General features: G+C 66.0%; 376 protein-coding genes, 9 tRNA genes, 3 pseudogenes and 1 riboswitch (1 of these 389 cut by a window edge). Of the genes and pseudogenes, 205 read left to right on the forward strand and 183 right to left on the reverse strand.

Annotation, left to right across the window (positions count from 1 at the left end; genetic code table 11):
* Nucleotides 1–91, reverse strand: the 5' end (the start) of a protein-coding gene (locus tag NX068_RS03070) for a flagellin N-terminal helical domain-containing protein (protein WP_263459831.1). The gene continues 1,391 nt to the left of window position 1, outside the view; the window shows 91 of its 1,482 coding nt (coding positions 1–91); it begins with the start codon at nt 89–91; its stop codon lies beyond the left edge, outside the window.
* 303 nt (nt 92–394) lie between these two features.
* On the opposite strand from NX068_RS03070, the gene NX068_RS03075 reads away from it, so the two are divergent.
* Entirely contained in the window at nt 395–2,689 is a 2,295-nt protein-coding gene (locus tag NX068_RS03075; RefSeq protein ID WP_263459832.1) for a tetratricopeptide repeat protein, read from the forward strand.
* 24 nt (nt 2,690–2,713) lie between these two features.
* On the opposite strand, the gene NX068_RS03080 is transcribed toward NX068_RS03075, so the two are convergent.
* The 14 genes and pseudogenes from NX068_RS03080 to aceE form a co-directional block, all read right to left on the reverse strand.
* The gene (locus tag NX068_RS03080) at nt 2,714–6,448 is read right to left on the reverse strand and encodes a glycoside hydrolase family 99-like domain-containing protein (RefSeq protein ID WP_263459833.1); all 3,735 of its coding nucleotides are present in this window, start codon (nt 6,446–6,448) and stop codon (nt 2,714–2,716) included.
* A gap of 105 nt (nt 6,449–6,553) precedes the next feature.
* Nucleotides 6,554–9,277 carry a glycosyltransferase gene (locus NX068_RS03085; RefSeq protein ID WP_263459834.1) on the reverse strand — a complete coding sequence of 908 codons (2,724 nt, stop codon included), beginning with the start codon at nt 9,275–9,277 and terminating at the stop codon, nt 6,554–6,556.
* Nucleotides 9,264–9,980 (reverse strand): WbqC family protein, encoded by a 717-nt coding sequence (locus NX068_RS03090; RefSeq protein ID WP_263459835.1) that lies wholly within the window; start codon nt 9,978–9,980, stop codon nt 9,264–9,266. Before NX068_RS03090 ends, NX068_RS03085 begins: the two co-directional genes overlap by 14 nt.
* Nucleotides 9,981–9,991: 11 nt before the next feature.
* Nucleotides 9,992–11,209, reverse strand: a complete 1,218-nt coding sequence (locus NX068_RS03095) for a DegT/DnrJ/EryC1/StrS family aminotransferase (protein ID WP_263459836.1) — start codon at nt 11,207–11,209, stop codon at nt 9,992–9,994.
* Entirely contained in the window at nt 11,206–12,408 is a 1,203-nt protein-coding gene (locus NX068_RS03100; protein ID WP_263459837.1) for a DegT/DnrJ/EryC1/StrS family aminotransferase, read from the reverse strand. Before NX068_RS03100 ends, NX068_RS03095 begins: the two co-directional genes overlap by 4 nt.
* Nucleotides 12,405–13,229, reverse strand: coding sequence for a sulfotransferase family protein (locus NX068_RS03105; RefSeq protein WP_263459838.1), 825 nt, complete (start codon nt 13,227–13,229; stop codon nt 12,405–12,407). The genes NX068_RS03100 and NX068_RS03105 overlap by 4 nt, the downstream gene beginning before the upstream one ends.
* Entirely contained in the window at nt 13,226–13,942 is a 717-nt protein-coding gene (locus NX068_RS03110) for a class I SAM-dependent methyltransferase (protein WP_263459839.1), read from the reverse strand. Before NX068_RS03110 ends, NX068_RS03105 begins: the two co-directional genes overlap by 4 nt.
* Nucleotides 13,939–14,931, reverse strand: a complete 993-nt coding sequence (locus NX068_RS03115) for a hypothetical protein (RefSeq protein ID WP_263459840.1) — start codon at nt 14,929–14,931, stop codon at nt 13,939–13,941. Before NX068_RS03115 ends, NX068_RS03110 begins: the two co-directional genes overlap by 4 nt.
* 117 nt (nt 14,932–15,048) lie before the next feature.
* Nucleotides 15,049–15,705 (reverse strand): adenylyl-sulfate kinase, encoded by a 657-nt coding sequence (cysC, locus tag NX068_RS03120; protein ID WP_263459841.1) that lies wholly within the window; start codon nt 15,703–15,705, stop codon nt 15,049–15,051.
* Between the two features lie 87 nt (nt 15,706–15,792).
* A complete protein-coding gene (locus tag NX068_RS03125) occupies nt 15,793–17,274 on the reverse strand; it encodes a flagellin N-terminal helical domain-containing protein (RefSeq protein WP_263459842.1) in 1,482 nt (493 codons plus the stop codon).
* Between the two features lie 299 nt (nt 17,275–17,573).
* Nucleotides 17,574–18,112, reverse strand: a pseudogene (locus NX068_RS03130) (Uma2 family endonuclease).
* Nucleotides 18,113–18,258: 146 nt separating this feature from the next.
* Nucleotides 18,259–20,349 carry a dihydrolipoyl dehydrogenase gene (lpdA, locus tag NX068_RS03135; protein WP_263459844.1) on the reverse strand — a complete coding sequence of 697 codons (2,091 nt, stop codon included), beginning with the start codon at nt 20,347–20,349 and terminating at the stop codon, nt 18,259–18,261.
* 10 nt (nt 20,350–20,359) lie between these two features.
* Entirely contained in the window at nt 20,360–22,000 is a 1,641-nt protein-coding gene (aceF, locus tag NX068_RS03140) for a dihydrolipoyllysine-residue acetyltransferase (protein WP_263459845.1), read from the reverse strand.
* A 20-nt stretch (nt 22,001–22,020) separates the two neighbouring features.
* Nucleotides 22,021–24,702 carry a pyruvate dehydrogenase (acetyl-transferring), homodimeric type gene (gene aceE, locus NX068_RS03145; protein WP_263459846.1) on the reverse strand — a complete coding sequence of 894 codons (2,682 nt, stop codon included), beginning with the start codon at nt 24,700–24,702 and terminating at the stop codon, nt 22,021–22,023.
* Nucleotides 24,703–25,176: 474 nt separating this feature from the next.
* Here aceE and NX068_RS03150 point away from each other — a divergent pair, with 474 nt between their 5' ends.
* The 7 genes from NX068_RS03150 (at nt 25,177) to NX068_RS03180 (ending at nt 31,943) form a co-directional block, all read left to right on the forward strand.
* Entirely contained in the window at nt 25,177–27,306 is a 2,130-nt protein-coding gene (locus tag NX068_RS03150) for a PAS domain-containing sensor histidine kinase (RefSeq protein WP_263459847.1), read from the forward strand.
* Nucleotides 27,281–27,919, forward strand: coding sequence for a response regulator transcription factor (locus NX068_RS03155; RefSeq protein WP_263459848.1), 639 nt, complete (start codon nt 27,281–27,283; stop codon nt 27,917–27,919). The genes NX068_RS03150 and NX068_RS03155 overlap by 26 nt, the downstream gene beginning before the upstream one ends.
* A gap of 154 nt (nt 27,920–28,073) precedes the next feature.
* Entirely contained in the window at nt 28,074–28,961 is an 888-nt protein-coding gene (gene folD, locus NX068_RS03160) for a bifunctional methylenetetrahydrofolate dehydrogenase/methenyltetrahydrofolate cyclohydrolase FolD (RefSeq protein WP_263459849.1), read from the forward strand.
* 16 nt (nt 28,962–28,977) lie between these two features.
* Entirely contained in the window at nt 28,978–29,487 is a 510-nt protein-coding gene (gene purE / locus NX068_RS03165; RefSeq protein ID WP_263459850.1) for a 5-(carboxyamino)imidazole ribonucleotide mutase, read from the forward strand.
* Between the two features lie 48 nt (nt 29,488–29,535).
* Nucleotides 29,536–30,714 (forward strand): 5-(carboxyamino)imidazole ribonucleotide synthase, encoded by a 1,179-nt coding sequence (locus NX068_RS03170; RefSeq protein ID WP_263459851.1) that lies wholly within the window; start codon nt 29,536–29,538, stop codon nt 30,712–30,714.
* Nucleotides 30,715–30,721: 7 nt separating this feature from the next.
* A complete protein-coding gene (locus tag NX068_RS03175) occupies nt 30,722–31,786 on the forward strand; it encodes an L-threonylcarbamoyladenylate synthase (RefSeq protein WP_263459852.1) in 1,065 nt (354 codons plus the stop codon).
* Between the two features lie 81 nt (nt 31,787–31,867).
* A tRNA-Ala gene (locus NX068_RS03180) sits at nt 31,868–31,943 on the forward strand.
* A 151-nt stretch (nt 31,944–32,094) separates the two neighbouring features.
* Here NX068_RS03180 and NX068_RS03185 read toward each other — a convergent pair.
* The 7 genes from NX068_RS03185 to NX068_RS03215 form a co-directional block, all read right to left on the reverse strand.
* On the reverse strand, nt 32,095–32,667 hold the full coding sequence (locus NX068_RS03185) for a TMEM165/GDT1 family protein (protein ID WP_263459853.1): 573 nt from the start codon (nt 32,665–32,667) through the stop codon (nt 32,095–32,097).
* A gap of 10 nt (nt 32,668–32,677) precedes the next feature.
* Nucleotides 32,678–32,848: riboswitch (yybP-ykoY riboswitch) on the reverse strand.
* A gap of 118 nt (nt 32,849–32,966) precedes the next feature.
* Entirely contained in the window at nt 32,967–33,839 is an 873-nt protein-coding gene (yghU, locus tag NX068_RS03190; protein ID WP_263459854.1) for a glutathione-dependent disulfide-bond oxidoreductase, read from the reverse strand.
* 115 nt (nt 33,840–33,954) lie between these two features.
* Nucleotides 33,955–34,503 (reverse strand): rhodanese-like domain-containing protein, encoded by a 549-nt coding sequence (locus tag NX068_RS03195; protein WP_263459855.1) that lies wholly within the window; start codon nt 34,501–34,503, stop codon nt 33,955–33,957.
* A gap of 35 nt (nt 34,504–34,538) precedes the next feature.
* Complete coding sequence (locus NX068_RS03200; protein WP_263459856.1) at nt 34,539–34,877, reverse strand: hypothetical protein; 339 nt, start codon at nt 34,875–34,877, stop codon at nt 34,539–34,541.
* A 13-nt stretch (nt 34,878–34,890) separates the two neighbouring features.
* The gene (locus NX068_RS03205) at nt 34,891–36,240 is read right to left on the reverse strand and encodes an NAD(P)/FAD-dependent oxidoreductase (RefSeq protein WP_263459857.1); all 1,350 of its coding nucleotides are present in this window, start codon (nt 36,238–36,240) and stop codon (nt 34,891–34,893) included.
* A gap of 137 nt (nt 36,241–36,377) precedes the next feature.
* Nucleotides 36,378–38,147, reverse strand: a complete 1,770-nt coding sequence (locus tag NX068_RS03210) for a SulP family inorganic anion transporter (protein WP_263459858.1) — start codon at nt 38,145–38,147, stop codon at nt 36,378–36,380.
* A gap of 2 nt (nt 38,148–38,149) precedes the next feature.
* Nucleotides 38,150–39,010 carry an MBL fold metallo-hydrolase gene (locus NX068_RS03215; RefSeq protein ID WP_263459859.1) on the reverse strand — a complete coding sequence of 287 codons (861 nt, stop codon included), beginning with the start codon at nt 39,008–39,010 and terminating at the stop codon, nt 38,150–38,152.
* A 245-nt stretch (nt 39,011–39,255) separates the two neighbouring features.
* Here NX068_RS03215 and gstA point away from each other — a divergent pair, with 245 nt between their 5' ends.
* Nucleotides 39,256–39,861 carry a glutathione transferase GstA gene (gene gstA, locus NX068_RS03220; RefSeq protein WP_263459860.1) on the forward strand — a complete coding sequence of 202 codons (606 nt, stop codon included), beginning with the start codon at nt 39,256–39,258 and terminating at the stop codon, nt 39,859–39,861.
* Nucleotides 39,862–39,965: 104 nt separating this feature from the next.
* Here the strand turns inward: gstA and NX068_RS03225 are convergent, their stop codons facing one another.
* A complete protein-coding gene (locus NX068_RS03225; protein ID WP_263459861.1) occupies nt 39,966–41,750 on the reverse strand; it encodes a GGDEF domain-containing protein in 1,785 nt (594 codons plus the stop codon).
* A 329-nt stretch (nt 41,751–42,079) separates the two neighbouring features.
* Here NX068_RS03225 and NX068_RS03230 point away from each other — a divergent pair, with 329 nt between their 5' ends.
* Entirely contained in the window at nt 42,080–42,544 is a 465-nt protein-coding gene (locus NX068_RS03230) for a ProQ/FINO family protein (RefSeq protein ID WP_263459862.1), read from the forward strand.
* 30 nt (nt 42,545–42,574) lie between these two features.
* Here the strand turns inward: NX068_RS03230 and NX068_RS03235 are convergent, their stop codons facing one another.
* Nucleotides 42,575–42,736, reverse strand: coding sequence for a hypothetical protein (locus tag NX068_RS03235; RefSeq protein ID WP_263459863.1), 162 nt, complete (start codon nt 42,734–42,736; stop codon nt 42,575–42,577).
* A gap of 111 nt (nt 42,737–42,847) precedes the next feature.
* Between NX068_RS03235 and NX068_RS03240 the strand changes: the two genes are divergently transcribed.
* A tRNA-Thr gene (locus NX068_RS03240) sits at nt 42,848–42,923 on the forward strand.
* Nucleotides 42,924–43,055: 132 nt separating this feature from the next.
* Nucleotides 43,056–43,132 (forward strand) — tRNA-Met (locus NX068_RS03245).
* 84 nt (nt 43,133–43,216) lie between these two features.
* Here NX068_RS03245 and NX068_RS03250 read toward each other — a convergent pair.
* A complete protein-coding gene (locus NX068_RS03250; protein WP_263459864.1) occupies nt 43,217–43,714 on the reverse strand; it encodes a hypothetical protein in 498 nt (165 codons plus the stop codon).
* Between the two features lie 37 nt (nt 43,715–43,751).
* Nucleotides 43,752–44,279: a superoxide dismutase family protein gene (locus NX068_RS03255; protein WP_263459865.1), complete on the reverse strand. Its 528-nt coding sequence runs from the start codon at nt 44,277–44,279 to the stop codon at nt 43,752–43,754.
* Nucleotides 44,280–44,424: 145 nt separating this feature from the next.
* Between NX068_RS03255 and NX068_RS03260 the strand changes: the two genes are divergently transcribed.
* From NX068_RS03260 to NX068_RS03285, 6 genes are all read left to right on the forward strand, one after another.
* Nucleotides 44,425–45,843, forward strand: coding sequence for an NYN domain-containing protein (locus NX068_RS03260; protein WP_263459866.1), 1,419 nt, complete (start codon nt 44,425–44,427; stop codon nt 45,841–45,843).
* Between the two features lie 31 nt (nt 45,844–45,874).
* Nucleotides 45,875–46,642: a glycerophosphodiester phosphodiesterase gene (gene ugpQ / locus NX068_RS03265; RefSeq protein WP_263459867.1), complete on the forward strand. Its 768-nt coding sequence runs from the start codon at nt 45,875–45,877 to the stop codon at nt 46,640–46,642.
* A gap of 62 nt (nt 46,643–46,704) precedes the next feature.
* Entirely contained in the window at nt 46,705–47,916 is a 1,212-nt protein-coding gene (locus NX068_RS03270; RefSeq protein WP_263459868.1) for a ChaN family lipoprotein, read from the forward strand.
* A 5-nt stretch (nt 47,917–47,921) separates the two neighbouring features.
* Nucleotides 47,922–49,979, forward strand: a complete 2,058-nt coding sequence (locus tag NX068_RS03275; RefSeq protein WP_263459869.1) for a M1 family metallopeptidase — start codon at nt 47,922–47,924, stop codon at nt 49,977–49,979.
* Between the two features lie 101 nt (nt 49,980–50,080).
* A complete protein-coding gene (locus tag NX068_RS03280; protein WP_442806684.1) occupies nt 50,081–51,256 on the forward strand; it encodes a lytic murein transglycosylase in 1,176 nt (391 codons plus the stop codon).
* Nucleotides 51,257–51,414: 158 nt separating this feature from the next.
* Nucleotides 51,415–52,425 (forward strand): DUF475 domain-containing protein, encoded by a 1,011-nt coding sequence (locus NX068_RS03285; protein WP_263459871.1) that lies wholly within the window; start codon nt 51,415–51,417, stop codon nt 52,423–52,425.
* A 28-nt stretch (nt 52,426–52,453) separates the two neighbouring features.
* Here the strand turns inward: NX068_RS03285 and ubiG are convergent, their stop codons facing one another.
* The 3 genes from ubiG to NX068_RS03300 form a co-directional block, all read right to left on the reverse strand.
* Nucleotides 52,454–53,155, reverse strand: a complete 702-nt coding sequence (gene ubiG, locus NX068_RS03290; protein WP_263459872.1) for a bifunctional 2-polyprenyl-6-hydroxyphenol methylase/3-demethylubiquinol 3-O-methyltransferase UbiG — start codon at nt 53,153–53,155, stop codon at nt 52,454–52,456.
* A gap of 138 nt (nt 53,156–53,293) precedes the next feature.
* Nucleotides 53,294–54,001 (reverse strand): OmpA family protein, encoded by a 708-nt coding sequence (locus NX068_RS03295; protein ID WP_263459873.1) that lies wholly within the window; start codon nt 53,999–54,001, stop codon nt 53,294–53,296.
* Nucleotides 54,002–54,114: 113 nt separating this feature from the next.
* Nucleotides 54,115–55,434 (reverse strand): TRZ/ATZ family hydrolase, encoded by a 1,320-nt coding sequence (locus tag NX068_RS03300; protein ID WP_263459874.1) that lies wholly within the window; start codon nt 55,432–55,434, stop codon nt 54,115–54,117.
* Nucleotides 55,435–55,622: 188 nt separating this feature from the next.
* Between NX068_RS03300 and NX068_RS03305 the strand changes: the two genes are divergently transcribed.
* Nucleotides 55,623–56,987, forward strand: coding sequence for a protein kinase domain-containing protein (locus tag NX068_RS03305; protein WP_263459875.1), 1,365 nt, complete (start codon nt 55,623–55,625; stop codon nt 56,985–56,987).
* On the opposite strand, the gene hemH is transcribed toward NX068_RS03305, so the two are convergent.
* A complete protein-coding gene (hemH, locus tag NX068_RS03310; RefSeq protein WP_263459876.1) occupies nt 56,988–58,037 on the reverse strand; it encodes a ferrochelatase in 1,050 nt (349 codons plus the stop codon).
* A gap of 64 nt (nt 58,038–58,101) precedes the next feature.
* On the reverse strand, nt 58,102–59,130 hold the full coding sequence (gene hrcA / locus NX068_RS03315) for a heat-inducible transcriptional repressor HrcA (protein WP_263459877.1): 1,029 nt from the start codon (nt 59,128–59,130) through the stop codon (nt 58,102–58,104).
* Between the two features lie 132 nt (nt 59,131–59,262).
* Here hrcA and NX068_RS03320 point away from each other — a divergent pair, with 132 nt between their 5' ends.
* Nucleotides 59,263–60,147, forward strand: a complete 885-nt coding sequence (locus tag NX068_RS03320) for an NAD kinase (protein WP_263459878.1) — start codon at nt 59,263–59,265, stop codon at nt 60,145–60,147.
* 66 nt (nt 60,148–60,213) lie between these two features.
* Nucleotides 60,214–61,878, forward strand: coding sequence for a DNA repair protein RecN (gene recN, locus NX068_RS03325; protein WP_263459879.1), 1,665 nt, complete (start codon nt 60,214–60,216; stop codon nt 61,876–61,878).
* Nucleotides 61,879–62,033: 155 nt separating this feature from the next.
* On the opposite strand, the gene fur is transcribed toward recN, so the two are convergent.
* Nucleotides 62,034–62,477 (reverse strand): ferric iron uptake transcriptional regulator, encoded by a 444-nt coding sequence (gene fur, locus NX068_RS03330; RefSeq protein ID WP_263459880.1) that lies wholly within the window; start codon nt 62,475–62,477, stop codon nt 62,034–62,036.
* A 184-nt stretch (nt 62,478–62,661) separates the two neighbouring features.
* Here fur and NX068_RS03335 point away from each other — a divergent pair, with 184 nt between their 5' ends.
* From NX068_RS03335 to greA, 5 genes are all read left to right on the forward strand, one after another.
* Nucleotides 62,662–63,066: an outer membrane protein assembly factor BamE gene (locus tag NX068_RS03335; protein WP_263459881.1), complete on the forward strand. Its 405-nt coding sequence runs from the start codon at nt 62,662–62,664 to the stop codon at nt 63,064–63,066.
* A 63-nt stretch (nt 63,067–63,129) separates the two neighbouring features.
* Entirely contained in the window at nt 63,130–63,936 is an 807-nt protein-coding gene (dapB, locus tag NX068_RS03340) for a 4-hydroxy-tetrahydrodipicolinate reductase (protein WP_263459882.1), read from the forward strand.
* A 226-nt stretch (nt 63,937–64,162) separates the two neighbouring features.
* The gene (carA, locus tag NX068_RS03345) at nt 64,163–65,305 is read left to right on the forward strand and encodes a glutamine-hydrolyzing carbamoyl-phosphate synthase small subunit (protein ID WP_263459883.1); all 1,143 of its coding nucleotides are present in this window, start codon (nt 64,163–64,165) and stop codon (nt 65,303–65,305) included.
* Between the two features lie 96 nt (nt 65,306–65,401).
* Nucleotides 65,402–68,632 (forward strand): carbamoyl-phosphate synthase large subunit, encoded by a 3,231-nt coding sequence (gene carB, locus NX068_RS03350; protein ID WP_263459884.1) that lies wholly within the window; start codon nt 65,402–65,404, stop codon nt 68,630–68,632.
* A complete protein-coding gene (gene greA / locus NX068_RS03355) occupies nt 68,629–69,105 on the forward strand; it encodes a transcription elongation factor GreA (protein WP_263459885.1) in 477 nt (158 codons plus the stop codon). Before carB ends, greA begins: the two co-directional genes overlap by 4 nt.
* A gap of 69 nt (nt 69,106–69,174) precedes the next feature.
* On the opposite strand, the gene yhbY is transcribed toward greA, so the two are convergent.
* The gene (yhbY, locus tag NX068_RS03360; protein ID WP_263459886.1) at nt 69,175–69,630 is read right to left on the reverse strand and encodes a ribosome assembly RNA-binding protein YhbY; all 456 of its coding nucleotides are present in this window, start codon (nt 69,628–69,630) and stop codon (nt 69,175–69,177) included.
* A gap of 90 nt (nt 69,631–69,720) precedes the next feature.
* Here yhbY and NX068_RS03365 point away from each other — a divergent pair, with 90 nt between their 5' ends.
* The 8 genes from NX068_RS03365 (at nt 69,721) to pstB (ending at nt 78,594) form a co-directional block, all read left to right on the forward strand.
* Complete coding sequence (locus NX068_RS03365; protein ID WP_263459887.1) at nt 69,721–70,341, forward strand: RlmE family RNA methyltransferase; 621 nt, start codon at nt 69,721–69,723, stop codon at nt 70,339–70,341.
* 114 nt (nt 70,342–70,455) lie between these two features.
* A complete protein-coding gene (ftsH, locus tag NX068_RS03370) occupies nt 70,456–72,348 on the forward strand; it encodes an ATP-dependent zinc metalloprotease FtsH (protein WP_263459888.1) in 1,893 nt (630 codons plus the stop codon).
* A gap of 67 nt (nt 72,349–72,415) precedes the next feature.
* On the forward strand, nt 72,416–73,246 hold the full coding sequence (folP, locus tag NX068_RS03375; RefSeq protein ID WP_263459889.1) for a dihydropteroate synthase: 831 nt from the start codon (nt 72,416–72,418) through the stop codon (nt 73,244–73,246).
* 56 nt (nt 73,247–73,302) lie between these two features.
* Entirely contained in the window at nt 73,303–74,655 is a 1,353-nt protein-coding gene (glmM, locus tag NX068_RS03380; RefSeq protein WP_263459890.1) for a phosphoglucosamine mutase, read from the forward strand.
* Nucleotides 74,656–74,796: 141 nt separating this feature from the next.
* Nucleotides 74,797–75,840, forward strand: a complete 1,044-nt coding sequence (gene pstS / locus NX068_RS03385) for a phosphate ABC transporter substrate-binding protein PstS (protein ID WP_263459891.1) — start codon at nt 74,797–74,799, stop codon at nt 75,838–75,840.
* Between the two features lie 114 nt (nt 75,841–75,954).
* Nucleotides 75,955–76,917: a phosphate ABC transporter permease PstC gene (pstC, locus tag NX068_RS03390; RefSeq protein ID WP_263459892.1), complete on the forward strand. Its 963-nt coding sequence runs from the start codon at nt 75,955–75,957 to the stop codon at nt 76,915–76,917.
* 13 nt (nt 76,918–76,930) lie between these two features.
* On the forward strand, nt 76,931–77,773 hold the full coding sequence (pstA, locus tag NX068_RS03395; RefSeq protein WP_263459893.1) for a phosphate ABC transporter permease PstA: 843 nt from the start codon (nt 76,931–76,933) through the stop codon (nt 77,771–77,773).
* Between the two features lie 56 nt (nt 77,774–77,829).
* The gene (pstB, locus tag NX068_RS03400) at nt 77,830–78,594 is read left to right on the forward strand and encodes a phosphate ABC transporter ATP-binding protein PstB (protein ID WP_263459894.1); all 765 of its coding nucleotides are present in this window, start codon (nt 77,830–77,832) and stop codon (nt 78,592–78,594) included.
* A gap of 211 nt (nt 78,595–78,805) precedes the next feature.
* Here the strand turns inward: pstB and NX068_RS03405 are convergent, their stop codons facing one another.
* Nucleotides 78,806–79,051: a DUF2789 domain-containing protein gene (locus NX068_RS03405; protein ID WP_263459895.1), complete on the reverse strand. Its 246-nt coding sequence runs from the start codon at nt 79,049–79,051 to the stop codon at nt 78,806–78,808.
* A gap of 276 nt (nt 79,052–79,327) precedes the next feature.
* On the opposite strand from NX068_RS03405, the gene tpiA reads away from it, so the two are divergent.
* The 18 genes from tpiA (at nt 79,328) to NX068_RS03495 (ending at nt 95,889) form a co-directional block, all read left to right on the forward strand.
* Nucleotides 79,328–80,059, forward strand: coding sequence for a triose-phosphate isomerase (gene tpiA, locus NX068_RS03410; protein ID WP_263460182.1), 732 nt, complete (start codon nt 79,328–79,330; stop codon nt 80,057–80,059).
* Nucleotides 80,060–80,089: 30 nt separating this feature from the next.
* Complete coding sequence (secG, locus tag NX068_RS03415) at nt 80,090–80,449, forward strand: preprotein translocase subunit SecG (RefSeq protein ID WP_263459896.1); 360 nt, start codon at nt 80,090–80,092, stop codon at nt 80,447–80,449.
* A 65-nt stretch (nt 80,450–80,514) separates the two neighbouring features.
* Nucleotides 80,515–80,599: transfer RNA gene (locus NX068_RS03420), tRNA-Leu, on the forward strand.
* Between the two features lie 101 nt (nt 80,600–80,700).
* Nucleotides 80,701–81,075, forward strand: a complete 375-nt coding sequence (gene ndhC / locus NX068_RS03425) for an NADH-quinone oxidoreductase subunit A (RefSeq protein ID WP_263459897.1) — start codon at nt 80,701–80,703, stop codon at nt 81,073–81,075.
* Between the two features lie 3 nt (nt 81,076–81,078).
* Nucleotides 81,079–81,555, forward strand: coding sequence for a NuoB/complex I 20 kDa subunit family protein (locus NX068_RS03430; protein ID WP_068634794.1), 477 nt, complete (start codon nt 81,079–81,081; stop codon nt 81,553–81,555).
* Nucleotides 81,556–81,569: 14 nt separating this feature from the next.
* A complete protein-coding gene (locus NX068_RS03435; protein WP_263459898.1) occupies nt 81,570–82,175 on the forward strand; it encodes an NADH-quinone oxidoreductase subunit C in 606 nt (201 codons plus the stop codon).
* On the forward strand, nt 82,168–83,421 hold the full coding sequence (locus NX068_RS03440) for an NADH-quinone oxidoreductase subunit D (protein ID WP_263459899.1): 1,254 nt from the start codon (nt 82,168–82,170) through the stop codon (nt 83,419–83,421). Before NX068_RS03435 ends, NX068_RS03440 begins: the two co-directional genes overlap by 8 nt.
* A gap of 77 nt (nt 83,422–83,498) precedes the next feature.
* A complete protein-coding gene (gene nuoE, locus NX068_RS03445; RefSeq protein ID WP_004333791.1) occupies nt 83,499–83,978 on the forward strand; it encodes an NADH-quinone oxidoreductase subunit NuoE in 480 nt (159 codons plus the stop codon).
* A gap of 11 nt (nt 83,979–83,989) precedes the next feature.
* Complete coding sequence (nuoF, locus tag NX068_RS03450; RefSeq protein WP_263460183.1) at nt 83,990–85,294, forward strand: NADH-quinone oxidoreductase subunit NuoF; 1,305 nt, start codon at nt 83,990–83,992, stop codon at nt 85,292–85,294.
* Nucleotides 85,288–87,627, forward strand: coding sequence for an NADH-quinone oxidoreductase subunit NuoG (gene nuoG, locus NX068_RS03455; RefSeq protein WP_263459900.1), 2,340 nt, complete (start codon nt 85,288–85,290; stop codon nt 87,625–87,627). The genes nuoF and nuoG overlap by 7 nt, the downstream gene beginning before the upstream one ends.
* The gene (gene nuoH / locus NX068_RS03460; RefSeq protein WP_263459901.1) at nt 87,627–88,676 is read left to right on the forward strand and encodes an NADH-quinone oxidoreductase subunit NuoH; all 1,050 of its coding nucleotides are present in this window, start codon (nt 87,627–87,629) and stop codon (nt 88,674–88,676) included. The genes nuoG and nuoH overlap by 1 nt, the downstream gene beginning before the upstream one ends.
* A 7-nt stretch (nt 88,677–88,683) precedes the next feature.
* On the forward strand, nt 88,684–89,169 hold the full coding sequence (nuoI, locus tag NX068_RS03465; RefSeq protein WP_263459902.1) for an NADH-quinone oxidoreductase subunit NuoI: 486 nt from the start codon (nt 88,684–88,686) through the stop codon (nt 89,167–89,169).
* Nucleotides 89,170–89,202: 33 nt separating this feature from the next.
* Nucleotides 89,203–89,808 (forward strand): NADH-quinone oxidoreductase subunit J, encoded by a 606-nt coding sequence (locus tag NX068_RS03470; protein ID WP_263459903.1) that lies wholly within the window; start codon nt 89,203–89,205, stop codon nt 89,806–89,808.
* Between the two features lie 62 nt (nt 89,809–89,870).
* Nucleotides 89,871–90,176, forward strand: a complete 306-nt coding sequence (gene nuoK / locus NX068_RS03475) for an NADH-quinone oxidoreductase subunit NuoK (protein ID WP_263459904.1) — start codon at nt 89,871–89,873, stop codon at nt 90,174–90,176.
* A gap of 12 nt (nt 90,177–90,188) precedes the next feature.
* Nucleotides 90,189–92,240, forward strand: coding sequence for an NADH-quinone oxidoreductase subunit L (nuoL, locus tag NX068_RS03480; protein WP_263459905.1), 2,052 nt, complete (start codon nt 90,189–90,191; stop codon nt 92,238–92,240).
* A 77-nt stretch (nt 92,241–92,317) separates the two neighbouring features.
* Nucleotides 92,318–93,799 carry an NADH-quinone oxidoreductase subunit M gene (locus NX068_RS03485; RefSeq protein ID WP_263459906.1) on the forward strand — a complete coding sequence of 494 codons (1,482 nt, stop codon included), beginning with the start codon at nt 92,318–92,320 and terminating at the stop codon, nt 93,797–93,799.
* A gap of 52 nt (nt 93,800–93,851) precedes the next feature.
* Nucleotides 93,852–95,321: an NADH-quinone oxidoreductase subunit NuoN gene (gene nuoN / locus NX068_RS03490; protein WP_263459907.1), complete on the forward strand. Its 1,470-nt coding sequence runs from the start codon at nt 93,852–93,854 to the stop codon at nt 95,319–95,321.
* Nucleotides 95,322–95,325: 4 nt separating this feature from the next.
* Nucleotides 95,326–95,889 carry an NUDIX domain-containing protein gene (locus tag NX068_RS03495; protein WP_263459908.1) on the forward strand — a complete coding sequence of 188 codons (564 nt, stop codon included), beginning with the start codon at nt 95,326–95,328 and terminating at the stop codon, nt 95,887–95,889.
* Between the two features lie 54 nt (nt 95,890–95,943).
* On the opposite strand, the gene NX068_RS03500 is transcribed toward NX068_RS03495, so the two are convergent.
* A complete protein-coding gene (locus NX068_RS03500) occupies nt 95,944–97,125 on the reverse strand; it encodes a GNAT family N-acetyltransferase (protein ID WP_263459909.1) in 1,182 nt (393 codons plus the stop codon).
* A 366-nt stretch (nt 97,126–97,491) separates the two neighbouring features.
* Between NX068_RS03500 and NX068_RS03505 the strand changes: the two genes are divergently transcribed.
* Nucleotides 97,492–97,830, forward strand: coding sequence for a P-II family nitrogen regulator (locus NX068_RS03505; protein WP_068634781.1), 339 nt, complete (start codon nt 97,492–97,494; stop codon nt 97,828–97,830).
* 54 nt (nt 97,831–97,884) lie between these two features.
* On the opposite strand, the gene NX068_RS03510 is transcribed toward NX068_RS03505, so the two are convergent.
* Nucleotides 97,885–98,982, reverse strand: coding sequence for a Smr/MutS family protein (locus NX068_RS03510; RefSeq protein WP_263459910.1), 1,098 nt, complete (start codon nt 98,980–98,982; stop codon nt 97,885–97,887).
* 8 nt (nt 98,983–98,990) lie between these two features.
* Complete coding sequence (gene trxB, locus NX068_RS03515) at nt 98,991–99,944, reverse strand: thioredoxin-disulfide reductase (protein ID WP_263459911.1); 954 nt, start codon at nt 99,942–99,944, stop codon at nt 98,991–98,993.
* 189 nt (nt 99,945–100,133) lie between these two features.
* Between trxB and NX068_RS03520 the strand changes: the two genes are divergently transcribed.
* From NX068_RS03520 to NX068_RS03535, 4 genes are all read left to right on the forward strand, one after another.
* Nucleotides 100,134–100,805, forward strand: a complete 672-nt coding sequence (locus tag NX068_RS03520) for a Crp/Fnr family transcriptional regulator (RefSeq protein ID WP_068634778.1) — start codon at nt 100,134–100,136, stop codon at nt 100,803–100,805.
* A 157-nt stretch (nt 100,806–100,962) separates the two neighbouring features.
* Nucleotides 100,963–103,251, forward strand: a complete 2,289-nt coding sequence (locus NX068_RS03525) for a DNA translocase FtsK (protein ID WP_263459912.1) — start codon at nt 100,963–100,965, stop codon at nt 103,249–103,251.
* Nucleotides 103,251–103,967: an outer membrane lipoprotein periplasmic chaperone LolA gene (lolA, locus tag NX068_RS03530; protein ID WP_442806685.1), complete on the forward strand. Its 717-nt coding sequence runs from the start codon at nt 103,251–103,253 to the stop codon at nt 103,965–103,967. Before NX068_RS03525 ends, lolA begins: the two co-directional genes overlap by 1 nt.
* A gap of 2 nt (nt 103,968–103,969) precedes the next feature.
* Nucleotides 103,970–105,361, forward strand: coding sequence for a replication-associated recombination protein A (locus tag NX068_RS03535; protein ID WP_327084798.1), 1,392 nt, complete (start codon nt 103,970–103,972; stop codon nt 105,359–105,361).
* Here the strand turns inward: NX068_RS03535 and NX068_RS03540 are convergent.
* A complete protein-coding gene (locus NX068_RS03540; protein ID WP_263459913.1) occupies nt 105,333–105,596 on the reverse strand; it encodes a hypothetical protein in 264 nt (87 codons plus the stop codon). The genes NX068_RS03535 and NX068_RS03540 overlap by 29 nt on opposite strands.
* Before the next feature lie 300 nt (nt 105,597–105,896).
* On the opposite strand from NX068_RS03540, the gene serS reads away from it, so the two are divergent.
* Nucleotides 105,897–107,189, forward strand: a complete 1,293-nt coding sequence (gene serS, locus NX068_RS03545) for a serine--tRNA ligase (protein ID WP_263459914.1) — start codon at nt 105,897–105,899, stop codon at nt 107,187–107,189.
* A gap of 8 nt (nt 107,190–107,197) precedes the next feature.
* Here serS and mltF read toward each other — a convergent pair whose 3' ends face one another.
* The 9 genes from mltF to NX068_RS03590 all read right to left on the reverse strand — a co-directional run bounded on the left by mltF (nt 107,198) and on the right by NX068_RS03590 (nt 114,427).
* Complete coding sequence (gene mltF / locus NX068_RS03550; protein ID WP_263459915.1) at nt 107,198–108,595, reverse strand: membrane-bound lytic murein transglycosylase MltF; 1,398 nt, start codon at nt 108,593–108,595, stop codon at nt 107,198–107,200.
* The gene (locus tag NX068_RS03555; protein WP_263459916.1) at nt 108,592–109,596 is read right to left on the reverse strand and encodes a DnaJ C-terminal domain-containing protein; all 1,005 of its coding nucleotides are present in this window, start codon (nt 109,594–109,596) and stop codon (nt 108,592–108,594) included. Before NX068_RS03555 ends, mltF begins: the two co-directional genes overlap by 4 nt.
* Before the next feature lie 88 nt (nt 109,597–109,684).
* Nucleotides 109,685–109,761: transfer RNA gene (locus NX068_RS03560), tRNA-Arg, on the reverse strand.
* A gap of 62 nt (nt 109,762–109,823) precedes the next feature.
* Nucleotides 109,824–109,913 (reverse strand) — tRNA-Ser (locus tag NX068_RS03565).
* 59 nt (nt 109,914–109,972) lie between these two features.
* A complete protein-coding gene (locus tag NX068_RS03570) occupies nt 109,973–110,329 on the reverse strand; it encodes a carboxymuconolactone decarboxylase family protein (protein ID WP_263459917.1) in 357 nt (118 codons plus the stop codon).
* Nucleotides 110,330–110,467: 138 nt separating this feature from the next.
* Nucleotides 110,468–111,274 (reverse strand): GTP cyclohydrolase FolE2, encoded by an 807-nt coding sequence (gene folE2, locus NX068_RS03575; protein ID WP_263459918.1) that lies wholly within the window; start codon nt 111,272–111,274, stop codon nt 110,468–110,470.
* Between the two features lie 100 nt (nt 111,275–111,374).
* Nucleotides 111,375–113,234, reverse strand: coding sequence for a 1-deoxy-D-xylulose-5-phosphate synthase (dxs, locus tag NX068_RS03580; RefSeq protein WP_263459919.1), 1,860 nt, complete (start codon nt 113,232–113,234; stop codon nt 111,375–111,377).
* Nucleotides 113,235–113,294: 60 nt separating this feature from the next.
* Entirely contained in the window at nt 113,295–114,194 is a 900-nt protein-coding gene (locus tag NX068_RS03585) for a polyprenyl synthetase family protein (protein ID WP_263459920.1), read from the reverse strand.
* Nucleotides 114,191–114,427: an exodeoxyribonuclease VII small subunit gene (locus NX068_RS03590; RefSeq protein ID WP_263459921.1), complete on the reverse strand. Its 237-nt coding sequence runs from the start codon at nt 114,425–114,427 to the stop codon at nt 114,191–114,193. Before NX068_RS03590 ends, NX068_RS03585 begins: the two co-directional genes overlap by 4 nt.
* A gap of 126 nt (nt 114,428–114,553) precedes the next feature.
* On the opposite strand from NX068_RS03590, the gene NX068_RS03595 reads away from it, so the two are divergent.
* Complete coding sequence (locus NX068_RS03595; protein WP_263459922.1) at nt 114,554–115,654, forward strand: aromatic ring-hydroxylating oxygenase subunit alpha; 1,101 nt, start codon at nt 114,554–114,556, stop codon at nt 115,652–115,654.
* A gap of 27 nt (nt 115,655–115,681) precedes the next feature.
* On the opposite strand, the gene NX068_RS03600 is transcribed toward NX068_RS03595, so the two are convergent.
* From NX068_RS03600 to NX068_RS03610, 3 genes are all read right to left on the reverse strand, one after another.
* Complete coding sequence (locus tag NX068_RS03600) at nt 115,682–116,107, reverse strand: type II toxin-antitoxin system death-on-curing family toxin (protein ID WP_263459923.1); 426 nt, start codon at nt 116,105–116,107, stop codon at nt 115,682–115,684.
* A gap of 13 nt (nt 116,108–116,120) precedes the next feature.
* Entirely contained in the window at nt 116,121–116,342 is a 222-nt protein-coding gene (locus NX068_RS03605) for an AbrB/MazE/SpoVT family DNA-binding domain-containing protein (protein WP_263459924.1), read from the reverse strand.
* A gap of 162 nt (nt 116,343–116,504) precedes the next feature.
* Entirely contained in the window at nt 116,505–117,392 is an 888-nt protein-coding gene (locus NX068_RS03610) for a pirin family protein (protein WP_263459925.1), read from the reverse strand.
* A gap of 482 nt (nt 117,393–117,874) precedes the next feature.
* Between NX068_RS03610 and NX068_RS03615 the strand changes: the two genes are divergently transcribed.
* Nucleotides 117,875–122,284 (forward strand): NACHT domain-containing protein, encoded by a 4,410-nt coding sequence (locus NX068_RS03615; protein WP_263459926.1) that lies wholly within the window; start codon nt 117,875–117,877, stop codon nt 122,282–122,284.
* A gap of 367 nt (nt 122,285–122,651) precedes the next feature.
* Nucleotides 122,652–122,795 (forward strand): hypothetical protein, encoded by a 144-nt coding sequence (locus tag NX068_RS03620; protein ID WP_263459927.1) that lies wholly within the window; start codon nt 122,652–122,654, stop codon nt 122,793–122,795.
* 67 nt (nt 122,796–122,862) lie between these two features.
* On the opposite strand, the gene NX068_RS03625 is transcribed toward NX068_RS03620, so the two are convergent.
* From NX068_RS03625 to NX068_RS03650, 6 genes are all read right to left on the reverse strand, one after another.
* Nucleotides 122,863–123,714: a hypothetical protein gene (locus NX068_RS03625; protein WP_263459928.1), complete on the reverse strand. Its 852-nt coding sequence runs from the start codon at nt 123,712–123,714 to the stop codon at nt 122,863–122,865.
* Nucleotides 123,711–124,319: a hypothetical protein gene (locus NX068_RS03630; protein ID WP_263459929.1), complete on the reverse strand. Its 609-nt coding sequence runs from the start codon at nt 124,317–124,319 to the stop codon at nt 123,711–123,713. Before NX068_RS03630 ends, NX068_RS03625 begins: the two co-directional genes overlap by 4 nt.
* Nucleotides 124,320–124,549: 230 nt before the next feature.
* A complete protein-coding gene (locus NX068_RS03635) occupies nt 124,550–125,332 on the reverse strand; it encodes a hypothetical protein (protein ID WP_263459930.1) in 783 nt (260 codons plus the stop codon).
* Between the two features lie 115 nt (nt 125,333–125,447).
* Nucleotides 125,448–125,867 carry a hypothetical protein gene (locus tag NX068_RS03640; RefSeq protein WP_263459931.1) on the reverse strand — a complete coding sequence of 140 codons (420 nt, stop codon included), beginning with the start codon at nt 125,865–125,867 and terminating at the stop codon, nt 125,448–125,450.
* A 17-nt stretch (nt 125,868–125,884) separates the two neighbouring features.
* Nucleotides 125,885–126,064 carry a pilin gene (locus tag NX068_RS21165; RefSeq protein ID WP_327084799.1) on the reverse strand — a complete coding sequence of 60 codons (180 nt, stop codon included), beginning with the start codon at nt 126,062–126,064 and terminating at the stop codon, nt 125,885–125,887.
* Nucleotides 126,065–126,336: 272 nt separating this feature from the next.
* Entirely contained in the window at nt 126,337–126,627 is a 291-nt protein-coding gene (locus NX068_RS03650) for a hypothetical protein (protein WP_263459932.1), read from the reverse strand.
* Nucleotides 126,628–126,873: 246 nt separating this feature from the next.
* Here NX068_RS03650 and NX068_RS03655 point away from each other — a divergent pair, with 246 nt between their 5' ends.
* Entirely contained in the window at nt 126,874–127,164 is a 291-nt protein-coding gene (locus NX068_RS03655) for an SEL1-like repeat protein (RefSeq protein WP_263459933.1), read from the forward strand.
* 6 nt (nt 127,165–127,170) lie between these two features.
* Here the strand turns inward: NX068_RS03655 and ispH are convergent, their stop codons facing one another.
* From ispH to tsaE, 7 genes are all read right to left on the reverse strand, one after another.
* Nucleotides 127,171–128,127, reverse strand: a complete 957-nt coding sequence (gene ispH, locus NX068_RS03660) for a 4-hydroxy-3-methylbut-2-enyl diphosphate reductase (RefSeq protein WP_263459934.1) — start codon at nt 128,125–128,127, stop codon at nt 127,171–127,173.
* Nucleotides 128,128–128,154: 27 nt separating this feature from the next.
* Nucleotides 128,155–128,583, reverse strand: a complete 429-nt coding sequence (locus NX068_RS03665; protein ID WP_263459935.1) for an FKBP-type peptidyl-prolyl cis-trans isomerase — start codon at nt 128,581–128,583, stop codon at nt 128,155–128,157.
* Nucleotides 128,580–129,059 (reverse strand): signal peptidase II, encoded by a 480-nt coding sequence (gene lspA / locus NX068_RS03670; protein WP_263459936.1) that lies wholly within the window; start codon nt 129,057–129,059, stop codon nt 128,580–128,582. The genes NX068_RS03665 and lspA overlap by 4 nt, the downstream gene beginning before the upstream one ends.
* Before the next feature lie 61 nt (nt 129,060–129,120).
* Nucleotides 129,121–131,937: an isoleucine--tRNA ligase gene (gene ileS / locus NX068_RS03675; RefSeq protein WP_263459937.1), complete on the reverse strand. Its 2,817-nt coding sequence runs from the start codon at nt 131,935–131,937 to the stop codon at nt 129,121–129,123.
* A gap of 56 nt (nt 131,938–131,993) precedes the next feature.
* Nucleotides 131,994–132,938 (reverse strand): bifunctional riboflavin kinase/FAD synthetase, encoded by a 945-nt coding sequence (locus NX068_RS03680; protein WP_263459938.1) that lies wholly within the window; start codon nt 132,936–132,938, stop codon nt 131,994–131,996.
* A 75-nt stretch (nt 132,939–133,013) separates the two neighbouring features.
* On the reverse strand, nt 133,014–134,396 hold the full coding sequence (locus NX068_RS03685) for an N-acetylmuramoyl-L-alanine amidase (protein WP_263459939.1): 1,383 nt from the start codon (nt 134,394–134,396) through the stop codon (nt 133,014–133,016).
* Complete coding sequence (gene tsaE, locus NX068_RS03690) at nt 134,336–134,866, reverse strand: tRNA (adenosine(37)-N6)-threonylcarbamoyltransferase complex ATPase subunit type 1 TsaE (RefSeq protein ID WP_263459940.1); 531 nt, start codon at nt 134,864–134,866, stop codon at nt 134,336–134,338. The genes NX068_RS03685 and tsaE overlap by 61 nt, the downstream gene beginning before the upstream one ends.
* 93 nt (nt 134,867–134,959) lie before the next feature.
* Between tsaE and queG the strand changes: the two genes are divergently transcribed.
* Nucleotides 134,960–136,000 carry a tRNA epoxyqueuosine(34) reductase QueG gene (gene queG / locus NX068_RS03695; RefSeq protein WP_263460186.1) on the forward strand — a complete coding sequence of 347 codons (1,041 nt, stop codon included), beginning with the start codon at nt 134,960–134,962 and terminating at the stop codon, nt 135,998–136,000.
* A gap of 162 nt (nt 136,001–136,162) precedes the next feature.
* Here queG and NX068_RS03700 read toward each other — a convergent pair whose 3' ends face one another.
* From NX068_RS03700 to NX068_RS03715, 4 genes are all read right to left on the reverse strand, one after another.
* Nucleotides 136,163–138,589, reverse strand: a complete 2,427-nt coding sequence (locus NX068_RS03700) for a TonB-dependent siderophore receptor (RefSeq protein WP_263459941.1) — start codon at nt 138,587–138,589, stop codon at nt 136,163–136,165.
* A 119-nt stretch (nt 138,590–138,708) separates the two neighbouring features.
* Nucleotides 138,709–139,029, reverse strand: a complete 321-nt coding sequence (locus NX068_RS03705; protein WP_327084802.1) for a DUF6364 family protein — start codon at nt 139,027–139,029, stop codon at nt 138,709–138,711.
* Nucleotides 139,030–139,041: 12 nt separating this feature from the next.
* Complete coding sequence (locus NX068_RS03710) at nt 139,042–139,980, reverse strand: FecR domain-containing protein (RefSeq protein WP_263459942.1); 939 nt, start codon at nt 139,978–139,980, stop codon at nt 139,042–139,044.
* Between the two features lie 2 nt (nt 139,981–139,982).
* Entirely contained in the window at nt 139,983–140,510 is a 528-nt protein-coding gene (locus NX068_RS03715; protein WP_442806678.1) for a sigma-70 family RNA polymerase sigma factor, read from the reverse strand.
* Nucleotides 140,511–140,770: 260 nt separating this feature from the next.
* On the opposite strand from NX068_RS03715, the gene NX068_RS03720 reads away from it, so the two are divergent.
* Nucleotides 140,771–140,971 carry a SlyX family protein gene (locus tag NX068_RS03720; RefSeq protein WP_263459944.1) on the forward strand — a complete coding sequence of 67 codons (201 nt, stop codon included), beginning with the start codon at nt 140,771–140,773 and terminating at the stop codon, nt 140,969–140,971.
* A gap of 19 nt (nt 140,972–140,990) precedes the next feature.
* On the opposite strand, the gene NX068_RS03725 is transcribed toward NX068_RS03720, so the two are convergent.
* The 3 genes from NX068_RS03725 to NX068_RS03735 form a co-directional block, all read right to left on the reverse strand.
* A complete protein-coding gene (locus NX068_RS03725; protein ID WP_263459945.1) occupies nt 140,991–141,653 on the reverse strand; it encodes an FABP family protein in 663 nt (220 codons plus the stop codon).
* 63 nt (nt 141,654–141,716) lie between these two features.
* Nucleotides 141,717–142,007 carry a hypothetical protein gene (locus NX068_RS03730; protein WP_263459946.1) on the reverse strand — a complete coding sequence of 97 codons (291 nt, stop codon included), beginning with the start codon at nt 142,005–142,007 and terminating at the stop codon, nt 141,717–141,719.
* Nucleotides 142,008–142,023: 16 nt separating this feature from the next.
* Nucleotides 142,024–142,551 carry a cytochrome c oxidase subunit 3 family protein gene (locus tag NX068_RS03735; RefSeq protein WP_263460188.1) on the reverse strand — a complete coding sequence of 176 codons (528 nt, stop codon included), beginning with the start codon at nt 142,549–142,551 and terminating at the stop codon, nt 142,024–142,026.
* A 235-nt stretch (nt 142,552–142,786) separates the two neighbouring features.
* Here NX068_RS03735 and NX068_RS03740 point away from each other — a divergent pair, with 235 nt between their 5' ends.
* Entirely contained in the window at nt 142,787–143,260 is a 474-nt protein-coding gene (locus NX068_RS03740; RefSeq protein WP_442806679.1) for a CreA family protein, read from the forward strand.
* Between the two features lie 95 nt (nt 143,261–143,355).
* The gene (locus NX068_RS03745) at nt 143,356–145,188 is read left to right on the forward strand and encodes a sulfatase-like hydrolase/transferase (RefSeq protein ID WP_263459947.1); all 1,833 of its coding nucleotides are present in this window, start codon (nt 143,356–143,358) and stop codon (nt 145,186–145,188) included.
* 102 nt (nt 145,189–145,290) lie between these two features.
* Here NX068_RS03745 and NX068_RS03750 read toward each other — a convergent pair whose 3' ends face one another.
* From NX068_RS03750 to NX068_RS03760, 3 genes are all read right to left on the reverse strand, one after another.
* On the reverse strand, nt 145,291–145,671 hold the full coding sequence (locus NX068_RS03750) for a thioredoxin family protein (RefSeq protein ID WP_263459948.1): 381 nt from the start codon (nt 145,669–145,671) through the stop codon (nt 145,291–145,293).
* A 102-nt stretch (nt 145,672–145,773) separates the two neighbouring features.
* A complete protein-coding gene (locus NX068_RS03755; RefSeq protein ID WP_263459949.1) occupies nt 145,774–147,771 on the reverse strand; it encodes a peptidase U32 family protein in 1,998 nt (665 codons plus the stop codon).
* A gap of 104 nt (nt 147,772–147,875) precedes the next feature.
* Complete coding sequence (locus NX068_RS03760; RefSeq protein ID WP_263459950.1) at nt 147,876–148,229, reverse strand: VanZ family protein; 354 nt, start codon at nt 148,227–148,229, stop codon at nt 147,876–147,878.
* A 58-nt stretch (nt 148,230–148,287) separates the two neighbouring features.
* Here NX068_RS03760 and NX068_RS03765 point away from each other — a divergent pair, with 58 nt between their 5' ends.
* Both NX068_RS03765 and NX068_RS03770 read left to right on the forward strand, forming a co-directional pair.
* Nucleotides 148,288–149,442 carry a PQQ-dependent sugar dehydrogenase gene (locus NX068_RS03765; protein WP_442806680.1) on the forward strand — a complete coding sequence of 385 codons (1,155 nt, stop codon included), beginning with the start codon at nt 148,288–148,290 and terminating at the stop codon, nt 149,440–149,442.
* 71 nt (nt 149,443–149,513) lie between these two features.
* Entirely contained in the window at nt 149,514–149,882 is a 369-nt protein-coding gene (locus NX068_RS03770; protein ID WP_263459951.1) for a diacylglycerol kinase, read from the forward strand.
* Nucleotides 149,883–149,946: 64 nt separating this feature from the next.
* Here NX068_RS03770 and mepK read toward each other — a convergent pair whose 3' ends face one another.
* Nucleotides 149,947–150,510 carry a peptidoglycan L,D-endopeptidase MepK gene (gene mepK, locus NX068_RS03775; RefSeq protein ID WP_263459952.1) on the reverse strand — a complete coding sequence of 188 codons (564 nt, stop codon included), beginning with the start codon at nt 150,508–150,510 and terminating at the stop codon, nt 149,947–149,949.
* 39 nt (nt 150,511–150,549) lie between these two features.
* Between mepK and NX068_RS03780 the strand changes: the two genes are divergently transcribed.
* From NX068_RS03780 to NX068_RS03790, 3 genes are all read left to right on the forward strand, one after another.
* Nucleotides 150,550–152,283 carry a L,D-transpeptidase family protein gene (locus NX068_RS03780; protein ID WP_263459953.1) on the forward strand — a complete coding sequence of 578 codons (1,734 nt, stop codon included), beginning with the start codon at nt 150,550–150,552 and terminating at the stop codon, nt 152,281–152,283.
* 96 nt (nt 152,284–152,379) lie between these two features.
* Nucleotides 152,380–153,612, forward strand: coding sequence for a glycosyltransferase family 4 protein (locus NX068_RS03785; RefSeq protein ID WP_263459954.1), 1,233 nt, complete (start codon nt 152,380–152,382; stop codon nt 153,610–153,612).
* Nucleotides 153,612–154,463: a UDP-2,3-diacylglucosamine diphosphatase gene (locus tag NX068_RS03790; protein WP_263459955.1), complete on the forward strand. Its 852-nt coding sequence runs from the start codon at nt 153,612–153,614 to the stop codon at nt 154,461–154,463. The genes NX068_RS03785 and NX068_RS03790 overlap by 1 nt, the downstream gene beginning before the upstream one ends.
* Here NX068_RS03790 and NX068_RS03795 read toward each other — a convergent pair.
* From NX068_RS03795 to NX068_RS03830, 8 genes are all read right to left on the reverse strand, one after another.
* The gene (locus tag NX068_RS03795; RefSeq protein ID WP_263459956.1) at nt 154,442–154,675 is read right to left on the reverse strand and encodes a hypothetical protein; all 234 of its coding nucleotides are present in this window, start codon (nt 154,673–154,675) and stop codon (nt 154,442–154,444) included. The two genes, NX068_RS03790 and NX068_RS03795, sit on opposite strands and share 22 nt — an antisense overlap.
* Nucleotides 154,672–155,925 (reverse strand): MFS transporter, encoded by a 1,254-nt coding sequence (locus NX068_RS03800; protein ID WP_327084800.1) that lies wholly within the window; start codon nt 155,923–155,925, stop codon nt 154,672–154,674. Before NX068_RS03800 ends, NX068_RS03795 begins: the two co-directional genes overlap by 4 nt.
* A gap of 89 nt (nt 155,926–156,014) precedes the next feature.
* Complete coding sequence (locus NX068_RS03805; RefSeq protein ID WP_263459958.1) at nt 156,015–156,401, reverse strand: H-NS histone family protein; 387 nt, start codon at nt 156,399–156,401, stop codon at nt 156,015–156,017.
* Nucleotides 156,402–156,455: 54 nt separating this feature from the next.
* Nucleotides 156,456–156,546: transfer RNA gene (locus NX068_RS03810), tRNA-Ser, on the reverse strand.
* 109 nt (nt 156,547–156,655) lie between these two features.
* Complete coding sequence (locus NX068_RS03815) at nt 156,656–157,018, reverse strand: Hpt domain-containing protein (RefSeq protein WP_263459959.1); 363 nt, start codon at nt 157,016–157,018, stop codon at nt 156,656–156,658.
* Entirely contained in the window at nt 157,019–157,396 is a 378-nt protein-coding gene (locus tag NX068_RS03820; RefSeq protein ID WP_263459960.1) for a response regulator, read from the reverse strand.
* A complete protein-coding gene (locus tag NX068_RS03825; protein ID WP_263459961.1) occupies nt 157,393–159,960 on the reverse strand; it encodes a sensor histidine kinase in 2,568 nt (855 codons plus the stop codon). Before NX068_RS03825 ends, NX068_RS03820 begins: the two co-directional genes overlap by 4 nt.
* A 25-nt stretch (nt 159,961–159,985) precedes the next feature.
* On the reverse strand, nt 159,986–160,597 hold the full coding sequence (locus NX068_RS03830) for a response regulator (RefSeq protein ID WP_263459962.1): 612 nt from the start codon (nt 160,595–160,597) through the stop codon (nt 159,986–159,988).
* Nucleotides 160,598–160,792: 195 nt separating this feature from the next.
* Here NX068_RS03830 and NX068_RS03835 point away from each other — a divergent pair, with 195 nt between their 5' ends.
* Nucleotides 160,793–161,173, forward strand: a complete 381-nt coding sequence (locus NX068_RS03835) for a DUF2237 family protein (RefSeq protein ID WP_263459963.1) — start codon at nt 160,793–160,795, stop codon at nt 161,171–161,173.
* Between the two features lie 2 nt (nt 161,174–161,175).
* Nucleotides 161,176–161,484 (forward strand): DnaJ family domain-containing protein, encoded by a 309-nt coding sequence (locus NX068_RS03840; protein WP_263459964.1) that lies wholly within the window; start codon nt 161,176–161,178, stop codon nt 161,482–161,484.
* Between the two features lie 37 nt (nt 161,485–161,521).
* Here the strand turns inward: NX068_RS03840 and ettA are convergent, their stop codons facing one another.
* From ettA to NX068_RS03855, 3 genes are all read right to left on the reverse strand, one after another.
* Nucleotides 161,522–163,186, reverse strand: a complete 1,665-nt coding sequence (gene ettA, locus NX068_RS03845) for an energy-dependent translational throttle protein EttA (RefSeq protein ID WP_263459965.1) — start codon at nt 163,184–163,186, stop codon at nt 161,522–161,524.
* Between the two features lie 265 nt (nt 163,187–163,451).
* The gene (locus NX068_RS03850) at nt 163,452–163,949 is read right to left on the reverse strand and encodes a glutathione peroxidase (RefSeq protein ID WP_263459966.1); all 498 of its coding nucleotides are present in this window, start codon (nt 163,947–163,949) and stop codon (nt 163,452–163,454) included.
* A gap of 62 nt (nt 163,950–164,011) precedes the next feature.
* Nucleotides 164,012–164,788 (reverse strand): ferredoxin--NADP reductase, encoded by a 777-nt coding sequence (locus tag NX068_RS03855; protein WP_263459967.1) that lies wholly within the window; start codon nt 164,786–164,788, stop codon nt 164,012–164,014.
* 102 nt (nt 164,789–164,890) lie between these two features.
* On the opposite strand from NX068_RS03855, the gene NX068_RS03860 reads away from it, so the two are divergent.
* Genes NX068_RS03860 through NX068_RS03870 form a run of 3 tightly spaced genes read left to right on the forward strand, consistent with a single transcriptional unit; the run spans nt 164,891 to nt 169,549 of the window.
* The gene (locus NX068_RS03860; RefSeq protein ID WP_263459968.1) at nt 164,891–165,817 is read left to right on the forward strand and encodes a LysR family transcriptional regulator; all 927 of its coding nucleotides are present in this window, start codon (nt 164,891–164,893) and stop codon (nt 165,815–165,817) included.
* A 46-nt stretch (nt 165,818–165,863) separates the two neighbouring features.
* Entirely contained in the window at nt 165,864–167,036 is a 1,173-nt protein-coding gene (locus NX068_RS03865; RefSeq protein WP_263459969.1) for a M20 aminoacylase family protein, read from the forward strand.
* A 17-nt stretch (nt 167,037–167,053) separates the two neighbouring features.
* Nucleotides 167,054–169,549, forward strand: a complete 2,496-nt coding sequence (locus NX068_RS03870; RefSeq protein ID WP_263459970.1) for an ABC transporter permease — start codon at nt 167,054–167,056, stop codon at nt 169,547–169,549.
* 15 nt (nt 169,550–169,564) lie between these two features.
* Here the strand turns inward: NX068_RS03870 and NX068_RS03875 are convergent, their stop codons facing one another.
* Nucleotides 169,565–170,341, reverse strand: coding sequence for a ferredoxin--NADP reductase (locus tag NX068_RS03875; RefSeq protein ID WP_263459971.1), 777 nt, complete (start codon nt 170,339–170,341; stop codon nt 169,565–169,567).
* Between the two features lie 110 nt (nt 170,342–170,451).
* On the opposite strand from NX068_RS03875, the gene NX068_RS03880 reads away from it, so the two are divergent.
* The 3 genes from NX068_RS03880 (at nt 170,452) to purT (ending at nt 173,299) form a co-directional block, all read left to right on the forward strand.
* A complete protein-coding gene (locus NX068_RS03880; protein ID WP_442806687.1) occupies nt 170,452–171,642 on the forward strand; it encodes a DNA recombination protein RmuC in 1,191 nt (396 codons plus the stop codon).
* Nucleotides 171,643–171,717: 75 nt separating this feature from the next.
* Nucleotides 171,718–172,005, forward strand: coding sequence for a hypothetical protein (locus NX068_RS03885; RefSeq protein WP_263459973.1), 288 nt, complete (start codon nt 171,718–171,720; stop codon nt 172,003–172,005).
* 94 nt (nt 172,006–172,099) lie between these two features.
* A complete protein-coding gene (gene purT, locus NX068_RS03890) occupies nt 172,100–173,299 on the forward strand; it encodes a formate-dependent phosphoribosylglycinamide formyltransferase (RefSeq protein WP_263459974.1) in 1,200 nt (399 codons plus the stop codon).
* A gap of 18 nt (nt 173,300–173,317) precedes the next feature.
* On the opposite strand, the gene NX068_RS03895 is transcribed toward purT, so the two are convergent.
* The 3 genes from NX068_RS03895 to moaA all read right to left on the reverse strand — a co-directional run bounded on the left by NX068_RS03895 (nt 173,318) and on the right by moaA (nt 177,689).
* Nucleotides 173,318–175,243 carry a bifunctional diguanylate cyclase/phosphodiesterase gene (locus tag NX068_RS03895; RefSeq protein WP_263459975.1) on the reverse strand — a complete coding sequence of 642 codons (1,926 nt, stop codon included), beginning with the start codon at nt 175,241–175,243 and terminating at the stop codon, nt 173,318–173,320.
* A gap of 28 nt (nt 175,244–175,271) precedes the next feature.
* A complete protein-coding gene (gene ribA, locus NX068_RS03900) occupies nt 175,272–176,429 on the reverse strand; it encodes a GTP cyclohydrolase II RibA (RefSeq protein WP_263459976.1) in 1,158 nt (385 codons plus the stop codon).
* Between the two features lie 183 nt (nt 176,430–176,612).
* Entirely contained in the window at nt 176,613–177,689 is a 1,077-nt protein-coding gene (moaA, locus tag NX068_RS03905; protein ID WP_263459977.1) for a GTP 3',8-cyclase MoaA, read from the reverse strand.
* Between the two features lie 161 nt (nt 177,690–177,850).
* Between moaA and NX068_RS03910 the strand changes: the two genes are divergently transcribed.
* Entirely contained in the window at nt 177,851–180,292 is a 2,442-nt protein-coding gene (locus NX068_RS03910; RefSeq protein WP_263459978.1) for a Lon protease family protein, read from the forward strand.
* A gap of 13 nt (nt 180,293–180,305) precedes the next feature.
* Here NX068_RS03910 and NX068_RS03915 read toward each other — a convergent pair whose 3' ends face one another.
* The 3 genes from NX068_RS03915 to NX068_RS03925 all read right to left on the reverse strand — a co-directional run bounded on the left by NX068_RS03915 (nt 180,306) and on the right by NX068_RS03925 (nt 183,140).
* Entirely contained in the window at nt 180,306–181,001 is a 696-nt protein-coding gene (locus NX068_RS03915; protein WP_263459979.1) for a 2'-5' RNA ligase family protein, read from the reverse strand.
* 161 nt (nt 181,002–181,162) lie between these two features.
* A complete protein-coding gene (fghA, locus tag NX068_RS03920) occupies nt 181,163–182,011 on the reverse strand; it encodes an S-formylglutathione hydrolase (RefSeq protein WP_263459980.1) in 849 nt (282 codons plus the stop codon).
* 19 nt (nt 182,012–182,030) lie between these two features.
* Nucleotides 182,031–183,140: an S-(hydroxymethyl)glutathione dehydrogenase/class III alcohol dehydrogenase gene (locus tag NX068_RS03925; protein WP_263460191.1), complete on the reverse strand. Its 1,110-nt coding sequence runs from the start codon at nt 183,138–183,140 to the stop codon at nt 182,031–182,033.
* A gap of 172 nt (nt 183,141–183,312) precedes the next feature.
* Here NX068_RS03925 and NX068_RS03930 point away from each other — a divergent pair, with 172 nt between their 5' ends.
* Complete coding sequence (locus NX068_RS03930; RefSeq protein ID WP_263459981.1) at nt 183,313–184,227, forward strand: LysR family transcriptional regulator; 915 nt, start codon at nt 183,313–183,315, stop codon at nt 184,225–184,227.
* Nucleotides 184,228–184,231: 4 nt separating this feature from the next.
* Here the strand turns inward: NX068_RS03930 and NX068_RS03935 are convergent, their stop codons facing one another.
* From NX068_RS03935 to NX068_RS03980, 10 genes are all read right to left on the reverse strand, one after another.
* Nucleotides 184,232–185,191: a TerC family protein gene (locus tag NX068_RS03935; RefSeq protein ID WP_263459982.1), complete on the reverse strand. Its 960-nt coding sequence runs from the start codon at nt 185,189–185,191 to the stop codon at nt 184,232–184,234.
* Between the two features lie 272 nt (nt 185,192–185,463).
* Nucleotides 185,464–186,312, reverse strand: coding sequence for a hypothetical protein (locus NX068_RS03940; RefSeq protein ID WP_263459983.1), 849 nt, complete (start codon nt 186,310–186,312; stop codon nt 185,464–185,466).
* A 123-nt stretch (nt 186,313–186,435) separates the two neighbouring features.
* Nucleotides 186,436–186,876 (reverse strand): NUDIX hydrolase, encoded by a 441-nt coding sequence (locus tag NX068_RS03945; RefSeq protein WP_263459984.1) that lies wholly within the window; start codon nt 186,874–186,876, stop codon nt 186,436–186,438.
* A gap of 1 nt (nt 186,877) precedes the next feature.
* Nucleotides 186,878–187,318, reverse strand: coding sequence for an NUDIX hydrolase (locus NX068_RS03950; protein ID WP_263459985.1), 441 nt, complete (start codon nt 187,316–187,318; stop codon nt 186,878–186,880).
* A 49-nt stretch (nt 187,319–187,367) separates the two neighbouring features.
* A complete protein-coding gene (locus tag NX068_RS03955; protein WP_263459986.1) occupies nt 187,368–187,739 on the reverse strand; it encodes a GFA family protein in 372 nt (123 codons plus the stop codon).
* A 55-nt stretch (nt 187,740–187,794) separates the two neighbouring features.
* Entirely contained in the window at nt 187,795–188,397 is a 603-nt protein-coding gene (locus NX068_RS03960; protein ID WP_263459987.1) for a hypothetical protein, read from the reverse strand.
* A 27-nt stretch (nt 188,398–188,424) separates the two neighbouring features.
* Nucleotides 188,425–189,177: a 2-phosphosulfolactate phosphatase gene (locus NX068_RS03965; protein WP_263459988.1), complete on the reverse strand. Its 753-nt coding sequence runs from the start codon at nt 189,175–189,177 to the stop codon at nt 188,425–188,427.
* A 39-nt stretch (nt 189,178–189,216) separates the two neighbouring features.
* Nucleotides 189,217–189,876 (reverse strand): class I SAM-dependent methyltransferase, encoded by a 660-nt coding sequence (locus tag NX068_RS03970; protein WP_263459989.1) that lies wholly within the window; start codon nt 189,874–189,876, stop codon nt 189,217–189,219.
* Between the two features lie 119 nt (nt 189,877–189,995).
* Nucleotides 189,996–190,071: transfer RNA gene (locus tag NX068_RS03975), tRNA-Asn, on the reverse strand.
* Nucleotides 190,072–190,161: 90 nt separating this feature from the next.
* Nucleotides 190,162–191,370 carry an amino acid aminotransferase gene (locus NX068_RS03980; RefSeq protein ID WP_263459990.1) on the reverse strand — a complete coding sequence of 403 codons (1,209 nt, stop codon included), beginning with the start codon at nt 191,368–191,370 and terminating at the stop codon, nt 190,162–190,164.
* A gap of 144 nt (nt 191,371–191,514) precedes the next feature.
* Here NX068_RS03980 and uvrB point away from each other — a divergent pair, with 144 nt between their 5' ends.
* Both uvrB and NX068_RS03990 read left to right on the forward strand, forming a co-directional pair.
* Entirely contained in the window at nt 191,515–193,611 is a 2,097-nt protein-coding gene (gene uvrB / locus NX068_RS03985; protein WP_263459991.1) for an excinuclease ABC subunit UvrB, read from the forward strand.
* A gap of 18 nt (nt 193,612–193,629) precedes the next feature.
* Nucleotides 193,630–194,100, forward strand: a complete 471-nt coding sequence (locus NX068_RS03990) for a low molecular weight protein-tyrosine-phosphatase (protein WP_263459992.1) — start codon at nt 193,630–193,632, stop codon at nt 194,098–194,100.
* A gap of 90 nt (nt 194,101–194,190) precedes the next feature.
* On the opposite strand, the gene NX068_RS03995 is transcribed toward NX068_RS03990, so the two are convergent.
* Entirely contained in the window at nt 194,191–197,325 is a 3,135-nt protein-coding gene (locus NX068_RS03995) for an Rne/Rng family ribonuclease (RefSeq protein ID WP_263459993.1), read from the reverse strand.
* Between the two features lie 445 nt (nt 197,326–197,770).
* Between NX068_RS03995 and NX068_RS04000 the strand changes: the two genes are divergently transcribed.
* On the forward strand, nt 197,771–198,730 hold the full coding sequence (locus NX068_RS04000; RefSeq protein WP_263459994.1) for an RluA family pseudouridine synthase: 960 nt from the start codon (nt 197,771–197,773) through the stop codon (nt 198,728–198,730).
* 4 nt (nt 198,731–198,734) lie between these two features.
* Entirely contained in the window at nt 198,735–199,391 is a 657-nt protein-coding gene (locus NX068_RS04005; protein WP_263459995.1) for an HAD-IA family hydrolase, read from the forward strand.
* A 135-nt stretch (nt 199,392–199,526) separates the two neighbouring features.
* Here NX068_RS04005 and NX068_RS04010 read toward each other — a convergent pair whose 3' ends face one another.
* Both NX068_RS04010 and NX068_RS04015 read right to left on the reverse strand, forming a co-directional pair.
* Complete coding sequence (locus tag NX068_RS04010; RefSeq protein ID WP_263459996.1) at nt 199,527–200,270, reverse strand: SAM-dependent methyltransferase; 744 nt, start codon at nt 200,268–200,270, stop codon at nt 199,527–199,529.
* The gene (locus NX068_RS04015; protein WP_263459997.1) at nt 200,267–200,842 is read right to left on the reverse strand and encodes a Maf family protein; all 576 of its coding nucleotides are present in this window, start codon (nt 200,840–200,842) and stop codon (nt 200,267–200,269) included. The genes NX068_RS04010 and NX068_RS04015 overlap by 4 nt, the downstream gene beginning before the upstream one ends.
* Before the next feature lie 215 nt (nt 200,843–201,057).
* Here NX068_RS04015 and NX068_RS04020 point away from each other — a divergent pair, with 215 nt between their 5' ends.
* The 9 genes from NX068_RS04020 (at nt 201,058) to NX068_RS04060 (ending at nt 207,787) form a co-directional block, all read left to right on the forward strand.
* Nucleotides 201,058–201,603 (forward strand): YceD family protein, encoded by a 546-nt coding sequence (locus tag NX068_RS04020; RefSeq protein WP_263459998.1) that lies wholly within the window; start codon nt 201,058–201,060, stop codon nt 201,601–201,603.
* Nucleotides 201,604–201,632: 29 nt separating this feature from the next.
* Entirely contained in the window at nt 201,633–201,812 is a 180-nt protein-coding gene (gene rpmF, locus NX068_RS04025; protein ID WP_068634644.1) for a 50S ribosomal protein L32, read from the forward strand.
* Between the two features lie 102 nt (nt 201,813–201,914).
* The gene (gene plsX / locus NX068_RS04030) at nt 201,915–202,931 is read left to right on the forward strand and encodes a phosphate acyltransferase PlsX (RefSeq protein ID WP_263459999.1); all 1,017 of its coding nucleotides are present in this window, start codon (nt 201,915–201,917) and stop codon (nt 202,929–202,931) included.
* A complete protein-coding gene (locus NX068_RS04035; RefSeq protein ID WP_263460000.1) occupies nt 202,928–203,893 on the forward strand; it encodes a beta-ketoacyl-ACP synthase III in 966 nt (321 codons plus the stop codon). Before plsX ends, NX068_RS04035 begins: the two co-directional genes overlap by 4 nt.
* A 36-nt stretch (nt 203,894–203,929) precedes the next feature.
* Entirely contained in the window at nt 203,930–204,859 is a 930-nt protein-coding gene (fabD, locus tag NX068_RS04040; RefSeq protein WP_263460001.1) for an ACP S-malonyltransferase, read from the forward strand.
* Between the two features lie 2 nt (nt 204,860–204,861).
* Nucleotides 204,862–205,611, forward strand: a complete 750-nt coding sequence (gene fabG / locus NX068_RS04045) for a 3-oxoacyl-ACP reductase FabG (RefSeq protein ID WP_263460002.1) — start codon at nt 204,862–204,864, stop codon at nt 205,609–205,611.
* Nucleotides 205,612–205,701: 90 nt separating this feature from the next.
* On the forward strand, nt 205,702–205,941 hold the full coding sequence (gene acpP / locus NX068_RS04050) for an acyl carrier protein (RefSeq protein ID WP_002930040.1): 240 nt from the start codon (nt 205,702–205,704) through the stop codon (nt 205,939–205,941).
* Nucleotides 205,942–206,033: 92 nt separating this feature from the next.
* Nucleotides 206,034–207,269 carry a beta-ketoacyl-ACP synthase II gene (gene fabF, locus NX068_RS04055; RefSeq protein WP_263460003.1) on the forward strand — a complete coding sequence of 412 codons (1,236 nt, stop codon included), beginning with the start codon at nt 206,034–206,036 and terminating at the stop codon, nt 207,267–207,269.
* A 23-nt stretch (nt 207,270–207,292) separates the two neighbouring features.
* Nucleotides 207,293–207,787: a protein YgfX gene (locus NX068_RS04060; protein ID WP_327084801.1), complete on the forward strand. Its 495-nt coding sequence runs from the start codon at nt 207,293–207,295 to the stop codon at nt 207,785–207,787.
* Here the strand turns inward: NX068_RS04060 and nadB are convergent, their stop codons facing one another.
* Entirely contained in the window at nt 207,788–209,380 is a 1,593-nt protein-coding gene (gene nadB, locus NX068_RS04065) for an L-aspartate oxidase (RefSeq protein ID WP_263460005.1), read from the reverse strand. It lies immediately after the preceding gene.
* 226 nt (nt 209,381–209,606) lie between these two features.
* Here nadB and rpoE point away from each other — a divergent pair, with 226 nt between their 5' ends.
* The 17 genes from rpoE (at nt 209,607) to uvrC (ending at nt 224,054) form a co-directional block, all read left to right on the forward strand.
* Nucleotides 209,607–210,206, forward strand: coding sequence for an RNA polymerase sigma factor RpoE (gene rpoE, locus NX068_RS04070; RefSeq protein WP_263460006.1), 600 nt, complete (start codon nt 209,607–209,609; stop codon nt 210,204–210,206).
* Between the two features lie 9 nt (nt 210,207–210,215).
* Nucleotides 210,216–210,776, forward strand: a complete 561-nt coding sequence (locus NX068_RS04075) for a sigma-E factor negative regulatory protein (protein WP_263460007.1) — start codon at nt 210,216–210,218, stop codon at nt 210,774–210,776.
* Nucleotides 210,773–211,741: a MucB/RseB C-terminal domain-containing protein gene (locus NX068_RS04080; RefSeq protein WP_263460008.1), complete on the forward strand. Its 969-nt coding sequence runs from the start codon at nt 210,773–210,775 to the stop codon at nt 211,739–211,741. The genes NX068_RS04075 and NX068_RS04080 overlap by 4 nt, the downstream gene beginning before the upstream one ends.
* Nucleotides 211,741–212,238: a SoxR reducing system RseC family protein gene (locus tag NX068_RS04085; RefSeq protein ID WP_263460192.1), complete on the forward strand. Its 498-nt coding sequence runs from the start codon at nt 211,741–211,743 to the stop codon at nt 212,236–212,238. Before NX068_RS04080 ends, NX068_RS04085 begins: the two co-directional genes overlap by 1 nt.
* A complete protein-coding gene (locus NX068_RS04090) occupies nt 212,235–213,668 on the forward strand; it encodes a Do family serine endopeptidase (RefSeq protein WP_263460009.1) in 1,434 nt (477 codons plus the stop codon). Before NX068_RS04085 ends, NX068_RS04090 begins: the two co-directional genes overlap by 4 nt.
* Nucleotides 213,669–213,685: 17 nt before the next feature.
* Nucleotides 213,686–213,955, forward strand: coding sequence for a glutaredoxin family protein (locus NX068_RS04095; RefSeq protein ID WP_263460010.1), 270 nt, complete (start codon nt 213,686–213,688; stop codon nt 213,953–213,955).
* A 52-nt stretch (nt 213,956–214,007) separates the two neighbouring features.
* Nucleotides 214,008–215,804 carry a translation elongation factor 4 gene (gene lepA / locus NX068_RS04100; protein WP_263460011.1) on the forward strand — a complete coding sequence of 599 codons (1,797 nt, stop codon included), beginning with the start codon at nt 214,008–214,010 and terminating at the stop codon, nt 215,802–215,804.
* A gap of 10 nt (nt 215,805–215,814) precedes the next feature.
* A complete protein-coding gene (lepB, locus tag NX068_RS04105; RefSeq protein WP_263460012.1) occupies nt 215,815–216,603 on the forward strand; it encodes a signal peptidase I in 789 nt (262 codons plus the stop codon).
* Nucleotides 216,604–216,614: 11 nt separating this feature from the next.
* Nucleotides 216,615–216,977: a DUF4845 domain-containing protein gene (locus tag NX068_RS04110; RefSeq protein ID WP_263460013.1), complete on the forward strand. Its 363-nt coding sequence runs from the start codon at nt 216,615–216,617 to the stop codon at nt 216,975–216,977.
* Nucleotides 216,978–216,981: 4 nt separating this feature from the next.
* Entirely contained in the window at nt 216,982–217,653 is a 672-nt protein-coding gene (rnc, locus tag NX068_RS04115) for a ribonuclease III (RefSeq protein WP_263460014.1), read from the forward strand.
* Complete coding sequence (gene era / locus NX068_RS04120; protein ID WP_263460015.1) at nt 217,650–218,585, forward strand: GTPase Era; 936 nt, start codon at nt 217,650–217,652, stop codon at nt 218,583–218,585. Before rnc ends, era begins: the two co-directional genes overlap by 4 nt.
* 16 nt (nt 218,586–218,601) lie before the next feature.
* On the forward strand, nt 218,602–219,375 hold the full coding sequence (recO, locus tag NX068_RS04125; protein ID WP_263460016.1) for a DNA repair protein RecO: 774 nt from the start codon (nt 218,602–218,604) through the stop codon (nt 219,373–219,375).
* A complete protein-coding gene (locus NX068_RS04130; RefSeq protein ID WP_263460017.1) occupies nt 219,375–220,124 on the forward strand; it encodes a pyridoxine 5'-phosphate synthase in 750 nt (249 codons plus the stop codon). The genes recO and NX068_RS04130 overlap by 1 nt, the downstream gene beginning before the upstream one ends.
* Nucleotides 220,125–220,138: 14 nt before the next feature.
* Nucleotides 220,139–220,534 carry a holo-ACP synthase gene (gene acpS, locus NX068_RS04135; RefSeq protein WP_263460018.1) on the forward strand — a complete coding sequence of 132 codons (396 nt, stop codon included), beginning with the start codon at nt 220,139–220,141 and terminating at the stop codon, nt 220,532–220,534.
* Between the two features lie 137 nt (nt 220,535–220,671).
* Entirely contained in the window at nt 220,672–221,820 is a 1,149-nt protein-coding gene (gene nagZ, locus NX068_RS04140; RefSeq protein WP_263460019.1) for a beta-N-acetylhexosaminidase, read from the forward strand.
* A 32-nt stretch (nt 221,821–221,852) separates the two neighbouring features.
* Nucleotides 221,853–222,212, forward strand: a complete 360-nt coding sequence (locus NX068_RS04145) for a bleomycin resistance protein (RefSeq protein ID WP_263460020.1) — start codon at nt 221,853–221,855, stop codon at nt 222,210–222,212.
* A gap of 21 nt (nt 222,213–222,233) precedes the next feature.
* The gene (gene uvrC, locus NX068_RS04150; protein ID WP_263460021.1) at nt 222,234–224,054 is read left to right on the forward strand and encodes an excinuclease ABC subunit UvrC; all 1,821 of its coding nucleotides are present in this window, start codon (nt 222,234–222,236) and stop codon (nt 224,052–224,054) included.
* A gap of 11 nt (nt 224,055–224,065) precedes the next feature.
* Here the strand turns inward: uvrC and NX068_RS04155 are convergent, their stop codons facing one another.
* A complete protein-coding gene (locus NX068_RS04155) occupies nt 224,066–224,503 on the reverse strand; it encodes a GatB/YqeY domain-containing protein (RefSeq protein WP_263460022.1) in 438 nt (145 codons plus the stop codon).
* Nucleotides 224,504–224,632: 129 nt separating this feature from the next.
* Here NX068_RS04155 and NX068_RS04160 point away from each other — a divergent pair, with 129 nt between their 5' ends.
* Nucleotides 224,633–225,550, forward strand: a complete 918-nt coding sequence (locus NX068_RS04160; protein WP_263460023.1) for a YihY/virulence factor BrkB family protein — start codon at nt 224,633–224,635, stop codon at nt 225,548–225,550.
* A gap of 25 nt (nt 225,551–225,575) precedes the next feature.
* Here NX068_RS04160 and NX068_RS04165 read toward each other — a convergent pair whose 3' ends face one another.
* Both NX068_RS04165 and cobA (NX068_RS04170) read right to left on the reverse strand, forming a co-directional pair.
* Nucleotides 225,576–227,018 (reverse strand): putative nucleotidyltransferase substrate binding domain-containing protein, encoded by a 1,443-nt coding sequence (locus tag NX068_RS04165; RefSeq protein ID WP_263460024.1) that lies wholly within the window; start codon nt 227,016–227,018, stop codon nt 225,576–225,578.
* 59 nt (nt 227,019–227,077) lie between these two features.
* On the reverse strand, nt 227,078–227,989 hold the full coding sequence (cobA, locus tag NX068_RS04170) for a uroporphyrinogen-III C-methyltransferase (protein WP_263460025.1): 912 nt from the start codon (nt 227,987–227,989) through the stop codon (nt 227,078–227,080).
* 225 nt (nt 227,990–228,214) lie between these two features.
* Here cobA (NX068_RS04170) and NX068_RS04175 point away from each other — a divergent pair, with 225 nt between their 5' ends.
* The 4 genes from NX068_RS04175 (at nt 228,215) to NX068_RS04190 (ending at nt 231,950) form a co-directional block, all read left to right on the forward strand.
* Nucleotides 228,215–229,897 carry a cytochrome D1 domain-containing protein gene (locus NX068_RS04175; RefSeq protein ID WP_263460026.1) on the forward strand — a complete coding sequence of 561 codons (1,683 nt, stop codon included), beginning with the start codon at nt 228,215–228,217 and terminating at the stop codon, nt 229,895–229,897.
* Between the two features lie 107 nt (nt 229,898–230,004).
* Entirely contained in the window at nt 230,005–230,568 is a 564-nt protein-coding gene (locus NX068_RS04180) for a NapC/NirT family cytochrome c (protein ID WP_263460193.1), read from the forward strand.
* A 67-nt stretch (nt 230,569–230,635) separates the two neighbouring features.
* Nucleotides 230,636–231,511: an ethylbenzene dehydrogenase-related protein gene (locus NX068_RS04185; RefSeq protein WP_263460027.1), complete on the forward strand. Its 876-nt coding sequence runs from the start codon at nt 230,636–230,638 to the stop codon at nt 231,509–231,511.
* A 106-nt stretch (nt 231,512–231,617) separates the two neighbouring features.
* Entirely contained in the window at nt 231,618–231,950 is a 333-nt protein-coding gene (locus tag NX068_RS04190; RefSeq protein ID WP_263460028.1) for a cupredoxin domain-containing protein, read from the forward strand.
* Here NX068_RS04190 and pdxR read toward each other — a convergent pair.
* The gene (gene pdxR, locus NX068_RS04195; RefSeq protein WP_263460029.1) at nt 231,890–233,443 is read right to left on the reverse strand and encodes a MocR-like pyridoxine biosynthesis transcription factor PdxR; all 1,554 of its coding nucleotides are present in this window, start codon (nt 233,441–233,443) and stop codon (nt 231,890–231,892) included. The genes NX068_RS04190 and pdxR overlap by 61 nt on opposite strands.
* A gap of 191 nt (nt 233,444–233,634) precedes the next feature.
* Here pdxR and NX068_RS04200 point away from each other — a divergent pair, with 191 nt between their 5' ends.
* The 3 genes from NX068_RS04200 (at nt 233,635) to cobA (NX068_RS04210) (ending at nt 236,495) form a co-directional block, all read left to right on the forward strand.
* Nucleotides 233,635–235,194: a cytochrome D1 domain-containing protein gene (locus NX068_RS04200; protein ID WP_263460030.1), complete on the forward strand. Its 1,560-nt coding sequence runs from the start codon at nt 233,635–233,637 to the stop codon at nt 235,192–235,194.
* Between the two features lie 14 nt (nt 235,195–235,208).
* Nucleotides 235,209–235,535 (forward strand): c-type cytochrome, encoded by a 327-nt coding sequence (locus tag NX068_RS04205; protein ID WP_263460031.1) that lies wholly within the window; start codon nt 235,209–235,211, stop codon nt 235,533–235,535.
* A gap of 63 nt (nt 235,536–235,598) precedes the next feature.
* A complete protein-coding gene (cobA, locus tag NX068_RS04210; RefSeq protein ID WP_263460032.1) occupies nt 235,599–236,495 on the forward strand; it encodes a uroporphyrinogen-III C-methyltransferase in 897 nt (298 codons plus the stop codon).
* On the opposite strand, the gene NX068_RS04215 is transcribed toward cobA (NX068_RS04210), so the two are convergent.
* From NX068_RS04215 to NX068_RS04225, 3 genes are all read right to left on the reverse strand, one after another.
* On the reverse strand, nt 236,474–238,738 hold the full coding sequence (locus NX068_RS04215) for an arginine/lysine/ornithine decarboxylase (RefSeq protein ID WP_263460033.1): 2,265 nt from the start codon (nt 238,736–238,738) through the stop codon (nt 236,474–236,476). The genes cobA (NX068_RS04210) and NX068_RS04215 overlap by 22 nt on opposite strands.
* Before the next feature lie 161 nt (nt 238,739–238,899).
* Entirely contained in the window at nt 238,900–240,075 is a 1,176-nt protein-coding gene (locus tag NX068_RS04220) for an aspartate aminotransferase family protein (protein ID WP_263460034.1), read from the reverse strand.
* A 14-nt stretch (nt 240,076–240,089) separates the two neighbouring features.
* Nucleotides 240,090–240,320, reverse strand: coding sequence for a cytoplasmic protein (locus NX068_RS04225; protein ID WP_263460035.1), 231 nt, complete (start codon nt 240,318–240,320; stop codon nt 240,090–240,092).
* Nucleotides 240,321–240,456: 136 nt separating this feature from the next.
* On the opposite strand from NX068_RS04225, the gene ptsJ reads away from it, so the two are divergent.
* From ptsJ to NX068_RS04240, 3 genes are read left to right on the forward strand one after another with little or no spacing between them, the layout of a single operon-like run.
* Entirely contained in the window at nt 240,457–241,767 is a 1,311-nt protein-coding gene (gene ptsJ / locus NX068_RS04230) for a MocR-like B6 salvage transcription factor PtsJ (protein WP_263460036.1), read from the forward strand.
* Nucleotides 241,760–241,921, forward strand: coding sequence for a hypothetical protein (locus NX068_RS04235; protein WP_263460037.1), 162 nt, complete (start codon nt 241,760–241,762; stop codon nt 241,919–241,921). Before ptsJ ends, NX068_RS04235 begins: the two co-directional genes overlap by 8 nt.
* 55 nt (nt 241,922–241,976) lie before the next feature.
* A complete protein-coding gene (locus NX068_RS04240; protein ID WP_263460038.1) occupies nt 241,977–242,705 on the forward strand; it encodes a type 1 glutamine amidotransferase in 729 nt (242 codons plus the stop codon).
* Nucleotides 242,706–242,982: 277 nt separating this feature from the next.
* Here the strand turns inward: NX068_RS04240 and NX068_RS04245 are convergent, their stop codons facing one another.
* A complete protein-coding gene (locus NX068_RS04245; protein WP_263460039.1) occupies nt 242,983–244,203 on the reverse strand; it encodes an aminotransferase-like domain-containing protein in 1,221 nt (406 codons plus the stop codon).
* Between the two features lie 328 nt (nt 244,204–244,531).
* Here NX068_RS04245 and NX068_RS04250 point away from each other — a divergent pair, with 328 nt between their 5' ends.
* The 6 genes and pseudogenes from NX068_RS04250 (at nt 244,532) to NX068_RS04275 (ending at nt 253,852) form a co-directional block, all read left to right on the forward strand.
* Nucleotides 244,532–245,614, forward strand: coding sequence for a type II asparaginase (locus tag NX068_RS04250; protein WP_263460040.1), 1,083 nt, complete (start codon nt 244,532–244,534; stop codon nt 245,612–245,614).
* Nucleotides 245,615–246,535: 921 nt separating this feature from the next.
* Complete coding sequence (gene aspA, locus NX068_RS04255; protein WP_263460041.1) at nt 246,536–247,957, forward strand: aspartate ammonia-lyase; 1,422 nt, start codon at nt 246,536–246,538, stop codon at nt 247,955–247,957.
* A gap of 38 nt (nt 247,958–247,995) precedes the next feature.
* Nucleotides 247,996–249,297 carry a dicarboxylate/amino acid:cation symporter gene (locus NX068_RS04260; protein ID WP_263460042.1) on the forward strand — a complete coding sequence of 434 codons (1,302 nt, stop codon included), beginning with the start codon at nt 247,996–247,998 and terminating at the stop codon, nt 249,295–249,297.
* A gap of 113 nt (nt 249,298–249,410) precedes the next feature.
* Nucleotides 249,411–251,273: a sensor histidine kinase gene (locus tag NX068_RS04265; protein ID WP_263460043.1), complete on the forward strand. Its 1,863-nt coding sequence runs from the start codon at nt 249,411–249,413 to the stop codon at nt 251,271–251,273.
* Nucleotides 251,266–252,594, forward strand: coding sequence for a sigma-54-dependent transcriptional regulator (locus NX068_RS04270; RefSeq protein ID WP_263460044.1), 1,329 nt, complete (start codon nt 251,266–251,268; stop codon nt 252,592–252,594). Before NX068_RS04265 ends, NX068_RS04270 begins: the two co-directional genes overlap by 8 nt.
* A 154-nt stretch (nt 252,595–252,748) precedes the next feature.
* Nucleotides 252,749–253,852: pseudogene (locus NX068_RS04275) on the forward strand (IS3 family transposase).
* 32 nt (nt 253,853–253,884) lie between these two features.
* Here NX068_RS04275 and NX068_RS04280 read toward each other — a convergent pair.
* The 5 genes and pseudogenes from NX068_RS04280 to NX068_RS04300 form a co-directional block, all read right to left on the reverse strand.
* Nucleotides 253,885–254,139, reverse strand: a pseudogene (locus NX068_RS04280) (transposase); the annotation flags it as partial.
* A 28-nt stretch (nt 254,140–254,167) separates the two neighbouring features.
* Nucleotides 254,168–254,989, reverse strand: coding sequence for an IS3 family transposase (locus NX068_RS04285; RefSeq protein ID WP_263460045.1), 822 nt, complete (start codon nt 254,987–254,989; stop codon nt 254,168–254,170).
* Nucleotides 254,990–255,002: 13 nt separating this feature from the next.
* Nucleotides 255,003–255,299, reverse strand: coding sequence for a DUF1153 domain-containing protein (locus NX068_RS04290; protein WP_263460046.1), 297 nt, complete (start codon nt 255,297–255,299; stop codon nt 255,003–255,005).
* 346 nt (nt 255,300–255,645) lie between these two features.
* A complete protein-coding gene (locus tag NX068_RS04295) occupies nt 255,646–255,975 on the reverse strand; it encodes a CcdB family protein (protein ID WP_263460047.1) in 330 nt (109 codons plus the stop codon).
* Nucleotides 255,972–256,226: a type II toxin-antitoxin system CcdA family antitoxin gene (locus NX068_RS04300; protein WP_263460048.1), complete on the reverse strand. Its 255-nt coding sequence runs from the start codon at nt 256,224–256,226 to the stop codon at nt 255,972–255,974. Before NX068_RS04300 ends, NX068_RS04295 begins: the two co-directional genes overlap by 4 nt.
* Nucleotides 256,227–256,489: 263 nt before the next feature.
* Between NX068_RS04300 and NX068_RS04305 the strand changes: the two genes are divergently transcribed.
* Genes NX068_RS04305 through NX068_RS04330 form a run of 6 tightly spaced genes read left to right on the forward strand, consistent with a single transcriptional unit; the run spans nt 256,490 to nt 261,327 of the window.
* The gene (locus NX068_RS04305; protein ID WP_263460049.1) at nt 256,490–258,235 is read left to right on the forward strand and encodes a GspE/PulE family protein; all 1,746 of its coding nucleotides are present in this window, start codon (nt 256,490–256,492) and stop codon (nt 258,233–258,235) included.
* Entirely contained in the window at nt 258,232–259,452 is a 1,221-nt protein-coding gene (locus tag NX068_RS04310) for a type II secretion system F family protein (protein ID WP_263460050.1), read from the forward strand. Before NX068_RS04305 ends, NX068_RS04310 begins: the two co-directional genes overlap by 4 nt.
* Nucleotides 259,449–259,904 carry a type II secretion system major pseudopilin GspG gene (gspG, locus tag NX068_RS04315; RefSeq protein ID WP_263460051.1) on the forward strand — a complete coding sequence of 152 codons (456 nt, stop codon included), beginning with the start codon at nt 259,449–259,451 and terminating at the stop codon, nt 259,902–259,904. The genes NX068_RS04310 and gspG overlap by 4 nt, the downstream gene beginning before the upstream one ends.
* 7 nt (nt 259,905–259,911) lie before the next feature.
* Nucleotides 259,912–260,304: a prepilin-type N-terminal cleavage/methylation domain-containing protein gene (locus NX068_RS04320; RefSeq protein WP_263460052.1), complete on the forward strand. Its 393-nt coding sequence runs from the start codon at nt 259,912–259,914 to the stop codon at nt 260,302–260,304.
* A 4-nt stretch (nt 260,305–260,308) separates the two neighbouring features.
* A complete protein-coding gene (locus tag NX068_RS04325) occupies nt 260,309–260,689 on the forward strand; it encodes a type II secretion system protein (RefSeq protein ID WP_263460053.1) in 381 nt (126 codons plus the stop codon).
* Complete coding sequence (locus tag NX068_RS04330) at nt 260,686–261,327, forward strand: PulJ/GspJ family protein (RefSeq protein ID WP_263460054.1); 642 nt, start codon at nt 260,686–260,688, stop codon at nt 261,325–261,327. The genes NX068_RS04325 and NX068_RS04330 overlap by 4 nt, the downstream gene beginning before the upstream one ends.
* Nucleotides 261,328–261,365: 38 nt before the next feature.
* Here NX068_RS04330 and NX068_RS04335 read toward each other — a convergent pair whose 3' ends face one another.
* The 13 genes from NX068_RS04335 to NX068_RS04395 all read right to left on the reverse strand — a co-directional run bounded on the left by NX068_RS04335 (nt 261,366) and on the right by NX068_RS04395 (nt 273,531).
* Nucleotides 261,366–262,805, reverse strand: a complete 1,440-nt coding sequence (locus NX068_RS04335) for an ethanolamine ammonia-lyase reactivating factor EutA (protein WP_263460055.1) — start codon at nt 262,803–262,805, stop codon at nt 261,366–261,368.
* 102 nt (nt 262,806–262,907) lie between these two features.
* Complete coding sequence (eutH, locus tag NX068_RS04340) at nt 262,908–264,149, reverse strand: ethanolamine utilization protein EutH (RefSeq protein ID WP_263460056.1); 1,242 nt, start codon at nt 264,147–264,149, stop codon at nt 262,908–262,910.
* A gap of 83 nt (nt 264,150–264,232) precedes the next feature.
* The gene (locus NX068_RS04345) at nt 264,233–265,480 is read right to left on the reverse strand and encodes an iron-containing alcohol dehydrogenase family protein (RefSeq protein WP_263460057.1); all 1,248 of its coding nucleotides are present in this window, start codon (nt 265,478–265,480) and stop codon (nt 264,233–264,235) included.
* The gene (eutJ, locus tag NX068_RS04350; RefSeq protein WP_263460058.1) at nt 265,477–266,331 is read right to left on the reverse strand and encodes an ethanolamine utilization protein EutJ; all 855 of its coding nucleotides are present in this window, start codon (nt 266,329–266,331) and stop codon (nt 265,477–265,479) included. Before eutJ ends, NX068_RS04345 begins: the two co-directional genes overlap by 4 nt.
* 8 nt (nt 266,332–266,339) lie before the next feature.
* Nucleotides 266,340–267,758, reverse strand: coding sequence for an aldehyde dehydrogenase family protein (locus NX068_RS04355; protein ID WP_263460059.1), 1,419 nt, complete (start codon nt 267,756–267,758; stop codon nt 266,340–266,342).
* 71 nt (nt 267,759–267,829) lie between these two features.
* Complete coding sequence (locus NX068_RS04360; protein ID WP_263460060.1) at nt 267,830–268,114, reverse strand: EutN/CcmL family microcompartment protein; 285 nt, start codon at nt 268,112–268,114, stop codon at nt 267,830–267,832.
* Nucleotides 268,115–268,291: 177 nt separating this feature from the next.
* On the reverse strand, nt 268,292–268,579 hold the full coding sequence (gene eutM, locus NX068_RS04365; RefSeq protein WP_004333389.1) for an ethanolamine utilization microcompartment protein EutM: 288 nt from the start codon (nt 268,577–268,579) through the stop codon (nt 268,292–268,294).
* Between the two features lie 35 nt (nt 268,580–268,614).
* Nucleotides 268,615–269,661: a phosphotransacetylase gene (locus tag NX068_RS04370; RefSeq protein WP_263460061.1), complete on the reverse strand. Its 1,047-nt coding sequence runs from the start codon at nt 269,659–269,661 to the stop codon at nt 268,615–268,617.
* Nucleotides 269,652–270,485: an ethanolamine utilization cob(I)yrinic acid a,c-diamide adenosyltransferase EutT gene (gene eutT / locus NX068_RS04375; protein WP_263460062.1), complete on the reverse strand. Its 834-nt coding sequence runs from the start codon at nt 270,483–270,485 to the stop codon at nt 269,652–269,654. The genes NX068_RS04370 and eutT overlap by 10 nt, the downstream gene beginning before the upstream one ends.
* Before the next feature lie 24 nt (nt 270,486–270,509).
* Nucleotides 270,510–271,298 (reverse strand): ethanolamine utilization acetate kinase EutQ, encoded by a 789-nt coding sequence (gene eutQ / locus NX068_RS04380; protein WP_263460063.1) that lies wholly within the window; start codon nt 271,296–271,298, stop codon nt 270,510–270,512.
* Nucleotides 271,282–271,788 carry a EutP/PduV family microcompartment system protein gene (locus NX068_RS04385; RefSeq protein WP_263460064.1) on the reverse strand — a complete coding sequence of 169 codons (507 nt, stop codon included), beginning with the start codon at nt 271,786–271,788 and terminating at the stop codon, nt 271,282–271,284. Before NX068_RS04385 ends, eutQ begins: the two co-directional genes overlap by 17 nt.
* A 5-nt stretch (nt 271,789–271,793) precedes the next feature.
* Complete coding sequence (eutS, locus tag NX068_RS04390) at nt 271,794–272,138, reverse strand: ethanolamine utilization microcompartment protein EutS (RefSeq protein ID WP_263460065.1); 345 nt, start codon at nt 272,136–272,138, stop codon at nt 271,794–271,796.
* 307 nt (nt 272,139–272,445) lie between these two features.
* Nucleotides 272,446–273,531 carry a helix-turn-helix domain-containing protein gene (locus NX068_RS04395; RefSeq protein ID WP_263460066.1) on the reverse strand — a complete coding sequence of 362 codons (1,086 nt, stop codon included), beginning with the start codon at nt 273,529–273,531 and terminating at the stop codon, nt 272,446–272,448.
* Nucleotides 273,532–273,867: 336 nt separating this feature from the next.
* Between NX068_RS04395 and NX068_RS04400 the strand changes: the two genes are divergently transcribed.
* The 11 genes from NX068_RS04400 (at nt 273,868) to rpoS (ending at nt 284,180) form a co-directional block, all read left to right on the forward strand.
* A complete protein-coding gene (locus NX068_RS04400) occupies nt 273,868–275,229 on the forward strand; it encodes an ethanolamine ammonia-lyase subunit EutB (protein WP_263460067.1) in 1,362 nt (453 codons plus the stop codon).
* A gap of 19 nt (nt 275,230–275,248) precedes the next feature.
* Entirely contained in the window at nt 275,249–276,130 is an 882-nt protein-coding gene (gene eutC / locus NX068_RS04405) for an ethanolamine ammonia-lyase subunit EutC (RefSeq protein WP_263460068.1), read from the forward strand.
* 29 nt (nt 276,131–276,159) lie between these two features.
* Complete coding sequence (gene eutL / locus NX068_RS04410) at nt 276,160–276,816, forward strand: ethanolamine utilization microcompartment protein EutL (protein WP_263460069.1); 657 nt, start codon at nt 276,160–276,162, stop codon at nt 276,814–276,816.
* A gap of 50 nt (nt 276,817–276,866) precedes the next feature.
* Nucleotides 276,867–277,502, forward strand: a complete 636-nt coding sequence (locus NX068_RS21095) for a BMC domain-containing protein (RefSeq protein WP_268740027.1) — start codon at nt 276,867–276,869, stop codon at nt 277,500–277,502.
* 43 nt (nt 277,503–277,545) lie between these two features.
* Nucleotides 277,546–278,874, forward strand: coding sequence for a 4Fe-4S dicluster domain-containing protein (locus NX068_RS04425; protein WP_263460070.1), 1,329 nt, complete (start codon nt 277,546–277,548; stop codon nt 278,872–278,874).
* 1 nt (nt 278,875) lies between these two features.
* Complete coding sequence (locus NX068_RS04430; RefSeq protein WP_263460071.1) at nt 278,876–279,424, forward strand: BMC domain-containing protein; 549 nt, start codon at nt 278,876–278,878, stop codon at nt 279,422–279,424.
* 68 nt (nt 279,425–279,492) lie between these two features.
* Nucleotides 279,493–280,782 carry a haloacid dehalogenase-like hydrolase gene (locus NX068_RS04435; RefSeq protein WP_263460072.1) on the forward strand — a complete coding sequence of 430 codons (1,290 nt, stop codon included), beginning with the start codon at nt 279,493–279,495 and terminating at the stop codon, nt 280,780–280,782.
* A gap of 167 nt (nt 280,783–280,949) precedes the next feature.
* Nucleotides 280,950–281,693 (forward strand): 5'/3'-nucleotidase SurE, encoded by a 744-nt coding sequence (gene surE / locus NX068_RS04440; protein ID WP_263460073.1) that lies wholly within the window; start codon nt 280,950–280,952, stop codon nt 281,691–281,693.
* A gap of 47 nt (nt 281,694–281,740) precedes the next feature.
* Nucleotides 281,741–282,343 carry a protein-L-isoaspartate(D-aspartate) O-methyltransferase gene (locus tag NX068_RS04445; RefSeq protein WP_268740046.1) on the forward strand — a complete coding sequence of 201 codons (603 nt, stop codon included), beginning with the start codon at nt 281,741–281,743 and terminating at the stop codon, nt 282,341–282,343.
* Complete coding sequence (locus NX068_RS04450) at nt 282,340–283,233, forward strand: peptidoglycan DD-metalloendopeptidase family protein (protein WP_263460075.1); 894 nt, start codon at nt 282,340–282,342, stop codon at nt 283,231–283,233. Before NX068_RS04445 ends, NX068_RS04450 begins: the two co-directional genes overlap by 4 nt.
* A 14-nt stretch (nt 283,234–283,247) precedes the next feature.
* Entirely contained in the window at nt 283,248–284,180 is a 933-nt protein-coding gene (gene rpoS, locus NX068_RS04455) for an RNA polymerase sigma factor RpoS (RefSeq protein ID WP_263460076.1), read from the forward strand.
* Nucleotides 284,181–284,205: 25 nt separating this feature from the next.
* Here the strand turns inward: rpoS and NX068_RS04460 are convergent, their stop codons facing one another.
* The 5 genes from NX068_RS04460 to NX068_RS04480 all read right to left on the reverse strand — a co-directional run bounded on the left by NX068_RS04460 (nt 284,206) and on the right by NX068_RS04480 (nt 290,025).
* Entirely contained in the window at nt 284,206–284,877 is a 672-nt protein-coding gene (locus tag NX068_RS04460) for a DUF2189 domain-containing protein (protein ID WP_263460077.1), read from the reverse strand.
* A 156-nt stretch (nt 284,878–285,033) separates the two neighbouring features.
* Nucleotides 285,034–286,128, reverse strand: a complete 1,095-nt coding sequence (mltB, locus tag NX068_RS04465) for a lytic murein transglycosylase B (protein WP_263460078.1) — start codon at nt 286,126–286,128, stop codon at nt 285,034–285,036.
* Nucleotides 286,125–288,116, reverse strand: a complete 1,992-nt coding sequence (locus tag NX068_RS04470; RefSeq protein ID WP_263460079.1) for a transglutaminase TgpA family protein — start codon at nt 288,114–288,116, stop codon at nt 286,125–286,127. Before NX068_RS04470 ends, mltB begins: the two co-directional genes overlap by 4 nt.
* Nucleotides 288,113–289,102 carry a DUF58 domain-containing protein gene (locus tag NX068_RS04475; RefSeq protein ID WP_263460080.1) on the reverse strand — a complete coding sequence of 330 codons (990 nt, stop codon included), beginning with the start codon at nt 289,100–289,102 and terminating at the stop codon, nt 288,113–288,115. The genes NX068_RS04470 and NX068_RS04475 overlap by 4 nt, the downstream gene beginning before the upstream one ends.
* Before the next feature lie 5 nt (nt 289,103–289,107).
* Nucleotides 289,108–290,025 (reverse strand): AAA family ATPase, encoded by a 918-nt coding sequence (locus tag NX068_RS04480; protein ID WP_263460081.1) that lies wholly within the window; start codon nt 290,023–290,025, stop codon nt 289,108–289,110.
* A gap of 179 nt (nt 290,026–290,204) precedes the next feature.
* On the opposite strand from NX068_RS04480, the gene NX068_RS04485 reads away from it, so the two are divergent.
* The 3 genes from NX068_RS04485 to bamC all read left to right on the forward strand — a co-directional run bounded on the left by NX068_RS04485 (nt 290,205) and on the right by bamC (nt 293,293).
* Nucleotides 290,205–291,131, forward strand: a complete 927-nt coding sequence (locus NX068_RS04485; protein ID WP_263460082.1) for a histone deacetylase family protein — start codon at nt 290,205–290,207, stop codon at nt 291,129–291,131.
* A gap of 116 nt (nt 291,132–291,247) precedes the next feature.
* Nucleotides 291,248–292,126, forward strand: coding sequence for a 4-hydroxy-tetrahydrodipicolinate synthase (gene dapA / locus NX068_RS04490; protein WP_263460083.1), 879 nt, complete (start codon nt 291,248–291,250; stop codon nt 292,124–292,126).
* A 27-nt stretch (nt 292,127–292,153) separates the two neighbouring features.
* Nucleotides 292,154–293,293, forward strand: coding sequence for an NlpB/DapX family lipoprotein (gene bamC / locus NX068_RS04495; RefSeq protein ID WP_263460084.1), 1,140 nt, complete (start codon nt 292,154–292,156; stop codon nt 293,291–293,293).
* A 57-nt stretch (nt 293,294–293,350) separates the two neighbouring features.
* Here bamC and NX068_RS21245 read toward each other — a convergent pair whose 3' ends face one another.
* The gene (locus NX068_RS21245) at nt 293,351–293,800 is read right to left on the reverse strand and encodes a hypothetical protein (protein WP_442806681.1); all 450 of its coding nucleotides are present in this window, start codon (nt 293,798–293,800) and stop codon (nt 293,351–293,353) included.
* A 391-nt stretch (nt 293,801–294,191) separates the two neighbouring features.
* Between NX068_RS21245 and NX068_RS04510 the strand changes: the two genes are divergently transcribed.
* From NX068_RS04510 to NX068_RS04520, 3 genes are read left to right on the forward strand one after another with little or no spacing between them, the layout of a single operon-like run.
* Nucleotides 294,192–295,172: a hypothetical protein gene (locus NX068_RS04510; RefSeq protein ID WP_263460085.1), complete on the forward strand. Its 981-nt coding sequence runs from the start codon at nt 294,192–294,194 to the stop codon at nt 295,170–295,172.
* Between the two features lie 31 nt (nt 295,173–295,203).
* A complete protein-coding gene (locus NX068_RS04515) occupies nt 295,204–296,685 on the forward strand; it encodes a coniferyl aldehyde dehydrogenase (protein WP_263460086.1) in 1,482 nt (493 codons plus the stop codon).
* A complete protein-coding gene (locus tag NX068_RS04520) occupies nt 296,682–297,773 on the forward strand; it encodes a saccharopine dehydrogenase family protein (protein WP_263460087.1) in 1,092 nt (363 codons plus the stop codon). Before NX068_RS04515 ends, NX068_RS04520 begins: the two co-directional genes overlap by 4 nt.
* Nucleotides 297,774–297,914: 141 nt before the next feature.
* Here the strand turns inward: NX068_RS04520 and NX068_RS04525 are convergent, their stop codons facing one another.
* A complete protein-coding gene (locus NX068_RS04525; RefSeq protein ID WP_263460088.1) occupies nt 297,915–298,847 on the reverse strand; it encodes an SDR family oxidoreductase in 933 nt (310 codons plus the stop codon).
* A gap of 104 nt (nt 298,848–298,951) precedes the next feature.
* Here NX068_RS04525 and NX068_RS04530 point away from each other — a divergent pair, with 104 nt between their 5' ends.
* Nucleotides 298,952–299,401: a MerR family transcriptional regulator gene (locus NX068_RS04530; RefSeq protein WP_263460089.1), complete on the forward strand. Its 450-nt coding sequence runs from the start codon at nt 298,952–298,954 to the stop codon at nt 299,399–299,401.
* 106 nt (nt 299,402–299,507) lie between these two features.
* Nucleotides 299,508–299,756, forward strand: coding sequence for a type 1 glutamine amidotransferase family protein (locus tag NX068_RS21250; RefSeq protein WP_442806682.1), 249 nt, complete (start codon nt 299,508–299,510; stop codon nt 299,754–299,756).
* 164 nt (nt 299,757–299,920) lie between these two features.
* Here NX068_RS21250 and NX068_RS04540 read toward each other — a convergent pair whose 3' ends face one another.
* From NX068_RS04540 to NX068_RS04550, 3 genes are all read right to left on the reverse strand, one after another.
* A complete protein-coding gene (locus NX068_RS04540) occupies nt 299,921–300,295 on the reverse strand; it encodes a hypothetical protein (RefSeq protein WP_263460090.1) in 375 nt (124 codons plus the stop codon).
* A gap of 260 nt (nt 300,296–300,555) precedes the next feature.
* Entirely contained in the window at nt 300,556–301,173 is a 618-nt protein-coding gene (locus NX068_RS04545) for a class I SAM-dependent DNA methyltransferase (protein ID WP_263460091.1), read from the reverse strand.
* Between the two features lie 22 nt (nt 301,174–301,195).
* Nucleotides 301,196–302,368: a cupin domain-containing protein gene (locus NX068_RS04550; RefSeq protein ID WP_263460092.1), complete on the reverse strand. Its 1,173-nt coding sequence runs from the start codon at nt 302,366–302,368 to the stop codon at nt 301,196–301,198.
* A gap of 137 nt (nt 302,369–302,505) precedes the next feature.
* On the opposite strand from NX068_RS04550, the gene rlmD reads away from it, so the two are divergent.
* From rlmD to NX068_RS04605, 11 genes are all read left to right on the forward strand, one after another.
* Nucleotides 302,506–303,807, forward strand: coding sequence for a 23S rRNA (uracil(1939)-C(5))-methyltransferase RlmD (gene rlmD / locus NX068_RS04555; protein ID WP_263460093.1), 1,302 nt, complete (start codon nt 302,506–302,508; stop codon nt 303,805–303,807).
* Between the two features lie 69 nt (nt 303,808–303,876).
* A complete protein-coding gene (bioA, locus tag NX068_RS04560; protein WP_263460094.1) occupies nt 303,877–305,346 on the forward strand; it encodes an adenosylmethionine--8-amino-7-oxononanoate transaminase in 1,470 nt (489 codons plus the stop codon).
* Nucleotides 305,312–306,538: an 8-amino-7-oxononanoate synthase gene (bioF, locus tag NX068_RS04565; protein ID WP_263460095.1), complete on the forward strand. Its 1,227-nt coding sequence runs from the start codon at nt 305,312–305,314 to the stop codon at nt 306,536–306,538. The genes bioA and bioF overlap by 35 nt, the downstream gene beginning before the upstream one ends.
* A complete protein-coding gene (locus NX068_RS04570) occupies nt 306,531–307,262 on the forward strand; it encodes an alpha/beta fold hydrolase (protein WP_263460096.1) in 732 nt (243 codons plus the stop codon). Before bioF ends, NX068_RS04570 begins: the two co-directional genes overlap by 8 nt.
* Nucleotides 307,255–308,049 carry a malonyl-ACP O-methyltransferase BioC gene (bioC, locus tag NX068_RS04575; protein ID WP_263460097.1) on the forward strand — a complete coding sequence of 265 codons (795 nt, stop codon included), beginning with the start codon at nt 307,255–307,257 and terminating at the stop codon, nt 308,047–308,049. The genes NX068_RS04570 and bioC overlap by 8 nt, the downstream gene beginning before the upstream one ends.
* Nucleotides 308,050–308,133: 84 nt before the next feature.
* The gene (bioD, locus tag NX068_RS04580) at nt 308,134–308,859 is read left to right on the forward strand and encodes a dethiobiotin synthase (RefSeq protein ID WP_263460098.1); all 726 of its coding nucleotides are present in this window, start codon (nt 308,134–308,136) and stop codon (nt 308,857–308,859) included.
* Nucleotides 308,856–309,872, forward strand: a complete 1,017-nt coding sequence (gene bioB, locus NX068_RS04585; RefSeq protein WP_263460099.1) for a biotin synthase BioB — start codon at nt 308,856–308,858, stop codon at nt 309,870–309,872. Before bioD ends, bioB begins: the two co-directional genes overlap by 4 nt.
* A 103-nt stretch (nt 309,873–309,975) precedes the next feature.
* Nucleotides 309,976–311,364, forward strand: coding sequence for a cytochrome P450 (locus NX068_RS04590; RefSeq protein WP_263460100.1), 1,389 nt, complete (start codon nt 309,976–309,978; stop codon nt 311,362–311,364).
* Between the two features lie 43 nt (nt 311,365–311,407).
* Nucleotides 311,408–311,497, forward strand: a tRNA-Ser gene (locus NX068_RS04595).
* A gap of 177 nt (nt 311,498–311,674) precedes the next feature.
* Nucleotides 311,675–311,932: a helix-turn-helix domain-containing protein gene (locus tag NX068_RS04600; protein ID WP_263460101.1), complete on the forward strand. Its 258-nt coding sequence runs from the start codon at nt 311,675–311,677 to the stop codon at nt 311,930–311,932.
* A 41-nt stretch (nt 311,933–311,973) separates the two neighbouring features.
* Nucleotides 311,974–313,266 (forward strand): type II toxin-antitoxin system HipA family toxin, encoded by a 1,293-nt coding sequence (locus NX068_RS04605; RefSeq protein ID WP_263460102.1) that lies wholly within the window; start codon nt 311,974–311,976, stop codon nt 313,264–313,266.
* A 29-nt stretch (nt 313,267–313,295) separates the two neighbouring features.
* Here the strand turns inward: NX068_RS04605 and NX068_RS04610 are convergent, their stop codons facing one another.
* Nucleotides 313,296–314,267 (reverse strand): LysR substrate-binding domain-containing protein, encoded by a 972-nt coding sequence (locus NX068_RS04610; protein WP_263460103.1) that lies wholly within the window; start codon nt 314,265–314,267, stop codon nt 313,296–313,298.
* Nucleotides 314,268–314,490: 223 nt separating this feature from the next.
* On the opposite strand from NX068_RS04610, the gene NX068_RS04615 reads away from it, so the two are divergent.
* The 7 genes from NX068_RS04615 to NX068_RS04645 all read left to right on the forward strand — a co-directional run bounded on the left by NX068_RS04615 (nt 314,491) and on the right by NX068_RS04645 (nt 325,093).
* A complete protein-coding gene (locus NX068_RS04615; RefSeq protein WP_263460104.1) occupies nt 314,491–315,696 on the forward strand; it encodes an NAD(P)/FAD-dependent oxidoreductase in 1,206 nt (401 codons plus the stop codon).
* A 188-nt stretch (nt 315,697–315,884) separates the two neighbouring features.
* Nucleotides 315,885–317,237 carry an MFS transporter gene (locus NX068_RS04620; protein WP_263460105.1) on the forward strand — a complete coding sequence of 451 codons (1,353 nt, stop codon included), beginning with the start codon at nt 315,885–315,887 and terminating at the stop codon, nt 317,235–317,237.
* A 106-nt stretch (nt 317,238–317,343) separates the two neighbouring features.
* On the forward strand, nt 317,344–318,252 hold the full coding sequence (locus NX068_RS04625) for a dihydrodipicolinate synthase family protein (RefSeq protein WP_263460106.1): 909 nt from the start codon (nt 317,344–317,346) through the stop codon (nt 318,250–318,252).
* Nucleotides 318,252–319,751: an aldehyde dehydrogenase gene (locus tag NX068_RS04630; RefSeq protein WP_263460107.1), complete on the forward strand. Its 1,500-nt coding sequence runs from the start codon at nt 318,252–318,254 to the stop codon at nt 319,749–319,751. The genes NX068_RS04625 and NX068_RS04630 overlap by 1 nt, the downstream gene beginning before the upstream one ends.
* A 178-nt stretch (nt 319,752–319,929) precedes the next feature.
* Nucleotides 319,930–320,853 carry an aromatic amino acid DMT transporter YddG gene (yddG, locus tag NX068_RS04635; RefSeq protein WP_263460108.1) on the forward strand — a complete coding sequence of 308 codons (924 nt, stop codon included), beginning with the start codon at nt 319,930–319,932 and terminating at the stop codon, nt 320,851–320,853.
* A 182-nt stretch (nt 320,854–321,035) separates the two neighbouring features.
* Nucleotides 321,036–322,268 carry a putative porin gene (locus NX068_RS04640; RefSeq protein WP_263460109.1) on the forward strand — a complete coding sequence of 411 codons (1,233 nt, stop codon included), beginning with the start codon at nt 321,036–321,038 and terminating at the stop codon, nt 322,266–322,268.
* A gap of 314 nt (nt 322,269–322,582) precedes the next feature.
* Nucleotides 322,583–325,093 (forward strand): penicillin acylase family protein, encoded by a 2,511-nt coding sequence (locus tag NX068_RS04645; RefSeq protein ID WP_263460110.1) that lies wholly within the window; start codon nt 322,583–322,585, stop codon nt 325,091–325,093.
* Between the two features lie 63 nt (nt 325,094–325,156).
* Here the strand turns inward: NX068_RS04645 and NX068_RS04650 are convergent, their stop codons facing one another.
* Nucleotides 325,157–326,284: a VIT1/CCC1 transporter family protein gene (locus tag NX068_RS04650; protein WP_263460111.1), complete on the reverse strand. Its 1,128-nt coding sequence runs from the start codon at nt 326,282–326,284 to the stop codon at nt 325,157–325,159.
* Nucleotides 326,285–326,542: 258 nt separating this feature from the next.
* Between NX068_RS04650 and NX068_RS04655 the strand changes: the two genes are divergently transcribed.
* Entirely contained in the window at nt 326,543–327,421 is an 879-nt protein-coding gene (locus NX068_RS04655) for a DMT family transporter (RefSeq protein ID WP_263460112.1), read from the forward strand.
* Nucleotides 327,422–327,462: 41 nt separating this feature from the next.
* On the opposite strand, the gene NX068_RS04660 is transcribed toward NX068_RS04655, so the two are convergent.
* Nucleotides 327,463–327,939 carry an Lrp/AsnC family transcriptional regulator gene (locus NX068_RS04660; RefSeq protein WP_263460113.1) on the reverse strand — a complete coding sequence of 159 codons (477 nt, stop codon included), beginning with the start codon at nt 327,937–327,939 and terminating at the stop codon, nt 327,463–327,465.
* A 149-nt stretch (nt 327,940–328,088) separates the two neighbouring features.
* Between NX068_RS04660 and NX068_RS04665 the strand changes: the two genes are divergently transcribed.
* From NX068_RS04665 to NX068_RS04675, 3 genes are all read left to right on the forward strand, one after another.
* Complete coding sequence (locus NX068_RS04665; RefSeq protein ID WP_263460114.1) at nt 328,089–329,309, forward strand: diaminopropionate ammonia-lyase; 1,221 nt, start codon at nt 328,089–328,091, stop codon at nt 329,307–329,309.
* A gap of 165 nt (nt 329,310–329,474) precedes the next feature.
* Nucleotides 329,475–329,870 (forward strand): MbcA/ParS/Xre antitoxin family protein, encoded by a 396-nt coding sequence (locus tag NX068_RS04670; protein WP_263460115.1) that lies wholly within the window; start codon nt 329,475–329,477, stop codon nt 329,868–329,870.
* Entirely contained in the window at nt 329,863–330,576 is a 714-nt protein-coding gene (locus NX068_RS04675; protein ID WP_263460116.1) for an RES family NAD+ phosphorylase, read from the forward strand. Before NX068_RS04670 ends, NX068_RS04675 begins: the two co-directional genes overlap by 8 nt.
* Nucleotides 330,577–330,851: 275 nt before the next feature.
* Here NX068_RS04675 and NX068_RS04680 read toward each other — a convergent pair whose 3' ends face one another.
* From NX068_RS04680 to NX068_RS04705, 6 genes are all read right to left on the reverse strand, one after another.
* A complete protein-coding gene (locus NX068_RS04680; protein WP_263460117.1) occupies nt 330,852–332,039 on the reverse strand; it encodes an MFS transporter in 1,188 nt (395 codons plus the stop codon).
* Complete coding sequence (locus NX068_RS04685) at nt 332,040–332,468, reverse strand: hypothetical protein (protein ID WP_263460118.1); 429 nt, start codon at nt 332,466–332,468, stop codon at nt 332,040–332,042.
* A 16-nt stretch (nt 332,469–332,484) separates the two neighbouring features.
* On the reverse strand, nt 332,485–333,699 hold the full coding sequence (locus NX068_RS04690) for an MFS transporter (protein ID WP_263460119.1): 1,215 nt from the start codon (nt 333,697–333,699) through the stop codon (nt 332,485–332,487).
* Nucleotides 333,689–336,136 carry a TonB-dependent siderophore receptor gene (locus tag NX068_RS04695; protein WP_263460120.1) on the reverse strand — a complete coding sequence of 816 codons (2,448 nt, stop codon included), beginning with the start codon at nt 336,134–336,136 and terminating at the stop codon, nt 333,689–333,691. The genes NX068_RS04690 and NX068_RS04695 overlap by 11 nt, the downstream gene beginning before the upstream one ends.
* 96 nt (nt 336,137–336,232) lie before the next feature.
* A complete protein-coding gene (locus NX068_RS04700) occupies nt 336,233–337,216 on the reverse strand; it encodes a FecR domain-containing protein (protein ID WP_263460121.1) in 984 nt (327 codons plus the stop codon).
* Nucleotides 337,213–337,767, reverse strand: coding sequence for a sigma-70 family RNA polymerase sigma factor (locus NX068_RS04705; RefSeq protein ID WP_263460122.1), 555 nt, complete (start codon nt 337,765–337,767; stop codon nt 337,213–337,215). Before NX068_RS04705 ends, NX068_RS04700 begins: the two co-directional genes overlap by 4 nt.
* Nucleotides 337,768–338,054: 287 nt before the next feature.
* Between NX068_RS04705 and NX068_RS04710 the strand changes: the two genes are divergently transcribed.
* From NX068_RS04710 to motD, 9 genes are all read left to right on the forward strand, one after another.
* On the forward strand, nt 338,055–338,789 hold the full coding sequence (locus NX068_RS04710; RefSeq protein ID WP_263460195.1) for an rRNA large subunit pseudouridine synthase E: 735 nt from the start codon (nt 338,055–338,057) through the stop codon (nt 338,787–338,789).
* Between the two features lie 41 nt (nt 338,790–338,830).
* Nucleotides 338,831–339,244, forward strand: coding sequence for a DUF192 domain-containing protein (locus NX068_RS04715; protein ID WP_263460123.1), 414 nt, complete (start codon nt 338,831–338,833; stop codon nt 339,242–339,244).
* A gap of 154 nt (nt 339,245–339,398) precedes the next feature.
* Nucleotides 339,399–340,541, forward strand: a complete 1,143-nt coding sequence (gene flhB / locus NX068_RS04720) for a flagellar biosynthesis protein FlhB (RefSeq protein WP_263460124.1) — start codon at nt 339,399–339,401, stop codon at nt 340,539–340,541.
* Between the two features lie 23 nt (nt 340,542–340,564).
* Entirely contained in the window at nt 340,565–342,670 is a 2,106-nt protein-coding gene (gene flhA, locus NX068_RS04725) for a flagellar biosynthesis protein FlhA (RefSeq protein ID WP_263460125.1), read from the forward strand.
* A 215-nt stretch (nt 342,671–342,885) separates the two neighbouring features.
* Nucleotides 342,886–344,310: a flagellar biosynthesis GTPase FlhF gene (flhF, locus tag NX068_RS04730; RefSeq protein ID WP_263460126.1), complete on the forward strand. Its 1,425-nt coding sequence runs from the start codon at nt 342,886–342,888 to the stop codon at nt 344,308–344,310.
* A 1-nt stretch (nt 344,311) separates the two neighbouring features.
* Nucleotides 344,312–345,103, forward strand: a complete 792-nt coding sequence (locus NX068_RS04735) for a MinD/ParA family ATP-binding protein (RefSeq protein ID WP_263460127.1) — start codon at nt 344,312–344,314, stop codon at nt 345,101–345,103.
* A gap of 125 nt (nt 345,104–345,228) precedes the next feature.
* Nucleotides 345,229–345,990, forward strand: a complete 762-nt coding sequence (locus NX068_RS04740) for an RNA polymerase sigma factor FliA (protein WP_263460128.1) — start codon at nt 345,229–345,231, stop codon at nt 345,988–345,990.
* Nucleotides 345,991–346,011: 21 nt separating this feature from the next.
* Nucleotides 346,012–346,752: a flagellar motor protein gene (locus NX068_RS04745; RefSeq protein ID WP_263460129.1), complete on the forward strand. Its 741-nt coding sequence runs from the start codon at nt 346,012–346,014 to the stop codon at nt 346,750–346,752.
* Nucleotides 346,753–346,761: 9 nt separating this feature from the next.
* Complete coding sequence (motD, locus tag NX068_RS04750; RefSeq protein WP_263460130.1) at nt 346,762–347,649, forward strand: flagellar motor protein MotD; 888 nt, start codon at nt 346,762–346,764, stop codon at nt 347,647–347,649.
* A gap of 6 nt (nt 347,650–347,655) precedes the next feature.
* Here motD and parC read toward each other — a convergent pair whose 3' ends face one another.
* Nucleotides 347,656–350,085, reverse strand: coding sequence for a DNA topoisomerase IV subunit A (gene parC, locus NX068_RS04755; RefSeq protein ID WP_263460131.1), 2,430 nt, complete (start codon nt 350,083–350,085; stop codon nt 347,656–347,658).
* A 249-nt stretch (nt 350,086–350,334) separates the two neighbouring features.
* Here parC and NX068_RS04760 point away from each other — a divergent pair, with 249 nt between their 5' ends.
* Entirely contained in the window at nt 350,335–350,607 is a 273-nt protein-coding gene (locus NX068_RS04760) for a metal/formaldehyde-sensitive transcriptional repressor (RefSeq protein ID WP_263460132.1), read from the forward strand.
* Nucleotides 350,604–351,593: a CDF family Co(II)/Ni(II) efflux transporter DmeF gene (gene dmeF / locus NX068_RS04765; protein WP_263460133.1), complete on the forward strand. Its 990-nt coding sequence runs from the start codon at nt 350,604–350,606 to the stop codon at nt 351,591–351,593. The genes NX068_RS04760 and dmeF overlap by 4 nt, the downstream gene beginning before the upstream one ends.
* 44 nt (nt 351,594–351,637) lie before the next feature.
* Here dmeF and vapC read toward each other — a convergent pair whose 3' ends face one another.
* The 6 genes from vapC to flgA form a co-directional block, all read right to left on the reverse strand.
* Nucleotides 351,638–352,081 carry a type II toxin-antitoxin system tRNA(fMet)-specific endonuclease VapC gene (vapC, locus tag NX068_RS04770; protein ID WP_263460134.1) on the reverse strand — a complete coding sequence of 148 codons (444 nt, stop codon included), beginning with the start codon at nt 352,079–352,081 and terminating at the stop codon, nt 351,638–351,640.
* Entirely contained in the window at nt 352,078–352,308 is a 231-nt protein-coding gene (locus NX068_RS04775) for an antitoxin (protein WP_263460135.1), read from the reverse strand. The genes vapC and NX068_RS04775 overlap by 4 nt, the downstream gene beginning before the upstream one ends.
* A gap of 89 nt (nt 352,309–352,397) precedes the next feature.
* Complete coding sequence (locus tag NX068_RS04780; protein ID WP_263460136.1) at nt 352,398–354,386, reverse strand: DNA topoisomerase IV subunit B; 1,989 nt, start codon at nt 354,384–354,386, stop codon at nt 352,398–352,400.
* A gap of 134 nt (nt 354,387–354,520) precedes the next feature.
* Nucleotides 354,521–355,006, reverse strand: coding sequence for a flagella synthesis protein FlgN (locus tag NX068_RS04785; protein WP_263460137.1), 486 nt, complete (start codon nt 355,004–355,006; stop codon nt 354,521–354,523).
* Nucleotides 355,007–355,067: 61 nt separating this feature from the next.
* Nucleotides 355,068–355,364: a flagellar biosynthesis anti-sigma factor FlgM gene (gene flgM, locus NX068_RS04790; RefSeq protein ID WP_263460138.1), complete on the reverse strand. Its 297-nt coding sequence runs from the start codon at nt 355,362–355,364 to the stop codon at nt 355,068–355,070.
* A 97-nt stretch (nt 355,365–355,461) separates the two neighbouring features.
* Entirely contained in the window at nt 355,462–356,205 is a 744-nt protein-coding gene (flgA, locus tag NX068_RS04795; protein WP_263460139.1) for a flagellar basal body P-ring formation chaperone FlgA, read from the reverse strand.
* A 251-nt stretch (nt 356,206–356,456) separates the two neighbouring features.
* On the opposite strand from flgA, the gene flgB reads away from it, so the two are divergent.
* From flgB to NX068_RS04855, 12 genes are all read left to right on the forward strand, one after another.
* A complete protein-coding gene (gene flgB / locus NX068_RS04800) occupies nt 356,457–356,873 on the forward strand; it encodes a flagellar basal body rod protein FlgB (protein WP_263460140.1) in 417 nt (138 codons plus the stop codon).
* An 11-nt stretch (nt 356,874–356,884) separates the two neighbouring features.
* Entirely contained in the window at nt 356,885–357,289 is a 405-nt protein-coding gene (gene flgC / locus NX068_RS04805) for a flagellar basal body rod protein FlgC (protein ID WP_263460141.1), read from the forward strand.
* Nucleotides 357,290–357,327: 38 nt separating this feature from the next.
* Nucleotides 357,328–357,996, forward strand: coding sequence for a flagellar hook assembly protein FlgD (locus NX068_RS04810; RefSeq protein WP_263460142.1), 669 nt, complete (start codon nt 357,328–357,330; stop codon nt 357,994–357,996).
* 15 nt (nt 357,997–358,011) lie between these two features.
* Nucleotides 358,012–359,331, forward strand: a complete 1,320-nt coding sequence (flgE, locus tag NX068_RS04815; RefSeq protein WP_263460143.1) for a flagellar hook protein FlgE — start codon at nt 358,012–358,014, stop codon at nt 359,329–359,331.
* A gap of 47 nt (nt 359,332–359,378) precedes the next feature.
* Entirely contained in the window at nt 359,379–360,113 is a 735-nt protein-coding gene (gene flgF / locus NX068_RS04820; RefSeq protein WP_263460144.1) for a flagellar basal-body rod protein FlgF, read from the forward strand.
* 181 nt (nt 360,114–360,294) lie between these two features.
* A complete protein-coding gene (flgG, locus tag NX068_RS04825; protein WP_263460145.1) occupies nt 360,295–361,077 on the forward strand; it encodes a flagellar basal-body rod protein FlgG in 783 nt (260 codons plus the stop codon).
* A gap of 10 nt (nt 361,078–361,087) precedes the next feature.
* Nucleotides 361,088–361,765, forward strand: a complete 678-nt coding sequence (locus NX068_RS04830; protein WP_263460146.1) for a flagellar basal body L-ring protein FlgH — start codon at nt 361,088–361,090, stop codon at nt 361,763–361,765.
* Between the two features lie 12 nt (nt 361,766–361,777).
* Nucleotides 361,778–362,905 (forward strand): flagellar basal body P-ring protein FlgI, encoded by a 1,128-nt coding sequence (locus NX068_RS04835; protein WP_263460147.1) that lies wholly within the window; start codon nt 361,778–361,780, stop codon nt 362,903–362,905.
* A gap of 9 nt (nt 362,906–362,914) precedes the next feature.
* On the forward strand, nt 362,915–363,961 hold the full coding sequence (flgJ, locus tag NX068_RS04840; RefSeq protein ID WP_263460148.1) for a flagellar assembly peptidoglycan hydrolase FlgJ: 1,047 nt from the start codon (nt 362,915–362,917) through the stop codon (nt 363,959–363,961).
* A 96-nt stretch (nt 363,962–364,057) separates the two neighbouring features.
* Nucleotides 364,058–366,097, forward strand: coding sequence for a flagellar hook-associated protein FlgK (gene flgK / locus NX068_RS04845; RefSeq protein ID WP_263460149.1), 2,040 nt, complete (start codon nt 364,058–364,060; stop codon nt 366,095–366,097).
* A gap of 23 nt (nt 366,098–366,120) precedes the next feature.
* Entirely contained in the window at nt 366,121–367,323 is a 1,203-nt protein-coding gene (gene flgL / locus NX068_RS04850) for a flagellar hook-associated protein FlgL (RefSeq protein WP_263460150.1), read from the forward strand.
* A gap of 8 nt (nt 367,324–367,331) precedes the next feature.
* Nucleotides 367,332–367,865, forward strand: coding sequence for a hypothetical protein (locus NX068_RS04855; RefSeq protein WP_263460151.1), 534 nt, complete (start codon nt 367,332–367,334; stop codon nt 367,863–367,865).
* Nucleotides 367,866–367,879: 14 nt separating this feature from the next.
* Here NX068_RS04855 and fliR read toward each other — a convergent pair whose 3' ends face one another.
* From fliR to fliF, 13 genes are all read right to left on the reverse strand, one after another.
* Nucleotides 367,880–368,689, reverse strand: coding sequence for a flagellar biosynthetic protein FliR (fliR, locus tag NX068_RS04860; RefSeq protein ID WP_263460152.1), 810 nt, complete (start codon nt 368,687–368,689; stop codon nt 367,880–367,882).
* Nucleotides 368,690–368,711: 22 nt separating this feature from the next.
* Nucleotides 368,712–368,981: a flagellar biosynthesis protein FliQ gene (fliQ, locus tag NX068_RS04865; protein ID WP_263460153.1), complete on the reverse strand. Its 270-nt coding sequence runs from the start codon at nt 368,979–368,981 to the stop codon at nt 368,712–368,714.
* A gap of 25 nt (nt 368,982–369,006) precedes the next feature.
* Entirely contained in the window at nt 369,007–369,804 is a 798-nt protein-coding gene (gene fliP, locus NX068_RS04870; protein WP_263460154.1) for a flagellar type III secretion system pore protein FliP, read from the reverse strand.
* On the reverse strand, nt 369,794–370,279 hold the full coding sequence (gene fliO / locus NX068_RS04875) for a flagellar biosynthetic protein FliO (protein ID WP_263460155.1): 486 nt from the start codon (nt 370,277–370,279) through the stop codon (nt 369,794–369,796). The genes fliP and fliO overlap by 11 nt, the downstream gene beginning before the upstream one ends.
* Before the next feature lie 13 nt (nt 370,280–370,292).
* Nucleotides 370,293–370,766, reverse strand: coding sequence for a flagellar motor switch protein FliN (gene fliN, locus NX068_RS04880; RefSeq protein WP_068636390.1), 474 nt, complete (start codon nt 370,764–370,766; stop codon nt 370,293–370,295).
* On the reverse strand, nt 370,759–371,769 hold the full coding sequence (fliM, locus tag NX068_RS04885) for a flagellar motor switch protein FliM (RefSeq protein ID WP_263460156.1): 1,011 nt from the start codon (nt 371,767–371,769) through the stop codon (nt 370,759–370,761). The genes fliN and fliM overlap by 8 nt, the downstream gene beginning before the upstream one ends.
* 14 nt (nt 371,770–371,783) lie before the next feature.
* A complete protein-coding gene (locus tag NX068_RS04890; protein ID WP_263460157.1) occupies nt 371,784–372,356 on the reverse strand; it encodes a flagellar basal body-associated FliL family protein in 573 nt (190 codons plus the stop codon).
* A gap of 93 nt (nt 372,357–372,449) precedes the next feature.
* Nucleotides 372,450–373,709: a flagellar hook-length control protein FliK gene (locus NX068_RS04895; RefSeq protein WP_263460158.1), complete on the reverse strand. Its 1,260-nt coding sequence runs from the start codon at nt 373,707–373,709 to the stop codon at nt 372,450–372,452.
* Nucleotides 373,710–373,785: 76 nt separating this feature from the next.
* Nucleotides 373,786–374,250 (reverse strand): flagellar export protein FliJ, encoded by a 465-nt coding sequence (gene fliJ, locus NX068_RS04900; protein WP_263460159.1) that lies wholly within the window; start codon nt 374,248–374,250, stop codon nt 373,786–373,788.
* A 119-nt stretch (nt 374,251–374,369) separates the two neighbouring features.
* Complete coding sequence (gene fliI, locus NX068_RS04905; protein ID WP_263460160.1) at nt 374,370–375,767, reverse strand: flagellar protein export ATPase FliI; 1,398 nt, start codon at nt 375,765–375,767, stop codon at nt 374,370–374,372.
* Nucleotides 375,764–376,552, reverse strand: coding sequence for a flagellar assembly protein FliH (locus NX068_RS04910; protein ID WP_263460161.1), 789 nt, complete (start codon nt 376,550–376,552; stop codon nt 375,764–375,766). The genes fliI and NX068_RS04910 overlap by 4 nt, the downstream gene beginning before the upstream one ends.
* Nucleotides 376,553–376,576: 24 nt before the next feature.
* Nucleotides 376,577–377,578: a flagellar motor switch protein FliG gene (gene fliG / locus NX068_RS04915; protein WP_263460162.1), complete on the reverse strand. Its 1,002-nt coding sequence runs from the start codon at nt 377,576–377,578 to the stop codon at nt 376,577–376,579.
* Nucleotides 377,575–379,308, reverse strand: a complete 1,734-nt coding sequence (gene fliF, locus NX068_RS04920) for a flagellar basal-body MS-ring/collar protein FliF (RefSeq protein WP_263460163.1) — start codon at nt 379,306–379,308, stop codon at nt 377,575–377,577. Before fliF ends, fliG begins: the two co-directional genes overlap by 4 nt.
* A gap of 121 nt (nt 379,309–379,429) precedes the next feature.
* Between fliF and NX068_RS04925 the strand changes: the two genes are divergently transcribed.
* The 5 genes from NX068_RS04925 (at nt 379,430) to NX068_RS04945 (ending at nt 384,537) form a co-directional block, all read left to right on the forward strand.
* Nucleotides 379,430–380,686, forward strand: a complete 1,257-nt coding sequence (locus NX068_RS04925) for a sensor histidine kinase (protein ID WP_442806689.1) — start codon at nt 379,430–379,432, stop codon at nt 380,684–380,686.
* Nucleotides 380,683–382,125, forward strand: a complete 1,443-nt coding sequence (locus tag NX068_RS04930) for a sigma-54-dependent transcriptional regulator (RefSeq protein ID WP_263460164.1) — start codon at nt 380,683–380,685, stop codon at nt 382,123–382,125. Before NX068_RS04925 ends, NX068_RS04930 begins: the two co-directional genes overlap by 4 nt.
* 142 nt (nt 382,126–382,267) lie before the next feature.
* Nucleotides 382,268–382,591, forward strand: coding sequence for a flagellar hook-basal body complex protein FliE (gene fliE / locus NX068_RS04935; protein WP_263460165.1), 324 nt, complete (start codon nt 382,268–382,270; stop codon nt 382,589–382,591).
* Nucleotides 382,592–382,790: 199 nt separating this feature from the next.
* Complete coding sequence (locus tag NX068_RS04940; RefSeq protein WP_263460166.1) at nt 382,791–383,324, forward strand: P-loop NTPase family protein; 534 nt, start codon at nt 382,791–382,793, stop codon at nt 383,322–383,324.
* 106 nt (nt 383,325–383,430) lie between these two features.
* Nucleotides 383,431–384,537: a DNA alkylation repair protein gene (locus NX068_RS04945; protein ID WP_263460167.1), complete on the forward strand. Its 1,107-nt coding sequence runs from the start codon at nt 383,431–383,433 to the stop codon at nt 384,535–384,537.
* A gap of 74 nt (nt 384,538–384,611) precedes the next feature.
* Here NX068_RS04945 and NX068_RS04950 read toward each other — a convergent pair whose 3' ends face one another.
* The 7 genes from NX068_RS04950 to NX068_RS04980 all read right to left on the reverse strand — a co-directional run bounded on the left by NX068_RS04950 (nt 384,612) and on the right by NX068_RS04980 (nt 393,461).
* Nucleotides 384,612–384,917 (reverse strand): DUF2149 domain-containing protein, encoded by a 306-nt coding sequence (locus NX068_RS04950; RefSeq protein WP_263460168.1) that lies wholly within the window; start codon nt 384,915–384,917, stop codon nt 384,612–384,614.
* Complete coding sequence (locus NX068_RS04955) at nt 384,917–385,420, reverse strand: MotA/TolQ/ExbB proton channel family protein (RefSeq protein ID WP_263460169.1); 504 nt, start codon at nt 385,418–385,420, stop codon at nt 384,917–384,919. The genes NX068_RS04950 and NX068_RS04955 overlap by 1 nt, the downstream gene beginning before the upstream one ends.
* 6 nt (nt 385,421–385,426) lie before the next feature.
* Complete coding sequence (cobN, locus tag NX068_RS04960) at nt 385,427–389,380, reverse strand: cobaltochelatase subunit CobN (RefSeq protein ID WP_263460170.1); 3,954 nt, start codon at nt 389,378–389,380, stop codon at nt 385,427–385,429.
* Nucleotides 389,380–391,356: a TonB-dependent receptor domain-containing protein gene (locus NX068_RS04965; RefSeq protein ID WP_263460171.1), complete on the reverse strand. Its 1,977-nt coding sequence runs from the start codon at nt 391,354–391,356 to the stop codon at nt 389,380–389,382. Before NX068_RS04965 ends, cobN begins: the two co-directional genes overlap by 1 nt.
* A gap of 58 nt (nt 391,357–391,414) precedes the next feature.
* The gene (gene ykgO, locus NX068_RS04970; protein WP_263460172.1) at nt 391,415–391,564 is read right to left on the reverse strand and encodes a type B 50S ribosomal protein L36; all 150 of its coding nucleotides are present in this window, start codon (nt 391,562–391,564) and stop codon (nt 391,415–391,417) included.
* A 113-nt stretch (nt 391,565–391,677) separates the two neighbouring features.
* Nucleotides 391,678–392,892 (reverse strand): zinc metallochaperone GTPase ZigA, encoded by a 1,215-nt coding sequence (zigA, locus tag NX068_RS04975; protein WP_263460173.1) that lies wholly within the window; start codon nt 392,890–392,892, stop codon nt 391,678–391,680.
* A 173-nt stretch (nt 392,893–393,065) separates the two neighbouring features.
* Nucleotides 393,066–393,461 carry a Fur family transcriptional regulator gene (locus NX068_RS04980; RefSeq protein ID WP_263460174.1) on the reverse strand — a complete coding sequence of 132 codons (396 nt, stop codon included), beginning with the start codon at nt 393,459–393,461 and terminating at the stop codon, nt 393,066–393,068.
* A 239-nt stretch (nt 393,462–393,700) separates the two neighbouring features.
* Here NX068_RS04980 and NX068_RS04985 point away from each other — a divergent pair, with 239 nt between their 5' ends.
* Nucleotides 393,701–395,884 carry a malate synthase G gene (locus tag NX068_RS04985; protein WP_263460175.1) on the forward strand — a complete coding sequence of 728 codons (2,184 nt, stop codon included), beginning with the start codon at nt 393,701–393,703 and terminating at the stop codon, nt 395,882–395,884.
* Between the two features lie 80 nt (nt 395,885–395,964).
* Nucleotides 395,965–397,158 (forward strand): multidrug effflux MFS transporter, encoded by a 1,194-nt coding sequence (locus NX068_RS04990; RefSeq protein WP_263460176.1) that lies wholly within the window; start codon nt 395,965–395,967, stop codon nt 397,156–397,158.
* 13 nt (nt 397,159–397,171) lie between these two features.
* On the opposite strand, the gene NX068_RS04995 is transcribed toward NX068_RS04990, so the two are convergent.
* The 5 genes from NX068_RS04995 to NX068_RS05015 form a co-directional block, all read right to left on the reverse strand.
* Nucleotides 397,172–397,984: a TOBE domain-containing protein gene (locus tag NX068_RS04995; RefSeq protein WP_263460177.1), complete on the reverse strand. Its 813-nt coding sequence runs from the start codon at nt 397,982–397,984 to the stop codon at nt 397,172–397,174.
* Between the two features lie 62 nt (nt 397,985–398,046).
* A complete protein-coding gene (locus NX068_RS05000; protein WP_263460178.1) occupies nt 398,047–398,844 on the reverse strand; it encodes an ABC transporter ATP-binding protein in 798 nt (265 codons plus the stop codon).
* Nucleotides 398,841–399,833 carry a FecCD family ABC transporter permease gene (locus NX068_RS05005; protein WP_263460179.1) on the reverse strand — a complete coding sequence of 331 codons (993 nt, stop codon included), beginning with the start codon at nt 399,831–399,833 and terminating at the stop codon, nt 398,841–398,843. The genes NX068_RS05000 and NX068_RS05005 overlap by 4 nt, the downstream gene beginning before the upstream one ends.
* Entirely contained in the window at nt 399,830–400,864 is a 1,035-nt protein-coding gene (locus tag NX068_RS05010) for an ABC transporter substrate-binding protein (protein WP_263460180.1), read from the reverse strand. The genes NX068_RS05005 and NX068_RS05010 overlap by 4 nt, the downstream gene beginning before the upstream one ends.
* A gap of 19 nt (nt 400,865–400,883) precedes the next feature.
* Nucleotides 400,884–401,438, reverse strand: coding sequence for a DUF2478 domain-containing protein (locus NX068_RS05015; protein ID WP_263460181.1), 555 nt, complete (start codon nt 401,436–401,438; stop codon nt 400,884–400,886).
* Nucleotides 401,439–401,491 lie beyond the last annotated feature (53 nt).

Below are 401,491 nucleotides of genomic sequence, written 5' to 3' on the forward strand. Positions count from 1 at the left end.
GTTGCAGCGAGGTGGCCAGCGAGCCGCCGGAACCGTTCAGATGACGTTGGGCATTCAGCGACTGAACGTTGGTGTTAATGACTTGCGACATGATTGTTCTCCGTCAGAGAAGTATCAAAAAAGTCCGGCGGTGTTTGGGTGAAAGCCGGTCGGTTCCAGGAGCCAGTCCGATAAACCGTTTTCCTGTGCTCTTGGCTCCATTAACGGCGGCAAGGTGCCGGACTTTAGGGGTTTTCTTGCCTGGAGGCGGCAATCATTGCCGCTGCTCGCTTGCCGTCGGGACTGGCCATGCCGGGGCGCATGTGGAGCACGGTAAGATGCGGCACCTTTCAAGTGTGGGCACTGCCTTGCCATGACCGGACACAGTTCTCTTTCGGCATCGGACCAAAGTATCTTGAGCGAAGCCGCCGCGCATTTCGCCGCCGGCCGCCATGTGCAGGCGGCGGAGCTGGCGCGCGGGCTGTGCCTGCGACATGCGGGCTTCGGCCCCGCGCACAAACTGCTCGGCAGCGCCCTGCACCTGCTGGGCGAACATGGCGAGGCCGCGCGGGTGCTGCGCCGCGCGGTGGAACTGCTGCCCGAGGACGGACAGGCCTGGAGCAACCTCGGCAACGCGCTGGCCGCGTCGGGCGAGCAGCTGGATTCGATTGCCGCGCACCGCCGGGCAGTGGCGCTGTTGCCGGATGCGGCCACGCCGCGCTACAACCTGGCGTGCACGCTGCTTGAGCAGGGCGAGCGTATTGAGGCGCTGGAGCAGTTCTGGCTGGCCTACGAGCGCGCGCCGCAGGATGCCGAACTGGCCGGGCTGTGCCGCGAACTGTTGATTGAACTGGGCGATGCCGGGCTGAAGCAGGCGTTCTGCCGCCTGAACCTGAAGCATCTGCCGCGGGACGCGGGAGCGCTGGCGATGCTGGGCGCGCTACTGGTCGACGATCCGACTGGCGACAAGGCCGAAGCCGAGCACCTGCTGCGCGCCGCGCTTGCACAGGCGCCGGAGGATGCGCCGAACTGGTCTAACCTGTGCGTGCTACTGCGGGAGCAGGCGCGGCTGGCGGAGGCCATCGAGGCAGGCTGGCGAGCGGCGGCGCTGGCGCCGGAATGGGCGCTGGCATTCAGCAACCTGGGCGCTGCGCTGCGTGATGCCGGTGCCTGGGCGGAGGCGAAGCAGTGCTTCATGCAGGCGCTGGCCAAAGATGATGAATGCGTGGACGCCTGGTACAACCTGGGCTGCGTGTGCGTCGATCTTGGCGAGCACGAGGACGCGCGGGCAGCGTTCGTCGAGGCGGTGTCACGTGCGCCCCGCCCCGCCTGGCTGCTGCAGGGCGCGCATGCCTGCCGGCAACTGGCGGACTGGGACGGCGCGGAGCTGATGGAAGCCGAACTGACGCACCAGATGGCGGATGGCGGCCTGTCCCTCGCCAGCGGCCACTGCCCGTCGCCGTTTGCCTGGCTGGCCATGCCGGGCGCCACGGGCGAGGCGCAGTTGCGCGTGGCGCGCAATTTTGCCGCGCAGTTCGCGGGGAGCGCTCCCTTGCCGGAGTGGGCTGCGCGGGACGGCGAAAGGTCCGCGCTGCGAATCGGCCTGCTATCCGCGGATTTCCGCGACCACGCTACTGCGCACTTGATGACCGGCATGCTGGAGGCGCTGGACCCGGCGCGCTTTCACCTGGTCGCCTACGATTACGGCCCGCCCACACACGAAGGCGATGCCTATCGGCAGCGGCTGCGGGCAGTGATCCCCGAGTGGGTGCCGGCGGCATCAATGTCCGATCTGGAGGCCGCGCAACGCATGCGCGCCGACGGCGTGGACATCGCCATCGACCTCAAGGGCTGGACGCAGGGCTATCGCGCCGGCATCCTCGCCTACCGCCCGGCGCCGGTGCAGATGCAGTGGCTGGGCTTCCCCGGTAGCATGGGGGCGCCGTGGCTGGACTACATCATCGCCGATGTGGTGGTGGTTCCGTCCGGCGCCGAAGCCGGTTACAGCGAACAGGTGTTGCGCCTGCCGGGCTGCTACCAGCCCAACGACCGGCGGCGCGAGATCGGTGAAATGCCCGCGCGCGCGGCGCTGGGCCTGCCGGGCGACGCGGTGGTGCTGGCGGCCTTCCACCAGTATTACAAGATCACCCGCGACACCTTCGAGCTGTGGCTGCGCGTATTGCTGCAATGTCCGCAGGCGGTGCTGTGGCTGCTCGATGGGCCGGCCAGCGCGAAGGCCGTCTTCATCCGCGAGGCGGCCGCGGTGGGTATCGATCCGGCCCGGTTGGTGTGGGCGCCGCGTGCCCCCGCAGCCGCGCACCTGGGGCGTTTGGGGCAGGCCGATCTGGCACTCGATGCCTTTCCGGTGAATGCGCACACCACTGCCAGCGATGCTTTGTGGGCGGGCGTGCCGCAGGTGGCTCTGTGCGGCGATAGCTTCGTGTCGCGGGTATCGGCCAGCATCGTCAGCGCGGCGGGGCTGCCGCAACTGGTGGCGCGGGATGCAGTCGGATACGAGGCGCTAGTGCTGGATCTGGTCAGGGATGGCGAGCTCCGCGCCGCGCTGCGCGCGCAGTTGCGCGGGACACGTGAGCAGGTGCCGCTGTTCGACGCACAGGCTTTCGCCCGCCATTTCGGCATGGGGCTGGAACTGGCCTGGGCACGCCACCGGCAGGGGCTGCCGGCGGCGCATATCGATGTGACGGGCTGAGCAAGCGCCAGGCCTGCCGGCGGGTCAGCGCGTCCAGGCGGCGAGCCATTCGGCGCGCCGGGCATCGATCATCCAGCCGGTGCGCACCGCGTCGCGCAAGGCCGTGCCGAGGGCTTCGCGCTCGTCGCGGTCGGCGATCAGGCGGCGCAGCGCATTCAGCCACTGCTGGGGCGTGTTCGCCACCCGGATGACGGGCAGGCTGCCCTGGTAGGGCAGGATGTTGCTGCATACCACCGGGTAGCCGAGTGCGCCGTATTCCAGCAGCTTCAGGTTGCTCTTGGCCTCGTTGAAGGCATTGGCGGCGAGTGGGGCGACGGCGATGTCCAGACGCAGCGCGGCCAGCGCGGCGGGGTAGGCTGCGATGGCAACCGGCGGATGGACTTCCCGCACCAGCGATTTCAGCGCCGGCGGGCAGAAGCCGAGGAATATCCAGTCCACCTGCGCGGCGGTGGCGCGGATGACTTCTTCGAGCAGCATCAGGTCGCCACGGTGGCTGGCGCTGCCGGCCCAGCCGATGCGCAGGCGCGGGCCTTCGTTCGGCTGTGCCCGCAGCGGCCCCCAGACGTCGTCGTCGAGCAGATTGGGGGTGATCACCGTTTCCGCCGCATGGCGGCCATAGGCGGCGGCAAGCGCTTCGGTCGAAACCACCAGACGGTCGCACAGGCCGATGGCGCGGCTCATGCGTGCTTCGATGTCCGCTGGGAAACCCTTGCCGAGATCGTTGTCGGGCGAGATACGGGTGAGCAGATCGTCCACTTCGTAGATCAGCAGGCTTTGCGCATGGCGGCGGTAGGTTTGCAGCCAGTCCAGCCCGGTGTCGGTGAAGATGCGCTGGGTGAGCACGGTGTCGGGGGCCAGCGCGGCCAGATCCCAGGGGCCGAGGAAGCGGGTGCTGGCATTGCCGTGGATCTGGCCGGCACGGGCAAGGGCGCGCATCGGCCCGAGGATGCGCATCTCGCCGCATCCCTTGAGATCGGCCGGATGGGCGTAGATGCGGGGTATCGGGCGCCAGGGCAGCGGGTCGTGGGCCAGCGCGAGGTTGAACTGCAGTCGCGGCCGGACTCCCTCGTGATTGAGCTGGCGGTTGGCGTAAGGGTCGATGGGCAGCTCGCGCAGCCAGTCTTCGAGCAACGGAACGTCGGCGGCGGTGGGTGGGGCGAAAGGCCGGGGTGCGACGGCAGCGGGCGCGGCCAGCGTGGCATGTGGCGTCCATAGTTGACGCAGCCCGCGCTGGTGCAGACGCAGGCACAGATCGGTGGCGGCATGGGCCTGCGGGTAGCGCTCGGTGCGCAGGCCGCCGGCATCGAGGAAATGCGCGCGCGCCAGCATCATGCCGCGGCCGGAGACTGCGATGCAGTTCTGCTCCAGATGCAGTTCACCGCCGTTGCCGGTGTAGTTGGCCGACACGCCGAGATACGGGCTGCCGGCGACGCCGCTCTGGCCGAGCCGCACGATGCCTTCGCACAATCCGCCGTTGGGGGCGACGATGCGCGCACCGACCGCGCCGATGCCCGGCCGCCGCGCATGGCTGGCGAGTGCCTGCAGCCAGCCGTCGTCGAGCGGCACCAGGCCGCAGTCGAGCAGCAGCAGCAGCGGGGCGTCGGTGGCGGCGGCGAGCTGGTTGAACACTGCCGACGAGCCGCCGCCGGCGACGTCGATGATGCGGATGTTGGGCGAATCGAGCGCGGCGAGCTGGCCGAGGCAGTCGCGCAGTTCGGCGGACGCATCGGGAGCGCGGGGCAGCAGGATGGACAGCGGGAAGCCGTCGGTGCGTGCCAGCAGACCTTCGACGCTGCGCAGCACGTCCGCCGGCGAGGCCGGCGGGCCGAGCAGCACGGCGACGGCGGGCAGGGGGCCGGCATGTTCGTAATGCACCTGGCAGGCGTCGTCGACCAGGGCATGTTTGAGCGACGCGGTGTGGCCGAGGCGGGCCAGATGCAGGCCGAGCAGTTCGGCGCGGAACGCAAGCGGAATGCTGTCCTGGCCCTCAGGCCGGCTGAGGGCGATGCGCGGCAGGTGGTGGGCTACGGCGGGCGCTTCGAGCGCGCGCAGCACGGCGGCCAGCGCCAGCGCGTCGCAGGGTGAGGCGCCGATGTCCTGCAGCGCGCCGAGCAGGATTTCTCCGGAGGCGATCACCGCGCCGCCGACGTGCAGCGTGGAGCGCAGCCAGTCCGGGTTCAGGCCGGGCGCCAGCCAGGTGCGCAGCGGCTTGCCGTCCGCCGCGCGCGTGTCGCCGTCGGTGAGGATCAGCGGGCAGTCCGGATGGTCGAGCAGATGCTGGGCGGCGAACAGCAGTGCGTCTTCGGCGAGGATGTCGCCGCCGATGAGCACGGCGTGGCGATCCGCCGTGCTGGCCAAGATCAGTTCGGCCACCGCCTGGCTGGCCTGTTCCGGTGCGATGGTGTGCCAGCCGAGGCGGGATGAGGCGATCTGCGGCGAAGGCCGGACCGACAACACGTCGAGTTGCCAGTGCTCGTAGAGCTGGCTGGAGATCGCGTTCAGCGAGCGTGACAAGGCTTCGTCGGCGCAGCGGGTGGCATCGAGCACGAGATGGATGCGCGGCGGCGCAGTACCGGCGAGGCGTTCGTCGTGCAGCGGCGCGATGGCCTTGCCGATGCGCTGTGCGGCGAGGTGCTTGAGGTAGTGCTGACGGATGGCGAAGCCGTGGTGTACCAGCGGATCGGTTAGCGGCGGCGGCTTGACGGTATCCGGTGCTGCAGCCTTGTCGAGCGCGCGGCGGGTGGCTTCGAGCCAGGCGCGACCGAACTTCTGGTCGGGCTCGAGGTGGTTGCCTTCCGCCCATTCGTTCCAGGCGTTGATGAACACGAGTTGCTGGCTCTGCGGACGATCCGCGACGAGGCGAAGGCTTTCCGCGAGCCAGTGTTCGTAGGCCTCGGGTGTGCTGTCGGCAATGATGAAGGCGTTCTTCTTGCGTCGTGCCGAGTTGTCCCAGGATGGCGTGACGCCGGGAAAGCGCAGGTGAGGAACTTCGGGGCGGGCGAGCTGGGCTTCGACCATGTTGCTGTAGTCGATGACGAAATGCTCGTCCGGCAGTACGGCGCTCGGATGCTCGTCGTCGATCGCCTTCCAGTCGGGTTGGAAATCCACCGAGGCGTCGAAGCCGAGCGCGTGCGGATCGTCGCGCTCGTTGAAGAAGTTTTCCACCCGGCAGATGAACAGTTCGCCGATGCCGGCCTTGCGCGCCTCGTTGCGCCAGATGGCCAGCGAACGTCCGGGGTCGGGCAGGTGGCGGGCGCGGTAGATCAGCATCAGCGGCTTGCCGTCGACGCGGATGTAGCGCGGATCGCGGAAGAAGGGGATCAGATACTGGATATGGGCGCGGTCGTCATCGTCGTTGTAGTGCTGGGCGATCAGCACTTCCTGTTCGGCGCCGTCCCAGCGTCGCGTCCAGTTCTCGTTGGCCCAGCACAGGCAGAAGGGAAAGTCAGGCTCGCCGGAGGCGAGGATTTCCTCGACCGGGCGTTCCAGCAGAAGCTTGCCGTTGAACCAGTAGTGGTAGTAGCAGAAACCGTGGATGCCGTATTCGCGGGCCAGCTCCGCCTGCGCGGCGCGCGCCTCGGGCAGGCGCAGGTCGTAGAAACCCAGGTCGGCCGGCAACTGCGGCTGGTGGTGGCCGGGAAAGCGCGGCGTGGCACGGGTGACGTTAGTCCATTCGGTGAAGCCTTTGCCCCACCAAGCGTCGTTTTCCGGGATGGGGTGGAACTGGGGGAGGTGGAAGGCGATGAGCTTCGGAGACATGGGGAATGTGGGTGAAATCCGGTTGCTGGGGTGTCGTTCAGGGGGTACTGCACAGGCGTTTCAGCAAGTGCCCGGGCCGTTCATGGGAACGGGTGCGGGTGGTCTTCAGCGAATGCATGAAAAGACGATCGGCTGCATGAAATAGCCGCCGAAGCGGCCGGTTGACAGCAGGCCCTGAAGCGGGTCGAAACAGACACCAATCCGGACGTTGGAGAAGCCGGCGGCACGGCAGAGATCGAGCAGGTCCCAGCCGAAGTTGTAGTAGGCCAAGTGCGTGCCATGGTATTCCTCCGGCACGAAATGTCGAATTTCACCAGAAGGCAGCAGTTCAGCGCGTTTTCTCGACTGTTTCATCGTCTGGGAGAATGGGGCGCTGAAGATCAGTTCGCCACCATTGCGCAATGTCCGGAAGCACTCCGATAGCGCGGTTTCGACATCCGGGACGTGCTCTAGCAGGTCTGCGTGGGCGATGAGATTCAGGCTTTGATCGGGGAAGGATAAATCAAGGATGTTCTCGTGACGCACCTGACGTCCCCCGATATCCATGGCTGTGCCGCCGGCAATCATGGGCGACTGGAATTCCGTGCCGATCAGATTCGGCAGACGGCGGGACAGAAGGCCGAACAAGGGAGTGGTGGCCTCCATCAGCAGGATGTCTGCCATATTACTATGGCGATTCGTAAAGTCTTGGATTGCAAGGCCAAGCACGCGGCCACGGTTATGGGTGCCACAGCGGGCGCAGATCATGCCCTCCCGCAAATGAGTATGCCCTTCAAGCTGGAGCCCTGAGGAAACAGCAAAAACCGTCGATTGCTCGCACAGGCCGCAATAGCCGGGGAACTCCCGTTGGGTGTCGATGTAGCGCTCGATCTCCGTCTGTATCGTCTCAACCTGTTGATCCCAGACGCGGTACGAGTTTTCGTCAGGAAACCACTTGAAGCCCGTTAGACTGTTTGCACTCAGATATCCAAGGGCCGTCAGAAAGGAGCTGGTTGCCTGCGATGTAATGGGCTGTGTAGTGGTTACTTCATTGCGGGGCTGTGCCTGACTGCGTTGGGCCGCGGAAGGGGTTGCGGTTGTGGCGTTGACCGGTGGGGATTCCAGCGCTGCAAGGGCGTTTTTACGTAGCCGCTGCAGTGCGGCCTGTTGTCTGGTGAGCGTGGCCTGTAGCGTTGTAGTTTCCTGGCGCAGATCGGCGAGCAAGCGTGCCCAGGCAATCGCTGAGAGCTTCGGTGCAGCCCCCAGGATGCGGCGTACCAGGGCGAGCGCATCGGAGTCGTTGGGTTGCTGCCGCAAATAGGGGCTGAGGTTCGCGAGGGCGGCTTCGAACTCGCCGCGTTCGGTCTGTAGTATTGCAGCGCCCAGCGCGGCTCGGCGGGCACCGGGCGCGTGGCAGGCTGCGGTCAGCATCAGGTCGAGCGCGGCTTCATGATCGTTGCGGGTCAACGCGAATTCGGCTAGGTCGGCATATACCTCCCAGACCGGGGTGTCCTCGCTCGCCAGGGTAATGAGTGCCTGGGCGCCTTCCTCGGTGCGCCCGGAGGCCATCAGTGTCGCGGCCTGCTCGTAGCGCTGCCGTGCGGCGGGAGGGACAGATTCGTCCGCGGCGGTGGTTTCAGGGGTGAGGGCGGCGTCGATGAGCCTGATGACTCTTTCGGCCAGTGCCTCGACCGCTGCCTTGCCATCGTTATCCCCCGATGCGCGGGTGGCAAGGCGGCGATTGAGCGGCAGGTCGGGGTCGATGCGCCAATCGGCGCTTCCGGGGTTGCGGTGCGCTACCGGCGGATGCGGGATCTGCATGAAACCGAGTTTCTGCGAACCGCGTTCCAGCTTGGCCCACGATGTGGCGATCAGGTCGCGGATCTCGGCGCGGGATTGGTTCTGGCCCGGATGGATGCGGAAGCGGCTTAGGGGGCGGGCGATGTAGACCGCTTCGCCCTGCGACAGCAGGTTGTGCCAGGCGGCGATGTCGCCGACCACACGGATGTCGTCGTGACCGTCGAAGGCGGCGTAGTGCGGTTGAATCCAGGCGAGATCGGCGCGGCGGAACATGACCGTGGTGGGTTCGCCGATGAAGTTGGTCTGAAGTGCGATCACCGCGCCGGCCAGTGCGTCGCCCTGGAACACGCAGTCGTGGTCGGCGAGCGGCTCGGTGTGGTGGTCGTCGGGCAGGGGCTGGCCGTCGCCGTCGATGCGCTGTCGGCGCGAGAACACCAAGCTTGCGTCGGGATTGAGGCGAAAGGCTTCGACCATGCGTTCGACGCAATCGGGCTCGAGCAGATCGTCGTCGCAGAGGAATTTGGCGAAGTCGCCGTGGGCGCGCTCCAGGCATTGGATGAAGTTGGCGCGGCCACCGATGTTGACCGCGTTGCTGACCCAGTCGATGGCACGGTCGGAGGACGCGTACGCAGCGGCGATGTCGCCCAGCACGTCGCCGCCGCTGTCGTCGCAGACCAGGATCTGGAGCCGCGGATAGGTCTGCGCCAGTGCGCTGTTCAGGCAGGCGACGAAGTGTTCGGGCTTGAAGGCCGGAATGGCGATCGTCACCAGCGGCATCTCATCGGCGGCCAGGCGGTGGTCGGGAGCGCGCAGCTTCAGTCCGCCATTGCCGATGACAGCCTCGGCGAAGCCGGCATAGCGGGCGTGTTCGGCAAGCCTGTGGCTGGTATCGGCGCCGTCCGGCAGCGCGATATGCAACTCGTCACCCACGTGTAGTGCGCGGCGGAAACCGCGGAGTATGCGGAGCTGCTCGGCGACGCTCTTGCCGGCGAGCACCTTGTCGTAGTCAATGTTCTGCGCCACGGTGTTGGCAGTGTCAGAGTTGGTCATGGAGAGTGGCTCCGGATCGTTGCTTGTGCAGGTAGGTGCCGACGTCGTCGGGGCTGCACCACATCAGCACGTCGAGGATGGACAAGTGTGCCTCGAAGACATAGGGCGAGCAGTCGTAGCGCAAGATGTTCAGCTCGGTGAAATCGAGTTCGATGTCGGCGGTCGCCCATTCCTCGGGGCGGAACAGGGCGCGACCGCCGGGTGGATTGAGATAGGCGTCGGCGCCGAGCTGGGCGGCGATGCACAGCGCCCACTGCCCGGCATGCTCGATGCCGTCGAGCGCCAAGCCGAGCTGTGAGCAGCGTTCGGGCACGAAGGCGATGGACAGCCGTTCGGCGACGGCGCTGAGGCTGGCCAGGCTGAAGCCGACCAGGGTGTCGTCGCCGGCTCGGGCGAAGGCGTCGCGCACCAGATCGGTCACGAAACGGAAATGGGGCGCGTGCCGGTGGTAGTGCTGCAATTGCGCCAGCAGCCGGCGTTCGGCTTCGGCGGGATCGGCGAGGCGGATTGCCGACAGCGCGGTGCCGTGCGGAGCCTTGGCCACCGGGATGGAGAAGTATTGCCAGCCGGCGCTGGGGTGCAGGATGCGGTTGCGGTTCATCCAGCTGCGCCGGTTGTATTGCACGACATCGAATGCCACCCAGCGGTCGACCCGTGCCATCAGCTCGAAATAGCCGATGTAGGGGAAGGGGTAGGGTTGCATGATGCCGAGCTTCATCCGGTGCGAGCTTCGGTGTGGCTGGCCTGGCGCAGGCGGGGAGCGATGCTGCCGCCTTCGGCGAGGGCGAGCTCGATCAGGTCGCAGATGCGGTGGGCCGCTTCGGCGTCGACGCGGGGGCCGAGTGGAATCTGCATCACATTGCGGCACAGCGCCTCGGTAACGGGCAGGGCGGGCGGGTCGGGTTGTTCGGCATAGGGCGACAGCCGGTGTACGCCAGGGGAGAAGTAGCGCCGCGCGAGCACGTTTTCGGCGTGCAGCAGTGTGATCAGCTCGTCGCGCGTAAGCGCTGCCGCAGGGCTGATTTCCAGCACCGCGTACTGGTAGTTGTGCGCTTCGCCATCGGGGAAGTCGTACAGGCGGATGTCCGGCCAGGTGGCGGCACGTTGACGGTAAATGTCGAAAATGCGCCGGTTGCGGCCGCGGTGGAGGTCGAAATGCCGCAAGGACAGCAAGGCCATTGCGGCTTGCGCCTCGCTCATCTTGCCATTGATGCGCAGGCCGACGTCGGCGAAGGTTTCTGCCTGATGGAAGTTGCGGATGGTGCGCGCGCGGGAGGCGACTTCGTCGTCGTCGGTGGTGAGGCAGCCGCCTTCCGCGCCGCTGATGATCTTGGTGGCGTGGAAGGAGAAGGCCTCGATGCGACCGAGGCCACCGATCGGGCTGCCTGCATGGCCGCAGCCGAAGGCGTGGGCCGCATCGTAGAAAAGCTGCAGGCCGTGGTCGTCGCACAGCGCCTGCAGGCCGACCGGGTCGCAGGGGTGACCCCACAGGTGGACGCCGAGCACGGCGCAACTGTGCGGGCTGATTCGCGCCGCCACCGTCGTGGCCGAAAGCGTGTGGGTGGTGGGATCGACGTCGGCAAAGACCGGCTTCAGCCCGGCCCAGCTCAGCGCCTGCACGGTGCCGGGAAAGGTGAAGGCAGGGACGATGACTTCGCCGGCGAGGCGCAGCGCGCGTGCGGCGATCGCGAGTGCCACCGTGCCGTTGGTGATGCAGATGGCGTGGCGCACGCCAAGCGTGCGGGCGACGGCGGTTTCCAGTTCGGCCACCAGCGGGCCGTGGTTGGTGTAGTAGCCGCGCTGGAAAATGTCGGCGAACATCGCCTCGAATTCGTCCCAGGGTGGCAGGTTGATCTGGCCGACCGGGAGCTCTTCGGCGAAGCTCGGTGCGCCGCCGAAGCAGGCGAACTGGGCGAGATGGGTTTTCTTCATTTCAGTCCCTTGCCCGCGGCGAGCGCGGCGCGGATCGCCTCTCCGTGGGTGGCGACGAAGCGAACCAGTTCTGCCAGCCGCTCGATGTCGTCGGCGCCCACCGATTCGCCGGTCGGCATCTGGACGATGCAGGTCGAAAGTGCCTCGGCAACCGGTAGCGGCGGGTGATGGGGGTCGTCTTGCAGGTGCAGCGGCGGCGAATAATAGGGCCGCGCCAAGGCGCCTTCCGCGCGCAGGATGGCGACCAGGGTATCGCGCGATACCGGCCAGTCCGGCGCCAGTCGCAGTAGCGGAAATTCGGCGTTGCTGGCGTCCTGTCGTGGATAGGCGATCCAGGACAGGCCGGCGATGCCGGCGAAGGCATCGCGGTAGCGTTGGAGCCGTTGATGGTTGCGGGCGATGACTTGCGGGAGGTCATCGAGCGCGGCGAGTGCGCTGGCGGCGTGCACTTCGTTGAGCTTGGCATTGAGGCCGAGGGTGTCGATCGAGGATTCACCGGTGTAGCCAAAGTTGCGCTTGCGCCGCAGTAGCGCGGCGAGTTCGTCGTCGTCGGTGGTGATGTAGCCACCCTCGAAGCCATTGAGGAGTTTGGTGGCATGCAGGCTGAAGACTTCGGCCAGGCCGAAGCCGCCGATCGGCCTGCCTCGGTGGCTGGCGCCCAGTCCATGAACGGCGTCGAACAGCAGCGCCAGCTCGCGTTCGGCACAAAGGGCGGACAGCGCTTCGATTGGGCAGGGGCTGTTGGCCTGATGCACGCCGAGCACCATCAGGGTGTCGTCGCGCAGTGCGGCGGCAACGCTGGCGGCGGTCAGGGTATGGGTGCCGGGGTCGATGTCGCAGAAGCGCGGCGTCTGTCCCGCCCAGCGCACGATGTGCGGCAAACCGGTATAGGTGAAGGTCGGGATGACGACGCTGCCCTTGCGCCCGGCGGCGATGCTTTCGATCAGTGCGATCAGCGCCAACCCGGCGTTGGCGTAGGCGATGCAGTGGCCGACTGCGTGCAGGCTTGCGAGGCGGGCTTCGAGTTCTTGCGCCAGTGGTCCGTTGTTGGAGAGGCGGCGGCGCTCGAACGCGCCTTTCATCAGTGTGAAGAAGCGTTGCGGGTCAGGTTTGGCGAGCTGGCCGATGGGGCGGACGCGCTCGAACAGGGGCGCGCCGCCGAACAGGGCAAGATCGGCGAGCTGGCGTTTGTCGGTCATGGGCGGGGAGCGTGAGAAACCAGGAAGCCGGCGAGTGGTGTGCCTTCGAGTTCGGCAGCGATGGTCTGGGCGATGGCCGGGGCCAGTGTTTCCGTCCAGCGCGAGGCGACGCTCGGGTGCTTGAACACTGCGCGGGGATGCTCGGTGTGCCGGCTCTGCGATTCGCGCAGGAAAGCCTCGGTCTGCGGATGCAGGTCCAGCTCGAGTGCGTCGAAGCTGCGGCTGACGCAGGCGAGTGGTGCTTGTACCCATTGTTCGTACTGCACCAGATGGAAACGGCCAGGGTGGCGACGGGCAAGGTCGAGGTAGAGTGTAGCGACTGTTTTCCAGTCGTCGAAGCCCCAGTATTCGCCGATGGCCGTCTTGCGGCAGCGTCCACTGCGCCATTCGGTCGCCGGATCGGCGTCGGCCGGAAATTCCAGCGGGTTGCTGAGCCAGGAGTGGATGGCGGCACGCGGGTCGCGCACGATGCCGACGACCTGGGCGTGGGGAACGAGTTCGAGCAGGCGCGGCAGTAGGTGGTGATAGCGGGTCGATTTGATCGCCAGCACCGGGGGGGCGGCCTCGCGTTCGGCGAAGCAGGGCACCAGGGTGTCGCGGCGAAGATATTCCTGATCGAGATACTCGCTGCGGGTGTCGTAGGTGGCTTGCAGCAGGGTCGTCCATTCGGCAGCGTTGCTGTGCTCGTCCAGGGCGTCCTTGAAATCGTAGGAGAACAGCGGGCAGAGCTTGTAGCGCACCGAGGGGTGCGAGGCAAAGATCTGGCCGATCCAGTTGGTGCCTGAGCGGGGCATGCCCGCGATCCAGATGATCTTGTTCATCGGCTGTTCTCTTCCCGCGGGGTCAGGATTGCGTCGAAGCGGTAGTGGGCGGCATGAAAGTCGGCGGGCATGGATTGCGTGCGGCAGCGCCAGCCGCTGCGGCGGGCGAGTTCGGTGAAGCCTTGCGCGCTGTGCCAGACACCGGTTGGGGTGAGCGGCGAGTCGAGTTCTTCGGCGTCCGGCAGCTTCGCGCCGAAAAAGGCGGCTGCTCGGTCGCGGTCGGGAATGTTGCCGATCACGACGCGGCGTAGCGTCGGGCAGAGTCGGCGTAAGGCGGCGAGCAGTTCGGCGGCGCGTCCGGCGGAGAAATATTGCAGCGAGCCGTAGCAGACCGCCTTGGTGAAATCGCTGCGGCATTGGGGTGATTCGAGATAGCTGACTGCTTCGGCAAGCACGAAGCGGTCGGGCTCGCCTTCGCCGAAGCGGCTGCGGGCGATGTCGATCAGGCAGGGAGAGGCGTCGACGCCAATACCGTTGGCGCAGGCGGCGAACCAGTGGTGCGTTAGCGCGCCATTGCCGCAGCAGAGGTCGAGCAGGACGTCGGAGGCGTTGAGTTCCAGCATCGCCTGGACGTTTTCCAGGATCATGTCGATCTGCGCAGCGGGCAGCGGTTTGCCATGCACCGTGCGCTTGACTTGGCCCCATAGATCGTCCGGGGCGCAACTGCGGGCATGGGCGTCGTAGCTGTCATTTTCCGGTACGAACTGCGTCATGGCCTGCCTTCGCTGTTGTCGGGCTGGTTCGACTGCAGCCAGGCCAGGATGGCCGTTTGCTTCTCCGCGGCCAGTGGCGGCAGCTCGGCGCTTGCCGCTGTCCTGGCTGCCGTGGCGGGTGGGAACATGGCATCGCGGTCGAAATGACTGCGCGCCACGATGCGGTTGCCTTCGGCATAGCGGGAGCGGATGGCCTGCCGTGTGGCGGGCGTATGCAGCGGTGCGTCTTCGAGCCCCAGTTCCTCGGCGTGTGCCGACAGATGGATGAGCCGCTTGTGATGGCGGCGCTTGGCCATGGTGGGCAGCGGCAAGCGGTTGATGATGCGCTGGAACTCCAGCAGGTCGCGCACCAGGCGCCGGTTGGGGCGGTCAGGGGCGTAGTGCAGATCCGGATCGGCGAGTTCGAGCAGGGCGACGAAGTCTCGCCGGATGTCGAAATCGTCGTCGTCGTCCGGGTAGATGCGCGGCACGATCCGATCCTCGCCGAAGACCGCTGCCCAGCCGGAGAGGCGGGCATGGTAGTCCCACAGGCTGTCGTAGTCGGCAATGCTTTGGCCGAAATCGGCACTGTAGCCGAGTGCCTTCACCAACTGGTTGTACCAGGACTCGATCGCGTCTTCCTGGCGCCGGATATAGACCACGACCGCAATCTGTTCGGGCCTATGACCGAGGGTGTCCAGCATCCTACGTACGGCTTCGGGATCGCTCAGCCAGTAGAAGTTTTCGCTGCTCAGCAGCAGCTTGCGAAGCGCGGGCTGGGTCTGGCATTCGGTTTGTATGGCGGCGAGCAGTTCGCCGAGGGATGCCGGCTGAGAGCTTGCCCATTCAGGATACCCGCCGGCGGTGAGGAAGGCGAGGTCGTGGTGGGCATGGCCGCGTTCGATCGAGCCGGGGTAAAGCAGCCCGGCAGCGGCAAGGTGGGCACAGTTGTCACCGAGAAAACACTGGAGTCCCGTGGAGCCGGTCTTGGGCGCACCGATGTGAAGCACGCAGCTTGCGGTTCTGATCGTGCTCCGGTGGTCGTGGACGGGTTTCGGCATCGAGATCTGGCGGTGTTCATCGTGGCGGGAAGCGCCGGCGGCGAGATGGCGCGCATGCCGACTAGATTACCGGATTAGCAGTTTGCGTGCGTGCAGCAGGGAGAGCAAGGCCTGGGTGCAACTGGTGATATCCCGCCGCGAGGTGTCCAGCGTCAGTTCCGGTTGCTGTGGTGGCTCATAGGGGGACGATATGCCGGTGAATTCCTGGATCTGTCCGGCCAGGGCCAGTTTGTACAGCCCTTTGGGATCGCGCTCGATGCAGGTTTCGATTTCGCACCGGCAATAGATTTCGATGAATTCGCCTTCCGCCACGCTGGCGCGAACGCGATCCCGGTCAGCTCGGTGGGGGGAGATGAAGGCGGTGATCACAATCAGGCCGGCATCCATCATCAGCCTGGCCACTTCGCCGATGCGGCGGATGTTCTCTTGCCGGTCCTGGCGGGAAAAGCCCAGGTCGCCGCACAGGCCTTGGCGCACGTTGTCGCCGTCGAGGACATAGCTGCGGTGGCCGCTGGCATGGAGCGCCTGCTCCAGCGCGCAGGCGAGGGTGGATTTGCCTGCGCCGGAAAGGCCGGTCAGCCAGATGATGGCTGAGGCGTGGCCGTTCTGGCGGGCACGAGCCTGGCGATCGACGAGGGGCGAATGGAAGGTGGTGTGGACCGATTTCATCTTGCGGGCGACGGCGGCTGGAAACCTGAAACCTTGAGGGGCCGCGGGCCGCACGCACGTGGCACACGGTGATGCGGCACCGTTGAAGGTGCCATATCACTGCTCAGGCGGGAGCAAGGTGTTTTCTTCTGCTTTCTGATTTTAGCCCTGCAGCAACTGCAACACCTGCTGTGGCAGCGCGTTGGCCTGGGCCAGCATGGCGGTGCCGGCTTGCTGGAGAATCTGTGCGCGGGTCAGGTTGGCGGTTTCGGCAGCGAAGTCGGTGTCGCGGATGCGGGAACGCGCGGCGGACAGGTTCTCGGCCGAAATCTGCAGATTCGAAATCGTCGTCTCGAAGCGGGCCTGCAGGGCGCCGAATTTCGCGCGCTGGCCGTTGATGGCGGACAAGGCTGCGTCTGCGATGGCCAGCGTGCGCTGGGACGACTCGACCGAACTGACATCGAGGTCGCTGACTTTCTGCAGCTGGGCAGCGGCGTTGGTGTTGTTGAAAAAATCCGTTGTGTTGGCAGCGGTCACGCTGAAGGATTTGTCGGAGTCGAGCACGAGCTCGCCCGTGCCGATCACGGTGCTGCCTGCCGCCGTGGCTGCGCCGCCGATGGTGGCTGCATTGGAACCCGAGGCTGCGTTGGCAATGGTGATGTTCTCGCCGAACGCGTTCAGCAAGGTGATACCGTCGCCTGTGTCGCTGACCCGTGCGGTGACGCCGGTTTTGGCCGAGACGTCGTTGAAGGCGTTGATCGCGGCGGCCAGGCCGTCGTTGTCTTCTGCGCCGATGGTGAAGGAGACGGTGATCGGCGTGCCGTTGTCCGACGAAATATCGAATTTGTAGCTGGTATTGGGGGCACTGAAATCGATGTCGAACTCGGTCTTTGCGGAGGCCGTGACGCCAGTCGTGCCGCTTTCGGTATTGATCAGTTGCACCGCGGTCTTGGCCGATGCGCCGGCGGGAATGGTTACGGGCGCAGAGCCTGACGCGCCGTTGATGGTGAGCGTGCCGCCGGCGACCCGGTTGGTGGTCGCCGCTGCGGAAGGAATCGAGAACGGCGTGCTGCCCGGTGTGAGATCGCCCTTCGCCCCGCTGTTGGCTGCCGCCTGCGTTCCGATGCGATAGCCGCCATATTGGTTGGTGCTGAAATTGGCGGTGGTGGCCGAGATCATCTGGCCGGCATTGGCGCCTACCTGGAAGGTGGCGGTGGTGAAGGAGCCGTCGAGCAGCTTGCGGCCGTTGAACTCGGTGGTCTTGGCGATGCGGTCGAGCTCGGCGGTCAGTTGGTTGACTTCGGCGTTGAGCGCCTGGCGGTCGGATGGGGAGTTGGTCGCGTTGGACGATTGCACGGCCAGTTGGCGGATGCGCTGCAACACGTCACTGGCGGATTCCAGTGCGCCTTCGGCGGTCTGTGCCAGGGAAATCCCATCGTTCGCATTGCGCCGGGCCTGGTTCTGGCCGTTGATCTGGGCGCTCATGCGCTCGGAGATGGCCAGACCGGCGGCGTCGTCCTTGGCGCTGTTGATGCGCAGGCCGGAAGACAGCCGCTGCAGGGAGGTGGAGAGAGAGCCCTGCGAGATGTTCAGGTTGCGCTGTGAGTTGAGTGAAGGGATGTTGGTGTTGATGACCTGTGCCATTTTGAATCTCCCGGATGTCCGATTCGAAGTGGGCTCGGGTCATGTCCTGAGGGCACTGTTGCCGGCGCCCGAGCTCTCTGGACGTCCTACAGCGAGATACGTGCCAGGTGCGTTATCACGCGGATATTCCCTTTTTGCTCATTGGATTGCCGGTGGATGCCTGTTGCCTGCCGGCAAACTTTGCCTGTTTTGCCGGTGTCGGCAGGGGTTTTTTGCCACCTTGCATGCGGAACCCGGCGACGGGTTCCGCATGGCATTCAATGTGCTGGCTCAGATCGAGCTAGTGTTGGACCGCATCTTCAGTCCGCGTTGCGAAACACCTTCTGCCATGGGATCGAGATGCCGAGGTTCTGCAGCAACAGCGGCTGTTCGGGTTCGACGTCCTGTAGCTCCCAGCGGTTCGCATGGGTGAGGCGGTAGTGGCGCAGGTTGGGGTCGATGAGGACGCATTCCTTCAGCGAGGCAATGCGGCGGTAGGCGGCGAACTTCTCGCCGCGGTCGTAGGCGGCGGTAGTGGGGAAAGCAACTCGACGATCAGCGAGGGCGCGCGCATGAACTGTTCGGCGCGGTGGTCCGCCGGGTCGCAGGTGACGAGCACGCCAGGGTAGAAGCAGGCCTCGTCTTCGGCAGCCTGTATTTTCATGTCGGCCATGTAGGCGCAGCAGGGACTGCCTTCAAGAGCGTCGTCGAGTGCTGCGGCAAGGTTGAGCGAAATCGTGACGTGCCGTCTGCTTGCGCCGCCCTCGCCGCGCACGAACTCGTGCTTGTCGGGCTGCTCGGCTTTCCATTGCAGATAGTCTTCGGCGGTAAAGGGCGTGCCGGGCTGGGGCAGAGCCATGATGCTGTGCTGTTCGGATGAATGACTTACGGGCAGGATGGGCAATCGCTCTGTCGAATCAAGGTGTGGCCGGCTGAGGCGCGGCCAGCCAAAAAGAAACCCGCCTTGCGGGCGGGTTTCCGGTGACGAAGCGTGCAGCCCGATGCTTATTTCTTGCGCATCGGCGGCAGGTCGGTGCAACTGCCGTGGGCGACTTCGGCGGCCATGCCCACCGTTTCCCCGAGGGTGGGGTGCGGGTGGATGGTCTTGCCGATGTCGACCGCGTCGGCGCCCATTTCGATGGCCAGGCAGACTTCGCCGATCATGTCGCCGGCCGAGGGGCCGACGATGGTGCCGCCGATGACACGATGCGTTTCGGCGTCGAAGATCAGCTTGGTGAAGCCGTAGTCGGCGCCGTTGGCGATCGCGCGGCCGCTGGCGGCCCACGGGAACTTGGCGGTTTCGACCTTCTTGCCTTCGGCCTTGGCCTGGGCTTCGGTGTAGCCGACCCAGGCCACTTCCGGATGGGTGTAGGCCACGCCCGGGATCACCGTGGCGTCGAAGGCGGCCTTGTGGCCGGCGGCGACTTCGGCGGCGACGTGGGCTTCATGCACTGCCTTGTGGGCGAGCATGGGCTGGCCGACGATGTCGCCGATGGCAAAGATGTGCGGCACGTTGGTGCGCATCTGCGCATCCACCGGGATGAAGCCGCGTTCGCCGACGATGACGCCCGCCTTGTCCGCACTGATCTTGTTGCCGTTGGGCGAACGGCCGGCCGACTGCAGCACCATGTCGTACTTGACCGGCTCGGCCGGGGCGCCGTCGCCTTCGAACTTGACATAGATGCCGTCGTCCCTGGCTTCGACCGCAACCGTCTTGGTCTTGAGCATGATCTTGTCGAAGCGGTGGGCGTTCTGCTTCTCCCACACCTTGACCGCATCGCGGTCCGGGCCCTGCATCAGGCCGTCCAGCATTTCGACGACGTCGAGACGCGTGCCCAGCGTGGAATACACCGTGGCCATTTCCAGGCCGATGATGCCGCCGCCGATGACCAGCATCTTGCCCGGCACCTGGCGCAGTTCCAGCGCGCCGGTCGAATCGACGATGCGCGGGTCCTTCGGGATGAAGGGCAGGTGCACCGCGGCGGAGCCGGCGGCGATGATGCAGTTCTTGAACTTGACGACCTTCTTGGCGCCGGTGGTGTCCCAGCCGCTGCCGGTGGTTTCCTCGACTTCGATGTGATGCGGGTCGAGGAAATTGCCGTAGCCGCGGATGACGTCGACCTTGCGTGCCTTGGCCATGCCGGCGAGGCCGCCGGTGAGCCTGCCGATGACGCCGTCCTTGTGCTTGCGCAGCGCGTCGACGTCCACCGAGGGCTTGGCGAAGCTGACACCGGCGGTGCTGACGTGCTCGGCTTCCTCGATGACCGCGGCGACGTGCAGCAGCGCCTTGGACGGGATGCAGCCGACGTTCAGGCACACGCCGCCCAGCGTGGCGTAGCGCTCGATGATCGCGGTCTTGAGGCCGAGGTCGGCGGCGCGGAAGGCCGCCGAGTAGCCGCCGGGACCGGCGCCGAGCACGACCATGTCGTATTCGGCGTCGGCGCTGCCGCCGTGGCTGGCTGCCGCCGGAGCGGCAACCGGTGCCGCTGCGGCCGCAGCCGGGGCCGGCGCGGCAGCGGCGCTGGCGCCCGCTGCCTCGACCTTGATCAGCACGGTGCCCTGGCTGACCTTGTCACCGAGGCTGACCAGGACTTCCTTGACGACGCCGGCGGCGGAGGACGGCACGTCCATCGTCGCCTTGTCGGACTCGAGCGTGGCGATGGCGTCGTCGACCTTGATGGTGTCGCCGGCCTTGACGAACAGCTCGATGACCGGCACGTCGGAGAAGTCGCCGATGTCGGGCACGGCGACTTCGACCACGCCGCCACCGCCGGCCGGTGCTGCGGCTGCAGGTGCCGCGGCAGGCGCGGCCGCCGGAGCGGGCGCTGCCGCCGCCGGTGCACCGGCCGCTGCTGCGGCGCCGGCTTCGATCTTGATCAGCAGGGCGCCTTCCGACACCTTGTCGCCGAGGTTGATCAGCACTTCCTTGACCACGCCGGCAGCCGAGGACGGGACGTCCATGGTCGCCTTGTCGGATTCGAGCGTGCAGATCGCGTCATCCACGTTGATGGTGTCGCCGACCTTGACGAACAGCTCGATCACCGGCACGTCGGAGAAGTCGCCGATGTCCGGAACTTTTACTTCCACTAGACTCATGGCGGTCTCCTTACAGCATCACGCGGCGGAAGTCCGCCAGCAGTTGCGCGAGGTACACATTGAAGCGGGTCGCCAGGGCGCCGTCGATGACGCGGTGGTCGGCGGTCAGCGACATCGGCAGGGTCAGGCGCGGCGCGAACTGCTTGCCGTCCCACACCGGCTTCAGCACCGACTTGTTGACGCCGAGGATGGCGACTTCGGGCGCATTGACGATCGGCGCGAAGTAGGTGCCGCCGATGCCGCCGAGCGACGAGATCGTGAAGCATGCGCCGGACATGTCGGCCGGCTTGAGCTTGCCGTCGCGGGCGAGCTTGGCCAGGTTGCCGGATTCGGCGGCGATCTCGAACACGCTCTTCTTGTCAGCGTCCTTGATCACCGGAACGACCAGGCCGTTGGGCGTGTCGGCGGCGAAGGCGATGTTGAAGTACTTCTTGTAGACCAGGTTGTCGCCGTCGAGCGAGGTGTTGAATTCGGGGAATTCCTGCAGCGCGCGCACCGAGGCCTTGATGATGAAGGCGAGCATGGTGAGCTTCTTGCCGGACTTCTCGTGCTCCTTGTTCATCGCCACCCGGAAGGCTTCCAGGTCGGTGATGTCGGCGTCCTCGTGGTAGGTCACCGCCGGGATCATCACCCAGTTGCGGGCGAGGTTCTGGCCGGAGATCTTCTTGATGCGGGACAGCGGCTTGACCTCGACTTCGCCGAACTTGGCGAAATCGACCTTCGGCCACGGCAGCAGGTCCAGCCCGCCGCCCAGCGAGGCGCCGGCCGCGGCGGCCGGGGTCTTGCCCGGTACCGTGCCGCTACTCATCGCACCCTTGACGAAGGCGGTGACGTCTTCCTTGACGATGCGGCCCTTGGGACCGGTGGCCTTGACCTGGGCGAGATCGACGCCGAGCTCGCGGGCGTAGGCGCGCACCGAGGGGCTGGCGTGAACCTTGCCGCCGAGCGTGACCGCGGACGCTGCGGCCGGCGAAGCAGCCGGCGCCGGGGCGCTGGCCGCCGGGGCGGGCGCGGCTGCGGCCGGAGCCGGTGCAGCGGCAGGAGCGGGCGCAGCTGCAGCAGCCGGGGCGGCCGCGGCTGCTGCGCCGCCGGCGGTCTCGACCTTGATCAGCAGGCTGCCCTGGCTGACCTTGTCGCCGAGGCTGACGAGCACTTCCTTGACGACGCCGGCGGCGGAGGACGGGACGTCCATCGTTGCCTTGTCGGATTCGAGCGTGGCGATGGCGTCGTCGACCTTGATGGTGTCGCCGGCCTTGACGAACAGCTCGATGACCGGCACGTCGGAGAAGTCGCCGATGTCGGGCACGACGACGTCGACCACACCGCCGCCGGCGGCTGGGGCTGCTGCAGGAGCGGCAGCGGGTGCCGGCGCCGAGGCGGCAGCCGGAGCGGGGGCCGCAGCAGCGGCGCCGGCGGCCTCGATCTTGATCAGCACGCTGCCTTCGGACACCTTGTCGCCGAGGCCGATCAGCACTTCCTTGACCACGCCGGCGGCCGACGAGGGCACGTCCATTGTTGCCTTGTCGGATTCGAGTGTGGCGATGGCGTCATCGACGGCGATGGTGTCGCCGACTTTGACGAACAGCTCGATGACCGGCACGTCGGAGAAGTCGCCGATGTCCGGAACCTTCACTTCAATGAGTTGGCTCATGTTCTTGTCTCCTTGCTCGCTCAAACCGACATCGGGTTCGGCTTGTTCGGGTCGAGGTTGTACTTGGCCACCGCGGCGGCGATCTTGTCGCGGCCGATCACGCCGTCATCGGCCAGCGCCTTCAGTGCAGCCAGCGTCACCCAGTGGCGATCCACCTCGAAGAAGTGGCGCAGCTTCTCGCGGGTGTCGGAGCGGCCGAAGCCGTCGGTGCCCAGCGTGACGTAGCGGCGGTCGAGTTGCACGCGGATCTGCTCGGGGAGCATGCGGATGTAGTCGGTGGCGGCGATGGCCGGGCCTTCGAAGCCGGCGAGCTTCTGCTGCACGTGGGTCTTCTTCGGCTCTTCCTGCGGGTGCAGCAGGTTCCAGCGCTCGACGTCCTGGCCGTTGCGGGCCAGTTCGTTGAAGCTGGGCGCGCCCCAGATGTCGGCCTCGACACCCCAGTCGTTCTTGAGCAGTTCGGCGGCGGCGATGACTTCACGGAAGATCGTGCCCGAACCCATCAACTGCACGCGAGGACCCTTGGCGTCGCCGCCCTTGCGGAACAGGTACAGGCCCTTGAGGATGTCGGCTTCGGCGCCGGCAGGCATCTCGGGATGTTCGTAGTTCTCGTTCATCACCGTGATGTAGTAGTAGACGTCCTCCTGTTCGGCGAACATCCGGCGCAGGCCGTCCTGCACGACGACGGCGACTTCGTACTGGAAGGTCGGGTCGTAGCTGATGCAGTTCGGGATCATGTTGGCCATCAGCAGGCTGTGGCCGTCCTCGTGCTGCAGGCCTTCGCCGTTCAGCGTGGTGCGGCCGGCGGTGCCGCCGATGAGGAAGCCGCGGGTGCGCTGGTCGGCTGCCGCCCAGCACAGGTCCATGGTGCGCTGCAGGCCGAACATCGAATAGAAGATGTAGAACGGGATCATCTGCACGCCATGCACGCTGTAGGCGGTGCCTGCGGCGATCCAGTCGGCCATCGCGCCGGCTTCGTTGATGCCTTCCTGCAGCACCTGGCCGGTCTGGCTTTCCTTGTAGAACATGAGCTGGTCATGGTCTTCCGGCACGTACTTCTGGCCTTCCTGGTTCCAGATGCCGTACTGGCGGAACATGCCTTCCATGCCGAAGGTGCGCGACTCGTCCGGCACGATCGGCACGATGTGCTTGCCGATCTGCTTGTCCTTCAGCAGGGTGTTCATCATGCGCACGATCGCCATCGTGGTCGACAGCTCGCGGCCTTCGCCCGAGGCCTTCAGCAGCGCGGCGAAGGTATCCAGCGCGGGCACGGCCAGCGGTTCGGCCTTGGTGCGGCGCTGCGGCAGGAAGCCGCCGAGGTCCATGCGGCGCTGCAGCAGGTACTTCTGCTCGGGCGAGCCTTCCTCGAACTTCAGGTAGGGCAGCTCTTCCAGCTTGTCGTCGGGCACCGGCAGGCCGAAGCGGTCGCGGAAGCGGCGGATGGCTTCGACGTCCATCTTCTTCTGCTGATGCGAGATGTTCATCGCCTCGCCGGCCTGGCCCATGCCGAAACCCTTGATGGTCTTGGCCAGGATCAGCGTCGGCTGGCCCTTGTGCTCGGCCGCGGCCTTGTAGGCGGTGAAGATCTTGAAGATGTCGTGGCCGCCGCGGTTCAGGCGCCAGATCTGGTTGTCGGTCCAGTCGGCGACCAGTTCCTTCAGTTCGGGGGTGTTGAAGAAGTGCTCGCGGACGTAGGCGCCGTCCTTGGCCTTGAAGGTCTGGTACTCGCCATCGACGCATTCCATCATGCGCTTCTGCAGGATGCCCTTCTTGTCGCGGGCGAACAGGGCGTCCCAATGGGTGCCCCAGAGAACCTTGATGACGTTCCAGCCGGCGCCGCGGAATTCGGCTTCGAGTTCCTGGACGATCTTGCCGTTGCCGCGAACCGGGCCGTCGAGGCGCTGCAGGTTGCAGTTGATGACGAAGACCAGGTTGTCGAGCCGCTCGCGGCCGGCCATGCCGATCGCGCCCAGGGACTCGACTTCATCGGTCTCGCCGTCGCCGAGGAAGGCCCAGACCTTGCGCTGTTCGGCGCGGGCCGGGTCGATCATGCCGCGGCTGGCCATGTACTTCATGAAGCGCGCCGAGTAGATGGCGCACAGCGGGCCGAGGCCCATCGACACGGTGGGGAACTGCCAGAACTCCGGCATCAGCCACGGATGGGGGTAGGACGAGATGCCCTTGCCGCCGGTTTCCTGGCGGAAGCTGTCCATCTGCTCTTCGGTCAGGCGGCCCAGCATGTAGGCGCGGGCGTAGACACCGGGCACCGAGTGCCCCTGGAAGAAGATCAGGTCGCCGTCGTGCTGGGCCGACGGGGCGTGCCAGAAGTGCGAGAAACCGACGTCATAGAGGGCTGCAGCGGACGCGAACGAGGCGATGTGGCCGCCGACGTTGGTGTCCTTGTTCGCGCGCACCACCATCGCCATGGCGTTCCAGCGGATGTAGGAATGGAGCTTGATTTCCATGTCCGCATCGCCGGGGTAGGGGGGCTGCTGTTCGACCGGAATGGTGTTGATGTACTCGGTGGTGGCCGAGTAAGGGATGTTCACCCCTTCCTGGCGTGCGGTCGCGATCAGGGTTTCGATCAGGTAATGGGCACGCTGCGGGCCTTCATGTTCGACGACGGCGGCGAGTGCATCCATCCATTCCTTCGTTTCCTGCGCATCGGTGTCGTTTTGCGCGGGAACGTTGCTGATTCCGGTCATGGTTTGTCTCCTCATGACGTTCGGTTGGCGAACCCTGCCTGTTGGGCAGGTCTGTTGGTGGTACGGACGCAGCCGCCTCGACAACCAGCGGCTGACTTTTCGAACTATAAAACCACTTTTCGCAATGTGCAACGATGTTGACGTGGAGAAGCCCGGATGCGTGCATGGAACGCATGCCGGGAGGCACGGCAAGGAGGGTGTTGGAGCGGACTTGGTTCGTGCTTTGCAGTCGTGACTGAAGCACGGTGCTGGCGCACGCAGGCGACGAGGAGGGGCGGGGTGGCAAGGCGTTTGCGCCGGGTGCTGGAGAACGGCATACCCGGACTGTATTGGCAGGCATAAAAGCGGGAAAGTTGGCGGAAACCCGGATGCGGCGATAAGGGTTAAACCGGATGACGATTGCCGGAGGGCTCACCGACAATCGGGCGGCAGCTATTGCACTGCATCATTTCAGCCCCTTCCTCCGAAGCTTCCATGTTCCGTTCCGACTCTGCTCGCGGTGATCCGTCGCACCGGTATTGGGCTGTGCCCTGTGTGGTGATGCTGTTCTTTGCGCTGGGCATGCTGGCACTGGTGTGGCTGCTGTTGCAGCCCGGGTTCGAGATCGAACGCGAGGTGGCCTTGCGTGAACTGCAATGGGCGCTGCCCGCGGCGCTGATCCTGAGCCTGTCGGTGCTGGTGTTGTGGAGCCTGTGGTCGCTGCGCATCCACGTGCAGCGCCGCGAGCAGGTCGAGAAGGAGCGCGACAGGCTGTTCGATCTCTCGCTCGACATGCTGTGCGTGGCGGGCCTGGATGGCCGCTTCCGCCGCTGCAACCCGGCCTTCGAGCGCATCCTCGGCCATGCGCCCGACAGCCTGCCGGGCCGGCCGATGGTCGATTTCGTCCATGACGGGGACATCGTCGCCACGCTCGACGCATTGCACTGCCTGGCGGCCGGTGAACCGGTGAAGTTCGAGAACCGCTGCCGCTGTGCGGACGGCAGCTACAAATGGCTGGCGTGGAGCATCAACCCGGTGCCCGAGGGGGGGCTCGTCTATGCCGTGGCCCGCGACATCACCGGGAACAAGGCGGCGGAGCAGGCTTTGCGCGCCGAGTCCGCCTTCCGCAAGGCGATGGAGGATTCGGTGCTGACCGGACTGCGCGCCATCGATCTGAGCGGCCGCATCATCTATGTCAATTCGGCGTTCTGCCGCATGGTGGGCTGGAGCGAGGACGAACTGGTCGGTGCGACCGCGCCTTTTCCGTACTGGCCGAAGGACTCGTTGGATGTCTGTGCACGCAACCTGCAGATGACGCTTGACGGACATGCGCCGGCCAGCGGTTTCGAACTGCGCATCCAGCGCCGCAACGGTGAACTCTTCGACGCGCGCTTCTACCTGTCGCCGCTGATCGATGCCAGCGGGCAGCAGACGGGCTGGATGGCGTCGATCACCGACATCACCGAGCCCAAGCGCGTGCGCGCCGCACTGGAGGCGACCCACGAGCGCTTCGAGGCGGTGCTGGACGGGCTCGATGCGGCGGTGTTCGTGGCCGATGCCCGTAGCGACGAGATCCTGTTCGCCAACCGTGCCTTCAAGCGCATCAACGGCTTCGACACGGTGGGCCGCACGGTGCGCGGCGTTGCGGTGCCCCAGCCCGAGCGTGGCGATTACCGCGTCGATCCGCGCGGCCTGACGGCGGCCGATCTGCCGCGCGAACTGTTCGACGGCGAATTGCAGCACCCCGTGTCGGGGCGCTGGTACCACGTGCGCGAGCAGGCGATGCGCTGGGTGGATGGCCGGGTGGTGCGCATGGGCATCGCCACCGACAGCACCGAGCGCAAGCAGACCGCCGAGGTGGCGCGCCAGCAGGAAGAGCGGCTGCAGCGCACCTCGCGCCTGATCACGATGGGCGAGATGGCCTCGATGCTGGCGCATGAGCTGAACCAGCCGCTGTCGGCGATCGCCAACTACTGCGCCGGCTGCGTGACCCGCATGCAGGGCGGCAAGTGGAAGCCCGAGGACGTGCTGGCGGTGATGCAGAAAGCCAGCTTCCAGGCCGAGCGCGCCGGCAAGATCATCCGCCGCGTGCGCGAATTCGTGAAGAAGAGCGAGCCGCGCCGCAGCGCGGTCAAGCTGGTCGACATCCTCGACGACGCGCTCGGTTTCGCCGACATCGATGCACGCCGCACCGGCATCAGGCTGGTGGCCGACATCGAGCCCGGGCTGCCGCCGGTGTTCGCCGACCGCATCATGATCGAGCAGGTGGTGCTGAACCTGATCCGCAACGGCCTCGATGCGATGGCCGACACGCTGCCGGAACAGCGGCTGCTGGTGGTGCGCGCGCGCCGCTGCGGCGAGGATATGGCCGGGGCCGCCGGGGCGATCGAGGTGGCGGTGATCGACCGCGGCCACGGCATCAGCGAGGAGGGGCGCCAGCGGCTGTTCACGCCGTTCTACACCACCAAGGCAGAGGGCATGGGCATGGGCTTGAACATCTGCCGCTCGATCATTGAGTTCCACGATGGTCGTTTGATTGTCGACGACAACCCGGAAGGGGGTACCATATTCTCGTTTACCCTGCCGGCGGAGTCCGTAAGTGAGCGAGTTGCACCCAGCGCTTGAACAAATCATCCATGTCGTCGATGACGACGAAGCCCTGCGGGATTCCATGACCTGGATGCTCGAAGGCAATAACTACAAGGTGCTGACCTACGAATCCGCCGAAGCCTTTCTCGAAGGCTGCCGCCCCGACATGGCAGGCTGTATCGTGCTGGACGTGCGCATGCCGGGCATGAGCGGACTGGAGATGTTCGAGGAGCTGGGGCGCCGGCGTTGCACCCTGCCGGTCGTCTTCATCACCGGCCATGGCGACGTGCCGATGGCGGTGTCGGCGCTGAAGAAGGGCGCGGTCGATTTCATCGAGAAGCCGTTCAGCGAGCGCGACATGCTGCGCCTGATCGAACAATGCCTGACGCTCGAACGCGAAGGCCGCAGCAAGCGGCTGCAGGAGGCGGACACCGCGCGCCGGCTCGACCATCTCACCCAGCGCGAGCGGGAGGTGCTGGACCTCATCATCATCGGCAAGCTCAACAAGCAGATCGCCGACGTGCTGGGCATCAGCATCAAGACCGTGGAGGTGCACCGCGCCCGCGTGATGGAGAAGATGGGCGCCAGTTCGCTGGCCGAACTGGTGCAGCACGTCGTCACGGTGGAGCCGGGCGCGCTGCTGCGCTGAAAGCCGAGCCGCCGAACCGGGCGATGGGGACGTGGCTGAAGTGGACAATTTCGCTTGGAATAACCATCTGATCCAGCTGCTGGGCCGGGCGATGAATGGGTACGCGGCGCGGGCGCCTTGCTGTAAAATCCTGCCCTTTTTCGAGGCTTTACCGATGACCGCTCGCATCATCGACGGCAACGCGCTTTCGGCGCGTGTCCGCGGCGAAATCGCAGAACGTGCCGCAGCGTTGACGGCACGCGGTGTGCAACCCTGCCTGGCGGTCATCCTGGTCGGCGGCGATCCCGCTTCCGCCGTCTATGTGCGCAACAAGGTCGCCGGCTGCGAGAAGGCCGGCATCCGCTCGCTGCGCTTCGACTACCCGCAGGACGCCACCCAGCAGGAAGTCATGGCCAGGCTCGCCGAGCTGAACGCCGACCCCTCCGTGCATGGCATCCTGGTGCAACTGCCGCTGCCCGCCCATCTGGACGAGACGGCGGTGCTCGAGGCGATCGATATCCGCAAGGACGTCGACGGCTTCCACGCCGAGAACGTCGGCCTGTTGTCGCAGAACCGCGAAGGCTTCGTCCCCTGCACGCCGAACGGCGTCATGAAGATGCTGGAGACGGCCGAAGTGCCGGTGCAGGGCGCCGAGGCGGTGGTCATCGGCCGCTCCAACATCGTCGGCAAGCCGATGGCGATGCTGCTGACCAACGCCGGCGCCACCGTCACCGTGTGCCACTCGAAGACGCGCGACCTGGCTTTCCATACCCGCCGCGCCGACATCGTCGTTGCCGCGATCGGCAAGCCGCGCTTCGTCACCGGCGACATGATCAAGCCGGGCGCCACCGTCATCGACGTCGGCATCAACCGCCTCGACAGCGGCCCGGATGCCGGCAAGCTGTGCGGCGACGTCGATTTCGCCTCGGCGGTCGAAGTCGCCGGTGCGATCACGCCGGTGCCGGGCGGCGTCGGGCCGATGACGATCACGATGTTGCTGGAGAACACCGTGGTGTCCGCCGAGCGCGTTCTGCACAAAAATGAGCGCGACGCCGGCAAGTGACCCTGGAGAATCGACGATGAACACGACTGCGACCGCCCAGCCCCTGGTGGGCATCATCATGGGCTCGAACTCCGATTGGCCGACCATGCAGGCGGCGGCCAAGGTGCTGGCTGAATTCGGCGTGCCCTACGAGGCGCGGGTGGTCTCGGCCCACCGCACGCCCGACCTGATGTTCGAATACGCCGAAGCCGCGCGCGGCCGCGGGCTGAAGGCAATCATCGCCGGCGCCGGCGGCGCGGCCCACCTGCCCGGCATGGTCGCGGCCAAGACCACGCTGCCGGTGCTCGGCGTGCCGGTGCAGTCGAAGGCGCTGTCGGGCCAGGATTCGCTGCTGTCCATCGTGCAGATGCCCAAGGGCATCCCGGTGGCGACCTTCGCCATCGGCGAGGCCGGCGCGGCCAACGCCGGCCTGTTCGCGGTGGCGCTGCTCGCCAATGAGAGTGCCGAACTCGCGGCGCAGCTCGATGCCTTCCGCACGCGCCAGACCCGGGCCGTGCTCGACATGGAACTGCCGCCGCCGGCCTGAAGCGCCGCGTGGCCGTATCCGCCGATTTTCGCCCACTGAAGGCCCCTCATGTCGTCCAGCAAGACTTCCTCCACTATCCTTCCGCCCGCCACGCTGGGCATGCTCGGCGGCGGCCAGCTCGGCCGCTTCTTCGTCGCCGCGGCGCATGAAATGGGCTACAAGGTGTGGGTGCTCGACCCCGATCCGCACAGCCCCGCCGGCCTGATCGCCGACCGCCATCTGGTTGCCGCTTACGAGGACTATGCCGCACTCGACGAACTGGGCGGCGGCTGTGCGGCGGTCACGACCGAGTTCGAGAACGTGCCGGCCGGCACGCTGGACTACCTCAGCAAGTTCATCCCGGTGCACCCAGCGGCGAGCGCGGTGGCGGTGTGCCAGAACCGCATCGCCGAAAAATCCTTCCTCGCGGACAACGGCCTGCCGCACGGCCCCTTCGCGGTGATCCGCAGCGAGGACGACGTCCGTCATGCCGATGCCGGACTGTTTCCAGCGGTGCTCAAGGTGGCGCGCTTCGGCTACGACGGCAAGGGCCAGGCACGGGTCGCCAGCCACGACGAGGCGGTCGCCGCCTTCCAGCATTTCAAGGGCGAACCCTGTGTGCTGGAGAAGATGCTGACGCTGGACTGCGAAGTCTCGGTGGTACTGGCGCGCGACGAGACCGGCACGATGCGCTGCTTCGCGGCCGGAGAGAACCGCCACCGCAACGGCATCCTCGACGTCACCATCGCGCCGGCGCAGACTTCGGCCGGGCTGAGGGACGAGGCCCGCCGGATCGCCGAACGCATCGCCGAAAAGCTCGGCTACGTCGGCACGCTGGGGGTGGAGTTCTTCGTTTGCGGCGGCGAGCTCGTCGTCAATGAGATGGCGCCGCGTCCGCACAACAGCGGCCACCACACCATCGACGCCTGTGATGCCAGCCAGTACGAGCAGCAGGTCAGGGCGCTGTGCGGCCTGCCGCTCGCCACGCCGCGCCAGCACTCGGTCGCGGTCATGGTCAATCTGCTGGGCGAACTCTGGTACGCCGACGGCAAGGGCCATGGCGCCTACCACGAACCCGACTGGGCCGTACTGCACGCCGTGCCCGGCCTGCGCCTGCACCTGTACGGCAAGCACCACGCCCGCCCCGGGCGCAAGATGGGCCACTTCGTCGTCACCGGCGAGGATGCGGACGAAGTGCTGCAGCGCGCGCTGCAGGCCCGCGCCGCGATCGGCATCCGCGACGAGTGAACGGCGAATGAGCAAAAACACCGCAGCGAAGCCGCGCGGCCGCATCGAACCGCCTACGCTGGTGGCGATCCGCGAGGCCGCCGATCTGCTGCGCACCGGCGACATCGTCGGCATGCCGACCGAGACCGTCTACGGGCTGGCTGCCGATGCGCTGAACCCGGAGGCGGTGAAGAAGATCTTCGCTGCCAAGGGCCGACCTGCCGACCATCCGCTGATCGTGCATCTGCCTTCGGCCGACCATCTGCCGCGCTGGGCCGCCAGCATCCCCAAGGATGCCATCGCGCTCGCCCGCGCCTTCTGGCCCGGCCCGCTGACGCTGATCCTGAAGCGCTCCCCGGATGTACCCGACGAAGTCACCGGCGGGCAGGACACCGTCGGCCTGCGCGTGCCCTCGCATTCGATCGCGCTGGCGATGCTGCAGGTCTTCGGCTCGGGCATCGCCGCGCCCAGCGCCAACCGCTTCGGCCGCATCAGCCCGACCACGGCCGCGCATGTCCAGGAAGACTTGGGCGAACGCGTCGCGATGGTGGTCGATGGCGGCCCCTGCGCCTTCGGCATCGAATCCACCATCCTCGATTTCTCGCGCGACGTGCCCGAGATCCTGCGCCTTGGCGCGATCACGCCCGACGCCATCGCCCGCGTCATCGGCCGCCGTCCGCGCGTGCGCGGCGAGGCCGAGGAAGCACAGTGTGCGGATGCAGGGCAGGCGAATGCTGCCACGCCCGCACCGCGTGTTTCCGGTGCCCTGGCCGCCCACTACGCACCGCGTACCCCGCTGCGCTTGGTAGCGCCCGCCTTGCTGGTCGACGAAGCGGCCACACTGGCAGGCGAGGGTAGCCGCGTTGCGGTGCTGGCGTACGGCCAGGCCGACCCGCAGGACTCGCGCCTGATCTGGCAAGCGATGCCCGCCGACCCCGCCGCCTACGCCCACGATCTCTATGCCAGCCTGCGTACTGCCGACACGCTGGACGCCGACTTCATCCTCGTCGAAGCTTTGCCCGACGACCCCGCATGGCATGCGATCGCCGACAGGCTGGGGCGCGCAGCGGTGGGTTCCGGCGAGGAACGTTGAAGGAGTCACACCGGTGGCAGCAGAGGGCTGTGGCAGGGCTTCCATTTCACGCCCCGGCTCTCTATAATGCGCCTTCTTTCAGGGCCGATAGCTCAGCTGGGAGAGCGCTGCGTTCGCAATGCAGAGGTCGGGAGTTCGATCCTCCTTCGGTCCACCAGGAATTCAAGATGAAAAGCGCATTACACATACCGTGTAATGCGCTTTTTGCTTTTGAAGCGGATTATCGCAGGCACAGTGTGGCAGACGGCCTGTGCAAGACAGGTTCGGTGAGGTGATCAGCTTCTGGTTCATCCTCACCGCTCAGGTTCTCAGAACAGGCTGCCGACATTGAACAGCGTCAGCACGCCCAGGATACAGAAGATGGCGGCAGCGATGCCGTGCACCAGCTGCATCGAAACCTTCTTGGCGATCTTGTCGCCGAGGAAGACCGCCGGCACGTTCGCCAGCATCATGCCCAGCGTGGTGCCCAGGATCACCTGGACGACTTCGGCGTAGCGCGCGGCGAGCGCTACGGTGGCGATCTGGGTCTTGTCGCCCATCTCGGCGAGGAAGAAGGCCACCACGGTGGTGCCGAACACGCCCAGCCCGCGAGTGTTTTGTGCGGCATCGTCCTCGATCTTGTCCGGGATCATCATCCACACCGCCATGGCGATGAAGGAGATGCCGATGACCCAGCGCAGTACGTCCGGCCCGAGCGCCTGGGCGACCCAGCCGCCGACCGCGCCTGCCGCTGCGTGGTTGACCAGGGTGGCGACGAAGATGCCGGTGATGATGGTCCAGGGGCGACGGAAGGTGGCGGCCAGGATGATGGCCAGCAACTGGGTCTTGTCGCCCATTTCACCCAGCGCGACGATGCCGGTGGATACCAGGAACGCTTCCATGAAAACGGGAACTCCAGGGCCGGAAAGACAAATGACCACACCGCCTCCCGGCCCTATCCGTAGGCAGTGCGGTCAAAGGTCTTGCCAGGCCTGAAAGCTGCACGCGCCATGGCCTGTCGGCCAAGCATGTTGACGCGCACCCCTGCATTGCGCAGGGCGGCTACTCCCCGATGACGAGCGGGCGCGATTCTAGCATCGGTGTGCTGGTGTCGGAACCCGGTGTGGTTTTTGTGCCGAAGGGCGGGTCGGAAGGGTGGCAGTTTGTTGCCGCGCCCCTCCGGGTGCCTTGCCGGAAAAAGTCAGGACTCGGCTTGCAGCTTGTCCTGCGTGCGGGTGTCGAAGTCGGACGTGTCGTGGCGTTCGTGGAGCTGCTGATCCAGTGGACCGCTGGCACGGTTGACCATGCGGCCGCGCTTGACCGCGGGGCGGGCGGCGATTTCATTGGCCCAGCGCACGAGATGGGTGTAGTCCTGCACCTGCAGGAACTCGGCGGCATCGTACAGTTGGCCCAGCACCATGCCGCCATACCACGGCCAGATGGCGATGTCGGCGATGGTGTATTCGTCGCCGGCGATGTAGCGGCTTTCGGCCAGCCTGCGGTTCAGCACGTCCATCTGGCGCTTGGCTTCCATGGCGAAGCGGTCGATGGCGTATTCGATCTTGGTCGGTGCGTAGGCGTAGAAATGGCCGAAGCCGCCGCCCAGGTAGGGGGCGCTGCCCATCTGCCAGAACAGCCAGGACAGGCATTCCGCGCGCCGCGCGGGCTCGGTGGGCACGAGGGCGCCGAACTTTTCCGCCAGATAGAGCAGGATGGCGCCGGATTCGAACACCCTGACCGGCTCCGGGCCGCTGCAGTCGAGCAGGGCGGGGATCTTGGAGTTTGGATTGACGCCGACGAAGCCGCTGCCGAACTGGTCACCGTCGTTGATGCGGATCAGCCAGGCGTCGTACTCGACGCCGCTGTGGCCGAGGGCCAGCAGTTCTTCCAGCATCACGCCGACTTTGACGCCGTTCGGCGTGGCCAGCGAATACAGCTGCAGCGGGTGCTTGCCGCGCGGCAGCTCGCGGTCGTGGGTGGGGCCGGCGATCGGCCGGTTGATGTTGGCGAAGCGGCCGCCGTTGGCCTTGTCCCAGGTCCAGACCTTGGGCGGGGTGTAAGTAGTGTCTGTCATGCTCGGGCCTTCAGCGTGGGTTCGACGAAGCCAGCATGATAGAGGAGCACGTTGCGGAATTCGAGGCGGCCGCCAAAGGCCGCCTGTATCCAGTTGCGACGCGCGGCTGTGGCGGTCAGCGCTGATCGATGCGGTAGACCTTGTCGGCATTCATCTTCGGCGACCACGGCAGTCCGCTGTTCTGCCAGCCGTTCATCAGCCGGAAGCCGGCCTGTGGGCCGTCCTTGATCGCCGCGCCCTGAAAGCCGTTGACCACGTAGCGGGCGTTGGGGAAGCCGTTGGCGCGCAGGAAGCTGGCGCTGGGTTCGCCGCGCTCGCTGCCCGAGCGGCACATGGTGATGATTTCGGCGTCGGTGCCCATGCCGCGCTTGTCCAGTTCGGCCTTGATCTGCGCGGCGAAATCCGGGTTCTGGTACAGGCGGAAGACGCCGCGTTCGGCATTCCACTGGCTGCGGTCGACCAGGATGAAGGGAATGTTGACATGCACGGCGTCGGTGAAGCCGACGAACATGATCTCGACCGGATCGCGGACATCGACGAACAGCACGTCCGGTTCGGCGTTCCGGATCCTGGCGTAGGTTTCCTCGGCCGAAATGGCGATGTCGGCTGCCTGCGCGGACAGGCTGGCGAGGCCGAGGGCGGCTGCGATCAGAAGGCGTTTCATGGCGGCAGTGGTTCCTGTGAGTGGGTTGGCGGGCTTCAGGCAGTCCGATACATGCTGGCCGCGATCGGCCAGGCCAGTGCGGCGGCAACTGCGCCGAAGGCGGCGGCGTAGAAGAACAGGTTCATCCAGTCGACCCAGTAGCCCATGTTGGCGAAGGACGATTTGGTCATGCCCGGGGTGATGAAGAAGCTGATCGCGGTGACGATGACGCCGACCGCGATGGCGGGGACGAGGCCTTGCCGCCAGCCCACGCCGGGCCGGGTGGCGGCGAACAGCATCAGCATCGCCCACAGCAGCACGGTAGCGATGACCTCCGGCAGGTATTGCAGGCCGAGTTCGAACAGGATGTTGAGGGTCAGCCAGATTTCGTACATGCCGTTTTCCTCCTCAGACGCGGCCCTTGAGCACCGCCATGTAGGCGGGCTTGAGCAGGCGGTACTTCATGATCCAGGCGAAATAGCTGTCCTGCAGCGGATCGATCATCGGCAGCGAGGGCGTCAGCTTGTTGTCGTAGTCGAACTCGACCAGCAGCGCCGAGCCTTCGCGGATCAGCAGCGGGCAGGAGGTGTAGCCGTCGAAGTGCTGCGAGGGTTCGCGGCCGGCGATGACGTCGATCAGGTTCTGCGCGACGAGCGGCGCGCTCTTCTTGATCGTGGCGGCGGTCTTGCCCTTGCCGGTGCCGTTGATGTCGCCCAGGCCGAAGACATTGGCGAAGCGGCGGTGGCGCAGGGTCCCGGGATCGACTTCGAGCCAGCCGCCTGCGGCGAAGCCGCCTTGCTGCCAGGGCAGGGGACTGTTCATGACCGCGTCCGGTGCGCGCATCGGCGGCACGACGTGGATGAAGTCGTAGCCGATGTCGCTGCGTTCGCCCTCGGGGCTGGCGACGGTGGCGCGGCGGGCGCCGATGTCGATCGCGACCAGCTTGCTGTTGAAGGTGACGGGGATGTCCAGTGCGGCCCAGCGGCGCAGTACTTCGTCGTTGATGCGGGGCACGCTGAAGATGTTGTCCAGCGCGGAATGGAAGGCGATGTTCGATGCGTCGCGGGTGCCGGCCTGCTTGAGCCGGTCGGCGACCATGAAAGTCATCTTCAGCGGCGCACCGGCGCATTTCAGTGGGGTGGCGGGCAGGGTCATCAGCGCCGAGCCGCCTTTCCGGCGGAAGCTGTCCATCGCATGCCAGGTCGCTTCGGCGGCGGCGGGGCCGGGATAGACGCTGCCGAGGCCGTTGCTGCCGATGGCGGCGACGTCCATGCCTTCGATCTGCGCGTAGTCGAGATGCAGGCCGGTGGCCACGACCAGAAAGTCGTATTCGATGCGCCGCCCGCTGTCGGTGACGACGGTATTGGCGACCGGGTCGAACTCCGCGACCATCTCGCGCACCCACTCGACGCCGGCCGGTATCAGGTCGACGTTGCGGTCGCTGACCTTGTCGACCGGCCAGATGCCGGTGGCCACCAGGGTGTAGCCCGGCTGGTAGTTGTGGATTTCCTTGCGGTCGATGACGGTGATCTTCGCGCCGTCCAGTCCGCGCGACAGGCGCGCGGCGATGGCCAGGCCGCCCAGGCCGCTGCCGGCGATGACGATGTGCGCCGAAGTCTTCAGGGCGGCGTGCGCAGGCGCGCCGGCGAGCGTCAGGCCGGCGCCGGCAATGGCCGGCAGCGCCGCTGCACCGAGCAGGAAACGGCGGCGGCCGTTGGCTGGCGCTGCGAATGGACATGCTTCGGATTTGTCGGACATTCCTTCTCCCCCGGCTGGCATGGTTCGGCGCAAACAGCGCTGTTCATGCCTGTGTCCGATCAATCATATTAGTGTTTGCTCACATATCCGCGATCCGGTCATGGTTGTGTGACTTGTGTCACAAAGTATTGCCAGGCTCAAGATTCGTTCTTGTCGGCGTCTTGCTGGGCGATTTCAGCGGTGAGGGTGTTGAAGGCTGCGTCCTGGGTCATGAAGATCTGCCCTGACAGCCAATCGGAGGCTTCGGTCCGGTCCAGGGCGTCGCGCAACGGGCCCTTCAACTCGGAGAGGTGAAGCTGGATGCCCTTGGCGCGCAGTTCGCGGTCGAGCTGCATCAGCACTTCGAGCCCGGTGAGGTCGATGCCGTTGACGCCGCTCATCATCAGCACGACGTGCCGAAGCTGTGGGCGCTGGCGCAGCGCGGACGTGAGCGTTTCCGAAATCCAGCGTGAATTGGTGAAGAGCAGGCTCTCATCGACCCGGACCGACAACACCTGCGGCAGCGTCTCGACCTCGAAGCGATTCACGTTGCGGAATATCGTGGTGCCGGCGAGCCGTCCCACTTCCGTCCAGTGTGGGCGGGCGGTGCGTTGCAGCAGCAGACCGATCGAGGAGATCACGCCGATCAGCAAGGCCTCTTCGATGCCGACGAACAGTGTCAGCGCCGTCACCATTGCCATCAGCGTGAATTCGGTGCGGGAATAGCGCCATGCCAGCAGGAAGGGAGCGAGATCGATCATCGATAGCACGGCAATGATGATGGTGGCTGCCAGCACCGCACGCGGCAGGTACTGCAGCATGTCGCCGATCAGGACGATGGCGAGCGCAAGCAGGATGGCGGTCCACACGCCTGCCATGTGCGTGCGGGCGTTGGCGTCGAAGTTGACGATGCTGCGCGAGAAACCGCCGGTGACAGGCATGCCGCCCGAGGCAGCGGCAGCGGCGTTGGCGGCGGCGAGGCCGAAGAGTTCGCGGCGTGGCGAGATCTTTTCACCGCGGCGTGCGGCGAGCGCTTCTGCCACGGCCAGGCTTTCGACGTAGGCGACCAGCGCCAGCACCGTCGCGGGGGCGAGCAGATCGAGCCAGACCGCCAGCGGGGCCTCCCATATCCACGGGAAGACGAGGCCGTCGCCGAGGCTGATCCGGCCCGACAGGGCGACGCCCTGATTCAGCCCGGGAAAGCCGACGATCCAGGCGATGGCTGCGGCCACGATCAGGATGGGCGCGGCGCGGGCCAGCAACTGTGCGGTGCGTGGCTCGAGGCCCAGGCGCTGCAGCATGCGGCTGCCGTAGCGGCGCAGGCCCCACAGCGCCAGCAGCGCCGGCAGGCCGATGGCGGCGGTGGCGAAATGGGGCAGTACCCGGTCGCTGGCCGCGAGGGCGCTGCCCAGTTCGATGGCCGTGCTGCCATTGACCGGTATGCCCAGCAAGGTGGGAAACTGGCCCAGGGCGATCAGCAGCGAAGCGCCGGTGACGAAGCCGTGCAGCACCGGGGCGCCGAGCAGGGCGGCCAGGGTTTCCAGCCGGAGCAGGGCGGCGATCAGGCAGATCGCGGCGATCTCCAGCGACAGCACCAGCGCTGCGAGATGGGGCGTGATGCCGTGGTCGATGGCCACGCCGCCGATGGACTGGGCGGTCATCATCGCGATCACCGCCACCGGCCCCACGGCGAGGGTCGTGCTGGAGCCGAAAGCGGCATACGCCAGGGCCGGCAGCAGGCTGGCCATCACGCCTACCACGGGGGGCAGGCCGGCGAGAATGGCATAGGCCAGGCTCTGCGGAACCAGCAGGATGGTGACGATGACGGCGGCGAGCAGGTCGTCCGTCAGCGCCGCGCGGCGGTACTCGGCCCAGCGGCGGGCGAAGGATGGGCTTCGCGCGGAGGTGGGGACGGGGGTCGGTGGCATGCTCACAGCAGGTCGAGCGGAATCTTGAGGTAGCGCACGCCGTTGTCCTCGGCGGGCGGAAGATTGCCGGCGCGCACGTTGACCTGGATGGACGGCAGGATCAGCTTCGGCATGGCGAGGGTCCGGTCGCGGGCGCTGCGCATGGCGACGAATTCCGCTTCGGTAACGCCGTCATGGACGTGGATGTTGCTGTCGCGCTGTTCGGCGACCGTCGTTTCCCAGGCAGGTGCGCGGCCTTCGGGCGGGTAGTCGTGGCACAGGTGCAGGCATGTCTCGGGCGGCAGCGCCAGCACCTTGCGGATCGAGCGGAACAGCGTGGCCGCATCGCCGCCCGGGAAGTCGCAGCGTGCGGTGCCGTAGTCGGGCATGAACAAGGTGTCGCCGACGAAGGCGTCCTCGCCGACGATGTAGGTCAGACAGGCGGGGGTGTGTCCGGGCGTATGCATCACCGCGGCGTCGAGGCTGCCGATATGGAAATGCTCGCCATCCTCGAACAGGTAGTCGAATTCAGTGCCGTCGGTGTTCATGTCCTTGGCGTTGAAGACGGCCTTGAACACACCCTGCACCTGGCGAATGTGGCCGCCGATGCCGATGCGGCCGCCTAGTTGCTGCTTCAGGTAGGGGGCGGCCGACAGATGATCGGCGTGGGCATGGGTCTCCAGCAGCCAGTCGACCGTCAGCCCGGCCTGGCGCACGTGGGCGACCACCGCGTCGGCGGAAGCATGCGAGGTACGGCCGGACTTGGGATCGTAGTCCAGCACGCTGTCGATGATTGCGGCCCGGTGCGTGGCCGGGTCGGAAACGACGTGGGTCACGGTGAAGGTGGCCGGGTCGAAAAAGGACTGGATTCTGGCGCGTTGCATGTCGAGGATCCTCGGATGTCGGTGCTGCTTTACCGTGCCGCAGTGGCACCGGCGAGGGATGCGGAGAGCAGAATATCAAGCGGATGAGAGCGCATGAGGGAAGCGGGCCGGGGAGGATTCGAAAGCATAAATATAAGCAAAAACTTATGCTAAGGTCCAATCGGAGTTGCCGATGGCGGCCACGAGTGGGCAGTGTCGCAAGCCTGCGGCATACTGCGCTTTTCCCACCCCACGGAGTGCTTGCCATGAAGCTTTACTACAAGCCGGGCGCCTGCTCGCTGTCGCCGCACATCGTTCTCGAAGAACTCGGTCTGCCGTATGAGACGGAAGCCGTCGATCTCCAGACCAAGGTGACGGCGGGCGGTGCCGACTTCACCCGGATCAATCCCAAGGGCTATGTGCCTGCACTGGTACTGGACGGCGGTGAAATGCTGACCGAGGGGCCGGCGATCGTGCAGTACCTGGCCGACCTTGCGCCCGAGAAGAAGCTGGCGCCCGCCAACGGCAGCCTGGCGCGCTATCAGTTGCAGTCGTGGCTGACCTTCATCGGCACCGAGTTACACAAGTCCTGCAGTCCGTTCTTCAATCCGGCCTCCGGGGATGCCTGGCGGGCTGCGGCGCAAGCGAACCTCGAGCGCCGGCTGGGGTACGTCGACAAGGAACTGGCGGGCAAGGCGTATTTGATGGGCGAGGACTTCAGCGTCGCCGACGCCTATCTGTTCACGGTGCTGGGCTGGATGGGCTTCATCCAGTTCGATCTGTCCCGTTTCGCCAATCTGACGGCGTTCCAGGCACGTGTCGCAGCGCGGCCGGCCGTGCAGGCGGCGCTGAAGGCGGAAGGGCTGGCCTGACCTGCGCCGCTTTCGTGAGTGGCGGCGCACCGGGGAAATATCGTGGTGCGCTGCCGCCATCCGTATTCACGTAAAGCCGGCCGGGCGAAGGAGGCCGTTCTGGATCAGCTCGGTTCGGCGACGATGACGCGGTTGCGCCCGGCCTGCTTGGCCTGATACATGGCCTTGTCGGCCCGGCTCAAGGCGGGCTGCATGGACTCGCCGGCATTCACCGGTGTCACGCCTGCGCTGAAAGTGATGACGATCTTCTGATGGTCGGTCATGAAAAACTCGCGGGTCAGCTCGCGCTGCAGCCGGGTCAGCGTGTTGTAGGCGTCGGCCTTGCCTGTTTCCGGCAGCAGGATCACGAACTCTTCACCGCCGTAACGCGCCAGCACATCCTGCGGGCGCAAGTGGTGCCGCACGACGCGGGTGAGGTGGATGAGGGCTTCGTCTCCCACTTCGTGGCCATGGGCGTCATTGAGTTTCTTGAAGTTGTCGATGTCGAGCAGTGCAAGGGCGAGCGTCGTGCCGCGTCGCTGGGCGCGGGCGGCCTCGGCCTCGAACATCTCGCCCAGCCCGCGGCGGTTCAGGACACCTGTCAATTGGTCGTGCCGCATCAAGCGGCTGACTTCGTCGAGTTCATGCTGCAGCGTGGCGATGCGTTCTTCGGCCGCACGCGCCTGCTGGCGGCTTGCAATCAGTTCATCGCGCGAGCGTCGGGCTTCGTCCTGGATGCTGAGGGTTTCGCGCATCACTTCGTCCAGCACCTGCCCGATTGCATTGATGTCCCTGGCCTGGGCGATGCGTTGGGCGCAGGTGCCGATACGATCGTGGTAGGTGCTGGTGCTCTCTGAAAAGCTCGCGAGCTGGTCGACGAAGCCGGCGAGCATCGTGCGCAGATGGTTCTGGGCTTCGACGAGGTTGTGCTTCAATTGGCTCTGCTTGTAGATCAGATCCTTGAGGCGGCGCTCGGCGTCATCGATGCTGCGGGGGTTGAGCGGGGCATCGATGAGTTCGCGCAACATTTCGATCTGGCCCGTCAGCCAGGTGTCGTCCAGCACCAGATCGTCGATGTTGCGAAGCAGCAAGCGCAGCAATTGGAGGAGTCCGCCGCGGATTTCCGCATCATCGGCCGTGGTCATTTCGAGGCGATGGGCGAGGCGGCGGATGCGGGCGCCTATCTGCTCGAGCTGTGCGGCTTCGAGTGTGACGGCGACATCATCGGCAAGCCGCTGAGCCTCATCCGCCAGTTCCGGATGCGCGCCCAGGAAGGATGGGACGACATCGCGGAGGGTCGATGAGAGGAGCTGGCGGAAGCTCTCGATCAGATCGCGGCCGTGTCCGGCCGATAATACGACTGCAGTCGACTTGGTGCTTGTGGCGACAGCAGCGATGTCTTCCGCTGGCTCCGGGTCTGCCGCTGCGAGGTCGAGCGGAGTCTGGCTCCAGCCACGCAGCAGGCCCTGCAGGCGGTTGTAGAGTGTCGTGGACTCCGATGCGGCCAGGACACGATCGAGGGATTCGCGTTTACGTGCGATGGTCCAGCCTTGCTGGCGATCCTCCCAGGAACGGAGCAGGTCGGCGATGAGCTCATTCCATGCAGGCGCTTCGACGTTTTTCAGTCCGTCCAGATAGTGCCACAGCGCCTCTTCCGCCATCTTCGGATCAGCCGCATTCAGGGCCTCGTCGAACTTGCGGACTGCTTTCTGCTGCTCCGGGGTATCCCTGGACAGGCGGTACGACAGCCTGTGCAGGAAGTCTTTGGGTGCCGTGACGTCGTTGGCGTGGCTACCGGCAATCTCATGGTAGAGCTTGCTGTAGTTGTCCGGAGTCGGAGTCATACGGCGCAGTGCAAGCTGACGAAGAGTTTCGCGGGCGACTTCGGAAGGACTGCGCTGGGCGCTCATGGAGGATGCCGATGGCCGGTTCGATGCACGGGATTATATCGGTAGCCTGAGGCGGCGAAGTGCATGATCCAGCGGAGTAAAGCGGCTCGTTTCCACTGACTGCGTCGATTGTGCTGCAGGACAAGCTTCATTGCGGTGAGCCGGCCATGAGTGACACGATACCCATTTCGGGCAATTGCGACGAGGACTGGGTAGCGAGGGCTCGGTTTGTCCAGTTCGCATGATGGGCGCCCTGCCGTGTTTCAAGGCGGCTGGACGGGTAGAATGCAAAGCTTGACCATCCTTGGGCCCCATCGATAGCGCCCAGCCTGCAAGAGTTCTCGTCCTTCATGAGCACCGAAAAAGACAGCACTGTGGCCAATGTGCCTGCCACTGCCCCCGCAACAGAGAGCAACGCCGCGCCACGGCAGCGAATCGAGCCGCGCGCCCTGCTGCAACGCCTGCAAGAGGCGTTTCCAGCTTTCCGCGATTGCAAACCTTTGGCGCTCAGGATCGATGCCAGCATCGTCGAGCGCATGCCCGACATCGACCGCAAGAGCCTGCGTGCCGCATTGCGGATGTATACCGCCTCGACCCGCTATCTGAAGGCCGTCGAGCGTTCGCAACAGCGTTTCGATCTCGATGGGCAGCCCGCCGGAGAGGTGACCGAAGAGCAGCGCACGCATGCATCGACGACGCTCAAGGAACGCTTTGCCGCAGTGGCCCGGCAGCAAAAGGAAAAGCGCGAGGCCGAGGCTGCGGAGAAACGGCGCACCGAGAAGCTGCAGCAACTGGTAAGCAAGTTTGGCCGCTGAAAGCCCGGCTGCCGAATTTGCGCCTCATGGTCAGCAGTGTGGCCGGAACAGATTCTGCGAACGGATCAACCAGGTCGCAGCGCCGGCAAGCACGGCAAGCGCAATGCCTGCGGCGACGTTTCCGGTTCCCAGCATCAAGCCGGCCAACAGGCCGACAGCGAGCAGCAGGCGAGTGAGCATCGTTTCGGACATGATCGTCTCCTGTATGGTTATCCAGTAAGTTAACTGTATATCCATACAGATTTCGAGGCAAGCATGTCGTGCAGCCGCGTGCCTGTGCTTGCGCTATAATCCGCCCCCAGTGCCGGCATAGCTCAGTTGGTAGAGCAGCTGATTTGTAATCAGAAGGTCGTGGGTTCGATTCCTATTGCCGGCACCAAGAACACCCACTGGACACGTCATGCGCGCGCGGCTCGTTCGGAAAACGCAGATGAATTGAGCCAAGACGAGCTCCTGCGACAAGAAAAACTTGCATTCTTCGCATCGACCGTTTATAGTGCTGTTTCTCCGACGCGGGGTGGAGCAGTCTGGCAGCTCGTCGGGCTCATAACCCGAAGGTCGCAGGTTCAAATCCTGCCCCCGCAACCAAATCTAGAGACAGGCCGACAGCGAAAGCTGATCGGCCTGTCTTGCTTTTGCAGCGAGGAAGCGTGTTCGGTGGCCCTGGTGTGATCAGCCCGTGCCGCGAGTGATGTACAGCGCGAAGTCGCAGTTTCCGCCGCCGCGGAACCATCGAGCCTGCATGCGCTGGCCGCCTGGAAAGCTCAGGGTGTGCTCGATCGTGGTTGCCTTCTGGCTCTGACTGCCTGTGGCATGGTGCCCAAGCTCGTTGCTGAACTTGCTGGCGAATGCCTCTGCCTGGCGAAAGCAGGCGTCGCCATCGGCGGTGCGCAGCCCGGGGCCCGAGCCGGGCTGAACGACGATTTCCTCGATCCGGCCTTTGGCATCGGCCATGGCCATGACTGTGGCGTCCAGCGGACGGATGCGCATGGCGAACTCGTCGCGGCCATCGCAACCGGGGGCGACGGGGAGCGCGCCCGGATCGAACCGCCTCGCCTGCACGGCGGACTTTTCCAGATTTGCACCGAGCGTGAGCGGACCCACGCCGTCGGCTCTCGGCTGCAGGTCCTGCGCGGGTGAGCTGCAGGCAGCCGGCAGTGCGGCCAGCAAGATCGTTGCGAGGGCACTGCCGGGAGAGGGCACGGAATCAGTCTGCCTTGATGAGGCCGCAGAACAGTCGGGCACCGGCGCCGCCGATGGGTTGGGCGGCGTGGTCGTCACGGTTCTCGTGGATGACCAATGCAGCGCCGTCGTCGTCGAGAATCTTCGCCCGCCCGCCCTGGCCGCCGAGGCTGGCGAGCGAGGTGTAGAGCTCCACTTCGACGGTGCCGTCGGCATGCACGAAGATGTTGGGCAGGTCGCCGGCGTCGGGACCTTCCGGATTCATCAGGCCGTGCTTCTTGCCGTCGGGGTTCAGGTGGGCTTTGGAGGCGACGAAGCCCTGATCGGGGTCGTCGCAGGTGCCGACGCTGTGGATGTGGATGCCTTTCGGCCCGGGAGGCAGGCCTTGGGCGGTGAGGTGGATCAGCACGCCGTGCGGCCCTTCGATCAGCGTTGCGGTGCCCACGGTCTGCCCCTGACGATTGATGATGCTGGCGGAGGCCTGCTCGGCCGCGGTGGCGGCAGTGGCGGCGCTGGCGATGGCGCATGCGACGATGAGGCGGGAGAAGGACATGACGAATCTCTCACGGTTGTTGAGTGAAGCGTCATGATAGACACGATTCGGGACGTGGCAAAGGCATGCACCCTCGGCTTGCAATGGCTGGCGCAGCCTGGCGCTTGGCCGTAACATCGCGCCGAATATCCACGGAGAAACGATCATGGCGTCCACCGCCGACAGTATCAGCATGGCGCTTTTTTGCGATTTCGAGAACGTGGCGCTTGGCGTGCGGGACGCAAACTACGAGAAGTTCGACATCAAGCGCGTGCTCGAACGCCTGCTGCTGAAAGGCAGCATCGTGGTGAAGAAGGCCTATTGCGACTGGGATCGCTACAAGAGCTTCAAGTCGGCGATGCACGAGGCCAATTTCGAGTTGATCGAGATCCCTCATGTGCGCCAGTCGGGCAAGAATTCGGCCGACATCCGCCTCGTCGTCGATGCACTGGACCTGTGCTACACCAAGTCGCATGTCGATACTTTCGTCATCATCAGCGGCGATTCGGACTTTTCTCCGCTGGTGTCCAAGTTGCGCGAGAACGCCAAGCAGGTGATCGGCGTTGGCGTCAAACAGTCCACCTCCGATCTGCTCATCGCCAATTGCGACGAATTCATCTTTTACGACGATCTGGTGCGTGACGGCCAGCGCTCGGCACGGCGCGACACGCGCGATGCGCAGCCGTCGGCGAAGCGCTCGCCCGAAGAGGAAAAACGGCGCAGGGAGGAACTGGAAAACCGTCGCGGCCAGGCGATCGAGATCGCGGTGGAGACTTTCGATGCGCTGATGGCCGAGCGTGGCGACAGCGGCAAGATCTGGGCGTCGATGCTGAAGGAGGCCATCAAGCGGCGCAAGCCGGATTTCAACGAAAGCTATTTCGGCTTCCGCGCTTTCGGCAACCTGCTCGAAGAAGCCCAGGCGCGCGGCCTGCTGGTCGTCGGGCGCGACGAAAAATCGGGCGCCTATGTCCAGCGGTCGAGCCCTGTGGCACAGGCTGGCGCAGCAGAGGAGGTCGTTTCGTCCAGCGATGGCCCGGCCCTCGTGACGGATGCGGATATCGAGCTTGAATCCGCTGCCGTGGCTGAAGTGTCGGGAGCTGATGTCGCAGGCAAGGACAAGCCGGAGAAAAACGGTCGTAGCGCAACTGCCCGCAAGACGGGGCGGAGCCGGACTTCGACTGGGCGACGGACCAAGGCCGTCGCGGACACGGTGCAGGCCGATGCCGTGCCGGTAGCAAGTGAATTGCCGGTGGCCGAACCTGTGTCAGCCGTGCCTGCCGAACTCGTTCAGGGCGACGGTGCCCACGCAGAGGATGAGCCGGCAGCGAGGCGCCCGGCGAAGCAGGGCAATGCCCGCGGCCGCTCGGGTTCGCGTGGACGCAAGGCTGAAGGGCGTTCGGCCGAGGAGGAGGTGAAGGTCGGTACCGAGGCCGTCCAGCCGCAGGCCGTGTTGCCGGAACCGGCAGATACGCCCGCCGCCGCACAGGGGCACAGCGAAGCCGACGCTGCGCCGCCGGCCAGGAAGCCCGCTGCCCGTCGCAGGACCCGCAAGCCCGCGGCGAGCGAAACGGGCGACGAAGGCTGAGAGACGACATTCCCCGCATTCGGTGCCGACCGTGCCCCCGACCGCCGCCATCGACCCCGCCCATTGGCCTTATCCACGCTGGATCGCGCATCGCGGCGCAGGCCGGCTGGCGCCGGAAAACACTTTGGCGGCCTTTCGCCTGGGGCATGCTCACGGCTATCGGATGTTCGAGTGCGACGTCCGCCTGAGTGCCGACGGCATTCCGTTTCTGCTCCATGACGATACGCTCGACCGCACGACGGCTGGACATGGGCCGGCGGCAGCACTCGATTGGGATGAGCTGTCGCGGCTCGATGCCGGCGGCTGGCATTCGGTGCAGTTCCGCGGCGAGCGGCTGCTTGGCCTGCAGTCCCTGATCCGCTTCTGCCGGATCGAGGATTGCGCCTTGAACGTCGAACTGAAGCCGGCACCGGGCATCGAGTACGAAACAGGGCGTGTCGTCGCCCGCATGCTTGAGCGCGAGTGGCGTGGCAGACTGCCGCCCTTGCTCAGCTCGTTCCGGCTCGAGGCACTGCAAGGTGCTCGTGCCGGCGCGCCTTCCCTGCCACGCGCGCTGCTGGTCGGCAGCCCTTTCCCCGACTGTCTGCGGCTCGCGCAGGAGCAAGGCTGCGTCGCGCTGGTGGCGGGGCATGAGCACGTTACGCCGCCGTTCGTGGAGCAGGTTCGTGCGGCAGGCCTGGCTCTGCTGAGCTACACCGTCAACGACGAGGCCGAGGTTCAACGCCTGCTGCAACTCGGCCTGCAGGGTCTGATCACCGACTGCGTCGACCGCTTCGGTCCCGGCATTCACGCCGCTTGACCGGAACTCGCTGCAGGAAGCAGGCTCTACGCACTCATTGCCTCTTTGCAAAGGCTTGCCTCATGCGCCATTCATGCATTGCTCCTTCCGTTCTGCTGGCGCTGGCGTGCCTGCTGCCATCGGCCACGACCCTGGCTGCCGATGACAGGACGATCTGCCTCGAAGCGGGGCGCTGGACCGTGGTCGACAGCGATGGACCGCAAACGGGGGCCGAGCCCTCGGCCGTGCTCGACGCGATGGCCGGGCGCGATGTCGTGTTGCTCGGCGAGCAGCACGACGATGCGGATCATCACCGCTGGCAGCTGCAGACCCTCGCAGCCCTGCATGCGCGCCGTCCGGACCTGCAGATCGGCTTCGAGATGTTTCCGCGCCGCGTGCAGCCGGTGCTCGACCGTTGGGTGGCGGGGGAGCTGTCCGAATCGCAGTTTCTTGAGCAGGCCGAATGGACCGAAGTCTGGAGCATGCCGGCCGAGCTCTATCTGCCGCTGTTCCATTTTGCCCGCCTCAACAAGGTGCCGATGCTTGCCCTGAACATCGACCAGAGCCTGATCCGGAAGGTTGCCAGAACAGGCTGGAGCGGGGTGCCGGATGCCGAGCGTGGCGGCGTCGGCAGTGCGGCGGCGCCTTCTGCTGCCTATGTCGACATTCTGTTCGACGTGCATCTCCAGCATGCGCGAATGCGTGCCGGCGACGACAAGAAGGCATCGCGCGAAGATGAGGCCTTCCGCAATTTCATCGACTCCCAGCTTGTCTGGGATCGCGCGATGGCCGAGGCGCTGGCTGCGGCGCGCGGTGCGGCAACGCGCATCGACGGGCCGCCGCCGCTGATGGTCGGCATCATGGGCAGCGGGCATGTGCGCTTCGGCCATGGCGTGGCGCATCAATTGAAGGATCTCGGCGTGGCGGAGGTCGGTCTGCTGTTGCCGATGTCGGCGGCCACGCCGTGCACGGAGCTCGTTGCCGGCCTGGCCGACGCGGTATTTGCGATTCAGGAGACCGCGCGTTCGCCCATGCCGCCGCCTCGGCTGGGCGTCAGCCTGGAGGAGCACCAGAAAGGCGTGCGGATCGCCCAGGTGAGCGAAGGCAGCCTGGCGGCGCGCACCGGCCTGCGCGCCGGCGACGTGATCGTCGAGGCCGCCGGCGCGCCGCTGAAGCGCCCGGCAGCGCTGGCCAGCCTGGTCCGGGCCCAGCCTCCCGGAACCTGGCTGCCGATCAAGCTGATACGCGCCGACGAGACGCTCGAGCTCATCGTGCGTTTCCCGTCCGGGAGCTGATCCCGATGTTTCGTGCAGCGCGCCTGTGGGGCTGGCGTGTGCCGATCCTGGTCGCGCTTGCCGCCGTCGTCCTTGCCCGCCCGGTATCCGCTGCCGAATGGCCGATCGAGCTGGACGTCCAGCTCGACCCGGCGAGCCGCGAGCTGCTGGTCGACGCAACGCTGCGGCCGCAGCAGCGTGATTTCCGCTTTGCCCTGCATGCCGGCCTGGACATCGAGTCGGCTGCGGTGGATGGACGGGCGCTGCGCGTCGAAGCGCTTGGCAGGCGGGGTGAGGTACGCGACTGGCGCATACGCCTGCCTGAGCGGGGCGTGCTGCGTCTGCGCTATGGCGGCGTCCTGCCGGCGCTCGATGCCGGGCTCGACCATCGCGACGTGCTGCAAGGCATGCCGCCGATGGCTTCGGCGGCGGGCAGCTATCTGCCGGCAGGGGGCGCCTGGTATCCGCGCCCGGCCGAGGTGTTCGGCTATCGCATCGATGTGCGTGTTCCGGCCGGCCAGCGGGTGATCGTGCCCGGGCGGCTGCTGGCAGAGCATGTGCCGGACGGCGAAGAAGGGCATTACCGGGCACGCTTCGAATTCTCCCGGGTGACGGACGGCATCGACCTGATGACAGGACCGTGGATCGTGCGCGAACGCATCGTGGTGCGCGACGATGGGGAAGGCTTGCGGCTGCGCACATACTTTCCCGCAGCGCTGGACGCCGAAGCCGGCCTGGCCGAGGCCTACCTGGCCGACAGTGCGCGCTATATCGAGCGCTACGGCAGGAGCATCGGCGTTTACCCCTTCACCGAGTTCTCGATCGTCGCTTCTCCGCTGCCGACCGGCTTCGGCATGCCGACGCTGACCTACCTGGGGGAGCAGGTGCTGCGCCTGCCTTTCATCCGCGCCACCTCGCTCGGCCATGAGGTATTGCACAACTGGTGGGGCAACGGTGTGCTGGTCGATTACCGCAGCGGCAACTGGTCGGAAGGCCTGACCACCTTCATGGCCGACTACGCCTACAAGGAAGAACAATCGGCAGCAGCGGCACGTGAGATGCGCCTGGGCTGGCTGCGTGATTTCGCCGCCCTGCCTGCCGATGCCCACCAGCCGCTGGCCGAGTTTCGTTCGCGTACCCACGGTGCCGCGGCGGCGGTGGGCTACGGCAAGGCGGCGATGGTGTTCGTGATGCTGCGCGACCTGATCGGCGAAGAGGCGTTCGCACACGGCATCCGCAGCTTCTGGGAGCGGAATCGTTTCCGCATCGCCGGCTGGGCGGAGCTGAAGGTGGCTTTCGAACAGGCCTCGGGGCGCGATCTGGACGCTTTCTTCCAGCAGTGGCTGCGGCTTGCGGGTGGCGCGCGAGTGAACATCGAACAGGCTCGCTTCATTGCCGGAGCGGAGGGAAAAGGCGGGCTGTTGAAAGTCGAGCTGCAGCAGAGCGGACCCGCACATGTGCTCCACCTCCCCCTGCAACTGGAGAACGGCCAAGCGGCGCAGACGCGCTGGGTGAGCTTGTCGCGGTCGCGGCAGACGTTCGAGCTGGCGGTGGACCAGGTGCCGCAGACGGTGCGAGTGGATCCGGAATTGAGGGTGTGGCGCCGACCGGACGACGAACAGCTGCCACCGATTCTGCGTCAGTGGATGCTGGCGGATTCACCCCGGCTGATCATCGCCGACGAAGGCGATACGGCGTTGGTGGAGGCAGGCAAGGGGCTGGCCAGGCGTTTCTTCGAACGTCCTGTGCGCACCGTCGGCCCGGAGGCTCTGCGTGGAGGCGGTGATGCCGTGTTGCTGGTCGGCACGCACGCGGCCGTCGATCGCCTGCTGGCTGACGCAGGCCTGCCGCCACGGCCGGCCTTGGCCGAGCGGCAACACAGTGCTGCGGTATGGACCGTACAGGCCTCTCCCGGCCCTGCACTTGCCGTCGCGTCGGCACGTGATGCCGACGCGCTGACGGCGCTGCAACGGCCGCTGCCGCACTACGGCGGGCAGAGTTGGCTGATCGCCGAGGGCGCCCGGGTGCTGGAACGCGGGGTGTGGGATGCGCCGGGCAGGGCAGTACCGGTCGACAGGCAATGAATGCCCTGCGGCGGAGGCAGCGTAGAATCATGGGCATGAATACCCGATACGCGTCCCATCGACCCCTTCGTTTCTCCCGGGCATGCAGGCAGATGCTCGCGATGCTTGCCGTGGCGGGCTTGTCTTTGCCCGTAGCCGCGTCAGATGCGGATTTTTCTAGTTGCATGAAGACGTTGCGCGGCGAAGCGGCGTCCGCAGGCGTGTCGCCGGAGACCTTCGACCGCCATACTGCTGCGCTGGTGCCCGACATGGCCGTGGTCGGTTTTCTCGACGCCCAGCCGGAATTCGTGACCCCGATCTGGGATTACATGGCCGGTCTGGTCGATGCCGAGCGCGTCGCCGACGGGCGAGAAATGCTGGCCCAATGGGCTGACGTGCTTGCCCGCGTCGAGGCGCAATATGCCGTCGATCCTGCTACCGTGGTTGCGGTCTGGGGTGTGGAAAGCAATTTCGGCCGCAATTTCGGCAGCCGCCCCTTGCTGACCTCGCTGTCCACGCTGTCCTGCTTCGGCCGGCGCCAAGCCTTCTTCCGCGGTGAATTCTTCACCACGCTCAAGATCATCCAGGAAGGCCATGTTGCGCCCGAGCGCCTGACCGGCTCGTGGGCCGGCGCCTTCGGCCATACGCAGTTCATGCCCTCGACCTTCATGCGGCTGGCAGTCGATTTCGATGGCGATGGCCGCCGTGACCTGGTCGACAGCGTGCCCGACGCGCTGGCGTCCACGGCCAACTTCCTCAAGCGGGCAGGCTGGCGTGCCGGTCTGCCGTGGGGTTTCGAAGTCGTGTTGCCGGATCGTTTCGACACCTCGGCTGCAGGGCGGCGCAACAAGCAGCCGATGGCGGACTGGGCCGCACGCGGTATCAGGCTGGCCGATGGCGGCGCTTTGCCGGCCGGTTCCACGCCCGCGGGGCTGTTGCTGCCTGCCGGCAGCGGCGGGCCGGCATTCCTCGTCACGCGGAATTTCGATGCGCTCTACTCGTACAACGCGGCCGAAAGCTACGCGCTGGCGATTGCCCACCTGGCGGACCGCCTGCGCGGCGGAGACGCCTTCCGCACGCCCTGGCCGACCGACGATGCCGGGCTGTCGCGCGCCGAGCGGCGGGAAGTGCAGCAACTGCTGATCGCGCGCGGCCACGACATCGGCGAGCCGGACGGCATGATCGGCGCCCGCACGCGCGAGGCCCTGAAGCAGGTGCAGGCCGAACTCGGCTTGAAGGCGGACGGGCGGGCCGGGCAGAGAATCCTGCAGGCGCTGCGCGAGGCAGCGGCGAACTGATCCGGTCCGCGTACAGGCTCTGGTGCAGGCCACGACCTGAGACAGATATCACCGATTTTCGCTAGAATTCGCCCCCTCGGGCGGGCTTCGTTGGCCGTCCTCACCGGCGCCCTTACAGGTCGTCCTTACAGGCCGTCTTCATTCTCTCCAGGCGTGACATGCAAGATCTCGGGTATTTCAAATGGTCCTTCATCGTGACCATTCTCGGCATCGTCGGCGGCTATCTGCTGGCGGGATGGTCCGGTGCCTTCATCGTCATCGTGCTGGCGATCCTCGAGACTTCGCTGTCCTTCGACAATGCCGTGGTCAATGCCACGGTGCTCAAGCACATGGACGAGAAGTGGCGCCGCCGCTTCCTGCTGTGGGGCATCCTGATCGCGGTGTTCGGCATGCGCATCGTGTTTCCGCTGGCCATCGTCGGCATCGTGGCGCACATGGGGCCGGTGGAGGTGATCCGGCTGGCGCTGTTCGACGAGGCCGAATACGCGCGCATCCTGCTGTCCGCGCATCACGAGATCGCGGCTTTCGGCGGCGCCTTCCTGTCGATGGTGTTCCTGAAGTTCTTCGTCGACAGCAACAAGGACCTGCACTGGCTGAGTGTGGTGGAGGCGCCGCTGACCAAGCTGGGCCGGCTGGAGGCGGCGCAGATCCTGCTGACCCTGCTGGCGATCCTCGGCAGCGCGGCCTGGCTGGACAACGATACCAAGCGCGTGGAGTTCGTCGTCGCCGGCATCTGGGGCTTGATCACCTACATCGTCGCCGATGGCCTGGGCGCGATCCTCGGTGGCGGGGAGGGTGAGGGCGGCAAGGTCGCCGCGAAGACCGGCTTTGCCGGCTTCATGTACCTGGAGCTGCTGGATGCTTCGTTCAGTTTCGACGGCGTGATCGGTGCTTTTGCGCTGACCACCAGCCTGCCGATCATCGCGATAGGTCTCGGCGTGGGTGCGATGTTCGTGCGCTCATTCACGCTGATGCTGGTCTATCGCGAAACCTTGAATGCCTACCGCTTCCTGGAGCATGGGGCGTTCTGGGCGATCGGTGCGCTGGCTGCGGTGATGTTCATCGGCGTCCATGTCCACATCCCGGAAGTGATCACCGGCCTGGTCGGCGCAGTACTGATCGGCGCGGCTTTCCTCAGCTCCCTGCGCGGCCGGCGAGCCGCCGCCTGAGCGCGGCGGCCCGTGGCCCGGCACGGCTTCAGCCGCGCCGGGTATGCATCAGGTAATTTACGTCGGTGTCGCGACCCAGCGAGTACACCCTGGTCAGCGGGTTGTAGCTCATGCCGGTCAATTCCTCCATGTCCAGGCCGGCATTGCGGCAGTAGCGGCTGAGTTCCGAGGGTTTGATGAACTTCTCGTACTCGTGTGTACCGCGCGGCAGCATGTTCAGTACGTATTCGGCACCGACGATCGCCAGGGCGTAGGCCTTCGGGTTGCGGTTGATCGTGGAGAAGAAGACGTGGCCGCCGGGCTTGACCAGGCGGGCGCAGGCGGCGATGGTGCTGGCGGGGTCCGGCACGTGCTCGAGCATTTCCATGCAGGTCACGACGTCGAAATGGCCAGGGCTCTCTTCGGCGAATGCTTCGGCGCTGATCAGGCGGTAGTCGACGCTGTGGCCGCTTTCGAACAGATGCAGGCGTGCGACGCTGAGTGCCTTTTCCGACAGATCGATACCGGTGACCCTGGCGCCGAGTGAGGCCATGCCTTCGGCCAGGATGCCGCCGCCGCAGCCGACGTCGAGCACCGTCTTGCCCGCCAGGCCGGCCTTGCCGTCGATCCAGCCCAGGCGCAGCGGATTGATTTCATGCAGGGGTTTGAATTCCGAGGCCGGATCCCACCAGCGGTGGGCGAGTTCGCTGAATTTCTGTACTTCGTTCGGGTCGGCGTTGATTGCGCTCATCATTTCTCGTCACAGCTTGCAGAGTTGATCGGTATCGTCGGCAAGGCCGCACATTCCAGTGGCAGATTACAGGAAACAGGCGCCACAAAACAAAAAGCCCTGCCGAAGCAGGGCTTTTCGCGCAGCGGAAATCCGCGATTACTTGGAGCCGATGACTTCGACGTCCACACGGCGATCCGGCTGCAGGCACTCGATCAGAGCCTTGCGGTTGCGGATGTTGTCGCACTTGTTGCCGGTGACGGGCTGCGATTCGCCCTTGCCTTCGGTGTAGATGCGGTTGGCTTCGACGCCCTTCGACACCAGGTAGGTCTTGACGGCGGCGGCGCGGCGCTCGGACAGAGCCTGGTTGTAGGCGTCCGAACCCAGACGGTCGGTGTGGCCGACGGCCAGGATGACTTCCAGCTTCAGTTGCTGGGCCTGGGCAGCCAGGTCGTCGAGGGTGGCACGGCCTTCCGGCTTCAGCGTGGCCTTGTCGAAGTCGAACAGGGTGTCGGCAGCCAGCTTGACCTTCTCGGCGGTGGGCTTCGGAGCGGGAGCCGGGGCGGGCGCTGCGGCGACCGGAGCGACACACTTGTCCTTGGCGACGATGTCGCTGTCGCATTCGCAGCCAGCCGGGAACTCGCCGGCCATGGCGGTCGAGGCAGCAGCCGGCGACCAGTAGCCGGTGCGCCAGCACAGACCATTGGCACTGCGGGCGACGACGTTGCGCGCATCGATGACGTAGGGAATCTCGCCCTTGCCATCGACCACGACGTCCTTGACCTGCGCGAAGGCGCCGGGAGCGGACAGGCCGATCGACGCGATGGCGGCCAGCATGAGCATCTGTTTCTTGGTTTGTTTGATCATGGTTTCCTCTTTGAAGGGCGAGTCGCCAGAATTACCACTGCAACGAAAGGTGAAAACGGTTGCAAAGCCGAATTCGTGTCTGATTCCTGTCGAGTTTGAACACTCTATCCAGTTCAATTAGCGAGCCTAGTGTGCCATAGCGATGTGATCCTGAGCAATTCTTTGTCGTTAATTTGCAACAGCGGAACACCTTTAGCCACGCGGGATTCGCCGTTTACCCACACATGCGTGACGTGCTCGCGGCCGGCCACATAAACCAGATGGGAGACGGGGTCGAAGCAGGGCTGGGAGAACGGGCCGCCGAGGTCCACCGCGCACAGGTCGGCGAATTTTCCCGGCGAGATCGAACCGATGCCGCCATCGAGCCCGAGCGCCCGGGCACCACCCAGCGTGGCCATGTGCAACGCGGTGTGGGCAGGCAGCGCGGATGCGTCGAGCGTACTCGCCTTGGCGAGCAGGGCGGCGTGACGCATTTCCTGAAACAGGTCGATACGGTTGTTGCTGGCCGCACCATCGCTGCCGAGGCCGACGCGGATGCCGGCCGACAGCAGGCGGGTGGTCGGCGCAATGCCGCTGCCGAGTTTCATGTTGGAGGTCGGGCAGTGGGCGACGCTGCAGCCGTGATGGGCCAGCAGCTCGATGTCGGTGTCGTCCAGATGCACGGCATGAACCGCGATCAGGTTCTCGCCCAGCACGCCCAGCCGCGCCAGGCGGGCGAGAGGGCGTGTGCCGTGTTCGGCGATGGCGTCGCGGATTTCGGTGGCGGTTTCATGGACGTGGGTATGAATGGGCAGATCCAGTTCGTCGGCCAGCGCCCGCACGCGCTGGAAAGTGGCGTCGGACACCGTATAGGGCGCGTGGGGCGCGAGCGAGAACGAGATGCCCGAATGCCCGCGCCACGCGTCGCGGACGGCGAGGCCTTTGCGCAGGTAGTCGTCGGCATCGCTTGCCCAGGGAGTCGGAAATTCGAGCACGGTGAGGCCGACCACCGCGCGCATGCCGGCGGCGGCAAACGCTTCTGCCGCGGCATCGGGATAGAAGTACATGTCGTTGCAGGTCGTGATGCCGCCGCCGAGCATTTCCGCTGCGGCCAGCAGTGTGCCGTCGCGGACGAAGGCGGCGCTGACATGGCGGCTTTCGGCCGGCCAGATCGCTTCCCGCAGCCAGCGCATCAGCGGCAGGTCGTCGGCAATGCCCCGCATCAGGTTCATCGCGGCGTGGGCGTGGAGGTTGACCAGGCCGGGGATCAGCACATGCTGCGGCAGTTCGACCGTCGTGCCGGCTTCGTAGCGCAGGCGTGCTTCGTCGAGCGGAAGCACGGCGAGGATCAGGCCCGCATCGACCGCGACGGCGTGGTTTTCCAGCGTGATGCCGGCCGGCTCGACCGGAACGACCCAGCGGGGAGTGATCAGGAGATCGATCCGTCGTTTCACGTGTCACGCTCCAATATGAATGGGCTGAAAGTCAGCGGATGGGCTCAATCCTCGCTTGGACACAGCCACGATTCAAGCGCAATCGAGCCTGATCGCAGCCCATTTGCGCAGCCTTCTTCCGTTCGTGCCACAATCCGTGCCGTCTGTCACGGTTTGCGGCGCGCCGTCCAGGTTCGCCATCGCCCAACATGAGTCGTACCCCTGAGACAATCGGCAAATATCGCATCCTGCGCGAGATCGGACGCGGCGCGACGGCAGTCGTTTACCTCGTCGAGAGCCCCGACCATCCGCAGCCCGTGGCATTGAAGCACGTGCGTTTCGACGACAAGGCGAAGGACGAGGCGAAATGGAACCGCCGCCTGCTGAAGCTGCTCAAGGCCGAGCGGGCGGTGTCGTCGCGCCTGAACCATCCGAACATCATCCGCATCTTCGATGCCTCGGTCGAGCCCGCCGAAGCCTACGTGGTGATGGAGTACTTCCCCGGCGAATCCCTCGAACGCTACTGCAGCTTCGAGAAGCTGCTGCCGATCCATCGCACGATCGGCATCGTCTTCAAATGCTGCATGGCGCTGGACCACGCATTTCGCCAGGGCATCGTGCATCGCGATATCAAGCCGGCGAACATCCTGGTCGATGACCAGGACAACGTGAAGATCACCGACTTCGGCCTGGCGATGAACATCAGCAAGCGGGTCGATACCGATTCGACCTTCATCATGGGGGTGGGCTCGCCGGCCTACATGAGCCCTGAACAGATCAAGGGTTACCCGCTGAACCAGAAGACCGACCTGTATTCGCTGGGCGTGCTGCTGTTCCACATGCTGACTGGCCGGCTGCCTTTCCGCGCGAGTAATCCGGCACAGCTCGTCTACAAGATCATCAACGCCGATCCGCCGCAGGTGTCGCAGCTCAACCCCGACGTGCCCGAGCAGATGGATGCGGTGATCCGCAAGGCGCTGGAAAAGGACCTCTATTCGCGCTATCGCAACGGCGCGGAGTTCGCCAAGGATCTCGCCGCGGTGCGCTACCAGATCCTCGACGAGAATTACGTGCCGCCGGACATCAGCCGTTTCATGCAGCTCCGCAAGCTGGCGTTCTTCACCGAGTTCGAGGACGTCGAGCTGTGGGAGGTGATGCGGATCTCGTCCTGGCGCAAGGTCGGGCAGCACGTCTCGCTGGTGCAGGAGGGCGACAACGACCAGCGCTTCGGCATCGTCCTCGACGGTACGGTGGAGCTGTCGGTCGAAGGACGGCGGGTGATGGAGCTGGGGGCGGGCGAGGTGTTCGGCGCCCAGGCCTGGCTGGACCAGCTCGAACATCGGCACATGCTGTCGGCGGTGTCGCTGACGCCCGTGAGCTATCTCGAAATCAACCCTTCGGCGCTGGCGCTGGCCAGCGAGGAGGTGCTGGAGTGCTTCCGCCGCGAGCTGGGCACGGTGATGGTCCGCCGCCTCGCCCAGATTGCGAAGCTGCTGTCCGCGGGCGGACCGCCCGCGGTGCGCGGCGATTTCACCGCCACCGGCGGGCTCGATCTGCAGTTGCTCGAACCCTGATCAGCTTTCCTGCCGCGCAGGGCCGGCGAGCCAGTTGCCCAGGTGATCGACGGCGAGCCCGGCCAGGGCCTCGATCCAGTCCGGCCGCTCGTTGAGGCAGGGAATGTAGTGGAAGCGCTGGCCGCCGCGGCCGAGAAAGGCGTCGCGGCACTCCATGGCGATTTCCTCCAGTGTCTCCAGGCAGTCGGCGATGAAGCCGGGGCACATGACGTCGACGCGGCCGACCCCCTGGGCGGCGAGCGCTTCGAGCGTGGGCTGGGTGTAGGGCTGCAGCCATTCGGCTTTGCCGAAGCGCGACTGGAAGGTGACCATCGCCCGTTCGGGCGGCAGGCTGAGCGCCTCGGCGAGCAGCCGGCCGGTGGTCTGGCACTCGTGGTAATAAGGGTCGCCAAGCTCGATCGTGCGCTTGGGCACGCCGTGGAAGCTCATCAGCAGCCGATCCGGCTCGCCGTGCGCGGCCCAGTGTTCGCGCACGTTGGCAGCGAGTGCCTCGATGTAGCCCGGGAAGTCGTGGAAGTCGCGCACGAAGCGGATTTCCGGCTGGTTGCGGATCTTCGCCAGGGCGCGGCCGACGGCGTCGACCACCGTTGCCGTGGTGCTGGCCGAATATTGCGGGTAGAGCGGCAGGACGAGGATGCGCATGCAGCCCCGCGCCTGCATCGCGCGCAGGCGCTCGGCGATCGAGGGTTTGCCGTAGCGCATGGCGAAATCGACATCGACCTCGGAGCGGCCGGCCGCGGCCAGGTGGTCGCGCAGCCGGCTGGCCTGGCGTTCGGTGTGGACCATCAGCGGCGAACCGTCTGCGCTCCAGATGCTGGCGTATTTCTTTGCCGATGCGGCCGGGCGGATGTTCAGGATGATGCCGTTGAGAATGGGCCACCAGACGGCGCGGGGGATCTCGACCACGCGCGGATCGGACAGGAATTCCTTCAGATAGGGGCGCAGTGCGCCGGCGGTGGGCGCATCGGGGGTGCCGAGATTGACGAGCAGGATGCCGGTACGGGCGGGGGTGTCGTGCGAAGCGGGCGGTTCGGGCCAGTAGCGGGCCATGCTTGTCCTTGCTTGTGGGGCCGGACCGGGCGAAACCGAGGCTCGTCCTGTCCGGAGCGGTGTTTCAGGTGTTCGACGACAGCGCGTTGGACAGCAGCCGGGCGGTGATGTCGACGATCGGAATCACGCGATCGTAGGCCATCCGGGTCGGGCCGATGACGCCCACCGAGCCGACGATCTGGCCGTCTACCTCGTAGGGTGCCGTGATCACGCTGCAGGCGTCGAGCGGCGCGAGGCCGGATTCGCCGCCGATGAAGATCTGCACCCCGTCGGCCTTGTTCGACAGTTCGAGCAGTTGCACGAGGCTGGTGCGCTGTTCGAAGAGCTTGAACAGTTCGCGCAGGCGCGACATGTTCGACGACAGGTCCTCGACGTCGAGCAGATTGGTTTCGCCGGAGATGACGTAGCGGGTGGCCGTTTCTTCCGCGGCGGCGCTGCCGGCATCCACGGTCGCGGTCATCAGTTCGGTCATGTCGCTGCGCAACTGGCGCAGTTCGTCCATGATGCGGCGGCGGATCTCGTCGAAGGACAGGCCGGCGAAATGCTCGTTCAGGTAGTTCGCGGCGCTGCTCAGCTCGCTGGCGCTGTAGGCGCGGCGGGTCATCAGGATCCGGTTCTGTACGTCGCCGGCGGTGGTGACGATGATCAGCAGGATGCGGTTTTCGGACAGGCTGATGAATTCGAACTGCCGGATGCGGACGGCGTCCTTGCGCGGGGCGACGACGATGCCGGCGAACTGGGTGAGGTTCGACAGCAGGTGCGAGGCCGAATTGAGCAGCCGCTGCGGCTGGTCGGGCTGGAGCTGGTCCTTGAGTTGATGCACCCGTGTGGTGTCGAGCGGCTGGACCGTCAGCAGCGAATCGACGAAGAAACGGTAGCCGCGCGCCGTCGGAATCCGGCCGGCGGAAGTGTGCGGACTGGCGATCAGGCCGAACTCCTCCAGGTCGCTCATGACGTTGCGTACCGTCGCCGGCGACAGCTCCAGCCCGGAGAAGCGCGACAGCGCACGCGAGCCGACAGGCTGACCGTCCGCGATATAGCGTTCGATCAGGGTTTTCAGCAGGATCTGGGAGCGAGCGTCTAAGGAGTTCATGGCAGGCGAAGAATATAGCTCGGATCATCCATCGATGGATATTCCGGATATCTCCCGGTCCCTGCCAGCGGGCTTCGGCGCCGTCGTTCAGTGCTCGCCAAGGTGCTGGCGGGATATGGTTTAATCCGCGTCATGAGCGCCAAATTCCACAACATCGCCCTCGTGGGCAAGTACCAGAGCCCGGACGTGGCCGAATCGGTCATGGCGATCGCCCGTTTCCTGCGCGAACGCGGACGCATGGTGTGGATCGAGCAGGGCACGGCGAGTTCCATCGGCGGCGCGGGCGATTTTCCGGTTGCCGGCTATGAGCGCATCGGCGGCGAAGTCGATCTGGCCGTGGTGGTCGGCGGCGACGGCACCATGCTCCACACCGCCCGCCGCCTGGCCGAGTACGGTGTGCCGCTGGCCGGAGTCAATCTCGGCCGCCTGGGTTTCCTGACCGACATCGCGCTGAACGACGCCAATGCGCGCCTCGCCGAGATCGTCGAAGGGCGCTTCCGCGAAGAGCTCCGCTTCATGCTCGACGCCGAAGTGCTGCGGGGCGGCGAGCGCATCTTCCAGACGCTGGCGCTCAACGACGTCGTCGTCAACAAGGGCGAGCTCGGGCGGATGATCGAATTCGAACTGTCGATCGATGGGGAGTACGTCTATTCCCAGCGCTCCGACGGCATGATCGTGTCGACGCCGACGGGCTCCACCGCCTACGCCTTGTCGTCCAATGGCCCCATCCTGCATCCGAGCGTCGACGGCATCGCCCTGGTGCCGCTGTGTCCGCACGCGCTGACGGCACGGCCGATCACCCTGCCGGACAGTTGCCGCATCGACATCGTGCTGCTGCCGCCCCAGGACGCGCGGGTGCATTTCGACGGCCAGGCCCGCTTCGACTTGCGCGCAGGCGACTGCGTGCGCGTGACCCGTTCGAGGCATGGGCTGAAGCTGCTGCATCCGGAGAGCTACAGCTATTTCGCCATGCTGCGCGAAAAGCTCCACTGGAGCACGCCGCCGCGGCACGACTGACGCCGGCTCCACGCCCCGACCGCTGCCAACCGAGCACCGTTTTCCTCCATCCCTCATTGACCTGCCATGCTGAGAAGCCTGTCCATCCGCGACTTCGTCATCGTCGACCATCTCGAACTCGAATTCGACAAGGGTTTTGGTGCGCTGACCGGAGAAACCGGCGCCGGCAAGTCGATCCTGCTCGATGCGCTCGGACTCGCGCTGGGCGGGCGAGGAGAGGCGGGCATGGTCCGCCGCGATCGCGAGCGGGCCGACGTGGTTGCCGAATTCGATCTGCCGGACGGCGGCGGCTTGCGCGCCTGGCTGGCCGAGCAGGAACTGCCGGCCGAGGACGGGACCGTGCTGCTGCGTCGCACCATCGACAGCAGCGGACGTGGCCGGGCCTGGATCAACGGCACCAGCGTGACGCTTGCGCAATTGCGCACGGCCAGCGACTGGCTGGCCGACATCCATGGCCAGCATGCCCACCATGCCTTGCTGAAGCCCGAAACGCAGCGCCAGTTGCTCGATGCGCATGCCGGTGCCCAGGGCCTGGCTGCCGATGTCGCCGAGCGCTATCGGGCCTGGCAGCACATCCTTCGCCTGCGGCACGAGGCCGAAGCCGATTCGGCCAGTTCGGCGCGCGAGCGTGAACTGCTCGCATGGCAGATCGGCGAGCTTCGGGAGCTCGGCTTCGATGCGGCGGAGTGGGCCGAACTGAACGTCGAGCACGGCCGCCTCGCACATGCCGCGGGCCTGATGGAAGGCGCGGACGAGACCCTGGCGGCCCTCGGCGAAGGCGACGTAGCGGTGTGCTCGATCCTGCGCCACCTCGATGGCCGCCTGGCCGCGCTGGCCGACATCGACCCGGCGCTGGCCGATGTGCGGGAGCTGCTGTCGTCGGCGGCGATCCAGGCGGACGAAGCCCTGCATGCCTTGCGCCGCTATCGCGACCGGCTCGACCTCGATCCGCAGCGGCTGGCCGAGATCGAAGGACGGATCGCGGCCGTCACCGATGTCGCACGCAAGTACCGCGTCGCGGTGGATGAACTGCCCGAGCTGCTGGCGCAGTGGCAGGCCCGGCTCGATACCCTGGAGGCAACGGCCGATCCGGCGCGGCTGGCCGCCGACGAAGCGCGCGCGAGGAAGGCCTTCGACGAGGCGGCGGCGGCGCTGTCCGCCGCCCGCCGTCCGGCCGCCGAAGCCTTGTCGGCGACGATCACCGACGCCATGCAGACGCTGGCGATGGCGGGCGGGCGTTTCGAAGTGGCGCTGGAAGCCTGCGAGCCGTCGTCGAATGGCGTCGAGACCGTCGAGTTCCGCGTCGCCGCCAACCCGGGGCAGGCCTTGCGCAGCCTGGCCAAAGTCGCTTCAGGTGGTGAGCTTTCGCGTATCGGGCTGGCGATCCAGGTCATGACCAGCCGTTCGAGCGATACGCCGACCCTGATCTTCGACGAGGTCGATGTTGGCATCGGTGGCCGTGTGGCCGAGATCGTCGGCAAGCTGCTGGCGAAGCTCGGCGAAGACCGGCAGGTGATGTGCGTGACGCACCTGCCGCAGGTCGCCGCCTGCGCCGACTGGCAGTGGCGCATCGCCAAGCGGGAGCAGGCGGGCGAGACTTTGAGCGAAGTGCAGGCGCTGGATCAGGCCGGGCGCGTCGAGGAGATCGCACGCATGCTCGGCGGCGTGAACATCACGGCGACGACGCGCGAACATGCGGCGGAAATGCTGGGCTTCGCCCCGGGAAAGTAGCTTGCGGTAGGTTCGCGGCCGTTGGTGGCAGGCCAATGGCGGGCTCGCGGCAAGGCGAGCCCTGATGGGAACGGGGCAGATTCCCGTGCAGCCCCGATGGGGGACGGGGCCGCCTGCCTCGCGAGGGGCTGCGGCCCGCGAGGCTCTTCAGGGCCTTACGATTCCTTTTGCGCCTGGCCGCTCGGACAGTCTTCCTTCATGCAGTCGCCGTAGAGGTAGAGCGCGTGCTCACGCAGCTTGAAGCCGCGCTCCTGGGCGATCGCATTCTGTCGCTTCTCGATCTCGGGGTCGAAAAACTCTTCGACCCTGCCGCATTGCACGCACACCAGGTGGTCGTGGTGGCCGCCTTCGTTGAGCTCGAAGACCGCCTTGCCGGACTCGAAATAATGGCGTTCCAGCAGGCCGGCCTGTTCGAACTGGGTGAGCACGCGATATACGGTTGCCAGGCCAATGTCCATGCCGTCGTTCATCAATGCGCGATAAACGTCTTCGGCGGTCAGATGGCGCTGACCCGAGTGCTGGAAGAGATCGAGAATCTTCAGGCGAGGATAGGTTGCCTTCAGGCCGATGCTCTTCAGGTTTTTTGAATTGTCGGGCATGAGTCTTCGGGAAAAAAGGCCGTGTGGAGGGCCGGTTGAATGGTGGCAAGCCGCCAGTATGGTGCAGTGCGCCGTGCCTAGCAGCCCTATGTTATATTTTTTGCCCTTTCCTGAGAACCGCGCACCTCGCTCGTGCGCCAACTCCTCCACGCTCTTCCTACGGGATTTTCCCCCCAAGATCCACATGCGCTCCTATTTCCCCGCGGCGATCCTCGCCACCAGCCTGCTCGCAGGCTGCTCTTTCGATTCCATCGTCGGTGTGGTCGATCCTTACCGGATCGATGTGCGCCAGGGCAATTACGTGGATCAGGACATGGTGTCCCAGCTCAAGCGCGGCATGACGCGCGAGCAGGTGCGCTTCGTGCTCGGTTCGCCGCTGGTGGTCGACATGTTCCGCAGGGACCGCTGGGATTACGTCTATCGCTACAAGCCGGGTTCCGGAGAAGCCGAGCAGCGGGTGATTTCGGTCTTCTTCGTCGACGATCTGCTGGATCACGTCACGGGCGACGTCCAGGGCGGCAGCGGCGAGGCCGCGGCCCCGGCCGAACGCAGCCGGGTCATCGAGATTCCGCCGGCGACGGATGACTGAGCGCGGCGACCGGGTTTGAGCACGCCGCCGCTGGCGGCGCAAGGTATTTTTTGAGGATTTTCCATGGCTGACATTCGTGTTGCGATCGCCGGCGCGTCCGGCCGCATGGGCAGGATGCTGATCGAGGCGGTACTGGGGAGCGAAGGTGTCGTGCTGGGTTCCGCTTTCGATCAGCCGGACACGCCCTTCATCGGCCGTGATGCGGGAGAAATGGCGGGCATCGCCACCGGCGTCGCGATCGGCGGCGACGCGCGCGCCGCGATCGCCGCGGCCGACTGCGTGATCGACTTCACCCGTCCGGAAGGCACGCTGCAGCACCTGGCGCTGGCGCGCGAGCTGGGCAAGGCGATGGTCATCGGCACGACCGGCTTCGATGCCCAGGGCAAGGCGGCGATCGCCGAAGCCGCGCGCGAGGTGCCGGTGGTCTTCGCGCCCAACATGGCCGTGGGGGTCAATGCGGTGTTCAAGCTGCTCGAAGTGGCGGCACGCATCCTGTCCGAAGGCTACGACGTCGAAGTGATCGAGGCTCATCACCGCTTCAAGGTCGATGCACCGTCCGGCACCGCCTTGCGCATGGGCGAAGTGGTGGCGCGGGAGCTGGGGCGCGATCTCGACGCCTGTGCGATCTACGGCCGCGAAGGGCATACCGGCGAGCGCAAGGCCGAGACGATCGGTTTTTCGACGATTCGCGGTGGCGACGTGGTCGGTGACCATACCGTGCTGTTCGCCGGCATCGGCGAGCGGATCGAGATCACGCACAAGTCCGGCAGCCGGATGCCGTATGCGCTGGGCTCGGTGCGGGCGGTGAAGTTCCTGCAGGGGCGCGAGAACGGCCTGTTCGACATGCAGGACGTGCTGGGCCTGCGCTGAGGCAGGCATGGACGACGGCCGCAGGCAAGGGTGGATGCCTGGCCGGCAGCAGCGGGGATGTGCGAGGCGTCTGCCGCTTTCCCCGTTTGCCTTCGAAGGGCCGAAAATATACAATTCAACGGTTTATCCAGCGGGATCGGCCCAGAGGCTCGTCCCGCTTTTTTGCACATATCCGGGGCGCGGCCGTTCGCCAGCCCCTGCTCATAGCTGAATCCAGGAGTTTTTTGTGAGTGCATACCCGCCCGCCCTTCTTGCGCTTGCCGACGGGACAGTCTTCCATGGCAAGGGTATCGGTGCGGTAGGCAGCACGGTTGGCGAGGTGGTGTTCAACACCTCGATGTCCGGTTATCAGGAAATCCTGACTGACCCGAGCTATTCGCGCCAGATCGTCACGCTGACCTATCCCCACATCGGCAACACCGGCGTCAACCTCGAGGACGTCGAGGCCACCCGCGCACATGCCGCCGGGCTGGTGATCCGCGACCTGCCGATCCTGCCGTCCAACTTCCGCATGAGCCAGCGGCTCGACGCCTATCTGCGCGCCGAGAACGTGGTCGCGATCGCCGGTCTGGATACCCGCAAGCTGACCCGTATCCTGCGCGAGAAAGGCGCCCAGGCAGGCTGCATCGTCACCGCCGCCGAAGGCGAGAAGCTCGACGCCGAAGCCGCCGTCGCCCAGGCGCGCGCCTTCCCGGGGCTGGCCGGCATGGACCTGGCCAAGGTCGTCAGCGTCACCGAGCCCTACGAATGGAAGCAGGCCGAATGGAAGCTCGGCGAGGGCTACACCGAGCAGACCGCGCCGCGCTTCCACGTCGTCGCCTACGACTACGGCGTCAAGCTCAACATCCTGCGCATGCTGGCCGAGCGCGGCTGCCGCCTGACCGTGGTGCCGGCGCAGACGCCCGCCAAGGACGTGCTGGCGCTCAAACCCGACGGCGTGTTCCTGTCCAACGGCCCGGGCGACCCCGACGCCTGCGACTACGCGATCGAGGCCATCGGCGAGATCCTCGCCAGCCGCACGCCGACCTTCGGCATCTGCCTCGGCCACCAGTTGCTGGCACTGGTGTCGGGGGCGAAGACCATGAAGATGGGCACCGGCCATCACGGCGCCAACCATCCGGTCAAGGACCTCGACACCGGCAAGGTGCTGATCACCAGCCAGAACCACGGCTTCGCCGTCGATCCTGCGACGCTGCCGGCCAATCTGCGCGTCACCCACGTGTCGCTGTTCGACGGCACCAACCAGGGCATCGAGCGCACCGACGTGCCGGCCTTCTCCTTCCAGGGCCACCCGGAAGCGAGCCCGGGGCCGCATGACGTCGCCTACCTGTTCGACCGCTTCATCAAGCTGATGGAAGCGGCCAAGTAATACGGCTCGAGGCGGCCGCCGGGATCGTCCCCGCGGCGCCCTCACTGTTCGACGCCGGCGCCCTCCGCCGGGTCAAGGAATCATCGAGGCAAGACAATGCCGAAACGTACCGACATAAAGAGCATCCTCATCATCGGCGCAGGCCCGATCGTCATCGGTCAGGCCTGCGAGTTCGACTACTCCGGCGCCCAGGCCTGCAAGGCGCTGCGCGAAGAAGGTTACAAGGTCATCCTGGTGAACTCGAACCCGGCGACCATCATGACCGACCCGGAAACCGCCGACGTCACCTATATCGAGCCGATCACCTGGCAGGTGGTCGAGCGCATCATCGAGAAGGAGCGCCCCGACGCCATCCTGCCGACCATGGGCGGGCAGACGGCGCTGAACTGCGCGCTCGACCTCGGCCGCCACGGCGTGCTGGCCAAGTACGGCGTCGAGCTGATCGGCGCCTCCGAAGAGGCCATCGACAAGGCCGAGGACCGCCTGAAGTTCAAGGACGCGATGACCAAGATCGGCCTCGGCTCGGCGCGCTCCGGCATCGCCCACAGCATGGAAGAGGCGCTGCAGGTGCAGGGCGGCATCGGTTTCCCGGTCATCATCCGCCCCAGCTTCACCCTCGGCGGCACCGGCGGCGGCATCGCCTACAACATGGAAGAGTTCCACGAGATCTGCAAGCGCGGTCTCGAAGCCAGCCCGACCAACGAACTGCTGATCGAAGAGTCGCTGCTGGGCTGGAAGGAATACGAGATGGAAGTCGTGCGCGACCGCGCCGACAACTGCATCATCGTCTGCTCGATCGAGAACCTCGACCCGATGGGCGTGCATACCGGCGACTCGATCACCGTCGCCCCGGCGCAGACGCTGACCGACAAGGAATACCAGATCCTGCGCAACGCCTCGATCGCGGTGCTGCGCGAGATCGGCGTCGACACCGGCGGTTCGAACGTGCAGTTCGCGATCAACCCGAAGGACGGCCGCATGATCGTCATCGAGATGAACCCGCGCGTGTCGCGTTCATCGGCGCTGGCGTCCAAGGCCACCGGCTTCCCGATCGCCAAGGTCGCGGCCAAGCTGGCAGTCGGCTACACGCTGGACGAGCTCAAGAACGACATCACCGGCGGTGCCACGCCGGCCTCCTTCGAGCCCTCGATCGACTACGTCGTCACCAAGATTCCGCGCTTCGCCTTCGAGAAGTTCCCGCAGGCCAACGACCGCCTGACCACCCAGATGAAGTCGGTCGGCGAAGTCATGGCGATGGGGCGCAGCTTCCAGGAATCCTTCCAGAAGGCGCTGCGCGGCCTCGAAGTCGGCGTCTATGGCCTGGACGAGATCGAGGCCGATGCCGAGGATCTGGAGCGCGAACTGGCCAGCCCCGGGCCGGAACGCATCTGGTACGTCGGCCAGGCTTTCCGCGAAGGCATGAGCCAGGAGCAGGTGTTCAACCTGAGCAAGATCGATCCCTGGTTCCTGGCCCAGATCGAGGACATCGTGCTGTCCGAGAAGGCGCTGGCAGGCCGCTCGCTGAAGGCCCTGCAGGCCGCCGAACTGCGCGAGCTGAAGCGCAAGGGCTTCTCCGACCGCCGCCTGGCGAAGCTGCTCAACACCGACGAGACCGCGGTGCGCCTGCATCGCCACGCGCTGGGCGTGCGTCCGGTGTTCAAGCGCGTCGATACCTGCGCGGCCGAGTTCGCGACCTCGACCGCCTACATGTACTCGTCCTACGAGGAAGAGTGCGAAGCCAGGCCGACCGACAAGAAGAAGATCATGGTGCTGGGCGGCGGGCCGAACCGCATCGGCCAGGGCATCGAGTTCGACTACTGCTGCGTGCATGCCGCGCTCGCGCTGCGCGAGGACGGCTACGAGACCATCATGGTCAACTGCAATCCCGAAACCGTGTCGACCGACTACGACACCTCGGACCGCCTGTATTTCGAGCCGATCACGCTGGAAGACATCCTCGAGATCGTGCATATCGAGAAGCCGGTCGGCGTCATCGTCCAGTTCGGCGGCCAGACGCCGCTGAAGCGCGCCAAGGCGCTGGAAGAGAACGGTGTGCCGATCATCGGCACCACGCCGGACATGATCGACGCCGCCGAGGACCGCGAGCGCTTCCAGAAGCTGCTGACCGACCTCGGCCTCAAGCAGCCGCCCAACCGCACTGCGCGCACGCCGGAAGAGGCCGTGCGCCTGGCGGCCGAGATCGGCTATCCGCTGGTGGTGCGCCCGAGCTACGTGCTCGGCGGCCGCGCGATGGAAATCGTCCATGAGCAGAAGGATCTCGAGCGCTACATGCGCGAGGCGGTGAAGGTCTCCAACGAATCGCCGGTGCTGCTCGACCGCTTCCTCAACGACGCCACCGAAGTCGACGTCGATGCCTTGTCCGACGGCCAGCAGGTCATCATCGGCGGCATCATGGAGCACATCGAGCAGGCGGGCGTGCATTCGGGCGATTCGGCCTGCTCGCTGCCGCCGTACACGCTGTCGGCCAGGCTGCAGGACGAGCTGCGCCGCCAGACCGAGGCGATGGCGCGCGCGCTCAATGTCGTCGGCCTGATGAACGTGCAGTTCGCCATCCAGGGCGAGGGCGACAACGCCGTCGTTTATGTGCTGGAAGTGAACCCGCGCGCGTCCCGTACCGTGCCCTTCGTCTCCAAGGCCTGCTCGCTGCCGCTGGCCAAGGTCGCGGCGCGCTGCATGGCCGGCCAGAGCCTGGCCAGCCAGGGCGTGGCCGGCGAGATCGTGCCGCCGTACTACTCGGTCAAGGAAGCGGTGTTCCCCTTCGTCAAGTTCCCGGGCGTCGACACCATCCTCGGCCCCGAGATGAAGTCCACCGGCGAAGTCATGGGTGTCGGCCGCAACTTCGGCGAAGCTTTCGTCAAGAGCCAGATCGGTGCCGGCGTCAGGCTGCCGACCGGCGGCACCGCCTTCATCAGCGTCAAGCCGAGCGACCGGCCGGTGGCGATCGAAGTCGCACGGGAGCTGCGCGAGCTGGGCTTCTCGCTCGTCGCCACCCGCGGCACGGCCTCGGTGATCGAAGCGGCGGGCATTCCTGTTGCGGTGGTCAACAAGGTCAATGAAGGCCGTCCGCACATCGTCGACATGATCAAGAACCAGGAAGTCACGCTGGTGATCAACACCGTCGAGGAGAAGCGCCAGGCGATCACCGATTCGCGCTCGATCCGCACCAGCGCGCTGGCGGCCAAGCTCACCATCTTCACCACGATCGAGGGTGCGCGCGCGGCCTGCATGGGCATGCGCCAGATGGCCGCAGGGCTGGATGTCTATTCGGTGCAGGCGCTGCACGCCGAGCTGGCGGGTGAAGCATGAACAAGATTCCGCTGACCGTCGCCGGCGCGGAGAAGCTGCGCGAGGAGCTCCACCGTCTGAAGACGGTGGAGCGTCCTAGCGTCATTGCTGCGATCGCCGAAGCACGCTCGCACGGCGATCTGTCCGAAAACGCCGAGTACGATGCCGCCAAGGAGCGCCAGGGCTTCATCGAAGGGCGCATCATGGAAGTCGAGGGCAAGCTGTCGCATGCCCAGATCATCGATCCCAAGCTGCTCGACGCGGATGGGCGCTGTGTGTTCGCTTCGACCGTGGAGCTCGAGGATCTCGACGCCGGCCAGGTGGTGACCTACCAGATCGTTGGTGAGGACGAGGCCGACATCAAGGAAGGCAAGATCTCGGTGAGCTCGCCGATCGCGCGTGCGCTGATCGGCAAGTACGCCGGCGACATCGCCGAAGTGCAGGCGCCGGGCGGCGTGCGCGAGTACGAAATCCTGGACGTGCGCTACGAGTGAGGGGAGATGGAGGCGGTCTTGCGGCCGCCCCCTCGGCTTGGCCCTTGCGTCCGTACGGTCGGATCGGGCTCAGCGGCCGCGGCTGCTCTTTGCTGGTCCCCGGCTGGACGGGGTGCGTGCAGGGGAGCGGCGGGATTCGGCGCTTGCCTTCGCCAGTGCGGCACGGCGAGCGGCTGCCGCGAACGCCGCGGCCGATTTCGCCGTGGAGGCGCGCGCAGTGTTTTTCGGTGCGGTGGGCGCTGCAGCCTTTTCCTCGCGCCGTTCGCGCCAGACGACGAGAATGTTGCCGATGTGCTGGACCGGCGCTGCATCGAGGGCTTCGCACAATTCCTTCATCAACTCGTCGCGCTGCTCCCGTTCGGCGCCCTGGACTTTCACCTTGATGAGTTCGTGGGCCTGCAGCGAGCGCTCGATTTCGGCGAGAACGGCAGGTGCGAGTCCGTTGCCGGCGATCGTGACGACGGGGTTGAGATGATGGGCTCGGGCGCGCAGGTCGCGGCGCTGAACCGGGGTGAGTTCGACCATTGGATGTCTCTGGATGCTTGAAGCTTCGGGCCCGCGATTCTACTCCTACTCTGATGGGGACGGCTTTCTGAGCGACGTCTTTCCAAGCCGATGAAAAAGAACAAGACAAGCCGTGCCTGGGTGCACGACCACGTGAACGATCCCTACGTCCAGCGCGCCCAAGCCGACGGCTATCGCGCGCGCGCGGCCTACAAGCTGCTGGAGGTCGACGAGCGCGACCATCTGCTGAAGCCGGGTGCGGTGGTGGTCGATCTCGGTTCGACGCCCGGCTCGTGGTGCCAGGTCGCGGTCAAGCGCTGCGGACCGAAGGGGCGGGTGTTCGCGCTCGACATCCTGCCGATGGAAGCCGTGCCCGGGGTGGATTTCCTGCATGGCGACTTCACCGAAGACGCGGTGCTGGAGGCGCTCGAAGCCCGGCTCGACGGGGCGAAAGTCGATGTCGTGCTGTCGGACATGGCGCCGAACCTGAGCGGTGTGGCGGCGGTCGATCAGGCGCGCTCGATCCATCTGTGCGAACTGGCGCTCGATTTCGCCGTGCGCCACCTGAAGCCGGGCGGGCAATTCCTCGTCAAGGTCTTTCAGGGCGAGGGTTTCATGGACTATCGCAAGCAGATGGAAGCCGCATTCTCATCGGTCCAGGTGCGCAAGCCGAAGGCCTCGCGTGACCGCAGCGCCGAAGTCTATCTGCTGGGCAAGGGGCTGCGTACTTGAGCGTGTCCGTGATTGAGCCGGGTAATCGTTGCCATTGGTTTGCCCGGGGGAACGTTCGGCACTAGAATCGGTCAGTCGCGTACATGGCCGCAATGGCTTTTGAGGAACGGAACGTTGAACAATTTATTCAAAAACCTCGCGATCTGGATGGTCATAGGCGTCGTACTGATGACTGTGTTCAACCAGTTCAACACCCGCCAGGCCACGCCGAATACGATGGAGTATTCCCAGTTTCTGGAAGAGGCGAAGGCGGGGCGCATCGCCAAGGCGACGATCGACGGCCGCATGGTGAAGGCGACCACCCAGGAAGGGCGGATGATCACCGTCTATACGCCTGGCGTGCAGGACATCTGGATGGTGTCGGATCTGATGAAGTACGGTGTGCAGATCAACGCATCCAAGCCGGAAGAGGAGCAGTCCTTCCTCGCCAGCGTGTTCGTCTCATGGTTCCCGATGCTGCTGCTGATCGGCGTGTGGATATTCTTCATGCGCCAGATGCAGGGCGGCGGCAAGGGCGGCGCGTTCTCGTTCGGCAAGAGCAAGGCGCGCATGCTCGACGAATCGGCCAACAACATCACCTTTGCCGACGTCGCCGGCTGTGACGAAGCCAAGGAAGAGGTTGCCGAACTGGTCGAGTTCCTGCGCGACCCGTCCAAATTCCAGAAGCTCGGCGGCCGCATCCCCAAGGGCGTGCTGATGGTCGGCTCGCCGGGTACCGGCAAGACCCTGCTCGCCAAGGCGATCGCGGGCGAAGCCAAGGTGCCGTTCTTCTCGATCTCGGGTTCGGATTTCGTCGAGATGTTCGTCGGCGTCGGTGCCGCACGCGTGCGCGACATGTTCGAGCAGGCCAAGAAGCAGGCGCCCTGCATCATCTTCATCGACGAAATCGACGCGGTCGGTCGCCAGCGTGGTGCCGGGCTCGGTGGCGGCAACGACGAGCGCGAACAGACGCTGAACCAACTGCTGGTCGAAATGGACGGCTTCGAAGGCCAGACCGGCGTGATCGTGATCGCCGCGACCAACCGCCCCGACGTGCTCGATCCGGCGCTGCTGCGCCCTGGCCGCTTCGACCGCCAGGTCGTCGTGGCGCTGCCCGACATCCGCGGCCGCGAGCAGATCCTGAAAGTCCATATGCGCAAGGTGCCGATCGCACCCGACGTCGATGCACAGGTGCTGGCACGCGGCACGCCGGGTTTTGCCGGCGCCGATCTGGCCAACCTGGTCAATGAAGCCGCCTTGTTCGCCGCCCGCGCCAACAAGCGCCTGGTGGACATGGACGACTTCGAGCGTGCCAAGGACAAGATCATGATGGGCGCCGAGCGCCGCTCGGTGGTGATGCCCGAAGAGGAACGCCGCAACACCGCCTACCACGAATCCGGCCACGCGGTGGTTGCGCGCCTGCTCGACAAGACCGATCCGGTGCACAAGGTCACGATCATCCCGCGCGGCCGTGCGCTGGGCGTGACGATGCAACTGCCGACCGAGGATCGCTACAGCCAGGATCGCGAGCGCCTGCTGCAGACGATCGCCGTGCTGTTCGGCGGCCGGATCGCCGAAGAGATCTTCATGAAGCAGATGACGACCGGCGCATCCAACGACTTTGCCCGCGCGACCGATCTGGCCCGCCGCATGGTCACGCAGTGGGGCATGTCCGATACCCTCGGGCCGATGGTGTATGGCGAAGAGGAAGGCGAGATCTTCCTCGGCCGCCAGGTGACGACGCATCGCAACGTTTCCGAGGCGACCATGCAGAAGGTGGACGCCGAGATTCGCAGCATCATCGATCAGCAATATGCCTTGGCGCGTCGCCTGCTGGAAGAGAACAGCGACAAGGTCGAAGCGATGACCAAGGCGCTGCTGGAATGGGAAACCATCGATGCCGAGCAGGTGAACGACATCATGGCGGGCCGTCCGCCGCGCCCGCCCAAGCCGCTGGCGTCGCCGCCCAGCCGCCCGACCGACGACGCGCCGGGTGCGGCGCCGACGGCGCCGGCGCCGGCTGCCTGATGGCCTCAGCCTGATCCTCGAAACCCGACGGGCCGGACTTCCGGCCCGTTTTCTTTGGTGAGCAAGCATGTCGATCGTTCAGTGCGGACGTTTCCGCCTCGACCTTTCCCGGCCGCGGGTGATGGCGATCATCAACCTGACGGACGATTCCTTCAGCGGCGATGGCCTTCGGGGGGATGTGTCCGCAGCCCTGACATCCGCGGAGCAGGCGCTCGACCAGGGCGCCGACATGCTGGACATCGGCGCGGAGTCGTCGCGCCCGGGGGCGGAACCCGCGCCGGAGGAGCTGGAGCGGGAGCGCGTGCTGAGTTTCATCGAGCAGGCCCGTGGCTGGAACGTCCCGCTGTCCGTCGACACGATGAAGCCGGCGGTGATGCGGGCGGCCCTCGAAGCCGGCGCCGACATGATCAACGACATCAACGCGTTTTGCGCGCCCGGGGCGATCGAGGCCGTCGTCGGCAGCCAGGCTGGCTTGTGCGTCATGCACATGCAGGGAGAGCCGCGCACGATGCAGCACGATCCCCGCTACGACGACGTGGTCGATGAGGTCAGGCGCTTCCTCGGCCAGCGCGTGCAGGCGCTGCAGGCGGCCGGTGTGGCGAGCGAGCGGATCGTGCTCGATCCGGGCTTCGGTTTCGGCAAGCGGGTCGAACACAACTATGCCTTGCTGCGCGAGCTGGAGCATTTTTGCGCGGATGGTTTTGCGGTGCTGGCCGGCCTGTCGCGCAAATCGATGCTGGGCGCGGTGACGGGCCGCGGCGTCGCGGAGCGGATGCCGGCGAGCGTCGCCGCGGCCCTGATTGCCGTGCAGCGCGGCGCGAGCATCGTGCGTGTCCATGACGTGGGGCCGACCTGCGATGCGATCAGGATCTGGCATGCAGTGCGTGGCATGTCCTGAGCGATCGCCTGCGTCCGGTGTCATAATCCGTGCTTTGTGAATCAGCCGGAGTGATGATGGGGCGCAAGTATTTCGGTACCGATGGTGTGCGGGGCAAGGTCGGCGAGGCGCCGATCACGCCCGAGTTCGTGATGAAGCTGGGTTATGCGGCCGGTGTGACGCTGGTTGCGCGCGAAAAACTGCCTGCCGGCGAGCGCCCGGCCGTCCTCATCGGCAAGGACACGCGGGTTTCCGGCTACATGCTCGAAGCGGCGCTGGAAGCGGGTTTTGCCGCGGCAGGCGTCGACGTCATGCTGGCGGGTCCGATTCCGACGCCGGCCGTTGCCTACCTGACGCGGGCCTTGCGCCTGCAGGCCGGCGTGGTGATCTCGGCTTCGCACAACCCGTTCTACGACAACGGAATCAAGTTCTTTTCCGCGGGCGGAACCAAGCTGCCCGATGCCCTCGAAGCCGAAATCGAAGCCCATCTCGACGAACCGATGGGCTGTGTGGATTCTGCCCGCCTGGGCAGGGCGCGCCGGATCAGCGATGCTGCCGGGCGCTACATCGAGTTCTGCAAGAGCACCTTCCCGAACGAGCTGGATCTGCGCGGCATGCGAATCGCAGTCGACTGCGCCCACGGCGCCGCCTATCAGATCGCGCCGAGCGTGTTCCATGAGCTCGGCGCCGAAGTCCTGCCGGTCGGTGTCGAGCCGAACGGACTCAACATCAACGATGGCGTCGGTGCGACGAGACCGGAACATCTGTGCCAGGCTGTGCTGGCGCAAAAGGCGGACCTGGGGATCGCGCTCGACGGCGATGCCGACCGCCTGATCATGGTGGACCATCGCGGTGAAATCTACGACGGCGACAAGCTGCTGTACGTGGTCGCTGCGGCCCGGCACGCCGAAGGCAAGCTCGACGGCGTGGTCGGCACCTTGATGAGCAATCTGGGCTTCGAGCATGCGGTCGGCCGGCTCGGCGCGCCGTTCGCCCGCGCCAAGGTGGGCGACCGCTACGTGCTCGAGATGCTGCACGAACGCGGCTGGAAGCTGGGCGGCGAGAATTCGGGCCACATCATCTGCCTCGATCGCCACAGCACCGGCGACGGCATCGTCTCGGCGCTGCAGGTGCTGGCGGCGCTCAAGCAGCGAGGGGCGAGCCTCGCCGACGCCTGCGCCGATCTGGTGTTCTACCCGCAGAAACTCATCAACGTGCGACTGCCCGCCGGTTTCGACTGGCGTGCCGATACCGGCATCGCTGCGGCGCAGACCAGGGCGGAAGCGACGCTCGGCGACAGCGGCCGCGTGCTGCTGCGCCCGTCCGGCACCGAGCCGCTGCTGCGGGTGATGGTCGAAGGACGTGACGGTGAACTCGTCGAACGTCTGGCGCGTGAAATCGCCGACGTGGTGCAGCACGCGATCGCCTGATCGCGGAACGGTGCGGGGCATGCCCCGCACCGTCGTCTTCCGCTGCCGCGACCGGACGGTTTTTTTCCGTCCGGTGACATGAAACGCGGCTGTAACAATGCATTGTTACCTTAGGGGCCTGGTTTTCAACCCGAGGTAACGATGATGCGTTTCTCCACCAAGTTTGCTCTTGCCGCTTCTTCCGCCGTTCTGCTCGCCTTCAATGCACAGGCGGCCGACATCACCGGGGCGGGCGCGTCCTTTCCGGCACCGATCTACGCCAAGTGGGCCGACGCCTACCAGAAGGCTTCGGGCAACCGTGTGAATTATCAATCGATCGGCTCCGGTGGTGGCATTCGCCAGATCACCGCGAAGACGGTCGATTTCGGTGCCTCCGACATGCCGCTGACGCCGGAGAAGCTGGCCGAAGGCGGGCTGCAGCAGTTTCCCACGGTGATCGGCGCGGTCGTGCCGGTGGTGAATCTGCAGGGCATCAAGCCGGGCGACATGAAGCTGACCGGCGAAGTCCTGGCCCAGATCTACCAGGGCAAGATCAACAAGTGGAACGACCCGGCGCTGGTTGCGCTGAATCCTGGCCTGAACCTGCCGGATCAGGACATCGGCGTGGTGCGCCGCGCCGACGGTTCGGGTACGACCTTCGTCTTCACCAACTATCTGTCGAAGGTTTCCGCCGAGTGGAAGGACAAGATCGGCGAGGGCACTGCGGTGCAGTGGCCGGTCGGTCTGGGTGGCAAGGGCAACGAAGGCGTGTCGGCCTTCGTGCAGCGCCTGCCGGGCTCGATCGGCTATGTCGAGTATGCCTATGCCAAGCAGAACAAGCTGGCGCATGCCATCCTACAAAACAAGGACGGCCAGTTCGTCGAGCCGAGCAACGAGAGCTTCGCCGCCGCGGCTGAAGGCGCCGACTGGTCCAAGTCGGCTTTCTACGAGATCCTGACCAACCAGCCGGGTGCGAAGGCCTGGCCGATCACCAGCGCGACCTTCATCCTGATGCACAAGGTGCAGGACAAGCCGTCGCAGGCGGCCGAGGCGCTGAAGTTCTTCGATTGGGCCTATGCCAACGGCGGTGAGATGGCGCTCGAGCTCGAGTACATTCCGCTGCCGAAGGCCACCGTCGACCTGATTCGCGCCTCCTGGGGCGAGATGAAGGACGCTGCCGGCGCACCGATCCCTTACGCCAAGTAAGCGGGACTTCACCCCATGGTCCAACGTAGCCAACAGCCGGAGGCCCATGGGGCCTTTGGTGCTTCCGTCACTGCGGGAGGCGGCTCCCAGGCCGCCGCCCTTCCGGATGTTTCAATGCGAACGACCGAGTTCAAGTCTTCGGCGTCGAGAAGAGTCGGCGACAAGGTGTTCAGCAGCATGGCGAAATCCTTCGCCTGGCTGACGCTGATCCTGCTGGCGGGCATCGTCGTCGCGCTCATTTATGCTTCCTGGCCGAGCATCCAGGCTTTCGGCATCGGCTTCCTGTTCTCCGATGCCTGGAATCCGCCGATGGAGGATTTCGGTGCGCTGATTCCGATCTACGGCACGCTGGTCACCTCGGCGATTGCCTTGCTGATCGCAGTGCCGGTCAGCTTCGGCATCGCGCTGTTCCTGACCGAGCTTTCGCCGGCCTGGCTGCGCCGTCCGCTTGGTACCGCGATCGAGCTGCTCGCCGCGATTCCCAGCATCGTCTATGGCATGTGGGGCCTGCTGATCTTCGCGCCGATCTTCGCCCAGTACGTTCAGCCCGGGCTGCAGTCGTCGATCGGGCAGGTGCCGATCATCGGCAAGCTGTTTGCCGGTGCGCCGCTGGGTATCGGCCTGCTCTGTGCCGGCATCATCCTGGCGATCATGATCATCCCCTACATCGCCTCGGTCATGCGCGACGTGTTCGAGGTGACGCCGCCGATGCTGAAGGAGTCGGCCTACGGCGTCGGCTGCACGACCTGGGAGGTGATGTGGGGCGTGGTGCTGCCCTATACCAAGACCGGCGTGATCGGCGGCGTGATGCTGGGCCTCGGCCGCGCGCTGGGTGAGACGATGGCGGTGACCTTCGTCATCGGCAACACCAACTTTCTCAATTCCGCGTCGCTGTTCGAGCCCGGCAACAGCATCACCTCGGCGCTGGCGAACGAGTTCGCCGAAGCCGATCCGGGCCTGCATACCGCGGCGCTGATGGAACTCGGCCTGATCCTGTTTGCGATCACGCTGGTCGTGCTGATCGTTTCCAAACTGCTGCTGATGCGACTCGCCAAGGGCGAAGGCGCCAAGAGCTGAGCGAGTGACCGACATGAATCTGCTTGCAAGACGCAAACTCACCAACAAGGTCGCCCTGACCCTGTCCCTGTCGGCAATGGCCTTCGGCCTGTTCTGGCTGGCGTGGATCTTGTGGACGGTGTTCGATCTGGGGCTGTCCGGCCTGTCGGTCGCCCTGTTCACCGAGATGACGCCGCCCCCGGGCGCCGACAGCGGCGGCCTGCTCAACGCCATCATGGGCAGCCTGATCCTGGTGACGCTGGCGACCCTGCTCGGAACGCCGATCGGCATCCTGACCGGCGTGTACCTGGCCGAGTATGGCCAGCATCACTGGCTGGGCAAGACCACCCGCTTCATCAACGACCTGCTGCTGTCGGCGCCGTCGATCGTCATCGGTCTGTTCGTCTATGCGGTGGTGGTGGCACAGACGGGCAAGTTCTCGGCCTGGTCGGGGGTGATCGCGCTGGCGCTGATCGTGCTGCCGGTCGTCGTGCGCACGACCGAGAACATGCTGCAGCTGATCCCCAACACCTTGCGCGAAGCTGCTTTTGCATTGGGCGCGCCGAAGAGCGTGGTGATCTCCAAGGTCACGCTGCGGGCGGCCCGCGCCGGCGTGCTGACCGGCGTGCTGCTGGCGGTGGCGCGGATCGCGGGTGAAACGGCGCCGCTGCTCTTCACCGCGCTGTCCAACCAGTTCTGGTCGCTGAACCTCAACGAACCGATGGCGAACCTGCCGGTGACCATCTTCAAGTTCGCCATGAGTCCCTTCACCAACTGGCAGGACCTGGCCTGGGCAGGTGTCTTCCTGATCACCATGGGCGTCCTGGTACTCAACATCATTGCCCGCGTCTTCCTGCGGGCCGAGAAGATCAACTAAGGATCCATTGCCAGCAATTCCGGGCCGGCAGCCGGCCCGCGACTGGAGAAGAACATATGCAGATCAACGACGCGCAAATCGAATTCAAGGACTTCAACTTCTACTACGGCAAGTTCCATGCGCTGAAGAACATCAACTTCAAGATGGCGCGGCACAAATGCACCGCCTTCATCGGCCCGTCCGGCTGCGGCAAATCGACGCTGCTGCGCACGATCAACCGCATGTACGATCTTTATCCCGAGCAGCGCGCCGAAGGCCATTTGCTGCTCGACGGCCGCAATCTGCTGGGCTCGGACATCGACGTCAGCGTGCTGCGCGCCAAGATCGGCATGGTCTTCCAGAAGCCGACGCCGTTTCCGATGTCGATCTACGACAACATCGCCTTCGGCGTGAAGCTGCATGAAAGGCTGTCGTCGAAGGACATGGACGATCGCGTGGAGTGGGCGTTGCGCAAGGCGGCGCTGTGGGACGAGGTCAAGGACAAGCTCCACCAGAGCGGCATGAGCCTGTCGGGCGGCCAGCAGCAGCGCCTGTGCATCGCCCGCGGCATCGCGGTGAAGCCCGAAGTCATCCTGCTCGACGAGCCGACGTCGGCGCTCGATCCGATCTCGACCGCACGCATCGAGGAGCTGGTCGACGAACTGAAGACCGAGTTCACCATCATCATCGTCACCCACAACATGCAGCAGGCGGCACGGATCTCGGACTACACCGCCTACATGTACCTTGGCGAAATGGTCGAGTTCGGCGTCACCGACGAGTTGTTCGTGAAGCCGAAGAAGAAGGAAACCGAGGACTACATCACCGGCCGCTTCGGCTGAACGGACGAGGGCGGCCTGGCCGCCCTTTTTCAATGCCCGGCCACTCCGAGGCAAAAGCGCTCCCTCGGGGGGTGGAGGGGTTTCGCGGAGTACTGCTCCGCGGCTAACGGGCCAGCCGTGCAAAGCCGGCCCTCTTGTGACTCGCGCAGCAGTGGGGCGTGGGGGCCTTCTTGTGCCCGGATGATGGCCAGCAGGTGCTGCCGGCCGCTGCCTATGCGGAATCGTTCCTGCGCAGCGCCGCGTTGAGCTGGTCGACGAGTTCGGCCCAATCGGCATCGTTCGCAAGCTGCTCTTGGAGAAATGCCGCCTGGCCCGTCGTCCAGAACGGCGCGTCGGGCAGCTTCACTTCGTCGGCGAGCGGCGCATGAGCGGCAATGAAGGCTTCGATCTCGGCGGTCGAGTTCGGCAGCCCGAGCTGGGCGAAAAGATCCTTCAAGACGTGCACTGGCTTTTCCATGGCGGTGCTCCTGCGGTGGCGAGTGACTCTCGTTCGGCAGACCTGGCACGGTTTGGTTCGTGTCCGGCGCGGTCCGGCATTCGCTACGGCGCACGCCGCCAGGCATCGGCGGGTGGGCGTGGTTCCAAGCATAGCGTCGACACGCGCGCCAGTGTGCCACCAGAGCGCGGGCGAAAGTGCGCCGCAGGGCAGGCCATTCGCGCCGATTTGCCGGCAGGTCGCCTGAGTCCTATAATCTTACGGTTTAGCCTTCTGCGTCAGCATGTCCGCACCATGATGAAAAAACTCGTCGCAGGCAACTGGAAGATGAACGGCAGCCTCGCTGCCAACGAAGCCCTGCTTGCGGCGCTTCGTCCGGTACCTGGGGTCGATGTCGCGCTGTGCGTTCCCTATCCCTATCTTGCCCAGCTGCAGCGTCATTCGTCGGGCTTCGAACTGGGGGCGCAGGACGTCAGCGAGTTTGCCGCGGGCGCCTACACGGGCGAAGTCAGCGCGGCGATGCTCGTGGACTTCGGCTGCCGTTACGTGATCGTGGGCCATTCCGAGCGGCGGGCCTTGTTCAGCGAGGATGATCTGACCGTCGCCCGCAAGGCCTCGTCGGCCTTGTCGGCCGGGCTGGTGCCGATCGTCTGCGTGGGCGAGACGCTGGACGAGCGCGAGGCGGGTAAAGTGACGGTCGTCATCACGCGCCAGCTTGCTGCGGTGGCCGGGCTGCTTGGCCGGGAAGGGCTGAGCCGGCTGGTGCTGGCTTACGAGCCGGTCTGGGCGATCGGCACCGGGCGTTCGGCCACGGCGGAACAGGCCGAAGAAGTCCATGCTGCGATGCGCGGCTGGCTGACGGAGCAGGGCGTCGATGCGGGCGTCATCCGCATCCTGTATGGCGGCAGCGTGAAGCCCGACAATGCGGCGGAGCTTTTCGCGATGCCGAACGTGGACGGCGGGCTGATCGGCGGTGCGTCGCTGGTCGCCGATGATTTCATGGCCATCTGCCGGGCGGCAGGGGTCTGAGTTTTCAACGAAGTTCTTTTAGGGTTTGTGATGGGTGACTATCTTTTCTCTCTCGTGCTGACCGTCCATGTGCTGGTCGGCCTCGGCGTGATCGGCCTGGTCCTGATGCAGCATGGGAAAGGGGCCGATATGGGGGCCGCGTTCGGCAGTGGTTCGTCGGGCAGCCTGTTCGGTTCGTCCGGTTCGGCGAACTTCCTCAGCCGCACGACGGCAGTGCTGGCGACGGCCTTCTTCCTGACCAGTCTGGGGCTGAGCTACCTCGCCAACGACAAGCCGGCAGCGCCGTCGAGCATCATGGAAGGCGTGCAGGTGCAGCCGTCGCAGGATGCCGTCCCCGCCGTGCCGCCGGTGCCGGCCGACGACTCCGCAGCGCAGGCCATCCCCAAATAAATACGCATCCGGCTGTTTGCTCGCTGCGTAAAAAATCGTATAATCGCTTGGCTTTGAAACAAAGTGCCGACGTGGTGAAATTGGTAGACACGCTATCTTGAGGGGGTAGTGGCGAAAGCCGTATGAGTTCGAGTCTCATCGTCGGCACCATGATTACGGAGAGCGCCCGCTATTGCGGGCGTTCCTATGCAGAGCAGCCAAAACAATAATGACAGCGCTCCTGCTGTCGAATTTGCTAGGGGGTTTTGAACATGCTGGAAAATTACTTTCCTGTTCTGATGTTCATGCTCGTGGGACTGGGTTTCGGTGTTGCTCCTGTGCTTCTTGGGCGGATCGTTGCTCCCTACCGTCCCGACAGCGAGAAGCTCTCCCCGTACGAGTGCGGCTTCGAGGCGTTCGAGGACGCCCGCATGAAGTTCGACGTTCGCTACTATCTGATCGCCATTCTCTTCATTCTGTTCGATCTGGAAATCGCCTTCCTGTTTCCGTGGGCGACGGTTTTCCAGGAATTCATCGCTGCCGGCGAGCATGTCTGGTTCGTGTTCGGTTCGGTGATGGTCTTTCTTGCGATTCTGGTTATCGGATACATCGTCGAGTGGAAGAACGGTGCGCTCGACTGGGAGTAAGGCATGAGCATTGAGGGTGTCTTCCGCGAAGGTTTCGTCACGACTTCGCTCGACGCGGTCATCAACTGGACGCGCACCGGCTCGTTGTGGCCGATGACTTTCGGTCTGGCCTGCTGTGCGGTCGAGATGATTCATGCCGGCTGTGCCCGGTATGACCTGGACCGTTTCGGCGTGGTGTTCCGGCCGAGTCCCCGCCAGTCCGACCTGATGATTGTGGCCGGTACCTTGTGCAACAAGATGGCGCCCGCGTTGCGCAAGGTGTACGACCAGATGGCCGAGCCGCGCTGGGTCATTTCGATGGGGTCCTGTGCCAATGGCGGCGGGTACTACCACTATTCCTATTCGGTCGTGCGTGGCTGCGACCGCATCGTGCCGGTCGATGTCTATGTGCCGGGCTGTCCGCCCACGGCCGAGGCCTTGCTCTACGGCATTCTCCAGCTTCAGAACAAGATCAAGCGCACGAACACGATCGCGCGTTGACAGGTGCCCCAGACATGAGTGCCAAGCTTGAACGCCTGAGTCAGAAGCTGCGTGACGTATTCGGTGAAACGCTGCAGTCCCTGGTTGTCGACTGTGGGGAAGTGACGATCGAGGTCGCTGCCACCGATTATCTGAACGTCGCCCGAACGCTCCGCGACCACGAAGACCTGCATTTCGAGCAGCTGATCGACATCTCGGGTCTCGACTATTCCACCTACGGCAATGCAGACTGGGAGGGCAGGCGCTTCGCTTCGGCCGCGCATCTGACCTCCATTCGCCACAACTGGCGCCTGCGCCTGCGGGTGTTTGCCGACGACGATGCCTTCCCGGTGCTGGATTCGGTCGTGGATGTCTGGCCGAGCGCCAACTGGTTCGAGCGTGAGTCCTTCGACCTGTACGGCATCATGTATGCCGGCCACCCCGATCTGCGCCGCATCCTGACCGACTACGGCTTCGTCGGACATCCGTTCCGCAAGGATTTCCCGGTTTCGGGTTACGTCGAAATGCGCTACGACCCGGAGCAGGGCAGGGTCGTCTATCAGCCGGTCACCATCGAGCCGCGCGAGAATACGCCGCGCATCGTGCGCGAAGAGAACTACGGGGACGTCGGCCATGGCTGAGATCCGCAACTACACGATCAACTTCGGTCCGCAGCACCCGTCGGCCCACGGCGTGCTGCGTCTGGTGCTCGAACTCGACGGCGAAGTCGTCGAGCGCGCCGATCCGCACATCGGCCTGCTGCACCGCGGTACCGAGAAGCTTGCCGAAACGCGCACCTGGGTCCAGTCGGTGCCGTACATGGACCGCCTCGACTACGTGTCGATGATGTGCAACGAGCACGCCTACTGTATGGCCATCGAGCGCCTGCTCGGCGTCGAGGTGCCGGAGCGGGCGCAGTACATCCGCGTGATGTTCGACGAGATCACGCGCATCCTGAACCACCTGCTCAACATCGGCACCCACGCGCTCGACATCGGCGCGATGACGATGGTGCTCTACACCTTCCGCGAGCGCGAAGACCTGATGGACGTCTATGAGGCGGTCTCGGGCGCACGGATGCACGCGGCGTATTACCGGCCGGGCGGCGTCTATCGCGACCTGCCGGACCGGATGCCGAAGTACGAGGTCAACAAGTTCCGCAACGAGAAGACGGTGCGCGAGCTCAATGCTTCACGCGACGGCTCGATGCTCGACTTCATCGAGGACTTCACCAACCGCTTCCCGACCTATTGCGACGAGTACGAGACCCTGCTGACCGACAACCGGATCTGGAAGCAGCGTACCGTGGGCATCGGCGTGGTGTCGCCCGAGCAGGCGCTTGCCTGGGGCTTCACCGGTCCGATGCTGCGTGGTTCCGGCATCGCCTGGGACCTGCGCAAGAAGCAGCCCTATGAAGTCTACGACCGCATGGATTTCGACATCCCCATCGGCAAGAACGGCGACTGCTACGATCGCTACCTGTGCCGCATGGAGGAAATGCGCCAGTCGAACCGCATCGTCAAGCAGTGCGTGGACTGGCTGCGCAAGAATCCCGGCCCGGTCATCACGGACAACCACAAGGTGGCGCCGCCTTCCCGCGAGGACATGAAGTCCAACATGGAAGAGCTGATCCACCACTTCAAGCTGTTCACCGAAGGCATCCATGTGCCCAAGGGCGAGGTCTATGCCGCGGTCGAGCACCCGAAGGGCGAGTTTGGCGTGTATGCGGTCTCGGACGGCGCGAACAAGCCGTATCGCCTCAAGCTGCGGGCACCGGGCTTCGCGCACCTCGCGGCGATGGACGACATGACCCGCGGACACATGATCGCGGACGTCGTCGCCATCATCGGTACGATGGATGTCGTGTTCGGCGAGATCGACCGCTGAGGTCGGACCGCTTCCCGCGCCATGGGCGTGACATCGGCTAACAAGAGTCGGCAGGCTATCCGGAAGATCAAAACGAAATGCTGAGCCAGGAATCCTTGCAACAGATCGATCGAGAGATCGCCAAGTATCCACCAGACCAGAAGCAGTCTGCCGTGATGGCAGCGCTGCGCATCGCGCAGGTCGAGAAAGGGTGGCTGCCGAAGGAACTCATCGAGTTCGTTGCCCGCTATCTCGAGATGCCGCCGATCGCGGCCTACGAGGTGGCCAGCTTCTACAACATGTACGATCTCGAGCCGGTGGGACGCCACAAGATCACGGTGTGCACGAACCTGCCCTGTGCCTTGTCAGGCGGTGTCCATGCCGCCGAGTACGTCAAGCAGAAGCTGGGGATCGATTTCAACGAAACCACGCCCGACGGCAAGTTCACGCTGAAGGAAGGCGAGTGCATGGGTGCCTGTGGTGATGCGCCTGTACTGCTGGTGAACAACCACCAGATGTGCAGCTGGATGACCACGGAAAAGATCGACCAGATGCTGGCGGACCTGGACAAGAAATGAGCACGCAAGGAATGATCCTCGCCGGCTGTGACGGCGACCGCACCTGGCGGCTCCAGGACTATGTCGCGCGCGGTGGGTACTCCGCGCTGAAGAAGATCCTCGCCGATAAGACGCCGCAGGACACCATCATCGCCGAGCTCAAGACCTCGGTGCTGCGCGGTCGGGGCGGTGCGGGCTTCCCCACCGGTCTCAAGTGGAGCTTCATGCCGCGCTCCTTCCCCGGCGACAAGTACCTCGCCTGCAACTCGGACGAAGGCGAGCCGGGCACGTTCAAGGATCGCGACATCCTGCGCTACAACCCGCACAGCGTCATCGAAGGCATGATCATCGCGGCCTACGCGATGGGTGCCGCCCGCGGCTACAACTACATCCACGGCGAGATCTTCGAAGTGTATTCGCGTTTCGAAGAGGCGCTGGCCGAAGCGCGCGAAGCCGGCCTGCTCGGCCGGAACATCCTCGGTTCCGACTTCTCCTTCGAGCTGTTCGCCCATCATGGCTACGGCGCCTACATCTGCGGCGAGGAAACCGCGCTGCTCGAATCGATCGAAGGCAAGAAGGGCCAGCCGCGCTTCAAGCCGCCGTTCCCGGCGAGCTACGGCCTCTACGGCAAGCCGACCACGATCAACAACACCGAGACCTTCGCTTCGGTGCCGTTCATCATGAACATGGGCGGCGAGGCCTTCCTGAACCTCGGCAAGCCCAACAACGGCGGCATGAAGCTGTTCTCGATCTCGGGCCACGTCAATCGTCCCGGCAACTACGAGATCCCGCTCGGCACGCCGTTCTCCGAGCTGCTGGAGATGGCCGGCGGCATGCGCGGCGGCCGCAAGCTGAAGGCGGTGATTCCGGGCGGTTCGTCGTCGCCGGTGGTGCCCGGCAACATCATGATGGACTGCACGATGGACTACGACTCGATCTCCAAGGCGGGATCGATGCTGGGTTCGGGCGCGGTCATCGTCATGGACGAGACCACCTGCATGGTGAAGGCGCTCGAACGCCTGTCCTACTTCTACTTCGAGGAATCCTGCGGCCAATGCACGCCGTGCCGCGAAGGCACCGGCTGGCTGTACCGCGTGGTGCATCGCATCGAACACGGCCTCGGCCGCGCCGACGACCTCGAACTGCTGAACTCGGTCACCACCAACATCATGGGCCGCACGATCTGCGCCCTGGGTGACGCCGCTTCCATGCCGGTGCAGAGCTTCGTCAAGCACTTCGGCGCCGAGTTCGAGTACCACATCGAAAACAAGAAATGCCTCGTGCCGCATGAAGTGCAGTACGCTGGCAGTCAAATCTACGTGAGCCCGTCATGCTAGAGATCGAAATCGACGGCAAGCAGGTCCAGGTCGACGACGGCAGCACCGTGATGGATGCTGCCGCGGCTGCCGGCGCCTACATTCCGCACTTCTGCTATCACAAGAAACTGTCGATCGCGGCCAACTGCCGGATGTGCCTCGTCCAGGTGGAGAAAGCGCCCAAGCCGCTGCCCGCCTGTGCCACGCCGGTGACCAACGGCATGAAGGTGTGGACGCACTCGGAACTCGCCGTGACGGCCCAGAAGGGCGTCATGGAGTTCCTGCTGATCAACCACCCGCTCGACTGCCCGATTTGCGACCAGGGCGGCGAATGCCAGCTGCAGGATCTGGCGGTCGGCTACGGTTCGTCGGCTTCGCGCTACCAGGAAGAAAAGCGCGTCGTCTTCAACAAGAATCTCGGTTCGCTGGTGTCCACCGACATGACGCGCTGCATCAACTGCACGCGCTGTGTCCGCTTCACCGCCGAGATCGCCGGCGAGATGGAACTCGGCCAGGCTTTCCGCGGCGAGCACGCCGAGATCATGCCCTTCATCGAGAAGACCATCGATTCGGAGCTGTCGGGCAACATCATCGACCTCTGCCCGGTGGGCGCGCTGACCTCGAAGCCCTTCCGCTTCGCCGCGCGTACCTGGGAGTTGTCGCGGCGCAAGTCGGTGAGCCCGCACGATTCGCTCGGCTCGAACCTGATCGTCCAGACCAAGCACGACGTGGTCAAGCGCGTGCTGCCGCTGGAGAACGAAGAAATCAACGAGTGCTGGCTGTCCGACAAGGATCGCTTCTCCTACGAGGCGCTCAACAGCGACGAACGCCTGACCGTGCCGATGATCAAGCAGGGCGGTGAGTGGAAGCGGGTCGACTGGCAGGCGGCGCTCGAATTCGTCGCCAATGGCCTGCGCGGCATCGCCAAGGACCACGGCTCGGCCTCGATCGGTGCGCTGGGTTCGCCGCACGCCACCGTCGAAGAGCTTTATCTGCTGCAGAAGCTGGTGCGGGGGCTGGGTTCGGACAACGTCGATTTCCGCCTGCGCCAGTCGGACTTCCGTGCCGACGGCAAGTGCGGCGGCGCCCCCTGGCTGGGCATGCCGATCGCCGGCGTCAAGGAGCTGGACCGCCTGCTGGTGGTCGGCAGCTTCCTGCGCAAGGATGCACCGCTGCTGGCGCAGCGCGTCCGCCAGGCGGCGAAGAAAGGCCTGCAGGTGAGCGCACTCGGCCCGAATGCCGAAGAGTGGCTGCTGCCGGTCAGGAATCGTGCTCTGGTCGCACCGTCGGCCATGGTGTCGGCGCTGGCCCAGGTCGTCGCGGCGCTGGCCGAAGAGAAGGGTGCCGAAGTCTCGGTGGCGCTGCGCGGCAAGCTGCCGGCGCAGGTGTCGGACGAAGCGCGTGTGATCGCGAAGAGCCTGGCCTCGGGCCGCAAGGCTGCGGTCTGGCTCGGCAACCTGGCCGTGCAGCATGCCCGCGCCAGCGAACTGCAGATGCTCGCGCAGGAAATCGCCCATCTTACCGGCGGCGTCTTCGGCTTCATCGGCGAGGCGGCCAACAGTGTCGGCGGTTATCTGGCCGGCGCGGTTCCGGCGAACGGCGGCCTCGACGCCGCGGCCATGATCGAGCAGGCGCGCAAGGCCTATGTCGTGCTCGGCGCCGAACCCGCCTTCGATTTTGCCAATCCTTCGGCGGCCGCCGCCGCGCTGGGTTCCGCCCAGCTGGTCGTCGCCCTGAGCGCCTTCGATTCCGAGTCGCTGCGCGGCGTCGCCGACGTGATGCTGCCGGTCGCGCCCTTCACCGAGACCTCCGGCACTTACGTGAATTGCGAAGGTCGGGCGCAGAGCTTCAACGCCGTCGCCCGCCCGCAAGGCGAGACGCGGCCGGCCTGGAAGGTGCTGCGCGTGCTGGGCAACCTGCTGTCGCTCGATGGCTTCTCGCAGAACGATTCCGAAGCCGTACGCGCCGAAGCGTTGGGTGAGGATGTGGCGTCGAAGCTCGGCAACAGCATCGAGGGCATCATCGTCAACGCGGCCGAAGCTCCGGGCGGAGCGCTGGAGCGCGTCACCGACGTGCCGATCCATTTCGCCGATCCGATCGCTCGCCGTGCCGAGGCCTTGCAGAAGACCCGCGATGCCAAGGCGCCGACGGCGCGCATCGCGCCTGCGACGCTCGCCGCGCTGGGTATCGCCGATGGCGACCGCGTCCGCGTGAAGCAGGGGTCGGCGTCCGCGGAACTGGTTGCGCAGACCGATCCGGCGCTCGCCGCAGCCTGCGTCAGGATCGCGGCCGCGCACATATCGACCGCGACGCTCGGCGCGATGAGCGGTGAATTGAGCTTGGAGCGTGCCTGATGGAATCGATGCTGCAACCCGTCGCCGACTTCTTCGGCCCTGCCTGGCCCGCAGTGTGGACGCTGGCCAAGATCGTCGCGATCATCGCGCCCCTGATGATCTGCGTGGCCTACCTGACCCTGGCCGAGCGCAAGGTCATCGGCTACATGCAGGTTCGTATCGGCCCCAACCGCGTCGGTCCGAAAGGCCTGCTGCAGCCGATCGCCGACGGCGTCAAGCTGCTGCTGAAGGAAATCATCGTTCCGAGCAGCTCCAACAAGGGGCTGTTCATCCTCGGCCCGATCCTCGCCATCGCGCCGTCGCTGGCGGCCTGGGCGGTGGTGCCCTTCGATGACGGACTGGTGCTGGCCAACGTCAATGCCGGTCTGCTGTTCCTGCTCGCGATCACCTCGCTGGAAGTCTATGGCGTGATCGTCGCCGGCTGGGCGTCGAACTCCAAGTATCCCTTCCTGGGCTCGATGCGCGCGGCCGCGCAGATGGTGTCCTACGAAGTGTCGATGGGCTTCGCGCTGATCTGCGTGCTGCTGATCTCGGCCAGCCTGAACCTGAGCGACATCGTCACCTCGCAGGGGACCGGCATGTTCGCCGACATGGGCCTGGGCTTCCTGTCCTGGAACTGGCTGCCGCTGCTGCCGATGTTCGTCGTCTATCTGATCTCGGGCATTGCCGAGACCAACCGCGCGCCCTTCGACGTCGTCGAAGGCGAGGCCGAGGTGGTGGCGGGCCACATGGTCGAATATTCGGGCATGGCCTTTGCGCTGTTCTTCCTCGCCGAATACGCCAACATGATCCTGGTCTCGATCCTGACCTCGGTCCTGTTCCTGGGCGGCTGGCTGTCGCCGGTGGGTTTCCTGCCGGATGGCTTCCACTGGCTGGCGATCAAGACCGCCGCGATTCTGTTCATCTTCCTGTGGGCACGTGCAACTTTCCCTCGCTTCCGCTACGACCAGATCATGCGCCTGGGCTGGAAAGTGTTCATCCCTGTGACCCTCGTGTGGGTGTTTGTGGTGGCGGTGTGGTTGATGTCGCCGCTGTCGATCTGGAGTTGAGAAGACCATGGGTGCCAAGGATTACATCGGCAGTCTGTTCCTGAAGGAATTGGTCAAGGGCATGGCCCTGACCGGGCGGCATTTCTTCCAGCGCAAGATCACCGTCCAGTTCCCCGAGGAAAAGACGCCTCAGAGCAACCGCTTCCGCGGTCTGCATGCCCTGCGCCGCTACCCGAACGGCGAGGAGCGCTGCATCGCGTGCAAGCTGTGCGAAGCGATCTGCCCGGCAATGGCGATCACGATCGAGTCCGAGCAGCGTGACGACGGCTCGCGCCGTACCAGCCGCTACGACATCGACCTGACGAAGTGCATCTTCTGCGGCTTCTGCGAGGAAGCCTGTCCCGTCGATGCCATCGTCGAGACGCGCGTGTTCGAGTACCACGGCGAACAGCGGGGCGATCTCTACTACACCAAGCAGATGCTGCTTGCCGTGGGGGACCGCCACGAAGCGCAGATCGCGGCCGACCGCGAGCAGGACGCCAAATACCGCTAACGGACGGCGCCTTGCGCGCCATGAGTCAAGAACATGGAATTCAAGACCTTCGTCTTCTACTTTCTCGCCGTGATCATGGTGTTCGCGGCGCTGAGGGTGATCACCGCCCGGAACCCGGTGCATGCGGCGCTGTTCCTGGTGCTGACCTTCTTCAACGCGGGCGGCATCTGGCTGTTGCTGCAGGCGGAATTCCTCGCCATCACGCTGGTGATGGTCTACGTCGGCGCGGTGATGGTGCTGTTCCTGTTCGTCGTGATGATGCTGGACATCAATCTCGACCGCATCCGCGAGGGCTTCTGGAGCTATCTGCCGGTCGGTGCGCTGGTCGGCATCCTGATGCTGGTCGAGATGGTGATGGTGCTCGGCGGCTCCTATTTCGGGCTCGAGGCGATGCCCGCGCCGCCGCCGGCGGGCGAGAGCTTCAGCAACACCCGCGAACTCGGCCGCGTGCTTTACACCGACTACGTCTATCCGTTCGAGCTGGCTTCGCTGGTGCTGCTGGTGGCGATGGTCGCGGCGGTCACGCTGACCCTGCGCAAGCGCAAGGGCATCAAGGGCATCCCGGCCTCCGAGCAGGTGGCGGTCAAGCGCGAAGGCCGCGTCGAGCTGGTCAAGATGCAGGCCGAAAAAGAAGACTGAAACAGCACGCGAACATAGAAACGCACCGGTGACACACCGGTGCGATCAGGGAGTCACCACAGATGCTTTCGCTTTCCCACTACCTCGTCCTGGGCGCGATTTTGTTCGCGATCAGTGTTGTCGGGATCTTCCTGAACAGGAAGAACCTGATCGTGCTGCTGATGGCAATCGAACTGATGCTGCTTGCGGTGAACATGAACTTCATCGCCTTCTCGCACTATCTGGGCGACATCGCCGGCCAGGTTTTCGTTTTCTTCATCCTCACGGTCGCCGCGGCGGAATCCGCGATCGGCCTCGCGATCCTGATCGTCATGTTCCGCAACATGCGCACGATCCACGTGGATGATCTGGACAGCCTCAAGGGTTAAGGAAGCGCCACGATGACGGACATGCAGACTCTCTATCTCCTCGTGCCGCTGGCGCCGCTCGCCGGCGCGATTCTGGCCGGACTGTTCGGCAAGGCGATCGGACGCACCGGCGCGCACGTCGTCACCATCCTCGGTGTGGCGATCGCGCTGGCCGCCTCGGTGTACATCTACCAGGACGTGCAGGCGGGCAACACCTTCAACGGCACGATCTACACCTGGATGGTGGCGGGCGGCATCACCTTCGAAGTCGGCTTCCTGATCGACTCGCTGACGGTGATGATGATGCTGGTGGTGACCTTCGTGTCGCTGATGGTGCACATCTACACCATCGGCTACATGGCGGAAGACCCCGGCTACCAGCGCTTCTTCAGCTACATCTCGCTGTTCACCTTCTCGATGCTGATGCTGGTGATGTCCAACAACTTCATGCAGCTGTTCTTCGGCTGGGAAGCGGTGGGCCTCGTCTCGTATCTGCTGATCGGTTTCTGGTACGACCGCCCGACCGCGATCTACGCCAACCTGAAGGCCTTCCTGGTCAACCGCGTCGGCGACTTCGGCTTCCTGCTCGGCATCGGTCTGATTGCGGCCTACACCGGCTCGCTGAACTACGCCGAAGTGTTCGCCCAGGCCGACAGCCTCGCTTCCCAGGAAATGGCCGTCACCGGCTGGCCGCTGATCACCGCGATCTGCATCTGTCTGTTCATCGGTGCGATGGGCAAATCCGCCCAGGTGCCGCTGCACGTCTGGCTGCCCGACTCGATGGAAGGCCCGACCCCGATCTCGGCACTGATCCACGCCGCGACCATGGTGACCGCCGGCATCTTCATGGTGGCGCGCATGTCGCCGCTGTTCGAGCTGTCCGACACCGCGCTGTCCTTCGTGCTGGTGATCGGCGCCACGACCGCGCTGTTCATGGGCTTCCTCGGCATCGTCCAGAACGACATCAAGCGCGTCGTCGCCTACTCGACGCTGTCCCAGCTCGGCTACATGACGGTGGCGCTCGGCGTGTCGGCCTACTCGGCAGCCGTCTTCCACCTGATGACGCACGCCTTCTTCAAGGCCCTGCTGTTCCTCGGCGCCGGCTCGGTGATCATCGGCATGCACCACGACCAGGACATGCGCAACATGGGCGGCCTGTGGAAGTACATGCCCATCACCTGGTTCACCTCGCTGCTGGGCTCGCTGGCGCTGATCGGCTTCCCGCTGTTCTCGGGCTTCTTCTCCAAGGACTCGATCATCGAGGCGGTGCATGCCTCGACCATCCCGGGTGCCGGCTACGCGCTGTTCTGCGTCATGCTGGGCGTGTTCGTGACCGCGTTCTACTCCTTCCGCATGTACTTCCTGGTGTTCCACGGCAAGGAGCGCTTCGGCCAGGCCCATCATGGGCATGACGATCACGGCCATGACGAACATCACGCGGATGCGCATGGCGATGACGACCATGCCCATGACGATGATCACCATCACCACGGCCTCGCGCCGGGGCAGAAGCCGCACGAATCGCCCTGGGTGGTGACGCTGCCGCTGGTGCTGCTGGCCATCCCCTCGGTGCTGATCGGTTTCTTCACCATCGAGCCGATGCTGTTCGGCGACTGGTTCAAGAACGTCATCTTCGTCGGCGACAACCACGTCGGCCTGAAGGAGCTCGAAGCGAGCTTCCACGGCCCGCTGGCGATGGCGATCCACGGCCTGCAGACCGCGCCGTTCTGGCTGGCGATGGGCGGTGTCGCGGTGGCCTGGTTCTTCTACATGGTGAGGCCGGACATCCCGGCCGCGATCCAGCGCATCTTCAAGCCGATCTACTGCCTGCTGGAGAACAAGTACTTCTTCGACCGCTTCAACGAGATCTTCTTCGCCGGTGGCGCGCGAGCGCTCGGCAAGGGCTTGTGGAAGGCGGGCGACCAGGCCCTGATCGACGGCGTCGCGGTGAATGGCACGGCCAGGCTGGTGGGCTGGGTGGCGCAGATGTCGCGCCTGTTCCAGACCGGCCACCTGTACCAGTACGCCTTCGTGATGATCATCGGCGTGTTCATCCTGCTTACCTTCTGGTTCAACCGCGGGTAAGCGGGGCAGGGCAAACAGGAACGTACTCATAACAAGATGGAACGCGCCGTTCGCGGCGCACTGAACGGAAAGCAACGATGACGGACATTCCTCTCCTCAGTCTGGCGATCTGGGCGCCGATTCTCGGCGGCCTGCTGGTGCTCGCGACCGGCTCCGATCGCAATGCCCCGCTGGCGCGGATGCTCGCCTTGGCGGCTGCCGTGGTGGGTTTCGTCGTCACCATTCCGCTCTATACCGGCTTCGACACGACGACCAGCGCGATGCAGTTCGTCGAGCTCGGCTCCTGGGTGCCGCGCTTCAACATCAACTACCACCTGGGCGTCGACGGCATCTCGGTGTGGTTCGTGATCCTCAACGCCTTCATCACCATCATGGTCGTGATGGCGGGCTGGAAGGTGATCGAGGATCGCGTGGCGCAGTACATGGCGGCCTTCCTGATCATGTCGGGCCTGATGAACGGCATCTTCTCGGCACTGGACGGCGTGCTGTTCTACGTGTTCTTCGAGGCCTCGCTGATCCCGATGTACCTGATCATCGGTGTCTGGGGCGGTCCGAACCGCGTCTATGCCGCGATCAAGTTCTTCCTCTACACGCTGCTCGGCTCGCTGCTGATGCTGATCGCCCTGCTGTACCTGTTCATGCAGTCCGGCGGCAGCTTCAGCATCCTCGACTGGCACCAGCTGCCGCTGCCGATGGAGCCGCAGGTCCTGATCTTCCTGGCCTTCCTGATCGCCTTCGGCGTCAAGGTGCCGATGTGGCCGGTGCATACCTGGCTGCCGGATGCCCACGTCGAAGCGCCCACCGGCGGCTCGGTGGTGCTGGCCGCGATCGCGCTGAAGCTCGGCGCCTACGGTTTCCTGCGCTTCTCGCTGCCGATCGTGCCGGACGCGGCTCATGAGCTCGCCTGGCTGGTCATCACGCTGTCGCTGATCGCGGTGGTATACATTGGTTTCGTCGCGCTGGTGCAGGCCGACATGAAGAAGCTGGTCGCGTATTCGTCGATCTCGCACATGGGCTTCGTCACCCTGGGCTTCTTCATCTTCAACCCGCTGGGCGTCGAAGGCGCACTGGTGCAGATGATCTCGCACGGCTTCGTCTCGGGCGCGATGTTCCTCTGCATCGGCGTGCTGTACGACCGCGTGCATTCGCGCCAGATCGCCGACTACGGCGGTGTAGTGCACACCATGCCCAAGTTCGCGGCCTTCTTCATGCTGTTCGCGATGGCCAACTCCGGCCTGCCGGCCACCTCCGGCTTCGTCGGTGAGTTCATGGTCGTGCTCGGCGCAGTGCAGTACAACTTCTGGATCGGCTTCATTGCCGCAACCACGCTGATCGTCGGCGCCGCCTATTCGCTGTGGATGTACAAGCGCGTGGTGTTCGGCAAGGTCGCCAACAAGCACGTGGCCGAGCTCGAGGATCTCAGCGGCCGTGAGTTCGCCTTCCTTGCGATCCTTGCATTCTGCGTACTGGCGATGGGTCTGTATCCCTATCCCTTCACCGAAGTGATGCATGCTTCGGTCAACGAACTCCTGCGGCATGTTGCCGTGAGCAAGCTCTGAGTGCCGTCAGGCTCGAGGCACCTTTAGAGACACTTAACGGACTGGTCAGAAGATGAACTTTGTCGTCCCCGACTTCTACCCCGCCGCGGCAGAGATTTTCGTCGCCGTGATGGCCCTGGTGATCATGCTGGCGAGCACCTTCGCCCGCAGCATCGCGCGCTCGCTGGCGTACTACGCAACGCAGGCGACGCTGATCGCGGCGGCCTTCATCACCATCTACACGATGCAAGGCGAGCCGGTATATACCTTCAGCAACCTGTTCATCAGCGATCTGATGGGCAGTTTCCTGAAGCTGATGATCTATTTCTCCACCGCGATCGCGCTGCTGTACGGTCGGGGCTACCTCGCCGACCGCAAGATCGACAAGCCGGAGTACTACCTGCTGGCCTTGCTGATGACGCTGGGCATGATGGTCATGGTCTCGGCCAACCACATGCTGCCGATGTACATCGGCCTGGAGATGATGTCGCTGGCGCTGTACACGATGGTCGCCTTCGACCGCGATTCCGCGCGCTCGACCGAAGCGGCGATGAAGTACTTCGTCCTCGGCGCGCTGGCCTCGGGCCTGCTGCTGTACGGCATGTCGATGGTCTATGGCGCGACCGGCTCGCTGGAATTCTCCGCCGTCGCCCAGTCCATCTACAACCAGGCGGCGAACCAGACCGTGCTGACCTTCGGCCTCGTCTTCCTGGTCGCCGGCATCTGCTTCAAGCTGGGCGTGGTGCCCTTCCACATGTGGGTGCCCGACGTCTATCAGGGCGCGCCCACGGCCGTGACGCTGATGATCTCGGCCGCGCCCAAGCTCGCCGCGTTCGCGATGGCCGTCCGCCTGCTGATCTGGGCGCTGTTCGACGTCGCCGAGGAATGGCAGGGCATGCTGATGCTGGTCGCGGTCGCATCGATCGCACTCGGCAACCTGGCGGCGATTGCGCAGCAGAACATCAAGCGGATGCTGGCTTATTCCGGTATCTCGCACATGGGCTTCATGCTGCTCGGCCTGCTGGCGGGCGTGGTCGACGGCGACCGCCACTTCGCGCTCAATGCCTACAGCTCGGCGATGTTCTACGCCGTCGCCTACGTGATCATGAGCCTGGCATCCTTCGGCATGCTGATCCTGCTGTCGCGCGCCGGCTTCGACGCCGAGAACATCGACGACTTCAAGGGCCTCAACAGGCGCAGCCCGTGGTTTGCGCTGATGATGCTGTTCGTGATGTTCTCGATGGCGGGCGTGCCTTTCTTCATCGGCTTCTTCGCCAAGCTGGCCGTGCTGCAGGCGGTGGTCGCCGCGGGCTACTTCTGGCTGGCCGTGGTCGCGGTGCTGCTGTCGGTGGCGGGGGCGTTCTACTACCTGCGCGTCGTCAAGGTGATGTACTTCGATGCGCCGGTCGACGAGTCGCCGATCCATGCGCCGGCCGAAGTGCGGGTCATGCTGTCGGCGAACGGCATCGCGATCGCCGCCCTGGGCCTGGCGCCGCAGATGCTGATGTCGCTGTGCGCATACGCCTTGCTCGGCTCGCTTTGATTCGGTGAGCACGACCCGGCCCGACCCGCTCGAAGAGCGGGAACTGGCGAGCGAGCAGCTCGTCGACGGCAGGCTGCTCAAGGTCTGGCGGGACCGGGTGCTGCTGCCCGATGGCAGCGAAGGGCTCAGGGAATACATCCGCCACCCCGGCGCCGTCGTCGTGGTCGCGGTTCTGCCGGATGGCCGTCTGCTGTTCGAACGCCAGTTCCGCTATCCCTTGCGGCGGGTGTTCCTGGAACTGCCTGCCGGCAAGATCGATCCCGGCGAGGACATCCTCGCCTGCGCCCGCCGCGAACTGCGCGAGGAAACCGGCTACGAAGCGGAGCAGTGGCGCTACATCGGCGTCATGCATCCGTGCATCGGCTATTCCGACGAACGGATCGAGATCTTCCTCGCCACGGGTCTTCGCCACGTCGGGCATGCGCTGGACGACGGCGAATTCCTCGAATTGCTCAGTCTGAGCGTAAAGCAAGCCGAGGAGGCGATCCACAACGGCGAGCTGACCGACGGCAAGTCGATCGCCGCGCTCTACCGCTGCCTGCCCCTGATCCCGGCCGGACAAGGCTGAACTGCGCCGGAACATTCCGGGCAAAGCGTCGGCTGAGAAAGGCCCGGCCTTCGATCAGCCACCTGCGGGGGCGGCCCGCCGGTAAGGGGCGTGCTCGTCGAGTTCGTCCAGGTAGAAGCCCATCTGCGTGCGCTCCCGTTCCAGGTAGTCGTCCACCGCGGCGCTGAAGCGCGGATCGGCGATCCAGTGCGCCGACTGCGTCCTGACCGGCAGGAGCCCGCGGGACAGCTTGTGCTCCCCTTGTGCGCCGCCTTCGAAGCGCCGTAGCCCATGCCGGATGCAGTATTCGATTGCCTGGTAGTAGCACAGCTCGAAGTGCAGGAAAGGCAGCGCTTCGATCGCCCCCCAGTAGCGCCCGTACAAGGCCTCGTCGTCCCGCAGGAAGAAGGCGCAGGCGACCGGCTGTCCTTCCCGTTCGGCAAGCAGCAGCAGAACCTGGTCCGGCATGCCGGCGGCGAGCCGCAGGAAGAAATCCAGGTTCAGGTAGGGCGTCGAGCGGTGTGCGGCATAGGTGTTGGCATAGCAGCGGTACAGGAAAGCCCAGTCCTCTTCCCGGGCGCTGCGGCCGTCGAGCCAGCGCATCCGCAGGCCGTGCATCGATGCGCGCCGGCGCTCCTGGCGAATCTTCTTGCGCTTGTCGTGGTTCAGGCTGCCGAGGAAGTCCTCGAAATCGCGGTACGGGGCTGCACCGTCCGCATCCGTCGCCCTCCTGCCGTTCTCCCAGTGGAACTGCACGCCATGGCGTACGGCGAGGCCGCTGTCCTGCAGCAGTTCCAGATCCCGCTCGTGCGGAAACAGCACGTGAAGCGAAGACAGGCCGCTGCCTTCGACCTGGCGCAGCACGCCATCGACGAGTTGCCGGCGCGCGGCAGGCGAGCGCCCGAGGATGCGCGGCCCCGGAATCGGCGTGAAAGGCACGGCCGCCAGCCATTTCGGATAGTAGTCGAGGCCGTGTTCCTGGTAGGCCTTTGCCCAGGCCCAGTCGAAGACGTATTCACCCCAGGAATGCGTCTTCAGGTACAGCGGCATCGCCGCGATCAGCCGTCCGCCGTCCCACAGCGTCGCATGCCGCGGTATCCAGCCGCTGTGTCCGCCCACGCAGGCGCTCGCTTCCAGCGCATGCAGGTAGGCGTGGCACAGGTGCGGCGGCAGCGGACAGGGAGACAGAGCGTCCCAGTGCCGGGGGTCGATGGGGGCGATCGAGTCGAAAAAATGCAGTCCGTCGGGGAAGGGCATCGCGGGAACTTGGGAAATGCCGGAAGTATTGCAGTGCCATGCCGGCAGAGTCGGGGCGCTGCTCAAATTTTGTGCAGTGCAAAGATACGCTTTGGCGGCGGCCACTTGCAAGCGCTGTCCACGGCTTATCCACAGGCTTGCTCACCCGGCTTGTGGGTTGTCCACGTCCGGCGTGCTGCGTGGCCGGGGCGATACCGCGGCATCGATTCGGGTGCTTCCGGGGCGGTGGATGGGCAATACCGGGCCCGAACGCTGGGTACCTCAGGCGAAGGGCGCGCGATGGGATTCGCGATGGGATTCGATAAGGGCGGGCGTTATCCGATAACATTCCGCTACCACAACGAAGATCAGGAACAGGAGAGGCCGATGAAGAAGATCGAAGCGATTGTCAAACCGTTCAAGCTGGATGAAGTTCGCGAGTCCCTGTCCGAGGTCGGCATCACCGGCCTGACCGTCACCGAGGTCAAGGGTTTCGGCCGTCAGAAGGGCCATACCGAGCTTTATCGCGGGGCGGAATACGTCGTCGATTTCCTGCCGAAGATCAAGGTCGAAGTGGTGGTGAGCGACGAACTGGTCGATGCCGCGGTCGAGGCGATCGTCAAGGCGGCCCATACCGGCAAGATCGGTGACGGCAAGATCTTCATCATGCCCGTCGAGCAGGTCATCCGCATCCGTACCGGCGAGACCAACGAAGCGGCGATCTGAACGGCGGGGAAGGCGGGCAATGCGAGGGGGGTGACGCGGCGGCGTTCGGCCGCGTCAACTGCGCGCGCCGTTCTGCGCGCGCAGCAGCACCAGCAGTGCACCGCCGCCGCCATCATGCAGGCCGGCCTGGCAGAAGGCCAGGATCTCCTCGCGCTGGGCCAGCCAGCCGCGCGACAACTGCTTGAGAATCGAGACTTTGCCGGGGGAGCCGTGGCCCTTGCCGTGGATCACCCGGATGCAGCGCTTGCCCTGCAGCAGGCTGTCGCTCAGGAAGTGGGCCAGCGCGTCGCGCGCCTCGTCGCGCACCAGGCCGTGCAGGTCGAGCTGGCCCTGCAGTACCCAGCGTCCCCGGCGCAGGTCCGTCAGCACCCGCCGCGGCAAGCCGGGACGGAGGAAAGCCGCTTCTTCCCCCATGTCGAGCCGATCCTCGAAGCTCAGCGGCGCCGCCAGGGATTCGCCGAGCGCCGCGCGCTCGTCCTCCTCGCGCTTGATCGGCGCCGGCTGGGGCGCGGGGCGCTGCAGTTCGACCCGGTTGCGGGTGTCGATGGGGCGGACGTCGGCCACCATGCTGTGGAACAGCGATGCGGGGTCGCCGTTGCCGGCATCGGCGGGCAGGACGAGCCCGTCCGGGCGCGCCGCCCGCGCCTTGTCCGCGGCCGGCGTGCGCATGCCGTGCCGCAGCGGCGTATCGAGTTCGATGCGTCCCGTCGCCCGCAGCGGCACCACGCCTTCGTAGGCGAGGCTCAGGGGATCGAGCCGGGCGGCCGGAGCGCCCGGTCCGGTGCTTTCCTCGTCCTGCTGCGGCGATCGCGGGCGTGGCAGCGGCGCCGGGCGCGCCCGTTCGATTTCCGCGCGGTTGCCGTCGCGCACCGGTGCCGCCGCACCCACGGTCTTGCGAAACAGCGCCAGCTCGGCTTCGTCGGGCTGGACGTCCGAGGGGGCGGCCTTGGCGTCGTCCGCAACCGGAGACGGCCGGATCCGTTTGCCCGGGGAAGGCTGCGGTGGCGATGCGGGCATGCCGCCCTTGCCGTCCTGCAACTGCCTGCGCAAGCCGGCGAACGGCGTATTGCCGCTGGCGGGCCGGCAAGGCCGGCCGTCGCCGGCATGCTTGTCCGCCGGTTCGGCCGGAGGCGTGCGCGGGCGGCGGCTCATCGGTTCGCTCAGCTACCGAGGCCGTCGAGGTAGCGCTCGGCGTCGAGCGCGGCCATGCAGCCGGTGCCGGCCGAGGTCACGGCCTGGCGGTACACGTGGTCCTGGACGTCGCCCGCGGCAAACACGCCGGCAACGCTGGTCTGCGTGGCATTGCCGTTGCGCCCGCCCTGGGTGACGAGGTAGCCGTCTTCCATCTCCAACTGGCCTTCGAAGAGATCGGTGTTCGGTTTGTGGCCGATAGCGATGAACACGCCCTGCAGGTCGACGTCGCGGGTCGCGCCGGTGTTCACGTCCTTGATGCGCATGCCGGTGACGCCGCTGTTGTCGCCGAGCACTTCGCCGAGCGTGCTGTTGAGCGCCAGTTCGATCTTGCCCGCGGCGACCTTGTCCATCAGCTTGTCGACCATGATCTTTTCGGCGCGGAACTTCTCGCGGCGATGGACCAGGGTGACTTTCCTGGCGATGTTGGCGAGATACAGCGCCTCTTCGACCGCGGTATTGCCGCCGCCGACCACGGCGACGTCCTGGTTGCGGTAGAAGAAGCCGTCGCAGGTGGCGCAGGCCGACACGCCGCGGCCGGCGAACTTCTCTTCCGAGGGCAGGCCGAGATACTTGGCGGTCGCGCCGGTGGCGATGATCAGCGCGTCGCAGCTGTACTCGCCCGAGTCGCCGACAAGGCGGAAGGGCTTTTCGGCCAGCTTCACGGTATGGATGTGGTCGAAGATCATCTCGGTGTTGAAGCGTTCGGCATGCTTCTGGAAGCGTGCCATCAGGTCCGGGCCCAGCACGCCGTCGGCGTCCGCCGGCCAGTTGTCGACGTCGGTCGTGGTCATCAACTGGCCGCCCTGGGCGAGACCAGTGATGAGAACGGGGGCGAGATTCGCGCGTGCGGCATACACCGCGGCGGTGTAGCCTGCCGGGCCGGAGCCGAGGATGAGCAGGCGGGCGTGTTTCGTGGTCATCGGGAGCGTTCCTGCGGTGAAACCGCAAATTATAGCCGAGCCCGTCGGGCCTGCTGCGGCGGCGGACCGCAGTGAACGAAAGGGCAACGGCGACCAGATGCCATTGCAATCGCCCGGGCAATATTCGTTTACACTTGTGACATATCGACCAGACAAGCCTGCCCTTGCAGGTTCTTCCGTGGAGTCAGCATGTCGAAAACCGCTGCAGTGTCCATCATCGCCCTGAAGACTTTCCCGCTCTTTCACGGGCTGTCAGACGATGTGCTCGCCAACGTGGCTCGCGTCTCCATGATGCGGCGGATTCCGCGCGGCCAGCCGGTCGTCAATGCGGGAGATCGCTCCGATTTCGTCTATTTCGTCCTGACCGGCAGCCTGAAGGTCATCGTCAGCGACGAGGACGGGCGGGAAGTGATCCTGTCCATCCTCGGCCAGGGCGAGCTGTTCGGCGAGATGGGCATGTTCGACGAGCAGCCGCGTTCGGCGTCGGTGGTGGCGGTGGTGCCGGCCGACCTGGTGCTGATCGCCAAGCAGGATTTCCGCGTGATCATGCGCGACAACTTCGACATCGCCTGGCGGATCATGTGCAACCTGGCCAGCCGCCTGCGCAATGCCGACCGCAAGATCGAGAGCCTGGCGCTGATGGACGTGTACGGCCGCGTCGCCCGCCTGCTGATCGAGATGGCCGAGGACGTGGGCGGTGAAACGGTCGTGGTGCGCAAGATATCCAAGCAGGACATCGCCAAGATGATCGGCGCCTCGCGCGAGATGGTGAGCCGGGTGATGAAGGATCTGGGGCAGCAGGGCCTGATCGAGGAGCGTCCGCAGGGAATCGTGCTGCGCGAACGCCTCAGCGAGGTCTGATTCCGGGGTTCGGCCCGGCCGGGTGCGCGTTTCGCCGGAGTCTGCATGCCGCTCCGGCCTGAGGCTTTGTGAGGATGCGCAACGCGGCGCGGGAGCGCTGGGGCGTATCGCTTATAATCGACGCTGTTGTTTCATTCAGGTTTCGCGCCGTCGCCTCATGCAGTCTCGCTCGTCCCGCCCCCAGCCCCTGCCCGAAAAGATCTCGCTGCTGCTGCAGGAGGCTCGCTGGCTGATCCTGGGCGTCATGTCCCTTTACGTCGGCCTGATCCTGCTCGGCTACAGCAAGGCCGATCCCGGCTGGTCCCATGCCTCGGACGTCGCCAGCGTGATCAACCCCGGCGGGCGCTTCGGCGCCTGGCTGGCCGACCTGCTGCTCTACCTGTTCGGGCTTTCCTCGTGGTGGTGGGTGATCTTCCTCGGCTACAGCCTGCTGTGGGGCTTCCGGCGGCTGAAGAACCGGCTGACGCTGGACCATCGCTCCTTCATCTTCGTCATGGCCGGCTTCCTCGTCGTGCTGCTGACCAGCAGCGCGCTCGAGTTCCTGCGCTTCCACGGCCACGGCGCCCAGGTGCCGCTCGCGCCGGGCGGCTTGCTGGGGATGGAGATCGGCGAGCTCACCCAGCGCTATTTCGGCTTCACCGGCGGCACCCTGCTGCTGCTCGCGCTGATGGCTTCGGGGCTGTCGCTGTTCACCGGCGTGTCCTGGCTGGCCGTGGTCGAGCGCGTGGGGCTGCTGCTGGAGCAGGCCGTGCTGTCCGTGCAGCAGGGCTGGCAACGCTGGCAGGATCGCCGCGTCGGCCGCGAAGTGGCGCAGAAGCGTGAAGCGGTGGTCGAGACCCGGCGCCGCAAGACCGAGAAGGTGGCGCCTGCGCCGCTGCGCATCGAGCCGCCGCTGATCGCGGTGCAGAAGTCCGAGCGTGTCGACAAGGAGCGCCAGCAGACCCTGTTCGCCGATGCGGGCGCAGGCGCGATGCCGCCGCTGGCGCTGCTCGACCCGGCTTCCGGGGATGTCGAGCCGCCGTCGGCCGAAACACTGGAATTCACCTCGCGCCTGATCGAGACCAAGCTCGGCGACTTCGGCGTCGAGGTCAAGGTGCTGGCTGCCTATCCGGGCCCGGTCATCACGCGCTACGAAATCGAGCCGGCGACCGGCGTCAAGGGCAGCCAGGTGGTCAATCTGGCCAAGGATCTGGCGCGTGCGCTGTCGCTGGTGTCGGTGCGGGTGGTCGAGACGGTGCCGGGCAAGTCCTGCATGGCGCTGGAACTGCCCAATCCCAAGCGGCAGACGGTGCGCCTGTCCGAGATCGTCGGTTCCAAGGTCTATCACGACATGGGTTCGCCGCTCACCGTGGTGCTCGGCAAGGACATCGGCGGCCAGCCGGTGGTCGCCGACCTGGCCAAGATGCCGCACCTGCTGGTGGCTGGCACCACCGGTTCAGGCAAGTCGGTCGGCATCAACGCGATGATCCTGTCGCTGCTGTACAAGAGCGAACCGGACCGCGTGCGGCTGATCATGGTCGACCCGAAGATGCTCGAACTGTCGATCTACGAAGGCATCCCGCATCTGCTGGCGCCGGTCGTCACCGACATGAAGCACGCGGCGAATGCGCTGAACTGGTGCGTCGCCGAAATGGACAAGCGCTACAAGCTGATGGCGGCGGTCGGCGTGCGCAACCTGTCCGGCTACAACAAGGCCGTGCTGGAGGCGCGCAAGGCCGAGACGCCGCTGACCAACCCCTTCTCGATCACGCCCGAGAATCCCGAGCCGCTCGACACGCTGCCCTACATCGTCGTCATTGTGGACGAACTGGCCGACATGATGATGGTGGTCGGCAAGAAGGTGGAAGAGCTGATCGCACGCCTCGCGCAGAAGGCGCGCGCGGCGGGCATCCACCTGATCCTCGCCACGCAGCGGCCGTCGGTGGACGTCATCACCGGCCTGATCAAGGCCAACGTGCCGACCCGTATCGCCTTCCAGGTGTCCAGCAAGATCGACTCGCGCACCATCCTCGACCAGATGGGCGCGGAGAACCTGCTCGGCATGGGCGACATGCTCTACCTTGCGCCGGGCACCGGCCTGCCGGTACGGGTGCATGGTGCTTTCGTCGCCGACGAAGAGGTGCACAAGGTGGTGGATCACCTCAAGCGCGTCGGCCCGCCGGACTACATCGAAGGCATCCTGTCGCAGCCCGAGGACGATCTCGATGCCGCGCTCGGCGGCGGAGGCGATGGCGGCGATGGCGAGGCCGACCCGCTGTACGACCAGGCGGTCGAAGTCGTGATCAAGACCCGCCGGCCGTCGATCTCGCTGGTGCAGCGCCACCTGCGCATCGGCTACAACCGCGCGGCGCGCCTGATCGAGCAGATGGAGCGCGCCGGCTTGGTGTCGGCGATGGGCAGCAACGGCAACCGCGAAGTGATCGTGCCGGCCAAGGAGGGCGAATGATGGGAATGCATTTCGGTGCAGAGGCGGTGGTTCGCCGGCTTGCGGCCCGTGCCCCGGTGATCGCGCGTGTCTCGCTGGCCCTTGCACTGGCTTGTGCCGGCGGTGCCGCGCTGGCGGCGGACGGCATCGCCCAGTTGCGCCAGTTCGTGTCGGAGACGCGCAGCGCCGAAGGCGATTTCGAACAGATCGTCCTTGCCCGCTCCGGCCGCAAGCCCCAGCAGGCGTCGGGCAGCTTCGCCTATGCGCGGCCCGGGCGCTTCCATTGGGAATACGAGCGTCCCTACCGCCAAGTACTGGTCGGCGACGGCAGCACGCTGTGGACCTGGGACCCGGACCTGAACCAGGTCACGGTGCGCGCGATCGGCGATGCCCTGGGGGCGACGCCGGCGGCGATCCTGTTCGGCAGCGGCGACATCGAAGAGGGCTTCGTTCTTGCCGACGGCGGCAGCGACGGCGAACTGGACTGGGTCGAAGCACGCCCGAAGCAGACCGACAGCGGCTTCGAGTCCCTGCGCATCGGCCTGAAGGATGGCCGTCTGCACAGCATGGAGATGCGCGACAACTTCGGCCAGACCACGCTGATCCACTTCACCCGGCTGCAGCCGAACCCCGACCTGGCATCCGACCGCTTCCGTTTCGAGCCGCCGGCAGGTGCCGACGTGATCGGCGAACTGCCGGGCGCGGCGGGCAGCAGCGGCGCCGCGCCGACGCGTTGACCGTGGCCGACCTGTTCGAATCCATCGCACCGCAGCAGGTGCCGCTGGCCGAGCGCATGCGGCCGCAGTCGCTCGACGAGGTCGCAGGCCAGGCCCATCTGCTGGGCGAAGGCAAGCCCCTGCGGCTGGCCTTCGCCTCGCGCAAGCCGCATTCGATGATCCTGTGGGGACCGCCCGGCGTCGGCAAGACCACGCTCGCGCGCCTGATGGCGCAGGGCTTCGACGCCGACTTCGTCGCGCTGTCGGCGGTGTTTTCCGGGGTCAAGGAGATCCGCGAGGCGATCCAGCAGGCCCAGGCGGCGAAGGCGCGGGGGCGGCACACCATCCTGTTCGTGGATGAAGTGCATCGCTTCAACAAGTCGCAGCAGGATGCCTTCCTGCCTTATGTCGAGCAGGGCCTGGTGACCTTCATCGGCGCCACCACCGAGAACCCGTCCTTCGAAGTCAATTCGGCGCTGCTGTCGCGCGCGGCGGTCTACGTCCTCGAACCGATCGATGCCGAGGCGATGAGTGCGCTGTTCGAGCGGGCGCGCCTGGCGGCATGTCCGGATCTGCCCTTCGACGACGATGCCCGCGAGCGCATGATCGGTTTTGCCGACGGCGACGCGCGGCGGCTGATGAACCTGATCGAACAGGTGCAGGTGGCGGCCGAGACCGCGGGCATGGCAAGGGTCGATGCGGCCTTCGTCGATGCGGCGCTGTCGCAGAACCTGCGCCGTTTCGACAAGGGCGGGGAGGCCTTCTACGACCAGATATCGGCGCTGCACAAGTCGGTCCGGGGCTCGAACCCCGACGCCTCGCTCTACTGGCTGTGCCGGATGCTCGACGGCGGCGCGGACCCGCTCTATGTCGGCCGGCGCCTGATCCGCATGGCGGTGGAGGACATCGGCCTGGCCGACCCGCGGGCGCTGGAAATGACGCTGAACGCCTGCGCTACCTACGAGCGCCTCGGTTCTCCCGAAGGCGAACTGGCGCTGGCGCAGGCGACGATCTTCCTCGCCTGTGCGGCCAAATCGAATGCAGCCTACAAGGCCTACAATGCGGCGCGCGAATTCGTCAAACGCGACGGCTCACGCCCGGTGCCGCTGCACCTGCGCAATGCGCCGACGAAGCTGATGAAGAATCTGGGTTACGGCAAGGCTTACCGCTATGCCCATGACGAACCGGGGGGTTATGCCGCCGGCGAGAACTACCTGCCCGAAGGCATGGAACGTCCCGAGTGGTATCGGCCCACGCCGCGTGGCATGGAGGGCCGCATCGCGGAAAAGCTGGCCCAGTTGCGTGCGCTGGATGAAGCGGCAGAAAACCAGAACGCCCGGCCGTCCGGCAAGCAGGCGGGCGAGCGTTCGGCGTCGGATGGCTCAGCTAATGCGTCAGCGGATGATCGGCCATGAAGCGGGCGCAGACGGATTTAGCCTTGGCGGCTTTTTCCGGGTCGCCGCGTTCGTTGGCACGCTCGACGAGGTCGAGCATGAAGTTGGTCAGCAGCAGGACTCCTTCGGGTGTCTGGACCAACCCGCAAACCACTTGCGCAGCGGCGGCATCGGGGATTCCTTCATGTTCGGCAACCAGCGCGACTTCGTCGTCGGTGATGTCGCAGTAGTCCAGGCAGTCACGAATCGATAGCATATTCACTCCTCCATTGTTGCGCCGTCTGATGCGGCTTGTTGATTCTTTAAACTTATCCGACAAAGCGGAAATAGCAAGTTCAATTTACGTAGGGTGAACTTTGTAAGAGATTGATTTATTTAATCGATTATTGCAGTGCGTCATTCCGGGAAGTGTTCCTTGCCTGCTCATGACCGCTGCCGAACCCTCTGCGGCTGCCCGCACGATCGAGCCCGCGACCGCAGCTCGACTGCACGCCGCACGCCTCAACTCCAGGCTTGTTCCAGCCGATGACCCATCAACGATTTTCAGGACAACCCGATGCTCGATATCCAGCTTCTGCGTAATCAGATCGACCTGGTCGCCACCCGGCTGGCCGGCCGCGGCCTGCAACTGGACAGCGCCGCCTTCCTCGCGCTCGAGGAGGAGCGCAAGCAGCTTCAGACCCGGACCCAGGAACTGCAGGCGCGCCGCAACGCGCTGTCGAAACAGATCGGCATGCTCAAGGGCAAGGGCGAGGACGCCGGCCCGGTCATGGCCGAAGTGGCCCAGCTCGGCGATGAGCTGAAAGCCTGCGAGCAGGCCTTGCCGGGGCTGCTCGAACGCATCAACGATTTCGTCGCCCGCCTGCCCAACCTGCCGCACGAGAGCGTGCCGGTGGGCGAGGACGAGAGCGGCAACGTCGAAGTCCGCCGCTGGGGCACGCCGGCCAGCTTCGATTTCGAAGTGCGCGACCACGTCGATCTCGGCGCGCCGCTGGGACTGGATTTCGAGACCGGCGCCAAGCTGTCGGGTTCGCGCTTCGCCTTCCTGCGCGGGCCGGTGGCGCGCCTGCACCGTGCGCTGGCGCAGTTCATGCTCGACACCCATACCCGCGAGCACGGCTATACCGAGTGCTACACGCCCTACATCGTCAACCGCGACGCGCTGTTCGGTACCGGCCAACTGCCCAAGTTCAAGGAAGACCTGTTCTGGGTGCTGCGCGGTGGCGACGAGGAGGGCCTGGAGCAATACCTGATCCCGACCGCGGAGATCACGCTGACCAACAGCGTGCGCGAGGAAGTGCTGGCGCTCGATGCGCTGCCGATCCGGATGACGGCGCACAGCCCCTGCTTCCGCTCGGAAGCGGGCAGCGGCGGTCGCGACGTGCGCGGCATGATCCGCCAGCACCAGTTCGACAAGGTGGAGATGGTGCAGGTGGTCGAACCCTCGGCCAGCTACGAGGCGCTCGAGCAGATGGTCGGCCACGCCGAAGCCATCCTGCAGAAGCTGGAGCTGCCGTACCGCGTGATCACGCTATGCACCGGCGACATGGGCTTTTCGGCAAGCAAGACCTACGACCTGGAAGTCTGGCTGCCGGCGCAGAACACCTATCGCGAGATTTCGAGCTGCTCGAACTGCGAGGCCTTCCAGGCTCGCCGCATGCAGGCGCGCTTCAAGAACGCGCAGGGCAAGAACGAACTGGTGCATACGCTCAACGGTTCCGGGCTGGCGGTCGGCCGCACGCTGGTCGCGGTGCTGGAAAACTACCAGCAGGCGGACGGCTCGATCGTGATCCCGAAAGCGCTGGTGCCCTACATGGGCGGCGTCGAGCGGCTCGAACCGGCGCTCTGAGCGCCTGCTCAGTCGGCCTTGCCCAGCCTCAGGCGGGGCAAGGCCAGCCCCGCTTCGTAGGGCGGCTCCAGGCGCGCCAGGATGTCGTGGTAGCTGCGTACGTTCTCGGTCATCACCACCGCTTCGCCGCCGCGCGCCGGGCCGGATTTGAGCCGCTGGGCGTATTCCGGCCGGGACAGCAGCGGCAGCACCGATTTCATCTCCCACCACGCCCGATCGTCCTTGCCCAGCCGGCGGGCGATCGCACGGGCGCCGTTCATGTGCCCCATGCCCAGGTTGTAGGCCGCCGTCGCCAGCCAGGTGCGATCCGGTTCGTCGATTTCGTCCGGCAGCAAGCCTTTCAGTATCGCCAGGTAGCGCGCGCCGCCGAGGATGCTCTGGCGGGGGTCGAGCCGGTCGTTCACGCCCAGCCGGTCGGCCGTGTCCGCCGTCAGCATCATCATGCCGCGCACGCCGGTGAAGGAAGTGGCCTGCGGGTCCCAGTGCGATTCCTGATAGGCCACCGCGGCGACGTAGCGCCAGTCGATGCCGGTCTGGGCCTCGGCCTCATGGAAGAAGGCGCGGTAGCGGGGCAGGCGTTCCTCGATGCGGGCCAGGAAAGTGGTGATGTCGGCATTGTTCAGACGGCGCACATAGTCGAAGTAGCGGTCGGCCAGGCGGGCGAGGCGGCCGTCGGCTGAGGCCCGGCCGATGAAGGCGTCGACCTCGGTCGTCAGCGTGTGCTGCCCGGCCGGCAGCGCCCAGGCGATGGCCGACGGCCCCGGCAGTTCGTAGACGATTTCCAGCGCGGGATGGAGGTGGACGGCAAGCGCGTAGTGCAGGCGGTCGGTGGCGACGAGGTCGAGCTTGCCTGCGGCGAGATCGGCGAGCAATTGCTCTTCGCCGGCCTTGACCGGGAAATGCACGTTGACGCCGGGGCGGCGCTTGCGGATGTCCATGATCTTCTCCGCCGCCAGCGAGCCGCGGCGGGCCGAGATCGTGCGCCCGGCGAGAGACTGCTCGTCGGCCGATGCTTCCGCCAGGCTGCCGCTGCGGCCGACGACGACGTATTCCACCTCGCGCAGCGGCTTCGACCATCGCAGCGGCAGGCGCCTGTTCATCCCCAGGCTGGCGGCGGCCATGTGTACCTGGCCCTTGATCACCGCATCCAGCGCGCGGGTGGTGTCGGGGAAGGGCACGAAAGTGACGTCGACGTCGAGCTCGTCGCCGAGCGCCAGCAGCAAGTCATGCTCGAAGCCGCTTGCCCGGCCGTCTTCGTCGAGCCGGTAGGAGATGGCGTCGTGGCGGGTGGCGATGCGCAGCTCACCCAGGCTGCGGTAGTCCGCGATGCGCGGCTTTTCGGCCGGCCCGCAGGCCGCCAGCAGCAGGCTGGCCAGGCCGATCAGCAGCAGGCCGCGGCGAATCATCGCGCTTCCTTCAGCCAGCGCGTCTCCCAGGCATCCAGTTCGGGCAGCGCGTCGGCCAGCCTGCGCTGCAGCGCCGCTTCCAGCGCTTCGAGCGGCGCGCGCAGTCCGGCGTCGGCACGCGAAATCATCATCGGCAGGAAGTCGATCACCAGGTCCCCGGCAGCCCGGCCGGCACGGGCGGGAAAGCCTTCGCCCGGCAGGCGAAGCTGGCGCGGTGTCGCGTCGCCGGCATCGAGCATCAGCCGGCGTGCGCCGGTGGGGTGGGGAACCCGGATTTCGCCGCCGAGCAGCAGCCTCAGCGCGCTGATCGGGCGCTGCAGCAGCAGGTCGCGCCCGCTGCGGGTGTAGATGGGGTGGGGGGCGAGCCGGATGCGAAGCTGCAGGTCGCCGGGTCGGCCCTCGGGGTCGGCACAGGCTTCTCCTTCGCCTGCCAGCCGCAGGCTGTCGCCGTCGACCAGGCCGGGCGGCAGATTGACGTCCAGCCAGCGGGCGTGTTGCTGCTGCCCATTGCCCTCGCAGGCGGCGCAGGGCTCGATGCTGCGGTAGCCGCGGCCGTCGCAGGCTGCGCAGCGCTGCAGGCCCTTGCCGTTGCGGATGCGTCCCGAGCCGCGGCATGGTTCGCACAGGCGCGTGAAGGCCAGCTTGACTTCTCCGCTGCCCGCGCAATCCGTACAGGCGGCCGAGCGGCTCAGGCAGATCTGCTTCGAGCCGCCGGCGAAAGCCTCCTCGAAGCTCAGCTCCAGCTCCATGGAGCAGTCCTCGCCGCGTGGTCCGGCTGCGTTCTCATCCTTGCCCGATGGCGCCTCGGCGCTTTCGTCCGTCGCCCTGAGGGCGGCAAGCAGGCGGTCGTGCGCCTGGCGCAGGGCCTTGAAGCGTTCGGCCGCGGCGGGTTCGGGATTGCGGTCGGGGTGCCACTGCATCGCCAGCCGGCGGAACGTGCGCTTGATGTCGACAGGGGAGGAGCCCGGTGCCAGGCCGAGCAGTTCGTAGGCGTCGCGCATGGTGGCCTCCGTCGCAGGATGTGGGCACATGAAACTGCGGCCCAGACGAAAAAGGCCCAGTCCGAAGACTGGGCCTTTTGCGCATATCTGGCGCGCCCGGAAGGATTCGAACCTCCTACCCCCTGGTTCGTAGCCAGGTACTCTATCCAGATGAGCTACGGGCGCTTTTTGCTGCACTGCGAAGGAGCGGAATTATAACTGCTATTTCCGCCTCTTCAACTGTTTTTTGGCGGAGAGGGTGGGATTCGAACCCACGGTAGGCTTGCACCTACGCCTGATTTCGAGTCAGGTACATTCGACCACTCTGCCACCTCTCCGCTCGAAGGTCGGCATTATAGGGCGTTTTCCGGGCAAGTAAACGCCATGGCCGAATTTTTTAGGCGGCCGCGGCCTTGGGGGACATCTCATCCCACGCGCGGACGGCTTCCGCAGCGTACATCAGGGCCGGCCCGCCGCCCATGTAGGTGCACACCGCCAGGGTTTCCATCATCTGTTCACGGCTGGCGCCGAGGCGGAGCAGCGCCTTGACGTGGAAGCCGACGCAGGCGTCGCAGCGCTGGGTGACGGCGATTGCGAGGGCGACGAGTTCCTTGTGCAGCTCGGTGAGGGCGCCATCCTGTAGCGCCCCCTTGGCCATTGCATTGAATCCCTGCATCGTTTCCGGGGTTTCCTTGCGCAAGCTGGCGAGCGCCTTGGACACGTCGGTAGTGATCTGAACGAAGGATTTGGACATCTCGCGGGCTCCGTTATTAAGAATTTAATCGAATTCTAATATTAACCTGAAACCGGCACGTCCAACCACCCATCGATGGTCGCAGCGGCCGCACTCGGGGTGCCGGCCGCCGCGGATGCGAACCGAAGGGGAAAAGGCTCAGTTGCGGCGCTTGTCGCGCTCGATCAGCGCGTAGGCCGAGTGGTTGTGGATCGACTCGAAATTCTCCGATTCGACCACGTAGGCGTCGACCCGGAGCTCGGCGTTGAGCAGGGCTGCCACATCGCGCACCAGGTCCTCGACGAACTTGGGGTTGTCGTAGGCACGCTCGGTGACCCACTTCTCGTCCGGGCGCTTGAGCAGGCCGAAGATCTCGCACGAGGCCTGGCTTTCGACCAGTTGCACCATGTCCTCGATCCACAGGTGGTCGTTGAGCACGGCGGTGACGGTGATGTGCGAGCGCTGGTTGTGTGCGCCGTAGTCGGAGATCTTCTTCGAGCAGGGGCACAGGCTGGTCACCGGCACCACGATCTTCATCGTGAACTCGTAGCGGCCGCCCTCACGGATCTCGCCGATGAAGCTGACCTCGTAGTCCAGCAGGCTGTTCACGCCCGACACCGGCGCGGCCTTGTTGATGAAGTAGGGGAAGCTCATCTCGACATGGCCGGTCTCCGCTTCGAGGCGCTCGACCATCATGCGCAGCATCGGCTCGAAGGATTCGACCGAGATGTCGCGCTCGTTGGTGTTCAGGATCTCGATGAAGCGCGACATGTGGGTGCCCTTGAAGTTGTGGGGCAGCCCGACGTACATGTTGAAGTTGGCGACGGTGTGCTGGACGCCGCCGGCCTTGTCGCTGACCTTGACGGGATGGCGGATCGACTTGATGCCGACCTTGTTGATCGCGATCTGCCGGGTGTCCGTGCTGCTCTGGACGTCCGGCATGACGGCGTCGATGGGGGTATTCATGGGCGACTCTCGGGAAAGGCTGTGGAACGGAGGTCGTTCACGTAAGAAATGCAAGCTTGTTGCAACAAGCTTGCAATCTTAGCTTTCCCGACAAAAATACTCAACTATCGGCCTGATTCACTCTGGCAATGCTGGCCAGGATGCCGGCCTCGTCGAGGCCGACCGAGGCCAGCAGCTTGGCCTGGTCGCCGTGGTCGATGAAGCGGTCGGGCAGCCCGAGGCGCAGCACGCGCGGGCGCGCCGCCAGGGTGTCGACGAAGCGCGAAACCTCGGCGCCGGCACCGCCGATGACGGCGTTCTCCTCGATCGTCACCAGCAGGTCGTGGCTGGCGGCGAGTTCGGCGACCAGGGCCTCGTCGAGCGGCTTGACGAAGCGCATATTGACCACGGTGGCGTCGAGCGTGCCGCCGACGCGTTCGGCGACATCCACCATGCTGCCCCAGGCGAGCAGGGCGACGTGCTTGCCCTGGCGGCGGACTTCGGCCTTGCCGATCGGCAGCGCGCTCATCTTCGCCTCGGGCGTCACGCCGCGGCCGCTGCCGCGCGGGTAGCGCACGGCGCTCGGCCCGGGGTGCTGGGTGGCGGTGTAGAGCATCTGGCGGCATTCGTTCTCGTCTGCCGGCGCCATCACCACCATGTTGGGGATGCAGGCGAGGTAGGACAGGTCGTAGGCGCCATGGTGGGTCGCGCCGTCGGCGCCGACCAGGCCGCCGCGGTCGATGGCGAACACCACCGGCAGGTTCTGCAGCGCGACGTCGTGGATGAGCTGGTCGTAGGCCCGCTGCAGGAAGGTGGAATAGATCGCCACCACCGGCACGAAGCCTTCACAGGCCATGCCGGCGGCGAAAGTCACCGCGTGCTGCTCGGCGATGCCGACGTCGAAATAGCGCTTCGGGTATTCCTGGGCGAAGCGCACCAGGCCGGAACCTTCGCGCATCGCGGGCGTGATGCCGACGATGCGCGGGTCGATCGCCGCGATGTCGCACAGCCAGTCGCCGAACACCTGGGTGTAGGTCGGCTTGCCGCTGCTCTTGCCGGTCTGGATGCCTGCGGTGTGGTCGAACTTGGAGACGCCGTGGTACAGGATGGGGTCGGCTTCGGCGAGCTTGTAGCCCTGGCCCTTCTTCGTCACCACATGCAGGAACTGCGGCCCTTTCAGCCGCTTCAGGTTCTGCAGCGTCGGGATCAGCGCGTCCAGGTCGTGGCCGTCGATCGGACCGTAGTAGTGGAAGCCGAACTCCTCGAACAGGGTGCCGGGGCTGATCATGCCCTTGGCGTACTCCTCGACCTTGCGCGCCAGCTCGGCGACCGGCGGCGCCATGCCCAGCACCTTCTCGCCGACGCGGCGGGCGGTGTTGTAGGTCGAGCCCGACAGCATGCGGGCGAGGATCCTGGTCAGCGCGCCGACCGGCGGCGAGATCGACATCTCGTTGTCGTTGAGGATCACCAGCAGGTCGATGTCCTCGATGTCGCCGGCGTTGTTCAGCGCCTCGAACGCCATGCCGGCCGACATCGCGCCGTCGCCGATCACGGCGATGGCGTGGCGGTCTTCCTTCTTGCTGCGGGCGGCCACCGCCATGCCCAGCGCGGCCGAGATCGAAGTCGACGAATGCGCGGTGCCGAAGGTGTCGTACTCGCTCTCGCAGCGCCGCGGAAAGCCCGAGATGCCGCCCCAGTGGCGCAGGCCGGCCATCGCCTCGCGGCGGCCGGTGAGCACCTTGTGGCCGTAGGTCTGGTGGCCGACGTCCCACACGATGCGGTCGTACGGCGTGTTGAAGACACAGTGCAGCGCGATCGAGAGTTCGACGGTACCCAGGTTGGACGACAGGTGGCCGCCGGTTTTGGAGACGGATTCGATCAGGAAGGCGCGCAGTTCATCGGCAACGGTGCCGAGTTCGCGGCGGTCGAGGGCGCGAAGGTCGGCGGGGGTGCTGATGCGTTCCAGGGTGGGGTAGGCCATGTGCTGTCCGATGCAGAATCGTTGTTGTCGTGGGCGGCGGGCGTCGTCGAGCCTTGCGCCTCAGAAGGCGCGATGCACGATGTAGTCGGCCAGCGACTCGAGGCGCCCGGCGGCATCGCCGAAAGGCTGCAGCGTCGCCCGCGCGTCGGCCAGCATGTCCTCGGCGAGGCGCCTGGCGTCGCTCAGCCCCAGCAGGCTGACATAGGTCGGCTTGTCGTTGTCGGCATCCTTGCCGGCGGTCTTGCCCAGCGTGGCGGTATCGGCTTCGGCGTCGAGGATGTCATCCACCACCTGGAACAGCAACCCGACCACCTTGGCGTAATGATCCAGGCGCTGCGTGTCGGCCTCGTCCAGCGTACGCCCGGCGTGCGCGCCCAGCAGCACCGAGGCGCGGATCAGCGCACCGGTCTTGTGGATGTGCATGAACTCCAGCTCTTCGCGGCTCAGTTGCAGGCCGACCGAAGCCAGGTCGATGGCCTGGCCGCCCGCCATGCCGCGCGAGCCCGATGCGGTGGCGAGCATGCCGAGCATCTTCAACTGGATCGCGGCATCGTCGGCCACCGGCGCATCGGCCAACGCCTGGAAGGCGAGAGTCTGCAGCGCATCGCCGACCAGCAGCGCGGTGGCCTCGTCGTATTCGACGTGCACCGTCGGCTTGCCGCGGCGCAGCACGTCGTTGTCCATGCACGGCATGTCGTCATGGACCAGCGAATAGGCGTGGATCAGCTCGACGGCGCAGGACACGCGATCCAGCCGCTCCGCCGGGGCGCCGGCCAGTTCGCCCGCAGCCTGTACCAGCAGCGGGCGCACCCGCTTGCCGCCGCCCAGCACCGCGTAGCGCATCGCCTGGTGCAGGCGCCGGGGGGCGAGGTCGGCACCGGGCAGCAGCGCCTCGAGCGCCTGTTCGGTGCGCTGCTGGATGAGTCCCATCCAGTCCTGGAACGAGGGGCTGCCGTTCATTGCGTGCTGTCTCCGCCGGCAAAGTCGGCAAGCGTCTCGCCTTCGAGGACTTTCACGCGCTGCTCGGCGTCGGCCAGGGTTTCCTGGCAGTAGCGCAGCAGGCCGACACCGCGCTGGTAGCGCGCGAGCGCGTCTTCGAGCGGCAGCTTGCCGGATTCCATTTCCTGCACGATGGCTTCCAGCTCGGAAACCGCGGCTTCGAAGGATTTGGGAGAGGTCGCCGACTTTGGCATGGATGAATAATCTGGCGCGGCAAAAGCGGGAAAATAACCGATCGCAGGTCTGGCGGTCAAACAGGGGCTGGCTTACACTAACCCGTTTATTTTTCCGGATTTCTTGTCCGCAAGGGAGGTTCGGGGATGTCCGACATCGCTTCCAAAGCTCAACTGGCCCAGGCCGCTTCCCAGCTGCCTGTCTCATGGTACTTCGACCAGAAGGTCTTCGAACTGGAGAAAAAGCTCCTCTTCGATGCCGGGCCGGGGTACGTCGGCCACGAGCTGATGGTGCCTGAAGTCGGCAACTACCGCTCGCTCGAATGGCTCGACCATTCCAAGCTGCTGTTCCGCACCGAGGCCGGCATCCACCAGATGTCCAACGTCTGCCGCCACCGCCAGGCCATCATGCTGCAGGGCAGCGGCAGCACCGAGCACGTCGTCTGTCCGGTGCACCGCTGGACCTACAACCAGCAGGGCGAACTGATCGGCGCGCCGCACTTCGCCGAAAAGCCCTGCCTCGGCCTCAAGCGCGACGCGCTCGAAAACTGGCGCGGCCTGCTGTTCAAGGGTCCGCGCTCGGCCAATGCCGACCTCGCCGGCATGACGGTGGCGCCGGCGCTGGACTTCTCCGGCTACAAGCTCGACCACGTCGAAATCCACCAGTGCAACTACAACTGGAAGACCTTCATCGAGGTCTATCTGGAGGACTACCACGTCGTGCCCTTCCACCCCGGGCTGGGCAACTTCGTCACCTGTGACGACCTGAGCTGGCAGTTCGGCGACTGGTATTCGGTGCAGCAGGTCGGCATCACCTCGCTGGCCAAGCCGGGTTCGGCGACCTACGCCAAGTGGCACCAGGCGGTGCTCGACTACTACGGCGAGAAAAAACCCGAGCATGGCGCGATCTGGCTCACCTACTACCCCAACGTCATGGTGGAGTGGTATCCGCACGTACTGGTCGTCAGCACCCTGATCCCGACCGACGTCGATCGCACCACCAACGTCGTCGAGTTCTACTACCCGGAAGACATCGTCGAGTTCGAGCGCGAGTTCGTCGAAGCCGAGCAGGCCGCCTACATGGAAACCGCCATCGAGGACGACGACATCGCCGAGCGCATGGACCGCGGCCGCCTGGCGCTGATGAAGGAAGGGCGCAATGAAGTCGGCCCCTACCAGTCGCCCTACGAGGACGGCATGCAGCACTTCCACGAGTTCTACCGGCGGATCGTGGAGCCTCATCTCTGAGGCGACGGGGCCGGCCGGTGGCTGTTTTCAGCGGTAAGCCGCCGCCGGCTCCTGCACGCCGCTGCCTGCCTGGGTGACGACGCGAGCGCGCAGCCAGCGGGCGAATTCGGCTTCGTCGATGGTGCCGTCGGCCAGGCCGATCATGGCGACGTATTTTTCCTCGTCGCGGGCGACCAGGTCGCAATTGTTGAGCTTGAGAAAGACGCGATAACACACATGCGCGGTCCGTTTGTTGCCATCGACGAACGGATGGTTGCGGGCCAGACCGAAGGCGAGGCTCGCCGCCAGATCGATCAGATCGGGCGGTGGCTCCCCATAGGCATGAAGTTGCTGCGGACGAGCGAGTGCGGACTCGAGCAACGCTTCGTCGCGCACGCCGTTCGCACCGCCATGCACCGCGAGCTGACGGTCATGAATGGCCAGTGCAAGCGCTCTGCTGATCCAGACGATCATCGTTCCACCCCACTCATTTCGCCAGCAGGTGCAGAACCTGGCGGTCCTCGCGCATGATCTGTTCCGCCACCGCCATCTGCTCGGCCAGGGTCGGATCGTAGGCAACCAGCTTGATCCCGTCGGGCGTTTCCAGCGCGTACAGCTCGTCACCCTTCTCGAGGCGCAGGTGGGCCAGCAGCTCCTTGGGCAGGATGACGCCGGCGGAGTTGCCGATGCTGGTGATCTTGAGCTTCATGGCGGGCCTCGCACTGGATGATGTTATAACTGATGTTATCACGTCGTTTCCAGGCCCGGTGAATCTCGGCAATCGGCAGCGTAGGCGCACTGTTGGCACAGACGTCAGCGCAGTGCTTTGCAACACGGCGCGCTGACTGCAGCCCGAGCCGCCTGCCGGGCGTCAGCCGGCGGACGAAGCCCAAGGCAGCGCAGGCGCCACCAGCCGCTTGCCGCCATCCCCCGGGACGCGGCCGAAGCGTGCCGCGCCCGATTCCCAGTCGGCCTGGGCCTGGGCGACGTAATCGCGGTCGTGGCCGACGAAGTTCCACCACATCGTGACGTCGCGCCCGAACGGAGCGCCGCCGACCAGCAGCGCGCGACTGTCGGCGGCGAAGCCGAGGTCGAGGCGGTCTTGCCCCGGACCGAGATAGGCGAATTCATCCTCGGCCAGGTGCTCGCCGGCTACCGATACCCCGCCTTCCAGCGGCAGCACGCCGTATTCGAAGCCGGGCTCCAGCGCCACCGTGGTCGTGCCACCCTCGGCGGATGCGAGGTCCATTCCCAACAGCGGCGTGAAGACCCGCGTGGGCGCCTGGTGTTCCGCGTAGCGGCCCGCCAGTAACGTACAGGCCACGCCGTCCTGCAACCAGTTCGGCAGCACAGGGTAATGCTCGAATGCGGCAGCGGTATCCGCATGCTCCGGCGGCAGCGCGATCCATAGCTGGGCCGCGTGCAGCCTTTCTTCCCCCGGCAGCGAGTCTTCGGTATGCACGATGCCCGTGCCGGCGGTCATCAGGTTGACCTGGCCGGGCTGGATCACCTGCTCGCTGCCGAGGCTGTCGCGGTGCAGGATGCGGCCCTCGATCATCCACGTGAAAGTCTGCAGACAGGTGTGTGGATGGGCGCCCACGTGCATGCCCTGGCCGGCGCCGAAACTCACCGGGCCGAGGTGGTCGAGAAAACACCACGCACCCACCATCCGGCGCTGGCGCGTGGGCAGGGCGCGGAAGATGGCCAGGCCTTCTCCGATTTCGGCTTTCCGCAGTGAAATGCGTTCAATCGTGCTCATGGGTGACAGTCAGGCCGTGTAGTGGGGGATGCCTGTACTGTAGTGCTGGGGGTGGGAAAGGCCAAGCTTCAGCTTTTTGCACCGTTCATGGTGCACAGCAAGCTCTGCTGGTGCTGGTACTTTCCCAGGTTTGCTGACGCGACGTGGTGTGGATAGTTCGACCGGGCGCTTATATCTCTACACACTGTGATGGTGCAGAGGCCATTGTTGTGCTCAATATGTCACACACAGTTCGCGAGCCTTTCGATTATCCTCTATTTGAATCGAATGGGTGAATGACTCCAATCGGCCAGAAGCGGAAATTCGCTTGGTTGATTCCAATGTCCTGTGAAGACTGGTTGCTGCCGGTGACCTCTGCGTAAGATCGGTCTGGTGTACACCTCAAGACTGCTATGCACGAACCAAACTGACAGTACCAAGAATCAGTGGGAGTCGACGGCGGACGAAAATGCTCATTCAGCAGAATAGGGACGAATCTGTCAGTGTTTACAGCAATCATTGAAGGTGGCATTGGTTGGGCAGTAGGCCGGGTGGGCGATAAAGCAGCCAAAGCCTTCATGAGCCGATGGAGCGAGAAGGCAGCTAAGGCGGAGTTAGTCCAAATCATCGACGAAGCGATGGAGAGCGCCGTAGCTTCTGTGCCGGTTCTGGCGGAAGACTTTCGCTCAGAGACCTTCATCCACCATGTCGTCGCCCCCACAGTGGTGCACTTCTTGCATGATCTGACCGTCGACAAACCCGAAGTGGAGATCGTTAGAGGCTATATCGAGCGATTCGTGGAACCTTTCCTGCGCGGGCGCTCACTGGAGGAAACCTTGTCGCAGCTGTTCCGCACCCGGCAAGGTGATTTGGAACATGCGCTTTCTCTGTTTCTGACACGTCTGCGTCCCGCCCTCTACACCTCCAAGCACTGGCGTGACCCGATCCGTGATCAAGCTTTAGAAGAGGTTCGATCCACGGTCCTCCGCATTGAAAAGCAGCTCGCTCCGGCCACGGTTACCGATGCGGTCGATATTGACGATGCACGGGCCGATGCGGAGGTGGCTTCCCAAGCGCTCCAGTCATGGCCACAGACGATCGGAGGCGAGCATATCGACCGGTCCGAAGTGGAGGTGCTTCAGCAGCGCATTCGTGAGCACCCCTACGCTTGTACTCTCGTGATCGGCGAATCTGGATCTGGAAAGTCGGCACTGTTCGCAGAGCTGGTCGGGCGCCTCCAGTCGCAGGGAGTGGTTGTCTTCGCCATCAAGGCGGACCTTCTTCCGACCCAAGTGAGAACGTTGAATGATGTGTCGAAAGTACTGGGACTGCGCGGGCATTTGCTCAGCGAGATCGAGGCCTTGGCACGAACTGCGCCCGTCGTCGTCCTGATTGATCAATTGGATGCAGTCAGTGAGGTCATGGACCGATCATCGGAGCGGATGCGGCTTCTGCTTCAGATTGCTCACCATTTCCAAGACAAGAAGCGCGCTGAACGGGTTGAGCCGCCCGTGCATATCCTCGTGTCTTCGAGACCCTTTGAAGCGGACTATGACGCTCGTTTTCAGTCCCTGGGCGCTGAGGTTGTCCAGCTTGCGTTGCCCAGCCAGGAGCAAGTTCACGAGCTACTACGGCGCCTGCACATTTCGGTGGAGCAGATTCCCGAGGCGCTGGGCGAAACGCTGAGACGTCCCTTTGCTTTGCGCATCTTCGTCGACATTCTGCGGAGGGGCGTTCCAGGTCGCGAACTGATTGCCTCGCAGCTACTCAACACCTGGCTGACATCCGCCGATCTCGGTGACCCCACCATACGGCGGGAGGTGCTCAAGTTCTTGGAGAAACTGGCCGCCGACATGACCGAGAGCGAATCTCTGTGGCGACCTGCAGATGTTTATGAGATCCAGGATCCTCAGGCGGTTCAGGTCGCCGTGGCGTCTGGCATCGTCGTGAGACAGAACAGTTTGGTTGGATTCAGCCATCAGGCTTGGCTGGATGACTTCCAGGCCAAGAACTTCTCAACCGGCCAGTCGCTGGCGAACTATGCCTGGGAGCGGCAGGACGGGCTTTTTGCGCGGGCTACCGTACTACGGGCTCTGCAGCGGTTGCGGGCATTCGATCTACCCGCCTATGAACAGGCGATTGATGCGCTGCTGGGAAATGCCAAGACGCGGCGGCACCTTCGCCATCTCGTTGTGGATATGGTGGCTGGGCAATGGAAACCCTCCGCGCGTGAGCGGGGCTGGTTGCAACAGCTTGTGCGCAGCGATGTTCCGTTAGCGCGCCGAGCCCTTGCGCGAATCACCGCACATTGGACAGATTGGCGCGAGCACCTTCTCCCGCTGGTACCTAGCATCATGGGCAATGCGGAGCTGCGTTGGAGCGTCGTCCGGTTGTTGATTGCGGAAGCGCCATTCGATGTCGACTTCGTAGTCCGATCAATCGCCGTGTATTGGGATACGCCGGAACGCGATCTCGAGACGCTTGAAGTCTTTTCCAAGTCAGGCCAATGGTCTCCCGCCCTTGTCAAGCGTCTTCGGCTGATATTCGCGCGACAGCAACTCGACGACTACACGATCGTTAGCTATGCGGAAACGCTGGGTGATGATCGTGCCGCAGATCTCTTCAAGATTTATCTTGAGCATGTGGAGGTCAGCAACGAAAACCGGCTACAGTTCCATGGCCTAGACAAGCTCGTTCAGCGATCAACCCTAGCTTTTGCAAATGTTCTCCTTCCATGGTTTGTACATGTGGCGAGCCGAGACGAGCCTAGATCACGGGGCCTGCTGGATGCCTATCCGGCTTCTTCAAGTCTGCCCCATTGGTGGGACTATGAGCACACGGAGTACGGCATCTTCGGGATCACGAAGGCCGTTCTCTTTGCTTGTGCCAAAGAGCATCCGCATGATTTCCTGCATCTGGTGAAGACATTCGCCGATGTCGAGGTGGCGGAGGTGCAGGCACTGATTGTGGAAGGCCTCGCTGCTGGTGGCATGGTGTTGGCAAATGAAGGTGTTGATTATTTGCTTGCCGATTCGCGACGCTTGCAAGTCGGCATGGCCTTTCTTTCAGCCACCGACGGTGTGGGGCATCTGGTGGACGGATGGTCGACGCAGGTGCTTCTGCGTGCCATCGTTACCCAACTTGGCGCGGAGCAACTTGAGCGTGTTCGGGCAAACATCGAGTCATGGGATCCGTACCTGTATGAGGCGCAGGAAGAATCCGACGTTTCAACGAGACGCCATCGTCGCATATGGGCTGAGGAGAGACGGTTTCCTCTGTTGGCACTATTACCTGCGCATGTTCTGCCGCCACGCCGATACCGACAGGTTCAGGAGTGGCTTGCTATGCAGCCAAAATTCCGAGGCAGTCGCGGCCGAACAATGGCATCTTTCGTTGGATCGCCGATGTCCGCGCAGCAGATGGGCAATGCCTCTGACGATGACGTGTTCAAGATGATCGACGAGGTCGCGGACAATACAGATCGGCGGCGAAACCGTCGCGGGTCGCGCCGCGATGGTGGAACGGTGGAGTTGGCGCGCGCGTTTGCGGAATTCGGCAAGACTCATTCTGACCGCGCTTTGTGGATCGCGGAGCAACGTTTTCGACCTGGTCGGCATGAGAACGCCGCAGGCGAATTGCTTCGCGTCCTTGCCGAGGATCCGAATGTCGATGCGCAGCGTGTTCGTGCCCTTGTCTGGAAATGGCATCGCGAAGGTTTTGTCACCGAGGGGTGGCGAAAGGACGTGGCCTGGGCTCTTCAGGATCTGGCGAAACGTGATGAAGGTTTGATTGACGAGGATGTCGCGTTACTGGAGTCGTGGATCGTCAACGACTCACTGCGCACCAATGAGCGGATTGCGGCAAGGCTCGACTTGGAACAGCGCAATCGTGAGATGAATAGCAATCGCAAAGCCGAGACGAATGCTATTGTGTTCCGCCAAGCCCCAGGAGGCATGCGCATCCTTCCGCAAGACAATTTCACTTTGCTTGCAGCGATGGCGGCTGGTTTGCTGGGGCGCGCGGAGCCAGACTGGAATGGGTGGTTGTCTGCCTTGGAGCGGCATGTAGATCGCTCCGAAGACCCAGCAATCTGGACCGCCTTGTTGATATTTCGTGGTGCACCATTGTTTTGGGCGGATCGCCCGCGTGTGACGCGGCTCCTGCAAACGATCTGGGATAGATTTCCAGACGCATTCTCGGACAAGTATGTCTCGGACTTCCTCTGGCACAACCGTGATCTAGTGACCGGTGAGATGATGAAGGCGATACGAGATCGTTGGCTAGTTGGCAACGATGCTGGGAACCGGCAAGCTGCTGGCGAATTGCTGATGGCGACGGTGCTCCTTAACCCCGAAGACAAGATTGCATCAGTGCAGTTGGAGCAGATCCTGGTAGGACCGGACACGCCAGAACGTCTAGGCGCTCTGTTCACAGCGTCAGCCGCCTGGCGCGAGGCTTCATTGCGTCCAGGGGCACACCATGTGTTGATGCGGTTTGCGCAACAGGCTGCTGGGCATGAGGCGTCGGCAATCGCCGACGCGGTGTCTCATTGGGAACCACCAGTGGCGGACGAATTTACCAAGGAGTTTTTGGACGCCGTTGCGAGCAATCCCGCAGCGCTGCGTGTTTGTCTCAATAGAAGCTTCACGCGCGATCTGCAGGAGCTGCTTCTCAGCCCAGGCTTCGAGGAACTGGTCCTTGAGCTGGCGGAACGCTGCACGGAACTCATGTTCGCGCAAGGCGAGTCGCGCGTGCGGATGCCATACGGCGAGAGCTTTGTATCTATCGCCATCGCACTCCAAAGATCCAAGGATCCGTTTCGTAGCCGAGCAATGGATCTGTACGAGCGGCTGTTGGATGGAGCGGCATATGGGGCCGAAGAGGCGGCTGCAGCTTCGCTCTCGCGTGCTTAGCGCGGACCTCGGGCAGGGATTGCCGACGCTAGATGGCAGCACCCAGCCCCTGTTGAGTGTCTGCTAACCGGCCGATAAAGCACGTTCGTCTGGCTTTCTCGATCGTCGGCAACCGCTGCGAAGCAGTTGCCGGGCTTTCTCCATCGAACTTCCGCTTTGGGTCGATTCCAGCCGCTTAAATTATCGCTCAACCCGTCCTACTACTCACCCGTTGGAGTCGCGCCTTCGCCATTACCTGCTTGACCAAAGAGGGCTGGAAGATGAGTTCAGGCATCTATTGGACAACCTGATGGTCCGCCTGATCGAACAGGAAACCCATCTGCCCGATGATCCGGGCATCATCGAGACGACCTAGGCGCTGATCCAGTTGCTCAAGGATACCAGTTTCGACAGCCTGCGGCGTTGGGCAGAGGGACGGCTGGCGCAAGCGCCACTTGAGCAGTTGGAACGCTGGATCGAAGCGGTGCTGATGGCGGAGAGCCTGGAAGGGGTGATTGGGTCGGAGGGCTGAGACCGCCGGGCAGGATTCTCGCGCCATTTCCGGGCTTTTTCCTTGTACGTTGAAAGCGCCGCTGCGCTTACGGCCTTTCGAGCCCGGCGATTTTCAGCTCCCGCAATCTGAAGCGCCCCTCGGCGAACTCATAGCCGATGCGCAGCGGATCGTCCGGGAAGGCGTTCAGCTCGCCGCTCTCGATCAGCGCCTGCGGGTTGGTCAGCGCCTGGCCGAAGCGCGCCTCGTAGCGCTGCTGGGCGGCACGCAGCGCCATCAGGCCCTGCAGCCGGACGATGCGCTTGTCCAGCATGCCCTGCAGCTTGGGGGCATTCGTCTGCGCACGCTCGCGTTGCAGGAATTCCAGCGCCGCGCTGTCGTCCTTCAACTCGCCCGCGGCCAGCATGATGGCGAACTTGCGAAAGCCGGCCGCGTTGTCGGTGGCACGCTCGGCAGCGGTCTCTAGCGCCGCGCGGGCGCCGTCGACGTCGTGCAGGAAGAAATACTGATTGAAGCCGTAGAAGAAGGGCGGCACCTCGTCCCAGAAGCGGCAATCGGTCGCGCGCTTGAGCAAGTCGTTGCCCTCGGCCACTGCACCGCCCCAGGTCAGCAATGCATTGCCCTGGTAGTAGTTGTCCTCGTGGCAGGGATTCAACTGCGCCACCACGCGTCGCGCACGGATGGCGAAAGAGGCATTGGCTTCCGCCGCCTCGGGCGCGTCACTGGCGGTAGCGACGGCGCGGATCGACTCGAAGTTCGCCGCCAGGAAGCGGTCGCCGCCGGTCAGCAGCAACTGCACCGGCGCCGACAGCACCACGCGGTCGAAGACTTCGGCCGGCGGTGCGGCATTGACGGGCGGACGCGTTGCCCAGATCGCGGCAAACAGGCCGAAGCCGGCCACCGCGACCGCCAGCGGAGCCAGGTTGCGACGATCCATCATGCGAACTTCTTGCGGTTCAGCGCCCACACCGACAGGCCCAGCAGGGCCGCTGCATAGGCCAGCGCCGACACCACGCGCAACGCCCAGTCCTCGGGCAGGAACTGCCACTGGCCGTAGAGCGAGATCATCCGCACATCCAGCGCGGCCAGATCGGGCAGCAGGTAACCGAGCAGGCTCAGCGACGACTGGTAGCTGTCGGCATCGCCGACCAGCGTGCTGTCGCGGGTCAGCAGCGCGACGATGGCCGAATAGGAGCGCGCCACCAGCATGAAGCCGAGGGTGCCGATGAGGACGAAGCTGGGCGTGGTGGTGGTGACGGCGATCAGGGTGCCGATGGCGAGCACGACCAGCAGGTCGAGGGCGATGAAAGCGAGGGTGACGAGATAGGGCAGGCCGAGATCGAGAGGCGTGGACTGGGTGTAGCTCTGGCCGATCCAGGTGGTCAGGCCGGCGAGCAAAACACCGAGCACGGCGAGCAGGCCGAGCATCAGCAGCGCGATGGCAGCGACGCGGCCGAGCAGGAACTGGTGGCGCGGACGCGGGTAGGTCAGGGAAGTGAGGTAGAGCTTGCGGTCGAACTCGCGGGAGAGGAGTTCCTGCAGCATCAATACGCCAAGAATCGGTATGGTAATGCCGATAAGTGAGAGCCCAACGTCAAGAGCAATAGTCATTGGTTGTCGGTTACTGAACTGCGCCGCAGTCAGTGCTGAAACAATCAAGACAACTGCAAACCAGATCGAGAATGGAAAGAGCTTTGCGCGTAACGTTAAACGCAAGCCTACTATGAAATCAGGAATGATTCGCATGGGTAGGGATAAGTGTGATCAGAAACCTATTAGCGGAACCAGCGAAGGATTATTTCGAGCTGATTTGATTCAAACTGGGCTACCAGGAAATCATTCAGACGGCCCGGGTCTGGCTCCATGCGGGCAGCTTCCACTACCTCATCCCAGGTGGCAAAGTCTTCTGGCTGACTGAAAGTGATGACGCCTACACCGTGGCGCTTGGCTTCAGAGTAAACCTCGGTCAGTATGTTTTTCAAATTTTCAGCATCAGTGTCAGGAACATGCAATGCGACATAAGCCTTAGTCGCAGCCCGACGATGTGCCAGCGCTTCGTAAACTGCTGTGACGTCAATACTGTCCGATGGTTTGACCTCAAATGTGATTACATCGAAATGGCGTCCTGGCACATAGGGGTAGGTGGACTGCGTTACGACAACCAAATCCGGGCGAGACCAACGCCCTCCCGTATCCCTGCGGCCTTGGCGGGCGGTGATGTGTACAATCGAACGTTCAAGACGTTTCTCGCGTGTCCATTCCTGGCGAAGTACGGAAGAAAGGGGAGCGTACAGTTCTTCTTCGCGTATCTGTAATGGCGCAGTCACAGTTTGCTCTGATGAATAAGTGTCCGCAGCCGCATCGGGTTGCACTGCTCGATATACCAATCCTCCGCGGCCACGTGCGACAGTAAGTATGCCGCGATCCACCAATCCGTTTCGAGTCCTCCAGTATTTCTCCTGATCCCAATTCAGTCGACGCAGCAGGTCTGGATTGGTAATGGATTTTCCTATTTCAGAAGGAACACAATCATATAGAAATTGCTCTTCTTCCGTCATGATGGTCTCCTTGCATGGGGGCTGATAAGGTAGGTGACCCAAGTTAAAATAATACGCAACCAACAAATCTCGTTGGTCGCGTATTGTCAAAAATGGTTTGTGTGATTAGGCTAAATTAATCTGCAGCTGGAAGTTGGGCAGTCGCAACATCGGTTGCAACTGCGGCATCTACGCAATCGCGGCCAGGATAATCGTTTCCAACGGTGCCATTGTCAGTGCTGGAGAATGGAATGGCAGAGCCTGTGACTGGGCCCGTTACATTTTCGCAGTTACGATCTTCGCCTTCTCCTGTGCAAACTTCTCGCGTTAGAGTCCGAGTGGTCTTGCGTCCCGTCGGGTGGCAGGCTGCAATTGATACGGCTCTCGAGTTGCAAGCCCATCCACCTACAACATCTTTCGAAAGGTTGATGCGTACGTTTTCGCTGAGGAGTGCGCAGTCAGTATCTCGAATGATACCGCCACCAACACCGAAATCAGCGGAAAAGGCGCTGCTTGAAATAAAAATTCCACCAAGAATAATGAATAGCTTTTTCATGATTATTATCCTGTGCCTTATTTCAAAGAAGAGATGACGGCGGTAATTGCGTTCTTGACATCTGCTACGGCTGTTGTGTCATTCGCTTTTGCCCGGTACTCGTTGAACTGAGGAATCGCCACCGCAGCCAGAATCCCGATGATCGCCACAACGATCATTAGCTCAATCAGCGTGAAACCTTTCTGAATCTTTTTCATTTCCTGCTCCTGTCGATTGGAATGTCGTGGTGCCGAAGTGCTCTGCTTTCGCCACCTTCCGGTTTTCCTTTCGCAACTGCCGTGCCAGTTTTTTTGCGTGAAATCGTTCACACTTGCTCGGGTTTGGCACGGCGTGGAGTAGGGCACCGCGGCGCGCTGGCATGGGCGGGGCTGTGCCACGATGAGCGGGTGACACAGGAGTTGGCCGCGGGTCAGGAAGATTGAGTTCTATGCCCAGACCATCCGGGGTTTGATGACTCTTGAACCGGAAATCAAAAAAACGCCTCAAATACATGGATTTCGTCGTCATCTACAGTGGCCTTGACGATAATGAGTGTGCCGGCTTTATGCCGGGTGCTGCCCGCCGGAGAACCGAAGCATGGTTGGATTGACAGAACGATTGCTGACTCAAGGTAGGCAACAAAGAATGATGCAGGGCGTACAGCAAGGTTTGCTGCGTGGTAATGAAGAAGGCCTCTAGGCAGTGCTAAACTGCCGCAGCAGCAAGACCCTTGGGAAAACGGCATGGACTTCATCAACCTGAGCACGGCGATTTCGCTCACCGGCCTGAGCAAGCGCACTTTGTGGCGACGAATTGCTGATGGGGTCTTGCGAACTGAAGTGAATTCTGTTTCCCCCCCCCCCCCCGCAAAACCCACAGACCCGCGTCTGTCTCGATGACGCGCTGAAGCTGTCTCCGCTCGAATTGGGGGCGGACGACCGGGTGCTGATCCTTGCTGCGGATGGTGGCGAGGCCGAAGCGCAGTGCGATCTGGGCCTGCTGCTGCTGGGCCAGGGGCGTGCGGAAGATGCGCTGGGCTGGCTGGTTCGAAGCGGCTGCGCGCCAGGATTATCCTGAAGGCATGCACTGGCTGGGGCGCTGCCTGATCGCGGGGCAGGGCGTGGCGGTGGACGAGAAGCGCGGCATCGACTGCATTGCCCGCGCGGCCAATCGGGGCCATCCGACTGCGCGGCGGATGATGCCCTTCCTGTACGATCCGGCGCGGCCGGTTCTGTCTCCTGCCGAAATGGATGCCGCGCTCGATCGCATCGAGCGCAGGCTGGTGCTGGCTACGCTCGAGGAGACGGCAGGGCGGTGAGCGGCTTCAAGTTTGGCGGTCGGCCGTTTCCCGGTTCTGCAGTTCCTTCGGCAGCGGGAAAGTGACCTTCTCCGGCACGCCGTCCAGGTTGCGCACCTGCCCGCCGCTGAGCTCCTTCAGGCGTTCGATGACTTCGGCAACGAGTACTTCCGGGGCCGAGGCGCCGGCGGTGACGCCGACGCGGCGCTTGCCTTCGACCCACGCGGGGTCGATGCTGGCGGCGTTGTCGACCAGGTAGGCCGGCACGCCGCGCAGTTCGGCCACTTCGCGCAGGCGGTTGGAGTTGGAGCTGTTCTTCGAGCCGACGACGAAGACCACGTCCGCATGCGGGGTCATGAACTTGACCGCGTCCTGGCGGTTCTGCGTGGCGTAGCAGATGTCGTCCTTCTTCGGCCCCATGATGTTCGGGAAGCGTTCGCGCAGCGCGGCGACGATGGTGGCGGCGTCGTCCATCGACAGCGTGGTCTGGGTGACGTAGGCCAGCTTGTCGGGGTCGGCGACCTGCAGGCTGGCGACGTCGGCGGGCGTTTCGACCAGGTGGATGCCGGTCTGGACCTGGCCCATGGTGCCTTCGACTTCGGGGTGGCCCTTGTGGCCGATCATGATGATCTCGCGCCCTTGCTCGCGCATGCGGCCGACTTCGATATGCACCTTGGTGACCAGCGGGCAGGTGGCGTCGAACACGCGCAGGCCGCGCCGTTCGGCTTCCTGGCGCACCGCCTGGGATACGCCGTGGGCGGAGAAGATGACGGTGTTGCCGGCGGGGACTTCGTCCAGTTCCTCGACGAAGATGGCGCCCTTGTTGCGCAGGTCGTCGACGACGAACTTGTTGTGCACGACTTCGTGGCGCACGTAGATCGGTGCGCCGAAGCGCTGCAGCGCGCGTTCGACGATCTCGATGGCGCGCTCGACGCCGGCACAGAAGCCGCGCGGGTTGGCCAGCAGGATTTCCTTGTCGCTCATGTTTTCGTCTCTGTCGGGGGGTGTTGCTTACGACACGCCGATCACTTCCACCTCGAAGCGGATGGATTTGCCGGCGAGCGGGTGGTTGAAGTCGATCAGCGCCGACTGTTCGTCGATCTCGCGCACCAGACCGGAGTAGCGCGAGCCGTCGGGGGCGGTGAACTCCATGATGCTCATCGCTTCGATCTCTTCGTCGGGCATGTGTTCGCGCTTGACGCGTTCGATCAGCTCCGCCCGGTGCGGGCCGAAAGCCTGCTCGGCTTCGAGCTCGAAGACGTGGTGGGTGCCGGGTTCCAGGCCGATCATCAACTGCTCCATCGCCGGCAGCATTTCGCCGGCGCCGAGCTGCAGCGTGGCCGGGGTGGCGTTGAAGGTGCTGATCAGCGGTTGGCCGTTGGGCAGCGAGATGCGGTAATGCAGGGTGACGAGGCTGTTGGCCTGGACGGTCTGGCTCACGAGGGCTTCTCCGGGGCCGGCGGGTTGCCGTGGCGGAACTGGCCCCACAGCATCAGTACCACGCCGACGGTAATGGCCGAGTCGGCCAGGTTGAACGCGGGCCAACTGTAGCCGGCGTAGTGGAAATGCAGGAAGTCCACCACCGCGCCATGCACCAGGCGGTCGTAGACGTTGCCGATGGCGCCGCCGATGATCATCGCGAACGCCGTCGGCAGCAGCTTTTCGCTGCGATGGCGCCAGATCTCGACCAGCAGCCAGCTGCAGATGATCACGGCCAGCCCGGTGAAGAACCAGCGCTGCCAGCCGCTGTGCTCGGCCAGGAAGCTGAAGGCCGCGCCGGGGTTGAATACCAGCACCAGGTCGAAGAAGCCGGTGACCGGCACCACCTGGCCGAGGTGCAGGCTGTCCAGTATCCATTGCTTGCTGAACTGGTCGAGCAGGGCGACGGCGACGGCCAGCGCGAGCCAGGGCAGCATGGCGACGAATCCAGGCGGCGAAGAGGCCTTGTGCATGACGGGCGACGTACGGGGCAGGGCGTCAGGCATGGTGGCGGATTTCGCCGTCGCCGAACAGGTTGCTGACGCAGCGGCCGCACAGCGTCGGATGCTCGGCATGCTTGCCGACCGATTCGACGTAGTGCCAGCAGCGTTCGCACTTCTGCGCCTCGCTCGGCGTGGCGACGATGCCTTCGTCCTCGACCCGGGCGGCTTCGCCCAGCGTGGCGGCCGAGGTCATGGTGACGAAGCGCAGGTCTTCGCCGAGGCTGGCCATGGCGTTGAACTTGTCGGCGGTCAGCGCCAGCGCGAGTTCGGCCTGCAGCGACGAGCCGACCTTGCCTTCGGTGCGCAGCGCCTCGATGACCTTCAGGCCCTCGGCACGCACGGCGCGGATGGTTTCCCAGCGCGCGATCAGGCCGGCCTCGCCTTCCTGCGCCGGCAGGGCGTGGAAGGTGTGCAGCATGATGCTGTCGGCCTCCTCGCCGTCCTTCGGCGGGTTCAGGATGGCCCAGGCTTCCTCGGCGGTGAAGGACAGGATGGGCGCCATCAGCTTCAGCAGCGTCTGGGTGATGTGCCACAGCGCGGTCTGCGCGGCGCGGCGAGCTTGGCTGCCGGCGGCCGTGGTGTACAGGCGGTCCTTCAGGATGTCGAGATAGAAGGCGCCGAGGTCTTCGGCGCAGAACACCTGCAGCGCCTGCACGATGCGGTGGAATTCCATCCGTTCGTAGTCGGCCTCGGCCTGCTGCGCCAGCTTGCGGGTGAAGGCGAGCGCGTAGCGGTCGATGTCCAGCCACTGTTCGAGCGGCACCGCGTCGCGGGCGATGTCGAAGTCGGCGGTGTTGGCGAGCAGGAAGCGCAGCGTGTTGCGGATGCGGCGATAGACTTCGACCACGCGGTCGAGGATTTCTTTGGAGATCGACAGTTCGCCGGAGTAGTCGGTCGAGGCGACCCACAGGCGCAGGATCTCGGCGCCGAGCTTGCCGGTGACTTCCTGCGGCACGACGACGTTGCCGAGCGACTTGCTCATCTTGCGGCCCTGGCCGTCGACCGCGAAGCCATGGGTCAGCAGGCTGCGGTAGGGCGCGTGGCCGTCGATGGCGCAGCCGGTCAGCAGCGAGGAGTGGAACCAGCCGCGGTGCTGGTCCGAGCCTTCCAGGTACATGTCGGCGCGCGGGCCTTCGGGATGGCCGTCGTTGTGCGAGCCGCGCAGCACATGCTTGTGCGTGGTGCCGGAATCGAACCAGACGTCGAGGGTGTCGCTGATCTTGTCGTAATGGGCGGCTTCGGCGCCGAGCAGTTCGGCGGCGTCGAGGCGGAACCAGGCTTCGATGCCTTCCTGCTCGACGCGCTTGGCGACTTCTTCCATCAGTTCGACGGTGCGCGGGTGCAGCTCGCCGGTTTCCTTGTGCAGGAAGAAGGGGATCGGCACGCCCCAGTTGCGCTGGCGCGAGATGCACCAGTCGGGCCGGTTGGCGATCATCGCGTGCAGGCGGGCCTGGCCCCAGCCGGGGTAGAACTTGGTGGCCTCGACCGCGCGCAGCGCGCGTTCGCGCAGCGTCGAGCCGTCGGTCGCGGTCCTGTCCATGCCGACGAACCATTGCGCGGTGGCGCGATAGACCAGCGGCGTCTTGTGGCGCCAGCAGTGCATGTAGCTGTGGGTGATCTTGCCGTTCGACAGCAGCGCACCGGCTTCTTCGAGCTTGGCGATGATGGCGGCGCCGGCCTTCCAGATGTTCATGCCGCCGAAGAAGGGCAGGTCGGGCACGTATTCGCCGCCGCCCATCACCAGCGACAGGATTTCCTCGTTGCTGCGGCCGTAGGCGCGCCACGAGTTGAAGTCGTCCACGCCGTGGGCGGGCGCCGAGTGCACGATGCCGGTGCCGGCGTCCACGCCGACGTAGTCGGCCAGATAGACCGGCGACACGCGGTCGTAGAAGGGGTGGCGGAACTCGATGCGCTCGAGCGCCGCGCCCTTGGTGGTGGCGACGATGCGGCCCTCGCGCTGGTAGCGCTGCAGCGCGGATTCGGCCAGCTCGCTGGCGATCACCAGCAGGCGGTCGCCGACGTCGACCAGGGCGTAGTCCAGCTCGGGGTGGGCGTTCAGTGCCTGGTTGGCGGGGATGGTCCACGGCGTGGTGGTCCAGATCACCGCGGCGGCAGGCTTGTCCAGTTGCGCCAAGCCGAAGGCGGCGGCGAGCTTTGCCGCTTCGCCGTCGGCCAGCGGAAAGGCGACGTCGATGGTCGGCGACTGCTTGTCGGCGTATTCGACTTCGGCCTCGGCCAGCGCCGAGCCACAGTCGAAGCACCAGTTGACCGGCTTCAGGCCCTTGAACACGTAGCCGTTCTTCGTCATCTCGGCCAGCGCGCGGATCTCGTTGGCTTCGTTGGCGAAGTTCATCGTCAGGTAGGGATCGTCCCAGTCACCCAGCACGCCGAGGCGGATGAAATCGGTCTTCTGGATCTCGACCTGTTCGGCGGCGTAGGCGCGGCAGAGTTCGCGCACCTTGTCGGCGGGCAGGTTCTTGCCGTGGGTGACTTCGACCTTGTGCTCGATCGGCAGGCCGTGACAGTCCCAGCCCGGCACGTAGGGCGCGTCGAAGCCGGCCAGGGTCTTCGAGCGGACGATGATGTCCTTGAGGATCTTGTTCAGCGCATGGCCGATGTGCAGGCTGCCGTTGGCGTAGGGCGGGCCGTCGTGCAGCACGAACTTGGGCCGGCCGGCGCTGGCCTTGCGGATGCGCTGGTAGAGCTTGCGCTGTTGCCAGTCGGCAATCCAGCCCGGCTCGCGCTTGGGCAGGTCGCCGCGCATCGGGAAGGAGGTGTCGGGCAGGTTGAGCGTCTTGCGGTAGTCGGCCATGGCGGGAAGGTCGGTGTCGTGGGTCTGTGGGGCGCGGGCAGTTTGCTTTGCGGGCGTCAGGCTTGCAGCCGGTCGGGATTGTCGGCCAGCCACTGGCGTGCGCTGTCGGCGTCGAGCGCGATCTGGGCGCGCAGCGCGTCGAAGGATTCGAATTTTCGTTCGGCGCGCAGTTTGTGCAGGAAATGGACGCGGATGTGGGCGCCGTAGCATTCCCGCGTCCAGTCGAAGAGATGCACTTCCAGCCGGGCGCGGCCGCTCGAGGTGGCGGTCGGGCGCACGCCGACGTTGGCGACGCCGGCGACAGGGCCGTCCGCCAGGCCTTCGACGCTGACCGCATAGACACCGGTGAGCGCCGGGCGGCGGTGCTTCATCTGGATGTTGGCGGTCGGGAAGCCGATCTGGCGGCCGAGCTTGTCGCCGTGGCTGACGCGGCCGGCGATGCTGTAGGGGCGGCCGAGCAGGCGCGCGGCATGGGCCAGGTCGTCCGCGGCGAGGGCGTCGCGCACCGCCGAGCTCGATACGCGCTCGCCTGCCACCGACAGCGTCGGCATGGATTCGACGGTGAAGCCGTGCTGCGCGCCGGCCGCCTCCAGCATGGCGAAATCGCCTTGGCGGCGCGTGCCGAAGCGGAAGTCGTCGCCGATGAACAGGTGGCGCACGGCGAGGCCGCGTACCAGGGTGTCATCGATGAAGGCCTGCGCCGACTGTGCGGCAAGGCGGGCGTCGAAGCGGCAGATGTAGGTCCGATCGACGCCGGCAGCGTCGAGCAGCAGCAGCTTCTCGCGCAGCGAGGCAAGGCGTGCAGGCGCATCGGCAGGGCTGAAATACTCGCGCGGATGCGGCTCGAAGGTGAGCACCACCGCCGGCAGGCCGAGCGAGCGTGCCTTGTCGGTAAGCAGCTTGAGCAGCGCCTGGTGGCCGAGATGGACGCCATCGAAGTTGCCGATGGTGAGTACCGTGGCCGAGTCGGCGTGCTCGGGAATCCCGCGAAAAACCCGCATAAGCGCCTGAAAAAGGCGCAATTATAACGGCAAAGCGCTGGCTTTGCCGATTCGGCTGCATGCCGGCGGCAGCGATCAGCCCAGGCTGGCGACGCGAGCCGGCCCGGCCGGCGGGTTGTCCTGGAAGTAGCGCTTGATGCCGCGCAGCAGCGCTTCGGCCATCTTGTTCTGATAGGCCTCGTCGTTGAGCCGCTTTTCTTCCTGCGGGTTGCTGATGAAGGCGGTCTCGACCAGTACCGAGGGAATGTCCGGCGCCTTCAGCACCGCGAAACCGGCCTGTTCGACGTCGCGCTTGTGCAGGCGGTTGATGCCGCCGATCTCGCCGAGCATGGCGCGGCCGAGCTTGAGGCTGTCGTTGATCGTCGCCGTCTGCGACAGGTCGAGCAGGGTGCGGGCGATGTGGCCGTCCTGGCGGGCGAGATTGACGCCGCCGACCAGGTCGGCGTCGTTTTCCTTCTGCGCCAGCCAGCGCGCCGCGCTGCTGGTGGCGCCGCGTTCCGACAGCACGTAGACCGAACTGCCGTTGGCCTCGGGCTTGACGAAGGCGTCGGCGTGGATGGAGACGAACAGGTCGGCACGCACCTTGCGGGCACGGGCGACGCGCTGTCCGAGCGGAACGAAGTAGTCGCCGTCGCGGGTCAGCACTGCGCGCATGTTCGGCTCGGCGTCGATCTTGCGCTTCAGGCGGCGGGCGATCGACAGCGTGACGTTCTTTTCGTAGCTGCCGGCCCGGCCGATGGCGCCGGGGTCTTCGCCGCCGTGGCCGGGGTCGAGCACCACGGTGTACAGGCGCTTGACCGCCGGTTCGGTGCGGCGGGCGGTGCCGGGCTGCTGCGGCGCCGGGCGGGTGTGGGCGGTGCTGGCCTGGCTGCTGCTCTGTGCCGTGTCGCCGGCGGCGGCGTCCAGCGGCGAGTCCTTCATGATCAGCGCCAGCAGCGGGTCGTGCTCTTCGGTCGGGTGCAGGTCGAGCACCAGGCGGTGGCCGTAGTCGCCGACCGGCGCCAGCGTGAACACCTGCGGATTGATCGGCGCCTTCAGCTCGACCACCACGCGGACCACGCCGGGGCGGTTCTGGCCGGCACGGATCAGGCGGATGTAGGGGTCGGAGTCCAGCACCTTGGAGGGCAGGGACTGCAGCACGCTGTTCAACTGCACGCCTTCGAGGTCGACGACGAGGCGGTCCGGGTTCGGCACCAGCATGTGCGTGTAGCGCAGGCTGCTCGCGCCTTCGAGCGTGATGCGGGTGTATTCCGGCGAGGGCCAGACGCGCACCGCGACCAGGCTGGCGGGCGCGGCGAAGCCCACCGGGCTGACCAGCAGCGCCAGCGTGGCGCCGGCAAATTTCAACAGGCTGCGGCGGTCGGTGCCGCTGCGGCCGTTGTTGCCTGCCTCGGAATTCAATCCGGTTCGGGCGCCGGGTTCGCGCCCCGCAATGCTCTCACCAGTTCGATCACGCATGTTCGCCCCGCATCGGTCCTTCCGTCGATCTCCACAAACCGCCCTGAATCCCGTGCGCCGAGCCGGATTTCGACGTCGGGCAACGGCAAAAATGGAAGGGCCTTGTCCGGCCATTCCACGATGCACACGCCCTGATCGGCGAAGTATTCGTCCAGCCCCGCGTCCAAATATTCTTCGGGCGAATTGAAGCGATAAAAATCAAAGTGATATAAGTCTAATCTAGAAACTACGTAAGGTTCAATCAAGGTGTAGGTCGGACTTTTCACCTTGCCTTCGTGACCGAGTGCACGGAGCAGCCCCCGAGTGAGGGTGGTCTTGCCCATGCCGAGGTTGCCTTGCAGCCAGATCTTCAGCCCCGGGCGCAGCACCTGGGCCAGCGCGGCGCCGATGGCTTCGGTATCCGCTTCGGCCGGCAAGTGCGCGCGCAGGCAGGCGCCGTTATCATCGGCGGCGTTGAGCAACTCGATCATGGAATCCTCTTGTCGATGGCGGTGAAAGGCTTGGATTCAGGCTTGGATGTGGGGCAGGTCGATGGACCGGCTGCCACGCTGGACGGTGCTGCCATGCTGGCACGCATCCGCCAGTGGGCGACGGAGCTGGGCTTTGGCGCCGTCGGTGTTGCCGGGGTGGACCTGGGCAGCGCCGAGCCCGGGCTCGCCGCCTGGCTGGAAGCCGGCTTCCACGGCGAGATGGATTATATGTTGCGCCACGGCATGAAGCGCGCCCGGCCGGCCGAACTGCAGCCGGGCACCTTGCGCGTGATCAGCCTGCGGCTCGACTACTGGCCCGGCGCCGCCGAAGCGCGGGCCGCGCTGGCCGACGGCACCCGCGCCTACGTGTCGCGCTATGCGCTGGGACGCGACTACCACAAGGTGCTGCGCAGCCGGCTGCAGAAGCTGGCCGAGCGCATCACCGCCGAAGTGCCGCACACCTACCGGGTGTTCACCGACTCCGCGCCGGTGCTGGAGGTCGAGCTGGCCAGCCGCAACGGCCTGGGCTGGCGCGGCAAGCACACCTTGCTGCTGGATCGCGGCGCCGGCTCGTGGTTCTTCCTCGGCGAAATCTTCACCGACCTGCCGCTGCCGGTCGATGAGCCGGTGCAGCCGCGCTGCGGCCGCTGCACGGCCTGTATCGACGCCTGTCCGACCGGCGCCATCGTCGCGCCCTACCGCGTCGATGCGCGGCGCTGCATCTCCTACCTGACGATCGAGCTGAAAAGCGCGATTCCGGAGGAAATGCGGACCATGCTCGGCAACCGCATCTACGGCTGCGACGATTGCCAGCTGGTGTGCCCGTGGAACCGCTTCGCCAAGATGACGAAGGAACCGGATTTCGCGCCGCGCCACGGGCTCGACAGCGCCGGCCTGGTCGAGCTGTTCGCCTGGAGCGAGGCGGATTTCGCCGAGCGCACCGCCGGCAGCCCCATCCACCGCATCGGCCACGAGCGCTGGCTGCGCAACATCGCCGTGGCGCTGGGCAACGCGCCGACCACGGCGGAGGTGCTGGCTGCGCTGCAGTCCCGCGCCGACCATCCGTCGGCGCTGGTGCGCGAACACGTCGCCTGGGCACTGGCGCAGCATGGCCAGCCGATGGCCGGCGCGTGACGATGCATTGGCATTCTCAAGGGGCGCCGTCCATGGATTCTTGATGGTCCTGCTGTCTTGCGACAGCAGGACCCGCTTGCGGCCGGGGGCCGGACCCTCCGCCGGGGCGGGTACGCTCGGGCTCATGCCCATGCGGCCCCGGGCGCGGGCCCCCGCGGCGTATTAAAAGTCGTATTTCATGGAAAGCACGGCGCTGCGCGGTGCGGCGTGGTTGCTGTAGCTACCGGGCCAGCTGTAGTACCTGCGGTCGAACAGGTTATCCACGTTGAGCGAGACGCTGAGGTGGCGGTCGATCTGGTAGCGTGCCATCAGGCTGGCAATGGTCTGGCTGCCCTGCCAGACGCCGTAGCTGCCGGTCTTGCTCTGCCAGCGCAGGCCGCCGCCCACGGTCAAGCCCTGAAGGGCGCCGGGCAGGCGGTAGCTGGTGTACAGCTTCACGCTGTTGCGCGGCAGGAAGGTGTTGAGGCGCTCGCCGTCCGCGTCGGTGGTGCGTGTATGCGCATAGCCGGCGGCGAGTTGCCAGCCCTCGGCCAGTTCGCCGTTGACTTCGAGTTCGATGCCCTTGGAGGTGGTGTCCTGCTCGGCGGAGTAGATGAGTCCCACGCCCGTCCACACGGGGAGGTTGTCCTGCCTGGTGTGGAACAGCGCGGCGCTGGACTGCAGCCGGCCGCCGAAGTGGCTGCCCTTGACGCCGATCTCGTAGCCCGTGCCTTCCAGCGGGTCCAGCGCGCTGTCGTTCTCGTCCTTCACCCAGGAGCCTTGCGGGTTGAAGATCTTGGTGGCGCTGGCATAGGCCGACCATTCCCTGTTCAGGGCATAGACGGCGCCCACGTACGGCACGACAACGTTTTCGCGCAACGACTCCAGGCTCGCGCTGCCGTCGTTGCCCCAATTGCGTTCGTCCTGCTCCCAGCGGACGGCGCGGGTGCCGAGGATCAGCTTGAGGTCGTCGGAGAGGTGGAGACGGCTGCTCAGGTAAGCGGCGTTGTTGCGGGTCTTGGTGGACGAGCCGCCGCTGGCGGTGAAGGCCGGCGCGGCATTGTCGCCGTCCCAAGTGAACAGGTTGGCGATGGCGCCGGCGGCTGAACTGGCGTAGTCGTACTGCCAGCCGCCGTAGGACGGCCCGCTGGACTCATAGCGCGAGAGCGTGAGGCCGCCGATCAGCTCATGTTCGCGGCCGAACAGCCGGAAGGCGCCGGTCAGGTACAGATCCAGGTTGTGCTGGGTGGGTTTGCCCTTCCAGCGCGTGGGCAGGAGGCTGAGGCCGCTGCCGTCGCGCTGTAGGGTTCCACTGAGATAGGTGGCAACGAAATCGTAGTCGACCTCGGTGTAGGTGTACTCGGCCTTGCCGCTCCAGCCATTACTCCATTCCCGCTCCACGGAGACAAAGGCGCTTGTCGCCTTCTGGTCGTTGTAGGACCAGCCCGGCGCGGCATTCGTAGAGCGGGAGAGGCGGGTCTTGCCGCCGTCGGCATAGAAGGCCGGCAGGCCGGAGCGCAGCGGGGAGTCGATGTCGGTACGCTGGTAACTGAAGCCCGCGGTCAGCAGTGTGGCGTCGTCCAGATCGGACTCGGCGATGCCGTAGAGCATGCCCGATTTCTCCTTGTAGCGGTCCAGCCAGTTGTCGCTGCGCTTGACGTCGCCCACCAGCCGGCCGCGCACGCTGCCGCTGTCGTTGAGTGTGCCCGAGAGGTCGAAGGCCGCGCCGCGCCGATTCCAGTTGCCGGCCTCCACGCTGAGGCTGGCCTGCGGCTTGAGCGTCGGGCGCTTGCGGATCAGGTTGATCGTGGCGGCCGGGTTGCCCATGCCGCTGATCAGGCCGGTGGCGCCGCGCACGATCTCCACGCGGTCGTAGATCGCCAGGTTCTGGCTGAAGAGTTGCAGCCCGTTGTTCGTCGGCACGCCGTCCACCTCGAAATTGAGAATTTCGAAACCGCGCGCGTAGTAGCCGTAGATCTCATCGCCCACACCTTCCTTGACCACATGGACGCCGGGAACGGCGTCCAGCAGGGCGGTCAGCGTGGTCGCATTGCGGTCCTCGATCTGCTGGCGCGTGATCACGGTCAGCGACTGCGGCGTCTCCTGTGGCGCGAGGTTCAGGCGGGTGGAACTGCTCGAAGAGTAGGTGGTGTAGAGGCCGGTGCCCTCGGTGATGGCGCCGATGGCCTTGCCCGAGACGGCGACGGCGGGCAGCACGGCGGCTGCGTCCGGCGCCGGCCGCAGCAGGTAACTGCCATCGCCCTGTGCGCGGGCTTCCAGCCCGCTGCCGGCCAGCAGCCGGGCAAAGCCTTCGTCCACGCCGTAGCTGCCGTGCAGGCCGCCGCTTTCCCGGCCGGCGGTGAGGGCTGCGTCGAAGGACAGCACGACGCCGGCAGCGCCGGCGAAGCGGCTCAGCGCGGTGCCGAGCGGGCCGGCGGGGATGTCGTAGACGCGCTTGGCGCTTTGCTGCGGCGGGTTCTGCGCGTGGCCGAGTGCCGGCAGGATGGCCGGTGCGGCCAGGGCGAGGCCGAGGCAGGTATGGCGCAGCGCGGCGAGGACCGGGTTGAGGGATTGGCCGTGGTGGCACGGCGGACGGCTTGGGCGTTGCATGGGCATTCCTTTCGTCGTTCGAAGCAGGGTGTTCCCTTGGGGGTCGAACGAGATTTCAAAAAGGACAATGCCTGGCGGCGTTTTTTCGGGATGTGATCCGGACCTGCCATCCGCAAGCCCTAATGCCGACCTTGTGTCTTTTGCCGGACCAGCAGAAATTCGGCCGGCGTATAAACCGGCATGCTCGCCGCTGCGAAGTCGCGCACCTTGCGCGTGACGATGCATTGGCATTCCGCATGGCGGCGGTAGTCCTGCTCATCGGGCATATCCTGCCTGCCTTTCAGGGCGCCCTTGAGTGCGCGGACGACCGGCGGCAGCGGCTGCTGGAGCGGCGCCTCGCCCAACTGCACGAAGTAGTCGGCAACCAGTTGCGAGAGCGACTTTCCGCTGAGGCGTGCCTGCTCCTTGGCCTGCTCGATCAGGCGCGCATCCAGCCGCAGGGGGCGGAGGGTTTACGCCCCCTCGATCCGCGTCCAGTAGCGGGTGAAGTGCCGGATGCGCACTGGCAGGGCCTGGGCGACGGCATGCAGGGCGCGCTCGGTGTCGTCGATGGGGAAGGCGCCGGAGAGGCGCAGGTCAGCGACTTCCGGCGCGCAGCCGAGGTGGCCGGGGCGGTAGCGGGCGAGTTCGGCGACGAACTCGCCGAGCGGCATGTCGGCGACCACCAGCATGCCGTTCACCCAGGCGCCCGGTTCGCTGGCCGGCGCGGACAGCGGCAGGACGGCGGCGGCGGTGAATTCGGCCTGCTCTCCGGCTTCGAGCCGCCGGCCGAGCGCCGGGGCGCCGGCCGGTTGCAGGAGCACGGCATGCCGTTCGACGCCGACTCGGGTGGCCTCGGGCAGTCGGCGGACGATGAAGCGGGTGCCCAGGGCTTCGACGAGGCCGTCGCGGGTCTGCACGCGCAGGGGGCGTCCGGCGCTGTCGGGCGCGGACTGCACGAGGATCTCGCCCGCGTGCAGCTGGATCAGGCGCTGCCGGGCGTCGTAGCGCACGTCCACGCGGGTGTCGCCGTTGAGGATCAGCGTGCCGCCGTCGGCCAGCGTGACGCTGCGCCGTTCGCCGAGCGCCGTGCGATGGCCGGCGGCGAGCGCGGGGTATTCGCGCACGCCGAGCCAGCCGGCGCCGCCGGCGGCGATCAGCAGCGCCACGCCCTTGAGCGCGCTGCGGCGACCGTGGCGGCTGCTTCCGATGCGCGCCAGCGCGCCGGCCGCGGCGCCGCCGGGCAGGGCGCCGAGCTTGCCGCGCAGGGTCTGCAGCTGCTGCCAGGCCCAGCGGTGGTCGGCGTGGGCCTGCAGCCAGCGTTCATGCGCGGCGAGGTCCTCGGGGCCGGCGTCGTCGGCGCACAACTGGGCGTGCCATTCGGCGGCGGCCTTGATCGCGTCGCGGTTCATCGTCAGCGCGGCGCTTCCAGCATCAGCAGCAGGCAGTGCTCGGTGGCGCGGGCCATGTACTTCTTGACCGAGCTGACACTGACTGCCAGCCGTCTGGCGATCTCCGCGTAGCTCAGGCCTTCCAGCTGCGACAGCAGGAAGGCCTGGCGCGGCCTGGCGCCGAGGCCGTCGAGCATGGCGTCGATCTCGCACAGGGTTTCCAGGATGAGCGCGCGGGTCTCCGGCGAATGGGTGACCGGTTCCGGCCAGAGCGCCATCTCTTCCAGCCAGGCCTTCTCCAGCGCGCGGCGGCGCAGGTGGTCGACCATCACGCGGCGCGCCACTGTGACGAGGAAATGGCGCGGCTCGCGCAGTTCCGCCAGCTGTCTGCCGGCGGCGGGCGAGGCGAGCACGCGCACGAAGGTGTCCTGGGTCAGGTCGGCGGCTTCCCAGACGCAGCCCAGCTTGCGTCGCAGCCAGCCTTGTAGCCAGGTGCCGTGTTCGCGGTACAGACCGGAAACGGTGTCGGTGGACAGGGGGGACACGGGCATCTCCGGCGTGCGGGCACGCTGGCTGGCCCAAGCGGGTGGACGTGGCTGGCGTTGGTTATTGCGAATTGTTCGTATTGTTGTGGGTTTGTCTGGGTGCGTCAATGCGCCGGGAAATCCATAGGGCCCCGGGGCGACAGGCTCGGGTTGTCCGGACGCTGGCGCAGCATGGCCAGCTAGGCGCCCCCGACTGGGCGCCCCCGGCTAGGCGCCCCCGGCTAGAATCTCCGCCCGATGCCTTTCATCCCGGACCCGGACAGCCCATGCAAGACCGCCTCGAATCGCTCGAAACCAAGATGATGTCGGCCGAGGATCAGCTCGACGAACTGAACCGCACGGTGTGGCGGCAGCAGCAGGAGCTGGATCTGCTGCGCGAGCAGGTGCGCCACCTCGCCCAGCAGCTCAAGACCATCCAGCCCGGCGCACCCGGCCGGCCGGAAGACGAGATCCCGCCGCACTGGTGAGCGTCGGGCTGGGCTGGCGTCATTGCGGCTGGGCTGCGGCCCGCTTCCTGGCCGCCGCCTGTGCGGTGGGATTGGGCGTGGGTTCGCCGATCTTGTGCAACGTGTTGTGATCCGTGTGGCGGAAGGGTTCCGCCTGGCCCGGGATGATCAGCACGGTTTCCTGCTCGTAGGACCATGTGCCGTCGGCGTTGATCGACACCGCGATGGTGTAGCTGTCCGTTCTGAATGCGTATTCCAGGAAGGGGTTCGACACGATCCCGTTCATCTCGGAGCCGCGCACTGCCTGCAGGCGGAAGGTCTTTGCGTCCGCCGTGGTCTTGCCGACGGCCATCGCCGCCTGTCCGCGCGGTATCGAAAGCGTCTGGATCACGGCACCGGTCGCCGGCTCCCACAGCCAGTAGCCGACCTGGTCGTGAAAGGTCTCGACGTCGTCGGGCTTGACGATGCGCGTGTGGTAGCGCAGGCCGTAGAACAATTGCGGTCCGTTGGTCTGGGCGTCGATGGGTTGCAGTTCGATGCGTTCGATGAATGCCTGCCGTTCCGGGCCGTCGGCCTTCGGATTGACATCGAGGCCGATGGTGCCGGTCCAGATGCCCGCCATTCCCGCCAGCGGCCCCAGGTTGGCAAGCGTATCGGGGTCTGGTTCGGGTTCGGTGTAGATGTCCTTGGGAAAGTCCGTCATGGCCGCTTCGGGAGAGATGAAAGACTGTAAAGCTTGCCACAGCCGATCGGGCTCCGGTACGCCTCACAGCAGCGCGCCGGTCACGCGCGCAAGGATGTCGCCGAAGGCGCTGGTCAGGATGACCACGATCGGCATGCCGTAGCAGAAGGTGTACATCGCCCGGCGGATGCGCCGCGTGGCGGTGGGCAGCTCGAGGTAGTAGCCGCAGACGATGCGGACCTTGAGCCCCATCACCAGCGCGACCGCCACGGTGACGCCGAAGCCATGGTCCTGTCCGCCGCCCAGCATCGCACCGCCCACGCTGAGCAGCACGAGGCCGAACCAGGCCAGGTCGAGTTTGCGGACTTCGCTCATGTCGCGCCCTCCGTTTTCATCGCAGCACGTAGAACAGCGGGAAGATCATCAGCCAGATGATGTCGGTGGTGTGCCAATACACCGCGAAGGATTCCAGGCCGGAGTATTCCTCGGCCGAGTAGGTGCCGGTCGCGGTGCGCAGCATCACCCAGATCATGCCGAGCAGGCCCCAGAAGACGTGGATCAGGTGGTTGAAGGTCAGGTAGTAGTAGGTGACGATGAACATGCCCGCTTCGCCGTTGAGGCCGTGGGCGAGATTCCAGCGCACTTCGAACAGCTTGATCACCGGGTAGCCGGTGCCGAACACGAAGGCGCCGATCAGCCAGCGCAGGCAGGCGCTTTGGCGGTTGGCGCGCATGGAATGCACTGCACGCGCAACGCACCAGCCGCTGGTCAGCAGCATCAGCGTGTAGCCCGTGCCGGCCAGCAGCGAAAGCTGCTCGGGGCCGGCGTGGAACACGTCCGGGTAATGGGCGCGGGCGATGAAATACACCGCGAACATCAGCGCGAACTCGGTGACTTCGCAGAAGATGCCCACCCACATCGCCTTGCTGCCGGGGATGCGGCCGCCCGGGATAGGACTACCCGGGGGAGGGCCTTCGGCGGGCGGTGAGTGCGGCAAGGCGATGGCGGCGTCGGACATGGTGGAGGGCGGGGCAGGCGAGGGCGGAGATGTTTGCGATCTTCCGCTGCCCGGGGCGCGTGCGCCTTGATGCAGGGTAATTTGCCCCGCGCGGTGCGATACTTGCGGCCCTTGCAAGAAAGGAGTCCGGGAAAACGTGAAAAGGATCATGCTGGGCGCCATCGGCGCCGCATCGCTGCTGCCGTTCTGCGTACAGGCCGAAACCGTCGGCGCCGTCGATACGGCGTTCAAGCTCATCGGCCGCAATCACCAGATCGTCGTCGAGGCCTTCGACGACCCGAAGGTGAAAGGGGTGTCGTGCTACGTGTCGCGTGCCCGCACCGGCGGCATCAAGGGCTCGCTGGGGCTGGCGGAGGATACTGCCGACGCCTCGGTGGCCTGCCGCCAGGTCGGCGAGATCAGCCTGACCGAAGCACTCAAGCCGCAGGAGGAAGTGTTCTCCGAGCGTTCGTCGATCCTGTTCAAGAAGGTGAGGATCGTGCGCATCGCCGACGCCAGGCGCAACACGCTGGTCTATCTCGTCTATAGCGACCGGCTCATCGACGGCAGTCCGCAGAACAACGTCACGGCCGTGCCGCTGCCGGCGGGAGTGCAGCTCAGGCTGCGCTGACGGATGAGATTTTTTACGTTTTCCCGACATCCGCTCGGGTAATCTGACGCGCCTGTTTTTCCGTCCATGCTTTCGCCCTGAGGAAAAAGCTCATCGTGTTCGTCTCCGACCGCCGCCAGCGCGCCCTGTACTGGCTCCTCACCTGGATCGTCTTTGCCCTGCACCTGGGCCGCTTCTTCGATTTCGCCGCGCCGTCCGGGCTGCTGGCCTATCAGCTTGCGCTGGTCGGCAGCTACGCCTTGCTGTTCGTGGCGCCGGTATGGCTCATCGTCCATGTCGCGGGCCGTTTCGCCCCCCGGCTGGCGGCGGTGCTGGCGGTGGCGCTGGCCGGCGTGGTGCAGATCGCGCTGTTCGGCGATCACATGCTGTGGACGCTGTACGGCTTCCACCTCAACGGCTTCGTCTGGAACATCCTGACCACGCCGGGGGGCATCGCCGCGCTGGGTTCGTCGGCTTCGACCGAGCGCGATTTCGCGCTGCTGGCCGCCGGCTTCCTCGTCCTGCAGATCCTGGTCTTCCTCGCCGCGCGCGTGCTGGCGCGGGGCTCCGTGCCGGCGCCGCGGCTGGCATGGGTGCTGCCGCTGTTCCTCGTCGTCACCGTCGGTGAGCGCCTGGGTTATGCGGTGAGCCATTTCTACGGCTACACGCCGCTGCTGGAAAACGCCCAGCGCGTGCCTTTCTACCAGCCGCTGACGATGCGCAGCCTGTTCGAGAAGCAGTTCGGCTGGGAGCGTCCGCAGCGGCTCAAGCTGGCGACCGCCAAGCTCGACGGCAGCCTGCGCTATCCGCAGGCGCGGCTGCGCGTCGAGCCGCCGGCCAGGCCGCTGAACGTCGTCTGGCTGGTCGCCGAGTCGTGGCGGGCGGACACGCTCGATCCGCGCGTGATGCCGCAGACCCATGCGCTGGCCGAGCGGGCGCAGCACTTCACCCATCATTTCTCCGGCGGCAACGGCACCCGCATCGGCGTCTTCAGCCAGTTCTACAGCCTGCCGGCGAACCTGTGGTTCCCGGTACTGGACGCGCGCATCGGCAGTCCGCTGATCCAGGTGCTGCAGAATCAGGACTACCAGATCAAGCTGTTCACCAGCGCGCGCTTCACCTACCCGGAGTTCGACAAGACCGTGTTCGTCGACGTGCCGCGCGAGCAGATGGTGGAGGATTCGGAAGGCGAAACCTGGATGCGCGACCGCCGCAACGTCGACCGCCTGATCGAGTTCGTCGATCAGCGCGATCCCTCGCGGCCGTTCATGACCTTCCTGTTCTTCGAGTCGCCGCACGCCAACTACAACTTCCCGCCCGAATCGGTGATCGAGCCGGGCTATCTCGAAGATTTCAGCTATGCCGACATGGAACTGCGGGACAAGATTAGCGGCATCCACAAGCGCTACATCAACGCGGTCCACCACCTCGATAGCCAGCTCGGCAAGCTGATGGCGCACCTCGAACGCCGCGGCCTGCTCGAGGACACGCTGGTGGTCATCACCGGCGACCATGGCGAGGAGTTCATGGAGAAGGGGCGCTGGGGGCACAACTCGACCTTCGTCGATGAACAGGTGCGCGTGCCGCTGCTGCTGTGGGTGCCGGGCCGGGAGCCTCGGCAGATCGATGCCCGCACCAGCCATGCCGACCTGCTGCCGACGATCCTGCCGCTGCTCGGCGTCACCAATCCGCCGTCGGACTACGCCATCGGCCACAGCCTGTTCGATCCGCAGCCGAACCGCGTGCTGCTGGCCGGCGACTGGGACCGCCTGGCCTTCCTGGGCGAGGATTACAAGCTGGTGCTGCCTTTTGGCAGCGGCAGCTTCACCGCGATACAGGTCAGCGGCGCGGACGACCGGACGCTGGCCGACGAATCCGCGGTGCTGCGGGCGACGCTGCCGACGGTGCAGGGCGAAATGGGACGGCTGCGGCGCTTCCTGGGGCACTGAAGGCCGATCGGCACGGCCCTTGAGCGGGCCGTTGTCTGATGGGTTTCGCTCGCGCTCCACCTGCGCGGCCCGACCTGTCCTGTGAGCTTGGGGGAGTGGGTGTCAGCCCGCCAGCCAGCGCCCCAGCGCGGCGACTTCGCTGGGAACCCGTTGCGGCCTGCCGTCGAGCGCGATGCTCTCGATCAGGCGGGCGAGCACCGCTTCCAGCGGCAGCGAGGGGCCGAAATGCAGGGCTTCGCCGTGCCTGAAGATGGCCAGCGTGGGAAAGCTGTCGAGGTCGATGTCGCCGACGATGTCGGCATCGTCCTCGATGTCCGCCCACGCCGTCAGGATCTCGGGATGGGCTGCGGCGACGTGCTCCAGTACCGGCCGGAATTCGCGGCAGGTGCCGCACCACTCCGCGCACAGCGCGATGACGACGAGCGCGCCATCGGCCTGGCCGAGACGGCCAGGAAGGGTGTCGAGCGGAAGCAGGGAGGACATCGGCGGCTCGGTTGTGTAGTGCTTGGACGCAGTATATGCAGGATGGGGTGGCCCGAGCCATTCACTGCTTCTGCTTACGCCGCAAAGTATTCGACGGCGGACTCAATGGTGCGGCGAGTGGAGGTGCTCCTTCTCGGCCGCAGGCTTGTTCGGGAAAAAGCTGACCTTCTGCGCCACCACGCTGTCGCGCATTTTTGCGATGTGCGGCTTCATCGCACCGACGACGTGCATTTCGCAGCGCTTGCAGTCGAAGCGCAGCGTCAGCGTCTCGTTGCCATTGACCAGTTGCATCGGCTCGGGGCGGATGCCTTTCACTTCCTTGGGGCACAGGTTGAAGCTGTAGCGCAGGCAGTGCTTGGTGATCATCAGCGAGACCTCGTCGGTACGCTGGTTCTCCTCGAACGCGGCGTCGATGAGCTTGACGCCGTGGCGGGCGTAGAAGGCGCGCGCCCTGTCGTTGAGCACGTTGGCGAGATAACTCAGCGCGTCCTGCGGATAGGGCACCGGCGGTTCGACCGGCGCGGCGCGCGGCGGGCGTGGATGGGCGGCAAGGCGGGCGGCTTCCAGCCGCTCGACGGCATCGCGGCGCAGCGCGTTGAGCTGGCCGGCGGGCAGGAAGGGCAGCGCCGGCAGGCCGAGCGTCAGCGTGTCGAGCACGAACAGGGTGTTGCCGAGCTTGCCGATGTGCTCGCGCAGTGTCGTTCGGGCGCGCTCGGCGTTCTGCGCCGGCTCGAAGGCGGCGGCGAGCGTGGCGCTGGCGTGGATGCCGTCCTCGTCGGTGAACGTCAGCGCAAAGCCGTCCGTGGTCGCGGCAAAATGCGCATCGACGCGGATGCGGCGCTCGGCGGATTTCTTCTCCAGCGCGCGCTCGAATTCGTGGTCGTGGTTGCGGAACACCGAAGTGCCGGGCACCAGTTCGGGCGGCAGCGCGTCGGCCGGGAAGATGCGGTCGATGCCTTCGCCGCCGCCATCGGGCTCAGAACGGTTGACCCGCAGGCCGGCGAGTTCGCCCTTCGGGCCGTACCAGCTCAGGCCGTCGGCGTTGTGGATCGGCGCGCTGCGTTCGACGTCGAAGAACCTGCGGCCCTTGGTGTCGATCTTCGTCACCCGGCCGATCGGTTCGCCGACGAACTTGGGCGACTCGAAGGCCTCGATGCCGTGCCGGCGCTCGTTGGCGAAGTAGTCGGTGTAGCCGCGGTTGAAGGTCTTGTCCGCCTGCGGCGTGAACAGGAAGGTGGTACGGCCGCTGGACGCGCGTCGGTAGACCGGGCCATCGGCCTCGGGATGCTCGATGATGTCGTCGAGCAGCGTGCGGTAATGGGCGGTGATGTTCTTGACGTAGGACAGATCCTTGTAGCGGCCTTCGATCTTGAACGAGCTGATGCCGGCCGCCGCCAGCGCGCGCAGGTTGGCGCTCTGGTTGTTGTCCTTCATCGACAGCATGTGGCGCTGGCTGGCGATGGTGTTGCCGTCCTTGTCCTTGAGGTCGTAGGGCAGTCTACAGGCCTGCGAGCATTCGCCGCGGTTGGCGCTGCGGCCGGTGTGGGCGTGGCTGATGTAGCACTGGCCGGAGAAGGCCACGCACAGCGCGCCGTGCACGAAGTATTCGAGCTGACAGGAGGTGGCGTCGGCGATCCTGCGCACTTCGGCCAGCGACAGCTCGCGCGCCAGCACGATCTGCGAGAAGCCGACGTCCTGCAGGAAGCGCGCCTTGCTGGCGTCGCGGATGTCGGTCTGGGTGCTAGCGTGGAGCTGGATCGGCGGCAGGTCGAGTTCGAGCAGGCCCATGTCCTGCACGATCAGCGCGTCCACGCCGGCGTCGTACAGCTGCCGGATCAGCTTGCGCGCCGGCTCCAGTTCATGGTCGAACAGAATGGTGTTGGTGGCGACGAAGACTTCGGCATGGTAGCGATGGGCATGTGCCGCCAGGCGGGCGATGTCCTCGACGCTGTTGTCGGCCGCCGAGCGGGCACCGAAAGCCGGGCCGCCGATGTACACCGCGTCCGCGCCGTGGTTGATGGCCTCGATGCCGAAATCGGCGGTCTTGGCCGGGGCGAGGAGTTCGAGGGTGTGGCGAGCGGGGGTATGGCTGGGATTCATGGCACGGCTCGGCGGCGTTCGGCACGCAAACGCTTGATTGGAAAGGCCGCGATGATAGCAACAGGCTGGTGTGCTGACGAGCGGCAGGCTGTTGCGGAATCCATTCAGGCCTGCCCGGCGGCTCGGCGCCTGGACAGCACGACCGGGATCAGCACGAGCAGGCCGATGGCGTCGGCGACCCAGTCCCATGGATCGGCGGTCCGGTAGCCGGTCTGGCCCTGGGCGAGCTCCATCGCCGCGCCGTAGAGCAGCAGGCCGATGGCGATGCGCAGCGGATGATCCGGCCAGCCCGCCACCGCCAGCAGCGCGAGTGCGGCGAACAAGGCCGCATGCTCGATCTTGTCCTGCCAGGACACGATCTGCACGATGTCGGGCGCCGGCATCAGGGCGAGATAGAGCACGGCGATGAGTGCGGCGACGAAGGCGAGGCGGAAAGTCGTGCGAACGGATGAAGTCATGGGCAGTCGGATGGAATGGTGCGGGTTGGTGTCGAATGAAACGAGGGAGGCTGAAGGAATGAGGAAAGTGAAAGGATTTCGTGGTCTGGTGTCGGCAACGGTGCTTGCCGCCGGTGTGTTCGTCTGCGGGCCGTCGCTTGCGGCCGATGCCGTACTGAACACCGAGTCCGGCCAGGTGAAGCCGGTCGAGGTGGCGCGCGGCCTGGATACGCCGTGGTCCATGGCCTTCCTGCCCGACGGCCGCCTGCTGCTGACCGAGCGGCCCGGCCGCATGCGGCTGGTGGGCAAGGATGGTACGGTTTCGGCGCCGCTGGCGGGCGTGCCCGAAGTGCATGCGCGTGGGCAGGGCGGCCTGCTGGACGTGGCGCTGAGCCCGAACTTTGCAACAGACCGGACGATCGTGTTTTCGTTCGCGCAGCCGACCGCTGCCGGTGCGCGCACCGCCGTCGCGCGGGCACGGCTGGATGCCGAGGCGCTGAAGCTGGATGAGGTGAAAGTGATCTTTGCCCAGAACGAAGACCCTTCGGGCAACCACCACTGGGGTTCGCGGCTGGTGTTCGACCGCGAAGGCCGGCTGTTCGTCACGCTCGGCGACCGCTTCCATTCGCGCGACCGCGCACAGGTGCTGGACAGCCATCTGGGCAAGATCGTGCGCATCGACCTGGATGGCGGCGTGCCCGGCGACAATCCGTTCGTACGGCAGGCGGAAGGCGCATCGAAGGCGCAGCCCGAGATCTGGTCCTGGGGCCACCGCAACGTGCAGGGCGCGGCGCTCCATCCGCTGACCGGCGAACTGTGGGCGCACGAGCACGGTCCGCAGGGCGGCGACGAACTGAACCGGGTGTTGCCGGGGCGCAACTACGGCTGGCCGGTGATCACCTACGGCCGCGAATACGTGGTCGGCACCCGTATCGGCGAAGGCACGGAACGTGCCGATATCGAGCCGCCGATCAAGCAATGGACGCCGTCGATCGCGCCCTCGGGCATGGCGTTCTACACCGGCGACGTGTTTCCGCAGTGGAAGGGAAACGTGTTCGTCGGCGCGCTGAAGTTCCAGTTGCTGGCGCGCCTGGTGCTGGAGGACGGCAAGGTCGTGCATGAGGAGCGCCTGGACATCGGCCGGCGCATCCGCGACGTGCGCCAGGGGCCGGACGGACATCTGTGGCTGCTGGACGAAAGCGATGGGCGGGTGTTGCGCCTCGATCCCGCCTGAACGTTTTTCCCACGTTTTTTGTGTAATGATCGCGCGCTCTTCAAACCACCATTTCAATCCGGAAGCGATCGATGGAAAGCCCGTTCAAAGGCAAGACCGGCCTGCGCAGGGTCTGGAACGCCTTTCACTATTCACTGGATGGGCTGGGTGCAGCCTGGCGCCACGAGGATGCCTTTCGCCAGGAGGCGCTGCTGACGCTGCTGCTGATCCCGCTGGCGCTGTGGCTGGGGGAAAACGCGGTCGAGCGCGTGCTGATGATCGGCAGCGTGCTGCTGGTGCTGATCGTGGAGCTGGTGAACTCCGCCGTCGAGGCCGCGGTCGACCGGATTTCACTGGAGCATCATCCGCTGTCCAAGCGCGCCAAGGACGTCGGCAGCGCGGCGGTCATGATCGCCCTGATCAACGTTGCTGCGGTGTGGGGGCTGGTGCTGCTGGGCTGAATGCCCGGGAGTGTTCGGGTTCCGGGCCGGCTCCTTGCCCGTCCGCTCGGGCTCGGCCACGGGGTCAGGCGGTTTTCGGTCCCCAACTGCGCACCGGCCCGGTGTCGATATGGACGAAGTCCGAATCCGGGTAATAACCCACGCCGCCCGCGCCCAGCGCCAGGGCCGCGTCGCGCAGGCGTGCGGTGTCGCAGCCGACCAAGCGGATGTCGACGGCCTTGCCGTCCATGTGCAGGCTGCGCTTGGCGACGCCACCGCCGCCGGTGCGGCGCAGCATCTTGTTGGTCTTGGGCGAGCGGTAGCCCGAGATGATTTCGAAGGTGCCCCCGCCGCAGGTCACACTCAGCGCGTGGAGGATGTCGTAGAGTCGGGGGTCGATGCGGGCGACTTCGCCGGTGCGGAAATCGCGGAACAGCCGGTTCAGGCTCCGCATTGCGGGTTCGACGTAGCCATTGCGGTTGCGGTACAGGGTGTCGAGCCGTTCGTCGGTGTGCGTGTGGCGGAAAGCCAGATGGCGGTCCGTGGCGGCATGGGCGGAGGCGAAGGGCAAGGCCAGCGGCAGCGTGGAGAGCCCTTTCAGGAACAGGCGGCGATGCGCGCAGGCATGATGGCGGGAAGTCGAGACCATGGATATTCTTTTACCGACACAGACAGACTCGAAGGCGGCATGCTACCCGAACTCCTGATCGATTGGCGCAAATCATTCGCCTCCGCCGGCACGGCATTGGCATTGGCTATGACCTGTCCGCAGCCGGCGCTGGCACTCGGCACCGGGCCGGTGGACGAAACGGTGGTGGAGGGCAGCGCCGATGGCGAAGTGGTGCCCGAGGCCGTCGTAGATCTGCCGGGCCTGATCGAAAACCGTCTGGCGGTGTCGATGCGCGCGGCCGACGATGTCACCGTGCTGTTCTACCGCCAGCGTGGCTTCCTGCCCGCATGGACACGGCCGGAACTGCTGCAGGGGCTGGTCGAGGCGGTGGAGGCGCTCGACGAGCACGGCCTCGATCCGGCGGATTTTGCTCCGGACACGCTGCGCACCGAAGCGCTGCGGCCGCAGCAGGAACTGTCGCCCGACGGCGTGGCGGAGCGCGAGCTGCTGTTCACCGACACGCTTGCACGCCTGGTGCAGCAGTTGCGCCACGGCAAGGTCGATCCGCGCCGCCTGTATCGGGACTGGAATTTCTCCCGGCCGGCGGCGCCCGGGGAGCAGGCCGGACGCCTTGCGCGCTTGCTCGACATGCCGGACGGCGGCGACGTGCCGGGAAGCGGGCAGGCAGCGGAGCGGTCCGGACTGGCGGCGGCGGTGCTGGCGCAGGCGCCGGACTTCGAGCTGTACCGGCAACTGCAGCTTGCCTTGAAGCAATACCGCAGCATCGCAGCCGAAACGGGCGACTGGCCGAAAGTGTCGGCAGGACCGACGCTGCGTCCGGGCGAACGCGGTGCGCGCGTGGTCGAGGTCCGCACGCGCCTGGTGGCCGAAGGCGAGACCGAGCTGGCCTGGAGTGCGGACGCCGCGCTGTTCGACCCGGCGCTGGCCGAGGCGGTGAAGCGCTTCCAGCAGCGCGCCGGCCTGGCGCCGGACGCGGCGATCGGCCGCCAGACGGTGGAGGCGCTCAACCTGGGGCCGGCGCAGCGCGTGGCGCAGGTCCGCGTCAATCTCGAACGGCTGCGCTGGGTGGCGCAGGACATGCAGGGCGACCATCTGCTGGTGGACCTGACCGGCTACCAGGCCCGTCTCCAGCGCGGCGGGCAGCTTGCCTGGTCGTCGCGGGTGATCATCGGCAAGCCCGCGCGCGAGACGCCTGCGCTGCTCGACAGCGTGCAGTACCTGGTGCTGAACCCGAAGTGGGTGGTGCCGCCGACGATCCTGCGCGAAGACCTGATCCCCGGCGTGATCCGCGATCCGGACTATCTCGCCAAGCGCCGCATGCGGGTGGTGGATCACGCCGGGGAAGAGCTCGATGCGCAGCAGATCGACTGGGAGGCCGCGCGCAGGCACGGTTTCCCGTATCTGGTGGAGCAGAATCCGGGCGCGGACGGTTCGCTCGGCCGCATCAAGTTCGCGCTTGCCAATCCCTATCTGATCTATCTGCACGACACCAATACGCGTGCGCTGTTCAGGCGCGACACGCGCGCGCTCAGCTCGGGCTGCGTACGGGTCGAGAAGCCGCTCGAACTGGCGACCTTGCTGCTGGACGATGCGCAGCGCTGGAGCCCGGAGGCGCTGGAGGAGGCACTGGCCACCGGCAAGACGCGCACGGTGACGGTGAGGCGCAAGCTTCCGGTGTTGCTGCACTACGCCACCGCGGCTCTGGACGACGACGGGCGGATGCAGTTCCGGCCCGACATCTATGCCCGCGATACGGTGGTGCTGGCAGCACTGAGAGGTACTGTCCGCTGAAGCGAAGCGGATCATGGCGCGGCCGAGGCCGCCCTGTCATGCCCTGTACATGAGGACGTAACGTAGTCGTCTCTTTCGCCGCCTATGCTGCGGCGCATGAAAGTGATCGACTTCACGACCGAAGAGCTCTGCCGTGATTCACGCCTGCGTATCGCACTGGTGACCGAGACCTGGCCGCCGGAAGTCAACGGCGTGGCGATGACGCTCAAGCGCATGGTCGACGGCCTGATCCGGCGGGGGCACGGCATCCAGCTCATCCGCCCGAAGCAGACCACCGGGGATGTCGCCAGCCGTGGCGGCGCGCTGGAAGAGGTGTTGTCGCGCGGGATCAAGCTGCCGCGCTACGACGGACTCAAGTTCGGCCTGCCGGCCAAGTCCAGCCTGGTGCGCACGTGGTCGCGGCAGCGGCCCGACCTGGTGCACGTGGCGACCGAGGGGCCACTCGGCTGGACCGCGGTATCGGCCGCGCGCAAGCTGCGCCTGCCGGTCACGTCGGATTTCCATACCCGTTTCGAGCATTACAGCGCGCACTACGGCGTGGGCTGGCTGAGCCAGCCGGTCGCCGCCTACCTGCGCCGCTTCCACAACCGCACGGCCGCCACCTTCGTGCCGACCGCCGAACTGGCGGGGGCGCTGGCCGCCCAGGGCTACGAGCGGGTCGAGGTGATTTCGCGCGGGGTGGATACGGTGCAGTATTCTCCGGCACGCCGCAGCGAGGCGCTGCGCCGGCAATGGGGGGTGGCGCCGGGCGGCATCGCGGTCGTCAGCGTCGGACGGCTGGCGCCGGAGAAGAACCTCGGGCTCACCCTGCGCACCTTCGCCGCCATCCGCGAGCATCGCCCGGACGCGCGGATGGTCGTCGTCGGCGACGGGCCGATGCGCGAGGCCATCGCCCGCGAATGTCCGCATGCGGTGCTTGCCGGCATGCGGCATGGCGAGGATCTGGCAGCCCACTACGCATCGGCCGATCTGTTCCTGTTTCCCAGCCTGACCGAGACCTTCGGCAACGTCACGCTCGAAGGCATGGCGAGCGGGCTGTGCACCGTGGCTTACGACTATGCCGCAGCCGCCGAGGTGATCCGCGACCTGCACAACGGCGCGATCGTGTGCTGCGGCGACGAGGAAGGCTTCATCCAGCGCGCCGTCCAGCTGGCCTGTGCGGACGGGCTGCGTGCCGACATCGGCCGCGAGGCGCGGCGCACCGCGGAAGGCATCGACTGGGAGCGGGTCTGCGACCATTTCGCCGAAGCCCTCCGGAGTGCCTGGCGGGGCAAGGCCCTTGCCCATGACGGTCGAGTCTCGTTACGCATCCAGGGAGGGGAAAGCTGATGCCTGCCGTTCGCACGATCTTCATTTCCGATGTCCACCTCGGCACTCGGGCAAGCCAGGCCGAGAGCCTGCGTGCCTTCCTGAAAGAGTACGAGTCGGAGTACCTCTACCTGCTCGGCGACATCATCGACTTCTGGGCGATGAGCCGCAGCGTGCAGTGGGCGCCGGCGCACAACACCGTGGTGCAGAAGGTGCTGCGCCGCGCGCGCCAGGGCGGCAAGGTGTTCTTCATTCCCGGCAATCACGATGAGATCCTGCGCGAGTATGTCGGCGCCGCCTTCGGCAACATCCGCATCGAACGCGAATGGGTCCACGAGACCATCGACGGCCGGCGCTACTGGCTGATCCACGGCGATGAATACGACCAGGTCACGCGCCACCACCGCTGGGTCGCGGTGCTGGGCGACGTGGCCTACAACACGCTCGTGCGCCTGAACGTCGTGCTGTCGCGCGTGCGCCGCTTCCTGCACATCCCCGGCTATTGGTCGCTGGCGGGTTATGCCAAACAGAAGGTCAAGCGTGCGGTCAGCTTCATCTTCGACTTCGAGGATGCGGTGGCGCATGCCGCGCAGCAGCGCGGTGTGGACGGGGTGATCTGCGGCCACATCCATTCGGCGTCGGACCGCCGTATCGGCAAGGTGCGCTACCTGAACTGCGGCGACTGGGTCGATACCTGCAGCGCCGTCGTCGAGCACTACGACGGCCGCATCGAGGTGCTGCACTGGGGCATGGAGGCCGCGGTGCCGCTGCCTGCCGGCGAAGCCGAGGTGCGCCCGCTTCCGGTGGCGCCTGCGGGCAAGGCGCGCTCGCCGCTGGACCTCGAGCGGATCTATCTCGCGCCGGACGTCTGATCGCCCGACGGGCTGTCTTCGCGCATCAGGCCGATGGCCAGGCGCAGGCCGAGCCAGGCATTCATCAGCGCGAGACCCGCGACCACGGCCATCGCCAGCGGCACCAGCGGATAGCTGCGCAGGATCCAGGCCAGGATCGACGACAGGACGTTGAGCACCAGCATCATCCAGAACGCCGGGTTGCGCGGCTGCCAGAGACGGGAAAACTTCATCGAGGCTCCAGGGACGAGCGGGTGCCGAGCGTGTCGCGGCGATGGAGGGCGTAGACGCCGAGCGCCAGCACGACCTCGATGGCGCCGATGCTGACGAACACCGGTGCATGCGGGCTGGCGCTGAAGCTGCCGTAGAAGGCCAGCAGCAGGCTGCTGATCAGCGGCCCGGCGGCAAAGCCGAGCGAGCCAGCCATGTTGAACGCAGCCAGCGCGCTGGCGCGGCAGTCTTCGCCGCCGTAGTGCGCGGCCAGCACCAGCGAGGGGGCGTACATCAGCGCTGCGATCACGCCGCCGGCGGCCATGGTGCCGACGATCCAGGCCGCGGGCACGAAAGCCAGCGCGCCGAGGAACACGCCATACAGGATGCTGCCGGCGACCATCATCGAGAACGGATCCCAGCGCCGCGACAAGTGGCCGGCAGGCCAGGTCAGCAGCGAGAAGGGAATCAGGAAAGCGGCCATCGCCATGCCGATGGCGCGGGCGTCGAAGCCCAGCGTGAGGCCGAAGTAGAGCGACAGCGTGGAGACGATGAAGCCCACGGTCAGCCGGTCGGCGAAGGAGAAGGCGAGCGGTACCGCGAGCGCGCGGCGGGTGCGCAGCGTATCGAGGATTTCGCCGATCGCCATGCGTGGCCGCGCCGTCGTGGGGTCGTGCAGGCCGATGGCGCCGACCGCCGCCAACGCCAGCGACAGCAGCCCGCCGCCCAGCGGCACCCATAGCGGGTCGATGCCGCCGACCACGCCGCCGAGCGGCGCGCCGGTGGCCACGCCCAGGCTGATCGAGGCGCCGATCGCGCCCATGCGGCCACCCAGTCCGCCGCGTCCGACCTGGTCCGAACCCAGCGCCATCAGCAGCGACAGCGCCGACATGTGAGCGAAGCCTTCGAGCAGGCGGAGGCCGAGCAGCAGGGCGTAGCTGTCGAACTGGCGGTAGGCGAAGGCGATGCCGAGCAGCGTGAGCCCGTTCAGGATCAGTGCGGCCACCGCCAGCTTCTTGCGTTTGCCCAGCCGGTCGGACAGCAGGCCGGCGACCGGGGCGCCGATGAGGGCGCCGATCATGTTGATCGACATGAAGAAATGGCTGCCGAACTGCCCCAGGCCGTCGAAGCGCTGGGCGGTGAACGAGGACAGTACCGGCACCATGCCTGTGACCGGCAGCATCAGGCCGAACAGCAGCAGAAGCGGCGCCAGGGCCTGTAATGGCGATGTGCGGTTTGCAGGCGCTGCTGGGGGGGAAATCGGAACGGCCATGTGCGCAGTCGATGGAGAAACCGTGGAGGGCGACTGCGCAATGATACGACGGCTCCGCAAGCGGGTCCGCGCGTGTCGCTCCATCTATGTCACTGGCTGCGCGTCGGGAACAGCGATCTCACCGGCCGGTGGCTGGCGGCGAGCTTTTCCGCGGCGTTTTCCATCGCGCTCCAGGAACCGCCGTGCGCCAGGTAGGCGGTGACCCAGTCCGGCGTCGGGCCTTCGCCGGTCCAGGTCAGCGTGCGGCTGGCCGGATGCACGTAGCGGATCACGGGCGTGGTTCCGCTCACCGCGGCCTGTTCCGGCTGCGGAGGCGTTTCATCCGTCGGGGAGGGGGCTGCCTCGGTCACGGCTTCGACTGCAGGCGGCGTGGCGGGCGCTTGGGCCGCGCTTTCGCGCGCTGCAATTTCCTGCTTGATCTCGGCAAGCAGCGTCTCCAGTTCCGGGAGGGTGTGCTTGCTCAGGCTGAAAGGCATACGGGACCGATGCAAAAAAGACCCTAGGAGGGAGCAGGGCCTTTTCGATGATTCTGGCGGACAGGGCGGGATTCGAACCCGCGTCAGGGTATTACCCTGAACACGCTTTCCAGGCGTGCGACTTAAACCACTCATCCACCTGTCCGGGAAGCCGGCAATTATAGTCGCCCGAACGGGAATCGGGAAGAAGATTTTGACGAGCCTCCGGATTTTCGCGTGGAGCTGCCGTCCCGGGGTTCGGGCGAATCCGCGACTCAGTCGCGTTCGAGATAGTCGGCGACTTCTCCGGCGACAGCGCCGAGTTCCTGCAGCAGCGTATCGATGTCGGACGGCCCCGGCACGAAACCGGCTGCAGGGGACTTGCAGCGCAGTTCGAGCGCTCTGGCCATGTCCGCCCCTGCGGTGGCGCGGATCTGTGCCAGCGTGCCGCGCAGTGCATGGGTGGTGCGCGCGAGCTGCGGCGCGTCGCCGGCTTCGGCCGCGGCGCGGAGTTCACCCTCGGCGGTGCTGCGCCAATCGCCGAAGGCGGCGAGCACCGTGCGGACGATCTCGTGATTGTCGAACAGGTCGGCGAGCAGGGCCTGGGGATCGAAGTGGGCGTATGGAGAGGCCTGCATTCAATCCCGCTCCGGGCTGCCGATCGCCTGCGTCAGCGATGCGAAGGTGATCGGCTTGATCAGGGTGGCATCGAAACCGCCACTCAGAAAGCGCTCGGCGTCTTCGGTCATGGCATGCGCAGTGTAGGCGATGATGCGGATGCCCTGCCATTCCGGCCGGGCGCGGATCAGTGCGCAGGCGGTTTCGCCGCCCATGTTCGGCATCGAGATGTCGAGCAGTATCGCCGCCGGCTGGATATCTTCCAGCCGTGCCAGCATGGCGGGCGCGCTGTCGAAGGTTTCGACCGTCCAGCCGAGCCGGTTGAGCAGGGCGTTGGCGACCTTGAGGTTGATGTCGTTGTCGTCGGTGACGAAAGCAAGCTGTGTCGAGATGTTCATGATGTGCTGCGTGCCTCGCTCGATGCGGCTTTACGGGGCAGGGTCACGGTGAATGCCGAGCCGGCGCCCGGTGTCGATTCGACGTCGAGCCTGCCGCCCATCATTTCCGTCATCTGGCGCGCCAGGGACAGGCCCAGGCCGGTGCCGCGATGGCGCCGTGTCAGGAAGTTCTCCGCCTGGTAGAAAGGCTCGAAGATGTGCGGCAGTTCGTTTGCCGGAATGCCGATGCCCGAGTCGGCGACGGTGATCATGATATGCGAATTCTGTTCGCGGACGCGGATTGTAATACGGCCTTCGTGGGTGAACTTCACCGCGTTGGAGAGCAGGTTGTCGATGATCTGGCGCAGGCGGACCGGATCCGCGTCGACCTCGCAGGCGGTGTCGGGCAGTTCGGTGACCAGTTCGACCCCCTTGGCGCTGGTGCTGACGCGGTGCAGCGCGGCGATGGTCGACAGCAGGGGGGTGATGGCGACGTGCTGCACGTCGAGCACGAGGCGGTTGGCCTCGATCTTGGCCAGGTCGAGCACGTCGTTGAGCACCGCCATCAGGTGCTGGCCGCTGTCGCGGATGGTTTCCGCATGCTCGCGCATCTCGTCGTCGGCGGTCTCGAGGCTGAGCACTTCGGCCAGGCCGATGATGCCGTTGAGCGGCGTGCGCAGCTCGTGCGACATGTTGGCGAGGAACTCGCTCTTCATGCGGTTGGCCTGCTCGGCGGTGCGGCGGGCGTCCTCGAGGCGTACGATCGATGCCTGCACGGCATCGGCCATGCGGTTGAAGGAATGGTTCAACTGGGCCATCTCGTCCTGGCCGCGGACCTTCAGTCGGTGATCGAGGTCGCCGTGCTGGAAGCGGTAGATGCCGCCGATGACGTTGGTGATACGCCGCGTCAGCAGGTGGGCCATCCAGATCGCGATCAGGATCACGGCGGCGATCATCAGCAGCGTGGACATCGTGATGCCGATGGTGGTCTGGTGCAGGTTGTGGTGGATGTCGGCGATCAGCGCGTCGCGTTCGTCGCGGGTCTTCCGGTCGGCCAGCGCGATCATGTCGGCGATGCGGCGCCCGGATTCGGTGGCGGCGCGATGGAATTCATCGACGTTGGCGCCGATCGTGACGTAGCCGAAGCCGCGTGGCGTCCTGCCGTAATTGCCGGTGTAGTAGGGAATCGTCGCCACCGTGGTGAGCTTGCTCAGGCCGCTGAAAAAGATGCTGAACGAGCCCGAGCCGCCGTGTTCGGTCAGGTCGTGCCAGCCGCGGCACTGCGGCGAGAAGTTGAGGTAGCGGCAGTCCAGCGAAACCCAGCCGGACGCGACCGATGCCGGGTGGGCCTCGCGCGTCAGGCGCTGGTCGCGATAGGGTTCGACGCGCAGCGCGAATGCGTGCCAGGGCAGGCCGCTGGCCTGCCATTCGTCGTACAGCTCGGTGTCCAGCAGCGGCGGGGCCGGCTGGCCGGTGTCGGGATCGACGCCGTGGATGAAGTAGTCGCGGGCGTGCGAGACGTTGCGTCCCAGGTAGTCCCACATGAAGGCGTAGTTGCCCGATTCCGGGTCCGCGATCGATGCGCGCCGCGCGGCAGTGGGGCGCACGTGGTCGGTGAAGGCCATCAGATGCGCATGGTCGAGCGCGAGCGTGACGTAGCCGATGATGCTGCCGTCCTGCACGACCGGTGTCGCCCAGCGGATGAGGCCTTCGAAGCGTTTGCCGACGGGGTTTTCCAGGCCGGCGTAGCCGGACTGCTCGGGGGTGAAGGGCCGTTGCTGCTCGCTCGCAGCCGCGGGCGTATACGGGCCGATCCATTGGGTCCGGACCTGGGCGCCGATCACGTCCGAGACGTGGATTTCGCCGGGCTGGAGTGCTTTCAGCGCCGGCCAGTAGCGCTCGGCGCGCACGAAAGTGTTCTCGGGGCGGCTGATGTCGCGCAGTTCGGGTGACAGCAGGCGCGCTCCGCTGGCGCTCAACTGCTTGACTTGCTCGACGCCGTCGAGCCCGATGAAGGTGATCTCGAGGAACAGCGGACGCGGCTGGACCTTGGCAGCGGTGCTGGGGGCGCGATAGTGGAGGTTGTGCGCGTTGTCCGGCAGGGGAGCCCGCACCAGCCGGAGGTCCGGCTCAGGGGGATCGACTTCGACCCAGCCCTTGCCGTCATCGCTCGGCCGGTAGGCACCGTGATCCTCGAGGAGGCGGTGGTGGTTGTCGATGAAGCGCCGGTAGCGGGCCGCCGTGGGTTCGATGGCGGCTGCCCGGCGAATGTCCTGGTCCCGGTCGTAAAGGAATTGCGCGACTTCGTGGGCGATGCCGGTGGTGAGCTCCTCGATGGCTTCGCGCGAACGGTTGTCGAGCGCCTCGATGGCGTCGTCGATTGCCGTCTTGCCGGTGATGCGCTGGGTTTCGCGCATCGCATCCGACATCGAGACCACGCGGTAGGTGACGCGCCGGGCCAGATCGCTGGTGGCGCCCCAGGCGAAGAGCGCGAGCAGCAGCAGCGGAACGACCTTGATCGCGACGAAGATCGCGATCAGCTTTGCGCGCAGGCTCAGCGCCTCGACCAGGGACAGAATGCGCATAGGCGAACCCGCTGACGCGAAGGAATCAGCGTATGCGCTTGTGCCGGGCGACCAGGGCCTGCATGTAGCCCTGCAACTGATGGAAGGGCACGGGCTTGCGATAGACGGTCACGTCTTCGGGCAGGCCGCCTTCGGCCTCGATCTCGTCGGCGGTCAAGGCAGAGACGACGACGATCGCCGTTTCGCTGGCGACCGGATTCTCGCGAAGGCGGCGGATCATCTCGAAACCGTCCAGACCCGGCATGCGCAGGTCGGCGATCAGCAGGTCGGGCGGCTGCCGGCCGAGTTCGACCAGGGCATCGAGGCCGTGGTCGAGCACGCACAACTCGATGTCGATCGGCCAACTGGCGAAAGTCTCGCGGTAGAGCGTCTGCAGCAGGCTGTCGTCCTCGACCACCACCACGCGGAGCTTGTTGCCTTCGTTGCGCTGGCGGGCAGGCGTGCTGCCCTGTTGGCTGCGGGCGAGCAGGGCGTCGACCGAGTCCTGGCGGATGCGACGGTGGCCGCCGGCCGTCTTCCAGCCGGCCAGCGCACCGCTTTCGACCATCTGCTGAACGGCTCCGAGCGACAGGCCGAGTTGGCGAGCGGCTTGGGCGGTACTGATGAATTCGCGATTGGAGTCAGTGTTGCGCGCCATGAGCAAGGAATCCGACAGATTTCGTAAAAGGACTAAAATAACAGCAATCGCCATGCAGTCGCAAATGCGAATGTAATCTAATCGGAAATGCGTATCGGGCAGGCGCATTCCGGAAGGGAAACCCTATCCTGCCCGCGTACCGGGGCAAGGATATGCTTGCTGCCGGAATATCAGCATGGAAGCATCTGAACAGGCATGAACACTTCGAAAAACGTATTGGGCGGGCCCTTGCTCGCCTGCAGCTATGCTCCGCTGACGGGCTTCTTTCGTACCGGTTGCTGCGAGACGGGTGCGGACGACCTGGGCCGCCACGTCGTCTGCGTCCGCGTCACCGACGAATTTCTCCGTTTTTCGCGCAGCGTCGGCAACGACCTGTCCACGCCGAGACCCGAGTATCGTTTCGCCGGACTCAAGGCGGGAGATCGTTGGTGCCTGTGCGCGATGCGCTGGAAGGAGGCCTGGCAGGCCGGTGCGGCGCCGCCGGTGGTGCTGGAGGCGACCCACGAAGCCGCGCTGCAAGTCGTCGATCTCGACACGCTGAAGGCCCATGCCTACGGTGCCGCGACAGGGCCCTGATCTTGGCGTCGATCTACGACATTCTCGCCGAGCAGCGCATTGCCGATGCCCTGCGCCGCGGCGACTTCGATCACCTGCCGGGCGCAGGAAAGCCGCTGGCGTTCGACGACGAGGCGCTGGTGCCGGCGGAGCAGCGCATGGTCAACACGATCTTGCGCAACGCCGGTTTCTGCCCGCCGGAGATCGGCTTGCGCAAGGAGATCGCCCGGCTGCGCAGCGAGATCGCGGGCCTGGAGGCAGGGGCACGGCGCAGCGCCCTGCGCAGGCGGCTGGCGCTGCTGATCCTGCAGATGGCGGAAACCAGGCGCTGAGCGGCGGCACCGCCGCCTGCGCCGCGGTTCACCTGGATCAGCGCGCGATCGGCTTGTAGCGGATCCGCTTCGGCTTGGCGCCTTCCTCGCCCAGGCGCTTCTTCTTGTCTTCCTCGTATTCCTGGTAGTTGCCGGCGAAGAAGGTCCATTGCGAATCGCCTTCTGCCGCCAGGATGTGGGTGCAGATGCGGTCCAGGAACCAGCGGTCGTGGCTGATCACCAGCGCGCAGCCGGCGAATTCCAGCAGCGCGTCTTCCAGCGCGCGCAGAGTCTCGACGTCGAGGTCGTTGGACGGTTCGTCCAGCAGCAGCACGTTGCCGCCCTGGATCAGGGTCTTGGCCAGGTGCAGGCGGCCGCGCTCGCCGCCGGACAGCTTGCCGACGATCTTCTGCTGGTCGCCGCCCTTGAAGTTGAAGCGGCCGATGTAGGCGCGGCTCGGCATCTCGAAGCGGCCCACGGTCAGCACGTCGGCACCGTCGGCGATGGCGTCGAACACCGTCTTGTCGTTGGCCAGGCCTTCGCGGCTCTGGTCGACCGCGGCGATCTTCACCGTCTGGCCGATCTCGACGCTGCCGGAATCCGGCGTGTCGCGGCCTTCGATCATCCTGAACAGCGTCGATTTACCCGCGCCGTTGGGGCCGATGATGCCGACGATGGCACCCGGCGGGATGCTGAAGCTGACATCGTCCATCAGCAGCTTGTCGCCGAAGGCCTTGCTGACCTTGTCGAACTCGATGACCTTGTCGCCGAGGCGCTCGCCGGGCGGGATGAAGATTTCCTGCGTCTCGTTGCGGCGCTGGTATTCGACGCTGGCCATTTCCTCGTAGCGGGCCAGGCGGGCCTTGGACTTGGCCTGGCGCGCCTTCGGGTTGGAGCGCGCCCATTCCAGCTCCTGCTTCATCGCCTTCTGGTGCGCGGCTTCCTGCTTGGCTTCCTGCGCCAGCCGTTCGCCCTTCTGCTCCAGCCAGGACGAATAGTTGCCCTTCCACGGGATGCCGTGGCCGCGGTCGAGTTCGAGGATCCACTCGGCGGCGTTGTCGAGGAAGTAGCGGTCGTGGGTGACGGCCACCACGGTGCCGGGGAAGCGGGTCAGGAACTGCTCCAGCCACTCGACCGATTCGGCGTCGAGGTGGTTGGTCGGTTCGTCCAGCAGCAGCATGTCCGGCTTGGACAGCAGCAGCTTGCACAGCGCGACGCGGCGCTTCTCGCCGCCGGACAGATTGCCGATGACGGCTTCCCACGGCGGCAGGCGCAGTGCGTCGGCGGCGATTTCCATCTGGTGCTCGATGTCGCTGCCGGCGGTGGCGAGGATGTTCTCGTACTTCGCCTGTTCCTCGGCCAGCTTGTCGAAGTCGGCGTCCGGTTCGGCGTAGGCGGCGTAGACCTCCTCCAGCTTCTGGCGCGCCTCCATGATCTCGCCCAGCGCGGACTCGACTTCTTCCTTCACCGTCTTGGCCGGGTCGAGCTCGGGCTCCTGCGGCAGGTAGCCGATGCGCTGGCCGGCGAGCCACTGCACCTCACCGTCGTATTCCTTGTCCACCCCGGCCATGATGCGCAGCACGGTGGACTTGCCCGAGCCGTTGAGGCCGAGCAGGCCGATCTTGGCGCCGGGGAAGAAGGAGAGCGAAATATCCTTGATGATCTGGCGCTTGGGCGGAACGATCTTGCTCACGCGCAGCATCGACATGACGTACTGGGCCAATTGCTTACCTCGCAGACGGTTGGGGTCGGGCGAAAAGGCGGCAGTCTACCCGAGCGGCGCGGCGCTGGCATCCTGGAGGGGAGGCTTCATGTGGCCTCATCTCTTGCAGGCTGGAGCGAAGTGCTGCCGTCCTCCAGCTTTCTCCGTGCGAGGAGTGCTTTAGCCGGGGGCGCCGAGCCGCGAACAGGGCTGCGATGCGGCTTCCACGGCCGTGTTCGCGGCTGAGGCCGCTCCGACGCGCTCTTGCGGGGACGGGATTTGTTTTTCAGCCCTGTGCTTCAGCCAGCATGGCTTCGATGTCCTGCACCAACTCCTCGGGCGTGGTCGTCGGTGCGTAGCGCTCGATGCGCTGGCCGTCGCGGCTGACGAGGAACTTGGTGAAGTTCCACTTGATCGCTTCGGTGCCGAGGATGCCCTTGGCGTGCTGCTTCAGCCAGACGTACAGTGGATGGGCGCCGTCGCAGTTGACGTCGATCTTGGCGAACATCGGAAAGCTGACGCCGTAGTTCTTCTCGCAGAAGGCGCCGATTTCCTCGGCGCTGCCCGGTTCCTGCGCGCCGAACTGGTTGCACGGAAAACCGAGCACCACCAAGCCGCGGTCCTCGTAGGTCCGGTACAGCTTCTCGAGTCCGGCGTAATGCGGGGTGAGGCCGCACTGGCTGGCGGTATTGACGATCAGCAGCACCTTGCCGGCGTATTCACCCAGCGTGGTGGAGCCGCCGGCCAGGCGTTCGACTTCGATGTCGTGGATGGAAGAAGACATGCGAGGCTCCGGAAGGGGTTGGGAGGAGTTGGAGCCCCGCATGCTTGAAAAAGTTTGCGGGTTTATTTCTCGACGAAGGCGCGCTCGATCACGTAGTCGCCCGGCTGGCCGATGCGCGGCGACATCTTGAAGCCGCGGGCGTCGAGCATGGCGCAGCTGTCCGCGTTCATCGCCTGGCTGCCGCAGATCATCACGCGGTCCACCGCGGGGTCCAGCGGCGGCAGGCCGATGTCGGTGAACAGCTTGCCGGATTCGACCAGATGGGTGATGCGGCCGGTGTTGCGGAAGGGCTCGCGGGTGACGGTGGGGTAATAGGTCAGCTGCTTGCGGACCTGCTCGCCGAAGAACTCGTTCTGCGGCAGTTCCTGGGTGATGAAGTCGGTGTAGGCGAGCTCGGAGACGAAGCGCACGCCGTGGATCAGCACCACTTTCTCGAAGCGCTCGTAGGTCTCCGGGTCCTGGATCACGCTCAGGAAGGGGGCCAGGCCGGTGCCGGTGGCGAGCAGGTAGAGGTGCTTGCCGGGATTCAGGTCGTGCAGCACCAGCGTACCGGTGGGCTTCTTGCTGACGATGACCGGATCGCCTTCGCGCAGGTGCTGCAGGCGCGAGGTCAGCGGGCCGTCCTGCACCTTGATGCTGAAGAACTCGAGATGCTCCTCGTAGTTGGGGCTGGCGATCGAATAGGCGCGAGTCAGCGGCTTGCCATCGACGTCCAGCCCGATCATCACGAACTGGCCATTCTCGAAGCGCAGGCCCGGGTCGCGGGTGGTGCGGAAGCTGAACAGCGAATCGTTCCAGTGATGGACGCTGATGACACGTTCGGTAAGCAGGTTGCTCATGGCGGGCGCTCTTGCTGGGCGAATGGAAATGGGCTGCATTCTAGATGCGCTGGCTTACTTGTTTAGTGGATAATCTTCATATGAGTTACCTGTAAATTAGATATGCGATTCACCTTGCGCCAGATCCAGGTCTTCGTCGCCATCGCCAGCAACGACAACGTGTCGCGCGCGGCGGAAGTGCTGAGCCTGTCGCAGTCCGCCACCAGCGCGGCGCTGGCCGAGCTCGAGGGCCAGTTCGACCAGCAGTTGTTCGACCGCCACGGCAAGCGTCTGCGTCTCAACGAGCAGGGCAGGCTGCTGTTGCCGCGCGCGGTCGAACTGCTCGACCGCGCCGAGGAAATGGATGCGCTGCTGCGCGGCGAACGCGGCCTGGGCAGCCTGCGCGTCGGTGCCACGCTGACGATCGGCAACTACCTGCTGCCGCTGATCGTCTCCGAGTTCCTGCAACGCCACCCGGAAAGCCGGGTCAAGCTCGAAGTGCGCAATACCGCCACCATCACCGCGATGCTGGCGCGCTACGAGATCGACCTCGGCTTGATGGAAGGCCTGGTGGTCGACCGCGAACTGGAAACGGAACAGTGGGTCGAGGACGAACTGGTGGTGTTCTGCGCGCCGGGCCATCGCCTGGCCGGGCGCAAGACGGTGGCGTTCAGCGAGATCGCCTACGAACCCTGGATCCTGCGGGAGCTCGGTTCCGGCACGCGCGAGACTTTCGACCAGGCTTTGCGCCACTGGCCGGGCGGTGTATTGCCCCGGCTGGAACTGGAGCACACCGAAGCGGTCAAGCGTGCGGTGGAAAGTGGGCTGGGGCTGGGCTGCCTGTCGCGGCTGTCGCTGCGCGACGCCTTTCGCCGAGGCAGTCTGGTGCCGCTCGAAACCCCCGAACTGGATCTGAAACGGCATTTCTGCTTCGCCTGGCACCGCGGCAAGTACCACAGCGCGGCCATCCGCCGCTTCCTCGACGATTGCCGCGCCTTTGCCGCCGGCGCCCGGCGCAGCGACGAGATTCCGCTGCCAGCGGTGCGCTGAGGCAGAATACACTCTCTCCCCCAATGGACTTCCGCACGGTGCAGCCATGAGCGTCATCGAATCCGTCCGTCCCCTGCACGGCAAACTCACCGCCATCCGGCGCGACATCCACGCCCACCCCGAACTCGCGTTCGAGGAGCACCGCACCGCCGAACTCGTCGCCCGCCATCTCGAAGCGCTCGGCATCGAGACCCATCGCGGCATCGGCGGCACCGGCGTGGTCGGCGTCGTGCGCGGTGGCCGCAGCCTGCGCGCGATCGGCCTGCGCGCCGACATGGATGCGTTGCCGATCACCGAGCGCAACACTTTTGCGCACAAATCCACCATACAGGGCTGCATGCACGCCTGTGGCCACGACGGCCACACCACGATGCTGCTCGGCGCCGCCGAGGCGCTGGCGACGCGCAAGGACTTCGACGGCACGGTGTATCTGATCTTCCAGCCCGCCGAGGAAGGCGAGGGCGGCGCACCGGCGATGATCGCCGACGGCCTGTTCGACCGCTTTCCGATGGAGGCCGTATTAGGTATGCACAACTGGCCGGGCATGGAGGCGGGAAGCTTCGCCATCCACAGTGGCCCGGTGATGGCCAGCGCCGACCGCTTCGACATCCGCTTCACCGGTGTCGGCGCGCACGCGGCGATGCCCCACCTGGGCGTGGACCCGGTGGTCGCCGGCGCGGCTTTCGTGCAGGCGGCGCAGACCCTGGTCAGCCGCAGGCTCGATCCGATCGACGCTGGCGTGGTGTCGGTGACCCAGTTCCATGCCGGCGAGGCCTACAACGTCATTCCCGACCGCGCCGAGCTGTGCGGCACGGTGCGCACTTTCGCGGCGGAGGTGCGCGACCGCCTGGAGCGCGGCCTGCGCCAGGTCGCCGAAGGCATCGCCGCCAGCCATGGCGTGCAGCTTGCCTTCGAATACCGGCGGGGCTACCCGCCGACGATCAACACCGCCGACGAAGCCGCGCTGTGTGCCGAGGCGGCGCGCGCGGTGGTCGGTCCGGAGCGGGTGTTCACCGACCGCCGCCCGAGCATGGGCGCGGAAGACTTCGCCTACTTCCTGCAGGAGAGGCCCGGTGCCTATGTCTGGATCGGCAACGGGCCGGGCGAGGGCGGCTGCACGCTGCACAATCCCCATTACGACTTCAACGACGAGGTGCTGCCGACCGGTGTCGCCTACTGGTGCCAGTTGGCGCGCACCCTGCTGGCGGCGTCGCGCTGAGGCCGACGGAGGAACCGATGAAGACGCTGCGCCTGGCTTTCCGCATGATGTTGCGCGACCTGCGCGCGGGCGAACTGCACCTGCTCGGGCTGGCGATCGTCATCGCCGTGGCCAGCCTGACCAGCGTCGGCTTCCTGGCCGACCGCGTCGGCCGCGCGCTGGACCGCGAGGCCAACCAGTTGCTGGGCGGCGACCTGTTGCTGCGCGCCGACCGGCCGTGGCCGGCGGAGGTCGCCGGCGAAGCGCGCGATCGCAGTTTGCAGACCGCCGAGACGGTGTTGTTCACCAGCATGGCGAGCACCGAAGAGGCGGCGGTGCTGGCGGGTGTCAAGGTCGTCGAGGACGGCTACCCGCTGCGCGGCGCGATCCGCATCGCAGCCGGCCCCAACCAGCCGGACGAAGTCGCCGGGCGGGTGCCGGCACAAGGCGAAGTCTGGCTCGACGAACGCCTGTTCGCCGAGCTGGGTATCGCGGTGGGCGACCGGGTCGGCCTCGGCGAAGTCGAGTTCCGCGTCGGCGCGATGGTGACGTTCGAATCCGACCGCGGCGCCAACTTCTTCAGCCTGCTGCCGCGCGCGATCTTCAACCTGGAGGACCTGGACGCCACCGGCCTGATCGTCGAAGGCAGCCGCGCCACCTGGCGCCTGCACGTGGCGGGCACGCCGCAGGCAGTCGAAGCCTACGAGAAGTGGGCGGACGCCAACCTGGGCCGTGGCCAGCGCGTCGAGACGGTGGAAAACGCCCGCCCCGAAGTGCGCTCGGCGCTCGACCAGGCGCAGCGCTTCCTGCGCCTCGCCGCGCTGCTGGCGGTGATCCTCGCCGCGGTCGCGGTCGGCCTGTCGGCGCGGCGCTTCATGGCCCGTCACCTCGACGGCTGCGCGGTGATGCGGGTGCTGGGTGCCAGCCAGGCGCAGGTGCTGGGCGTGGTCGTCGGTGAATTCCTGCTGTTCGGCCTCGCCGCCGCGGTGGCCGGCACGGCGCTGGGCTGGTCGGTGCAATGGGGGCTGGCGGGCGGCCTGCGCGAGATCCTCGCCACCGAGCTGCCGGCGCCTTCGCTGCTGCCGCTGGCGCACGGCGTGGTGGTCGGCATGGCGCTGCTGGCCGGCTTCGTGCTGCCGCAGTTGCTGCGCCTGGGCAGGGTCAGCACCCTGCGCGTGCTGCGGCGCGAGTTCGACCTGGCCGAGCCGCTGTCGGGCACGGCCTGGGCGCTGGGGCTGGTCGCGCTGCTCGGCCTGATCTTCTGGATCGCCGCCGATGCCCGGCTGGGAGCGATGGTGGCGGCCGGCTTCGCAGTCGCGCTGGGCGTGTTCGCGCTGGCGGCCTGGTGGGTGCTGAAGCTGGCGGGCAGCCTGAAGGGGCAGGGCAGCCTGCGCGGCGGCGGCTGGCGCTACGGCATTGCCGCGCTCGGCCGGCGCATGGGCGGCAGCGTGATCCAGGCCGCGGCGCTCGGCCTGGGCATGACGGCGCTGCTGCTGCTGACCCTGGTGCGTGCCGATCTGCTCGACAACTGGCGCGCGATGGCGTCGCCGGATGCGCCCAACCGTTTCGTCATCAACATCCAGCCCGACCAGCGTGCCGGCGTGGCCGAGCTGTTCGCCGCCGAAGGGATGGTCGTGCCCGACATCCAGCCGATGATCCGCGGCCGCATGGTGGCGATCAACGGCGAGCCGGTCGAGCTCGAGCGCTACGAGGACGAGCGCACCCGGCGCCTGGCCGAGCGCGAGTTCAACCTGTCCTATTCGGCCCGGCTGCCCGGCGGCAACGAAGTGCAGGCCGGCCGCTGGCATGGCGGCGAGCGCACGCCGCAGTTTTCGGTGGAGGCGGGGCTGGCGCAGACCTTCGGCCTGAAGCTGGGCGACCGCGTGACTTTCGAGATCGCCGGCGAGCGCGTCGAGGCGCCGATCAGCAGCGTGCGCAAGCTCGACTGGGATTCGATGCGGGTGAACTTCTTCTTCATCGCCTCCGAAGGGCTGCTGGAGGACTACCCCGCCAGCCTGATCACCAGCTTCCATCTGCCGGCCGCCAACCACGATTTCACCACCCGGCTGGTCGGCGCTTTCCCCAATCTGTCGGTGATCGACATCGCCGCGGTGCTGGCGCAGGTGCAGGCGATGACCGACAAGCTGATCGTCATCGTGCAGTTCGTGTTCGGCTTTGCGGTGCTGGCCGGTCTGGTGGTGCTGTACGCGGCGCTGCAGGCCACCCACGACGAGCGTGAATACGAGCTGGCGATGCTGCGCACCCTCGGGGCACGCAACCGCCAGGTGCGGCAGGCGCTGCTGGCGGAATTCCTCGTGCTCGGCGGCGTGGCCGGCGTGCTCGCCGGCATCGGTGCCAGCGCGATCGGCTGGGTACTGGCCGAGCAGGTGTTCAAGATGGCCTACGTACCGGCGCTGCTGCCGGTGGTGGTGGCGGTGCTGCTGGGCGCGGCGGGTGTCGTCGCCGGCGGCTGGCTGGGCACCCGCCGGCTGCTGTCGCGGCCGCCGCTGGCCAGCCTGCGTGCGCTGGCCTGACGCGGCTCCGTGAGCTTATTTCTCGACGAAGGCGTGTTCGATGACGTAGTCGCCCGGCTCGCCGATCCGCTTCGACACCTTGAAGCCGCGGCGGTCGAGCAGGTCGCGGGAATCCTTCAGCATCGCCGCGCTGCCGCAGATCATCACGCGGTCCACCGCCGGGTCCAGCGGCGGCAGGCCGATGTCCTCGAACAGCTTGCCGCTTTCGATCAGCGTCGTCAGGCGGCCCTGGTTGCGATAGGGTTCGCGGGTGACCGTGGGGTAGTAGATCAGCTTTTCGCTGATGGCCTCGCCGAGGAATTCGTGTTGGGGCAGTTCGTGGGTGATGTAGTGGTTGTAGGCCAGTTCGCTGACGTAGCGCACGCCGTGGATCAGGACGACCTTCTCGAAGTGGTCGTAGACGTCGAGGTCGCGGATCACGCTCATGAAGGGCGCCAGGCCGGTGCCGGTGGAGAACAGGTAGAGGTGCTTGCCGGGATTCAGGTCGTGCAGCACCAGGGTGCCGGTCGGCTTGCGCGAAACCAGCAGGCTGTCGCCCGGCTGCAGGTGCTGCAGGCGCGAGGTGAGCGGGCCGTCCTGCACCTTGATGCTGAGGAATTCGAGCGTTTCCTCGTAGTTGGGGCTGGCGATCGAATAGGCGCGCATCAGCGGCCGTCCGTTCACTTCCAGGCCGATCATCACGAATTGGCCGTTCTCGAACCGCAATGCGCGGTCCCGTGTCGTGGTGAAGGAGAACAGGGTGTCGTTCCAGTGATGGACCGAGAGGATTTTTTCAGTGATGAAGGCTGCCATGGCGGGAGCGGGGACCTTGAGGTGAAAACGCAATTCTACAATGCGGCGAGCGCTGCTGCTGCCGACGATAGGCGGCATTGTTCGGTAGAGTGCCGGTCGATATGCCGATGATGAATGAAACCGAACTGCTGCTGGCGGCGCTGGGCGGCGTCGCGCTGCTGCTGGTGTGGGCGCTGGTGCGCCTGCACGGCATCGAGCGGGACCTGCCGCAGCGTGCCGCGGACTATCTGGAACAGGCGATGGAGCAGCAGCTCGGCGCCCAGCACCGCGAGATCCTGCGCGACCTGCACGAAGGCATGGCGCGCCAGACCGACCGCATCGGCGAGCATGCGCGCGCCGACCGCGAACTGCTGCAGCGCGGCCTGAGCGCGGCGTCGATGCAGCTGTCGCGCGGCATGCAGGCGCTGACGCAGAGCGTGGACGGGCGCCTGGACACCTTGTCGGGCCAGGTCAACCAGCGGCTCGACGAAGGTTTCCGCAAGACCAACGAGACCTTTGCCAATGTGATGGCCCGGCTGGCGACGATCGACGAGGCGCAGAAGAAGATCGACGGCCTCACCACCAATGTCGTCAGCCTGCAGGAACTGCTCGGCGACAAGCGCGCACGCGGCGCCTTCGGCGAAGTGCAGCTCGAGGCCCTGGTGCGCAACATGCTGCCGCCCGAGGCCTTTTCCTTCCAGCAGGTGCTGCCCAACGGCACGCGCGTCGATTGCCTGCTGAGTCTGCCGGAGCCGACCGGCAGCATCGCCGTGGATGCCAAGTTTCCGCTGGAGAACTATCACCGCATGTTCGACGCCGCCGGGCCGGCGGAGCGGGATGCCGCGCAGCGTGCCTTCCGCGTCGATCTCAAGCGCCACGTTGACGCCATCGCCGGCAAGTACATCCTGCCCGGCACGACGTCGGATGGCGCGGTGATGTTCCTGCCGGCCGAAGCGGTGTTCGCCGAAGTCCATGCCTACCACCCCGAGATCGTCGCCCATGCGCAGCAGCGGCGGGTGTGGATCGTGTCGCCGACCACGCTGATGGCGGTGCTCAACACCGCGCGCGCGGTGCTGAAGGACGTCGAGACGCGCAAGCAGATCCACGTCATCCAGGATGCGCTGGGCAAGCTGGCGAAGGATTTCCAGCGCTTCGACGAGCGCATGGCGGCGCTGGCGCGCCACATCGAGCAGGCCAGCCGCGACGTGCAGGACGTGCAGACTTCCAGCCGCAAGATCAGCGCCCATTTCCACAAGATCGAGTCGGCGCGCTTCGACGAGTTGGAACCCGCGGCCGACGCGGCGGTCAGTTCCCGCACTTGATCCCTGACAGGTACAGGCCCGGCCGGCCTGCCTAGACTGGAATTTCCCGCTTTTTGCGTTGCGAGGCTGATGCCCATGTCCAAATTCGTGCCGATGCTGTTCCTGATGGGCTTGTTCTTCTTCATGTGGCTGCTGTTGTACGCACACCAGCGCAAGGAGAGGCAGAAGCGCGCCCTGCCGCTGCGCCAGGACTTTCTCGCCGTGCACGGCAAAGCCGAGCCGAGCTGCCACGCCTGCGGCAAGACCGAACTGAAGGACGAGGGTCTCGGCTCCGGGAAGGATACGCGCCGCATCGTGTCCTGCACGGCATGCGACACCTTGCTCTACCGCTACGAACGCCCGGCGGAGGCCGAGGCGAGCTGAGCGGGAACGAAACCGGCGCCTGCCGTATTACCATGCGCACTCCGCGGCCCCGTCCCCGTTCCGCGCCGCGATTCCCATTTCAAGGAGTGATTGCATGAAGCTGGGTACCCCCTTGTCGTCCAGCGCGCTGCGCGTGATGCTGCTCGGCGCCGGCGAACTGGGCAAGGAAGTCGCCATTGCGCTGCAGCGCCTCGGTGTCGAGGTGATCGCGGTCGACCGCTACGCCGACGCGCCGGGCCACCAGGTGGCGCATCGCGCCCACGTGATGCCGATGACCGACGGTGCTGCGCTGCGTGCCCTGGTCGAGGCCGAGCGCCCGCACCTGATCGTGCCCGAGATCGAGGCCATCGCCACCGACATGCTGGCCGAGATCGAGGCTGCCGGCCTGGCCGAAGTCATTCCCACCGCACGTGCCGCGCAACTGACGATGAATCGCGAGGGCATCCGCCGCCTCGCCGCCGAGGAACTGGGCCTGCCCACGTCGCCCTACCATTTCGCCGATTCGCTCGAAGCGCTGCAGGCCGCCATCGACGGCGGCATCGGCTATCCCTGCATCGTCAAGCCGGTGATGTCCTCGTCGGGCAAGGGCCAATCGACGCTGCGCGGGCCGGACGACGTGGCGAAGGCCTGGGACTACGCCGCGTCCGGCGGGCGGGTGAACCAGGGGCGGGTGATCGTCGAGGGCTTCGTCGACTTCGACTACGAGATCACGCTGCTGACGGTGCGCGCACGTGACCCGGACGGCGAAGTCAGGACGCATTTCTGCGAACCGATCGGCCATCGCCAGGTGGCGGGCGACTACGTCGAATCCTGGCAGCCGCAGCCGATGAGCGCGGTGGCGCTGGCCGAGTCGCGCCGCATCGCCGAGGCGGTCACGGGCAATCTCGGCGGCCGCGGCCTGTTCGGTGTCGAGCTCTTCGTCAAGGGCGACCAGGTGTGGTTCTCGGAAGTGAGCCCGCGGCCGCACGACACCGGCCTGGTCACGCTGTGCTCGCAGCGCTTCTCCGAATTCGAGCTGCACGCCCGCGCCATCCTCGGCCTGCCGGTGGATACGGCGCTGTGCGAGCCGGGTGCGTCGGCGGTGATCTACGGCGGCATGGACGCAGCCGGCATCGCCTTCGAAGGCGTCGCCGAGGCGCTGGCGGTGCCGCGCAGCGACCTGCGCCTGTTCGGCAAGCCCGAGGCCTTCGACAGGCGCCGCATGGGCGTGGCGGTGGCCAATGGCGCGGACGTGGCCGAGGCGCGCGAGCGCGCCACGCTGGCGGCAGGTAAGGTCAGGCCGGTCAGGAGCTGAGCGGGGGCTGGGGCGGCTTCAAGGCAGCGCGGGCAGGCTGCCCGGCGCCCAGCGGAACTGGTTCCGGCCGGCGTTCTTGGCGACGTACATCGCCGTGTCGGCCAGGTTCAGCAGGAGGGCGGCCTCGGTGCCGTGTACCGGATGCACGGCGGCACCGACGCTGGCCGAAACGCGGATGGCGGTTCCGGCTTCCAGGCCGAAGGGCGTGGCCAGCGCATCGATGATCTTCCGTGCCACGGCTTCGCAGTCTGCAGCCTTGCCCAGCGAGGCCAGCACGACGCCGAATTCGTCGCCGCCGAAGCGCGCCACGGTGTCCTCGGCGCGGACGCAGCTCTGCAGGCGCCGGCCGACCTCGCACAGCAACCGGTCGCCGGTCGCGTGGCCGAGCTTGTCGTTGACCTCCTTGAAGCCGTCCAGGTCGATGTACAGGATGCCGGCAAGCCCGCCATGGCGGCGCGCCGATTCCAGCACCTGGTCGAAGCGGTCCATGAACATCAGGCGGTTGGGCAGGCCGGTCAGCGGATCGTGCAGGGCCGCGTGCGAGAGCCGTTCCTCGAGTTCCTTGCGGGCGGTGATGTCCTGCGTGACCGCGACCAGGAACCTGGCCCGGCCGTCGGCGCCGGTGACCGCGCTGAGCGCTTCGCAGACCCAGAGGATGGAGCCGTCCTTGCGCCGGTAGGTCTTCTCGATTTCGGGGGAGGATGGCGCGAGCGGCGCCGACAGGCCTTGCTGAAGCTGTTGCCGCACGCGATCTTCCTCGTGCCTGTCGCCCAGGTCGAAGATCGTGCGCGTGTGCAGCTCTTCCTGGCTGTAGCCGAGCATCCGGCAGAATTTTTCGTTGGCACCGATGATGCGCCCGTCGGCGGCGATGTGGGCGATGCCCATCGCCGCCTGGTGGAAGGTCGCCCGGAACAGGGCTTCGCTGGCCCGCACGGCACTGACGGCGTTGCGCTGGCGTGCCAGCATCAGGATCAGCAGGCAGGCGAAGGTCAGCAGCGCCAGCGTGGCGCCGCCCGCCATCAGCAGATAGCTGTTTTCCCGGTGCCGGGTCGGTGCGAGCTCGTCTTCGTAGGCCGTGCCCACGGTCACCATCAAGGGGTAGTCTGTCATGGTCCGGTAGCTGACGATGCGCGCCACGCCGTCGGTGGCCTTGCCGTCGTCGACGAAGCCGCCTTCGGACTGCTCCCGGCGGCGCTGGAACCAGGCGAGGGAAGTGGCGTCCAGGCCGAATTCGTTGTGGCTGCCGGTCGTTCTGCTCAGCACTCCGCCATCGAGCTTGCCCAGTTCCAGCAGGCCTTGCTGCCCGAGGTCGGCTTGGAGATAGAAGTCGGTGAAATCGGTCGGCGGCACCGACATCACGACGACGCCGCCGAAGCTGCCGTCCGGACGCGAGATGCGCAGCGACATCGGAATCTGCCAGTGCCTGGAAACGCGGCCGAGAACCGGCTGGCTGATGAACAGCGTGTCTTCCCCCGGCGTGCGCTGGGCGATGAAGAACTCGCGGTCGGCGTAGTTGATGGCGTTGCTGGCCAGGCGGCTGGTGCTGCTGAGGATGTCGCCGTTTTCGCTCACCACGCTGACGATGCTGAACGAGGTTTCGCGGATGAGTTGCTGGTCGATCAGCTCACGCAGGTCGACGGCCGGGCCCTGCTGCTGATAGCGGTCGCGCACGAACACCGCGACCTGCTCGGCCGCTTTCAGCGTGCGGAAGACCTGTTGCTCGAAGGCGATCGCGAGGTTCGAGTTGGACTTCATCGCCGCTGCCACGGCCTGGTCGCGCTCGAAGGCGATCCGCTGCAGCGTGATCAGCCACAGCGCCAAGACGGCGAGCAGGCAGGCCGCCGCGATCGCGGCATTCAGCGGCCTGATGCGGCACCTGTGCGAGGGGTCGCCTGCTGGCGGAGGTTCACCATCGCCGCGCTCGGCAGGCTGAGTGGAGGTCATCGTGCTCCCCTTCGGCGACGTGCCGGTTTCAGTCGCGTGCGGCTGCTTCGGGGGACGGCAGGCTCTCGGGCTGCTGCGACGCAGGCTCGTCCTGCTCGTCGAGCAGATCGTGCAGCCAGTGTCCGTGGCGTGCGGCCTTGGTCGCCAGATAGCGCTGATTCTGCCGGGTGACCTCGCCGTAGATCGCCTGCCGCGCGGTGACCTTGATGCCGGCGCGCTGCAGCGCCTCGACCTTGCTGGGGTTGTTGGTCAGCAGCAGGATGCGCGAGACGCCGAGCTGCTCCAGCATTTCGTGGGCGACGCGGAAGTTGCGCTCGTCCTTCGAGAAGCCGATCGTCTGGTCGGCGTCGATGGTGTCCAGGCCTTCGTCCTGCAGGCCGTAGGCGCGCAGCTTGTTGGCGAGGCCGATGCCGCGCCCTTCCTGCGACAGGTAGAGCAGCACGCCGCCGCCCTGGGCGTTGATCGCGGCCACGCCGCGGCGCAGCTGTTCGCCGCAGTCGCAGCGCAGGCTGCCGAACAGGTCGCCGGTAAGGCAGGACGAATGCAGGCGCACCGGCACGTCCTCCGGCCACATGGCGGGGTCGCCGATGACGACGGCGACGTGTTCATGGACGCCGTCGGCCTCGCGGAACAGCACGAAGCGGCTGTGCTCGGCTTCGGCCAGCGGCACGCGGGCCTCGCTGATGCGGTTCAGCGCGCCGGGGCCGCCGGCACCGAGCTGCAGCGCGATGTCGGCATCAACCACCAGCAGGTTGCCGTTCGCCACTTCGACTTTCACCTGCGCGGCCTGTGCGGCGGTGACGTCGCAGGCGACGGCGGCGGGCACCAGCAGTGCATGCGACAGCAGGCGGATCGCCGCCCGGTCGGCCTTGCCTGCGGGCGCGTGGTGGGCGCCGGCAGGCAGGCGGGCATCGCGCCTGCTGGCCAGCTCGTGCAGGCCCTTGCTGTCGGGCAGCGGGGCCAGCGAGACGGCGGCCGGTTGTTCGGTGTCGCCGAAGCCGAGCGCCGCCATGCGGTGGCTGGACAGCACGAGACGGGGCAGGCTGCCGCCGAGCGCCTGCAGTTCGGCCAGCGCCTTGTCGTCCAGGCCTTCGACGGCCTGGATCAGGGTGGTGCTGCCGTTGTCGCGCACGAGGATGGGGAGGCCGCGTCGCAGGTCGAAGATGGCGCGTTCGGCTTGGCGCATCGGTTGTTCTCCGGTCGGGTATCAGATTCGTTGTGAGGCGCGCGCACTCGAGGGCCTGTCGCGGGCGTCGAGAGTGAGCCGGTTCCAGATTGGGGCGGATTCGTATTTTGCAATGCCAGCGCGTCCGCGGCATCGACGGATCCGCGCATCGCGGTATTTCGGATACGGAGGCTGAGCCATGTTTCAGCCGCCGATGTAGGACATCTCGATCTTGCGCAGCGCCGCGGTCTCGGCGGTGCGGATCTCGGAGTAGCGGTCCTCGCGCTGCTGCCATACCTGGGCAATCGCGGCGTCGAGGCGGGCATCGTCCGCGTTCGCGCGCAGCAGGCCGCGCAGGTCGTGGCCCTGCTGGGCGAACAGGCAGGTATAGAGCTTGCCTTCGGTCGACAGCCGGATGCGGGTACAGGACGAACAGAAGGCCTGCGTCACCGACGAGATCACGCCGATCTCGCCGGCGCCGTCCTTGTAGCGCCAGCGCTGGGCGACTTCGCCGGTGTAGTTGGGCGACACCGGCTCCAGCGGATGGAGGCGGTCGATGCGGGCGACGACTTCGCGCGAGGGCAGCACCTCGTCCATCTTCCAGCCGTTGGAGGCGCCGACGTCCATGAACTCGATGAAGCGCAGGATGTGGCCGCTGTGGCGGAAGTGCGCCGCCATCGCCTCGATGTCGCCGTCGTTGGTGCCGCGCTTGACCACCATGTTGATCTTGATCGGGCCGAGGCCGGCATCGCTGGCCGCGGCGATGCCTTCCAGCACTTTCTCCACCGGGTAGTCGGCGTCGTTCATGCGGCGGAACAGGGCGTCGTCGAGCGCATCCAGGCTGACGGTGACGCGGTTCAGACCGGCGTCCCTGAGGCGACGGGCCATCTTCGGCAGCAGCACGCCGTTGGTCGTCAGCGTGACCTCGACGCCGTCGAGCCGGGCGAGCATCTCGATGAGGTTTTCCAGGTGCTTGCGCAGCAGCGGCTCGCCGCCGGTGATGCGGATCTTGCGCACGCCGCGGGCGACGAACAGCCGCGCCACGCGCAGGATTTCCTCGAAGCTGAGCAGCTCGCGCCGCGGCAGGAAGGCGTAGTCGTCGCCGAACACTTCGCGTGGCATGCAGTAGATGCAGCGGAAGTTGCAGCGGTCGGTGACCGAGATGCGCAGGTCGCGCATGCTGCGCCCGCGGCGGTCGAATACGGCACCGTCAGCCGGAGCCTGTGCCGCCCTGTCGGGCGGCAAGGGGAGCGTGGCGTCGTGGATGGGGATGACTTTCATGTGCGGCCGCTGTTCGGAGTGTGCGGATTATCGGCAGTGGCGCAGCGCGGCGCAAGGAAGGCTGTCGGGGTGCGACGCCCGGGGAGTGCCGCCGGGACGGGCCCGAGCCACGGTGTATCATTCGGCTCCGGATCGAATCCGGCTTCTGGAGAATGACAACAATGGCCGAACCCGTGGCCCTGCCGGCATCGGCACTGCGTACCTATTGCGACCCAGCCTGCTTCACCTTCGACACCACTGAATCCCTCGACGATCCATCCGGCGGCCACGCCGGTGACCTCGGCCAGGCGCGCGCCGTCGAGGCAATCAGGTTCGGCCTCGCCATGGGCCACAGCGGCTACCACGTGTTCGTGCTGGGCGAGCCGGGCAGCGGCAAGCATGCCACCACCTTCCGCCTGCTGCGCGAACGCGCGGCGACCGAACCGGTGCCGCCGGACCTGTGCTACCTGCACAACTTCGACGAGGCGCTGAAGCCCAGGCTGCTCGCGTTGCCGGCCGGCCGCGGCGCCGCGCTGCGCAGCCACATGCAGACCTTCATTCGCGAACTCGGCCCGGCGCTGGGCGCGGCGCTCGACAGCGAGGCCCACAGCGAGCGCGTCGAGGCGCTGCAGAATGCCCACAAGGCGCGTGAGGACGGCGCGCTGCGCGAGCTTGGCGAAGCCTGCGGCGCGGAGTCGATCTCGCTGCTGCAAACGCCTGAAGGCTTCGTCTTCGCGCCCACGCGCGAGGGCGAGGTGATGTCGCCCGAAGCTTTCGAGGCGCTGCCCGAGGAGGAACGCAAGGCCATCGAGGCGCGCGTCACCGCCTGGAGCGAAAAGCTCGAAGACCTGCTCAACGACTTTCCCGGCTGGCGCAAGGCGGTGCGCGAATCGATCGAGCGCGCCGAAACCGAAGTGCTGGGGCCGGCGGTGTCGCACCTGCTGCGCGAAGTGCGCGAAGCCCACGCCGACCTGCCCGAAGTGCTCGCCTTTCTGGATGCTGTGCACAAGGATGTGCTTGACAGCGCGATCCGGGGCACCATGCTCGACGAGATGGACGAGGACGCCACCGAGTCCGAGGAGGCAGCCCGTTACCAGCGCTACCAGGTCAAGCTGCTGGTCGATCATTCGGCTTCGCAGGGGGCGCCGGTGGTGTTCGAGAACAACCCCGGCTACGGCAACCTGATCGGCCGCATCGAACACGTCGTGCAGCAGGGCAACCAGGTCACCCATTTCAACCTGATCCGCGCCGGTGCACTGCACCGCGCCAACGGCGGCTACCTGGTGCTCGACGCCGAACGCCTGTTGACCCAGCCTTACGCCTGGGAAGGCCTGAAGCGCTGCCTGCGCGCGGGCGAGATCCGCATCGAGCCGCCGGCCGAGGCCCAGGGCTGGAGCGGCGCGTTGACGCTGGAGCCGGAGGCGGTGCCGAGCGCGCTGAAAGTGGTGCTGATCGGCGACCGCGACATCTACTACCTGCTGATGGACAACGACCCGGAGTTCGCCGACCTGTTCAAGGTCGCGGCCGACTTCGACGACGACCTGCCGCGCACGCCCGACAACGAATGCGAGTACGCCCGGCTGATGGCGCTGCTGGTGCGCAGCGCCAAGCTGCTGCCGGTCGACCGCAGCGGCGTCGCGCGGCTGGTGGAGGAGGGCGCGCGCCTGGCCGAGGATGCCGGCCGGCTGTCGCTGAACACCCGCGCGCTGTCCGACCTGATGCGCGAAGCCGACCATCAGGCCCGCTTGAAGGGCCTGGCCGCCACCGGCCGCGCCGAAGTTGAGGCTGCGCTCGAAGCACGCGCGCGGCGCTGCAACCGCTACCCGTCCCGCGTGCGCGAATCCATCCTCGACGGTACGACGCTGATCTCCACCGACGGCGAGCGCGCCGGCCAGATCAACGGCCTGGTGGTGGTCGAGCTGGCGGGCGAGCGCTTCGGCCATCCGGTGCGGATCACCGCGACGGTGCGCATGGGCGAAGGCGACGTGGTCGACATCGAGCGCGAGACCGAACTGGGCGGCGCCATCCACTCCAAGGGCGTGCTGATCCTGTCCGCTTTCCTCGCCGCACGCTACGCCCGCCACCAGCCGATGTCGCTGTCGGCCAGCCTGGTGTTCGAGCAGTCGTATGCGCCGGTCGAAGGTGATTCGGCGTCGCTGGCCGAACTATGTGCGCTGCTGTCGGCGCTGACGCAGATTCCGATCCAGCAGCGTTTCGCCATCACCGGTTCGGTGAACCAGTTTGGCGAAGTGCAGGTGATCGGCGGCGTCAACGAGAAGATCGAAGGCTTCTACGACCTGTGCATGGCGCGCGGACTGGACGGCAGCCACGGCGTCGTCATCCCCGCGGCCAGCGTGCGCCACCTGATGCTGCGCGAGGACGTGGTGCAGGCGGCGGCGCAGGGCCTGTTCCACATCCATGCGGTGAAGACGGTCGATGAGGCGATGAGCGTGCTGACCGGCGTGGAAGCGGGCGAACCCGACGCCAAGGGCGTGATCCCCAAAGGCACGCTGAACCACAAGGTCGCCGCCGTGCTGGCCGAGATGACTGCTGCGCGCCACGCCCATGCCGATGCGGATGGCGCAGTGGGTTCGCGCCAGCATCGCCGGCGCCACAGCGTCTGAGGCAGGGCGCGCGTCAGGGCAGGGGAAAGGGCAGCAGCTCCGCGCCGCCCGCCGCAGGGATGCAGCGGGCGTGGGCGAAGTCGTAGTCGGCGATGCGGATCAACTTGCCGCCGATTTCCCCGCTGGCGTAGCCGAGCAGGCTGATGCGGGTGATGCGCAGCCGCAGCGCGTCGGCGGGCGCGAATGCCGCCAGCCGGGCATGGACGGCATCCAGCGGCCAGGTGCCGCCATACAGTCCCACGGTGATGTGCGGGCGGTAGTCGGTGTGCGCCGGCAACTGCGGAGCAAGGTTCAGGCAGGCATGCAGGCCTTCGACGTGCCGGCCGCCGTCATGGACGGCGAGATAGGGCGCGGAGCTGAAGCCGTCCAGCGCGCCGATTTCGATGTCGAAGGCCCTGGGCTGCAATCCCTTCAATGCATCGATCTGGCGGTGCAGCAGTTCGGCGCCGAAGTCGTCGTTGTGCACCGGTGCCGGACTGGGAAAGCCGCACAGGCCGACGGTGATGTGCGGCTGGCGCAGATAGCCGTCCAGCAGCAGCCCGGACAGATGTCGCTGGGCCGCGGCCACGCGCCGGCGTACTGGCGCCGCATCGACGTCCAGCGCCCACAGCAGGTAGTAGGGGCGGCCCAGATGCCATTCGCCGAAGTCGCGGCGAACGTTGCGGATCGTCGTGTTCGACACCGGCGGCAGGTCGTGGGAGAAGGGCATGGAGGAGGGCCGCCTCTACTTTTCTGAACAAACAGCACAAGCTCTCGCAGGAGCGGCTTCAGCTGGGGGCGCCGAGCCGGGGGCGCCTAGCCGCGAATGCAGGCCTGATCGGGAAGGGCCGCTATCGCAGCTCTGTTCGCGGCTGAGGCCGCTCCTATGAATTACTTGGCGGCGGTGTTCCCAAGCAGCGCCTGCGCATGATGGCGCAGGTGGTCGCCGATGAAGCTGGCGATGAAGTAGTAGCTGTGGTCGTAGCCCGGCTGCATGCGCAGTATCAGCGGATGGCCGGCGGCCTCGCAGGCGGCCTGCAGCAGTTGCGGCTTGAGCTGGCCGTCGAGGAATTCGTCGGCATCGCCCTGATCGACCAGCAGCAGCAGCTTCTCGCCGGCCGAGGCGACCAGTTCCACGCTGTCGTACTGCTTCCAGGCTTCGCGGTTCTCGCCGAGGTAGTTTGAGAAGACCTTCTCGCCCCAGGGCACCTGTGTCGGTGCGACGATCGGCGAGAAAGCCGACACGCTGCGGTAGCGGCCGGGGTTTTTCAGCGCGATGCTCAGCGCGCCGTGCCCGCCCATCGAATGGCCGCTGATGCCGCGCGCGTCACTGGCCGGGAAGCTGGCTTCGACCAGCGCCGGCAGTTCGGTGACGATGTAGTCGTACATCCGGTAATGCTGCGCCCAGGGCTGCTCGGTGGCGTTGAGGTAGAAACCCGCGCCCTTGCCGAGATCGTAGCCGTCGGCATCGGCGACGTCGTCGCCGCGCGGGCTGGTGTCCGGCGCGACGATGATGAGGCCGTGTTCGGCGGCGTAGCGCTGTGCACCGGCCTTGGTGATGAAGTTCTGCTCGGTGCAGGTCAGGCCGGACAGCCAGTACAGCACCGGCAGCTTCGTACCGCCCGTCGCCTGCGGCGGCAGGTAGACGGCGACGTTCATCTCGCAGCCCAGCACGTCGGAGCGGTGGCGATAGACGTCCTGCCAGCCGCCGAAGCAGGCGCGGTGTTCGATGCGTTGCATGCTCGCTTCCCCGCTTCGATCAGAAGTGGATGACCGAGCGGATCGACTTGCCTTCGTGCATCAGGTCGAAAGCGTCGTTGATCTTCTCCAGCCCCATGGTGTGGGTGACGAAGGGCGCGAGCTCGATGTCGCCCTTCATCGCATCCTCGACCATGCCCGGCAGCTGGCTGCGGCCCTTGACGCCGCCGAAGGCGGTGCCCATCCACTTGCGGCCGGTGACGAGCTGGAACGGCCGGGTGGAGATTTCCTGCCCCGCACCGGCCACGCCGATGATGACCGACTGGCCCCAGCCGCGGTGTGCGCATTCCAGCGCCGCGCGCATCACGTTGACGTTGCCGATGCACTCGAAGCTGTGGTCCACGCCCCAGCCGGTCATGTCGACGATGACCTGCTGGATCGGCTTGTCGTGGTCCTTCGGGTTCACGCAGTCGGTGGCGCCGAACTGCTTCGCCAGCTCGAACTTGGACGGATTGGTGTCGATCGCGATGATGCGGCCGGCCTTGGCCTGGCGCGCGCCCTGGATCACCGCCAGGCCGATGCCGCCGAGGCCGAACACCGCGACGGAGTCGCCTTCCTGCACCTTGGCGGTGTTGTGCACCGCGCCGATGCCGGTGGTGACGCCGCAGCCGAGCAGGCAGACGTGCTCGGGGTTGGCTTCCGGGTTGACCTTGGCCAGCGACACTTCGGCGACCACGGTGTATTCGGAGAAGGTCGAGCAGCCCATGTAGTGGTAGATCGGCTGGCCGTTGTAGGAGAAGCGGGTGCTGCCGTCGGGCATCACGCCCTTGCCCTGGGTGGCGCGCACCGACACGCACAGGTTGGTCTTGCCGCTCTTGCAGAACAGGCATTCGCCGCACTCGGCGGTGTATAGCGGAATGACGTGGTCGCCCGGCTCGACGCTGGTCACGCCTTCGCCGACTTCGACCACGATGCCGGCGCCTTCATGGCCGAGCACGGCGGGGAAGATGCCTTCCGGATCGTCGCCGGACAGCGTGAAGGCGTCGGTGTGACAGACGCCGGTGTGGGTGATCTTCACCAGCACTTCGCCCTTGCGCGGCGGTTCGACGTCGATCTCGACGATCTTCAGCGGTTCGCCGGCGGCGAAGGCAACGGCGGCACGGGATTTGATGGTCATGGCTGCGGGCTCCTGTCGTTCTTCTGCACGGCCTGGCCGCAGGAGGCCAAGCGTCGGAACCCATGAGTATTCCAAGACGGATTGATCCAATGAATGAATAGTTTTTGATTTCAGAATTCCGATAGATGGAATAATTGGGTCTGTTGCCCCATGCAGGAATCACACGATGCTGAACCGCCTGGAAATGCTGCGGATCTTCTGCACCGCGGCCGAAACACGCAACTTCAAGGAGGCGGCGACCCGGCTCGGCGTCTCGCCGCAGGCGGTGACGCGGGCGGTGAAGGAACTCGAAGGCCACGTCGGTGAACTGCTGTTCCACCGCAACACCCGCCACACCCGCATCACCGAGTTCGGCGAGCAGCTGGCGGCCCGCGCGCGCATCAGTGTCAAGGGCGTGGATGAGCTGTTCGAGAGAAGCGCAAAGGAGCAGGACAGCGGCCTCGGCGGCCTGGTGCGCATCACCGCGCCGCGCGCCCTGCAGCGCGACTACCTGACACCGGTGCTGGGCGAACTGTGTGCCGACCATCCGGGGCTGCAGCTGGATCTGCGCCTGTCCGACCAGTTCGTGGATGTGGTGGATGAGCAGATCGACATCGGCGTGCGGCTGGGCTCGCTGCGCGACAGCCGTTTCGTCGCCCGCGCGGTGGCGCAGGTGCCTTTCCATATCGTCGGCGCGCCCTCGCTGATCGAGCGGGTCGGTTTACCGCGGACTTTGCAGGAACTGGCCGAGCGGCCGGCCACTGCCGTCATCGACCCGAACACCGGCAAGCCCTGGGTGTGGTTCCTGGCGCGCGGCCAGCAATGGCTGCCGCGCGCGCCGGCCTTCGCTACCGACGATACGCGTGCCGAAGCCGATGCGGTGCTGGCCGGCATCGGCTTCGGTCAATTGGCGGCGCCGCTGGCCCAGCCTCACCTGCGTGCAGGCAGGCTGGTCGAGGTGCTGCCCGAGTTCCGCCCCGAACCCTGGGGGCTGTCGGTCTATCGCCCCCAGCGCGGGCCGGTGGCGGCGCGGATCAGGTTGGTATTCGACCGCCTCGTCGAGCATTTCGCTGCCGAGGCGGCATCCTGGCTGCGCGCCTGAAGCATCAGGCCTGCGACCTCTTCTTCGCGCTGTGCCACAGGCTCGCGCCGACGGCGATGGCGAGGATCACCGCGACGACGCCGAGCGAGACCAGCACCGGGATCTTGATCCACTCGACGATCAGCATCTTGGTGCCGATGAAAACCAGGATCGCAGCCAGGCCGTACTTCAGCAGTTCGAAGCGGTCGCCCAGGTCGGCGAGCAGGAAGTACATCGCGCGCAGGCCGAGGATGGCGAACAGGTTCGAGGTCAGCACGATGAAGGGGTCGGTGGTGATCGCGAAGATCGCCGGGATGCTGTCGACCGCGAAGATCACGTCCGAGATCTCGACCAGCACCAGGGCGAGGAAGAGCGGGGTGATCATGCGCACGCCGTCGCGGACGACGAAGAAGCGTTCGCCTTCCAGGCGCTCGGTGACCGGGTAATGGTTGCGGATCCAGCGCACGAAGGGGTTCTTGTCGAGGTCGGGGTCGTGCTCGGCGAACCACACCATCTTGATGCCGGTGATCACGAGGAAGGCGCCGAACACGTACAGCAGCCAGTGGAATTCGGCGATCAGCCAGCTGCCGGCGAAGATCATGATCGTGCGCAATACGATCGCGCCGACGATGCCGTACAGCAGCACGCGCCGCTGCAGTTCCAGCGGCACGGCGAAGAAGCTGAAGATCATCATCCAGACGAAGACGTTGTCGACCGCCAGCGACTTCTCGACCAGATAGCCGGTGACGAAGGCCAGCGCCTGCTCGTTGGCGATCGCGCGGCCCATCGTGCCGTCCAGATACCACCACAACCCGCCGGCGAACAGCAGCGACACCGTCACCCAGGCCAGCGACCAGCCGGCCGCCTCCTTTAGCGACACCCGATGCTGCTTGCCGCCGCCGAAGGCGAACAGGTCCACCAGCAGCATCACCACCACGATGGCGGCAAATACCGCCCACATCCACCACGTACCGATCGATTCCATTGCGTGCTCCGCACAAAACAAAAAGGGCCTGTTCCCGAAGGACACAGACCCTGCAGCTGTTTTGCGTGCACGGACCTTGCCCTTGGGCAAGGTCTCGCTTGCAAGGAATCAGGGCTCGGAAGAACCGGTGATCCCCTTGCCCGCAGCACCGGGAGCGTGTCTGGCGACAGGCTGCCGTGATGACGATGTTGCGGCTTGAGAAGCTACTCCCCTTGAAGGCCGCGAGTGTATGCGAGGCGGGGCGAAAGTCAAGCGGAATTGAACGGATGTTGTCAGCGATACCACTTCGCCAGCTTTTCCGCCGCCGTGTTGGGGCCGAACTCGGCCATCAGCGCATCCTGCTTCTCCGCTGCCCAGGCCACGGCGCGTTCGGCATTGCCGATGCGACGGTCCAGCAGGTGGCCGTCGGCGGAGAGCAGCTCGGCGGCCGTGGAGAAGGCGCCGGCGACGTTGTGCAGCGTCCGCAGCGCGCCTTCGCGTCCGATCTGCAATGCGGCATCGAAGGCCTGTTCGTCGAACTGCAACTGGCCGTCGGGCGTGAAGCCTACGCCCATGTCGGTGAGGCCGAGAGCGAAACCGCCGTTGCCCGCACCGTGGAAGATCGAACCGACTTCGCGGCGCAGCGAAAAGCGTGCGGCTTCACCTGCCTGGTTGTCGTCGAGCAGGGCACCGTCCTCGAAGTAGGGGTCGAACTCGGTATCCCACTGGTTGTAGCGCTCGATGAAGTCCTTGAGCGCGGCCTTGATGTCGCCGTCCGCGCTGGCCGCCGAGAGCTGCTTCAGCCCGTCGCCGGCGCTGCCCAGTTCGGCCAGCCGCTCGCGCAGGCGCGTCAGCACTGCGGCCTCGTCGCCGATCGACTCGACGCGCGCGTTGTAGCGCCGCAGGAAGGCGCTGTTGCTTGCTTCGAGCTGGGCAAGCACGGACTCCATCGGCGTCGATGTATCGTCCACCAGCATGGTGTTCACGCTATTGCCCGAAGCGCCGAGCAGGCGCGTGGTCTGGAGCTTCAGCAGCGCCTCGAACAGGCCGGCCTGGCCGGCGCTTGCGGTCCTGCTGCTGCCATCGGCACGTGTCAGCAGGGCGAGGGCATTGAGGCGGAAGGCGGCGAGATCGATGTCCATGGGATGCCTCGCAGGAAAGCTTGAGTTCCAGTGTAGCAGTTGCACCATGTCGATCACATGGCTGCCGCGTAATGCAGCCGTTCGACGCTGCGTCGATCAAGGTATGCGTGGGGCTAGACAGGCCTACTTGTTGGTTTGCTGAAGCAGCATGTTTTCGATGCCACTCGGGTAGATGCGGAGGTTTCCAGCACGAAGCTGATCCCGACTGAACCATCTGGCCATGAACTTGCTGCCATTGGACTCGGTTCCTTGCAGTTCAGGCGCTTCGTAGAAGCTGGTGTCCTCGAACCTGGCCTCGTAAACAAAGACGATTTCATGGCCTTGCTTGCCGTCGAAGGAAAACAGGTTCTCGAGAACGCCCAGAAGTTTGAACGAATGCGCCTCGGCGCCAATCTCTTCCAGTGTTTCTCTCCTGGCTGCCTGCTCGGAAGTCTCGCCAAAATCGATGCCACCGCCTATTGGGATCAGATAGTGCTCATCCTTGGCAGGGTCGTAGCCTTCCGTGAGCAGAACCCCATCGTGGTGGCGGAAGATACATACGGATTTTGCTCGAATGGCGCTCATGTCATGAACTGGTTTTGGCTGTGCTGCTGGTGTCGTAAGTCAGCGCCGAATGAATGTACTTCAGCGCCCGCTGAAAAACCTCATGCCACTCTGAACCAGCGGGCTTGGAGAGCGGGTGCCAGAAGAAGCGGAAGTCGTGTCCGCCATCATCGGCGGCATGATGCACCCACTGATCGGGAAGTGCCAGATCTGCTTCGCAGAGATGGAACGACCAGATTTGTCCTTGATGACCGGATTCCCAAACACCGAGCCTGGTTGAGATTCTGGCGGCTTGGATACCGGACTCTTCCGCAAGTTCACGTATGGCGGCTTCCTCCGGGCTTTCGCCTTCTTCGATGCTGCCTTTCACGAGCTGAAAGCCGGCGATCGGATGCTGGAACGCCAGTATCTCGACCTCGTCGCCCCTGCGCAGAAGCACAGGGCAGGATTTCGTCGGCGTCATTCGTTTGCTCCTGGAGTTCGATGGGACTTCGGCAGCATCTGCATGTGGATTACCGATTGGCGTGCAACCAGGGCGCACCGGACTCCAGGTGAATATCCTCGATGCTAGTGGGCGCAAAAGCCGTGTCGAGCGATGCCAGGGGTATCGATACCCAGTCAGTGAATTCATTGCTGCCGCTCCATTCGATATTGGAGCCGCAAATGCGGCAGAACTTCCTGACGATGCTTCCAGATGAGTTGTAAGCGGTGAGCAACTCCTGTCCGGACAGACACTCCAGATCGGCCTTCGGTACGCTTGCATACGTGGCGAATGCTGCGCCATGCTGCTTCTGGCACATCCTGCAATGGCAGTTCGTCACCGCCTTGGGTTCGGACCGCAAGCGGAATGAAATTGCGCCACAGAGACAGCTACCGTTGTACATTTTTTCTCCTGGAGGCCTGCGAAGCTTACGTAACCGGGTTTTATGGAGAGATTGGCTACCAGTCGCGCCGATCGGTTGCGTCGATGAGTGCGTCGAACAGTCCGAGGTCATAACGATCTGCCCGCAACCGCGCCGGTGTCCAATCCTGGGCTTGATGTGCATTGAAAAGCACGCTGCCCGGCGATAAGGTTTCCAATTGCAGATACCAGCGTCTCAGCGGTTCATACAAGCGGATGTGCGTTTCGAAACTGCGACGCAGTCGTGTCTTGTCGTTCGTTCTCTGCAGCCGGATGGTCTGTTCCGGTGGGTCGAGAAATACGATCTGATCTGCAAACCCGAGCTGCTTCTCCGAGATTCGTTTCCGGGTGGTTTGGACGTTCGCCATCCAGGTCTCGCGCGAACCGCTTCCGATTTGCCACAGGCACCACGCATAGTGGATCTTCAGCGGGTCAGTGTCGAAACAGACGATGTCATGAATGCGCTCAAGCTCCAGTCCGCGTCGCCAGCGTTCGCTGTCTTCATCGCTCCAGTATTGGGCTACTGATGCGTCATCTTCCGTTGGCGGGGTAGTCGTTATTTCATCGACGACTGCCGGAGCGTACCGCGATGCCCATGTCGTCTTCCCGGCAGCGCTGACGCCTTCGATGACTATGATCATGATGTTCGCGGAAAACGTATTCGCCCATTACCGTAGAGCAGCAGGATATGCCGTGTTCACTTCTGGCGCAGCTTGGTAGGCACCGTCACACAGGACGGGCGCTGCGTCGTCGCTGTCGATCTCGCATGCCAGCATGACATCGATATCGTATCCCCGCTCCAGCAGTTCTTTGCCTGAACCACAGCCCCGAATGGTGTCGATGAGCGATGAACTTGTTGCACCTTCGTACGCCCAGACTGCGGCACAGGCTTCGGGCGATCTGCTGCCACCAAGGTGCTGAATGATCGCTCCAGCCCCAATCAGATCTTCAAGCGCAGGGCGGAGAGATGAATCGGCCTCCCATCGTTCGCCGCAGGGAATCACCCCGATTCTCGGACCGTGTTTCGAGGCCGCGGCAGCCACGGCTTTGGCATTTCTGAGGCAGCCCGCGTAGGTGGGAACCGTACCAGTGGAGAGTGAGATCGTTGCCCCATTGGGACTGGGGAGAACGATCCGCTGCCCCGATTGCACGGCGCTCAAGGATGCGGGAGAAAGGGAATAGCTGCCCTTGCCACGCGGCCCAGCCAGGATGGCCCCCTTTTCTTCAGCAAACGTGATGCGCGAATCGTCTTTCCACTTATAGGGAAAAACCATTCCTCCCTGGCTGACGGCGACAGACACTGCAGTAGTGAATGACAGGACATCCACGACAATCACGGCATTGCAGCGCCTCGCTATCGTCTCGGCACCACGCAGCCCCCATTCGCACCGGATATCGTATTCGCTCTGAGTGAAAGCCATGGTTGTGCTGAAGGCGATTGGAGAAAGGACGGCTGCTGGCTAGGGCCTTGCACGGTGAAGCGCAAGCGTACCTTTCACCAGTACTTCATCCACATCGGAGAATCCGGCCTGCTCGAGAGCAGCGCGTTGCTCGGTCACCGACATGTAGAGCTGGTCATTGGACATTCCGCTTTCACCGGCAAAGTGATCGCAGACAAGATAGCTTCCGTCCGGGCTGAGGATTTGCCTTACCTGGGAATGAAGCCCAACTGCATGGCCCTTGTGACGGAGTTCGTGAACGGCTTGAAGCGTGACGACAACCTCGAAGCTGCCCAAGCCCTCGGCCCAGGATGCGTCGCGAAAACTTCGTTCCACGAATTGGATTCGCTCTGCAAGAGCGCCAAGCCTCTGTGCAGCAAGCTCGTGCATTGCAGGTGAGAAGTCCAGTGCGACATATTCCACCGAAGGCAAGGTCTTCAGCAGATGCTCCGCCATAAAGCCCGGCCCCGAGCCAAGCTCGAGAACACGGATAGGCCGTCCCTGCGCTACCTGGCTGATCAAGGATGAAAACAGTTCGAAGAACTCGACGCGCCAGGGCCTTTTTGTCATCGCTGTGTCGGCCCATTCGCGTGCATCGTCCATGCGGCGCAGATCGATGGGACTGGGAATGTCCGAAAACATGGTTTTACCTTTATAGCTGAAATTGCTGAAATGGGGCACCGGGCAGGTGAATGCAGTCCGATACGCAGCCCATTGGGCGAGGAGGGGAGCTCCGAGTACGCAATGAAAAAGGCCAGTATCCTCGACACCGAAGTGTGCTGGATGACTGGCCTTGAATTTGGCTCCCCGACCTGGGCTCGAACCAGGGACCTACGGATTAACAGTCCGGCGCTCTACCGACTGAGCTATCGGGGAACAGAGGCGCGCATTATAGGAATGGCACCGTACAGCGTCAAGGTAGGGCAGTGATTTTTTGTGCTTTCACCGCCCCACCTCGATCGTTGCTCAGCCCTTGACGACCTGGGCGATGGCCTTGGCGACGTAGCCGATGTTCTTCGAGTTCAGCGCGGCCAGGCAGATGCGGCCGGTCGACACGGCGTAGATGCCGAAGTCGGACTTCAGCTTCTCGACCTGTTCGGCGCTGAGGCCGGTGTAGGAGAACATGCCGCGCTGCTTGATGACGAAGGAGAAATCCTGCGCCACGCCTTCGGCCTTCAGTTGCTCGACCAGGCTGGTGCGCATGGCGCGGATGCGGTCGCGCATGCCGGCCAGTTCGTCTTCCCACTGCTGGCGCAGCTCGGGCGAGTTGAGCACCGCGGCGACGATGGCGCCGCCGTGGATCGGCGGGTTGGAGTAGTTGGTGCGGATCACGCGCTTGACCTGCGACAGCACGCGGCCGGCTTCTTCCTTGCTGGCGGTGACGATCGACAGCGCGCCGACGCGCTCGCCGTACAGCGAGAAGCTCTTCGAGAACGAGCTGGAGACGAAGAACTGCAGGCCGCTGGCCGAGAAGGCGCGCACGGCGACGGCGTCGGCGTCGATGCCGTCGGCGAAACCCTGGTAGGCCATGTCGAGGAAGGGCACCAGGCCGCGGCTGCGGCACACGGCGACGACTTCGTCCCATTGGGCGTCGGACAGGTCGGCGCCGGTGGGGTTGTGGCAGCAGGCGTGCAGCACGATGATCGAGCCGGCGGGGGCGGCTTCGAGGCTGGCCTTCATGCCGGCGAAGTTCACGCCGCGGCTGGTCGCGTCGTAGTAGGCGTAGGTCTGCACCGGGAAGCCGGACGACTCGAACAGCGCGCGGTGGTTTTCCCAGCTCGGGTCGGAGATGTAGACGGTGGCGCCGGGCAGCAGGCGCTTCAGGTAGTCGGCGCCGACCTTCAGCGCACCGGTGCCGCCGAGCGCTTCGACGGTGACGACCCGGCCGCTGGTGGCCAGTTCGGAGTCCTTGCCGAACAGCAGGTTCTGCACTGCGCCGTTGTAGGCGGCAGGGCCTTCGATCGGCTGGTAGCCGCGCGGCGGCTGAGCTTCGAGGCGGGCCTTCTCGGCGGCGCGGACGGCGGCCAGCAGCGGAATCTTGCCGTTGTCGTCGTAGTACACGCCGACGCCGAGGTTGACCTTCTCGGCGCGGGTGTCGGCGGCGAAGGCCTCGTTCAGGCCAAGGATCGGGTCACGGGGCGCCATCTCGACGGCGGCGAAGATCGAAGCAGACATGAAGACTCCAGGGGTTCTACGGTGGCGAGGCCGCGTAACAGGAATGGCGTTGGCCGTGCCTTGTTGCGCGATTTGGGAAATAATCGGCGTTTTCGTCCGGCGCACCGTCCTTGGTGCACCGCACACGCAAGGCGAAATATTAGCATGACGAGTCAAGGCAATAGCGCGGGAAGCACCGCGTCCGGCAGCCCGGCGAACGGGTCGAGCGTGGTGAGCTACGAAGGCAGTCCTTTCCGCCTGCACCAGCCGTTTCCGCCCGCCGGCGATCAGCCCGAGGCGATCCGCCTGCTGTGCGAAGGCATCGAAGATGGGTTGATGTACCAGACCCTGCTGGGGGTGACCGGCTCGGGCAAGACCTACACGATGGCCAATGTTATCGCCCGCATGGGGCGGCCGGCGCTGGTGCTGGCACCGAACAAGACGCTGGCGGCGCAGCTGTATGCCGAATTCAAGGAGTTCCTGCCCGAGAACGCGGTGGAGTACTTCGTCAGCTACTACGACTACTACCAGCCCGAAGCCTATGTGCCTTCGCGCGACCTCTTCATCGAGAAGGACTCCTCGGTCAACGAACACATCGAGCAGATGCGGCTGTCGGCGACCAAGAGCCTGATGGAGCGGCGCGACGTGGTGATCGTCGCCACGGTGTCGTGCATCTACGGTATCGGCGACCCGGTCGATTACCACGCGATGATCCTGCACCTGCGCGAAGGCGAGCGCATGGCCCACCGCGACCTGATCCAGCGCCTGGTGGCGATGCAGTACACCCGCGCCGACATCGACTTCCGCCGCGGCACTTTCCGTGTGCGCGGCGACGTCATCGACGTGTTCCCGGCGGAAAACGCCGAGCTCGCGGTGCGGATCGAGATGTTCGACGACGAGATCGAGCACCTGACCCTGTTCGACCCGCTCACCGGGCATCTGCGCCACAAGCTGGCGCGCTTCACCGTCTACCCGTCCAGCCACTACGTGACGCCGCGCGCCACGGTGCTGAAGGCGGTCGAGGCGATCAAGGAGGAGCTGCGCGAGCGCGTCGCCTTCTTCCAGCGCGAAGGCAAGCTGGTGGAGGCGCAGCGCCTCGAGCAGCGCACCCGCTTCGACCTCGAGATGCTCAACGAGATGGGTTTCTGCAAGGGCATCGAGAACTACTCGCGACATCTTTCCGGCCGCGGCCAGGGCGAGCCGCCGCCGACGCTGATCGACTACCTGCCGTCCGACGCGCTGCTGTTCGTCGACGAATCGCACGTTGCCATCGGCCAGGTCGGCGGCATGTACAAGGGCGACCGCTCGCGCAAGGAGAACCTGGTCGGCTATGGCTTCCGCCTGCCCTCGGCGCTGGACAACCGGCCGCTGAAGTTCGACGAGTTCGAGCGCCTGATGCCGCAGACCATCTTCGTCTCGGCCACGCCGGCGAAGTACGAGGAGGAGCACCAGGGCCAGGTGGTGGAGCAGGTGGTACGTCCGACCGGCCTGATCGACCCGCTGGTCGAGGTGCGGCCGGCGCTGACCCAGGTCGACGACCTGCTGAGCGAGATCAAGAAGCGGCTCGCGGTGAATGAGCGCGTGCTGGTCACCGTGCTGACCAAGCGCATGGCCGAGGATCTGACCGACTATCTCGCCGACAACGGCATCCGGGTGCGCTACCTGCACTCGGACATCGACACCGTGGAGCGGGTCGAGATCATCCGTGACCTGCGCCTGGGCGAATTCGACGTGCTGGTCGGCATCAACCTGCTGCGCGAAGGCCTGGACATTCCCGAAGTGTCGCTGGTGGCGATCCTCGATGCCGACAAGGAAGGCTTCCTGCGCTCGGAACGCTCGCTGATCCAGACCATCGGCCGTGCCGCGCGCCACCTGCACGGCACCGCCATCCTCTACGCCGACCGCATGACCGACTCGATGAAGGCGGCGATCGGCGAGACGGAGCGCCGCCGCCAGAAGCAGATCACCTTCAACGAGGCCCACGGCATCGTGCCGAAGTCGGTGACGAAGCGGATCAAGGACATCATCGACGGGGTTTATGATTCGGACGGTGCCAAGCGCGACACCGCGCGCGTGGCCGAGAAGGAAGCCGACTATGCGGTGATGGACGAAAAGGCGCTGTCGCGGGCGATCAAGCGCCTGGAGAAGGAGATGCAGGAACATGCCCGCAACCTGGAGTTCGAGAAGGCTGCCGCGGCGCGCGACGAGCTGTTCAAGCTTCGCCAGCGCGCGTTCGGCGCGGATCAGCACGGCAGTGTGTGACGAGGAGGGGGAGGAGAAATGGTGAGAATCCTGTTCGTTTGTTCCGGCAACATCTGCCGATCGCCGACCGCCGAAGGCATCGCGCGGCATTACATCCAGACCGGCGCGCTCGAGAGCCTGATCGAAGTCGATTCGGCGGCCACGCATGGCTCGCATGTGGGCGAGGCACCCGACCCGCGTGCGCGCAAGGCGGCGCAGCAGCGCGGCTACGATCTGTCGGATCTGCGTGCGCGCAAGCTGCACGTATCCGACTTCCAGCGTTTCGATCTCGTGCTGGCGATGGATCGCGGACACCTGGAATACATGCAGCGCATGTGCCCGGAGGTTTACCAGCCGCGCCTGGGCCTGTTCATGGACTATGCGCGAGACAGCGATCTCGACGAAGTACCTGATCCGTATTACGGCGGGCCGAAGGGCTTCGACGTCGTGCTGGATCTGTGCGAGAGCGGTGTGCGCGGCCTGCTGGAGAGCGTGACGACCCAGGCTTGAGCCGGGCGTGGACCATGTCGGCGCCTGAATGAGAAAAAGGCCACTCCCGTAAGGGAGTGGCCTTTTCGCATGCCCGGATCGAACGGGCGCTCAGTTGCGCGTCTCGACCTGCTGCAGAGCTTCCTCGACGATGACGGGAGCCGGGCGCGGCTTGCGGCCGAGGCGGACCGGCTGTTCCGGCGCGCCGGTGCCGAATGTGGCACGCTTGGTCGGATCGGTTTCGATCATGACCAGGCCGCTTTCGCTCGGAACCGAGATCGGCGCGCTCGGCGCCAGGGGAGCGGTGGTTTCGTCAGCCGTCGCCTCGCCATTGGTCGTGCGGGCGGCGATGGCAGCACGCTCGATCAGCGAAGGCGCCGTGTCGGCTGCGGCAGGCGCTTCGGCTTCGACTGCCGTGCCTTCCTCGACGATCGGCTGGGTGGCGGCTTCTTCGACCACTGCCTGCGCTTCGGCAGCTTCGGCTGCCGGCGCCTCGACTGCCGCAGGCTGTTCGGCTTCGCTTGCGAGTTCGACCGGAGCCAGTGCTTCTGCTTCGGTCACCGCGGTGTCGACCGCCGCGGTATCGGTCGCAGCGGTATCGGTCGCAGCGGTATCGGTCGCAGCGGTATCGACTGGCGCAGTGTGGTCTGCTCCGACTTCCGACGCGACGACCGGCAGCGCTGCGGCCTCCTCAGCTGTCTGCGCGGCTTCTGCTGCCGGGGCGGCGGCCGGCTCGACCGCATCCACTTCAGCCACGGCGGGCGCTTCGGCCGGCGTTGCTTCGGTTGCGACAGGTTCGACCGGTTGTTCCACCTGGGCTTGCTGTGCTTCGGCCTGGGCCGGCTCCGTCGGGGCCGGCTGCTCGCTCACTTCGGTCGCGATTTCAGTTGCGGCAGGCAGGGCTTCCGCGGCAGGGCTCTCGTCGACCGGAGCGGCGGGAACGCTGCCGGCGTCTTCGGCGGTCGCGGCGTCTTCGCCTGCTGCGCTGTCTTGCGCTGCGGCATCCGCCAGGGCTTCGCCCGAGCGGCGGCCGCGGCCGCGGCCGCGGCGGCGGCGCTTCTCGCCGGAGGCGCCTTCTTCGCCGCTGGCGGCGTCGGCCGGGGCGGCTTCAGCCGCGGTGGTGGCAGCAACGGCGGTCAATGCGGCGGCGGACTTCAGCAGTTCGTCGTTGCTTTCGGCGGCCGGCGTTCCGGGCGCCGGGCTGCCGGCGGCCGGCGCTCCGGTGGCCGCCAGGGTTTCGGCTGCGCGTTCGTTGCTGCGCTCGCCACGGTTGCGGCCACGGCCGCGGCCTTCGGTGCGCTCGCTGCTGCGTTCGGCCTTGTCGGCGCGCTGCGGCTTGTCGGTGGCCTCGGTGCGCTCCTGGCGTTCGCTGCGCACGCCACGGCTGCTTTGCGCATCGCCGTCGCGTTCGCCACGGCGGCCGCGGCTGCCGCCGTTGCGGCGCCCTTCGCCGTTGCGTTCGCCGCGTGTGCGGGATTCGCGTTTCGGTGCCGCTTCGACGACCGGCTCGGGGGCGGGAGCGGCTTGCGGCTTGCTGCCGGTGAACCAGCCCATGATGCGCTCCAGCAGGCCCTTCGGTGCCGGTGCGGCGGACACTTCGGCAGGCGCCTGTGCCGCACTGGTGGCGACCGGCGCGGGCTGGGCCGGGGCGATGCCCTTGACCGCGGCTTCCTGGCGGGCCGGGCGCTCGTTGTGCGTGCTCGGCAGGCGGGCGACGTCCTCGGCGGGCTTCTGCACCATCTGGTAGCTTGCCAGCGCGATGTCCTCGGCGTTGAGCTGGTCGTGGCGCAGGCGGATGATCTCGTGCGCCGGCGTTTCGAGGTGGCGGTTGGGGACGATGATGAGCTGCACCTTGTGGCGCATCTCGATGCGGGCGATGTCGACGCGCTTCTCGTTGAGCAGGAAGGTGGCGACGTCGACCGGCACCTGCAGGTGCACCGCGCCGGTGTTCTCCTTCATCGCTTCTTCTTCGAGGATGCGGACGATGTGCAGCGCCGACGATTCGGTGCTGCGGATGTGGCCGGTGCCGTTGCAGCGCGGGCAGGTGATGTAGCTGGTCTCGGCCAGGGCCGGGCGCAGGCGCTGGCGCGACAGTTCGAGCAGGCCGAAGCGGCTGATCTTGCCGGTCTGCACGCGGGCGCGGTCGTGGCGCAGCGCGTCGCGCAGGCGGTTTTCCACTTCGCGCTGGTTCTTGGCCGACTCCATGTCGATGAAGTCGATGACGATCAGGCCGCCGAGGTCGCGCAGGCGGAGCTGGCGGGCGATTTCGTCGGCGGCTTCGCAGTTGGTGCGGAAGGCGGTTTCCTCGATGTCCGAGCCCTTGGTGGCGCGGCCGGAGTTGACGTCGATCGACACCAGCGCCTCGGTGTGGTCGATGACGACGGCGCCGCCCGAGGGCAGGCCGACCTGGCGCGAGTAGGCCGATTCGATCTGGTGCTCGATCTGGAAGCGCGAGAACAATGGCACGTCGTCGCTGTAGCGCTTCACGCGGGCGACGTTGGCCGGCATGACGTGGCCCATGAACTGGCAGGCCTGTTCATAGACGTCGTCGGTGTCGATCAGGATCTCGCCGATGTCGGGCTGGAAGTAGTCGCGGATGGCGCGGATCACCAGGCTGCCTTCCTGGTAGATCAGGAAGGCGCCGCTCTGACCCTGCGCCGCGCCTTCGATCGCGCGCCATAGTTGCAGCAGGTAGCTCAGATCCCAGGACAGCTCTTCGGCGCTGCGGCCGATGGCGGCGGTGCGAGCGATCAGGCTCATGCCCTGCGGCACGTCGAGCTGATCCATCGCTTCGCGCAGTTCGGCGCGCTCGTCGCCTTCGACGCGGCGCGACACGCCGCCGCCGCGCGGATTGTTCGGCATCAGCACCAGGTAGCGGCCGGCCAGCGAGATGTAGGTGGTGAGCGCCGCGCCCTTGTTGCCGCGCTCGTCCTTCTCGACCTGGACGATCAGCTCCTGGCCTTCCTTCAGCGCTTCCTTGATGGAGGCCTTGCCGGCGTCCACGCCGGGCTGGAAGTAGGAACGGGAAATTTCCTTGAACGGCAGGAAACCGTGGCGCTCGGCGCCATAGTCGACGAAGGCCGCTTCGAGGCTGGGCTCGATGCGGGTGATGACCGCCTTGTAGATGTTGCTCTTGCGTTCTTCCTTCGAGGCCGATTCGATATCGAGGTCGATCAGTTTCTGACCATCCACGATCGCGACGCGTAGTTCTTCGGCCTGCGTCGCATTGAAAAGCATGCGCTTCATTTGGATCGTTCTCCCGCGTCAGGAGCACGGGCAGGACGAACGGCGCGCACCATCGCGCTTTCCGGGTTCAGGAGCGATTGGGTAGGGCTTCTGTTTGCATCCGGTGGGTTAGTCGGGCTGTGATGGGTCGGCTGGTCGATATTCTCTTGTTCCCGCCAGCGGGCCGGTCATGGGGCCGCCGGGCCGGAACATTTGATCCTGCAAGTGCGAGTAACGCGTCAAAATCCAACCCAGGGGCTGGACGGGTGTATCGAAGTTGGCGATTGCGTTACCATCGGCGCCTTTTTTGGCATTGGATGGCACGCAGCGGCGACGCCGGGAGCGCTCTTCAGGGCTCATCGCCAGCAGTTTGCCGTCGTCTCGAGGCCCGTCGTTTCGACGTACGGAGCCTCGACTGATGCACTTGGCTGGCAGCGACCGGGTCGACCGCCCGAAAGTATATTTCATGACGACTATCGAAGGCAAAAGCATTGCGGTAAGACACGAGCGCATCGACGAGGCTTCGGCCGGGCAGCGCATCGACAATTACCTGCAGCGCATCGCCAAGGGCGTACCCAAGAGCCACATCTATCGCATCCTGCGCAGCGGCGAGGTGAGGGTGAATGGCCGGCGGGTGCAGCAGACCTACCGCCTGGCCGAAGGCGACGAAGTGCGCATTCCGCCGATCCGCGTCGCCGAGCCCGTGCGCAGCACGCCCGCGCCGGCGGGCAGGCCGCTGCCGGTGGTGTACGAGGACGACGCGCTGATCGTCATCGACAAGCCGGCGGGCAAGGCCGTGCATGGCGGCAGCGGCGTCAGCTACGGCGTCATCGAGCAGTTGCGGGTGCAGCGGCCGGAAGTGCGCATGCTCGAACTGGCGCACCGGCTCGACCGCGAGACTTCGGGGCTGCTGATCGTGGCGAAGAAGCGCTCCGCGCTGACCGTGCTGCACGACATGCTGCGCGAAGGGCGCATCGAGAAGCGCTACCTGACCCTGGTGGCGGGACGCTGGAACAACCCCTTGCAGCATGTGAAGGCGCCGCTGCTGAAGTATCTGACTGCCGAAGGCGAGCGCCGCGTGTGCGTCAGCGACGAGGGCAAGCCTTCGCACAGCATCGTGCGGCTGGTGAAGCGCTGGCGCGACTACAGCCTGCTCGAAGTGGAACTGAAGACCGGCCGCACCCACCAGATCCGGGTGCATCTGACGCATCTCGGTTTTCCGCTGTGCGGCGACGACAAGTACGGCGACTTCGCCCTCAACAAGCGGCTGGAAGGCGAGGGGCTGAAGCGCATGTTCCTGCATGCGGCGCGGCTCTCGTTCCAGCACCCGCTGAGCGGCGAGGTGTTGTCCTTCGAGGCGGCGCTGCCGCCGGAACTGCAATCCTTCATCGACGCCCTGGGCGTCGCGGAGAAGACGAGTGGCTGAGCGAATGGTTGAAGGCTTCGATCTGATCGTGTTCGACTGGGACGGTACGCTGCTCGATTCGGCGGCGGCCATCGCCCAGGCCATCCAGGCTTCCTGCCGCGATCTCGGTCTGCCCGAGCCGAGCGACGAGCAGGCGCGCTACGTGATCGGTCTGGGGCTGGGCGAAGCCTTGCGCCACGCGGTGCCGGCGCTGCGCGAGCCCGACTATCCGCGCATCATCGAGCGCTATCGCCATCATTTCCTCTCCATGGACCACGAGCTGCGCCTGTTCGACGGCGTGCCGCAACTGATCGCCGAACTGGCCGGACGTGGCCGCATGCTGGGGGTGGCGACCGGCAAGAGCCGTGTCGGCCTGGATCGGGCGCTGGCGCATACCGGGCTGGGCGAGCATTTCCTCGCGACGCGCTGTGCCGACGAGTGCTTTTCGAAGCCGCATCCGGCGATGCTGGAGCAACTGATGAACAAACTCGGCGCCGATCCGGCGCGCACGCTGATGGTGGGCGACACCACCCACGACATGCAGATGGCGCGCAACGCCGGTGTGGCCGGGCTGGCGGTGGGTTTCGGTGCGCATCCGCTGGCGGCGCTGGAGGCGGAGCAGCCGCTGGCCTGCGTGCGCACGCCGGGCGACATGGCGCGCTGGCTGCTGGAACGCGCCTGATTTGTTGTTCCTGCCGATAAAGCCACTCCCGCAGGAGCTTCAGTTGTGACAGCAGCGTTTCGAGCGGCAGCAAGGCTGTATTCGCGGCTCGGCGTTCCTGGCTGAAGCCGCTACGACGGTAATACGGGGCTGGCCTTAGGCCAGCAGCAGGAACAGACAAGGTCGCTTCGCCAGCACCGGGCGGCCAGCCTTCTTCCACTCGCGCACGCTGCGCGTATGGATGGCCTCCTCGGCAGTGTTGAGTTCGCGGGCGACGCAGACGCGGGTGTCCGGCTTCAGCGTCTTCAGCAGCGCGTCGAACATGCGTTCGTTGCGGTAGGGCGTCTCGATGAAGATCTGGGTGCGGCCGAGCTTGCGCGATTCGTCTTCCAGCGCGCGCAGCGCGGTGTCGCGGCCGGCTTCGTCGACCGGCAGGTAGCCGTGGAAAGCAAAGCTCTGGCCATTCAGGCCCGAGCCCATCAGGCCGAGCAGGATGGACGAGGGCCCGACCAGCGGTGCGACGCGGATGCCCAGCGCGTGGGCGCGCGCCACCAGGCGGGCGCCGGGGTCGGCGACGGCGGGGCAGCCGGCGTCCGACATCAGGCCCAGGTCGCGGCCTTCCAGTGCCGGAGCGAGCAGCGCGTCGAAAGCGGCGTCCTGGGCGCTTGACGGATCGGACGGCAGTTCGCGGATGTCCGTGTCGCGCAGCGGGCGGGGGTAGTCGAGCCGCTTCAGGTGGGCGCGCGCGGCGCGGGCATTCTCGACGACGAAGTGTTCCAGGCCGGCGGCGATCGCCTGCGCCTGGGCGGGCAGGAAACCGGGCCAGGACGTCTCGCCAAGGGAAACGGGAACGAGGAACAGCGTGCCGCGTTCGCCGGCAGGGGAGTGGGCGGCGCTCATGGCAGGGCGACGCCTTCGGCGCGCAGCATGCGCGACAGCGCGATCAGCGGCAGGCCGATCAGCGCCGTGGGATCGTCGCCGGACAGGGCTTCGAGCAGGGTGATGCCGAGGCCCTCCACCTTGGCGCTGCCGGCGCAGTCGAGCGGGCGTTCGGTGGCGACGTAGCGGCGGATCTCGTCTTCGCTCAGGCTGCGAAAACGTACGCGCGTCGGTACGCCTTCGATCTGCAGGCGGCCGCTGCGGGTATTGAGCAGCGCAAGCGCGGTGTGGAAGCTCACGGTTTGGCCGCTCATCTGCTGCAGTTGGGCGATGGCGCGCTCCTCGCTGCCCGGTTTGCCGAACACCTGGTCGCCGATGTGGGCAACCTGGTCGCTGCCGATGATCAGCGCGTCCGGCCAGGCCGATGCCACGGCGCGCGCCTTGTCGGCGGCCAGGCGTTCGGCAGTGGCGTCGGGGGCTTCGCCCGGCAGCGGGGTTTCGTCGGTGTCGGGGCGCGCGGTCTCGAACGGGATGAGCAGGCGTTCGAGCAGCATCCGCCGGTAGGCGGAGGTGGAGGCGAGGATCAGCTTCATTGCGTGGTTCGGCAGGTGGGCGGGGATGGCGGGCCGATCGAGTGATCGCCCCGGGTGTGGTTCCCTTTGCGGGGAGGGGCGCCCGGCATAGAGGCGCCTGGCTAGGAGGCCGGTTTCGAGGCGCCTTGTTCCGGGCTCGGGAAAGGGGCGTGCGGGGCGTCTTTCCCTTCAATGGCTTTGACACAAAGCCTGAAAAAATAATATCATGCACGGCTATGTCGCAACGAGGCGCGTCGCTCGGCAGGATTGCCGATCCCTTCCGTTTCGCCGCCGAGGCACGGACCCTGTCGGGCGAGGTCGAGGTGGCGGGATTGTCGCGTCTGGCCGATGTGCTGGCCAGCGATGCGGGCGTGGTGGGCTGGAAGATTGAAGGCTTGCTGGCTGAACGGACGCTTGCCGAAGGCGGCTCGTCCGGCCGGCAGGAACCCCGGCTCAGGCTGGTGCTCGAAGGGCGGCTGGATCTGCGTTGCCAGCGCTGCCTGGCGGGTTTCGACTGGCCCTTGGCGGTCGAGACCGTGCTGCAGCCGGTGAGGGCAGGACAGCCCATCCCCGACGAGGAGCTCGAAGACGACGCAGTCGATGCGATCGAGGTCGAGGATGATCTCGACGTGCTGGCGCTGATCGAGGAAGAGATTCTGCTGGCCTTGCCGATCGCACCGCGACACGAACAATGTGAGGCGCCCCGGGGAGTCAACGGGGCCAACGAAGAATCGCCTTTCGCTGCGCTGGCGTCGCTGCGAGGCAGTCATCGCGCAGACTAGGCGCATCAATTTGTCTCAGGAGTATTTCCATGGCCGTCCAACAGAACAAGAAGTCCCCCTCCAAGCGTGGCATGCACCGTTCCCACGATTTCCTGACCGCGCCGGCGCTGGCCGTCGAGCCGACCACCGGTGAAGTCCACCTGCGCCACCACGTCAGCCCGAGCGGCGTCTACCGTGGCAAGAAAGTCATGAAGGCCAAGGGCGAGTAATCCTGCTCCCGGTACGCGAAGGCGGCGTATGGCGCTTTGCGCCTGCGCCGCTTTTTTTCCGCGCATTCCTTATATTTTCCGCCTGAGTCACGCGAGATGCCGATGGGTGTCACCATTGCGATCGACTGCATGGGTGGCGATCACGGCCCGACCGTGACCGTGCCTGCCGCGCTGTCCTTCCTGCGCAGCCATGCCGATGCAAACGTAATCCTGGTTGGCCGGGAAGAGGCGATCCAGCCTCTGCTCGGTACGGCCCAATCCGAATTCGGCGCCCGCCTGAAGCTGCGCCCTGCGTCCGAGGTCGTCACCATGGACGACCCGCCGGCGATCGCCATGCGCACCAAGAAGGACTCCTCGATGCGCGTGGTGATGGACCTGGTCAAGGCCGGCGAGGCGAATGCCGCCGTGTCGGCCGGCAACACCGGCGCGCTGATGGCGATCTCGCGCTTCGTCCTGAAGACGCTGCCCGGCATCGACCGGCCGGCGATTGCCACCGTGCTGCCGTCGATGAGGGGGCACACCTATGTGCTCGACCTCGGCGCCAACGTCGACTGTTCGGCCGAGCACCTGCTGCAGTTCGGCGTCATGGGCTCGTCGCTGGTCGCGGCCATCGAGCACAAGGAGCGTCCGAGCGTCGGCCTGCTCAACATCGGTGAAGAGGCGATCAAGGGCAACGACGTCGTCAAGGAGGCGGCCGACCTGCTGCGTGCCAGCGGACTCAACTTCTACGGCAACGTCGAAGGCGACGACATCTACGAAGGCACGGTGGACGTCGTCGTGTGCGACGGCTTCGTCGGCAACGTCGCGCTCAAGACTTCGGAAGGGCTGGCGCAGATGCTGGGCGCGATGCTGAAGCAGGAATTCAGCCGCTCGCTGCTGACCAAGCTGATGGCGGCCGTGGCACTGCCGGTGCTCAAGCGTTTCAAGCAGCGGGTCGATCATCGCCTTTACAATGGTGCGCCGCTGCTGGGCTTGCGCGGAGTGGTGCTCAAGAGCCATGGATCGGCCGACGTGCTCGCTTTCAGCACTGCGCTCGCGCGTGCGGCCGAGGCGGCGTCGAACCGGCTCATCGAGCGGATTTCCGAACGGATGGCGAGCATGAACGAGGTGAAGGCATGATCTACGCAAGGATCGCGGGCACGGGCAGCTACCTGCCCGGTGAGCCGGTCAGCAACGACGATCTGGTCGCACGCGGTATCGACACGTCGGACGACTGGATCGTCTCGCGCTCGGGTATCCGCAGCCGCCATCTGGCCGCGGCCGACGTCGGCGCCAGCGATCTGGCGCGGATCGCCGCCGAGCGTGCGATCGACGCGGCAGGCTGCGAGGCCGAGGACATCGACCTGATCATCGTCGCCACCTCGACGCCGGACTACATCTTTCCGAGCACGGCCACGCTGCTGCAGTCCAAGCTCGGCATCCGCAACGGCGGCGCGGCGTTCGACGTGCAGGCGGTGTGCAGCGGCTTCGTCTATGCGCTGTCGGTGGCAGAGAAGTTCATCTGTTCCGGTAGCCACAAGCGTGCGCTGGTGGTGGGTACCGAAGTGTTCTCGCGCATTCTCGACTGGTCCGATCGCGCCACCTGCGTGCTGTTCGGCGACGGCGCCGGCGCGGTGGTGCTCGAAGCCTCGGAGCAGCCGGGCATCCGCGCTTCGGCACTGCACGCCGACGGCAGCCACCATCCGATCCTGTGCGTGCCGGGCGGCGTCGCCTCGGGCCAGGTCATCGGCGACCCCTTCCTGCGCATGGACGGCCAGGCGGTGTTCAAGTTCGCTGTCAAGGTGCTGGGTGAAGTGGCGCACGAAGTGCTCGACATCGCGGGCGTCACCGCCGACAGCGTCGACTGGCTGATTCCGCACCAGGCCAACATCCGCATCATCCAGGCCACGGCCAAGCGCCTGGGCCTGTCGATGGACAGGGTCATCACCACGCTGGACCACCATGGCAACACTTCGGCGGCGTCGATTCCGCTGGCGCTGGACGAGGCCGTGCGCGGCGGCCAGATCCGCCCGGGCCATCGCATCGTCGTCGAGGGCGTCGGCGGCGGCTTCACCTGGGGCGCGGCCCTGATCGACTTCTGATTCCTCATTCCAACTTCTGACAACCGGAGAGCAGGCATGGCATTTGCGCTGGTTTTTCCCGGGCAGGGTTCGCAATCGGTCGGCATGATGGCCGCCTACGGCGAAGCCGCAGTGATTCGTGAAACCTTCGCCGAAGCGTCCGATGCGCTGGGCGAGGATCTGTGGGCCATGGTGTGCGACGGCCCGGCCGAGCGCCTGGCGCTGACGGTCAACACCCAGCCGCTGATGCTGACGGCGGGCGTTGCCGCCTGGCGCGCCTGGCTGGCCGCGGGCGGTCCCAAGCCGGCGCTGGTGGCCGGGCACAGCCTGGGCGAATACTCGGCGCTGGTCGCTGCCGGGGCCATGGCCTTCAAGGATACCGTGCCGCTGGTGCGCTTCCGCGCCCAGGCGATGCAGGAAGCGGTGCCCGCCGGCGAAGGCGCGATGGCCGCGGTGATGGGCCTGGAGGCCGACGCCGTGCGCGAAGCCTGTGCCGAAGCCGCGCAGGGGCAGGTGGTCGAGGCCGCCAACCTGAATGCGCCGGGCCAGATCGTCATCGCCGGTGCGAAGGCCGCGGTCGAGCGCGCCGGCGAGATCGCCAAGGCCAGGGGTGCGAAGCGTGCCGTGCTGCTGCCGGTATCCGCGCCTTTCCACTGCGCGCTGATGCGCCCTGCGGCCGAGCGCCTGGCCGAGCGCCTGGCGGACATCGTCATCGCCCGGCCGGAAATCGACGTCATCAACAACGTCGATGTCGCCGTCTACGACGATCCCGAGAAGATCCGCGACGCCCTGGTGCGCCAGGCCTATTCGCCGGTGCGCTGGATCGAGCTGGTGCAGGCGATGGCGGCGCGCGGCATGAGCCACGTCATCGAATGCGGGCCGGGCAAGGTGCTGGCCGGCATGACCAAGCGCATTGCCAAGGATGTGGAAGGCGGTTCGGCGCACGACGCGGCGAGCCTCGAACAGTCGATTGCGGCGGTGAGGTGAATATGAGTTTCTCGCTTGAAGGACAGGTTGCGCTGGTCACCGGCGCATCGCGCGGCATCGGCCGCGCCGTGGCTCTGGAGCTGGGTCGGCTCGGCGCGACCGTCGTCGGCACCGCCACTTCCGAAGCGGGTGCTGCCGACATCGACAAGGCGCTGGCCGATGCGGGTATCAAGGGCGCCGGCCTGGCGCTGAACGTGACCGACGCCGCCTCCTGTGAGGCGCTGGTCGGTGATGTCGAGAAGCGCTTCGGCGCGATTTCGATCTTGGTTAACAATGCCGGCATTACCCGCGACAACCTGGCGATGCGGATGAAGGACGACGAGTGGGATGCGGTGCTCGACACCAACTTGCGCGCGGTCTTCCGCATGAGCAAGCTGGTCATGCGCGGCATGATGAAGGCCCGCACGGGCCGGATCATCAACATCACCTCGGTGGTCGCCAGTGCCGGCAATCCCGGCCAGGCAAATTACGCCGCGGCCAAGGCCGGAGTGGCCGGCATGACGCGCGCGCTGGCGCGCGAGCTGGGTAGCCGCAACATCACCGTCAATTGCGTGGCGCCCGGTTTCATCGACACCGACATGACGCGTGCGCTGCCGGAAGCCGCGCGCGACGCGCTGCTGGGCAACATCGCGCTCGGCCGTCTGGGTCGTCCGGAGGAGATTGCCGGAGCAGTTTCTTTTCTCGCTTCGCCTGCCGCCGCCTACGTGACCGGGACCACCCTGCACGTCAACGGCGGTATGTACATGTCCTGATCGTCGGTCAGGATAGCGGTTCGGCCGGCTTTTGGTAGAATACGCCGGCTTTTTCAATACACCCGTTACCCTCAGGGAAGGAGTTAGTTCATGGAGAACATCGAACAGCGCGTCAAGAAGATCGTCGCTGAGCAACTTGGCGTGAACGAATCGGAGATCAAGACCGAATCTTCGTTCGTCGATGATCTGGGCGCGGATTCGCTGGACACCGTGGAGCTGGTTATGGCCCTCGAAGAAGAATTCGAGTGCGAGATCCCGGACGAAGAGGCCGAGAAGATCACCACCGTCCAGCAGGCGATCGACTACGTCAACGCCCACCTCAAGAAGTAATTCGCTTCTCTTGAGCGAACGCGGTCCGGATGCCGCTGCTGCGGTGTCCGGATACGCATGTCTTCATTTCACCGATTTCAACGGAGTTGCCCGTGTCGCGTCGTAGAGTCGTCGTCACCGGTCTGGGTGCCATTTCGCCAGTCGGCAATACTGTTCCCGAAGCCTGGGAAAACCTGCTTGCCGGCAAGAGCGGCATCGGACCGATCACCCGTTTCGACGCGAGTGCGTTTTCGGCCAGGATTGCGGGCGAGGTCAAGAATTTCGACGTCACCGAATACCTGTCGGCCAAGGAAGCGCGCCGCATGGACGTGTTCATCCACTACGGCATGGCCGCGGGCATACAGGCCATTCGCGACTCCGGCATCGTGGTCGATGAAAGCAACGCCGATCGCATCGGCGTGAACATCGGCTCCGGCATCGGCGGCCTGCCGATGATCGAGGATACGCACGACGATTTCCTCGGCGGCGGGCCGCGCAAGATTTCGCCTTTCTTCATTCCGGGCACCATCATCAACATGATCTCGGGCAACCTGTCGATCATGCACGGCATGAAGGGGCCCAACCTGGCGGTGGTTACCGCCTGCACCACCGGCCTCCACGCCATCGGCATGAGCGCGCGCATGATCGAGTACGGCGACGCCGACGTGATGGTCTGCGGCGGCGCCGAATCGACGGTCACCAATCTCGCCATCGGCGGCTTCGCCTCGGCCAAGGCCTTGTCGACCCGCAACGACGATCCGGCGACGGCCAGCCGCCCGTGGGACAAGGATCGCGACGGCTTCGTACTGGGCGAGGGCGCTGGCGTCATGGTGCTCGAGGAACACGAGCATGCGGTGCGCCGCGGCGCGAAAATCTATGCCGAACTCGCCGGTTTCGGTATGAGCGGCGACGCCTACCACATGACCGCGCCGGATACCGACGGCCCGCGCCGCAGCATGGTCAATGCGATGAAGAACGCCGGCGTGACGCCCGACCAGATCCATTACCTGAATGCGCACGGCACCTCGACGCCGCTGGGCGACAAGAACGAGACCGATGCGATCAAGCTCGCCTTCGGTGTTGATGCGGCGAAGAAACTGGTGGTCAATTCGACCAAGTCGATGACCGGCCACCTGCTGGGCGGCGCCGGCGGCCTGGAGTCGGTGTTCACGGTGCTCGCGGTGCATAACCAGATTTCGCCGCCGACGATCAACATCTTCGAGCAGGACCCCGAGTGCGATCTCGACTACTGCGCGAACGTCGCCCGCCCGATGAAGATCGATGTCGCGCTGAAGAACAACTTCGGCTTCGGCGGCACCAACGGCACCCTGGTGTTCCGCAAGGCCTGAGATGGAAGGCGCATGGTGAAGCCATGCACTTTCCGCTGACCGTTCCGCTTGGCCCGTCGAGGGCCGTTATGGCGTCAATCTTGGCCGCGCATGTCGTGGCGGGATTGGCGCTTTTTCATGTGCCGGGGCTGATGCCGTCCGGCGAGCCGTGGTCGTGGCTGCAGCTGTTGGGTGTCGTGCTCGGGCTTGTGCTGCCGCTGTCGCTGTTCCATGCCCTTGCCCAGGAGCGAGCCAAGCGCGGATGGGTGCTCGTCCTCGGGGGCGACGGCAGGCTGAGCGTGCAATGCCACGCCGATGGCGATGCCGCTGCCATTCACGCCTATCGCCTCGCTCGCGGCGCGGTCGATTTCGGCTGGGCGGTATGGCTGCCGCTCGTCGGCCCGGTGGCCGAAAGCGGCGCCTCCCCGGAAAGGCTCCAGCGCCGTTTCATGCTGCTGCGGGCCAACATGGCGCCGGCGCATTGGCGGCTGTTGCGGATGTGGCTGCGGCACAAGGCCGCGCCATTGGCCGGCGCCTGATCAGGTTCGGCGCTTGCGTGGTGGACGCAGGATGGTTTCGCGCGCCCGCGGCAGCAGATCCGGATAGTCGCGCGAGTGGTGCAGACCGCGGCTTTCCTTGCGCTTGAGCGCGCAGGAGACGATCAGGTCGGCGGTGACCACCAGGTTGCGCAGCTCGATGAGGTCGTTGGTGACGCGGAAGTTCGAGTAGAACTCGTGGATTTCGCGCGCCAGCAGGCGAATGCGATGTTGTGCCCGCTTCAGCCGCTTGGTGGTGCGGACGATGCCGACGTAGTCCCACATCGCGCGGCGAAGTTCCGCCCAGTTGTGCGAGATCACGACTTCCTCGTCGGCATCGGTGACGCGGCTCTCGTCCCAGTCGGGCAGTACCGGGGCGGGGCGCTTCGGCTTCGCCAGGATGTCGTTCGCCGCCGCTTCGCCATAGACCAGGCATTCGAGCAGGGAATTGCTCGCCAGGCGGTTGGCGCCATGTAGGCCGGTGTGGGCCGACTCGCCCACCGAGTACAGGCCGGGTACGTCGGTGCGCGCCGCCAGGTCGGTGACGATGCCGCCGCAGGAATAGTGCGCGGCAGGGACGACCGGGATCGGCTCGCGGGTGATGTCGATGCCGAGCTCCAGGCAGCGCGCGTAGATGTTGGGAAAGTGCGAGCGCAGCCATTCGGTCGGCTTGTAGCTGATGTCCAGATACACGCAGTCGAGGCCGCGCTTCTTCATCTCGAAGTCGATCGCACGGGCGACGATGTCGCGCGGCGCGAGTTCTTCGCGCGGATCGTGCTCGGGCATGAAGCGTGTGCCGTCGGGCAGCTTGAGCAGGCCGCCTTCGCCGCGCACGGCTTCGGAGATCAGGAAGGACTTGGCCTGCGGATGGTAGAGGCAGGTCGGGTGGAACTGGATGAATTCCATGTTCGCCACCCGGCAGCCGGCACGCCAGGCCATCGCCACGCCATCGCCGGTGGCGACGTCGGGGTTGGTCGTGAACAGATAGACCTTGCCGGTGCCGCCGGTCGCCAGCACGGTGTTGCGCGCGGCGAAGGTCACCACCTTGCCGGCTTCGATGTCGAGCACGTAGGCGCCGAGGCAGCCTTCGTCCGGCTGGCCGATCTTGTCGCCGAGCACCAGGTCGACGGCGATGTGATGCTCGAAGATGTCGATGTTCGGGTGTGCCCGTACCTGGGCGGACAGCGTCGATTGCACCGCGGCGCCGGTGGCGTCGGCGGCGTGGATGATGCGCCGGTGCGAGTGGCCGCCTTCGCGGGTCAGGTGATAGCCCAGTTGGGAGTCGGCCTCGCGGGTGAAGGGCACGCCGCGGTCGATCAGCCATTCGATGGCGCGCTTGCCGTTCTCGACGACGAAGCGGGTGGCTTCGGGGTCGCACAGGCCGGCGCCGGCGGTGAAGGTATCCTGGACGTGGGCTTCGATGCTGTCGGCGGTGTCGAGCACCGCGGCGATGCCGCCCTGGGCCCAGTTGCTGGCACTGTCGGACAGTTCGCGCTTGGTGACGAGGGCGACACGCCGGCTGTCGGCGAGCCTGAGGGCCATGGACTGGCCTGCCGCACCGCTGCCGAGGATGAGTACGTCGTACTGTTTCAGCAAGATGTCGCTCGCGCTCAAGGGAAAGGGCAAAAATATAGCACGTGGTGTGCTGTTCAAGGGCGTGCCGGCGCCCGGCAGGCAGCCGGCCGAATCGCCCGTGCGGCGCATGAACTAATCCCAGGGTGCCGTGTCTGTCCCTGTGTCTTCGATCTTTGGTGAGAGCAGGGGTGCTCGCTTATAATCCGGCGGCTTTGTCATTCGAACATCCGGAAAGAACGAACACTCCATGACCGATCGCGAAATCGATCAGCAACTCGTCGAGCGCGTGCAGCGCGGCGACAAGCAGGCTTTCGGCTTGCTGGTATCCAAGTACCAGCGCAAGCTGCATCGCCTGTTGTCGAGGTTGATCCGCGATCCAGCCGAAGTCGAAGATGTGGCGCAGGAAACCTTCATCAAGGCTTACCGTGCGCTGGGATCGTTCCGTGGGGACAGTGCGTTCTACACGTGGTTGTACCGCATCGGTATCAACACCGCGAAGAACTACCTGGTCTCGCAGGGACGCAGGGCGCCGACTTCGACGAGTTTCGACTCGGAGGAGGCGGAGACCTTTGAAGACGGCGAGCAATTGCGCGACATCAATACGCCCGAACGGCTGCTGATGACCCGCCAGATTGGCGAAACCGTCGAAGATGCGATGGCGGCTCTCCCCGAGGAGCTGCGGACGGCCATCATGTTGCGCGAACTCGAAGGCCTCAGTTACGAGGAGATCGCCAACATCATGGAATGTCCGATCGGTACGGTGCGCTCGCGGATCTTCCGTGCGCGCGAAGCGATTGCAGAACGCCTGCGGCCGTTGCTGGACACGGCCCCGGACAAACGTTGGTAGGGTGTAGGCATGAAGGACAAATTGTCGGCGCTGATCGATGGCGACCTCGACGAGAACGCGATACGCCAGGTTTTCGACGGCTTGCGACGCGACACATCGCTGAGGAAGGATTGGGATGCGTACTGCCTGATCGGCGACGTCATCCGCGGTGAGCAGGCCGGTTCGGCGGATTTCGTCGGGCGGGTCATGGCGGGTCTCGATGATGAACCCATCGTTTTCGCACCGGCAGCGTCCAAGGCGTCCGCCGCCCGGCGTAGCGTCGTGCGGACCCTGATGCCGATCGCGGCTTCGGTGATGGGGGTGGCTGCGGTGGGCGTGGTCGCAGCGACGCTCTACTCGCAGGACGCGGCCGGCCCCGCCGGCGTGGAACTGCAGCGGGTTGCGGCGCAGCCGCTCATCGCCAGCGTCGGCGCGCCTGCCGCGGCACCGCTTGCCGCAGGAATCGAGCACGTGGCTGACGATCCCCTGCGCGAGTACGTTTTCGCCCATCAAGGTGTCAGCAGCGGACCGATGCCGGCCGGTGTGCAGTATGTGAGGACCGTCTCCGCATCGGCCGGAGCGGGCCGATGAGGCGTCTGGCCGCCGTCTTCGGCGTCTGCGCCGCCTTGCTGCACCTTCCTGCCCTGGCCGAAGCGCCGGGCGACCCGCTGTCCTGGATGGCACGCATCGCGTCGGCCGGGCAGCGGCTCAACTATGTCGGCACCTTCATGTACCAGTCCGGTACGCATGTCGAAACCTCGCGCATCGCGCATCGGGTGGATGGCGGCGTGGAGTACGAGCGCCTCGAGGCGCTGGACGGCAGCCCGCGCGAAGTGATCCGCAGAGGCATGGAAGTGCGCTGCATGCTGCCGGACCAGAAGCTCGTCATCATCGACGAAGCCGCCAGCCGGCGTGCCTTTCCGGCGCGAATCCCGGCGTCGCCGGTCGGTCTCGCCGAAAGCTATCGCATTCGCAAGGGTAGCGTCGTCCGCGTCGCCGGCATGGAAGCGCAGGCGCTGATTTTCGAACCGCGGGACGATCTGCGCTACGGCCATACACTGTGGGCGGAAGTCCAGTCGGGTCTGCTGCTGAAGGCGCGTACCGTCGATGAGCAGGGGCAACTGGTCGAGCAGTTCGTCTTCAGCGACGTGCGCATCGGTGGCGAAATCGGCGACGAACTGCTTGCGCCCCGTTTCCAGGACGTCGATGACTGGCGCTTCGTGAATGCGCGCGGCAGCGATCTGGCTCGTGCCGACAGCGGCTGGGCAGTGGCGGAAGAGGTGCCCGGCTATACGCTGACCTCGGTGATGCGCAGGCCGCTCGGCCCCGAACGCGGCCAGGCGGTCCACATGGTGTTCAGCGACGGCCTGGCTTCGGTCTCTGTGTTCATCGAGCCGGTTGCCGATGGCGCCTCGATCGGCCTCGGGCCGCTGGCCAGCGGCGCCATCAATGTTTACAAGCGATCGCTCGACGGGTATTTGATCACCGTGCTCGGCGAAGTCCCCGAGCGCGCGGTCAAGCGCATCGGCGACGCGATTCGACCCTCCGGGCAGTGATGCAGGCCGTGGCGCAGGTGTTGCGCGTCGAGGCAGGGCGCGTTCGGCTGCGCGTGTCCGACGCGGGCGGCGGCTGCGGACGTTGCGACGAGCCGGGCGGATGCCGTTCGGTACAGATCACCCAGGCTTTCGGACGGCCCAGAGCCGAGTTCGTGCTGCCGACCCGGTTGAAGCTGGAGGTCGGCGACACCGTCCTCGTCAGCATTCCCGATGGCGCGCCACTGAAGGCTGCGATGGCGAGCTACGGGCTCGGCGCCGTCCTGCTGGTGGCAGGGGCTGCGCTCGGCAGCGTGGCTGCCGGACAAGGGAGCGCCGACCTCGGCGCAGCCTGTGGCGGTCTTGCCGGCCTGGCACTGGCGTTCGCCGTCAACCGCCTGTTGTTTCGCAGCCGCGGCTGGCGATCACAACTGAGCATGGAATTGCTGCCCCAGCGAGGGCCGACCCATCAAACCGCATCGCAGGCCATGTGCCTGCAGTCGCTTCAGGACCCCCGATGAGCTTCGTTGTCTTTCGCCGCAGTCTGGTTTTCGCTGCGGCTCTGCTGTTCGTACCGCTCGTGTCGGCAGCGAATCCTTCCGCGAGTCTGCCTGATTTCACTTCCCTGGTCGAAAAGCAGGGTGCGGCCGTGGTCAATATCAGCGCCATCCAGGTGCGCGGGGAACGGCCGCAATCGTCGATACCTTTCCCGGGGCTCGACGAGTCGGATCCGATGTTCGACTTCTTCCGCAAGTTCATCCCGCGCCGGCACGAATACCCGGGTGCCGACCCCGACAACCAGTCGCTGGGCTCGGGCTTCATCATCAGCGACGACGGCTACATCCTGACCAACGCGCACGTCGTCGAGGAGGCGGAGGAGATCCTCGTCCGCCTCGCCGACAAGCGTGAATACACTGCCAGGGTGATCGGCGCCGACGTGCGCAGCGACGTCGCGCTGATCAAGATCGAAGCGAACGGCCTGCCGCACGTCGTGCTGGGCGATCCGGGCCGGCTGAAAGTGGGCGAATGGGTGGTGGCGATCGGTTCGCCCTTCGGTTTCGACCAGTCGGTGACGGCCGGCATCGTCAGCGCCAAGGGGCGTTCGCTGCCGGACGAGAACTTCGTGCCTTTCATCCAGACCGACGTGGCGATCAATCCGGGCAATTCCGGCGGTCCGCTGTTCAACCTCAGGGGCGAAGTCGTCGGCATCAACTCGCAGATCTACAGCCGCACCGGCGGCTTCATGGGGCTGTCGTTCGCGATCCCGATCGATGTCGTGATGGACGTGCAGAATCAGTTGCGCACCAAGGGCCGGGTGCAGCGCGGCCGCATCGGCGTGGCGATCCAGGAAGTGACGCGCGATCTTGCCGACGGCTTCGGCCTGCCGGGTGCGTCGGGCGCCCTGGTCAGCTCGGTCGAGCCCGGCGGGCCGGCCGCCAGGGCCGGGCTGCTGCAGGGCGACGTCATCGTGCGCTTCGCCGGTAAGGCGGTGGATGCGTCCAGCGACCTGCCGCGCATCGTCGCCGCGGTCCAGCCGGGCGAGAGTGCGGAGGTGGAGGTGTACCGCGACGGCAAGCCGACCACGCTCGAGGTGCAGGTCGGTGAATGGCAGGACCCGAAGGAGGCAACGGCTGCCAGCGCCGCGCCGCGCACGGCTCCGGCGGCGAACAAGCTCGGGCTTGCGCTGTCGGTGCCGACACCGGCGCAGCGGCGCGAGCGGGGCATCGAAGGCGGCCTCATCGTCGATCGTGTCCAGGGCGCGGCAGCCAGGGCCGAGATCCAGCAGGGCGACCTGATCCAGGCCATCGTGTTCGGCGGGCGCCAGATCAAGCTGACGTCGGTGGAAGAATTCAACCGCCTGATCGGCGGCGTGGAGCAGGGCCAGAAAGTGACCCTGCTGGTCATGCGCGGCGAAACCACCTCCTACGTCAGCCTGCGAGCAGGGAAATGAGTGCGGCCGGCGCGGCCATGGCCGGCCAGTCCCGCACATTCACCGTCCTCAGCCGCGAGTGGTGCCACCTGTGCCACGACCTCGTCGCGGCACTGGAGCCCATCGCAAAGGAATACGGCTGGGCGATCGAAGTCATCGACATCGACCAGCATCCCGAACTGGAGGAACGCTGGGACGAACTCGTCCCGGTCCTGCTGGCAGGGGAGGCGGAACTCTGCCATTACCATCTGGACGAGGCGGCGGTGCGCGCTTACTGCGATGATTTTCCGCTAGAATCGCGGGCTTGACGACGCCAACCATTCCGAAAACGGGTGCTGCAAGGCACCCTTTTCGTTTCGCATGAACCACATCAGAAATTTCTCCATCATCGCCCACATCGACCACGGCAAATCGACCCTGGCCGACCGACTCATCCACTTCTGCGGCGGCCTGTCCGATCGCGAGATGGAGGCCCAGGTGCTCGACTCGATGGACATCGAGCGCGAGCGGGGCATCACGATCAAGGCGCAGACGGCTGCGCTGAGCTACAAGGCCAAGGACGGGCAGGTCTACAACCTGAACCTGATCGACACGCCGGGACACGTCGATTTTTCCTACGAGGTCAGCCGCTCGCTCGCCGCCTGCGAGGGCGCGCTGCTGGTGGTCGACGCCTCGCAGGGCGTCGAGGCGCAGACGGTGGCGAACTGCTACACCGCGCTCGACCTGGACGTCGAAGTGGTGCCGGTGCTGAACAAGATCGACCTGCCGGCGGCCGATCCCGACAATGCGCGCAGCGAGATCGAGGACGTCATCGGTGTGGATGCTTCCGAGGCCATCCTGTGCTCGGCCAAGACCGGCCTGGGCGTGGAGGACGTGCTCGAAGCCATCGTCGCGCGGGTGCCTGTGCCCAAGGGCGACATCGACGGACCGCTGAAGGCACTGATCATCGATTCCTGGTTCGACAACTACGTCGGCGTGGTGATGCTGGTGCGGGTGATCGACGGCGTGCTCAAGCCCAAGGACCGCATTCTGCTGATGTCGACCGGCGCGCAGTATCCCTGCGACCAGGTCGGTGTGTTCACGCCGCGCTCGGTCGCGCGCGACCAGCTTTGCGCGGGCGAGGTGGGCTTCATCATCGCCGGCATCAAGGAGCTGGAAGCCGCCAAGGTCGGCGACACGGTGACGCTGGCGAACCGCAAGGCCGCCGAGCCGCTGCCCGGCTTCAAGGAAATCAAGCCGCAGGTGTTCGCCGGGCTGTATCCGGTCGAGTCGTCCGAATACGACCAGTTGCGCGATTCGCTCGAGAAGCTGCGGCTCAACGACGCTTCGCTGCAGTTCGAGCCGGAAGTGTCGCAGGCGCTGGGCTTCGGCTTCCGCTGCGGTTTCCTCGGCCTGCTGCACATGGACATCGTGCAGGAGCGGCTGGAGCGCGAGTTCGACATGGACCTGATCACCACCGCGCCGACGGTAGTGTACGAAGTGGTGCTGAACGACGGTTCGGTGATCCACGTCGAGAACCCGGCCAAGCTGCCCGATTCGGGCAAGTATCAGGAAATCCGCGAACCGATCATCACCGCCACGATCTTCCTGCCGCAGGACTACGTCGGTCCGGTGATCACGCTGTGCAACCAGAAGCGCGGCAACCAGGTCGACATGCGCTACCACGGCCGCCAGGTGCAGCTGATCTACGAACTGCCGATGAACGAAGTCGTGATGGACTTCTTCGACAAGCTGAAATCGGTGTCGCGCGGCTACGCTTCGCTCGACTACGATTTCAAGGAGTACCGCACGGCCGACCTGGTCAAGCTCGACCTGATGGTCGGCGGCGAGAAGGTCGATGCGCTGTCGGTGATCGTGCACCGCGCCAGCGCGCAGTACCGCGGCCGCGAACTGGCCGCCAAGCTGCGCGGCCTGATCCCGCGCCAGATGTTCGACGTGCCGGTGCAGGCCGCGATCGGCGCCCACATCATCGCCCGCGAGACGATCAAGGCCTTGCGCAAGAACGTGCTCGCCAAGTGCTACGGCGGCGACATCACGCGCAAGAAGAAACTGCTCGAGAAGCAGAAGGAAGGCAAGAAGCGCATGAAGCAGGTCGGCAACGTCGAGATTCCCCAGGAGGCCTTCCTGGCGGTGCTGCGCACCGACGAAGGCAAGTGACGGACAACACATGAATTTCGCCCTCATCCTTTTCCTGCTGCTGGTCGTCAGCGGCGTCCTGTGGTTCTTCGATCGCTTTCATGCCCGCAAGCAGCGCCCCGCCAACGCACCGGCGCCGTGGTGGGTCGAGTACGGCGCCAGCTTCTTCCCGGTGATCCTGATCGTGTTCGGCCTGCGTTCCTTCGTCGTCGAGCCGTTCAAGATTCCGTCCGGCTCGATGATCCCGACCCTGCTGGTGGGCGACTTCATCCTGGTCAACAAATGGACCTACGGCATCCGCCTGCCGGTGATCAACAAGAAGGTCATCGACGTCAACCTGCCGCAGCGCGGCGACGTGATGGTGTTCCGCTACCCGGCCGATCCCTCGCTGGACTACATCAAGCGCGTCGTCGGCCTGCCGGGCGATCGCGTCGAATACCTCGACAAGCGGCTGACGATCAACGGCGAGGCTGTGCCCGTCGCCGAGACGGGCAGCTACCTGCATCCTGACCGGTTGTACTACTCGCCGCAATTCACCGAGAAGCTGGGCGCGGTCGAGCATTCGCTGCTGATCGAACGCGACGCGCCGGCCCATATCCCGCAGGTGATGAACTTCCCGCAGCGCGAGAACTGCACCTACACCAACCGCGGCGTGGCCTGCACCGTGCCGGCGGGGCATTATTTCGTGCTCGGCGACAATCGCGACGCCAGTGCCGACAGCCGGGTATGGGGCTTCGTGCCGGAAGAGAACATCGTCGGCAAGGCCTTCTTCATCTGGTTCAACTTCAACGACATGAAGCGTATCGGCAGCTTCCACTGAGGGAGACGGGCATGGGCTTGAAACATCAACGCGGCGTGAGCCTGATCGGCGTGCTGCTGTTCGGGGCCATCGGCGTGTTCGTGCTGCTGATGGTTTTCCGCACGGTACCGGCGATCACCGAATACATGGCGATCCAGCGCATCGTCGGCGTGCTCGCCACCGAGGGCGACAATGGCGCGAGCCCGGCCGAACTGCGGCAGAGCTTCAGCCGCCGCGCCGAGGTCGACGACGTGTCGTCGGTGATCGCGACGGACCTCGACATCGCCAAGGAAGGCAACCAGACCGTCATCGAAGTCGATTACGAGCGCGTGGTGCCGATGGTGGCCAATGTCAGCCTGCTGATCGAGTTCCACGTCAGCAGCAAGGCGCGTTGACCGCATGACGCTGGAAACCTTGCAGAACCGGCTGGGTCATCGTTTCGCCGACACCAGGCTGCTGACCGAAGCGCTGACGCACCGCAGCTTCGGCCAGCCCAACAACGAGCGCTTCGAGTTCCTCGGCGACAGCATCCTCAACTGCGTGATGTCGATGGCGCTGTTCGCCCGCTTCGAGCAACTGCGCGAAGGCGAGCTGTCGCGGGTGCGCGCCTCGCTGGTGCGGCAGGACGCGTTGTACCGCATCGCACGCGAGCTCGATCTCGGCGACGCCCTGCGCCTCGGCGAAGGCGAACTGAAGTCCGGCGGCGCCAGCCGGCCGTCGATCCTGGCCGATGCGCTCGAAGCGGTATTCGCCGCAGTGTTCCTCGACGGCGGCTTCGACGCCGCCAAAGCGGTCATCGACCGCCTCTACGTGCCGCTGCTGGCCGAAGTCGACCCGCGCCGGCCGAACAAGGATGCCAAGACAGCCTTGCAGGAATGGCTGCAGGCGCGCAAGGTTGCGCTGCCGACCTACGTGATGGTGCAGGCGCTCGGCGACGCGCATGCGCAGGAATTCGAAGTGGCGTGCGAAGTGCCGAAGTTCGGCATCCGCACGCTCGGCCGCGGCCCCAGCCGCCGCATTGCGGAGCAGCAGTCGGCCGAGCTCGCACTGACAGCCTTGAGGGCGAAATGAACGAACAGCAACACGATCAGGGCCGACAAGAGGAAGGGCAACAGGCGGGGGGTAGTTTCCGCACCGGCTTCGTCGCCATCGTCGGCCGCCCCAACGTCGGCAAATCGACCCTGCTCAATCGCCTGATCGGGCAGAAGATCAGCATCGTCTCCAGCAAGGCGCAGACCACCCGTCACCGCGTCACCGGCATCCTCACCGAAGCCGATGCGCAGTTCGTCTTCGTCGACACGCCCGGTTTCCAGACCCATCACCGCAATGCGCTGAACCGCTCGATGAACCGCACCGTATCGCAGGTGCTGGCCGACGTCGACCTGGTGTTCTTCGTCATCGAGGCCGGCCGCTTCAGCGACGACGACCGCAAGGTGCTGTCGGTGATTCCCGGAGAATCCAAGGTGATCCTGGTCATCAACAAGGTCGACCAGTTGAAGGACAAGGCCCGTCTGCTGCCCTTCATCGACGAAGTACGTCAGTTGCGCGACTTCACCGAGATCGTGCCGCTGTCGGCGGAGAAGGGCCGCAACGTAGCCGAGCTGATCAAGGCCGCCACGCCGCTGCTGCCGACTGGTGCGCCGATGTACGAGGAAGACGAGATCACCGACCGCAGCGAGCGCTTCCTCGCCTCCGAATTCCTCCGCGAAAAGCTCTTCCGCCTGCTCGGTGACGAGCTGCCTTACGGCATCGCCGTCGAGATCGAGAAGTTCGAGGTCGAAGGCCGGCTGCGCCGCATCCATGCGGCGGTGATCGTCGACAAGCCGGGTCACAAGGCGATGGTGATCGGCCGCGGCGGCGAAAGGCTCAAGCGCATCTCGTCCGAAGCCCGTGTCGAGCTCGAGAAGCTGTTCGACGGCAAGGTCTTCCTCGAAGTCTGGGTCAAGGTCAAGAGCGGCTGGGCCGACGACGAGCGTGCGCTGAAGAGCCTCGGCTACGAGTAGCCGGCGGCGATCGCTGATGGCAGCCCCCAAGCAGCGTGTCGAGCAGCAGACGGCCTGGGTGCTGCACACCTATCCCTGGCGCGAGACCAGCCTGATCGTCGAAGTGTTTTCGCGTGACCATGGCCGCGTCGCGCTGGTCGCCAAGGGTGCGCGGCGGCCGCACTCGCAGTTGCGCGGCGTGCTGATGGCTTTCCAGCCGCTGCTGATGGACTGGTCGGGCGGCGGCGAGGTCAAGACCCTGGTGCGCGCCGAATGGCAGGGTGGACAGCCGCTGCTGAGCGGGCGGGCGCTGATCTGCGGCTACTACCTCAACGAGCTGCTGGTGCGCCTGACCGCGCGTGAAGATCCCCATCCGCGCCTGTTCGCTGCCTACGCCGAAGCGGTGCGCGCACTCGGCCGCGGCGAGCCGGAACCGCCCATCCTGCGCCGCTTCGAGCTCGCGCTGCTGCAGGACCTCGGCTACGAGGCCGGCCTGGAGCACGAGGCCGACAGCGGCGAGCCGGTGCGGCCCGAGGGGCGCTACCTTTATATAATCGAACGCGGCCCGGTTCGGCTGGAAGTTCTCGAAGAGGAAATCCGCGACAGCGACAGCGGCGGCGAAGGCGCTGCCGCCCTGGGCGAGCAGCCGCTGCTGTCCGGCCGGACCCTGCTCGACATGGCCGCCGACGACTTCTCCCGCGCGGAGACGCTGGCCCAGTCCAAGCAGTTGCTGCGCATGCTGATCAACCACACCCTGGGCGGCCAGCCCTTGCAGTCGCGCCGGGTGCTGAAGGAATTGCAGGAGCTTTGATGATCGAACTCGGCGTCAACATCGACCACGTCGCCACGCTGCGCCAGGCGCGCCGCACCTGGGAGCCCGATCCGGTATGGGCGGGTGTCGAAGCCCAGCTCGGCGGTGCGGACGGCATCACCATCCACCTGCGCGAAGACCGCCGCCACATCAACGACGACGACGTGCGCCGGCTGCGCGAGCTGACCCAGGTCAAGCTCAACCTGGAAATGGCGGCGACCGACGAGATGGTCGGCATCGCCTGCCGCACGAAGCCGGAAATGGCGATGCTGGTGCCCGAAGGCCGCCACGAAGTCACCACCGAAGGCGGGCTGGACATCGTCGCCCAGGAAGCACGGCTGAAGGACGTCATCGCCCGCCTGGCCGACGCCGGCATCGTCACCAGCGTGTTCATCGACGCCGAGATCGAGCAGATCGAAGCCGCCGAACGCATCGGCGCGCGCGTCTGCGAAATCCACACCGGCCCCTATGCCCACGCCTTCCATGCCGCCGGCCGCGATGCCGAATCGCCGGCAGTGCTGACCGAACTCGCCAAGGTCCGCGAGGCTGGCGAAGCAGTGCGCCGGCTGGGCATGCGCTTCAACGCCGGCCATGCGCTCAACTATTACAACGTCGCTCCGATCGCCCGCCTGCACGGCATCCGCGAGCTGCACATCGGTCACTCCATCGTTAGCCGCTCGGTCTTCGTCGGCCTGCGCCAGGCCGTGGCCGAAATGAAGCGGCTGATGCGCGAGGCCCAGGCGGCCTGAACGGGCAGGGCGGCGTGATCCACGGTATCGGCACCGACATCGCGCACGTGCAGCGTGTGCGCGACGCGCTCGAACGCCATGGCGATCGCTTCGCGCTGCGCATCCTCGCCGCCTCCGAAGTCGAGGCCTGGCGCGCCCACCGCGACCCCGCGCGCTTCCTCGCCAAGCGCTTCGCCGCCAAGGAGGCTTTCGGCAAGGCGCTCGGCACCGGCGTCGCCGTGCCCGCCACGCTGCACGCGGTCGCGGTCGGCCACGATGCGCTCGGCAAGCCTGGCTACCGCTACGACGAACGCCTCGCCGCCCACATGCGCGACAAGGGTTTGCGTGCGTACCTGAGCATCAGTGACGAAGGTGATACGGTGGTAGCTTTCGCGGTGATCGAAAAACTGGCGGACGCGCATCCCGGCTGAGGCGCCACCCTAGCCACGCCCGGGAGCGATATGCGGCGATTGGCACTCTCATTCACCGCAGATCGTGCGGTGAATGGATGGCGCGGTCCCTGAACTGAACCGCAACGACACGTCCGCCCCCTGATGAGGCTTTCACTATGACTTTCCCCGTTTCGCTTCCCCGCGGCCCGGTCATGATCGACGTCGCCGGCACCGCGCTGACCGACGAAGAACGCGAGCGCCTGCTCGATCCGCTGGTCGGCGGGGTGATCCTGTTCGCGCGCAACTACATCGGCTCCGAACAGTTGCGTGCGCTGACCGCCGACATCCGTGTGCTGCGCGATCCGGCGCTGATCATTGCGGTCGATCACGAAGGCGGCCGGGTGCAGCGCTTCCGCTCGGATGGCTTCACCCGCCTGCCGTCGATGCGTTGCCTCGGTGCCTCGTGGGAGCAGGATCACGCTGCCGCGCTCGATGCTGCGCGAGCCGCCGGTTTCGTGCTGGCTGCCGAGCTGCGTGCACACGGCGTCGATCTCAGCTTCGCGCCGGTGCTCGATCTCGACTACGGTGCCTGCCGTGCCATCGGCAACCGCGCCTTTCACCGCGATCCGCAGGTGGTCGCCGCGCTGGCGCAGGCGGTGGTCGCCGGCATGGCGCAGGCCGGCATGGGGGCGGTCGGCAAGCACTTTCCCGGCCACGGCTTCGTCGAGGCCGATTCGCACCACGAGGTGCCGGTGGATGCGCGCGACTTCGACACCCTCTGGAACGAAGACATCGCCCCTTACCGCCACCGCCTCGGCCGCCAGCTCGCCGGCGTGATGCCTGCCCACGTCATCTACCCGAATGCCGATCCCGGCCCGGAGCCGCAGCCGGCGGGCTTTTCGCCGTTCTGGCTCAAGGACGTGCTGCGCACGCGGCTCGGCTTCCAGGGCGTGGTCTTCAGCGACGACCTGAACATGGAAGGCGCCCGCGTCGCCGGCGACATCGTCGGCCGCGCCAAGGCTGCCTACGAGGCGGGCTGCGACATGCTGCTCGTCTGCAACCGGCCCGACCTCGCCGCCGAGTTGCTCGACCGCTGGGCACCGCTGCCCGATGCGGCAAATCTCGCCCGGCTGGCGGCGATCGTGCCCGCCACCGCGTGTCCCGCCTGGCTGGCCGATCCTTTTGCGCTCGAACTGCATCCCGCCTATGTCCAGGCGCGGCAGGCCGTGGCGGCGATTCCGGACGATGTCGCTGGCGCCGCACCGGCGATGACTGCCGCCACCATCGGCGAGCAGCGCACCGAAATCCTGCGCAAGCAGGGTTAATATTTCGCCAGACCCGTCTCCGAACCTCCAGCATGGAACAAACCGTCATTCCGCAGCTTCGCACCCTGAGCGCCGACCGGGCGCTGCCGTTCTACGTCCAGGGGCTTGGTTTCCAGGTCGATTGGCGCCACCAGTTCGAGCCGGGTTTCCCGTGCTTCTTCCAGCTCACCCGCGATGGCCAGACGATCTTTCTCTCCGAACATGCAGGCGACTGCGAGCCGGGCGGGGCGGTCTATTTCCGTGTTCCGGACGTCGATGCCTGCCATCGCAGCTTCGTCGCCAACGGCGTGGCGGTTGCGCAGCCGCCTCAGGACACGCCATGGGAAATGCGCGAGATGCTCGTCGTCGACCCCGACGGAAACCGGCTGAGGTTTGCGAGCGATGTCGCCTGACCGGCCTGCAGCATCGATGAAATGACCGAGCCGACGCCCATCTCTCCCACCTTCGACGCCAAGAGCTTCCTGCGCACCCTCACCGAGGAGCCGGGCGTCTATCGCATGATCGGCGCGGACGACAAGGTGCTCTACGTCGGCAAGGCCAAGAACCTCAAGCGCCGCGTCTCCAGCTACTTCCAGAAGACGCTCTCCAGCCCGCGCATCGCGATGATGGTCGCGCAGATCCAGCGCGTCGACGTCACCGCCACACGCTCCGAGGCCGAGGCGCTGCTGCTGGAGAACAACCTCATCAAGAGCTTGGCGCCGCGCTACAACATCCTGTTCCGCGACGACAAGACCTATCCCTACATCGAACTCTCCGCCGACGAATTCCCGCGCCTCGCCTATCACCGCGGTGCGCTCGCCCGGCGGGCACGCTACTTCGGGCCTTTCCCCAATGCCTGGGCGGTGCGCGAAAGCATCCATCTGCTGCAGAAGACCTTCCAGCTGCGCACCTGCGAGGACTCCGTCTTCGCCAATCGCTCGCGGCCCTGTCTGCTGCACCAGATCAAGCGCTGTACCGCGCCCTGTGTCGGCCTGATCGACGCCGAAGCCTATGCGGCTGACGTCAGGCTTGCCACCCGTTTTCTCGACGGCCAGACCAGCGAAGTCATCGACGATCTCACGTCGCGCATGCACGCAGCGTCCGAGCGCCTGGCTTTCGAGGAAGCCGCCGCCTGCCGCGACCAGATCCGCATGCTGCAGGCGGTGCTGCACAAGCAGTTCGTCGACAGCCGCAAGGACGAGGACGTCGACATCCTCGCCGCGGTCGAGGAGGACGGCCTCACCTGTGTGAACATTGCCATGGTGCGTGGTGGCCGCCATCTCGGCGACCGGCCGCAGTTCCCCAGCGGCGGCGCGTCGTCGGGCGCGGCCGACTGCCTGCTGGCTTTCGTCGAGCAGCATTACGGCCTGCACCCGATCCCGGCCCGCATCCTGGTCAACCTGCGGCCGGAACCGGTGCGCGACGCGATGGCCGAGATCACCGATCGCCCGCCCGGCGTGGTGGCGCCGCGCTTCGCCGCGGAAAAGGCCTGGATGGAGATGGCCGAGAAGAACGCCCGGCTGGCGATCCAGGCGCGTGCGCGCGACGCCGGCCGCATCGAGCAGCGCCTCGAAGCCCTGCGGGTCGCGCTCGGCATCGACGAAGCACCGCAGCGCATCGAATGCTTCGACATCAGCCACACCATGGGCGAGGCCACGGTGGCTTCATGCGTGGTGTGCGAAGCCGGCGCCATGAAGCGGGCCGAATACCGCCGCTACAACATCAGCGGCATCACGCCTGGCGACGACTACGCGGCGATGCGCCAGGCGCTGGAGAAGCGCTACGGCAAGGTCGCGGCGGGAGAGGGCATCTGTCCCGACCTGATCCTGATCGACGGCGGCAAGGGCCAGGTCGGCGCCGCGCGCGAAACCCTGGCCGACATCGGCCTGGAATCGGTGGCGATGGTCGGCGTGGCGAAAGGCGAGGGCCGCAAGGCCGGCCTGGAGACGCTGATCTTCCCCGACGGCCGCGAAGGCCTTGCGCTAGGCGGCGAATCGGCGGCCTTGCACCTGATCGTCGAGATCCGCGACGAAGCCCACCGCTTCGCCATCACTGGCCACCGCGCGGCGCGCGGCAAGGCGCGCATCGGCTCGAAACTGGAAGACATCCCCGGCGTCGGCCCTTCGCGCCGCCGCAACCTGCTCGCCGCTTTCGGCGGCCTGGACGGCGTGCGCGATGCCACGGTGGAAGACCTGTGCCGCGTGGATGGCGTCAGCCGCAAGCTGGCCGAGCAGATCCATGCCGCATTGCACTGATCAGGGCGCGTTCAGCCCAGCGCTTCCTTCACCCAGGCGTTGGCCTGCTTGGCGTCGAAGCCGGTGCCGAACTTTGCTTTCAGCGCGCCCATCACCACGCCCATCTGCTTGGGCGAGCGCTCGGCGAGGCCGGCTACGGTGTCGGCGATGAAGGCCTTTACCTCTTCCTCGCTCGCCATCGGCGGCAGGTAGGCGGTCAGAATGGCGGATTCCTGCTCGAGCACCGCACGGCGCTCGGCGTCCTGGATCACGCCGAGTGCTTCCTGGTTGTTCTTCAGGAACTTGCGGATGGTCTGCTGCACCTCGTCGTCGGTGCTTTCGCGATTGCCCGCGTTCTTGCCGACCATCTCGGCCTCGCCGATCAGGGTGCTCAGCAGCGTGGCGCGGACCTTGTCGGCGGCTTTGCGTGCAAGCAGGGAATCTTTCTTCAGTTGGGCCAACAGGCTCATCGGGGGCTCCGGTTGCAGTGAGTGTTCGATGCGCGGGAGTTTACCGCAGTCGATGTGCGGCCAAGGCTTGCTTCCACCTGTCGCGATGCGCTAAATGGTCCTCATGCTCAACATGATGGAATCCCCCCGATGAAGGCTTGGGTGCAGTATTGGGTCGATGTGGCGAAAACCACGGTGCGCGTGTGGCTGGAGGCGCAGGTGTTCGTTCATGCGGCGGCGCTGGCGTTCTTCACCGTGTTCTCGGTGGCGCCGGTGATGATCGTGGCGGTGAGCATCGTCGGCCTGGTGCTGGGGGAACGCGCGGCGCAGGGCGAGATCGTGCAGCAGCTTCAGGCGGCGCTCGGCGTCGAGGCAGCGACCGCGGTGCAGACGGCGGTGGAGAACAGCCGCATCCAGCACAGCGGTCTGCTGCCGACCATCGCCGGCTTCGGTGCGATGATCTTCGGTGCGACGACGGTGTTCGCGCAGATGCAGGGCGCGCTGAACGCGATCTGGAGCGTGGCGCCGCAGCCCACGCGCAGCGGCGTGCTCAACTATCTCAAGACACGGCTGCTGTCGCTGACCGTGGTGCTGGCGATCGGTTTCGTGCTGCTGGTGTCGCTGGCGCTGAGTGTGGCGATGCGGACGGTGGTGGCCTTTGCGCAGGACTGGCTGCCGGTGCCCGGCTTCGTGCTGCTGGGGCTGGACTGGACGGTGTCGCTCGTCGTCATCACCTTGCTGTTCGGCGCCATCTTCCGCGTGCTGCCGGACGTGGTGCTGAGCTGGCGCGACGTCTGGCTGGGGGCGCTGGTGACTGCGCTGCTGTTCGTGCTGGGGCGATCGCTGATTGCGCTGTACCTGTCGACGACCGCCACCGCGTCGTCCTACGGCGCGGCGGGTTCGCTGGTGCTGCTGTTGATGTGGGTGAATTACTCGTCGCTGATCCTGCTGTTCGGCGCCGCCTTCACCCGGGCGACGGTCGAGGCGAGCGGGCGCTGCATCGTGCCGCGGGCGACGGCGGTATGCGTGGTGCGGGCCCCGGTGCAGGACGCCGACCCGGTGGTCTGAGCGCGGGCCCCGCGGCCGGGCGTGCTCAACTGCGCAGCAGGTGCAGGCGGAAGTGGTGCCGGATGAAGTCCTGGAAGCGGGCCACCTGCTCGAGCGCCAGCCGCAGTTCGCCCTGCTGCATGGTGTTGAGGCTGTCCAGGGCGACGTAGTTGGTGGGCTCGGCGCCGGCGCGCAGGGCGTCGACCTGGCCGCGCAGGCGCGTCGTGACCAGGAAGTCGAAGCTCGCGATGAGGTTGCGGGCGTCCTGCGGATTCATCACGCCGGCTTCGACCAGCATCTCGATGCGGTCGTGGGTGCTGCCCTCGAGCCTGCGCGCTTCCATCGCCAGGGCCTTGATGCCGTCGGTGATGGCGAAGATGCCGGCCTTCTTGATGTCGAGCTTGCCGCGATGGGGGCCGTCCTTTTCCAGCTTGATCTTGCCGAACCAGCCCAGCGGGGGGACGAAGTGCGTCGTGTTCTGCACCATGCGCATCAGGAAACTCTGGTCGGCGCTCAGCATCGCGAAGGCGTGCTCCCTGACCGAGCGCACCAGGTCGTCGCGTCCGTACAGCATGCGCAGATCCATGAACATGCTGCCGGTCATGACGTTCTCGGGCTTCGGCGTCGTCAGCCAGCGGTTGAGTTCCTCCTTCCAGCCCGACAGGCTGCGCCGCCATTCCGGGTTGCGCGCCATGATGCCGCCCTTGCAGGCAGGCACGCCGATCGAGATCAGGGCGCCGATGAGGTCGTGTGAGAAGGCTTCCAGGCGGGCGACGTCGGCGGAGCTCAGATCGTCGTCGTAGATGATGGCGTTGTCCTGGTCGGTGGTCAGGGTCTGCTCGCTGCGCCCTTCACTGCCCATGACGACGAAGGCGAAATCGTTGGTGAGATCGGCGTAGCGCTCGGTACGCAGCAGCGCGATGAGCCGGATCAGCACCTGGTCGTTGAGGTGGGCGATCAGCTTGACCATGTCGCGGATCGGCACGCCGGTGCCGGACAGATGCAGCACCAGGTTCTGGATGCGGATGTGCAGCGTGCGCAGGTCTTCGACCGAAGCGGCTTTCTCGATGTCGAGAACCAGCTGGTGCGGCGAGTGCGCCTGCAGGCGCAGGATGTCGGTGTCGGTGATGATGCCGGCCAGCGCACCCTGCTCATCGATCACCACCAGGCGGTGGATCTTCAGGCGCGACATGCGGTACAGCGCTTCGTACAGCATGTCGTCCTCGCCGATCGTGGCCAGCGGCGAGTGCATGACGTCGCCCACCGTCAGCTCGACCGGTGAACGCCCCGGGGCGACGACCTTGTTGCGCAGATCGCGGTCGGTGAAGATGCCTTCGGGCATGCCGTCGCCGAGCACCACCATGCTGGAAATGTTGCGCTCGCGCATCACGGCGACGGCCGATACCAGGCTGTCGCCTGCGCTGCAGGTCATGACCTGGCGCTGGCAGAAGTCTCTTACGGGACGGAAAAACTGGTTCTCTTCGGCCATGGGCGATATCCGTGGGACAGGGTCATGAAACGCGGATTATACCCATGGCCTCAGTGTAGTCATTGCATCGCAGCAAGGCTCTGGCCGGCCAGGGTACAGGCGGACTGGAGCGCGTTCCGGCCGATGGTGACGACATCGCCGATGATGATCAGCGCCGGCGGGCGCAGGCCGGCTTCGAGCACGGCTGCCGGCAGCTTGCCGAGCGTGCTGTAGACGCTGCGCTGCTCGGCAGTGGTGGCACCGTGGATGACTGCCGCGGGCGTGCCGGCCGGCAGGCCATGAGCGACCAGTTCGCGGCAGATGATGTCCAGCGCACCCAGGCCCATGTAGATGACCACGGTCTGGTTCGGGCGCGCGAGCGCTTCCCAGTCGAGATCGACGGTATCGTCCTTCAGGTGCCCGGTGGCGAAAACCAGCGTCTGCGCATGTTCGCGATGAGTCAGCGGGATGCCGCTGGTGGCGCCTGCGCCGGCCGCGGCGGTGATGCCGGGGACGATCTCGCAGTGCAGGCCGGCGGCCTGTACCGCCTGCATTTCCTCGCCGCCGCGGCCGAAGATGAAGGGGTCGCCGCCCTTGAGCCGTACCACGCGCAGGCCTTCGCTGGCCAGTTCGACCAGCAGGCGATTGATCTCGTGCTGGGGCAGGGCGTGGTTGCCGGCTTCCTTGCCGGCATAGACGCGCCGCGCCGTCGGCGGAATCAGCTTGAGCACGGCCGGGCTGACGAGATGATCGTAGACCACCGCCTCGGCGGACTCGATCAGGCGCGCGGCCTTCAGCGTCAGCAGCTCCGGATCGCCCGGACCGGCGCCCACCAGATACACGCAGCCGCGCGTGGCGGCATCGTGCTCGTCTTCCATCTGCGGTGCCAGCGCACCGGGCCGGCCTGGTTCCTCGTATCCGCCCGGCTGGCGAGCGGATGCGGCCTGAACGGATTGGGGGGCGGCTGCGGGGGCGAGAGTGGCTGCGTGCATGGGACGACTCCGTCTTGTGCAGGGGATCGACAGCCGCGTATACCCGCGGCCTCAATATTCCATTTTGCTTATTCGCTCAACGGTTTGGTGCTGCTGAACGTGTGACGGCACTTTATCCGTACAAGGCGTAGGGAAAATTAACTCAAATCAAGGATCGGAGAGCACGTGCGATTCGATACTGGCGCCGCAGTGTTACTTCGACGTCCCGTGCTTAAGGAGAGGGCAATGCACAACAAGAGCTGGATTGGAAAAACCCTGGCGTTGGCGATTCTGCCGATGGCGCTGGGAAGCGCATGGGCGCAGACGGCGCCGAAATTGACGCCGGAAGAGATGGAGCAGGCGAAACAGATCTACTTCGAGCGCTGTGCGGGTTGCCATGGCGTGCTGCGCAAGGGCGCCACTGGCAAGAATCTGGAGCCGCACTGGAGCAAGACTCTGGACGACGGCACCAAGATGGAAGGCGGTACGCTGAAGCTGGGCACCGACCGTCTGGAAAAGATCATCGCCTACGGCACCGAAGGCGGCATGGTCAACTACGACGACATTCTGACGCCGGAAGAAATCAACCTGATGGCGCGCTACATCCAGAACGAGCCGCCGATTCCGCCCGAGTTCTCGCTCAAGGACATGAAGGATAGCTGGAAGCTCATCGTTCCGGTCGATCAGCGTCCGAAGAAGCAGATGAACAAGGTCAACCTGAACAACGTGTTCGCGATCACGCTGCGTGACGCGGGCAAGCTGGCTCTGGTCGATGGCGACACCCACAAGATCTGGAAGATCCTCGATACCGGTTACGCGGTGCACATCTCGCGCCTGTCGGCTTCCGGCCGCTACGTGTACACCGTCGGCCGCGACGGCCTGACCACCATCATCGACATGTGGTACGAAGAGCCCACCACCGTCGCCACGGTGCGCCTGGGTTCGGACGCGCGTTCGGTCGATACCTCGAAGTTCAAGGGCTACGAAGACAAGTACCTGATCGGCGGCACCTACTGGCCGCCCCAGTACTCGATCATGGACGGCGAGACGCTCGAACCGATCAAGGTCGTCTCGACCCGCGGCCAGACGGTGGATGGCGACTACCACCCCGAGCCGCGCGTGGCCTCCATCGTCGCTTCGCTGCAGAAGCCCGAGTGGGTGGTCAACGTCAAGGAAACCGGCATGATCCTGCTGGTCGACTACAGCGACATCAAGAACCTGAAGTCGACGACCATCGAATCCGCCAAGTTCCTGCATGACGGCGGCTGGGATGCCTCGGGCCGCTACTTCATGGTGGCTGCCAACGCGTCGAACAAGGTTGCTGCGGTCGATACCAAGACCGGCAAGCTGGCTGCGCTGGTCGACACCGCGAAGATTCCGCACCCGGGCCGCGGAGCCAACTTCGTCCATCCGCAATATGGCCCCGTGTGGTCGACCGGTCACCTCGGCGACGAAGTCGTCTCGCTGATCTCGACTGCGTCCGACGATCCCAAGTTCGCCAAGTACAAGGAGCACAACTGGAAGGTCGTGCAGGAACTGAAGATGCCGGGCGCGGGCAACCTGTTCGTCAAGACGCATCCGAAGTCCAAGCACTTCTGGGCCGATGCGCCGATGAACCCCGAGCGTGAGGTTGCCGAGTCGGTGTATGTGTTCGATATGAACGATCTGTCCAAGCCGCCGACGCAGCTCAACGTCGCCAAGGATTCCGGCCTGCCGGAAAGCAAGGCGATCCGCCGCGCGGTGCAGCCCGAGTACAACCAGGCTGGCGACGAAGTGTGGATCTCGCTGTGGGGCGGCAAGACCGACCAGTCGGCAATCGTGATCTATGACGACAAGACGCTGAAGGTGAAGCAGGTCATCACCGATCCTGAAGTCGTCACGCCGACCGGCAAGTTCAACGTCTATAACACGATGCACGACGTCTATTGATCGCCTAGCCGATCATTGACCCGAACCCCCGCGCCTCGGCGCGGGGGCGCAAGGGGAGTCCCATGACAGATCGAGACAGCTCCAAACAACAAGATTCCGGCGGCCTGATGGCCCGCCTGCGCCGGCCTTCCACGAAGTACTCGCTGGGCGGCCTTTTGTCTGTCGGCATTCTGCTCGGCGTGCTCTTCTGGGGCGGCTTCAACACCGTGCTGGAAGCCACCAACACCGAGACCTTCTGCATCTCCTGCCACGAGATGGAGGAGAACGTCTATCAGGAATACAAGGAAACCATCCACTACAACAACCGCACCGGCGTGCGTGCGACCTGTCCGGACTGCCATGTGCCCAAGGAGTGGACGCACAAGATGATCCGCAAGGTCCAGGCCTCGCGGGAAGTGTGGGGCAAGCTCACCGGCAGCATTTCCACGCCCGAGAAGTTCGAAGCCAAGCGCCTGACGCTGGCGCGCAGCGAATGGGCACGGATGAAGGCCGCCGATTCGCGCGAATGCCGCAATTGCCACGGTTTCGAGAGCATGGATCCCGAAAAGCAGAAGCAGCGCGCACGCAAGCAGCACGAGATGGCCATCGAAGACAAGATGACCTGCATCGACTGCCACAAGGGCATCGCCCACCACAAGCCCGAAGGCATGACCGACGAAGACGAGGAATGATCCGGCGAGCGCCTGCGCTGCAGGCGCCCGGCTTTCTTCCCGACCCATCCGCAGTGAGGAAACGAACATGAAGAAGACGATGATCGCAGCCGCTGTCGGCACCGTTCTCGCCCTTGGCACCGGATCGGCACTGGCCGCGGCGCCCGACTGGGGCAAGGTCGAGGCCAAGGACATCACGCTGTTCTATCCCGGCGTGTCGCCGCTGGAATGGATCCAGAAAGGCAGTGCACACGGCGGCGCGCGTGCGCTGAAAAAAGGCGAGACCTGTGCCGATTGTCACCATGAAGAGACGTCCGACATGGGCAAGAAGATCGCCAGCGGCCAGAAGATCGAGCCCAGCCCGATCGCCGGCAAGGCTGCCTTCATCCCGGTGAAGGTGCAGGCCGCGCACGACGCCGACAACCTCTACCTGCGCTTCTCCTGGAAGCAGCCCGCAGCCTCGGGCGCAGCCAAGATGGACGACAAGAACCCGGTCAAGATCGCGTTCATGCTCGAATCCGGCGGCAAGGTGGAGCTGGCTGACCAGGCCGGCTGCTGGGCCACCTGCCACACCGACTCGCGCACCATGCCGGACGCGGCCGATACCAAGACCAAGTACGTCAAGGGCGCGTCGCTGGCCGAGGGCAAGTTCTACGACCTTTACCAGTGGCGCAGCGGAGAGAAGAAGGGCTTCGACGGCCACGTCGCCGACACCCGCGTGATGGAAGGCGGCAGCGCGCTGGTCAGCGCTGAAGGCAAGCAGGACGGCGACACCTGGACCGTGGTGTTCACCCGCAAGCTGGCGGCTGGCGGGCAGGGCGACGTCGCGCTCGAAGCGGGCAAGACCTACAACTTCGGCTTCGCCATCCACGACGACAGCGCGGCCGGCCGCTTCCACCATGTGTCGCTGGGCTACAAGCTCGGCATCGACGCCAAGGCCGACATCACTGCCGCCAAGCAGTAAGACGGGACGGCAGCGTGCGGCGTCGGTGCCGCACGCATGGCGAGAGGACGGGAATCCATGCATGCGCATGGGTTCCCGTCATGCGTTTTCCGGACGGGAGAGAAGCATGAAGACGAAGTGGATAACCCGGCAGCTGCGCGCGGGCATGCTGGCGGGCCTCATGGTCGCGGGCGGAGCATGGGCGGCCGAGCACGAGGTGCGCATCGTCCAATACGCCTACACGCCCGCCGAACTTATGATCAAGGCCGGCGACACCGTGACCTGGATCAACGACGAGAAGCGCGTCAGCCATTCGGTGCTGTTCAGGGGGAGCGGAGAGGAGTCCGAGCGCTTCTTCCCCGGCGAGCGCTGGTCGCGCAAGTTCGAGCAGCCCGGCAATTACGAATACACCTGCGGGCCGCATCCGGAAATGAAGGGCCTCATCGTCGTCACCGAGTGATGTCTGCCGATGACTTGCGGCACCGCGGCCAAGCGTTCGAGCGCCTGTTCGATGGCTTCGCTGTCCATAGATGCGTAGCCGAACAGTAGCGCCCGCTGCTCGACGTCCTGGCTGCCGCCGCTGGCAGCCTCGGGCAGCGTATAGAGCCGCACGCCGCATGCCAGAGCCTTTTGTGCGACGTCCGCGGCATGCTCGCTGCCATCCAGAAGGTGAAAGGCGACGTGCATGCCGCCATGCTGGCCGCTGACCCGTCCAGCCGTTCCCCAGATTCGATCGAGTCCGCCGAGCAGGCAGTCGCGCTGGCCGTGATAGCGGCGGCGCAGCGCATGCAGATGGCGGGAATACTCACCGGCCTCGATGTAGCGCGTCATCACCGCCTGCTCGAGCCAGGGACAGCCGTTGTTGAGCAAGGCCTTGCGCCGGATTATGGCGTCGACCAGCGCAGGCGGGCAGACCATGTAGCCTAGCCGCAGGCCTGGCCCCAGGGTCTTGGAAAAGGTGCCGAGATAGACCACGCGCGAAGGGTCCAGCGCGGCCAGTGGCGGTAGCGGCGTGTTTTCGTAGCGGAACTCGCCGTCGTAGTCGTCCTCGATGATGAGTGTGCCGTTGGCTGCTGCCCACTCCAGCAACTGGCGGCGGCGCGGCAGTGACAGCTCGTAACCGAGCGGGTACTGGTGCGAAGGCGTGACGTACGCCAACCGGACCGGCCGTTGCGGCAAGGCATCGACCTGAAGGCCCTGTGAGTCGACGGGAATGCGCGTGATCTTCGCTCGGTGCATGTCGAGCACGCGGCTGAAGCCGGTATAGCCAGGGGCCTCCATGACCGCTTCATCGCCTTCGCCCAGGCAATGGGCCGTCAGCAGGCTCAAGGCCTCCTGGCTTCCGGAGACGATCACGATCTGTTCCGGCTCCACGTCGAAGCCCTTGCTCGCGGAAAGATGGTCGGCAAGCTGCATGCGCAGCCCCCACAAGCCTTCGGCGGGGGTGTATTCGGCGATCGCACGGCTCATCTGGCGAAGCAGGCGGCTGGACAGTTCGGCCCAGCGCTGCGCCGGGAAGACGGAGGCGGCCGGACGGCCGATCTTGAAGTCGAAACGGACCGGCATTGCCGGCGGTTGCGCGTGTACGCCGGAGCCCGGCGGCGGTTTGGCTGCATCGGCGTAGGCCGGCGCGGCCGATGGGGCGGGCACCGGCTGCGCGCGTGCCGATTCGACCGGTTTGCCCATGCAGGGGCCGCCCGGTTCGACGAAGACCCCCCGCCGGTGTTCGCTCCGTACCAGTCCTGCTGCATACAGCAATTCATAAGCACCCAGCACGGTGTTTTTCGAAACGCCCAGTTGCGCCGTCAGTTCGTTGATCGATGGCAACTGGTCGTGGGCATGCAGCCGACCGGTGGCAATGAGCCGCTCGATGCCGTTGGCGATCTGCTGTTTGTAGGGTTCGGCGCTGTCACGGGACAGCTGGATCGGTACGGCAAGCAGTCTGTTCTGCATCGGTTTTTTAGGTTGCCACAGTCGTTTGAGGACTGAGGACAGGCAATGGTGGAGTGTGCCCACATTATGCCGCTCTGGACTGCCTGCGCTGTACCCATGGCATTAGTAGGGCTATGTCCTCCATGGCAGGACCGTTTCTCCCATAGTCGTGTTTGCCCGGATAGGCTTTGTTAACGTTCAGGGAGAACGTCGTGCATAAAGAAAAGATCTTCATCACCGCAATTCTGGCCACGCTTTGCAGTACTGCCAGCGGCGCATCGTTCGAAAAGGCGGACAGGGCCGAAGCATTGTTCCAGGACAACTGTGCGGTCTGCCATGCAGCCAACCGGAGTGGCTATGTCGCGCCGGCGCTGACCAGCGACCGCCTAGTGCAGAGCGAGGCCGCCTTGCGCGGGACCATCATGACAGGCATTCCCGACACCTTGATGCCGCCCTTCGTCGGTCGTCTGGCGGACGACGACATCCGCTTGCTCGCCAGCTACATCAAGACCCAGCCGGCCAGCACGCCGGAGTGGGGACTGGAGGACATCCGCGCCAGCGTCGAGGTGCTGGTGGATGAGAAGACGCTGCCGGACAAGCCGGCCTACGAGATCGATTCGGTGTATGACCTGATGGTGGTGATGGCGCGCGGACGCTACGGCAGGGGCGGCGAGCACGGCAACGCCAAGGCCGTCTTCATCGACGGTAAGACTCACCGCGTGGTGGGCGAACTGAGCACCGACGGCCCGCACATCATGGACTTCAGCCCGGTGTCGGAGCGCTGGGCCTGGCTCAAGAGCGACGACGGCGTGGTGCACAAGGTCGACCTTTACACCCTGCAGGTGGTGCGCCGCGCCAAGGCTGGCCTGACCGGGCCGGGCATTGCCTTGTCGAACGACGGCAAGTGGCTGGCGGTGAGTTCCTTCGTGCCCAACATCGTTGCCATCCTGAATGCCGACACCCTGGAGCCGGTCAAGTACCTGAAGCTCGAAGGCAAGGATCCGGACGGCAAGTTCGTGCAATCCGCCGGCGGCCCGGTGATCGGCAGCCGCATCAACAACAAGTTCGCGCTTACGCTGCGCCAGGCCGGACAGATCTGGATCATCGATCTGGACAAGCCGGGCATGCCGGTGACCAAGCTCATCGGTGTCGGCCGCATGCTGCACGACACTTTCCTGACGCCGGACGGCCGCTACTCGATGGTGGCTTCCTATGGCGACAACAAGATCGTCGCCATCGACTTCAAGGAAAACAAGGTCGCGGCCGACATCCCGGCCGGTTGCCAGCCGCACGTCGGCTCCGGCGCAGTGACGGAAGTCAACGGCCGCTTCCTGGCCTTCGGCACCAACATCGGCACCTGCGACATGGGCTCGGTGGTCACCGTGTGGGATACCAAGGACTTCTCGCTGGTGAAGCAGGTGAAGGTGGCGGGAGCGACCGAATCGCCGGCCGCGCACCCCAATGCTCCTTATGTAGCGGTCGACATCGTCGACAAGGACAAGCGCGCCTCCCTGATCCAGCTCATCGACAAGAACACCCTGGAGGTCGCCAAAACGCTGGACGTCGGCGGCCACGCCTTCTTCCCCGAGTACAACCGCAGTGGCGAGGCCATGTACGTCAGTGCCGGTTACTGGGGCGACCGTGTGCGCATCTACGACAGCACCAGCCTGGAACTGCTTGCCGAGCACCGCATGGAAAGCCCGGCGGGGATCTTCTCGCGAGCCCGTACCCGCTGGGTGAGCGTCGGCTTGCCGGAAACCCGTCCGTTCTGATCCAGGAGTCCATGATGAAACCGATCACCTTCATTCTTCTTGCCCTTGCTCTCGCGCCGATGTCTGCGCACGTCCGGGCAGCCGACTCCTCTACGTCTGCGCCGGAAGTCGCGGCGATCCTGCCGCTGTGCGCCAGCTGTCACGGTATCGACGGGATCAGCAGCGAGGGCCTGTATCCCAATCTGGCGGGGCAGAAAGTCGAGTATCTGGTGAAGCAGCTCGACGACTTCAAACAGCGGCAGCGTACCGACCCGGTGATGAACGCCATGGCCGAACCGCTGGCTCCCGAGCTCATCAAGGCTCTGGCCGACTATTACGCTTCCAGGCCTGCACGCCCGTAAGAGCTTTTTTCACCCTGGCCGGCAGATCATCGCCGGCCTTTTTTCCGGATACGGGAGGCGGTCATGGATAGGGCAAGAAACCTGGGCAAGGTCTGGCTAGTGGGGGCGGGGCCCGGTAGCGCGGATCTAATCACCTTGCGCGCGTTGCGCGTGCTGCAGCAGGCCGACGTGTGGCTGGTCGACGATCTGGTGGGAAAGGATCTGCTTCGTTACGCGCGGCCCGGCACGAAGCTGGAGTCCTGCGGTAAACGGGGCGGCAATCCGCGTTCGGCCCGACAGGAGGACATCAATGCGCGAATGCTCGCCCATGTGCTGGCCGGACGAAGCGTGGCAAGAGTGAAGGGGGGTGATCCAGGCTTCTTCGGTCGTGGCGGAGAGGAGGCGGTATTCCTTCGCGAACACGGTATCGAGATGGAGATCGTCAGCGGCCTGAGCGCGGGTATCGCTGCCGCACAGGTGCTGGGCATTGGCCTGACGCACCGCGAGCTTGCGCATGGCGTGAGTTTCGTGACGGCCCGTACCGCCGCCGGCGACAGTCCCGACTGGCAGGCGCTGTGCGCAGGCGGTACCACGCTGGTGATCTACATGGGCATGAGCCGATTGGCGGAAATCCGGGATGCCTTGTGCCGTGCAGGCATGGGCGCAGACACACCCGCTGCCGTCGTGATGAATGCCGGCAGCGGCTACGAGCGATGCTGGCGGGGACGGGTGGGAAACCTCGTCGCGGCGCTGGAAAGCGGTTTGCGCAGTCCGGCGGTGGTGCTTGTGGGGGCAGTCGTGGGCACGTCCTGGAGTGTTTGCGAGAAGAGCAAGACCGGCTCGATCAATGGTAAGTCCATGGTCGTGCTGCCATCCTCCGCCTGTAGGCATGCCACCGATGGCTACGATGAAGGAGCTTCGGTTGGCATACCGAGATTACCTGTCGTGTCTTTACCCTATCAGGCAACACAATCCACATAGTATCGGGGCTGGCCGTGCTCTCCCGGCAGCTCGACAAATCCGTGGATGTCCGTGCCGAAGCCGGGGGCCAACTGATTGAGTTCGCCCGAGAACTTGAGATAGTCGACGATGGTCCGGTTGAACATCTCGCCGGGGATGAGGAGCGGAATGCCCGGCGGGTACGGGGTGATCAGGCTGGTGGTGACGCGGCCTTCCAGGCGCTCGATGTCGACGCGCTCGGTCCTGTGGTTCGCGATGTGCGCGTAGGCCTCGCTGGGTTTCATTGCCGGAACGGCTTCGGTGAGGTACATCTCGGTCGTCAGGCGGGCGATGTCATGCCTGGCATACAGCGCATGCACGTGCTGGCACAGATCACGCAGTCCCATTTCTTCGTAGCGCGGGTACTTCCGGCAGAATTCCGGCAGCACGCGATACATCGGCACGTTGCGTTCGTAGTCGTCCTTGAACTGCTGCAGCGCGGTCACCAGCGAGTTCCAGCGGCCCTTGGTGATACCTATGGTGAACATGATGAAGAAGCTGTAGAGGCCGGTCTTTTCGATGATCACCCCATGCTCGGCCAGGAACTTGGTGACGATCGACGCGGGGATGCCGGTGGGACCGAAGCGGCCGTCCATGTCCAGTCCGGGCGTCACGATGGTGGCCTTGATCGGGTCGAGCATGTTGAATCCATCGACAAGCGGGCCGAAGCCATGCCATTGCCCGTCGGGCTCGCTGGCGGAAATGATCCAGTCCTGCGCGCTTCCGATCCCTTCCTGTTCCGGCGTTGCCGGCCCCCAAACCTCGAACCACCAGTCGTCCGCAGTGAACTGCTCGCCCACCTTGCGCATCGCACGCCGGAAGTTCAGGGCTTCGACGATGCTTTCTTCGACCAGTGTCCGGCCTCCCGGCGGCTCCATCATCGCCGCTGCCACGTCGCAGCTCGCGATGATGGCGTATTGCGGCGAGGTCGAGATGTGCATCAGGTAGGCCTCGTTGAACAGATGGCGATCGAGTCGGCGTGTGGCCGAGTCCTGCACCAGGATATGGCTGGCCTGGCTGATGCCTGCCAGCAGTTTGTGGGTCGATTGCGTTGAATACACCAGCGACTCGCGAGGCCGCGCACGCTTCTTGCCCATGGCGTGATAGCTGCCGTAGAAGGGGTGGAAGGCCGCATGCGGAAGCCATGCTTCATCGAAGTGCAGCGCCTCGACGTAGCCGTCGAGTGCGGACTTGATGGTCTCGGTGTCGTAGAGAATGCCGTCGTAGGTCGATTGCGTCAGCACCAGCACGCGTGGCCGGACTGTCTCGGCGTCGACGCCGGCCAGCAGGGGATGACTGCGTATCTTCGCCTTGATGGCCTCGAGCGAGAACTCCTGGCGTGGAATCGGCCCGATGATGCCCAGATGGTTGCGGGTGGGGCGCAGGAAGACGGGGATCGCCCCCGTCAGGATGATGCTGTGGAGAATGGATTTGTGGCAATTGCGGTCCACGACCACCACGTCGCCCGGCGCCACCGCGTGCTGCCAGACGATCTTGTTGCTGGTGCTGGTGCCGTTCGTCACGAAGAAGCAGTGGTCGGCATTGAAGATGCGTGCCGCGTTGCGTTCGCTGGCACCAATGGCGCCGTTATGATCCAGCAGTTGTCCCAGTTCTTCGACCGCATTGCAGACGTCGGCGCGCAGCATGTTCTCACCGAAGAACTGATGGAAGACCTGGCCGACGGGGCTCTTCAGGAAGGCAACACCGCCGGAGTGCCCGGGGCAGTGCCACGAATAGGAGCCGTCTTCCGCGTAATCGAGCAATGCCTTCAGAAAGGGCGGCTTGATGCCGGCGAGGTAGTTCTTCGCCTCGCGGATGAGGTGGCGTGCGACGAACTCCGGCGTGTCCTCGAACATGTGGATGACGCCATGCAGCTCGCGCAGGATGTCGTTGGGCACATGGTGAGCGGTCTTCGTCTCGCCGTAGAGGTAGATGGGCACGTCGACATTGCGGCGCCGGACCTCGCTGATGAAGAGCCGGATGCTCTGCAATGCCGGTGCAGTCTCGGCGTCGGAGACGAACTCTTCATCGTCGATCGACAGGATGAAGGCACTGGCACGGCTCTGCTGCTGGGCGAACTGGCTGAGGTCATGGTAGCTGGTCGCGCCCAGGACGTCGAAACCCTCTGATTTGATCGCTTCAGCCAGGGCACGGATGCTCAGGCCGGACGTGTTCTCGGAACGGAAGTCCTCGTCGATGATGACGATGGGAAAATGGAATTGCATTGGCAGTCCTGTGTCGAGGCGACGCCACGTCATGGCCTTCCAGCTATTGAAGATGGAACGTGCGCGGTTGTGGGAATGGTTGGCCAAAACGGCAAAAAGTGGAAACGTGCAGTGTCACTCGTATCCGCATGGTCCAAATCGACCGGGATGCAGCATCACTGCTAGTTCCAGAGCAAACGGCCGACCCGTCCGATGATGTCATCGACCTGCGCGGCGTTGATGATCAAGGGAGGCAGGAGGCGGATCGTATTGCCGCGAGTCACGCTGATGAGTAAACGCTCTTTCGCCAGCGCCAGTCCGACGAGTTCGCTGCAATGTGCATCTGTCTCAATACCCACCATCAGGCCATGGCCTCGAATCGCAACAACGTTCGGCTGGTGCCGGAGTCTGTCGCGCAAGCCTGAAAGCAGCCGTTCTCCCATTGCCGCCGCATGCTGGGAAATGTGTTCGCGCTCCATAATGTCGAGCACGGTGCAGCCGATGCGGCAGGCCAGCGGACTACCGCCGAAAGTCGAGCCGTGGTGGCCGGGGGAGAACAGTTTGGCGGCTTCTCCACGCGCCAGGCATGCGCCGATCGGGAAACCGTTGCCGAGCCCCTTGGCCAGCGTGATGACGTCGGGCGCCACGCCGGCATGCTGAAAGCCGAACCATGCCCCCGTGCGGCCCATGCCGGTCTGCACCTCGTCGATCATGAGCAGCCAGCCGTGCTCATCGCACAGCTCGCGCAGCCGCTGCAGATATTCGCACGAGGCGACTCGCACGCCGCCTTCACCCTGCACCGGCTCGACGAGCACAGCAACGATGCCGGGCGTGGCGGCGGCAGCTGTGCGCACGGCGTTGATGTCGTCATATGGCACGCGCAGGAAGCCCGGCATCAGCGGTTCGAAGCCCCGGTGCACGGCAGGGTTGCCTGTCGCAGCGAGCGTCGCGAAGGTGCGGCCATGAAAGCTGTTCTCCATCACCAGGACTTGCGGCTGCGCGACGCCCAGACGGTGGGCATGCAGGCGGGCCAGCTTCAGGGCTGCCTCGTTGGCTTCCGCCCCGGAGTTGCAGAAGAAGGCACGCTCCATGCCGGCGAGCGCACATAGGCGTTCCCCCAGGCGTTCCTGCCAGGCGATAGAGAACATATTGGATGTGTGCAGCAGCAGGCTCGCCTGCTCCGCGATGGCAGTCGCGATCTCCGGATGGGCATGCCCGAGGTTGGTGACGGCCACACCGGCAATGGCATCAAGGTATTCGATGCCCCGTGTGTCCCACAGCAGCGCGCCCTGGCCGCGAACGAAGGACACTGGCTGGCGGGCGTAGGTTTGCATCAGATGAGTGGTGGTGTGCTGCATGTGGCTTCGGCTTTTCAGGGAAGGGGGGAGAACAGCAATTCACTGCTCAGCACACGTACGCCATCCGGGCGGCTTTCCAGGAGACGGCGCTCGCCGCTGGCAACGAGGAATTCGAGCCGGTAGCCATCGGCTTCGCTCAGGCGTGCGGCAATGTCCTTGATCGCGTCGTGCGACCAAGGCGTGCCTGATTCAAAGTGGCCCAGCAGCTTGTCGTGGCGGTGGATGACGAGTCGATAAGTGTGCATGGTTCAGTCCAATGAAGGCCGCTGTTTCGAGCTGCGGAAAGCCGGTGGGGCAGTTCAGCACGCAGCAGCCGACCCGACATCGAAACAGTTAGTGTATAATTGTCCTATGCCAAACTTTATCATGTCCTAGATCATTATGGAAATCGTCGGTAAAACGGCAGCGGATATCTTCGACAGCATTCGTACCTTGACGCAGACAGGCGTACTGGAGCCAGGCCAGGCCTTGCCTCCGGTGCGTGGTCTTGCCGTCACGCTGGGCGTCAACCGCAATACGGTAGCGATGGCGTACAAGCGCCTGGTCGCAGCCGGCGTCGCGCTCACGCAGGGGCGCCTGGGCACGGTGATCCGCGAGCGCCCCGGTCCGGGCGAGCAGGAAGGCTCGGTTCCCGATTCGCCCTTGATCGACCTGGGCGGGGGCAACCCCAATCCACGCTGGCTGCCTGATATGTCTGCCATCCTGGCACGCACGTCCTATCGCCCCCGTCTCTATGGCGAGGCCACGGTCGATCCTGCGCTCGAGGCCGTCGCCCGCCAATGGATGACGGGCCAGTGCCCCGAGGACTTCGAGATCAACCTGACGCATGGCGCGGTGGATGCGATCGAGCGCCTGCTGATGGCCTGTCTGGTCGTGGGCGACAAGGTGGCCGTGGAAGACCCGTGCTTTCTCAGCCACATCAACGTGCTGCGCATCAATGGGTTCCAGACCGTGGGGGTGGCCGTCGACAGCGAAGGCATGGAGGCCCAGGCGCTGGAGCAGGCGCTGGCACAGGGCGCGCAGGCGGTCATCCTGACGCCCAGGGCTCACAACCCGACCGGCGCCAGCCTGAGCGCCAGGCGCGCGCGCCACCTGCGTGCGGTGTTGGCACGCCATCCGCAGGTGCTGGTCATCGCCGACGACCACTTTGCCCGCCTGGCCTCGACGGACTACCACGACGCGATCCCACCCATGGCGCGGTGCTGGGTGCTGATCCGCTCGGTGTCCAAGATGTTCGGCCCCGACCTGCGCCTGGCCTTCGTGGCGAGCGATGCGCAGACCTCGCAGCGGCTGCGTCTGCGGCTGGCGCCCGGCATGAACTGGGTCAGCCATCTGCTGCAGGATGCAGTGTGGGCCTGCCTGGACTCCCCGGAGAGCAGCGCACGGATCGACCAGGCCCGCGAGGACTACGCCCGCCGCCGCCGGATCGTGGCCGCGGCCCTGGCTGCGCAGGGCATTGCGGTGGCCGGACCCGCCGACGGCCTGAACCTGTGGGTGCCGCTGCCGGAAAGCAGTCAGCCGGCGGTGCTGGCGTTGGCACAGCGTGGCTGGGTGGTGCGCGGGGGCGAGCCCTTCGGCGTGCAGTCGCCGGCGCATGGGCTGCGCATCACGGTGTCCACTCTCGATGAAGAGAATGCGCAGGCATTCGCGCAGGCCGTGAGCCATGCGGTCCAGCAGCGGGAGCATGGATGATCTGTTTCCTGTGGTCACTCCCGCGTTGGCTGTTGTCGCGGCCATCGGCAGTGGCCGTCTCGACATGACCCATGCCGCCCTGCACGAAGGCGCAGTGATGGCGACGCCGCAACTGGCCAGCGTGTGCGGCATCCTCGCCAAGCTTGCGCGATAGAGCCTCACTACCGTCCGCATCCCATGTAATCACTCGTCAACAGGAAGGAAAAATCATGAATGTCCACTTCGTCGTGCATGAATCGTTCGAGGCACCAGGTGCCTACGAAACCTGGGTCAAGGACCGTGGCTACAAGGCGAGCTACTCCCGTGTCTACAACCATGAACCGCTGCCGCCATCGGCCGACGGCATCGACCTGCTGGTAGTGATGGGCGGCCCGCAGTCTCCTTCCACCACGAAGGAGGAATGCCCCCACTTCGATGCGGCGGCCGAGCGCGAGCTGATCGCCAAGTGCGTGAAGGCCGGCAAGGCGGTCGTAGGCATCTGCCTCGGCTCGCAGTTGATCGGCGAGGCCCTGGGCGCCCGCTACGAGCACAGCCCGGAAAAGGAGATCGGCAAGTTCCCGATCGCGCTGACGGCCGAAGGCAAGGCCAACGACAAGTTCGCTCACTTCGGCGACACGCCGGAAGTCGGCCACTGGCACAACGACATGCCCGGACTGACCGCAAGCGCCAGGATCATCGCGTCCAGCGAGGGATGCCCGCGCCAGATCGTGGAATACAGCGATCTCGTGTACGGCTTCCAGTGCCACATGGAGTTCACGCCCGAGGTGATCGAACTGCTGATTGCGGCCTCGGAACCGGAGCTCAGGGCGCTCACTGCACATCGGTTCGTACAGCAACCCAGGGCTTTGCGCGCCAATGACTACGAGGATATGAATCGGAAGTTATTTGGTTTTCTGGACAAACTCATGATCGCATACGCTGGGAAACGCATGTCCTGACGATGCTCGTACGTCGATCCAGGACGTGTCGTCATTCAATGGAGTGATCTATGGGCAGCGTGCAAGAGAGACATGGCTTCGGCGATTTCGGCTGACTCCAGGCAGGCATACCCAAAGAGCAGGTAGCGAGGTTCACAGGAGTCTGTTTCGCTCGTTGCCGCATCGTTGAGCGGGTATAGTCTGACTCCATATCTGAGTGCCGCATCCGCAATGATATTTGCGTCATGGCCATCGTCAGGTAGCTTGAACGCCAGATGCATTCCGGCATTTTGACCGCTTACGGTGCCGCTGCCGGCCCATGTTCTCTCGAGGCCGCGCAGTAATTCGTCGCGTTGCTCCTGGTAGCGGCGGCGGAGGCACTGCAAGTGACGGCCAAGCTGCATTCATCGAAGTAACGTGCCATGACGGCCTGTGTAAGCCATGGGCTGCCATTGTTCAGCAGTGCCTTGCGCTCGATGAAATCTCCCATCAGCGCGGGAGGACAGACCATGTATCCGAGCCTGAGGCCAGGCCCCAAGGTCTTGGAGAAAGTACCCAGATATATGACTTGATGTGGATTCATTGCCGCCAATGGTGGTGGCAGGACGGATTCGTAGCAGAAGTCCCCATCATAGTCATCCTCGATGACCATGGCCCCGTTTCGTGCTGCCCAGGCAAGCAGTTGATGACGCCTTTCCATCGACATCGTGTATCCCAATGGATACTGGTGCGATGGAGTGACGTATGCCAATTGGACGGGGCGCTCTGGTAACAGATCGGTACGAAGCCCTTGAGCGTCGACAGGTATCGGCAGGGCAGTGGCATTGTGTCGCAGTACCAGATTCCGGAATCCGGCATAGCAAGGGGATTCCGTCACGGCTTCGCTGTAATGATCCAGGAAATGCGCGGCGATCAGGCTGAGCGATTCCTGACTCCCGGCCGTTATCAGCACATTCTCAGGGGCGACCTTCAAGCCTTTCGCTGCCGAGAGGTGATCGGAAATCTGCATCCTGAATCCCCACAGGCCTGCTGGTGGGGTGTAGTCTGACATTGCGTCACCGTGGTGATCTATCAATTGCTTTGACAGATTGCTGAAATGTCGCCGCGGGAACGCGTGAGCGGATGGGCGGCCGATCTTGAAGTCAAACCTGATGGGGTTGGAAGGCGGTGATATGAACACGCCGCTGGATCGCGCAAGGCTGACAGCATCAGCATAGGTCGGCAGATGATCAATGGCGAATCCAGGCTTGGCTGCGTCGACAATAAGCGATCTGCCAAGCGTGACGAAATAACCTCGACTGGGCCTGCTCTCGATGAGATTCGATTCGAGTAGAAGCTCGTAAGCCCCGAGAATTGTATTCTTCGATACATGGAGTAGCGTCGACATCCTGCTTATCGCGGGAAGCTGATCCCCCTCCTGCAATCGGCCCGAACGGATGAGGCACTCGATTTGTCCTGCAATCTGTTGTTTGTATGGCTTCTTGTCTTCACGAGACAGTAGGATCGGCAACGAAAACATGTCCTGTACCTGTAGGAAATCGACTGTACCCCGAACATGATTCAGCCTGCTCGGGGTTGCTGTGCGTCAGATGGATATCATCTCATCGACATGGCATGTTTTGCGATTTGTCAACCTGCGTACTCCATGACCATCCCATAGCAAAGAACCGTACCCATTCGGCTTCACGTAGCGTACCCGTTCACCTGCGGCCATGCGTATCTACTGTCTTCATCAATCCGTAATTAGTATGAATACGGGATCGCATAACCGATTTCGGGATTGATTTGCTGCTGAAGTTTATGCCGATTCCGCCTGTCTTTGTGTTTTTGATCGGAGTGAACGCAAAATGAACGCAACGAAATATTTTGGGCGCTTGTGTGCCATGGCCGTGAGTGCGTGTATTGCGCTGGGTGGAGTCGCCATTGCTGGCCAAGAAGATAAGCCCAACGTCGTGATTATCGGCACCGGTGGAACCATTGCCGGTGTTGCATCCAAAACCACTCAAGTGGTTGGCTATGAGGCTGCCAAAGTAGGCGTGGAAGCTCTCATAGCTGCGGTACCCGGGATCGATGAAATTGCAAACGTCAGTGGCGAGCAGATATTCCAGATTCCCAGTGAAGACATGATGGACTCCCATTGGCTGCAGTTGGCAGGACGAATCAATGAACTGCTTGCCGAGAAGGAGGTCGATGGAATCGTTATCACTCATGGCTCGGATACGCTCGAGGAAACAGCTTATTTCCTCAACCTCGTGGTCAAGAGCGAAAAGCCGGTCGTGTTGACGGCTGGCCTGCGTCCGTCATCTGCGACCAGCGCTGATGGTCCGATGAACATATACAACAGTATTCTTGTGGCGGGCAGCCCTGAGTCAGTTGGAAAGGGGGTGCTTATTTCCCTGAACGACTATATTGGAAGCGCGCGCACCACAGTCAAGACGAACACCTTCGCACTGGATACCTTCAAGTCGACAGACCTGGGTTTCCTGGGCTATCTCGCAGGTGGCCAGGTATTTTACTACAATGCGCCTGTGCGCAAACATACCGTGCACTCGGAGTTTGACGTCAGCGGCCTCCGTGAGCTGCCCAAGGTCGAGATCGTCTATGGCCAAGCTAATGCAAACATGGTCGCCGCAAACGCATTCGTGAAGAATGGTGCCAAGGGACTGATTTATGCGGCTGTTGGCAATGGCACCATGTCCCGCACCGTGAAGCAAGGAATGGCTGATCTGCGCAAGCAAGGCCTTCTCGTTGTACGTTCCAGCCATGTTGGCACAGGCTCTGTGGCGCGCAATGGCGAGGCAAATGATGATGAGCTGGATTTTGTCGTTGCCGATAACCTTAATCCACAGAAGGCTCGGATCCTGCTCCAATTGGCATTGACCAAGACGTCCGATACGAAAGAAATTCAGAAAATGTTCTGGGCGTATTAATAACTAAGGGCCAGGGGCATGCGGTACTAGTGCGAGGATGGGGGTGTTCAGTCTTGTCAGTAGGATAACCTATGGTTCCAGAAACTTGGACCATAGGGCCCTTGCTGACAGTAAAAGCAGATGTACCCTTCGTTCTGGCTCCTGGCCTGTGTTGTTCTCAGCAGATTCTAGTTTATGGAAGAGAAGTAAGTGCTCCCTCACTAGCTACGATGTAGCGCCACAGATACCGAACTTTTCTGTCGGTGATAGCAGAGCTCTGTGGCAAGGAATAGAGAAAGAAGCCTCAACTGCAGTGGCAACCAGAGCCTGCACTGCACACACTCCAAACTCACATCCTGCATCGTTACTCTGAATTGAGTGCGGATTAGTTCTCGAGCCGTAAGCCGTATGCATGGCATGGACTGGAACCGCGCAACTGTAGGTTCAACAGTTACACATCCAAAAACAGTCAATCATGCGCCTGGCTGCACGGTTTTGCTTCGGCCTTTCGCATAGTTTTGGCAAACGCCTCAATATCCTCTTTCCAGCACAGCGCCATCATTCATAGATACAAATACGCGTGAACCAGTGTGCCTTCAGCGCATGCGAAGAGCGTGTATCGGTATGGCAAGAAGCCCACTACCTCCCCCTTTGTTCCGATGGAGTTTGTTGAGTTGGGGCAGGGGTTTGGCCTTGGACTACTGGCAATGGCCGGCTAGAGGGCGCGGATCATCCCGCTTCGATGGAAGCATGAAGAACGTTCGGATTTCCGGACGGAAAGCGGGCCCGCCATTCGGAATCCCGGATCCACGCAGCCGCGCAGAAAAAATTTTATCCAATCAAAACATTAATTTATCAGCTAAAGCGCTGCTGGCACGCGGCATGCAATGCACTGGGAGCCCGTTTCGAGTCGAGACGAGCCCACTTCGAAGGAGACCGACCATGAATACAACGAACACGCGCATCGAACACGACCTGCTGGGCGACCGGGAAGTGCCGGCATCGGCCTATTACGGTGTGCACACGCTGCGCGCCTGCGAGAACTTCCCGATCAGCGGCATCACCATCGCAGTCTACCCCGACCTGATCCGTGCGCTGGCGCAGATCAAGAAGGCCGCAGCCGAGGCCAATCGCCGGCTGGGCCTGCTCGATGGGGGCCGCTGCGAAGTCATCGCCGCGGCCTGCGACGAGATCGTCGCCGGGCAATGGCACGAGCAGTTCGTCGTCGATGTGATCCAGGGCGGCGCCGGGACCTCGACCAACATGAACGCCAACGAGGTCATCGCCAACCGCGCGCTGGAACTGCTCGGCCATCAGCGCGGCGAATACGCCTACCTGCACCCGAACGAGCATGTGAACATGGGGCAGTCGACCAACGACGTCTACCCCACTGCGCTCAAGCTCGCGACCCACGTCGGCATCCTCCGCCTCGTCGATGCGATGGCCTACCTGCGCGCGGCTTTCGAACGCAAGGCCGAGGAATTCGCCGACGTGCTCAAGATGGGGCGCACCCAGCTGCAGGACGCGGTGCCGATGACGCTGGGGCAGGAGTTTTCCACCTATGCGGTGATGCTGGGCGAGGACGAGGAGCGCTTGCGCGATGCCGCCTCGCTGATCCGCGAGATCAACCTCGGCGCCACCGCGATCGGCACCGGCATCAATGCCCACCCCGACTACGCGCCGCTGGTCTGCGACCTGCTGGCCGAGATCAGCGGGATCGAAGTGGTCACCGCGCCTAACCTGATCGAAGCGACGCAGGACTGCGGCGCTTTCGTCCAGTTGTCGGGCGTGCTCAAGCGCGTCGCGGTCAAGCTGTCCAAGGTCTGCAACGACCTGCGCCTGCTGTCCTCCGGGCCGCGCGCCGGCCTGGGCGAGATCAACCTGCCGGCACGCCAGGCGGGCTCGTCGATCATGCCGGGCAAGGTGAATCCGGTGATTCCCGAGGTCATCAACCAGATCGCCTTCGAGATCATCGGCAACGACCTGACCGTCAGCTTCGCTGCCGAAGCCGGGCAGCTGCAGCTGAACGCCTTCGAGCCGATCATCGCCCACAGCCTGTTCAAGAGCGTGCTGCACCTGTCCAACGGCTGCCGCGTGCTCGCCGACTACTGCGTCGACGGCATCACCGCCAACCGCGAGATGCTGCGCGCCTCGGTCGAGAACTCCATCGGCATCGTCACCGCGCTGAACCCGTTCATCGGCTATGCCCATGCCACCGAAGTGGCGGCCGAGGCCTTCCGCAGCGGCCGGGGCGTGGCCGAAATCGTCATCGAGCGCGGCCTGATGAGCGCCGAGGCGCTGGCCGCAGTGCTGCGCCCCGAAGTGCTGACCCGGCCGCAGCCGATCCCCGCCGCCAGGGTCTGAGCCCGTCCGACGACACCACAACTCGAAAGGAAAGCGACATGAAGATGAATCGCTTGACGACCTGGATCGTCATCTCAATGGTATTGGGCGTCGCCGTCGGCTACGCCTGCAACACGATGGCGGGCAGCGCCGAAGCGGCGAAGGTCATCGCCGGATACTTCGCCGTGCTGACCGACATCTTCCTGCGCATGATCAAGATGATCATCGCGCCGCTGGTGTTCGCGACCCTGGTGGCCGGCTTGGCCAACATGGGCGACTCCAAGACCGTCGGCCGCATCGGCAGCCGCGCGGTGCTCTGGTTCGTCGGCGCATCGCTGGTGTCGCTGCTGGTCGGGCTGAGCATGGCCAACCTGCTGCAGCCGGGCTCGACCCTGGCCGTGACCCTGCCCGAGGCCGGCGCCGCCACCGATCTGAAGACCGGCGCGCTCAACCTCGCCAACTTCATCACCCAGGTGTTTCCGAAGAGCATCGTCGAGTCGATGGCGAACAATTCCATCCTGCAGATCCTCGTCTTCGCGGTGTTCTTCGGCCTGGCCCTCGGCAATCTGCACAACCAGACGGCCCGCTCGCTGGTAGGCACCATGGACGACATCGTCCACGTCATGCTCAAGGTGACGGACTACGTGATGCGGGTGGCGCCGGTCGGCGTATTCGCCGCCGTCGCCGGGGCGATCACGACCCAGGGCCTGGGCATGCTGGCGGTATTCGGCAAGTTCATGCTGTGCTTCTATGTGGCGCTGGCGGTGCTGTGGGCAGTGCTGATCCTCGCCGGCTACCTCGTCCTCGGGCGCGAGGTGTTCCGCCTGCTCAAGCTGGTGCGCAATCCGATGCTGCTCGGCTTCTCGACCGCGAGCAGCGAGTCGGCCTATCCCAAGCTGATGGAGCAGCTCGAGAAGTTCGGCGTCAAGAACCGCGTGACCGGCTTCGTGCTGCCGCTGGGCTACTCCTTCAACCTCGACGGTTCGATGATCTACACTTCGTTCGCGGCGCTGTTCATCGCCCAGGCGTACGGCATCGAGATGTCGCTGGCGAGCCAGGTCACCATGCTGCTGGTCCTGATGGTGTCGAGCAAGGGCATCGCCGGCGTGCCGCGTTCGGCGCTGGTCGTCGTTGCCGCCGTGCTGCCGATGTTCGGCCTGCCCGAAGCCGGCGTGCTGCTGATCCTCGGCATCGACCATTTCCTCGACATGGGGCGCACGGTGACCAACGTGCTCGGCAACGCGATCGCCACCGCCGTGATCGCGAAGTGGGAAGGCGCGATCGAGCCGGTCGCGCCCGAACTGGCCGAAGCCGAGGACGCGCTGCCCGTCCCCGAGGAGATGGCCCCGCAGGCGGCCTGAGGCCGTACCGCGTCATTCATGCATGCAGGTGCCGGGGCCCGGTGTGGCACGCCGGGCCCCGGCACCGAGCGCATGGTACTGTGATCACCGATTGGCACGTCCCCGCACCCATCATGTTTCGTTCCCGCTCCCTGGTGTTGCTGCTGTGTTGCGCCGCCGTGGTCGGCCTGAGCGGTTTCGCCGCCTACCGGATTGCGCAGAAGCAGGGCATCGAGGACCTGCAGGCGACGGGGCTGCACCGGCTCGATCTGTATGCCGCCAGCCTCGAGCGCGAGATCGGCAAATACGCCTTCCTGCCGGGCACGCTGGATCTCGAGCAGGACGTGATCGATCTGCTGTCCGGGGCAGCGGACGGGCAGGTGGCCGAGCGCGTCAACATCCACCTGGAAAAACTCAACGAGCGCGCCGGTACGATGTCGATCTACGTGATCGATGCGGGCGGCCGCGTCGCGGCGACCAGCAACTGGCGCCGGACGGACAGTTTTCTCGGCGAGGATCTTTCTTTCCGGCCCTATTTCCGCGATGCCATCGCCAATGGTTCCGGCCGCTTCTTCGGCATCGGCACGACACAGGGCGACCCCGGCTACTACCTGGCGGCCAGGCTTGCGGGCGGCGGCGGAGAACAGGACATCCGGGGCGTTGCGGTCGTTAAGGTCAGCCTCGAGCAGCTGGAGAAATCCTGGTCGACCGTGGAAGCGCCGGTACTGGTCGCCGACGAGAACGGGGTGGTCATCCTGTCCGCCGTTGCGGGCTGGAAGTTCACGCTGCTGCGCCCTCTCGACGAGCGTACGCGCGCAGCCTTCGATTACACCCGGCAATACAACCGGCGCGCCTTGCAGCCGCTGGGCATGCGCGAGATCGAAGGGGACGGGCACGGCGCACAACTGGTCAGGATCGCCGGCGAAGCTGCCGAAACGGTCTCCGTCTATCCGGTCAGCGGCCGCTTCCTCGCCCAGTCGCGCGCCCTGCCCGACATGCAATGGACGCTGACGGTGCTGTCGCAGCTCGAACAGGTCGACAGCCTGGCGCAGAGCCGTGCGGCGCTGGCGGCGATCGCCGCAGCCTGCCTGCTGCTGCTGGCCGCCGTCGTCGCCGAGCGGCGGCGCCATCTGCGCCACCGGCTGGCCGCGCGGGAAACCCTGCAGAAGGCCTACGACGAACTGGAGCACAAGGTCGAGGCCCGCACCGCCGACCTGTCCGCCGCAAACCAGAAGCTGCAGGACGAGATCGTCGAGCGCATCCGGGCAGAGCGCACGCTGCGGGCCGCGCAGGAAGAACTGATCCAGGCCGGCAAGCTGGCAGTGATCGGGCAATTGTCCACTGGCATCGCCCACGAACTGAATCAGCCGCTCGCCGCGCTGCGCACCTTGTCGGCCAATGCGGGGCGGTTTCTCGAGCGCGGCGATGCGGAGACCGCGCGCTTGAACCTGGTACGCATCGCCGAGTTGGCTGAACGCATGGGACGCATCACCGGCCAGTTGCACAGCTTCGCGCGCAAATCGAGTGGCCGGTCCTCGCCGGTCAGGCTCGGGCAGGCGCTCGACAACGTCCTGGCGCTGCTCGAAGCGCGGCTGCGGCGCAGTGCCGCATCGGTCGAGCGCAAGGGACCGCCCAGAGAGCCGGTCGTGATGTGCGATCCCAACCGGCTCGAGCAGGTGCTGGTCAATCTGGTGGGCAATGCGCTCGATGCGATGGCCGGACAGCCGCAGCCGCGCATCGAACTGAGCTGGGACTGCGCGGACGGTGTCGTCCACCTGCAGATCCGCGACCATGGCCCTGGCCTCAGCGACGAGGCGCGCTCGCATCTGTTCGAGCCGTTCTTCACCACGAAGCCGGAGGGCGACGGCCTGGGCCTGGGCCTGACGATTTCCGCCGGCATCGTGCGCGACTTTGGCGGCAGCCTGCAGGGCACGAACCATCCGGACGGCGGCGCCGTCTTTACCCTCGAACTTCCGCTTGCAGACCATCATGGCTGAAGACCTCAAGATCCTCATCATCGAAGACGATCCCGACGTGGCGCTCGGCTGCCGGCAGGCGCTGCAGCTCGAAGGCCTCGTCGCGGAATGCGCGGGCAGCGCCGAGCAGGGGCTGCGGCGCCTGGCAGCGGACTTCGCCGGCATCGTCGTCAGCGACATCCGCCTGCCCGGCAAGGACGGCATGAGCCTGCTGCGGGAGCTCCAGGCCATCGATCCGGAACTGCCGGTCGTGCTGATCACCGGCCACGGCGACATCTCGATGGCAGTGCAGGCGATGAAGGACGGCGCCTACGATTTCCTGCAGAAGCCCTTCGCCCCCGAGCATCTGGTCGACACCGTCCGCCGCGCGCTGGAGAAGCGCCGCCTGGTGCTGGAGGTGCGCTTTCTGCGTCGCCGGCTGGCGCAGCGCGACCTGCTGGAAGCGCGCCTGATCGGCAACTCTCCGGGCATGGTCGGTGTGCGCGCGCTGATCGACAATCTCGCCGGCAGCGCCGCGGACGTGTTGATCCACGGCGAAACCGGAACCGGCAAGGAACTGGTAGCGCGCTGCCTGCACGAGGCTGGCCCGCGCCGCGCCGGCAACTTCGTCGCAATCAACTGCGGCGGCCTCCCCGAGACCCTGTTCGACAGCGAGATCTTCGGCCACGAGGCCGGGGCCTACACCGGCGCAGGCAAGCGCCGCATCGGCAAGATCGAGCATGCCAGCGGCGGCACGCTGTTCCTCGACGAGATCGAGACCATGCCGCTGCCGATGCAGATCAAGCTGCTGCGCGTGCTGCAGGAGCGTACGCTGGAGCGCCTCGGCTCGAACACGGTGATTCCGGTCGATTGCCGCATCGTCGCCGCGACCAAGGAAAACCTGCTGGCCCTGGCCGAGCAAGGGCGTTTCCGCGCCGACCTGTACTACCGCCTGTCCGTCGCCACCGTGGCCCTGCCGCCGCTGCGCGAGCGGCGAGAGGACATCCCGCTGCTGTTCGAGCATTTCCTGCTGCAAGCTGCGGCACGGCACGATCGGCCCGTGCCGCAGCTGCCGCCGGGGCGCATCCAGCAACTGGTCGGCCATCACTGGCCGGGCAACGTCCGCGAGTTGAGGAACGTCGCCGACCGCTGCGTGCTCGGCATCGAGGCGGGGTCGCCCCCTTTCGGCCAGCCTCAGGGCGAGAGGCCGAGCCCGCTGGGTGAAACCGTGGAAGCCTTCGAACGTGCCCTGATCGCCGATGCGCTGCGCCGGCATGGCAGCCTGGCGCGTACCGCCGAAGCGCTGGCGATTGCCAAGACCACGCTGCACGACAAGATACGCAAATATGGCCTGAGCGATTGAGGCAAAACGACCCCTCCATGGATGTTCTGCTGTCCTGCAAATCGGTCTGCCTCTTCAGTCCCCCACTAGCTTACGAGGAAATATCGTGCCCGTGTGACTTGCTCCCCATAAATAGTACGTAAACGATGTAGAGTCCGTTCGCAAAGGAACGGCAATGAAGAAACGATTCACGGAAGAACAGATCATCGGCGTGCTCAAAGAAGCCGAGGCAGGTGCCAAGCCTGCGGAGCTGTGCCGCAAGCACGGGATATCGGAAGCGACGTACTACAACTGGAAGGCGAAGTACGGTGGGATGATGGTGTCCGAGGTCCAGCGCCTGAAGGCGCTGGAGCAGGAGAACAATCGGCTCAAGAAGCTGCTGGCCGAGTCAGTGCTGGATAACGCGGCGCTGAAGGATTTGCTTGGGCGAAAGTGGTAAGCCCGCAGGCTCGGCGTGAAGCGGTCAGGATTCTGATGGATGAACGCAAGCTGGGTGTGACCAGAGCCTGTGGGCTAGTGGGGATCTCGCGGTCGTTGTTTGCCTACGAGAGTAAGCGCGGCAGTGATCGTGCATTGACCGAACGGATGAAGGCGCTGGCGGCCGCCAAGCGGCGCTATGGCTACGCGTATCCATGTGCTGCTACGCCGAGAAGGCTGGCAAGCGAACCATAAGCGGGTTTGGCGGCTGTATAGTCAGGCGGGGCTGAGCATACGCAAACGTAAGCGAAAGCGCATTGCCTCGGTCGAGCGTGTGGTTCGCCCTCAACCGAGCGGGCCGAATCAGAGTTGATCGATGGATTTCGTTGCTGACGGTCTGGCCCATGGCCGCCGGTTCCGTTGTTTGAACGTGGTCGACGACTACACGCGGGAGTGCTTGGCCATCGAGGTCGATACGTCGCTGCCCGGGCTACGGGTGACACATGTCTTGGACAGACTGGCCATGATGCGTGGTCTGCCCCGATCCATCACCGTGGACAATGGGCCGGAGTTCGCTGGCCGAGCACTGGATGCCTGGGCTTATCAGGCAGGCGTGAAACTGTCATTCATACGACCAGGCAAACCAGTGGAGAATGCTTACATCGAAAGTTTCAACGGCAAGTTCCGCGACGAGTGTCTCAATGAGCACTGGTTTCTGTCGTTACGGCAGGCCAGATCGTTGATCGAAGCGTGGCGCATTGAGTACAACACCGAGCGGCCTCATAGTTCTCTGGGCTACTTGGCGCCCGAGCAGTTCGCCAACGGATATCGGCAAGAAGAGTTTTTTAACACCGGACTCTAAATCAGCTTCGCACTACATCAGGGGGCAGGTCAGTTTCCGTAACCGCCATCGGCGAGTACGAGCCCCCGCATCATGTTCCCTTCGAGAGCCGTCTGGATTTGTGCGAGCGAGATCTGCGGCTTGGTGCTGAATGCAACCGTCCCGGGCACACCGGTCCGAGTGCGCCGTGCTTCATCTTCTGCCCATTCTTCAGGCAGATAGAGTTGCCTGGCCGCTGGCAAGCTGGCTTGTTCTGTCGCCAAGCTCAGGCTGACCGCGATCTGACAATTGTCCTGCTTACCCGGTTGTGTATTGACCCAGCAGAACCTGCACAGGTCAGACCGCTAATGCAAATGCCTCAGCGGGCGTTCTCATGTTCAGCGCCTGATGTGGGCGCCTATGGTTGTAGAACTGGATCCAGTCCCCGATCAGGCGGCTGGCATGCTGCAGTGATTCGAAGCGGTGGTGATGCACACATTGCTCCTTGAGCATGCGGACCACTCGCTCCACCAGGCCATTCTGCTCAGGGCTGTGTGGCGTGATGAACTCCTGGCGCAACCCATAGCTTCTGGCCAGCGCCGTGAAACTGCGGCTGGTGAAGACAAGGCCGTTGTCCGAGCGCAGCAGGAACGGGGCTGGCACGCGCCCGAGCGTACTGAACCGGGCGATCAGTGCGTGCTCCAGCGCTGACTCGGCCGTCTTCGAGTTTCCTCTGCGCGACAGGTGCCAGCCCAGCAGCTCACGGCTGTGGCAGTCGATCACCAGCGCCATCGTGGTCCAGCCATCACGGCCGGCCCAGATCCGGCGCATGTCGGTGGCCCAGCGCTCGTTGGGCGCCTTGGCCACCGAGAGCAACGCCTGGATCCTGGGCCTGAACCCCACAGGCCGTTTGCGCACCTGCCAACCTTTGATCTGGAAGATGCGCTGCACCGTATTCTTATTGAACCCCAGCAGGTGCGCCACCGTGCGATAACCAAACGACGGGTTCTCCTCGATCATGGCCTTGATCGGTGTCACAAAGCGATCCTGAAGCGTCGGCTCAGCCTTCACCGGTCGGTAGTACACGCTGCGCCGGGGTACCTCGAACCACCGGCACAGCTTGCTGATCGAGACGATGAGGCCCTCGGCCTGTAGTCCCTGGCGGATCGTCTCGATCACTTCTCGTCCTCGCCTAGCAGGGACTGCATTTTTTTCGGGCGCGCAGCTCCGGCATCGCCTCGCCATAAGCCTCCTGCAGGTCCTTGAGTTGGTGTTCGTACTGGTCGCGCACATCCTGCGGGTTAGCCTTCAGGGCGTTCTCCATCCTCTTGCGCCCGTCATTCACCCAGGTCTCGATCTCCGAGGGCGGCAGGTCATAGGCCCGGCTCGCTTCAGCCACGCTGGTCTTGCCCTGGAGGATCTCCAGCACCAGCGCTGCCTTGCGCTTGGCTGTCCAGCGTTTGATTTCTTCGTCCATCAATGTGCTCATGGTGTCTTCCTTTTGACGATAACACCTGAGCAGGTTTTCAGTGGGTCAATACAGTTGCACTTTTGAGTGGGTGATTGTTGGTATTGTCAGCCCTGGTCGGAGTGCACCATGGGCTTTTCGTTGGGTGGCAGATTCCTGAAGGCCTTCTTGAGCATGACACTGACCAGGGCGAATACCGGGCGCTTGGCTGAGTGCAACAGCGCGGTCACGGGTACGGCGGTCGACAGCTGCGGTCTGCACGACCATCGGGGTGGGCTTCCGCTACACGGGGCAGTAGTTCCTGAGTGGGCTGAGCCTGTATTACTACAAGATGCGTTTCTATTCGCCGGTGTATAAAAAGTAGACGTTAGCCATAGGCCCTGGAGAAAACTTCGTCCATGGCATTGATGATGGCGTCTGCTTCGTGTGCCAACGACCCCACCTTCTTACCCAGCGAATCGATTGGTACCGACACCACTTGCAGTGTATGTAATGTCACCTGGATGCCATCGATTTCGAAAATCGGGTTCACCCGCGATGCCACCATGCCCACGTTGACAGAGGCTTTCTCGGTTTTGGCCAGGGGAATGACGATTCGGCTTTTCCGCTCATCGAACGCCGCGGACTGCACCACGACGACGAACGGGATTGCAGCGGCATTCTTGCCGGGGTTCCGATGAACGTCGAACTGGCTCATAAGGGGGAGTGCTCCGAACCGAACGTGCCATAACGTTCATCGAACCGGTTCCAGGCTTCAGAGACCTTTGTATAGAGTTGGCGCTTTTCTTCGCGAGCCTGAGCTTCCCTGGCAATGAATTCAGCCAGCAAGCCATCAACCGTGGCCGACAGGTTGTTCGTGTAGCGGCGGGCTTGCTCGACGGTGCTTTCGCTCAAAGTCAGGTTGACCGGGCGTTTCGTCGCCTGTGCAGCGGCTCCTGTGGATTTCATGGCTACCTCCAGTGCGCATAGTATGCGCATGATACGTTGGGTGTGCATTCGGATTTGAAGTTCCGCGGTTTCTCTGTGACTGCAGTGAGGGCGGGTGTGGGGAGAAGGTCGGTGGTGTACCTTTGTTCATGTCTGGTGGAGTTTTCCCCCGTTCTGTGGTTTCTTTCGTCATAGACGAATGGCATGCATGCCGAGTCGTAAACAGCTATGCTCACGGTTCGAGCAACGACATGGGAATACGCGCTTCAGATGCAGGCAGAGCGATGTGGACCAAGATGAGCAGGCCATCCATCCTGGGCTTTTCCAGTCAATCCGAGGGCATATCGGACGAGACCCGACTCGTTGAGGCGCTTCAGCATCATCAGCTCATTACGGTCGAGGGCGTCAAGCGGGTGCGTGCGGCGGCGCTCGCTCGCGGCCTGGCGTTTTCCCGAGCTGCCACGCGTCTGGGTGTCGTGTCCGAGCGGGGCATGGCGGGGCTGTTCGGCGAACTCCTCGGCATCGATGTCCTTGCTCGATCCGACTATCCACGTCCGCTGGCGATCCCGGCCGCGCTGAACCCTGTCTTCCTGCGTCGGCACGGCGTGTGCCCGATCGGCGAGTCCGAAGGACGGGCCCGGCTGGCCATGGCCAATCCGATGGACGAGGTGGCGGTCGAAGGAGTGCGCTTTGCGCTGGGCAAGCCGGTGGAGCGGCTGGCAGCACTGGAGTCAGACATCGAGGAACAGTTGCAGGCCGACGCCCGCGAGGACAGTCTGCACTCGGATGCTCATGCAGGGCAGGGCGAAGCAGCGGGCAGCGGGGACGATATCGACCGGCTGTCCGACCATGATTCGGACGCGCCTGCCATACGACTGGCGCACCGTCTGCTGACGCAGGCGATGGACATGCATGCGTCGGACATTCATCTCGAACCCTCGGCCGATGCGTTGGTGGTGCGCTACCGGATCGATGGCATCCTACAGGAGGCCGAAACCCTGTCCGGCCGCTGGTCGCAAGCCCTGATCTCGCGGCTCAAGCTGATGGCGCGGCTCGACATTGCCGAAAAACGCCTGCCGCAGGATGGGCGCATCCGCTTCACGACACGGGGCGTGAGCCTCGATCTGCGCGTCGCGACTTTTCCCACGTTACATGGCGAGTCGATGGTGCTGCGTTTGCTCGGGCAGCACTCGGTTTCGCCTGAACTGGAGCGGCTCGAGCTCGACCCCTTCAGCCTGAGTGCACTTCGGACAGCGCTCGAGCGGCCCCATGGCATCGTGCTGATCACCGGCCCGACCGGTAGCGGCAAGACGACGACCCTCTATGCCGCGCTGAATGCGATCCGCAGCCCCGAGCTCAAGATCGTCACGGTGGAGGATCCCATCGAGTACACCCTGCCCGGCGTGGCGCAGCTGCAGGTGAAACCCGAGATCGGACTGACTTACGGCGCTGCGCTGCGTTCGGTGCTCCGCAATGATCCGGACGTGATCATGATCGGTGAGATCCGGGACAGCGAGACTGCCGATATCGCCATTCGCTCGGCACTGACCGGGCACTTGGTGCTTGCGACGCTGCATACCAATACCGCCGCAGGTACCGTGACGCGCCTGTTGGACCTGGGGGTGGCGGACTATCTGCTGGCATCGACGCTGGTGTTTGCCGGCGCACAGCGCCTGGTTCGCCGACTATGTCCGGCGTGCGTCACAACGCGTTTACCGACGCCGGAGGAGCACGCGGCGATGGCTGTGGTTGCGGGAGACGATGCCGGATCCTACCGGCTGTCCATGGCGACAGGCTGCCCGACCTGCCGGGGGCGCGGCTACAGCGGGCGTATTCCGCTCTTCGAGGCGCTGGCCATCGGAACGGAAGAGCGAGGGGCGATCCGGCAGGCGCATGCGGAAGAGGTGCTGCAGCGATTGGCTCGGGAAAAGGACATCCCGGCCTTGCTGTCCATCGGATTGCGCAGGGTGCTGGCGGGAGAGACGACGCTCGATGAAGTGCTGGGCGTCATCGAGGACGGGCGGCTGTGAGACGGTTCACCGTGCGTGCGCTGACTGTCGATGGCGAAAACCGCATCCTGATACGTGAGGCGAAGGATGCGGAGGGCCTTGCCCTGGAGCTGATCGGCGAAAACCTGACGCCGCTCCGGATCACGGAGCAGGACGGCAGCATCACCGATCTGCTCAGTCGACCGGTGATGCTGAACCAGCGCATGCCGCTTCGTGACGTCGCGCTGTTTTGCGAACAGATCGGTGCGATGCTCGCCTCCGGTCTGACCGTCGAACAGGCGCTGCGCGTGGTCTCGCGCCAGGCGGGCAAGCGTCCGTCGGCGCGCCTGGCGCGCAGCCTGCTGCCTCGCATCCAGGCCGGAGCACCCCTGTCGGCTGCCTTGGGCGCCGAACCCGGCATGCCGCAATACCTGCCGCCGATGATCCGGGCAGCGGAGAGTGGCGGGGACCTGGCCGATGGGCTGGAGGCAGCAGGGCGCCACCTGCAGCGCCAGGCCGGCACGCGGGCGGAGATCGGCAATGCGCTGACTTATCCTGCCATCGTGCTCGCGACCGTTCTGCTTGCGCTGGTGGTGGTGCTGACCGTGGTGATCCCGGGGTTCGAACCGATCTTCGCCGGCGAAGAGCATCGCTTGCCGGGCATGACGCGTTTCGTGCTGTGGCTGTCGGACATGGTACTGAACCACGCCCTGGCAGCGCTGCTGTGGAGCCTCGGGCTCGTCGCGGCAGGGTTCGTGCTGTATCGCCGTTCTCCATGGTTCGACACCTGGCTCGGCGCAGCAGCACGACGGCTTCCGCCTGTTCGTCTCATGGAAAGACTGAATGTTTCGCGCATGCTCGGCGTGCTCGGGATGCTCTTTCAGAGCGGCGTGGAAGCTTCGGAAGCCGTGCTGCTGACGGCACAGGCTGCCGGCTCGCGGCGTCTTCGTGTTGCGCTGGAAGGTGCGTCGCGACAGCTTCGCGAGGGCAGTACGATCGGTGCGGCCCTCGAATCCATCGGGTCGATTCCCGACGAGACCTGCGCCTTGATCGAGGTGGGAGAACACACCGGCGCACTTGGTACTGCAACGCTGCGCGCCGCCCAGTTGCTGGAGCGGGATGCGTCCGAACAACTCGAACGGACGCTCGCGCTGGTCAATCCGCTCGCGATCGCGTTCCTGGGTATCGTCGTCGGCCTCGTGGTCGGCGGCGTCATGCTGGGAATACTCAGCATCAACCAACTTGCATTGAGATCATGACCGAACACCTTCATCTTTCGGCACGCCGGCACATGGGGACAAGTAGGGGCTTCACACTGCTCGAACTTCTGGTCGTGCTCGTCATCATGGGTTTGCTGACCGCCGTGGTCACGCCGCAGGTGATGAACATGTTCTCCGGCGCAAAGTCGGATACGGCGGCGCTCCAGGTGGAAACGCTGACCACCGCGCTCAATTACTACCGGGTCGACATGGGGACTTATCCGGAGATGGAACATGGGCTGCGCGCCCTTTGGGAAGCCCCGCCGGGCGCGGCCAAGTGGCGTGGGCCCTATGTGCGAAAGCAGCAGCACCTGACCGATCCGTGGGGGCGTCCGTACCGCTACCGGATGCCGGGCAAGCATGGACCGGCGGATGTCTTCTCGCTGGGTGCGGACGACAAGGAAGGCGGCAGTGGCGAAGACACCGACATCGGCAATTGGGACAGGCAATGAGCGTGGCATGACGCTGCTCGAGTTGCTGGTGGTGATCGTGCTGCTCGGTTTGCTTGCCGCCATCGGCGCCCAGGCGGTCCCGGGCGATGACCGGCGCCTGCAAGGTGTCTCGGAACGTGTCGAGCACCGTCTCAGGAAGGCCAGGTTGAGTGCGATGAGAAGCGGTGTCGCTGTGTTCGTTCCGTGTGAGTCCATGGCAAGTTCGAGGCGAGGGGAGGCCGCCAAGGCTGACCGTGATACCGGCTTCACGGTGTCCTGCATGAGCGGGGCGGGACGGGAGCGGGGCATCACCTTCTTTCCCGATGGATCTTCCAGCGGGGAGGCGATCGAATTCATGTCCGGAAGGACGCGTACCCGGATCCGTGTCGACGCGCTGACTGGCAGCCTGGCGTTCGAGTAGCACCATGCGTCGACAAGACGGATTCAGTCTACTCGAAACCCTGATCGCCCTTGCCGTGGTGGCGCTCTTCTTTGGCGTGCTGCTGCCGCCGATCGTGACGAACCTGGAACGCATCGAAGCGGACGCCCTGAGGGCTGAGGCCTTGTTGGTCGCAGCCAATCAGCTCGAGGCCCATGTCGTCATCGCCGCCGATACGGAGGGACGCTTCGAGGGCAGCGAAGGCGCCTTGTCATGGAGGGCGACGGTCGAACAGGCTGGAACGGCAGCCAGTGCGGTCGATACCGTGAAGCCCTATGCGCTTCGTCGGGTGCAGGTCGACGTCTTCGCTCAAGGGCGTGTGCCCTTGGTGTCGCTTGAAACTTACCGTGTCGGAGTGGTTCGTTGAGCGCGCGACGCATGCGCAGCGCAGTTGGAGGCTTCACGCTTCTGGAACTGCTCATCGCCATGGTCATCGGCAGCGGGCTTGTTTACATGGCTACCGAGGTGTTGTTGCTGGTCCAGCGAGGTGTGGAGCAATCCAGGGAGGCGGCGGGGCAGGTGATGGCGGAGCAGCGCGCGATCGCGGTGATGAAAGCGGCAATATCGAACCTTGTTCCACCTGCCTCTGATACCGATGAGCGACATCGGATCGTCGCGACCGGGTCAGTCTTCGAGTTTGCCGCGATTCCGGTCGACAGCCAGGTCCACGCGGGGACGGTGAGGGCAAGAATTCTGATCGAGCCGGCAAGTGCAGGTGGGTTCGTGGTGGCATTCGAGCAACGGGGGCTGGGAGCCGTCACTTCGAGCCCGCCGCCACGGCTCATCCTTTTGAAGGATCTCACCAGTGCTTCGCTGCAGTACTCGTATCGCACCCCTCTCGGTCTTCGAACGCACGCCACGCGGCCCGAGCAGGCCCCGGAGCTGGTGACGCTGAGTTGGACCAGGGCGGAACATGAAGGGAAAAGCGGTTCGTTGTCCGTTCGACCACGACTCGATGTCGGCGCGAACTGCAGGCTCGATTTCCTGCCCTTGAGCTGCCGCTAAGGGGGAAGTTGGCGGGGCGCCTCGAATTGCCCCCTGATTCAGCCCGGGAATGCTAGCGATTTAACCGTGATCGGCACGATGTCGCCGCCCATGAAGGGCTTGCCGACGTCGATGTAGTCGCCGGGGCGGGTCTGGATCTCGTCGATGACGGCGAGCTTGCGGCCGTGCAGGCGGGGCTGCAGCAGCATGCCGAGCACTTTGCCGAGGTCCTGGCGGGCGACGACGAACAGTGCCCGTGCGGGGTCGGGATGGGCGTCGGCGAAATGCACCAGAGCGTCGACGACGCGCTCGACGTCGGCGTAGGCCACCGGCAGGTCGTCGGGCAGGCCCAGCGCATAGCCGTCCTTGGCGGGATCGATGTCCATGCGCTTTATCGCGGTATCCCAGTCCTCGGCCAGTTGCACGGCGGTGCAGCCGGGCCAGGGGCGGGCGGCGTGGACCACCGGCAGGTTGCGCACCGGCAGGTGCTGCTCGTCTACCCAGATGGTGCTGCCCGACAGCGACAGGCTGTAGGCGCCGGCGCCGATCACGGTGGCGCGCAGGGTGTGGCGCGGTTCGCGCAGCGGCAGCGCCTGCATGCCGGCGTGGCGGTGCAGGGCTTCGGCGAGGGCGGGGCCGATGTCGCCGAAGGCGCGGGCGGAGGCGATGCTCTGCGGGTCGTAGTAGCACGCGCCGACGCCGCCGGACAGATAGACCGCGTCGTAGCGATGGCCGGGGCGCAGGCAGTCGGTCATCAGTAGCTGCTGCGCCAGCGGCGAGGGCTGGCCGACGCAGATTTCATGGATCAAGCCGGCCATGCGGTCGGCGATGCGGGTGACGGTGCCATCGCTGACCGGCTGGCCGGCTTCCGGCAGCGGAGACAGTCCCAGTTCGGTGCAGATCGGCCGGGCCGGCGCGTGCAGGTGGCGCAGGCGGCCGTCGCTTTCGAGTTCCAGCAGATGGCCGCCGACGTTGAGGCAGGCGGTGTCGACGACGCGGCCGGCTTCGAACACCGCGTAGTTGGAGGTGCCGCCGCCGATGTCGATGTTGAGCACGCGGCAGGTGTTGGTGCGCGAATGTTCGGCCGCGCCCGAGCCCTGGCCGGCGATCACCGATTCCAGATGCGGGCCGGCGGTGGCGACGATGAAGTCGCCGAGCTGCTCGGCCAGCCCCATCACCGCCTGGCGGGCGTTGCGTGCCTTGGAGGTTTCGCCGGTGATGATGATGGCACCGGATTTGACCTGCTCGGTGTCGAGCCCGGCGGCGGCGTACTGCGACATGATGAAGCGGCGCAGCGTGTCCTCATGCACATGGCCTTCGAAGTCGATCGGCGTCGGGATCGCCGGGCTGACGTAGAGGATGTCGCGGCGCGAGAACTCGTAGTTCGGCACCTGCGAGGCGGCGGCGCGGTTGACCACTTCGAGGCGCGAGAAGATCACCTGCGACGTCGTCGTGCCGATGTCGATGCCGACGCTGTGGATCTGCCAGGATTCAGCCATGACGCGGATCCCCTGTGCTTGTGCCCCCGCTCCCCGGGAGGGAGGGCCGGCCGAGGGCCGGGGAGCGGGGGCGCTTCGCGGGCACAGCAGCAGACGGAAGCTTCATGCAGTCGCCTTGGCGGCGACGGCGGGGGCGACGCTCGGCTTGGGCGCGATCATCATCGCCACGAACACCGCGGCGACGCCGCCGACCAGCTTGCCGACGATCATCGGGAAGATCATCGGCGAGGCCACGGCGGCGACGAAGCCGAGGTGGTCGCCGAGGGCGAAGGCAGCGGATACCGCGAAGGCGATGTTGAGCACCTTGCCGCGGTCGTCCATCTTGTTGAGCATCACGAACATCGGGATGTTGTTGGCTAGCGTCGCCACCATGCCGGCGGCGGCGGTGTCGTTCATCTTCAGCAGGCTGCCGACCTTGGCCAGCGAGCTGCCGAACCAGCGCGTCAGCAGGAACACCATCGGGTAGGCGCCGAGCAGCACCGCGGCGATCTTGCCGATGGTCTCGATGCCGCGCAGGTCCTCGCCCGGCACGTCGCCCGGCACCATGAAGATCGGGTCCATGCCGGGAATCAGGGTCAGGCCGATCTGGTCCTGCAGCACCGCGGCGGCCAGCCCCAGCGTGATGACCGCGACCAGGATCTTGGCGAAGACCTGGAAGCCGGCGATCATCTTCTCGGGAATGAACTTCAGGCCCAGCGCCACCGCCACCGCGAACAGGATCACCGGCGTCAGGTTGGACAGGATCATGCCGAAGGTGAAATCCACCTGCTGGCCGTCGATGATCACGTTGGAGGCCATCGCCACCAGGCCGCCGGCGATGCAGCCGAGCGGGATCGCGACGATGCCGGCGAGCACGCCCATGGCGAGGAAGCGGCGGTCTTCCTTGTCGATGATGCCCAGCCCGACCGGAATCGAGAACACGATGGTCGGCCCCATCATCGAGCCGAGGATCACGCCGGCATACATCCAGGCCGCGGTGTCGCCGCCGGACAGCTCGCGCGCCAGCGGAAAGCCGCCCATGTCCAGCGCCAGCAGCGTGGTGGCGAACATCGCCGGGTTGGCGCCGAGCGCTTCGTACAGCGGGATCACGATCGGGCCGAGCATCCGTGCCAGCACCGGCGCCAGCGCCATCACCCCGACCATCGCCAGGCCGAGCGCGCCCATCGCCATGAAGCCTTCCTCGAACTGCTTGCCCGAGCCGCTGATGGAACGGCCCAGGCCGCCGAGGCCGATCTTGCCCAGCACTTTCTCGGCGCCGTCGAACTGATCCATCATCCGGTCCAGTGCGGCGATCGCCATGAAGCTCATCATGATCCACATGATGATGACGTTGATCTTGTCCATGATGCTCGTTTCCTCTTGCGCCAGATGCTCGTCGAATCACCGCGCCAGCGCGTGCCCGGTGCTCCGCTGTTTATCGTTTTCCGTCAGCCGGCCGGCTGGCTCGTGCGCCAGTCGGTGGCGCACTGGCGGGCGTGGGCATGGCGATAGACCTCCACCACCTGCGCGCGCGACACGCTGCGCGGATTGGTGACCAGGCTGGGGTCGAGCAGCGCGGCGTCGGCGAAGCGCTCGTAGTCCCCGTCCCGGCCACCGGCCTCGCGCAGGTTGAGCGGGAGCCCCAGTTCCACGATCAGTTGCTGCACGTGCTCGATGGTCTGCGCCGCATCCAGCAGACGGCCGCTGAGGGCGTGGCCGATCTCGGCGAGGTCGCGCTTGCACACCAACTGGTTGAAGCCCATCACCGACGGCAGCAGGATGGCGTTGGCGATGCCGTGCGGGATGCCGTAGGCGGGGCCGATCTGGTGCGCCATCGCATGGCACAGCCCCAGGCCTGCATTGGAGAAGGAAACACCGGCCATGTAGGACGCCAGCATCATCGATTCGCGTGCCTCGATGTTCTGGCCCTGGCCCACCGCGATCGGTAGCGCTTCGCCGATCAGCGTCATCGCACGGTAGGCGAGCGCCTTGGTCAGCGGCGTGGCGTGGATGGCGACATAGGCCTCGATGGCGTGGGTGAGGGCGTCGACGCCGACGGCGGCGGTGAAGTGCGGCGGCGTGCCCAGCGTCAGGCAGGCGTCGATCACCGCCAGGTCCGGAATCATGTCCGGGTGGATGATGAGGTGCTTGACGTGTTCGCCGCCGTCCGTATCGGTGACGACGGTGGCGTTGGTCGCCTCGGAGCCGGTGCCGGCGGTGGTCGGCACCGCGATCAGCGGTGCGCGGCGGACGGCGATGCGCGCCGGTTCGTCGGCCATCGCGTGCACGCCGAGGCCGGGGTTGGCGGCCAGCACCACCGCGGCCTTGGCGGCGTCGAGGATGGAGCCGCCGCCGAAGGCGATGACGCCGTCGAAGCGGGTCTCGCGCATCGCCTCGGCCATGGTCTCGACCAGCGCGGTGTCCGGTTCGCGCGGTGCCTGGCGATAGACGACGTGCTCCAGTCCGCAGGCCTGCAGCGAGCGGTACATGCCGTCGGCGAGGCCGAGCTTTTCCAGGCTCTCGTCGATGGCGATGAAGACCCGGCTCATGCCGCGCGCGGCAATGGCCTGGCCGATGCGGGCGATGCTACCGGGGCCGATGAAGGTGCTCGGCGGTACCGAGAATTCGCGTACCGAGCGGGCGTTGATCAGGTCGATGGCCTGATAGACGACGGTGCTGACGTCTTCGTGGTTCATGCCTGGACCTCGGCGTACGCGCCGGCCAGGCCGTGGGCGGCGATGGCGAGCGGAGTGAGGAACAGCGGCGGCTGCGGCAGGATCACCTCGAGCTGCGGAAAGCGCTGGGCGAACAACTCGCGCACGCCGGGCATGGCGCATGAGCCGCCGGACAGGTAGAGGGTATCGACTTGCCAGCCTTGCAGGTGGGTGTCGACGATGTGGGCCATCTTGTCGAACACCGGCCGCACGATGGGCCACAGCGTGGCGTTGTCCTTGCCGCGCTTGAGCATCTCGGCTTCGGCCAGCGGCAGATTGCGCGAACCGGCCAGGGTCAGGCTGACGTGATGGCCGCCGGTCGGCTCGTCGCCGGAATAGACGATGCGCCCGTCCCGCACCACCGCCACGCCGGTGGTGCCGCCGCCGATGTCGACCACCGCGGCCTTGTCGAGCTGCAGCAGCGCGGCGACCGCCGACGGTTCGTCGATGACGCCGGAGACTTCCAGCCCGGCGGCTTCGATGACGTTCACCGAAATGCGCGGGTCGGTACCGGGCGGGTAGGAGGTGGTGGCCTGCTTCGGCAGCCGGTCGCCGAACAGCGTGCCAAGCGATTCGAGCTGCCGGCACACGATCTGCACCGCGCCGAAGAAATCCCACACCACGCCGTCGCGCACCACGTCGGCCCAGTCGAGCCGCACGGCCACGGGCCGGCCCTCGCCGTCGAGCACCATCGTCACCACGCAACTGGTGCCGAGGTCGATGCCGAGGTGCAGCGGCGCGTCCGCTGCCAGGTCGGCGGCCGCGGCACCGCTGGCCGCCAGTGCGGCGGCCTGGGCGAGGCGGGGTTCGAGCCAGTCGGCGATGCTGCGCATGATGGGCCTCAGATGATGCGGAAGTGGTCCACCATCACGCAGCGGCGCAGTCGCACGAAGGTGCGTGCACTGGTCACGCCTTCGCCGGTCGGGGTGGAGATCGTCATCGTCGTCCAGCCTTCGCCGCCGAAGCCGAGGCCGGCCAGGCAGGGGCCGTTCTTGACGAAGATGCTGGTGTTGATGGCGTTGGCCATGCGGTCGAGCGCGTCGATGTTGCGCGAGTGCATCGCCGCGGTGTGGCGGCAATTGCCTTCGAGCTTCACTGCGAGGTCGATCGCGGCATCGACGTCCGGCGCGCGGATGACCGGAATCACCGGCATCATCAGTTCGGTGACGGCAAAGGGGTGGTCGGCAGCGGTTTCGACGAACAGCAGGCGGGTGTCGGCCGGCACGTCGAGGCCGATGGCGGCGGCGATCTTGGCCGCGTCGCGGCCCACCCAGTCGCGGCTGACGCTGCCGCGTCCGTCCGGGCCGACCTTGGTGAGCAGGATGTCGACCAGGCGCCCGGCCTGGTCGGGCGTCAACTCCACCGCCTTGTGGCGCGCCATCTCGGTCTTCAGCGCGTCGCAGACGCGGTCGACGACGATGATCTCCTTCTCGTCGGCGCAGATGATGTTGTTGTCGAAGGACGCCCCCCAGACGATGTCGCGCGCGGCGCGGGCGATGTCGGCGGTTTCGTCCACCACCACCGGCGGATTGCCGGCGCCGGCGGCGATCAGGCGCTTGTCGGTGTGCTTGCGCGCGGCCTCGACCACCGCCTCGCCGCCGGTCACGGTCAGCAGGTTGATGCCCGGGTAGCTGAACAGCCGCTGCGCGGTGGCGATGTCGGGCTCGAGCACGGTGGTGACGATGTTGTCCGGGCCGCCGGCGGCGACCGAGGCTTCGTTGATCAGCGACACCGCGCGCTGCGAGACTTTCTTCGCCGCCGGGTGGGGGGCGAAGACCACCGCGTTGCCGGCGGCGATCATGCTGATTGCATTGTTGATGACGGTCGCCGCGGGGTTGGTCGAAGGCGTCACCGAGGCGATCACGCCCCAGGCGGCATTCTCGATCAGGGTCAGGCCGCGGTCGCCGGTCAGCACCATCGGCGACAGGCATTCGACGCCCGGCGTGTGGCGCGCCTGGGAGATGTTCTTGGCGATCTTGTCCTCGACCCGGCCCATGCCGGTCTCGGCCACCGCCAGTTCGGCCAGCTCGCGCGCATGCTCCTCGCAGACCTTGCGGATCGCCTCGATGACCCGGGTGCGCACCGCCAGCGTGCGGATGCCTTTCTGCGCCAGGCTGGCTTCGGCCACCGCGTCGTCCAGTTCGGCGAACACGCCCGGCGCGACGCGGCGCGCGGCGGCCGGCGCCGCCTGGGTCTGTGTCTGCATGGATGCCAGTACCGTGCGAACGATCTGTTCCACGTCTTTCAGGTTGATATCCACCGTGCGCTCCCGTTTTCATCCATGCCGCGCCGCCATGCCGGCCGCGCGGCTTCGTTCGTGTTCCGGCCTGCCTATTTGTGGAACGTGAGCTTGCCGCCCAGCACCACTTCATCGACGATGCCGACCACGCTCAGGTCGGTCGGCGCATCGTTGGAAATCGTCTTGCGCGCCGAACTGCCCTGGACCACCAGCACCCATTCGCCGTCGCCGGCGCCGATGCTGTCGGTGGCGACACAGGGGCTGCCCTTGCGCTCGCCTTCGGGGCCGATGAAGTCCACCAGCAGCAGGCGCTGCTGTTCGAAGCCGGCGTGCTTCACCGTCGAAACCACTTGTCCGAGTACGATTGCCAGTTCCATGTGTTCACCGCCGTGTCTGTTCAGCGTCGGGGCCATTTTCTTCATTGCGCGGGCGTGCTGATACCGTGGCGCCGCAGCCGTCGCGCATGTCCTGCAGGGATCGGTCACCGGCCGCCAGCCCACGCGGGGCGGGGCGGCCGGGCCGTCCGGTCGAGTCGAGCCGAACCGTCCGGCCGCTCAGTCCAGTCCGCTTTCCATCTTGATCGGGAAGACTTCTTCCAGATCGCCGTGCGGGCGCGGAATGACGTGCACCGAGACGAGCTCGCCGATGCGTTGCGCAGCGGCCGCGCCGGCGTCGGTCGCCGCCTTGCAGGCCGCGACGTCGCCGCGCACCATCGCGGTGACGAAACCGCCGCCGATCTGCTTGACGCCGACCAGCTTGACGCGCGCGGCCTTGACCATCGCGTCGGAGGCTTCGATCAGGGCAACCAGGCCTTTCGTTTCGATCAGTCCCAGGGCTTCCATTTTGACTACTCCTTAAAAAGTCCCCTCCTGGGGAATCATGGTGAGACGGTGACGGCGCGCGGCGCCGATGGCGTAGCGGCCGGTACGGCATTGCCGCCGGCCATCATCGCGGCCAGCAGGCAGGTTTCGACGATGTCCTCGCTGCTGCAGCCGCGCGACAGGTCGTGCATCGGCTGGGCGAGGCCTTGCAGCATCGGCCCGAGCGCGCTGTAGCCGCCCAGGCGCTGGGCGATCTTGTAGCCGATGTTGCCGGCCTCCAGCGACGGGAACACCAGCACGTTGGCACGGCCCTGCAGCGGGCTGTCCGGTACCTTCAGCGCCGCCACGGCGGGCACGATGGCGGCGTCGAACTGCAGGTCGCCGTCGATCAGCAGGCCGGGCTGGCGTTGGCGCACCAGCGCGGTGGCTTCGCGCACCGCGTCGACCGCCGGATGGCGGGCGCTGCCGTGGCTGGAGAAGGACAGCATGGCGACCGCGGCGCGTTCGCCGGTGACGTTCTCGTAGCTCGCCGCCGAGGCGATGGCGATGTCGGCCAGTTGTGTCGGCTCGGGTTGCGGCACCACGCCGCAGTCGGCAAAGCCGAGGATGCGGCTGTCGCTGCCGCAGGCTTCGGCCGGCGGGATCATGAAGAAGATCGACGACACCGTGGTATTGCCCGGTGCGAGGCCGAGCACGCGGATCGCGGCGCGCAGCACGCTGGCGGTGGAGGACAGGTTGCCGCCGATGCACAGCTCGGCGTCGCCGCTCGCCAGCATCGCGGCGGCGAACCACAGCGGCTCGGACAGGCGGGCGGCGATTTCTTCCTGCGAAGCCTTGGGCATGCGCGTCTGCAGCAGCTCGGCGTAGGCGTGGCGCACGCCGGCGCGCGCCGGGTCGAGCAGCGACAGCGAACCCTGGCCGAGGCCTTTCTCCAGGCACAGCGCACGCAGCTCGAAGGGGTTGGCGAGCAGCGTCGGCCTGGCCCAGCCGCGTGCCTGCAGGTGGCGGGCGGCTTCGATGGCGCGCGCATCCAGCGCATCGGGGAAGACGACGCGCGGCGGCCGTTGCCGGGCGGCTTCCGCACAGCGGCGCATCAGCTCCATGCCGCCTCCTTCACCGCGAGGCCGCGATCGAGCATCAGGGCGACGATCATCAGCACATACACCGCGCTGCTGAGGCGGTTCAGCCCTTCGAGGATGTCCGGGCGGGCGATGCTGAAGTCGCCGCCGATGTACAGGCGGGCGGCGACCAGTTCGACCTTGCGGATCGCGGTGCGCAGCATGTTCAGGCGCGCGGCGGTGAGGCCGTGCTCGACGTCGGGCACGATGTGGTCGTAGCCGAGGTGCTTGAGCGGCGCGTGCGACATGCGGTGGATGGCTTCGGCGTCGAAGTCGCCCATGTGCACCGGGTGCAGGGCGTCGCCGGCGGCTTCGGCGCGCAGTACGTTGCCGAGGCCGGAGCGGACGTCGGCCAGCCAGGGCGCGATGCGGCGCGAGGGCTTGTCGCTGTCGGCCAGCTCGGCCTGGATCCAGACCGCGCAGGCGATCGCGTCGTCGATCTGGCCGCGCAGGTGGATGCGCGGGTCGTTCTTCGACACCAGGGTGTCGGCGTTCAGGTGGGTCAGCGTATCCGGTTTCTTGTCGACCGCCTGCCGGCACAGCACGCAGTGCATGGCGTGGGCATGGTCGCTGCCGGTCAGCGGATGCACCCGCTTGCGCTCGTCGGCGCTGCCTTTGCCGCGGGCCGCCGCGGGATCATTGACGAAGACCTGGCCGGAAGCATCGACGTACTTCACCCGCAGATGGCGCTCGCTGATCAGCGATTGCGCCGCCGGCGTCAGGCAGGCACCCGCCGGCAGATGCAGCTCGGTGCCGTCGGCCAGGGTGTTGCGCTCGCGCAGCCAGGTTTCGGTGATGTAGGTTGCCATGATGACTACCCGCCGTGCTCCGCCTCAGAGCTCCGACCAGTTGGCCGGATGGGCGACGTACAGGAAGCGCACCTCGGTGGGCGTGCCGAACTCGATCGCCGAGCCCTTGGGAATGAAGATCACGTCGCCGGGCTTGCCGACCACGGTCTGGCCGTTGCAGCGGATGTGAAGCTCGCCTTCGAGCACCAGATCGACCTCGTCGTAGTTCAGCGTCCATGGGAAGAAGCAGCGGTTCCAGCTCATGAAGCCGGCGGCCATCGAGCTGCCGTCGGCGCTGGTGATGACGTCGGCGATGCCGACATGGCTGTCCTCGCCGGCGCCGTCGAACAGGCCCATGCGCACCGAATCGCCTTTCACCGCCTTGATGCCGCCGGCAATGGTGCGGGACTCGTAGGGCAGCGCTGCGTCCTGTGCAGAGGGGGCGGGCTTGGGCGGCGCATTGACCGCGAGCGTGGCGGCCTGGCGCGCCTGCTGCTCCTGCGCGACCTTGCTGACCAGCTGGTCGACCATGCCGTCGGGAACCAGGCCTGCCGGCAGGCGGGCCTGCACTGCCTTGCGGATCTCGGCGAGCGCTTCCGCCGGCAGGGCAGCGGCTGCGGCCGGCCTGGACGCAGGCATGGCCGGCGTCGGCGGGGCGCCGCAGTGGGGTGCGGCGTCGGCTTTTGCTTCGCCCTCGCGGATCAGAACGCCCAGCGCCTCGGCGACCGTCCGTGCTTCGGGTGTGACGATATGCCCATTGCGCGTCACGGCGATCTCGCGCTTTCCGGCGGCGTGCTCACTGCGCACCACTTCGGCACTAATGAGTTGCTTCATGATCGTCCTGCCTTTCCTGTTCGAACAGATAGCGTTTGAAGGGCACGAGGGTTTCGGGCCTGAACACCGAGACCCGGAAGATCGGCGCGCTGAAGCCGCCGGCGCGCAGCAGGGCCTCGACGCGCTGCGGATCGGCGTCGGGCAGGTCGATCTTGGTGATCGCCGCCATCAGGCGCTTGTCGGCATTGACTTCGAGCAGGCCGGGCGGCAGCCGGTAGTCGAAATCGGTTGCGCCATGCACATAGACGACGCTGCGGGCGTCGGAGACGGTGTTGATCAGCGCGTGGTGCAGGCGCGGGTGGCTGAAGAACTCGCCCGGCGTATCGACGATGCCGTTCTCGTAGTCGAGCGCCTGCGTCTTCATCGCCGCGCCTCCGCGGCCGATCAGCGCATTGAACAGCGTGGTCTTGCCTGCCGCGACCGGGCCGACCAGCACGAAGCGGCTGGGATCGTAGGGGGAAGGGGGCGGCGAAGGCGAACGGGTCATCATGCGCCTCAGGTCCGGGTGATGCTGCAGACGGCGTAATCGAGCACGCGCTGCAGCACGCCGAGGGTTTCCTGCAGCGCCTCGCCGACGGCGCCGACTGAGCCGCAGATCACCAAGGCACCGCTGAAGCGGTCGAGAAAGCCGATATGGACCGCCGCCGCCTTGGTGGCGATGTCGCCGGCGATGATCGCGGTCTCGCCCGGGGTCAGGGTCAGGATGCCGATCGCCTCGGCGCCGGAGACGCCGATCTTGTGCGCCAGTTCTTCGGTGGGATGCGCGATCAGGTGTGCCAGCGTGACCTGCTTGCCGGGCACGAACTCCTGGATGATGCGTTCTTTGTCGTCGAATTTCATGGCTTCCGTCGGCCTGCTCCGTTATCGCAGCGGGCGGCGCCCGGGTGAAGGGGGCCGCTCCAGGAACGTCAGCTGAACGCCTTGCGCTACATGGCTGGCGCGGTCCGGGCCTGCCGGCCGCTGCCGTGATGGCGAGGAGTTCGGTCTGATGGTAGCCCCGGGGTTTTTGGGGCCGCTAACAAAAATCGGCAAGTTTGACGGTGCTGTGCCCGTGCGCGGGGCACGGCTGCGCGCGCTCAGGCAGTTGCCGCAGAACGGGAGGTCGGGGGCATGGCGCGGAAGCTGCCCGAGGCGGGCGTGCCTGGCTTCAGGCAAGCATGACGAGCGGGACTTTTTCCGCTCTGGAGCGGATGCTGGAAGGGTAGCGGAAGCAGACGTGCTCGCCGCCGCCGGCTTTCAGGGTGTCGGACGGGTGTTCGGCGAACATCGCGAAATAGTCGGCGGCGAACTGGCTCATGTGCCAGAAGCCCCAGCGGGCGGCGACGTCCTGCACCGTCCTGAAGCCGGAGTCGCGGTCGCGCAGCGTGCGGCGCACCGCGTTCAGGCGCAGGGCCTTGAGGTAGTTCACCGGGCAGATGCCGAGTACCGCGCGGAAAGCGTTCTGCAGCGTACGGCGGCTGACGTAGAGCGCTTCGCACAGGTCGGTCACCGAGATGACGCGGTCGGGTTGGGACAGCACGTATTCGCGCGCGCCGGAGACCAGTCGGCGGTAGCTGAGATTGCTGTGGCGCAGCTTGACCGGCGCGATGTGTTCGCCGAACAGCTCGAACAGGCCGGTCATCAGTTCCTCGGTCAGGGTGTCGCACACCGTGCGGGGCAGGCGCTTCAGGCCCAGGCCGGCGGCCTGCAGCAGCGTGCGCGACACGCGTTCCCAGAAGATCGCCTTCTGCCGTGCCGGCAGCGGAAACGATTCGCCCCTGCGCAGCAGTTCGACCAGCTGGGGGCGCTCGGCGGCACGGGCGTGGCGTTCGAGCAGCGCTTCGTCGATGACGATGCCGAGGATCTGGTAGGCATCCGGCGTGAGCAGTTCGAAGTCCTTGCCGCCGGGGCGCACGGCGATGGTGTTGCGGCCGAGCGGCGAAGCGTTGATCAGGCCGTCGGCGCTGTCGCAGCGCGGCAGGCCGAACCAGAAGGCGCCGGGCCAGACGATGCAGGTCTGGCGCAGCGCGTGGCTGGTGGTTTCGAGGAAGAACTGCATCTGGCCGAGCCAGACCTCGGTGATCGAGCCGAAGAAGCGGCCGGCGCCGATCTGATCGTATTCCTGATACCAGGCGGTGATGTTGGCCGCCTGCTCGTCGGCATCGTGTACGTCCGATACCCGGATGCACCCCTTGGTGTCGCCCAGCGGCAGGATGATTCCCTGCTCCGTGGTCGTCATGATCTCGGCTTTCATGGCTCTCCGCTGCATGGAAAAACTGAATTCCGGAGGAGGGGCCCCGGCGCTCCGCTTCGATCCCGCACCGCCTGCCGCCGAATGACCATGCAGCGGAAGGGGATGAGCGGACCTTAGCCCGTGCCGGTTCGGGGCGTCAATTGCGCCGCGTGAAACTTGCCGATTTTTGTTAGCGGCCCAAAAAACGCCGGGCGTAGCATCGCTGCGTGGAATGACGTGGCCCGACCTTGGGCCGCCGGCCGTCGGCTTCGGCCGTTCGGGATGCAGGTGCCGCCAGCGGCGGGTGCGTGGAGCGTGGCGGATCGTTTCCTCTTTGGCTTTGTGGATGGAGCGCACATGAAACTCAAGGCTCAGTTGTTCGGCCAGACCTACCAGTTCAAGGACGTCAAGGACGTGCTGGCCAAGGCGAACGATCTCCGCTCGGGCGACGTTCTGGCGGGCGTGGCGGCGCAGAGCACACGCGAGCGGGTGGCGGCGAAATACGTGCTGTCCGAGCTGACGCTGGCGGATCTGCGCAACAACCCGGTGGTGCCCTACGAAGAGGACTGCGTCACCCGCATCATCCAGGACGACATCAATTCCGCGGCCTACGAGAAGGTGAAGAACTGGACCGTCGGCGAACTGCGCGAATGGATCCTCGACGACGATACCAGCAATGACGACATCGCCTTCATCCGCAAGGGACTGACGTCCGAGATGATCGCCGGCGTGGCCAAGATCTGTTCCAACTCGGACCTGATCTACGGCGCGTCGAAGATGCCGGTGGTGAAGAAGGCCAATACCACGATCGGCCTGCCGGGCCGGATCTCGGCGCGGCTGCAGCCCAACGATACCCGCGACAACCTGGAAAGCATCCGCGCGCAGATCTTCGAAGGCCTGTCCTACGGCGCGGGCGACGCGGTGATCGGGGTCAATCCGGTGACCGACAACGTCGAGAACATCCACCGCATCCTCGACACCATCTACGAGATCGTCGACAAGTACCAGATTCCCACCCAGGGCTGCGTGCTGGCGCACATCACCACCCAGATCGCGGCGATCCGCCGCGGCGCGCCGGGCGGCCTGATCTTCCAGAGCATCTGCGGCAGCGAGAAGGGGCTGAAGGAGTTCGGCGTCGAGATCGCGATGCTCGACGAGGCGGCCGAGGTCGGCCGTACCCACAACCGCCTGGCCGGGCCGAACTGCCTGTATTTCGAAACCGGCCAGGGTTCGGCGCTGTCGGCCGGCGCGCACTACGGCGCCGACCAGGTGACGATGGAGGCGCGCAACTACGGCCTGGCGCGCCACTACGACCCGATGCTGGTCAATACCGTGGTCGGCTTCATCGGCCCGGAATACCTCTACAACGACCGCCAGATCATCCGCGCCGGTCTCGAGGACCACTTCATGGGCAAGCTGTCCGGCGTGTCGATGGGCTGCGACACCTGCTACACCAACCACGCCGAAGCGGACCAGAACTCCAACGAGAACCTGATGGTGCTGCTGGGCTCGGCCGGGGTGAACTTCATCATGGGCATGCCGCTGGGCGACGACATCATGCTCAATTACCAGACCAGCGCCTTCCACGACACCGCCACGCTGCGCAAGGTGCTGAACCGCAGGCCGGCACCCGAGTTCGAGCAGTGGCTGGAAAAGATGGGGCTGATGGAAAACGGCCGCCTGACCCACAATGCGGGCGACGCGTCGTGGTTCTTCTGACTTTGGGGGCGTGTTGATCATGGACCAGAAAGAGATCGAGAGCATCGTCCGCGCGGTGCTGGGGCAGATCGGCGGCACGGCGGCACCCGCGCCTGCGAGCACTTCGTCCGCTGCCGCGGCGCCGGCCGGGGCCGATGGCGGCTGCCTGCCGGACCTCGGCGACGCCAGCGTCAAGAACTGGATCGGCGTGCGCAATCCGAAGAGCCTCGAAGTGCTGCAGGAGCTCAAGCGCAATAGCGGCTCGCGGGTGTGCTCGGGCCGCGTCGGCACCCGCCCGCGCACCACCTCGCTGCTGCGCTTCCTCGCCGACCATTCGCGCTCCAAGGACACGGTGCTGCAGGACGTGCCGGCCGCCTGGCTGGAAAAGACCGGCCTGCTCGAAGTGCATAGCGAGATCAAGGACAAGGACCAGTACCTGACCCGGCCGGACCTCGGCCGGCGGCTGTCGGCCGAAGCGGTGCAGATCCTGAAGTCGAAGTGCAAGCAGTCGCCGCAGGTGCAGGTGGTGGTGTCCGACGGCCTGTCGACCGACGCGATCACCTCCAACTACGACGAGATCCTGCCGCCGCTGCTGAAAGGGCTGGAGAGCGCCGGGCTGGACGTCGGCACGCCGTTCTTCGTGCGTTATGGCCGCGTCAAGGTCGAAGACCAGATCGGCGAACTGCTCGGCGCCAAGGTGGTGATCCTGCTGGTCGGCGAACGGCCCGGCCTCGGCCAGTCCGAGAGCCTGTCCTGCTACATGGTTTACAGCCCCACTTCGCAGACGGTCGAGGCCGACCGTACCTGCATTTCCAACATCCACCGCGCCGGCACGCCGCCGGTCGAGGCGGCAGCCGTCATCGTCGATCTGGCCAAGCGCATGCTGGAGCAGAAGGCTTCGGGCATCGCGCTGAACAAGTGAGCCATCCGGATTCCGTGGAGAGATAAGTCATGTCCGCACTCGAACCCATCAAGCCCAGCGTCAAGGCCGTCCGCCTGATCGCCTCGGTGGCGAAGGACTACAAGGAAGAACTCGGCCTGCCGGCGCACATGAACAGCATCGGCCTGCTGACGGCGGATTCGGACGACGTCACCTACATCGCCGCCGACGAGGCGACGAAGCAGGCTCAGGTCGAAGTCGTCTATGGCCGTTCGCTGTATGCCGGCGCGGCGCACAGTTCGTCGCCCACCGCGGGCGAAGTGATCATCATGCTCGGCGGTCCGACGCCGGCCGAAGTCAAGGCCGGGCTGGACGCGATGGTGGCGATGATCGAGAGCGGGCCGGCCTTCCAGTGGGCCGACGATGCGCATACCGCCGCCTTCCTCGCCCACCTGGTGTCGCGCACCGGCAGCTATCTGTCGGGGCTGGCGAAGATTCCGCTCGGCGATGCGATGGCCTACCTGATCGCGCCGCCGCTGGAAGCGATGTACGGCATCGATGCCGCGATCAAGGCCGCCGACGTCAGGCTGGCGACCTACATCGGGCCGCCGTCCGAGACCAACTACGGCGGCGCCTTCCTGACCGGCAGCCAGGCCGCATGCAAGGCGGCCTGCGGTGCCTTCACCGAGGCGGTGCTCGAAGTCGGGCGCGACAACATCCGCTTCTGAGCGGATGACCGGCAGATGAACGCTCAGGCCCTTTCCTTCGAGGTTTCCGCATGAAGATCGACGCGCTGGGTTTTCTGGAAGTCCGCGGCCTGGTCGCGGCGATCGAGGCGGCCGACGCCATGCTGAAGGCGGCGGACGTCAAGCTGATCCGCTCGCACCAGGTCGATCCGCGCTTCTTCACGCTGGTGGTCGAGGGCGACCTGGCCGCCTGCCGCGCCGCCGTCGATGCCGGCAAGGCGGCGGCGTCGCGGCTGGGCGAAGTCGTCAGCCGGCTGGAGATCGGCCGGCCAGACAACGATACCGAAGCCATGGTGCTGGAGCTGGTGGATCGCTCGAAGGGTGAAGCGCCGAAAGCCAGGCCGGCCGCGGGAGAAAACGCTGCTGCGGCCTTGCCGGCCGCCGCCGGGGCCGCGCCGGCTGGTGATGCCCCGACTCCCGCGACGCCAACGCCTGCGGCGCCGGCAGCAGATGAGAGCGTCGATACCTCGGGCATCGTCGCATCGGGCGTCGATACGTCGGACGACGCGGCGCTGCTGGCCTTCATCGCCGCGTCCGCGCGCGGCCGCTCGCTGGCCGAGCTGGCGGCGCACTTCGGCCCGGCGGTGGACCGTGCGCGGCTGGAGGCGCTGGTGGCCGAAGGGCGGCTGCGCAAAGCTGGTGCCCGCTACCGGGCAGTGGTGCAGTGAGGGCGCCATGACGGCGCGGATTGCGAGCGGGAGATAGAGGTACATGGAAACCCAGGAGATCGTCCGCAAGGTGTATGAGGCCGGCGTCGTCGGCGCCGGCGGCGCGGGCTTTCCGACCCACGTCAAGCTGGGCGCGGAGGCTGAGATCGTGCTGGTCAATGGCGCCGAATGCGAGCCGCTGCTGAAGGTCGACCAGCAACTGGCGGTGCGCCATGCGAAGGAAATGGTGCGCGGCCTGGCGCTGGCGATGCAGGCGGTGGGCGCACGTGAAGGCATCGTTGCGCTGAAGGCCAAGTACGCCGAGGCGATCGACGCGATCACGCCGCTGCTGCACGAGAACATGCGCATCCACATCCTGCAGGACGTGTATCCGGCCGGCGACGAGGTGATCACGATCTGGATGGCAACCGGCCGGCGCGTGCCGCCGGGCGACATTCCGCTGAGCATCGGCGTGGTGGTCAACAATGTGAACACGCTGATCAACGTCGCCCGCGCGGTGGATGAAGGACTGCCCGTGACCCACCGCTGCCTGACGGTCACCGGCGCGGTCAATGAACCGGTGACCGTGACGGTGCCGATCGGCACGCCGCTGCGCGAGACGCTGGCGCTGGCCGGCGGGCTCAGCATTCCCGCGACCGACGCGGCCTTCATCGATGGCGGGCCGATGATGGGTGGCCTGCTCGAATCGCTCGACGTCCCGGTCACCCGGACCACCGGCGGCCTGATCGCGCTGCCTGCCGACCACCTGCTGATCCAGCGCCGGCGCGCCGACATGCGCAGCGTCATCAGCATGGCGCGCACGGTGTGCGAGCAATGCCTGCTGTGTACCGAACTCTGCCCGCGCCATCTGATCGGCCACGAACTGCCGCCGCACCTGATCGTGCGTTCGGTGAACTACAACCACGTTGCCAAGCCGTCGGTGCTGCTGTCGGCGCTGACCTGCTCGGAGTGCGCGATCTGCGAAGCCTATGCCTGTCCGGTGGAGATCTCGCCGATGCGCCTGAACCAGGCGCTGAAGGCGCAGTTCCGCCAGGAAGGCGCGCGCTACGAAGGCGAGCTGCGCAAGGCCGATCCGATGATCGAAGGGCGCCTGCTGCCGACGAGCCGGCTGGTGGCCCGCATCGGCCTGACGCGCTACAACCGCAAGGCGCCTTGGTCGGACGTCGTGCATGCGCCGGAACGGGTGTGGATTCGCCTGCGCCAGCACATCGGCGTCGCCGCCGAGCCCTGTATCCGCGTCGGCGATGCCGTCCGCTGCGGACAGCGCATCGCCGACATCCCGGCCAAGGCGATGGGCGCACCGATCCACGCCAGCATCGACGGCGTGGTGGAAACGATCGGCGACGACGCCATTGTCATCAGGAGGGCGTAAGGTGCTTCACGCCATCGGTTTGATCGAATTGAACAGCATCGCCAAGGGCATCGAAGCCGGCGATGCGATGCTGAAGGCTGCCGAAGTGTCGCTGCTGGTGGCCAAGACCATCTGCCCCGGCAAGTACATCGTCATGGTCGGCGGCGACGTTGCGGCGACGGCGCGGGCGGTGGACGTCGGCACCGAGGTCGCTGCGCACACGCTGGTGGACCAATTCACCATCCCCAACATCCACGCCTCCATCCTGCCGTCGATCAGCGGTGTGACGCCGATCGACCAGGTGCAGGCGATCGGCGTGGTCGAGACCTACAGCGTGGGCGCCTGTATCGAATCGGCCGACGCTGCGGTCAAGGCCGCCAGCGTGGTGCCGATCCGCACCCACCTGGCCTTCGGCATCGGCGGCAAGTGCTACTACGTGCTGAACGGCGATGTGGCCGACATCACGGCAGCGGTCAGGACAGGCGCCGACCTGGCGGGCGCGAAAGGGCTGCTGGTGCAATACACCATCCTGCCGCGGCCGCATCCGCAACTGGTCGATGCCCTGCTGTAATGCGTCAGCGGCAGCATGGCAATTTTGTGTTCACACTCAAGGGGAAAGTCATGGAGATGAAGTTCAGGATGTCTGCTGTTGCCGCGGCACTGCTGTCGGCGGTGCTGCTGACGGGGTGCCAGACTACGTCCGAGGTGGTGTCGCAGACGGCCTCGCAGGTATCGCAGGCCCTGCAGGCGCAGAAGCTGGAAAAGGGCAACTGGGACGACTTCAACCGCGCGCAACTGGACAAGATGCTCGCCACCTACGGCAAGTCCAGCCCGAACTATGATCCGGCCAAGCCGCCCTACGTGGTGTTCGACTGGGACAACACTTCGATCTTCCTCGACATCCAGGAAGCGCTGCTGGTCTACCAGTTGGAGAACCTGCGCTTCGCGATGACGCCGGCGCAGCTCGACAACGCGATCCGCAAGGACATTCCGACCACGAACTTCGACGACGACAGCCGCAACGAAGCCGGCCAGGCGATCAACATCGACAAGATCGCGCAGGACATCGTCTCCAGCTATGCCTGGCTGTACAACAACTACCAGGGTCTCAGGGGCAAGCAGACGCTGGCCCAGGTCAAGCAGGCGCCGCAGTACCAGGACTTCATCGTCAAGATGCGCTTCCTGTACGAAGCCATCGGCAATACCTTCGACCATTCCGTGTCCTATCCGTGGGTCACCTACCACTTCACCGGCATGACCGAGAAGGACGTGCGTGCGCTGGCTGCCGAAACCTTCCGCTGGCAGCAGACCCAGCCGGTCGAGGCGGTCAAATGGACGAGCCCGGCGGCGCTGCCGGGCAAGGCGGGGGTGGTCAGCATCACCTGGAAGAACGGCCTGCGCCCGGTGCCGGAAATGCAGGATCTGTACAAGAAGTTGCGCGCCAGCGGCTTCGACGTCTATGTGTGCTCGGCCTCGTTCCGCGACGTGATCCGCGAAGTGTCGTCGAACCCCGAGTTTGGCTACGCCAACGCGGTGGACAACGTCTACGCGATGGAACTCGAACGCGATGCCAATGGCGCGATCCGGACGCAGTTCCGCCAGGGCTACGCGCAGACGCAGGGGCCGGGCAAGACCGAGACGATCAAGCAGTTCCTGGTGCCCAAGTACGGCTACGGCCCGGTGTTCATCGCCGGCGACAGCGAAGGCGACCAGAACATGATGCAGGACTTCGACGACATGAAGGTCGGCCTCATCATCAACCGCCTGCGCGGCAACGACATCGGCAAGATGTCCAAGCTCGCCGCCGAAAGCTACGGCAAGCCGGATGCACGCTACCTGCTGCAGGGGCGTGACGACAACAAGGGCGTCTTCGTGCCGTCGCAGCAGGCTTACAAGCTGGGCAGCGATACGCCCAAAACCCTGAAGTAAAACCAACGCAGCCCCCGGCTGCAGCGAAAGGCCGTGCGTGGCGCTCCTCCGCCGCGCACGGCCTTTCATCGTCCGGTGCCGGTGGCGGGCGGACCGCCCGCGACTTGGCGCTGTGCTAGAATTCCGCGTCTTCAGGCCGCGCCCGCGGCGCTTTCCATGGGTTTCAGATGCGCATTCTGGTCAGTAACGACGACGGCTACTTCGCTCCCGGAATCGCGGCGCTCGCCGAGGCGCTCGGCACCATCGGCGAAGTCACGGTGGTCGCGCCCGAGCGCGACCGCAGCGGCGCCAGCAACTCGCTGACGCTGGATCGTCCGCTGTCGCTGCGCCGCACCGCGAACGGCTTCTATCATGTCAATGGCACACCGACCGACTGCGTGCACCTCGCGGTGACCGGCATGCTCGACCATCTGCCCGACATGGTGGTGTCCGGTGTCAACCACGGCGCCAACATGGGCGACGACACGGTGTATTCCGGTACCGTCGCGGCAGCGACCGAAGGCTTCCTGCTCGGCGTGCCGTCGATCGCGGTGTCGCTGGTCAGCAAGTCGGCGGCGGATTTCAGCGCTGCCGCGCGCGTCGCCCGCGACCTGGCCGAACGCTTCATGCACGACCCTTTCCCACAGCCGGTGCTGCTCAACGTCAACGTGCCCGACGTCGCCTACGAGCGTCTGCAGGGCGTCAAGGTGACGCGCCTGGGCCGACGCCACAAGGCCGAGCCGGTGGTGCGCAGCGTGACGCCGCGCAACGAGACGGTGTATTGGGTCGGCGCGGCGGGCGGCGCGGCCGATGCGGGCGAAGGCACGGATTTCCACGCCGTGGCCAACGGCTACGTGTCGGTCACGCCGCTGCAGATCGATCTCACCCACACCGGCCAGATCGCGCCGGTCTTCGACTGGCTGAAGCGGTGAACGTGCGCAGCGCCGATGCAGGGCAGGCGATGCGCGCACGCGTGCGCATGGTCGAGCGCCTCCGTACCCAGGGCATTCGCGACGAGCGGGTGCTGGCGGCGATGCAGAGCGTGCCGCGGCACATGTTCGTCGAGGAAGGGTTGGGCTACAGTGCCTACGACGACACGCCGCTGCCGATCGGCTTCCAGCAGACGATCTCGCAGCCCTTCGTCGTCGCGCGCATGATCGAGCTGCTGCGCGCCGGCCGTGAGCTGGGGCGGACGCTCGAAGTCGGGGCGGGCTGTGGCTACCAGGCAGCGGTGCTGAGCCAGTTGGCGACCGAGGTCTATGCGGTCGAGCGCATCCGTCCGCTGCTCGATCGGGCGCGGGCGAACCTGCGTCCGCTGCGTCTGCCCAATGTCAGATTGAAACTTGCGGACGGTAGTTTGGGTCTTCCCGAGGCGGCTCCGTTCGACAGCATCATCGTCGCGGCCGCGGCCATCGGTTTACCGCCGGCGCTCAAGGCGCAGCTCGCGCCGGGCGGGCGCCTGATCGTGCCGGTGGGAGGGGCCGACCAGCGATTGCTGCTGGTCGAGCGGCAAGGTAATGTTTTTCGGGAAAGCTGGCATGAGGCCGTACGCTTCGTGCCGCTGCTCGCAGGTACGGAATGAAATTCGCTATTCACATGCAGACTCGTTTTGGTTTGATGCCGGCTTTGCTGGTAAGCGTGGTATTGGCGGGGTGCGCCTCGTCGGGTGAGGCGCCGGTACGCGACGGCAACGGCGCGCCGCCTGTCACGGGTTCCGCGCCGGCAGTGCCGGCAGGCATGCATGTGGTCAGGCAGGGGGAAACCCTGCTCGGCATCGCGCGCCAGTACAACGTGACGCTGCCGGATCTCGTGCGCTGGAACGGTCTGACCAATCCCGACCAGATCCAGGTGGGCCAGAGTCTGCGCGTCGGGCCGCCCGACATGGCGCAGGACGGCGGCGCCACCGCCATTCCGATCGGCGACGGTGCGGTGGCGATGCCGGTGCCGATGCCCGGTGGCACCGAGCCCGCTGCGCCGCCGCTGAAGCAGGGGCCGCTGGGCGGACCGGTGCCGTATTCCCAGGATCCCGGAGCGGGCGCTGCGCCGCCGCCGGTGCCGGCACCCGAGCAGCCGGCGCCTGCGCCCGAGACGCCGGCAGCGGCCGTGGCCGGCGACTGGCAGTGGCCCGCGGCCGGCAGGGTGATCGCGGCCTACAACGAAGCGTCGAACAAGGGAGTCGACATCGGCGGCAACGTCGGCGATCCGGTCTATGCGGCTGCGGCGGGCAAGGTCGTCTATGCCGGGAGCGGGCTGCGCGGCTACGGCAAGCTTGTTGTCATCAAGCATAACCAGGAGTACAACTCGGTCTATGCGCATAATGACAAGCTGCTCGTGAAGGAAGACGACCAGGTTGCCCGCGGGCAGAAGATCGCCGAACTGGGCAGCTCCGAAACCGATCGCCCCAAGCTGCATTTCGAGATCCGCAAGCAGGGCAAGGCGATCGATCCGACGAAGTACCTGCCCGCACGCTGACGACAGGGGGAAGCATGGAAGAACCGGTAAGCCTCGATGATCTCGAAAGCCATGAACCGGATCTTCCCCCCGAGGTCGAGGTCTTTGCCACTGCCGTCGTGCAGGCGAAGGAAAGCGACTTCTTCAGCGACGTCACCCAGCTTTATCTCAACGAGATCGGCGCCAACCCGCTGCTGACCGCCGAAGAAGAACTCAGGCTGGCACGCCTGGTGCGTACGGGCAACTTCGACGCCCGGCAGACGATGATCGAGCGCAATCTCAGGCTCGTCGTCAATATCGCCAAGCACTATCTCAACCGTGGCATTCCCCTGCTCGATCTGGTCGAGGAGGGGAATCTCGGGCTGATGCATGCGCTCGAGAAGTTCGACCCCGAGCGGGGTTTCCGTTTTTCCACCTATGCGACCTGGTGGATACGCCAGAACATCGAGCGCGCGATCATGAACCAGTCGCGCACGATCCGCCTGCCGGTGCATGTGGTGAAGGAACTGAACCAGGTGCTGCGCGCCCAGCGCTGCAACGACGGCTCCATCGGCGAGCCTTCGCTGGACGCGGTCGCACGCAGGCTCGGCAAGACCGTCGATGAGGTGCGGGAAATCCTGCAGCTCAGCGAACACACGGCTTCGCTGGATGCGCCGCTCGACATCGATCCGAACCTGTCGATCGGCGAGTCGCTGGCCGATGAGCAGGTGCTGGCACCGGACCTGCAGATCCATTTCGCCGAGCTCGAGCGTCTGGTGCGCGAATGGATCAAGATGCTGTCGGACAAACAGCGGCTCGTCATCCGCCACCGCTACGGCATCGACGAATGCGAGCTGCTGACGCTGGAAGAGCTGGCGCTGCGCCTGGACCTGACCCGCGAGCGCGTGCGCCAGATCCAGCTCGAAGCGCTCAGCCAGCTGCGCCGCATCCTCAAGCGCTACGGCATTTCACGCGATGCGCTGCTGTGAGTGCAGGCGCCGGCTGCGGCGGTGATCAGGCCGGCGCGCCGTCCACCGGATAGACCCTGAAATACAGTTCGCGGCTGGCGTAGGCCATCACCGGCAGCGTGACCAGCAGCAGCGGCAGCAGCACGGCGCTGACGATGATCACCGCGGCCAGCAGGCAGGCCCAGGCCATGACGACGCCGAAGCGCCCGAACACCGCCCTGACGCTGGCGACGACGCCGGAGACGAGGTTGGCGCGGTGATCGTAGATCAGCGGGATCGAGAAGGCCGAGACTGCGAACAGGATGAAAGCCAGTACCGCGCCCATGATCGAACTGAAGAACACGAAACGGTGTATGGCCGCGTCGCCCTGCAGCAGGTGGGCCAATTGGGCGGGTTCGCGGCCGACCATGAAGCCGTAGAGCGTGCCCGCGTCGGTGATCCAGATCAGGAACAGCAGCGCGCAGACGAAGGAGACCACCCAGCCGCCGCGCGGCATGCGGGCGAATCCCCGGCCGATGTCGGCGGCGACGGGCCGCCGGCCGGCGCGCAGGCTGTCCGACAGCGCGAAGAAGCCCGCCAGCAGCGCCGGGCCGATCAGCATGAAGCCGCCGGCGAAGGACAGGCTGATCGGCGCGATCGACATCGATTCCAGCGCCCAGAACAGGATTGCGCCGAGGACGACGAAAACCGCCGCATAGCCGGAGCTGAGGGCGGGCATGGCGCAGAACTGCCGCCAGCCGGTGGACATTGCCGCGGAGATGTCGGAAAGGCGGACTGCGGCGGGCTTCAGTGGCGTCGAGGTCACGTGTCTGCGGGCGGGATGCTGTGGGCCGCCTAGTTCACGAGGAATCGCCGTGTCATGCCTTGATCTGGATCAGTTTCGGTTTTCGGCCCTGATGCGTTCGACGAGGCGGCGCTGGCTCAGCGCCTCGGCCAGCTCGAACACCGACATCGCATAGAAGCTGCTGCGGTTGTAGCGCGTGATCACGTAGAAGTTGCGGTAGCCGAGCCAGTATTCCGTCGCCGCGCCGGGGGTTTCGAGGTCGACCAGGGTGGTGGGGCCGGCGGCGGTGTCGCCGTGCAGCGGCTTCACGCCGGCCCGGCTCAAGGCCTCGGGTTCCAGCGCCGGCTCGATGCCTGCCGCGACCAGTGCCGCGGCGTCGGTGTCGGCCGCCAGCAGCGCGGGTTCGGCGATCGGGGCGCCAGGCTGCCAGCCGTGCATGTGCAGGTAGTTGGCGACGCTGCCGATCGCATCGAGCGGGTCGGAATCGAAGTCGATCCGGCCGTTGCCGTCGAAGTCGACCGCATAGGCGCGCACGCTGCTGGGCAGGAACTGGGGATAGCCGATGGCACCGGCGAAGGAGCCGTAGTAATCGGTCGGTATGCGGCCTTGTTCGCGGGCGAGCAGGAACAGGGCTTCGAGTTCGCGGCGGAACAGGTCCGCGCGCGGCGGGTAGTCGAAGGCGAGCGTGGTGAGCGCGGACAGGGTCTCGAAATTGCCGGTATGGCGCCCGTACAGGGTCTCGACGCCGATGATCGCGACGATGATTTCCGGCGGCACGCCGAACTGCTTCGAGGCACGCTCGAGATCCACTTCATGCGCTTTCCAGAACGCGACGCCGCCCTCGATGCGGCTGCGGTCCAGGAAGCGGGCACGATAGTTCTGCCACGAGCGCGCGCCCTTGCGCGCCGGCGGCGTGATCAGGCGGATCACGCCGGCTTCGTGCCGGGCCAGTGCCAGCGTCGCCGCCACGGTGTCCCGGTCGAAGCCATGGCGTGCCGCAAGCTCGTCGGCGAAGGCGCGGACATCGTCGCGCTCGGCATACGAAGCCAGTGCCGGGGTGGCCGGCAGCGCGGCCAGCAGCGACAGGCCGGCGCCGACCAGGGCGGGCAGGATCCTGTGCCTCGTCTTGCTGGCGGCGGGTTTGCGGCGGATGGACGGGGGCAGGCGGAATCGGGGCAGTTTCATGGCAATCGGAGAACGTCGATCTTCTTTCTGAGCGCGGCAAGGCGCGCGCTGTCGGAATGGGGGCCGTAGCGCAGGCTGGCGTAATCCACGCCGATTGCCCGTACTGCGGCTGCGAGTTCGGGAATGGCCGACGCCACCCGCTGCGTGTAGTCATGCGGCCCTTCCCAGGGCTGGCGCGCCAACCCGCGGGCAGCCAGCTTCGTGCTCAGTGCCTGCCAGGCCCGGTCGAGTGGGTCGCTGCGGCGTCGCCTGCGGCCGGCCCACAGGATCAGGCACAGGAACGGCACGCCGGTGGCGGCGGCCAGCATGCCGGCGAGGCGCCACGCATCGCCCGGGGCCAGGCCCAGGCGGGACAGCAGTTCGCGCTGGCGTTCCGGATTGTAGCCAAGAACGCGCTGGTTCCACGTATTCGACAGCGCTTCCCAGCGCAAGCGCATGTTTCGCAGCCAGTCGTGCTGGGCACGCAGGGTGAAAGGCAGGGCTTCGCCGGCGGGCAGGGCGGCAGCAAGGCCGTCGTCGATGCGGCGCGGCGCGGCGAGATAGGTCGGATCGACGCGCACCCAGCCACGGCCGCCGAGCCAGACTTCGCTCCAGGCATGGGCGTCGAGCTGGCGGACGACGAGATTGCCGTCTACCGGGTTGATCTCGCCGCCCTGGTAGCCGGTGACGACGCGCGCCGGCACGCCCGCGGCCCGCATCAGCACGGTGAAGGCGGAGGCGAAGTGCTCGCAGAAGCCGCGCCGGCTGTCGAAAAGGAATTCGTCGACGCTGTCGCGGCCGAGCAGCGGCGGCCGGAGCGTGTAGAGCAGCCCGGCGTTCCGGAGATGCGAAACGGCTCGTTGCAGGATCTGCTCGTGCGACTCCGCACCGGCGGCGAGCCGTGCCGCCAGTGCCTGCGTGCGCGGATTGAAGCCGGCCGGGAGCCGGCGCGCCGCGGCCAGCGTCGCCGCCGTCTCCGCCAGCCCGACGACGGCTTCCGGATGGGCGCTCAGTTCGTGCCGCACCCGCGACCGGACCGGCCGGGGCGCGAGCAGCTGGAAATCGCCGGTGTGCCGCAGCGCTGCGCCCGTGGCGCCGGGAAAGTCGAGAGCCAGCAGCCAGCGCTTGCCGTGGGCTTCCAGGGTCAGCGTGTAGTCGATGCGCTTGCCGTCCGCTGCATGGAAGGGAACCGCCGCTTCCTGCGCAGGCTCGGCCTGCCAGTTGCGGCCATCGAAGCGGGTCAGCACCGGGCCGCGCCAGTAGCGCTGCCGGCGGGCGGGGATTTCGCCGGCGAAACTGGCTCTGAAGGCGATTTCGCCCGACTGGCTCAGCGCGCTGATCGAACCCGGGCTCATCGACTCCGACAAGCCGGTACGGGCGCTGAAGGCATCGGCCGGCAAACCCCACAAGGGGCCGTCGATACGCGGGAACAGAACGAACAGGATCAGCATGAACGGCAGGCCCTGCGCCATCAGGGTGCCGGCCACGCGCAGGTGCTCGCCGCTGCGGCCGTTCGGGTCGGCCTGGGCGACCAGCGCCGCGAGGCCGAGCAGGCTGGCGCACAGCGCGAGCGCGGCGACCGGAAAGCTCTGGTCTTCGAAGAAGATCGCCAGTTGCAGGAAGAAGCACAGCATCACCGCTGCCCGGACGTCGCGGGCGGCGCGGATTTCGAGCAGCTTGAGGCCGAGCAGCAGCGCCAGCAGCGCCACGCCGGGGTCCTTGCCGAAGAAGTGGCCGAACTCGGCGCGCACGCCGGCTGCTGCGGCCGCGGTCAGCGCCAGCAGCAGCCACGGCGACGGCGCCTGGCGCCCATGCCACAGCAACAGACCCCGCCAGGCCAGCAGCGCGGCGCACAGCCCGCTGATCCAGGGCGGTAGCCAGCTCGCGTGCGGTGCCATCGTCAGCGCTGCGGCGCCGAGCAGCCAGGCGCCCTGGCGGCGGCCGAGCGCGCTGCCGGCGCTTGCCGATCGGCGTCTCGTTGCGCGCTGCTTCAGCCAGCCGCCGATCATGTGCCGTCCGCCCTGTCGGGCTCCTCGTGATACGCCAGTTCGTCCAGGCAGCGGAGCAGATGGCTGCGGCCGTTGCCGCGCGGCACGTTCGTGCCGGGCAGTGCCAGCGACCAGGGGCGGCCGCTGCGTTCGGCCTCCAGCAGCCAGGCGCTCAGGCGCGACAGGCGCCGCTCGGCGTCGAGCCCGGGCGGCAGGTCGGCCCAGGCCAGCGACAGCTCCTGCCCCTGCTGCCCGGCGAACTGCTTGGTCATCAGCGGGCCGCCGCGCGCGAGCACTTTCCAGGCGATGTGGCGCGGAGAGTCGGCCCGCTGGTGCGGGCGCAGGCCGGCGAAGTCGTCGTCGCCGGCCTTCGGCGACGGCGCGCCGCCACCCTGTTCCGCCGGGCTTTCGGGCAGGGGAGGCGCGTTCTTCTCCGGCGCCGGGTGGACGACGCAGCCGACGTCGGCGACGAAAACGCTCCAAGCCCGGATCAGCCCCAGCGGCCAGCGGGTTTCGATGACCGTGCGCCCGGCCTGCAGCCGGCCGCGGTGTTCGGCGGCGCAGGCGATCCCGATCGCGCGCGTCTGCAGCGGGCCGAGCTCGAAGGCGGTTTCCGCGCCGCGCAGTTTCAGCCGCAGGGCAGGACGGCGGGCTTTGCGCGGGTTGTCGATGATGAAATGGAGCGTGGCCGTTTCGCCGGCGAACACCGCTTCGCTGCGTCCGGGCCGGATGCGCAGTCCGGCGAGGTTGCGCCAGGCGTGCACGATGCTGGCCAGCGCCGCGCCGGCCAGGGCGAAGACCAGGCCGTAGCCGAGGCTCAGGCCGTAGTTGATCGACGCCACCAGCATCGCCAGCATGGCAATGGCAAAGCTCAGGCCGCCGGCGGTCGGCAGCACGTAGATGCGGCGGCTGCGCAGTTCGATCGGCGCCGTTTCGGGCCTGCCCGGCCGGCGCAGCAGCCAGCGGCGGAACAAAGCTGGTGGAGAGGGTGTGCCGGCTGCAGGCATGTTGCTCAGGGCAGCGCCACCGACTGGATCAGGCGTGCGAGCGTGGCCGCGGGGACGGGGCGGGCGTCGCCGGCAAGATGCAGGCGGTGGGCGGCGACGTGCGGGAACAGCGTCTGCACGTCTTCCGGCAGCACATGGTCGCGGCCGTCGATCAAGGCCCAGGCGCGGGCCGCCGCCAGCAGGCCGAGTCCGGCGCGCGGGCTGAGTCCGGCGGCCAGCTCCGCATCGTGCCGGGTGGCGCTGAGCAGGGCCTGCACGTAGTCGATCAGGCGGTCGGCGACGTGCAGGGCCTGGGCGGCGCGCTGCAGCTCCACCAGTTCCGCCGGCCCGATCACCGGCGTGCGCCGTTCGAGCACGCTGCGCCGGTCCTCTCCCATCAGCAGGGCGCGTTCGGCCATCGGATCGGGATAACCGAGCCGGATGCGAAGCAGGAAGCGGTCGAGCTGGCTTTCGGGCAGCGCAAAGGTGCCGATCTGGTGTGTCGGGTTCTGCGTGGCGATGACGAAGAAGGGCTCGGGCAGCTCGAAGCTGTGGCCGTCCGCGGTGATCTGGCGCTCTTCCATCGCTTCGAGCAGGGCGCTCTGGGTCTTCGGCGTGGCGCGGTTGATCTCGTCGGCCAGCACTACCTGCGCGAACACCGGACCGGGGTGGAAGCGGAAAGTACCGGTGTCGCGGTCGAAGATCGAGGCGCCGAGGATGTCGGCCGGCAGCAGATCGCTGGTGAACTGGATGCGCTGGAGCTGCAGGCCCGTCAGTTGGGCAAGGGTATGGGCCAGCGTGGTCTTGCCCACGCCCGGAACGTCCTCGATCAGCAGGTGGCCGTGTGCGATCAGGCAGGCGAAGGCGAGGCGAAGCTCGTGCCCCTTGCCGAGAATGATCTGGCTGGCGGCCTCCAGCAAGCGTTCGACATGGAAATTGGGCATCTCGGAGGCACTGTGAAATTGACTGCGAAGCGGTGATAATAGGTGACAAAAGCACATCGACCGGCGGAGCCATTTCACGGTTCGCACCGAGTCGGGCCGAGCAGAAAAAACGGCTGACAAGCAGAGCCGCCTCCGATTGAGTGGCGGACACGACGTTCAATGCTGGAGAAGGGGAGAGTATGACGACAACGGCGTTCATCACGCATCGCGACTGCTGGCTGCACGACATGGGGGCGATGCACCCCGAATGCCCCGATCGACTCGGTGCGATCAACGACCGCCTGATCGCGTCGGGGCTGGACATGTACGTCTCCTTCTACGATGCGCCCATCGCCACGCGTGAGCAGATCATCCGGGTCCATCCCGAGAATTATCTGGACGAACTGCTCGGCAGCGTTCCCGAGCACGGCATCCGCCACCTCGACCCCGACACCGCGATGAGCCCCGGCACCATGAAGGCTGCATTGCGCTCGGCCGGCGCCGGGGTGATGGCGACCGACATGGTGATCGCCGGCGAGATCGAGAATGCCTTCTGTGCCGTGCGTCCGCCCGGCCACCATGCCGAACGCGCCAAGGCGATGGGTTTCTGCTTCATGAACAACGTCGCCATCGCCGCTCGCCATGCGCTCGAGGCGCACGGCCTGGAGCGGGTTGCCATCGTGGACTTCGACGTGCATCACGGCAACGGCACCGAGGACATCTTCCGCGACGACCCGCGCGTGATGATGGGCGGCATCTTCCAGCATCCCTTCTATCCCTACTCGGGCGCCGACAATCCGCCCGCCCACATGTGCAACGTACCGCTGCCGGCCGGCACCCGCGGCGATGTCTTCCGCGAGGCTTTCGGCGAGAAGGTCGTGCCCGCGCTGCGCGCCCACGAGCCGCAGATGATCTTCATCTCCGCCGGCTTCGACGCCCACTACGAGGACGACATGGGCTCGATGGGACTGCTCGAGGCGGATTACATCTGGGCCACCGAGCAGATCAAGGACGTCGCCAAGGCCTGCGGCCACACGCGCATCGTGTCCCTGCTGGAAGGCGGCTATTCGCTGTCCTCGCTGGCGCGTTCGGTCGTCGCGCACGTCAAGGCGCTGGCCGATCTGTGAGCCGGTAATATCCGCAAACATTCCCGTTCTCGGCGCGTGCCCGCAAAAATGCGTGCCGCGCTGGCCGTGGCGCGACGATCGGTTAGAATCAACTTTTTAACGCTCTGGCCAACGCCATGATTACCGGATCGCTTGTCGCAATCGTCACGCCCATGCTCGACGACGGAAGCCTCGATTATCCTCGTCTGCGCAACCTCATCGATTGGCACATCAACGAGGGCACCGACGGCATCGTCATCGTCGGCACCACCGGCGAGTCGCCCACCGTCGATGTCGAAGAACACTGCGAACTCATTCGCGTCACGGTCGAGCATGCCGCCGGCCGCATCCCCGTCGTCGCCGGCACCGGCGCCAATTCCACCGTCGAGGCGGTCGAACTGGCGCAGTTCGCCAAGCAGGCGGGCGCCGTGGCCCACCTGTCGGTCGTGCCGTACTACAACCGCCCGACCCAGGAAGGCCTCTACCGCCATTTCCGCACCATCGCCGAATCGGTCGATCTGCCGCTGATCCTCTACAACGTGCCGGGCCGCACCGTCGCCGATCTCGCCAACGACACCACGCTGCGCCTGGCCGAAGTGCCGAACATCGTCGGCATCAAGGATGCCACCGGCAACCTCGGCGGCGCCTGCGACCTGGTCGAGCGCGCCCCCGAAGGCTTCGCCCTGTACAGCGGCGACGACATGTCCTCGGCCGCCTTCCTGATGCTCGGCGGCCACGGCGTCATTTCGGTGACGGCCAACGTCGCGCCGCGGGCGATGCACGAACTGTGCGCCGCCGCTGCCGCGGGCGATCTGCGCAAGCTGCGCGAAACCAATGCCGCGCTGACGGGTCTGCACCGCGACCTGTTCTGCGAAGCCAATCCGATTCCGGTCAAGTGGGCGGTCGCCCGCATGGGGCTGATCGGTGACGGCATCCGCCTGCCGCTGACGCAACTGACCGAGCCCTGCCACGAGCGCGTGCTGAAGGCGATGCGCAAGGCCGGCATCCAGGTCTGATCCGAATTTCTCTTCCGCAGGAACTCCATGAATCGCTCCATGCGCACCCCCGTTTCCCTGATCGCGCTGTCCGTGGCGCTTGCCGGTTGCTCGACCTCCCTGCTCGAATCCAAACGCATCGACTACAAGGGTGCGAAGCGAATGGAGCGCCCGCTCGAGATCCCGCCGGATCTCACCGCGCCCACGCGCGACGACCGCTTCGCCGTACCCGACGTCACGCCGCGCGGCGTGGCGACCTATTCCGCCTACAGCGCGGACCGTGCCGACCAGCCGGCTGCGTCCACCGGCCCGGAAGTGCTCGCCGCGCCGGAGACGATGCGCATCGAGCGCGCCGGCAGCCAGCGCTGGCTGGTCGTTGCCGGCACGCCGGACGAACTGTGGCCGCAGATCAAGGATTTCTGGCTCGAACTCGGTTTCGTCCTGAACATCGACAGCCCGGACATCGGCGTCATGGAAACCGACTGGGCCGAAGACCGCGCCAAGATCCCGCAGGATTTCCTGCGCTCGGCGATCGGCAAGGTGCTGGACGGCCTTTTCTCCACGCCCGAGCGCGACAAGTTCCGCACTCGCCTGGAGCAGGGCAAGGATGACGGTACGGTCGAGATCTACGTCAGCCACCGCGGCATGATGGAAATCTATCCGAACGAAGCCAAGGACTCGACGATCTGGCAGCCGCGCCCGGCCGACCCCGAGCTGGAAGCCGAAATGCTGCGCCGCCTGATGGTGCACCTCGGCGCCGAAGAAGTGCGTGCCGAAGCCGCGCTGACCAGCGCACCGACCGAGGAGCGTGCGCGCATCGCCTCCGGCAGCGACGGCCAGGCCAGCCTGATCATGGAAGAGTCCTTCGACCGCGCCTGGCGCCGCGTCGGCCTGGCGCTGGACCGCATCGGCTTCACCGTTGAAGACCGCGACCGCGCCCAGGGCCTGTACTTCGTGCGTTATGTCGACCCCGATGCCGACAACAAGACCGAGGACAAGGGCTTCCTGTCCAAGCTGGCCTTCTGGCGCAGCGACGACAAGCCGGCGCAGGGCGGCAGCGAATACCGCCTGCACGTGCAGGGGCAGGGCAGCGATTCGCAGGTCAGGGTGCTGACCCGCGAGGGCGGCGCCGACGCCTCCGACACCGCCAAGCGGATCCTCGGCCTGCTGCACAACGAACTGCGTTGATCGGTCGTGCGTATCGCGGCAGCCTGCCGCGGTACGCACCAGGCATAAAAAATTCGATCAGATTCCGATGGCGGTACAGTTTTCGGTCGTATGTACGCAAAGATCGCCGGTTCGATCGAGGCGGAATGACCGCATGGGAGCTGTTTTCCTACAGCCTTGACCAACGCGTTGGCACCGTAACCCTTGTCGGCAATCAGCGCCTTGAAGGGGATATGCGCGATCAGATCGTGAACTGACTCGATATCGGCCACCTGGCGGGCAGCCGATATCATTCGCAGCGGATTGCCTCTTGCTCGTAGTTTCGGCAACGCGGTTGCACAGCACGTCACCCAGCCCGGGCCGCTCGGTCTTGCACTGCTGGCGCAGTTCTTTGGGCCGTTCCGGGTTGGCCGCCAGTTCTGCTACTGTTGGGGTGCTGGCTGCGGAATCCGTGGCCTTCCGTGGTGTCTCGGACTGGCCGCAGGTAGTCAATGCGGCCATCAGCAAGAACGGGACGATCTTCTTCATGGCGTCAGCTCCTCCGGGTGACCGGGATTGCGGCCCCGTATGGGCCTGGGGGTTTCCGGCAACTCGATGGCCTGTACGCGCTCAATGAACCCGCGCCAGCTAGTCGAACGGATCTCCGTCGAGCTGCAGCAGATAGGTCGTGAGCGGCGGCACGCGCGGAGCCAGCGGTCGGGCTACGACACCGAACTCACGGCTGGCCGCAATGTGCGCACCGCCTGCCAATCCCAAGCGCGAAGCCGGCTGATGCCCGCGCCATCATCAGGTCGCAGGGACAGCGCCTCGTCGAGGCGGAATGTTCCATTGGGCGTGAGCTGACACGATGGGGTTGACCTTGAAGTCAACTTAATACTTATGCTTTGCGGTGATGTCATTTCATCTCCGAGGCAACACCGTGAAAACCACTTCCCTGGCCGCCCTCTTTGGTGCATGCCTGCCGGCTGCGGCTACATTCGCGCAAGCGGCCGAAACCACCGTAATCAAGATCGGTGACCACGATGTACCCGTGGTGAAAGGCGGCCTGTACGACCGCTTCCGCTCCAACCCGCCGCTTTCCGTCATCGCCGCCGAGTCGCCGGGCACCGACCTGAGCTGGTTCAAGGGGATCACCAAGGAAAAGGTCGATATTGGCTTCGAAAGCCATTCGCCGAACTTCTATTACAAGAACAGCCGGGTGACGGCCATCTTCACCGCCGACCTGGCGCGGCTGCGGGAACTGATGCCGCCCGAGGTGCTGGAGCAGGTGCAGCCGCTGCAAGTGTGGCCGGGCAGGGGCGTTGTCGCGCTGACCGCCTACGCTTACCACTACTGCGACAACGACAGCTACAACGAGATCGGCCTGTCCGTCGTCACCAACAAACCAGGTTCGTCGAACTGGGGGCCGTTCTCCTTGATGGGCCAGTCATTTTCCGATGACTTCTGGGGCTACGTGCTGAAGCTGCCTGTCGATACCGAATTGGCCAAGGTGCGCGGCGTGGTCGGCTACAACCTGCCCAAGTGGCTGACGCGCATCGACTACCGCGAGGGCGAGAACAACGTCGTCGTCGAAATCTTCGACAGCGAAACCCAGAAGCTGGACGTGACGCTGGAGACGCAAAAGCTCGACGTTTCTTCCAGCAAGGAAAGCCTGGTGACGAACAGCTTCACGAACATCGACCAGCAAGGGCAACTGACCACCGGCTACACCACCTCCCGCCAGTTGCGCCACGCCAGCACGTCCAGCGTGGACGCGGTGAAGCTGACGCTGACGGACGGCAGCCTCTCGCGCTTCATCGAGTCGCTGAAGCTGGGAAAGATGTTCAAGTACGAGTATGCCCCCGACTTCCAGGCGGCGCTGTACGCACCCAAGCCGCTCGAGTCCGACGCCAAGCATTGACAGCAGCCGTCCGGAAACCGGGAGAGACCGCATGACTGAAGACAGCACCCGCATGGCCGACCTGCTGAGCCGGCAGCGCAACGCATTCCTCCACGACGGCCCGCCGGGCCTGCCGCTGCGCAAGGCCCGGCTCGCCCGGCTGCGCGCCGCCGTGCTCGCGCACCGCGAAGTGCTCAAGGATGCGGTCAGCGCCGATTTCGGCAACCGCTCGCGCCACGAGACCGACATCATGGAACTGGCCTGCGTCATCCAGGCCATCGACTACCTCTCCAGCCACTTGCGCCGCTTCATGAAGCGCGAGCGCCGCCACGTGCATTTCTTCTACCGCTCCGCACGCGCCTACGTCGAATACCAGCCGCTGGGCGTCGTGGGCGTGATGTCGCCGTGGAACTACCCCATCTCCCTCACGCTGGTGCCGCTCGCCACCGCGCTGGCTGCGGGCAACCGTGCGATGCTCAAGCCTTCGGAACTGACCCCGCGCACCAGCGAGGCGCTGCGGCATGTGCTGGCCGAGGCTTTCGCGGAGGATGAGGTGGCCGTGGTGCTGGGCGGCCCCGAGGTCGGTGCCGCGTTCAGCGCACTGCCATTCGACCACCTGCTGTTCACCGGCAGCACGCAGGTCGGCCGCAAGGTGATGCGCGCCGCCAGCGACAACCTGGTGCCCGTGACCCTGGAGCTGGGCGGCAAGAGCCCCGCCATCGTGGCGCGCGGCCACGCCAACGACCGCAGCGTGCAGAGCCTGGTGTACGGCAAGCTGTCCAACGCCGGCCAGACCTGCGTGGCGCCGGACTACGCCTTGGTGCACGAGGACGACCTGGAGGCATTCATCGCCCAATACGTCGCCACGGTACATCGCTTCTACCCGGACGGCCCGGCCAGCCGCGACTACACGAGCATCGTCAGCGATCGCCACTACGACCGGCTGCGCGGGCTCGTCGATGACGCGCGCCGCAATGGCGCCCGTGTGATCGAGGTGGGAGAGGTGGAAGAGCGTCCCGCCCACATGCCTGGGCGCGAGCGCACCTTGGTGCCGACGCTCGTCGTCAACGCGGGCGATGAAACGCTCCTCATGCAGGAGGAAATCTTCGGCCCCATCCTGCCTGTGCGCACCTACGGCAGCATCGACGAGGCCATCGCCTATGTGAACGCGCGGCCCCGCCCGCTCGCGCTCTACTACTTCGGTGCCGAGGGCGGCGACTGTGCCTGGCTGCTGGCGCGCACCACCTCCGGCAACGTGGGCATCAACAACACCTTGATGCACGTGGCGCAGGACGATCTGTCCTTTGGCGGCGTCGGCCCGAGCGGCATGGGGGCCTACCACGGCATCGAGGGCTTCCGTGCGATGAGCCATGCCAAGGGCGTCTTCGTGCAGGGCCGCTGGAACTTCCCCGGCCTGCTGCATGCGCCCTTCGGCAAGCTCGCCGACATGGCCATCTCGCTCATGCTGGGAAAACCAAGGAATCATCGCCAGGGAGATCAGAGATCCATCTCCCAGACAGGAGAGATGCAATGAGCAAGCAAAGCGGTAGTCCCGGGCGCATGCGCTGGATGATCTATGGCGCGAATGGCTATACCGGGGAACTGATCGCCCGCGAAGCGGCGCGGCGCGGGCTCAAGCCAGTACTAGCGGGCCGCAGGCGCGAAAGCGTCGAGGCGCTGGCGCGCACGCTGGGGCTGGAGGCGCGTGCTTTCGGCCTCGATGACGTGTTGGCGCTGACCGGGCAGATCCAGGGCGAGGATCAGGCGCTGGGGCTGGTGCTGAACTGCGCCGGCCCGTTCTCGGCCACCGCCGCGCCGATGATGGAAGCCTGCCTGCGCGCCCGCGCGCATTACCTGGACATCACCGGCGAGATTGCCGTGTTCGAGCACGCGCAGTCGCTCCATGTCCGCGCGCGGGACGCCGGCGTGGTGCTGTGTCCTGGCGTGGGCTTCGACGTCATCCCCACCGACTGCGTGGCCGCCGCGCTGAAAGAGGCGCTGCCGGATGCGACTCATCTCACGCTGGGCTTCGACTCGCGCTCGGGCTTCTCGCCCGGCACCGCCAAGACCTCGGTAGAGGGGCTGGCCCAGGGCGGCAAGGTGCGCCGCGACGGGAAGATCGTCACCGTGCCGCTGGCCTACGAGGTGCGCCGCATCGACTTCGGTGACGGCGAGAAGGAGGCGATGACGATCCCTTGGGGCGACGTATCCACCGCCTACCACACCACCGGTATTCCGAACATTCAGGCATTCATTCCAGGCTCGCCCCGCATGATCGCCAGCGCCAGGCGCGCCAACCATGTCCGGCCGCTACTGGGGCTGCCGTGGGTGCAGAAGCTGATCAAGGCGCGCATCGCCAGGACGGTGAAGGGCCCCAGCGAGGAAAAGTGTGCGCAGATGCCCACCTTCGTCTGGGGGGAGGCCACCAATGCGCACGGAGAGAAAAAGACCGCGCGCATCCGCACCGCCAACGGCTACAGTCTGACCATCACCGGCTCGCTGGCCGTGGTCGAATACCTGATGAAAGCCCAACCTGCTGGTGGCGCCTACACGCCGGCCAGGCTGGTGGGCGCCGATCTGGTGACGCGCCTGCCCGGATCAGGGCCTCTACAGATCGTCTAGGTGGATGGTCGAATCGACCTGAAGTGACCATCAGGAAAGCGCCGGGAGAACTTCTGTCAAGTGTTTACAAAGTGGCTCCCCTCTCCCCGGCCCTCTCCTGCCAGGGGAGAAGGAGAACAGCCGGACACTTTGCGATAGCACCTATTTGCCTGACCACTCCCGCCGGATCAGCTCCAGCCCCTCTCGATAGGTCGTCACCTCGAACTCGGGGAACCGGCGCTTGAACTTCGTGGAATCGAAGAGGTTGTCCTGCTCGTAGCGAGGCAGCAGTTCCCCGATCTCGCGTACCTGCTTCGAGAACAGTCCGGCTGCGGTCAGCGCCCACTTGCCGATGACCGAATAGGAAGGCTTGCGCCCGAAGACCTGGTTGGCCATCGCGACGAACTCCTTGTACGTCGGCCGGTCGTCGCAGCACGGCAGATGCCAGGTCTGGCCGAACGCATCGGGTGCATTGCCCAGGGCCGCGAGGGCGCGGCTCGCGTCGGGCGTCCAGATCAGCGTGCGCCGCGTGTCGTCGCGCACCGGCACGCGCGGCTTGTTGCCGGCCTGGAGTTTTTCGATGACCAGCGCATTGGTGAAACTCTGCGTCTTGCCCGGCCCATAGAATTCCGGGGCGCGGCCAATGAGCACGGGGATCTCGCCGCGCGCCATTTCCTCGAGCACCATCGAAGCCATCGCGGCGCGCACTTTGCCCTTGCGGCCCACCGGCGCGAAGGGCGTTTGCTCGGTCTGCAACCGCGCATCCTGCGGATACATGTAGGTGTTGTCGAAATAGGCGAAGCTCGCGCCAGTCACGCGGCAGGCATCCAGAGCATTCTTCAGCATCGCGGGGAACTGCGCTTCCCATAGCGCCGTGTCTGGCGGCAGGCCGGCCGTGAAGTAGACGATGCTGCTTCCCTTGACCGCATCCAGGGTCTGCTTCGCATCGAGCAGGTTGGCGGACACCAGGCTGTCGGTGTCGTTGACCTTGCGTGGATTGCGGCTTACGAGCCGTACATCGTTCGTGTATTTGCGCTGTAGCTCCCGCGCCAGTTCCACGGCGATCTGGCCGTTCGCCCCCAGTATCGTCTGCATTCCGTCCGCCTTCATGATTTGCACCTGGTCGTGCGATGGCCTCAAGGTTAACTTTGAAGTAATGTTCAATGTCAAACCCTGTGGCCACTCGGAGTACCTCGATCATGAAAATTGGAGAACTCGCGCAGCGCACGGGCCTGGCGCCTTCGCGCATCCGCTTCTACGAACGCATCGGCCTGCTCAAGGCGGTCGAGCGCCAGGAAAACGGCTATCGCAGCTACCCCGACGACGCGGTATTGGCGCTCAAGCTCATTGCGACCGGGCAGCGTGCGGGCTTCAGCCTGGATGAGTTGCGTACATTGCTGCCCAGCGATCTCGCTAGCTGGGATCACGGCACTCTGATCGACACGCTGCGCCGCAAGGTGCAGGACATCGAGGCCCTGCAAGCACAGCTCGCGCAAAGCAAGGCCCATCTGGTCGAACTGATGGCGCAGATCGAAGCCAAGCCGCAGGACATGGATTGCGCTGCCAACGCCCGGCGCGTTCTGTCGGAGATGCGGTTGGTAGAGGCGGACGATGCCCCGACCACCAGGAAGGCCCGTCGCCGCCATTAGAGGGGCATCGCACCAAGGTGCATGTGCCGCTTGACATTGAAGTTGTATTCAACGTTAGAGTTCATCCACTGGTTCCTTGCTGAAATGGCCACTCGCCGATGCGTCCGTGAAGGACTGGCTGGCCGACCCTGCGCGGATGGCGCTGCTGTCATCCACCGCGCGACCGGACGAGATCGATCCGGTGGAGTTCGACGCGATCTACTTCACCGGTGGGCATGCTGTCATGTGGGACTTCCCCGGCTGTGGGGCGTTGCAGCGCATCACCTGCGCCAGCGAGCGGGTCTGTTCTACGATCGATTCCCCATGCAAGGCCAAGGCAGGCTTGCGGCGCTCGCTGGCGTTCGTCCGATATTAGAGCACGAACACCTTGCGGTCGGATGGGGTAATATCGTACTTAAGTTATTGATAAAACTGTTGTACTGGGCTTTGGCGTAGTCCAGCAAAGTTCGGTGCTGGAGTCATGGTTAAATGAAAAAAGCCGGCATCAGCCGGCTTTTTTGCGTCGTGCCACAGCGGAAATCAGTTGGCGGCTTCCTTGGCCTTTTCGACCGCGGCTTCGGCGGCTTCCTTGGCAGCATCGACGGCTTCGCCAGCGGCTTCCTTGGTCGCTTCCGCGGCTTCCTTGGCGGCTTCGACAGCGGCGTCAGTGTGCTCCTTGGCCGCTTCGACTGCGTCGGCGGCGCCTTCCTTGGCGGCGTCGACAGCTTCGGAAGCGCTCTCCTTCGCAGCCTCGGCGCTTTCCTTCGCCGCTTCCACGGCCTGCTCGGCAGCTTCCTGAGCCTGTTCCTGAACGGTGGGGGCCGGCGTCGACACCGGCGGCGGCGCTTCTTCCTGCTTGCCGCAAGCGGTCACGGCGATGGCAACGAGGGCGGCGACGAGAAGGGATTGTTTCATTGCTGTTGTCCTTTTTCGAGTTGAATGCCGCCGGCTGCCGGGCAGCCAGTGGCATGGGTAATGCAATCACGGCTTGAAACGCGGCAAGTCTAGCATGCAGGCGAGGAAAAACCGGCGCGGATGCTGCACTGCAAAATGTGAGCGTATTTTTCCGTCAAAACCGGCCACTACCCGTCCTGGATGCCTTGCTGCATGGCACCGAAATTCCCTGGCCGAGCGGCGAATGCGGGCTCATTCCGTCTGCGCCGATGGCCGTCCGGTCAGGGGTTCTGCGACTGGTACTGCGCGAGCCATACCGTGTGGCGCCCGCATTCAGGATCTTCGGCGACATGCTTCGACACCGTGAACCCATGGGCGTCGAGCAGCGCCTCGTATTCAGCCGGAGACAAACTGGCGTGATACAGCGCTTCTCCCTCGAAAGAACCGATAGCTTCGCCGTGTCCGGGGCCTGTGGTGAACAGCAACGGGGCGCCCGGGGCCGCATGCTCGCGGAAGACGGAAAACATCCTGCGCTGCTCGTCGTGTGCGAGATGGAAGAAGCTGTCCCAGGCGATCAAGCCGTCGAACCGGCGGCCGATCGACAGCCTGCGCATGTCGGCCACGGTCCATTCCGCCTGCGGAAAGCGGCTCCGGCATTTCGAGATGAGTGCCGGCGATGAATCCACGCCGAGGACGGAGAAGCCGCGCACGATCAGATGGCGGGCAATCGGCTGTCCCGCGCCGCAGCCCAGGTCCAGCACCGAGCCGCCGGGGGGAAGCAGCCTGGTGAAGTGCTCGATCCAGGCCTTCTCGAGGGTCAGGTCTCCGGGTCGAGCGCGATCCCAGGCCTCTGCGTGCCGCTCGTACAGTCCGATGATTTCGTCGGCACCTGAAGACATGATTCCTGCCCTTGCCCCTCGATCAGTTGCAGGGGCGCCCGAAACCGCTTTCGTACCACTCGTGCAGCATGTCCAGCAACTCGGTCGGGCAAGCCGCGAAATCCTCGGCCGGCAAGCTGCGCTGGTGGGCGAGCTTCGCCACGACGTCGTGCAGGGCGGGGTCGAATTCCAGCGGCTCGCCGTTCAGATGGAAGCCCGCGGCCGAGAACAGCAGCAGGCTGCGGGCATCCAGTTCGAAGCCGTGCGCGCGCACGGCGCGCTCGAAGGCCTTGCGGCTCAGGCTGTCCTCGGGCGGATCGAAGAAGACGTGGGCTTTCGGCTCGGTGAGATAGGCGCCGACGAACTCCTCGATGTCCGCGCGGCTCCAGCGGATGCCCGACAGCATGCCTTCGATTTGGTCGACCATGCGGCTGCCGATCTCGGCCGAGTTCTGCTGCAGCTCCAGGTCCGGGTCGGTATAGATGCCGTCGAGCCGGATGCGCTCCTGCAGCCAGCCGAGGAATTCGCTGCCGAGCTCCTGCGCGGTGGGCGAGCGGAAACCGATGGAGTAGGTGGTGCATTCGCCGATGGCGATGCCGTTGTGCGCCCAGTGCGGCGGCAGGTAGAGCATGTCGCCGGGTTCCAGCACCCAGTCCTCGGTGGGCTGGAAGTTCTTCAGGATGCGCAGCGGCGCGCCTTCGATCAGCGTGCGGTCGGCCTGATCGGAAATCTGCCAGCGGCGCTTGCCCGTGCCCTGCAGCAGGAACACGTCGTAGTTGTCGAAGTGCGGGCCGACGCCGCCGCCATCGACGGCGTAGCTCACCATCAGATCGTCCAGCCGCGCCTGCGGGATGAAGTCGAAGCAGTGCAGCAGGCGGTCGCCTTCGGGCACCCACAGGTTCAGGCCCTGCACCAGCACGGTCCAGGGCTGCTTCCTGCCGCGCAGGCGGCCGCGGCTCTGCGGGCCGTGCTCCAGCGTCCATTCGCCTTCGAGGCCGTCGGCGGGCAGGCGGATGTAGCGCGATTCGACGTCGGCGTCGCAGGCGAGCTCGAACAGTTCGTCGCGCTCCAGCACGCCGCTGAAGCCGGGCACGGCCTGGCGGATCAGCAGGGGTTTCTTTTGCCAGTATTCGGCAAGGAACTCGCGTGTCGACAGGCCGCCGAGCAGGGTTTCGAATGTCGGCAAATGAGTTGGCAACTGAGTAGGCAGATTCATGGCGCGGATTATAGGCCCGGGCGGGGGCCGGACGCTGGCGCCGGTGCGGGGGCGGCCGCGGCGGATGGTGGAAGTAGACGCAAGAAGCAGGTGGACGGACGCGGTAGAATCGCGCCACTTTTCTCGGCGGAATCCCCATGTCGGCAGCAGTCATCGAATCGCTGGACCATGAAGGCCGCGGCATCGCCCATGTCGACGGCAAGGCCGTCTTCATCGAAGGCGCGCTGCCCGGCGAGCGGGTGGAATACACCGTGCTGCGCGAGCGGCCGCGCTATGCCCAGGCCGAAACGGCGCGGGTGCTGAAGGCGAGTGCGCAGCGGATCGAGCCGCGCTGCGTGCATTTCGGCACCTGCGGCGGCTGTTCGATGCAGCATCTCGACCCGCTGGCGCAGGCCGCCGCCAAGCAGCGCATCCTGGAAGACGCGCTGTGGCACATCGGCAAGGTCGAGCCGCAGGTGATCTACCCGGCGATCCACGGCCCGGCCTGGGGCTACCGCTACCGTGCGCGGCTGACCGTGCGCGTGGTGCCGAGCAAGGGCGGGGTGCTGGTCGGCTTCCACCAGAAGCGCTCGAGCCACATCGCCGACATGCAGTCCTGTCCGGTGCTGCCGCCGGCGATTTCCGCGCTGGTGCCGGAACTGCACCGCCTGATCGCCAGGCTGTCGATCGCCGACCGCGTGCCGCAGATCGAGATCGCCGTCAGCGATACCGCGACCGCCTTCGTGTTCCGCCACCTGCTGCCCTTCAGCGAAGGCGACCGGCGTGCGCTGGCCGCTTTCGCCGACGCCCACGGCATCCAGGCCTGGGCGCAGCCCGGCGGCCCGGACACCGCCGCGCCGCTGCATCCGCAGGGGGGCCCCGGCTTGGCCTACACCTTGCCCGAGTTCGACGTGCGGATGGACTTCCGCCCCACCGATTTCACCCAGGTCAATGTCCACATCAACCGCCTGCTGATCCGGCGCGCGATGCAACTGCTCGATCCGCAGCCGGGCGAGCGCATCGCCGACCTGTTCTGCGGCCTGGGCAACTTCAGCCTGCCGATCGCGCGGCGCGGCGCGACGATGGTCGGCGTGGAGGGCAGCGAGGCGCTGGTCGAGCGCGCCCGGGCCAATGCCGCGGCCAACGGCCTGGCGGAACGCTGCGAATTCCATGCAGCCAACCTGTTCGAAGCCACTGAGGACAGCCTGGCTGCGCTCGGATCGCTCGACAAGCTGCTGATCGATCCGCCGCGCGAGGGCGCGATCGCGGTGGTCAAGGCGATCAGTCCGTTGCAGCGGCCGCCGCGCATCGTTTACGTATCATGCAACCCGGCGACGCTGGCGCGCGACGCGGCGGTGCTGGTGCATGAAAAGGGCTATGTGCTGCGCGGAGCGGGCATCGCCAACATGTTCCCGCAGACCTCGCACGTCGAGTCGATCGTGCTGTTCGAACAGGGCTGAAGGCTTTTCATTTTGGCCTGCAACTGAAACAATCACGGCCTGTGATTCATAATTATGGACGAAGAGGGCATGGCGTCCCGTTCCCCCGACCCCGATTTTCCGGCCCGTGGCAGCACCGCTTCCGGTAGCGGCCCCGTGCGTGACGAGCAGGCCGCCTGGCAGCGGCGCAGCATCGCCCAGGTGTGGCATCCCTGCACCCAGATGCAGCGCCTGCAGGCGGTACCGCCGTTGCCGATCGCGCGCGGTCAGGGGCCGTGGCTGTACGACTACGCCGGCGGGCGCTATTTCGACGCCAACAGCTCGTGGTGGGTGAACCTCTTCGGCCACGCCGATGCGCGCATCAACGCCGCGCTGCGCGAACAGCTCGACACCTTGCCGCACGTGATGCTGGCCGGCTGCACCCATGCGCCGGCGGTGGAACTGGCCGAGCGCCTGTCGGCGCTGACCGGCAGCGTGCTCGGCCATGCTTTCTTCGCCAGCGACGGCGCCTCGGCGGTCGAGATCGCGCTGAAGATGAGCTTTCACTGCTGGCGCAACCGGGGCCGCGACAGCAAGCGCGAATTCGTCTGCGTGCGCCACGGCTACCACGGCGAAACCCTGGGCGCGCTGGCGGTGACCGACGTCACGGTGTTCCGCGACGCCTATGCGCCGCTGCTGCTGCAGGCCCACCTCGTCGCCTCGCCCGATGCCCGCCAGGCCGGCCCCGGCGAGACCGCGGCCGACGTTGCCGCACGTGCGCTGGAAGAGGTGCGGGCCTTGTTCGAAGCCCGCCACGAACACATCGCCGCCTTCATCGTCGAGCCGCTGGTGCAGTGCGCCGCCGGCATGGCGATGTACGACCCGGCCTACCTGCGCGGCCTGCGTGCGCTGTGCGAGCGCTACGACGTCCATCTGATCGCCGACGAGATCGCCGTCGGCTGCGGCCGCAGCGGCAGCTTCTTCGCCTTCGAGCAGGCGGCGGGCGAGGGGCAGGCGCCGTTGTGGCCGGACTTCATCTGCCTGTCGAAAGGCATCAGCGGCGGCTACCTGCCGCTGTCGCTGGTGCTGAGCCGGAACGAGATCTACGAAGCCTTCCTCGACGACGAAGTCGCGCGCGGCTTCCTGCACTCGCATTCCTACACCGGCAACGCGCTCGCCTGCCGCGCGGCGCTGGCGGTGCTCGACCGCTTCGAGCAGGGAGACGTGCTGGTCCGCAACCGGGCCAGCGCCGAGGCGCTGACGGCTGCGCTGGCGCCGCTGGCCGAGGATTCGCGCATCGAGCACCTGCGCCGGCGCGGCATGATCTGGGCTTTCGACGTGCGTGAAGAATGGGCCGGCGAGCGCTTCGCCGAACGTTTCCATCTCGCCGGGCGCCGCCACGAACTGCTGATCCGGCCGATCGGCCGCACGGTGTACCTGATGCCGCCCTACGTGCTCGACGACGAGCTGTCCGCCTGGCTGGCGGCACGGGTGCGGGCGACGCTCGACGACGTGCTGCCGGACGGCACCCCCACCCGGAGTAGCGATGCTGCTGGCGCATCTGACCCGGCGACGGCTTGAGCGCGAGGCCGCGGCGCTGCTGCGCCGCCGCCGAATCGCCGCTTCGCCCTGCGCGCCCCTGCAGACCGTCGAAAGTGGCGAGAACGGCACGCGCCGCTTGCTGAACTTCGGCAGCAACGACTACCTCGGCCTCGCCAGCCATCCGGACATCGCCGCCGCGCTGGCCGAAGGCGCGCAGCGCTGGGGGGCGGGCAGCGGCGCCTCGCACCTGGTCACCGGCCACAGCCAGGCCCACGCCCGGCTCGAAGGCGAACTGGCGCAACTGCTGTCGCCCTGGGTGCCGGATGCGGCGGCGCTGCTGTTCTGCAGCGGCTTCATGGCCAACCTGGCGCTGCTGACCACGCTCGGCGCCGAGCAGGCGGCGATCTTCGCCGACAAGCTCAACCACGCATCGCTGGTCGATGGCGGCCTGCTCGCGGCGGCAAGGATGCGGCGTTATCCGCATGGCCGCCTCGATCTGCTCGATGCCATGCTGTGCGACTGCGAGCAGCCGATCCGGCTGATCGTCACCGACGCGGTGTTCAGCATGGACGGCGACGTCGCGCCGCTGCCCGAACTGCTGGCATTGGCCGAACGCCACGACGCCTGGCTGATCATCGACGACGCTCACGGCTTCGGCGTGCTCGGTCCGAACGGCGAGGGCGCGCTGGCGCATTTCGGCCTGCGCAGCGAGCGCCTGATCTACATGGGCACGCTCGGCAAGGCCGCGGGCGTGGCGGGCGCTTTCGTCGCCGCCCATCCGGCGGTCGTCGATGCGCTGGTGCAGGGCGGCCGCAGCTACATCTACACCACCGCGATGCCGCCTGCGCTGGCCCATGCGCTGAGCGCCAGCCTGAAGCTGATCACGGGCGAGGAGGGCGCGGCGCGGCGGCAAAGGCTCGCCACGCTGACGACCACGCTGCGCGAGCGCCTGTCCGCACTGATCACCCGCCATCCCGGCCGCGGCTGGCAACTGGCCGATTCCGCCACGCCGATCCAGCCGCTGATCGTCGGCGACAACGCCGCCGCGCTGGCGCTGGCTTCGGCGCTCGACGCCGCAGGGCTGTGGGTGTCGGCCATCCGCCCGCCCACGGTGCCGGCCAATACCGCGCGGCTGCGCATCACGCTGAGCGCGGCACATGTGCTGGACGACGTCGAGCGCTTGTGCGACGCACTGGCCGACTGCGGATCCGGGGTGAACCGCCATGCGTGAACATCTGATCCTGCTGCCGGGTTGGGGCCTGGGCAGCCTGCTGCTGGAGGGCCTGGCCGAAACCCTGCGCGGGCTCGAGCCGATGCTGCGGGTGGACATCGAGCCGCTGCCCGAACTGGCCAGCGGCGAAGCGCGCGACTGGCTGCTGGAGCTGGACGCGCGCCTGCCGCCGCATACCTGGCTGGGCGGCTGGTCGCTCGGCGGCATGCTCGCCAGCGGACTGGCGGCGCTGCGCGGCGAAGGCTGCCGCGGCCTGCTGACGCTGGCCAGCAATCCTCGCTTCGTGGCCGGCAGCGACTGGCCGCAGGGCATGGACGAGGCGAGCTTCGACGCCTTCGTCGATGGCTGCCGCGCTGATCCCGACGCCACCCTCAGGCGTTTCAGCCTGCTCTGCGCGCAGGGCGCGGCCGAAGCCCGCAGCCTGGCGCGCCAGTTGCAGGCTGCGGCGCCCCGCGCCGCGGCGCAGGTGCGGCTGGCCGGGCTGGAAGTGCTCGGCAGTTGCGACGGGCGCGGCGCACTGCGAGACTTCGGCGGGCCGCAACTGCATCTGCTTGCCGGCGCCGACGCCCTGGTGCCGGCCGAGGTGGCCGGCGAGCTGCTGGCACTGCAGCCGGACATCGCAGTCGGGCTGATCGAGGACGCAAGCCACGCCTTCCCGCTGGAGCGGCCCCACGAGGTGGCGGCGGCGATGCTGGCTTTCATCGGCGAGGCCGGCAATGCCTGAACACCTGCTCGTTGTGCCGGACAAGCGCCAGGTGGCCGCTTCCTTTTCCCGTGCGGCGGGCAGCTACGACGCTGCCGCATCGCTGCAGCGCGAAGTGGGTGCGCGGCTGCTGGCGCGCCTGCCGTCCCTGGCGTTCGGCCGCTGGCTGGACCTGGGATGCGGCACCGGACACTTCACCCGGTCGCTGGCTGAGCGCTTCGGTGCCGATGCCGGCGTTGCCCTGGACCTGGCCGAAGGCATGCTGCGCCATGCCCGGCCCCTGGGCGGCGCGCGGCACTTCGTCGCCGGCGATGCCGAAGCCCTGCCGCTGCGCGACGGCAGTCTCGACCTGATCTATTCCAACCTGGCGGTGCAGTGGTGCGGCGATTTCGCCGCCGTGCTGGGCGAGGCGCAGCGGGTGCTGAGGCCGGGCGGGGTGCTGGCCTTCAGCAGCCTGTGTGCCGGCACCCTGGGAGAATTGCGCGACAGCTGGCAGGCGGTGGACGGCTTCACCCACGTCAATCGCTTCCGCGCCTTCGGTGACTACGAGGCCTTGTGCGCGGACAGCGGCCTGCAGGTGCTGGTGCTCGAACGCCAGGCGCGGACGCTGCATTTTCCCGACCTGCGCGCGCTGGCCCGTTCGCTCAAGGAGCTGGGCGCGCACAATCTCAACCCCGGCCGGCCGGGCGGGCTCACCGGCCCGGCGCGGATCCGCGCCCTGGCCGCCGCCTACGAGGGCTTGCGCACGGCCGAGGGCCTGCCGGCCACCTACCAGGTGGTCCATGCCGTTCTGTACAAGCGCCGATGAAAGCCCGGATGAAGAAGCTATGAACCCATCCCGGCGCGACCGTCCAGGCTTCGGCGCTTTCACCGAATCACCGGAGGAGCCGTAATGGCCCACGCCTGTTTCGTCACCGGCACCGACACCGAGATCGGCAAGACCACCATCGCCGCCGCCATCGTCGGCCTGCTGGCCAAGACCGGGCTGCGCGTCGCCGGGCTGAAGCCGGTCGCCGCCGGCATTAGCGTGATCGACGGCGAACGCATCAACGAAGACGTCCATGCACTGCGTGCCGCCAGCAACGTGGCGCTGAGCGCCGACGAGATCGCGCCTTTCCAGTTCGAGGCCGCCTGCGCACCGCACGTCGCCGCCGCGCTCGAAGGCCGCAGCATCGAGCGTGGCCCTATACTGGCGTCCATCCGGGCTGCGGCGGCGTGCTGCGACAGGGTGGTGATCGAAGGCGTCGGCGGTTTCCGCGTGCCCTTGGATACCGCCGGTGGCTGGGACAGCGCCGACCTGGCGCGTGACCTGGATCTGCCGGTGCTGATGGTGGTCGGCCTGCGCCTGGGCGCGATCAACCATGCGCTGCTCACTGCCGAAGCCGTCCGTGCGCGCGGGCTGCGCTTGTGCGGCTGGGTGGCCAACACCATCGACCCGGCGATGGCCCAGGCTTCGGCGACGCTCGACGCGCTGGCCGCCGGCCTGGGCAACGCGCCCTGCCTGGGCCTGGTGCCGCGGCTGCCGGCACCGTCGCCCGAAGCCATCGCCCCATACCTGAACGTGCCTGCGTTGCACCGATTGTTCGATTCCGATTCCGTCCTCAAGGAGAACCCATGACCACCGTCGCTACCGTGTCGCCCGACGCCCTGCGCCGCACCGCGCCCCAGCCCGTCCCGGCGGCCACCGGCGCCTGGCGCGTCGAAGAGATCGAAGCCCTGTTCGCGCTGCCTTTCATGGAACTGGTGTTCCGCGCCCAGCAGGTCCATCGCCAGCATTTCGATCCGAGCGAGATCCAGCTCTCGACGCTGCTGTCGATCAAGACCGGCGGCTGCGCCGAGGACTGCGGCTACTGCTCGCAGTCCGCCCATTTCGACACCGGCCTGAAAGCCGAGAAGCTGATGCCGGTCGACGAGGTGCTGGAAGCCGCCCGCGCCGCCAAGGCCCAGGGCGCCAGCCGCTTCTGCATGGGTGCGGCCTGGCGTTCGCCCAAGCCGCGCGACATGGAGCGGGTGACGACGATGGTGCGTGAAGTGAAGGCGCTGGGGCTGGAAACCTGCATGACGCTGGGCATGCTGGACGAAGGCCAGGCCCAGTCGCTGAAGGACGCCGGCCTCGACTACTACAACCACAACCTCGACACCGCGCCGGAGTACTACGGCAAGGTCATCGGCACCCGTACCTACCAGGACCGCCTCGACACCCTCGGCAACGTGCGCGCGGCCGGCATCAACGTCTGCAGCGGCGGCATCGTCGGCATGGGCGAGACGCGCGCCCACCGCGCCGGCCTGATCGCCCAGCTCGCCAACCTCGAACCGCCGCCCGAATCGGTGCCGATCAACAACCTCGTGCCGATCCCCGGCACCCCGCTGGCCGATGTCGATCCGATCGACCCCTTCGAGTTCGTGCGCACCATCGCGGTGGCGCGCATCACGATGCCGACCAGCTACGTCCGCCTGTCGGCCGGGCGCCAGGAAATGGACGAAGCCCTGCAGGCGCTGTGCCTGATGGCGGGTGCCAACTCCATCTTCTACGGCGACCACCTGCTGACCACCCCCAACCCCGGCACCGGCCGCGACCGCAGCCTGCTCGAGCGGCTCGACATGCGCATCGAGGGGCAGGACGCCGCATGAGCGCCTCCGCCGGGCCGTCCGAAGCGGGCGCCCAGCCTCCCGCGGGGAGGGCGAAGCAGGGGTTTCGCGCGGCAATGCTGCGCGCCTGCGGAGCGGGCCGGCTGTGCAAAGCCGGCCCTACGTCGCGCAGCGACGGGAGCGGCGCGCGGTGACCCGGGCGGCCAGCGCCGGCCTGCCGGCCTTCGACGCCGGCTTCCTGCGCGATCCCTATCCGGCCTACCGCGCCCTGCGTGAAGCGGGGCCGCTGCACTGGTGCGAGGATTTCTTCCAGGGCGCGTGGCTGGTGACACGGCACGCGGACGTCGAACGCGTGCTGCGCGACCCGCGCTTCTCGTCGCAGCGCACCGGCGGCTGGGTGAAACGCGCCGAAGGGCTGGACGCGGCGCACGGCGGAGCCTATGCGGCGGCGCGTGCGCAGGGCGGCCTGGACCGCTTCCAGCGCCTGTTCTCGCGGGCGATGGTGTTCCTCGATGCGCCCGACCACACCCGGCTGCGCCGGGCGATGCTGGGCGGCTTCCATCCGGCGACGATCCGCGCCCTCGCGCCCGAGATCGAGCGCCTGGCCGACGAGATCCTCGACGGGCTGGATGGCGCGCAGGGCTTCGATTTCATCGAAGCCGTCGCCCGGCCGCTGCCCTCGCGCGTCATCGGCCTGATGCTCGGCATCGACCGCGCCGATGAGGCGCAATTCATCGCCTGGTCGGAAGAACTCGCGGTCTTCATCGGCGCCGTCCGGCCCGAGGTCGAACAACTGCAGCGCGCTCAGCGCAGCCTGCTGCAACTGGTGCGCTATTTCGATGCTCTGATCGAAGCCCGCCGCCGCATGCCCGGCACCGACCTGGTCAGCCGCCTGGTGCAGGCCGAGCAGCAAGGCCTGGTGCGCGCCGACGGCGAACTGCTCGCGCAATGCGCGATGCTGCTTTTCGCCGGCCACGAGACGACCCGCAACCTACTCGGCAACGGCCTGTTCACGCTGCTGTCGCACCCCGGCCAGTGGGCCGCGCTGTGCGCGCAGCCGGACGGCATCGGTGCCGCCGTGCGCGAAATCCTGCGCTACGACAGCCCGGTGCAATACACCGGCCGCCGCGTCAGCCGGGAGATCGAGCTGCACGGCCGCACCCTGCGCAGAGGCGAACTGCTCATCGCCCTGATCGGCTCGGCCAACCGCGACCCTGCCCGCTATACCGAGCCCGAGCGCTTCGACATCACCCGCGGCGAAGGCAGCCATCTCGCCTTCGGCAGCGGCCCGCACGTCTGCATCGGCGCAGGTCTGTCGATGCTCGAAGCCGACGTCACGCTGCGCGCGCTGATGCGCCGCTGGCCCGGTTTGCGCATGATCGATGCCGAGCCGCAGTGGAACGGCAACGCCGCGCTGCGCGGGCTGCTGCGCCTGCCGGTGTGCTGCGACGGTGCATCAGTGGGGGGTGAGGTGGAGGAATCCGGTATGCAGGAAAGGTATCTGCCGGCGCCGGAAGTGGTCTCATCGACTTGAGTCGGTGCGCCGCCTGCCCGGTGCTATAATCGCGCCCTCTTGCGGAGGCGTGGCAGAGCGGTTGAATGCAACGGTCTTGAAAACCGTCAGGGGTTTACGCCCCTCGTGAGTTCGAATCTCACCGCCTCCGCCAGAATCCGATCCGGCTCCGCGTTCGATGGGGCTGATAGCTTCGCAGGCCTTGTCGGGGTCATCCTGCTGCGTCAATGGAAAGCGTCACGCTCCCCCAATTTTTATTCTTGGGGTGCATATCTTGTATTTATGCGCATTGACGCATAAATTGGAGATATTCATCTAGCGCATATTGACCATGCACACGATACGGACCGTCGAGCAGCTTGCTTCCGTGCTTCAAGGCATGAGAGCTTCCCGCAAACTCACGCAGGCCCAGTTGGGCGAGGCCATGGGGTTATCCCAGGCGCGCATCTCGAGGCTCCTGGACAATCCAGCGAACGTGACTGTCGATCAGCTCCTGACCCTGCTGATGCTGTTCGACGCCGAGCTCGCCATCCGACCCAGGCCGCAAGGCGGTGCGGCGGCTGCAGGTCCGCGCGAGGACGCCTGGTAATGGCGGGGCGGCCGTCGAAACGCAGGACACTCGCCGTATGGATGAATGGCGAGGCGGTGGGGCACTGGACCCTGGCTCCCGACGGTCACCGGTTCGTGTACCTGGAGGCCTGGCTCGGCTCACCGTCGGCGCGCGCGATTTCGCTGTCCATGCCGTTGGAGCAAGGCACCAGACCCTTCGCCGGTGACCGGGTCGAGACCTACTTCGAGAACCTTTTGCCTGAGAGCATCGCGATTCGAAAGCGTATCGCGCAGAAGTTCGGGACATCCGCCTCGACCTTCGATCTCCTGGCCCATATCGGCCGGGATTGCGTGGGAGCCGTGCAGTTGCTCCCACTGGACGTGGAGCCCACCGGCGTGCGCCGCATCGATGCCGAGCCGTTGACGGACGGCCAGGTGGAAGCATTGCTCGACGCCACCATCTCGAATGCTCCGCTCGGCCTCGGTGACGAGGAAGGGCTGAGGATTTCCATCGCCGGCGCGCAGGAGAAAACGGCGTTGCTGCAGCATGAGGGGCGTTGGTGCCGGCCGCTGGGTGCCACGCCCACGACGCATATCCTCAAGCTCCCCATGGGTGAAGTCGGCCATGTGCGGGCCGATTTTTCCACCTCGGTAGAGAACGAGTGGCTGTGCGCCCAGATTGCGCGCGAGTTCGGCTTTGCGGTGGCGGAGTGCGAGATTCTCCGATTCGGACACCACAAGGTACTCTCGGTAGCGCGCTTTGATCGCGTACTGCTCGAAGGCTGGTGGGCCCGGCGCCCGCAGGAGGACTTCTGCCAGGCCCTCGGGGTGCCGGCTGAAAGGAAATACGAAGAGCATGGGGGGCCAGGCATGGCGGACATCCTGCGTGTCCTGCGCGGCAGCGACGGGCCGAAGGAGGACCGGCTCCGATTCCTTGCGGCACAACTGTTGTTCTGGCTTCTCGCGGCACCTGACGGGCATGCCAAGAACTTCAGCATCTTTCTCCTGCCGGGCAGCCGGTTCCGGCTCACTCCGCTCTACGACGTCATGTCCGCCTGGCCCATCATCGGCTCGGGCGCGCGACAGTTCCCGTGGCAGAAGGTGAAGCCCGCCATGGCCGTACGCTCGAAAAACATCCATTACCGGATGCACGATGTTCAACGCCGGCACTGGAGCGCCGTAGCGCGCGTGAACGCGCTTGGTCCCGATTTCGAGCCGGTCATCGAGGATTTCATTCGGCGAGCGCCGGAAGTCGTCGAAGCCGTGTCACGCATCCTGCCCGCAAGCTTTCCGGCGAGTGTGAGCGAGCCCATATTTCAAGGTCTGCTGAGCCAGGTCGGGCGTCTGGCCGCCGGACAGCTCCTCGGAGCGTAGCAGGCCGGGGCGAGTTCAGCCGCCCGGGATCATCCTGCCGCCAGGCCGCACTCGGCCAGGAACCAGTCGCGGAAGCGGCCCAATGCCTCGTCGTCGGCCTTGTCCTCGCGGTAGGCGAGGTAATGGCGCGTCTCTTCCAGTTCCACTTCATGCTCGACCGGCCTGACCAGGCGGCCCTGCTGGATCAGGGGGGCCACCAGGTGGTCCCAGCCCAGGGATAGGCCCTGGCCGTTGAGCGCCATCTGGATCAGCAGGTTGTAGTCGTTGGCGTTGAAGTAGTGCCGATCTCTGCGGAGGCGGTCTTCGATGTCCAGGTGGTGAATGGCCAGCCATACGCCCCAGTCGACGTGCTCGGCGATCCCTGATCGCTCGTAGGGGCTCAGGTCGAGCAAGACGCCCTGCATCAATCCCTCGATGTCCCGTATTTCCGGGTGCGCCTCCAGGTAGGCAGGCGAGCAGACCGGATAGATCCGGTCGTGGAACAGCGGCTCGCTGATGTAGCCGTCCCGTATCGATGAAAGCTTGGTGATGAAAACGTCCGGCTGGATGTCGGGGGCCATGGACAGGAAGTTCTGGGTCGACACCAGGTCGACGTCGATGTCCGGATTCGCGCTGAAGAAGCTGGGCAGCCGGTGTGCCATCCACAGTGCCGAGAAGGCAGGCGAGCAGCACAGGCTCAGGGTGCGCCTGCTGCTGCTGCCGTGGCCCTGCCGGATGCGTATCGCCGCCTGGGCGATGTTGATGAAGGACAACTGCGCGGCATCGAAGAAGGTGGAGCCGGCCGCGGTCAGTTCGACCGAACGCCCGGTGCGCGTGAACAGCGCCGTACCCAGATGTTCTTCGAGTTCCTTGATCTGGCGGCTGATCGCGGCCTGGGTGACGCACAGCGTTTCGGCAGCGCGGGTGAAGCTGCGGTGGCGGGCTGCGACGACGAAACATCTCACTGCCCGCAGGGAGGGCATCTTGAGCAGCAATTGGCCGGGCGCTGTGCGTTTGTTCATAACATGAGGTTATCGATAGTCCGGAAAAAAGGTTGTTTGTCCAGAAATGGCTGCGTCTCTAGACTCTGCAAAAAATAAATTGATCAGACGATAAGACGGAGACCATGAAATGACAAGAGTTGCTTCACTGCCTGCGGATGATGCGGCATGCGGCTGGTATCACACCAGTGCGCCTCGCCGGGCAAAAGAAAGTCATTCCGGCGAAAAGAAAACCCGCTGGGCAGTGATCGGTGCCGGATTCACCGGCCTGGCGGCGGCGCGGCAATTGGCCTTGAATTTCCCGGACGAGGAAATCGTGCTGATCGAGGCCCAGGAAGTGGGTTTCGGCACTTCGGGCAGAAATGCCGGATTCGCGATCGACCTGCCGCACGACATCGGTGCCAAGGATTACATCGGCGACATCAATATCGCGCAGAGCACGCTCAAGCTCAATCTGCTGGGGCAGTCCATTCTGCGCTCGCTGGTGGAGCAGCACGGCATCGATTGCCAGATGCACGCCTGCGGGAAATACCAGGGCGCCATCGAGGACCGCGGCGTGGCCGTGCTCGATGCCTATCGCAGCGGGCTGGACAAGCTCGGCCAGCCCTACGAAGTGATCGAAGGCAAGGATCTGCCGGATCACATTGGCACCTCGTTCTACCGCAAGGCGCTATTCACGCCCGGCACCATCCTGATCCAGCCCTCGGCCTTGGTGAAAGGGCTGGCCGACAGCCTGCCGTCCAATGTCACGCTGTACGAGAACACCCCGATCACCGATTTCGAATACGGCGACAAAGTGGTGCTGGGGCATCGCAACGGCCGCATCACGGCGGACAAGCTGGTACTGGCCAACAACGCCTTCGGCATGCGCTTCGGCTTCCTGCAGCGCACGATGCTGCCGATGTTCCTGTACGCCAGCCTGACCCGGCCGCTGACCGCGGCCGAGCAGGCACAGTTGGGCGGCAAGCCGTTCTGGGGCGTGATCCCCGCCGATCCGTTCGGCAGCACGGTGCGCCGTACGCCCGACAACCGCATCCTGATTCGCAACAGCTTCAGCTTCAACCCGAATCAGCAGCCGAAGCCGCATTGCCTGGAGCGTTTCGTCCGCAATCATCGCCAGTCCTTCGAGCGGCGTTTCCCGATGCTGCCGGACGTCGATTTCGAATACACCTGGAGCGGCTCGCTGGCGCTGTCGCAGAACCACAAGGGCTTTTTCGGCCAGCTTGCGCCCAATGTCTATGGCGCGCTGTGCTGCAACGGCCTGGGCGTGACCCGCGGCACCGTGACCGGAACGCTGCTGGCCGACTGGATCGCCGGCCAGCGCAATGAGCAGATCGATTTCCTGCTGGACACCTCCGGGCCGAACAAGGTGCCCCCCGAACCATTCCTGTCGATCGGCGTGAATGCCACCCTCTGGTGGGGGCAGATGAAAGCCGGCAAGGAAATGTAATCGCCTGAAGTGATCCGCGCGCGCCATTGCTGATGGCGCGGCGCTCGATTGGCGGCCTGCAGATGGCGCCGGGTGGCGCTCGTCCATCCGCAGGGCAATTTCCCCGAATGGGACGTCAGGCGATCGTCCGGAAAAGGAAATGAACCGCCGGATTTAATTGATACCCAAACAAGGATGCAGGAGGCAAAATGAATCAAGCTTACTCAAAGGGAACAGGCCGCGCCGTTTCCATCGAGGATGTTCCCATCAATGGTTTCCATCAATTGCTGACCGTGCGTTCGGGCGGCGGCTGGGTGATGGATGGCTACATCCTCAGCATCATCGGTGTCGCCCTGATGCAGTTGTCGGCCGAATTGAGCCTGGACAGTTTCTGGGAAGGCATGATCGCGGCCTCGGCACTGATCGGCATTTTCTTCGCGGGCTTCTTCGGCGGCTGGCTCACCGACAAGCTGGGACGGCAGAAACTGTATTTCGTCCCGCCCATCCTGTTCACGCTGTGCTCGCTGGCGCATCTGTGGGTGGATTCCGCCGTCGCCATCTTCATGCTCCGCTTCCTCATCGGCGTCGGCGTGGGCATCGAATATCCGGTGGCCAGCTCGCTGCTGGTGGAGTTCCTGCCCAGCAAGAACCGCGGCCCCCGGTTGGCGGCGCTGACGATTCTCTGGTTCGCCGGTGCGGCGCTGGCCTACATCGTCGGCAACGCCATCCTGAGTGCGGCAGGTCCGGAAGCCTGGCACTGGGTGCTGGCCAGCCCGGCGGTGCTCGGCGTGATGCTGTTCCTGGTGCGCCTGGGGACGCCGGAGTCGGCACGCTGGCTGCTCAGCAAGGGGCGCAGCGCCGAGGCCGACCGCGTGATCAAGAAGGTCTACGGCCCGACGTTCTCGCTGGCCAACATGCCGGAAGCGCCTGCCGACAAGAAGGTCTCGCTCGGTACGCTGATCCAGTCCGGCTACGGCAAGCGCCTGCTGTTCGTCGGCGTGTTCTGGGCCTGCTCGGTGATTCCGGTGTTTGCCGTGTATGCCTTCGTGCCAAAGGTGCTGGCAGCGCTGAACCTGACCGGCGACTGGGCAGCCTATGGCTCGATCGCGATCACGCTGCTGTTCGTGGTGGGCTGCATCGTCGCCACGCCGCTGGTGAACATCATCGGCCGCCGTCCGCTGGTGATCTGGAGCTTCCTGCTGTCGGCACTGGCGCTGCTGGGGCTGGGCAGCTTCTCGAACAGCGCGGAATGGGTGGTGCTGACCTTCTTCGGCCTCTACGCCTTGTTCATCGGCGGCGCGCAGGTGCTGCAACTGGTGTATCCGAACGAGATCTTCCCGACCGACATCCGGGCTGCCGGCGTGGGCATCGGCGCCTCGATCTCGCGCATCGGCGCGGCCATCGGCACCTGGCTGGTCCCGATCTCGCTGGTGAGCATCGGCATCGGCAACACCATGTACGCCGCCGCCGCAGTGTCCTTCGTCGGCCTCGCCGTGTCGGTGTGGCTGGCGCCGGAAACCCGCGGCATGACGCTGGAAGACGCCGCTTCGCTGAAGCGCTGAATCCCGGATTTTCCCTGAACCCGTTCAACCCCATTCGCGTGTCGCTGCCGGAGCGGCGGCACGCTTTTCACCGGGAATGCACTTCCCACACCAATGGAGAACCATCATGAAATTCGAAGGTATCTACACCCCGGCCATCACCCCTTTGTCGGCAGACGGCCAGATCGACAAGACCGCGTTCGCCGAGGTGCTGGAATCGCTGATCGAAGGCGGCGTGCACGGCATCATCATCGGCGGCTCGACCGGTGAATACTATGCGCACTCCGTGCAGGAGCGCATCGACCTCGCCACCTACGCCAAGCAGGTGATCGGCACGCGCGTGCCGCTGATCGTCGGCACCGGCGCGGTGCGTACCGAGGAGTCGGTCGGCTACGCCGCGTCGGCGAAGGAAATCGGCGCCGATGCGATCCTGGTCGGCTCGCCCCCCTATGCCTTGCCCACCGAGGCGGAGAATGCCGCGCACGCGCTGGCGATCGACAAGGCCGCGGGCCTGCCGATCATGCTCTACAACTACCCGGGCCGCATGGGCGTGTCGATGGGCCGGGAGTACTTCCGCACCGTCACCGCGGCGTCGAAGAACTTCGTCGCGATCAAGGAAAGCTCGGGCCAGACCGGCCAGCTGCACATGCTGGCGCGCGAATTCCCCGGCATCGACGTTTCTTGCGGCTGGGACGACCAGGCGCTGGAATTCTTCGCCTGGGGCGCGCGCAGCTGGGTGTGCGCCGGCTCGAACTTCGTGCCGCGCGAGCACGTCGCCCTCTACCAGGCGTGCGTGGTCGAGAAGGACTTCGGCAAGGGCCGCCGCATCATGTCGGCGATGATGCCGCTGATGGATTTCCTCGAGTGCGGCAAGTTCGTGCAGTCGATCAAGTACGGCTGCGAACTGGTGGGCCTGCGCCCAGGCGGCGTGCGCGCGCCGCTGCAAGGCCTCGACGACAACGAGAAGCAGGCGCTGAAGGCGATTGTCGCCGAACTGAAGCGCGAGGTTGCCGAAGTCGTCGGAGGGCAAGCCTGATGGCCGAACTGCTGACTGCCGCGGAATACGCCGCGATCGCCAAGAACATCAGCTTCCCGACGAAAGCCTTCATCGACGGCGCTTTCCGCGACTCGCTGTCGGGCAAGACCTTCATCACCACCAATCCGGCCACCGGCGAAGTGCTGGCCGAGATCACCGCCTGCAACGCGCAGGACGTCGATCTGGCAGTGGCCAACGCCAAGGCCGCGTTCGACGACGGCCGCTGGCAGCGCCTGCCGCCCTCGCAGCGCAAGACCGTGCTGGTGCGCTTCGCCGAGCTGCTGGAAGAGCATGCGCACGAACTGGCGGTGATGGAAAGCCTGGACAGCGGCAAGCCGGTGCGCGAGTGCCAGACTGCCGACGTGCCGGAAGCGATCCACACCATCCGCTGGCACGCCGAACTGATCGACAAGATCTACGACAACACCGCGCCCGTGGGTTCGAACGCGCTGGCGCTGGTGGTGCGCGAGCCGATCGGCGTGGTCGGCCTGGTGCTGCCGTGGAACTTCCCGCTGCTGATGCTGGCATGGAAGATCGGCCCCTCGTTGGCTGCAGGCTGCTCGATCGTGGTCAAGCCGGCCAAGGAAACGACGCTGACCGCGCTGCGCGTGGCCGAACTCGCCCACCAGGCCGGCGTGCCCGCCGGCGTGTTCAACGTGCTGCCGGGCGGCGGCCGCGAAGTCGGTGAGCCGCTGGGCAAGCACAACGATGTCACCATGGTCAGCTTCACCGGCTCGACCGACACCGGCCGGCTGTTCCTGCAGTACGCGGCCGAGTCGAACCTGAAGCGCGTGGTGCTGGAGTGCGGCGGCAAGAACCCCGCCGTGGTGCTGAAGGACGTCGAAGACCTCGATATGGTCGCGCAACAGGTGGTCGCCGGCGCGTTCTGGAACATGGGCGAGAACTGCTCGGCCTCGTCGCGCCTGATCGTCCATGCCGACATCAAGGACGCGCTGCTCGAACGCATGGCCGTGGCGGTCAAGGAGTGGAAGATGGGCGATCCGCTCGATCCCGAGCACCGGCTGGGTTCGCTCGTCAGCAAGTCCCACTTCGACAAGGTCCGTTCCTACCTCGACCAGGCCGCGGCGGAGAAGCTGCGCGTGGTCTTCGGCGGCGGCACCCGCGAAGGCAACTTCGTCGAGCCGACGGTGGTGGACGGCGTCGGCCCGGACAGCCAGCTGTTCATCGAGGAAATCTTCGGCCCGATCCTGTCGGTCACGACTTTCAAGGATGTCGATGAAGCGATCGCGCTGGCCAACGACTCGGTCTACGGTCTGGCGGCCTCGGTCTACACCAGTAACCTGAACAACGCGATCCGTGTCTCGCGCGCGATCCGCGCGGGCGTGGTGACCGTGAACTGCTTCGGCGAAGGTGACATCACCACGCCGTTCGGCGGTTACAAGGAGTCGGGTTTCGGTGGCCGCGACAAGTCGATCTGGGCTCACGACCAATACACCGAGCTCAAGACGATCTGGATCGACGTGCCCAGCGCCGGCTGATGCATGACACGCTCCGCCCGGGCATGGCCGGTGTTTGCCGGCCGTGCCCGGGCGGGGCAGTCGGCTCCATAATCCCCGGTTTTTTCTCGGCCCGGCGCTCCGGCGGCCTCCCGGCCCCGAGGCCGCGGCTCTTTTACCGGGCAGAATTCGTGACATTCCTGACCATGGACAAGGCAGCATGAACAGCAAGAACAAGGCAACGCTCATCGGCTTCATCGCGATCCTGTTGTGGGCGTCGATCGTGGGCCTGATCCGCGGCGTCAGCGAGAGCTTCGGCGCCACCGGCGGCGCGGCGCTGATCTATACCGTCGCGGCGGTGTTCCTGGTCTTCAGCGTCGGTTTCAACAAGCTGAGCAAGGTGCCGCCCAAATACCTGCTGTGGGGCAGCCTGCTGTTCGTGTCCTACGAGCTGTGCCTCGCGCTGTCGATCGGTTATGCCAACACCGGCCGGCAGGCGATCGAAGTCGGCATGGTCAACTACCTGTGGCCGACCTTCACGCTGATGTCGGCGATCCTGTTCAACAAGCAGAAGGCGAACTTCCTGGTGGTGCCGGGTTTCCTGCTGTCGATGGCCGGCATCTGCTGGGTGCTGGGCGGCGACCAGGGGCTGGACATCGCCAGCATGATCGCCAACGTCCAGGACAACCCGCTGAGCTACGGGCTGGCCTTTTCGGGCGCGGTGATCTGGGCCGCCTACTGCACCGTGACCGCACGCATCGCGCAAGGGCACAACTGCGTGACGCTGTTCTTCATCCTCGTTGCGGTGGTGCTGTGGGTCAAATACCTGCTGATGGGCGGCGGCGAGATGGATTTCAACCTGCGCTCGATCATCTATCTCGTGCTGGCCGCGTGTGCGATGGGCTTCGGCTACGCGGCCTGGAACGTCGGCATCCTGCACGGCAACGTCACGATTCTTGCCGGCGCGTCCTATTTCATCCCGGTGCTTTCCGCCGCGCTCGCCGCCGCGCTGCTCAGCGCGCCGCTTTCGTTCGCCTTCTGGCAGGGCGCGGCGATGGTCTGCATCGGCTCGATCCTGTGCTGGCTGGCAACGCGCAGCAAGGCTTCGGCGCCGGTTGCAGAGAAGGCGGGAGAGAGCGCCTAGCGCCCAGCCCTTCGATTCGCAGCTTCGCGGCGCCAGGGGTGTGCGCCGGCCCGGCCGGCACACCCAGTCCATAAGCATTCCGGCCGCCTGTTCCGCAACGCCCGCCCCGATAGCGGGGCCGGGCGGGGGCCTTCGCACGCCCGGACAATTACTGCATCAACCTGAAACAAGGAGGAGAAACCATGAACGAGAAATACACAGTCAAGACGGCCCGCATGCCGTACCGCCTGTCGGCCATCGGCGCAGTCTTGCTCGCGGGCAGCGTGCTCGCCGCCGCCGGCGCGCCGGCACGGGCCGCCGAAGAGACGACGGCGGCCGAAGGGAAGTTCACGATCGGCGGCGCGCTGCGCGCCCGCTACGACTACAGCTTCGACTACGAGGACGACATCAGCAAGCTCAGCTTCGACACCTTCCGCATCACCCTCAACTACGACTCGCCCACCTTCTACGGCTCGGCCCAGTACCGCTTCTACGGCAGCGCCTACCCCTACGACTACACCAGCAGGATCGGGCGCATCAACTTCCCCGAGTGGGCCTGGGTCGGCTACAAGCTCGGCGACGACACCCGCGTCGTCGCCGGCATCAACCAGATCCCCTTCGGCGTGCTGCCCTACGTCAGCAGCACCTTCTACCAGACCATGGTCAACGCCATCGGCCTGGAGGACGTGCACAACCTCGGTATCAAGCTGCAGCACACTGCCGGCCCGCTGGACGTGCAGCTGGGCTTCTACCCCACCGACGGTGGCAACTGGAGCGGTACCTCGCGGGACGCCAACCGCTACTCGGTCAACGTGGTGCGCGCCGACGACTCGGTGACAGGCGGCAGCAGCAACGACGAACGCAACATGGTGGTCGGCCGCCTGGCCTACACGCTGCAGCACGGCGAGGAGGCGAAGTCGGAGCTGGGCATCTCGGCGCTGCACTCGACGCTGCACAACTACGACACCGGCCGCGACGGCCGCCGCAAGGCCTATGCACTGCACTACGGCGGCAGCTACGGCGCCTTGCGGGTGCTGGCCGAAGCGGGCCGGCAGAAGATGGCGCCGCGCAATCCGTCGGCGACCGGCAACGACGCGCTCACCTTCGGTGCCTACGACGGCTCGTTCAACGTCGCGGCGAAAGGCAACTTCTACTCGGGCGAGCTCAGCTACGCCTTGCCCGGCAGCTACGGCCCGGTCAGCGGCATCACGCCCTACCTGAACTACAGCGTCTTCACCAAGGACAGGTCCGGCTTCAAGGATTCGCAGCGGGTGATCGCCGGCGCGCATTTCAGCGCCGGTCCGCTGTACATCTATACGGAGATGCGCTGGGGCAGGAACGACCCCTATACCGGCGACTACACCAACGGCGCGGCGGCCGGCGGCGACGATCGCTGGAAGAAGGTCTTCTACGCCAATATCGGCTACTACTTCTGAGCGGGCCGCCCGGAGCGGAGCGCCGCGGACCCAGGCGCGCTCCTCTCCGGATGTGATACAGAAATTCAGCTTGACCAGAATTGAAGTATCATTTCTAATAAATGAAATGAATTCCGTTATAGGGAATTCAAGTTTGACCAGGGTCGGCTGGAGCCTTGCCAGAACTTCGAGTGCAAACCTGAAAGGCTGCTGGCGTGCGACCTCGGGGCCGAGCGCCACGCAGTGCCATCGAGCCCCGGAGCGCTGGGCGCAGCGGGTCGGCACGCATAAAAATCATAACGAAAAGCAGCAAGCACCACAGGAGACAGAAAAGCATGAGAAGGGTAAAGAATATCGCCGCCGCCATCTCACTGGCACTCACAGGCGCCCTCGTGGCCGGCTGCATGGGCAATGCCGGCGGCAACCCGGCGGAGGACCGCATCACGATCATCCGCGACGGCTATGGCGTGCCGCATGTGTATGCCGATACGACGCGCGATCTGTTCACCGGCTATGGCTACGTCATCGCCGAGGATCGCCTGTACCAGATGGAAATGGCGCGCCGTTCGGTCATCGGCACGGTCGCGGAGGTGCTCGGCGAAGCCTACGTCAGCCATGACGTCTCCACTCGTTCGCTGTTCGATCCGCAGGACATTCAACGGCAGATCGATGCGCTTGGCGCCGATGACTTCGCCATCCTCGACGGCTATGCCAGCGGCTTCAACCGGCGCATCGATGAAGTGCTTGCCGACAAGGCCCGGCTGCTGCCCAGGCAGTTCATCGATGCCGGCTTTGAGCCGACCAAATGGACTCCCTACGACGTGGCAATGCTCTACGTCGGCACCATGGTCAATCGCTATTCAGGCTCGTCGTCGGAAGTGTCGAACTACCAGGCATTGAGCTCGCTGACGGGCAGCTACGGAGACAGTGCAGGGCGCGCGCTTTTCGACCAGATCTACTGGCTCGAGGACGAGCACGCGCCCACCACCGTGCCGCGCAACGAGGTGGTCGCCATGAAACGCGATGAAGCCGGGACGGCCGCGCAGCAGATCGCCGTTGCCGGCAACGCATCCGCGACGGACGAGAAGGCGTCGTCCTTGTCCGGCCATCTTGCCCGCCTGCGCCCGCTGTCCGCCGACTGGAAGGGTATGGAGCTCGCCGGCGCGGTCGTCGGCGGTACCTGGCCGGATGCTCGCCCGACGACCAGCAACATGTGGATCATCGGCCCCGACAAGACCGACGACGGTTCCACCATGCTGCTCAATGGGCCGCAGTTCGGCTGGTTCAATCCGGGCTACGTGTTTGCCGTCGGCCTGCACGGTGCCGGTTTCGACATCGTCGGCAACACGCCTTTCGCGCTGCCGGTCATCCTGTTCGGCACCAACGGCAAGATCAGCTGGGGGGCGACCGCGGGTCCGCTCGACGTCAATGACATGTACCAGGAAACCCTGGTCCCCGGCGACAAGACCGCCTACCTGCACAATGGCACCGTGCAGCGGATGAAAGCGAGGACCGAACTCATCAAGGTAAAGGGCAAACCGGACACGACAACGGAGGTGTATTCCACCGTGCACGGCTTCGTGACCAGTTTCGATCCCGGCAACAATACCGCCTACACCAAGAAATCGAGCTGGGCGGGCTTCGAGGTGCAGTCGCTGATCGCCTGGATCCGCTCCACCCAGGCCGGCAACTGGGAGGAGTTTCTCGATCAGGCGAGCAGGATGGCCCATACCATCAACTGGTACTACGCCGATGCGAAGGGCAACATCGGCTACGTTTCGCCGGGTTACCTGCCCAGGCGCCCGGCCAACCAGGACGTGCGCCTGCCGGCAAGCGGTGCCGGCGACATGGAGTGGCAAGGCTTCCAGCCGTTCAGCAGCAACCCGCAGGTCTTCAATCCGGCGCAAAAATATGTCGTCAACTGGAACAACCAGGCTGGCCCCGGCACGCTGACCGATTTCGGCAATTATTCGACCGTCGACCGGGTAAACGAATTGTCCAGCCGCATCGAGGCGAAGCCGAGGCTGAGCCGCCAGGACGTGCTGGACCTGAACAGGGCGGGCTCGTTCGCCGATCTCAATGCCCGCTATCTGCTTCCCGCGCTGATCGACGCCACCACCGATCTGCCCGCCGGTTCGATGGCGCGCATCGTGCGCGACCATCTCGCCGCCTGGAACTGGGAGAGCGCCGATGCGGACGACGACGGCTACTACGATGATGCAGCGGCCACGCTGATGCGCAAGTGGGTGCCCGTGCTGCTCGAGCGCGTGCTCAAGGACGATCTGCCGGCCGACGTCTTTGCACGCTATGCGCCGGCGGGCTATCCGGCTGCGGGCAACCCCGGGAGCCCGCGCCCCGCAGCCGGCCTCAAGCTGGTCTACAACGCGATGCTTGGCGACGGAGCCGGCGTGCCGCAGACCGTCGATTTCTTCAACGGAGAGGCCCCGGCTGCGGTGCTGAAGGAAACCTTCCTTGCTGCGGTCGCTGCGCTCGAGGATCAGTTCGGCAGCAATCTCGCAGACTGGAAGACTCCGGTTGCGACCCATCTCTTCAGGCCGCAGAACTTCCTCGGCATCCCGCAGGCCGGCGCGGACGAGGGCATTACCCTCGCACCGTTCATGAATCGCGGCACCGAGAACAACCTGGTGGTGTTCAAGGGCGGCAAGGCGGCGAGCCTGTGCACCGTGGCGCCTCCGGGCCAGAGCGGCTTTGTCGACCCGGATGGCGTCAGGTCTCCTCACTACGCCGATCAACTGGAGCTGTACAAGTCCTTCGGCTGCAAGGAGGAGCGTCTGAGCCGGGAAGCGGTACGCGCCGACGCCAGAAGCGTCAAGACGCTCGACTGATTCCGCCGGCAACGGAGGGAAGGTATCGGCTATTACTTCTGGAGAGGAGGCGCCTGAGCCGCATCAGCCGCCCACCGCAACGCCGAACAGGTGGCCGATGCCGTAGGTGATGCCGGCCGCGCCGAGGCCGATGGCCAGTTGGCGCAGGCCGGAGAACAGCGGATGCTTGCCGGTGAAGACCGCGATCGCCGCGCCCAGCGCAAACAGGCCGGTGGCCGAGGCGAGCAGGCTGGCGAGCACGAGATAGTCGTCGCCGACCAGGAACATCGGCAGCGCCGGGATCAGCGCGCCGACGATGAACACCAGGAAGGACGACATCGCGGCGGCCGTCGGCGAGCCGCCGAGATCGTCCGGGTTGATGCCCAGTTCCTCGCGCACCAGGGTTTCCAGCGCCGAATCCTTGTCCTTGATCACCCGCTCGGCGATCTGGCGCGCTTCGTCGGCGCTGAAGCCTTTGGCCTGGTAGATCAGGGTCAGCTCTTCCTGCTCCTCGGCGGGGACTTCGGCCAGTTCCTCGGCCTCGCTGGCGATCTGCCTTTCCTGCAGTTCGCGTGCGCTCTGCACCGAGATCCATTCGCCCATCGCCATCGAACAGGCACCGGCCAGCATGCCGGCCAGCGCGGTGGCGAGCAGGGTCTGCACGCTGGCGGCCGAGCCGGCCACGCCCATCAGCAGGCAGAAGGTCGACACCAGCCCGTCGTTGGCACCGAGCACCATCGCCCGCAGGTTGTTGGCGGCGCCCGCGCCGTGGCGGCCTTCCAGGCGGGAATAGACCGCACCGTTCCAGCCACGGCTGGAACGGCTGGCCAGCAGCGACAGCATGCGCGCGTGCGAGCGTTCCTGCGCCGGCAGCGAAGTGCCCGCGGCTTCCTGCTGCCTGTCGTACATCGTGCGGTTGCGCGCCTCGTCGTCGGCCACCAGCGGCAGCACGCTCTGGGCGCCGAAGCGGCGGCTGGCCCAGATCAGCACCCGGGTGCGCCAGCCGAGGCCCTTGGGCAACTGGCCGCCCGCCTGCTCGATCCGCCGCCGCCAGAATTCCGCGTGGGTTTCCTCGACCCGCGCCAGCCGCCGATAGACTTCGGCGATCTCCGGCTGGGGTTCGGCATCCGCCATCGCCCGATACAGGGCCGCGCTGTCGGTTTCGTCGCGGTAGTTGGCGATGAATCGCGCCACATCCTGTCTGCCTGCCATCGAAGAGGCCGCTCCCTTCAAGAATCCTGTCCGACATGATGCATCACCGCGGCGGCTCCGCGAACCTGGTGTCGGCGGCCGCGCGCGCAGAGGGCGGCAGGGCAGGGCCGGCAGCACCGGCGCTGCCGCGGGTAGGGCCGTGATGGCAGAATGCTGGCTTCGCCCGCCGGGCATGCTCCATTCCGGCACTTTCCCTTTTTCTTCATGTCATCGATCACCTCATCCCGTCCCGTCGCCATGCTCTGCCTGGCATCGAGCATGGCGCTCGTCGGCAGCTACGTCGCGCTGAGCAAGCCGCTGGCGGCGACTTTTCCGGTCCTGCTGCTGGCCTGGCTGCGCTTCGGCATCGGCGGGGTCGCGATGTTGGGCTGGCTGAAGCGCCCGGCGGACGAGGAACCGATGAGCGTCCAGACCCGCCGCCTGCTGTTCCTGGAATCCTTCCTCGGCAACTTCCTGTTCACCATCTGCATGATCACCGGCGTCAGCCTGACCAACGCCCTGACTGCCGGCGTGGTGATGGCTTCGATCCCCGCCGTCATCGCGCTGATGAGCTGGGGTTTCCTGAAGGAGCGCATCGGCCTGCGCACCTGGCTGGCAATCGGCTGCGCGGTGCTGGGGATCGCCTTGCTGGCGGTGGCAGGGCACAGCGGCGAGGCGAACGCGGCAGTGAGCGATGAGGGCAGCGGCCGGGCTCTGCTGGGCAAAGTATTGCTGCTGGCGGCCGTGGTCTGTGAAGCCTCTTATGCAGTGATCGGCAAGAAGCTCACCGGCAAGCTCAGCGCCAAGCGCATCACTTCGCTGATCAATCTGTGGGGTTTCGTGCTGACGACGCCGTTCGGCCTCTATTTTGCGCTGGGCTTCGACTTCGGTGCCGTCACGGCCGATGTCTGGGTGCTGCTGCTGTTCTACGCCCTGGCCGCCTGCATGTGGACGGTGTGGCTGTGGATGACCGGGCTGAAGACCATTCCCGCCGCGCAGAGCGGTGTCTTCACCGTGATGCTGCCGATTTCCGCCGCCCTGGTCGGCGTGCTGGCGCTGGGTGAAACGCTCAACGCCACGCAGTTGCTTGCACTCGGCGTCGCCGTGCTGGGGATGCTGCTCGCCACGCTGCCGACGCGCTGGCTGCGGGTGAGGTGAGCTGTCCGGCTAGCAGGCAGGCCTATATTCAGTCGCGCACATCATCCCGGCTCGTCGATCGGCACGCTCCCCCCTGTCTTCACCTGGTTCATTGAGACCAGGGTCTTGAAGCTCTTCACATTCTTGTTGTCCAGGAACAGGCGGCGGCTCAGCTCCACGTACTGCGCCATGTCGCGGACCAGAAAGATCAGCACGAAGTCGCATTCACCGGCCACGTAGTAGCACTGCTGGACCTGGGGGCAGTTCCGGAAGCTGTGCTGGATTTCATCCAGCAGGTCGGTGCGTTCGCTCTCGACCTTGACCTCCACGATGATGGTCAGCGGATAGCCGACCGCCTTGGGATTGACGTAGGCGGTGTAGCGTTCGATGACGCCGGCTTGTGCCAGCAATCTGAGCCGCCGGTTCACGGCAGCCGTCGACAGGTTTGCTCGATCTCCAAGCTCGCCCTGGGTGATGCGGGCGTTTTCCTGCAGTGCGGACAGCAATATCCGGTCGTAAGCGTCCAGTTCATGAGCCATGTTGAATTTTTTTCCGCTAAACGAGGAAAGTTTGATCGTTTGAACGGATTTTATGCCTGTTTTTCATAAAAATATTTTTTATAGATGAATATTATTTTTATGGGCGTCGATGCTTCGGCGCTCATCCGAATCGCCTCAGGAGACAAGCTATGCTGATTGCTAATGAACGCGCCATCCGCGCGCCATATCCCGCCGACCTTCGCTCGATCATGAACATCGAGCGCGCCCACGAAAGCCGCCAATGGCTGTCGCACTGGAACGAGATCGCACCTGCTGCGACGCCGCTCCATGACCTGCCTGAGCTGGCGGCGCAACTCAAGCTTGCGCGCTTCAGCGTCAAGGACGAGTCCGTGCGCTCGCCGCTGGGCAGCTTCAAGGCCCTGGGCGCACCCATCGCATTGGTGCGCCAGATTCTGCGCCTGCATCCCGGTTTCGAGCCGACAGCCGTGTTGAGCGGCCGCTACGCCGAGCAGTTGAAGGACTACACGGTGATCAGCGCGACCGACGGCAACCATGGCCGCGGTCTGGCTGCCGCTGCCCGTGATGCGGGCTGCCGCTGCGTGATCGTGCTGCACGCCAACGTGAGCATGGAACGCGAACAGGCCATTGCCGTTTATGGCGCGCAGATCGTGCGCATCACGGGCAATTACGACGAGTCGGTGGAAGAGGCTGCACGCCTGGCGGCTGCCAACGGCTGGCAGGTCGTGTCCGACACCTCGTACGAAGGCTACGAAGAGATTCCGCGTGACGTGATGCAGGGCTACGGCACGATCGCGGAAGAAATCGTCGAGCAGTCGGGTGCTCGCCCGGACGAGGCTGGCCCCTTCACGCATGTCTTTCTGCAAGGCGGCGTGGGCGGCATGGCTGCCGGGGTGGCGAGCTATTTCTGGGAGTTCCACGGTGTCCAGCGCCCCCGTTTCATCATCGTGGAGCCGGCCCAGGCGGACTGCCTGATACAGAGTGCGATCCAGGGCTGCGCGGCCAAGGCGACGGGTTCGGTGGATTCGGTGATGGCGGGCCTGGCCTGCGGAGATACTTCGCCGCTGGCCTGGAAGTTCCTGCAGCCCTGCGTCGACCACTTCATGACCATCGAGGACGGTCAGGCGGTCGAGGCCATGCGGGTGCTCGCCAAGGGCAGCCCGCGCGACATCCCCATCGTCGCCGGCGAGTCCGGTACGGCAGGCCTGGCGGCGCTCCAGCAACTACGGGCCGACCCGGCCTTGTCTGCCGAGGTCGGACTGGACGCCGATTCGCGGGTACTCGTCATCAATACCGAAGGGGCGACTGCGCCGAAGGTGTACGAGGAACTCGTCGGCGAGAGCGACCGCGCGGTGCTCGAGCGCCAGGCTGCGTGGTCTGCCGCCCGGTAAGCCAGTTGCTTGCGCTTGGCGTTGCCATACTGGGGACGCTGCTTGCCACGCTGCCGGCGCGTTGGCTGTGGGTACGATGATTGTTATTTTTAAAACAATATTTGTGTTATTTAAAACGAAATCCTATACTTGAGCCACTGAGCAATCACGCACAAGGAGTCAGGCATGGGTGCCCTAGCCCAGCGCGAAGTGACCGCGTCACAAGACCGTGGTGCCCTGGCCAAGATGGTCATGGTCTTGTTCGACCACTGGAAGCTGAGCACTGAGGATCAGGCTGCACTGCTGGGTATCGCCGCCAGCAATCGCGCTGCCCTGTCGAACTATCGCAGCGGCAAACCGATCGGCACCAGCCGCGACCAGTACGAGCGCGTGGGCCACTTGCTGGGTATCCACAAGAACCTGCGCCTGCTGTTCCCGCAGAACCGGGAATTGGCCTACCGCTGGATGAGCACCCGCAACAAGGCCTTTGACAATCTGACGCCCGTCGAGGTGATCAAGGAGTGGGGCTTTGCGGGCCTGCTGATGGTGCGCGGCTACCTGGACCGGGCCCGTGGTGTTTGATCGACTCACGCTGGCCGACGTTCACCGGGACGTAGTCCGAAACATCGTGTCTCTGCGCCAGTCGCAGGATCTGTTCGATGACCTGACGGACGATCCCGCCGAGTGGCTGCTGGCGCAGAAGGTGGAAGACGAAGTCAAGCCGCCGCCATACCGATCCGGCACGCCGGTCGTCGATCGCCCGTTCGAGGATGCCGAATGGTTCAACGCCATCATTTGGCCGTTCAAGCATTGGCAGTCCAGCCGGTTTTCCGATGGCAGCCACGGCGTCTGGTACGGATCGGAGTCGGTCGAGACCACGGTCCATGAGTCCTCTTACCATTGGTACCGGGGTTTGCTCGGCGATGCAGGGTTTGAGCGGATGACGGTCATTGCCGAGCGCAAGGTGTATTCGGTGGCATGCGGCGCAGCCTTGCTGGACTTCCGCAAGGCTGTCGACGAACACCCGGATCTCTTGCATCCGTCGGACTATGGGTTTTGCCAGTCGGTGGGCGCGAGGATTCACCGGGAGGGACACCCCGGCCTTCTCACCCGATCGGTTCGCCGGCCTGCCGGAGAGAACGTGGCCATCTTCAATCCAGACGTGCTTTCCAATCCCAGGCACAACTGCCTGTTGACCTATCGGCTGGAGGGCGGGCAGATCGTGGTCGAGAGGCAGCCTGGAGTAACGTGGATCACTTTGAACATGGGTTGTGCCAATGCCAGGTGATGAGAAGCCCGGCGGCAAAGTGGTTTGATCCAGGCCGGAGCAGGCGTGTCCTGCGGCACACCTGTCCGCAGTGTGAACCGGGCGCATCCGCCGCATCGACCAATCCGCCACCCAGACCTGCAGCCGGGCTGGCCGCCAGGCCGGCAATAGCGCCACTGCGGCTACCGATCCACCGTCCTGGAAGATGTATACGGCTTTGCGGATTTGAAGGTTGTCATGGCTGAGGCCGGACTGGGGAGCAATTCGGGTCGGGAGGCGAAAGATTCGTGGGATGGTCACGGATTCAGACTGATGGAAATCGCCATCACCAGCAGCGTCAACACCATGACCCCATAAGGCACGCCGGCATGCATGCCATACAGCAGACTGCCCAGTAGCGGCCCGACGATCATGCCCCAACCGTGCGCAGTCGCCACCGCGCCAGCGGCTGCGCCGTGCTCGCCTGGCTGCACGGCATCTGCAGCCAGGCCGGCGACAGACGGAAACACCCAGCCCATGCCGAAGGCGGCCACGAAGTAACCCAACCACAGCGCCTGGGCGCTCTGGGCCCAGGCCACACTGGCAAAGCCTGCTGCCGACAGCAGACCCCCTGCCACAATCCAGCGAGCAGCAGGCCACTTGATGACCCGCAGCAGCAGTTGCGACAGCGCCAGCGCAATACCTACGCCCGTGAGCGCCGTGCCCGCCGTCCGGCTGGCGGCAGCCGCGTCCAGCTGGAGACGGTCGAAGGCGAAAAACCCCACTGTCACCTGCGCCATGCCGACGCAAGTCATCGCGACAAAGGCCACGATCATTGGCTGATGGAGGCGGCGGTCATGCAGCAGGGCCGGTGCGGCTTGTGCATCGGCACGGATTTCATAGCGCGGCAGCCAGCGCCACATCACGGCCAGCGCAGCGAAGGGCAGCAATGCCGATGCAGCAATGGACAGCACCAGCCCCTGCCCGACGACCAGCGCCGTCAGGCCTGGCCCTGCAATCAGGCCCAGTGCGTTGGCCGCGCCCAGGCCTGCGAGCAATCGCGTACGCTGCCCGGCAGGAGCATGGTCGGCAATCAGCGCTGCGCCGATGGCAGGAACAGCGGCGTAGAACAGGCCGGAGAGCGCACGCAGCGCGAGCAAGCCGCCAAAGGCCAGCGATACCGGCTGGTTCTGCTGCTCAAGCGTCCAGATGGCAAAGCTGCTCATCGCCAGATGGCTGACACAAAAGCCCCCCAGCGCCAACAGCAGAATGCGCCGTCGCCCGCGCCGGTCACTGCACACCCCCCAAAGGCGCGCGAACAGAGCCAGGCTCAGACCACCGGCTGTCATCACCGCTCCCGCTTGCCACGGAGCAAAGCCCAGCACACGAGCCATCGGGCCGAGCACGGCGACGAAGGACATCATCGCCAACGAGCAGGCGAATGCCTCGAACAGCAATGGGTGCATGTTCAGCGCATGCTCGCCTGGCTGCTGCATTTGCGTCATTCAAGCCGCCAGCAGGGCCTGCGCCTGCCGGCGCGCATCTTCCCGGTCATCCGCCAGTAGCAGCGGAAAGCCGTAGAGCTTCTGCACCGTGCGAAAGCGCCCGGCCAGCAGATCATGCAGCTCTTGCGTAGGCGCGACGTAGACATAGCCTTTGCAAAAGGCGCGCAGATCACCCTTGCGTTGCCTGATCCAGATGGTGGCGCGTTTTTCGTCCTCGTGCGGTTCGTCGTCATGGTCGTGGCTGGCCATGCTCCAGATCACCGCGAACGGCTGGCGCTGCGCCAGCAGCGCGTCGAGCGCGCCCAGCACACGGCCCACGCGGTCGGGCTCGTCCAACTCGGGGAAGCGGATATGCGCCACAGGCCATTCGCTGACATCAGCCAGTGCGGCATCGGGGCGGAGAGTGGAAAAATCGGGGATATTCATCATCAAGGATCCTCATGTCTCATGTATTGCGCAGGCCGCGCAGCAGCCACGCCGACGAAAGCAGCAGCGCCGCAGCGCCCAGCCCGTAAAAAGCCTGCCAGCCCACCACGGCAACCAGCTTGCCCGTGCCCACCGTCGCCACCATGCCCGCCAGCCTCGTGCCGCAGAACATGACCGCGTAGCTGGTTGCGGCCTGGTCGCCTTCGGCCCAGCACAGCATCAGCGTGGCATAGACCACCATCAGTGCGCCGACAATGCCGGCCATGCCGACGGTGCCGGCAATCGCCAGTGCGGGAATCCCGTAATGCCAGGCTGCCAGCAACAGACCGACGCAAAGCAGCGCGGAAGCTGCCAGCAACGCCAATGCGCTGCGATGGCCGACCGTGCGCACCATCGGTGCAACGACCAGCGACGCCACCAGCAAGGCCAGCGGTTGCAAGGTGCCGACCAGCCACGCGATGCGCTCCAGTGGCACGCCCAAGTCCACCAGCATCACGCGGTTGTGGGCGCTCAATGGAAAGATCACGCTGCCAGCCACGACCAGCATCGCCACGCGCCAGCGCAACTGCGGCTGGCGCAGGATGCCGAACATGCGGCCAACGCCAGCGGTCTTCCTCTGATGGGCCGCGTGGGCCGCGCTATCCGCGTGCGTCAAGCCGAGCACTGGCGCCAGTGACAGCGACAGAAAGGCGGCTACCGACAGAAACGTTGCCAGCCAGCCCAGGCTGCCCAATAGACCGACGAACACGCCGCCGCCGAGCATCGAGCCAAGTGCCAGCGCAGCGAGTTTCAGTGCCGCAGCAACCGGCTTCAGCGATTCGCCCGCCATCTCCACCGCCAGCGCATCCAGCGCCAGGTCCATCGTTGCCATCGCGATGGCAACGCCCAGCCCCAGGCCGAACAGCAGCGCCAGCGGCGCGTCCTCCAGCAGGGCAACGGCCACCACGCCCGCCACGGCCACGGCCTGCGCCGCGACGATCCAGCCGATGCGGGGCGACAGCCAAGGCAGTCGAATGCGATCGACCAGCGGCGCCCATGCGAAGGACAACCCCAGCGGCAGGAACAAAACGTAGGTCAACGCGAGCTGATCCAGCGGCATGCCACGGGCGCGCAGCACGGGTGGCAGCCCGCCTTGCAGCAAACCCATCATCACGCCGAAGCCGGCATACAGCGCGCCCATCGCAAGCATCATCAGCAGTGCGCGCCGGCGATCATCCACCGCTTCACCAGCCATATTTCAGCGTCGCGAGGAAGGTGCGACCCTGGCCATAGTTGCAGAAGTTCGCTGCATTGCACGTGAAGTAGGCTTTGTCGAAGATGTTGCTCAGATTCAGTGCCAGCGTTGCGCTGCGCAGACCCGGGTTGATGCGACCCAACTCGTAGCGCAACATCGCGTCGGCCACGCCGTAGCCGGGAATCTTCTGCGTGTTGGCCGCATCCGCATACGCGGAGCCGGAGACGCGCACGCCGCCGCCCACGGTCAGCCCCGCCAGCGCGCCGCTCAATCGATAGTCCGCCCACAGCGATGCGGTGCCGTGAGCCACCGACACCGTGCGCTTGCCCAGATCCGTGCCGTTGCTGCGCGTGACCTTGGGGTTGATGGCTGCCAGCCCGCCGACGACATTCAGCCCTTTGACGGGACTGAAGCGCGCCTCGAACTCCAGCCCGCGCGAGGTGACTTCACCCGTCTGCACGCGCGCATTGGGCAGCGAGGATCGAGGGTCGTTCGTGAGCACGTTCTGCTGCACCAGGTCGAACGCCGAAAGCGTGAAGAGCGCATCCGTGCCTTGCGGCTGGTACTTGAGGCCCACTTCATATTGCCGGCCCGTCGTCGGTTTGAACGGATCGCCATACGGATTGACCGTGACCGACGGGTCGAACGAAGTGGCGTAGCTTGCATATGGTGCAACGCCGTTGTCGAAGTTGTGCATCAGCGCGGCGCGCCAGGTGAACTTGCTGATGTTCTGGTCGGTGTGAGTGCTGGCCAGCCGGTTGTCGTTCTCGATGTTCACCCGGTCGAACCGGCTGCCCAGCGTCAGCCCCCAGCCGCCCCACTTGATCTGGTCTTGCACGTACAGACCGATCAGGCGTTGCGTGCGATCCGGGCTGGTCGATGCCGCGGGCCGCATGATGGCCTGGCCGTAGTCGGGCGTCAGGATGTCCAGCGTCGGCGCAGCACCAAAACCCTGGGTCTGCGTCCAGCGGTCGCGCTGCAAGTCCAGGCCGATCAGCAGCCTGTGCGCCAGCGGGCCTGTTTGCAGATCACCCTGCAAATGGGTGTCGATGTTGACCGCGTTCATCTTCTCCCGCGACCACAGCGCGTAACGCGACAAAGTGCGGTAGTCCGCCTGCAGGCCCGATTGGCCAACTTGGCTCTGGTCCAAGTCCATGCGCCAGTAGCGCATGTTCTGCGTCAGTGACCAGCGTTCGTTGAAGCGATGCTTCAGCTCATAGCCGATGCTCGCCTGGGTGCGGTCGAACGCATTGAAATCGGGCGAGCCGTCGAAGAAGTCGGGTGACAGCTTGCCGTATGGATTGGGCAGGATGGTGCCGCTTGACGGCAACGTGCCGTAGAAGCCACCGGTGGGATCGTGCTGGTACAGGCCGAACACGGTCAGCGAGGTGTCGGTATTGGGTTTGTAGGCGATCGATGGCGCGATGTAGAAACGCTCCTCTTCGGTCATCTGCACCGATGTGTTCGCCTTGCGCGCCAGAGCGGTCAGGCGATAACTCAAGGTGCCATCCCCATCGAGCGCGCCGCCGCTGTCCCAGGTGATCTGCTTGTGTTGGTGGCTGCCCAGCGACACGCTCACCTCATGTAAAGACTCTTCCGTCGGGCGCTTGCTCACCAAGTTGACGATGCCGCCCAGCGGTGCCTGGCCATACAGTAGCGAGGCCGGGCCTTTGAACACCTCCACACGTTCGACGCTGTGCGTGTCGATCTGCGGAATCAGGTATGACGCGCCGCGCGGCAGGCGCAGGCCATCGAGGTAATGGAAGGAGTCGAGCGCAAAGCCGATGCCGCGAAAGGCCATCTGATCGAAGCGCGAAATATTGCCGCGAATGTCCGCCGCCACGCCCGGCGTGTAGCGCAGCGCCTGCACTACCTGCTGTACGCCCTGGCTGTCCATCTGCTCACGCGTGACGATGTTGATCGACATGGGCGTCTCGATGATAGGCGTGTCCGTTTTCATCGCCGTCATGCTTCGCTTGGCGACATAGCCCAGCACTGGGCCGGTGGCCTGCTCCTGCATGGCTTGGGCCGTCACCGTCACGGCGGCCAGCGTCGCATCCCCTTTTCTCACCGGCGCCGGCCGCACGCTCAGCGTGCCGCTTTCGGTGACGATCAGTTCCAGCCCGGTGCCGGCAAGGGCCTGGCGGGCGGCGTTGGTGGGGCTGTAGCGGCCACGCACCGGGGCGGCGGTCTTGCCGGCGACCAGCGCCGGGTCGGCGGACAGGCGCTGGCCGCTGTCGCGGGCGATGCGGGCAAGAGTGTCGGCCAGCGGGGCGGCGGGAAGGTCCCAGGCGCGCTGGGCGGCGGCTTCGGCGGTGGTGGGGGCAGGTGCGGCGCTTTGGGCGGCGGCCGTCAGGCTGGCGAGGGCGAGCGATACGGCGATGGCGCAGTGCAGCGGACGGGGCCGGCGGGCGCTGGGGCGGTGCTTGCGGGTCATGGAGTCTTCTCGGCGGGTGTTGAACATGGGGCTGAACGCGCGGGTTCAGTAGTCATGTCCAACGAGGCCGGCGAAACCCCTCATGGAAATTCGAAGTTACTCGATTTTGCTGCGATGCTCGATCAGCGTAACCAGCGCCCCATAGCGCCGGATGGCGATGGGCTGGGTTTCGGCCAGCGACAGCAGCGCGGCGTCCGGGTCGTCGAGCGGGAAGACGCCGTACACGCGCAGCGCGGCGGCTTGCGGAGAGACGCGCAGGTAGCCGCGCTTGTAGGGGCGTAGCGCGTTGACGACTTCGCCCAGCGGCTGGTCGCGTACGTCGAGTTGGCCGCCGGCCCAGGCGGCGTGGGTGGCCGCGGAGGCGGCCAGGGGCTGGATGCGGGTGCCATCGAAGCGCGCCGTGCTGCCAGCGTCGAACACTTGTTGCGCGCCGCTGGCGGCGATGAGCTGTACGCGGTGTTCGAGCACGGCGAGTTCGCTGTGGGTGTCGAGTTGCCGCACGCTGAAGCGGGTGCCGAGGGCGCGGGCCTGGCCGTGCAGGGTCTGCACGACGAGCGGGCGGGCAGGGTCGGGGGCGGTATGGATGAGGATTTCACCCTTGCGCAGGTGCAGCAGGCGCATGGATGCGCTGTATTCCACGTCGACCGCGCTGCGGGCGTTGAGCACCAGGGTGCTGCCGTCGGCGAGCTGCACCTGCCGGCGTTCTCCGGTGGCGGTGTGCAGGTCCGCGACCAGGGTGCCGAGCGGATGCTGGCGGTTCAGCGCGTAGCCGCCGAGGCTCAGCAGGAGCAGGGCGGCGGCGCTGTTGCGCAAGGCCTTGCGGCGCTGGGGAGTGGTCAGTGCCATGCGGGCGGCGCGGCGTTGGCCGGGGAGATGGCTTTCCGCTTCGCGGAGGGTGGCGATGGGCTGGTGGAGCAGGCCGGAGATCGTCTGCCAGGCGTTGCGGTGGCGCGGGTCCGCATCCAGCCAGGCTTCGAAGGCGCTGCGGTCTTCGGCGGTGGCGCTGCCGGAGTCGAGCCGCAGCAGCCAGTCGATGGCGCGTTCGGCGATGGGGTCGAGCCGTCGGGCGGGGGTGTTCATGGGCGCGCGGAGGAGGGCGCTTCGATGATGCCGTCCGGCATGGCGTCGAGGCTGGCGAGGTAGCAGTGGGTGAAGGCCAGCTTGACGTCGCGCTCGATGGTGGCCACGGAAACGCCCAGGCTGCGAGCGATCTCCACGTGGGTCATGTCTTCCAGGCGGTTCATCAGGAAGGCCTTGCGGGCGCGCAGCGGCAGGCCGCCGAGCAGGCGGTCGAGGGTTTCGATGGCGTCGCGCACCAAGGCGTAGTCCTCGGCCGAGGGGGCATGGCTTTCCGGTTGTTGGGCCAGGGCTTCCAGCCAGGCATTTTCCAGGTTGCGGCGGCGCCAGAAGCTGTACAGCACGCGCTGCGCCAGGGTCATCAGGAAGGCGCGCGGTTCGTCGAGCCTGCCGAGTTCGTTCGCGCCGAGCACGCGCACGAAGGTGTCCTGCGCCAAGTCGGCGCCCTGGTGGGTGCAGCCGACCTTGCGGGAAAGCCAGCCCCGCAGCCATTGGTGGTGATCCCGGTAGAGCAGGTCGGCGGTTTGTCGCAGCGAGGGCGGCGGGGTGTGCATGAAGAGCGCGGAGGCGGGCGATATCGGGGTGATGATATTAAGAATTGTTCTTATCAACAAGCTGGTCTGCCGTTCCGGATCTGGGCAATCGCATGAAGTCTGTACGCTTTTCTCCCTCCCTTCACACAAAAAACCGCGCAATCGCGCCGGCTTCTCCGGCCAATTATCGATCGACATTGCCGGGGAGAGGGTCGGGGAGAGGTGTTTTCGTGCCCAAAAAGGCGACAGCGGTATTCGTGCTCTGTGTTCCGGATGTGATGTCCGAATCGGCAGGTATCATCCCGCCCATGCCCCGCCTGATCCTCCTGAACAAACCCTATGGCGTGCTGTGCCAGTTTTCCGGCGAACCCGGTCAGCCCACGCTGAAAGACCACGTACCGGTGCCCGGCGTCTATGCCGCCGGCCGGCTCGATGCCGACAGCGAAGGCTTGCTGCTGCTGACCGACGACGGCGCCTTGCAGCACCGCATCGCCGATCCGCGCCACAAGCAGCCCAAAACCTACTTGGTGCAGGTCGAGGGCGAGCCGGACGAGGCGGCACTGGCGCAACTGCGCGCCGGGCTGGATCTGGGCGATTTCCATACCCGGCCCTGCGAGGCGAGCCGGGTGGCCGAGCCGGAGTGGCTGTGGCCGCGCAACCCGCCGGTGCGCTTTCGCAAGACGGTACCGACCTCCTGGCTGGAGATCGTGCTGCGTGAAGGCAAGAATCGGCAGGTGCGGCGGATGACGGCGAAGATCGGTTTTCCGACTCTGCGGCTGATCCGCGTGGCGATCGGGCCGTGGCGGCTGGACGGCCTGCAGCCGGGAGAATGGCGGGAGGTGGAGGTGCCGGGTCTGCCCGCTGCGGATAAAGCGGGCAGGGCGGGCCGAACTGCTGGGAAGCCCGTTGTCAGCGGGCGTGCGAGGCCGGCCGGACGGGGTGGTGGAGCGATGCGCACGGCGGATGCGCGTTCCCGGCCCGACGCTGGCGCGGGTAAGATGCGTCGCGCTGACAAGGGTCCAGGCAAAGGAGCGAAGGGATGATGCGGATGGCGGTTTTCGGGAAGGTTGCGCTGGCAGCCGGTATGGTTTTGTCGTCGGGCGCCGTGCTGGCGGACGTGGCGATGCCGCTGGCGGAACTGGGTGCCGGCATGTACCGGATCCAGGCCGAGGTCGCCCATACGCCGCAGACGCGCCAGCTCGGCCTGATGAACCGCAAGGCCATGCCGGTGCAGCACGGCATGGTGTTCGTGTTCACCCAGGACGCGACCCATTGCATGTGGATGAAGAACACGTATCTGCCGCTGTCGGTGGCCTTCATCGATGCGCAGGGCAGGATCATCAACATTGAGGACATGCAGCCGCACTCCGAGGACAATCATTGCGCTGCCGCCCCCGCGCGCTTTGCGCTGGAGATGAACCAGGGCTGGTTCCGCGAACGCGGCATCAAGCCCGGCGATGCCCTGCGCGGCTTCGACCGCCTGCCCTCGGGAAGCTGATCCGGCCTTGATGTCCGTATCGGAAAGGGACGAATAGCGGCCCTTTACCGCCTTTTTTCGGCCGGCAGATCTTGCCGGCCGCGGCCGATAATCCGCACACGTCGCCTCGCGCCCGCGCCCTTTGCCGCGCGGCGGGGCGTACATGGAGCCGGCCGTGGCCGAAGAAAGCGATCTCGAAAAAACAGAAGCCCCCTCACCGCGACGGCTGGAACAGGCGCGCGAGGAAGGCCAGGTCCCGCAGTCGCGGGAGCTGTCGACTTTCTTCGTCACCATCACCGGCGTGCTGGCGCTGTGGCTGCTCGGCGGCTGGATGGCCGAGCGCATGCTGGCGGTGGTGCGCACCGGCTTTGCCTTCGAGCGCGAGACGGTGTTCGACGTCGCGCTGATGCTCGACGTGCTGCGCGGCCAGTTGAGCGGTGCGCTGCTGATGCTGATGCCGCTGTTCCTGACGCTGCTGATCGCCGCAGTGGCGGCGCCGATCGTGCTGGGCGGGTTGAACTTCGCGCCCAAGGCGCTGGGGCCGAATTTCGGCCGCATGAACCCGATCAAGGGCCTGGGGCGGATGTTCTCGGCGCACGGCCTGATGGAGATGGTGAAGGCGATCCTGAAGTCGCTGATCATCGGCGGCGTGGCGTCGATGGTGCTGTGGTCGAACAAGGACCACCTGCTCGACCTGATGGTGACGCCGATCGAGGCCGGCATGGCCGACTTCGCCGGCACGGTGATCTTCGCCGCAGTGCTGATCGCCGCCAGCCTCGGGCTGCTGGCGTTGATGGACGTGCCTTTCCAACTCTGGCAGTACCATAAGAAATTGCGCATGAGCAAGGAAGAGGTCAAGCGCGAGAGCAAGGAACAGGAAGGCGACCCGCAGATCAAGGGCAGGGTCCGTGCGATGCAGCGCGAGATGGCGCGCCGCCGCATGATGTCCGAAGTGCCCAATGCCGACGTCGTGGTGACCAACCCGACGCATTTCTCGGTGGCGCTGAAGTACGACGCCGAGCGCATGGGCGCGCCGGTGGTGGTGGCCAAGGGCCGTGGCGAGCTGGCGCTGAAGATCCGCGAGATCGCCCGCGACAACGCGGTGCCACTGCTGGAGGTGCCGCCGCTGGCGCGTGCGCTGTACAAGCACTGCGAACTGGAGCAGGCGATTCCCGCCGCGCTGTACACCGCGGTGGCCGAGGTCATGGCCTACGTTTACCAGCTCGACGCCTGGATGAAGCAGGGCGGCCAGCAGCCCGAGGCGCCTGCCGACCTGCAGGTGCCCGAGGGCATGGACCCCGGCGCTGCCGAAGAATGAACATCGAAACGAGTCACTGAGCGATGGCCCTGAACACCACCCTGAACCTGCGCGCGTTGCTGACTCCGGCCAATCTGCGCCCGCTCGCAGCGCCGATCCTGATCATCATGGTGCTGGCCATGATGGTGCTGCCGCTGCCGGTCTTTCTGCTCGACGTCTTCTTCACCTTCAACATCGCGATCTCGATCATGGTGATGCTGGTGGCGATGTATTCGAGAAAGCCGCTGGACTTCTCGGTCTTTCCCACCGTGCTGCTGGTGACGACGCTGCTGCGGCTGTCGCTGAACGTGGCGTCGACGCGGATCGTGCTGCTCGAAGGCCATGGCGGGCCGGATGCGGCGGGCAAGGTCATCGAGGCCTTCAGCAGCTTCCTGGTCGGTGGCAACACCGCGGTCGGCATCGTCGTCTTCGTGATCCTCACGATCATCAACTTCGTCGTCATCACCAAGGGCGCCGGCCGCATCGCCGAAGTGTCGGCGCGCTTCACGCTGGATGCGATGCCCGGCAAGCAGATGGCGATCGACGCCGACCTCAACGCCGGCCTGATCGACGAGAAGACGGCCAAGGCCAGGCGCAAGGAGATCGCGCAGGAAGCGGACTTCTACGGTGCGATGGACGGTGCGTCCAAGTTCGTGCGCGGCGATGCCATCGCCGCCATCATCATCCTCGTCATCAACATCGTCGGCGGCCTGTTCGTCGGCGTCATGCAGCACGACATGGCGGTGGGCGACGCGGCCCACACCTACACCCTGCTGACCATCGGCGACGGCCTGGTGGCGCAGATTCCGGCGCTGATCATCTCGGTGGCGGCGGGTCTGGTGGTGTCGCGCGTCGGTGACGACGGCGACATCGGCGGCCTGGTGATCGGCCAGCTTTTCTCCAATCCACAGGTGATGACGCTGGCGGCCGGCATCATCGGCGTGCTCGGCCTGATTCCGGGCATGCCCAACCTCGTCTTCCTGCTGCTGGCCGGCGCGCTCGGCGGCCTGGCCTGGATGCGGCGCAAGCGCATCATCGAGGATGCCGCGGTCGCGGCAGCACCCGAGGCAGCGGCGGCGCAGGCGGCGATGCCGCAGCCTGAATCCCAGGAGGCGAGCTGGAACGACGTATCGCAGGTCGACGTGCTCGGCCTGGAAGTGGGCTACCGGCTGATTCCGATGGTCGACAAGGGCCAGGACGGCGAACTGTTGAAGCGCATCCGCGGCCTGCGCAAGAAGTTTGCGCAGGAAGTCGGCTTCCTGTCCTCGCCGGTGCATATCCGCGACAACCTGGAGCTCAAGCCCAACGCCTACCGCATCGCGCTGAAAGGCGTCGAAGTCGGTGCGGGCGAGGCCTATCCGGGGCAGTTGCTGGCGATCAACCCCGGCCACGTATCCGGTCCGGTCCAGGGGCGCGAAACGACCGACCCTGCCTTCGGCCTGCCGGCGTTCTGGATCGACTCGGGCACGCGCGAGCAGGCGCATGCGCTGGGCTACACCGTGGTCGATGCCAGCACCGTGGTCGCCACCCACCTCAACCATGTCATCCTCAATCACGCCGCCGAACTGCTCGGCCGCCAGGAAACGCAGGCGCTGCTCGACCACGTCGGCAAGGATTCGCCCAAGCTCATCGAGGACCTGGTGCCCAAGCTGCTGCCGGTCGGCACCGTGCAGCGCGTGCTGCAGAACCTGCTGGAAGAAGGCGTCAACATCCGCGACATGCGCAGCATCATCGAGGTGCTGGCCGAGCAGGCCTCGCGCACGCAGGATCCGGTGCAGCTCACGCTCAAGGTGCGCGAGTCGCTGGGCCGCGCGATCATCCAGGGCCTGTTCCCCGGCAATGCCGAAGTCAATGTCATGGCGCTGGAGCCCGGCCTGGAACGCATCCTGATGCAGGCCATGAGCGCCGGCGGCGAGGGCGGCGCGATCGAGCCGGGCCTGGCCGATACGCTGCTGCGCCAGACCGCGCAGATCGCCCAGCGCCAGGAAGAAATCGGCCTGCCGCCGGTGCTGCTGGTGCCTTCGCAACTGCGCATGCTGCTGTCGCGCTTCCTGCGCCGCGCCGTACCTTCGCTGAAGGTGATCTCCAACAGCGAAGTGCCCGAGTCCCGCACCATCCGCGTCACGGCGATGATCGGGCAGAACGGATGAGCGGCATGATTGATGGGTTCCCCCTGTCCATGGCATCGACGCGGGATGGGTCGGGCCGCGTAGGTAGGGCCGAAGGCGAAACCCGTCAATCACGTTCTACCCAGAGCATCGAATAAGCGGGTGAAACGCGGTTTATTCGGCCCAAGGAACGCGCGTACCGGCCGTGATAATCCTCCTCAAGCTGCGGCCAAAGTCCGGCTGCCTGGAGAAACGCCATGAACGTCAAACGCTACTTTGCTCCCACTGCCCGTGAAGCGCTCCGCGAGCTGAAGGAAGAGCTCGGCCCCGATGCGATCGTGCTGTCGAACCGTGCCGTCGATGGTGGCGTGGAGATCCTGGCGCTGCCGGGCGAGGCCGTCGGCGCGCTGCAGGCGGCCCGGCGTACCGCCGCTGCGGAGAAGACGGCGGCTGCGGCAAAGCCTGCTGCGCGGGCGGCCGCGCCCGAGCCTTTCGCCCAGCCCGGCCCGCGCGCGCCCGCGCCCGAAGCGGCCGAGGACGATTTCCACGTCAGCCTGTCCGCACTGGCGGCGAATGCAGCGCGCAATGCGGCGCGTCCGGCCCCGGCAGCTCCTCCGCAGCCCGTCATCCGGCCGTTCTCGCCGCCGCGCATCGAGACGGCCGATTTCGCCATGCGCAGCCGGCCCGCGCCGGCATCCGCGCCCGTGCCGGCCGACGATTCCGGCAGTGCCCGCGTGCGCGAGCTGCAGGAAACCAATGCCCGGCTGATGGAAGAGCTGTCCGGCATCCGCGGCATGATCGAGCGCCAGCTCGCCGGCTTCGCTTGGGGCGAAACCCGGCGCCAGGCACCGGCCCGTGCGGCGCTGGTGGGCGAACTGCTCGAGGCCGGCTTTTCCGCCGCCACGGCGCGCAAGCTGGCCGAAGCCGTGCCCGAGGCGGCGAGCAGGGGCGAGGCGCGCGATGCGGCGAGCGCGATGCTCGACCGCATGATGCGCGCCCACGCCTCGGACGAGGACGTGATCGACCAGGGCGGCGTGTTCGCGCTGGTCGGGCCGACCGGTGTCGGCAAGACCACCACGACGGCCAAGCTCGCCGCGCGCTGCGTGGTGCGCCACGGCGCCAGCCGGCTGGCGATGATCACCACCGACGGCTACCGCATCGGCGCGCAGGAGCAGTTGCGCATCTATGGCCGCATCCTGGGTGTGCCGGTGTTCTCGGTGCGCGATGCCGCGGACCTGCGCCAGACGCTGGCCGGCCTGCGCAACAAGCACATGGTGCTGATCGACACCATGGGCATGAGCCAGCGCGACCGCATGGTGGCCGAACAGGCGGTGATGCTGAGCGGCGCCGGCGACGTCCGCCGCCTGCTGCTGCTGAACGCCACCGCTCGCGGCGACACGCTGGACGACGTGGTGCGCGCTTATGCCGGGGACGATCTGGCGGGCTGCATCTTCACCAAGGTGGACGAGGCCGCCTCCCTGGCACCGGCACTCGACGTCGCCGTGCGCCACCGGCTCGGGATCCGCTACCTGACCAACGGCCAGCGGGTGCCGGAAGACCTGCACCTGCCCAACCGGGCCTATCTGCTGCATCGCGCGCTGCGCGGGCAGGGCGCCGAATCGCCCTGGCATCTGAACGGCGACGAGACGGGAATGATGCTGGCCGCAGCCGGAGGTGCCTGAGATGATGGACCGCCGCGAAGACCAGGCGGCAGGGCTGAGGCGCCTGTTCCGCCGCGTGCCGCCCCAGGTACTGGCACTTTATGCCTGCGGCCGCCGCCGCGCGCACAATGCGGTGCTGGCGGCGCATCGCATCGCCGGCCACGCCGAGCGGGTGCTGATCCTGGACGAGGCCGAAGGCCAAGCCGGGCTGGGCGAAGTGCTGCGCCAGGCGCCCGGACCGGACCTGCTGCAACTGCTCGACGGCCGCAGCACGCTGGCCGACGTGCTGCAGCCCTCGCCGGGCCTGCTCGGCCGGGTGCCGGCGGTGGCCGCCGCGCTGGCGCTGCCCTTGCTGGACGACGCACGCCGCGCCTGCCTGGTGGAGGCGCTGCGCATCCTGCACCGCCATGCCAGCTTCGTGCTGGTGCATGCCGACGGTGAAACGGCGGCCGACCCCTCTCCCTTCGTCGCTGCCGCTCCGCGCCGCCTGCTGGTGGTCGAGGCGAGCGCGAGCGGGGCCACCGAGGCCTATCGCACGATCAAGGCATTGGCCGCCGCCGGCGCGGGCTCCGCCCATGTCGCGGTCTGCCGGGCACGCGACCGCGACGATGCCGCGCGCTTCTTCGCCGGTCTGAGTGCCCTGGTCCGGCGCCACGTCGGCCTGCCGCTGGAATGGCTGGGCGAGGTCGAGCATGACGACCTGACTGCCACGCTGTCGCGCTTCGATGCCGCCGCGGCGACGCGTGCGGCCAGTGCCGCCTTCATGCGCAGCATCGAGGCGGCGGGCCGGGCGAAGTCCGTGCGGAATGCCTGATCATGGGAGGCGGTGTGATGTATCCCGCTGGTAATGCCTGTGACAGTGCGGGAGAATGCCGGCAATCCACTTCCCGTCCAGGTATGCCGGCCGGATCGCGCCGCAGGAAAATACAGGCCCAATGGATGTACGACGCCCAAGGTAATCTCGACAAGACCCATCTGGTTGAAGCTTATGCGCCGCTGGTCAAGCGCATCGCCTACCAGCTCATGGCCAGGCTGCCGGCCAGCGTCGAAGTCGACGACCTGATCCAGAACGGCATGATGGGTCTGCTCGATGCCATCGGCCGCTACGAGGACGGTCTCGGCGCGCAATTCGAGACCTATGCCGTGCAGCGCATTCGCGGTGCCATGCTCGACGGCCTGCGCGAAGCCGACTGGCTGCCGCGCAGCCTGCGGCGCGACATGCGGCGTATCGAATCCGCCATCCACATGCTGGAGCAGGAATACGGACGGACGCCGAGCGAAAGCGAACTGGCGGAATCGCTGGGTGTGCCGCTGGCCGAGTACCAGCACATGCTGCAGGAAGCGCGTGGCCACCAACTGGTGTATTTCGAGGACTTCGGCCACGACCAGGACGACGATTTCCTCGAACGCCATCTGGTGCAGCAGGATGCCAATCCGCTGGATCTGCTAGAGGACGCCGACATGCGCCGGCGGCTGGTGTCGGCGATCGAGGTGCTGCCCGAGCGCGAGCAACTGGTGATGGCGCTTTATTACGACGAGGAGCTGAACCTGCGCGAGATCGGCGCCGTGCTCGGCGTCACCGAGTCGCGGGTCTGCCAGCTCCACAGCCAGGCGGTGGCGCGGCTGCGCTCGTCGGTGTTCGGCGGCGACGCGCCGGCGACCGCGCGGCGCGGCCGGCCGCCCAAGAAGCAGCAGAGCTGATGACAAGGCCCGGACTGCGTCATGGATAGGATCAGCGTCTTCGGCCTCGTGCTGGGGTTTGCCGCGATCGTCGGCGGGCAGGTGCTCGAAGGCGGGCATGTGTCCTCGCTGCTGCAGCCGACGGCCTTCTTCATCGTCATCGGCGGCACGCTGGGCGCGGTGATGCTGCAGAGCCCGCTGCGCACCTTCGTCGACGGCGTGCGCATGGCGCGCTGGGTGTTCGTGCCGCCGGTGACCAACCCGTCGCGCATGATCGACCAGGTTGCCGGCTGGAGCCAGATTGCACGCAAGGACGGCCTGCTGGTGCTCGAGAACCATATCGGCAGCCTGCCGGACCCGTTCATGCGCAAGGGCCTGCAGCTGCTGGTCGATGGCGTCGATCCGGTGCGCCTGCGCGAAGTGCTCGAAGTCGAGATCGACGCCTGGGAAGCCCGGATGCGGCAATCGACCAGGATCTGGGAAGCGGCCGGAGGTTATGCGCCCACCATCGGCATCCTCGGTGCGGTGATGGGGCTGATCCACGTCATGGAGAATCTGTCCGATCCGTCGCGGCTGGGGGCGGGCATCGCCGTCGCCTTCGTCGCCACTATCTACGGCGTGGGCTTCGCCAATCTGGTGTTCCTGCCGATCGCCAAGAAGCTGTCGGCGCAGATCGGCGTGCTGGTGACGCAGCGCGAGATGTTCGTCGATGGCATCGTCGGCATCGCCAACGGCGAGAACCCGCGCATCATCGCCAGCCGCATGCAGGGCTACGTGGTCTAGCCGCAGGCCATGGCGCGCAGACGCAGGCAGGCGGAAGAACACGACAACCACGAGCGCTGGCTCGTGTCCTACGCCGACTTCATCACGCTGCTGTTCGCCTTCTTCGTCGTGATGTATTCGCTGTCCTCGATCAACGAGGGCAAGTACCGCGTCGTGTCGGACTCGATCGTCCAGGCTTTCCGCAATCTCAGCATCACCGAGCGGGGCGAGCAGTTCATCGTGCCGCCGGTGGCGATGGCGCCGGTCGTGCGCCCCGCGCCGCCGGCGAGTTCGGACCTGCAGGAAGCCAGCGAAGCCCGCCGAAAACAGACCACCGCGCAGATGCGCGGCATGGCCGAGGAGATCCGCCGCGCGCTGGGCGGGCTGTCGAAGACCGGCGAAGTCAATGTGTCCGACGGCGCTTTCGGCATCAGCATCGACATCAATGCCGCGCTGCTGTTCGCGTCGGGCGATGCGGCCCTGAGCGCGCCTGCAGTTGAGGCGCTGCGTGCGGTGGCACAGGTGCTGACGGCCTCGATCTTCCCGATCACCATCGAAGGCCACACCGACAGCGCGCCGATCGCCTCCGCGCGCTTCCCGTCGAACTGGGAGCTGTCGGCAGTGCGGGCTTCGAGCGTGGCGCGCCTGTTCGTCGACAGTGGCGTGCTGCCCGGCCGTCTGAGCGTCGCCGGCTATGCCGACCAGCGCCCGGTGGCGGACAACGCCAGCGAAGAGGGCAGGGGCCGCAACCGCCGCGTCACGATCCTGCTGGAAGCGCGCGACGTCGAACCGACGCCGGTCGGGCCGACGCGCATGTCGCCCGACGACCCCATCCGCTCGATCCTGCCGGGAGAGGTCGATACCGGGGCTGCTGCTGCGTCGGCGGGTGCCGCTGCGGAAGCTGCCCCCGCCGATTAAGACTTCTCAGCGCATCTTTTCCGGCTTCACCTTCGGCGTCAGCGGCGCGCCCTTGCGCGCACGGCGGTGGCGCAGCGGTTCGCGCTGGGCGGGCTTCAGTTCGATGGTGACGGCCTTGCCGCCGCGGCCGGTGCCTTCGACTGCCAGTACCGCATCGTCAGCCGGCACTGCAACCGCGGCCAATGCTTCGCCTTCGTCCAGCGCCATCACGATCACGCCGCGGCCGCCGCTCTGCTGCTTCATCTCAGGGCGGGGGAAGACCAGCAGGCGGCCGTTTTCCGACGCTGCGGCGATCCAGTCGCCGTATGCCTTGGCCGGTGTCAGCACCTTTTCGCCCTTTTCGAGGCTCATGAAGGCCTTGCCGGCACGCTGGCGGCTGGTGGCGTCGCCGACGCTGCACAGGAAGCCGTAGCCACCGCTGTTGGCGAACAGCCAGACCGTGTCCGGTGCGTCGCTGACGACCTGCGCCAGTTTGCCGCCGTCCTGGAATTCGACCAGGGTGGTGATCGGTACGCCATCGCCGCGGCCGCCGGGCAGGTCGGACACCTTGACCGTGTAGGCGCGGCCGTTGCTGTCGATGACGATCAGCGGCCAGGTGCTGCGCGTCTCGATCACGACGAAGCCGAAGTCGCCGGCCTTGTAGCCGATGCCGGCGGGGTCGATGCCGTGGCCCTGGCGCGAGCGCACCCAGCCGTTCTTCGACACGATGACGGTGACGGGCTCGTCGGGCACCGAGATCTCGGCCGGCGCTACGGCGGCGACGGCTTCGACCAGGGTGCGGCGGTCGTCGCCGTATTTCTTCGCGTCGGCCTGGATTTCCTTCAGGATCAGGCGGGTCATCGCCGCGCGGCTGTCGAGGATGTGCTGCAGGCCGTCGCGCTCGTCGCGCAGTTCGGCCAGCTCCTTCTCGATCTTGAAGCCTTCCAGGCGCGCGAGCTGGCGCAGGCGGATTTCCAGGATGTCCTCGGCCTGGATTTCGGACAGGCCGAAGGCGGAGATCAGCGCCGGCTTGGGTTCGTCCGACTCGCGGATCACGCGGATCACTTCCTCGATGTGCAGGAAGGCGATCATGCGACCTTCGAGGATGTGGATGCGGCGGTCGACTTCGTCCAGGCGGTGGCGGGTGCGGCGTTCGACGGTGACGTAGCGGAAGTCGATCCATTCCTGCAGGATCTGCACCAGGTTCTTCTGCTGCGGCCGGCCATCGCGGCCGATCATCGTCATGTTGACCGAGGCCGAGGTCTCCAGGCTGGTATGGGCCAGCAGCACCGCCATGAACTCGTCGCGGTTCTGGCGGCTGGACTTGGGCTCCAGCACGATGCGCACCGGCGCCTTGTCGCTGGACTCGTCGCGCACGGTGTCGAGTACGCCGAGCACGAGCTGCTTGAGGTTTTTCTGTTCCTGCGTGACGTCCTTCTTGCCGGCGCGCGGCTGCGGATTGGTCAGGGTCTCGATCTCGGACAGCACCTGCGCGGCCGACACGCCGTGCGGCAGCTCCTCGACGATCACCCGCCACTGGTTGCGGGCCAGCTCCTCGATCTTCCAGCGTGCGCGCAGGCGCAGGCTGCCGCGACCGGAAGCGTAGGCGTCGCGGATCGCCTCGGGCGAGGAAATCAGTTGGCCGCCGCCGGGGAAATCGGGGCCGGGGATGATGCCGAGCACCTCGTCGAGCGTCGCTTCCGGGTTGCGGATCAGGTGGCAGGCGGCGTCGGCCACTTCGCGCAGGTTGTGCGGCGGGATTTCGGTCGCCATGCCGACGGCGATGCCGGAGGCGCCGTTGAGCAGCACGAAGGGCAGGCGGGCCGGCAGCAGCTTCGGCTCCTCGAAGGCACCGTCGTAGTTGGGGACGAAATCCACCGTGCCGCGGTCGATCTCGGACAGCAGCAGCTCGGCGATCGGCGTCAGGCGGCATTCGGTGTAGCGCATCGCCGCGGCGGAGTCGCCGTCGCGCGAACCGAAGTTGCCCTGGCCGTCGACCAGCGGATAACGCAGCGAGAAATCCTGCGCCACCCGCACCATCGCATCGTAGACGCTGCTGTCGCCGTGCGGGTGGTACTTGCCGATCACGTCGCCGACCACGCGCGCCGACTTCACGTGCTTGGAGCCGGGCGACAGCCGCATCTCGTTCATCGCGTACAGGATGCGGCGCTGCACCGGCTTCAGGCCGTCCTCCACCTGCGGCAGCGCGCGCGACTTCACCACGCTCATGGCGTAGGCGAGGTAGGCGCGCTCGGCATAGCGGTCGAGCGCCAGTGTGCCGTCGTCCTCTTCTGCCGGTTCTGGCGCGGCGGGCGGGGCAGGGGGGGGCGTCAGGCCGGCACCGGCAGGTGCGTCAACCGGCGGCAAAGCTGCGGGAGTATCGGGCTTGGCTGTTGCTGCATTGGCGTCGGCAGACGGTTCAGGGGTGCCGAACAGGTCGGAAGTGTCGTTGCTCATCGATCCAGGCGGCCCCGGATGCCGGGGCGCTGATGCTGCGAAAAGGGGGCGATCTTACCCCGAGCGCGTGACTGGATGCGAATCGCCGGGCAGGTTTGGCGGGAATTCGGATTTCGGGGCACAGGACATCGACGAGGCCGAACGGGCAAGGAGTCGTGGCCTGGACACATGAGACGTTCGCCCGTCTGGCGGCAGGAGCCTGTGTTCTGTAGTATAGCCCCCTATGCTATATTTCAGCCGGAGCCGGTCATGTCGCACACCATCCGCCAGAAGGAAAAACTGATCGCCCGCATCCGGCGGATCAAGGGGCAGCTCGATGGCGTCGAGCGGGCGCTGGAGGCGGAGGCCTCGTGCGGTGAAGTCCTGCGGCAACTTGCATCGGCGCGCGGTGCGCTGACCGGGCTGACTGCGGAAGTGATGGAAGGCCACCTGCAGGAGCACGTCATCGAGCCGGCGAGCGAGGATGAACGCCGCGTGGGCGGACAGGAAATGATCGACGTCATCCGGACCTACCTGAAATGAACGCACATCCGAATGCGGCTGCAGCGCCGGTGGGCGATTTCCAGCCGTCCCATGAGCACGTCTTCCTTGGCCATGACCATCATCGCAATGAACGCCGGGTGTGGCTGGTGATCGCGCTGACGGCCGTCATGATGGTGGCGGAGATCGTGGCCGGGACCATTTATGGCTCGATGGCCCTGGTCGCCGATGGCTGGCACATGTCTACGCATGCCGGCGCCTTGCTGATCACCGCGCTGGCTTATTCCTACGCCAGGCGCCATGCGCGCGATGCCCGCTTCACTTTCGGCACCGGCAAGCTGGGCGACCTTGCCGGCTTCGCCAGCGCGGTGGTGCTGGCCCTGGTTGCGCTGCTGGTCGGCTGGGAGAGTCTGTCGCGGCTAGCCGATCCGGTTCCCATCAGCTTCAATCAGGCGATCCTGGTCGCGGTGCTGGGCCTGATCGTCAATCTGGTGTCGGCCTGGCTACTCAAGGACGACCACACGCATCATCACCATCACGGACATGGCCATGCTCACCACCATGACGACGGGCATGGCCATCACCACCACGGCCATACGCCCGACAACAATCTGCGCGCGGCCTACATGCACGTGCTGGCCGATGCGCTGACCTCGGTGCTGGCCATCGTCGCGCTGCTGCTCGGCCGCAGCTACGGCTGGCTGTGGGCCGATCCGCTGATGGGCGTGGTCGGTGCGCTGGTCATCGGCCGCTGGTCATGGGGTCTGATCCGCGACGCGGGCAGCGTGTTGCTGGATGCGGTTCCCGAAGGGGAAGAGGTGCGCGAGGAGATTAGGGAAGCGCTTGCGCCCACCGGCGACAGGATCACCGACATCCACGTCTGGCAGGTCGGGCCAGGGCATTTCGCGGCGATCGTCTCGCTTGCCTCGGTGGCGCCGAAGGACGTGCAGGCCTACAAGGCGATGCTTGCCCATATCCATGAGTTGTCCCACGTGACGCTCGAAACGGAGCGTCTGCCGGCTGTGTGATTTCGCCGGCCGAAAAGCATCGGGCTTTGCGGGCAGTCTGGCAGTCAGGATGATGAGGCAGGCCACGGTGCTGCTGGCTCATGCAGCAGCGGTTCGGCCCAGTTCTCGGTCACGAGTCCGCCGACGCGGGCGAATTCGCGGGTGTTGTCGGTGATCAGGATGCAGTCCAGCGCGAGGGCGTGGGCGGCGATCTGGGTGTCGAGCGGGCCGATGGGTGCGCCGCTGCGTTCGAGTTCGGCGCGCAGCGCGGCGTATTTCCAGACCGCTGCTTCGTCGAAAGGGGCGATGTCGAGCGGCAGCAGGAAGCTTTCCAGGGCGGTGCGGTTGCGCGTGGAACCGCTCTTGGCGACGCCATAGGCCAGTTCGCAGGCGGTGACGACGGAGATGCCGATGTCGCCGACCGCGTGGGCCTCGAAGCGGTGGCGGACGTGGGCAGGGCGGTGGTTGATGAGGTAGATGCAGATGTTGGTATCGAGCATGTACCTCATGGTGCGATCGCCTCGCGTTGCTGTTGCTCCGGCTGCTCGCGCACCAGTTCGAAGCCGGGCTCGAATTGGTCGAGCGCGTCGAACAGGGTGCGCCAGCCGTGGCGCGGCAGCAGCACGACGGCGTCGCCGACGCGCTTGATCATCACTTCATCGCCGTCGAAACGGTATTCCTTGGGCAGGCGAACGGCCTGGCTGCGGCCGTTGATGAAGAGCTTGGCGGTGTCCATGGTCTTTTTCCTGTCGGAGTCTGATGGATATCATGAGTATATACCATCGATCCGGGCAGGCAAGATTCGCCTCCGGGCGGAGGCGGGATTCAGATGTCCGCTTCGACGCTGTCGCCCTTTTCCTCCATCCACGCCCGCCGGCCCGAGGCTTCGCCCTTGCCCATCAGCAGCGTGAACATCTTCAGCGTGTCCTGCAGCGCGCCGCCGCGAACCTTGACCGGCAGCACGCGGCGGGTGGCGGGGTCCATGGTGGTTTCGCGCAGTTGATCGGGGTTCATTTCGCCCAGGCCCTTGAAGCGGCCGATCTCGATGGCGTCGGGGCGGAAGCCTTCCTGCTCCAGGCGGTCGCGGATGGCGGTGAGCTCGCCTTCGTCCAGCGCGTACAGCCGGCGCGGCGGGCGCTTCTTGCCCTGGGCGGGGACGTCGACGCGGTACAGCGGCGGCTGCGCCACATAGACGTGGCCGCTTTCGATCAGCTTGGGGAAGTGGCGGAAGAACAGGGTCAGCAGCAGGGTCTGGATGTGGGCGCCGTCGACGTCGGCGTCGGACATGATGACGACCTTGCCGTAGCGCAGGCCGGAAAGGTCTACCACGCTGTCGGCCTTGTGTGCGTCCACGCCCAGCGCGACGGCGATGTCGTGGATTTCGGCGTTGGCGAACAGGCGGTCGGGGTCGATCTCCCACGAGTTCTGCACCTTGCCGCGCAGCGGCAGGATGGCCTGGGTTTCCTTGTTGCGCGCCATCTTGGCCGAGCCGCCGGCGGAGTCGCCTTCGACCAGGAAGAGCTCGTTGTCGGCGATGTCCTCGGATTCGCAGTCCGACAGCTTGCCCGGCAGCACGGCGACGCCCGAGGTCTTCTTCTTCTCGACCTTCTGCGCGCTCTTCTGCCGCGCCAGGGCCTGCTTGATCGACAGTTCGGCGATGGCCTTGCCGGCGTCGACGTGGTTGTTGAGCCAGATCTCGAAGGGGTCACGCAACTGGCTGGAGACGAGCTTGACCGCTTCGCGCGAGTTGAGCTTTTCCTTAACCTGGCCCTGGAACTGCGGGTCGAGCAGGCGGGCCGACAGCACGAAGCTCATGCGCCCGCAGACGTCCTCCTGCTGGAGCTTGACGCCGCGCGGCAGCAGGGTGTGATGGTCGATGAAGGATTTCATCGCCTCGAACACGCCGGCGCGCAGGCCGGATTCGTGGGTGCCGCCATTGACGGTCGGGATCAGGTTGACGTAGGACTCGCTCGGCACGGTGGATTCGAACCAGGCCAGCGCCCAGGCCGCGCCTTCGCCGGGGGCGAAGCTGCTGTCGTCCTTGCCGGCATATTTTTCCGCGGTGAAGATCGGTGCGACGGCCTCGACGTCGCCGGCAAGCTCCTTCAGGTAGCCGGCCAGGCCTTCGGGATAGCTCCAGGTCTTGGTCTGCATGCCGCCGCCGGCCTGCTCGACGTCGAGCCGCACCGACACGCCGGACAGCAGCACGGCCTTGGAGCGCAGCAGGCGTTCGAGTTCGTGCATCGGCACGCGCGGCGATTCGAAGTATTTCGCGTCCGGCCACACGCGCACGCGGGTGCCGGTCTGGCGGCCACAGTCGCCTTCGATGCGGACGGCGCCGATATCCTCGCCGCCGTTGGCGAAGTCGATGCGGTGGAGCTTGCCGTCGCGCTTGATCTCGACTTCGATGCGAGTCGACAGCGCGTTGGTGACCGACACGCCGACGCCGTGCAGGCCGCCCGAGAAGGCGTAGGCCGAGTTGCCTTCGCGCTTGTCGAACTTGCCGCCGGCGTGCAGCCGGGTGTAGGCCAGCACCACCACCGGCACGCCTTCCTCCGGGTGCAGGCCGACCGGGATGCCGCGGCCATCGTCGGCCACGGTGACCGAGCCGTCCAGGTGCAGGCTGACGTGGATCTTCTTCGCGAAGCCGGCCAGAGCCTCGTCGGCGGCGTTGTCGATGACTTCCTGGATGATGTGCGTCGGGCTGTCGGTGCGGGTGTACATGCCCGGGCGCTCGCGCACCGGCTCCAGCCCTTTCAGGACACGGAAGGAGGATTCGTCGTATTGCTTGGGAGTGTCTTGTTTGCCAGCCATGCTGCGGGCCCGTTCGGTTTCACGAAGGGCGCAAGGATAGCAGAGCCCGATACTGGATGAATGTTCAGGCGCGCGGTAGCAGGCGCGTGGTAACAGGCGCGCGGCAGCGGGTGTGTGGTAAGGGGCGCGAGGTATCAGGCGCTGCCGAGGATGCGGCCGCCGCCGGTGGGTTTGGCGAGGCCGTCGGCGTCGTAGAGCTGCGGGTGGTTGGCGGCGGACAGCAGCACCGTCAGTGCGGCCTGGTTGCCGGACATGCGTTCGAGGATGAGCTGGCCGTTCAGCGCGTTGCGGTCGCGCGCCTGGCGCGCCCGGGCGATGACTTCGTCCCAGCGTGCGAGCACGCGCGGCAGATTTGCGCAGACCTTGCGGATGGCGGCGTCGGAGACGCCATGGCCCATGCGCACCAGCAGCCGCGTGCGTTCGTCATGCAGGTGCTGGAGCTGGCGGTAGCGCTCGTTCTTCTCGTTGGCGATGTTTATCAGCGCGTCGGTATTGCCCTGCACGAGCTGGCCTTCCTCGCGGTCGAGGATGGCGAGGAATTCGCCGAGCTGCATCGATTCGGCCTCGATCAGCAGGGCGAGGCGCTGCTGATCGGCGGAAGGGGGGGCGGGCTGGTTCATCGTGTCCTTCGCGGGTCGGTGCATGCGGAGCCGAATCTTACCGCCGTTGCCGTCCGATGGTTCAGCCGCGCGACTCGAGCATGTCCCGGACGCTGGCGATCAGGCCGTCGGCGATGCGGTTGGCGTCGATCTTGAAGCGGCCTTCCGAGATTGCCTGGCGGATTTCATCCACGCGCTTCTGATCGATTTCAGGCGATTCGGAAATCGCGCTTTCCGCCTTCTTCATCAGCGTGGCCAGCGGGGAAAGCTGCACGCTGTCGCCGCCGGACTGGACCGGGGTATTGCTGCGCTGCGCAGGCGTGCGGGCATCCTGCACCTGCGACGGGACATAGGCCTTGCCCGTGCTCTCGATTTTCATGATGTTCTCCGGAAACGCATCGACACGAATGGGTAATCGGCAGCGTTTCGTGAAACTTTAGTGATTTATTTCACGCCTTGCCACAAGCGCTTGTGACCTAGAAGTCGACATCGACCGTGCCATCCGGCCGCACCAGGCCTTGCACGATCTGGCCGTTGCCGAGCCGGATGCGGATACGTTCGCCGGCGGCGGCGGCGTTCAGGGCCTGGCCTTCGCCCGACACCGTGAAGCCGGGGCCGCGTGTCGTCACCAGCACCGTCTGCCCACGGCGCACGGCGTCGGCCTGGCGCAGGCTGCCCGCGCGCAGCGGCGCACCTGCCGCCTGCGCGAAGCGGGTGACATGGCCGACGGCCTGTTCGGGCGCGGACAGCACGTTGTCGGGTAGGGCGCTGAGTTCGCCTTCACGGACTTCGACGTCGGCTTCGCGGATCACTTCGGCCGAGCGCAACGCGCGGGTGGTGACGAGATAGGGGCCGAAGACCTGCACCGTGGCCTGCGCCCATGCCGTCCAGGCGGTGGGGGCGTCGCAGCGGACGCCGACGGTGATCTGTCCCCAGGCGCGGGTGCCGGGCTGGAGGAAAGCTTCGAGCGCCGCGCAGGGCGGCAACTGGTTGGCCGGATCGAAGGCGCGTACGTTGATCCGGACTTCGCCGGGCTGCCCCAGGGTTTCCCGTTCCAGCAGGCTGCGTACCGCTGCCTCGACGGCCTCGGGCGACTGTCGGGCGGCGGCGGGGGAAGGGCTGAGGGGCGCGAGCAGGGCCAGTGACAGCAGGCCTGCGCGAAGGAAACGGGACGGGTTGATGGTGCGGAGAGCGGCCGGGCCGGAGAGCGGGCGATTCATGGGCGGATTGCAGCATGCCTCCGGCGTGGAGGCAAGTTGGCGGCAGGGGCGGTGGCCGGCAAAGAGTCCACGGCAGGTTTTGCCGGCGGGGCCGGCAAGCGGCAGATTTGGGCGGTTTTCTACCGCCTTATCGGGCGAGGGCGGCTCCGAGGCGGGGCTTACCATCGCTGGCATGAAAGCTGCGTATTCCTTGGCCGACGATGTCGCGTCCCCGCCGGGGGACGTACCGGCCGCATTCGAGAGGTAAGGCGATGAAGACCCTGCTGGACAACCAGATGCGCTTCCACCAGGTGGCGCTCAATCTCCAGGCCCACCGCCAGGAATTGCTGGCGTCGAACATCGCCAACGCCGACACGCCGCACTACAAGGCGCGCGACATCGATTTCCGCGCCGCGCTCGACAATGCGCTGGGCAAGGCGCCGGGCGGCGGTCTGGGCGGCGTCGCGCTCGATACCACGCACCAGGGTCATATCGCCGGCGGCGCGGCGCTCGGGGCCGATGCCTTCTCCAAATACCGCACCGAGCTGCAGTCCGCGGTCGACGGCAACACCGTCAACATGGACGTCGAGCGTGCAGCCTTCGCCGAGAACGCGCTGCGTTACGAGGCGAGCCTGACCTTCATCAACGGCATGCTGCGCTCGATGAACACCGCGCTCACCGGCCAGTAAGGAATTCCATCATGAGCATGCTCAACGTCTTCCAGATCGCCGGCTCGGCGCTCAACGCGCAGTCGCTGCGGCTCAACACCACCGCCTCCAACCTCGCCAACGCCGACAGCGTCACCACCGAGACCGGCGAGCCTTACCGCGCCAAGCAGGTCGTCTTTGCCGCCCGGCAGATGGCCGGGCCGGCGGCGGTCGGCGTGCAGGTGACGCAGATCGTCGACAGCGCTGCGCCGATGCGGATGGTGTACGAGCCGAACAACCCGGCGGCCAATGCCGACGGCTACGTTGAAATGCCCAATGTGAACGTGGCCGAGGAGATGGTGAACATGATCTCGGCCTCGCGCTCCTACCAGAACAACGCCGAGATCATGAACACGGCACGGACATTGCTACAGCGTACCTTGCAGATCGGACAGTGAGCGCTGTCCGGCAAATGATGCCGTAGCAGGAGAGATTCATGAGCACCGTCTCGAACGATGTGACAATGGAAAACGTGCTGTCCAAGCTGGCACGCAGCGAACCCGTGCAGAAGGCGGAAGAGGACATGCAGGGGCGTTTCCTGAAGCTGCTGACCACCCAGCTTCGCAACCAGGACCCGATGAACCCGATGGAAAACGCCGAGCTGACCTCCCAGCTCGCGCAGATGAGCACGGTCGACGGCATCGAGCGGCTCAACAAGATGGTCCAGTCCTTCTTCGATTCGCAGGCCTCGGCCGAGGGCATCAACGCCGCGGCCCTGATCGGGCGCGGCGTGCTGGTGGAAGGCCAGCAGATGGTGTTGACGGAAGCGGGCGGCATCGGTGGTTTCGAGATCGACGGGCCGGCCGACCGCGTGACGCTGACGGTGACCGACAGCTCGGGCCTGCCGGTCAAGCAGATGGTGTTCGACAGCATCGAGGCCGGCAGCCACAACTTCATCTGGGACGGTACCGCGGAAGACGGTTCGCGTGCCGCCGACGGCGTCTACACCCTGTCGTTGTCCGCGACTCTCGGCGACGAGAAGGTGCAGGGGCGCACGCTGCAGTTCGGGCCGGTGACCAGCGTCGTGCGCGGTCCCAGGGGCGCCGACCTGCAGGTGGGCGACCTCGGTCTGTTCAAGCTCGACGACATCAAGCAGATTCTCTGATCCGGAGCAGCGATCATGGCATTCCAGCAAGGCCTCAGCGGCCTGAGTTCTTCCTCCAAGGCGCTCGACGTCATTTCCAACAACGTTGCCAACGCCAGCACCGTGGGCTTCAAGAATTCCGGCACGGTATTCGCGGACGCCTATGCCTCGTCGCTGACCGGCGCGGTGTCGAAAATCCAGATCGGCATCGGCAGCGCGGTGCAGGCGGTGCGCCAGGCCTTCACCCAGGGCAACGTCACCACCACCAGCAACCCGCTGGACATGGCGATCAACGGCAACGGCTTCTTCGAGATCGAACTGCAGAACGGCGGCTACGCGCTGACCCGCAACGGCCAGTTCGACATCAACAAGCAGGGCTACATCATCACCGCGCTGGGCGACAGGCTGATGGGCTACCAGACGGTCGATCCGGTGTCGGGCGATGTCGCGGCGCCGGCGACTTCCTCGGTGGACAGCTTCCGTCCGCTGATCGTGCCCGCGTCGGGCATCGGCGCCGTGCAAACGACGGAAATGAGCCTGAACCTGAATCTGAGCGCGGATGCGGAAACGATCGACGGTGCCGCGATGCCGCTCGATCCGAGCGACCCCCTGACCTATACCTATTCCACCGGAATAAAGATCTTCGACACCCTGGGCAAGGAACACACCTTGTCCTTCTATTTCGCCCGACGCACCGACGTCGTCGATACCACGACGACGCCGCCCAGCTACAGCGAGTGGGATGTCTACACCGTCGTCGACAACGATCCGGGCTCGCTCACCCACAACTCCACGCTCGGCTTCGACGGCCTGGGCCGGATCGCCGAGGTCACGCCGCATGCGACGGCGGCCGTCACGCCGCCGGCCAATGGCTCGGTGTTCAGTGCCCTGCTCGGCACGGATGCGGTCAACCCGAGCGAGGCCACGCTGGCGATGAACTCGATCACGCAGTTCGGCGGCGAATCCAAGCCGCGTGAACTGCTGCAGAACGGCGCCGCGCCGGGCGAGATCGCCGGTCTGGCGATCAGCCGCAACGGCGTCATCCAGGCGCGCTACACCAACGGCGTTTCCAAGGACATCGGCATCGTCAATCTGACCACCGTACGCAACAACAACGGCTTGTCGCCCATCGGTAACAACTACTGGGTCGAGACGCCCGAGTCCGGCGGTTTCGCGCGCGGCACGCCGGGCAATGGCATGAACGGTGTCATCTCCGCCGGCCAGGTCGAGGAATCCAACGTCGACCTCACCCAGGAACTGGTGCAGATGATCATCCAGCAGCGCAACTACCAGGCCAACGCCCAGTCGATCCGCACGCAGGACCAGATCCTGCAGACGCTGGTCAACCTGCGCTGATGAGGGCAGGGCGTCGTTCCGGGTTTGCAGGATAGGGAGAACAGAACATGGATCGGGTGATCTACACCGCGATGACCGGCGCCACCGGCACGATGAACCAGCAGGCGGCGGTGTCGAACAACATCGCCAACGCCTCGTCCACCGGCTTTCGCGCGCAGATGCACAAGCTGCGCGGAGTGGAAATCCAGACCGAGGCCTTCCGCAGCCGCTCGTTCGCGGTCGATGCCAGCATCGCCAACGACTTCACTCCGGGGCCGATCCAATACACCGGGCGGCCCTACGACGTGGCGGTGGAGGGCAAGGGTTGGCTGGCCGTGCGGCTGCCCGACGGCAGCGAAGCCTATACCCGCAACGGCAGCCTGGCGCTGAGTCCGGCCGGCATCCTGCAGACCCGCGAGGGCCTGCCGGTGATCGGCGACGGCGGGCCGATCGCGCTGCCGCCCGACACCGAGATCGTCATCGGCCGCGACGGCTCGGTGTCGTCGATCGATCCGAACGGCAACATCGTCAATGTCGTCGCCCAGCTCAAGCTGGTGAATCCGCCCGAAGCCGAGCTGGTGCGCGGCGACGACGGCCTGTTCCGGCTCGCCGGCGGCACGCCCGCGCCGGCCGACGAGAACGTGCAGGTCGCCGGCGGCTATCTGGAAGGCAGCAACGTCAATGTCGCCGACCAGATGGTGCAGATGATCTCGCTCGCCCGCCAGTTCGAGATGCAGGTGCGCATGCTGCAGACCGCCGAAGCCAACGACCGTGCTGCGGCGCAGGTGCTGGGGGCGCGTTGAGATTGCGGCCGCTGCTCCGCGGCAGCCGCGCCTCGTACGGAATTAGCACGGTTTTTGCGTTGTTTATCGCGGGATGGCCGGGGCCGGCAAAGGCCTAGACTGATCCCATGCACGAACGGCAATCGCCGCCGCGTGCCGGCAAAGCCTGCCGGCACGGCAATGCAGAACAGAGGACTTCATCATGATCCGCTCCCTGTGGACCGCCCGCACCGGGCTCGATGCCCAGCAGACTTCGCTGGACGTGATCTCCAACAATCTGGCCAACGTATCGACCAACGGCTACAAGCGCCAGCGCGCCGTGTTCGAGGACTTGCTGTACCAGACGATGCGCCAGCCGGGCGCACAGACCACGCAGCAGACGCAGGTCTCCAGCGGCCTGCAGATAGGCACCGGTGTGCGTCCGGTGGCCACCGAGCGCATCTTCACCCAGGGCAGCCCACAGCAGACCGGCGGCTCGCTGGACCTGGCGATCCAGGGCAACGGCTTCCTGCAGATCGCGATGCCCGACGGCACCACCGCCTATACCCGCGACGGTGCGCTGCAGCTCGACAACCAGGGCAACGTCATCACCGCCAGCGGCTATCCGCTGCTCGACGCCATCCAGATTCCGGCCGACGCCACGCAGATCTCCATCGGCAAGGACGGCACGGTCACGGTCAAGCTGCCGAACCAGGTCGAGATGCAGCCGGTCGGCCAGATCCAGGTGGCGACTTTCATCAACCCGGGCGGCCTGCAGAGCATGGGCGAGAACCTGTTCTACGAGACGGCGTCGAGCGGCGAGGCCACGCCGACCGAGCCGGGCACCAATGGCGCGGGCGTCATCAACCAGGGCTACGTCGAGAATTCGAACGTCAACGTCGCCGAGGAACTCGTCAGCATGATCGTCACGCAGCGCGCCTACGAGCTGAATTCGCGCGCCATCTCCACGTCCGACCAGATGCTGGGCCGGCTCACCCAGCTGTGAGCGCATGGCCATGAAACTGCTGTCTGCATCCTGGCTTGCCGTCGCGGTGGCGCTGCTGTCGGGCTGTGCCGCCATCGAAACCGTGCCGCCGACCGCCGTGCATCAGCCGATGAGCGTGCGCCCGGACGGCCAGGCTCCGGCGCCCGCCGCGAACGGCGCCATCTACCAGGCGGCGCTGGCGCGCCCGCTGTTCGAGGACAGGCGCGCGCGCCACGTCGGCGACATCATCACGATCAACCTGGTCGAGCGCAACACCGCGACCAAGAGCGCCAACACCAGCGCGACGCGCAGCTCCGAAATGACGGGCGGCATCACCGCCTCGTCGCGCCTGCCGCTGGGCGGGCTCAATGGACTGAACGTCGAGGCCGGCGTCGACTCCGGCTTCAACGGCGCAGGCTCCGCCCGTGCCAACAACGCCTTCAACGGCACGATCACGGTCACGGTCATCGATGTCTACGCGAACGGCAACCTGCTGGTGTCGGGCGAGAAGATGCTGGCCATCAATCAGGGCAACGAATTCATCCGCTTCTCGGGCGTGGTCGATCCCAACACCGTTACATCGACCAATACGGTGCAGTCGATCCAGGTCGCCGATGCGCGCATCGAATACCGCGGTACCGGCGTCATCGACCAGTCCAACACCATGGGCTGGCTGCAGCGCTTCTTCCTCGCCATCCTGCCTTTCTGAACGGGGCCAGACATGAATGCCTTCCGAACCCTGCTGACGCGCGCGCTGGTGGTGGCCGTGGCGGCCGGCATCTTCTTCGTGTCGGCGGCCGAGGCCGCGCCCGAGCGCATCAAGGACCTGGCCACCATCGCCGGCGTGCGCGAGAACCAGCTCGTCGGCTACGGTCTGGTGGTCGGCCTCGACGGCAGCGGCGACCAGACCACGCAGACGCCCTTCACCAAGCAGAGCATCGTCAACATGCTGGGCAACATGGGCGTCACCGTGCCGCAGGGCACCAACATGCAGTTGAAGAACGTCGCCGCGGTGATGGTGACGGCCAGTCTGCCGCCCTTCGCCCGGCCCGGCCAGGCGATCGATGTCACCGTGTCGTCGATCGGCAACGCCAAGAGTCTGCGCGGCGGCACGCTGGTGATGACGCCGCTGAAGGGCGCGGACGGCCAGGTGTATGCGGTGGCCCAGGGCAATCTCGCCGTCGGCGGCGCGGGCGGCGCGGCGGGCGGCGCGGCGCAGACCATCAACCATCTGGCGGCCGGGCGGATTCCCGGCGGCGCCACGGTGGAGCGCGGCGTGGCCGCGGCGGTCGGGCAGGGCGAGTTCGTCATGGTCGAGCTCAATGAAGCCGATTTCCACACCGCCGGCAAGGTGGTCGATGCCATCAACGCGATCGCGCCGGGCTCGGCCTACGCTCTGGACGGCCGCAGCATCCAGGTCACGGCGCCGCAGGACGTGTCGCGCCGCGTGGCCTTCCTCGGCCGGATCGAGAATCTGAGGGTGGCACCGGGCGAGCAGATCGCCAAGGTCATCGTCAATTCGCGCACCGGCTCGGTGGTCATGAACCAGCGCGTGACGCTGCAGAACGTGGCGGTGTCGCACGGCAACCTTACCGTCACCGTCGACAGCCAGACTGAAGTCAGCCAGCCGGCGCCGTTCTCGCGCGGCGAGACGGTGGCGGCGCAGAACCAGGGCCGGGTGGATATCCAGCAGGACGGCGGCAGCATCCACAACGTGCGTGCCGGCGGAAACCTGGCCGATGTGGTCAAGGCGCTCAACGCATTGGGCGCCAAACCGATGGATCTGGTCAGTATCCTGCAGGCGATGAAGGCGGCCGGCGCGCTGCGCGCCGAGCTGGAAATCATCTGAGGACGGGCCATGAACGCCGGCGTCCAGCTCAACGCCCTCGATCCCAACTCGCTTGGCGAGCTGCAGCGGCTCGCCCGCACCGAAGGCCGCTCGAATGAAGCCCTGCGCGCGGCCTCGAAGCAGTTCGAGGCCTTGTTCATGCAGATGATGCTGAAATCGATGCGCGACGCCACGCCGCAGAACAGCCTGCTCGACAGCGACCAGACCCGCATGTACCAGAGTCTGCTCGACCAGCAGATGGCACTGAACCTGTCGCAGGGGCGCGGCACCGGCCTCGCCGATACGCTGTTCCGCCAGCTCGGCGGCAAGGACGAAGGCGCAGCGGGCGCGGATGCCCTGGCTGCGCTCACACAGGCCGGGCAGGCGGAGCAGGGCGGCAAGGATAGCTTTTCGCTTGCCGGCGTGGTTCGCGGCGCGGCAATATCTGCCGTCGCGCGGCGCGCGGTGCCGATTCAGGCCCGTGCCGAGGCTGCTGCGCCGGCTGCCTCCGGCGATGCCAAGGCGGCCGGCGGCGCCGTGCTCGAAGCCGGCTTCAGGGAGGCGATCCAGCGCGTGCGCGAGCTTGGCGGCGCGGTGTCGGACAAGGTCCGCGGCTTCGTCGCCGAGGTGTGGCCACATGCCGTCGAAGCCAGCAAGCGTACCGGCATTCCGCCGGCCTTCATGGTGGCGCAGGCGGCGCTGGAAACGGGCTGGGGCGAGAAGCAGTTGCGCCATGCCGATGGCAGTCCCAGCCACAACCTGTTCAATATCAAGGCCGGCTCGGCCTGGCGCGGTCGGACCGTCGACCGCGAGGTCACCGAATACGCCGACGGCCGCCCCTATGCCGAGGCGGCACGTTTCCGCTCGTATTCGTCCTATGCCGAATCCTTCCGCGACTATGTCAGCCTGATGGCGCGCAGCCCGCGCTACGCCGGGGTGCTGGGCCAGACCGACGCCGCCGGCTTCGCCCGCAGCCTGCAGGACGCCGGCTATGCGACCGATCCGCAGTACGCCGACAAGCTCACCCGCATCATCGGCGGCACCACGCTGCGCAGTGCACTGGCGGGCATTGGCTGAACCTGCCGCTCCGGGTGGCCGCATGAATTGCCGGTTTTGGGGTGGCATCCTTCTTGCTGAATCCTTTCCAGGCAATCGCGGATCAGGAAGACCATCATGGCTGGCATGCTGAACATCGGAATGACGGGCCTCAATGCGGCACAGGCCCAGCTCAATACCACCAGTCACAACATCACCAACGCAGGGACCACCGGCTACCACCGGCAAACGGTGGGGCAGAGCGCGCTGCAGCCCTTGTTCACCGGAGCGGGCTTTTTCGGCCAGGGCACCCAGGTGTCCTCGGTGACGCGCAGCTACGACCGCTTCCTGGAAGGGCAGATCCTGCAGGCCGACAACCGCCGCTCGCAATATGCGGCCTACGGCGCGCAGGTCGGCCAGATCAACAACCTGCTGGCCGATCGCACCACCGGCTTGTCACCGGCAATGGAGGGCTTTTTTGCCGGCGTGCAGGAAGTCGCTTCCAACCCGACCAGCGTGGCGGCGCGCCAGGCGCTGATTTCCAATGCCCAGTCGCTGGCGTCGCGCTTCCAGTCGCTGAATGCCCGGCTGGAAGAAATCCGCGACGGCGTCGAAGGCAGCATCGTGCAGACGGTCGAGTCGATCAACACGTATGCGCAGGCGATCGCGGACATGAACCAGCGCATCGTCGTCGCTCAGGCGGGCGGAGCCGGCACGCCGGCCAACGACCTGCTGGACCAGCGCGACCAGCTGCTGGCCGAACTGAACAAGCTGGTGAAGATCACCGTCGTCGAGGAAACCGATGGCGCGCAGGCGAACGGTTCGGTGTCGGTGTTCATCGGCTCCGGGCAGTCGCTGGTGCTGCGCGGTACGGTATCGACCTTCGAAGTCGTGCCCAGCGCCAACGATCCGACACGCGGCGCGATCTCGATGGTGGCGCCGGGCGGCAACCGCATGGAACTGGCGGAATCGCTGCTGACGGGTGGAACGCTCGGCGGGCTGCTGGAGTTCCGCCGCGTGTCGCTCGATGCCGCACAGAACGAACTGGGTCTGATCGCGCTGGGCATCACCGAAACCGTCAATGCCCAGCACAAGCTCGGCATCGACCTGGAAGGGGTCTTCGGCAAGGACTTCTTCAAGCCGATCACGCCCACGATCGTGCCGGCCACGGCGGGCGTCAGCGCCGGCATCACCGATGTGAGCGCGGTGCGGGCCAGGGATTACCGCGTCGCCATCGACAGCGACGGTGGTGCGCTCAGGCTGTTTGCCGGCAACGAGGAACTGGCTTCCCTGAGCCTGCCGGCCGCCGGGCCGCTGACGCTGGACGGCGGCGGTCTGTCGGTCACGATTCCGGACGCGGCCAGCGTGCCGGCCAAGGGGCTGCTGATCCAGCCGACGCGCAACGCCGCGCGCGACATTTCCGTGGCCATTTCCGATCCGCGCGAAATCGCCGCCGGCGGACCGATGTCGGTGACCGCGCCGCTGACCAATCAGGGCACGGGCAAGCTGGCCAATATCGATGTCCGCAGCAACGCCGGCATGGACGCTTCGGGTGACGGCAAGCCGGATTTCGCCGCCTTCTCGGCCAGCTTCAGCGGCACCAGCCTGTCGGTGCCGGCCGGCTACACGATCGAGCGCCTGCGGCAGGACAGCGCGAGCGGACAGTGGCTGACGGATACAGGCTACCCGAGCGGCGGCACCGGCACGACCTTCGACCCGGCCACGGATTCGTCCGGTGCGCGCTTCCGCGTCACCGGCCCGGGTGGGTATGAGTTCGACTTCGAGTTCAGCGGCACGCCCGAGGCTGGCGACGCTTTCGCCTTCGCGCCGAACGCCGCCGGCGTCGCCGACAACCGCAATGCGGTCGCGCTCGGTGCGCTGCAGACGTCCAAGACCCTGCTGGCCGATGCCAGCGGGCGGCCGACCGCCACGTTCCAGTCCGTCTATGCCCAGACCGTGACCACCGTCGGCAACAAGACGCGCGAAGCCCAGGTCAACGAAGCCGCGCAGCAGGCGCTGGTGACACAGGCCACCTCGGCGCGCGACAGCGTTTCGGGCGTCAATCTGGACGAGGAAGCAGCCAATCTGATCCGCTTCCAGCTTGCCTACCAGGCCTCGGCCCGCGTCATGACCGTGGCGCAGCGGCTGTTCGACGAACTCATCGCCATCGGCCGCTGAGCCGGAAACATCGGGAGAGCATCATGCGCATTTCGTCCAACATGATCTACGACCGTGGCGTGGCCTCGATCCAGCAGCAATGGTCGAACATCCTGCAGACCTCGCAGCAGGTGGCCACCGGCCGCCGCGTGCTGACGCCGGCCGACGACCCGATCGCTTCGGCCCGCGCACTCGAAATCGGCCAGACCCAGGCGGTCAACAAGCAGTTCTCGGTGAACATCGGCTACGCCGACGATGCGATGAAGCTGCTGGAAGCGCGCCTGGATGGGGCCGGTGAAATCCTGCACTACGTGCGCACGCGCGCCGTGCAGGCCGGCAACGGCGACAGCACGATGAAGCCGGAAGACCTGCGTGCGCTGGCGGTCGACATGAAGGCGCAGTTCGAAGCCATGCTGGCGCTGGCCAACAGCCAGGACGGCATGGGCGAGTACATCTTCGGCGGCTATCGTTCGCAGGCGCAGCCGTTCAACGGCAACCTGTCCGGCGTCAGCTATGCCGGGGACCAGGGCGAGCGCAGCATCCAGGTGTCGGCCTCGCGCTACATGCCGATCAGCCTGCCGGGCTCGGACGTGTTCGACCGTACGCTGACGCTCGACACCAACACGATCAAGATCCACGGCGCGATCGACAACAAGGGCAGCGCGGCGCCCGCCCTGAGCGCAGTCGACCCGGCGGCGGTGAACCAGGCGTCGCGCTATCAGCTTCGCTTCGATGAGGCGACCGGCGAATACAGCGTCACGCGCCTCGGCCAGGATGGCAACGAAGTGCCGCCGGCGACCACGCTGACGCCGCCGAGTGCCACCATCGACGGCCTGACGCTGTCCCTGCCGACGGCCGACGTGGCCGACGGCGACGCCTTCGAAATCTACGTGCCGTCGACCAGCATGCTCAACAACATGGCCATGTTCGCCGCCGCGCTGGAAAAGCAGAACGGCGTGTCGGGCATGACCGGAGCGGTTGCGTTCGCGCTGGAAACCTTCGATGCCAGCCAGGAAAGCATCCTGAAGGCGCGCGCCCAGATCGGTTCGCAACTGACCGAAACCGAGGCGCTGGCCAATCTCGGCAGCGATTTGAACATCCAGTACGCCGCCACGCTGTCCGACCTGATGGACGTCGATTACGTCGATGCGATCTCGCGCCTGACCCAGCAGCAGACTTACCTGCAGGCGGCGCAGATGTCCTTCATGCGGGTGTCCGGCCTGTCACTGTTCAACTACCTCAACTGAGTGCCGCCATGCCTGCCCGTTCCGCTCTGGCCCTCACTGCCGCCGCTGCGGCCGTGTTCGTCCTTGCCGGCTGCACCTCGGCGCCCAGAACCTCGGCGCCCGAACAGGCATCGGCTCCGTCCTCCGACCTGGAGCGAGCCCGGGCGTGGGTCGGAGATCAGGGGGCCCCGGTGGCGGCGATCGCCGGCGGGTTGCTGATGCTGAGCGACCTGAAGATGCTGAAGGTCGAGTACCTGGCCGGCGCCCTGGTGGCTTTTGCGATCTACGATCCGCTGGCGCCGACATGGCGGATCGACGTGCGCGAATCGGGTGCCGGTCGCGTGCGGATGGCGCTGCGCATGAAGTCGCTGATCACCGGTGGCGACGGCGAGGCGCGCCAGGTGTTCCTGCGCAATGCGCGCGAGATGGTCGAGGCGGGCGGCTTCGCCGGCTACGAGATCGTGCATTACGAGGAAGGCGTCGAATCGACGCGGCCGTTCGCGCACCGCTACGCCAATGCCGAGATCCGGCTGCTGAGATCGCAGATCTTTCCCGCGCTCTGAGCCGGGTGCGGGGATCAGCGCGGTGGCGCGGCCGCCGGCAGCGGAGCGAGCAGTTCGAGCATGAGGCCGATTTCGTCGAAGCCGCGTTCGAACAGGCTTTGCAGCACCGGCGCGAAGTTGGTCATGAACAGCAGCACGCCGACGAAGCCGGCGGTGAGCGTGACCGGAAAGCCGACGGCGAACAGGTTGAGCTGCGGCGCCGCGCGCGTCAGCACGCCGAGCGAGATGTTGGCCACCAGCAGGATGCCGAGCACCGGCAGCGACAGCAGCAGGCCGGTGGCGAAGACGGCGGCACCGGCGCGGGCGATGTAGCCCCAGCCCTGGGCCCGCACGACTTCGGCGCCGACCGGCAGCCATTCGAAGCTGCGCACCAGTACCTCGACCATCAGCAGGTGGCCGTTGACGGCGAGGAACAGCAGCGTGGCGACCAGGCTGAGGAAGTCGGACAGCACCGCGGTCTGGCCGCCGGCGTCGGGGTCGAAGAAGATGGCGAAGGACAGGCCCATCTGCATGCCGATCAGCGCACCCGCGGTATCCACCGCGGCGAACACCAGCCGCATCATGAAACCCACGGCGACGCCGATAAAGATCTGCTGGCCGAAGATCGCCAGCCCGATGCCCGAGTTCGGCGCGACCTCGGGCATCGGCGGCATCGCCGGCAGCAGCGCGATGCCGATGGCCAGGCCGGCGGCGAGGCGGACGCGGGCCGGCATGCCGCGGTTGGAGAAGATCGGTGCGGTGGCGAACAGGCCGAGCAGCCGTGCCAGCGGGAAAGCCGCGGCGGCGAGCCAGGCATCGAGCTGGGCGGCCGTTACGCTGAGCATCGGGCGGGGCCGGCTTGCGGCTTCAGCCGATCATCGCCGGGATGGATTCGAACAGCTGGCGCATGAAGTCGGTCAGCAGCGTGATCATCCACGGCCCGGCCAGCACCAGGGTGACGAAGATGGCGACGAGCTTGGGCACGAAGGTCAGCGTCATCTCGTTGATCTGGGTCGCGGCCTGGAAGATGCTGATGATCAGGCCGGTGACGAGCGCGGCGAGGAACAGCGGCGCCGACACCATCAGGGTGACTTCGACGGCCTGGCGGCCGAGTTCGATGACGGTGGTGGGGGTCATGACCGGTTTCTCCCGCTTGTTTGCATCAGACCGCGAAGCTCTGCACCAGCGAGCCGATCAGCAGCGTCCAGCCGTCGACCAGCACGAACAGCATGATCTTGAACGGCAGCGACACGATCACCGGCGACATCATCATCATGCCCATCGACATCAGCACCGAGGCGACCACCATGTCGATGATGATGAAGGGGATGAAGACGATGAAGCCGATCTGGAAGGCGGTCTTGATCTCCGAGGTGACGAAGGCCGGGATGATCACGCGCATCGGCAGGTCTTCGGCTTTTTCCACCGGCGGCACCTTGGCCAGGCCGGCGAACAGGCCGAGATCGGGCTCGCGCACCTGTGCCAGCATGAAGGTACGCATCGGCACCGAGGCGCGCTGCAGGGCTTCGTCGAACTGGATCTGGCCTTCCGACATCGGCAGGTAGGCTTCGGCGTAGACCCGCTCGGCGACCGGCGCCATGACGAAGAAGCTCAGGAACAGCGCCAGGCCCAGCAGGACCTGGTTGGGCGGCGCGGTCTGAGTGCCCATCGCCTGGCGCAGCAGCGAGAGCACGATGATGATGCGGGTGAAGCTGGTCATCATCAGCACCATTGCGGGGATGAAGCTCAGCAGCGTCATCAGCAGCAACGTCTGGATGGTCAGGCTGTAGGTGGTGCCGCCGTCCGTCGCGGTGGTGCTGGTGACGGCGGGCAGGGCCTGGGCCTGGGCCTGTGCGGGCAGCGGCAGGCCGGCAAGTACCAGCAGCAGCGTCAGCACTGCAGCCAGCGACAGCGCCGGTGCCAGGCGCGTGCGCAGCAGTGACGAGCACTCAGTGTGCATCGCTGCGCTCCGCCGCTTGCCGCTCTGCCGTCTGCCGCTTCATGGCCTGTCCCAGCCAGGCCGAGAAATTCCGCGCCGAGCCGGATGACGATGGATGCGCGTTTTGCCGTGCTGCGAGCGGCAGTTCCTCGGCCTTCATTTCGTGCAGCCGGGTGACGCTGCCCGGCGCCACGCCGAGCACCAGCAGTTGCTCGCCGAGGCGCACCAGCACCACGCGCTCGCGCGGCCCGACAGGGGCGGCGCCCAGCACTTCGATCGCGGCGGCGGCGCTGCCGCGCGGCGCGGCGAGGCGACGGATCAGCCACAGGCTGGCGAGCAGCAGGGCGATGACCACGGCCAGGCCGCCCAGCATCTGGAACAGGCTGCCGGCCAGCTCGGTGGGGGCGCTGCCTGCGACCGGCGCCTGCGCCAGTGCATCGGCTGCAAGGGCGGTCAGCGGGAGCGGCAGAAGACGTAGGACGGTGAATCGATGCACGGTGTTGCGACGTTCAGTGGCGGATCTTGCGCATGCGCTCGGCCGGACTGATGATGTCCGTCAGGCGGATGCCGAACTTGTCATTGACGACGACGACTTCGCCTTGCGCGATCAGCGTGCCGTTGACCAGCACGTCCATCGGCTCGCCGGCGAGGCCGTCGAGTTCGACCACCGAGCCGTGGGCGAGCTGCAGCAGGTTGCGGATCGTCAGCTTGGTGCGCCCCAGCTCCACGGTGATCTGCACCGGGATGTCGAGGATCATGTCGAAATCGTTGAGCGAGCCCTTGCCGGGGCTGCCGGCGCCGAAATCCTCGAAGATCTGGCTGGCCGGACGGGCCTGGTAGGGCGAGTCCGCCATCGCCGCGGCGGCGAGTTCGGCGGCGACGCGGTCGGCCTCGCTGTCGCCGGACTGGCTGGCTTCGGTTGCGGCCTGTTCCTGCATCGCGGCGGCCCAATCGTCGTCGGTAATCTGGTTGTCGTCAGCCATTCTGGCCTCCAGCTAACAAGGGTGAAGGCTCTTCTTCCTGTGCGAGGAAGCGCTCCACCCGGATGGCGTATTGCCCGTTCTTGGTGCCCTGCCTGCATTCGAACACCGGCACGCCGTCGATCTCGGCCTGCAGCAGTTCCGGCACGTTCAGCGGAATCACGTCGCCGACCCGCATGTCGACGATGTCGCGCAGCGTGACGCGCGCGCTGCCGAGATTGCAGTGCAGCTCGACATCGGCCGAGCGCAGTTGGTGTGACAGCAGCTTGATCCAGCGCCGGTCCGAGGTGATGTGGTCGCTCTGCATCGTCGAATACAGCAGGTCGCGGATCGGCTCCAGCATCGAATACGGGAAGCAGACGTGCATCTCGGCCTGGGCGCCGCCGATCTCCAGCGAGAAGGTCGTCGAGATGACGATCTCGGAAGGGGTGGCGATGTTGGCGAACTGCGAGTTCATCTCCGAGCGCACGTACTCGAACTCGAGCTTGAACACCGGCGCCCAGGCTTTGGCGTATTCGGTGAACACCACTTCGAGCATGCCGTGGATGATGCGCTGCTCGGTCGGCGTGAAGTCGCGGCCTTCGACGCGGGTGTGGAAGCGGCCGTCGCCGCCGAACATGTTGTCGACGACGAGGAAGACCAGGTTGGGGTCGAACACCACCAGCCCGGTGCCGCGCATCGGCTTGGCCGTGACCAGGTTGAGGTTGGTCGGCACCACCAGGTTGCGCACGAACTCGGCGTATTTTTGCACCTTGATCGGGCCGACCGATACTTCGGTGTTGCGATGCACGTAGTTGAAGAAGCCGATGCGCAGGTAGCGCGCGAAGCGCTCGTTGATCAGCTCCATCGTGGGCATGCGCCCACGCACGATGCGCTCCTGGGTGCCCAGGTTGTAGGGGCGCACGCCCTCGGCCGCGTGTTCCTCGACTTCGGGCTCGTCGGATTCTCCGGTCACGCCCCGCAGCAGGGCGTCGACTTCTTCCTGGGAGAGAAAATCCGATGACATGGCGTTCGCGTCCGCTACTGGATGATGAAGGAGTTGAACAGTACGGCCTGGATCGGGCCGCTCGAGGTCGTGCGGCCGCGGGCGTCCGTCTGCACCGGGAAGCCGATCGCGGCGTTGGCCTCGTCGACGATGGAGGCGGCCAGCAGTTCTCGGCCTTCGGTGGTGAATAGTTCGGACGGCAGCCGGCTCGACAGCAGCAGGTTGATGCGGTGCCGGATCTCGGGCATGTAGCCCTTGAGACCTTCGCCGGTCTTGGCGTCGGCGACACGCAGCACGATCACGGCCTGCAGGTAATGGTCGCCCTCGTCGCGGCGCAGGTTGACGGTGAAGGGGTCCAGCGGTACGAAAATGGGAGGCTTGGACAGATCCACCGGCGGCAGCGCTGCGGGTTGGGCAGCGGCGGCTGCCGGCGCGGAGGCGCCGTCATCGCCGCCGCCCTTGTTCTTCAGCAGCAGCAGCGCGCCGACGCCGCCCGCGACGATGATCAGCAGCACCAGCAGCACGATGACGATGATGATGAGCAGCTTGCTCTTGCCCTTGGGGGCTGCTTCTCCGCCCGCCTCCGGTTTGGTTGGCGCCTTGGCCATGCGAATCTCCTGATATCTTGCCAAAATTATCGCGGAAGATCGCGCGCCGCGAAGCGTGGAAAAGTGGGGCAGAGCGGCCCCAATTCAAGCGCTTCAGACGAAGGTGTCGACCATTCCGTCGTGTTGTTGCAGCCATGATGCGGGTTGGCCGCCGTCGGCCGCATCCGCGATCGTTCCGTTGCTGCCCGTTTGCCGGCCCTGCCTGCCACCGTCACTCCCAGCGCCACGGTCTTCCGAGGTGCTGACATCGGCCTGTCCCAGGCTGATGCCGGATTGCTGAAGTATCTCCCGCAAGCGCGGCAGCGCCTGCTCGAGTGCGTCACGCGCAGCCTGACTGGAGGCGACGAACTGCGCCGTGGTCTGGTCGCCGTTGAGCGAAATCGACACTTCGAGCTTGCCGATGTTGGGCGGCGTCAGCACCAGCTCGGCCTTGCTCTCCGCGCGGCCGATCATCCATCGCACCTGGTTGCCCACGTCCTCGGCCCAGGCTTGCCGGTTTGCCGGGGTGTGCACGGGCAGTTGCGGCGTCGGCGCCTGGGCAGGGGCGTGGCGCAGCACGCCGAGCAGATTGGTGCCGTGATGTCCGCCCGCGGCCTGGCCGGGCTGCCGGGCCGCGATGTCTTCGTCCCCCGCCTTCAGGCTTGGGGTCGTGCCTGCCGTCTTGTCGGCAATGACTGTCGCGAGCGGCACTCGTCCCTGTGCCGCCTGGCCGGCGTCGGTGCCGGCATCGGCCGGTTTCGGGCTGCCTTTCGATGGCAGGCCGGCATTCTGCAGCGCTTTGCCGGCGCCGTCATCCGTGGCCGGTTCGGCGTCGGCTTCGCCGTCGTTCGCCATGCCGGCCTGCAGGGCGGCAATCGCTGCCGGCAGGCCGGCAAGCGCGGCCGCATCGGTGGATGTATCTGCCGACGCCTCGGCCGCTGCCGCCTGGCCGTTCCGTGAGATGTCGGTATGTTCGTCCGTGGTTTCGCTGCCCTTGGCAGCCTCGGTCGGCTGCGCAGCGTTTTCGGCGGGGCGGGATTCGCCGGATTCGGCAGAGCGGGCCGCCGGGTCGGCGGGCTGTGTCCGGCCGCGTTCCGGTTCGCGCGTGCTGGTGCGCTGCGGGCCGCGTTCGGCCTCGCGCGGCTGTGCCGGAGCGTTGTTGGCATGCGCGGGCTGGGCCGATGGGGCGCGCGAATCGCGCAACTGGTTCTGCAGCGTGCGGGAGAAGGACGGCGATTGGGAAGGTGTCTGGGAAGGCGATTGCTGGCTGCCGGGGCCGATCAGCCCGGCAAGCGTCGCCGGGTCGGACCACTTGCGAGCGGAATGGCCTTGCAGGCTCTGGGCCAGGCTGGGGGAAGAAAGGGTTGCGGACATGGTCTGGCGCCTCTGGAACAGGATGAGCAGGGCTTTCTATGCAAGAGCCGTGCCATGCCGGCGGGCTGCCGGACGATCAGTCGTGGGTGCCGCCGTCGCCGTCCAGACGGGCTCGGCCGAGGCGTGCGGCGTGCTCGTCGGCCATCTTCTGCTCCTGGCGGGCCTCGACGCGGGCCAGGCTCGCCTGGTGGCGCTGCGACAAGGTGTCGAAAGCCTTGAGCTTGTTGCGCTGGGCGAGCCAGTGTTGCTGTCCCTGCGCCGTCAACTGCTGTGACTGTTCCGTCAGCTTGCGCTGCGCGAGGATGGCTTCATCCAGGCGGGCGATGAAAGCGCCATAGTTGCGCCAGGCGTCCGGACTGAGGCCTTCGCGCGCGGCTTCGACGAAGCGGTCGTTGTACTCGCGCCGGTAGTCCTCGAGCATCTGCAGCTTCTGCGCCACGTCGCGCTCGGCCGCCAGCAGTTCGCCCAACTGGCGGGCGGCTTCGTCGGTGCGGGTCTGGGCGAGATCGAGCAGGGGCTGGAGGTGGAAGCGGGGACTCATGGGGTTGGCAGCGCGTCGTTCGCGTGCCCCGGCAACGGAGAGGTGGGCGCCGGCAGTCTAATCGTCATATGCCGCAGGCGTGCCACGCATTCGGCAACTGCCTGTGGAAAATGTCACGCTCAGGCGGAAAATACCTGTGCCAGCTTCTGCAGGGCGCCGTCGTAGGACTCGCGCTCGTTGATGCCCTGCTGCAGGAAGGCTTCGAGCCTGGGGTAGAGCTGCACCGCCGTGTCCAGCACCGGGTCGCCGCCCGGCTGGTAGGCGCCGACCGCGATCAGGTCGCGCGAACGCTGGTAGCGTGAGAAGAACTGCTTGAACTGGCGCACGACGGCGAAATGATCGTCGCCGACCAGGCCATGCATTGCGCGCGAGATCGACTGTTCGATGTCGATCGCGGGATAGTGGCCCTGGTCGGCGAGGCTGCGCGACAGCACGAAGTGGCCGTCGAGGATGGCACGGGCGGAGTCGGCGATCGGGTCCTGTTGGTCGTCGCCTTCGGCCAGCACGGTGTAGAAGGCGGTGATCGAGCCGCCGCCTTCGGGGCCGTTGCCGGCGCGCTCGACCAGCGCCGGCAGGCGGGCGAACACGCTCGGCGGGTAGCCGCGGGTGACCGGCGGTTCGCCGATCGCCAGGGCGATCTCGCGCTGCGCCATTGCGTAGCGCGTCAGCGAGTCCATGATCAGCAGCACCTGCTTGCCCTGGTCGCGGAAGTATTCCGCCACCGTGGTTGCGTAGGCCGCGCCCTGCATCCGCATCAGCGGGCTGGTGTCGGCCGGCGCGGCCACCACCACCGAGCGTGCCAGGCCTTCCGGGCCGAGACTCTGGTCGATGAATTCCTTGACTTCGCGGCCCCGTTCGCCGATCAGGCCGACGACGATGACGTCCGCCGAGGTGTAGCGCGCCATCATGCCGATCAGCACCGACTTGCCGACACCGGAGCCGGCGAACAGGCCCAGGCGCTGGCCGCGGCCGACGGTCAGCAGGGCGTTGATCGCACGGATGCCGACGTCCAGCGGCTGCTGGATCGGTGCGCGCGACAGCGGGTTGATCGCGCGTCCCTGCAGCGAGCGCGTTTCCTGTGTGGCGAGCGGCCCGGCGCCGTCGAGCGGCCGGCCGGCGCCATCGACGACGCGGCCGAGCAGGGCGTTGCCCACCGGCAGGTGCTTGGCGCGGTCGGCGGCGCGGCGGCGCGGACCGATGCGCTTGCCCGGCACCAGCCGCGGCACGCCCACTTCCATCGGCAGCACGCGGGCGCCGGGTGCCAGGCCGAAGACGTCGTCGGTCGGCATCATGAACAGCTTTTCGCCGCTGAAGCCGACGACTTCGGCTTCGACCGAGCCGCCGCCCGGGATCAGGATTCGGCAGCCGGAACCCAGCGGCAGCTTGAGCCCGGCCGCTTCCATGACGAGGCCGTTGATGCGGGTGAGCCGGCCCGAGATCTCGAAGGCACTGGTGTCCCTGACCAGCCGGCGGCCGTCGGCGAGGAAGTCGCGCCACAGTTCGCCGCCGTGCTTCATGCGGCAGAGTCCGGTGTGCCGGTTGCCGGCCGATCCGGGTCGGCGGCGGAGAAGCGCATGTGTTCGCGCCCGAGCGATTCGAGCACGCGCCGCCAGCGGGTCTCCAGCGTGGCGTCGAGCTGCGCGCCCTGGGTGTCGATGCGGCACTCGCCGCGCTGCAGGTCGAAATCTTCCTGCAGGCGGTGGCCGGCTTGCGCGAGCTGTTCGCCCAGGTTCTCGCGTACCAGCGCCAGGTCGTCAGGATGCAGCCGGATCTGCGCATTTCCCTGCGGCAACTGCTGCAGTGCGCTGCGGATGGTGTCGAGCACGGTCTCGGGGTGGAGGTGCAGGGTGTGGTGGACCATCTGCCGGGCGAGTTCGATGGCGAGCGCCATCAACTCCTCGGCGACTTCGCGGTCGATTTCGGCCAGCGACTGCTCGAGCCGCTCGGCCAGCGCCAGCACGCGCGCGGCTTCGGCTTCGGTCTTCGCCTTGCCTTCCTCGTAGGCCTTGCGTTCGCCTTCGGCCATGCCCGCCGCCAGCCCGGCTTCGTGGCCTTCGCGCCAGCCTTCCTCGCGCGCGGCATTGCGGATTTCCTCGTGCATGCGCTCGATTTCCTCCGCCGTGGGCAGCTTCAGATCGGGCGGCAGGCTGTAGGCGGGCTCAGGCGTGTCGGGAAGGGTTTCGGGTTCGGCCGGGGCAACGGCATCGGCGCCTGCCGGGAGAGGGGCCGCCTCCCGCGCGTCGAAATCCTCCGGCGTCCAGCGCCGGTAGGCGCCCACGGCCTGGTGGCGGGAAATGCTCACGAAGCGCTCCTGGATCCCGGCAGCTTAGACGAAGCCATCGTCGCCTCCCTTGCCCGCCATCATGACCTGGCCTTCCTCCGCCAGGCGGCGGACGATCTTGAGGATTTCCTTCTGTTCGGCCTCGACTTCGGACAGCCGGACCGGGCCGCGGGATTCGAGATCCTCGCGCAGCATCTCGGCCGCACGGCTCGACATGTTCTTGAAGATCTTCTCGCGCAGTTCCGGCTGCGCGCCCTTGAGGGCGACGATGAGCGAATCGGACTGGACTTCGCGCAGCACGGTCTGGATGCCGCGGTCGTCGATGTCGAGCAGATTCTCGAACACGAACATCTCGTCGAGGATCTTCTGCGCCAGCTCGGGATCGTATTCGCGCACGTTGTCGATGATGCTGGTCTCGTACGTCGAGCCGACGAAGTTGAGGATCTCCGCGGCATGATGCACGCCGCCCATCGAGGCCTTCTTGACCGTCGATGCGCCGGCCAGCATGCGCGTCAGCGAATCGTTCAGTTCGCGCAGCGCGGCAGGCTGCACACCGTCGAGCGTGGCGATGCGCAGTACCACGTCGTTGCGCAGGCGTTCGTTGAAATGGGTGAGGATCTCGCCGGCCTGGTCGAATTCGAGGTGGACCAGGATGGTGGCGATGATCTGCGGATGCTCGTTCTTGATCAGGTCGGCGGCGGTGCCGGCGTCCATCCACTTCAGGCTTTCGATGCCGGCGGTGTCCGAACCCTGGATCATGCGCGCGAGCAGGTGGCTGGCACGCTCGTCGCCCAGCGCCTTGGTCAGCATCAGGCGCAGTTGCTCCTCGTCGGATTCGATCAGCGCGCCCTTGGCGAAATGCTCGATCATCTCGTCCAGCAGCGGTTCGACCTTGCTGCGCGACTGCGGCGGCATGCTCGCCATCTTCATGCCGAGACGCTGCACTTCGCGCGGGCCGAGGTGCTTCAGCACTTCGGCCGCTTCGTCGGCACCGAGCGTCATCAGCAGCAGCGCGGACTTTTCCAGGCCTTCTTCGGGTGTCGTCACTTGCGGCCCTCCTCGGTCACGCCCAGCCATTCCTTGATTAGGTTGGCGACGGTCTTGGGATCGTCGCGGGCCAGCTCGCGGGCGCGGGCGAGGCGGCTTTCGTAGCTGTCGGCTTCATCTCCGCCCGACAGCGACACGACCACGCCGTCCTCGTCTTCGTCGCCGGCTTCGCCGCCCAGGCCCGGTTCGCCCTGAGCGTCCTTGGCCGGCTTTTCCTTCGGCGGGATCACCGTGCGCAGCAGCGGGCGCAGCACGCCGAAGTAGGCGAGCAGGATCGCGATCAGGATCAGCAGCCAGTTCAGCCCTTCGCGGCCGAGCTCGACCATTTCCGGATCCTTCCACAGCGGCGGCGCGGCGTCGTCCGGGTCGCGGGCGAAGGCGTTGTTGGCGACGTTGATCGAATCGCCCCGGTCGGCGTTGTAGCCGACGGCTTCGCGCACGACGTTGGTGATGCGGGCGATTTCCTCGTCGGTCAGCGGCACCCGGGTCGGCTTGCCTTCCGGGCCGGGAACGGTGCGATTGTTGACCACCACCGCCACCGACAGGCGCTTGATCTGGCCGACCGCCTGCTTGATGTGCTGGATGCTGCGGTCGACTTCGTAGTTGAGCACCGCACTGCGGTTGCTGCTGATCACGCCCTGCGAGCCTTGCTGGCCTGCGCCGACCGGCGGCACGCTGAGCGGCGCGGTGGCCGGCACCGGCGGCTGGTTGGTGAGCGCGCCGGGAATGCCTTGCGGCCCCTGCTGCGGGTTGATGGTCTCGGTGGTCTGCTGGCTGCGGATCGCCTGATCGGGCGAAGGATTGGGCTTGTAGGTCTCGGCGGTCTGCTCGACCTGGTTGAAATCGACGGCGGCGGTGACCTGGGCGCGGAAGTTGTCCTTGCCGAACAGCGGCACCAGGATGTTGTCGATGCGCTCGATCAGGCCTTCCTCGACCATGCGCACGTACTGCAACTGGTTGGCGTTGAGGCCGGCGCGCATCAGCGGGTCGGCCCGTTCGGTCAGCAGCTTGCCGCTCTGGTCGATGATCTTGACGCCTTCGGCGGTCATGCGCGGCACGCTGGACGACACCAGGTGCACGATGCCGGCGACCTGGTTCTCGTCCAGGATGCGTCCCGGGCGCAGGTTCACCATCACCGACGCGGTCGGCTTCTGGTCGTCGCGCAGGAAGGCGGTCTGCTTGGGCATCGCCAGGTGCACGCGGGCGCTGTCGACCGCCGAGATCGACTGCACGGTGCGCGACAGCTCGCCTTCGAGCGCGCGCTGGTAATTGACCTGTTCGTTGAACTGCGAGATGCCCAGCTTCTGGCCGTCCATCAGTTCGAAGCCGGCCAGCCCGCCCTTGGGCAGGCCGGCTGCGGCCAGGCGCAGGCGGGTTTCGTGCACCTGCGCGCTGGGCACCAGGATCGCATTGCCGGTGGCCGACATCCGGTAGGGCACGTTCTGCTGCTGCAGCGTGGCGATGACCTGGCCGCCGTCGCGCTCGTCGAGGTTGGAGTACAGCACCGCGTAGTCGGGCGGGCGGTTCCACATCAGCAGGGCTGCGATCAGCGCGATCGTCAGCGCGAGCGCGGCGGCAGCGGCGATCTTCTGCTGCTGCGTCAGCGCCTTGACGTTCTGTAGCGCCTGCTGCAGGCGAGTAGGTTCGGCGGCGGGTTCGCCGCCAGCGGGTATGCCCCCGGCGGGTATGCCTCCAATGGGCATCTCGGCAGTGTTCTCGGCAGCGGCCATGATGGCAGTCCACTTTTTCGGATGGACGCATTGTCACGCGGCCCTGGCAAGGGTGGTCATGCGAATAGCGGCATTTTTTGCCGCCTGTTTGCCGGCTAAGATAGTGCCCACCATGATTAGAGTGCAGGGCGTGAATACGGAACCCAGCCATTCTTCTGCCGGAGCGGCGGCTGCCGGACTGCAGGCCGCCGGAACGCCGGCAGCCGGATCGCCGGCCGCCCCTCTCGACGCGGCGCAGCTGGCCGAGGCGTTTGCGCTGTTCAACCGCGCCTCCGAGGAACTGTCGACCGCCTACAACGCGCTGCAGGCGCAGGTCGGGCAGCTGACCGAGCGGCTGTCGGTGCTGATGGGCGCGCTGCCGGCAGCGGTGGTCGTCGTCGATCGCGCGGGCCTCGTCGTCCAGGTCAATCGTGCGGCCGAGGCCTTGTTCGGCGGCGCGCTGGTCGGCACCGCTTGGCGTGCCGCGTGGGCGCGCCTGCAGGCCACCGAGACGCCGGGCGAGTTCAGCTTCGCTGCGCCGGGCGAGGGCGGCAGTGCTGACGAGCCGCGGCGGCTGTCGCTGTCCGAATCCGCGCTCGAATCGGGCGATGAGCGGATCGTGCTGCTGCACGACATCACCGAAACCCACCGCATGCGCCTCGCTTCCGAGCGCAACGAACGGCTCGCGGCGATGGGCGAGATGGTCGCCGGCCTGGCGCACCAGCTGCGCACGCCGCTGGCTGCCGCGCTGCTCTACACCGGCAACCTGCGCCAGCCCGAGCTCGACGCTGCGCAGCGCAGCCACGTCGCCGACCGCGCGCTGGAGCGCCTGCGCTACCTGGAACGCCTGATCCGCGACATGCTGTTGTTCGCCCGCGGCGACAGCCTGGGGCGGCAGCGCTTCCACGTCTGCGAGCTCGCAGCGGAACTTGCCCATACGCTGGAGCCGCTGGCGAAGGCGAAGCAGATCGAGTTCGACGCACACTGCGGCTGCGGCGACACCGAACTCCTTGGTGACCGCAAGGCACTGGGCGGCGCGTTGACGAATCTGCTCGAAAACGCCATCCAGGCCAGCGAGGCGGGCGGCTGCGTGCGCTTCGAAGTCGCAAACGTGCCGGCCGCCGACAGCGGCCTGGGCGTGGCCGCGGTGCGTTTCGCCGTCAGCGACGAAGGCCGGGGCATTCCGGCCGAGCTGCAGGAGCGCCTGTTCGAGCCTTTCTTCACCACGCGCGCCGAAGGCACCGGCCTCGGCCTCGCCATCGCGCGCGGCGTGGCGCGCGGCCACGGCGGCGACATTCTGCTGCGTTCGGCGCCCGGCCAGGGTTCCACCTTCATCCTCAGTCTGCCGATGTCGCTCGAGCTGCCGGCAGACACGACTTCTTCGCCGTCACCGCCATGATCGAACACCTGAACATTCTCGTCGTCGAGGACGATGCCGCGCTGCGCGACGCCGTGTGCTTCACGCTGGAGATGGCCCGCCACGGCGTCACCGGCGTCGATGGCGGACCGGCGGCGCTGGCCGAACTCGAACGCCAGCGCTTCAACCTCGTCGTCACCGACCTGCGCATGCAGCCGATGGACGGCCTCGAACTGCTGCACGAGATCCGCCTGCGCCAGCCGCAGCTGCCGGTGCTGCTGATGACCGCCTACGGCGACGTCGACAAGGCGGTGGCGGCGATGCGCGGCGGCGCCTGCGATTTCCTGATGAAACCCTTCGAACCCGAAGTGCTGCTGGAGAACGTGCGGCGCTACGCGGCGCTGCCGCCCGCCGCCGAGGACACCGTCGCCGAAGACCCCCATACCTGCAATCTGCTGGCACTGGCCGCGCGCGTGGCCGAGACCGACGCCACGGTGCTGCTGTCGGGCGAGTCCGGCACCGGCAAGGAAGTCTTCGCGCGCTACATCCACAGCCATTCGCCGCGATGCAGCGGCCCCTTCATCGCGATCAACTGCGCGGCGATTCCCGAGAACCTGCTCGAAGCCACGCTGTTCGGCTACGAGAAAGGTGCTTTCACCGGCGCGCAGGCTGCGCAGCCGGGCAAGTTCGAGCAGGCCCAGGGTGGCACCATCCTGCTCGACGAAATCTCCGAAATGCCGCTCGGCCTGCAGGCCAAGCTGCTGCGGGTGCTGCAGGAGCGCGAAGTCGAACGCGTCGGCGGCAAGAAGCCGGTGGCGCTCGACATCCGGGTGCTGGCCACCAGCAACCGTGACATGCAGAAGGAAATCGCCGCGGGCCGTTTCCGCGAGGATTTGTACTACCGGCTCAACGTGTTTCCGATCGCGATTCCCGCGCTGCGCGAGCGGCCGGGCGACATCGTGCCGCTGGCACGCCATTTCCTCGGCCAGCACGCTGCGCGGCTCAAGCGCCAGGCCCGTCTGGCGACCGAGGCCGAGAGCCTGCTGCCCAGCTACGGCTGGCCGGGCAACGTGCGGGAACTGGAGAACACCTTGCAGCGCGCACTGATCCTGACGCCCGGTGACACCGTCGGCGTCGAGACGCTGCGCCTGTGCCTGCCGCACTGGGACGGCGCCGTAGCGGCGCCGGCGGTGCAGATCGCTCCGGCGGCAGATTTTGCCGCAGTGCCGAGCAAGGCGCCTGCCGCGCCGGCGGCAATGTTTGCCGCCAGCCAGCCGTTGCCGCCGCAGACCGGGGCCGTCGCCGCAGCAGCCCAGGCCACCCGCCCGGCGAACATGAAGGATCTCGAACGCGAGCACATCCTCGGCACGCTGCGCGAACTGGGCGGATCGCGCAAGAAAACCGTCGAAAAGCTGGGGATTTCGGAACGAACCTTGCGTTACAAGCTGCAACAGTACCGCGACGAAGGCTACGACGTCTAGCCGGCGGGCGGACTCGACAGCGGTGGCACGGGCTTTGCTCTGCTAGACTGACGTCAACAGCGACACAAAGAGCGATACAGGCCGGGGAACCGAAGATCGGCAGACAGATCACAAGGCCGAAGACCTGGACCGGAGAGCAAGCATGGACACCCGTGGAATCGACCAGATGTTGAGCGAACTGCGCTCGGTATCCCAGGCTGCACAGAACAAGCCTGTGGAGCCGGCTGGGCCCGTGGCGGGCGGCGCCAACTTCGCCGATGTGCTCGACAACGCCCTCAAGGACGTCAGCGCGGCCCAGTCCGAAGCGCGCCAGATGGCGCAGGAATTTTCCGCCGGCGACCCCAACGTCAATCTCCAAGACGTGATGGTCAATCTGCAGAAGGCCAACCTGTCCTTCCAGCAGATGGTGCAGGTGCGCAACCGGCTGGTCACCGCGTACCAGGACATCATGAACATGCCTGTTTGAGGGGGCTCCAGAATCTGCCGGTGGGCCGGCAGCTTGCGGCGAAAGCCAGGCCCATCGGTATCCCGGACGGCGGTACGTTTCGTGCCGCCGTTTTTCGTTGGGGCTGTACAGGCGTTCCGGACGCTGCTTGTCCTGACCGCTCTATGCGAAGAACCCTCAAAAGCACGCCTCATGGTTTGATCACCGAGTTCCAGGAAACATGCGCTTCATCGTTGTCGGCACAAGCGGATCGGGGAAGACCACCTTCGCCAATGCCTTGTCGAAGGCCATGAGCTGCCCATGCATCGAGCTCGATCGGCTCTATTGGGGGCCGAGCTGGGTTGCCGTGCCACCTGAAGAGTTCAAGCGCGCCGTGTGTGAGGCCACCACGGGTGAGCGTTGGGTGGCCGACGGAAACTACAGCGCAGTACGTGAACTGTTGTGGTCGCGTGCCACGCACGTCGTCTGGCTCAACTTCGGCCGCGCTACAGTGTTCTCACGGGTGTTCTGGCGCACGCTAAGCCGTGGCATCAGGCGCACGGAGCTGTTCAACGGCAATCGTGAGTCACTGCGCATGGCTTTCCTGTCCAGGGAGTCGGTACTGCTTTGGTCATTCACGACCTTCTCCAGGAACAGAATCAAATTTTCGGCGCTTCGTGACGATCCCGGGTTTTCTCATCTGCAATGGATGGAGATCACCGAGCCTGCTCGCGTCAACGCGGTGATTCGGTCCCTGTCCCGTGCGGAAGATTGATCGACTGCTTCCACATGCTTGGCCTTCCCGATGCCGCGGAAACAGACCAGGAATCCTGACGGTGTGAAAGTGCCCCGTGTGTTTCGTTATTCGATGAGGGATGCAAATGGTCGGACAGACAGCAGACGCAGCGCCGGCGTTGAAGGAAATATTCGACGAACAGTGCATTCAGCACTTCGCGGACGAGGCCGGGCAGGTTTCTTCGGCATTCGACCGGCAATCTTTCCTTGCCTGCTTCGGCGACCTCGATCAACTCTCCCTGATGGCCCGTGTGAAGCGCGTGGCAGAAGGCCTGCATGTAGCACTGCCCGGAGATTTCCGTTCGAATGTCGCAAAGCTACGCGAGCTGGCACCGCGTCTGAACAACAGGTTCATCACCCTGGTTCTGCCCGAATACGTCGCGTTTTATGGAGCGGACGATTTCGAGACGTCGATGGACGTGCTCAAGTTTTTCACGAACTTCGGAAGCTCGGAGTTTGCGGTGCGCCACTTTCTGCGGCGCGATCTCCCGCGCACGCTCAAGGTCATGGAGGCGTGGGCTCGCGATGACAACGAGCATGTGCGCCGCCTGGCCAGCGAAGGCAGTCGGCCGCGCTTGCCGTGGTCGTTCCAGATCAAGCCGCTGATGCTCGACCCGTCACCGCTCGTGCCGATACTCGATGCTCTCAAGGACGACCCAAGCCTCTATGTTCGGCGGTCGGTTGCCAACAATCTGAACGACATCGCCAAGGACAATCCCGTTTGGGCGCTCGATCGCATCGAGCGCTGGCCGCTTGGCGATGCCGGCACCGCATGGATCGCAAAGCACGCGCTGCGGAGTCTGATCAAGAAAGGGGAACCCCGTGCTCTGGCAGTGATCGGCGCAGGTGGTGCGCCGCAGGTAAAGCTCACGGACTTGGGTCTCTCACCGCCGGTAATCGAGCTGGGGCAATCGATCGAACTCGAGTTCGTGCTGTCCTCGACGACGAACGAGACGCAGCGCCTGGTGGTCGATTACGCAATCCATTACGTGAAGAAATCGGGGAGCGTCGCGCCCAAGGTCTTCAAGCTGAAGGTCCTGGAGTTGACCGGGAATGCCGTCGAGCGGGTCCGCAAGCGGCAGACCATCGCAAACTTCACGACCCGGGTTCATTATCCAGGCCATCATGCAATGGAGATCCTGGTCAACGGCCAGGTGCTCGGGCGAACGTCTTTCGAGCTGCTGCCGGGCTAAGGGCGGTCATCAGTTTCCCCGCTGGAGTCGTCCAAGCGTGCGGAAGCAGGTGTTCCGGACTGTGCTCAGGGAGTTCAATCCTCCGGCACGTAGATCATCCGCCCGTCGTCGAGTCGGTAGGTGATGCCCGCGCGCGAGCCTTGTCCCTCGCCCATTTCGCCGCTGGATTCGTAGCGCGTCAGTTCCTGGCCCTCCTTGATGGTGATGCGCATGTCGGCGTCGCCCGGATTCTCGACCACCACCACCCGGTTCTGGGTGAAGGGGTTGAGCGGGTTCTGGGCAATGACCACCATCAGCGTGCCGATGATGACGAGGAACAGGTCGATCAGGTTGACGACCGACAGCATCGGGTCGTTGTCGTCTTCGTCGAGGAAGCGCATCAGCCTAGTGCCTCCCGTTGTCGTTCCAGTTCGCGCAGGTCCTGCAGCAGCCAGCGCCGGCGGATGCTGAGGATGAAGAAGCAGATGCTGGCGGCCAGCAGCGCCAGGATCACTGCGGAAAAGGCCGCCACCATGTTGCGGCCCACCTCCGCCGCATTGCCGCTGCCCAGCGCCAGCAGCGCCGGGCCCATCGGGATCATGGTGGCGATCAGGCCGAGCATCGGTGCGGTGCGCGAGACGATGCGCAGCCATTCCAGCCGCTTCATGATCCACAGTTCCAGGTCGTCGCTGGCCATCGGCGCCTGTCCGGTCGTGCCTTGCCGGGCGTGGATGAACAGTGCTTTCGGGTGGGTGTTGCTGTTGCGCTGCCAGGCTTCGACGGCAAAGGCGCCGAGCATCACCAGCGCGTAGGCCAGGGCGATGCCGATCAGCAGCATCACCGGCGCGAGGAAGAGGCGCGAGACGTCGTAGAGCAGGGTTTCGATTGCGGCAAATGCGGTCATGTTTCCTCAGGGAAGGGTTTCGTTCTTGCGGGTGTCGATGAGCTGCCGCAGCGCGCCGGCGCAGATCAGCAGCAGCATCAGGGCCAGCACCCAGTGCTGGCGCGAGTCGTGCTGCGGGGGTGGTTCGACCGGTTCCAGCACCTGGCCTTGCACGCTTTCGGGTGCTGCTTCGGCGCTCTCCGGGACGGGCTGTTCGGCAGCAGTGGCTGAGGCTGTATCCGGGGCAGGCGTGGCGCTCAAGCCAAAGCCCTGGGCCATATCGGTCTGGGCCATGTCGGCCTGGGCCATGTCCGGCCGAGCCATCTCGGCGATGAAGCGCCGGGTCTTCGCGGCACCGGTGTTCACGTCGAACTGCTGCTCGAGTTCCTGCCAGCGCCGGGCCAGCGCCCGCCTTGTGTCTTCGGATGCGTTCCAGTAGCCCTTGCGGATCGCCTCGGCCATGCGTTCCAGCATCTGCGCCTGGGCGGTCGGGTTGTGCTGCTCGAACCATTGACGCGTGCCGAGTCCGCGGCTGTCCGTCACATAGGTGTCGAACATCGCCTGCCACTGGTCGTCGCGCACGGTGGACGCATCCATCGCCTGCCAGCCGAACAGGTTGTTGGTGGCGTTCAGTACCTGCAGCGTGCCGGCGTAGCCTTCGTGCTGCATCGCTGCGATCCACTGCGGATTGAGATAGCGTGTCCGCAGCTCGTCGGCGAGGAAGCGGGACAGCCCGGCGGTGCGCACCTCGCTGCTGCGCAGGTCGGAAATCAGCAACTGGGGCGCACTGCCGTCCAGGTGCCGGATGGCCGCCGACAGTCCGCCGAGGAACTCGAAGGGATGGTCGGTGGAGAGCACGCCGTGCAGGTTCGACGAGCGCGACATCACCGCGAGCTGGGTGCCGCGCAATTGTTCGGCGAGCAGATTGCCTTGCGCCGCCACCGTACCCCAGCCCTGGCTGCCGTAGGCGTGGCGGCTGCTGGAGAGGAATTGCTCGGCCAGTGCGGCATCGTCGTCCCATTCGGTCGATGCCAGCGCCAGGTGCGGCACGCCGGTGCCGTATTCACCCGGGGCATTGCCGAAGATACGGTAGCGGGCAGCCGCGATGGCCTCGTCGGCGCTCATGCCCTGTTGGTGCAGCGCGGCGGCGATGCGGCGGTTGTTGGCGGCGATCGGATTGTCGACTTCGTCCAGTTCAGCCAGGCGGGTCAGGGCGTCGTCGAGCAGGCGCATGAAGCCGTCGAACTGGTCGCGATAGACGCCGGTGACCTGCACCACCACGTCGCTGCGCGGCCGGCCCAGTTCCGCGGCGGGAATGATCTCCAGCGCGGTGACGCGGCCGCCGGCATCCCATACCGGGCGCAGGCCGAGCGCATGCAGGATCTGCGCCTCGGTGATGCCGAGGTGGCGGATGGCTTCGGACGACCACAGGCTGAAGGCGATCTTTTGCGGCCATTCGCCCTCGTGCTCGGCGCGGAAGGCGTCCACCAGTTGTGCGTAGGCCGTGGCGGCGGATTCGTAGGCGGCGCGGGCGGGAATCTTGTCGGCCTCGAAGGCGTACAGGTTGCGGCCGCTGCTCACCTCGGGATTGCGCACCGGATCGCCGCCGGCGCCGGGTTGAACGAAGCGGCCGGCCAGCCCGGCCAGCAGCGCTTCGTTCTCCTGGGTGTCGTGCAGGCGCTGCTCGAGTTCGCGTGCCCGCTCGGCGAAGGTGGCCACGGCCGTGGGCAGGGTATCGGTGGCTTGTGGATCGAGCATCTGCTCGACCGCGCGCCAAGTCGGGCTGTTCTGAAGCGCCGAATGATCGGCGACGAACAGTTCCGCCTGGTCGATGCCGAGCGCAGCGTAGAAGGGCTTGCCGAGCTGCTGCATGATGGTGCTGATGCGGTGCGCCTGATCCGCCGGCTGGCCGAAGGTGTGCAGGCCCAGCGGCATCGCGCTGCGGGCGAGTTCGTGCAACTGGTCGTGCACCGCTTGCAGGAAGGCGGGGAAATTCCGCTCGGCTGCCTCGGCCGTCCAGCCGATGTCGGCATGCAGGCTGGCGGCGATGGCGGCTTCGCGGATCTGCCCGGCGACGCGCTCGCGCACCATGCCGTCGTCGAGCTGTTCGTATTCGTGGATCAGGTGGTGCAGGTCGCGCAACTGGTCGTACAGGCCGGCCGGGGCGAAGGGCGGGGTCTGGTGGCTGATGATCGTCGCGCGGCCGCGGCGCCTGGCCTGGATGGCTTCGCCGACGTTGTCCTGGATGTAGGGATAGAGCACCGGCAGATCGCCCACGGCCAGCCAGGGGTAGTCGCTGGCGGCGAGGCCTCTGTCCTTGCCGGGCAGCCATTCCTGGGTGCCGTGGGTGCCGAGATGGATCAGCGCATGGGCGGCTTCCTGCTGTTGCAGGTACAGATAGGCCGCCATGTAGAGCGGATCGGGGGCGCTGGCCGTGTCGTGGTAGTGGCGATGGGCGTCGGCATGGCGCGGCATCTGCGGCATCACCAGCAGCTTGCCGAGCTGCCAGCGCGGGATCACGAAGTAGCGCTGGCCGTCGATCTGGCGCACTGCGCGGTGCTTGGCCGGATCGCCGGCCTGGCGCAGCTCCTGCTGCCGTTGCGGGGGCAGGGTGGCCAGCCAGCGTTCGTAGGCGACCAGCGGATACAGGCCGGCCATGTTTTCGGCCAGCAGATCGTCCAGCGGCACGCTGCCGTACAGCGCGCCGAGCAGGCGCTGGCCGGCCGTGATGACCTGGTCTTCGCTGACCGGCTCGCCGACCGCGTAGCCCTGTTCCGCCAGCGCGGCCTGGATCGAGACGATGCTGCGCGGGATGTTCAGGTTCGAGGCGCCGAGGTTCTTCTCGCCGGCGGGGTAGTTCCAGAACATCAGCGCCAGCTTCTTGTCGGCGGGCGGCGTATGGCGCAGGGCGATGAGTTTGCCCAGCTTGCCGATCAGCGCATCGGCCTGTTCGGGCAGCAGCGCTTCGATACCGGCGGTGCTGGCGGACAGCACGATCGGGTCGCTGAGGCCCCAGCCCTCGGGGCCGGCGAGGAACACGGCCGTTGTCCTGGCCGCCACGCCGCTGGGCGCAGTCGGCCAGACGGCGGCTTCACCTTCGCGGAAACGCAGGGTCTGGATGACGGGGATGTCGAGGGCGAGGAAGTCGCGGCTGCGTGCAGCGCCGTTCTGCATGTGGGTGAGGTTGACCAGCACGTCGATGCTGCCGCCGGCGAGCAGACCGGCCAGCCCGTCCGGCGCCGAGCCATCGAACCAGAACACCACCGGTACGATGCCGGCTGCTTCGCTGCGTGCGATCAGTTCGTCGAGCTCGCGGGTCAGCATGTCCGAGACCGCGCCGGAGTGGGCGAGGAAGGCAACACGGCCCTTGGCTGGCGCGGCTTGCAGGCGGGCTGCATGCCAGTCCAGATAGGCGTCGAGACTGGTGAAGACCTGCGGTGCCTCGGGATGGTAGAAGCCGGTGGCAGGCAGCAGCGCTGGCAGTGCGAGCAGGCTCGCGTCCGGCTGGCGTTCCTCGTGGATGGCCTTGACCAGCGCGAAGAAGCGGCGGAAGCCGTCCTCGCCGCCCGCGGCATACAGCGCGGCCAGGGCGCCGCCGTATTGCGGTGGCAGGTTTGCCCATGCGGGCCGGCCGCCGCCGACGGTCAGGCTCCGCAGGTTTCCAACCGGCCGCTCACTCTCGGACGATTGTTCGAGCCGCTGCGTGACCGTTGCGCGATCATTGGGCCTCGGCACGTCCAGCACGACGAGTGCAGCCGCCGCCGCGGCTTCCCACAGGCTCGCCGCCGGGCTGTCGTCGACGTTCAGATGGCGCAGCTCGACACCTTCCTGCGCGGCAAACGGCTGCAGGCGCTGGAATTTCTCGGCCGAGACGAAGCCGTTGTGCAATACCAGCACCTCCGGCTGTGCTGCGGCCGCAGGGCCGGACAGACCCAGTACCAGGCAGCAGCACAGCGCCCGGAACAGACGCAGTGCCGGCATCAGAAGCTCGCGCTCAGGCCGGCGAAGTAGCGCCGGCCTTCGTCCGCCCGGCCGTAAAGATCGGCATCGTCGTTGGCCAGGCGCTTGTCGCTCAGGTTCTCGATGCCGGCGTGCAGGCTGAGGCCGGACTTCAGTTCGTAGTCCACATACCAGTGCACCAGGGTGTAGCCCGGGCGTTCACCGAGGGTGGCCGAACGGTACTGCGAGCCGACGTATTCCGCCCGCACGCGGGTGGCGAGCCGATCCTGCGATGCCCAGGCCAGCGTGAGGTTGGCACGGTGGCGGGAACGGTCGGCGAGGCGCTCGTCACTGCTGCGGTCGCGCGCGTCCAGCCAGGTGTAGTTGGCGTCCAGCCGCCATTGGGCAGTCAGATCCGCCGCTGCCGTCAGCTCCAGGCCTTGCAGCCGCACGCGGGAGACGTTCTCGTAGTTCAGGCAGACGCGCCCGCGTTCGGAGCAGGTGGGCTGCCGCACGGTTTCGATCAGGTTGCGGACGTCGTTGCGGAACACCGTGGCGCTGGCCGACCAGCGGCCCAGATCGTAGGCTGCACCGAGCTCGAACGAGCGGTTGGTTTCCGGCTCCAGCTCGGGGTTGCCGCGGATGATGCCGCGCCCGCCCATGGCGGCGCGGGACTCGAATTCGGGCGAGAGCTGCTTCAGCGTGGGCGCCTTGAAGCCGCGGCCGACGCCAGCCTTCAAGGTCAGCGCGTCGTCGGGGCGGAACAGCAGATAGGCGCGCGGACTGGTTTCCCAGCCGAAGTCCTCGTGGTGGTCGAAGCGGCTGCCCAGCACCAGCTCCCAACGTTCGCCCAGCAGGATCTCGTCCTGGGCGAAGAGCGCATGGTGGTTCAGCGCCTTCTTGCCGGAGCGGTTGATGCTCGGATCCTCCAGGCTCTCGCGCCGGGTTTCGAGGCCGAAGGTGAGCTTGTGGGCTTCGCCCGCGATGAAACCGACCCGGCCGTTGAGCACGGTATCGACGAAGCGGTTCGGGCCGGTGGCGTCGGCACCGTCGCTGCGCCAGGCCTTGCGCTCGAGCGTGCTGCGGTACAGCCGGAGCTGGCTGTCGCCCCAGCTCCAGTTGCCGGCATGGGTGAGGGCGTAGCGGCGGCGCTGGACTTCGTTTTTGCTGCGGTAGATCGCTCTTCCCGAAGTGCCGCGCACGCCGTCCAGTTCCTCGTTGCCGGCATCGACCGAGAGGTCGATGCGCTGGTGTTCGTCCGGCGTCCAGCTCAGCCCGACATGTCCCGTCTTCGCGCGCTGGTCGTCGAGTGCGGTCAGCGTGGAATTGGCCTCGTCGCGCAAGGCGTCGCGGTGACGGTATTCGCCCCAGGCCTTGAAACCCAGGGTGCCCGGCAGCAGCGGTCCGCTGACGTAGAAACCGCCCTTGTACTGATTGCCGTCCAGGCTGTGGTCGTTGATCAGCGCCTGGGTGCTGACCGAACCGCGCCAGCGGTCGGTGGCGGAGCGGGTGATGATGTTGACCACGCCGCCGAGCGCTTCGGAGCCGTACAGCGAGGAGATCGGGCCGCGCACCACTTCCACGCGCTCGATGGCTTCCGTCGGCACCCAGCCGAGCTCGAAATCCGAATGGGCGATGGCCGATCCGGAAGAGTTGATGCGCTGGCCGTCGATCAGCATCAGGGTGTGTTCGGAGCTCATGCCGCGGATCGAAATGCCGCGCCGCCCCATGCCGAGATCGTCCAGGCCGATGCCGGGCGAGTTGCGCACGGCATCGGCGAGATCATTGACGGGACGTTGGCGAAGGGATTCGCCGTTGATCACGGCAACGCTGGCGGGCGCATCGGCCACCTCCCGTGCCGAGGTGGTGGCGGTGACGACGATGGATGGCAGGGCCGTGACTGTTTCACGCCTGTCGGCGCTGTTGTGTGCGGCACCCGGCGCCTGGGCCCAGGCATTGCTGCCCCATGCCGCCAGCGCGAGCAGGCAGGCCCTGGCGACTTCACGATTCACATCCATCTTCGACATCCTTTCCTTGTTTTGGCTTGATCCGACGGCTTCCGGCGCTGGCCGGGGTTCAGCCCTTGTGCTTGTTCTTCGCGCAGCCCTGGCGCGCCTTGAAGCGCGGGTTGCTCTTGCAGATGACATAGATGCGGCCGCGGCGGCGGACGATCTGGCAGTCGCGATGACGGTTCTTGGCTTCCTTGAGGGACGACAGCACTTGCATGGGAGTACCTCCTTCCTGGGGGATGGATTGAGTGGAACGGATCGGAGTCTTGTTGACGGCGAAGAGACGCCCGTGCCTTGCTCGCGCGTGGCGTGCGGGCTACGGAAGTACGCTCAGGGCCAGTCGGGGAACGGGTTGTGCCAACCTGTCCACGCCTGTGGTCCCAGCGCCATCTCTTCGTCGGTCAGCAAACAGGAGTCGAAGCGCGTGCGCAGTGCTGCCTCGTCCATGTCCATGCCGATCAGCACGATTTCCTGGCGGGCGTCGCCGACTTCCTCGTCCCAGTACTGCTTGATCGCGGCCACGGCTTCGGGGTCTTGCGGCCAGTGTTCCGGTGGCGCCGAGGCCCACCAGTAGCCGGCCACGCCATGGCGGGCCACGGCGCCTGCCTGCGACCAGGAGCCGACCATCGTCGGGTGGCTGGCGAGCCAGAAGAAACCCTTGGAGCGCACCACGCCGGGCCACTCGTTCTCGATCCAGGCGAAGAAGCGTTCGGGATGGAAGGGGCGGCGGGCGCGGTAGACGAAGCTGCCGATGCCGTATTCCTCGGTCTCGGGCACATGCGTGCCGCGCATCTCCTGCAGCCAGCCCGGCGCCTGGGCGGCCGCGGCGAAATCGAACAGGCCGGTGTCCAGCACGCGATCCAGCGCCACCTTGCCGAACTCGGCGACTTCGATGCGGGCGCGCGGGTTCAGGCCGCGCAGGATGGCCATCAGGCGCTCGCGCTCCTCGGCGCCGACCAGATCGATCTTGTTGAGCACGATGACGTCGCAGAACTCGACCTGTTCGATCAGCAGATCGACCACGGTGCGGCGGTCCTCCTCGCCGAGCGACTCGCCGCGTGTCTGCAGGCTGTCGCGCGAGCCGTAGTCGCGCAGGAAGTTGCAGGCGTCGACCACCGTGACCATCGTGTCCAGCTGTGCCAGGTCGTTGAGGCAGCGCCCGTCCTCGCCTTCGAAGGTGAAGGTCTCGGCGACCGGCAAGGGTTCGGAGATGCCGGTGGATTCGATCACCAACTGGTCGAAGCGCCCGTCGCGGGCGAGGCGTTCGACTTCTACCAGCAGGTCTTCGCGCAGGGTGCAGCAGATGCAGCCATTGCTCATCTCGACCAGCTTCTCGTCGGTGCGGGACAGCTCGGCGCCGCCGTTGCGAACCAGCGCGGCGTCGATGTTGACCTCGGACATGTCGTTGATGATGACCGCGACCCTGCGGCCTTCGCGGTTGTGCAGGATGTGGTTCAGCAAGGTGGTCTTGCCGGCGCCGAGGAAGCCGGAGAGCACGGTCACCGGCAGCTTCTTCTGCTGAGGCTGGGAAAGGTCTATGTTCATTGCTCGTCGAGTCGGTGGAAGCGGGTAAAGGCACAATTGCGCGCCGCGCAATCCGGGTGCGATTGAGTGCAGATAGTTATGTTATAACATAACAAAACGCGCTTCAACGAGCCGACAGGCCTTCGTGCGAAGGCTTCACTACAAGCAGGGAGTGGTGGAGCGGGGAGAGGGCGTCAGGCGTTCAGGCAAGCCTCGCAGGTGCCGCGCATCTCGATGATGCTGCTCTCCATCCTGAATGCATGGGCTTGCGATAAGTCCTTCAGGTGCCGCTCGATGGTCTGATCGGAAAATTCCTGCGCCGTCCCGCAGCGGCCGCAGATGGCAAAGACGATCAGCCCATGCTCGTGCTCGTGTGGGTGGGCACAGGCGACGAAGGCGTTGAGGCTGTCCAGCTTGTGGGCGAGTCCGCAACTGACCAGCTTGTCCAGCGCCCGATAGACCTGCGGTGGAGCCTTGATCCCCTCGTCGTGGAGCTGCTCGAGCAATGCATACGCGCTGGTCGGTTCGTTGGCACGCTGCAGCGCATTCAATACCAGCGTCTGGTGCCTGGTGAGTGTCGGACTGGGCATTCCCTGTTTCTCCAATCGATTCGTCTCCCGGCGTCCGCAAGGTGAAGCACATGCGTGTCGACGAGCTTCGGCGCCTCCTGGCGATGGGGTGGACCGGCCAGGTATATCTCAGGTCTTATAGAGGACTTTTGCGCGTTGGCCTTGACCGGAGCGTAAATCGGTCGCATCCTCGCGGTCGCCCGCGTTGCATGAGTGCTGCGCCCGGGTTCCCATGAATCATGCCAGAGAGTGCGTACAACATGACCGAGAGAGTGAACTGCCATCGCCTTCAGGTGGCTGCGAATCTGAAGCGTTTCATCGAAGAAGAAGCCCTGCCGGGCACGGGGGTGGATGCCGCCGCCTTCTGGAAAGGCTTCGATGCGCTGGTACACGATCTCGCTCCGAAGAACCGCGCGCTGCTCGCCGAGCGCGATCGCCTGCAGACCGAACTGGACAACTGGCATCGCGCCAATCCCGGCCCGATCACCGACATGGCCGCTTTCCGTGCCTTCCTCGAATCGATCGGCTATCTGCTGCCGCAGCCGACCGGCGTAAAGGTGGATACCCCCAACGTCGATAGCGAACTGTCGTCGCAGGCCGGCCCGCAGCTGGTGGTGCCGGTCATGAACGCCCGCTACGCGCTCAACGCCGCCAATGCCCGCTGGGGCTCGCTGTACGACGCACTGTACGGCACCGATGCCATCCCGCAGACCGACGGCGCCGAGATCACCAAGGGCTACAACCCGGTGCGGGGCGCCAGGGTGATCGCCTTCGCCCGCAAGGTGCTCGACCAGGCCGCGCCGCTGGCCGGCGGCTCGCACGCCGATTCGACCGCCTACGCCGTGGTCGATGGCAAGCTCGCCGTCACGCTCGACAACGGTTCCACCGTCGGCCTGCAGCAGCCGGAGAAGTTCGTCGGCTACCAGGGCGACGCCGCCGCGCCGAGCTCGGTGCTGCTGAAGAACCACGGCCTGCACATCGACGTCCAGATCGACCGCAACGGCGCCATCGGCAAGACCGACGCCGCCGGCATCAACGACCTGGTCGTGGAAGCCGCGGTGTCCACCATCATGGACTGTGAAGATTCCATCGCCGCCGTCGATGCCGACGACAAGGTCGTCGTCTATCGCAACTGGCTGGGCCTGATGCAGGGCACACTGACCGAGGAAGTGCAGAAGGGCGACAAGACCATCACCCGCCGCCTCAACACCGACCGCGAATACACCGCCGCGGCCGGCGGCAGCCTGCGCCTGCACGGCCGCTCGCTGCTGTTCATCCGCAACGTCGGCCACCTGATGACCAACCCGGCGATCATCGACGGCGAAGGCCACGAGATTCCCGAAGGCATCCTGGACGGCGTCGTCACCACGCTGATCTCGATGCACGACCTCGCGCGCAAGGGCAACTCGCGCACCGGCAGCATGTACATCGTCAAGCCGAAGATGCACGGCCCGGCCGAAGTCGCCTTCGCCGACGAGCTGTTCAGCCGCATCGAAGACCTGTTCGGCCTGCCGCGCCATACGATGAAGATGGGCATCATGGACGAGGAGCGCCGCACCTCGGTCAACCTGATGGCCTGCATCGCCGCGGCCAAGAGCCGCGTTGCCTTCATCAACACCGGCTTCCTCGACCGCACCGGCGACGAGATGCACACCGCGATGGAAGCCGGCCCGATGATCCGCAAGGGCGAGATGAAGACCAGCACCTGGATCCAGGCCTACGAGCGCAACAACGTGCTGGTCGGCCTGACCGCCGGCCTGCGCGGCAAGGCCCAGATCGGCAAGGGCATGTGGGCCATGCCCGACCTGATGGCGGCGATGCTGGAACAGAAGATCGCCCATCCGAAGGCCGGCGCCAACACCGCCTGGGTGCCGTCGCCGACCGGCGCGACGCTGCACGCGCTGCACTACCACCAGGTCGACGTCGCCGCGATCCAGCAGGAAATGGAGAAGATCGACCTCGCCGCCGAACGCGATGCGCTGCTGACCGGCCTGCTGACCGTGCCGGTCGCCGCCAAGGCCGACTGGAGCGCAGAGGCGCGCCAGCAGGAACTGGACAACAACTGCCAGGGCATCCTCGGCTACGTGGTGCGCTGGGTGGAGCAGGGCGTCGGCTGCTCGAAGGTGCCCGACATCAACAACGTCGGCCTGATGGAAGACCGCGCCACGCTGCGCATCTCCAGCCAGCACATCGCCAACTGGCTGCGCCACGGCATCGTCAGCGCCGAGCAGGTCGATGCCACGCTGCGCCGCATGGCCGCGGTGGTCGATGGCCAGAACGCAGGCGATCCGGCCTACCGTCCGATGGCGCCGAAGGTCGACGACTCGATCGCCTACCAGGCTGCCCGTGCGCTGATCTTCGACGGCCGCGCCCAGCCCAGCGGCTACACCGAACCGCTGCTGCATCACTACCGCCAGGTGTTCAAGGCGAAAGCCACAGCCTGAACGGAGTGGCGGGCGGCATTGCCGTCCGTATAATCCGGAAGCGCCGGCCCTCGGGCCGGCGTTTCGTTTTTGGTGTCTCGATGCCCGTACAACATAGCGTCCTGCTTGCCGTCCTGATCGTCGCGCTGACTTCGGTCGGCCCCTTGTCGACCGATTTCTACCTGCCGGCCCTGCCCGCGATCGCGCGTGCGCTGGGCACGGACACCGCCGGCGCGCAATTGACGCTGTCGGTCTATCTGCTCGGTTTCGGCCTGGGGCAACTGCTGATCGGCCCGCTGTCGGACCGCTTCGGCCGGCGGCCGGTGATGCTGTGGGGCTCGGCGGCGTTCGTGCTGTCGTCGGCGGCCTGCGCGCTGGCGCCGACGATCGAGACCCTGATCCTGGCGCGGCTGGCGCAGGCTTTCGGCGCCTGCGTCGGCCCGGTGCTGGGGCGCGCGGTGGTGCGTGACGTCTATGGTCCGCACGAGGCGGCGCGGGTGCTGTCGCACGTGTCGACGGCGACGGCGCTGGCGCCGCTGGTGGCGCCGATCTTCGGCGGCTGGCTCAGTGCCCATCTCGGCTGGCGCTCGACTTTCGTCGTGCTGACGCTGTACGGGCTGGCGCTCGGCTTCATGGTGTGGTCGGTGCTGAAGGAGACCAACCGCCATCCCGACCCGCACGCGATCCGCCCCTCGCGCATGTTGTCGAACTACGGCGTGCTGCTGGCCGACCGTACCTATCGCGGCGCGCTGCTGACCGGCTGCGGCGCCTTCGCGGCGCTGTTCGCCTTCATTTCGGGCTCGCCCTTCGTTTATATCGATCTGTACGGCATGTCGCCGCAGCAGATGGGCCTGGCTTTCGGCGCCAACGTCACCGGCTTCATCGTCGGCAGCGTGCTGTCGGCGCGCCTGACGCGGCGGCTGGGCGCGGACTGGCTGATCCGCAGCGGCGTCTACCTGGGCGCGGCCAGCGGCCTGCTGCTGGCCGGCTTGGCGCTGGCCGGCGTGCATCACCCGGCAGCGGTGATGGGGCCGATGTGGGGCGTGACGATGGCGGTCGGCCTGTTGCTGCCGAATGCGACCGCGCTGGCCCTGGCGGGTTACCCGAAGATGGCGGGTGCGGCGGCGTCGATGATGGGTTTCGCGCAGATGGGGCTGGGCGCCGGCGCCGGCATGATCGTCGGCCACAGCGTGCAGGCCAGCGCAACGCCGCTGGCGCTGACGGTGGCGGGCGGCATGCTGTTCAGCCTGGCGATGTGGGCCTTGCTGCTGCGCGGGCGCGGCAGCAAGGCTTGAGTTGCAACCCCGCTTACGCAGGTACGCCGACGATCACGCTCGATGCCTTGAAGATCGCCGTGGCCGGCTTGCCGGCGGCGAGGCCGAGATTGGTGGCGCTCTCGTTGGTGACGATGGCGGCGACGCTGCCGCCGCCGGGCAGGTCGATGACGACTTCGGTGTTGACCGCACCCGGCTGCACGCGCGACACCGTGCCGGCCAGGCGGTTGCGGGCCGAGAAACGGGCGCCGGCTTCATCGGTGACGACGATGATCGACGAGGCCTTGATCAGCGCGAAGGCTTCGGCGCCCGGCTTGAGACCCAGGCTTTCGCTGCTCTCGTGGGTGACGATGGCGACGAGGCGGTGGCCGCCGGTCACTTCGAGCTCGATCTCGTCATTCACGGCACCGCGCTTCAGTTCGCGGACGGTGCCGAGGAATTCGTTGCGTGCGCTGGTCTTCATGTTCATCCTCCTGATCAACAGGTAATCGTCGGCAATGCCTTCGGCCTGCCGGCTGAGTTGTTCGACGAAACGGCGGTGCTCCTGGGCGATGAGGCGGAAATTCGCCACCAGTTGCTCGGCGCGGTGGGTCAGCCTAGTGCCGCCGCCGCCCTTGCCGCCGGTCTGGCGCTCGACCAGCGGCTCGCCGGCGAGGTTGTTCATTGCGTCGATGGCATCCCAGGCGGCCTTGTAGCTCATGCCGATGGCCTTGGCCGCGCCGGTGATGGAGCCGCATTCGGCGATCTTCGACAGCAGCTCGATGCGGCCAGGGCCGCCGAGATTGGCGCCGTCGACCGTCATCCAGATCGCGCCTTGCAGTTCGATGCCCTTGTTGTCGGTTTTCATGCGCCGGCACCACCTCTTCGAATTCGAACCGGTCGAAGCATACCGGCTGCGGGGTGGGCAGGCTAGGCGGAGCCGGCGGCGATCAGGCGTTCATCGACGCCGTACAGTTCGGCCAGCGCCCTGGCGTCGATGATCTTGCGACCGCCGCAGCGCACGATGCGGCCGGCTTTCAGGAAGGCGACGCGGTCGGCGACGCGCAGCGCGTGTTCGGGCTGGTGGGTCGACATCAGCACCGCGATGCCACGCTCGCCGAGCGTCGCGATGCGCTCCAGCACGCGCAACTGGTTTCCGAAGTCGAGGCTGGAAGTCGGTTCGTCGAGGATCAGCACCCGGGCTTCCTGCGCCAGCGCGCGCGCCACCAGCGCAAGCTGGCGTTCGCCACCCGACACTTCCATGCAGGCGCGTGCCGACAGATGGGCGATGCCGAGTGCCTCAAGCGCTTCTGCCGCGACGTGGCGGTCGTGTGCCGAGGGTTGGGCGAAGGGGCCGATATGCACCGTGCGCCCCATCAGCACCATCTGCGCCACGGTGAAGGGGAAGGGCACGGCCTGGCTTTGCGGCACATAGGCGATCAAACGCGCCAGCGCCTTGCGTGGCCACTCGGGCAGCGGCTTGCCGCCGATGCGGACGCTGCCGTCCAGCGCCGGCAGCAGGCCGAGCAGGGTGCGGAACAGCGTGGTCTTGCCGCTGCCGTTGGGGCCGAGCAGGCACAGCACTTCGCCGCGGTGAAGCTGCAGGTCGATGTCTTCGCCGATGCGCTTGCGATGGTGGCCGATGGCGAGACCGCGGGCTTCCAGCACCGGCCCGGTGTCTTGCGGGTGCCGATCCGCCGCCATGGTGCCGAATGCCGTGCCGCTCATGCCTGCCTGCCGCTCCGGGCCAGCAGCCACAGGAACACCGGTGCGCCGACCAGCGCGGTGAGGATGCCGAGCGGCAGTTCGATGCTGGCAGCCGAGCGTGCAAGCGTGTCGGCCGCCACCAGGAAGGCGCCGCCGAGCAGCGCGGTGGCGGGCAGCAGGCGGGAGAACTCGGGGCCGACCAGCAGCCGCGCGGCATGGGGCACGACGAGGCCGATCCAGCCGATGATGCCGGCGATGGACACCGCCGCCGCAGTCATCAGCGTGGCGCAGGCGATCAGCGCGAGGCGCAGGCGGACGACGTTGATGCCCATGCTGGCCGACTCGTCGTCGCTCAGCGTCAGCAGGTTGATGCGCCAGCGCAGCAGCCACATCGGCGCCAGGCCGCACAGGATCAGCGGCGCGGCGACGGCGAGGTCGTCGATGCTCACTGAGTTCAGCCCGCCCAGCAGCCAGAAGGTGATCGAGGGCAGTTCCACGCTCGGGTCGGCCAGCACCTTGGTGAGCGAGATGGCGGCACCGAACAGCGTGCCCACGGCGACGCCCGCCAGCACCAGGACCAGCACCGGGTCGTGGTAGCGGATGCGGCTGGCGACGGCATAGACGCTGCCGACCGCCAGCATGCCGCCGGTGAAGGCGGCGCCCTGCACCGCGGCGATCGGCAGGCCGAGCAGGATGGCGATGGATGCACCCGCGCCGGCGCCGGCCGACACGCCGAGAATGTCCGGCGATACCAGCGGATTGCGGAACATGCCCTGGTAGGCGGCGCCCGCCACCGACAGCGCCATGCCGACCAGCAGCCCGGCGAGAATGCGGGGCAGGCGCAGCTTCCATACCACGGTGCCGGCCTCGCCAGCGGCCGCCGGGCCGGCCAGCAGCGCGGAAAGCGCATCGGACAGGGCGAGCGGATAGGCGCCGGACACCAGCGCGACCGCCGCGACCAGCACGGCCGGCAGCACCAGCACCAGCGGATGCAGCCCGCGAGCGCTCATGCGGCGGTGATGGCGCGCACGAGCAGTTCGCGCGGGGGCACGTGGCCGTAGAACTGGCGGTGGAACTCCTCCGCCTCGTCGATCCAGTCCGCTGCCGGTGCGCCGCTGTGCAGCACCTCGCGCAGCCAGCGCACGCCGATCAGGCGATTGACGCTGGGCGGGCCGTCGAGCCAGCCGAAGGGCTGGTGGGGAGCGAGGAACAGGCGGCCTTCGCGCACTGCCGGCAGCGTGTTCCAGGTGGCGTCGCGGCGGGCGAGGGCGGCGAACTCGGCATATTGGGTGACGATCACGTCCGGCCTCCAGGCCAGCAGTTGCTCCAGCGACACCCGGGCCAGGTTGCCGCTGCCGCGGGCGGCATTCACCGCGCAGGCAGCTTCGATGCACTCGCCATTGACCGAGCCGGGCAGCGGCGTTTCCAGGCCGTCGCTGCCGCGCGCCAGATAGACCTTGGGTTTATCCGAGATATCGTTGGGCGGTGGGCAGACGGTCAGCACCGCTTCGGCATGGCGGGCGAGGGTCTCGGCGCGTTCGCCGGTGCCCAGCAGGCGGCCTGTCTGCCGCAGTTGGCGGGCGCTGTCGGCCAGCCGCCCGTCGACGAGGACGTAGGGGATGCCGGTCTGCAGATGGACGCGCTCGGCGATGGAGAGGAAATGCTCGCTCACCATGCCGGTATCGACGATGACATCCGGCGCCAGCGCCACCAGCCGTTCCATCGGCACCGTGCTGCCACGCCCGGTCAGCCGGCCCAGCGCCGGCAGCGCGCGATATTGCGGGGCCAGCAGGGCGAGCGCGTCGTCGGACATCGCGCCCGGCCAGCCCATCAACTTGTCGGGCGCCAGGGTATGGACGAGCACCGAGGCCGGCGGCCCGGCGGCGAACACGCGACGGATGCGCTCGGGCGCGGGCAGTTCGCCGAAAACATGAATGCCGTCCCCGGCGGTCGGGCGTGCTGCGGCAATGCCCGGCAGCAGCGCGCCTGCCGGCAGGAAGGGCGCGCAGGCGGCGAGCGCCAGGAAGGATCTTCGTTTCATTGGCCGGCCGTCCGCAGCTTCAGGCCGCGCGTTTCGCGTAGGCAACGCCGATGAACCATTCGTCCAGCGCAGCACGATTGGGCGGCAGCTCGGCCGCCTGTCCGCCGGTGAATTCCCGCCAGTCGGCCAGGTAGGCCTTGCCGACCACCGTCAGCAAGGGCCGGCCCGTGTTCATCAGCGCCAGCATCTCGGGTGCCAGCCCGCCGCCGAGCGCTTCCAGCGTGCCGAAGCGGTTGGCCACCGCCAGGTCGCTTTCAGCCTCGCGTGCAGTGCGCAGCGCGAGGCTGGCGGCGGTGATGCCGTCCGGTTCGGGGCTGCACGGCAGCGGCCAGCGGCCGGTGTGGTGGTAAAGCGGAATGTGCAGGCCGGTGTCGAGCTCGACCAGCGCGGCATGCGCCTTGCGCGAACCGCAACTGCGCTGGACGATGCCATGCACCTGCCAGCCCGAGTCGCGCAGGTCGAGCGCGAAGCGCGCGAGCAACTCGTCGGCCCGGTCGCCGCGCTTGTGGACGATCGCGGCCACCAGCGGCGATGGCCGGCGTGCGCCCGAAGCGGGAGTCGTGGAGGCTGTCATGGGATGTCCTCGCAGGCAGGGTTTCCGGGCGGGGGGGGGGGGGGGGGGGGGGG

Source organism: Thauera carbonicopians, from assembly GCF_025699485.1.
In the GTDB taxonomy this organism is placed as follows: Bacteria; Pseudomonadota; Gammaproteobacteria; order Burkholderiales; family Rhodocyclaceae; genus Thauera.

Excerpts from the sequence above, each read along its gene's own strand:
- NX068_RS04955 (WP_263460169.1), bottom strand. The coding sequence starts at position 385,420 with ATGACCGCATTTGCCGCAATCGAAACCCTGCTCTACGACGTCTCGCGC.
- dxs (WP_263459919.1), bottom strand. The coding sequence starts at position 113,234 with ATGGCCTACCCCACCCTGGAACGCATCAGCACCCCCGCCGACCTTCGC.
- NX068_RS04345 (WP_263460057.1), bottom strand. The coding sequence starts at position 265,480 with ATGAACCACGAAGACGTCAGCACCGTCGTCTATCAGGCCATCGACCTG.
- NX068_RS03850 (WP_263459966.1), bottom strand. The coding sequence starts at position 163,949 with ATGTCTTCTTCCATCCACGACATCGAAGTCGAACGCCTGGCCGGCGGC.
- NX068_RS04525 (WP_263460088.1), bottom strand. The coding sequence starts at position 298,847 with ATGCAGACGATACTGGGGGCGAACGGCCAGATCGCCGTGGAACTGGCG.
- NX068_RS03875 (WP_263459971.1), bottom strand. The coding sequence starts at position 170,341 with ATGGCAGCCTTCATCACTGAAAAAATCCTCTCGGTCCATCACTGGAAC.
- NX068_RS04520 (WP_263460087.1), top strand. The coding sequence starts at position 296,682 with ATGAGCAAGCAAAGCGGTAGTCCCGGGCGCATGCGCTGGATGATCTAT.
- NX068_RS03655 (WP_263459933.1), top strand. The coding sequence starts at position 126,874 with ATGCGCTGGGCTGGCTGGTTCGAAGCGGCTGCGCGCCAGGATTATCCT.
- fliJ (WP_263460159.1), bottom strand. The coding sequence starts at position 374,250 with ATGAGTCCCCGCTTCCACCTCCAGCCCCTGCTCGATCTCGCCCAGACC.
- mltF (WP_263459915.1), bottom strand. The coding sequence starts at position 108,595 with ATGATTCGCCGCGGCCTGCTGCTGATCGGCCTGGCCAGCCTGCTGCTG.
- NX068_RS03610 (WP_263459925.1), bottom strand. The coding sequence starts at position 117,392 with ATGAGCACGATTGAACGCATTTCACTGCGGAAAGCCGAAATCGGAGAA.
- NX068_RS03255 (WP_263459865.1), bottom strand. The coding sequence starts at position 44,279 with ATGTCCTTCTCCCGCCTCATCGTCGCATGCGCCATCGCCAGCGCCGCC.
- nagZ (WP_263460019.1), top strand. The coding sequence starts at position 220,672 with ATGACTTTCCCCGTTTCGCTTCCCCGCGGCCCGGTCATGATCGACGTC.
- NX068_RS03960 (WP_263459987.1), bottom strand. The coding sequence starts at position 188,397 with ATGATCATAGTCATCGAAGGCGTCAGCGCTGCCGGGAAGACGACATGG.
- NX068_RS05010 (WP_263460180.1), bottom strand. The coding sequence starts at position 400,864 with ATGAAACGAAGATCCTTCCTGGCGCTCGCCGCCTGCGCGCCCTTCCTG.
- NX068_RS04320 (WP_263460052.1), top strand. The coding sequence starts at position 259,912 with ATGACGCTGCTCGAGTTGCTGGTGGTGATCGTGCTGCTCGGTTTGCTT.
- NX068_RS04480 (WP_263460081.1), bottom strand. The coding sequence starts at position 290,025 with ATGCCCAATTTCCATGTCGAACGCTTGCTGGAGGCCGCCAGCCAGATC.
- NX068_RS04020 (WP_263459998.1), top strand. The coding sequence starts at position 201,058 with ATGTCGCAACGAGGCGCGTCGCTCGGCAGGATTGCCGATCCCTTCCGT.
- NX068_RS04645 (WP_263460110.1), top strand. The coding sequence starts at position 322,583 with ATGAGAAGGGTAAAGAATATCGCCGCCGCCATCTCACTGGCACTCACA.
- NX068_RS04605 (WP_263460102.1), top strand. The coding sequence starts at position 311,974 with ATGAATGGCGAGGCGGTGGGGCACTGGACCCTGGCTCCCGACGGTCAC.
- NX068_RS03870 (WP_263459970.1), top strand. The coding sequence starts at position 167,054 with ATGAAGACGCTGCGCCTGGCTTTCCGCATGATGTTGCGCGACCTGCGC.
- NX068_RS03855 (WP_263459967.1), bottom strand. The coding sequence starts at position 164,788 with ATGAGCAACCTGCTTACCGAACGTGTCATCAGCGTCCATCACTGGAAC.
- NX068_RS03980 (WP_263459990.1), bottom strand. The coding sequence starts at position 191,370 with ATGTCTGCTTCGATCTTCGCCGCCGTCGAGATGGCGCCCCGTGACCCG.
- NX068_RS04220 (WP_263460034.1), bottom strand. The coding sequence starts at position 240,075 with ATGCAGCACACCACCACTCATCTGATGCAAACCTACGCCCGCCAGCCA.
- flgF (WP_263460144.1), top strand. The coding sequence starts at position 359,379 with ATGGATCGGGTGATCTACACCGCGATGACCGGCGCCACCGGCACGATG.
- NX068_RS03780 (WP_263459953.1), top strand. The coding sequence starts at position 150,550 with ATGCTACCCGAACTCCTGATCGATTGGCGCAAATCATTCGCCTCCGCC.
- NX068_RS03715 (WP_442806678.1), bottom strand. The coding sequence starts at position 140,510 with ATGCCCGTGTCCCCCCTGTCCACCGACACCGTTTCCGGTCTGTACCGC.
- ispH (WP_263459934.1), bottom strand. The coding sequence starts at position 128,127 with ATGAGCGACAAGGAAATCCTGCTGGCCAACCCGCGCGGCTTCTGTGCC.
- fliM (WP_263460156.1), bottom strand. The coding sequence starts at position 371,769 with ATGTCATCGGATTTTCTCTCCCAGGAAGAAGTCGACGCCCTGCTGCGG.
- NX068_RS03600 (WP_263459923.1), bottom strand. The coding sequence starts at position 116,107 with ATGATCGTCTGGATCAGCAGAGCGCTTGCACTGGCCATTCATGACCGT.
- NX068_RS04985 (WP_263460175.1), top strand. The coding sequence starts at position 393,701 with ATGACCGAGAGAGTGAACTGCCATCGCCTTCAGGTGGCTGCGAATCTG.
- NX068_RS04395 (WP_263460066.1), bottom strand. The coding sequence starts at position 273,531 with ATGAAAGCCGAGATCATGACGACCACGGAGCAGGGAATCATCCTGCCG.
- NX068_RS04000 (WP_263459994.1), top strand. The coding sequence starts at position 197,771 with ATGACGACTATCGAAGGCAAAAGCATTGCGGTAAGACACGAGCGCATC.
- NX068_RS04185 (WP_263460027.1), top strand. The coding sequence starts at position 230,636 with ATGAAGAAGACGATGATCGCAGCCGCTGTCGGCACCGTTCTCGCCCTT.
- NX068_RS04660 (WP_263460113.1), bottom strand. The coding sequence starts at position 327,939 with ATGGCTCATGAACTGGACGCTTACGACCGGATATTGCTGTCCGCACTG.
- NX068_RS04205 (WP_263460031.1), top strand. The coding sequence starts at position 235,209 with ATGAAACCGATCACCTTCATTCTTCTTGCCCTTGCTCTCGCGCCGATG.
- NX068_RS04250 (WP_263460040.1), top strand. The coding sequence starts at position 244,532 with ATGAACGCAACGAAATATTTTGGGCGCTTGTGTGCCATGGCCGTGAGT.
- eutM (WP_004333389.1), bottom strand. The coding sequence starts at position 268,579 with ATGGAAGCCCTGGGACTGATCGAAACGAAAGGCCTGGTTGCCCTGATC.
- NX068_RS04665 (WP_263460114.1), top strand. The coding sequence starts at position 328,089 with ATGCTGATTGCTAATGAACGCGCCATCCGCGCGCCATATCCCGCCGAC.
- NX068_RS03730 (WP_263459946.1), bottom strand. The coding sequence starts at position 142,007 with ATGAGCGAAGTCCGCAAACTCGACCTGGCCTGGTTCGGCCTCGTGCTG.
- NX068_RS04740 (WP_263460128.1), top strand. The coding sequence starts at position 345,229 with ATGTACGACGCCCAAGGTAATCTCGACAAGACCCATCTGGTTGAAGCT.
- NX068_RS04305 (WP_263460049.1), top strand. The coding sequence starts at position 256,490 with ATGTGGACCAAGATGAGCAGGCCATCCATCCTGGGCTTTTCCAGTCAA.
- ileS (WP_263459937.1), bottom strand. The coding sequence starts at position 131,937 with ATGGCCGACTACCGCAAGACGCTCAACCTGCCCGACACCTCCTTCCCG.
- NX068_RS03215 (WP_263459859.1), bottom strand. The coding sequence starts at position 39,010 with ATGCAACGCGCCAGAATCCAGTCCTTTTTCGACCCGGCCACCTTCACC.
- eutC (WP_263460068.1), top strand. The coding sequence starts at position 275,249 with ATGGACCAGAAAGAGATCGAGAGCATCGTCCGCGCGGTGCTGGGGCAG.
- acpP (WP_002930040.1), top strand. The coding sequence starts at position 205,702 with ATGGAGAACATCGAACAGCGCGTCAAGAAGATCGTCGCTGAGCAACTT.
- ubiG (WP_263459872.1), bottom strand. The coding sequence starts at position 53,155 with ATGAGCGCAATCAACGCCGACCCGAACGAAGTACAGAAATTCAGCGAA.
- fghA (WP_263459980.1), bottom strand. The coding sequence starts at position 182,011 with ATGCAACGCATCGAACACCGCGCCTGCTTCGGCGGCTGGCAGGACGTC.
- NX068_RS03125 (WP_263459842.1), bottom strand. The coding sequence starts at position 17,274 with ATGGCACAGGTCATCAACACCAACATCCCTTCACTCAACTCACAGCGC.
- NX068_RS04780 (WP_263460136.1), bottom strand. The coding sequence starts at position 354,386 with ATGGCTGGCAAACAAGACACTCCCAAGCAATACGACGAATCCTCCTTC.
- lspA (WP_263459936.1), bottom strand. The coding sequence starts at position 129,059 with ATGCTGCCCTGGCTCGCGCTGGCCGTCGCCGTCGCCCTGCTCGACCAG.
- NX068_RS03110 (WP_263459839.1), bottom strand. The coding sequence starts at position 13,942 with ATGACGCAGTTCGTACCGGAAAATGACAGCTACGACGCCCATGCCCGC.
- NX068_RS04445 (WP_268740046.1), top strand. The coding sequence starts at position 281,741 with ATGGTCGAGCGCCTCCGTACCCAGGGCATTCGCGACGAGCGGGTGCTG.
- hrcA (WP_263459877.1), bottom strand. The coding sequence starts at position 59,130 with ATGAACTCCTTAGACGCTCGCTCCCAGATCCTGCTGAAAACCCTGATC.
- NX068_RS03170 (WP_263459851.1), top strand. The coding sequence starts at position 29,536 with ATGTCGTCCAGCAAGACTTCCTCCACTATCCTTCCGCCCGCCACGCTG.
- glmM (WP_263459890.1), top strand. The coding sequence starts at position 73,303 with ATGGGGCGCAAGTATTTCGGTACCGATGGTGTGCGGGGCAAGGTCGGC.
- folP (WP_263459889.1), top strand. The coding sequence starts at position 72,416 with ATGTCGATCGTTCAGTGCGGACGTTTCCGCCTCGACCTTTCCCGGCCG.
- secG (WP_263459896.1), top strand. The coding sequence starts at position 80,090 with ATGGGTGACTATCTTTTCTCTCTCGTGCTGACCGTCCATGTGCTGGTC.
- NX068_RS03680 (WP_263459938.1), bottom strand. The coding sequence starts at position 132,938 with ATGCGGGTTTTTCGCGGGATTCCCGAGCACGCCGACTCGGCCACGGTA.
- NX068_RS21095 (WP_268740027.1), top strand. The coding sequence starts at position 276,867 with ATGAAGATCGACGCGCTGGGTTTTCTGGAAGTCCGCGGCCTGGTCGCG.
- NX068_RS04695 (WP_263460120.1), bottom strand. The coding sequence starts at position 336,136 with ATGACCCGCAAGCACCGCCCCAGCGCCCGCCGGCCCCGTCCGCTGCAC.
- NX068_RS04550 (WP_263460092.1), bottom strand. The coding sequence starts at position 302,368 with ATGAATCTGCCTACTCAGTTGCCAACTCATTTGCCGACATTCGAAACC.
- flgG (WP_263460145.1), top strand. The coding sequence starts at position 360,295 with ATGATCCGCTCCCTGTGGACCGCCCGCACCGGGCTCGATGCCCAGCAG.
- eutT (WP_263460062.1), bottom strand. The coding sequence starts at position 270,485 with ATGGCAACCTACATCACCGAAACCTGGCTGCGCGAGCGCAACACCCTG.
- NX068_RS04630 (WP_263460107.1), top strand. The coding sequence starts at position 318,252 with ATGGCCGAACTGCTGACTGCCGCGGAATACGCCGCGATCGCCAAGAAC.
- NX068_RS04640 (WP_263460109.1), top strand. The coding sequence starts at position 321,036 with ATGAACGAGAAATACACAGTCAAGACGGCCCGCATGCCGTACCGCCTG.
- folD (WP_263459849.1), top strand. The coding sequence starts at position 28,074 with ATGACCGCTCGCATCATCGACGGCAACGCGCTTTCGGCGCGTGTCCGC.
- bioC (WP_263460097.1), top strand. The coding sequence starts at position 307,255 with ATGCCTGAACACCTGCTCGTTGTGCCGGACAAGCGCCAGGTGGCCGCT.
- NX068_RS04215 (WP_263460033.1), bottom strand. The coding sequence starts at position 238,738 with ATGCAATTCCATTTTCCCATCGTCATCATCGACGAGGACTTCCGTTCC.
- NX068_RS03175 (WP_263459852.1), top strand. The coding sequence starts at position 30,722 with ATGAGCAAAAACACCGCAGCGAAGCCGCGCGGCCGCATCGAACCGCCT.
- NX068_RS04035 (WP_263460000.1), top strand. The coding sequence starts at position 202,928 with ATGATCTACGCAAGGATCGCGGGCACGGGCAGCTACCTGCCCGGTGAG.
- cobA (WP_263460032.1), top strand. The coding sequence starts at position 235,599 with ATGGATAGGGCAAGAAACCTGGGCAAGGTCTGGCTAGTGGGGGCGGGG.
- pstB (WP_263459894.1), top strand. The coding sequence starts at position 77,830 with ATGCAGATCAACGACGCGCAAATCGAATTCAAGGACTTCAACTTCTAC.
- eutL (WP_263460069.1), top strand. The coding sequence starts at position 276,160 with ATGTCCGCACTCGAACCCATCAAGCCCAGCGTCAAGGCCGTCCGCCTG.
- NX068_RS04270 (WP_263460044.1), top strand. The coding sequence starts at position 251,266 with ATGGCTGAAGACCTCAAGATCCTCATCATCGAAGACGATCCCGACGTG.
- NX068_RS03235 (WP_263459863.1), bottom strand. The coding sequence starts at position 42,736 with ATGTCCGAAACGATGCTCACTCGCCTGCTGCTCGCTGTCGGCCTGTTG.
- NX068_RS03820 (WP_263459960.1), bottom strand. The coding sequence starts at position 157,396 with ATGAACATCTCGACACAGCTTGCTTTCGTCACCGACGACAACGACATC.
- NX068_RS04290 (WP_263460046.1), bottom strand. The coding sequence starts at position 255,299 with ATGAGCACATTGATGGACGAAGAAATCAAACGCTGGACAGCCAAGCGC.
- NX068_RS03830 (WP_263459962.1), bottom strand. The coding sequence starts at position 160,597 with ATGGCGCGCAACACTGACTCCAATCGCGAATTCATCAGTACCGCCCAA.
- NX068_RS04980 (WP_263460174.1), bottom strand. The coding sequence starts at position 393,461 with ATGCCCAGTCCGACACTCACCAGGCACCAGACGCTGGTATTGAATGCG.
- NX068_RS03295 (WP_263459873.1), bottom strand. The coding sequence starts at position 54,001 with ATGATCAAACAAACCAAGAAACAGATGCTCATGCTGGCCGCCATCGCG.
- NX068_RS03230 (WP_263459862.1), top strand. The coding sequence starts at position 42,080 with ATGAGCACCGAAAAAGACAGCACTGTGGCCAATGTGCCTGCCACTGCC.
- zigA (WP_263460173.1), bottom strand. The coding sequence starts at position 392,892 with ATGAACATAGACCTTTCCCAGCCTCAGCAGAAGAAGCTGCCGGTGACC.
- ndhC (WP_263459897.1), top strand. The coding sequence starts at position 80,701 with ATGCTGGAAAATTACTTTCCTGTTCTGATGTTCATGCTCGTGGGACTG.
- NX068_RS03185 (WP_263459853.1), bottom strand. The coding sequence starts at position 32,667 with ATGGAAGCGTTCCTGGTATCCACCGGCATCGTCGCGCTGGGTGAAATG.
- greA (WP_263459885.1), top strand. The coding sequence starts at position 68,629 with ATGAACAAGATTCCGCTGACCGTCGCCGGCGCGGAGAAGCTGCGCGAG.
- hemH (WP_263459876.1), bottom strand. The coding sequence starts at position 58,037 with ATGGCCCGCTACTGGCCCGAACCGCCCGCTTCGCACGACACCCCCGCC.
- NX068_RS04810 (WP_263460142.1), top strand. The coding sequence starts at position 357,328 with ATGAGCACCGTCTCGAACGATGTGACAATGGAAAACGTGCTGTCCAAG.
- NX068_RS03880 (WP_442806687.1), top strand. The coding sequence starts at position 170,452 with ATGAATGAAACCGAACTGCTGCTGGCGGCGCTGGGCGGCGTCGCGCTG.
- motD (WP_263460130.1), top strand. The coding sequence starts at position 346,762 with ATGGCGCGCAGACGCAGGCAGGCGGAAGAACACGACAACCACGAGCGC.
- NX068_RS03510 (WP_263459910.1), bottom strand. The coding sequence starts at position 98,982 with ATGAGCCGCCGCCCGCGCACGCCTCCGGCCGAACCGGCGGACAAGCAT.
- NX068_RS04295 (WP_263460047.1), bottom strand. The coding sequence starts at position 255,975 with ATGAGCCAGTTCGACGTTCATCGGAACCCCGGCAAGAATGCCGCTGCA.
- NX068_RS03205 (WP_263459857.1), bottom strand. The coding sequence starts at position 36,240 with ATGTCCGACAAATCCGAAGCATGTCCATTCGCAGCGCCAGCCAACGGC.
- bioB (WP_263460099.1), top strand. The coding sequence starts at position 308,856 with ATGACCACCGTCGCTACCGTGTCGCCCGACGCCCTGCGCCGCACCGCG.
- NX068_RS04145 (WP_263460020.1), top strand. The coding sequence starts at position 221,853 with ATGGAACAAACCGTCATTCCGCAGCTTCGCACCCTGAGCGCCGACCGG.
- uvrB (WP_263459991.1), top strand. The coding sequence starts at position 191,515 with ATGACGAGTCAAGGCAATAGCGCGGGAAGCACCGCGTCCGGCAGCCCG.
- NX068_RS04950 (WP_263460168.1), bottom strand. The coding sequence starts at position 384,917 with ATGCGCTTCCTCGACGAAGACGACAACGACCCGATGCTGTCGGTCGTC.
- flgA (WP_263460139.1), bottom strand. The coding sequence starts at position 356,205 with ATGAATCGCCCGCTCTCCGGCCCGGCCGCTCTCCGCACCATCAACCCG.
- NX068_RS03765 (WP_442806680.1), top strand. The coding sequence starts at position 148,288 with ATGAGGAAAGTGAAAGGATTTCGTGGTCTGGTGTCGGCAACGGTGCTT.
- NX068_RS04930 (WP_263460164.1), top strand. The coding sequence starts at position 380,683 with ATGATCGAACACCTGAACATTCTCGTCGTCGAGGACGATGCCGCGCTG.
- rpoE (WP_263460006.1), top strand. The coding sequence starts at position 209,607 with ATGACCGATCGCGAAATCGATCAGCAACTCGTCGAGCGCGTGCAGCGC.
- NX068_RS03595 (WP_263459922.1), top strand. The coding sequence starts at position 114,554 with ATGTCCGACATCGCTTCCAAAGCTCAACTGGCCCAGGCCGCTTCCCAG.
- flgL (WP_263460150.1), top strand. The coding sequence starts at position 366,121 with ATGCGCATTTCGTCCAACATGATCTACGACCGTGGCGTGGCCTCGATC.
- cobN (WP_263460170.1), bottom strand. The coding sequence starts at position 389,380 with ATGCCGGCACTGCGTCTGTTCCGGGCGCTGTGCTGCTGCCTGGTACTG.
- NX068_RS04735 (WP_263460127.1), top strand. The coding sequence starts at position 344,312 with ATGATGGACCGCCGCGAAGACCAGGCGGCAGGGCTGAGGCGCCTGTTC.
- era (WP_263460015.1), top strand. The coding sequence starts at position 217,650 with ATGAACGAACAGCAACACGATCAGGGCCGACAAGAGGAAGGGCAACAG.
- NX068_RS03710 (WP_263459942.1), bottom strand. The coding sequence starts at position 139,980 with ATGAACCGCGACGCGATCAAGGCCGCCGCCGAATGGCACGCCCAGTTG.
- NX068_RS03320 (WP_263459878.1), top strand. The coding sequence starts at position 59,263 with ATGAGCGCCAAATTCCACAACATCGCCCTCGTGGGCAAGTACCAGAGC.
- eutJ (WP_263460058.1), bottom strand. The coding sequence starts at position 266,331 with ATGCGCAGCATCGCCGACTGGCTCGAACCCCGCCTCGCCCAGGCCGCC.
- flhF (WP_263460126.1), top strand. The coding sequence starts at position 342,886 with ATGAACGTCAAACGCTACTTTGCTCCCACTGCCCGTGAAGCGCTCCGC.
- rpmF (WP_068634644.1), top strand. The coding sequence starts at position 201,633 with ATGGCCGTCCAACAGAACAAGAAGTCCCCCTCCAAGCGTGGCATGCAC.
- fur (WP_263459880.1), bottom strand. The coding sequence starts at position 62,477 with ATGCCCGACAATTCAAAAAACCTGAAGAGCATCGGCCTGAAGGCAACC.
- NX068_RS03940 (WP_263459983.1), bottom strand. The coding sequence starts at position 186,312 with ATGGACATCGATCTCGCCGCCTTCCGCCTCAATGCCCTCGCCCTGCTG.
- mltB (WP_263460078.1), bottom strand. The coding sequence starts at position 286,128 with ATGAAACTGCCCCGATTCCGCCTGCCCCCGTCCATCCGCCGCAAACCC.
- yhbY (WP_263459886.1), bottom strand. The coding sequence starts at position 69,630 with ATGGTCGAACTCACCCCGGTTCAGCGCCGCGACCTGCGCGCCCGAGCC.
- NX068_RS04690 (WP_263460119.1), bottom strand. The coding sequence starts at position 333,699 with ATGGCTGGTGAAGCGGTGGATGATCGCCGGCGCGCACTGCTGATGATG.
- NX068_RS03910 (WP_263459978.1), top strand. The coding sequence starts at position 177,851 with ATGGCCGAACCCGTGGCCCTGCCGGCATCGGCACTGCGTACCTATTGC.
- NX068_RS03210 (WP_263459858.1), bottom strand. The coding sequence starts at position 38,147 with ATGCCACCGACCCCCGTCCCCACCTCCGCGCGAAGCCCATCCTTCGCC.
- nuoN (WP_263459907.1), top strand. The coding sequence starts at position 93,852 with ATGAACTTTGTCGTCCCCGACTTCTACCCCGCCGCGGCAGAGATTTTC.
- NX068_RS04705 (WP_263460122.1), bottom strand. The coding sequence starts at position 337,767 with ATGCACACCCCGCCGCCCTCGCTGCGACAAACCGCCGACCTGCTCTAC.
- ptsJ (WP_263460036.1), top strand. The coding sequence starts at position 240,457 with ATGGAAATCGTCGGTAAAACGGCAGCGGATATCTTCGACAGCATTCGT.
- NX068_RS04655 (WP_263460112.1), top strand. The coding sequence starts at position 326,543 with ATGGCGCTCGTCGGCAGCTACGTCGCGCTGAGCAAGCCGCTGGCGGCG.
- NX068_RS03225 (WP_263459861.1), bottom strand. The coding sequence starts at position 41,750 with ATGAGCGCCCAGCGCAGTCCTTCCGAAGTCGCCCGCGAAACTCTTCGT.
- NX068_RS04700 (WP_263460121.1), bottom strand. The coding sequence starts at position 337,216 with ATGAACACCCCCGCCCGACGGCTCGACCCCATCGCCGAACGCGCCATC.
- NX068_RS03995 (WP_263459993.1), bottom strand. The coding sequence starts at position 197,325 with ATGAAGCGCATGCTTTTCAATGCGACGCAGGCCGAAGAACTACGCGTC.
- NX068_RS21245 (WP_442806681.1), bottom strand. The coding sequence starts at position 293,800 with ATGAAGAAGATCGTCCCGTTCTTGCTGATGGCCGCATTGACTACCTGC.
- NX068_RS04760 (WP_263460132.1), top strand. The coding sequence starts at position 350,335 with ATGTCGCACACCATCCGCCAGAAGGAAAAACTGATCGCCCGCATCCGG.
- moaA (WP_263459977.1), bottom strand. The coding sequence starts at position 177,689 with ATGAAAGTCATCCCCATCCACGACGCCACGCTCCCCTTGCCGCCCGAC.
- flgE (WP_263460143.1), top strand. The coding sequence starts at position 358,012 with ATGGCATTCCAGCAAGGCCTCAGCGGCCTGAGTTCTTCCTCCAAGGCG.
- NX068_RS03790 (WP_263459955.1), top strand. The coding sequence starts at position 153,612 with ATGCCTGCCGTTCGCACGATCTTCATTTCCGATGTCCACCTCGGCACT.
- aceE (WP_263459846.1), bottom strand. The coding sequence starts at position 24,702 with ATGACCGGAATCAGCAACGTTCCCGCGCAAAACGACACCGATGCGCAG.
- NX068_RS03605 (WP_263459924.1), bottom strand. The coding sequence starts at position 116,342 with ATGAAGCTCAAGATCACCAGCATCGGCAACTCCGCCGGCGTCATCCTG.
- NX068_RS03760 (WP_263459950.1), bottom strand. The coding sequence starts at position 148,229 with ATGACTTCATCCGTTCGCACGACTTTCCGCCTCGCCTTCGTCGCCGCA.
- tsaE (WP_263459940.1), bottom strand. The coding sequence starts at position 134,866 with ATGATCGAGTTGCTCAACGCCGCCGATGATAACGGCGCCTGCCTGCGC.
- NX068_RS04435 (WP_263460072.1), top strand. The coding sequence starts at position 279,493 with ATGTCTGCTGTTGCCGCGGCACTGCTGTCGGCGGTGCTGCTGACGGGG.
- NX068_RS04005 (WP_263459995.1), top strand. The coding sequence starts at position 198,735 with ATGGTTGAAGGCTTCGATCTGATCGTGTTCGACTGGGACGGTACGCTG.
- flgB (WP_263460140.1), top strand. The coding sequence starts at position 356,457 with ATGAAGACCCTGCTGGACAACCAGATGCGCTTCCACCAGGTGGCGCTC.
- NX068_RS03430 (WP_068634794.1), top strand. The coding sequence starts at position 81,079 with ATGAGCATTGAGGGTGTCTTCCGCGAAGGTTTCGTCACGACTTCGCTC.
- NX068_RS03365 (WP_263459887.1), top strand. The coding sequence starts at position 69,721 with ATGAAAAAGAACAAGACAAGCCGTGCCTGGGTGCACGACCACGTGAAC.
- bioD (WP_263460098.1), top strand. The coding sequence starts at position 308,134 with ATGGCCCACGCCTGTTTCGTCACCGGCACCGACACCGAGATCGGCAAG.
- NX068_RS03825 (WP_263459961.1), bottom strand. The coding sequence starts at position 159,960 with ATGCGCATTCTGTCCCTGGTCGAGGCGCTGAGCCTGCGCGCAAAGCTG.
- NX068_RS03865 (WP_263459969.1), top strand. The coding sequence starts at position 165,864 with ATGAGCGTCATCGAATCCGTCCGTCCCCTGCACGGCAAACTCACCGCC.
- trxB (WP_263459911.1), bottom strand. The coding sequence starts at position 99,944 with ATGACCACGAAACACGCCCGCCTGCTCATCCTCGGCTCCGGCCCGGCA.
- NX068_RS04425 (WP_263460070.1), top strand. The coding sequence starts at position 277,546 with ATGGAAACCCAGGAGATCGTCCGCAAGGTGTATGAGGCCGGCGTCGTC.
- ykgO (WP_263460172.1), bottom strand. The coding sequence starts at position 391,564 with ATGCAAGTGCTGTCGTCCCTCAAGGAAGCCAAGAACCGTCATCGCGAC.
- bamC (WP_263460084.1), top strand. The coding sequence starts at position 292,154 with ATGAATCGCTCCATGCGCACCCCCGTTTCCCTGATCGCGCTGTCCGTG.
- aceF (WP_263459845.1), bottom strand. The coding sequence starts at position 22,000 with ATGAGCCAACTCATTGAAGTGAAGGTTCCGGACATCGGCGACTTCTCC.
- NX068_RS04710 (WP_263460195.1), top strand. The coding sequence starts at position 338,055 with ATGCCCCGCCTGATCCTCCTGAACAAACCCTATGGCGTGCTGTGCCAG.
- gspG (WP_263460051.1), top strand. The coding sequence starts at position 259,449 with ATGACCGAACACCTTCATCTTTCGGCACGCCGGCACATGGGGACAAGT.
- NX068_RS04650 (WP_263460111.1), bottom strand. The coding sequence starts at position 326,284 with ATGGCAGGCAGACAGGATGTGGCGCGATTCATCGCCAACTACCGCGAC.
- NX068_RS03630 (WP_263459929.1), bottom strand. The coding sequence starts at position 124,319 with ATGCTGCAGGAACTCCTCTCCCGCGAGTTCGACCGCAAGCTCTACCTC.
- NX068_RS03335 (WP_263459881.1), top strand. The coding sequence starts at position 62,662 with ATGCGCTCCTATTTCCCCGCGGCGATCCTCGCCACCAGCCTGCTCGCA.
- NX068_RS04785 (WP_263460137.1), bottom strand. The coding sequence starts at position 355,006 with ATGAACCAGCCCGCCCCCCCTTCCGCCGATCAGCAGCGCCTCGCCCTG.
- lolA (WP_442806685.1), top strand. The coding sequence starts at position 103,251 with ATGGGAATGCATTTCGGTGCAGAGGCGGTGGTTCGCCGGCTTGCGGCC.
- NX068_RS03305 (WP_263459875.1), top strand. The coding sequence starts at position 55,623 with ATGAGTCGTACCCCTGAGACAATCGGCAAATATCGCATCCTGCGCGAG.
- NX068_RS04670 (WP_263460115.1), top strand. The coding sequence starts at position 329,475 with ATGGGTGCCCTAGCCCAGCGCGAAGTGACCGCGTCACAAGACCGTGGT.
- NX068_RS03280 (WP_442806684.1), top strand. The coding sequence starts at position 50,081 with ATGCTTGCCGTGGCGGGCTTGTCTTTGCCCGTAGCCGCGTCAGATGCG.
- NX068_RS03930 (WP_263459981.1), top strand. The coding sequence starts at position 183,313 with ATGCTGAACCGCCTGGAAATGCTGCGGATCTTCTGCACCGCGGCCGAA.
- NX068_RS04995 (WP_263460177.1), bottom strand. The coding sequence starts at position 397,984 with ATGAAAACCGACAACAAGGGCATCGAACTGCAAGGCGCGATCTGGATG.
- purE (WP_263459850.1), top strand. The coding sequence starts at position 28,978 with ATGAACACGACTGCGACCGCCCAGCCCCTGGTGGGCATCATCATGGGC.
- NX068_RS03935 (WP_263459982.1), bottom strand. The coding sequence starts at position 185,191 with ATGGAATCGATCGGTACGTGGTGGATGTGGGCGGTATTTGCCGCCATC.
- eutH (WP_263460056.1), bottom strand. The coding sequence starts at position 264,149 with ATGGACAAGATCAACGTCATCATCATGTGGATCATGATGAGCTTCATG.
- surE (WP_263460073.1), top strand. The coding sequence starts at position 280,950 with ATGCGCATTCTGGTCAGTAACGACGACGGCTACTTCGCTCCCGGAATC.
- NX068_RS04225 (WP_263460035.1), bottom strand. The coding sequence starts at position 240,320 with ATGCACACTTATCGACTCGTCATCCACCGCCACGACAAGCTGCTGGGC.
- nuoK (WP_263459904.1), top strand. The coding sequence starts at position 89,871 with ATGCTTTCGCTTTCCCACTACCTCGTCCTGGGCGCGATTTTGTTCGCG.
- NX068_RS03570 (WP_263459917.1), bottom strand. The coding sequence starts at position 110,329 with ATGTCCAAATCCTTCGTTCAGATCACTACCGACGTGTCCAAGGCGCTC.
- nuoF (WP_263460183.1), top strand. The coding sequence starts at position 83,990 with ATGATCCTCGCCGGCTGTGACGGCGACCGCACCTGGCGGCTCCAGGAC.
- NX068_RS04610 (WP_263460103.1), bottom strand. The coding sequence starts at position 314,267 with ATGAACAAACGCACAGCGCCCGGCCAATTGCTGCTCAAGATGCCCTCC.
- fliF (WP_263460163.1), bottom strand. The coding sequence starts at position 379,308 with ATGGCCGCTGCCGAGAACACTGCCGAGATGCCCATTGGAGGCATACCC.
- NX068_RS03585 (WP_263459920.1), bottom strand. The coding sequence starts at position 114,194 with ATGAACGGCAGCCCCTCGTTCCAGGACTGGATGGGACTCATCCAGCAG.
- NX068_RS04745 (WP_263460129.1), top strand. The coding sequence starts at position 346,012 with ATGGATAGGATCAGCGTCTTCGGCCTCGTGCTGGGGTTTGCCGCGATC.
- NX068_RS04715 (WP_263460123.1), top strand. The coding sequence starts at position 338,831 with ATGGTTTTGTCGTCGGGCGCCGTGCTGGCGGACGTGGCGATGCCGCTG.
- NX068_RS03440 (WP_263459899.1), top strand. The coding sequence starts at position 82,168 with ATGGCTGAGATCCGCAACTACACGATCAACTTCGGTCCGCAGCACCCG.
- NX068_RS21165 (WP_327084799.1), bottom strand. The coding sequence starts at position 126,064 with ATGAAAAAGATTCAGAAAGGTTTCACGCTGATTGAGCTAATGATCGTT.
- queG (WP_263460186.1), top strand. The coding sequence starts at position 134,960 with ATGCTGGCACGCATCCGCCAGTGGGCGACGGAGCTGGGCTTTGGCGCC.
- NX068_RS03520 (WP_068634778.1), top strand. The coding sequence starts at position 100,134 with ATGTCGAAAACCGCTGCAGTGTCCATCATCGCCCTGAAGACTTTCCCG.
- NX068_RS03500 (WP_263459909.1), bottom strand. The coding sequence starts at position 97,125 with ATGCCCTTCCCCGACGGACTGCATTTTTTCGACTCGATCGCCCCCATC.
- NX068_RS04990 (WP_263460176.1), top strand. The coding sequence starts at position 395,965 with ATGCCCGTACAACATAGCGTCCTGCTTGCCGTCCTGATCGTCGCGCTG.
- pstA (WP_263459893.1), top strand. The coding sequence starts at position 76,931 with ATGAATCTGCTTGCAAGACGCAAACTCACCAACAAGGTCGCCCTGACC.
- NX068_RS04515 (WP_263460086.1), top strand. The coding sequence starts at position 295,204 with ATGACTGAAGACAGCACCCGCATGGCCGACCTGCTGAGCCGGCAGCGC.
- NX068_RS04235 (WP_263460037.1), top strand. The coding sequence starts at position 241,760 with ATGGATGATCTGTTTCCTGTGGTCACTCCCGCGTTGGCTGTTGTCGCG.
- fliR (WP_263460152.1), bottom strand. The coding sequence starts at position 368,689 with ATGCTCAGCGTAACGGCCGCCCAGCTCGATGCCTGGCTCGCCGCCGCG.
- NX068_RS04545 (WP_263460091.1), bottom strand. The coding sequence starts at position 301,173 with ATGTCTTCAGGTGCCGACGAAATCATCGGACTGTACGAGCGGCACGCA.
- NX068_RS04680 (WP_263460117.1), bottom strand. The coding sequence starts at position 332,039 with ATGACGCAAATGCAGCAGCCAGGCGAGCATGCGCTGAACATGCACCCA.
- NX068_RS04685 (WP_263460118.1), bottom strand. The coding sequence starts at position 332,468 with ATGATGAATATCCCCGATTTTTCCACTCTCCGCCCCGATGCCGCACTG.
- pstC (WP_263459892.1), top strand. The coding sequence starts at position 75,955 with ATGCGAACGACCGAGTTCAAGTCTTCGGCGTCGAGAAGAGTCGGCGAC.
- NX068_RS04360 (WP_263460060.1), bottom strand. The coding sequence starts at position 268,114 with ATGGAACTGGCAATCGTACTCGGACAAGTGGTTTCGACGGTGAAGCAC.
- fabG (WP_263460002.1), top strand. The coding sequence starts at position 204,862 with ATGAGTTTCTCGCTTGAAGGACAGGTTGCGCTGGTCACCGGCGCATCG.
- NX068_RS03640 (WP_263459931.1), bottom strand. The coding sequence starts at position 125,867 with ATGAAAAAGCTATTCATTATTCTTGGTGGAATTTTTATTTCAAGCAGC.
- NX068_RS03835 (WP_263459963.1), top strand. The coding sequence starts at position 160,793 with ATGAACACTTCGAAAAACGTATTGGGCGGGCCCTTGCTCGCCTGCAGC.
- NX068_RS03270 (WP_263459868.1), top strand. The coding sequence starts at position 46,705 with ATGCGCCATTCATGCATTGCTCCTTCCGTTCTGCTGGCGCTGGCGTGC.
- vapC (WP_263460134.1), bottom strand. The coding sequence starts at position 352,081 with ATGAGGTACATGCTCGATACCAACATCTGCATCTACCTCATCAACCAC.
- yghU (WP_263459854.1), bottom strand. The coding sequence starts at position 33,839 with ATGACAGACACTACTTACACCCCGCCCAAGGTCTGGACCTGGGACAAG.
- carB (WP_263459884.1), top strand. The coding sequence starts at position 65,402 with ATGCCGAAACGTACCGACATAAAGAGCATCCTCATCATCGGCGCAGGC.
- fabD (WP_263460001.1), top strand. The coding sequence starts at position 203,930 with ATGGCATTTGCGCTGGTTTTTCCCGGGCAGGGTTCGCAATCGGTCGGC.
- nuoH (WP_263459901.1), top strand. The coding sequence starts at position 87,627 with ATGGAATCGATGCTGCAACCCGTCGCCGACTTCTTCGGCCCTGCCTGG.
- NX068_RS04085 (WP_263460192.1), top strand. The coding sequence starts at position 211,741 with ATGCAGGCCGTGGCGCAGGTGTTGCGCGTCGAGGCAGGGCGCGTTCGG.
- NX068_RS03260 (WP_263459866.1), top strand. The coding sequence starts at position 44,425 with ATGGCGTCCACCGCCGACAGTATCAGCATGGCGCTTTTTTGCGATTTC.
- NX068_RS04180 (WP_263460193.1), top strand. The coding sequence starts at position 230,005 with ATGGCCCGCCTGCGCCGGCCTTCCACGAAGTACTCGCTGGGCGGCCTT.
- fliQ (WP_263460153.1), bottom strand. The coding sequence starts at position 368,981 with ATGACCCCCACCACCGTCATCGAACTCGGCCGCCAGGCCGTCGAAGTC.
- NX068_RS03555 (WP_263459916.1), bottom strand. The coding sequence starts at position 109,596 with ATGCGCGACGCCTACGAACTGCTCGGCCTGGCACCGGGCTCCTCCCCT.
- lepA (WP_263460011.1), top strand. The coding sequence starts at position 214,008 with ATGAACCACATCAGAAATTTCTCCATCATCGCCCACATCGACCACGGC.
- NX068_RS04940 (WP_263460166.1), top strand. The coding sequence starts at position 382,791 with ATGCGCTTCATCGTTGTCGGCACAAGCGGATCGGGGAAGACCACCTTC.
- NX068_RS03965 (WP_263459988.1), bottom strand. The coding sequence starts at position 189,177 with ATGGCTTTCACTCAGAGCGAATACGATATCCGGTGCGAATGGGGGCTG.
- NX068_RS04095 (WP_263460010.1), top strand. The coding sequence starts at position 213,686 with ATGGCCGGCCAGTCCCGCACATTCACCGTCCTCAGCCGCGAGTGGTGC.
- eutQ (WP_263460063.1), bottom strand. The coding sequence starts at position 271,298 with ATGAAGCAACTCATTAGTGCCGAAGTGGTGCGCAGTGAGCACGCCGCC.
- NX068_RS03950 (WP_263459985.1), bottom strand. The coding sequence starts at position 187,318 with ATGACGCCGACGAAATCCTGCCCTGTGCTTCTGCGCAGGGGCGACGAG.
- NX068_RS04855 (WP_263460151.1), top strand. The coding sequence starts at position 367,332 with ATGCCTGCCCGTTCCGCTCTGGCCCTCACTGCCGCCGCTGCGGCCGTG.
- NX068_RS03635 (WP_263459930.1), bottom strand. The coding sequence starts at position 125,332 with ATGACGGAAGAAGAGCAATTTCTATATGATTGTGTTCCTTCTGAAATA.
- flgC (WP_263460141.1), top strand. The coding sequence starts at position 356,885 with ATGAGCATGCTCAACGTCTTCCAGATCGCCGGCTCGGCGCTCAACGCG.
- NX068_RS04090 (WP_263460009.1), top strand. The coding sequence starts at position 212,235 with ATGAGCTTCGTTGTCTTTCGCCGCAGTCTGGTTTTCGCTGCGGCTCTG.
- NX068_RS03955 (WP_263459986.1), bottom strand. The coding sequence starts at position 187,739 with ATGTACAACGGTAGCTGTCTCTGTGGCGCAATTTCATTCCGCTTGCGG.
- NX068_RS03195 (WP_263459855.1), bottom strand. The coding sequence starts at position 34,503 with ATGAAACGCCTTCTGATCGCAGCCGCCCTCGGCCTCGCCAGCCTGTCC.
- NX068_RS03785 (WP_263459954.1), top strand. The coding sequence starts at position 152,380 with ATGAAAGTGATCGACTTCACGACCGAAGAGCTCTGCCGTGATTCACGC.
- NX068_RS04835 (WP_263460147.1), top strand. The coding sequence starts at position 361,778 with ATGAATGCCTTCCGAACCCTGCTGACGCGCGCGCTGGTGGTGGCCGTG.
- rpoS (WP_263460076.1), top strand. The coding sequence starts at position 283,248 with ATGGAAGAACCGGTAAGCCTCGATGATCTCGAAAGCCATGAACCGGAT.
- bioA (WP_263460094.1), top strand. The coding sequence starts at position 303,877 with ATGGCGTCCCGTTCCCCCGACCCCGATTTTCCGGCCCGTGGCAGCACC.
- parC (WP_263460131.1), bottom strand. The coding sequence starts at position 350,085 with ATGAGCAACGACACTTCCGACCTGTTCGGCACCCCTGAACCGTCTGCC.
- NX068_RS03700 (WP_263459941.1), bottom strand. The coding sequence starts at position 138,589 with ATGCAACGCCCAAGCCGTCCGCCGTGCCACCACGGCCAATCCCTCAAC.
- NX068_RS04265 (WP_263460043.1), top strand. The coding sequence starts at position 249,411 with ATGTTTCGTTCCCGCTCCCTGGTGTTGCTGCTGTGTTGCGCCGCCGTG.
- NX068_RS03080 (WP_263459833.1), bottom strand. The coding sequence starts at position 6,448 with ATGTCTCCGAAGCTCATCGCCTTCCACCTCCCCCAGTTCCACCCCATC.
- NX068_RS03435 (WP_263459898.1), top strand. The coding sequence starts at position 81,570 with ATGAGTGCCAAGCTTGAACGCCTGAGTCAGAAGCTGCGTGACGTATTC.
- NX068_RS03525 (WP_263459912.1), top strand. The coding sequence starts at position 100,963 with ATGCAGTCTCGCTCGTCCCGCCCCCAGCCCCTGCCCGAAAAGATCTCG.
- NX068_RS04130 (WP_263460017.1), top strand. The coding sequence starts at position 219,375 with ATGATCGAACTCGGCGTCAACATCGACCACGTCGCCACGCTGCGCCAG.
- lpdA (WP_263459844.1), bottom strand. The coding sequence starts at position 20,349 with ATGAGTCTAGTGGAAGTAAAAGTTCCGGACATCGGCGACTTCTCCGAC.
- NX068_RS04965 (WP_263460171.1), bottom strand. The coding sequence starts at position 391,356 with ATGGATGTGAATCGTGAAGTCGCCAGGGCCTGCCTGCTCGCGCTGGCG.
- aspA (WP_263460041.1), top strand. The coding sequence starts at position 246,536 with ATGAATACAACGAACACGCGCATCGAACACGACCTGCTGGGCGACCGG.
- NX068_RS04890 (WP_263460157.1), bottom strand. The coding sequence starts at position 372,356 with ATGGCCAAGGCGCCAACCAAACCGGAGGCGGGCGGAGAAGCAGCCCCC.
- NX068_RS04370 (WP_263460061.1), bottom strand. The coding sequence starts at position 269,661 with ATGGAGCTGATGCGCCGCTGTGCGGAAGCCGCCCGGCAACGGCCGCCG.
- NX068_RS03095 (WP_263459836.1), bottom strand. The coding sequence starts at position 11,209 with ATGAAGAAAACCCATCTCGCCCAGTTCGCCTGCTTCGGCGGCGCACCG.
- NX068_RS04600 (WP_263460101.1), top strand. The coding sequence starts at position 311,675 with ATGCACACGATACGGACCGTCGAGCAGCTTGCTTCCGTGCTTCAAGGC.
- pdxR (WP_263460029.1), bottom strand. The coding sequence starts at position 233,443 with ATGCAGAACAGACTGCTTGCCGTACCGATCCAGCTGTCCCGTGACAGC.
- NX068_RS04540 (WP_263460090.1), bottom strand. The coding sequence starts at position 300,295 with ATGAAACAATCCCTTCTCGTCGCCGCCCTCGTTGCCATCGCCGTGACC.
- NX068_RS04160 (WP_263460023.1), top strand. The coding sequence starts at position 224,633 with ATGAAGGCTTGGGTGCAGTATTGGGTCGATGTGGCGAAAACCACGGTG.
- NX068_RS03485 (WP_263459906.1), top strand. The coding sequence starts at position 92,318 with ATGACGGACATTCCTCTCCTCAGTCTGGCGATCTGGGCGCCGATTCTC.
- purT (WP_263459974.1), top strand. The coding sequence starts at position 172,100 with ATGAAGCTGGGTACCCCCTTGTCGTCCAGCGCGCTGCGCGTGATGCTG.
- NX068_RS04155 (WP_263460022.1), bottom strand. The coding sequence starts at position 224,503 with ATGAGCCTGTTGGCCCAACTGAAGAAAGATTCCCTGCTTGCACGCAAA.
- NX068_RS03100 (WP_263459837.1), bottom strand. The coding sequence starts at position 12,408 with ATGACCGACAAACGCCAGCTCGCCGATCTTGCCCTGTTCGGCGGCGCG.
- NX068_RS04260 (WP_263460042.1), top strand. The coding sequence starts at position 247,996 with ATGAAGATGAATCGCTTGACGACCTGGATCGTCATCTCAATGGTATTG.
- recO (WP_263460016.1), top strand. The coding sequence starts at position 218,602 with ATGGCAGCCCCCAAGCAGCGTGTCGAGCAGCAGACGGCCTGGGTGCTG.
- NX068_RS03090 (WP_263459835.1), bottom strand. The coding sequence starts at position 9,980 with ATGCAACCCTACCCCTTCCCCTACATCGGCTATTTCGAGCTGATGGCA.
- NX068_RS03800 (WP_327084800.1), bottom strand. The coding sequence starts at position 155,925 with ATGGCCGTTCCGATTTCCCCCCCAGCAGCGCCTGCAAACCGCACATCG.
- NX068_RS03815 (WP_263459959.1), bottom strand. The coding sequence starts at position 157,018 with ATGCAGGCCTCTCCATACGCCCACTTCGATCCCCAGGCCCTGCTCGCC.
- NX068_RS04485 (WP_263460082.1), top strand. The coding sequence starts at position 290,205 with ATGACGACAACGGCGTTCATCACGCATCGCGACTGCTGGCTGCACGAC.
- recN (WP_263459879.1), top strand. The coding sequence starts at position 60,214 with ATGCTGAGAAGCCTGTCCATCCGCGACTTCGTCATCGTCGACCATCTC.
- fliI (WP_263460160.1), bottom strand. The coding sequence starts at position 375,767 with ATGAAGCACGGCGGCGAACTGTGGCGCGACTTCCTCGCCGACGGCCGC.
- NX068_RS03285 (WP_263459871.1), top strand. The coding sequence starts at position 51,415 with ATGCAAGATCTCGGGTATTTCAAATGGTCCTTCATCGTGACCATTCTC.
- dapA (WP_263460083.1), top strand. The coding sequence starts at position 291,248 with ATGATTACCGGATCGCTTGTCGCAATCGTCACGCCCATGCTCGACGAC.
- NX068_RS03795 (WP_263459956.1), bottom strand. The coding sequence starts at position 154,675 with ATGAAGTTTTCCCGTCTCTGGCAGCCGCGCAACCCGGCGTTCTGGATG.
- NX068_RS04080 (WP_263460008.1), top strand. The coding sequence starts at position 210,773 with ATGAGGCGTCTGGCCGCCGTCTTCGGCGTCTGCGCCGCCTTGCTGCAC.
- pstS (WP_263459891.1), top strand. The coding sequence starts at position 74,797 with ATGATGCGTTTCTCCACCAAGTTTGCTCTTGCCGCTTCTTCCGCCGTT.
- NX068_RS04165 (WP_263460024.1), bottom strand. The coding sequence starts at position 227,018 with ATGGCCGAAGAGAACCAGTTTTTCCGTCCCGTAAGAGACTTCTGCCAG.
- fliE (WP_263460165.1), top strand. The coding sequence starts at position 382,268 with ATGGACACCCGTGGAATCGACCAGATGTTGAGCGAACTGCGCTCGGTA.
- NX068_RS03085 (WP_263459834.1), bottom strand. The coding sequence starts at position 9,277 with ATGACCAACTCTGACACTGCCAACACCGTGGCGCAGAACATTGACTAC.
- NX068_RS04325 (WP_263460053.1), top strand. The coding sequence starts at position 260,309 with ATGCGTCGACAAGACGGATTCAGTCTACTCGAAACCCTGATCGCCCTT.
- NX068_RS04060 (WP_327084801.1), top strand. The coding sequence starts at position 207,293 with ATGCACTTTCCGCTGACCGTTCCGCTTGGCCCGTCGAGGGCCGTTATG.
- NX068_RS04190 (WP_263460028.1), top strand. The coding sequence starts at position 231,618 with ATGAAGACGAAGTGGATAACCCGGCAGCTGCGCGCGGGCATGCTGGCG.
- NX068_RS04530 (WP_263460089.1), top strand. The coding sequence starts at position 298,952 with ATGAAAATTGGAGAACTCGCGCAGCGCACGGGCCTGGCGCCTTCGCGC.
- NX068_RS05000 (WP_263460178.1), bottom strand. The coding sequence starts at position 398,844 with ATGAGCGGCACGGCATTCGGCACCATGGCGGCGGATCGGCACCCGCAA.
- NX068_RS03750 (WP_263459948.1), bottom strand. The coding sequence starts at position 145,671 with ATGTCCTCCCTGCTTCCGCTCGACACCCTTCCTGGCCGTCTCGGCCAG.
- NX068_RS04240 (WP_263460038.1), top strand. The coding sequence starts at position 241,977 with ATGAATGTCCACTTCGTCGTGCATGAATCGTTCGAGGCACCAGGTGCC.
- NX068_RS04075 (WP_263460007.1), top strand. The coding sequence starts at position 210,216 with ATGAAGGACAAATTGTCGGCGCTGATCGATGGCGACCTCGACGAGAAC.
- NX068_RS04245 (WP_263460039.1), bottom strand. The coding sequence starts at position 244,203 with ATGTTTTCGTTGCCGATCCTACTGTCTCGTGAAGACAAGAAGCCATAC.
- NX068_RS04400 (WP_263460067.1), top strand. The coding sequence starts at position 273,868 with ATGAAACTCAAGGCTCAGTTGTTCGGCCAGACCTACCAGTTCAAGGAC.
- NX068_RS03685 (WP_263459939.1), bottom strand. The coding sequence starts at position 134,396 with ATGCGTGATCGAACTGGTGAGAGCATTGCGGGGCGCGAACCCGGCGCC.
- NX068_RS03725 (WP_263459945.1), bottom strand. The coding sequence starts at position 141,653 with ATGACGGACTTTCCCAAGGACATCTACACCGAACCCGAACCAGACCCC.
- NX068_RS03805 (WP_263459958.1), bottom strand. The coding sequence starts at position 156,401 with ATGCCTTTCAGCCTGAGCAAGCACACCCTCCCGGAACTGGAGACGCTG.
- NX068_RS05005 (WP_263460179.1), bottom strand. The coding sequence starts at position 399,833 with ATGAGCGCTCGCGGGCTGCATCCGCTGGTGCTGGTGCTGCCGGCCGTG.
- NX068_RS04450 (WP_263460075.1), top strand. The coding sequence starts at position 282,340 with ATGAAATTCGCTATTCACATGCAGACTCGTTTTGGTTTGATGCCGGCT.
- NX068_RS03945 (WP_263459984.1), bottom strand. The coding sequence starts at position 186,876 with ATGAGCGCCATTCGAGCAAAATCCGTATGTATCTTCCGCCACCACGAT.
- NX068_RS04830 (WP_263460146.1), top strand. The coding sequence starts at position 361,088 with ATGAAACTGCTGTCTGCATCCTGGCTTGCCGTCGCGGTGGCGCTGCTG.
- nuoE (WP_004333791.1), top strand. The coding sequence starts at position 83,499 with ATGCTGAGCCAGGAATCCTTGCAACAGATCGATCGAGAGATCGCCAAG.
- NX068_RS03860 (WP_263459968.1), top strand. The coding sequence starts at position 164,891 with ATGCGATTCACCTTGCGCCAGATCCAGGTCTTCGTCGCCATCGCCAGC.
- serS (WP_263459914.1), top strand. The coding sequence starts at position 105,897 with ATGCTCGATATCCAGCTTCTGCGTAATCAGATCGACCTGGTCGCCACC.
- NX068_RS03770 (WP_263459951.1), top strand. The coding sequence starts at position 149,514 with ATGGAAAGCCCGTTCAAAGGCAAGACCGGCCTGCGCAGGGTCTGGAAC.
- nuoG (WP_263459900.1), top strand. The coding sequence starts at position 85,288 with ATGCTAGAGATCGAAATCGACGGCAAGCAGGTCCAGGTCGACGACGGC.
- NX068_RS04385 (WP_263460064.1), bottom strand. The coding sequence starts at position 271,788 with ATGATGACCCGTTCGCCTTCGCCGCCCCCTTCCCCCTACGATCCCAGC.
- fliN (WP_068636390.1), bottom strand. The coding sequence starts at position 370,766 with ATGGCTGACGACAACCAGATTACCGACGACGATTGGGCCGCCGCGATG.
- NX068_RS04470 (WP_263460079.1), bottom strand. The coding sequence starts at position 288,116 with ATGATCGGCGGCTGGCTGAAGCAGCGCGCAACGAGACGCCGATCGGCA.
- yddG (WP_263460108.1), top strand. The coding sequence starts at position 319,930 with ATGAACAGCAAGAACAAGGCAACGCTCATCGGCTTCATCGCGATCCTG.
- gstA (WP_263459860.1), top strand. The coding sequence starts at position 39,256 with ATGAAGCTTTACTACAAGCCGGGCGCCTGCTCGCTGTCGCCGCACATC.
- flgJ (WP_263460148.1), top strand. The coding sequence starts at position 362,915 with ATGAACGCCGGCGTCCAGCTCAACGCCCTCGATCCCAACTCGCTTGGC.
- NX068_RS04775 (WP_263460135.1), bottom strand. The coding sequence starts at position 352,308 with ATGGACACCGCCAAGCTCTTCATCAACGGCCGCAGCCAGGCCGTTCGC.
- NX068_RS04625 (WP_263460106.1), top strand. The coding sequence starts at position 317,344 with ATGAAATTCGAAGGTATCTACACCCCGGCCATCACCCCTTTGTCGGCA.
- flgK (WP_263460149.1), top strand. The coding sequence starts at position 364,058 with ATGGCTGGCATGCTGAACATCGGAATGACGGGCCTCAATGCGGCACAG.
- NX068_RS03895 (WP_263459975.1), bottom strand. The coding sequence starts at position 175,243 with ATGACCTCCACTCAGCCTGCCGAGCGCGGCGATGGTGAACCTCCGCCA.
- NX068_RS04110 (WP_263460013.1), top strand. The coding sequence starts at position 216,615 with ATGGGCTTGAAACATCAACGCGGCGTGAGCCTGATCGGCGTGCTGCTG.
- bioF (WP_263460095.1), top strand. The coding sequence starts at position 305,312 with ATGCTGCTGGCGCATCTGACCCGGCGACGGCTTGAGCGCGAGGCCGCG.
- NX068_RS03540 (WP_263459913.1), bottom strand. The coding sequence starts at position 105,596 with ATGCTATCGATTCGTGACTGCCTGGACTACTGCGACATCACCGACGAC.
- NX068_RS05015 (WP_263460181.1), bottom strand. The coding sequence starts at position 401,438 with ATGACAGCCTCCACGACTCCCGCTTCGGGCGCACGCCGGCCATCGCCG.
- NX068_RS03915 (WP_263459979.1), bottom strand. The coding sequence starts at position 181,001 with ATGCCCTTCTCCCACGACCTGCCGCCGGTGTCGAACACGACGATCCGC.
- NX068_RS03470 (WP_263459903.1), top strand. The coding sequence starts at position 89,203 with ATGGAATTCAAGACCTTCGTCTTCTACTTTCTCGCCGTGATCATGGTG.
- NX068_RS03105 (WP_263459838.1), bottom strand. The coding sequence starts at position 13,229 with ATGAACAAGATCATCTGGATCGCGGGCATGCCCCGCTCAGGCACCAAC.
- folE2 (WP_263459918.1), bottom strand. The coding sequence starts at position 111,274 with ATGAATACCCCCATCGACGCCGTCATGCCGGACGTCCAGAGCAGCACG.
- NX068_RS03720 (WP_263459944.1), top strand. The coding sequence starts at position 140,771 with ATGCAAGACCGCCTCGAATCGCTCGAAACCAAGATGATGTCGGCCGAG.
- uvrC (WP_263460021.1), top strand. The coding sequence starts at position 222,234 with ATGACCGAGCCGACGCCCATCTCTCCCACCTTCGACGCCAAGAGCTTC.
- NX068_RS03755 (WP_263459949.1), bottom strand. The coding sequence starts at position 147,771 with ATGAATCCCAGCCATACCCCCGCTCGCCACACCCTCGAACTCCTCGCC.
- flgM (WP_263460138.1), bottom strand. The coding sequence starts at position 355,364 with ATGAAAATCGAGAGCACGGGCAAGGCCTATGTCCCGTCGCAGGTGCAG.
- NX068_RS04570 (WP_263460096.1), top strand. The coding sequence starts at position 306,531 with ATGCGTGAACATCTGATCCTGCTGCCGGGTTGGGGCCTGGGCAGCCTG.
- flhA (WP_263460125.1), top strand. The coding sequence starts at position 340,565 with ATGGCCCTGAACACCACCCTGAACCTGCGCGCGTTGCTGACTCCGGCC.
- NX068_RS04620 (WP_263460105.1), top strand. The coding sequence starts at position 315,885 with ATGAATCAAGCTTACTCAAAGGGAACAGGCCGCGCCGTTTCCATCGAG.
- NX068_RS03200 (WP_263459856.1), bottom strand. The coding sequence starts at position 34,877 with ATGTACGAAATCTGGCTGACCCTCAACATCCTGTTCGAACTCGGCCTG.
- NX068_RS04895 (WP_263460158.1), bottom strand. The coding sequence starts at position 373,709 with ATGTCCGCAACCCTTTCTTCCCCCAGCCTGGCCCAGAGCCTGCAAGGC.
- NX068_RS03625 (WP_263459928.1), bottom strand. The coding sequence starts at position 123,714 with ATGATGGATCGTCGCAACCTGGCTCCGCTGGCGGTCGCGGTGGCCGGC.
- rlmD (WP_263460093.1), top strand. The coding sequence starts at position 302,506 with ATGTCGGCAGCAGTCATCGAATCGCTGGACCATGAAGGCCGCGGCATC.
- NX068_RS04475 (WP_263460080.1), bottom strand. The coding sequence starts at position 289,102 with ATGCCTGCAGCCGGCACACCCTCTCCACCAGCTTTGTTCCGCCGCTGG.
- NX068_RS04945 (WP_263460167.1), top strand. The coding sequence starts at position 383,431 with ATGGTCGGACAGACAGCAGACGCAGCGCCGGCGTTGAAGGAAATATTC.
- NX068_RS04010 (WP_263459996.1), bottom strand. The coding sequence starts at position 200,270 with ATGAGCGCCGCCCACTCCCCTGCCGGCGAACGCGGCACGCTGTTCCTC.
- lepB (WP_263460012.1), top strand. The coding sequence starts at position 215,815 with ATGAATTTCGCCCTCATCCTTTTCCTGCTGCTGGTCGTCAGCGGCGTC.
- NX068_RS03150 (WP_263459847.1), top strand. The coding sequence starts at position 25,177 with ATGTTCCGTTCCGACTCTGCTCGCGGTGATCCGTCGCACCGGTATTGG.
- NX068_RS03505 (WP_068634781.1), top strand. The coding sequence starts at position 97,492 with ATGAAGAAGATCGAAGCGATTGTCAAACCGTTCAAGCTGGATGAAGTT.
- dmeF (WP_263460133.1), top strand. The coding sequence starts at position 350,604 with ATGAACGCACATCCGAATGCGGCTGCAGCGCCGGTGGGCGATTTCCAG.
- fliP (WP_263460154.1), bottom strand. The coding sequence starts at position 369,804 with ATGCACACTGAGTGCTCGTCACTGCTGCGCACGCGCCTGGCACCGGCG.
- NX068_RS04175 (WP_263460026.1), top strand. The coding sequence starts at position 228,215 with ATGCACAACAAGAGCTGGATTGGAAAAACCCTGGCGTTGGCGATTCTG.
- NX068_RS03405 (WP_263459895.1), bottom strand. The coding sequence starts at position 79,051 with ATGGAAAAGCCAGTGCACGTCTTGAAGGATCTTTTCGCCCAGCTCGGG.
- nuoL (WP_263459905.1), top strand. The coding sequence starts at position 90,189 with ATGACGGACATGCAGACTCTCTATCTCCTCGTGCCGCTGGCGCCGCTC.
- NX068_RS03590 (WP_263459921.1), bottom strand. The coding sequence starts at position 114,427 with ATGCCAAAGTCGGCGACCTCTCCCAAATCCTTCGAAGCCGCGGTTTCC.
- dapB (WP_263459882.1), top strand. The coding sequence starts at position 63,130 with ATGGCTGACATTCGTGTTGCGATCGCCGGCGCGTCCGGCCGCATGGGC.
- rnc (WP_263460014.1), top strand. The coding sequence starts at position 216,982 with ATGACGCTGGAAACCTTGCAGAACCGGCTGGGTCATCGTTTCGCCGAC.
- NX068_RS04460 (WP_263460077.1), bottom strand. The coding sequence starts at position 284,877 with ATGCCCGCCCTCAGCTCCGGCTATGCGGCGGTTTTCGTCGTCCTCGGC.
- eutS (WP_263460065.1), bottom strand. The coding sequence starts at position 272,138 with ATGAAATTCGACGACAAAGAACGCATCATCCAGGAGTTCGTGCCCGGC.
- NX068_RS04015 (WP_263459997.1), bottom strand. The coding sequence starts at position 200,842 with ATGAAGCTGATCCTCGCCTCCACCTCCGCCTACCGGCGGATGCTGCTC.
- NX068_RS04300 (WP_263460048.1), bottom strand. The coding sequence starts at position 256,226 with ATGAAATCCACAGGAGCCGCTGCACAGGCGACGAAACGCCCGGTCAAC.
- cobA (WP_263460025.1), bottom strand. The coding sequence starts at position 227,989 with ATGCACGCAGCCACTCTCGCCCCCGCAGCCGCCCCCCAATCCGTTCAG.
- NX068_RS03990 (WP_263459992.1), top strand. The coding sequence starts at position 193,630 with ATGGTGAGAATCCTGTTCGTTTGTTCCGGCAACATCTGCCGATCGCCG.
- NX068_RS04335 (WP_263460055.1), bottom strand. The coding sequence starts at position 262,805 with ATGGCTGAATCCTGGCAGATCCACAGCGTCGGCATCGACATCGGCACG.
- NX068_RS03735 (WP_263460188.1), bottom strand. The coding sequence starts at position 142,551 with ATGTGGGTGGGCATCTTCTGCGAAGTCACCGAGTTCGCGCTGATGTTC.
- ribA (WP_263459976.1), bottom strand. The coding sequence starts at position 176,429 with ATGCGCCAAGCCGAACGCGCCATCTTCGACCTGCGACGCGGCCTCCCC.
- nuoI (WP_263459902.1), top strand. The coding sequence starts at position 88,684 with ATGGGTGCCAAGGATTACATCGGCAGTCTGTTCCTGAAGGAATTGGTC.
- NX068_RS03275 (WP_263459869.1), top strand. The coding sequence starts at position 47,922 with ATGTTTCGTGCAGCGCGCCTGTGGGGCTGGCGTGTGCCGATCCTGGTC.
- plsX (WP_263459999.1), top strand. The coding sequence starts at position 201,915 with ATGGGTGTCACCATTGCGATCGACTGCATGGGTGGCGATCACGGCCCG.
- mepK (WP_263459952.1), bottom strand. The coding sequence starts at position 150,510 with ATGGTCTCGACTTCCCGCCATCATGCCTGCGCGCATCGCCGCCTGTTC.
- tpiA (WP_263460182.1), top strand. The coding sequence starts at position 79,328 with ATGAAAAAACTCGTCGCAGGCAACTGGAAGATGAACGGCAGCCTCGCT.
- NX068_RS03885 (WP_263459973.1), top strand. The coding sequence starts at position 171,718 with ATGTCCAAATTCGTGCCGATGCTGTTCCTGATGGGCTTGTTCTTCTTC.